This is a genomic window from Sphingomonas taxi, from assembly GCF_000764535.1.
GTDB lineage: Bacteria > Pseudomonadota > Alphaproteobacteria > Sphingomonadales > Sphingomonadaceae > Sphingomonas > Sphingomonas taxi.
The window spans coordinates 2139503-2592117 of record NZ_CP009571.1; the positions used below are offsets into that span (position 1 = coordinate 2139503).

439 protein-coding genes, 5 tRNA genes, 1 other RNA gene and 1 pseudogene (2 of these 446 running past the window's edge) are annotated in these 452615 nt (G+C 68.6%); 223 read left to right on the plus strand and 223 right to left on the minus strand.

Annotated elements, in window-relative coordinates; translation table 11 throughout:
* Both thiL and MC45_RS09655 read left to right on the plus strand, forming a co-directional pair.
* Positions 1 to 861, plus strand: the 3' portion of a protein-coding gene (thiL, locus tag MC45_RS09650) for a thiamine-phosphate kinase (protein ID WP_038662366.1). 39 nt of this gene lie to the left of the window's left edge; 861 of the gene's 900 nt are visible here — the last part of the coding sequence; its start codon lies off the left edge, out of view; its stop codon occupies positions 859 to 861.
* A gap of 112 nt (positions 862 to 973) precedes the next feature.
* Entirely contained in the window at positions 974 to 3145 is a 2172-nt protein-coding gene (locus tag MC45_RS09655; protein ID WP_038662368.1) for a sodium-translocating pyrophosphatase, read from the plus strand.
* Between the two features lie 46 nt (positions 3146 to 3191).
* Here the strand turns inward: MC45_RS09655 and MC45_RS09660 are convergent, their stop codons facing one another.
* Complete coding sequence (locus MC45_RS09660) at positions 3192 to 5318, minus strand: TonB-dependent siderophore receptor (protein WP_052075600.1); 2127 nt, start codon at positions 5316 to 5318, stop codon at positions 3192 to 3194.
* A 266-nt stretch (positions 5319 to 5584) separates the two neighbouring features.
* Between MC45_RS09660 and infA the strand changes: the two genes are divergently transcribed.
* From infA to MC45_RS09680, 5 genes are all read left to right on the plus strand, one after another.
* Entirely contained in the window at positions 5585 to 5830 is a 246-nt protein-coding gene (infA, locus tag MC45_RS09665) for a translation initiation factor IF-1 (protein WP_017977808.1), read from the plus strand.
* Between the two features lie 15 nt (positions 5831 to 5845).
* A complete protein-coding gene (locus MC45_RS09670; protein ID WP_038662372.1) occupies positions 5846 to 6415 on the plus strand; it encodes a Maf family protein in 570 nt (189 codons plus the stop codon).
* Complete coding sequence (locus MC45_RS09675) at positions 6408 to 7349, plus strand: Rne/Rng family ribonuclease (RefSeq protein WP_038662375.1); 942 nt, start codon at positions 6408 to 6410, stop codon at positions 7347 to 7349. The genes MC45_RS09670 and MC45_RS09675 overlap by 8 nt, the downstream gene beginning before the upstream one ends.
* Positions 7346 to 7519, plus strand: a complete 174-nt coding sequence (locus MC45_RS18905) for a DNA gyrase inhibitor YacG (RefSeq protein WP_081974399.1) — start codon at positions 7346 to 7348, stop codon at positions 7517 to 7519. The genes MC45_RS09675 and MC45_RS18905 overlap by 4 nt, the downstream gene beginning before the upstream one ends.
* A gap of 40 nt (positions 7520 to 7559) precedes the next feature.
* Positions 7560 to 7635 (plus strand) — tRNA-Phe (locus tag MC45_RS09680).
* Positions 7636 to 7653: 18 nt separating this feature from the next.
* On the opposite strand, the gene MC45_RS09685 is transcribed toward MC45_RS09680, so the two are convergent.
* The 3 genes from MC45_RS09685 to MC45_RS09695 all read right to left on the minus strand — a co-directional run bounded on the left by MC45_RS09685 (position 7654) and on the right by MC45_RS09695 (position 10656).
* Positions 7654 to 8010 carry a hypothetical protein gene (locus MC45_RS09685; protein ID WP_137897897.1) on the minus strand — a complete coding sequence of 119 codons (357 nt, stop codon included), beginning with the start codon at positions 8008 to 8010 and terminating at the stop codon, positions 7654 to 7656.
* Positions 8007 to 8669, minus strand: a complete 663-nt coding sequence (locus MC45_RS09690; RefSeq protein WP_218916663.1) for a protein-S-isoprenylcysteine O-methyltransferase — start codon at positions 8667 to 8669, stop codon at positions 8007 to 8009. Before MC45_RS09690 ends, MC45_RS09685 begins: the two co-directional genes overlap by 4 nt.
* A 130-nt stretch (positions 8670 to 8799) precedes the next feature.
* On the minus strand, positions 8800 to 10656 hold the full coding sequence (locus MC45_RS09695; protein ID WP_081974400.1) for a YhjD/YihY/BrkB family envelope integrity protein: 1857 nt from the start codon (positions 10654 to 10656) through the stop codon (positions 8800 to 8802).
* A gap of 208 nt (positions 10657 to 10864) precedes the next feature.
* Here MC45_RS09695 and MC45_RS09700 point away from each other — a divergent pair, with 208 nt between their 5' ends.
* Positions 10865 to 12196: a DUF418 domain-containing protein gene (locus MC45_RS09700; RefSeq protein ID WP_038662385.1), complete on the plus strand. Its 1332-nt coding sequence runs from the start codon at positions 10865 to 10867 to the stop codon at positions 12194 to 12196.
* 58 nt (positions 12197 to 12254) lie between these two features.
* Here the strand turns inward: MC45_RS09700 and ssrA are convergent.
* Positions 12255 to 12596, minus strand: a transfer-messenger RNA (tmRNA) gene (ssrA, locus tag MC45_RS18910).
* A gap of 42 nt (positions 12597 to 12638) precedes the next feature.
* Between ssrA and MC45_RS09705 the strand changes: the two genes are divergently transcribed.
* Entirely contained in the window at positions 12639 to 13070 is a 432-nt protein-coding gene (locus MC45_RS09705) for an RrF2 family transcriptional regulator (protein ID WP_038662387.1), read from the plus strand.
* Positions 13071 to 13192: 122 nt separating this feature from the next.
* On the opposite strand, the gene mscL is transcribed toward MC45_RS09705, so the two are convergent.
* Positions 13193 to 13633, minus strand: coding sequence for a large conductance mechanosensitive channel protein MscL (mscL, locus tag MC45_RS09710; protein WP_038662390.1), 441 nt, complete (start codon positions 13631 to 13633; stop codon positions 13193 to 13195).
* A gap of 106 nt (positions 13634 to 13739) precedes the next feature.
* Here mscL and MC45_RS09715 point away from each other — a divergent pair, with 106 nt between their 5' ends.
* From MC45_RS09715 to MC45_RS09730, 4 genes are read left to right on the plus strand one after another with little or no spacing between them, the layout of a single operon-like run.
* Positions 13740 to 14345 (plus strand): LemA family protein, encoded by a 606-nt coding sequence (locus MC45_RS09715; protein ID WP_052075601.1) that lies wholly within the window; start codon positions 13740 to 13742, stop codon positions 14343 to 14345.
* A gap of 11 nt (positions 14346 to 14356) precedes the next feature.
* Positions 14357 to 15247: a TPM domain-containing protein gene (locus tag MC45_RS09720; protein ID WP_038662393.1), complete on the plus strand. Its 891-nt coding sequence runs from the start codon at positions 14357 to 14359 to the stop codon at positions 15245 to 15247.
* Between the two features lies 1 nt (position 15248).
* Positions 15249 to 15920, plus strand: coding sequence for a TPM domain-containing protein (locus tag MC45_RS09725; protein ID WP_038662396.1), 672 nt, complete (start codon positions 15249 to 15251; stop codon positions 15918 to 15920).
* The gene (locus tag MC45_RS09730; RefSeq protein WP_038662399.1) at positions 15917 to 16444 is read left to right on the plus strand and encodes an NUDIX hydrolase; all 528 of its coding nucleotides are present in this window, start codon (positions 15917 to 15919) and stop codon (positions 16442 to 16444) included. The genes MC45_RS09725 and MC45_RS09730 overlap by 4 nt, the downstream gene beginning before the upstream one ends.
* Positions 16445 to 16632: 188 nt before the next feature.
* Here MC45_RS09730 and MC45_RS09735 read toward each other — a convergent pair whose 3' ends face one another.
* Complete coding sequence (locus MC45_RS09735) at positions 16633 to 16914, minus strand: ETC complex I subunit (RefSeq protein WP_038662402.1); 282 nt, start codon at positions 16912 to 16914, stop codon at positions 16633 to 16635.
* 9 nt (positions 16915 to 16923) lie between these two features.
* Complete coding sequence (gene hrpB / locus MC45_RS09740) at positions 16924 to 19359, minus strand: ATP-dependent helicase HrpB (RefSeq protein WP_038662405.1); 2436 nt, start codon at positions 19357 to 19359, stop codon at positions 16924 to 16926.
* Between the two features lie 87 nt (positions 19360 to 19446).
* On the opposite strand from hrpB, the gene MC45_RS09745 reads away from it, so the two are divergent.
* Together MC45_RS09745 and MC45_RS09750 are read left to right on the plus strand one after the other, a co-directional pair.
* Entirely contained in the window at positions 19447 to 19770 is a 324-nt protein-coding gene (locus tag MC45_RS09745) for a hypothetical protein (protein ID WP_038662407.1), read from the plus strand.
* A 191-nt stretch (positions 19771 to 19961) separates the two neighbouring features.
* The gene (locus tag MC45_RS09750) at positions 19962 to 20897 is read left to right on the plus strand and encodes a cation diffusion facilitator family transporter (protein WP_038662409.1); all 936 of its coding nucleotides are present in this window, start codon (positions 19962 to 19964) and stop codon (positions 20895 to 20897) included.
* 17 nt (positions 20898 to 20914) lie between these two features.
* On the opposite strand, the gene MC45_RS09755 is transcribed toward MC45_RS09750, so the two are convergent.
* Positions 20915 to 21925 carry a polyprenyl synthetase family protein gene (locus MC45_RS09755; RefSeq protein ID WP_038662412.1) on the minus strand — a complete coding sequence of 337 codons (1011 nt, stop codon included), beginning with the start codon at positions 21923 to 21925 and terminating at the stop codon, positions 20915 to 20917.
* A gap of 101 nt (positions 21926 to 22026) precedes the next feature.
* Here MC45_RS09755 and MC45_RS09760 point away from each other — a divergent pair, with 101 nt between their 5' ends.
* The 3 genes from MC45_RS09760 to tmk are packed head-to-tail and all read left to right on the plus strand — an operon-like array spanning position 22027 to position 23350.
* Positions 22027 to 22305, plus strand: a complete 279-nt coding sequence (locus tag MC45_RS09760; protein ID WP_038662415.1) for a chorismate mutase — start codon at positions 22027 to 22029, stop codon at positions 22303 to 22305.
* A 23-nt stretch (positions 22306 to 22328) separates the two neighbouring features.
* Positions 22329 to 22712: a DUF2147 domain-containing protein gene (locus MC45_RS09765; RefSeq protein WP_052075603.1), complete on the plus strand. Its 384-nt coding sequence runs from the start codon at positions 22329 to 22331 to the stop codon at positions 22710 to 22712.
* Positions 22712 to 23350, plus strand: a complete 639-nt coding sequence (gene tmk, locus MC45_RS09770) for a dTMP kinase (RefSeq protein WP_038662419.1) — start codon at positions 22712 to 22714, stop codon at positions 23348 to 23350. Before MC45_RS09765 ends, tmk begins: the two co-directional genes overlap by 1 nt.
* A 32-nt stretch (positions 23351 to 23382) precedes the next feature.
* Here tmk and MC45_RS09775 read toward each other — a convergent pair whose 3' ends face one another.
* The 5 genes from MC45_RS09775 to MC45_RS09795 form a co-directional block, all read right to left on the minus strand.
* On the minus strand, positions 23383 to 24159 hold the full coding sequence (locus MC45_RS09775) for an enoyl-CoA hydratase (protein ID WP_038662422.1): 777 nt from the start codon (positions 24157 to 24159) through the stop codon (positions 23383 to 23385).
* Positions 24160 to 24170: 11 nt separating this feature from the next.
* The gene (locus MC45_RS09780; protein ID WP_038662426.1) at positions 24171 to 25214 is read right to left on the minus strand and encodes an enoyl-CoA hydratase/isomerase family protein; all 1044 of its coding nucleotides are present in this window, start codon (positions 25212 to 25214) and stop codon (positions 24171 to 24173) included.
* Between the two features lie 149 nt (positions 25215 to 25363).
* Positions 25364 to 26860: an alginate export family protein gene (locus MC45_RS09785; RefSeq protein ID WP_081974401.1), complete on the minus strand. Its 1497-nt coding sequence runs from the start codon at positions 26858 to 26860 to the stop codon at positions 25364 to 25366.
* 113 nt (positions 26861 to 26973) lie between these two features.
* Positions 26974 to 28323 (minus strand): dicarboxylate/amino acid:cation symporter, encoded by a 1350-nt coding sequence (locus MC45_RS09790; protein WP_038662429.1) that lies wholly within the window; start codon positions 28321 to 28323, stop codon positions 26974 to 26976.
* Between the two features lie 211 nt (positions 28324 to 28534).
* Positions 28535 to 29029 carry a methylated-DNA--[protein]-cysteine S-methyltransferase gene (locus MC45_RS09795; RefSeq protein ID WP_038662432.1) on the minus strand — a complete coding sequence of 165 codons (495 nt, stop codon included), beginning with the start codon at positions 29027 to 29029 and terminating at the stop codon, positions 28535 to 28537.
* Positions 29030 to 29453: 424 nt separating this feature from the next.
* Here MC45_RS09795 and MC45_RS09800 point away from each other — a divergent pair, with 424 nt between their 5' ends.
* Both MC45_RS09800 and MC45_RS09805 read left to right on the plus strand, forming a co-directional pair.
* Positions 29454 to 31097: a DUF5597 domain-containing protein gene (locus MC45_RS09800; RefSeq protein ID WP_245640697.1), complete on the plus strand. Its 1644-nt coding sequence runs from the start codon at positions 29454 to 29456 to the stop codon at positions 31095 to 31097.
* 136 nt (positions 31098 to 31233) lie between these two features.
* Positions 31234 to 34092: a TIM-barrel domain-containing protein gene (locus MC45_RS09805; RefSeq protein ID WP_038662437.1), complete on the plus strand. Its 2859-nt coding sequence runs from the start codon at positions 31234 to 31236 to the stop codon at positions 34090 to 34092.
* 240 nt (positions 34093 to 34332) lie between these two features.
* Here MC45_RS09805 and MC45_RS09810 read toward each other — a convergent pair whose 3' ends face one another.
* Positions 34333 to 35304, minus strand: a complete 972-nt coding sequence (locus MC45_RS09810) for an alpha/beta hydrolase (protein WP_038662440.1) — start codon at positions 35302 to 35304, stop codon at positions 34333 to 34335.
* Positions 35301 to 37775, minus strand: coding sequence for a glycoside hydrolase family 3 protein (locus MC45_RS09815; RefSeq protein ID WP_052075604.1), 2475 nt, complete (start codon positions 37773 to 37775; stop codon positions 35301 to 35303). Before MC45_RS09815 ends, MC45_RS09810 begins: the two co-directional genes overlap by 4 nt.
* 107 nt (positions 37776 to 37882) lie before the next feature.
* Here MC45_RS09815 and MC45_RS09820 point away from each other — a divergent pair, with 107 nt between their 5' ends.
* The 4 genes from MC45_RS09820 (at position 37883) to MC45_RS09835 (ending at position 44996) form a co-directional block, all read left to right on the plus strand.
* Positions 37883 to 39397, plus strand: coding sequence for a tryptophan halogenase family protein (locus MC45_RS09820; protein ID WP_038662443.1), 1515 nt, complete (start codon positions 37883 to 37885; stop codon positions 39395 to 39397).
* Positions 39394 to 40839 carry a tryptophan 7-halogenase gene (locus MC45_RS09825; RefSeq protein WP_038662446.1) on the plus strand — a complete coding sequence of 482 codons (1446 nt, stop codon included), beginning with the start codon at positions 39394 to 39396 and terminating at the stop codon, positions 40837 to 40839. The genes MC45_RS09820 and MC45_RS09825 overlap by 4 nt, the downstream gene beginning before the upstream one ends.
* Positions 40836 to 42308: a tryptophan halogenase family protein gene (locus tag MC45_RS09830; protein ID WP_038667068.1), complete on the plus strand. Its 1473-nt coding sequence runs from the start codon at positions 40836 to 40838 to the stop codon at positions 42306 to 42308. The genes MC45_RS09825 and MC45_RS09830 overlap by 4 nt, the downstream gene beginning before the upstream one ends.
* 135 nt (positions 42309 to 42443) lie before the next feature.
* Positions 42444 to 44996: a sensor domain-containing protein gene (locus MC45_RS09835; protein ID WP_052075605.1), complete on the plus strand. Its 2553-nt coding sequence runs from the start codon at positions 42444 to 42446 to the stop codon at positions 44994 to 44996.
* A 45-nt stretch (positions 44997 to 45041) separates the two neighbouring features.
* On the opposite strand, the gene MC45_RS09840 is transcribed toward MC45_RS09835, so the two are convergent.
* Entirely contained in the window at positions 45042 to 45452 is a 411-nt protein-coding gene (locus MC45_RS09840) for a DUF3597 family protein (protein WP_038662448.1), read from the minus strand.
* Positions 45453 to 45573: 121 nt separating this feature from the next.
* Between MC45_RS09840 and MC45_RS09845 the strand changes: the two genes are divergently transcribed.
* Entirely contained in the window at positions 45574 to 46164 is a 591-nt protein-coding gene (locus MC45_RS09845) for a DUF4142 domain-containing protein (protein WP_038662451.1), read from the plus strand.
* Positions 46165 to 46266: 102 nt separating this feature from the next.
* On the opposite strand, the gene MC45_RS09850 is transcribed toward MC45_RS09845, so the two are convergent.
* From MC45_RS09850 to MC45_RS09860, 3 genes are all read right to left on the minus strand, one after another.
* Positions 46267 to 46560 carry a CsbD family protein gene (locus tag MC45_RS09850; protein ID WP_038662454.1) on the minus strand — a complete coding sequence of 98 codons (294 nt, stop codon included), beginning with the start codon at positions 46558 to 46560 and terminating at the stop codon, positions 46267 to 46269.
* Positions 46561 to 46640: 80 nt separating this feature from the next.
* Positions 46641 to 47021, minus strand: coding sequence for a reverse transcriptase-like protein (locus MC45_RS09855; RefSeq protein ID WP_245640698.1), 381 nt, complete (start codon positions 47019 to 47021; stop codon positions 46641 to 46643).
* 38 nt (positions 47022 to 47059) lie between these two features.
* Positions 47060 to 47656 (minus strand): GDSL-type esterase/lipase family protein, encoded by a 597-nt coding sequence (locus MC45_RS09860; RefSeq protein WP_038662456.1) that lies wholly within the window; start codon positions 47654 to 47656, stop codon positions 47060 to 47062.
* Positions 47657 to 47758: 102 nt separating this feature from the next.
* Here MC45_RS09860 and MC45_RS09865 point away from each other — a divergent pair, with 102 nt between their 5' ends.
* Positions 47759 to 48082 (plus strand): hypothetical protein, encoded by a 324-nt coding sequence (locus MC45_RS09865; RefSeq protein ID WP_038662460.1) that lies wholly within the window; start codon positions 47759 to 47761, stop codon positions 48080 to 48082.
* A complete protein-coding gene (locus MC45_RS09870; protein ID WP_038662463.1) occupies positions 48079 to 49149 on the plus strand; it encodes a spore photoproduct lyase family protein in 1071 nt (356 codons plus the stop codon). Before MC45_RS09865 ends, MC45_RS09870 begins: the two co-directional genes overlap by 4 nt.
* 260 nt (positions 49150 to 49409) lie before the next feature.
* On the opposite strand, the gene MC45_RS09875 is transcribed toward MC45_RS09870, so the two are convergent.
* Positions 49410 to 51908, minus strand: coding sequence for an ABC transporter permease (locus tag MC45_RS09875; RefSeq protein WP_038662465.1), 2499 nt, complete (start codon positions 51906 to 51908; stop codon positions 49410 to 49412).
* Complete coding sequence (locus tag MC45_RS09880) at positions 51905 to 52567, minus strand: ABC transporter ATP-binding protein (RefSeq protein WP_038662467.1); 663 nt, start codon at positions 52565 to 52567, stop codon at positions 51905 to 51907. Before MC45_RS09880 ends, MC45_RS09875 begins: the two co-directional genes overlap by 4 nt.
* Before the next feature lie 17 nt (positions 52568 to 52584).
* On the opposite strand from MC45_RS09880, the gene MC45_RS09885 reads away from it, so the two are divergent.
* The 10 genes from MC45_RS09885 (at position 52585) to MC45_RS09930 (ending at position 67378) form a co-directional block, all read left to right on the plus strand.
* Positions 52585 to 53292, plus strand: a complete 708-nt coding sequence (locus MC45_RS09885; protein WP_245640699.1) for an arylesterase — start codon at positions 52585 to 52587, stop codon at positions 53290 to 53292.
* A 208-nt stretch (positions 53293 to 53500) separates the two neighbouring features.
* Complete coding sequence (locus MC45_RS09890; protein ID WP_038662469.1) at positions 53501 to 53752, plus strand: glutaredoxin domain-containing protein; 252 nt, start codon at positions 53501 to 53503, stop codon at positions 53750 to 53752.
* Between the two features lie 246 nt (positions 53753 to 53998).
* A complete protein-coding gene (locus MC45_RS09895) occupies positions 53999 to 57178 on the plus strand; it encodes a helicase-related protein (RefSeq protein ID WP_081974405.1) in 3180 nt (1059 codons plus the stop codon).
* Positions 57179 to 57425: 247 nt separating this feature from the next.
* On the plus strand, positions 57426 to 57977 hold the full coding sequence (locus MC45_RS09900) for a DNA-3-methyladenine glycosylase (RefSeq protein ID WP_038662470.1): 552 nt from the start codon (positions 57426 to 57428) through the stop codon (positions 57975 to 57977).
* Between the two features lie 152 nt (positions 57978 to 58129).
* The gene (locus tag MC45_RS09905; RefSeq protein WP_038662473.1) at positions 58130 to 58381 is read left to right on the plus strand and encodes a hypothetical protein; all 252 of its coding nucleotides are present in this window, start codon (positions 58130 to 58132) and stop codon (positions 58379 to 58381) included.
* Positions 58382 to 58495: 114 nt separating this feature from the next.
* The gene (gene glgX / locus MC45_RS09910) at positions 58496 to 60607 is read left to right on the plus strand and encodes a glycogen debranching protein GlgX (RefSeq protein WP_038662475.1); all 2112 of its coding nucleotides are present in this window, start codon (positions 58496 to 58498) and stop codon (positions 60605 to 60607) included.
* Entirely contained in the window at positions 60604 to 62298 is a 1695-nt protein-coding gene (gene treZ, locus MC45_RS09915) for a malto-oligosyltrehalose trehalohydrolase (protein WP_038662478.1), read from the plus strand. Before glgX ends, treZ begins: the two co-directional genes overlap by 4 nt.
* A 364-nt stretch (positions 62299 to 62662) precedes the next feature.
* Positions 62663 to 64570: a 4-alpha-glucanotransferase gene (gene malQ, locus MC45_RS09920; protein WP_038662481.1), complete on the plus strand. Its 1908-nt coding sequence runs from the start codon at positions 62663 to 62665 to the stop codon at positions 64568 to 64570.
* Positions 64567 to 66867, plus strand: coding sequence for a malto-oligosyltrehalose synthase (treY, locus tag MC45_RS09925; protein WP_038662484.1), 2301 nt, complete (start codon positions 64567 to 64569; stop codon positions 66865 to 66867). The genes malQ and treY overlap by 4 nt, the downstream gene beginning before the upstream one ends.
* Positions 66868 to 66976: 109 nt before the next feature.
* Positions 66977 to 67378, plus strand: coding sequence for a hypothetical protein (locus tag MC45_RS09930; RefSeq protein ID WP_156143815.1), 402 nt, complete (start codon positions 66977 to 66979; stop codon positions 67376 to 67378).
* On the opposite strand, the gene MC45_RS09935 is transcribed toward MC45_RS09930, so the two are convergent.
* From MC45_RS09935 to MC45_RS19300, 3 genes are all read right to left on the minus strand, one after another.
* A complete protein-coding gene (locus MC45_RS09935; protein WP_038662491.1) occupies positions 67335 to 67529 on the minus strand; it encodes a hypothetical protein in 195 nt (64 codons plus the stop codon). The two genes, MC45_RS09930 and MC45_RS09935, sit on opposite strands and share 44 nt — an antisense overlap.
* A gap of 142 nt (positions 67530 to 67671) precedes the next feature.
* Positions 67672 to 68088, minus strand: a complete 417-nt coding sequence (locus tag MC45_RS09940) for a cupin domain-containing protein (protein WP_038667084.1) — start codon at positions 68086 to 68088, stop codon at positions 67672 to 67674.
* Positions 68089 to 68151: 63 nt separating this feature from the next.
* Positions 68152 to 68367: a hypothetical protein gene (locus MC45_RS19300; protein WP_137898288.1), complete on the minus strand. Its 216-nt coding sequence runs from the start codon at positions 68365 to 68367 to the stop codon at positions 68152 to 68154.
* A 188-nt stretch (positions 68368 to 68555) separates the two neighbouring features.
* On the opposite strand from MC45_RS19300, the gene MC45_RS09945 reads away from it, so the two are divergent.
* The 7 genes from MC45_RS09945 to MC45_RS19305 all read left to right on the plus strand — a co-directional run bounded on the left by MC45_RS09945 (position 68556) and on the right by MC45_RS19305 (position 82714).
* Entirely contained in the window at positions 68556 to 77033 is an 8478-nt protein-coding gene (locus MC45_RS09945) for a BapA/Bap/LapF family large adhesin (protein ID WP_038662494.1), read from the plus strand.
* Between the two features lie 153 nt (positions 77034 to 77186).
* Positions 77187 to 78446 (plus strand): TolC family protein, encoded by a 1260-nt coding sequence (locus MC45_RS09950; protein ID WP_052075813.1) that lies wholly within the window; start codon positions 77187 to 77189, stop codon positions 78444 to 78446.
* Positions 78443 to 80587: a type I secretion system permease/ATPase gene (locus tag MC45_RS09955; RefSeq protein WP_052075606.1), complete on the plus strand. Its 2145-nt coding sequence runs from the start codon at positions 78443 to 78445 to the stop codon at positions 80585 to 80587. The genes MC45_RS09950 and MC45_RS09955 overlap by 4 nt, the downstream gene beginning before the upstream one ends.
* Positions 80584 to 81771 carry an HlyD family type I secretion periplasmic adaptor subunit gene (locus MC45_RS09960; protein ID WP_038662497.1) on the plus strand — a complete coding sequence of 396 codons (1188 nt, stop codon included), beginning with the start codon at positions 80584 to 80586 and terminating at the stop codon, positions 81769 to 81771. Before MC45_RS09955 ends, MC45_RS09960 begins: the two co-directional genes overlap by 4 nt.
* Complete coding sequence (locus MC45_RS09965; RefSeq protein ID WP_052075607.1) at positions 81768 to 82238, plus strand: MarR family winged helix-turn-helix transcriptional regulator; 471 nt, start codon at positions 81768 to 81770, stop codon at positions 82236 to 82238. Before MC45_RS09960 ends, MC45_RS09965 begins: the two co-directional genes overlap by 4 nt.
* A 14-nt stretch (positions 82239 to 82252) precedes the next feature.
* Positions 82253 to 82462 carry a hypothetical protein gene (locus tag MC45_RS09970; RefSeq protein WP_038662501.1) on the plus strand — a complete coding sequence of 70 codons (210 nt, stop codon included), beginning with the start codon at positions 82253 to 82255 and terminating at the stop codon, positions 82460 to 82462.
* Between the two features lie 78 nt (positions 82463 to 82540).
* On the plus strand, positions 82541 to 82714 hold the full coding sequence (locus MC45_RS19305) for a hypothetical protein (protein WP_156143816.1): 174 nt from the start codon (positions 82541 to 82543) through the stop codon (positions 82712 to 82714).
* 226 nt (positions 82715 to 82940) lie between these two features.
* Here the strand turns inward: MC45_RS19305 and parE are convergent, their stop codons facing one another.
* Positions 82941 to 84923 (minus strand): DNA topoisomerase IV subunit B, encoded by a 1983-nt coding sequence (gene parE / locus MC45_RS09975; protein ID WP_038662504.1) that lies wholly within the window; start codon positions 84921 to 84923, stop codon positions 82941 to 82943.
* A 188-nt stretch (positions 84924 to 85111) separates the two neighbouring features.
* On the opposite strand from parE, the gene MC45_RS09980 reads away from it, so the two are divergent.
* Positions 85112 to 85942, plus strand: a complete 831-nt coding sequence (locus MC45_RS09980) for an outer membrane beta-barrel protein (protein ID WP_038662507.1) — start codon at positions 85112 to 85114, stop codon at positions 85940 to 85942.
* Between the two features lie 667 nt (positions 85943 to 86609).
* Here MC45_RS09980 and MC45_RS09985 read toward each other — a convergent pair.
* Positions 86610 to 87332: a GcrA family cell cycle regulator gene (locus MC45_RS09985; RefSeq protein WP_038662510.1), complete on the minus strand. Its 723-nt coding sequence runs from the start codon at positions 87330 to 87332 to the stop codon at positions 86610 to 86612.
* 64 nt (positions 87333 to 87396) lie between these two features.
* Here MC45_RS09985 and MC45_RS09990 point away from each other — a divergent pair, with 64 nt between their 5' ends.
* On the plus strand, positions 87397 to 88251 hold the full coding sequence (locus MC45_RS09990) for an ABC transporter permease (RefSeq protein ID WP_038662513.1): 855 nt from the start codon (positions 87397 to 87399) through the stop codon (positions 88249 to 88251).
* Between the two features lie 14 nt (positions 88252 to 88265).
* Positions 88266 to 89528, plus strand: coding sequence for a serine hydrolase (locus MC45_RS09995; RefSeq protein ID WP_245640700.1), 1263 nt, complete (start codon positions 88266 to 88268; stop codon positions 89526 to 89528).
* Here MC45_RS09995 and MC45_RS10000 read toward each other — a convergent pair.
* Genes MC45_RS10000 through MC45_RS10015 form a run of 4 tightly spaced genes read right to left on the minus strand, consistent with a single transcriptional unit; the run spans position 89514 to position 92444 of the window.
* Complete coding sequence (locus MC45_RS10000; protein WP_038662518.1) at positions 89514 to 90062, minus strand: GNAT family N-acetyltransferase; 549 nt, start codon at positions 90060 to 90062, stop codon at positions 89514 to 89516. The two genes, MC45_RS09995 and MC45_RS10000, sit on opposite strands and share 15 nt — an antisense overlap.
* Entirely contained in the window at positions 90059 to 90847 is a 789-nt protein-coding gene (locus MC45_RS10005; RefSeq protein WP_038662521.1) for a LysR family transcriptional regulator, read from the minus strand. The genes MC45_RS10000 and MC45_RS10005 overlap by 4 nt, the downstream gene beginning before the upstream one ends.
* Positions 90844 to 91242, minus strand: a complete 399-nt coding sequence (gene apaG, locus MC45_RS10010) for a Co2+/Mg2+ efflux protein ApaG (protein ID WP_038662524.1) — start codon at positions 91240 to 91242, stop codon at positions 90844 to 90846. The genes MC45_RS10005 and apaG overlap by 4 nt, the downstream gene beginning before the upstream one ends.
* Positions 91239 to 92444: a trans-sulfuration enzyme family protein gene (locus MC45_RS10015; RefSeq protein WP_038662526.1), complete on the minus strand. Its 1206-nt coding sequence runs from the start codon at positions 92442 to 92444 to the stop codon at positions 91239 to 91241. The genes apaG and MC45_RS10015 overlap by 4 nt, the downstream gene beginning before the upstream one ends.
* Before the next feature lie 114 nt (positions 92445 to 92558).
* Between MC45_RS10015 and MC45_RS10020 the strand changes: the two genes are divergently transcribed.
* The gene (locus MC45_RS10020; protein WP_038662529.1) at positions 92559 to 93791 is read left to right on the plus strand and encodes a phospholipid carrier-dependent glycosyltransferase; all 1233 of its coding nucleotides are present in this window, start codon (positions 92559 to 92561) and stop codon (positions 93789 to 93791) included.
* 82 nt (positions 93792 to 93873) lie between these two features.
* Here MC45_RS10020 and MC45_RS10025 read toward each other — a convergent pair whose 3' ends face one another.
* The 16 genes from MC45_RS10025 to MC45_RS10095 all read right to left on the minus strand — a co-directional run bounded on the left by MC45_RS10025 (position 93874) and on the right by MC45_RS10095 (position 108262).
* Positions 93874 to 94971 (minus strand): glycosyltransferase family 2 protein, encoded by a 1098-nt coding sequence (locus tag MC45_RS10025; RefSeq protein WP_038662532.1) that lies wholly within the window; start codon positions 94969 to 94971, stop codon positions 93874 to 93876.
* The gene (gene leuB, locus MC45_RS10030) at positions 94968 to 96011 is read right to left on the minus strand and encodes a 3-isopropylmalate dehydrogenase (protein ID WP_038662535.1); all 1044 of its coding nucleotides are present in this window, start codon (positions 96009 to 96011) and stop codon (positions 94968 to 94970) included. The genes MC45_RS10025 and leuB overlap by 4 nt, the downstream gene beginning before the upstream one ends.
* A 28-nt stretch (positions 96012 to 96039) precedes the next feature.
* Positions 96040 to 96771, minus strand: a complete 732-nt coding sequence (gene recO, locus MC45_RS10035) for a DNA repair protein RecO (protein ID WP_038662538.1) — start codon at positions 96769 to 96771, stop codon at positions 96040 to 96042.
* A 54-nt stretch (positions 96772 to 96825) separates the two neighbouring features.
* Positions 96826 to 97707 carry a GNAT family N-acetyltransferase gene (locus tag MC45_RS10040; protein ID WP_038662540.1) on the minus strand — a complete coding sequence of 294 codons (882 nt, stop codon included), beginning with the start codon at positions 97705 to 97707 and terminating at the stop codon, positions 96826 to 96828.
* Positions 97704 to 98654, minus strand: a complete 951-nt coding sequence (locus MC45_RS10045; protein WP_038662542.1) for a polysaccharide deacetylase family protein — start codon at positions 98652 to 98654, stop codon at positions 97704 to 97706. The genes MC45_RS10040 and MC45_RS10045 overlap by 4 nt, the downstream gene beginning before the upstream one ends.
* 42 nt (positions 98655 to 98696) lie before the next feature.
* The gene (uvrC, locus tag MC45_RS10050; RefSeq protein WP_038662545.1) at positions 98697 to 100619 is read right to left on the minus strand and encodes an excinuclease ABC subunit UvrC; all 1923 of its coding nucleotides are present in this window, start codon (positions 100617 to 100619) and stop codon (positions 98697 to 98699) included.
* Positions 100620 to 100707: 88 nt separating this feature from the next.
* On the minus strand, positions 100708 to 101148 hold the full coding sequence (locus MC45_RS10055) for a hypothetical protein (RefSeq protein ID WP_038662548.1): 441 nt from the start codon (positions 101146 to 101148) through the stop codon (positions 100708 to 100710).
* Between the two features lie 73 nt (positions 101149 to 101221).
* Positions 101222 to 101542, minus strand: a complete 321-nt coding sequence (locus MC45_RS10060; RefSeq protein WP_038662551.1) for a DMT family transporter — start codon at positions 101540 to 101542, stop codon at positions 101222 to 101224.
* Positions 101543 to 101759: 217 nt separating this feature from the next.
* Entirely contained in the window at positions 101760 to 102392 is a 633-nt protein-coding gene (locus MC45_RS10065; protein ID WP_038662554.1) for a F0F1 ATP synthase subunit B family protein, read from the minus strand.
* A complete protein-coding gene (locus tag MC45_RS10070) occupies positions 102385 to 102879 on the minus strand; it encodes a F0F1 ATP synthase subunit B family protein (protein ID WP_038662557.1) in 495 nt (164 codons plus the stop codon). The genes MC45_RS10065 and MC45_RS10070 overlap by 8 nt, the downstream gene beginning before the upstream one ends.
* A 63-nt stretch (positions 102880 to 102942) precedes the next feature.
* Positions 102943 to 103170 (minus strand): F0F1 ATP synthase subunit C, encoded by a 228-nt coding sequence (locus MC45_RS10075; protein ID WP_038662560.1) that lies wholly within the window; start codon positions 103168 to 103170, stop codon positions 102943 to 102945.
* Positions 103171 to 103212: 42 nt separating this feature from the next.
* Positions 103213 to 104004: a F0F1 ATP synthase subunit A gene (locus tag MC45_RS10080; protein WP_038662562.1), complete on the minus strand. Its 792-nt coding sequence runs from the start codon at positions 104002 to 104004 to the stop codon at positions 103213 to 103215.
* A 36-nt stretch (positions 104005 to 104040) separates the two neighbouring features.
* Entirely contained in the window at positions 104041 to 104367 is a 327-nt protein-coding gene (locus MC45_RS10085; RefSeq protein ID WP_038662565.1) for an AtpZ/AtpI family protein, read from the minus strand.
* A gap of 160 nt (positions 104368 to 104527) precedes the next feature.
* Positions 104528 to 104899: a YdbL family probable chaperone protein gene (locus MC45_RS10090; protein WP_038662568.1), complete on the minus strand. Its 372-nt coding sequence runs from the start codon at positions 104897 to 104899 to the stop codon at positions 104528 to 104530.
* Between the two features lies 1 nt (position 104900).
* Positions 104901 to 105077, minus strand: a complete 177-nt coding sequence (locus MC45_RS18605; RefSeq protein ID WP_171009435.1) for a YnbE family lipoprotein — start codon at positions 105075 to 105077, stop codon at positions 104901 to 104903.
* Between the two features lie 47 nt (positions 105078 to 105124).
* Complete coding sequence (locus tag MC45_RS10095; RefSeq protein ID WP_245640701.1) at positions 105125 to 108262, minus strand: intermembrane phospholipid transport YdbH family protein; 3138 nt, start codon at positions 108260 to 108262, stop codon at positions 105125 to 105127.
* Positions 108263 to 108349: 87 nt separating this feature from the next.
* Between MC45_RS10095 and radC the strand changes: the two genes are divergently transcribed.
* Positions 108350 to 109042, plus strand: coding sequence for a RadC family protein (radC, locus tag MC45_RS10100; protein ID WP_038667099.1), 693 nt, complete (start codon positions 108350 to 108352; stop codon positions 109040 to 109042).
* 83 nt (positions 109043 to 109125) lie between these two features.
* On the opposite strand, the gene MC45_RS10105 is transcribed toward radC, so the two are convergent.
* Positions 109126 to 109590: an EF-hand domain-containing protein gene (locus MC45_RS10105; protein ID WP_038662573.1), complete on the minus strand. Its 465-nt coding sequence runs from the start codon at positions 109588 to 109590 to the stop codon at positions 109126 to 109128.
* A 213-nt stretch (positions 109591 to 109803) separates the two neighbouring features.
* Here MC45_RS10105 and purB point away from each other — a divergent pair, with 213 nt between their 5' ends.
* Entirely contained in the window at positions 109804 to 111114 is a 1311-nt protein-coding gene (purB, locus tag MC45_RS10110; RefSeq protein WP_038662576.1) for an adenylosuccinate lyase, read from the plus strand.
* Positions 111115 to 111153: 39 nt separating this feature from the next.
* Here the strand turns inward: purB and MC45_RS10115 are convergent, their stop codons facing one another.
* From MC45_RS10115 to dnaK, 4 genes are all read right to left on the minus strand, one after another.
* Positions 111154 to 111672 carry a thioredoxin family protein gene (locus tag MC45_RS10115; RefSeq protein ID WP_038662578.1) on the minus strand — a complete coding sequence of 173 codons (519 nt, stop codon included), beginning with the start codon at positions 111670 to 111672 and terminating at the stop codon, positions 111154 to 111156.
* 336 nt (positions 111673 to 112008) lie between these two features.
* Positions 112009 to 112464 (minus strand): TM2 domain-containing protein, encoded by a 456-nt coding sequence (locus MC45_RS10120; protein ID WP_038662581.1) that lies wholly within the window; start codon positions 112462 to 112464, stop codon positions 112009 to 112011.
* A gap of 200 nt (positions 112465 to 112664) precedes the next feature.
* Positions 112665 to 113786, minus strand: coding sequence for a molecular chaperone DnaJ (dnaJ, locus tag MC45_RS10125; protein WP_038662583.1), 1122 nt, complete (start codon positions 113784 to 113786; stop codon positions 112665 to 112667).
* Positions 113787 to 113925: 139 nt separating this feature from the next.
* Entirely contained in the window at positions 113926 to 115827 is a 1902-nt protein-coding gene (gene dnaK / locus MC45_RS10130; RefSeq protein ID WP_038662586.1) for a molecular chaperone DnaK, read from the minus strand.
* A 193-nt stretch (positions 115828 to 116020) separates the two neighbouring features.
* On the opposite strand from dnaK, the gene MC45_RS10135 reads away from it, so the two are divergent.
* Positions 116021 to 116470 carry a copper chaperone PCu(A)C gene (locus MC45_RS10135; protein WP_052075610.1) on the plus strand — a complete coding sequence of 150 codons (450 nt, stop codon included), beginning with the start codon at positions 116021 to 116023 and terminating at the stop codon, positions 116468 to 116470.
* A complete protein-coding gene (locus MC45_RS10140) occupies positions 116470 to 116928 on the plus strand; it encodes a hypothetical protein (RefSeq protein ID WP_038662592.1) in 459 nt (152 codons plus the stop codon). Before MC45_RS10135 ends, MC45_RS10140 begins: the two co-directional genes overlap by 1 nt.
* A gap of 96 nt (positions 116929 to 117024) precedes the next feature.
* Here the strand turns inward: MC45_RS10140 and MC45_RS10145 are convergent, their stop codons facing one another.
* Positions 117025 to 118251: a threonine synthase gene (locus tag MC45_RS10145; protein WP_038662595.1), complete on the minus strand. Its 1227-nt coding sequence runs from the start codon at positions 118249 to 118251 to the stop codon at positions 117025 to 117027.
* A gap of 72 nt (positions 118252 to 118323) precedes the next feature.
* Here MC45_RS10145 and MC45_RS18915 point away from each other — a divergent pair, with 72 nt between their 5' ends.
* Both MC45_RS18915 and MC45_RS10150 read left to right on the plus strand, forming a co-directional pair.
* A complete protein-coding gene (locus MC45_RS18915) occupies positions 118324 to 118605 on the plus strand; it encodes a BrnT family toxin (RefSeq protein WP_081974408.1) in 282 nt (93 codons plus the stop codon).
* On the plus strand, positions 118562 to 118816 hold the full coding sequence (locus MC45_RS10150) for a BrnA antitoxin family protein (protein ID WP_038662598.1): 255 nt from the start codon (positions 118562 to 118564) through the stop codon (positions 118814 to 118816). Before MC45_RS18915 ends, MC45_RS10150 begins: the two co-directional genes overlap by 44 nt.
* Before the next feature lie 19 nt (positions 118817 to 118835).
* Here the strand turns inward: MC45_RS10150 and grpE are convergent, their stop codons facing one another.
* The 3 genes from grpE to MC45_RS10165 are packed head-to-tail and all read right to left on the minus strand — an operon-like array spanning position 118836 to position 120968.
* Positions 118836 to 119390: a nucleotide exchange factor GrpE gene (grpE, locus tag MC45_RS10155; RefSeq protein ID WP_038662601.1), complete on the minus strand. Its 555-nt coding sequence runs from the start codon at positions 119388 to 119390 to the stop codon at positions 118836 to 118838.
* Positions 119391 to 119406: 16 nt separating this feature from the next.
* Entirely contained in the window at positions 119407 to 120447 is a 1041-nt protein-coding gene (gene hrcA, locus MC45_RS10160) for a heat-inducible transcriptional repressor HrcA (protein ID WP_038662604.1), read from the minus strand.
* Between the two features lie 5 nt (positions 120448 to 120452).
* A complete protein-coding gene (locus tag MC45_RS10165) occupies positions 120453 to 120968 on the minus strand; it encodes a DUF6438 domain-containing protein (RefSeq protein ID WP_038667102.1) in 516 nt (171 codons plus the stop codon).
* Positions 120969 to 121049: 81 nt separating this feature from the next.
* Between MC45_RS10165 and rph the strand changes: the two genes are divergently transcribed.
* From rph to MC45_RS10180, 3 genes are read left to right on the plus strand one after another with little or no spacing between them, the layout of a single operon-like run.
* On the plus strand, positions 121050 to 121763 hold the full coding sequence (rph, locus tag MC45_RS10170) for a ribonuclease PH (RefSeq protein ID WP_038662607.1): 714 nt from the start codon (positions 121050 to 121052) through the stop codon (positions 121761 to 121763).
* On the plus strand, positions 121760 to 122386 hold the full coding sequence (gene rdgB, locus MC45_RS10175; RefSeq protein ID WP_038662610.1) for an RdgB/HAM1 family non-canonical purine NTP pyrophosphatase: 627 nt from the start codon (positions 121760 to 121762) through the stop codon (positions 122384 to 122386). The genes rph and rdgB overlap by 4 nt, the downstream gene beginning before the upstream one ends.
* Before the next feature lie 4 nt (positions 122387 to 122390).
* Positions 122391 to 123017 carry a GNAT family N-acetyltransferase gene (locus tag MC45_RS10180; protein WP_038662612.1) on the plus strand — a complete coding sequence of 209 codons (627 nt, stop codon included), beginning with the start codon at positions 122391 to 122393 and terminating at the stop codon, positions 123015 to 123017.
* Between the two features lie 235 nt (positions 123018 to 123252).
* On the opposite strand, the gene MC45_RS10185 is transcribed toward MC45_RS10180, so the two are convergent.
* Positions 123253 to 123813 (minus strand): CAP domain-containing protein, encoded by a 561-nt coding sequence (locus MC45_RS10185; protein WP_342666973.1) that lies wholly within the window; start codon positions 123811 to 123813, stop codon positions 123253 to 123255.
* A gap of 21 nt (positions 123814 to 123834) precedes the next feature.
* On the opposite strand from MC45_RS10185, the gene hemW reads away from it, so the two are divergent.
* Positions 123835 to 124983 carry a radical SAM family heme chaperone HemW gene (gene hemW / locus MC45_RS10190; protein ID WP_038662617.1) on the plus strand — a complete coding sequence of 383 codons (1149 nt, stop codon included), beginning with the start codon at positions 123835 to 123837 and terminating at the stop codon, positions 124981 to 124983.
* Between the two features lie 33 nt (positions 124984 to 125016).
* Here the strand turns inward: hemW and MC45_RS10195 are convergent, their stop codons facing one another.
* A complete protein-coding gene (locus MC45_RS10195; RefSeq protein WP_038662619.1) occupies positions 125017 to 126222 on the minus strand; it encodes a penicillin-binding protein activator in 1206 nt (401 codons plus the stop codon).
* On the opposite strand from MC45_RS10195, the gene rsmI reads away from it, so the two are divergent.
* Positions 126221 to 127075, plus strand: coding sequence for a 16S rRNA (cytidine(1402)-2'-O)-methyltransferase (rsmI, locus tag MC45_RS10200; protein ID WP_038662621.1), 855 nt, complete (start codon positions 126221 to 126223; stop codon positions 127073 to 127075). The two genes, MC45_RS10195 and rsmI, sit on opposite strands and share 2 nt — an antisense overlap.
* A gap of 84 nt (positions 127076 to 127159) precedes the next feature.
* Entirely contained in the window at positions 127160 to 128203 is a 1044-nt protein-coding gene (locus MC45_RS10205; protein WP_038662624.1) for a CAP domain-containing protein, read from the plus strand.
* A gap of 9 nt (positions 128204 to 128212) precedes the next feature.
* Here MC45_RS10205 and MC45_RS18610 read toward each other — a convergent pair whose 3' ends face one another.
* Positions 128213 to 129190, minus strand: coding sequence for a hypothetical protein (locus MC45_RS18610; RefSeq protein ID WP_156143817.1), 978 nt, complete (start codon positions 129188 to 129190; stop codon positions 128213 to 128215).
* Positions 129191 to 129290: 100 nt separating this feature from the next.
* Between MC45_RS18610 and MC45_RS10215 the strand changes: the two genes are divergently transcribed.
* The 3 genes from MC45_RS10215 (at position 129291) to MC45_RS10225 (ending at position 131339) form a co-directional block, all read left to right on the plus strand.
* The gene (locus MC45_RS10215) at positions 129291 to 129671 is read left to right on the plus strand and encodes a YraN family protein (RefSeq protein ID WP_038662627.1); all 381 of its coding nucleotides are present in this window, start codon (positions 129291 to 129293) and stop codon (positions 129669 to 129671) included.
* 85 nt (positions 129672 to 129756) lie between these two features.
* Positions 129757 to 130713: a glutathione synthase gene (gene gshB, locus MC45_RS10220; RefSeq protein WP_038662629.1), complete on the plus strand. Its 957-nt coding sequence runs from the start codon at positions 129757 to 129759 to the stop codon at positions 130711 to 130713.
* Between the two features lie 23 nt (positions 130714 to 130736).
* Positions 130737 to 131339: a DedA family protein gene (locus MC45_RS10225; protein ID WP_038662632.1), complete on the plus strand. Its 603-nt coding sequence runs from the start codon at positions 130737 to 130739 to the stop codon at positions 131337 to 131339.
* A gap of 55 nt (positions 131340 to 131394) precedes the next feature.
* On the opposite strand, the gene MC45_RS10230 is transcribed toward MC45_RS10225, so the two are convergent.
* A complete protein-coding gene (locus MC45_RS10230) occupies positions 131395 to 132291 on the minus strand; it encodes a tyrosine recombinase XerC (protein WP_038662635.1) in 897 nt (298 codons plus the stop codon).
* A gap of 76 nt (positions 132292 to 132367) precedes the next feature.
* On the opposite strand from MC45_RS10230, the gene MC45_RS10235 reads away from it, so the two are divergent.
* From MC45_RS10235 to MC45_RS10245, 3 genes are read left to right on the plus strand one after another with little or no spacing between them, the layout of a single operon-like run.
* Complete coding sequence (locus MC45_RS10235; protein ID WP_038662638.1) at positions 132368 to 133825, plus strand: sensor domain-containing diguanylate cyclase; 1458 nt, start codon at positions 132368 to 132370, stop codon at positions 133823 to 133825.
* 41 nt (positions 133826 to 133866) lie between these two features.
* On the plus strand, positions 133867 to 136038 hold the full coding sequence (locus MC45_RS10240; RefSeq protein ID WP_038667108.1) for a primosomal protein N': 2172 nt from the start codon (positions 133867 to 133869) through the stop codon (positions 136036 to 136038).
* Between the two features lie 34 nt (positions 136039 to 136072).
* Complete coding sequence (locus MC45_RS10245) at positions 136073 to 137059, plus strand: glycosylasparaginase (protein ID WP_038662640.1); 987 nt, start codon at positions 136073 to 136075, stop codon at positions 137057 to 137059.
* A gap of 185 nt (positions 137060 to 137244) precedes the next feature.
* Here MC45_RS10245 and MC45_RS10250 read toward each other — a convergent pair whose 3' ends face one another.
* The 6 genes from MC45_RS10250 to MC45_RS10275 all read right to left on the minus strand — a co-directional run bounded on the left by MC45_RS10250 (position 137245) and on the right by MC45_RS10275 (position 142481).
* Positions 137245 to 137496: an ATP synthase F1 subunit epsilon gene (locus MC45_RS10250; protein WP_037535488.1), complete on the minus strand. Its 252-nt coding sequence runs from the start codon at positions 137494 to 137496 to the stop codon at positions 137245 to 137247.
* 1 nt (position 137497) lies between these two features.
* A complete protein-coding gene (locus tag MC45_RS10255; RefSeq protein WP_038662643.1) occupies positions 137498 to 137851 on the minus strand; it encodes a hypothetical protein in 354 nt (117 codons plus the stop codon).
* A 35-nt stretch (positions 137852 to 137886) separates the two neighbouring features.
* Complete coding sequence (gene atpD, locus MC45_RS10260; protein WP_038662646.1) at positions 137887 to 139368, minus strand: F0F1 ATP synthase subunit beta; 1482 nt, start codon at positions 139366 to 139368, stop codon at positions 137887 to 137889.
* 25 nt (positions 139369 to 139393) lie between these two features.
* Positions 139394 to 140278, minus strand: coding sequence for a F0F1 ATP synthase subunit gamma (locus MC45_RS10265; RefSeq protein ID WP_038662648.1), 885 nt, complete (start codon positions 140276 to 140278; stop codon positions 139394 to 139396).
* Positions 140279 to 140375: 97 nt separating this feature from the next.
* On the minus strand, positions 140376 to 141905 hold the full coding sequence (gene atpA, locus MC45_RS10270) for a F0F1 ATP synthase subunit alpha (RefSeq protein ID WP_038662651.1): 1530 nt from the start codon (positions 141903 to 141905) through the stop codon (positions 140376 to 140378).
* Positions 141906 to 141911: 6 nt separating this feature from the next.
* Positions 141912 to 142481 (minus strand): F0F1 ATP synthase subunit delta, encoded by a 570-nt coding sequence (locus tag MC45_RS10275; RefSeq protein ID WP_179944531.1) that lies wholly within the window; start codon positions 142479 to 142481, stop codon positions 141912 to 141914.
* Positions 142482 to 142841: 360 nt separating this feature from the next.
* On the opposite strand from MC45_RS10275, the gene MC45_RS10280 reads away from it, so the two are divergent.
* Both MC45_RS10280 and ada read left to right on the plus strand, forming a co-directional pair.
* Positions 142842 to 143777: a hypothetical protein gene (locus tag MC45_RS10280; protein WP_038662654.1), complete on the plus strand. Its 936-nt coding sequence runs from the start codon at positions 142842 to 142844 to the stop codon at positions 143775 to 143777.
* 49 nt (positions 143778 to 143826) lie between these two features.
* Positions 143827 to 144852: a bifunctional DNA-binding transcriptional regulator/O6-methylguanine-DNA methyltransferase Ada gene (gene ada / locus MC45_RS10285; RefSeq protein WP_038662657.1), complete on the plus strand. Its 1026-nt coding sequence runs from the start codon at positions 143827 to 143829 to the stop codon at positions 144850 to 144852.
* Between the two features lie 279 nt (positions 144853 to 145131).
* Here ada and MC45_RS10290 read toward each other — a convergent pair whose 3' ends face one another.
* Positions 145132 to 146673 (minus strand): hypothetical protein, encoded by a 1542-nt coding sequence (locus MC45_RS10290; RefSeq protein ID WP_038662660.1) that lies wholly within the window; start codon positions 146671 to 146673, stop codon positions 145132 to 145134.
* A gap of 53 nt (positions 146674 to 146726) precedes the next feature.
* A complete protein-coding gene (locus MC45_RS10295; protein WP_038662663.1) occupies positions 146727 to 148253 on the minus strand; it encodes a S1C family serine protease in 1527 nt (508 codons plus the stop codon).
* Positions 148254 to 148387: 134 nt separating this feature from the next.
* Between MC45_RS10295 and MC45_RS10300 the strand changes: the two genes are divergently transcribed.
* Together MC45_RS10300 and MC45_RS10305 are read left to right on the plus strand one after the other, a co-directional pair.
* Complete coding sequence (locus MC45_RS10300) at positions 148388 to 149929, plus strand: TadA family conjugal transfer-associated ATPase (RefSeq protein WP_169742540.1); 1542 nt, start codon at positions 148388 to 148390, stop codon at positions 149927 to 149929.
* Positions 149930 to 150158: 229 nt separating this feature from the next.
* On the plus strand, positions 150159 to 151340 hold the full coding sequence (locus MC45_RS10305; RefSeq protein WP_038662669.1) for an aspartyl protease family protein: 1182 nt from the start codon (positions 150159 to 150161) through the stop codon (positions 151338 to 151340).
* Between the two features lie 286 nt (positions 151341 to 151626).
* Here the strand turns inward: MC45_RS10305 and MC45_RS10310 are convergent, their stop codons facing one another.
* Both MC45_RS10310 and phaR read right to left on the minus strand, forming a co-directional pair.
* Positions 151627 to 151812, minus strand: coding sequence for a hypothetical protein (locus tag MC45_RS10310; RefSeq protein ID WP_038662672.1), 186 nt, complete (start codon positions 151810 to 151812; stop codon positions 151627 to 151629).
* A 9-nt stretch (positions 151813 to 151821) separates the two neighbouring features.
* Positions 151822 to 152379, minus strand: a complete 558-nt coding sequence (gene phaR / locus MC45_RS10315; RefSeq protein WP_038662675.1) for a polyhydroxyalkanoate synthesis repressor PhaR — start codon at positions 152377 to 152379, stop codon at positions 151822 to 151824.
* 107 nt (positions 152380 to 152486) lie between these two features.
* Here phaR and MC45_RS10320 point away from each other — a divergent pair, with 107 nt between their 5' ends.
* The 4 genes from MC45_RS10320 to MC45_RS10335 all read left to right on the plus strand — a co-directional run bounded on the left by MC45_RS10320 (position 152487) and on the right by MC45_RS10335 (position 159174).
* Positions 152487 to 153488 (plus strand): alpha/beta hydrolase, encoded by a 1002-nt coding sequence (locus tag MC45_RS10320; RefSeq protein ID WP_038667113.1) that lies wholly within the window; start codon positions 152487 to 152489, stop codon positions 153486 to 153488.
* 13 nt (positions 153489 to 153501) lie between these two features.
* Complete coding sequence (locus MC45_RS10325) at positions 153502 to 154674, plus strand: acetyl-CoA C-acetyltransferase (protein ID WP_038662678.1); 1173 nt, start codon at positions 153502 to 153504, stop codon at positions 154672 to 154674.
* Positions 154675 to 154860: 186 nt separating this feature from the next.
* Entirely contained in the window at positions 154861 to 158121 is a 3261-nt protein-coding gene (locus MC45_RS10330) for a TonB-dependent receptor domain-containing protein (RefSeq protein WP_038662681.1), read from the plus strand.
* A gap of 84 nt (positions 158122 to 158205) precedes the next feature.
* A complete protein-coding gene (locus MC45_RS10335) occupies positions 158206 to 159174 on the plus strand; it encodes a 2OG-Fe(II) oxygenase (protein ID WP_169742542.1) in 969 nt (322 codons plus the stop codon).
* Here the strand turns inward: MC45_RS10335 and MC45_RS10340 are convergent, their stop codons facing one another.
* Together MC45_RS10340 and MC45_RS10345 are read right to left on the minus strand one after the other, a co-directional pair.
* Complete coding sequence (locus MC45_RS10340; RefSeq protein WP_038662687.1) at positions 159175 to 160197, minus strand: alanine racemase; 1023 nt, start codon at positions 160195 to 160197, stop codon at positions 159175 to 159177.
* 47 nt (positions 160198 to 160244) lie between these two features.
* Positions 160245 to 162284, minus strand: a complete 2040-nt coding sequence (locus MC45_RS10345) for a TonB-dependent receptor (protein WP_038662690.1) — start codon at positions 162282 to 162284, stop codon at positions 160245 to 160247.
* A 221-nt stretch (positions 162285 to 162505) separates the two neighbouring features.
* On the opposite strand from MC45_RS10345, the gene MC45_RS10350 reads away from it, so the two are divergent.
* Together MC45_RS10350 and MC45_RS10355 are read left to right on the plus strand one after the other, a co-directional pair.
* Entirely contained in the window at positions 162506 to 162784 is a 279-nt protein-coding gene (locus MC45_RS10350) for a hypothetical protein (protein WP_038662692.1), read from the plus strand.
* Positions 162785 to 162898: 114 nt separating this feature from the next.
* Positions 162899 to 164479: an aldehyde dehydrogenase (NADP(+)) gene (locus tag MC45_RS10355; protein ID WP_038662695.1), complete on the plus strand. Its 1581-nt coding sequence runs from the start codon at positions 162899 to 162901 to the stop codon at positions 164477 to 164479.
* A 332-nt stretch (positions 164480 to 164811) separates the two neighbouring features.
* Here the strand turns inward: MC45_RS10355 and MC45_RS10360 are convergent, their stop codons facing one another.
* The 4 genes from MC45_RS10360 to MC45_RS10375 all read right to left on the minus strand — a co-directional run bounded on the left by MC45_RS10360 (position 164812) and on the right by MC45_RS10375 (position 168941).
* The gene (locus MC45_RS10360) at positions 164812 to 165687 is read right to left on the minus strand and encodes an SMP-30/gluconolactonase/LRE family protein (RefSeq protein ID WP_038662697.1); all 876 of its coding nucleotides are present in this window, start codon (positions 165685 to 165687) and stop codon (positions 164812 to 164814) included.
* Between the two features lie 85 nt (positions 165688 to 165772).
* Positions 165773 to 166876, minus strand: coding sequence for an NADH:flavin oxidoreductase/NADH oxidase (locus MC45_RS10365; RefSeq protein WP_038662700.1), 1104 nt, complete (start codon positions 166874 to 166876; stop codon positions 165773 to 165775).
* A 27-nt stretch (positions 166877 to 166903) separates the two neighbouring features.
* The gene (locus MC45_RS10370) at positions 166904 to 168271 is read right to left on the minus strand and encodes a sensor histidine kinase (RefSeq protein ID WP_038662703.1); all 1368 of its coding nucleotides are present in this window, start codon (positions 168269 to 168271) and stop codon (positions 166904 to 166906) included.
* A gap of 4 nt (positions 168272 to 168275) precedes the next feature.
* A complete protein-coding gene (locus MC45_RS10375; RefSeq protein WP_038662706.1) occupies positions 168276 to 168941 on the minus strand; it encodes a response regulator in 666 nt (221 codons plus the stop codon).
* Positions 168942 to 169049: 108 nt separating this feature from the next.
* On the opposite strand from MC45_RS10375, the gene MC45_RS10380 reads away from it, so the two are divergent.
* The 8 genes from MC45_RS10380 (at position 169050) to MC45_RS18925 (ending at position 174786) form a co-directional block, all read left to right on the plus strand.
* The gene (locus MC45_RS10380; protein WP_038662709.1) at positions 169050 to 169694 is read left to right on the plus strand and encodes a hypothetical protein; all 645 of its coding nucleotides are present in this window, start codon (positions 169050 to 169052) and stop codon (positions 169692 to 169694) included.
* Between the two features lie 206 nt (positions 169695 to 169900).
* Positions 169901 to 170839 (plus strand): DnaJ C-terminal domain-containing protein, encoded by a 939-nt coding sequence (locus MC45_RS10385; RefSeq protein WP_038662712.1) that lies wholly within the window; start codon positions 169901 to 169903, stop codon positions 170837 to 170839.
* Between the two features lie 7 nt (positions 170840 to 170846).
* A complete protein-coding gene (locus MC45_RS10390) occupies positions 170847 to 171797 on the plus strand; it encodes a YihY/virulence factor BrkB family protein (RefSeq protein WP_038667115.1) in 951 nt (316 codons plus the stop codon).
* Positions 171794 to 172597, plus strand: coding sequence for an enoyl-ACP reductase FabI (gene fabI, locus MC45_RS10395; protein ID WP_081974412.1), 804 nt, complete (start codon positions 171794 to 171796; stop codon positions 172595 to 172597). Before MC45_RS10390 ends, fabI begins: the two co-directional genes overlap by 4 nt.
* A complete protein-coding gene (locus MC45_RS10400; RefSeq protein ID WP_038662718.1) occupies positions 172597 to 172827 on the plus strand; it encodes a DUF4160 domain-containing protein in 231 nt (76 codons plus the stop codon). The genes fabI and MC45_RS10400 overlap by 1 nt, the downstream gene beginning before the upstream one ends.
* Positions 172820 to 173191: a DUF2442 domain-containing protein gene (locus MC45_RS10405; RefSeq protein WP_081974413.1), complete on the plus strand. Its 372-nt coding sequence runs from the start codon at positions 172820 to 172822 to the stop codon at positions 173189 to 173191. Before MC45_RS10400 ends, MC45_RS10405 begins: the two co-directional genes overlap by 8 nt.
* Positions 173188 to 174258 carry a chorismate synthase gene (gene aroC, locus MC45_RS10410; RefSeq protein ID WP_038662721.1) on the plus strand — a complete coding sequence of 357 codons (1071 nt, stop codon included), beginning with the start codon at positions 173188 to 173190 and terminating at the stop codon, positions 174256 to 174258. Before MC45_RS10405 ends, aroC begins: the two co-directional genes overlap by 4 nt.
* 69 nt (positions 174259 to 174327) lie before the next feature.
* Positions 174328 to 174786: a hypothetical protein gene (locus MC45_RS18925; protein ID WP_081974414.1), complete on the plus strand. Its 459-nt coding sequence runs from the start codon at positions 174328 to 174330 to the stop codon at positions 174784 to 174786.
* A 63-nt stretch (positions 174787 to 174849) separates the two neighbouring features.
* Here the strand turns inward: MC45_RS18925 and MC45_RS10420 are convergent, their stop codons facing one another.
* The 5 genes from MC45_RS10420 to MC45_RS10435 form a co-directional block, all read right to left on the minus strand.
* The gene (locus MC45_RS10420; protein WP_038662727.1) at positions 174850 to 176139 is read right to left on the minus strand and encodes an adenylosuccinate synthase; all 1290 of its coding nucleotides are present in this window, start codon (positions 176137 to 176139) and stop codon (positions 174850 to 174852) included.
* A gap of 291 nt (positions 176140 to 176430) precedes the next feature.
* A complete protein-coding gene (locus MC45_RS19310) occupies positions 176431 to 176571 on the minus strand; it encodes a hypothetical protein (protein ID WP_156143818.1) in 141 nt (46 codons plus the stop codon).
* A gap of 16 nt (positions 176572 to 176587) precedes the next feature.
* Positions 176588 to 177688 (minus strand): ATP phosphoribosyltransferase regulatory subunit, encoded by a 1101-nt coding sequence (locus tag MC45_RS10425; protein ID WP_038662731.1) that lies wholly within the window; start codon positions 177686 to 177688, stop codon positions 176588 to 176590.
* A gap of 84 nt (positions 177689 to 177772) precedes the next feature.
* On the minus strand, positions 177773 to 179350 hold the full coding sequence (serA, locus tag MC45_RS10430) for a phosphoglycerate dehydrogenase (RefSeq protein WP_038662734.1): 1578 nt from the start codon (positions 179348 to 179350) through the stop codon (positions 177773 to 177775).
* A gap of 111 nt (positions 179351 to 179461) precedes the next feature.
* Positions 179462 to 180616, minus strand: coding sequence for a phosphoserine transaminase (locus MC45_RS10435; RefSeq protein ID WP_038662736.1), 1155 nt, complete (start codon positions 180614 to 180616; stop codon positions 179462 to 179464).
* Positions 180617 to 180749: 133 nt separating this feature from the next.
* Between MC45_RS10435 and MC45_RS10440 the strand changes: the two genes are divergently transcribed.
* Positions 180750 to 181415 (plus strand): extensin family protein, encoded by a 666-nt coding sequence (locus MC45_RS10440; protein WP_052075615.1) that lies wholly within the window; start codon positions 180750 to 180752, stop codon positions 181413 to 181415.
* Between the two features lie 43 nt (positions 181416 to 181458).
* Positions 181459 to 182334 carry an LOG family protein gene (locus MC45_RS10445; protein ID WP_038662739.1) on the plus strand — a complete coding sequence of 292 codons (876 nt, stop codon included), beginning with the start codon at positions 181459 to 181461 and terminating at the stop codon, positions 182332 to 182334.
* Positions 182335 to 182595: 261 nt separating this feature from the next.
* Here MC45_RS10445 and MC45_RS10450 read toward each other — a convergent pair whose 3' ends face one another.
* Positions 182596 to 183294 (minus strand): c-type cytochrome, encoded by a 699-nt coding sequence (locus tag MC45_RS10450; RefSeq protein ID WP_038662742.1) that lies wholly within the window; start codon positions 183292 to 183294, stop codon positions 182596 to 182598.
* Between the two features lie 115 nt (positions 183295 to 183409).
* Here MC45_RS10450 and MC45_RS10455 point away from each other — a divergent pair, with 115 nt between their 5' ends.
* The gene (locus MC45_RS10455) at positions 183410 to 184300 is read left to right on the plus strand and encodes a prephenate dehydratase (protein WP_038667123.1); all 891 of its coding nucleotides are present in this window, start codon (positions 183410 to 183412) and stop codon (positions 184298 to 184300) included.
* 145 nt (positions 184301 to 184445) lie between these two features.
* Here the strand turns inward: MC45_RS10455 and MC45_RS10460 are convergent, their stop codons facing one another.
* A complete protein-coding gene (locus tag MC45_RS10460) occupies positions 184446 to 185210 on the minus strand; it encodes a hypothetical protein (protein WP_038662744.1) in 765 nt (254 codons plus the stop codon).
* A gap of 89 nt (positions 185211 to 185299) precedes the next feature.
* Here MC45_RS10460 and MC45_RS10465 point away from each other — a divergent pair, with 89 nt between their 5' ends.
* The gene (locus MC45_RS10465) at positions 185300 to 186001 is read left to right on the plus strand and encodes an HAD family hydrolase (RefSeq protein WP_052075616.1); all 702 of its coding nucleotides are present in this window, start codon (positions 185300 to 185302) and stop codon (positions 185999 to 186001) included.
* A 3-nt stretch (positions 186002 to 186004) separates the two neighbouring features.
* On the opposite strand, the gene MC45_RS10470 is transcribed toward MC45_RS10465, so the two are convergent.
* From MC45_RS10470 to MC45_RS10500, 7 genes are all read right to left on the minus strand, one after another.
* Positions 186005 to 186754: a nucleotidyltransferase family protein gene (locus tag MC45_RS10470; protein ID WP_038667130.1), complete on the minus strand. Its 750-nt coding sequence runs from the start codon at positions 186752 to 186754 to the stop codon at positions 186005 to 186007.
* Positions 186751 to 187665 (minus strand): hypothetical protein, encoded by a 915-nt coding sequence (locus MC45_RS10475; protein WP_038662747.1) that lies wholly within the window; start codon positions 187663 to 187665, stop codon positions 186751 to 186753. The genes MC45_RS10470 and MC45_RS10475 overlap by 4 nt, the downstream gene beginning before the upstream one ends.
* Positions 187662 to 188720, minus strand: coding sequence for a diacylglycerol/lipid kinase family protein (locus MC45_RS10480; RefSeq protein WP_156143819.1), 1059 nt, complete (start codon positions 188718 to 188720; stop codon positions 187662 to 187664). The genes MC45_RS10475 and MC45_RS10480 overlap by 4 nt, the downstream gene beginning before the upstream one ends.
* A 120-nt stretch (positions 188721 to 188840) precedes the next feature.
* Entirely contained in the window at positions 188841 to 190193 is a 1353-nt protein-coding gene (locus MC45_RS10485) for a lipopolysaccharide biosynthesis protein (protein WP_245640702.1), read from the minus strand.
* Positions 190190 to 191311 (minus strand): CDP-alcohol phosphatidyltransferase family protein, encoded by a 1122-nt coding sequence (locus MC45_RS10490; protein ID WP_038662753.1) that lies wholly within the window; start codon positions 191309 to 191311, stop codon positions 190190 to 190192. Before MC45_RS10490 ends, MC45_RS10485 begins: the two co-directional genes overlap by 4 nt.
* 383 nt (positions 191312 to 191694) lie before the next feature.
* A tRNA-Ala gene (locus MC45_RS10495) sits at positions 191695 to 191770 on the minus strand.
* 83 nt (positions 191771 to 191853) lie between these two features.
* Positions 191854 to 192174, minus strand: a complete 321-nt coding sequence (locus MC45_RS10500) for a TIGR02300 family protein (protein WP_037534617.1) — start codon at positions 192172 to 192174, stop codon at positions 191854 to 191856.
* Between the two features lie 108 nt (positions 192175 to 192282).
* Here MC45_RS10500 and aroA point away from each other — a divergent pair, with 108 nt between their 5' ends.
* From aroA to MC45_RS10545, 9 genes are all read left to right on the plus strand, one after another.
* Positions 192283 to 193614, plus strand: a complete 1332-nt coding sequence (aroA, locus tag MC45_RS10505; RefSeq protein WP_038662758.1) for a 3-phosphoshikimate 1-carboxyvinyltransferase — start codon at positions 192283 to 192285, stop codon at positions 193612 to 193614.
* Positions 193611 to 194273: a (d)CMP kinase gene (gene cmk, locus MC45_RS10510; protein ID WP_052075618.1), complete on the plus strand. Its 663-nt coding sequence runs from the start codon at positions 193611 to 193613 to the stop codon at positions 194271 to 194273. Before aroA ends, cmk begins: the two co-directional genes overlap by 4 nt.
* 75 nt (positions 194274 to 194348) lie before the next feature.
* Entirely contained in the window at positions 194349 to 194666 is a 318-nt protein-coding gene (locus MC45_RS10515; RefSeq protein ID WP_038662760.1) for a type II toxin-antitoxin system RelE/ParE family toxin, read from the plus strand.
* Positions 194663 to 194950 carry a helix-turn-helix domain-containing protein gene (locus MC45_RS10520; protein ID WP_245640703.1) on the plus strand — a complete coding sequence of 96 codons (288 nt, stop codon included), beginning with the start codon at positions 194663 to 194665 and terminating at the stop codon, positions 194948 to 194950. The genes MC45_RS10515 and MC45_RS10520 overlap by 4 nt, the downstream gene beginning before the upstream one ends.
* A 279-nt stretch (positions 194951 to 195229) precedes the next feature.
* The gene (rpsA, locus tag MC45_RS10525) at positions 195230 to 196951 is read left to right on the plus strand and encodes a 30S ribosomal protein S1 (protein ID WP_038662762.1); all 1722 of its coding nucleotides are present in this window, start codon (positions 195230 to 195232) and stop codon (positions 196949 to 196951) included.
* A gap of 132 nt (positions 196952 to 197083) precedes the next feature.
* The gene (locus MC45_RS10530) at positions 197084 to 197362 is read left to right on the plus strand and encodes an integration host factor subunit beta (protein ID WP_052075619.1); all 279 of its coding nucleotides are present in this window, start codon (positions 197084 to 197086) and stop codon (positions 197360 to 197362) included.
* Between the two features lie 63 nt (positions 197363 to 197425).
* Positions 197426 to 197509: transfer RNA gene (locus MC45_RS10535), tRNA-Leu, on the plus strand.
* Positions 197510 to 197514: 5 nt separating this feature from the next.
* Positions 197515 to 198945, plus strand: coding sequence for an ABC transporter substrate-binding protein (locus MC45_RS10540; RefSeq protein WP_052075620.1), 1431 nt, complete (start codon positions 197515 to 197517; stop codon positions 198943 to 198945).
* 5 nt (positions 198946 to 198950) lie between these two features.
* Positions 198951 to 199379, plus strand: a complete 429-nt coding sequence (locus tag MC45_RS10545) for a DUF4112 domain-containing protein (protein ID WP_179944533.1) — start codon at positions 198951 to 198953, stop codon at positions 199377 to 199379.
* A 3-nt stretch (positions 199380 to 199382) separates the two neighbouring features.
* Here the strand turns inward: MC45_RS10545 and MC45_RS10550 are convergent, their stop codons facing one another.
* From MC45_RS10550 to nadC, 3 genes are all read right to left on the minus strand, one after another.
* A complete protein-coding gene (locus MC45_RS10550) occupies positions 199383 to 200099 on the minus strand; it encodes a ribonuclease T2 family protein (RefSeq protein ID WP_425423968.1) in 717 nt (238 codons plus the stop codon).
* Positions 200093 to 200560, minus strand: a complete 468-nt coding sequence (locus MC45_RS10555) for a hypothetical protein (protein WP_052075621.1) — start codon at positions 200558 to 200560, stop codon at positions 200093 to 200095. Before MC45_RS10555 ends, MC45_RS10550 begins: the two co-directional genes overlap by 7 nt.
* 62 nt (positions 200561 to 200622) lie before the next feature.
* Entirely contained in the window at positions 200623 to 201471 is an 849-nt protein-coding gene (gene nadC / locus MC45_RS10560) for a carboxylating nicotinate-nucleotide diphosphorylase (protein WP_038662767.1), read from the minus strand.
* Between the two features lie 77 nt (positions 201472 to 201548).
* Between nadC and MC45_RS19555 the strand changes: the two genes are divergently transcribed.
* Complete coding sequence (locus MC45_RS19555; RefSeq protein WP_169742543.1) at positions 201549 to 201695, plus strand: hypothetical protein; 147 nt, start codon at positions 201549 to 201551, stop codon at positions 201693 to 201695.
* 4 nt (positions 201696 to 201699) lie between these two features.
* On the opposite strand, the gene nadA is transcribed toward MC45_RS19555, so the two are convergent.
* The 8 genes from nadA to MC45_RS10600 all read right to left on the minus strand — a co-directional run bounded on the left by nadA (position 201700) and on the right by MC45_RS10600 (position 207647).
* The gene (gene nadA, locus MC45_RS10565; RefSeq protein ID WP_038662770.1) at positions 201700 to 202713 is read right to left on the minus strand and encodes a quinolinate synthase NadA; all 1014 of its coding nucleotides are present in this window, start codon (positions 202711 to 202713) and stop codon (positions 201700 to 201702) included.
* Between the two features lie 45 nt (positions 202714 to 202758).
* Positions 202759 to 203493, minus strand: coding sequence for a DUF4230 domain-containing protein (locus tag MC45_RS10570; protein WP_038662773.1), 735 nt, complete (start codon positions 203491 to 203493; stop codon positions 202759 to 202761).
* Positions 203490 to 204347 (minus strand): MBL fold metallo-hydrolase, encoded by an 858-nt coding sequence (locus MC45_RS10575; RefSeq protein WP_038662776.1) that lies wholly within the window; start codon positions 204345 to 204347, stop codon positions 203490 to 203492. The genes MC45_RS10570 and MC45_RS10575 overlap by 4 nt, the downstream gene beginning before the upstream one ends.
* A gap of 254 nt (positions 204348 to 204601) precedes the next feature.
* A complete protein-coding gene (locus tag MC45_RS10580; protein WP_038662779.1) occupies positions 204602 to 206128 on the minus strand; it encodes a M56 family metallopeptidase in 1527 nt (508 codons plus the stop codon).
* Entirely contained in the window at positions 206125 to 206493 is a 369-nt protein-coding gene (locus MC45_RS10585) for a BlaI/MecI/CopY family transcriptional regulator (protein WP_038662781.1), read from the minus strand. The genes MC45_RS10580 and MC45_RS10585 overlap by 4 nt, the downstream gene beginning before the upstream one ends.
* Positions 206494 to 206749: 256 nt before the next feature.
* Entirely contained in the window at positions 206750 to 207076 is a 327-nt protein-coding gene (gene grxD, locus MC45_RS10590) for a Grx4 family monothiol glutaredoxin (RefSeq protein ID WP_038662784.1), read from the minus strand.
* Between the two features lie 11 nt (positions 207077 to 207087).
* The gene (locus MC45_RS10595; RefSeq protein ID WP_038662786.1) at positions 207088 to 207318 is read right to left on the minus strand and encodes a BolA family protein; all 231 of its coding nucleotides are present in this window, start codon (positions 207316 to 207318) and stop codon (positions 207088 to 207090) included.
* Complete coding sequence (locus MC45_RS10600; RefSeq protein ID WP_038662790.1) at positions 207318 to 207647, minus strand: DUF1476 domain-containing protein; 330 nt, start codon at positions 207645 to 207647, stop codon at positions 207318 to 207320. The genes MC45_RS10595 and MC45_RS10600 overlap by 1 nt, the downstream gene beginning before the upstream one ends.
* A 172-nt stretch (positions 207648 to 207819) precedes the next feature.
* Here MC45_RS10600 and MC45_RS19560 point away from each other — a divergent pair, with 172 nt between their 5' ends.
* Positions 207820 to 207957 (plus strand): hypothetical protein, encoded by a 138-nt coding sequence (locus MC45_RS19560; RefSeq protein WP_169742544.1) that lies wholly within the window; start codon positions 207820 to 207822, stop codon positions 207955 to 207957.
* 3 nt (positions 207958 to 207960) lie between these two features.
* Here the strand turns inward: MC45_RS19560 and MC45_RS10605 are convergent, their stop codons facing one another.
* The 13 genes from MC45_RS10605 to MC45_RS10665 all read right to left on the minus strand — a co-directional run bounded on the left by MC45_RS10605 (position 207961) and on the right by MC45_RS10665 (position 221452).
* Positions 207961 to 208959 carry an NADPH:quinone oxidoreductase family protein gene (locus MC45_RS10605; protein ID WP_179944534.1) on the minus strand — a complete coding sequence of 333 codons (999 nt, stop codon included), beginning with the start codon at positions 208957 to 208959 and terminating at the stop codon, positions 207961 to 207963.
* Positions 208922 to 209551: a 3-isopropylmalate dehydratase small subunit gene (gene leuD, locus MC45_RS10610; RefSeq protein WP_038662792.1), complete on the minus strand. Its 630-nt coding sequence runs from the start codon at positions 209549 to 209551 to the stop codon at positions 208922 to 208924. Before leuD ends, MC45_RS10605 begins: the two co-directional genes overlap by 38 nt.
* Before the next feature lie 115 nt (positions 209552 to 209666).
* Entirely contained in the window at positions 209667 to 211106 is a 1440-nt protein-coding gene (leuC, locus tag MC45_RS10615) for a 3-isopropylmalate dehydratase large subunit (RefSeq protein ID WP_038662796.1), read from the minus strand.
* 67 nt (positions 211107 to 211173) lie between these two features.
* Complete coding sequence (locus MC45_RS10620; protein WP_038662799.1) at positions 211174 to 211860, minus strand: glutathione S-transferase family protein; 687 nt, start codon at positions 211858 to 211860, stop codon at positions 211174 to 211176.
* A 60-nt stretch (positions 211861 to 211920) separates the two neighbouring features.
* Positions 211921 to 212277: a nucleotidyltransferase domain-containing protein gene (locus MC45_RS10625; protein WP_052075622.1), complete on the minus strand. Its 357-nt coding sequence runs from the start codon at positions 212275 to 212277 to the stop codon at positions 211921 to 211923.
* Entirely contained in the window at positions 212270 to 212701 is a 432-nt protein-coding gene (locus MC45_RS10630) for a nucleotidyltransferase substrate binding protein (RefSeq protein ID WP_038662802.1), read from the minus strand. The genes MC45_RS10625 and MC45_RS10630 overlap by 8 nt, the downstream gene beginning before the upstream one ends.
* Positions 212701 to 213351, minus strand: a complete 651-nt coding sequence (locus tag MC45_RS10635) for a CoA transferase subunit B (RefSeq protein ID WP_038662805.1) — start codon at positions 213349 to 213351, stop codon at positions 212701 to 212703. The genes MC45_RS10630 and MC45_RS10635 overlap by 1 nt, the downstream gene beginning before the upstream one ends.
* Entirely contained in the window at positions 213351 to 213674 is a 324-nt protein-coding gene (locus tag MC45_RS10640) for a DUF5076 domain-containing protein (RefSeq protein ID WP_038662809.1), read from the minus strand. Before MC45_RS10640 ends, MC45_RS10635 begins: the two co-directional genes overlap by 1 nt.
* The gene (locus MC45_RS10645) at positions 213671 to 214615 is read right to left on the minus strand and encodes an HAD family acid phosphatase (RefSeq protein ID WP_245640704.1); all 945 of its coding nucleotides are present in this window, start codon (positions 214613 to 214615) and stop codon (positions 213671 to 213673) included. Before MC45_RS10645 ends, MC45_RS10640 begins: the two co-directional genes overlap by 4 nt.
* Positions 214615 to 215322 (minus strand): CoA transferase subunit A, encoded by a 708-nt coding sequence (locus MC45_RS10650; protein WP_038662816.1) that lies wholly within the window; start codon positions 215320 to 215322, stop codon positions 214615 to 214617. The genes MC45_RS10645 and MC45_RS10650 overlap by 1 nt, the downstream gene beginning before the upstream one ends.
* Before the next feature lie 152 nt (positions 215323 to 215474).
* A complete protein-coding gene (gene ppdK / locus MC45_RS10655) occupies positions 215475 to 218132 on the minus strand; it encodes a pyruvate, phosphate dikinase (RefSeq protein ID WP_038662819.1) in 2658 nt (885 codons plus the stop codon).
* Positions 218133 to 218208: 76 nt separating this feature from the next.
* Positions 218209 to 220374: a glycine--tRNA ligase subunit beta gene (glyS, locus tag MC45_RS10660; RefSeq protein ID WP_038662822.1), complete on the minus strand. Its 2166-nt coding sequence runs from the start codon at positions 220372 to 220374 to the stop codon at positions 218209 to 218211.
* 208 nt (positions 220375 to 220582) lie between these two features.
* Positions 220583 to 221452, minus strand: coding sequence for a glycine--tRNA ligase subunit alpha (locus tag MC45_RS10665; protein WP_179944535.1), 870 nt, complete (start codon positions 221450 to 221452; stop codon positions 220583 to 220585).
* Between the two features lie 95 nt (positions 221453 to 221547).
* On the opposite strand from MC45_RS10665, the gene MC45_RS10670 reads away from it, so the two are divergent.
* From MC45_RS10670 to MC45_RS10700, 8 genes are all read left to right on the plus strand, one after another.
* Positions 221548 to 222468 (plus strand): TraB/GumN family protein, encoded by a 921-nt coding sequence (locus MC45_RS10670; protein ID WP_038662825.1) that lies wholly within the window; start codon positions 221548 to 221550, stop codon positions 222466 to 222468.
* 269 nt (positions 222469 to 222737) lie between these two features.
* Positions 222738 to 223421, plus strand: coding sequence for a 50S ribosomal protein L25/general stress protein Ctc (locus tag MC45_RS10675; RefSeq protein ID WP_038662828.1), 684 nt, complete (start codon positions 222738 to 222740; stop codon positions 223419 to 223421).
* A 221-nt stretch (positions 223422 to 223642) separates the two neighbouring features.
* Entirely contained in the window at positions 223643 to 224212 is a 570-nt protein-coding gene (gene pth / locus MC45_RS10680) for an aminoacyl-tRNA hydrolase (RefSeq protein ID WP_038662831.1), read from the plus strand.
* Complete coding sequence (locus tag MC45_RS10685; protein WP_038662834.1) at positions 224209 to 224811, plus strand: TIGR02466 family protein; 603 nt, start codon at positions 224209 to 224211, stop codon at positions 224809 to 224811. The genes pth and MC45_RS10685 overlap by 4 nt, the downstream gene beginning before the upstream one ends.
* A 6-nt stretch (positions 224812 to 224817) precedes the next feature.
* Positions 224818 to 225195, plus strand: coding sequence for a 5'-nucleotidase (locus MC45_RS10690; protein WP_245640705.1), 378 nt, complete (start codon positions 224818 to 224820; stop codon positions 225193 to 225195).
* A 57-nt stretch (positions 225196 to 225252) separates the two neighbouring features.
* Entirely contained in the window at positions 225253 to 225405 is a 153-nt protein-coding gene (locus MC45_RS19565; RefSeq protein WP_169742545.1) for a hypothetical protein, read from the plus strand.
* A gap of 85 nt (positions 225406 to 225490) precedes the next feature.
* A complete protein-coding gene (locus MC45_RS10695; protein WP_038662836.1) occupies positions 225491 to 225796 on the plus strand; it encodes a glycine zipper 2TM domain-containing protein in 306 nt (101 codons plus the stop codon).
* A 98-nt stretch (positions 225797 to 225894) separates the two neighbouring features.
* Complete coding sequence (locus tag MC45_RS10700) at positions 225895 to 226320, plus strand: OsmC family protein (protein ID WP_038667158.1); 426 nt, start codon at positions 225895 to 225897, stop codon at positions 226318 to 226320.
* A gap of 43 nt (positions 226321 to 226363) precedes the next feature.
* On the opposite strand, the gene MC45_RS10705 is transcribed toward MC45_RS10700, so the two are convergent.
* On the minus strand, positions 226364 to 226585 hold the full coding sequence (locus MC45_RS10705) for a hypothetical protein (protein WP_038662840.1): 222 nt from the start codon (positions 226583 to 226585) through the stop codon (positions 226364 to 226366).
* Between the two features lie 109 nt (positions 226586 to 226694).
* Here MC45_RS10705 and MC45_RS10710 point away from each other — a divergent pair, with 109 nt between their 5' ends.
* From MC45_RS10710 to MC45_RS10740, 7 genes are all read left to right on the plus strand, one after another.
* A complete protein-coding gene (locus tag MC45_RS10710) occupies positions 226695 to 227414 on the plus strand; it encodes a hypothetical protein (RefSeq protein ID WP_245640706.1) in 720 nt (239 codons plus the stop codon).
* A 118-nt stretch (positions 227415 to 227532) separates the two neighbouring features.
* A complete protein-coding gene (locus tag MC45_RS10715) occupies positions 227533 to 228609 on the plus strand; it encodes an extracellular catalytic domain type 1 short-chain-length polyhydroxyalkanoate depolymerase (RefSeq protein ID WP_038662842.1) in 1077 nt (358 codons plus the stop codon).
* Positions 228610 to 229028: 419 nt separating this feature from the next.
* Positions 229029 to 229418 carry a fluoride efflux transporter CrcB gene (crcB, locus tag MC45_RS10720; RefSeq protein WP_038662845.1) on the plus strand — a complete coding sequence of 130 codons (390 nt, stop codon included), beginning with the start codon at positions 229029 to 229031 and terminating at the stop codon, positions 229416 to 229418.
* Positions 229415 to 230542 carry an RluA family pseudouridine synthase gene (locus MC45_RS10725; protein ID WP_038662848.1) on the plus strand — a complete coding sequence of 376 codons (1128 nt, stop codon included), beginning with the start codon at positions 229415 to 229417 and terminating at the stop codon, positions 230540 to 230542. Before crcB ends, MC45_RS10725 begins: the two co-directional genes overlap by 4 nt.
* 453 nt (positions 230543 to 230995) lie before the next feature.
* The gene (locus MC45_RS10730; RefSeq protein ID WP_038662851.1) at positions 230996 to 231649 is read left to right on the plus strand and encodes an HAD-IA family hydrolase; all 654 of its coding nucleotides are present in this window, start codon (positions 230996 to 230998) and stop codon (positions 231647 to 231649) included.
* Complete coding sequence (locus MC45_RS10735; RefSeq protein WP_038662854.1) at positions 231646 to 231864, plus strand: hypothetical protein; 219 nt, start codon at positions 231646 to 231648, stop codon at positions 231862 to 231864. Before MC45_RS10730 ends, MC45_RS10735 begins: the two co-directional genes overlap by 4 nt.
* A complete protein-coding gene (locus MC45_RS10740; RefSeq protein WP_038662857.1) occupies positions 231861 to 232553 on the plus strand; it encodes an ATP12 family chaperone protein in 693 nt (230 codons plus the stop codon). Before MC45_RS10735 ends, MC45_RS10740 begins: the two co-directional genes overlap by 4 nt.
* Here MC45_RS10740 and gmk read toward each other — a convergent pair.
* The 4 genes from gmk to fumC all read right to left on the minus strand — a co-directional run bounded on the left by gmk (position 232537) and on the right by fumC (position 235188).
* Entirely contained in the window at positions 232537 to 233193 is a 657-nt protein-coding gene (gene gmk / locus MC45_RS10745; RefSeq protein WP_038662860.1) for a guanylate kinase, read from the minus strand. The genes MC45_RS10740 and gmk overlap by 17 nt on opposite strands.
* A gap of 101 nt (positions 233194 to 233294) precedes the next feature.
* The gene (locus MC45_RS10750; protein ID WP_038662863.1) at positions 233295 to 233492 is read right to left on the minus strand and encodes a hypothetical protein; all 198 of its coding nucleotides are present in this window, start codon (positions 233490 to 233492) and stop codon (positions 233295 to 233297) included.
* Positions 233489 to 233704 carry a hypothetical protein gene (locus tag MC45_RS10755; protein ID WP_038662865.1) on the minus strand — a complete coding sequence of 72 codons (216 nt, stop codon included), beginning with the start codon at positions 233702 to 233704 and terminating at the stop codon, positions 233489 to 233491. Before MC45_RS10755 ends, MC45_RS10750 begins: the two co-directional genes overlap by 4 nt.
* 95 nt (positions 233705 to 233799) lie before the next feature.
* On the minus strand, positions 233800 to 235188 hold the full coding sequence (gene fumC, locus MC45_RS10760; RefSeq protein WP_038662868.1) for a class II fumarate hydratase: 1389 nt from the start codon (positions 235186 to 235188) through the stop codon (positions 233800 to 233802).
* Positions 235189 to 235252: 64 nt separating this feature from the next.
* Between fumC and MC45_RS10765 the strand changes: the two genes are divergently transcribed.
* Entirely contained in the window at positions 235253 to 235828 is a 576-nt protein-coding gene (locus MC45_RS10765; RefSeq protein WP_038662871.1) for a hypothetical protein, read from the plus strand.
* Between the two features lie 53 nt (positions 235829 to 235881).
* On the opposite strand, the gene MC45_RS10770 is transcribed toward MC45_RS10765, so the two are convergent.
* The gene (locus MC45_RS10770; protein ID WP_052075623.1) at positions 235882 to 236295 is read right to left on the minus strand and encodes a GNAT family N-acetyltransferase; all 414 of its coding nucleotides are present in this window, start codon (positions 236293 to 236295) and stop codon (positions 235882 to 235884) included.
* 2 nt (positions 236296 to 236297) lie between these two features.
* Positions 236298 to 236783, minus strand: a complete 486-nt coding sequence (locus MC45_RS10775) for an SspB family protein (RefSeq protein ID WP_038662873.1) — start codon at positions 236781 to 236783, stop codon at positions 236298 to 236300.
* A gap of 75 nt (positions 236784 to 236858) precedes the next feature.
* Here MC45_RS10775 and hisB point away from each other — a divergent pair, with 75 nt between their 5' ends.
* The 10 genes from hisB (at position 236859) to MC45_RS10820 (ending at position 243066) form a co-directional block, all read left to right on the plus strand.
* Positions 236859 to 237446, plus strand: a complete 588-nt coding sequence (gene hisB / locus MC45_RS10780) for an imidazoleglycerol-phosphate dehydratase HisB (protein ID WP_038662876.1) — start codon at positions 236859 to 236861, stop codon at positions 237444 to 237446.
* Entirely contained in the window at positions 237443 to 237760 is a 318-nt protein-coding gene (locus MC45_RS10785; protein WP_038662879.1) for a YciI family protein, read from the plus strand. The genes hisB and MC45_RS10785 overlap by 4 nt, the downstream gene beginning before the upstream one ends.
* The gene (gene hisH, locus MC45_RS10790; protein WP_038662882.1) at positions 237757 to 238362 is read left to right on the plus strand and encodes an imidazole glycerol phosphate synthase subunit HisH; all 606 of its coding nucleotides are present in this window, start codon (positions 237757 to 237759) and stop codon (positions 238360 to 238362) included. The genes MC45_RS10785 and hisH overlap by 4 nt, the downstream gene beginning before the upstream one ends.
* A complete protein-coding gene (hisA, locus tag MC45_RS10795) occupies positions 238359 to 239096 on the plus strand; it encodes a 1-(5-phosphoribosyl)-5-[(5-phosphoribosylamino)methylideneamino]imidazole-4-carboxamide isomerase (protein WP_038662886.1) in 738 nt (245 codons plus the stop codon). The genes hisH and hisA overlap by 4 nt, the downstream gene beginning before the upstream one ends.
* 166 nt (positions 239097 to 239262) lie before the next feature.
* Entirely contained in the window at positions 239263 to 240033 is a 771-nt protein-coding gene (gene hisF, locus MC45_RS10800; RefSeq protein WP_038662889.1) for an imidazole glycerol phosphate synthase subunit HisF, read from the plus strand.
* A gap of 34 nt (positions 240034 to 240067) precedes the next feature.
* Positions 240068 to 240442: an STAS/SEC14 domain-containing protein gene (locus tag MC45_RS10805; RefSeq protein ID WP_038662893.1), complete on the plus strand. Its 375-nt coding sequence runs from the start codon at positions 240068 to 240070 to the stop codon at positions 240440 to 240442.
* Complete coding sequence (locus tag MC45_RS19570) at positions 240439 to 240600, plus strand: hypothetical protein (RefSeq protein WP_169742546.1); 162 nt, start codon at positions 240439 to 240441, stop codon at positions 240598 to 240600. The genes MC45_RS10805 and MC45_RS19570 overlap by 4 nt, the downstream gene beginning before the upstream one ends.
* A gap of 31 nt (positions 240601 to 240631) precedes the next feature.
* The gene (locus MC45_RS10810; protein ID WP_038662896.1) at positions 240632 to 240940 is read left to right on the plus strand and encodes a phosphoribosyl-ATP diphosphatase; all 309 of its coding nucleotides are present in this window, start codon (positions 240632 to 240634) and stop codon (positions 240938 to 240940) included.
* An 8-nt stretch (positions 240941 to 240948) separates the two neighbouring features.
* Complete coding sequence (locus MC45_RS10815) at positions 240949 to 241326, plus strand: histidine triad nucleotide-binding protein (protein WP_038662899.1); 378 nt, start codon at positions 240949 to 240951, stop codon at positions 241324 to 241326.
* 147 nt (positions 241327 to 241473) lie between these two features.
* A complete protein-coding gene (locus tag MC45_RS10820; protein ID WP_038662902.1) occupies positions 241474 to 243066 on the plus strand; it encodes an amino acid permease in 1593 nt (530 codons plus the stop codon).
* A 266-nt stretch (positions 243067 to 243332) separates the two neighbouring features.
* On the opposite strand, the gene MC45_RS10825 is transcribed toward MC45_RS10820, so the two are convergent.
* Positions 243333 to 244331, minus strand: coding sequence for an adenosine kinase (locus MC45_RS10825; protein ID WP_038662904.1), 999 nt, complete (start codon positions 244329 to 244331; stop codon positions 243333 to 243335).
* Between the two features lie 106 nt (positions 244332 to 244437).
* Between MC45_RS10825 and MC45_RS10830 the strand changes: the two genes are divergently transcribed.
* Complete coding sequence (locus MC45_RS10830; protein WP_038662907.1) at positions 244438 to 245124, plus strand: EI24 domain-containing protein; 687 nt, start codon at positions 244438 to 244440, stop codon at positions 245122 to 245124.
* Positions 245121 to 245486 carry a hypothetical protein gene (locus MC45_RS10835; RefSeq protein WP_038662910.1) on the plus strand — a complete coding sequence of 122 codons (366 nt, stop codon included), beginning with the start codon at positions 245121 to 245123 and terminating at the stop codon, positions 245484 to 245486. Before MC45_RS10830 ends, MC45_RS10835 begins: the two co-directional genes overlap by 4 nt.
* A 201-nt stretch (positions 245487 to 245687) precedes the next feature.
* Here MC45_RS10835 and MC45_RS18615 read toward each other — a convergent pair whose 3' ends face one another.
* Both MC45_RS18615 and queG read right to left on the minus strand, forming a co-directional pair.
* Positions 245688 to 246536, minus strand: a complete 849-nt coding sequence (locus tag MC45_RS18615) for an energy transducer TonB (RefSeq protein WP_156143821.1) — start codon at positions 246534 to 246536, stop codon at positions 245688 to 245690.
* 480 nt (positions 246537 to 247016) lie between these two features.
* A complete protein-coding gene (queG, locus tag MC45_RS10845; protein WP_038662913.1) occupies positions 247017 to 248066 on the minus strand; it encodes a tRNA epoxyqueuosine(34) reductase QueG in 1050 nt (349 codons plus the stop codon).
* Between the two features lie 87 nt (positions 248067 to 248153).
* Between queG and MC45_RS10850 the strand changes: the two genes are divergently transcribed.
* From MC45_RS10850 to msrB, 4 genes are all read left to right on the plus strand, one after another.
* A complete protein-coding gene (locus MC45_RS10850; protein WP_038662916.1) occupies positions 248154 to 249074 on the plus strand; it encodes an ABC transporter ATP-binding protein in 921 nt (306 codons plus the stop codon).
* Positions 249071 to 250297 (plus strand): ABC transporter permease, encoded by a 1227-nt coding sequence (locus tag MC45_RS10855; protein WP_038662919.1) that lies wholly within the window; start codon positions 249071 to 249073, stop codon positions 250295 to 250297. The genes MC45_RS10850 and MC45_RS10855 overlap by 4 nt, the downstream gene beginning before the upstream one ends.
* Before the next feature lie 159 nt (positions 250298 to 250456).
* On the plus strand, positions 250457 to 251434 hold the full coding sequence (locus MC45_RS10860) for an endonuclease/exonuclease/phosphatase family protein (protein WP_052075625.1): 978 nt from the start codon (positions 250457 to 250459) through the stop codon (positions 251432 to 251434).
* A 261-nt stretch (positions 251435 to 251695) separates the two neighbouring features.
* A complete protein-coding gene (gene msrB / locus MC45_RS10865; protein WP_038662923.1) occupies positions 251696 to 252190 on the plus strand; it encodes a peptide-methionine (R)-S-oxide reductase MsrB in 495 nt (164 codons plus the stop codon).
* A 191-nt stretch (positions 252191 to 252381) separates the two neighbouring features.
* Here the strand turns inward: msrB and MC45_RS10870 are convergent, their stop codons facing one another.
* Positions 252382 to 252942, minus strand: a complete 561-nt coding sequence (locus tag MC45_RS10870) for a CHAP domain-containing protein (RefSeq protein ID WP_038662926.1) — start codon at positions 252940 to 252942, stop codon at positions 252382 to 252384.
* 512 nt (positions 252943 to 253454) lie between these two features.
* On the opposite strand from MC45_RS10870, the gene MC45_RS10880 reads away from it, so the two are divergent.
* Positions 253455 to 254600: an acyl-CoA dehydrogenase family protein gene (locus MC45_RS10880; RefSeq protein WP_038662932.1), complete on the plus strand. Its 1146-nt coding sequence runs from the start codon at positions 253455 to 253457 to the stop codon at positions 254598 to 254600.
* Between the two features lie 197 nt (positions 254601 to 254797).
* Complete coding sequence (locus tag MC45_RS10885; protein ID WP_038662935.1) at positions 254798 to 255586, plus strand: SDR family oxidoreductase; 789 nt, start codon at positions 254798 to 254800, stop codon at positions 255584 to 255586.
* Positions 255587 to 255710: 124 nt separating this feature from the next.
* Here the strand turns inward: MC45_RS10885 and MC45_RS10890 are convergent, their stop codons facing one another.
* Positions 255711 to 257969 carry an NADP-dependent malic enzyme gene (locus tag MC45_RS10890; RefSeq protein ID WP_038662938.1) on the minus strand — a complete coding sequence of 753 codons (2259 nt, stop codon included), beginning with the start codon at positions 257967 to 257969 and terminating at the stop codon, positions 255711 to 255713.
* Between the two features lie 87 nt (positions 257970 to 258056).
* Here MC45_RS10890 and MC45_RS10895 point away from each other — a divergent pair, with 87 nt between their 5' ends.
* The 4 genes from MC45_RS10895 (at position 258057) to MC45_RS10910 (ending at position 264097) form a co-directional block, all read left to right on the plus strand.
* Entirely contained in the window at positions 258057 to 258245 is a 189-nt protein-coding gene (locus MC45_RS10895; RefSeq protein WP_038662940.1) for a hypothetical protein, read from the plus strand.
* Positions 258238 to 258510 carry a type II toxin-antitoxin system RelE/ParE family toxin gene (locus MC45_RS10900; RefSeq protein ID WP_038662943.1) on the plus strand — a complete coding sequence of 91 codons (273 nt, stop codon included), beginning with the start codon at positions 258238 to 258240 and terminating at the stop codon, positions 258508 to 258510. The genes MC45_RS10895 and MC45_RS10900 overlap by 8 nt, the downstream gene beginning before the upstream one ends.
* A gap of 28 nt (positions 258511 to 258538) precedes the next feature.
* A complete protein-coding gene (mutS, locus tag MC45_RS10905; RefSeq protein ID WP_038662947.1) occupies positions 258539 to 261118 on the plus strand; it encodes a DNA mismatch repair protein MutS in 2580 nt (859 codons plus the stop codon).
* A gap of 234 nt (positions 261119 to 261352) precedes the next feature.
* Positions 261353 to 264097 carry a [protein-PII] uridylyltransferase gene (locus MC45_RS10910; RefSeq protein WP_038662950.1) on the plus strand — a complete coding sequence of 915 codons (2745 nt, stop codon included), beginning with the start codon at positions 261353 to 261355 and terminating at the stop codon, positions 264095 to 264097.
* An 83-nt stretch (positions 264098 to 264180) separates the two neighbouring features.
* Here the strand turns inward: MC45_RS10910 and MC45_RS10915 are convergent, their stop codons facing one another.
* The 4 genes from MC45_RS10915 to MC45_RS10930 form a co-directional block, all read right to left on the minus strand.
* On the minus strand, positions 264181 to 267015 hold the full coding sequence (locus MC45_RS10915; RefSeq protein ID WP_038662953.1) for a TonB-dependent receptor: 2835 nt from the start codon (positions 267013 to 267015) through the stop codon (positions 264181 to 264183).
* A gap of 206 nt (positions 267016 to 267221) precedes the next feature.
* Positions 267222 to 267755 carry a translation initiation factor IF-3 gene (gene infC, locus MC45_RS10920; RefSeq protein WP_037534495.1) on the minus strand — a complete coding sequence of 178 codons (534 nt, stop codon included), beginning with the start codon at positions 267753 to 267755 and terminating at the stop codon, positions 267222 to 267224.
* Between the two features lie 273 nt (positions 267756 to 268028).
* A complete protein-coding gene (gene thrS, locus MC45_RS10925) occupies positions 268029 to 270020 on the minus strand; it encodes a threonine--tRNA ligase (protein WP_038662957.1) in 1992 nt (663 codons plus the stop codon).
* Positions 270021 to 270225: 205 nt separating this feature from the next.
* Positions 270226 to 271041: an LD-carboxypeptidase gene (locus MC45_RS10930; RefSeq protein ID WP_038662960.1), complete on the minus strand. Its 816-nt coding sequence runs from the start codon at positions 271039 to 271041 to the stop codon at positions 270226 to 270228.
* A gap of 65 nt (positions 271042 to 271106) precedes the next feature.
* On the opposite strand from MC45_RS10930, the gene MC45_RS10935 reads away from it, so the two are divergent.
* The 12 genes from MC45_RS10935 to MC45_RS10990 all read left to right on the plus strand — a co-directional run bounded on the left by MC45_RS10935 (position 271107) and on the right by MC45_RS10990 (position 279776).
* Positions 271107 to 272534, plus strand: a complete 1428-nt coding sequence (locus MC45_RS10935) for a Mur ligase family protein (RefSeq protein WP_038662962.1) — start codon at positions 271107 to 271109, stop codon at positions 272532 to 272534.
* A 24-nt stretch (positions 272535 to 272558) separates the two neighbouring features.
* Positions 272559 to 272795, plus strand: coding sequence for a DUF6356 family protein (locus MC45_RS10940; protein ID WP_038667167.1), 237 nt, complete (start codon positions 272559 to 272561; stop codon positions 272793 to 272795).
* Positions 272796 to 272869: 74 nt separating this feature from the next.
* On the plus strand, positions 272870 to 273283 hold the full coding sequence (locus MC45_RS10945) for a hypothetical protein (RefSeq protein WP_038662965.1): 414 nt from the start codon (positions 272870 to 272872) through the stop codon (positions 273281 to 273283).
* Positions 273280 to 273483 (plus strand): helix-turn-helix transcriptional regulator, encoded by a 204-nt coding sequence (locus tag MC45_RS10950; RefSeq protein ID WP_038662968.1) that lies wholly within the window; start codon positions 273280 to 273282, stop codon positions 273481 to 273483. The genes MC45_RS10945 and MC45_RS10950 overlap by 4 nt, the downstream gene beginning before the upstream one ends.
* A 179-nt stretch (positions 273484 to 273662) precedes the next feature.
* Positions 273663 to 274763, plus strand: a complete 1101-nt coding sequence (locus MC45_RS10955) for a YjgN family protein (RefSeq protein ID WP_038662971.1) — start codon at positions 273663 to 273665, stop codon at positions 274761 to 274763.
* Positions 274747 to 275832, plus strand: a complete 1086-nt coding sequence (locus tag MC45_RS10960) for a M48 family metallopeptidase (RefSeq protein ID WP_052075626.1) — start codon at positions 274747 to 274749, stop codon at positions 275830 to 275832. Before MC45_RS10955 ends, MC45_RS10960 begins: the two co-directional genes overlap by 17 nt.
* 362 nt (positions 275833 to 276194) lie before the next feature.
* Positions 276195 to 276908: an alpha/beta hydrolase gene (locus MC45_RS10965; protein WP_038662978.1), complete on the plus strand. Its 714-nt coding sequence runs from the start codon at positions 276195 to 276197 to the stop codon at positions 276906 to 276908.
* Complete coding sequence (locus MC45_RS10970) at positions 276905 to 277693, plus strand: tetratricopeptide repeat protein (RefSeq protein WP_038662981.1); 789 nt, start codon at positions 276905 to 276907, stop codon at positions 277691 to 277693. The genes MC45_RS10965 and MC45_RS10970 overlap by 4 nt, the downstream gene beginning before the upstream one ends.
* 98 nt (positions 277694 to 277791) lie before the next feature.
* Entirely contained in the window at positions 277792 to 278241 is a 450-nt protein-coding gene (locus MC45_RS10975; RefSeq protein WP_038662984.1) for a VOC family protein, read from the plus strand.
* A gap of 1 nt (position 278242) precedes the next feature.
* Positions 278243 to 278971: a hydroxyacylglutathione hydrolase gene (gene gloB, locus MC45_RS10980; RefSeq protein ID WP_038662987.1), complete on the plus strand. Its 729-nt coding sequence runs from the start codon at positions 278243 to 278245 to the stop codon at positions 278969 to 278971.
* Positions 278972 to 279003: 32 nt separating this feature from the next.
* Positions 279004 to 279423 (plus strand): hypothetical protein, encoded by a 420-nt coding sequence (locus MC45_RS10985; protein ID WP_245640708.1) that lies wholly within the window; start codon positions 279004 to 279006, stop codon positions 279421 to 279423.
* The gene (locus MC45_RS10990; RefSeq protein WP_245640709.1) at positions 279420 to 279776 is read left to right on the plus strand and encodes a hypothetical protein; all 357 of its coding nucleotides are present in this window, start codon (positions 279420 to 279422) and stop codon (positions 279774 to 279776) included. The genes MC45_RS10985 and MC45_RS10990 overlap by 4 nt, the downstream gene beginning before the upstream one ends.
* A 200-nt stretch (positions 279777 to 279976) precedes the next feature.
* On the opposite strand, the gene hslU is transcribed toward MC45_RS10990, so the two are convergent.
* The 7 genes from hslU to sdhC form a co-directional block, all read right to left on the minus strand.
* Positions 279977 to 281269: an ATP-dependent protease ATPase subunit HslU gene (gene hslU, locus MC45_RS10995; protein WP_038662989.1), complete on the minus strand. Its 1293-nt coding sequence runs from the start codon at positions 281267 to 281269 to the stop codon at positions 279977 to 279979.
* An 84-nt stretch (positions 281270 to 281353) separates the two neighbouring features.
* Entirely contained in the window at positions 281354 to 281899 is a 546-nt protein-coding gene (gene hslV, locus MC45_RS11000; RefSeq protein ID WP_038662992.1) for an ATP-dependent protease subunit HslV, read from the minus strand.
* Between the two features lie 370 nt (positions 281900 to 282269).
* Positions 282270 to 282530 (minus strand): 3TM-type holin, encoded by a 261-nt coding sequence (locus tag MC45_RS11005; RefSeq protein WP_038662994.1) that lies wholly within the window; start codon positions 282528 to 282530, stop codon positions 282270 to 282272.
* Positions 282527 to 283066 (minus strand): glycoside hydrolase family 108 protein, encoded by a 540-nt coding sequence (locus MC45_RS11010; protein WP_038662997.1) that lies wholly within the window; start codon positions 283064 to 283066, stop codon positions 282527 to 282529. The genes MC45_RS11005 and MC45_RS11010 overlap by 4 nt, the downstream gene beginning before the upstream one ends.
* 205 nt (positions 283067 to 283271) lie before the next feature.
* Positions 283272 to 285074 (minus strand): succinate dehydrogenase flavoprotein subunit, encoded by a 1803-nt coding sequence (gene sdhA, locus MC45_RS11015; protein WP_038663000.1) that lies wholly within the window; start codon positions 285072 to 285074, stop codon positions 283272 to 283274.
* Entirely contained in the window at positions 285074 to 285457 is a 384-nt protein-coding gene (gene sdhD, locus MC45_RS11020) for a succinate dehydrogenase, hydrophobic membrane anchor protein (protein WP_038663003.1), read from the minus strand. The genes sdhA and sdhD overlap by 1 nt, the downstream gene beginning before the upstream one ends.
* Positions 285457 to 285885 carry a succinate dehydrogenase, cytochrome b556 subunit gene (gene sdhC / locus MC45_RS11025; protein ID WP_038663006.1) on the minus strand — a complete coding sequence of 143 codons (429 nt, stop codon included), beginning with the start codon at positions 285883 to 285885 and terminating at the stop codon, positions 285457 to 285459. The genes sdhD and sdhC overlap by 1 nt, the downstream gene beginning before the upstream one ends.
* A 205-nt stretch (positions 285886 to 286090) precedes the next feature.
* On the opposite strand from sdhC, the gene MC45_RS11030 reads away from it, so the two are divergent.
* The 4 genes from MC45_RS11030 to MC45_RS11045 all read left to right on the plus strand — a co-directional run bounded on the left by MC45_RS11030 (position 286091) and on the right by MC45_RS11045 (position 290838).
* The gene (locus MC45_RS11030; protein WP_038663011.1) at positions 286091 to 287452 is read left to right on the plus strand and encodes a methyl-accepting chemotaxis protein; all 1362 of its coding nucleotides are present in this window, start codon (positions 286091 to 286093) and stop codon (positions 287450 to 287452) included.
* A 1-nt stretch (position 287453) separates the two neighbouring features.
* Positions 287454 to 288833: a methyl-accepting chemotaxis protein gene (locus tag MC45_RS11035; protein ID WP_052075628.1), complete on the plus strand. Its 1380-nt coding sequence runs from the start codon at positions 287454 to 287456 to the stop codon at positions 288831 to 288833.
* A 375-nt stretch (positions 288834 to 289208) separates the two neighbouring features.
* Positions 289209 to 289904, plus strand: coding sequence for an SDR family NAD(P)-dependent oxidoreductase (locus MC45_RS11040; RefSeq protein ID WP_038663013.1), 696 nt, complete (start codon positions 289209 to 289211; stop codon positions 289902 to 289904).
* Entirely contained in the window at positions 289894 to 290838 is a 945-nt protein-coding gene (locus MC45_RS11045) for a 50S ribosomal protein L11 methyltransferase (protein WP_038663016.1), read from the plus strand. The genes MC45_RS11040 and MC45_RS11045 overlap by 11 nt, the downstream gene beginning before the upstream one ends.
* Positions 290839 to 291045: 207 nt before the next feature.
* On the opposite strand, the gene phhA is transcribed toward MC45_RS11045, so the two are convergent.
* On the minus strand, positions 291046 to 291918 hold the full coding sequence (phhA, locus tag MC45_RS11050; protein WP_038663018.1) for a phenylalanine 4-monooxygenase: 873 nt from the start codon (positions 291916 to 291918) through the stop codon (positions 291046 to 291048).
* A 53-nt stretch (positions 291919 to 291971) separates the two neighbouring features.
* Here phhA and MC45_RS11055 point away from each other — a divergent pair, with 53 nt between their 5' ends.
* Both MC45_RS11055 and MC45_RS11060 read left to right on the plus strand, forming a co-directional pair.
* Positions 291972 to 292619 (plus strand): TIGR02117 family protein, encoded by a 648-nt coding sequence (locus tag MC45_RS11055; protein WP_038663020.1) that lies wholly within the window; start codon positions 291972 to 291974, stop codon positions 292617 to 292619.
* The gene (locus MC45_RS11060; protein WP_038663023.1) at positions 292610 to 293398 is read left to right on the plus strand and encodes a lipase family protein; all 789 of its coding nucleotides are present in this window, start codon (positions 292610 to 292612) and stop codon (positions 293396 to 293398) included. Before MC45_RS11055 ends, MC45_RS11060 begins: the two co-directional genes overlap by 10 nt.
* 329 nt (positions 293399 to 293727) lie before the next feature.
* Here the strand turns inward: MC45_RS11060 and MC45_RS11065 are convergent, their stop codons facing one another.
* Together MC45_RS11065 and MC45_RS11070 are read right to left on the minus strand one after the other, a co-directional pair.
* Positions 293728 to 294006 (minus strand): hypothetical protein, encoded by a 279-nt coding sequence (locus MC45_RS11065; RefSeq protein ID WP_038663026.1) that lies wholly within the window; start codon positions 294004 to 294006, stop codon positions 293728 to 293730.
* A gap of 1 nt (position 294007) precedes the next feature.
* Positions 294008 to 295000 carry a glycerophosphodiester phosphodiesterase gene (locus MC45_RS11070; RefSeq protein ID WP_052075814.1) on the minus strand — a complete coding sequence of 331 codons (993 nt, stop codon included), beginning with the start codon at positions 294998 to 295000 and terminating at the stop codon, positions 294008 to 294010.
* Between the two features lie 141 nt (positions 295001 to 295141).
* Here MC45_RS11070 and MC45_RS11075 point away from each other — a divergent pair, with 141 nt between their 5' ends.
* The 6 genes from MC45_RS11075 to MC45_RS11100 all read left to right on the plus strand — a co-directional run bounded on the left by MC45_RS11075 (position 295142) and on the right by MC45_RS11100 (position 302846).
* Positions 295142 to 295681, plus strand: a complete 540-nt coding sequence (locus MC45_RS11075; protein ID WP_052075629.1) for a 2Fe-2S iron-sulfur cluster-binding protein — start codon at positions 295142 to 295144, stop codon at positions 295679 to 295681.
* Complete coding sequence (locus tag MC45_RS11080; RefSeq protein WP_038663029.1) at positions 295678 to 296658, plus strand: FAD binding domain-containing protein; 981 nt, start codon at positions 295678 to 295680, stop codon at positions 296656 to 296658. The genes MC45_RS11075 and MC45_RS11080 overlap by 4 nt, the downstream gene beginning before the upstream one ends.
* A gap of 2 nt (positions 296659 to 296660) precedes the next feature.
* A complete protein-coding gene (locus MC45_RS11085; RefSeq protein ID WP_038663032.1) occupies positions 296661 to 298895 on the plus strand; it encodes a xanthine dehydrogenase family protein molybdopterin-binding subunit in 2235 nt (744 codons plus the stop codon).
* A 111-nt stretch (positions 298896 to 299006) separates the two neighbouring features.
* On the plus strand, positions 299007 to 301199 hold the full coding sequence (locus tag MC45_RS11090) for a xanthine dehydrogenase family protein molybdopterin-binding subunit (RefSeq protein WP_038663035.1): 2193 nt from the start codon (positions 299007 to 299009) through the stop codon (positions 301197 to 301199).
* 113 nt (positions 301200 to 301312) lie between these two features.
* Positions 301313 to 302236 carry an XdhC family protein gene (locus MC45_RS11095; RefSeq protein ID WP_038663038.1) on the plus strand — a complete coding sequence of 308 codons (924 nt, stop codon included), beginning with the start codon at positions 301313 to 301315 and terminating at the stop codon, positions 302234 to 302236.
* On the plus strand, positions 302223 to 302846 hold the full coding sequence (locus MC45_RS11100) for a nucleotidyltransferase family protein (RefSeq protein ID WP_038663041.1): 624 nt from the start codon (positions 302223 to 302225) through the stop codon (positions 302844 to 302846). Before MC45_RS11095 ends, MC45_RS11100 begins: the two co-directional genes overlap by 14 nt.
* A 333-nt stretch (positions 302847 to 303179) precedes the next feature.
* On the opposite strand, the gene MC45_RS11105 is transcribed toward MC45_RS11100, so the two are convergent.
* From MC45_RS11105 to dapB, 13 genes and pseudogenes are all read right to left on the minus strand, one after another.
* Positions 303180 to 304385, minus strand: coding sequence for an ABC transporter permease (locus MC45_RS11105; RefSeq protein ID WP_038663043.1), 1206 nt, complete (start codon positions 304383 to 304385; stop codon positions 303180 to 303182).
* Positions 304386 to 305105 carry an ABC transporter ATP-binding protein gene (locus MC45_RS11110; protein WP_156143824.1) on the minus strand — a complete coding sequence of 240 codons (720 nt, stop codon included), beginning with the start codon at positions 305103 to 305105 and terminating at the stop codon, positions 304386 to 304388.
* 32 nt (positions 305106 to 305137) lie between these two features.
* Positions 305138 to 306517, minus strand: coding sequence for an efflux RND transporter periplasmic adaptor subunit (locus tag MC45_RS11115; RefSeq protein WP_038663048.1), 1380 nt, complete (start codon positions 306515 to 306517; stop codon positions 305138 to 305140).
* Positions 306517 to 307992, minus strand: a complete 1476-nt coding sequence (locus MC45_RS11120) for an efflux transporter outer membrane subunit (protein WP_038663052.1) — start codon at positions 307990 to 307992, stop codon at positions 306517 to 306519. The genes MC45_RS11115 and MC45_RS11120 overlap by 1 nt, the downstream gene beginning before the upstream one ends.
* A gap of 93 nt (positions 307993 to 308085) precedes the next feature.
* Complete coding sequence (locus tag MC45_RS11125) at positions 308086 to 308868, minus strand: enoyl-CoA hydratase-related protein (RefSeq protein WP_038663055.1); 783 nt, start codon at positions 308866 to 308868, stop codon at positions 308086 to 308088.
* 167 nt (positions 308869 to 309035) lie between these two features.
* Positions 309036 to 310208, minus strand: coding sequence for a VWA domain-containing protein (locus MC45_RS11130; protein WP_038663057.1), 1173 nt, complete (start codon positions 310206 to 310208; stop codon positions 309036 to 309038).
* Positions 310205 to 312432 (minus strand): annotated as a pseudogene (locus MC45_RS11135) (DUF5682 family protein). The gene MC45_RS11130 and the pseudogene MC45_RS11135 overlap by 4 nt, the downstream one beginning before the upstream one ends.
* Positions 312433 to 312436: 4 nt before the next feature.
* Positions 312437 to 313516, minus strand: coding sequence for an ATP-binding protein (locus MC45_RS11140; RefSeq protein WP_038663062.1), 1080 nt, complete (start codon positions 313514 to 313516; stop codon positions 312437 to 312439).
* A complete protein-coding gene (locus tag MC45_RS11145) occupies positions 313513 to 314919 on the minus strand; it encodes a DUF5691 domain-containing protein (protein ID WP_038663065.1) in 1407 nt (468 codons plus the stop codon). Before MC45_RS11145 ends, MC45_RS11140 begins: the two co-directional genes overlap by 4 nt.
* Positions 314912 to 316285 (minus strand): SWIM zinc finger family protein, encoded by a 1374-nt coding sequence (locus MC45_RS11150; protein WP_245640711.1) that lies wholly within the window; start codon positions 316283 to 316285, stop codon positions 314912 to 314914. The genes MC45_RS11145 and MC45_RS11150 overlap by 8 nt, the downstream gene beginning before the upstream one ends.
* Before the next feature lie 205 nt (positions 316286 to 316490).
* Positions 316491 to 316567: transfer RNA gene (locus MC45_RS11155), tRNA-Arg, on the minus strand.
* 45 nt (positions 316568 to 316612) lie between these two features.
* Positions 316613 to 317266, minus strand: coding sequence for an endonuclease III (gene nth / locus MC45_RS11160; RefSeq protein WP_038663069.1), 654 nt, complete (start codon positions 317264 to 317266; stop codon positions 316613 to 316615).
* Positions 317263 to 317991, minus strand: coding sequence for a 4-hydroxy-tetrahydrodipicolinate reductase (dapB, locus tag MC45_RS11165; protein ID WP_038663070.1), 729 nt, complete (start codon positions 317989 to 317991; stop codon positions 317263 to 317265). The genes nth and dapB overlap by 4 nt, the downstream gene beginning before the upstream one ends.
* Positions 317992 to 318192: 201 nt before the next feature.
* Here dapB and MC45_RS11170 point away from each other — a divergent pair, with 201 nt between their 5' ends.
* Complete coding sequence (locus MC45_RS11170) at positions 318193 to 318894, plus strand: NAD-dependent deacylase (protein WP_038663072.1); 702 nt, start codon at positions 318193 to 318195, stop codon at positions 318892 to 318894.
* Between the two features lie 388 nt (positions 318895 to 319282).
* Here the strand turns inward: MC45_RS11170 and era are convergent, their stop codons facing one another.
* From era to lepB, 4 genes are all read right to left on the minus strand, one after another.
* A complete protein-coding gene (era, locus tag MC45_RS11175; protein ID WP_038663074.1) occupies positions 319283 to 320182 on the minus strand; it encodes a GTPase Era in 900 nt (299 codons plus the stop codon).
* Positions 320179 to 320685, minus strand: a complete 507-nt coding sequence (locus tag MC45_RS18930; RefSeq protein ID WP_081974545.1) for a GIY-YIG nuclease family protein — start codon at positions 320683 to 320685, stop codon at positions 320179 to 320181. The genes era and MC45_RS18930 overlap by 4 nt, the downstream gene beginning before the upstream one ends.
* 295 nt (positions 320686 to 320980) lie before the next feature.
* Positions 320981 to 321649: a ribonuclease III gene (gene rnc / locus MC45_RS11180; RefSeq protein ID WP_038667180.1), complete on the minus strand. Its 669-nt coding sequence runs from the start codon at positions 321647 to 321649 to the stop codon at positions 320981 to 320983.
* A complete protein-coding gene (gene lepB / locus MC45_RS11185) occupies positions 321646 to 322485 on the minus strand; it encodes a signal peptidase I (protein WP_038663077.1) in 840 nt (279 codons plus the stop codon). The genes rnc and lepB overlap by 4 nt, the downstream gene beginning before the upstream one ends.
* A 123-nt stretch (positions 322486 to 322608) precedes the next feature.
* Here lepB and pgi point away from each other — a divergent pair, with 123 nt between their 5' ends.
* The 5 genes from pgi to gorA are packed head-to-tail and all read left to right on the plus strand — an operon-like array spanning position 322609 to position 326544.
* Entirely contained in the window at positions 322609 to 324099 is a 1491-nt protein-coding gene (gene pgi / locus MC45_RS11190; RefSeq protein ID WP_038663079.1) for a glucose-6-phosphate isomerase, read from the plus strand.
* Positions 324100 to 324134: 35 nt separating this feature from the next.
* On the plus strand, positions 324135 to 324521 hold the full coding sequence (locus MC45_RS11195; RefSeq protein ID WP_038663081.1) for a DUF4174 domain-containing protein: 387 nt from the start codon (positions 324135 to 324137) through the stop codon (positions 324519 to 324521).
* A 54-nt stretch (positions 324522 to 324575) separates the two neighbouring features.
* Positions 324576 to 324788 carry a type II toxin-antitoxin system VapB family antitoxin gene (locus MC45_RS11200; RefSeq protein ID WP_038663084.1) on the plus strand — a complete coding sequence of 71 codons (213 nt, stop codon included), beginning with the start codon at positions 324576 to 324578 and terminating at the stop codon, positions 324786 to 324788.
* Positions 324785 to 325198 (plus strand): type II toxin-antitoxin system VapC family toxin, encoded by a 414-nt coding sequence (gene vapC, locus MC45_RS11205; protein ID WP_038663087.1) that lies wholly within the window; start codon positions 324785 to 324787, stop codon positions 325196 to 325198. Before MC45_RS11200 ends, vapC begins: the two co-directional genes overlap by 4 nt.
* Entirely contained in the window at positions 325198 to 326544 is a 1347-nt protein-coding gene (gene gorA / locus MC45_RS11210) for a glutathione-disulfide reductase (protein WP_038663089.1), read from the plus strand. Before vapC ends, gorA begins: the two co-directional genes overlap by 1 nt.
* A gap of 227 nt (positions 326545 to 326771) precedes the next feature.
* Here the strand turns inward: gorA and MC45_RS11215 are convergent, their stop codons facing one another.
* Positions 326772 to 327167 (minus strand): c-type cytochrome, encoded by a 396-nt coding sequence (locus MC45_RS11215; protein WP_052075630.1) that lies wholly within the window; start codon positions 327165 to 327167, stop codon positions 326772 to 326774.
* Positions 327168 to 327245: 78 nt separating this feature from the next.
* On the opposite strand from MC45_RS11215, the gene MC45_RS11220 reads away from it, so the two are divergent.
* Entirely contained in the window at positions 327246 to 327659 is a 414-nt protein-coding gene (locus MC45_RS11220) for a hypothetical protein (protein ID WP_038663093.1), read from the plus strand.
* On the opposite strand, the gene MC45_RS11225 is transcribed toward MC45_RS11220, so the two are convergent.
* The 5 genes from MC45_RS11225 to MC45_RS11245 all read right to left on the minus strand — a co-directional run bounded on the left by MC45_RS11225 (position 327642) and on the right by MC45_RS11245 (position 336486).
* Positions 327642 to 329015: a dihydrolipoamide acetyltransferase family protein gene (locus MC45_RS11225; protein WP_038663095.1), complete on the minus strand. Its 1374-nt coding sequence runs from the start codon at positions 329013 to 329015 to the stop codon at positions 327642 to 327644. The two genes, MC45_RS11220 and MC45_RS11225, sit on opposite strands and share 18 nt — an antisense overlap.
* 1 nt (position 329016) lies before the next feature.
* Positions 329017 to 330024, minus strand: coding sequence for an alpha-ketoacid dehydrogenase subunit beta (locus MC45_RS11230; protein WP_038667184.1), 1008 nt, complete (start codon positions 330022 to 330024; stop codon positions 329017 to 329019).
* Positions 330025 to 330187: 163 nt separating this feature from the next.
* Positions 330188 to 331495, minus strand: coding sequence for a thiamine pyrophosphate-dependent enzyme (locus MC45_RS11235; RefSeq protein WP_052075631.1), 1308 nt, complete (start codon positions 331493 to 331495; stop codon positions 330188 to 330190).
* Positions 331496 to 331773: 278 nt separating this feature from the next.
* Positions 331774 to 332775, minus strand: a complete 1002-nt coding sequence (locus MC45_RS11240; protein WP_038663098.1) for a fumarylacetoacetate hydrolase family protein — start codon at positions 332773 to 332775, stop codon at positions 331774 to 331776.
* Positions 332776 to 333066: 291 nt separating this feature from the next.
* Positions 333067 to 336486: an autotransporter domain-containing protein gene (locus MC45_RS11245; RefSeq protein ID WP_081974420.1), complete on the minus strand. Its 3420-nt coding sequence runs from the start codon at positions 336484 to 336486 to the stop codon at positions 333067 to 333069.
* A 386-nt stretch (positions 336487 to 336872) separates the two neighbouring features.
* On the opposite strand from MC45_RS11245, the gene MC45_RS11250 reads away from it, so the two are divergent.
* Both MC45_RS11250 and MC45_RS11255 read left to right on the plus strand, forming a co-directional pair.
* Positions 336873 to 338258, plus strand: a complete 1386-nt coding sequence (locus tag MC45_RS11250; RefSeq protein WP_038663101.1) for a DEAD/DEAH box helicase — start codon at positions 336873 to 336875, stop codon at positions 338256 to 338258.
* A gap of 207 nt (positions 338259 to 338465) precedes the next feature.
* The gene (locus MC45_RS11255; protein WP_038663103.1) at positions 338466 to 338732 is read left to right on the plus strand and encodes a hypothetical protein; all 267 of its coding nucleotides are present in this window, start codon (positions 338466 to 338468) and stop codon (positions 338730 to 338732) included.
* Between the two features lie 131 nt (positions 338733 to 338863).
* On the opposite strand, the gene MC45_RS11260 is transcribed toward MC45_RS11255, so the two are convergent.
* On the minus strand, positions 338864 to 339643 hold the full coding sequence (locus tag MC45_RS11260) for a crotonase/enoyl-CoA hydratase family protein (RefSeq protein ID WP_038663105.1): 780 nt from the start codon (positions 339641 to 339643) through the stop codon (positions 338864 to 338866).
* 181 nt (positions 339644 to 339824) lie between these two features.
* Here MC45_RS11260 and MC45_RS11265 point away from each other — a divergent pair, with 181 nt between their 5' ends.
* Together MC45_RS11265 and MC45_RS11270 are read left to right on the plus strand one after the other, a co-directional pair.
* Positions 339825 to 340250: a PaaI family thioesterase gene (locus MC45_RS11265; RefSeq protein WP_052075633.1), complete on the plus strand. Its 426-nt coding sequence runs from the start codon at positions 339825 to 339827 to the stop codon at positions 340248 to 340250.
* Positions 340247 to 340642: a PaaI family thioesterase gene (locus tag MC45_RS11270; RefSeq protein WP_038663107.1), complete on the plus strand. Its 396-nt coding sequence runs from the start codon at positions 340247 to 340249 to the stop codon at positions 340640 to 340642. The genes MC45_RS11265 and MC45_RS11270 overlap by 4 nt, the downstream gene beginning before the upstream one ends.
* A 6-nt stretch (positions 340643 to 340648) precedes the next feature.
* Here MC45_RS11270 and MC45_RS11275 read toward each other — a convergent pair whose 3' ends face one another.
* A complete protein-coding gene (locus tag MC45_RS11275; protein WP_038663109.1) occupies positions 340649 to 341467 on the minus strand; it encodes a shikimate 5-dehydrogenase in 819 nt (272 codons plus the stop codon).
* Between the two features lie 276 nt (positions 341468 to 341743).
* On the minus strand, positions 341744 to 342886 hold the full coding sequence (locus tag MC45_RS11280) for a PQQ-dependent sugar dehydrogenase (protein ID WP_038663112.1): 1143 nt from the start codon (positions 342884 to 342886) through the stop codon (positions 341744 to 341746).
* Between the two features lie 163 nt (positions 342887 to 343049).
* On the opposite strand from MC45_RS11280, the gene rimP reads away from it, so the two are divergent.
* From rimP to pnp, 11 genes are all read left to right on the plus strand, one after another.
* Positions 343050 to 343637, plus strand: a complete 588-nt coding sequence (gene rimP / locus MC45_RS11285; RefSeq protein ID WP_038663114.1) for a ribosome maturation protein RimP — start codon at positions 343050 to 343052, stop codon at positions 343635 to 343637.
* Position 343638: 1 nt separating this feature from the next.
* Entirely contained in the window at positions 343639 to 345279 is a 1641-nt protein-coding gene (gene nusA / locus MC45_RS11290) for a transcription termination factor NusA (RefSeq protein WP_038663117.1), read from the plus strand.
* The gene (locus MC45_RS11295; protein WP_038663118.1) at positions 345279 to 345518 is read left to right on the plus strand and encodes a tautomerase family protein; all 240 of its coding nucleotides are present in this window, start codon (positions 345279 to 345281) and stop codon (positions 345516 to 345518) included. Before nusA ends, MC45_RS11295 begins: the two co-directional genes overlap by 1 nt.
* A gap of 111 nt (positions 345519 to 345629) precedes the next feature.
* Entirely contained in the window at positions 345630 to 346364 is a 735-nt protein-coding gene (locus tag MC45_RS11300; RefSeq protein ID WP_038663120.1) for a DUF448 domain-containing protein, read from the plus strand.
* A complete protein-coding gene (infB, locus tag MC45_RS11305; protein ID WP_038663122.1) occupies positions 346361 to 349210 on the plus strand; it encodes a translation initiation factor IF-2 in 2850 nt (949 codons plus the stop codon). The genes MC45_RS11300 and infB overlap by 4 nt, the downstream gene beginning before the upstream one ends.
* Positions 349211 to 349329: 119 nt before the next feature.
* Positions 349330 to 349716 (plus strand): 30S ribosome-binding factor RbfA, encoded by a 387-nt coding sequence (gene rbfA / locus MC45_RS11310; protein WP_171009497.1) that lies wholly within the window; start codon positions 349330 to 349332, stop codon positions 349714 to 349716.
* Positions 349717 to 349730: 14 nt separating this feature from the next.
* Positions 349731 to 350309 (plus strand): thymidine kinase, encoded by a 579-nt coding sequence (locus tag MC45_RS11315; RefSeq protein WP_038663129.1) that lies wholly within the window; start codon positions 349731 to 349733, stop codon positions 350307 to 350309.
* Positions 350310 to 350455: 146 nt separating this feature from the next.
* Positions 350456 to 351145: a site-2 protease family protein gene (locus MC45_RS11320; RefSeq protein ID WP_038663132.1), complete on the plus strand. Its 690-nt coding sequence runs from the start codon at positions 350456 to 350458 to the stop codon at positions 351143 to 351145.
* Positions 351146 to 351155: 10 nt separating this feature from the next.
* Entirely contained in the window at positions 351156 to 352244 is a 1089-nt protein-coding gene (truB, locus tag MC45_RS11325) for a tRNA pseudouridine(55) synthase TruB (protein WP_038663135.1), read from the plus strand.
* A gap of 20 nt (positions 352245 to 352264) precedes the next feature.
* On the plus strand, positions 352265 to 352534 hold the full coding sequence (gene rpsO / locus MC45_RS11330) for a 30S ribosomal protein S15 (RefSeq protein WP_038663138.1): 270 nt from the start codon (positions 352265 to 352267) through the stop codon (positions 352532 to 352534).
* Between the two features lie 211 nt (positions 352535 to 352745).
* Positions 352746 to 355133 carry a polyribonucleotide nucleotidyltransferase gene (gene pnp / locus MC45_RS11335; protein ID WP_038663140.1) on the plus strand — a complete coding sequence of 796 codons (2388 nt, stop codon included), beginning with the start codon at positions 352746 to 352748 and terminating at the stop codon, positions 355131 to 355133.
* A 276-nt stretch (positions 355134 to 355409) separates the two neighbouring features.
* On the opposite strand, the gene MC45_RS11340 is transcribed toward pnp, so the two are convergent.
* The gene (locus MC45_RS11340; RefSeq protein WP_052075634.1) at positions 355410 to 355814 is read right to left on the minus strand and encodes a response regulator; all 405 of its coding nucleotides are present in this window, start codon (positions 355812 to 355814) and stop codon (positions 355410 to 355412) included.
* 97 nt (positions 355815 to 355911) lie between these two features.
* Between MC45_RS11340 and MC45_RS11345 the strand changes: the two genes are divergently transcribed.
* The 3 genes from MC45_RS11345 to MC45_RS19575 all read left to right on the plus strand — a co-directional run bounded on the left by MC45_RS11345 (position 355912) and on the right by MC45_RS19575 (position 357923).
* The gene (locus MC45_RS11345; protein ID WP_038663143.1) at positions 355912 to 356667 is read left to right on the plus strand and encodes a Crp/Fnr family transcriptional regulator; all 756 of its coding nucleotides are present in this window, start codon (positions 355912 to 355914) and stop codon (positions 356665 to 356667) included.
* The gene (locus MC45_RS11350; RefSeq protein WP_038663146.1) at positions 356654 to 357637 is read left to right on the plus strand and encodes a sensor histidine kinase; all 984 of its coding nucleotides are present in this window, start codon (positions 356654 to 356656) and stop codon (positions 357635 to 357637) included. The genes MC45_RS11345 and MC45_RS11350 overlap by 14 nt, the downstream gene beginning before the upstream one ends.
* A gap of 112 nt (positions 357638 to 357749) precedes the next feature.
* Positions 357750 to 357923 carry a hypothetical protein gene (locus MC45_RS19575; protein WP_169742549.1) on the plus strand — a complete coding sequence of 58 codons (174 nt, stop codon included), beginning with the start codon at positions 357750 to 357752 and terminating at the stop codon, positions 357921 to 357923.
* Between the two features lie 220 nt (positions 357924 to 358143).
* Here the strand turns inward: MC45_RS19575 and MC45_RS11355 are convergent, their stop codons facing one another.
* Entirely contained in the window at positions 358144 to 359001 is an 858-nt protein-coding gene (locus tag MC45_RS11355) for a 2,4-didehydro-3-deoxy-L-rhamnonate hydrolase (RefSeq protein WP_038663149.1), read from the minus strand.
* Positions 359002 to 359245: 244 nt separating this feature from the next.
* On the opposite strand from MC45_RS11355, the gene MC45_RS11360 reads away from it, so the two are divergent.
* From MC45_RS11360 to MC45_RS19315, 3 genes are all read left to right on the plus strand, one after another.
* A complete protein-coding gene (locus tag MC45_RS11360; RefSeq protein WP_038663152.1) occupies positions 359246 to 360346 on the plus strand; it encodes an AI-2E family transporter in 1101 nt (366 codons plus the stop codon).
* A 129-nt stretch (positions 360347 to 360475) separates the two neighbouring features.
* Positions 360476 to 361171, plus strand: a complete 696-nt coding sequence (ctrA, locus tag MC45_RS11365; protein WP_038663154.1) for a response regulator transcription factor CtrA — start codon at positions 360476 to 360478, stop codon at positions 361169 to 361171.
* A gap of 212 nt (positions 361172 to 361383) precedes the next feature.
* Positions 361384 to 361554 (plus strand): hypothetical protein, encoded by a 171-nt coding sequence (locus tag MC45_RS19315; RefSeq protein ID WP_156143826.1) that lies wholly within the window; start codon positions 361384 to 361386, stop codon positions 361552 to 361554.
* Between the two features lie 15 nt (positions 361555 to 361569).
* On the opposite strand, the gene MC45_RS11370 is transcribed toward MC45_RS19315, so the two are convergent.
* Entirely contained in the window at positions 361570 to 363204 is a 1635-nt protein-coding gene (locus tag MC45_RS11370; protein ID WP_038667197.1) for an amidohydrolase, read from the minus strand.
* A 104-nt stretch (positions 363205 to 363308) separates the two neighbouring features.
* Here MC45_RS11370 and MC45_RS11375 point away from each other — a divergent pair, with 104 nt between their 5' ends.
* Positions 363309 to 364547 (plus strand): threonine ammonia-lyase, encoded by a 1239-nt coding sequence (locus MC45_RS11375; RefSeq protein WP_038663156.1) that lies wholly within the window; start codon positions 363309 to 363311, stop codon positions 364545 to 364547.
* 313 nt (positions 364548 to 364860) lie between these two features.
* On the opposite strand, the gene MC45_RS11380 is transcribed toward MC45_RS11375, so the two are convergent.
* Entirely contained in the window at positions 364861 to 365106 is a 246-nt protein-coding gene (locus MC45_RS11380; RefSeq protein WP_038663159.1) for a hypothetical protein, read from the minus strand.
* A 221-nt stretch (positions 365107 to 365327) separates the two neighbouring features.
* Between MC45_RS11380 and MC45_RS11385 the strand changes: the two genes are divergently transcribed.
* Entirely contained in the window at positions 365328 to 366119 is a 792-nt protein-coding gene (locus MC45_RS11385) for an arginyltransferase (RefSeq protein WP_038667200.1), read from the plus strand.
* 9 nt (positions 366120 to 366128) lie between these two features.
* Here the strand turns inward: MC45_RS11385 and MC45_RS11390 are convergent, their stop codons facing one another.
* The 6 genes from MC45_RS11390 to MC45_RS11415 all read right to left on the minus strand — a co-directional run bounded on the left by MC45_RS11390 (position 366129) and on the right by MC45_RS11415 (position 375106).
* Positions 366129 to 367133: a cell wall hydrolase gene (locus MC45_RS11390; RefSeq protein ID WP_245640713.1), complete on the minus strand. Its 1005-nt coding sequence runs from the start codon at positions 367131 to 367133 to the stop codon at positions 366129 to 366131.
* A gap of 176 nt (positions 367134 to 367309) precedes the next feature.
* Positions 367310 to 369394 carry a catalase gene (locus MC45_RS11395; protein WP_038663165.1) on the minus strand — a complete coding sequence of 695 codons (2085 nt, stop codon included), beginning with the start codon at positions 369392 to 369394 and terminating at the stop codon, positions 367310 to 367312.
* Between the two features lie 365 nt (positions 369395 to 369759).
* Positions 369760 to 370563 (minus strand): transglutaminase family protein, encoded by an 804-nt coding sequence (locus tag MC45_RS11400; protein ID WP_038663167.1) that lies wholly within the window; start codon positions 370561 to 370563, stop codon positions 369760 to 369762.
* Complete coding sequence (locus MC45_RS11405; RefSeq protein ID WP_038667203.1) at positions 370563 to 371498, minus strand: alpha-E domain-containing protein; 936 nt, start codon at positions 371496 to 371498, stop codon at positions 370563 to 370565. Before MC45_RS11405 ends, MC45_RS11400 begins: the two co-directional genes overlap by 1 nt.
* Positions 371498 to 372994 carry a circularly permuted type 2 ATP-grasp protein gene (locus MC45_RS11410; RefSeq protein ID WP_038663170.1) on the minus strand — a complete coding sequence of 499 codons (1497 nt, stop codon included), beginning with the start codon at positions 372992 to 372994 and terminating at the stop codon, positions 371498 to 371500. Before MC45_RS11410 ends, MC45_RS11405 begins: the two co-directional genes overlap by 1 nt.
* Positions 372995 to 373111: 117 nt before the next feature.
* The gene (locus tag MC45_RS11415) at positions 373112 to 375106 is read right to left on the minus strand and encodes a protein-disulfide reductase DsbD family protein (RefSeq protein WP_179944537.1); all 1995 of its coding nucleotides are present in this window, start codon (positions 375104 to 375106) and stop codon (positions 373112 to 373114) included.
* Between the two features lie 91 nt (positions 375107 to 375197).
* Between MC45_RS11415 and MC45_RS11420 the strand changes: the two genes are divergently transcribed.
* The 3 genes from MC45_RS11420 to MC45_RS11430 all read left to right on the plus strand — a co-directional run bounded on the left by MC45_RS11420 (position 375198) and on the right by MC45_RS11430 (position 378513).
* Positions 375198 to 376856, plus strand: a complete 1659-nt coding sequence (locus MC45_RS11420) for an alkaline phosphatase family protein (protein ID WP_038663175.1) — start codon at positions 375198 to 375200, stop codon at positions 376854 to 376856.
* Between the two features lie 382 nt (positions 376857 to 377238).
* Entirely contained in the window at positions 377239 to 378291 is a 1053-nt protein-coding gene (locus tag MC45_RS11425; RefSeq protein ID WP_038663179.1) for a sialidase family protein, read from the plus strand.
* A 30-nt stretch (positions 378292 to 378321) separates the two neighbouring features.
* Complete coding sequence (locus MC45_RS11430) at positions 378322 to 378513, plus strand: hypothetical protein (RefSeq protein WP_038663182.1); 192 nt, start codon at positions 378322 to 378324, stop codon at positions 378511 to 378513.
* 180 nt (positions 378514 to 378693) lie between these two features.
* Here the strand turns inward: MC45_RS11430 and MC45_RS11435 are convergent, their stop codons facing one another.
* Positions 378694 to 379620 (minus strand): right-handed parallel beta-helix repeat-containing protein, encoded by a 927-nt coding sequence (locus MC45_RS11435; RefSeq protein WP_038663184.1) that lies wholly within the window; start codon positions 379618 to 379620, stop codon positions 378694 to 378696.
* A 161-nt stretch (positions 379621 to 379781) separates the two neighbouring features.
* Here MC45_RS11435 and MC45_RS11440 point away from each other — a divergent pair, with 161 nt between their 5' ends.
* Complete coding sequence (locus MC45_RS11440; protein WP_038663188.1) at positions 379782 to 380990, plus strand: cation:proton antiporter; 1209 nt, start codon at positions 379782 to 379784, stop codon at positions 380988 to 380990.
* 162 nt (positions 380991 to 381152) lie between these two features.
* Positions 381153 to 381398, plus strand: coding sequence for a hypothetical protein (locus MC45_RS11445; RefSeq protein ID WP_038663191.1), 246 nt, complete (start codon positions 381153 to 381155; stop codon positions 381396 to 381398).
* Between the two features lie 39 nt (positions 381399 to 381437).
* On the opposite strand, the gene metH is transcribed toward MC45_RS11445, so the two are convergent.
* The 5 genes from metH to MC45_RS11470 all read right to left on the minus strand — a co-directional run bounded on the left by metH (position 381438) and on the right by MC45_RS11470 (position 387459).
* Positions 381438 to 384110: a methionine synthase gene (gene metH / locus MC45_RS11450; RefSeq protein ID WP_038663194.1), complete on the minus strand. Its 2673-nt coding sequence runs from the start codon at positions 384108 to 384110 to the stop codon at positions 381438 to 381440.
* Positions 384107 to 384337, minus strand: coding sequence for a hypothetical protein (locus tag MC45_RS11455; protein WP_038663196.1), 231 nt, complete (start codon positions 384335 to 384337; stop codon positions 384107 to 384109). Before MC45_RS11455 ends, metH begins: the two co-directional genes overlap by 4 nt.
* Complete coding sequence (locus tag MC45_RS11460; protein WP_038663207.1) at positions 384334 to 385380, minus strand: homocysteine S-methyltransferase family protein; 1047 nt, start codon at positions 385378 to 385380, stop codon at positions 384334 to 384336. Before MC45_RS11460 ends, MC45_RS11455 begins: the two co-directional genes overlap by 4 nt.
* A gap of 172 nt (positions 385381 to 385552) precedes the next feature.
* On the minus strand, positions 385553 to 386494 hold the full coding sequence (gene metF / locus MC45_RS11465) for a methylenetetrahydrofolate reductase [NAD(P)H] (RefSeq protein ID WP_038663211.1): 942 nt from the start codon (positions 386492 to 386494) through the stop codon (positions 385553 to 385555).
* Entirely contained in the window at positions 386491 to 387459 is a 969-nt protein-coding gene (locus tag MC45_RS11470) for an ArsR/SmtB family transcription factor (RefSeq protein ID WP_038663214.1), read from the minus strand. Before MC45_RS11470 ends, metF begins: the two co-directional genes overlap by 4 nt.
* 102 nt (positions 387460 to 387561) lie before the next feature.
* On the opposite strand from MC45_RS11470, the gene MC45_RS11475 reads away from it, so the two are divergent.
* Genes MC45_RS11475 through MC45_RS11485 form a run of 3 tightly spaced genes read left to right on the plus strand, consistent with a single transcriptional unit; the run spans position 387562 to position 389053 of the window.
* Positions 387562 to 387900, plus strand: a complete 339-nt coding sequence (locus MC45_RS11475) for a hypothetical protein (RefSeq protein ID WP_038663217.1) — start codon at positions 387562 to 387564, stop codon at positions 387898 to 387900.
* Positions 387900 to 388109, plus strand: coding sequence for a hypothetical protein (locus MC45_RS11480; protein WP_038663219.1), 210 nt, complete (start codon positions 387900 to 387902; stop codon positions 388107 to 388109). Before MC45_RS11475 ends, MC45_RS11480 begins: the two co-directional genes overlap by 1 nt.
* Positions 388106 to 389053 (plus strand): aldo/keto reductase, encoded by a 948-nt coding sequence (locus MC45_RS11485; RefSeq protein ID WP_038663220.1) that lies wholly within the window; start codon positions 388106 to 388108, stop codon positions 389051 to 389053. Before MC45_RS11480 ends, MC45_RS11485 begins: the two co-directional genes overlap by 4 nt.
* A 6-nt stretch (positions 389054 to 389059) precedes the next feature.
* Here MC45_RS11485 and MC45_RS11490 read toward each other — a convergent pair whose 3' ends face one another.
* The gene (locus tag MC45_RS11490) at positions 389060 to 389446 is read right to left on the minus strand and encodes a DUF805 domain-containing protein (RefSeq protein WP_052075635.1); all 387 of its coding nucleotides are present in this window, start codon (positions 389444 to 389446) and stop codon (positions 389060 to 389062) included.
* Between the two features lie 62 nt (positions 389447 to 389508).
* Here MC45_RS11490 and MC45_RS19320 point away from each other — a divergent pair, with 62 nt between their 5' ends.
* Positions 389509 to 389670, plus strand: coding sequence for a hypothetical protein (locus MC45_RS19320; RefSeq protein ID WP_156143827.1), 162 nt, complete (start codon positions 389509 to 389511; stop codon positions 389668 to 389670).
* Between the two features lie 264 nt (positions 389671 to 389934).
* Here the strand turns inward: MC45_RS19320 and MC45_RS11495 are convergent, their stop codons facing one another.
* From MC45_RS11495 to MC45_RS11510, 4 genes are all read right to left on the minus strand, one after another.
* Complete coding sequence (locus MC45_RS11495; protein WP_038663222.1) at positions 389935 to 391527, minus strand: isocitrate lyase; 1593 nt, start codon at positions 391525 to 391527, stop codon at positions 389935 to 389937.
* Between the two features lie 138 nt (positions 391528 to 391665).
* The gene (locus MC45_RS11500; RefSeq protein ID WP_038663225.1) at positions 391666 to 393054 is read right to left on the minus strand and encodes a helix-turn-helix domain-containing protein; all 1389 of its coding nucleotides are present in this window, start codon (positions 393052 to 393054) and stop codon (positions 391666 to 391668) included.
* 258 nt (positions 393055 to 393312) lie between these two features.
* Positions 393313 to 393693 carry a type II toxin-antitoxin system death-on-curing family toxin gene (locus MC45_RS11505; protein ID WP_038663227.1) on the minus strand — a complete coding sequence of 127 codons (381 nt, stop codon included), beginning with the start codon at positions 393691 to 393693 and terminating at the stop codon, positions 393313 to 393315.
* Positions 393690 to 393941, minus strand: a complete 252-nt coding sequence (locus tag MC45_RS11510) for an AbrB/MazE/SpoVT family DNA-binding domain-containing protein (protein WP_052075636.1) — start codon at positions 393939 to 393941, stop codon at positions 393690 to 393692. The genes MC45_RS11505 and MC45_RS11510 overlap by 4 nt, the downstream gene beginning before the upstream one ends.
* An 86-nt stretch (positions 393942 to 394027) precedes the next feature.
* Between MC45_RS11510 and MC45_RS11515 the strand changes: the two genes are divergently transcribed.
* The 4 genes from MC45_RS11515 (at position 394028) to MC45_RS11530 (ending at position 398889) form a co-directional block, all read left to right on the plus strand.
* A complete protein-coding gene (locus MC45_RS11515) occupies positions 394028 to 395002 on the plus strand; it encodes a cation diffusion facilitator family transporter (protein ID WP_038663230.1) in 975 nt (324 codons plus the stop codon).
* 193 nt (positions 395003 to 395195) lie between these two features.
* Positions 395196 to 396842 (plus strand): inorganic phosphate transporter, encoded by a 1647-nt coding sequence (locus tag MC45_RS11520; protein ID WP_038663233.1) that lies wholly within the window; start codon positions 395196 to 395198, stop codon positions 396840 to 396842.
* A gap of 146 nt (positions 396843 to 396988) precedes the next feature.
* Positions 396989 to 397864, plus strand: coding sequence for a UDP-2,3-diacylglucosamine diphosphatase (locus MC45_RS11525; RefSeq protein ID WP_052075637.1), 876 nt, complete (start codon positions 396989 to 396991; stop codon positions 397862 to 397864).
* Positions 397864 to 398889 (plus strand): glycosyltransferase family 4 protein, encoded by a 1026-nt coding sequence (locus MC45_RS11530; protein ID WP_038663236.1) that lies wholly within the window; start codon positions 397864 to 397866, stop codon positions 398887 to 398889. The genes MC45_RS11525 and MC45_RS11530 overlap by 1 nt, the downstream gene beginning before the upstream one ends.
* Positions 398890 to 399176: 287 nt before the next feature.
* Here MC45_RS11530 and MC45_RS11535 read toward each other — a convergent pair whose 3' ends face one another.
* Genes MC45_RS11535 through MC45_RS11545 form a run of 3 tightly spaced genes read right to left on the minus strand, consistent with a single transcriptional unit; the run spans position 399177 to position 405158 of the window.
* Complete coding sequence (locus tag MC45_RS11535) at positions 399177 to 400745, minus strand: efflux transporter outer membrane subunit (protein ID WP_179944538.1); 1569 nt, start codon at positions 400743 to 400745, stop codon at positions 399177 to 399179.
* A 6-nt stretch (positions 400746 to 400751) separates the two neighbouring features.
* On the minus strand, positions 400752 to 403970 hold the full coding sequence (locus MC45_RS11540; protein ID WP_038663239.1) for an efflux RND transporter permease subunit: 3219 nt from the start codon (positions 403968 to 403970) through the stop codon (positions 400752 to 400754).
* Between the two features lie 6 nt (positions 403971 to 403976).
* Positions 403977 to 405158 carry an efflux RND transporter periplasmic adaptor subunit gene (locus MC45_RS11545; RefSeq protein ID WP_038667217.1) on the minus strand — a complete coding sequence of 394 codons (1182 nt, stop codon included), beginning with the start codon at positions 405156 to 405158 and terminating at the stop codon, positions 403977 to 403979.
* Between the two features lie 105 nt (positions 405159 to 405263).
* Between MC45_RS11545 and MC45_RS11550 the strand changes: the two genes are divergently transcribed.
* Positions 405264 to 405902: a TetR/AcrR family transcriptional regulator gene (locus MC45_RS11550; protein ID WP_245640715.1), complete on the plus strand. Its 639-nt coding sequence runs from the start codon at positions 405264 to 405266 to the stop codon at positions 405900 to 405902.
* Positions 405903 to 406201: 299 nt separating this feature from the next.
* Here the strand turns inward: MC45_RS11550 and MC45_RS11555 are convergent, their stop codons facing one another.
* From MC45_RS11555 to MC45_RS11580, 6 genes are all read right to left on the minus strand, one after another.
* Positions 406202 to 407530, minus strand: coding sequence for a sigma-54-dependent transcriptional regulator (locus MC45_RS11555; RefSeq protein ID WP_038663244.1), 1329 nt, complete (start codon positions 407528 to 407530; stop codon positions 406202 to 406204).
* Positions 407527 to 409287 (minus strand): sensor histidine kinase, encoded by a 1761-nt coding sequence (locus MC45_RS11560; RefSeq protein WP_038663247.1) that lies wholly within the window; start codon positions 409285 to 409287, stop codon positions 407527 to 407529. Before MC45_RS11560 ends, MC45_RS11555 begins: the two co-directional genes overlap by 4 nt.
* 5 nt (positions 409288 to 409292) lie before the next feature.
* Entirely contained in the window at positions 409293 to 409919 is a 627-nt protein-coding gene (locus MC45_RS11565) for a TetR/AcrR family transcriptional regulator (RefSeq protein WP_137899133.1), read from the minus strand.
* Between the two features lie 294 nt (positions 409920 to 410213).
* A complete protein-coding gene (locus tag MC45_RS11570) occupies positions 410214 to 411863 on the minus strand; it encodes an NAD(P)/FAD-dependent oxidoreductase (protein ID WP_038663252.1) in 1650 nt (549 codons plus the stop codon).
* A 51-nt stretch (positions 411864 to 411914) separates the two neighbouring features.
* Positions 411915 to 412214, minus strand: coding sequence for a putative quinol monooxygenase (locus MC45_RS11575; protein WP_038663255.1), 300 nt, complete (start codon positions 412212 to 412214; stop codon positions 411915 to 411917).
* A gap of 59 nt (positions 412215 to 412273) precedes the next feature.
* On the minus strand, positions 412274 to 412735 hold the full coding sequence (locus MC45_RS11580; RefSeq protein WP_038663257.1) for an NUDIX domain-containing protein: 462 nt from the start codon (positions 412733 to 412735) through the stop codon (positions 412274 to 412276).
* 78 nt (positions 412736 to 412813) lie between these two features.
* On the opposite strand from MC45_RS11580, the gene dcd reads away from it, so the two are divergent.
* Entirely contained in the window at positions 412814 to 413368 is a 555-nt protein-coding gene (dcd, locus tag MC45_RS11585; protein ID WP_038663260.1) for a dCTP deaminase, read from the plus strand.
* A 253-nt stretch (positions 413369 to 413621) separates the two neighbouring features.
* On the opposite strand, the gene MC45_RS11590 is transcribed toward dcd, so the two are convergent.
* The 6 genes from MC45_RS11590 to MC45_RS11615 all read right to left on the minus strand — a co-directional run bounded on the left by MC45_RS11590 (position 413622) and on the right by MC45_RS11615 (position 419712).
* A complete protein-coding gene (locus MC45_RS11590) occupies positions 413622 to 413966 on the minus strand; it encodes a tetratricopeptide repeat protein (RefSeq protein ID WP_038663263.1) in 345 nt (114 codons plus the stop codon).
* Between the two features lie 88 nt (positions 413967 to 414054).
* On the minus strand, positions 414055 to 415914 hold the full coding sequence (locus MC45_RS11595; protein WP_038663266.1) for an ABC transporter ATP-binding protein: 1860 nt from the start codon (positions 415912 to 415914) through the stop codon (positions 414055 to 414057).
* 1222 nt (positions 415915 to 417136) lie between these two features.
* Positions 417137 to 417565 (minus strand): ExbD/TolR family protein, encoded by a 429-nt coding sequence (locus tag MC45_RS11600; RefSeq protein ID WP_038663270.1) that lies wholly within the window; start codon positions 417563 to 417565, stop codon positions 417137 to 417139.
* A gap of 30 nt (positions 417566 to 417595) precedes the next feature.
* A complete protein-coding gene (locus MC45_RS11605; protein ID WP_038663274.1) occupies positions 417596 to 418075 on the minus strand; it encodes an ExbD/TolR family protein in 480 nt (159 codons plus the stop codon).
* Between the two features lie 92 nt (positions 418076 to 418167).
* Positions 418168 to 418962, minus strand: a complete 795-nt coding sequence (locus MC45_RS11610; RefSeq protein ID WP_038663276.1) for a MotA/TolQ/ExbB proton channel family protein — start codon at positions 418960 to 418962, stop codon at positions 418168 to 418170.
* A gap of 75 nt (positions 418963 to 419037) precedes the next feature.
* Complete coding sequence (locus MC45_RS11615; RefSeq protein ID WP_038663279.1) at positions 419038 to 419712, minus strand: energy transducer TonB; 675 nt, start codon at positions 419710 to 419712, stop codon at positions 419038 to 419040.
* 217 nt (positions 419713 to 419929) lie between these two features.
* Between MC45_RS11615 and MC45_RS11620 the strand changes: the two genes are divergently transcribed.
* Positions 419930 to 420802: a hypothetical protein gene (locus MC45_RS11620; protein WP_038663282.1), complete on the plus strand. Its 873-nt coding sequence runs from the start codon at positions 419930 to 419932 to the stop codon at positions 420800 to 420802.
* A gap of 36 nt (positions 420803 to 420838) precedes the next feature.
* On the opposite strand, the gene MC45_RS11625 is transcribed toward MC45_RS11620, so the two are convergent.
* Positions 420839 to 421210, minus strand: a complete 372-nt coding sequence (locus MC45_RS11625) for a dihydroneopterin aldolase (RefSeq protein WP_038663284.1) — start codon at positions 421208 to 421210, stop codon at positions 420839 to 420841.
* 117 nt (positions 421211 to 421327) lie between these two features.
* Here MC45_RS11625 and MC45_RS11630 point away from each other — a divergent pair, with 117 nt between their 5' ends.
* Genes MC45_RS11630 through MC45_RS11645 form a run of 4 tightly spaced genes read left to right on the plus strand, consistent with a single transcriptional unit; the run spans position 421328 to position 424254 of the window.
* On the plus strand, positions 421328 to 421849 hold the full coding sequence (locus tag MC45_RS11630) for a GNAT family N-acetyltransferase (RefSeq protein WP_038663287.1): 522 nt from the start codon (positions 421328 to 421330) through the stop codon (positions 421847 to 421849).
* 46 nt (positions 421850 to 421895) lie between these two features.
* On the plus strand, positions 421896 to 422456 hold the full coding sequence (locus tag MC45_RS11635) for a DUF1285 domain-containing protein (RefSeq protein ID WP_081974548.1): 561 nt from the start codon (positions 421896 to 421898) through the stop codon (positions 422454 to 422456).
* Positions 422453 to 423046 (plus strand): CoA pyrophosphatase, encoded by a 594-nt coding sequence (locus MC45_RS11640; protein WP_038663298.1) that lies wholly within the window; start codon positions 422453 to 422455, stop codon positions 423044 to 423046. The genes MC45_RS11635 and MC45_RS11640 overlap by 4 nt, the downstream gene beginning before the upstream one ends.
* A complete protein-coding gene (locus MC45_RS11645) occupies positions 423040 to 424254 on the plus strand; it encodes a CCA tRNA nucleotidyltransferase (RefSeq protein ID WP_038663300.1) in 1215 nt (404 codons plus the stop codon). Before MC45_RS11640 ends, MC45_RS11645 begins: the two co-directional genes overlap by 7 nt.
* On the opposite strand, the gene MC45_RS11650 is transcribed toward MC45_RS11645, so the two are convergent.
* The 3 genes from MC45_RS11650 to MC45_RS11660 form a co-directional block, all read right to left on the minus strand.
* Positions 424179 to 425864: a putative bifunctional diguanylate cyclase/phosphodiesterase gene (locus tag MC45_RS11650; RefSeq protein ID WP_038663302.1), complete on the minus strand. Its 1686-nt coding sequence runs from the start codon at positions 425862 to 425864 to the stop codon at positions 424179 to 424181. The genes MC45_RS11645 and MC45_RS11650 overlap by 76 nt on opposite strands.
* Before the next feature lie 97 nt (positions 425865 to 425961).
* Positions 425962 to 428214, minus strand: coding sequence for a DNA topoisomerase IV subunit A (gene parC / locus MC45_RS11655; RefSeq protein WP_038663304.1), 2253 nt, complete (start codon positions 428212 to 428214; stop codon positions 425962 to 425964).
* Positions 428215 to 428427: 213 nt separating this feature from the next.
* The gene (locus tag MC45_RS11660; RefSeq protein WP_038663307.1) at positions 428428 to 429600 is read right to left on the minus strand and encodes a glycosyltransferase; all 1173 of its coding nucleotides are present in this window, start codon (positions 429598 to 429600) and stop codon (positions 428428 to 428430) included.
* A gap of 415 nt (positions 429601 to 430015) precedes the next feature.
* Here MC45_RS11660 and MC45_RS11665 point away from each other — a divergent pair, with 415 nt between their 5' ends.
* Positions 430016 to 430843: an alpha/beta hydrolase gene (locus tag MC45_RS11665; RefSeq protein ID WP_038663310.1), complete on the plus strand. Its 828-nt coding sequence runs from the start codon at positions 430016 to 430018 to the stop codon at positions 430841 to 430843.
* Complete coding sequence (gene kynU / locus MC45_RS11670) at positions 430840 to 432054, plus strand: kynureninase (protein WP_038663312.1); 1215 nt, start codon at positions 430840 to 430842, stop codon at positions 432052 to 432054. The genes MC45_RS11665 and kynU overlap by 4 nt, the downstream gene beginning before the upstream one ends.
* Before the next feature lie 8 nt (positions 432055 to 432062).
* On the opposite strand, the gene MC45_RS11675 is transcribed toward kynU, so the two are convergent.
* Positions 432063 to 432740 carry a DUF2490 domain-containing protein gene (locus MC45_RS11675; protein WP_038663325.1) on the minus strand — a complete coding sequence of 226 codons (678 nt, stop codon included), beginning with the start codon at positions 432738 to 432740 and terminating at the stop codon, positions 432063 to 432065.
* A gap of 221 nt (positions 432741 to 432961) precedes the next feature.
* Between MC45_RS11675 and purC the strand changes: the two genes are divergently transcribed.
* The 9 genes from purC (at position 432962) to guaA (ending at position 439841) form a co-directional block, all read left to right on the plus strand.
* Positions 432962 to 433741 carry a phosphoribosylaminoimidazolesuccinocarboxamide synthase gene (gene purC, locus MC45_RS11680; RefSeq protein ID WP_038663332.1) on the plus strand — a complete coding sequence of 260 codons (780 nt, stop codon included), beginning with the start codon at positions 432962 to 432964 and terminating at the stop codon, positions 433739 to 433741.
* Position 433742: 1 nt separating this feature from the next.
* Complete coding sequence (purS, locus tag MC45_RS11685; protein ID WP_038663334.1) at positions 433743 to 433973, plus strand: phosphoribosylformylglycinamidine synthase subunit PurS; 231 nt, start codon at positions 433743 to 433745, stop codon at positions 433971 to 433973.
* Between the two features lies 1 nt (position 433974).
* Entirely contained in the window at positions 433975 to 434643 is a 669-nt protein-coding gene (gene purQ, locus MC45_RS11690; protein ID WP_038663335.1) for a phosphoribosylformylglycinamidine synthase subunit PurQ, read from the plus strand.
* Positions 434644 to 435072: 429 nt separating this feature from the next.
* Positions 435073 to 435273 (plus strand): hypothetical protein, encoded by a 201-nt coding sequence (locus MC45_RS11695; RefSeq protein WP_038663336.1) that lies wholly within the window; start codon positions 435073 to 435075, stop codon positions 435271 to 435273.
* Between the two features lie 221 nt (positions 435274 to 435494).
* A complete protein-coding gene (rpsM, locus tag MC45_RS11700; RefSeq protein ID WP_038663341.1) occupies positions 435495 to 435863 on the plus strand; it encodes a 30S ribosomal protein S13 in 369 nt (122 codons plus the stop codon).
* 88 nt (positions 435864 to 435951) lie between these two features.
* The gene (gene rpsK / locus MC45_RS11705; protein ID WP_037534130.1) at positions 435952 to 436341 is read left to right on the plus strand and encodes a 30S ribosomal protein S11; all 390 of its coding nucleotides are present in this window, start codon (positions 435952 to 435954) and stop codon (positions 436339 to 436341) included.
* A gap of 83 nt (positions 436342 to 436424) precedes the next feature.
* Complete coding sequence (locus MC45_RS11710) at positions 436425 to 437492, plus strand: DNA-directed RNA polymerase subunit alpha (RefSeq protein ID WP_038663345.1); 1068 nt, start codon at positions 436425 to 436427, stop codon at positions 437490 to 437492.
* A gap of 257 nt (positions 437493 to 437749) precedes the next feature.
* Positions 437750 to 438172: a 50S ribosomal protein L17 gene (gene rplQ / locus MC45_RS11715; RefSeq protein ID WP_038663347.1), complete on the plus strand. Its 423-nt coding sequence runs from the start codon at positions 437750 to 437752 to the stop codon at positions 438170 to 438172.
* Positions 438173 to 438284: 112 nt separating this feature from the next.
* Positions 438285 to 439841: a glutamine-hydrolyzing GMP synthase gene (guaA, locus tag MC45_RS11720; protein WP_038663350.1), complete on the plus strand. Its 1557-nt coding sequence runs from the start codon at positions 438285 to 438287 to the stop codon at positions 439839 to 439841.
* Between the two features lie 47 nt (positions 439842 to 439888).
* Here guaA and MC45_RS11725 read toward each other — a convergent pair whose 3' ends face one another.
* Both MC45_RS11725 and MC45_RS11730 read right to left on the minus strand, forming a co-directional pair.
* Entirely contained in the window at positions 439889 to 442363 is a 2475-nt protein-coding gene (locus MC45_RS11725) for a TonB-dependent receptor (RefSeq protein WP_156143913.1), read from the minus strand.
* Between the two features lie 267 nt (positions 442364 to 442630).
* Positions 442631 to 442707, minus strand: a tRNA-Arg gene (locus MC45_RS11730).
* A gap of 60 nt (positions 442708 to 442767) precedes the next feature.
* On the opposite strand from MC45_RS11730, the gene MC45_RS11735 reads away from it, so the two are divergent.
* Entirely contained in the window at positions 442768 to 443508 is a 741-nt protein-coding gene (locus MC45_RS11735; protein ID WP_038663354.1) for a queuosine precursor transporter, read from the plus strand.
* A 205-nt stretch (positions 443509 to 443713) separates the two neighbouring features.
* Here MC45_RS11735 and MC45_RS11740 read toward each other — a convergent pair whose 3' ends face one another.
* The 14 genes from MC45_RS11740 to rplN form a co-directional block, all read right to left on the minus strand.
* On the minus strand, positions 443714 to 445054 hold the full coding sequence (locus MC45_RS11740; protein WP_038663356.1) for a sensor histidine kinase: 1341 nt from the start codon (positions 445052 to 445054) through the stop codon (positions 443714 to 443716).
* Positions 445055 to 445094: 40 nt separating this feature from the next.
* Complete coding sequence (locus MC45_RS11745; protein WP_038663357.1) at positions 445095 to 445790, minus strand: winged helix-turn-helix domain-containing protein; 696 nt, start codon at positions 445788 to 445790, stop codon at positions 445095 to 445097.
* 375 nt (positions 445791 to 446165) lie between these two features.
* Positions 446166 to 446810, minus strand: coding sequence for an adenylate kinase (locus tag MC45_RS11750; RefSeq protein WP_038663359.1), 645 nt, complete (start codon positions 446808 to 446810; stop codon positions 446166 to 446168).
* Positions 446811 to 446847: 37 nt separating this feature from the next.
* On the minus strand, positions 446848 to 448212 hold the full coding sequence (gene secY / locus MC45_RS11755) for a preprotein translocase subunit SecY (protein WP_038663362.1): 1365 nt from the start codon (positions 448210 to 448212) through the stop codon (positions 446848 to 446850).
* Positions 448213 to 448340: 128 nt separating this feature from the next.
* Positions 448341 to 448883: a 50S ribosomal protein L15 gene (gene rplO, locus MC45_RS11760; protein ID WP_038663364.1), complete on the minus strand. Its 543-nt coding sequence runs from the start codon at positions 448881 to 448883 to the stop codon at positions 448341 to 448343.
* A 191-nt stretch (positions 448884 to 449074) separates the two neighbouring features.
* Entirely contained in the window at positions 449075 to 449251 is a 177-nt protein-coding gene (gene rpmD / locus MC45_RS11765; RefSeq protein WP_038663366.1) for a 50S ribosomal protein L30, read from the minus strand.
* Positions 449252 to 449256: 5 nt separating this feature from the next.
* Entirely contained in the window at positions 449257 to 450036 is a 780-nt protein-coding gene (gene rpsE / locus MC45_RS11770) for a 30S ribosomal protein S5 (protein ID WP_038663369.1), read from the minus strand.
* 1 nt (position 450037) lies between these two features.
* On the minus strand, positions 450038 to 450394 hold the full coding sequence (gene rplR, locus MC45_RS11775) for a 50S ribosomal protein L18 (protein ID WP_038663371.1): 357 nt from the start codon (positions 450392 to 450394) through the stop codon (positions 450038 to 450040).
* Positions 450394 to 450927, minus strand: a complete 534-nt coding sequence (gene rplF, locus MC45_RS11780; protein ID WP_038663374.1) for a 50S ribosomal protein L6 — start codon at positions 450925 to 450927, stop codon at positions 450394 to 450396. The genes rplR and rplF overlap by 1 nt, the downstream gene beginning before the upstream one ends.
* A complete protein-coding gene (gene rpsH / locus MC45_RS11785) occupies positions 450927 to 451322 on the minus strand; it encodes a 30S ribosomal protein S8 (protein ID WP_037534152.1) in 396 nt (131 codons plus the stop codon). The genes rplF and rpsH overlap by 1 nt, the downstream gene beginning before the upstream one ends.
* A gap of 9 nt (positions 451323 to 451331) precedes the next feature.
* Complete coding sequence (gene rpsN, locus MC45_RS11790) at positions 451332 to 451637, minus strand: 30S ribosomal protein S14 (RefSeq protein WP_038663377.1); 306 nt, start codon at positions 451635 to 451637, stop codon at positions 451332 to 451334.
* 41 nt (positions 451638 to 451678) lie between these two features.
* Positions 451679 to 452266, minus strand: a complete 588-nt coding sequence (gene rplE, locus MC45_RS11795; RefSeq protein WP_038663381.1) for a 50S ribosomal protein L5 — start codon at positions 452264 to 452266, stop codon at positions 451679 to 451681.
* Positions 452259 to 452576, minus strand: coding sequence for a 50S ribosomal protein L24 (gene rplX / locus MC45_RS11800; RefSeq protein WP_038663384.1), 318 nt, complete (start codon positions 452574 to 452576; stop codon positions 452259 to 452261). Before rplX ends, rplE begins: the two co-directional genes overlap by 8 nt.
* Positions 452576 to 452615, minus strand: partial view of a 50S ribosomal protein L14 gene (rplN, locus tag MC45_RS11805; protein ID WP_037534160.1) — the final stretch only. It continues 329 nt past the right edge of the window; 40 of the gene's 369 nt are visible here — the last part of the coding sequence; its start codon lies beyond the right edge, outside the window — the gene reads right to left on this strand; its stop codon occupies positions 452576 to 452578. Before rplN ends, rplX begins: the two co-directional genes overlap by 1 nt.

The window sequence follows — 452615 nt, forward strand, 5'->3', positions numbered from 1 at the left end:
CCGCTCCATCCGGCGGCGCGGGGGCTGCGCGACGACACCGCGCGGCTGCTCCACGTTCCCCTCGTTGTCACCACCGATACGCTGGTCGAGGGCGTCCACTTCCTCAGCGACGACACGCCGCAGGACGTCGCGTGGAAGCTCGTCGCCACCAACCTCTCCGACATCGCCGGCAAGGGCGCCAAGCCCGATGGCATCCTGCTCAATTACCCGCTCTCCGACGATGGCTGGGATCGCGCCTTCCTCGCCGGCCTCGCCGAGGTGCTGACCGCGTGCGGGACGAGCCTGCTCGGCGGCGACACGGTGACGCTCCCCAAGGGCGCGCCGCGCGTCCTCACCGTGACCGCCTTCGGCTGCGACACCCCCGCACCGCCGCGCGGCGGCGCCGGTGAGAATGACGCGCTCTGGGTCACCGGCACGATCGGCGACGCCGGCGCCGGCCTCGCCATCGCGCAGGGCGCCGACGGCCCCCCGGAACTCGCCGCGCGCTACCGCCGCCCGACTCCGCGCCTCGCCGAGGGCCGCGTGCTCAGTCGCATCGCGCATGCGATGATGGACGTCAGCGACGGCCTGCTGATCGACGCCGCGCGGATGGGCGAGGCGAGCAGCCTCGCCGTCCATCTCGATCTCGCCGCGGTGCCGCTGTCCGCGCCCTATCGCGCCTTCGCCGGCGACGACCGCGCCGCGCGCCTCGCCGCCGCGACCGCGGGCGACGATTACGAACTGCTTTTCGCGATGCCCGCCAACGTCGTCCCGCCCGTCGTCGCCACCCGCCTCGGCCGCTTCGCACGCGGCAGCGGGCTGTATCTGCACGACGCCGGCGAGCCCTTGCCCCTACCCGCCCGCCTGGGCTTCGATCACTAGCCGTATCGCAACGGCGCGCTTGCGCTCCCCGCGCCCGCGCCATAGCCTCCATCCAAGCGCCACGAGACCGGGACACATCGGCCGTGCGTCAACAGGAGAAGGAGATGCGAGAATGACCACGGTCTTCATCGCCATCCTCTGCGGCGTCATCGCCGTGGTCTATGGCTTCGTCACCAGCCAGCAGGTGCTGCGCGCCTCGCCCGGCGATGCGAAAATGCAGGACATCGCCGCCGCCATCCAGGAAGGCGCCAAGGCCTATCTCGGCCGCCAATATACCACCATCGCGATCGTCGGCGTCATCGTCGCGGTCATCCTGTTCGCCGCACTGGGCGCGATCTCGACGATCGGCTTCGTCATCGGCGCCCTGCTGTCGGGCGTCGCCGGCTATGTCGGCATGAATATCTCGGTCCGCGCCAACGTCCGCACCGCCGAAGCCGCGCGCCACTCGCTGCAGGGCGGCCTCACCATGGCGTTCCGCTCGGGCGCGGTCACCGGCATGCTCGTCGCCGGGCTCGGCCTGCTCGCGATCAGCGGCTTCTTCTGGTATCTCACCGGCCCCGCCGGCCACGCCCCCAACGACCGGATCATCGTCGAGGCGCTGACGGCGCTCGCCTTCGGCGCATCGCTCATCTCGATCTTCGCGCGCCTCGGCGGCGGCATCTTCACCAAGGCGGCCGACGTCGGCGCCGACCTCGTCGGCAAGGTCGAGGCGGGCATTCCCGAGGACGATCCGCGCAACCCCGCGGTGATCGCCGACAATGTCGGCGACAATGTCGGCGATTGCGCGGGCATGGCCGCCGATCTGTTCGAGACTTATGTCGTCACCTTGGGCGTCACGATGATCTCGATCGCGCTCCTCATCCGCGCCGACGCCGCCGAGCTGATGCGGCTGATGAGCCTGCCGCTGCTCGTCGGCGGCGTGTGCATCGTCACCTCGATCATCGGCACCTATGCGGTCCGTCTCGGCAAGGGCAGCATCATGGGCGCGCTCTACAAGGGCTTCTGGACCTCGGCCTTGCTGTCGATCCCCGCCATCTATCTCGCCACGCACTATGTGCTCGGCGACCTCCATCGCACGATCGGCAGCGCCGGCTTCCTCGACGCGGTGTCGGACGACCTCACCACCGGCTTCGACCAGCCCGCCGCGGCGGCGGGAGCGATCCCCAGCTTTACGGGCATGGACCTGTTCTGGTGCATGGTGATCGGCCTCGCCGTCACCGGGCTGATCGTCTGGATTACCGAATATTACACCGGCACCAATTATCGCCCGGTCAAGTCGATCGCCGCCGCCAGCCAGACAGGCCACGGCACCAACGTCATCCAGGGCCTCGCGATCAGCCTCGAATCGACCGCCCTGCCCACCTTGGTGATCGTCGTCGCGGTGATCGCCACCTATCAGCTCGCCGGGATCATCGGCATCGCCTTCGCCGCGACTGCGATGCTCGCGCTCGCCGGCATGGTGGTGGCGCTCGACGCCTACGGCCCGGTCACCGACAATGCCGGCGGCATCGCCGAAATGGCCGGCCTGCCCGACGACGTCCGTAGCCGCACCGACGCGCTCGACGCGGTCGGCAACACCACCAAGGCGGTGACCAAGGGCTATGCGATCGGCTCGGCGGGCCTCGCCGCGCTCGTGCTGTTCGGCGCCTATACGACGGACCTCCAGACCTATTTCCCCGACGTCACCGTCGATTTCAGCCTGTCCAATCCCTATGTCATCGTCGGACTGCTGCTCGGCGCCTTGCTCCCCTATCTCTTCGGCGCGTTCGGCATGACCGCGGTCGGCCGCGCGGCGGGCGCGGTGGTCGAGGAGGTGCGCGGCCAGTTCCGCGACAATCCCGGCATCATGCTCGGCACCAGCCGCCCGAATTACGGCCGCACCGTCGACCTCGTCACCCGCGCCGCGATCCGCGAAATGATCGTGCCCTCGCTGCTGCCGGTGGCGAGCCCGATCGCGCTCTACTTCATCATCACCGCGGTGGCGGGCCAGGCGCAGGGTTTCGCCGCGCTCGGCGCGATGCTGCTCGGCGTGATCGTCTCGGGCCTGTTCGTCGCGATCTCGATGACCAGCGGCGGCGGCGCATGGGACAATGCCAAGAAATATATCGAGGACGGCAATTACGGCGGCAAGGGATCGGAAGCGCACAAGGCCGCGGTCACCGGCGATACCGTCGGCGATCCGTACAAGGACACCGCCGGCCCGGCGGTCAACCCGATGATCAAGATCACCAACATCGTCGCATTGCTGCTGCTGGCGGCGCTGGCGGCGGGCGGCGGCGGCTGACGATAGCCCCCCGTCCCCCCGCCGACTTCGGAGGTGCCCGCCGTCGTCAGAGTCGGCGGGCGAGCGTCAGGCGCCAGTTGCGCGGCTGGCCCGGCGTAATGCGATCGAGGCAACAGGAATCGGGGAAATAGCGTTCTCCCAGGATGTTGTTGACGCTGAGCAGCAGGCTCCATCGGCCGATCACATAGGACAATCCTGTATCGACCAGCACATAGGAAGGCAGCCGATAGGTATAGGCCTCCGTCATCGAACCAGCCCGACTGCTGTTGTAGATGAGGCCGAGATTGCCGCCGACATTGGCCAACGCTCCATCCTGAATGACATAGCGGCCGTACAGGCTGACATTCTGTCGCGGGATGTTCTGCAGTTCCGAACCGGCGGGAAGGGTGTCGTCGTTCAGTACCGTGGCATGGATATAGGCGTAGGCGGCGTTCAATGATGCCCCCGGCGCCGGAGACCATTGGCCTTCCACCTCGACGCCGCGGCTCCGCTGCCTGCCGACGACACGCGAAAATTGCGGAAAGGCGAGGTCGGCAGTCAGCACGTTCTGCCGCTCCAGATCGAAGAGTGCGACCGTGGCGTTGATCGCATTGCCGCTCGGCGCGATCTTGAGTCCGGCTTCGATGTTGCGGCCATGTTCTGGAGGTGCTTGGCCGATGACGCTGGGATTGCCGTTGGCATCATAAGCGACGATGATCTGCGATCCGAATTGCGGGGTGAACGATCTCGCCCAGGCGGCATAGGCGACCATGCCCGGCACCAACGCATAGGTCGCACCGACCCTCGGGCTGAACGCGGTCTGTGTTTCGTCGTTCGAGGTCACGCGATCCCATCGCGCGCCGAGTGTCGCGGTCAGGCGTTCGGTGAGGCTCACGTGATCCTGCAAGTAATAACCGATCTGCCGGTTCGCCCCCGCATTCGAGTAGGGAGAGGACTGCGGGCGCAGCGGCGTGTCATAGTCCGGCGTAACGATATCGAGAGGGAGATGCGTCGAATTGAAATCACCGTCGCCCTGCGATCGCACTCGTCCCTGCCGGTAGTCGATTCCGGCGAGCAAATTGTGGCGAATCGATCCAGTTGCGACTTTGGCGGTGGCGCGGTTGTCGATGGCGAAGTCGTTGTTGATGCCGTGGAACGGGCCGTAATAATAACGTCCCAGTCGGCGCCCGCGCTGGATGCCGTCGACGACCTCGTCATCCAGGAATCCCGCGACGAACAGCCACCGGTCAAAATCACTCGTGCGATGAGTATAGCGCATCGTCTGGCTGACACCGATCGCGTCGTTGAACCGGTGCGACAGGATCGTGCTTATCGACGCGCGCTCCTGATTGTAGATCGGTCGCTGCCCGCCGCCGTTGTTGATGGAAAAGTCGATCGGGGTCGGACCATAGGCGCTTGGCAACACCGTACCCCAGGCGCTCAGTGGCGAGAATGGGTGGTCGCGATCGCGCTGGTAGACGCCGAGTACGGTCAGGCTGGTCGCCGGTCCGCTCCGCCATGTCAGCGCCGGTGCGACATAGACGCGGTTCTGACCGGAATTGCGCACGAAGCTGCCGACATCGCGATAGACGGCATTGAGCCGCGCCGACCAACTGCCGTCACGGGTCAGCGGCGCGTTGGCATCCACCGCGCCCTCAACCAATCCATAGGAGCCGGTGGACAGCGACAGATCGGCGAATGCCTCGCCCTGCGGCCGCTTGCTGACGAGATTGACGATGCCGCCGAGTGGCGCCGAACCGAACAGCGCGGATGCCGGACCTTTTACGACCTCCACCTGCTGCAGACCGGCCAGTTCGTTGTTGGTCCCTGTACCCGCCTCACTCAGCAGTCCGTCGAGATATACGCTGCCATAAGCGGCGTCGTAGCCGCGGATCGTATAGGCGTCGAAGAAGCCGTAGGTGCTGCTGCGCGACACGCCCGCCACCGTACGCAGCGCATCGGCAAGCCGCGTCGTACCGCGGTCGCGCAGCATGTCCGCGCTCACCACCGATATCGCCTGCGGCGTCTCGATCAGCGGGACATCGGTCTTGCCGGCATCGACGGGGCGATGCGCCTCGGCGGTTACCACGATATCCTCCGCCGCCGCGTCGCGGGCTCCCATATCTTGCGCAAACGCAGCAGGTACGGCTGCAAGGCTGGCAAACGCCGTACCCACAAGCAAAGTCAGTCGCATGATCGTTCCCCCAATATTTCCCACCCTCAGACTAATAGGAACGATTCGCATTATCAATATACAGCTTGCGAAAGGTGCGCGGCCGGGGTGTGAGGATGGCCGCTGGGCTTGCCGATCCGATCCCCGCTCCCCACATGGTGATCGCTACCGAAAACGAGCTGCGCGAAGGCCGCGAATGCTGCGCGCGCTCACCCGCCCCCATTGCTTCCCTTTTTCGGCAGCCTGCGCTAAGGGCGCGCCCGAAGCACGCGAATAGAGGTTGATTTTTGGCCAAGGAAGAATTGCTCGAGATGCGCGGCCGCGTGGTGGAACTGCTCCCCAACGCGATGTTCCGTGTCCAGCTCGAAAACGATCACGAAATTCTCGGACATACCGCCGGCAAGATGCGCAAGAATCGCATCCGCGTGCTGGTCGGCGACGAGGTGCTGGTCGAACTCACCCCTTATGACCTGACCAAGGGGCGGATCACCTACCGCTTCATGCCCGGCCGCGGCGGTCCCGGCCCGCAATAAGCGGCCGCGACTCCCGTGTCGCTCGTTCTCGCCTCCTCGTCCCCGCGCCGCCGCGAATTGCTCGGCCGCCTCGGCCTCGTCGCCGACCGGATCACCGCGCCCGATATCGACGAGGCGCCGCTGCCTGCCGAACGTCCGCGCGACTATGTGCTGCGCATCGCCTGCGCCAAGGCGCGCGCGGTCGACCATGCACCGGACGAGGTCATCCTCGCCGGCGACACCACGATCGCGGTCGGCCGCCGCATCCTCGGCAAGCCGGCGGACGAGGCCGACCTGCGCCGCATGCTGGCGCTGCTGTCCGGCCGCCGCCACCATTGCCTGTCCGCGGTCGCGGTGATCGACACCGCCGGGACGCTGCGCCATCGCCTGTCCGACACGATCGTCGCCTTCCGCCCGCTCGATGCCGCCGAGATCGATGCCTATGTCGCCAGTGGCGAGGGCGAGGGCAAGGCCGGCGGCTATGCCATCCAGGGCCGCGCCGAGGCCTTCGTCCGCTTCCTCCACGGCAGCCATTCGGGTGTCGTCGGCCTGCCGCTGATGGAGACGCGCGCGCTGCTGCGCACCGCCGGCCTGCCGCTTGCCTGAATGGCTCTATGAGGCCGGCATCGGCGAGGCGCGCGCCGCGCTGCTCGAGGACGGCCATATCGTCGAGGCCGCGATCGAACGGCCCAACCCGCTCCGCCTCGGCACCGTCGGTTGCGCGCGACTGGTCGAGCTGACCGCCGGCGGCATGGGCCGCCTCGACATCGCCGGCCACGACGCGGTGATCGCGCGCATCCCCCCCGGCATCACCAAGGGCGCCGCTTTCGCCGTCCAGATCGTGCGCGAGGCGATCCCCGAAGCCGGCCGCGCCAAGCCCGCCCGCGCGGTCGCCAGTGATGCGGCGATCGGCGAAGGCCCCGACCTGCTCGCCCGCCTCCACGCCACCGGCCTGCCGGTCCGCACGCTGCGGCCACACGAACCCGACGCGCTCGAAGCGGCCGGCTGGTCCGAACTGCTCGAAGAGGCGACCGGTGGCGAGATCGTCTTTCCCCTCGGCGGCCTGCGGATGTCGCCGACCCCGGCGATGACGCTGTTCGACGTCGACGGGCCGCCGCCGCTCGATCCGCTCGCCATCGCCGCCGCGCGCGCCGTCACGCTGGCGATCCGGCGCCACGCAATCGGTGGCTCGATCGGCATCGACTTCCCGACGCTCGCCAACAAGGCGGCACGGCAGGCGGTGGCGGAGGCGATCGACGCCACCCTGCCGCCGCCGTTCGAGCGCACCGCGGTCAACGGCTTCGGCTTCCTACAGATCGTCCGCCCCCGCCCGCGCGCCTCGCTGCCCGAGCTGCTGCGTGCCGATCCCGCCGCCACGGTCGCGCGCGCGACGCTGCGCCGGCTCGAACGCGAGCCGCCGGGCAGCCCGCTCCACCACCGCCTGCCGGCCGCGGTCCACGCCTGCCTGACCAGCCACCCCGACTGGCTGGCGGAGCTCGCCCGCCGCACCGGCGTCACCCACCAACTGGACTGCGCATGACCGACAAGACCTGCCCGATCTGCAGCAAACCGGCGACGCCGGAGCACACGCCCTTCTGCTCGCGCGGCTGCCGCGACCGCGATCTGCTGCAATGGCTTGGCGAGGGATATCGCCTGCCGGTGAAGGACGAAGAGAAAGACGGGGTAGACAGCATCGATTCCGCTGACTAAAGGCCGCGCTCCGATCGCGAGCATCCTCGCTTTCCACCCTGCCCGGGTAGCTCAGTTGGTAGAGCATGCGACTGAAAATCGCAGTGTCGGCGGTTCGAATCCGTCCCCGGGCACCACTTCCCCGCCGTCGCGGGTCAAGCCATCTCCATCATCACCACGGTCGAGGCGAGCGCCCCGGCGAAGATCGCGCGTGCCGTCGGGTCGCGCCGCGCCGTCATGCACGGCGCCAGCCGATGCAGACGCCCGGGATCGGCGATCAGCCGGCACAGCAAGGCCTCGTCGCCATCCGGCCCGAACGGACATCCGCGGCAAAGCGGCCGGCCGAGACACGCCTCCCCCAAGGTCATGACGCTGTCGATCACCGGCGCCAGCATGTCATAGCCGAGCGGCGCGAGCAGCGCGTGAAGCCGCTGCTGCACCGGCTCGCGCCGGTCGCGCGCCGCCCGCCAGCAGCGCGCGGCCCGGGCGATCACGGTCGAGGGCACGGTCATGACCGCACCCGCGGCCACAGCCGTCCCACCCGCGCGCAATAAGCGTCGTACGCCTCGCCGAATCGCTCGCGCAGCATCGCTTCCTCCTGCGGCACGCGCAGCCACCACATCGCGGCGAACGCAGGTATGGCGAGCATCCCGCCGACGCCATTGTGGATCAGCAAGGGCTGCACCAGCACGGCCAGCCAGATCGCCACATACATCGGGTGCCGCCACCGCGCGTAGACGCCGCCGGTGACGAGATCATGTCCGTCACGCACTTCCAGACCCGGGCTCCAGTTGCGACCGAGATCGGCGTGGCTGCGCCAGAAGAGCCAGAGCATCGGCAGCAGCGCGAGCGCGCCGACCGCCGTCGCCCAGTCGGGCAGGCGATAATCGGCGAAGGCGAACAGTCCGGTGGCGAGGTGCAGCAGCGGCAGCAGCATCATCGTCGCGAACATACCGATCAGCAGCAGCACCTCGTCCCGCCCCTTGCGCACCGTGACGACGCGGTTGCTGCGGTTGCGGGTCGCGTGCGGCAGGCGGATCGCGGTCATCGCGACGACCATCGCCAGCCAGGCGACCGCCCCCCAGCCGTTCTCGCGCCATCGGAACAGGGCAGCGATGATGAGGAGCATGGCCGCGACCAGCATCAACTGGGTGCCCGCACCGCTCATCATCGGTCGGATATCGTCGTCAGACCGCCGTTGCGCTTCGATCCCACCGGTCACCATCTGCCATCTCCCTATCTGCTATTGCGAGTCTGTAGCAGATAGGGAGATGAGGTGCTACCGTTTGCAGACGGCGCGGTCAGCGGTTCAGTGGCGACGCCGCAAACCGTCGCAGCAAGGCGGCGACATCGTCGTAGCGTGCCACAGCGCCACGCAGCGCCGCCTCGTCGAAACCGCCGGAGCGGACCGCCACCGCGGCCACGCCGCAGCGTTGCGCCGCAGTGATGTCGTAGGGCGTATCGCCGATCACGATCGCACGGTCCGGTGCGACGCCAGCCTTGGCCAGTGCCGCGGCGAAGATGTCGCCTGCCGGCTTGCTGGTGGCGACGTCGTCCTTCGACACCGTCGCATCCACCACGTCGGCAATGGCGAGCAGGCGCTGGTAATGCGCCAGATCCTCGCCGCTTGCCGACGAGGCGAGCACCACCCTGCGTCCGCTCGCCGCGACACGCCGGACGAGATCGGCGGCACCCGGGAACGGACGAACGCGGTCGCGATAGCGCGCCTTGAACAGCTCGCCTTGTCGCGTCGCCAGCCGTTCGCGATCCTTTGGCGCCAGCGCCGGCAGCAAAGCGGGCACGAGCAGGTCGCCGCCCTTGCCGATCTGGCCGCGGATCGCCTCGCGATCGACCGCATGCCCGGCTTCGGCGAAGGCGGCGTGCCACGCCTCGACGTGGAAATCGTTGCTGTCGACCAGCGTCCCGTCGAGATCGAACAGCACCGCCCGAACCTGCGCGCGTTCCCGCGTCAGCCACGCGGCCAGCGCGCTGGCGCCGAGCACGGCGACGCCGGTTCGCGCCTGCCCCCGCTTGCGCAACAGACGCAGGCCGAGCGTCGCCGAGGCGCTGGTGATCAGCCCGGCCTTGCCGAGCCCCGCGACCTGCCCCGCCCGCGCCGCCGCGCGGCTTGCCGCAAAGTCCGCGGCGGCGGCGTGGCCATCGCGATCGGCGGGCAACGCCGCCTCGCCGTCGTCGCGCACGCCGCGCGCCGCGCCGTCGCCGGCGACGTGATCCGCCACCCACGAGCCGCGACTGCCCAGCGGCCGGGCGGCACCGGTGGTGGTATCGGCCGCGGTCTGATGTTCCAGCTCGGCGTTCAGCTCGGCGCCGAAGATCAGGATATAGGCAGACAGGTAGAACCAGGTCAGCATCACTACCACCGCGCTCAACGAGCCGTAGGTCGCGTTGTAATTGCCGAAATTGGCGACGTAGAGGCCGAAGCCCAGGCTGAGGAGCAGCCACCCACCCGCGGCGAACAGCGAGCCTGGCGTCAGCCAAGTCCAGCGCGCCCGTGCCCGCGATGGCCCGAAGCGATAGAGCGCCGCCGCCGCGGCCGAGCCGGCGACAAGCAGCAGCAGGTACGAGGCGAGCTTGCCGCCTACCACGACCACGCCCGGCGCCCCCGGCAGCAGCGCCTCGAGCTTGGCGAGTGCCGCGATCGCCAGCGCGGCGACCAGAGCGACGATCACCGCCGCCGCGGTGATGCCGAGCGCGAGCAGATTGACCCGGATGAAGCCGCGCTTCTCCTCTTCCTCATAGGCGATATTGAGCGCGGTGATCACCGCGCCGGCGCCGTTGCGCGCACCGAACAGCGCCAGCGCCAGCGCGAGCAGCAGCCCGAAGCCCTTCTTGCCGTCCGACGATTTGACGACGTTCATCAATTGCTCGCCGACCAGCGTCGCGGCATCGGCGGGCATCACCGCCGCCAGCCGGTTGACGTCGGCGATCACGGTCTGCTGATCGGCGATCAGGCCGTAGCTCAGCACGGTGACGCCGAGCAGCGGCACCAGCGCCAGAAACCCGTAGAAGGCGACACCGGCAGCGATCAGGCCGACATTGTCGCGGCCGGTCTCCGCCCAGGTCCGTTTGAGGACGGCCTTCCAGCCGCCCGCCGGCAATGCCCAAGGGCTGTGCACCCCATGTTCGCGATCGTCCATGCCCGTCACCCCCATCAACGCTGATCGTCGTGCAAGGGCGAACCGGCGTCGCGGCGCACGGTTCCGCGGCGATCGGTCTGCGTGGCGCATCCCGCTATGACACGACGTTAACCGCTTGTAACGGATGGTGTCCGGGATGGACTTGGCGCATTGGCGGGCGGGGTCCGGACATGCTTGCGTCCGTGCGACCCATGCAGGTTATCCGAACATGAACGCGCCTTTCCAGCCGACCGCCCCGTATCGCACGACCGACAGTCAGCCGGCGCAGCGTATCCACACGCTGGACGTGCTGCGTGGCATCGCGATCTGCGGCATCCTGTTGATGAACATCCATGGCATGGGCGATGTCGCCGATTATCCGCTGGCCCGCTTCCCGGCCGGCTGGACCGGCGAATGGATCGCCTGGGGGCTACAGACGCTGTTCGTACAGGGTGCGATGCGCGGTCTGTTCACGATGCTGTTCGGCGCGAGCATGGTGATCATGCTGCGGCGTGCCGAGGGGGCGGATCCGTCGCCGCAGCCGCTCGACGTCTGGGTGCGGCGATCGCTGGCGTTGATGGGCTTCGGCGTCGCGCAATGGCTGCTGTTCCTGTGGCCGGGCGAGATCCTGTGGAATTACGGGATCAGCGGCCTGTTCCTGCTCGCCTTCCGCGCCGCACGCCCGCGCACGCTGCTGCTCGCCGCCGCGCTGCTCACCGCCGGCCTCGCCGCCAACGCCGCGGTGTGGACGCATCAGCAGGTCGCACAGCTCGAACAGGGACAGGCCGCCGGCCTGCGCCTCGCCCGCGGCCTGCCGGTGAGCAGCGACGATCGCCTCGCGATCCAGGCCGAGCGCGATCATCGCACCAGCATCCGCCCCACCGCCGAAGAACACGCCGAGCGGATCGCCAAGCGGACGCACGCGCTCACGCTGCTCCACTGGAGCGGCGGCTATTGGATGCGCGAGAATCTGACGATCACCGGCTGGGTCGACATCGCCGAGAGCATCAGCTTCATGCTGATCGGCATGGCGCTTTTCCGGCTCGGCATCCTCACCGGCGCGGCGCCCGCGGCGACCTATTGGCGGATGGCGATCGGCGGCTATGCCGGCGGATTGCTGCTCCGCGGGCTGCACGTCGCGCTGCTGGCGAAGACCGGGCTCGACATGGGCTCGCCCGCGGCGCCGGGATGGGCCTGGGTGGTCATGGAGGCGGCGTTCGAGCCAGCCCGGCTGTTGGTGACGATCGGCCACGTCGGGCTGGCGGTGCTCGCCTTCCGCGGCGGATGGTTCGGCCAGGCGGTGACGCTGCGCACGCTCGGGCGGATGACCTTGTCGGTCTATTGCCTGCAATCGATCCTCGGTGCGCTGATCTTCTATGCGGCGGGCTATGTCGGCATCTTCACGCTGCCGCAGCTGTGGTTGACTGCCGCGGCGATCTGGGCGGTCTCGGCGCTGCTGTGCCGCTGGTGGCTGGCCTATCACGAAATGGGTCCGGCGGAACGACTGTTGCGGCGCATATCCTACGGACAAGCCGACAAGGCGCGCGCCGCACCGCTCTGAGGCGCTCTACAATGATGTGAGGTGGGGAGCTTCTGTTGCCCGGTGCTCCCCGTACCGCTGGAATCCCTTCTGTTGCCCGGTGGGTCCAACCGCGTAATCTTGGAATAACCTCAGGCCGTTAGGCCCTCAGTTACGCCGCAATCGCGAGTGCTTCGTTATCGTTGGCACTTGTGTAATGGGCCGTTGCGGTGGTCCCATTCCGAGCGAAAGACAGCGCCCTTCAACACACGTCGATCCTAGTTCGGCCCCGTCATCGAAGCTGATCGCTCAGCTGCGGTGGTGGAGCCGCCGGGTACTGCCCCCGGGTCCGCTGCGTCTATTCAACGCCACCGTTTATCGCCATAGCCGGCTGGAAGCCGGCGAGTGTCATATAGGCGCAACGTGCAGCCGCTGCAATCCACGCCTTTCGTTCGACACATTATGGCGTCATACGGCCGGCATCATGTTGACCCAGCGTTCCCGCTACGCGCTGCGCGCGATGCTGTTCCTCGCCCAGGCGCCCGTCGCCAGTCCACCGATCCCGATGGGCCGGATCGCGGTCGCGGCGAACGTGCCGCGCAAGTTCCTCGAGCTGATCCTCGCCGATCTGCGCGATGCCGGCCTGCTGACCAGCACGCGCGGCAAGATGGGCGGCTACGTCCTGTCGCGGCCGGCGCGGCTGATCTCGCTCGGCGAGGTCATCCGGGTGATCGAAGGGCCGCTGGCGCTGGTCCCCTGCGTCAGCCGCACCGCCTATCGCTCGTGCACCGACTGCTACAGCGAAACCGACTGCGCGATCCGCCATGCGATGATGCGCGTCCGCGACGAGACCGCACGAATCCTCGACGGCACCAGCCTCGCGGAGGCGACCGCCGAGCATCTCGTCGCGGCGTAACGCCCATTCGTCATCCCGACGAACGTCGGGACCCATGGATACGGCGCCGGCAGAGCCGGCCCGCATCATCGGCCCCACCGACACCATGGGTCCCGGCTTTCGCCGGGATGACGATGGTAAGCTCAAACCCGCGGCCGCGCCTTCAGTTCGTCGCGGATCTCGCGCAGCAGCGTCACGTCCGCCGGTTCGATCGGTACCGCGACCTCGGCCTTCGGCTTGGGGATCAGCCGGTTCACCGCGCGCACGATCATGAAGATGATGAAGGCGACGATGACGAAATTCGCCGCCTGGGTGATGAACGCACCATAGCCTAGCAGCGGCACCCCCGCCTTCTTGAGCGCGGCATAATCGCTCAGCGATCCCGCATAATTCGCCGGCACCGGCCCCATGCGCAGGAAATAGCCCGAGAAATCGAGGCCGCCGAAGATCTTGCCGATCACCGGCATGATCACGTCCTCGGTCAGCGAGGTGACGATCTTGCCGAAGGCGGCACCGATGATCACCGCCACGGCGAGATCGAGCACGTTGCCCCGTGCGATGAACGTCTTGAATTCCTTGAACATGATCGCGCTTCCCTCGTTACCTGCCCGATGGCTGAGGTTAGGCGGCGATTACCCCTTCGCCAAGCCCGTCCACTGTCCTATATGCATAGGACAGATATTGCAGGAGATGTTCATGTCGTCGCTTCGACCCGTTGCCGCTTTTGCCCTGGTCGCCACCGCTTCGGTGTCGCTGGCCGGCTGCGGCATCAATTCCGTGCCGACCGCCGAGGAAAACGCCAAGGCGCGCTGGGCCGACGTCCAGAACCAGTATCAGCGCCGCGCCGACCTGATCCCCAATCTCGTCGCGACGGTGAAGGCCGCGGGCGCGCAGGAGAAGGACGTTCTCGTTCAGGTCACGCAGGCGCGCGCCGGCGCCAACCAGATCAAACTGTCGGGTGATCAGCTCACCGATCCCGCCAAGGTGCAGCAGTTCGAGCGCGCCCAAAATGCCGTGACGCTGTCGCTGCAACGTTTGCAGGAGGCCTATCCCGAGCTCAAGTCGCAGGGCAATTACACCACGCTGATGAGCCAGCTCGAAGGCACCGAGAACCGCATCACCATCGCGCGGACCGATTACAACAATGCGGTGCAGGCTTATAACACCCGCATCCGCACCTTCCCCGACGCGGTCGGCGCGAAGATCTTCTACGGCGCCAAGCCGCTGACGCCCTTCGCCGCGACGGCGGCGAACGCGGAGAATGCACCGACGGTCAACTTCGGGAATTCGAGCTGAGGGTGACCCCGATGCTCGCCCGGATGCTGGCCGCGTGGCGGGCGGCGCTGTTGCTGATGCTGGCGTGGCTGATCGTCACGCCGGCGTCGGCGCAGACCTTTCCCAAATTCTCCGGTCTCGTCGTCGACGCCGCGAACGTGCTGCCGCCCGATCAGGAGGCGGCGCTGACCGCGAAGCTGACGGCGCTGCAGAAGGAGACGAAGCGCCAGCTCGTGGTCGCGACGATCCCCGACCTGCAAGGCTACCCGCTCGAGGAATACGGCTACAAGCTCGGCCGCGCGTGGGGCGTCGGTTTGCGCGACGTCAACAATGGCGCGGTGCTGTTCATCGCGCCGAACGAGCCCGCCGGGCATCGCGGTCCACGGATCGAGGTCGGCCGCGGGCTGGAGCCGATCGTGACCGACGCCTTGTCCAGCGTCATCATCAATCAGGACATGATTCCGCGGCTCAAGGCGGGGGACATTCCCGGTGCGATGAATGCCGGCGTCGATGCTCTGTCGCAGCAATTGCGCGCCTCGCCCGAGGAGGCGCAATCGCGGCTCGATGCCGCCGCAAAGCAGTTCGATCAGGCCCATAAGCGATCCACCTCGCGGCAGGGCGGCGGCGTACCGTTCGGCCTCATCATCTGGGGCGTGATCCTGTTGTTCGTGCTCATCCCGCTGTTCCGTGGCCGCAAGCGCGCTGGCCCTTGGGGACGACGCTATGATGACGGCGGCGGCAGCGCGTTGCCGATCGTCTTATGGGGCATCGCCAATGAGATCGGCCGCTCGCAGGGCGGCGGCGGCGGTGGCGGTTGGGGCGGCGGTTCCGATGGCGGCAGCGACGGCAGCTGGGGCGGCGGCGGCTTCACCGGCGGTGGCGGCGGCGACTTCGGCGGCGGCGGCGCTTCGGGGAATTGGTGACATGCAACTGACCGATACCGATCGCGCCCGCGTTGCCGCGGCGGTGGCCGAGGCGGAACGGAGCACTGCCGGCGAGATCGTCACGATCGTCGCGCGTCGCTCGGACAAATATCACGACGTCGCGCTGCATTGGGCGGTGCTGGCGATGCTGTTCGTGCTCGCGCTGCTGGCGCTGTGGCCCGATGCGGCGGTGCGCCTCCACGGACTGGTCGCCGATCCGTGGGACGGCGCACCGGCGCCGGGCGGGCTGTTCACCGTCGCGCTGGTGCTGCTCGTGGTGACCTTCCTCGTCGTGCGGCTGGCGCTCGCCTATATGCCGCTGCGGCTGGCGCTGACGCCGGGCAGCACCGCCGCGCGGCGCGTACACACGCGCGCGCTGATGCTGTTCCGCACCGCGGCCGAGGCGCGAACGCTCGAGGCGACGGGGGTGCTCCTGTACCTGTCGCTCGACGAACATCGCGCCGAGATCATCGCGGACAGCTCGATCCACAATCGCGTCGACCCCAAGGTCTGGGGCGCGGCGATGGCGGCGCTGATCGCGGCGACGCGCGACGGCCGCCCGGGCGACGGCATGGCCGAGGCGGTGCGCCAGATCGGCCTCGTCCTTGCCGAGCAATTCCCGCCGCGGGCGGACGATACCAACGAACTGCCGGACCGATTGATCGAGCTATGACCACCGAAACCGTCTGGAAGGGCAAATACCTTTCCGTCCGCAAGAGCGGCACCTGGGAATATGCCGAGCGGATCGGCGCGATCGCCGCGGCGGTGATCGTCGCGATCGACGGCGAGGGGCAGCTGTTGCTGGTCGAGCAGCATCGCGTGCCGTTGGGCCGCACCTGTCTCGAACTGCCCGCCGGGCTGGTCGGCGACGAGAGTGCCGGTGAGAGCGTCGCGGAGGCGGCTCGGCGCGAACTGGAGGAAGAGACCGGCTATCACGCCGCCTTCGTCGAGGAGCGCGGCGAATATTTCTCGTCGCCGGGCATGACGTCGGAAAGCTTCACCTTGATGCTCGCCACTGGGCTGACGCGGACCGGCGAGGGCGGCGGCGATGCGCAGGAGAATATCACCGTCCACCGCGTCGCGCCTGAGGCGGTCGCGGGCTTCGTCGCCACCAAACGGCGCGAGGGGGTGGCGATCGACGCCAAGATGCTGTTGCTGCTGGGCAGCGGGTTGCTCGAGGAAGTGGCGGGCCGGTAGCCTGCGCGGCGAATAGGTTCGCGACACGCCCCCACGCCCGTCACCCCGGACTCGTTCCGGGGTCCACTTCGCGGCTAGGTGCATGGCTGGAGGCTCCATCCGCGCGCTTGCGGCCCGGTGGACCCCAGAACAAGTCCGGGGTGACGGGCGGGTTTGAGTGAGACTTACCCCTAAAAACGACGTCCGGCTTACCGGAAATTGTCGGCGTAGGCCTGCAGCTTCAGCTTTCGCTCGGGTGCCGGGATCAGCTCGTAATCGAAGCCCTGCGCCTCGCAATAGGCGATCGCCGCCTCCTGCGTCGGGAAGCTCAGCTTCACCTGCTCGCGCGTGTCGCCGCTGCCGGCCCAGCCGGTGAGCGGATCGGGCTGTTTCGGCTCGGCGGGCTCGAATTCGAGGCTCCACGTCTGGGTCCGGGCTTTGCCGGACTGCATCGCGTTCTTGGGGCGCTGGAAGATACGGGCGGTAGGCATGGCGGCTCCTTAGCGCGTCCCGGCGGCGCGCGCATCCGCCTTTTTGGTGCGCAGCGTCGCGGTCGCGGCGGCGGGATCGTCGGGCCAGGGATGTTTGGGATAGCGGCCGCGCATCTCCTTCGCCACCGCGCTCCAGCTCCCCGCCCAGAAGCCCGGCAGGTCGCGCGTCGTCTGGATCGGCCGGCCCGCGGGCGAGGTCAGGCTGAGCACCAGCGGCACCCGCTCCGATCCGATCCGCGGATGCTCGGCGAGCCCGAACAGCGCCTGCACGCGCAGCTCAACTTTGGGGCCGCCCTCCGCCGCATAATCGATGGCGTGCGTGCTGCCGGCGGGGCTCGTGAAATCGGCGGGCGCGAGCCGGTCGACGTGCCGCATGCCGTCCCAGCCGATCAGGTTGCGGATCGCATCGGTCAGCGCACCGCCGGGGATCGCGTCGAGCCGCCGCTTGCCCGCGAGCAGCGGCGGCAGCCATTCGTCGAGCCGCTCGACCAGCATCGCGTCGAGCCCGATCCCGGCATAGCGCGCGCGCGCTTTCAGCACCTCGCCGCCCTCGCGCCACGGCAGCAGCGCGAGGCCATGCGTCTGCACGCCTTCGAGCAGCGCCGCCGCCACCGCCGCGGGATCGGCCTGCGAATCGGGTCCGGACGACAGCCGCAGCGCGCCGAGCCGCCGCTCGCGCAATGTCGTCACGCCACCGGTCGCCGGATCGAAATCCACCGTCCGGTGCGTCTCGATCCGGTCGGCGAACAACCGTTCGATCGTCGCCAGCGTAATCGGCGCGGCGGCGAGGATGCGCGCGCCCGACGCCGCCCCCTGCGTCTCCGCCACCGCCAGCCAGTCGCTGCGCGCCAATGCGGTCGTCGGATCGAGCCGGAAGCCGCGTCCGCCGACCGACGCCCAATATTCGCCGCTGGCATCGCGCGCGCGCGCGATCCGGTCGGGGAAGGCAAGCGCGATCGCCACCTCGACGCCCTCGGCGCTGCCGCCGTCGCCGACCAGCTTCGCCCATCGTTCGGCGAGCTTGCATGCCGCCACCGCCTTGGTGCCGCGCTCGCCACGCCAGCGCCGCAACCGCGCGTCGAGATCGGGATCGTTGCCGCCGAGCCCGCGCTCCGACAGCAGCACCGCGACCTCGGCGGCGATCCGCCCCTGCCCCATCTCGCCGGCGCGCAGCAGCATATGCGCGAGCCGCGGCGGCATCGGCATCGCCGCGATCCGCCGCCCGTGCACGGTCGGCCGGCCATCGCCGTCGATCGCCGCCAGCGCCGTCAGCCGTTCGCGTGCCTCCGCCACCGCCGCGGCGGGCGGCGGATCGAGAAAGGCGAGGTCGCGCGGATCGTGGACGCCCCATAGCGCCGCGGCGAGGACGAGGCCGGACAGATCGGCCTCGAGGATCTCCGGCGGATCGAACCGCGGCAGGCCGCCGGTGGCCGCCTCCTCCCACAGGCGATAGGCTACGCCCGGCCCGAGTCGCGCCGCACGGCCGGCGCGCTGGATCACCGCCGCCTGGCTCGCCCGCTCGGTCACCAGCCGCGTCATCCCCGCGGCACGATCGTAGCGCGGCCGTCGCGCCAGTCCCGAATCGACGACGATGCGGATGCCGTCGAGCGTCAAACTGGTCTCGGCGATCGAGGTGGCGAGCACCAGCTTGCGCCGGCCATCGGGCTCGGGCTTGATCGCGGCACGCTGCGCGGCGGGATCGAGGCTGCCGTGCAGTTCGTGGATGACGATATCGTCGGGCAGCCCCGCGAGCCGTTCGGCGGTCCGCTCGATCTCGGCGACGCCGGGCAGGAAGGCGAGCACGCCGCCCTCCGCCTCGCCGAGCGCGCGGCGGATCGCGCTCGCCATCGCATCCTCGATCCGGCCGTCGCCCGCCCGGCCGAGGTGGCGCAGCGCGAGCGGATAGCTGCGCCCCTCGCTCTCGATCACCGGCGCATCGCCGAGCAGGCTGGCGAACCGTGCACCGTCGAGCGTCGCCGACATCGCGACGATGCGCAGGTCGGGCCGCAGCGCCGCTTGCGCGTCGAGCGCCAGCGCGAGGCCGAAATCGCCGTCGAGGCTGCGCTCGTGGACCTCGTCGAACAGCACCGCCGAGATGCCGGCGAGTTCGGGATCGCTCTGGATGCGCGCAACGAAGATGCCTTCGGTCACCACCGTCACCCGCGTCGCGGCGGAGCGTCGGCTGTCCATCCGCGTCGCATAGCCGAAGGTGCCGCCGACCGCTTCGCCGGCCAGCGCCGCCATCCGCTCCGCCGCCGCCCGCGCCGCGAGCCGCCGCGGCGAGAGCAGCAGGACCTCGCCGCTGCACCAGTCCTCGCGGAGCAGCGCGGGTGCGACCGCGGTGGTCTTGCCCGCCCCCGGCGGCGCGACGAGCACCGCATTGGGCCGCGCGCGCAAGGCGGCGAGCAGATCGGGCAGGACGGCGAGGATCGGCAGGTCGGTCACGGTCGCGGCGCCATGCCATGGATCGCCGCGCGACGCGATACGCCCGCGCTGCTATACCCCCGTCGTTCATAACGAAGGAAACACATCATGGGTCTGTTGGACGGCATCCTCGGCCAGGTGGCCGGCAATCCCGCGATCACCAATCTCGCCGAACGCATCGGCCTGTCGCCCGAACAGCTGACCGCGGCGATCAGCGCGCTCGGCGAGGCGCACACCCAGCCCGGCGACACCGTCGCGGGCGCCGCCGATTCGACCGGCCTCTCGCCCGACGTGCTCCAGCAGATCCTCGGCCATCTCGGCGGCGAAGGCGCGCTCGGCAATCTCGGCGCGCTGCTCGGCGGCGCGAACGGCGAACAGGGCGGCCTCGGCGGCCTGCTCGGCGGCCTTGGCGGGATGTTCGGCAAATCCTGACGCCGAACCACCGTCATGCCGGACTTGGTCCGGCATCCGCTTCCTATCGAGCCGGAAGAAGCAGGACCCCGGCGAGAGGCCGGGGTGACGAACCTCGCCGCCAGATGACGAAAAGGTCATCGCCCGCGTCCTAGTATCTCCCGCCCCGCGGATGATAGGCATGGCACCACGACGGCAGCCGGACGGGACCATTGGGCGGACATCATCACCACGGACACGATCACGGCGGCCACGACCACGGTCATAGCCACGGCCACGGCCATTCCCACGCCCCCGCGTCGTTCGACCGCGCCTTCGCGATCGGGATCGCGCTCAACATCGCCTATGTCCTCGCCGAAGGGGGTGCCGGGCTGTGGACCGGCTCGGTCGCGCTGCTCGCCGACGCCGGCCATAATCTGTCCGACGTGCTCGGCCTCGCCGTCGCCTGGGGCGGGGCGGCGCTGGCGCGGACCGCGCCGACCAAGCGCTTCACCTACGGGCTGAAAGGATCGACGATCCTCGCCGCGCTCGCCAATGCGCTGTTCCTGCTCGTCGCGCTCGGCGCAATCGTGACCGAGGCGGTGCAGCGGCTCGGCAACCCGCCCGTCGTCGCCGGCCTCACCGTCTCCGTCGTCGCCGGCATCGGCATCGCGATCAACGCCTTCACCGCCTGGCTGTTCGCGCGCGGGCGCAAGGGCGACATCAATATCCGCGGTGCCTATCTCCACATGCTGAGCGACGCGATGGTGTCGGCGGGCGTGGTGCTGGCCGGCGTTGCGATCTGGGCGACCGGCCTGGGGTGGATCGATCCGCTGGTCAGCCTCGTGATCGCCGCACTGATCTTCTGGCAGACCTGGGGCCTGCTGCGCGAGACGGTCGAGATGAGCCTCGCCGCGGTGCCGCGGGCGATCGATTACGATGCGGTCACCGGCGCGCTCGAGGCGCTGCCTGGCGTGACCAAGGTCCACGACCTGCACATCTGGGCGATGTCGACCACCGAGCCGGTGCTGACTGCGCATCTGGTGATCCCGACCGGTCATCCCGGAGACGGTTTCCTCGTCGCGGCGCGCGGCATGTTGCACGAGCGGTTCGCGATCGGCCACGCGACCTTGCAGGTCGAAATGGGTGGGGAGTGCGTCGCGTGTTGAAGCGCGCCCCCTAGCCCTCAATAGGCCCGCGCGACCGCGAACTCGACCGCCTCGATCATCGCGTCCTTGGCCTTGCCGTTGGCGAAGCCGCCGATCGCGTCGATCGCGCGCTGGCCGTAATGGCGGGCGCGGGCAAGCGTGTCGTCGACCGAACGCGTCTTGCGCACCAGATCGATGGCGTGGGCGAAATCCGCGTCGGACTGGCGCCGCCCCTCGATCGCGTCCTTCCAGAACTTGCGATCCTCCGCGTCGCCGCGGGCGTAGGCGAGGATCACGGGCAGCGTCATCTTGCCCTCGCGGAAATCGTCGCCGGCATCCTTGCCCATCGTCCCCGCGTCCGACACGTAATCGATCGCGTCGTCGACGAGCTGGAAGGCGATGCCGAGGTTGCGGCCATAAGCGTCGAGCGCCAGTTCCTCGCCCTCGGGCCGTTCGGCGACCACCGCCGAAATGCGGCAGGCGGCGGCGAACAGCGCCGCGGTCTTGGCGTTGATGATGTCGAGATAGCGGTCCTCGCCTAAGTCGACGCGGCGCGCGGCGGTGAGCTGGTTGACCTCGCCCTCCGCGATCACCGCCGAGGCGTTCGACAGGATCTTCAGCACCTTGAGGCTGCCGTCCTCGACCATCAGCTCGAAGCTGCGGCTGAACAGGAAGTCGCCGACCAGCACGCTCGCCGGATTGCCCCAGATGATGTTGGCGGTGCGCTTGCCGCGGCGCAGGTCCGACCCGTCGACGACGTCGTCGTGGAGCAGCGTTGCGGTATGGATGAATTCGACCGAGGCGGCGAGGCGGTGGTGCCGCGTGCCGGTATAGCCGATCAGCCGCGCGCTGCTGAGCGTCAGCATCGGCCGCATCCGCTTGCCGCCGCCGGCGATGAGATGCCCGGCAAGTTCCGGGATCAGCGGGATTTGCGACTGCATACGGTCGAGGATCACCGTGTTGACGGCGTTCATGTCCCCCGCGACGAGCTGGAGCAGCGGCTCCAGCGACGGTTCGCGGTTGTCGAGGCGATGGATGGTTGCGGTCATCTCGCCCTGCGCTGTGGCCTCTCGCCTTCGCGAACGCAAGTCTTGCTCGCGGGTGCAACACACCCCATGGGAGGCGGACAGCGACCAAGGAAAGGCGAGGCATGAGCGACGACGTGCTGCAGGGATATCGCAAGAGCATCGACAACATCGATGCGGCGCTGGTCCATCTGCTCGCCGAACGGTTCAAGGTGACGCAGGCGGTCGGCCGTCACAAGGCGACCTCGGGCCTGCCCGCCGCCGATCCCGGCCGCGAGGAACGCCAGATCGCGCGGCTGCGCCGGCTCGCCGAGGAGGCGGAGCTCGATCCCGAATTCAGCGAGAAATTCCTGCGCTTCATCATCGACGAGGTGATCCGTCACCATCAGCAGTTGCGCGGCTGAGCGCGGCCGACCATCTCCCGTCCGTGATCCTGTCCCTGCTCCTCGCCGCCGCCGCGCCGGCGGTCCCGCCGTCGGCGGCGATCCTCGGCACCTGGCACAATCCCAAGAACAGCGTCGCGGTGCGAACCGGGCGCTGCGGCGACAAAGTATGCGGCTGGGTGATCCGCGCCAGCGACAAGGCGAAAAGCGACGTCGCCGACAAGGGGTATCCGCCGCTGATCGGCACCGCCTTGCTGCGCGACTATAAGGCGGACGGCAAGCGGCGCTGGTCGGGACAGATCTATGTCCCCGATATGGGCCGGGCATTCGGATCGAGCGTCACGATGGTGGACGGCGACACGCTCAACGTACGCGGCTGTCTGATTGGCGGGTTCATCTGCAAGTCGCAGATCTGGCGGCGCGACTGATGGCGGGGGCGTTCATCGCCGTCGAAGGCGTCGACGGCTCGGGCAAGAGCGGCGTCGTCCGCCGGCTCGTCGCCGGTCTGCAGGCGCGCGACCACGACGTGGTCGGCACCCGCGAGCCGGGCGGCACGGCGCAGGGCGAGGCGTTGCGCGGGCTGCTGCTGGCGGGCGAGGACGCCGCCTGGGAGCCGCGCGCGGAACTGCTGCTGATGACCGCGGCACGCGTGCAGCATGTCGCGCGCGTCGTGCTGCCGGCGGTGGCGGCGGGGCGGGTCGTCGTGTCCGATCGCTACGCCGGGTCGACGCTCGCCTATCAGGGCGCCGGGCGCGGCATGTCGGAAGCGCTGATCCGCGAACTGCACGCCGCGATGGTCGACGATCTGTGGCCGGACCTGACTTTGGTGCTCGATGTCGATCCGGCGGTGGGGCTGGCGCGCAGCCGCAAACGTCTGTCCGACGGGGGGATCGACGAAGGGCGGTTCGAGAGCCTCGACCTCGCCTTCCACCAGCGCATCCGCGAGGCGTTCCTGACGCAGGCGGCGGCAGCGCCGGACCGCCACGCGGTGATCGACGCAAGCGACGCACCGGGAGCGGTGCAGGCGCAGGCGCTCGCCGCGGTGGAACGGTTCCTGACGCGGTAAACCCCTCCCCTGAAGGGGAGGGGTTTAGAGCCTTACCGCCCCGTCCACGCCCCCGGCCGCTTTTCGACGAACGCCGCCATGCCTTCCTTCTGGTCCGCGGTACCGAACAGGCCGTGGAACAACCGCCGCTCGAACTGCACCCCCTGCGCCAGCGTCGTCTCGAACGCGGCGTTGACCATCTCCTTGTTCGCCAGCACCGCGAGCGGCGCCATACCGGCGATCGTCGCGGCGGTCTTCATCGCTTCCTCGACCAGGTCCGCCGCGGGGATCACCCGGCTCACCAAACCGGCGCGCTCCGCCTCGGCGGCATCCATCATGCGGCCGGTGAGGCACATCTCCATCGCCTTGGCCTTGCCGACCGCGCGGGCGAGCCGCTGCGAGCCGCCCATACCGGGGCTGACCGCGAGCTTGACCTCGGGCTGGCCGAACTTGGCGGTGTCGGCGGCGAGGATGAAGTCGCACATCATCGCCAGCTCGCAGCCGCCGCCGAGCGCATAGCCCGCCACCGCGGCGATGATCGGCTTGCGCGTCGCGGTCAGCGTCTCGTATCCGGCGAAATGGTTGCGGCCGTACATCGCGGCGAAGTCCATCGCCTGCATTTCCTTGATGTCCGCCCCCGCCGCGAACGCCTTGGCGCTGCCGGTCAGCACCGCGCAGCCCTGATCGAGATCGGCGTCGAACGCCGCCAGCGCGGCGAGCAGGTCGGCGAGCACCTGCGCGTTGAGCGCGTTGAGCGCCTCGGGCCGGTTGAGCGTGATGAGCGTGACGCGATCGCGCCGCTCGACGAGGATGGTCTGATAATCGGACACGGCGGCTCTCCTTATGCGGGCGTCCACGCCTCGCCCTCGGGCATCGGCGCGAAAATCTGGTCGATGACGTGGTCGGTGACGTCTTCGGCGGTCGGCGGCTGCCAGCGCGGCGTCTGGTCCTTGTCGACGATCACCGCGCGCACCCCTTCGAGGAAGTCGTGGCGCTGCACGACGCGGCAGGCGACGGCATATTCCTGCACCATCTCGTCGGCGAAGCTCTGCATCAGCCCGCCGTCGTAGAGCAGCCGCAGCGACACCTTCATCGCCTGCGGCGACTTGGTCCGCAGGATGGCGAGCTGTTCGGCGGCAAAGGCGCCGTCGTCGGCTTCAAGCGTCGCCAGCACGTCCTCCAGCGTGTCGGAGGCGAACAGCCGGTCGATCTCGTCGCGGTGCGACAGCAGCTTGGCGGCCGGCGGCGTCACGGCGAGCCGATCGAGCGCACCGTCGATATCGCGCGGATCGGCGACGATCGCCGCCTTGGCGGCTTCCACCGCGGCGGCAGGCAGATAATGCGTCGCGAGCCCCAGCGCATGCGCCTCGGCGCCGTCGAGGCGATGGCCGGTAAGCGCGAGGAACTGACCGATCCGTCCCGGCAGCCGCGCCAGATACCAGCCGCCACCGACATCGGGGAACAGGCCGATCCCCGTCTCCGGCATCGCGAATCGCGTATTCTCGGTGGCGATGCGGTAGCGGCAGGGCAAGGCGATGCCGACACCGCCGCCCATCGTCACCCCATCCATCACCGACACCGTCGGCTTGGCATAGGTGAAGAGCCGGTGGTTGAGCCGGTATTCGCTGAGGAAGAAACCGCGCGCCGCCGCGCCGTCGGTCGCGCCGCTCTCGCTCAGCATGCGGATGTCGCCCCCGGCACAGAAGCCGCGCCCCTCGGCATGGTCGAGCAGCACCGCGGCGACGTCGGCGTCGCTCCGCCACGCCTCCAGCGCGGCGAGCATGCCGTCGCACATGGCGCGGTTGAGCGCATGCAGCGCCTTGGGACGGTTGAGGCGCAGCCGGCCGACGGCACCCTCTGTCTGGATCAGCAGGTCATCGCTCATCCCCCGCCTTTGACCCGCGCGGGTCGCGGCGTCCATACCGGATCGACGAAACCGCGTGCCTGTACGGCGTGGAATAGTCCGTCGCGGACGGGACGGCACAGCAATGGACCGCATCGGTCAACGAGCAGCGCGGAAGCTTCCGGGCCTCCTCAGAAGCGGAAGCTGAGCCAGCCGGCCATGAAGTCGGAACTCTTGAACCCCGCCTTGGACAGCGACGGGCCGGCGGCGAGATGCTCGTAGCGGCCGGTGAACGACAGGCGCGGGCTGATCGACCAGACCGCCTGCAGCCGCATCACGTCGCCGATCTTGGCATCGCCGACGCGCTGCGTGCCGGCGAATGGCTGGCCGTTGGCGCGATAGACCGCGTCGGTGACGCTATCGCGCCACGCGAGCTGATATTCGGCGGTGACGCGCACCGTCTTCACTGGCGAGAAGGTGAAATTTGGGGCCACTGCGATCAGGTTCGACGGGGTCAGGAACAGGCCGTAGCTGTAGTAGATGTTGTTGCCGAACGGCGCATAGGCATCGCGCAGCTTGCCGTCGCCGTACCCGCCGCCGCCGCTCGCATAGTCCATATGAATACCGACGCGCGGCGCGGTCTTGGATCTGCCGAGTCGGTAGGTCTGCGCAAAGAACAGCTGCCAGGCGTCGATGTCCTGGTTGATATAATGGCCGTATTGATGGTTGATCGTCCAGTCGACCGTCACCGGGCCGGCATCGCCATAGATATGCGTGCCGACATAATAGCGCGTCGCCGGGCCGATGCGGCCGCCCCAGGCGCCCACCGTATTGCGTCGCCGCCAGAAGAACGGATCGACGAAGATCTTCGAGCCGCCGAACCAGCCGTTCGGCACGGCATAGCCCAGCGTCACGCCTGAGAAACGCCGTGCCGGATCGCTGATGTCGTCGTCGGTGCCGAGATCGCCATATTGCGTCGGCTTGAAGTCGAAGAGATCGGCGCGCACCCGGCTGCCGCGTGCCCAGGCGCGGATGCCGTTGAGCGTGTAGCGGATGGTATTGTTGTCGCGCTGCGAGGTCAGCAGATTGGGACCGTCGGTGAATTCCTGCCGGCCGTAGCGCGCACCGATCGCGATGCCGTCGACTTCGGCATTGCCCTCGACGAACGCCTGTTGCAGCACGAGGTCGTTGCGCAGCGTCGCCGCCGGCGCGCCGAGCTCGACGCCGGAGATGCCGCCATGCGCGATCTCGGCGAAGGCGCGGAAATGCGGACCGACGTGCAGGTCGGCGCCGCCGACGATGCGGTTGATGTCCTGCCGCTGCGCGCGCGAATCGCGCAGATTGGGGTTGGTGGTGTGGTTGACGCGCAGCCGCACCTCCCCCGACAGCGTCAGATAGACATCGCCATCGCCATCGAGCGGCAGGAACTTGAGCCGATCGAGGAAGTCGTCGCGCTTGGCGGGATCGCGATAGCTGCGCCAATCCTCCGCCCAGCGCGACAGATTGAAGCCGTTGGTGGTCGCGCCGTCACCCGCGGCGGCGGCGGGATAGCTGGTCACCGTCGGCGTCGCGGGATCGCGGGTCTGGCCGGATTCGCTCGGCGCGACGCTGGTCTGCGCAGTGGCGGCGGTGGTGACGAGGGTGAGCAGAGCAGTGGCGCCGGCGAGGGCGCGAGCACGGAGCAACATGGGGATATCCTTATGGGCGATCGTCGCCCTCACCCGTCGCCGCCTTCCTCTCTGTCCCTCCCCGGTCGGGAGAAGGATGAGGGCGCGGCGACCGACGGGGAGGACGCGACGCGTTATTCGGCGGGCACCGCCTCGGCGGGCAGCTGGTCGACGCGCAGGGCCTCGCCATGCAGTGCGGCGTGGAGCTGCGCGGTGTCGAGCCGTCCTTCCCAGCGCGATACGACCACGGTCGCTACCGCATTGCCGATGAAGTTGGTCAGGCTGCGGCATTCGCTCATGAAGCGGTCGACGCCGAGGATCAGCGCCATGCCGGCGACCGGCACGCTCGGTACGATCGACAGCGTCGCGGCGAGCGTGATGAAGCCCGCACCGGTGACTCCGGCCGCGCCCTTCGACGACAGCATCGCCACGCCGAGCAACAGCAATTGCTGGCCGAGCGTCAGGTCGACGTTGCACGCCTGCGCGATGAACAACGCTGCCAGCGTCATGTAGATGTTGGTGCCGTCGAGGTTGAACGAATAGCCGGTCGGCACGACGAGCCCGACGATCGACTTGGGGCAGCCGGCGCGCTCCATCTTCTCGATCAGCGCGGGCAGCGCGCTTTCCGACGACGAAGTGCCGAGCACCAGCAGCAGCTCCGCCTTGAGATAGGAGATCAGCCGCAGGATCGAGAAACCGCACAGCCAGCTCACCGTGCCGAGCACGACGAGGACGAACAGCAGCGAGGTGAAATAGAAGGTGCCGACCAGCATCGCGAGATTGGCGAGCGTGCCGACGCCATATTTGCCGATGGTGAAGGCCATCGCGCCGAACGCGCCGATCGGCGCCGCCTTCATGACGATGCTGACCACCTTGAAGAAGGCGAGCGAGACGTCCTCGAGCACGCTCAGCACCTTGGTGCCGCGATCGCCGATCAGCGCCAGCGCGATGCCGAACAGGATCGAGACGAACAGCACCTGCAGGATGTTGCCCTGCGTCAGCGACGACAGGAACGTGTCGGGGATGATGCCGGTCAGGAAGCCGGTGATCGTCGATTCATGTGCCTTCTCGGCGAATTCGGCGACCTTGCTGGTGTCGAGGCTGGCGGGATCGATGTTGAGCCCCGCGCCCGGCCGCACCACGTTGGCGACGATCAGGCCGACGATCAGCGCGAGCGTCGAGAAGAACAGGAAATAGACGAACGCCTTGCCGGCGACGCGGCCGACCGCGCCGAGATCGCGCATACCCGCGATACCAGTGACGATGGTGAGGAAGATCACCGGCGCGATCACCATCTTGACCAATTTGATGAAGGCATCGCCGATCGGCTTCATCGCCTCGCCGGCCTGGGGTGCGAAATGGCCGAGCAGGACGCCGGCGACGATCGCGACGAGCACCTGCAAATACAGTTGCGCATACCAGGGCTTGGCGGCCGGGGGTAAGACGGGTCCTCCGGACGGCGTCGCGGCGACGGTGATGCTCATGGGTGCCTCTCATCCTCTATGACGGCGCAGATCGGCTCTTCTGGCCGTGGTGCGTCGCCGGACAATGCCGCGATCCGCACCGGGCAGGCAATGCCACGAACGGAAGTTAAGAATCGTTTGTTTTCAACTGCTTATCCGCGCGCCTCATCGCCCGCTCACGCGGCGGGGCACGGCGGGAGCAGCGATGTGTGCAGAAAGTTGCACAGGCCGATCACAGCGGCAATTCGCCGGCGCGCCGCTCCAGCGCGAGCAACAGTGCCTTGGCCGGCAGGCCGCCGGCGAAGCCGGTGAGATGGCCGGCGCTGCCGACCACGCGATGGCAGGGCGCGACGATCGACAACGGATTGCGACCGTTCGCCGCGCCGACTGCACGCGACGCCGCCGGCCGCCCGATCGCACGCGCTAGGGCACCATAACTGCGCGTCTCGCCATAAGGGATGGTCAGCAGCGCCGCCCATACCTGTTTCTGGAAAGCGGTACCCCGCCAGTCCAGCGGCAGATCGAAGGCCGTGCGCTCACCAGCGAAATAGCCGCGCAGCTGGCGGGCGGCCTCGACGAGGATCGGATGATCGCCGCCGGCGGCGAGCGGACCGAGGCGAACGCGCAACGGATCGTCGTCCGGCCACAACACCGCAACGAGACCGACGTCGCTCGCCACCAGCGTCAACGTACCGACTGGCGAATCACAGGGGATCGAGAAGAGCATAGCGGGAGTATATCAGCGCAGGGGCCGCCGGAGCAGCGGCGCGAGAGCCACGCAGCCGGAAGGCAAAGCGCCGTGGCGCTACACACGTCCCACCCACCCCGTCACCCCGGACTCGTTCCGGGGTCCACCTCGCGGCGAGGAGAGTGGTTTTAAAATGGATCGCTGGCTTGCGGCCGGGTGGACCCCGGAACAAGTCCGGGGTGACGGATCTCATGTGGAAGCGGTTCGAACCTCGCAGGCCGGCGTATGGGACGAGCCAAGGCTCGCGCGGATAAATGTCCCTTATCAATCCCTTCCCTGCGCCCCGCCGCATCGCGCTAACCATCTATTATGTCTTACTTATCGACATTCGCCTCACCGCTTGGTAGCGCCACCATCAGCAAAGCGGCACCCGTGTGGGCCGATGTGATCTGGGAGGATGACGATGACGGGCAGGAACAGGCGGTGGTTCACCGCGCCTTTGGCAGCGGCCGCTTTGGGGTTCGGAACGTTCGCGGCGCAGGCGCAGACCGCCGCTCCGCTTCCGAAAATGGTCGAACGCGACGGGCGTCATGCGCTGATGGTCGACGGCGCGCCGTTCCTGATGCTCGGCATCCAGGCGAACAACAGCAGCAATTACGCCGGCATGCTGCCCAAGGTCTGGCCGATGGTGGAGCGTATCCACGCCAACACGCTCGAGATCCCGGTCGCCTGGGAACAGGTCGAGCCGGTCGAGGGGCAGTTCGACTTCAGCTATGTCGACGCCCTGCTCGCCGGCGCGCGGACGCATGACACGCGGCTGGTGCTATTGTGGTTCGGCACCTGGAAGAACACCGGGCCGAGCTACACCCCCGCCTGGGTGAAGAGCGATCCCAAGCGCTTCCCGCGGATGCGCAAGGCGGACGGCTCGACGCACCCCACCTTCACCCCGCACGCACGCACCACGCTGGAGGCGGACAAGCGCGCCTTCGTCGCGCTGATGCAGCATCTGAAGGCCAACGATCCCGACCATCGCGTCATCATGGTGCAGGTCGAGAACGAGACCGGCGTCTACGGCCAGAACCGCGATCTCTCGCCCACCGCGCAGGCGCTGTTCCGCCAGCCGATCCCGGCGGCGCTCGCCAGGAAGACCGGCAAGCGTGGCGACTGGACGACCGTCTACGGCAAGGTGGCCGAAGCGGCGTTCAACGGCTGGTACGTCGCGCGCTACGTCGACGAGATCGCCGCGGCGGGCCGCGCGGTGCTCGACCTGCCGATGTACGCCAATGCCGCGGTCGGCAGCCCCTTCGCCACGCCGGGCGAGGACGGCGGCGCGAGCGGCGGCCCGAACTGGACGATCATCGACGTGTGGAAGGCCGCCGCGCCGCATCTCGATGTCGTCGCGCCCGACCTCTACAATGCCGACCCCAAGACCTATGCCGCCTTCCTCAAGCTCTACGGGCGGCCCGACAATGCGCTGATGATCCCGGAGACGGGCAATGCGATCGCCTATGCGCGCTATCTGTGGCCGGTGCTCGGCCATGGCGGCATCGGTTTCTCGCCGTTCGGCTTCGACGACACCGGCTACGTCAACTACCCGCTCGGCAGCAAGGTGATCGACGCCGAGACGATCGCGGCTTTTGGCGACAAATTCGCGCTGATGGCCCCCAACGCGCGCGGCTGGGCGAAGGTCGCGCTGGAGCATCCGACCTGGGGCAGCGCCAAGCCCGCCGACGCCTCGGACGAGAGCGGCGTACTGGGGCGGTGGAAGATCACCGCGCAATACGGCCAGTGGCAGTTCGGTGATCGCGACTCGCAATGGTTGAAGTCCGACCCCAATCCGACCCGCGACCAGCCGGTGGGCGGCGTCGCGGTGGCGCAGCTCGGGCCGGACCGCTTCCTGCTCGCCGGCTCCGACGTCCGGATCAAGATTGACCGCGCCACCGAGGCGAAGGGCGAGAACACGCAATATCTCAGCGTCGAGGAAGGCAGTTTCGACGCCGCCGGCACCTGGACGACGCTGCGCGTCTGGAACGGTGACCAGACCGATTATGGCCTCAATCTCACCAAGCCCACGCTGCTCCGCGTGACGCTCGGCACCTATCGTTGACCTTATCCCCGTTCGTGCTGAGCCTGTCGAAGCACCGGCGTCCCATAAGCGGCGTCGTCGCATGTGGCACTGCCCTTCGACAGGCTCAGGGCGAACGGCTTTTCCCATTCAGCCCGATCAGATCAGGATCAGACCGATGACCTTCCGTTTCCTCGCCCGCGCCGTCGCGGGCCTCGCCGTCTCCGTCTCGGGCATGGCGCTCGCCTCCGAAGTGCAGAGGATCGACCAGGGCGTCGTCGTCACGCCCGACAGCGGCCCCGCCAAGCGCGTCCGCGTCGTCGCTTATGGCGACGACAGCTTCCGCGTCACCGCCGTGCCCGGCACCGACCTCACCCTGCCCGACAGCCTGATGGTGATCGCCAAGCCGCACGGCGCGCCGACGATCAGCGAAGGCGCGGGCGTCGTCACGCTCAAGCTCGCCAAGGCGAGCGCCGAGATCCGCCTGTCCGACGGCCACCTCACCGTCCGCGACGCGGCGGGCAAGGTGCTGCTCGACGAGGCCGCCCGCGCCGTCTTCACCCCCAGCGTCGAGGGCAAAGGCTATGTCGCCACGCAGCAGCAGTTCAACCGCGCGACCGACGAAGGCTTCTACGGCCTCGGCCAGCATCAGAACCGGCAGATGAACTATAATGGCGAGGACGTCGAACTCGCCCAGCACAATATGGACATCGCCATCCCGTTCGTCGTCTCGACGCGCAATTACGGGCTGTTGTGGGACAATAATTCGATCACCCGCTTCGGCAATCCCAAGCCCTATGCCTTGGTCGGCGACGATATGAAGGTGTCGAACGGCGGCAAGCCAGGCTGGACCGCGCAATATTACCTCGGCGACAGACTGGCGGCGACGCGCCAGGAAGCGACGATCAACTATCAATATATCAAGGATCAGGCGCGCTGGCCGGCGCAAGCCAAGGCGCAGACCGTCGCCTCGGCGGACAGCGGCCAGAACACCGCCGGCAAGGTGGTCGGCAAGCAACGCGTGATCTGGACCGGCACCGTCGATCCCACCGTCACCGGCTTGCACAAGTTCCGCGTCTACGGCTCGAGCTATTTCAAGGTCTATGCCGACGGCAAATTGGTGCTCGATCGCTGGCGGCAGAATTGGAACCCCTGGTACCATAACGTCGAGCTGCCGATGACCGCCGGCAAGCCGGTCGCGATCCGCATCGAATGGGAGCCCAACGCCGGCTATATGGCGTTCTTCCACAACGATCCCCTGCCCCAGCCCGATCGCCATTCGCTGTGGCTGTCGTCGGAGGCGGGCAAGGCGGTCGATTATTACGTCGTCGCCGGCGCCGATATGGACGCGGTCGTCGCGGGCTATCGCGGGCTGACCGGCAAGGCGCCGATGATGCCGCAATGGGCCTATGGCTTCTGGCAGAGCCGCCAACGCTACGAGACGCAGGAGCAATTGGTCGGCGTCGTGCGCGAATATCGCAAGCGCCAGATCCCGCTCGACAATATCGTCGAGGATTGGTTCTACTGGCCGCAGGATCAATGGGGCAGCCATCAGTTCGACAAGACGCGCTTCCCCGATCCGCAGGGGATGGTGGACGAGGTCCACAAGCTCAACGCGCAATTGATGATCTCGGTCTGGCCGAAATTCTATCCCAATACCGACAATGCCAAGGAACTGGCCGCAAAGGGCTTTCTGTATCAGGGCAATCTCAAACTGAAGAACAAGGACTGGGTCGGGCCGGGCTATCTCAATACGGATTACGATCCTTATTATCCCGAAGCGCGCAAGATCTATTACCGGCAGGTGCGCGACAATCTGGTCAAGCTCGGCATCGACGCCTGGTGGATGGACGCGACCGAGCCCGACATCCATTCCAACCTGTCGATCGAAGAGCGCAAATATGTGATGGGGCCGAACGCCTTCGGGCCGGGCGGCGCCTATTTCAACAGCTTCCCGCTGGTCCATGCGGCGGGCTTCGCCGAGGGACTGCGCGAGACCAACGCCGACAAGCGGCCGTTCATCCTGACGCGCTCGGGCTTCGCCGGTCTGCAACGCGCGAGCGCGGCCTTGTGGTCGGGCGACGTCGCCGCACGCTGGGACGATCTGCGCGACCAGATTTCGGCGGGCGTCAATCTGTCGATGTCGGGCGTGCCCAATTGGACGCACGATATCGGCGGCTTCGCGGTCGAGGATCGCTATACCAATGCCGAGCCGGCGGCGCTGCCCGAATGGCGCGAGCTCAACCTGCGCTGGTTCCAGTTCGGGGCGCTCAGCCCGCTGTTCCGCAGCCATGGCGAGACGCCCAAGCGCGAGATCTATGAATTGAGTGCGAGCGATCCGGCGATGGCATCGTCGATGCTCTGGTACGACCAACTGCGCTATCGCCTGATGCCGTATATCTACACGACCGCGGCCGACACCTATCACAAGGACGGCAGCATCATGCGCGGGCTGGTGATGGACTATGCCGCCGATCGCAAGACGTGGAACGTCGACGACGAATATCTCTTCGGCCGCGATCTGCTCGTCGCGCCGGTGACGGCATTCAAGGCGCGCTCGCGCTCGGTGTATCTGCCGGCGGGGGCGGACTGGTACGATTTCGCCAGCGGCAAGCACTACACGGGCGGCCAGTCGATCACCGCCGCCGCGCCGTACGAGCGGATGCCGCTGTTCGTCCGTGCGGGTGCGATCCTGCCGACCGGGCCGGCGGTGCAATATGCACGCGAGCAGCCGGGCGGGGCGATCGTGCTGCACGTCTTTACCGGCAAGGACGGCGCCTTCTCGCTGTACGAGGATGACGGCGTGACGCCGGGCTATGAGTCGGGCAAGTTCGCGCGCGTGCCGCTGACGTGGAACGAGCAGGCGAAGACGCTGACCATCGGCGCGCGCGAGGGCAGCTATCCGGCCATGGTCGCGACGCGCGCGGTGTCGGTGCGCTTCCATACGCCGGGCAAGGCCGAAGCGCTGGACTTCGCCGAAAATGGCGCGACGCGGGTGAGCTACACCGGCAAGGCGATGACGATCCGGATGAAGTGACCAAACGGCGACCGGTGGAACGAGCGCTCCGCCGGTCGCCGACCCGTTGGCTCAGGGGATGGCCTTGAGCCATCCGTCACCCCGGACTTGTTCCGGGGTCCACCCCGCGGCTGGGAGAGGGGCCTGAGGATCAGGCGGAGCCCGTGAGGCCCGGTGGACCCCGGAACGAGTCCGGGGTGACGGGGTGGATGCGGTGAGGATTCGAACCACTCTCGCCGTTCGCCCTAAGCGATCAGTGTCTCAGCCGGGAAACACACCCTTGCGCGCGGCATAGGCCGCGAACAGCGTCGGCCAGGCCGCCGTCGGCACCGTCTTCGCCAGCCGCACGCCGAAGCCGTGCCCGCCTTCGTCGAACACATGCATCTCCGCCGGGCGTTTCGCCGCGAGCAGCGCCGCATACATAGTGAGGCTGTTGGCGATCGGCACCGCGCCATCGTCGCCCGCGTGAACGAGGAAGACCGGCGGCGTCTCTGCCGTGACGCGCTTTTCGACCGACGCCGCCGCGACCTCTTCCGACGGAGGCGTCGCCCCCAGCAGATTGTCGCGCGAGCCCTTGTGCGTGATCGCCGCGTCCATGCTGATCACCGGATAGATCAGCCCGGCGAGATCCGGCCGCGCCGACAGCGTGTCGGCGGCATCGACCGGCGCATAGACGCGCTCGCCATGCCGCGTCGCCAGCGAACCGGCGAGATGCCCGCCCGCCGAGAAGCCGATCACCGCGATCCGCGTGGCATCGACGCCGAAGCTGCCTGCACGACTGCGGATCACGCGCATCGCGCGCTGCGCATCCTGCAACGGCACCAGCCGCCGCTCGCTCCACCCCTCGCCCGGCAGGCGATAGAGCAGGATGAAGCAGGTGACGCCCAGCGCATTGAGCCAGCGCGCCTGTTCGATCCCCTCATTGTCATAGGCGAGGAAGCCATAGCCGCCGCCGGGCACCAGCACCACCGCCGCACCGTTGGGACGCGCCGGCCGCTTGACGACCAGCGCGGGCACGTCGACGCCGGTCACCCAGCGATCGGTGAAGCCCGCGGTCTTCGACCGCTCCTCGATCTTGCGCGGGATCGTCTTGCCCGGCGCGCCGGGGATGCGTCCCGGCCACAGCGGCACGACCTCCTCCCCGGCGACGGTCTGCGCCCCCGCCGCGCCGGCGAGCGTCAGCAGCGCCGCGCCGCCGATCAGGCCGCGCCGCGACAGCTCATCCCCGCTCATTTGGCACCGCAGGCGATCGGCGCGGTGGCGCTGCCGATACGGATGGTCGACACGTCGATGCCGAGCGCACCGCTGCTCGCCAGTTCGAACGGCTTGGTCACCTTGTTCATCACGACCCCCTGACTGGCGAAGCACCGCAGCGGCACCGCCACGGTCGCCCAATCGCCCACCGCGAGCTGGTTCGTCAATGCGACCGTTGCGGACTTACCCGTATCGGCGACGCCGACGGTGACCGCGCCGGTCGGCTTGGCGGTGACGCGATATTCGACGATCAGGCTGAGATCGCCGTTCGATTCGCGCGTCAGGTCGATCGGCATCGCCTGTTCGATCGCGACGCTGCCCGCGCCCTTGTAGGTCAGGCGCAGGCTGTCCTCCTGCCCGCGCCGGTCGGTGCGCGTCTGCACTGCCGCGCCGGTCGTGCCGATCCGCGCGCCACCGGCGACGCGGCCGCGCACGAACAACGCATTCTGGTCGCCCGCCGCGACCTTGGGCTTGGTCTCGTCGAGCCGGGCGAGCGTCGCCTTGTCGGCATAGGTCAGGCCGAAGCCGATCGGGAACAGCGGGTCGTAGCCCGGATCGGTGCGATTGAGCACGTTCTGGTCGATCCGCTTCGGCCAGCTGAAGCTCAATTTGCCGTGGAAGTCGGCGACCGGACGCCCGCTTTTGCCGGCGACCAGCACGTCGGCGACGCCGCCGCCCTCGGTCCCCGGCAGGAAGGCGGCGACGAAGGCGTCGGCGGCGTTCATCTCCGGATTGACCCACATCGGCCGGCCCGAGAGGAAGACCGCGACGGTCGGCACGCCCGCCGCCTTCAGCTTTTTCAGCAGCGCGAGATCGCTCTTGTCGTCGGGGCTATATTCGAGGCTCGGCCGGTCGCCGGTGAATTCGGCATAGGGCGTCTCGCCGAACACGACGATCGCGACGTCGGGCTTCGCGGTGAAGGCACCGTCGACCGCGAGCGTCGCCTTGCCGCCGGCGGCGCGCGCCGCCGCATCGATCCCCGACCAGATCGACTGGCCGTTGGGGAAATCCTTGTTGGCGACGTCGGTGCCCTGCCAGGTGATCGACCAGCCGCCGGCCTGCTGACCGATATTGTCGGCGCCGCGCCCGGCGACGAGGATATTGGCGCCCGGCTTCACCGGCAGCACGCTGCCGTTGTTCTTGAGCAGCACGAGCGATTCGCGCACCGCCTGCCGCGCGATCGCGCGATGTTCGGGCGCGCCGAGCAGCGCGAATTTGCCCGACATCGGCCGCGCCGAGGGCCGGCCGTTGTCGAACGTGCCGGCGATCATCTTGACGCGCAGGATGCGGCGCACCGCATCGTCGAGCCGCGCGGCGGGGATCGTGCCGGCCTTCGCCTCGCGCAGCGTATTGGCGTAGAGCTCCTTCCACTTGGGGCCGGAATACATGAACATGTCGAGGCCGGCGTTGATCGCGGGGGCGCAATCCTCGTTGGTGCAGCCCGTCACCTGGCCGTGCGCGTTCCAGTCGCCGATGGTAAACCCCTGAAAACCCCAGCGGTCCTTGAGCACGCCGGTGAGCAGGCTCTTGTTGCCCGTCATCTTCTCGCCGTTCCAGCTTGAGAAGCTCGGCATCACGGTCAGCGCGCCGGCGGGCAGCGCGGTCATATAGCCGGCGCCATGCACTTCGCGCAGCACCGTCTCCGACACGCGCGTATCGCCCTGATCGTGGCCGCCGGTGCCGCCGTCGCCGAGGAAATGCTTGACCGAGGCGATGACATGGCCGGGCTTCATGAAGTCCTGCCCGATCGTGCCCTGGATGCCCTCGACCATCTGGCCGGCATAGGAAGCGACGATCGCCGGGTCTTCGGAATAGCTTTCGTAGGTGCGGCCCCAGCGATCGTCCTGCACCACCGCGACGGTCGGTGCGAAGCTCCAGTCGATGCCGGTCGCGGCGGTCTCGGCGGCGGTGACCGCGCCGATCTTCTTGATCAGCGCCGGATCGCGCATCGCGCCAAGACCGATGTTATGCGGGAACAGCGTCGCGCCGACGATATTGTTGGCGCCGTGCACCGCGTCGGTACCCCAGATCACCGGCACCACCGGGCGGCCGTCCGAGCGCTTGACCGAGGCGTCATAGAAGGCGTCGAACAGCTTGAGCCATTCCGGCGCCGGCGCGAATTCGTCGCCGTTGGGCGCCGAATTGCCGCCGTTGAGGATCGAGCCGAGCTTGTACGTCTCGAGATCCTTGGGCGTGATGCTGGCGATGTCGACCTGGATGAGCTGGCCGACCTTGTCCTCAATGCTCATCTTGGCGAGGATCGCGGCGACGCGTGCCTCGACCTTGGCGTCGCGCTTCAACTGCATCGGCAGCAGCGGCCATTGCCCGGGATGCGCGGTGGCGGCGGCGGGAACGGCGGCGCTGGCCGCCTGCTGCTGCGCAATTGCGGGCGACGCGCCCACCATCAGCGCGAGCGCTGCGCAAGCCGTACCGAACCTCAAAACCATCATCCTCTCCCCGGGAGCCATCTACATCGTGGTAGCGGCACCAAAGCCGTGCCACGAAGCCGCTGTCAACGATGGACATTCCCTGTAGAGGTCGTGGCTTGCGCGGGAATATGAGGGGAGAGCGGCCAGTGCGGGCGGAGCAGCGGATCAGGGTGGTGATCGTCGGGGGCGGCACTGCCGGCTGGATGACCGCCGCCGCGCTGGCGACGCTGGCCCCCGGCGCCGCGACGGTCCACCTGGTCGAATCGCAGGAGATCGGCATCGTCGGCGTCGGCGAGGCGACGCTGCCGCATCTGCGCGCCTTCGTCGCCCGGCTCGGCATCGACGAGGCGGCGTTCATGGCCGCCACCCATGCGACCTTCAAGCTCGGCATCGAGTTCCGCGACTTCGGCGCGATCGGCGATTCCTACATCCATCCGTTCGGCAGCTACGGCCGGCCGCTCGACGGCGTCGGCTTCCACCATTATTGGCTGCGGCGCCATCACGCCGGCGCGACCGCGCCGATCGGCGACTATTCGACCGCGGTGGTCGCCGCCGCGGCGCAGCGTTTCACCCGCCCGGGCAGCGATCCGCACGATCTGGCGAGCGCCTTCGGCTATGCCTATCAATTCGACGCGACCCGCTTCGCGCCTTTCCTGCGCGCCCATGCCGAGGCGCGCGGCGCGCTGCGCACCGAGGGTCTGGTGACCGGCGTCGACCGCGATGCGGACAGCGGCGACGTCGTCGCGATCACGCTCGCCGATGGCCAGCGGATCGAGGGCGATCTGTTCATCGACTGCTCGGGGTTTCGCGCGCTGCTGATCGGCGGCGCGATGGACGAGGCGTGGGAGGATTGGTCGCACTGGCTGCCCTGCGATCGCGCCGTCGCCGCGCCCTGCGCCTCGCCCGCCGGCGGCATCGAGCCGTACACCCGCGCCACCGCGATGGCCGCCGGCTGGCGCTGGCGCATCCCCCTCACCCACCGCATCGGCAACGGCTATGTCTATTCGAGCGCGCATCTGTCCGAAGGCGCGGCGACCGACGCGCTGGTCGACGCGCTGGAGAGTCCGCCGCTCGCCGAGCCGCGCCATCTGCGCTTCCGCGCCGGGCGGCGGCGGCGCAGCTGGGTCGGCAACGTGCTGTCGATCGGCCTCGCCTCGGGGTTCCTCGAACCGCTGGAATCGACCAGCATCTATCTGGTGCAGATGGCGATCACGCAATTGGTCGAGCATTTCCCCGCAGCCCGCGTCACCGATGCCGACCGCGACGGCTTCAATGCCTTGGTCGACGCCGAATACGACCGGCTGCGCGACTTCCTGATCCTCCATTATCACGCGACGACACGCGACGATTCGCCCTTCTGGGACCACGTCCGCACGATGACGATCCCCGACAGCCTCGCCGAGAAAATGGCGCTGTGGCGGCAGACCGCGCAGGTGTCGCGCTACAGCCACGGCCTGTTCCTCGAACCGAGCTGGGTCGCGGTCTATCTCGGCCAGAACGTCGTGCCCGACGGCTGGGACCCGCGCGCCGATCTGCCCGACGGCGCCGCGCTCGATCGCGCATTGGCCGCCCTGCGCGGCGGTATCGCCGCCGCGGTCGCGACGATGCCCGATCACGCAGCCTATCTGCAGGCAGCGGCGTGAACCGTCGCGAAAGCCTGCAGAGCGTCGTCGTGGTCGGCGGCGGCCTCGTCGCCTTGACCGCGGCGCTCGGCTTCGCGCGCGCGCTGCCGCACGCGACGGTGACCCTCGTCGCCACCGCGCCCGACCCGGCGGCGCTCGCCGACCGCCTGCCCGCGGTGACGCCGCAGGTCGCCGAGGCATTCGACGCGCTGGGCCTGGACGAGACGGCGATGGTCGCCGCGGGGGCGGCGACGCACCGCGTCGGCGAACGCTTCGCCTGGGGCGATGCGGCCTTCACGATCGGCGAGGGCGACGGCGTGCCGAACCTCGCCGGCGCGGCGGTGCACCAGATGTGGCTGGCGCACGGCGACGGCCCCTATGACGCGCTGGTTCCCGCCGCGACGCTGGCGGCGGCGGAACGGTTCGCACCACCGGCAAGCGATCCGCGATCCTTGCTGTCGCGCGTCAATTACACGCTGCGGCTCGACGCCGAGGCCGCGACGCCCTTCTTCGCCGCGGCGCTGCGCGCGGCGCGGGTGCGCGCCGTCGCACCGCAGCAGCTTCGCGTCGTCCGCGACGGCGAGACCGTGCGTGCGCTCGCCATGGACGACGGTAGCGCGCTGACCGGCGACCTGTTCGTCGACGCGACCGGATCCGGCGCCTTGCTCGCCGCCGCGGATACCGCGTGGCTCGACTGGGCCACCACCCTGCCCGTCGACCGGCTGCTGCTCGCCGCCGCGCCGCCGCGCCCGTCGCCGCTCGACCGGTACGACGCGACCACCGACGGCTGGACCGCGCGCTGGCCGCTGGCGGGTCGCACGCTCGCCGGCGTCGCTTATGCCAGCGCCACGACCAGCGACGCGCGCGCCGCCAAGCAGATGCCGGGCCGAAGCGAGCGCATCACGATCCGTCCGCGGCGGCAGGTCGTGCCCTTTGCCGGCAACGTACTGGCGCTCGGCGATACGGCTGCGACGCTGGGGCCATTGGGCTGGCATGGCTATACGCTGGCGCTGGCGCAGCTCGAACTGGCGCTGGCCTTGATGCCGGCACGGACGCCCGAGCCGCTGCTCGTCGCCGAATACAACCGCCGCGCGACGCTGCGCGCCGACCGGCTCCACGCCTATGCCGCGGCCTTCTATCTGGTCGGCCGGCGGCGCGGCGATTTCTGGCACGCGCGGCGCTCGCAGCAACCGCCTGCCGAACTGGCGACGGCGCTCGCCCAATTCGGTCAGCGCGGCACTTTGCCGCCGCTGGAAGAGGAGATGCTGCCACAGGCGGCGTGGCAGCAGGCGCTGATCGGGCTCGGCGTCCGGCCGGTACGCGCCGATCCGCTGGCGCTGTCGGTGCCGCGGGCGAGCGCGGTCGCCGCGCTGACGCAATTGCGCAACGCCATCGCTGCGCTACCCGCGGGCCTCTCTGCCTATCCGGAGTATCTCGTGGCGGCGCAGCGGGGCAGGCGATGAGCGGAACACCGATCGGCCGGGTGGTGATCGCCGGCGGTGGCACTGCCGGCTGGATGGCGGCGGCAGCCGCCTCGCGCTTCCTCAACGACGGGCAGCGGACGATCACCTTGGTCGAATCCGACGCGATCGGCACCGTCGGCGTCGGCGAGGCGACGATCCCGCCGATCCGCGGCTTCAACGCCCGGCTGGGGATCGAAGAGGCGGACTTCCTGCGCGCGACCGGCGGCACGCCCAAGCTCGGCATCGAATTCGTCGACTGGGGCGCGCGGGGCGAGCGCTACATGCACCCGTTCGGCACGCCCGGTCGCGACATCGAAGGGCTCAACTTCCACCAGCTCTGGCTCAAGCTGCGCGAGCGGCCGGGCATCGGCGACTTCGAGGGCTATGCGATGGCCGCCGTCGCCGCGCGCGCCGGCCGCTTCGCACCGCCCTCCCCCGACCCGCGCTCGCCATTGTCAGGAGTCGATTATGCCTATCATTTCGACGCCGGCCTCTACGCCGCCTTTCTGCGCCGCCGCGCCGAGGAGCAGGGCACGGTGCGCGTCGAGGGGCGGATCACCGGTGTCGAGCAGGACGAACGCGGCCATGTGACGGCGGTGCGGCTGGAGGGGGATCGGCGGATCGCGGGCGACCTGTTCCTCGATTGCTCGGGCTTTCGCAGCCTGTTGCTCGGCGAGGCGATGGGCGTCGGCTTCGAGGATTGGTCGCACTGGCTGCCCTGCGATCGCGCGATCGCGGTGCCGACCGAACGGACGCAGCCGCTGCTGCCCTATACCCGCGCCACCGCGCATGATGCCGGCTGGCAATGGCGCATCCCGCTGCAACACCGCACCGGCAACGGCCACGTCTATGCCAGCGCCTTCACCGACGACGACACCGCCGAGCGCATCCTGATGGCCAATCTCGACGCCGCGCCGACCGCCACGCCGCGCCGCCTGTCGTTCACCGCCGGCCGGCGGCGGCAGAGCTGGGCGGGCAACGTCGTCGCGCTCGGCCTCGCCGGCGGCTTCCTCGAACCGCTCGAGTCGACCAGCATCCACCTCATCCAGGAAGGGATAGCGAAGCTGTTCGCGCTGTTCCCGGACGATCGCTTCAGCCCGGTCGTACGCGACGAATACAACCGGCTGATGGCCGATCACTACACCGCGATCCGCGATTTCATCATCCTCCATTACGCCGCGACGCGCCGCCGCGACACGCCGTTCTGGCGGCACGTGGGGTCGATGGCGCTGCCCGAGACGCTGGCACGCAAGCTCGCGCTGTTCGCCGAGAAGGGGCGCATCTTCCGCTACGACGACGAGCTGTTCACAGTGCCGAGCTGGGTGGCGGTGCTGCTCGGCCAGGGGATCGTGCCGACCGGCTACGATCCGATCGTCGATGCGCTCGACGCGGATCGCGTCGCCGAAGCGCTGCGGCACATGCGCCGGCAGAACGCCACACTGGCGCAGCAACTGCCCCCAGCCGGCTGAGTGCGCCGGCGAACCAGTCAAAACGGTTCCGTTACCCTTCGTTAAGCGACCGCCACCCAAGCCGGACGGGCGACCGATCGCGCGAAGGATAGAAAAGTGGACCGTTGGGAGGAAAGCGGATTTGATCGCAAAGACTTGGTCGAAGTCGACTCGGCATGTCGCGAAGAACCGCCGATCGATCCGGCTGCCATCCGCGCCGCGGTCGCCCGCGCCGTCGCCGGGCTCGACACCGGACTGCCGCTCAGCACGGTCCTGAGCCGCGCGCGCATCGGCCTGCTGCACCGCGACCGCCGCCACCGCGTGCTCACGGTCAACGACCGGTTCTGCGAACTCGTCGGGCGCCGCGCGGCCGAACTGACCGGCCTGTCGATCGACGCGTTCCTCCACCCCGAGGATCTGCCCGGCGTCCTCGCCACCTACGACGATCATCGCGCGCGCTCGACGCCGTTCGAGGTCGAGGCCCGCTTCATCCGGCCGGACGGCAGCGCCTTGTGGTGCGACATCAATGTTTCGTTCGTCTGCGACGCCGCCGGCACCGCGATGTCGACGATCACGATCGCGCAGGACATCTCCGCCCGCCGCGCCGCCGAGGAGCGGCTGCGCGAGAGCGAGGAACATTACCGCCACACCGTCGAACTCAACCCGCAGATCACCTGGACGGCCGGCCCCGACGGCCTCGTCGAGACGGTCAGCTCGCGCTGGAAGGCGGTGACCGGCGGCGCGGCGGGCGACGCGATGGGAACGCGCTGGCTGAGCGCGCTCCATCCCGAGGATCGCGCGCCGACGATGTCGGCATGGCGGGCCTCGGTGGCGACCGGAAGGGCGATCGACCTCGAATACCGGCTGCGATCCCCCGACGGCGACTATCGCTGGTTCCGCTCGCGCGCGACCGCCCGGCGCGACGAATCCGGCGCGACGATCCGCTGGTACGGGACGCTGGAGGACATCCACGATCGCAAGCTGACCGAACGCGCGCTGCGCGACAGCGAGCGGCGCTTCCGCCTCGCCGCGCATGCCGCCGGGCTCGGCATCTGGGACTATGATGCGACCTCGGGCCAGCGCCAATGGTCGGACGAGCTCAAGGCGATGCTCGGCCTGCCGCTCGACGCCGCCGCGTCGGTGCCGGTCGCGCTTGATCTGGTCGTTCCCGAGGATCGCCACCGCCTGCAGGCGCTGATCGCCGCGGTCGACGCCGGCGACGGCAGCCATCGCTTCGACACCATCCTGCGCATCCACCGCGCCGACACCGGCGAGGAACGCTGGATCAGGACCGGCGGCTGGCGGATCGAGGCGCCGTCGGGCAAGCTCAGCCGCGTCCTCGTCACCACCCGCGACGTCACCGAGGAGCGCACCGCCGAAGAGCGTATCCGCTTCGCCGCGCACCACGACGCGCTCACCGGCCTGCCCAATCGCGCCAAATTCGGCGAGCGGCTCGAGGCGGCGATCGCGCAGGCACGCGCGGCGGGCGGCGAGGTCACGCTGGTGCTGCTCGACGTCGACGACCTCAAGGAGACCAACGACACGATCGGCCATGACGCCGGCGATGTCGTGCTGCGCACGCTCGGCGAACGGCTGCATCGCGCGCTCGGCGCGGGTTGCACGCTGGCACGGCTCGGTGGCGACGAATTCGCCGCGGTGATCGCGAGCCACGGCGACGCGCCGACGGTGATCGACCGCGTCCGCACCGCGCTGCACGCCGTGCGCGAGCCGCTGTCGCACGAGGGCCGCATCCTCGATTGCCAGGCGACCGCCGGCGGCTCGCTGTTCCCCACGCATGGCGAGACCGCTGCCGAACTGCTCAAGGCGGCGGACATCGCGCTCTATGCCGCCAAGGCGCAATATCGTGGCGGGTTGCTGATGTTCGAACCGCCGATGCGCGCCGACCTGCAACGCCGCTCGTCGATGCTCAGCATCGCGCGCGACGTGATCCGCGACGACCGGATCCTGCCATATTACCAGCCCAAGGTGGCACTGGACACCGGGCGGGTGTGCGGGTTCGAGGCGCTGCTGCGCTGGCAGCATCCGACCTTCGGCCCGCAGGCGCCCGCGACGATCTGCGCGGCGTTCGAGGATTTCGAGCTGGCGCTGGGGCTGAGCGAGCGGATGCTCGGTGCGATCGTCGGCGACATGCGCCGCTGGCTCGATGCCGGGCTCGATTTCGGGCGGATCGCCTTCAACCTGTCGCCGGCGGAATTCCGCCGCGACGACCTCACCGACCGCATCCTCGGCCGCCTGGAGCGGGCCGGCGTGCCGTTCGACCGGCTCGAGCTAGAAGTGACCGAGACGGTGTTCGTCGGTCGCGGCGCCGAATGCGTCGCGACGATGCTGGAGACGTTCAGCCGTGCCGGCGTGCATATCGCCCTCGACGATTTCGGCACCGGCTATGCCTCGCTGACCCACCTCAAGGCGTTTCCGGTCCATACTATCAAGATCGACCGCAGCTTCATCAGCCATATCGACCGGGACGCGGGCGATGCGGCAATCGTCGATGCGGTGGTGGCGCTGGGCCATCGCCTCGGCATGACCGTGGTTGCCGAGGGGATCGAGACCGAGGATCAGGCGCGCTACCTGCTCGGTCAGGGCTGCGACGTCGGTCAGGGCTTCTGGTTCGGCCACAGCGTCCCGCGCGACGAGGTGGCGGCGATGCTGCACCGCCGCCACCCGATCCCGCGCGCGGCGCTGGCGTAAGCGAAAACGGGAGCGGGCGCGAACCGCCCGCTCCCGCCCGTCCGGTCAGCCGCGCAGGCTGTCGGGAACGATGCCGCCATTCTCGGCGAGCTTCGCCATCACCGCGCGATGCAGCGCGATGTTCTGCTCGGCGCTGCCGTCGTCACCCGCGTGCACGCCCAGCTCCTGTCCCAGTTCCTTGCGCGCGGCGAGGCTGGAATCGAGGTCGAGCAGCTTGAGCAGGTCGACGATCGACGACTGATAGTTGCCGCCGCCGTTCTTCATCGTCGCCATTTCCGACAGCACCGCGCCGACGTCGACCGGCTGGGCGGGCGCTTCCGGTGCAGCGGCGGGCGCGGCGGTCGGTGCAGGCTTCGGCGTCGGTGCCGCCTGCGTGGTCTGCGGCGCGGCGGGGGCCGGCGCGGCATCCTGCTTGTGGTGGAAGATCTTGCCCATGATGTTGCCGAAAATGCTCAACGCGTGTCTCCTGTGGGTGGGGATGAGACATGCAACGTCGGGCCGCCCGGAACGCTCCCCGCGGAAAGCGGAACGCCTCGCAACACCCGGACGTTCAGGCCGCGCAACGAGGGAGATACAGATGCTCAGAAAAACCATGGTGATCCTGTCGGCATCGGCGCTGGCGCTCGCCGCCTGCGGCCAGAAGACCGGAACGACCGCCGCGAACGACACCGCGCTCGCGACCAACGACACGACGGCGTTCGACGCGAACACGGCCGGCACCGCCAACGCCGTCGCTCCCGCGACCGGCGGTCAGGCCTTCGTCAACTCGGCGGCGGCAAGCGACGCGTTCGAGATCGCGACGTCCAAGCTTGCGCTCGACAACAGCAGCTCGGCGGCGGTCAAGAAATACGCCAACCAGATGATCACCGCGCACACTGCCTCGACGGACAAGCTCAAGGCGACCACCGCCGGCCTGACCCCGGCGCTGACTCCCGATCCGAAGCTCAGCGCCGAGCAGCAGACGATCGTCGATTCGCTGAAGACCAAGAAGGGCGCCGATTTCGACGCGGCCTACATCACCGCCCAGCAGTCGGGTCATCAGCAGACGCTCGACCTGCTCCGCGGTTACGCCGCGACCGGCGACGTGCCGGCACTCAAGACCTTCGCGACCGGCCTCGTCCCGACCGTGACCGCGCATCTCAACATGGCCAAGGGCCTCAAGTCCTGATGCGACGCGCGGCCGGGCGATTCGGCCGCGCTACCGCACCGAACGAGAAGGGGCGCCGGCTGTTGCCGACGCCCCTTTTTCCTATGCGATGCCGACCGGCGATTACGCCGAGGTCTTGCCGCGCAGCGTGTTCAGGATCGCGAGACCGACCACACCGGCAAGCGCGGCTGCCGCGAACGGACGCTCATTGGCGAACTTGCGCGCCTTGTCGGCGAGCGGCGCGGCATTCTTGGCGACGGTTTCCTTCGTATCGCCGAAGGTCTTCTGCACCTTGCCGCTGATCTGATCGACCACGCCGGCGTTCTGCGTCTCGGTGTCGCCGGTCGCCTTGCCCAGGCCTTCCTTCAGCTTGCCGGTGAGATCGCCCGCGGTACCTTCGATCTGATCCTGGTTCATGTGCTTCGCTCCTGTTGAATGATGACGCCGACCAACGCGCAGACACCCGAGTGTTTCCGCATGTGCGAAATGAACCTGGTTCAGCGCGGGTGCCGGCGGGCGAGCGCGATGCCGGCGAGGTTCTTCGATCGGCCGACATGGCGGACGTGGACGCGCGCGAAGCCCGCGGTCGCGGCGCGATAGGCGGCGAGGTGCGGCTGCAATTGCGGGCTGCGGCAGCGCCAGCGGCCCAGCGCCTGTTCGACGATCGTGCGCGCATCGCCGACGAACACCGCATCCGCGGCCCCCGCCGCCACCGCGATCTCGACCGCATAGAGCAACGCCAGCCATTCCGCGGTGCAATTGTCGCCGGGACCGAGATCGTCACGGATATGGGTGCGCCCGCCGCTCACCACCGCAATCTCCATCCGGTCGGGATTGGGCCGCGATCCTCCGTCGAAGTACAGCGTCATGCGGTCCATCGGCCTCTCCTCGCCCGACGCCTTTGCGAAGGCAAGCGTCAGGCCGCCGCCCGTGCCGCCGATCGCAGCGCCGCCGTGACCGCGGGTGCGACCGCGTCGACGACGAGACCGATCGCGCGGGCATTGGGATGGATGCGATCCGCCAGCGTCATCGCGGGATGGCCGAGCACCCCGGCGGGAAAGAAGGCGCAGGTCGCCGCACCATGCTGCCGCGCCGCCGCGGCATGGATGCCGGCATAGCCCCGCGTCCGTTCGGCGAACAGCGCGGGCGGCTCGATCGTCGTCATCAATACGGCAATGCCGCAACGGGCGAACTCGATCAGCATCGCGTCGAGGTTGGCGCGCAGCCGCGCAGGCGCGATGCCCCGCAGCACGTCGTTGGCGCCGATCTGCACGACGGCGAGATCGGGCCGGCGCGACAGCCCGGCGAGCGTTCGCGGCAGCCGTGCGAGCGCATCCTGCGACGTGTCACCCGACCGCCCCGCCGCGATCACCGCCGCATCGGGCCAGTCGCTACGCAGCGCCCGTTCGAGCCGGGCGGGAAAGGCGTCGGCGGCCGCAAGGCCATAACCGGCGATCAGGCTGTCGCCATAGGCCAGCAGCAGGGGATCGGCAGTGGCCGGCGAACGCGTCATCGATTGTCCTCGGAAGTCGCCGGCAATGTAGGGCGAGCCGACGATCTTTCCACCACGCACCAAGGACTTGCGACGCCCGGCGGGCTGGTGCGTTGGACCCCGATGCGCGATGCCGACCCTCCCACGACCCCCGATGGCCGTTATATCGTGGTGCGCGGACGCCTGTGGCGCCGCACCAATCCCGCGCTCGGCGAGGATCGTCGCGCGGCACTGGTCCACGATCTGATGCAGGCCCGCCGCGACGTCGGCACCGCGTTGCGCGCCGGGGATGCCGCCGGCGAGCGCGACGCCCGCCGCCGTGTCGACGCCGCCAAACAGGCGCTCGGCGAGCGCGGCCCGGTGTGGTGGGACGATGGCGCGCCCGATCTCAACCGCCACATGGCGGAGAACACGCCCTATGCCGCCTGGTTCGAGGCCCTGCCGTGAGCGAGACCCGGCCGACGCGTCCGTGGCTGCCGCGGCGCGTCCTCATCACCCGCTCGGCGCTGGCATGGGAGCACGGCCAGGCCATCGCGGCGCGTGCGGAGGCGCTGGGTATTCCGGTCGAGCGGCTCGCCTCCGACCGGCTGGCGCTCGGCCTGCCCGACGATGCCGCCGCCGCTTATGCCGCCGCCAAGAAGACGCTGGCGGTGGTCGTCGCGCCGCCGGGCAAGCTGCGTCTGCAACCGATCGCGCCCTCCGCCGACTGGCGCGTCGATCTCGCCGAGGGTTGCCCGGCGCATTGCAGCTATTGCTATCTCGCGGGCTCGCTGAAGGGGCCGCCAATCACCCGCGCCTACGCCAATCTGCCCGCGATCGTCGCCGCGCTGCCGCACTATCTCGGCGAGGGCACGGTCACCTCGCGCTCCACAGCGCGCGCCGACGAAGGGACGACCTATGAGGCGAGCTGCTACACCGATCCGCTCGCGCTCGAACATCTCACCGGATCGCTGTCGGCGCTGATTTCGGCGTTCGGGGCGTGGCAGGCGCCGGTGCAATTGCGCTTCACCACCAAGTTCGACGCGGTCGAGCCGTTGCTCGACCTCGATCATCAGGGCCGGACGCGGATGCGCGCCTCGATCAACCCGGCGCGCTTCGCGCGGTTCGAGGGCGGGACGAGCCCGGTGGCGGCGCGGCTCGCCGCGCTCGCGCGAATGGGCCGCGCCGGCTATCCGATCGGCCTGACGATCGCACCGATCATCGCCGCCGAGGGGTGGGAGGCGGCCTATGGCGAACTGATCGCCCAAGCCGGCGACGCACTCGCCGACGTCACGACGGACTGCACGATCGAGCTGATCACGCATCGCTACACGCCGGGGTCGAAGGCGGTGCTCGACAGCTGGTATCCGTCCTCGAAGCTCGACATGGGCGCGGAGAACCGCGTTGAGAAACAGACGAAGTTCGGCTCGCTCAAATACGTCTACGACGCCGGGACGATGGGAACGCTGAAACGCTTCTTCGCGGCGGAGGTCGCCCGGCACCTGCCGCAAGCCCGCATCCTCTACTGGACCTAAGTCCTCCCCCGTCAGGGCAGGGCTATCACATATGGCTGCGCTGATGAGGCTCGATCGGTTTCCTCGTCAGCTTCGTCACCCCGGACTCGTTCCGGGGTCCACCGGGCCGCAGGAGAACGGTGTCGAATCAAGCCTTTCTCCTCGCCGCCGCAGGGTGGACCCCGGAACAAGTCCGGGGTGACGGGATGGGCGTGGAAGACGACAGGCTCGCACGCGCGTCCATATGCGATTGCCCTGCCCGCCAGGGGGAGGGATATACGTCAAACCTCCCGCAGCGCCCGTGCCGGCCGCACGCTCAATATCGGCCACGCGCCCGCCAATCCGATGCCGAGCGTCACCCCCAGCCCCACCAGCAGCGTCGCGCCGACCGCAAGCGGATCGGGCGCCCAGGCGAAGTCGAACATCCGCACCACGACATACCACGCCCCGCCTAGCCCGAGCGCCAGCGCCACCAGCGTCACCACCGCGCCGAGCAGCAGATATTCGAGCGCCTGGGCCGCCAGCAACTGGCCGCGCGTCGCTCCCAGCGTGCGCAGGATCACCGCGTCATAGGTGCGCGCCTCGCGCGCCGCGGCGATCGCGCCGATCAGCACCGCGATCCCCGCCGCCACCGCCACCCCCGCCGCCGCGGCGATCGCCGCCGCGACCTGGCCGACGAGATCGCGCACCTGCGCCAGCACGCCGCGCACCTCGATCACCGACACCGACGGGAAGGGCGCGAGCAGCGCGCGCGTCACCCGCCCCTCGCGTCCCCGCGGCAGGTCGACCGTCGCCGCCAGATTGTGCGGCGCGTCCGCCAGCGTGTCGGGCGAGAAGACCAGCACGAAGTTGAAGCCCAGCGTATCCCATTGGATGCGCCGGAACGACGCGACCCGCGCGGTCCGCTCGACGCCGAGCAGGCTGACCGTCAGCGGATCGCCGAGCTTGAGGTCGAGCGCCTCGGCGAGCCGCTCGTCGACCGAAACCAGCGGCGGTCCGGCATAATCCTTCGGCCACCAACGGCCGGCGGCGAGCGTGCTCCCCTCGGGCAAGGTCGCCGCATAGGTCAGGCCGCGCTCGCCGCGCAGCGCCCAGGCGCCCTCGGGCAAGGTCTTGAGATCGGCGACGCGGATGTCGCGATAGCCGGTGATCGTGCCGCGCAGGATCGGCACGGTCTTGACCACCGCCACCGGCACCGCGGCGGTGACGATGCGGCGGAACTCGGCCTCGCGCGGCCGCGGCACGTCGAGCGCGAACAGCGCCGGTGCGCGCGCCGGCACGGTGGTGGCGATATTGGCGTCGATGCTGGTGCGGATCGCGGCGAGCAGCACGAACAGCGTCAGTCCGAGCCCCAGCGCCACCACCAACGCCTCCGTCCGCGCCCCCGGCCGGTGCAGCGCGGCGATGGCGAGCCGCAGCAGCGGCCGGCGCGACCGCGGCAGCCGCACCGCGGCGGCGCGCACCAGCCGCCCGAGCCCGGCGAGCAGCAGCAGCGCCCCCGCCACCGCGGCGAGGAAGCCCGCCGCCATCGCCGGTTGCGCCGAGGTGGCGATCGCCAGCGCGACCGCCGCGCCGCCGGCGAGCAGAGCGGTCCCCCGCCCCCGCCACGACGCCGCGCGCATCGGCGCGAGCGCGCCGCGCAGCAGCCCCGCCGCCGGCGTCGCCCCCGCCGCGGCGAGCGGCGGCGCGGCGAAGGCGATCGCGATCAGCACGCCATAGGCCGCCGCGCGCACCAACGGCCACGGCTCGATCGTCAGGTGCGGCACCACCGGCAACGCGCCCGCCAGCGCCTTGCCGAGCAGCGGCACCGCGGCGATGCCGATCGCCAGCCCGCCGGCGATCCCCACCAGCGCCGCCGCACCGATCTCGATCGCATAGAGGCGCCCGACATCGGCGGTGGTCGCGCCGAGCACCTTGAGCGTCGCGATGCCGCCGCGCCGTCCGGCGAGGAACGAGGCGACGCCGTTGCCGACGCCGATCCCGGCGATCGCCAGCGCGGCGAGCCCGACCAGCGTCAGGAACTCGCCCATCCGGTCGACGAAGCGCGACGCCCCCGGCGAGGCGCGCTCGCGCGTCTTGCTTTCCCAGCCCGCGGTGGCGAAACGCGCCTCGAACGCTTTGGCGATCCGCCCCGGATCGCTGCCGGCGGGCAGGCGCAGGCGATAGCGCGTCTCGTAGAGGCTGCCCGGCTGGACCAATTGCGTCGCCGGCAGCGTCGCCAGCGCGATGATCGCCACCGGCCCGAGCGTGAACCCCTCGCCGAGCCGGTCGGGCTCGTCGGCGATGATCCCGCCGACGGTCAGCCCCGCCGCCCCCACCATGAAGCGCGCACCGGGCCGCAGCCGCAGCCGCTCGGCGAGCGCCGGCGCGATCCACGCCTGCCCCGGCGGCGGCGCCCCGACGCGCCGCCCGCCCGTCAGCGTCACCCGGCCGTAGAGCGGATAGGCGGCATCGACCGCCTTCAGCTGGATCGGCGCCGCGCTGCCGCCGGCGACCGCATTGGCCTGCATCCGCACCGTCTGCGAAACGGCGCCGGCGCGCGTCATCGCCGCACGCTCGGCATCGCCCGCCGATCGCTGCGACACCGCGAATTCGACGTCGCCGCCGAGGATCACCGCGCCCCGCGCCGCCAGTTCGCGCCCCACCGCATCGGCGAGCCCGCCGATCGCCGCCAACGCCGCGACGCCGAGCAACAGGCAGACGACGAGCAGCCGCAGCCCGCGGAACCGCCAGTCCAGCTCGCGCCGCGCCAGCCGCCACGCCGAGGCCCAGCCGCTCAAACGATCCGTCCGTCGGCGAGCGTCACCACCCGGTCGCACCGTTCGGCGAGGCTGCGGTCGTGGGTGATGACGACCAGCGTCGCGCCGATCGCCGCGCGGCGCGCGAACAGCAGGTCCATGATCGCCGCGCCGGTCGCGGTGTCGAGATTGCCGGTCGGCTCGTCGGCGAAGACCAGCGGCGGCCGCGGCCCCAGCGCCCGCGCGATCGCGACGCGCTGCTGCTCGCCGCCCGACAATTGCGAGGGGTAATGATCGAGCCGGTGACCGAGCCCGACCGCCGCCAGCTCCGCCGCGGCCCGCTCCCACGCGTCCGCCGCCCCGGCCAATTCCATCGGCACCGCGACATTCTCGCGCGCAGTCATCGTCGGCAGCAGGTGGAAGGCCTGCAGCACGATCCCGATCCGCCCGCGACGGGCACGCGCCAGCGCATCCTCGTCGAGGCGGCCGAAGTCGAGCCCGTCGACCGTCACGCGTCCGCCGCTCGCCCGCTCCAGCCCGGCGAGCACCGCCATCAGCGACGATTTGCCCGACCCCGAGGTGCCGAGCAGCGCGACGCTTTCGCCGCGCCCGACGGAGAGGTCGATGCCGCGCAGGATCGCGGTTTCGCCGAGCGTCAGCGTGACATCGCGCGCGTCGATCACCATAGCGGGTTCGGTCATATCGGGAGGACAAGGCCTTGAAGGGGCTGATGATACGCTATGCGGCAGCGGCCGCGCTCGGCCAAGCCCTGATGCTCGCCGGCTGCGACCGGCCGGCGTCCGCCCCGACCGCGACGCCCGTTGCGACGGCGCGTGCGACGGCGCCGCGCCCTGCCGGCCCCGAACGGCTGGTGCTGGCCTTCGGCGACAGCCTCTATGCCGGTTACGGCCTCGACCGCGGCCAGAGCCTGCCCGACGCGGTGCAGGCACGGTTGCGCCGCGACGGGATCAACGCGACGATCGTCAACGCCGGCGTCTCGGGCGACACCACCGCGGCGGGCCGGCAGCGGCTCGGCTTCGTGCTCGACAATCTGCCCCGCAAGCCCGATCTCGTGCTGCTCGGCCTCGGCGGCAACGACGTGCTGCGCCAGCTTCCCGCCGCCGAGACACGCGCCAACATGACCGCGATGCTCGACGAATTGCACAAGCGCGACCTGCCGGTGGTGCTCACCGGCATGAAGGCCCCACCCAATCTCGGCACGGCGTACGTCACCGCCTTCGACCGCATCTGGCCCGATCTGGCGAAGCGCGACCAGGCCGGCCTCTATCCCTTCGTCCTCGACGGCGTGATCGGCGATCCGAAGCTGATGCAGGCCGACCGCGTCCACCCCAATGCGACCGGCGTCGCGCGCATCGCCGACCGCCTCACCCCGCTGGTCGCCGCCGGACTCAAACCCGCCGGCTGACGGAACGCACGCGACGCTGCCGCGCTATAGCGTGAGGAGACCGGTACGGCCTGAGCCGTTCGCCCTGAGCCTGTCGAAGCCTGTCCTCAGCGACGCCGTAGGCGGCGTCGAAGGGGGCAGGTGAGTCCCACGGTGCTTCGACAAGCTCAGCATCAACGGATTTCAGGTTACCTTGCCGTATTTCATTTACGACCCAAAAGGACCCGACATGGCCGACAGCCGCACCGCAACCTTGTACCGCATGGTCCTGCCCGACCACATCTGCCCGTTCGGCGTCCGCGCCAAGCAGATCCTGCAATCCGAAGGCTTCGAGGTCGACGACCAGATCTTGCGTTCGCGCGAGGAGGTCGAGGCGTTCAAGGCCGAGCATGACGTTGCCACCACGCCGCTGGTGTTCATCGACGGCGAACAGATCGGCGGCAGCGACGATCTCGAACGCTATCTGGCGCAGGTGGACTGAGCCGCACCCGTGCTCCTGCGCAAGCAGGAGCTCAGGGTTCTGGACGCTACCGTCGTTCTGTTTGGCCCTGGGTTCCTGCCGTCGCAGGAACACTGAAGATCGATGCAACCTCCGCCTGCAATAGCCAAACGTATCGATCGCCGCGGCCCCGAATACCATCCACAGCTTTCGCATTGCCCGGTGAGGAACGTCGTCGCCGACCGGCCGTTCGGCAGCACTCCCCAAAGCGAAAGACACCATAGGTCTATGCCGGCCAAAGCCAGCCCTCCCGCCGACGCGCCCCTGCTGGCCCCCGAACCGCCCGTCGCCGATCCGCTCGGCATCGCCGAAACCGCCGCCGCGCTCGCCGAACGCCTTGCCACCGACGATCTCCTCTATGCCGTCGCCGACGAACCACGTGGCGTCGCGCTCAGTCATGCGCTCGCACTCGCGATGCCCGACGCCGAAGTGCTGTTCTGCCCGGGCAGCGATGCTTTGCCCGGCGACGCCGCTCCCGCCTCGCCCGGCAACGTCGGCCAGCGCGTGTCGGCGCTGCGCCGCATCCGGTTGCTGCTCGACGCGGCCGAGCGACCGCGCATCGCCTGCATCACCACCGGCGAAGCGCTCGCCCGCGCCTATCCGGCGCCGCAATCCTTCGCCGCCGCGCCGCCCCGCGTCGATGCCGGCGCGCCGATCGATCTCGAGGCGCTGTTCGCCAGCCTGACCGAGATCGGCTACACCCCGGACGAGACCGTCGACGAGCCCGGCGAGATCGCGTTGCGCGGCCAGGTACTCGACGTCTTCCCCGCCGATGCCGGTCTGCCGCTGCGCGTCGAGGCCGGCGACGGCCGCGTCGTCAGCCTGCGCTGCTTCGACCCCGGCGACCAGCGCACCACCGGCGATATCGACACGCGCGAACTCGGCCGCGTCGCCGAACCGCCGCTCGCCGACGAGGGCGTGCCGCTCTGCGATCATGTGCCCGACGCGCGCATCGGCATCGAGCCCGCCGCCGACGCACGCCGCGCACGCTTTCTCGCGCTCGCCGCCGACGCCGCCAAGCGCCGCCCCACCCGCGCGATCGCCGACACGCTCGGCGACGCCCGCTGGCGCAAGGCGGTCGCCGACCGCGCGATGCCGCCGCTGGAGCGGGCCGGCGACCCGCCGCCGCGCTTCGTCGAGAACAAGGCGCCGACGCGTGCCTTCGCCAAGGCGGCACGCGCCGCGATCGACGCCGGCGACCGACTCGCGATCCTCGGCGGCCCGCGCGATCTGCGCTTCCTGCAACGCCGCATCGCCAAGACGCTCAAGCTCCCGGTCGAAGAGGATGCGTCATGGCCCGCGATCGTCGCCGCCGCGCCGGGCAGCATCCACCTGCTGGCGCTCGCCGCCGATCGCGGCTTCCATCGTGACGGCGTGCTCGCCATTGCCGCCGCCGATCTGCTCGGCAGCCGTGCCGAACGCGACGATCCCTCCACGCCCGTCGCCGACACCGGCCTGTTCGATTATGGCGAGATCCGCCTCGGCGATGTCGTCGTGCACGAGGATCACGGTCTCGCCGTGGTCAGCGGCCTGCAATCCTTGCCCGACGAGGCCGGCGACGCGATCGCGCTGACCTATGCCGACGACGGCGTCCGTCTCGTCCCCGTCGCCGAGGCCGACCGCATCTGGCGCTACGGCGCCGATGCCGAGGCGGTGACGCTCGACAGGCTGGACGGCGCGAGCTGGCTCAAGCGGCGCGGCGCGATCGACGCCGCCATCGCCGAGAGCGCGCGCGGCCTCACCGCGCTCGCCACCGAGCGCGACCGCCGCGCCGCGCCCAAACTCGTCCCCGACATCGCCGCCTACGAACGCTTCGCGGCGGGCTTCGCTTTCACCGAGACGCCCGATCAGGCGCGCGCCATCGCCACGGTCCGCGACGACCTCGCCTCGGCCAAGCCGATGGACCGGCTGGTCATCGGCGACGTCGGCTATGGCAAGACCGAGGTCGCGCTGCGCGCCGCCGCGATCGCCGCGCTCGCCGGCTATCAGGTCGCGATCGCCGCGCCGACCACCGTGCTCGCGCGCCAGCATCTCGAAAGCTTCGCCGCGCGGTTCGAGGGCACCGGCATCGTCGTCGCCGGCCTGTCCCGCCTCACCGCCGCCGCCGACCGCAAGCGGATCAAGGCGGGGCTCGCCGACGGATCGGTGCACGTCGTCGTCGGCACCGGCGCGGTCGCCGCCAAGGGCATCGCCTACAAGGACCTCGCGCTCGTCATCATCGACGAGGAACAAAGATTCGGCGCCGCCGACAAGACGCGGCTGCGCGATCTCGGCGCCGGCCACGTGCTGACGCTCAGCGCCACGCCGATCCCGCGCACGCTCCAGACCGCGCTGATCGGGCTCCAGCAACTCTCGGTCATCGCCACCCCGCCGGCGCGGCGCCAGCCGATCCGTACCGTCGTCGGCGCGTTCGACGCGACCGTGGTGCGCACCGCATTGCTGCGCGAGCGTACCCGCGGCGGCCAGAGCTTCGTCGTCGTGCCGCGGATCGAGGACATGGCACCGCTCGCCGAGAAGCTCGCCAAATCGGTGCCCGAGCTCGACATCGTCCAGGCGCACGGCAAGATGCCCGCCGCCGAGATCGACGAGGCGATGGTGCGTTTCGCCGGCGGTGACGGCGACGTGCTGCTCGCCACCAACATCATCGAGGCGGGACTGGACGTGCCGCGCGCCAATACGATGGTGATCTGGCGCGCCGACCGCTTCGGCCTGTCGCAGCTCCACCAGTTGCGCGGCCGCGTCGGTCGCGGCATCCGCCGCGGTCAGGTGCTGCTGCTCACCGATCCCGAGGCGACGATCGCGCCGCGCACGCTCAAGCGGCTCAAGACGCTGGAGGCGTTCGACCGGCTCGGCGCCGGCTTCGCGATCAGCGCGCGGGATCTCGACATGCGCGGCGCCGGCGATCTGCTCGGCGAGACGCAGGCGGGGCATATGAAGCTGATCGGCATCGATCTGTACCAGCATCTGCTCGAAAGCGCGCTGCGCACCGCCCGCGGCGAGACGGTGGAGCGCTGGAGTCCCGAACTGCACCTCGGCATCGACGGCTGTCTGCCCGACGACTGGATGCCGGAGGCGGAGCTGCGCGTCACCACCTACGCCCGGCTCGCGCGGATCGAGGACGCCGACGGCCTCGACGCGCTGACCGACGAGCTGGAGGATCGTTTCGGCGACCTCCCCGAGACGGTGCGGCTTTTGTTCGCCGTCGCCCGTATCCGCGTCGCCGCGCGCGCGGCGGACATCCAGCGGATCGACGCCGGACCCGGCGCGATCGCGCTGACCCCGCGCAAGCCGATCGCCCCGCCGACGGGCTTCACGGAGAAGAACGGCCGCCTGATCCTTTCCGAGCGGATCGAAGACGCCCACGCCCGGCTCGAGCGGATCGAGACGCTGCTGGAGGAATGGGGCTGACCCGCGGGCCTTCAGCGAGAGGCAGCACGCCGGTGGATCAGCACCGTGCTCCTGCGAACGCAGGAGCCCAGGGCCAAGCAAAACAACGTCGCTTGGCATTCGGGACTCCCGGGCTCCTGCTTTCGCAGGAGCACTGGGGACCTTTCGCAGCGATCTCAGGCGGCTCGGGCTTCATCCAATAGGGCCTCCCTCGCACGTAGTGAGATAGGCTTGTCCCACCACGCCTTGCACGCCTAACCCCACCGCAATGCCCCTTCCCCTCGCCTTCTTCGACCGCGACGTGGCGACCGTCGCCCGCGATCTCATCGGCGCGACCTTGCTGGTCGACGGCGTCGGCGGCACGATCGTCGAGACCGAGGCCTACGATGCCGACGACCCCGCCTCGCACAGCGCGAACGGGCCGACGGCGCGCAATGCGGCGATGTTCGGCCCCGCCGGCCACGCCTATGTCTACCGCAGCTACGGCATCCACTGGTGCCTCAATGTCGTCTGCCTCCCGGGCAGCGCGGTGCTGATCCGCGCGCTCGAACCGACCGACGGCATCGCGACGATGATCGCCCGCCGCGGCCTCGCCGATCCGCGCCTGCTTTGCGCCGGACCGGGGCGGCTCTGCCAGGCGCTCGGCGTCGACAAGGCGCTCGACGGCACGGCGCTCGACCTGCCGCCGTTCGCGCTGGCCGCCGCCGGCGCCATCGTCCCGACCCACGCCGGCACCCGCATCGGCATCACCCGCGCCGTCGAGACGCCATGGCGCTTCTGCGCGATCGGCTCGCGCTTCCTCAGCAAGCCGGCGCGCTGATCCCGAGCTTCGGCGCCGGAAGCCAGATGTTGGCGCGCCACGCGGCGCAAACAGCCCCGAAAACGCCCGCCGCCCTCCTATGAGGTGTTTGGCATGCATAATGCACTGCTACGGGTACAGCCACATCGGGCTGTGTCCTTGGGAGGAACATCATGCTCATCACCACCATCGCCGCCGCGCTCCTGTCGACCACCGCCGCGCCGCAGCCCGCCTCGACACCCACCGCATCGGCCACCCCCGTCGCGACCGCGGCAGCGGCTGCCGCCGCGACGATGGCGCGCCCGGACTACAATCCGCGCGTCTGCCTGGTCGACGACGTCACCGGCTCGCACATCCGCCGCCGCGAGTGCAAATCGCTCAGCCAGTGGCGCAGCGCCGGCATCGACCCGCTCGCCAAGCGCTGACCCGTGCAGGCGCGCCGGCCCGACCGCCGGCGCGCCGCCCGCGTTTTCGCGCGGGAGCTTCCATGCCGCACCTGCGTTTGGCGCAGCGACGATCATCATGGGGGTTTCCAACACGTGCATGCCTTGCCCGACCGGCTCGATCCGGGCTCGCCCTATCCGCTGGGCGCTACGTTCGATGGCCTCGGCGTCAATTTCGCGGTCTTCAGCGCCAATGCCGACCGTATCGAACTCTGCGTCTTCGATCCCTCCGGCAAGCGCGAGCTGCAGCGGATCACGCTGCCCGAATGTACCGACGAGGTGTTCCACGGCTATCTGCCCGATGCCGCGCCCGGCCTGATCTACGGCTATCGCGCGCACGGCCGCTACGAGCCCGAGAACGGCCATCGCTTCAATCCCAACAAATTGCTGCTCGATCCCTATGCGCGGCGGCTGCACGGCCAGATCAAATGGACCGATGCGCTGCACGGCTACAAGGTCGGCCATGCGCGCGAGGACCTGAGCTTCGACAAGCGCGACAGCGCGCCGGCGATGCCCAAGGCAGTGGTGGTCGACGACCATTGGGATTGGTCGCGCGACACCAAGCCCAACACGCCCTGGTCCGAAACCGTGATCTACGAGGCGCACGTCAAGGGCCTGACCAGGCTGATGGAGCTGGTGCCGCCGCGCGAACGCGGGACCTATGCCGCGCTCGGCCATCCCGCGGTGATCGCGCATCTCAAGCGGATCGGCGTCACCGCGCTCGAGCTGCTGCCGATCCACAGCTTCACGCAGGACCGCTTCCTGCAGGAAAAGGGCCTGAAGAACTATTGGGGCTATAACACGCTCGGCTTCTTCGCCCCCGAACAGGCCTATATGTCGACCGACAGCCAGGACGAGCTGCGCCGCGCCGTCCACCGCCTGCACAAGGCGGGGATCGAGGTGATCCTCGACGTCGTCTACAACCACACCTGCGAAGGCTCGGAGAAAGGCCCGACGCTGTCGTGGCGCGGGCTCGACAATGCGAGCTATTACCGGCTGGTCAAGGATCAGCCGCGCTATTCGATCAACGACACCGGCACCGGCAACACGCTCAACCTCAGCAAGGCGCGCGTCATCCAGATGGTGACCGATTCGCTGCGCTATTGGGCGACGAGCTTCGGCATCGACGGTTTCCGCTTCGATCTCGGCCTGACGCTCGGCCGCGAGGACGACGGCTTCGACCCCGGCGCCGCCTTCTTCGACGTGGTGCGACAGGACCCGGTGCTCGGTCGCCTCAAGCTGATGGCGGAGCCGTGGGACGTCGGCCCCGGCGGCTATCAGCTCGGCAATTTCCCGCCCGGCTTCGCCGAGTGGAACGACAAATACCGCGACACCGTCCGCCAGTTCTGGCGCGGCGACGCCGGCCAGCGCGCCGATCTCGCCGCGCGGCTCGCGGGCTCGGGCGACCTGTTCGACCGCCGCTCGCGCCGGCCGTGGGCGAGCATCAACCTGCTGTCCGCGCACGACGGCTTCACCCTCGCCGACACGGTGATGTACGAGGAGCGCCACAACGAGGCAAATGGCGAGGACAATCGCGACGGCCACGACAACAACCATTCACGCAACTGGGGCCAGGAAGGCCCGACCGACGATCCCGCGATCAACGACGCGCGCGGCCGTGTCCAGCGGTCGATGCTGACGACGCTGCTCGCCTCGCTCGGCACGCCGATGCTCGTCGCCGGCGACGAATTCGGGCGGACGCAGCAGGGCAACAACAACGCCTATTGCCAGGACAACGAGATCAGTTGGCTCGACTGGCAGGCGGCGGCGAGCGAGACCGGGCAGACGCAGATCGACTATGTCGCGCGGCTGGCCGACCTGCGTCGTCGCTATCCGGTGCTGCGCGCCGCGACCTTCCTCTACGGGCAGGATTCGCCAGGCCACGGCATCAACGACGTCGAATGGTGGGACGAGCGCGGCGAGCGGCTGAGCCCCGAGGATTGGCAGAACCCCGAGGGTCGCGCACTGATGATGCGCCGCGCCAGCCGCAACGAGGCGGGCGAGGTCGAGGCGGTGTCGCTGCTCATCAACGGTTCGGCCGATCCGGTGACCTTCCATCTGCCGCCGCCGCATGCCGGCCGCATCGTGCTGATCGACAGCGCCAGGCCCGAGCAGGGCGAGCTGGCGATCGAGGACAGCTACGAGGTGGCGCCGCAGGGCGCGGTGCTGGTCACCTGGACGCTGACCTTCGAGGAGGATGCGGCATGAGCCGCCGCTGGGGCGCCGAGCTGCTCGACGACGGGCGGACGCGCTTCGCGCTCTGGGCGCCGGCGTGCGACGCGGTGACGCTGGAGATCGACGGCAGCGCATCGATCGTGATGACGGCGGAGGACGACGGCTGGTTCGTCGCCACCGCGGACGCCCCGGCCGGCACCCGCTACCGCTTTCGCCTCGACGATCTCGCGGTGCCCGATCCGGCGAGTCGCGCACAATCGGGCGGCGTCCACGGCTGGAGCCTCGTCATCGATCCCGCCTACGCCTGGACGGTCCCGGACTGGCGCGGTCGGCCGTGGGAGGACACGGTGCTGATCGAGCTGCACGCCGGCGTGCTCGGCGGCTTCCGCGGCATCATGGACCAGATCCCGACGCTCGCCGCGCTCGGCATCACCGCGATCGAGCTGATGCCGGTCAACGCCTTCGGCGGTACGCGCAACTGGGGCTATGACGGCGTCCTGCCCTACGCCCCCGCCGAAGCCTATGGCGCGCCCGCCGAGCTCAAGGCGCTGGTCGACGAAGCGCATGCCTTCGGCCTCTCGGTCTTCCTCGACGTCGTCTACAATCACTTCGGCCCCGACGGGAATTACCTGTCGGCCTACGCCCCCGATTTCTTCGATGCCGATGTCCATACGCCCTGGGGCGGCGCGGTCGCGGTCGAGCGCGACGCGGTGCATCGCTTCTTCGTCGACAATGCGCTGATGTGGCTCGGCGACTATCGCATCGACGGGCTGCGCTTCGACGCGGTCCATGCGATCGACAACACCGACTTCCTCGACGCAATGGCGGCGGAGATCCGCGCGGCCTTCCCCGATCGCCACATCCACCTCGTCCTCGAAAACGAGCGCAACGACGCCGAGCGCCTCCACGACGGCGGCTATGACGCACAGTGGAACGACGATTTCCACAGCGTCCTCCATGTGCTGCTCACCGGCGAGACCAGCGCCTATTACAGCGACTTCGCCGACAGGCCCGCCGAGCGGCTGGCGCGTTGCCTCGCCGAAGGCTTTATCTATCAGGGCGAACCTTCGGCCAATCACGACGGCACACCGCGCGGTACGCCGAGTGCGCATCTTGCGCCGACGCGCTTTGTCGCCTTTCTCCAGAACCACGATCAGGTCGGCAACCGTGCGCTCGGCGAACGGCTGACCGTGCTGACCGACACCGCGCGGCTACGCGCGGCGACCGCGCTGCTGCTGCTCGGTCCGCAGGTGCCGATGTTGTTCATGGGCGACACCGAAGGCAGCGAGACGCCGTTCCTGTTCTTCACCGATTTCCACGACGAACTGGCGGATGCGGTGCGCGAGGGCCGGCGCAAGGAATTCGCCAAGTTCGACGCCTTCGCCGACCCGGCGGCGCGCGAGCGCATCCCCGATCCCAATGCGCCCGAGACGTTCGAGCGCTCGGGCCCCGAGGCGGGACCCGATGCGCACGGCTGGCGGACGCTGATCCGCGACCTGATCGCGCTGCGCCGGAGCGCGATCGTGCCGCATCTGGCGGGGGCGAAAGCGCTGGGGGCGGAGGCGACTGGCGAGGCGGCGGTCACCGCACGCTGGCGGCTCGGCGACGGCAGCGTGCTGACGATCGCGCTCGATCTCGCCTATCAGCCGGCGCCGCTGCCGGAGGGCGAAGGCGAGCTGTTTCACGCAGAAGGCGAGCGCTTCCGCGCGTGGATCGCGAAATGATGGGCGCGCAGAGGCGCGGAGGACGCAGAGGGGTCGCGGCCGGGGCGGGCGGTAGCTGTATGGTTCACGCGAAGGCGCGAAGGCGCGAAGATGTCCCGCACGGGCGGGCTCCCGCCTTTCTGCTTCGCGCCTTCGCACCTTCGCGTGAATCCCTTTTCATCGGATCGGATGACAGGGCCGCGACATCGGCCAAGCCGCGTGACCTACTCCGCGTTCTCTGCGCCTCTGCGCGAACCCGTCTTTTCTGCACCTTGGCGAAGGCTGGAGCCCAGTCGGGGGACGCCGTGGGCAAAGCGCGTCACGTCATCGCCACGGCCTTGCCAACCGGGTCCCGGCGTTCACCGGGGTACAAAGGGGGGATGCGATGACCGATCTCGCCACCGATGCGCAGGCCGCCGGGCTGCAGGCCGAATGGGAGGATGCCGACGGCCGCCGGCAGCGCGTCGACGATGCGGTGCTGCGCGCGATCCTCGATACGCTCGACACGCGCGTCGACGGCGTGCCGTTCGTCACCGGTGACACGGGTCGCCCGGTCGCGACTGGCGCCAAGCCCGGCCCGGCGCGCCTGATGCTCGAGGACGGCACCACCCGCGCGGTCACCATCGCCGCGGACGGCACCATCCCCGGTATCGCCGAGCCCGGCTATCACCGTCTCGACACCGCGGGCGGTGTCGTCACGCTCGCCATCGCGCCGCCGCGCTGCATCGCGCCGCCGCCCGGTCATAGTTGGGGGCCGGCGGTCCAGATCCCCGCATTGCGCGGGTCGCGACCGGCACCGTACGGCGACCTCGGCACGCTCGCCGAGGCCGCGCGCGCCTTCGCCGACGCCGGTGCAGATACGCTCGCGATCAGCCCGACGCATGCGCTCTTCCCCGCCGATGCGACCCGGTTCAGCCCCTATGCGCCGTCGAGCCGGCTGTTCCACCACGCGCTCCTCGCCGATCCCGCCCTTGCCGGCGTGACGGACGCCGGCCCGGCCGGTGGCGAGCTGATCGACTGGCGGACCGGCTGGCCCGAACGCCTTGCGCAGCTCCGCACCGCCTTCGATCGCGCGCCGGCCGGGTTGCGCGCCCGCTTCGACGCCGCTCGCGCGACCCGCCCGGACTGGGACGACCATGCCCGGTTCGACGCGCTGCACGCGCATTTCTTCGCCGCCACGCAGGCGCGCGGCTGGCAGGCCTGGCCCGCCGATTATCACGACCCCGCCGGCCCCGCGGTCGCCCGTTTCGTCGCCGATCATGCGCCGGACGTCGCCTTTTACGCCTTCCTGCAATGGCTCACCGACGCCAGCCTCGCGCAGGCGCAGGCGGCGGCGCGTGATGCCGGCATGCGGATCGGCCTGATCGCCGACCTCGCGGTCGGCATGGATGCCGGCGGCAGCCACGGCTGGAACCGCCGCGACGATCTGCTGACCGGCCTGTCGATCGGCGCGCCGCCCGATCCGCTCGGGCCGCAGGGGCAGAATTGGGGGATCACCGCGCTCTCCCCCTTCGCGTTGCGCCGGACCGGCTTCGACGGTTTCATCCGCACCGTCCGCGCCGCGCTCTGCCATGCCGGGGGCCTGCGCATCGATCATGCGCTCGGGCTCAAGCGGCTGTGGGTCATCCCCGACGGCGGCAAGGCGAGCGACGGCGCCTATCTGGCGATGCCCTTCGCCGACCTGCTGCGTATCCTCGCGCTCGAATCGCATCGCGCCGGGGCGATCGTCATCGGCGAGGATCTCGGCACCGTGCCGCCGGGCTTCCGCGACACGATGGCGAAGCGCGGCATGCTCGGCATGCGCGTCCTCCCCTTCGAGCGCGACGACACAGGCTTCACGCCCTCCAGCGAGTGGGACGCGCAGGCGGTTGCGATGACCGGCACGCACGACACCGCGACGCTCGCGGGCTGGTGGACCGGCCGCGACATCACCTGGAACCACAAGTTGAAGCGCAGCGCGAGCGACGAACCCGCCGACCGGCTGCGCCGCATCGGCGAGAAGAAGGCGCTGTGGACCGCCTGTACCACGGCGGGTGTCGCCGCCGGCCCGGTCCCCAACGACGCCGCACCGGCGATCGACGCCGCGATCGCCTTCACGCGTCAGGCACCCTGCCCGCTCACCATCGTCCCACTCGAAGACCTCGTCGGCATCGCCGAACAGCCCAATTTGCCCGGCACCACCGACGAACATCCCAACTGGCGCCGCCGCATGCCCGACACGACCAAGGCGCTGCTCGCCCGGCCCGAGGTCGCGCGCCGCGCCGCCCTCCTTACAGCAAAGAGTTTCGCATGACGCCCCGCGCCACCTATCGCATGCAGTTCCACGCCGGCTTCACCTTCGCCGATGCCGAGGCGCTGGTGCCGTATCTCGACGAACTCGGGATCAGCCACCTCTACGCCTCGCCGATCACCGTCGCCGCCAAGGGCTCGACGCACGGCTATGACGTCGTCGATCCGACCCGCATCAACCCCGAGCTCGGCGGCGAGGACGGCTTCCGCAGCCTCGTCGCCGCGCTCAAGGCGCGGAACATGGGCGTCGTTATCGATATCGTTCCCAACCATATGGGAGTCGCCGGCGGCGGCAACGCCTGGTGGAACGACGTGCTCGCCAACGGACAGGCGAGCGCCTACGCCCGGTTCTTCGATATCGACTGGTCGCGGCGGCTGCTGCTGCCGGTGCTCGGCGACACGCTTGCGGCGACGATCGCCAACGGCGACCTCGCGGTCGAAGGCGACGCGATCGTCGCTTACGGCGAGCATCGCTTCCCGCTGCGCCCCGACGTGCAGGAAAGCGACCTCGCCACGCTGCTCGACCGCCAGCATTACCGGCTGGCGAGCTGGCGCGTCGCCAACGACGCACTCAACTGGCGCCGCTTCTTCACCGTCAACGACCTCGCCGGCGTCCGCATCGAGGATCCCGCGGTGTTCGAGGCGACGCACGCACTGTATTTCCGCCTCTACGACGAGGGGCTGATCGACGGCGTCCGCATCGATCACGTCGACGGCCTCACCGACCCGATCGGCTATTGCCGCACGTTGCGCGAGCGGCTCGGCCCCGACGCCTGGATCGTCATCGAGAAGATCCTCGGTGCGGGCGAAGGCCAGCCGCTCGGCTGGGGCGTCGACGGCACCAGCGGCTACGACTTCATGGAACAGGTCGCGACGCTGATCCACGACCCGCTCGGCGCGCTGCCGCTCGAGGAATTGTGGCAGGAGGTGAGCGGCCGCTATCAGGGGTTCGAGGCGGAGGAGTTCGAGGCGCGGCAGGATCTGCTCGCGTGGCAATTCTCCGGCCAGCTCGACGCCTGCGTCGCTGCCTTCGTCGCGCTGAACGACGACGAGGCGGTCACCCCGGCGATGCTGCGCCGCGCGATCGAGCGGCTGCTCTGGGTGTTCCCGGTCTATCGCACCTATGGCACCGGCAGCGCCGCCGCGCCGCAGGACGCGGCGATCCGCGGCCTCGTCCGCGAGCGCGTGTCGTGGCTGATCCCGCCCGGCGAAGCGCATGTCGTCGACCGCATCCTCGCCTGGCTCGCCGGGGAGGGGCCGCAGGGATCTTCGGGCGATGCCGCCGACGCGGTGCGTCGCTTCCAGCAGCTATCCGCCCCGATCGCCGCCAAATCGGTCGAGGATACCGCCTTCTACCGTTCGGGCCGATTGCTGTCGCGCAACGACGTCGGCTTCGACGCGACGATTCTCGGCGTGCCCGTCGACGCCTTCCACCGGATCATGGCCGATCGGGCGCGCGACGTGCCGCATGCGATGCTGACCACCGCGACGCACGACCACAAGCGCGGCGAGGATGTCCGCGCCCGGCTCGCGGTCCTGAGCACGATCCCCGACGCATGGCGCGCGCGGGTCGAGGCGTGGGAGGCGCTGTCATGGGGCTGGGATCACGACGTCGACGGCGGCGATCGCTACATGCTGCTCCAGACGATCGTCGGCGCCTGGCCGGAGGACGGCGCGGCCGGCGACTTCGCCGACCGGCTCAAGGCGTGGCAGCAGAAGGCGCTGCGCGAGGCCAAGCTCCGCTCGTCTTGGGAAGCCCCCGACGAGGACTATGAGGCCGCCGCGGCGGCGCTGATCGACGCCTATCTTGCCGATCCGCGCTTCGTCGCCGAGGTCACCGCCTTCGTCGCGGAGATCGCGCCCGCGGCCCGCGCCAACACGCTCGTCCAGACTTTGCTGCGCTATACGGCGCCGGGCGTGCCCGACCTCTATCAGGGCACCGAACTCGCCGACCTCAGCCTCGTCGATCCCGACAACCGCCGCCCGGTCGATTATGCCGCGCGCGCCGCGTTGCTCGGCGGCGATGCGGTCCCGGCCAAGCTGCGGCTGATCGCCGACCTGCTCGCCCGCCGCCGCGCCGATCCGGCGCTGTTCGCCGACGGCGACTATCGGCCCGCCACGGTCGAGGGCAGCGACCGCATCCTCGCCTTCAACCGCAGCACCGGCGGCCGCAGCCTGCACGTCGCCGCGCTCATCCGCGGCACCGCGGTGCCCGACGCGACGATCCGATTCGCCGACGGCGACACCCGCACCGCGGCGGAAATCTTCGCGCAAGACGCGGTCTGGTATCGAATTGCCTGATTATGATGACATTAACTAAGTATTTGATCCAAATCAGTTGTTATAGGTTGTTTCACCGCGCTGCCTCCGGCACGGAGGCATCAAGATAATCAAGAGAGGACTGGGAGCCATGCCGCAAGCGCGCCTTGTAGACTTCTGGGCCAGAGCGATCGCCGCGCGCTCGCCGGTGATGCTGGAACAATTGCGCGGGGTGGCGCGCGATCTGATTGCCGCCCGCAGCGCGCTACGATCGGTGATGCCGGCCGAATTCGTCAACAACCCGCCGATCGACCTGCTGTACGCGCTGTTTGCCGCCGACGATCAGGCAATGATGGTGCCGCCGCTGATCACCGCCACGGGCGTTTCCGGCCCGGTCGCCCGCCGTTGGCTCGACGTCCTCGTCGATCGCGATCTCGTCATGGAGCGCGACGGCAGGGTCACGCTGACCGAGGCGGGCTTCGTCATGGCCGCCGAAGCGTGTCAGGCGATCATTGAGTCGCGGACGGGCGCCGCGGGGGCGACTCTGAATTGAAGCGCAGCGCGTCGGCACGGCGCGTCACCGTGTCGAGCGCCTGCTCCAGCTCGGCGGCGGCCAGCGTCTCGTCGGCCGCCACGGCCAATTCCAAGGCCTGCGAAATCAGGTGCCGCGCCTCGTCGAGACGGACGGCGTTGTCGATATCCATGCGCGAACCTCCGCTCCGATCGACACTCGTGCCGCGCGGTGGTGGATGCAACCAAGCCCGCTAAAAATCAAATGACAATCGTCTCCATCGGCGGACCGCGAGTCCCCCGATGGAGCGACGTCTCCGGAAATGCCGCCCGGGCTTAATGCCCGACGGCATCCTTCACCGCATCGACCGCCTTGGCGAGCAGGCCCTTCTCGGCCTCTTCCGCTTCGGCCTTGGTCTTGAAGGCGGCACCCTCCGGCTCCGCCGGGGGCGCGTAGACCGAGAACAGCTTGAGCGCGCCCGCGCCTTTGTTGACGATATTGTGCTGTGCGCCCTTCGGCACCACGACGAGGTGGTTGGGCGTCGCCTTGGTCGAATGACCGTCGATCACTACCTGCGCCTCGCCCTCGACGATGAAGGTCGTCTGGTCGGCGGGATGCGTCTCCATGCCGATCTCCTCGCCGGCAGGGATCGCCATCAGCACGATCTGCACCTTGGCGTCGCGATAGACCTCTTTCTGCCAAAGGTCGTTGCGGCCGGCGAGTTCGACCATGTCCTTGTTGAAGATCGCCATTGCCGATTCGCTCCCATCCATGCGTTCGCAGCATTGGACGAACGAGCGCCCGGCACGTTCCGCTCAATCCCACACCAGCCGCCAAAAGGCGCGCCACGCACGCCATGGTGCAGGCACGCGAAGCACCTCTGCGGACGCCGGGCCGAGGTCGGCGCGCCGCGTCGCATAGATAGCGGCCAGATGATGATGCACCCGCCGTGCCCGCTTGCACTGCGCCCGCCGCGCCATGTGCAATTCGTGCAACTCCCGGCGGCGCAAGTATTCGGCTTCAGGATTCATGGTCCGCGCCTCTCTCCTCTCTGTTGATCAGGCTAGAGTGTGGCGCGGAACCGACAACAGGATTTCAAACCGATATCGGTATCGAAGCAGCTTCGGCTTGGGAGCCGACTTTACTAGCATAGATTAAATCGCACCTCGGTCCGACACGGACGATGTCGTGCAGCGAAGTGCCAGTAGAGGAATAGGCCATGAACGTCGAAGTGATCTCGAAGGCGACCGGCGCCGTGAACGAAGTCGCGGGCAACAGCGTCGATCTCGACGCGCCGAGCATCGTCCGCCTCGATCTCACGCGTGCCCAGATCGCCGGGATGGATCGCCAGAGTCAGGATCTCGTCGTCCGCCTCGTCGACGGCCAGACCGTACGGATCGCCGATTTCTACCCCGCCAATGCGACGGTGGCGAACGACCTCGTCCTGCGCGAGCCCGGCGGCCACCTCTGGGTGGCGCGTGGCAGCGGCGGCGTCCCACGCTTCGCATCGCTACGCGACCTCGCCGACCTCACCGCCGTCGCGGGCGAGGGCGGGTCGTCGCTGGCGCTGCCCGCGATGCTGCTCGGCGGCGCTGCCGCGGCCGGCGGCATCGTCGCGATCGCCGGCGGCGGCGGCGATGACGCCAGCGCCGCCGGCAGCGGCACACCGACGCCCGATCCGGGCACCGGGACCGGTGTCGGCACCGGCACGCCCGACACCACGCCCCCCGCCATACCCGTCGCCGCCGTCCGCGGCGACGGCGCCGCGATCACCGGTCGTGGCGAAGCCGGCGCCACCATCACCGTCCGCGACGCCGCCGGCACCGTGATCGCGACCACCGTGGTCGCCGCCGACGGCAGCTATACCGTCGTCATCGCCCCGGCGCGGATCGACAACGAGCGGCTCACCGTCACCCAGACCGACACCGCCGGCAACGTCTCCCCCACCCTCGTCATCCAGGCGCCCGACCTCACCGCCCCGGTCGCGCCCACCGCCGCGGTCGATGCCACCGGCGCGACCGTCAGCGGCCGCGGCGAGGCTGGCGCCACCGTCACCGTCCGCGACGCCGCCGGCACCGTGCTCGGCATCGCGCTCGTCGCCGCCGACGGCAGCTACACCGTTACGCTGTCGACGCCGCAGGCCAATGGCGGCGCATTGAGCGTCAGCCAGAGCGACGCCGCCGGCAACGTCTCGCCGACCGTCGCGGTCGCCGCGCCCGACATCACCGCCCCCGCCGCACCGACCGTCGCGGTCGACGGCACCGGCACCGTCGTCACCGGCACCGGCGAACCGGGCGCCCGCGTCACGATCACCGATCCCGCCGGCACCATACTCGCCACCGTCACCGTCGCCGCCGACGGCAGCTACAGCGCGACGCTCGCGACCGCACAGGTCAACGGCGAGCGGCTCGACGCGCGCCAGACCGACGCCGCCGGCAACGCCTCGGGCACCGCCAGCACCGTCGCTCCCGATCTCACCGCCCCGGCCCAGCCGACCGCGACGATCACCGGCGACGGCACCTCGGTCAGCGGCGCCGGCGAGGCGGGCGCACGCATCACCATCGTCAACGCCGCCGGCACCGTGCTCGGCACCGCGCTGGTCGGTGCCGACGGCACCTACGTCGTCGCGCTGACCCCGGCGCAGGCCAATGGCGAGGCGCTGACGGTGCGCGAGAGCGACGCCGCCGGCAATCAGGCGACCCCGCTTGCGCTCACCGCGCCCGACATCACGCCGCCCGCCGCGCCGGTCGCCACGCTCGACGCGACCGGCACCACCGTGACCGGCACCGGCGAGCCCGGCGCCACGATCGTGGTCCGCGATGCCGCCGGCACCGCACTCGGCTCGGCGACGGTCGGCGCACAGGGCGCCTATGCGGTCGTCCTCGCCACCCCGCAGATCGACAGCCAGAGCCTCGCGGTCACCCAGACCGACGCTGCCGGCAACGCCTCACCAGCGACGCCGCTCACCGCGCCCGACCTCACCGCGCCCGCCGCGCCGACCATCACGATCGCCGCCGACGGCGCGAGCGTCAGCGGCGTCGGCGAGCCGGGCGCCGCGGTCACCATCCGCGATCCGCTCGGCGCGGTGATCGCCACCGCCACCGTCGCCGCCGACGGTACCTATGCCGCCACCTTGTCCACGCCCCAGATCGACGGCGAGGTGCTGAGCGTCCGTCAGGCCGATGCCGCCGGCAACCTGTCGCCCGTCGCCACCGCGACCGCGCCCGATCTGGTCGTCGACGTCCCGCCCGCCGCGCCGACCGCGGCGGTGACCGGCGACGGCACCGCGGTCACCGGCCTCGCCGCCGGCGGCGCGACGATCACGCTCTATGACGCCAACGGCGTCGCGATCGGCACCGGCACCGCCGCTGCCGACGGCAGCTACAGCGTCGCGCTGACCCCGGCGCGGCTCGACGGCGAGACGATCCGCGTCACCCAGGCGGACGCCACCGGTGCGGTGTCGCCGCCCGCGACCGCGATCGCCCCCGATCTCACCGCCCCCGCCGCGCCGAGCGCGACGATCGACGCCACCGGCCAGATCGTCACCGGCACCGCCGAGGCGGGCGCGACCGTCACCGTCCGCGACGCCGGCGGCGCCGCGATCGGCACCGCCACCGCCAATGCGTCCGGCGAATATGCCGTACAGCTCGCCACGCCGCAGGCGAACGGCGGCACGCTCGCCGTCACCCAGGCGGACGGCGCGGGCAATGTATCGGCCGCGACCGGCATCGCCGCCCCCGACACCACCGCGCCCGTCGCGCCCTCCGCCACCGTCGCGCCCGACGGCAACAGCGTCACCGGCATCGGCGAGGCCGGTGCGACCGTCACCGTCCGCGACGAAACCGGCAATCCGCTCGGCACCGCGCTCGTCGCGCCGGACGGCAGCTACACCGTCACGCTGACCGCGCAGCAGGGCGACGGCCAGACCGTCACCGTCACTCAGGCGGATCCGACCGGCAACGCCTCGCCCGCGACGACGATCACCGCACCCGACTTCACCGCGCCCGGCGCACCGACCGCATCCGTCGCCGCCGGCGGCAGCACCGTGATCGGCGTCGGCGAACCCGGCGCGACCGTCACCGTCACCGCCGCCGACGGCACCGTGCTCGGCAGCGACACCGTCGCCGCCAACGGTGGCTATGCCGTCACGCTCGCCACCCCGCAGGCGAACGGCGAGGCGCTCACCGTCGTCCAGACCGATCCGGCCGGCAACGCCTCGCCCCCGCTCGCCTTCACCGCACCCGACCTCACCCCGCCGGCGGCCCCCGCCGCGACGCTCGACGCCAGCGGCAGCATCGTCACCGGCACCGGCGAGATCGGCGCGACGGTCAGCGTCCGCGACGGCGCGGGTGCGCTGCTCGGCACCGCGATCGTCACCGCGCAGGGCAATTATTCGGTCACGCTCGCCACCCCGCAGGTCGACCGCCAGACGCTCGTCGTCGGCCAGAGCGACGCCGCCGGCAACGCCTCGCCCACCGTCGCGCTGACCGCGCCCGACATCACCGCACCGCTCGCCCCCACCGCGACGGTCGGCGGCGACGGCCTGTCGGTCACCGGCACCGGCGAGGCCGGCGCGACCATCTCGATCCGCAATCCTGTCGGGCTCGAGATCGGCACCGCCATCGTCGCTGCCGACGGCAGCTACACCGCGACGCTGTCGTCGGCGCAGGTCGATGGCGAGGTGCTCACCGTCCGCCAGACCGACCCGGCGAACAACGTGTCGCCGGTGGTCAGCGCCATCGCGCCGGACCTCGCCCCCGGCGTCGTCCCGATGCCGCCGTCGGCGACGGTGACCGGCGACGGCACCGCGGTGACCGGACGCGCGATGGGTGCCGCGACGATCACCGTCTACAGCGCCACCGGCACCGTCATCGCCACCGGCGTCGCCGCGGCCGACGGCAGCTACAACGTCGCCCTCGCCACCCCGCGCGTCAACGGCGAGACCGTCTTCGTCACCCAGAGCGACGCGATCGGCGCCTCGCCGCCGACCACGGCGATCGCGCCCGACCTCACCGCCCCGGCGGCACCCACCGCGACGCTCGATCCGAGCGGCGCCGTCGTCACCGGCACCGGCGAGGCCGGCGCGACGATCGTCGTGCGCGACCTCAACGGCACGTCGCTCGGCACTGCCATCGTCACCACCGCCGGCAGCTATGCGGTCACGCTTTCCGCGCCACAGGTCGACGGCCAGGTGCTCGCCGTCACCCAGGCGGACCGCGCCGGCAACGTCTCGCCCGCGATTCCGCTGGTCGCGCCGGACTTCACCGCACCGCTCGCCCCGGTCGCCAGCGTCGCCGTCGACGGCACCTTCGTCAGCGGCACCGGCGAGCCCGGAACGATCGCCATGGTCCGCGATGCCGCCGGCACGCTGCTCGGCACCGGCACCGTCGACACCACCGGCGGCTTCAACGTGCCGCTCGCCACCGCGCTGATCGACGGCGAGAGCATCCGCGTGACGCTCACCGACGCGACCGGCAACGTCTCGCCGACCGTCACCGTCACCGCGCCCGATTTCACCGCCCCCGCCGCGCCGACGCTCGCCATCAACGGCGACGGCACCGTCGTGACCGGAACCGGCGAGGCCGGCGCGGTGGTGACGATCACTAATGCCGCCGGCGTCGCGCTCGGCACCGCGACGGTCGCGGCGGACGGCAGCTTCACCGTCACGCTTACCCCACAGCAGAACAACGGCGGAACGCTGACCGCGACGCAGGCGGATGCCGCAAGCAACGTCTCGCTTCCCGGCACCGTCACCGCGCCCGACCTGATCGCGCCGGCCGCGCCGTCCGCGACCGTCTCGCCCGACGGCACCACCGTCACCGGCACCGGCGAGGCCGGCGCGCGGATCGTCGTCACCGATCCCGCCGGTGCGCCGATCGGCGTCACCGTCGTCGCCGCCGACGGCAGCTACGCCGTCACCCTCTCCACCTCGCAGGCCAATGGCGAGCGGCTGCTCGCCACCCAGACCGACGGCGGCGGCAACGTCTCGCCGCCGATCGCGGCGCTCGCCCCCGACATCACGCCGCCCGCCGCGCCGACGCTCGCCATCGCCGGCGACGGCACGCTCGCCAGTGGCATCGGCGAGGCCAATGCGACCGTCACCGTCACCGGCCCCGGCGGCTTCGTCGCCACCGTGACGGCGGACGCCGCGGGCAATTTCAGCGTCCCGCTCTCGCCGGCACGGCTGAACGGCGAAGGCTTCACCGCGATCCAGGTCGACGGCGGCGGCAACGCCTCCCCCGTCGCGACCGCGACCGCCCCCGACACCACCGCACCGCTTGCCCCCACCGGCACGGTCGCCGGCGACGGCGCGAGCATCACCGGCTTCGGCGAGGCCGGCGCGACCGTCACCGCCACCGGCGCCGCCGGCACGGTGCTCGGCACCGCGGTGGTCGCGGCGGACGGCAGCTTCACGATCCCGCTCGCCACCGCGCAGATCGACGGCGAACCGCTCACCATCCGGCAGGCCGACCCCACCGGCAACACGTCGCCGGGCTTCGCGCTCACCGCGCCGGACCTCGTCGCCCCCGCCGCCCCCACCGCGACCGTCGCGGCCGGCGGCGCCAGCGTCAGCGGCTTCGGCGAAGCCGGCGCGACCATCGTCGTCACCGCTCCGGGTGGCACCGAACTGGGCCGTACCGTCGCCGCCGCCGACGGCAGCTACACCGTGGCGCTCGCCACTGCGCAGACCAACGGCGAGCTGCTCGGCGTCCGCCAGAGCGACGGCGGCGGCGTTTCGCCGGTCACCGCTACGATCGCCCCCGATACCACGCCCCCCGCCGCGCCGGTCGCGACGGTGACGGCGGACGGCGTCCTGGTCACCGGCACCGGCGAGCCCGGCGCCACCGTGACCGTCCTCGGCGCCGGCAACGTGCCGCTCGGCACCGCGGTGGTCGACCCGGATCGCAGCTATACGGTCCAGCTCACCCAGCCGCAGACCGGCGGCCAGACGCTGACCGTCACGCAGAGCGACACCAGCGGCAACGTCTCGATCCCCACCACCGCCGGCGCACCGCTGCTGGCCGGACCGGCCCCGCTCACCGCCACCGTATCGCCCGACGGCACCACCGTGACCGGCACAGGTGCCGCCGGCGCCGCGATCACCGTCACGCTCAACGGCACCGCGCTCGGCACGGTCACCGCGGCCGGCGACGGCACCTACACGATCGGCCTGTCCACCCCGCAGCGCAACGGCGAGACGCTCACCGTCGTGCAGGCAGTCGCCAACGGCCCCGCCACGTCGGTCCTGGCGCTCGCTCCCGACATCACCGCGCCCGCCGCGCCGACCGCCACGGTGATCGCCGCCGGCAGTCAGGTGACCGGCACCGGCGAGCCCGGCGCGACCGTGACGATCCGTGCCGGCGGCGTCGACCTCGGCACCGCGCTGGTCACCACCTCGGGCAGCTATCTGGTCACCCTCGCCACGCCGCAGCGCAACGGCGAGACGCTGACCGCGGTGCAGACCGACGCGGCGCGCAACGTCTCGGCCGGGATCACCGTCGTCGCGCCCGACATCACCGCGCCCGCGGCGCCCGCCGCGCTGGCGGTCAACCCGACCGGCACGACGCTCACCGGCACCGGCGAGGCCGGCGCCCGCGTCGAGGTGCGCAGCGGCACGAGCGTCCTCGGCAACGGCGTCGTCGGCGCCGACGGCAGCTTCACCGTCACGCTGACCACGCCGCAGGTCGCCGGCGCGACGCTGGCGGTGACCCTGGCCGATGCGGCCGGCAACGTCTCGGGCGCCGCGACGGTCGTCGCGCCGTTCGATATCCAGGCGTTCGGCAACGCCGCGACGGCGACGATCGACCTCCTCCCCGTCGTCGCCGCCGCGCCCACCGCGATCGGCAGCGCCAACTACCTCGCCTTGGTCTCCGCCGGCGTGCTCAACCTGCAGGCGCAGGTGCTCGGCACGCCCAGCGTCCGCTTCACCGTGCAGGACGGCCACAACCTCGCCGCCAGCTTCACCTATGACGCGACGCTCAACATCGGCGTCACCAGCGGCTATAGCGTCGTCGTCCAGCGCTTCGACGGCACGCAATGGGTTGCAGTCAACGGCGCTCCGGGCGGCTCTCTGCTCGAACTCGGCCTGCTGAACGGCAACCTCACCGCCAGCCAGACGCTCACGCCCGGCGAATATCGCGCCTTCCTCACCTATCAAAGCGGGCTCGGCGTCGGCGTCGGTCTGCTCGGCAGCCTCGCGGTCAGCGGCACCGATATCGACTATACCGATGTCGGCGGGGTGCGCCCGGTCGCGGCGACCGGCAACGTCATCACCGACCCCGGCGTCGGCGGCGCGGTCGACGTGGTCTCGCCCGGCACGCACGTGACCAGCGTCACCAACACCGTCACCGGCGCGACCGTCGCCGTCACCGCGGACGGCACCGTCGTCGACGGCGAATGGGGCACGCTGGTGATCAACCTCGACGGCAGCTACAGCTACACGCCCGATGCGAATGCGGCGGCGATCGGCCGTACCGACGTCTTCAGCTATGCGATCATCGACCCTAGCGACAATGAGGTGGAGCGCGCCAATCTGTCGATCACCGTCGGCAGCGGCGCGATCACCGGCGCGCCGGTCGGCGTCGCCGATGTCGCGGTGGCGCCGGTCACTTATGCCAACGTCGTCGAGGCGGCGGCGCCGATCACCTACAGCTTCACCGCGACCCCCGCGGTGCAGGTGCCGCTGTTGCCGGTCGCGGTCGGCTCGCACGGCGAGCGGACCGATACGTTCTCGATCGCGCCCAACACCGATGCGGACATCACCATCCGCGCCTCCACGGTAGGCCTGCTCAGCGTCGCCCCTACCTATACGCTGACGCTGACCAATCTCACCGCCGGCACCACCCAGACGATCACCAACCTGGCGCTGGCCGGCGTCGGCAGCGCCAGCACCAGCTTCACGCTCAACGACCTGCCGGCGGGCAATTACCGTTATACGCTCGCCGCCGACGCGCTGGTCGGCACGCGGTTCGACACCAGCGTCACGCTGGACCGCACGACGACGCTGCTCGACCGCCATGTCGTCGTCAGCCCGGCAGCGGTGGAGGGCAGCCTGCTCGCCAACGACGACGCCCATTCGAGCTTCGTCGCGGTCCGCGTCGCCACCGGCAGCACCTTTACGGAGGTCGGCAATACCCCGCTCGTCATCAACGGCACGCACGGCACGCTGACCGTCGATGAGGTCGGCCATTACGTCTACCAGCCGAGTACGACGCTGGCCTATTCGACCACCGACCTGACCGACTCGTTCACCTACCAGTTGGTGCAGCCCAATGGAGTCGCCGCGACCACGACTCTGACCGTCACGATCGACGTGCCGGGCGACAATGCCTCGGCGATGGTCCATTATGCGGTCGCACCCGTCTACAGTATCGAACCCGATGTGGTTTCACTGGATACGCACGCGGTGACCGCCGATGCCCATCTCGCCACCGCACCCGCGGTCGCCGCGACGGGCGATGGCGCGGCGATCGGGCTCGCCACCTACGAACTGTTCGAAGGGCGCGGCGAACTGGAAGATGTGCTCTCGCACTATCTCGCCACGCAGCAGAATGGCATCCACGCCGATGCGTCGGGCGCCGATCACAGCGCGGCAGTGGTACCGGTCGCCGCCGCGGTCGTCGCCGACCCGCTCGACTATCTCGCGACGCTGGATGATCAGACGCATCATGCAACTACTGTCAATCATGTTGTTTAAGCACCTCAAACTGCATCTAAAGTATTGATGACAAAGGGCTGAATTCTACTCTTTGTTAAGCAACCGGGCCTCTTTTGCACGGCAAGAGAGGACCCGGTTGCGATGCGTTTCCCGAGACGGTTACCCAGACTATTGGCTGCGACGGGCGCGGTGATGACCGTCGCCCTCGCAGGCAGCGGCATGGCCGCGGATGCGCCCGTCCCGGTCACGCTGGAAAGCGCCGCGCGCGACGCCGTCGCCTGGCATCCCTCGGTGATCGAGGCCGCCGGCACGCTTGCCGCCAGCGGCGAGGAGGTCGCCGCGGCACGCGCCGGCTATCTGCCGACGGTCAGCGCCGGGCTCGGCAGCGGCTATGACAGCCGCGTGTCGGGCACCTGGTCGCCACGCCCGCAATTCAGCGCGTCGCAGATGCTCTACGACTTCGGCAAGGTGTCGAGCGACGTCGCCGCCGCCCGCGCCGGCACCCGCGCCAGCCGCGCCGAGATGCTGCTCGCGGTCGACACATTGGTCCGCGACACCGCTTATGCGATCATCGAACTGCAGCGGGCCACCGCGCAGCGGGCCATCGCCCGCGATCAGGCCGATCGCATCCGCCAGATCAGCGCACTCGTCGGCCAGCGCTCGACGATGGGCGCCGCTACCCGGTCGGACGCCTTGCAGGCGCAGGCCCGCGTCGAGGCGGCCGAGGCCAGCCTCACCCAGGTCGAGGCGGAGGAGCGGCGCTGGACCAGCAACCTCGCCTTCCTGCTCGGCCATCCCGCGCCCGCCGGCGTCGCCGCCGACGTACCCGGCTGGCTGATGCAGGGCTGCGCCGGCCCCGCGCCGTCGTGGCAGAGCGTGCCCGCGGTCGCCGCCGCCGATGCCGAGACCGAGCGCGCCGCCGCCAACCTGCGCCGCAGCCGCGCCGACCGCTATCCGACGCTGTCGTTCGGCGGCGATGCCTCGACCGACGTCAATTCGCCGTTCGGCGACCGCAGCATCTACAATTTCGGCCTGCGCGTCACGAGCAACATCTTCGCCGGCGGCCTCACCAAGGCGCGGGTGCGCAGCGCCGCCTATCGCCTCGACGCCGCCGAGGCGAGCGCGCGGCGCGTCCGCAACGAGAGCAGCCAGCAGCTCGCCGAGGCGCAGCAGCAGATCGACAGCCTCTCCCGCCTCGCCACCACGCTGGCCTCGCGCGAGGACAATATGCGCGAGACCGGCCGCCTCTACCGCATTCAGTATCTCGAAATGGGAACCCGCACCTTGGTCGATCTGCTCAACGCCGAACAGGAGCTGCAACAGGTGCGCTTCGACGCGGTCAACACCACCCAGAACCTGCGCCGCCTGCAGATCGACTGCCTCTACGTCTCGGGCCGGATGCGCGACGCCTTCGGCCTCTCGGGCACCTCGGTGCGTGGGGTGACGCTGTGACCGCCGCGATCGCTCCGGCGGCGCCCGTCGCCGTCGACGGCTGGCTCGAACTGCTCGCCCGCGTCGCCCGCCACTATCGCCTGCCTGTCTCCGAACAGCGTGCGCGCCTTGCCGCGCAATGGGATCTCGGCGGCGACGAGGACGCGCGCATCCTCGCGCTCGCCCGCGCCACCGGTCTCACCGTCCGCTTCTCGACGCCGCAGGAGGTCAAGCTCAGCGGCTGGCGCCTGCCGATGATCGTCCGCCTCGCCGATGGCGAGATCGCCCTGATCGACGGCATCGACGGCGACGATCAGGCGCGGCTGGTGCTGCCCGGCGACCGCGGCGGCCAGACCCGCCTGTCGCTGGCCGAGCTGCGCGCCGCCGCCACCGGCTTCGTCGTGCCACGACCGTCGCGCTCCTCGCCCGACGCGCGCGTCGACACCTATATCCGCCCGTTCGAGGATCACTGGCTGCGCCAGATCCTGATGCGCGACGCCCCCGCCTACGGCCATGTCATGGTCGCTTCGGTCGTCACCAACCTGCTCGGCCTCGCCGGCGTGCTGTTCTCGATGCAGGTCTACGACCGCGTCGTGCCCGCGGCGTCGATCCCGACGCTGACCATCCTGTTCGTCGGCGTGCTCGTCTCGATCGCCTTCGACTTCGCCTTGCGGCGGCTGCGCACCAACATCGTCGACGTGCTCGGCAAGCGTGCCGATCTGCGCATCTCCGACCGGGTCTTTGGCCACGCGCTGCGCGTCCGCAACCAGTCGCGCCCGGCCTCGACCGGCACCTTCATCGCCCAGCTCCGCGACCTCGACCAGGTCCGCGACATGCTCACCTCGACGACGATCGCCACCGTCGCCGACCTTCCTTTCTTCCTGATGTTCCTCGGCTTGCTCTGGTACATCGGCGGCCTGCTCGCGCTGGTGCCGGTCGTCGCGCTCGTCCTGCTCCTGCTTCCCGGCCTGCTCGCCCAGCGCCGGCTGCGCATGCTGGCGACCGAGTCGATGCGCGAATCCTCGCTGCGCAATGCGATGCTGGTCGAGGCGGTACAGGGCATCGAGGACATCAAGGCGCTCCAGGCGGAGGACCGCTTCCACCAGCAGTGGAACCACTACAATGCCGTCGCCGGCGAAGCGCAATTGCGCCTGCGTGGCCTCACCAACGGCCTGTCGGTGTGGACGCAAAGCGTGCAGAACGGCGTCTATGCCGCGATCATCTTCGTCGGCGCGCCGCTGGTGATCTCGGGCAGCATTACCACCGGCGTGCTCGTCGCCACCTCGATCCTCGGCTCGCGGATGATGGCGCCGATGGCACAGGTGACGCAATTGCTCGGCCGCTGGCAGCACGCCAAGGTTGCGATGGGCAGCCTCAACCAGATCATGGCCCTGCCGGTCGATAGCGCCGACGCCGACCACCGCATCCCGCTGCCCGCGGTCACCGGCGCCTTCACCCTGCGTTCGGCGGTGTTCACCTATGCCGATCCCAACGCGCCGCCCGCACTCACCGTCGCCGGGCTGGAGATCGCCGCGGGCGAACGGATCGCGCTGCTCGGCCGCAACGGTGCCGGCAAGTCGACCCTGCTCCAGGGCCTGTCGGGCATGCTGCAACCCGTCTCGGGCGAGGTGCTGCTCGACGGACTCGCGCTGCACCAGATCGATCCCGCCGACGTCCGCCGCGACGTCGGACTGCTCACCCAGTCGAGCCGGCTGTTCCACGGCACGCTGCGGGAGAACCTGACCCTCGGCGCCCCGTCGGTATCCGATACCGAGATCATGGCGGTGCTCGCCATGGTCGGGGCCGACGCGATGCTCCGCCGGATGCGCGACGGCCTCGGCCATGTCGTGCAGGAGGGCGGGCGTGGCCTGTCGGGCGGGCAGGTGCAGGCGCTGCTGCTCGCCCGGCTGCTGCTCCGCCAGCCGATGGTCGCGCTGCTCGACGAGCCGACCGCGGCGATGGACGAGGCCACCGAACGCCACTTCATCCAGCGACTCGGCGAATGGGGCCGCGACCGGACGCTCGTCGTCGCCACCCACCGGATGCGGATGCTCGATATCGTCGACCGCATCATCATCATCGACCAGGGCGGCGTCATCCTCGACGGCCCGCGCGACCAGATCCTCGCCACGATGCGTGGCACAAGGAGTGCAGCGGCATGACCAGCATCACCGCCGACGACGACCATCTGTTCGGCGGCGACGGCGAGGCCGCGCGCCTCACCGCGACCCGCCTGATCTGGCTGCTCGCCGCCCTGTTCGTCGCCGCGCTCGGCTGGGCCTGGTTCGCCAGCCTCGACGAGGTCGCGACCGGCGAGGCGCGCGTCGTGCCGACCAGCCGCGAACAGGTGCTGCAATCGCTCGAGGGCGGCATCCTCGCCAAATTGCTCGTCCATCAGGACGATATCGTCAAACCCGGCCAGTTGCTCGCGCAGCTCGACCCGACGCAGGCGGGCTCCACCGTCGAGGAAAGCGCCGCGAAATACCGCGCCGCGCTCGCCAGCGCCGGCCGGCTGCAAGCCGAGGCCAACGATACGCCGCTGCGCTTCTCCCCCGAACTCGACCGCTTTCCCGAGCTCAAGGCGGCGGAAACCAGCCTCTACGAGACCCGCCGCCGCAGCCTGCAATCCTCGATCCAGTTGATCGACCAGAGCCTCGCGCTGATCGGCCGCGAAGTGTCGATCGGCCAGTCGCTGATCACCGTCGGCGCGGCGAGCAACGTCGAGGTGCTGCGCCTGCAACGCCAGCGCGCCGAGCTCGAACTCAAGAAGGCCGACCTGCGCTCGCAATATATGGTCGAGGCGCGGCAGGACCTCGCCAAGGTCATGGAACAGGTCGACTCGCTCGGCCCCGTCGTCCGCGGCCGCTCCGACACGCTGAGCCGCCTCACGCTGCGCTCGCCCGTGCGCGGCGTGGTCAAGAACATCGAGGTGTCGACGATCGGCGGCGTCATTCCGCCCAACGGCAAGGTCATGGAGATCGTGCCGCTCGACGAACGCCTGCTGATCGAGGCGCGCATCCAGCCGCGCGACATCGCCTTCATCCGTCCCGGCCAGGCCGCCAAGGTCAAGGTCACGGCCTATGACTATTCGATCTACGGCGGCCTCGACGGCGTCGTCACCACCATCTCGCCCGACACGATCCGCGACGAGGTGAAGCCCGACGTGCTCTATTACCGCGTCTTCGTCCGCACCAAATCGGATTCGCTGACCAACAAGGCCGGCCGCCGCTTTCCGATTACCCCCGGCATGGTCGCCACCGTCGACATCCACACCGGCAGCAAGACCGTGCTGCAATATCTGCTCAAACCCCTCAACCGTGCGCAGGAGGCGCTGCGCGAACGATGAGCCCGCCCCTCGACCACGCCGCCCTCGCCGGCGCCACCCCGCTCGATGGCGGTGACGCCACCGCGACCTTCTCGCCCGTGCTGCTCGCCCGCGCACGTCAGGCCCGTCAGCTGCGGGCGCGGATGAGCCACTTCCTGCCGCGCGACCTGCTTGTCGATCCCGCCTGGGACATGATGATCGACCTGTTCGTCGCCGCCGGCACCGGCGAGCGGCTGTACGTCAAGGACCTGACGCTGATGTCCGGCGAGAGCACGACCAGCGCGATGCGCCGCATCGACCGGTTGCAGGAGGCCGAACTGCTGTCGCGCCACCCCGACCCGACCGATCATCGCCGCGTCCGCGTCCGGCTGACCGGCAAGGGCTATACCGCGATGGCGGCGATGCTCGAACATCTGTTCGACACGCCCGACGGGACCGAGGCCCCCGCCGATCCGCGCACCTTCCGCCCCGGCCCGGTGCGGCGCTAGGCGGATCGGGAAGCATGACCCAGCCCCCCGCCCCCGGCCATCTCGCCGACCTGCAGACCGCCTTCGAGGACGGCCGCCTCTCCGGCGTCGACGGCAGCGCGCGCGATTGCCCGTTCGATCACAGCTCGGTGCTGATCCTCGCCGCCTGGCACGCCGGCTTCTCGCACGGCCGGCTCCAGGCGCGCGATATGCCCTCGCCGCCGCCGCAATGGCCGCCACATTGAGGTTATCCGTTCGTCTTATTTAACCTATTTAAGTGGTTAATGGGTGGAACGGCGACAAATGGGTGGAGTTGGACGCGGATGATCGATCCTGCCGACTCTGTCTTCGCCTTCGAGGAGGGGGATCACCTCACGCGCATCCACCTCAAGCTTGCGCTCGAGGACATCGGCTTCGTCGTGTGCGAGGAGGACGAGACGATCCATTTGCTCCACAAAGCGGAATGCGAAACCCGGGATGGCGCCGCCCAGCGCTGACGGCGCGTCATCCCACGCGACCGATGGGACTACCGAGGTTCGAGCAATCACCACTTTGAAGCCGTCACCCCGGACTTGTTCCGGGGGCCACCGGTCCGCAAGAGCAGGGTATCACCTCAAGCCTTTCTCCTCGCCGCAGAGTAGACCCCGGAACCAGTCCGGGGTGACGGGATGAGCTAGGCAAGGTCAGGTCAAACACAAACGACCATAAGCAACCACAACCCGATCACGCGTCGATCGCCTCCTCGTCCAGCCGCGCCGCATTCTCCTGGATGAAGGCGAAGCGGTGCGCCGGATTGTTGCCCATCAGCCGGTCGACGAGGTCCTTCACCCCGGCGCGCTCCTCATATTCCTGCGGCAGGGTGATGCGGATCATGCCGCGCGTCTTGGGGTCCATCGTCGTCTCGCGAAGCTGCCCCGGATTCATCTCGCCGAGCCCCTTGAACCGCGCCACCTCGACCTTCTTGCCCTTGAACGCGGTCTTCTCCAGCTCGGCGCGATGCGCATCGTCGCGCGCGTACAGCGACTTGGCGCCGACCGTCAGCCGGTAGAGCGGCGGCTGCGCCAGATACAGATGCCCGCGCCGCACCAGATCGGGCATCTCCTGGAAGAAGAAGGTCATCAGCAACGTCGCGATATGCGCACCGTCGACGTCGGCGTCGGTCATGATGACGACGCGCTCGTAGCGCAGTTGACTCGCGTCGCACTCCTTGCGCGTCCCGCAGCCCAGCGCCTGGATCAGGTCGGCGATCTCCTGATTGGCGACGATCTTGGCGCTCGTCGCACTGGCGACGTTGAGGATCTTTCCGCGGATCGGCAGGATCGCCTGCGTCTTGCGGTCGCGCGCCTGTTTCGCCGAGCCGCCCGCCGAATCGCCCTCGACGATGAACAGCTCGGTGCCCTCGTTGCCGTCGTTGGCGCAGTCGGTCAGCTTGCCGGGCAGGCGCAGCTTGCGCGCGCTGGTCGCGGTCTTGCGCTTGACCTCGCGCTCCTGCTTGCGGCGCAGCCGCTCGTCCATCCGTTCGAGGACATAGCCGAGCAGCGCCTTGCCGCGGTCCATATTGTGGCCGAGCCAATGGTCGAAATGGTCGCGCACCGCCTTTTCGACCAGCCCCGCCGCCTCCGGGCTGGTGAGGCGGTCCTTGGTCTGGCTCTGGAATTGCGGATCGCGGATGAAGACGCTGAGCATCAGCTCGCTGCCGACCATCACGTCGTCGGCGGTGATCTCCTTGGCCTTCTTCTGGTGGATCAGCTCGCCGAAGGCGCGCAGGCCGCGCACCAGCGCCTGGCGCAGCCCCTGTTCGTGCGTGCCGCCGTCGGGGGTCGGGATCGTGTTGCAATACCAGCTGTAGCTGCCGTCGCTCCACAACGGCCAGGCGACCGCCCATTCGACACGGCCTTGTGCGCCGGGGAAATCCTGATTGCCCGCGAAAAAGTCCGACGTCGCGCACTCGCGCCCGCCGACCTGTTCCTTGAGGTGGTCGGCGAGGCCGCCGGGGAATTGGAACACCGCCTCGGCCGGGGTGTCGGTCCCCTCGACCAGCTCGGGCGCGCAATGCCAGCGGATCTCGACGCCGGCGAACAGATAGGCCTTCGACCGCGCGAGCTGGTAGAGGCGCTTGGGCTTGAACGCGAGCTCCGGCCCGAAGATCTCGGTATCGGGGGTGAAGGCGACCGAGGTGCCGCGCCGGTTGGGCGCCGCGCCGACATGCTCCAGCGGCCCCTGCGTCACGCCGCGGCTGAACCGCTGGCGGTAGAGCTGCCGCTCGCGCGCCACCTCGACCAGCGTGTCCGACGACAGCGCGTTGACCACGGATACGCCGACGCCGTGCAGGCCGCCGCTGGTCGCATAGGCCTTGCCGGCGAACTTGCCGCCCGAGTGCAGCGTCGACAGGATCACCTCGAGCGCGCTCTTGTCGGGAAACTTGGGGTGCGGATCGACCGGAATGCCGCGGCCATTGTCGGTGATCGTCAGGCGGTTGCCCGGCTCCAGCGTCACCTCGATCCGCGTCGCATGGCCGGCGACCGCCTCGTCCATCGCATTGTCGAGCACTTCGGCGGCGAGATGGTGCAGCGCGCGCTCGTCGGTGCCGCCGACGTACATGCCGGGGCGACGGCGGACGGGTTCAAGTCCCTCCAGCACCTCGATCGAAGATGCGTCGTAATTGCTCTCGGGCGCCGCGGCGGACGCAAAAAGGTCTTTGGCCATTACCGGGAACCATAAGGGAACATCGCCGCCGATACCAGCGCCGGGCAATAGCGATGCAGCCGCCTCATGTTGCTCGAATATGTCTATGCTGATGCATGAAAGCCACACTTTAAGTGAATCAAAATGCTGATGCATATCAACGGCATCCCGCACGTTCCTGAGCTGCTGCAAACACTCCGGGAGAGACTATGCGTACCACCCTTCTGCTCGGCGCCCTCGCCGCCGTCACCTTCGCCACCGCCGCCCAGGCGCAGGACGCCGGCGATCCGGCGCCGTTCTCGGGCATCTATGTCGGCGCCGCCGGCGGCTATGACGTCCAGCCCAACGACACCGGTTCGACGATCCTGTTTGACCGCGGCTCGAACGGCAGCTTCGGCGACACGGTGATCGCGAACGGCGGCAACGCCTTCACTCCGGGTTTCTGCAACGGCCGCGCCCGCGCCGCGACGCCGCTGCCCGCCGGCTGCGCCAACGACAAGGACGGCTGGTCCTATTATGGCCGTATCGGCATGGACTCGCAGACCGGCAACATCGTGATCGGTGCGCTCGGCGAGTTCGGCAAGACCGAGATCACCGACAGCGTCAGCGGCTTCTCGACCACGCCGGCCAATTACGTGATGACCCGCGACGTGAAGTGGGAAGCGAGCATCCGCGGCCGCGTCGGCTATGCGCCCGGCACGACGCTGTTCTACGGCACCTTCGGTCCGGGCTATGCCAATATCGACCGCAGCTTCACCTCGACCAACACTGCGAACGCCTTCACCCAGTCGGGCAAGCGCAAGCAGTTCGGCATCGTCGGCGGCGGCGGCATCGAGCAGAAGCTCGGCGAGCATTTCTCGGTCGGTATGGAATACACCTACCACCAGTATAACGACGACGACGCCCGCGTCCGCGTGGCGCAGGGCAGCGCGCCCGCGACCAACCCGTTCGTCGTCGGCGGCACCACGACCGACTTCCGTCGCTCGGACGAGAAGTTCCGCTGGCATTCGCTGCGCGCGACGGCGGCCTTCCGCTTCTAAGCGCGATCGTCACGCCCGTTCGAAAGGGATCGGCTTCGCGGGAAGCCGGTCCCTTTTCGCTGCGTGCATCACGTCGGCGGACCGCGGTCTGTCCTACACGCCGGGCACGTGATATCTCCCGCGACGACGCTCTTTCTCATCGCCGCACCACGATCATGACAGATTTGGAAACGATGGAAGCCGATCGTTTCCGTTAAGGTGTCCATGTTGTCCATGTCGTCCAACATGGACGTGGTCCCTCGGCCTCCCGCAAGCCCTATGCGAAGGTCGGTCCCCGACACCCCGAGCGAGTACCCCGGCGTAGGCCGGGGCCCAGTCGGGCGAAGCTTTGGAATAACTTACGACGCTTTATCCTAACCGGACCCCAAGCTTCGCGGCACCGCCGCAAACCTCCCCCAGTGCTCCCGCGCAGGCGGGAGCCCAGGAGTTACGCACGCTATAAGATGTTGTTTCGCTTGGCCCTGGGTTCCCGCCTTCGCGGGAACACGAGAAAGGGACGACAGCATTTTTTAGGCGGATCGACATCCAGCGGCCGGAGTGAAGTCCTCCCCCGTCAGCAAGTGCCAAGTGGATTTCCCCCGGCGATTCAAGCCCACGCCACCACCAGCAAAGAAAAAGGCCGCCCCCTCGCGGGAAGCGGCCTCCTTCACACCCAAATCGCGATGGCTCAACGCACGCGCGGGCCACCGAACGGCAGCGGCGGCGGCGGACGCCGGTCGCGGCGCGGCAGCTGCGCCTGATAGGCGTGGCCGCAATGCGCGACGCAATACGGGAAACCGGGGTTCACCTTGTCGCCGCAGAAGTGGAAGTCCGGTTCGCCGGGATGGCCGAGCGGCCATTTGCAGATCCGGTCGTTGAGATCGAGCAGCGTCGTCTTGCCGGCGATCTCGGGCGACGGCTTGGCGGGCACCAGCCGGCGCGGCGGCGCCGGAGTGGAGGGCGGCTGCTGCTCGCCGGGCGACTGGCGGACGAACCCGCCGGGACCGACCGAGCGCAGGATCGGCTGCGGCTCGCGCTTGGGGGCGGCGACGACCTCTTCGTCCTCCTCCTCGTCCGCATCGTCCTCGACGACGTCATCCTCGTCCTCGTCGGCATCGGCCGCGACGACCGGCTCCGGCGCCGGACGCGGGGGGGCCGGGGGCGCCGCGACCACCGGTGGCGGCGCGGGTTCGGGCTCGGCCTCGGGCAGCGGCACGTCGGGCACCGGCGCCGCGGCGACCGGCTCGTTCGGCTTCACCGGCGACGGGCGCGACTGGAGGCCCAGGCGGTGGGCCTTGCCGATCACCGCGTTGCGACTGACGCCGCCCAGCGCCTCGGCGATCTGGCTGGCGGTCTGCCCCGCCTCCCACATCGTCTTGAGCGTGTCGATCCGCTCGTCGGTCCAGGACATTATCACGTTCCTTACACTTGCGCCGGGTTGCGGGCGGCTGCGGCTGCGGTTACCCGCTTCGGCCATGAGCAGCCAGCCCCCAATCGGCGAGATCCAATCGGCAATCCGGTCCGCACCCGGCGTTCCGGTCATCCGGAACGTGAACTGGGGCGGCCTGAAGACCCTCTATGTGAAGGAGGTGCGCCGGTTCTTCAAGGTCCACCTCCAGACGGTGTGGGCGCCATCGATCACCACGTTGCTGTTCCTGATCGTCTTCACCATCGCCACCGGCGCGAAAAGCCCGGTCGTGGTCGGCGGCATCACCGTCCCCTTCGCCGATTTCATCGCCCCCGGCCTCATCATCAGCCAGGGGATGATGGGCCCCGCCTTCGCCAACGCCAGCTTCTCGCTGCTCGTCGGCAAGATCCAGGGGACGATCGTCGATTACCTGCAACCGCCTCTGTCGACGTGGGAATTGCTCGCCGCGCTGGTCGGGGGCGCGATGACGCGGGCGTTCATCGTCGGCTTCATCTGCTGGTGCGCAATGGCGCTCTACCCCGGCGTCCACGTCACGCCGACGCATCCGCTGGCGATCCTGTGGTTCGGCCTGCTCGGCGCCGCCTTCCTGTCGTTCCTCGGCGTGCTGACCTCGATCTGGGCGGAAAAGTTCGACCATGCCGCCGCGGTAACCAATTTCGTCATCGCGCCGCTGTCGCTGCTGTCGGGCACCTTCTACTCGGTCGACCGGCTCGCCCCCGCCTTCCGCGCGTTCAGCCACGCCAATCCCTTCTTCTACATCATCTCCGGCTTCCGATACGGCTTCCTCGGCACCGCCGATTCGCCCATCATGGTCGGCAGCATCGCGATCCTCGCGGTGGACATCGCACTGGGGGTCTTATGCTATCAGCTGCTCAAGCGAGGCTGGAAGCTCAAGAACTGATCGCGCTGACGGCGATGGCACTGCTCGCCCTGACGCCGCTGGCGGCATCGGCACAGACGCCCCCCGCCGCCGCGGCTGCCCCCGTGGCAGACCCAGCGGTCCGCACCCGCGCCACCGCGCTGATCCCGGTGCTCGCCGGCCGCCCCGGCTATGACACCCTCTTCACCGCCGCCTTCCGCCAGGCGGTACCGTCCGCGCAATGGACCGCCCTCGCCGCGCAATTGCGCGCCACGCTCGGCGAGCCGCGCCGCGTCGCCCGCCTCGATCCCGCCGGCCGCTGGGCGGCGACGGCGGTGATCGACTATGACCGCGGCACCGCGACGCTGCGCCTGTCGCTCGATCCCGCCGCGCCGCATGCGATCGCCGGCCTGCTGATCACCGGCACCGACTTGCGCGGCGACACGCCCGCCAAGGTGCAGGCCGACCTCGCCGCCTTGCCCGGCATCGCGCAGGTCGGCATCTACGCGCTCGACGGCCCGCAACCTGCGCCGCTCGCCGAAACCCGCGCCGACACCCCCGCCCCGCTCGGCTCGGCGTTCAAGCTCTGGGTCCTCGCCGAGGCGGCGCGGCAGGTCGCGGCGGGGACGCGCCACTGGGACGACGTCGTGACGGTCGGGCCGCCGTCGCTCCCCTCCGGCATCCTCCAAAACTGGCCGCGAACCACGCCGGTGACGCTCCAGACACTGGCGACGCTGATGATCTCGATCAGCGACAACACCGCCACCGACACGCTGGTCCGCCTGCTCGGCCGCGGCGAGGTGGATGCGATGGCGAAGCGATACGGCGCCACCGGCCCGGTCCTGACCACCCGCGAAGCCTTCGCGATCAAGGCCAACCCCGCACTCACCGCCGCCTGGACCGCGGCGGACGCCGCGGGTCGGCGCGCGCTGCTGGCGACCGAAGCGACGCGGCTCGACGCCGCCCGTCTCGACCCGCTGATGTTCTCCTCGGGTCCGCTGGCCAGCGAGACCGTCGAATGGTTCGCCGCCCCGCGCGACATGGCACGCCTGCTCGCCGATCTCCGCGATGCCGGCCCGGTGGTGCGCGACATCCTGTCGATCAACCACGGCGTGGATCCCGCGACCGCGACGCGCTTCGCCTATGTCGGCTTCAAGGGCGGCTCAGAACCCGGCGTCATCGCGCTCAACCTGCTGGCGCAGACGAGGACCGGCCGCTGGTATGCGATCTGCGCGAGCTGGCACAGCGCCGACGGCGCGGTCGACGAGCCCCGGCTGATGGCGCTGGTCACGCGCGCGCTGGGGCTATTGGCGTCCTGACATGGCGGCGTCGCGCGCCAGCCACTCGCTGCGCAACATCGCGTAGATCAACGTATCGCGCACCCCGATATGCGTCTGCCATTCGGCGCGCAGCCGTCCCTCGCACGTGAAGCCGATCCGCTCCAGCAGCCGTGCGGAGGCGACCGCGTCGGGATCGATATCGGCGAACAGGCGCCGCGTGCCCTCGCCGAACAGCTGCGCGATCACCGCGCTCACCGATTCGCGCGCCACGCCGCTGCCCCACGTCGCCCGTGCGAACAGATAGCCGATCTCGCTGACCCCGGGCCGCCTCTCCCCGACATAGACGAAGCCGATCGCCGCCGTCTCGCCCGCCCGCACCGCCGCCCAGGCGCGCTGCCCTAGTCGCATGTCCGCGAAATAGGCGCGCAACTCCTCGACCGACGCGAACGGTCCGCGCGACCACCAATGCATCACCTCGGGGTCCGCCATGGCGGGAAACAGCGCCTCGGCGTCGTCCGGCGCCAACGGCCGCAGCGTCAGCCGCGCCGTCGTCAGCGTCGGCGTATCGCTCACCCGGTCAGCGCGTCGACCAGCGCCCGGACCTTCGCCTGCCGCCATTGCGGCAGCGGCGCGACCAGCCAATAGCCGCAGCGCGACGGCTGCGGATCGCCGACGACCGCGACCTTGCCGTTGGCGATGTCGCGCGCCGCGAGCAGTTCGGACACCGTCGCACGGCCGAGCCCCGCCACCGCCGCATCGATCGCAAGACCCGCATCGGCGACGCGGACCAGCGCATGGCCGTCGCCACCGGGGCAGCCCGGCCAGGCGATCAGCGTCTCCGCCGCGCCGGGCGCGGCGATCGTCACCATGCCCTCCGACTCGAGCGCCTCGCCCTCATGCTCGCCCGGCCCTTCGCCCCAGCGGATCGCCAGGTCGAGGTTCGCTTCGGTGAAATCGACGGCATCGTCCGCCGCGATCAGCACGAAGCGCAACTCGCCGTCGCGCTGCGCGACCTCGGCGAGCCGCGGCATCAGCCATTTCTCGGTCAGGTCGCGCGGTGCGGCGATGGTCAGCGATTTGGACGATTGACCGGCCTGCATCGCGCGGACCGCCTCCTCGAACTGGAGGAAGCCGTCGCGCAGCGCACCCAGCCCGGCGTCTGCCTCGGGCGTCAGCTCCAACCCCCGCGTAGTGCGGCGGAACAGGACCACACCCAGCGTATCCTCCAGCGCGCGGATCTGCTGGCCGACCGCGGCGGGAGTCACCGCCAGCTCGTCGGCGGCGCGGGTGAAGCTCAGGTGGCGCGCCGCGGCGTCGAGCACACGCAGCCCGTTGAGCGGCAGATGCGTCCGCTTCACGATTCGACCGCCGACGCGAGCAGCGCGAATTTGGGGATCGCCGCATCGAAGCAGGCACCGTCCTCGTCGATCATCCGATAGCTGCCCTGCATCACCCCGCTCGGCGTCTGCAACGGGCAGCCCGAGACATAGTCGAAGCTTGCGCCGGGCGCGATCAGCGGCTGCTCGCCGACGACACCCTCGCCCTCCACCGAATGGCGGGCACCGCGTCCGTCGATGATCACCCAATGACGGGTCAGCAACTGCACCGCCCGCGCCGACTCATTCTCGATGCGGATGTGATAGGCCCAGAACCAGCGGCCACGACGCGGCTCGGACTGTTCGGGCAGATAGCTTACCGCCACGCGTACCGTCACCCCGTCGGTGGTCGCGGCATGCGGGAAGAATTCCTTCACAGACCGACCTGCCGCAGCGCCTGGTCGAGATCGTCGATCAGGTCCTGCGGGTCTTCCAGCCCGACGTTGAGGCGCAGCATGCCCTCGTTGATCCCCATCTCGATCCGCTTGTCCTCGGCGACGCCGGCATGCGTGGTCGAGGCGGGGTGTGTCATCAGCGAGCGCGAATCGCCGATGTTGTTAGAGATGTCGATCAGCGCCAGCGCGTCGAGCAGCCCGTGCGCCTGCGCGCGATCGGCGACCTCGAACGCGAAGATCGGGCCGGTCGCCGACATCTGGCTCATCGCCAGGTCGTGCTGCGGATGGCTGGGCAGGCCGGGATGGAGGATGCGCGGCACGCGGCCTTCGAGGAAGCGGCCGACGGTGATCGCGCTCTGCGACTGGCGCTGGATGCGCAGGTCGAGCGTCTCGAGCCCCTTGAGCACCACCCAGGCGTTGAACGGTGACAGCGTCGGACCGGTGTTGCGGGTGAAGGGCAGCAGGGTGTTGTCGATGAAATCCTTGCTGCCGCACACCGCGCCGGCGAGCACGCGGCCCTGCCCATCCATCATCTTGGTCGCCGAATAAGCGGTGACGTCGGCGCCGAAGTCCATCGGCCGCTGGAGCGCCGGGGTGGCGAAGGCATTGTCGACGACGCTGACGATGCCGCGCTCGCGCGCGATGCCGCAGACGGCGCGCAGATCGACGACGTCCATCGTCGGATTGGCGGGCGTTTCGAAGAAGAAGACCTTCGTCTCGGGCCGCACCGCGTCGAGGAACGCCTGCGGGTCGCGCGCATCGACCACCGTCGTCGCGATGCCGAACTTGGGCAGCAACGTGTCGGTCAGCCAGCGGCACGAGCCGAAGGCGGCGCGGCCACCGACAAGATGGTCGCCGGCCTGCAACTGGCAGAGCAGCGCCGCGGTCATCGCCGCCATGCCGGTCGCCATCGTCCGGCACGCCTCGGCACCTTCGAGCAGCGCGATCCGCTGTTCGAGCATCTCGACAGTCGGGTTCTGGAGGCGGGAATAGGTCATCCCCTCCTGCTCGCCGGCGAAACGCGCCGCGGCATCGGCCGCCTTGTCGTAGGTATAGCCCGAGGTGAGGAACAGCGCCTCGCTGGTCTCGCCATATTCGCTGCGCGCCGTGCCGCCACGGATGGCGAGCGTCGCCGGACGCCAGTTGGCGGTGATCGAGCGGTCCTGTCCTGCCTTGCGCTTCATGCGATGCGCTTAGCCGGACGGGTGCGGGCGGCGCAAGCGTTGCGGGTTTCCTGCTCCTCCCGCATCCGGAGAGTTGATCTTGCCAAGCCGCCCCTCCACGAGGACAAGACCGACGTGCGCCTCTTCTCCCGCCCCCTGCCCGCCGCGCTCGCCATCGGCCTTGTCGCGCAAATATTGTTCTGCTGGCGGCTGACCACGCCGCACGTGCTCGTCTTCGACGAGGTCCATTACGTCCCCGCGGCGCGGATGCTGCGCGGACTGGTCGGGCCGGTGAACATCGAGCATCCCTTGCTCGGCAAGACGCTGATCGCGCTGGGGATGACGATCTTCGGCGACGGCCCGCTCGGCTGGCGCGCGCTATCGACCGTCGCGGCGAGCGCGGTGGTGACGGGTGTGTTCGCGATCCTCTGGCTGATCTTCGGGCGGGTGCGCACCGCGAGCATCGGTGCGGTGCTGACGCTGCTCAACTTCACCGTCTTCGTGCAGGCGCGGATCGCGATGCTCGACGGGTTCATGGCGGCCTTCGTCGTCACCGGACTGGCCGCGCTGCTATGGGCGATGCGCGCGCGGGGTGCGGCGGTGTGGTGGCGGTGGCTGCTCGGCGCGCTGCTGCTCGGGCTGGCGGTGGGGACGAAATGGACCGCGCTGCCGTATCTGGGCCTTGCCGGCGCGACCTATCTGATCGCGCGCTGGCGGCGGCCGGACCTCTGGCCGGGCCTGCATCCGCTGGTCGCGTTGCCGCTGCTCGGCGGCGTGGCGATGCTCGCCTATTTCGCCACCTTCTGGCCCGCCTTCCTCTATGCCGACCAGCCGTTGACGTTCGCGCGACTGCTCCCCTTCCAGCTCGACATGTACCGCCAGCAGACGCAGGTGCTGCCGCCGCACACCTATCAGTCGAGCTGGTGGACGTGGCCGTTCGACTGGCGGCCGGTCTGGTATTTCTACGAGCCGGCGGACGGCGCGCAGCGCGGCATTCTGATGCTCGGCAATCCGGTGGTGATGTGGGGCGGGCTGGTCGCGGTGGTCGCCGGGATCGCGGCGTGGGTGCGCGACGGCGACGCGCGGACCGGCGGTGTCGCCTTGCTGTGGATCGCCAGCGTCGCGATGTGGGCGCTCATCCCCAAGTCGTTGGGCTTCTATTATTATTACTATCTGTCGAGCATCTGGCTGGCGATGGCGATCGCCGCGGCCTTCGATCACTGGCGGGTGCGCCTGCGCTATTGGGACGAGGCGTTCCTCGCCGCGAGCGCGGTGCTGTTCGTCCACTTCCACCCGATCCTGTCCGCCGCGGCGCTGCGCGGGCCGGGATCGTTCCATGGCTGGATGTGGCTGAAGAGCTGGGTCTGACGAAACCGTTCGTGCTGAGCCTGTCGAAGCACGGTGAGACTCACCTGCCCTTCGACAGACTCAGGGCGAACGGACGAACGCGTCAGTACCGACCCCATACGAATTTCGACGACAGCGCGTAATTCCACACCGCGCCCACCAGAATTCCGAGGAGCGCGGACGCCGCCGCGCCCTCGTTGTGGACGTCGTGGACGAAGGCGGCGATGCCGACGTTCGCGACCAGCCCGACCGAGCAGACGACGCAGAATGACACCCAGCCGTCCAGCCACTGCCGCACGCCCTTCAGCCGCCGGTCGCGATAGGTCAGCGCGTTGTTGAGCGCGAAATTGAACGTCATCGCCGCCAGCGCGCCGAGGATCTGCGCGCCGAGGAAGGCCGCGCCGAACAGCATCGCGACGCCGAGCACGCCCATATGCACGCCGACGCCGAGCACGCCGATGCACGAGAACATCGCGAAGCGTACCGGCACGAACCGCCCGAACATCCGGTCGTAGAGCGCGATCAGATATTCCATCGCGACGACGTGATCGAGTTTCGACTCGCCCTCGGTCCGCACCCGGAAGGTATAGGGCAGTTCGGCGAAGCGCAGCGGTTCGGCGCTGGCGGTCATCAGGTCGAGCAGGATCTTGAAGCCGATCGCCGACAATTCGGGGGCGAGCCGTCGCGCATGCGCGGTGCGGATCGCGAAGAAGCCGCTCATCGGATCGCTGAGGTCGCCCTTGAGCACCTTGCGCGACAGCCGGGTCGCGAACGCCGATTTGGCGACACGGTCACGGTCCCAGTCGCCGGTCCCGCCGCCGTCGACGAAGCGCGAACCGACGACGACGTCGAGATCGGCATCGGCCTGCAGCAGGTCGAGCATCTTCGGCAGCAACGTCTCGTCATGCTGCAGATCGCCGTCGATCACCGCGACCACCGGCGCGGCGGTCGCGCACATCCCCTCGATACAGGCGGACGATAGCCCGCGCCGGCCGATGCGATGGATCACCCGCACCCGCGTATCGACCCGCCCCAGCTCGCGCGCCGCCTCGGCAGTGCCATCGGGGCTGTCGTCGTCGACGAAGATCGCTTCCCAGCGCCGCCCGGCCAGCGCCTCGTCGAGCCTGGCGATCAGCGTCGGCACGTTGGCGCGTTCGTTGAACGTCGGGATGACGACCGCGATCTCGAGCAGCGCGCTCACAGGACGGCGAGGACGGCGTCCCCCATTGCCGACGTGCTCATCGTCCCGCCGAGATCGGCGGTGCGCGCGCCGTTACGGATCGCCTGTGCCACCGCCGCCTCTATCCGGTCCGCCGCCGCGCCGTTCCCGAGCGAATGGCGCAGCATCATCGCCGCCGACAGGATCGCGGCGCAGGGGTTGGCCTTGCCCTGTCCGGCGATATCGGGGGCCGAGCCGTGGATCGGCTCGTACAGCCCCTTGCCCGCATCATCCAGGCTCGCCGAGGGCAGCATGCCGATCGAGCCGGCGCACATCGACGCCTGATCCGACAGGATGTCGCCGAACAGATTGCCGGTGACGATCACGTCGAACTGGCCGGGATTGCGCACGAGCTGCATCGCGGCATTGTCGACGTACATATGGGTCAGCGTGACGTCGGGATAGTCGGCGGCGACCTCGATCACCACGTCGCGCCACAATTGCGAGGTTTCGAGCACGTTGGCCTTGTCGACCGAGCAGAGCTGGCCGCGCCGCTTGCGCGCCGTCTCGAACCCGACGCGGGCGATGCGCCGCACCTCGGTTTCGTCGTAGCTCATGATGTCATAGCCTTCGCGATGACCCGCGGCCGTCGTACGGCGGCCCTTCTCGCCGAAATAGACGTCGCCGTTGAGTTCGCGGACGATGACGAGGTCGATCTGGCGCGCGACGTCGGGCTTCAGCGCCGAGGCGTCCTCCAGCCCCTCGAACAGCGTCGCCGGGCGCAGGTTCGAGAAGAGCGACAGATGCTTGCGCAGCCCGAGGATCGCCTGTTCGGGGCGCAGCGCGCGTTCGAGCGAATCGCAGGTCGGATCGCCGACCGCCCCGAACAGCAGTGCATCCGCACGCCGCGCGACGTCGAGCGTCGCCTCGGGCAGCGGATGGCCGACGCTGTGATAGGCGACGCCGCCGACCGGCGCCTCCTCATAGGTCAGGTCGAGATCGAGCGCGTCGAGCACGCGGCGCGCCTGGGTGATGACTTCGGGGCCGATGCCGTCGCCCGGCAGGAGTGCGATCAATGCCATGGCCGCTGCCTAGCCGCGGCGCCGGGCTTCACGCAACGGCCCTTTTCAGCATCGCGACCAGCCGTTCGCGCGCGACGAGCGGATCGGCGCGGCGATCGGTGAGCAGATCGCGCGCGAGGAAATGGCCGGTGATGGCAAGGCCGGCAAGGATATCGGGCCAGTCCGCCGCGCCGCTTTCGGTGAGGAAGGCGGGCAGCGCGAACAGCCGCGCCTCATAGCCATAGGCCGCGCCGCGGCTGACCGCGCCGCCGCTGCGTGGCGAGACGAAGCCGAGATCCTCCTCGCCGCCAGTGACGACGCAGGCGGTGAGATCGAGGCCGAAGCCCAGTTCGGCGAGCAGCAGCAATTCGTAACGGACGAGCGCGGTCGCCCAGCCGCGCGCCGCCGGCGCCGCCTCGACCGCGTCGAGCACCGCGCCGAGCGCGTCGTAGAGCCGCGGATAGGGCTGCGCCTCGGGCAGCGCCGCGGCGGTCAAGGCGGTGACCCAGGCGAGCGCGGCGGCGGGCAAGGGCTCGCCGTGCAGCGCGGCGCGGCTGTGCAGCGGCTCGACGGTGAGCGCGGCGAGCTGTTCGCCGGTGCGCGCACGCCATTCGCCGGCGATCGCATTGGCCGGCTGCAACACGGGGCGCAGATGCCGCGACCGGCCGCCGCGGACATAGCCCGGCTGGACGCCGTCGCAGCGGGTCAGCGCGCGCACCACCGCGCCGTGCTCGCCGTGCGCGCGGATCGCGAGAACGATGGCTTCGGCACGCAGATGCATCAAGGGGATATAGCCCCGCGGCCCTTTCCCGCCAGAGGCAGGACGGGCGGCACGCTACCGCCGCACTCGCTTCGCTAGCGCCGCCACCCGCGGATGCCGCGCCGCCCGTTTCGCCCACGCCATTGCTCCATCGAACCCCGCCAGCGCCGCCAGCGTCGTCCGGTTCGCCAGCGTCGGACGCAGCAGCAACAGGTCGACGCAAGGCACACCGTCCGTGGCGAATTGCCGCTTGTGCTGGCCCTCACCCTCGGTGAAGTCGAAGCGCGCGAACCGGTCGTCGAACAGATCGCGCATCGCCGCCGCATGCAGCACCGTACCGGGCGACAGCTCGCCCCACGCCGGATCATGGCCGACATGATCGTAACGCAACGCAGACCCCTGCGCGGTACAACACAGATAGGCCGCCGGCACCCCGCCGATCAGCAGCAGCCACGCACGCAGCCCGTCCGCCGCCGCCAGCGCCGACAGATGCGCCACCGCCGCCGGATCCTCGGGCAGGCCGGCGTCGAGCAGGCGTTCCTGATAGGTCGTCGCCGACACGGCCCGCGCCAGCGGGTAGAAAGCGGCGAACTCTGCCGCGGTTCGATAGGCGTGAATCTCCAGCCCCGCCGCCTCGATCTTCCGCGTCTTGCGCTTCAGCGTCGACCGCGCCGAGCCCGACAGGCCCGCGAGCCACGCCGCATGGCCGATGCCCAGATCGGTATAGAAACGCGTATAGCGCTGGCGCACCGTCGCGACACGGCCGCCACGCTCCACCGCCGCGGCGAGCGATGCAGGCAACGAGGTGATCAGATAGCCGTCGCCATCGGTCTCCGGCAGCATCGGCACCTGCCCCGCCAGCACCTCGTCGAGCGACAGCGCCACCCGCACCAGCCGTCGCCGCACCGCTGCCACGGTCCGCGCCCCGATCTGGAACTTGAGCGCCACCACCGTCATACGCCGCGTTCCGCGACCCAATTCGACCACAGTTGCTCGGCCTGCCGCAACCGCCGGCGGAGCGCATTGGCGCCGAGCGGGCGATCGTCCTGCCCCAGCGCCAGCGCGGGACGGTCGGTGAAATGCGCCGTCGGCAGCGCGTCGGTGCGCAATGCCAGCAGCCGGCACAAGGTATCGAAACGCCGGACGTGCACGCCATTGGCGCGCGTGCCGAGCCGGTTGGCGAGCTCGAAGCCATGGCTGACGATCGTCACTGCGGCATGGCCCTCCGCCGCGGCGTGATCCAGCGCCGCCGCGGTCTCCGCCCCCGACAGCGCGCATAATTGGAAGGTGCGCCACATGCCCGGCGCATCCTCGATCACCGTCACCGGCACCTCGATCAGATGATGGTCGATCGGCGCGATCTGCGCGGGCGGCAGCGCGATCCGGCTTTCCGCCGCCTCGGCGCCATTGTGGCTGCTGTCATAAGCGAAACCGAGCTCGGCGAGCGCGATCAGTGTATCCTCGTTCGCCGCATAGCCGCCGGCGCGAAACGCGATCGGCGCCGGCGCGCCGGCGGCGACCAGCAGTTCGACCGCGCCGCGCAGCAGGTCGCGCTGCTCGGCCAACGTATATTCGTGAAGCTGGAAGCGGGCGTAATGCGCGCCACGATCGCCGACCCGCGCCGCGGTCCAATTTGGATGGAGATGAAGCTGCACCTCCTGCCCCGCCGCGAGAATGGTATCGACCATCCGCTTGACCGGCGCGAGGCCGAAGATCAGCGCCGGCATCGGATCGACGAAGAAACATGCCTTCAGCCCGTGCTCGGCGAGCAGATCGAGCTGATAGCTCAGCCCCACCCCGGCGGGTTCGATCGACCGCGCATAGATCGTCTCGACGTCGAGCCCGGCGGCGTGATGCCGCCAGGCGAATTCGGTGTCGATCGTGAGGAAGACGCGGGTCACCATGGCCCGGCCATACGGCAGGGACATGAACAATTGGTAGGGCCATCACCGTGCGTGGTAGAAGTCGTACACCTGCTGCGCGACGCCCGCCGACACGCCCGGCGCCTTCTTGAGATCCTCGAGGCTGGCGTTGCGCACCGCGCGGCCGGTGCCGAAATGCATCAGCAGCGCCTTCTTGCGCGCGGGGCCGATGCCCGGCACCTCGTCGAGCGGGCTCGCACCGATCGCCTTCGAGCGCTTGTCGCGATGCGCGCCGATCGCGAACCGGTGAACCTCGTCGCGCAGGCGCTGGAGGTAGAAGAGCACCGGCGCGTTGACCGGCAACTGGAACTCGCGCCCGTCGAGCATGTGGAACACCTCGCGCCCGTCGCGGCCGTGATGCGGCCCCTTGGCGACGCCGACCATGCACACGTCTTCGATGCCGAGATCCTCGAGCACCGCCTTGGCGGCATGGAGCTGTGGTTTGCCGCCGTCGATCAGCACCAGATCGGGCCACGTGCCGTCGTCGCGATCGGGGGCCTCGTCGAGCTGGCGCGCGAAGCGGCGGCGGAACACCTCGCGCATCATGCCGACGTCGCTGTCGGTCGCCGCCTCGTTACCCTTGATGTTGAACTTGCGATACTGGCCCTTACGGAAGCCCTCCGGCCCGGCGACGACCATCGCACCCAGCGCGTTCGTCCCCTGGATATGGCTGTTGTCGTAGACCTCGATCCGGTCGGGCGGCTCGGGCAGGTCGAACAGGTCCGCCACCTCGCGCAGCAGCCGCGCCTGCGTCGTGCTCTCCGCCAGCCGCCGTTCGAGCGCCTCGATCGCGTTGCGCTTGGCCTGATCCATCAGCCGCCGCCGGTCGCCGCGCTGCGGCACCGACAGCGCGACCTTGTAGCCCGCACGCTCGCCGAGCGCCTCGCCGAGCAACGCACCCTCGGTCAGATCGCGGTCGAGCAGGATCGTCTTGGGCGGCGGCACCTCCTCGTAGAATTGGGTGAGGAAGCTCGCCAGCACCTCGTCCTCGGGCACCTCGTTGGTATGCTGCGGGAAGAAGCTGCGATGCCCCCAATTCTGGCCGCCGCGGATGAAGAACGCCTGGATGCCCATCGTCCCGTCGCGGCAGGCGAGCGCGAAGACGTCGGCGTCCCCGACCCCCTCGGCGTTGATCGCCTGCGATCCCTGGACGAAGGTGAGCGCCTTCAGCCGGTCGCGGATCAGCGCGGCCAGCTCGAAATCCATGTTCTCCGCGGCGGCCTGCATTTGCGCACCGAGCTTGGCCTGCACCTTGGTCGACTTGCCGGCGAGGAAGTCGCGGCAATCGTCGACCAGCTCCTGATATTCGTCCTTGCCGACGCGGCCGACGCACGGCGCCGAGCAGCGCTTGATCTGGTAGAGCAGGCACGGCCGGTCGCGCGTCTTGAAGAAGCCGTCGGTGCAGGAGCGCAACAAGAACAGTTTCTGCAAGGCGTTGAGCGTGTTGTTGACGCTGCCCGCGCTGGCGAAGGGGCCGTAGTAATTGCCCGGCGCGCGGCGCGCGCCGCGATGCTTCTGGACGCGCGGAAAATCGTGATCGCCGCGCAGCAGGATGAACGGGAACGACTTATCGTCGCGCAGCAGCACGTTGTAGGCGGGACGATAGCGTTTGATGAGCTGCGCCTCGAGCAGCAGCGCCTCCGCCTCGTTGTTGGTGGTGACGATCGTCATCGACCGCGTCTGCGCGATCATCCGCTGCAGCCGCTTGGTCAGCCCCTTGACCTGCGTGTAATTGGCGACGCGCTGCTTGAGCGAGCGCGCCTTGCCGACATAGAGGACGTCGCCCTTGGCATCGTGCATGCGATACACGCCGGAGCGGCTCGGCAGCGTGGCGAGGACGTTGCGGATCGCGGCGATCCCCGCGTCGAGATCCGGCGTATCGGATCCGCGGACGGTGAAGGTGGCGCGTTCTTCGTTGAATCGATCGGGAGGACCGTAACCGGACATGAGCGGCATGTAGGAGTCGCGGCGGTGCGGGGCTAGAGGCTTGCGACGACGCGGGTAATTCCTCCCCCGCGAATGCAAGGAACGGCGGTTACCGCCCCGATGGCAGCGCGCGGCGGCTCTGGACTTTTTTGGCCGGCGCCGACGGCTCCTCGATCGCCGCCAGATCCGCCGCCACCTTCGCGAGCAGCGCCGGCGTCATCTGCCCGCCGCTGAGCGGTGCGAGCTTGCGCAGCGACAGCGACTGGAACTTCGGAAGATTGGGGTCGTCGCTCATCCCCGGCACGTCGCGATCGAGGATCGCCTTCGCGCGCGGCTCGGCGATCAGGTCCGCGATCGGCGTATCGAGCGAATAGCCGCCCGCCGCCGGGGCGGCCGGGGTCGCCGCAGCAACGGGTGCGACCGGCGCGGCAGGCGCCGCCGGCGCGGTCACCGTCTCGTCGACCGGCAGGTCGAGCGCGAATTTGTCCGCCGCCTGCGCAGCCTGCGAGGATTGCGCCAGCATCAGCGCGGCGAACAGAAGCATCGACATCGGGCCACCTCGATCCGGCCGCGCAAGGGCGCGCCGTACCCCGTTGTAGCAGCCCCGCGCTGGTGCGAAAGGGTCAGGCCTGCGCGAACATCTTGGTGCCGACGATGCCGATCACGGTCAATGCCATGAAACACGCCTGCACCATGCCGACCTTGTCGTCGAACAGCAGCACGCCGCCGATGATGACGCCGACCGCGCCGCAGCCGGTCCACACCGCATAGGCCGTACCGGCGGGCAGGCCGCGCATCGCGAGCGCAAGCAGCCCCATGTTGACGAAGGACAAAATGATCGGAACGCTCGACGCTTGCCACGTCGCGAGCGTCGCCGCCCATTTCAGGCTGAGCGCCCAGCAGATTTCGGTGAACACGGCGACGCCCAGGATGAGCCACGACATGGATGTTACTCCTGTACGGGCTCGTGGATGCAGGACGGCGCCGGAAACCCGGGAAGAGACGCGCGTCGAAAGTGTAGATCCTCCCCGGCACGGGGAGGTGGCAGCGCGTCAGCGCTGACGGAGGGGGATTTCCACAAACGCTCCGTGCGTGGGGAGCCCCCTCCACCATCCGCTGGCGCGGGAGGTCCCCCTCCCCGCGAACGGGGAGGGCTTTTGTTTAGTTCACCCGGCTGAGCCCGGCGATCGAGCGATCGATCATCGCGCGGTCGGCCTGCGCGTCGAGCTGCTCGGCGATCAGCACCGCCGCCGCCTTCGATGCCGTCTCCGCAGCCAGAGCGCGGACCTCGGCAATCGCGGTCCGCTCGGCGGCGGCGATCTTGTCTTCGGCGCGCTTGGTGCGGCGGGCCATCAGCTCCTCCGCATCATGCTTCGCCTTGGCGATGATCTGATTGGCTTCCTGCTGCGCGTGATGACGCATGGTCACCGCATCCGCCTCGGCCGCCTTGGCCTTGGCCGCATATTCGTTGCGCAGCACCTCGGCCTCGGCACGCAGCGTCTTGGCCTCGTCGAGCTGCTGGCGGACCGCGGCGATCTGCTTGTCGAGACTGGCGGCGATCTTCGCCGGGACCTTCACGACCAGCATGCCGATCAGCACGACGAGCGCGGCGATGCCGACCCAGCCGGTGGTGTTGAAGCCCAGCGCAGTCGCCTCGACGGCATGCTCCGCGCCCGGTTCGGAAACGTTGGCGGTCAACTGGCTGCCGTCGCGGACGTTCTGCGGCTGCATCGCTTCGGCGGATGCCGCGTCGGACAGATTGGCGGCGACGAGATTGCTGGCGGAATTAGCCATGCGCATTGCTCCGGCGCACCGCATCCGCGGCGGCATCGATGCTGACGGTCAGACCCGAAACCTTGGCGACCAGCTCCTGCGCGACATCCGCCGCGACCGACTGGAGGTTGAGCATCGCCTGCGCCTTGGCATTGCCGACAGCGAGGTCGTGATGCGCGAGTCGCTCGGCGAGTTCCGCATCGGCGGACCGGATCTGGCTTTCGGCCGCCTTGGCGGCCTGCGCCTTGGCGGCGCTGGTCTCGGCGAGCGCCGCGGCGCGCGCCTCGTCCATCTTCAGGCGCCATGCCGCCTCGACCTGGTCGGCGGCGAGACGGGCCTGTTCGGCCGCGGCAAGGTCGGCCGCGATCTGGCCTTCACGCGCGTCCACGGTCGCGATGACCCGTGGCACCATCATCTTGCCGATCCCGAAGTACAGGATGCCGAAGGTGACGAGCAGCCAGAAGATCTGCGAGGCGTAGGTGGCGGCGATCTGCGAAATCTGAGGCATTGAAGACCTTTTGCGCGACCTCGAAAACCGCCGGGCGCGGACGCCCGGCGGACAGGTTCGATGTTAGGCGACGAAGAGCAGGATGATCATCGTCACGAAGGCGAGCAGGCCGAGCAGCTCGGCGCCCGCGAAACCGATGAACAGACGGCCCTGCTGGCTGTCCGCGGCACCCGGGTTGCGCAGCGCACCCTCGAGGAACTTGGCGAACACGTTGCCCACGCCGAGCGAGGCGAGACCCATGCCGATCGCGGCCAGACCGGCACCGATCATCTTGGCGGCTTCTGCGTCCATGTCAAAACTCCCGTATCAAATCTAAAGGTTGGAACGAAAAACTCAGTGCAGGTTGACGGCGTCGTTGAGATAGACGCTAGTCAGCAGCGCAAAGACATACGCCTGGATGGCGGCGACCAGCAGCTCGAGCAGCGTGATGCCGATCATCAGCAGGAAGCTGGGCAGCGAGATCAGCAGGCCATAGCCGGCGCCGAGGTTGAGACCGCTGATGACGAACGCGGCGAGCACCTTGAGCAGGATATGCCCCGCGGTCATCGCGACGAACAGTCGCAGACCCAGCGAGAAGGGGCGCACCAGGAAGCTCATCAGCTCGACGACGAAGATCAGCGGGATCATCAGCTTCGGCGTGCCGTGCGGCACGAACAGGCTGAAAAAGTGGAAGCCGTGCTTGCCGAAGCCGACGATCAACACGATCGCGAAGCTGATCACCGCAAGCACACCGGTGACGGTGAGGTGGCTGGTGATGGTGAACGGATGCCAGCCCGGCACGATGCCGACCGGGGTCAGGCCCCAGATGTTGGCGAAGAGGATGAACATGAACAACGAGAAGACGTAGGGGACGAAACGCTTGCCCTGCGGCCCGATATTCGACGTCAGCATGTTCGAGACGAAGCCGGTGAAGCCCTCGACCGCGGCCTGCCAGCGGCCGGGGACGAGCTCGCGCTTCATTCCGCCCAGCATGAACAGCCACAGGCTGGCGAGCGTGATCACCATCCACAACGCCGAGTTGGTGAACGAGATGTCGTATCCCGCGACGACCCAATGCCGACCGAACAAAGGTTCGATCAGGAACTGGTGCATCGGATCGATCTTGCTGCCCGATTCTGCCGCCACTTGGCCCGTTCGCTCCCTAATACGACAAACGCCCGGTTATTCCGGGCGTTCGCCTGCAATCCGAATGATCTGCCTGAACGCGACGGCGATTCCGAGGAACAGCATCACGATCAGCGCCCATGGGGTCGTGCCAAACCAGCGGTCGATACACCAGCCGATCAGCGCACTGCCGACGAGGCTTCCGATCAGGGCCGCGAGCACGCGATTGCCGAGCGAATATCCCGCATCGGCCGTCGGCGCCCCCTGCCCCGTCCGCAACGCTTCGGCATGCCGGGCTTCCTTCAGCCGCTCGTCGAGCGCGGAAAGCCGCGGATCGTCCGCGCTGGTGAAGTCTCGCCCGGTCTCGTCTTCCGCCACGCGCATACCCTCGCCTGTTAATGCCAGCCGGGGGAGAAAACGCGCGGGGCGAGCGATCCCGCCAAGGCGTGGCCCGTTTAGGTGGGGGGTGCCGGGGTGTCAACCGTCTGGTTCCCCGATGGGTTTGGCGAGGCATAAGTCCTCCCCGCCAGGGGGAGGACTTACCTTACTTGCAGCGTGGGTCGAGTTCGGGGGTGCCGGTGTTTTCCTTCCACTGGCCGGACGGCGTCTTGTACATCTCGCCCTGGCCGACCTTCGCCACCAGATTGCAGCCGCTGGTGAAGGCGAATTGCTCCACCGTCGCGCCGCTCGCCTGCGCGCTGGCGGTATAGGCGGCCTTGCGCTTGATGTTGATGTCGCGGACCAGCGCCTGCACCGACGCGCCGCCGCTCACCACGCCGAGATAGCCGTCGGGCTGTTCGCCGACCTGCTTCGCCTCGCGCGCGGCGGCATAGGCCGGGTCGCGCTGCGCCATCGCCATCGTCGACAGCCCCAGCAGGGCCACCGCACCGGCAACGATCAAAAGCTTCGTCTTCATATCAGAATATCCCCGGATTCTGCTGGATCAGCGACTTCGCCTCGCCATCGAGACGATAGACGACCTCCTGCGTGACGCTGATGTTGAGGTTGATCTCGATCGGCTTGTCGGGCGCCGAGACGTTGATGCAGCCACCAAGCGTCGTCGCCGCCAGACCGATCCCGGCCAGCCCCGTCATGCGTCTCAAGGTCGTGATTCGCTGCTCCATCTTCAATCCTGTTTCGGTCATGGCACGAGTCCGCTTGCGGGGGGCTGAATGGGGGCGCTCTGGCGCTTCTGCTGCTGCCGTTCGAGCAGCGCGGGCAGGTTGCGCTGGATCAGCCGGCTGGGGTCGTAGAAGGACTGCGCCGAATCGAGCAGCCCGCGGAAGGGCGCCTTGATCCGGATGTTGAACACGAACGGCAGCCGCTGCAGCCGGCGGACGAGGAAGTTGCTCTTCGCCCCCTGCCCCTGCGTCACGCCGGCGAAGCGCACCTCGGTCACCATCTCGCCGGCGAGCGGCCCGTTCATGCCGATCGTCAGATTGCGATAGCGCAGCGATTTGAGCGCCTGGAAGGCGATATTGCCCCACAGCCCCAGATCCTTCTGCGACAGGTCGCCAACATAGGCGAGGCTGCCGCCGCCCTGCCGCACCGCAAGCCGCCCGCCCTCGATCCGGCCGCCCTGCACGTCGAAGATCATCGGCAGTTCGCCATCGAAGACGCCGGTCGCGGACAGGTTCTTGAAGTCGAACTGTTCGAGGAACTGGTCCGCCGCCGCGCCGTCGATGCGGAAGGTCATCCGCCGCGCCGCGGCCTCGGTGAAGTCGAGCGTCGTCGGCAGCAGCGTCATCGTGCCGCCCGCGAATGGCCAGCGGCCGCTGTCGATCCGCACGCGCAGATCGGGGAGCAATTGATAGACGATCGTGCCGTCGGTCACCGCGATGCCGGGATTGACCGTCTTGATCGTCGCCACCTGCGCCGGTGCGCTCGCCAGCCCGAGCAGATCGGTGAAGCGCAGCGTCGTGCTGATCCCGGTGACCGGGCCAAAGGCGGCAGCGAGATCGGTGTCCTTCGTCGCGAACGTGCCGGTCGAGCCGACGCCGTCGGGGCTCCACGCGATATGGCCATCGCCGGTGACGCTGCCGCGGACGTCGGCGACGACGCCGAAGGTCAGCCGGGTGAGCAATTCGGGCTGGAAGTCCTTGGTGAAGGCGATCCCCGGCACGGTCAGATCGGCGGTGCCGCGGCCGCTCGCCAGCGTATGGCCGATCGCGACATCGGCGACCTTCACGTTCTTCGTCGGCTCGTAGAGCGTCCCGCGCGCGGCGATCGCGCCATTGACGAGGTCGAGCGTCACGTCGCGCGCCGCCAGCGTCCGGAAGCGCGGATCGGGCGCGGCATCGTCGACCGTCATCGTCGCCGTCAGCCGCAGCGCGCCGCCGCGCAGCGACCAGTCGCCTGCCGCCGCGCCGAGCAGCAGCGGCACGTTGGCGATCTGGCCCGCGCCGCCGCCGAACGTGCCGGCGACGCCGCCGCCGGCGATCCGGCCGGTCAGTTGCGCGAGATCGATGCGGGTGATGCGTTCAGGACTGCCCAGCCGCGCAGCGACGCTGTCGAGCACGAAGCCGCCATCGCCAAGCCGCAATTGGGCGCCGCTTGCCGCAACGGTCAGCGGCGTCTGTCCGAGCCGCCCCGCCAGTCGCACCGCCGGCAGCCGTGCGCCGCCGGCCAGTCGTCCATCCGCCAGCGTCACCATCGCGCCGGCGATCGGGCAGAGCGTCGTGCGCAGCGGATCGAGCACCAGCCCCGCCACCGCCAGCCGCTGGATCGCGACCGGGGTACATGCGGGATTGGCGACCAGCGTCCCGCGCCCGTTCCAGCGCAGATCGACCGGCAGCGCCAGGCCATCGACCCGCCCGTCGCCGAGCGGCCCCGACAGCGCGACCCGCGTGGCGATCCGCGTCGCTCCCCCCGGTGTCGCGGTGAAGACGACCGGCGCCAGCGCCAGCCGTGCGCCGCCGGCGGCATAGGGTGCGATCGTCGCGCGACCGGTGATCGGGGCGCCGGCGCGGGCCTGCGCCAGCGCGACCTGCGCGTCGGGCAACCCCCCGCCGGCCATGGCGAGCCGCGTATCGATGCGCAGCCGCGTACCGGGCCAGCCGAAGGTCAGCCCCGTACCGCCAGCGATCCGCAGCCGGGCGCCGCTCGTCGATTGCAGCGACGCGGCGGTGATGCGCGCCTGCCCCGCGCCGCCGCTCTGCCGGACCGCCAGCGCCGCCGACCCGCCGAACCCGTTCGCCGCGCCCCGCACCGCCTGCGACACGGCGGCGATCAGCGGCGCGGCCGGTGTTCCCGCGCCCGTCGCGGCACCGATGCTCGGCAGCCGATCGGCCGCGATGCGCGCGTCGGCGACGCGGACGGTGCCGGCGAAGGCCTGTGCCGCACCGATCCGATAGCGTCCCGCGATCCCCAACGTCCCCGCGGACGCGCCGGCGATCGCCACATTGCTGGCGGTGAGGTCCGCGGTCCCGCCGGTCGCCTGCGCCGCCCCGTCGAAGGTCACGTCGCCACGCAGCCCGGCGACCCGGGCGCCGGCACCGCGCACCGGCCCGCTCGCCAGCCGCGCGCTGCCGCGCCAGCCGTCCAGCGCCGGCGTCAGCACCACGTCGATATCCGCCCCGCCGCGCCGCACGTCGACGCCAGCGCAACGCCCAGCGGCGACCTGAACCGGCCCCCGCAATCGCGGCGCACCGGCGGTCACCGCCACCCTGAGCACCGCGCGCAGCCCGTCCGCGCCGCAGCCGCCCTGCGCCAGCCGATCGCTCACCACCGCCGCGGTGCCGACAAAGCCGCCGTCCAGCCGTCCGCGCCCGGCGATCCGCAGCCCCGCGACGCCGAACGGCGTCTCCAGCCGCATCCGTGCATCCGCGATGTCGACATCCAGCGCCGGCAGCGCGAAGGCCTTGCCCGACGACGGCGGGATCAATTTGTCGATCTCGCCCAGCGACAGCCGTCCGTCGATCATCCGCCCGCGCAACCGCACGTGTCCGGCGCGCACCGCGGCGAGGCTGGCGCCGCCAAAGCCGATCCGCGTCCGCGTCTCCAGCCAGTCGGCGACGAGATCGGGATCGCGGGGATCGCCGATCACCACGTTGGTCAGCCGCTGCCGCCCGAACCCCAGATCGCGCACGTCGTAGCGCGCGACGACGCCGCGCCTGGCGAGTTCGCCGTCGATGACCCGGCTGGCGATCGGCTTGCGCTCGACCCACAGACCGATCAGCGCGACGAGGACGACGAGCGCGGCACCGAGCGCGATCCGCCGCCGTCGGCTCCACGACGCGAAGCGGCGTTGCCGCGCGGGCGCATCGTTCAACTCGTCCACGCCCTCGCCCATCGTCGCCCCTCATAGGCGGGGGCGATGCATCCGCGCAATTGCGCCCATGCCGGACCGACGATAGCCTCCGCCACGATGGCCGCTCCCCCTTCCCCGCCGGGTGACACCGCCGGCCACCGCGAACGGCTGCGCGGGCGGCTGCTCGCCGGTGGCGGCGACGCGTTGCTCGACCATGAGCTGATCGAATATCTGCTGATGCTCGCCATCCCGCGGATCGACACCAAGCCGATCGCCAAGGCGCTGCTGCGCGAATTCGGCGGTATCGGCGGGCTGCTCGCCGCCGACGTCGAGGCGCTCGGCCGCGTCAGGGGCGTCGGCCCCTCCGCCGCCGCCGCGATCAAGATCGCGCACGCGATCGCGATCCGGTTGCTCCGGGCGGAAGCGACCGATCGCCCGATCCTGAGCAATTGGCAGGCGCTGCTCGATTATCTGCGCGCCGACATGGCGCATCGAGGCATCGAGCGGTTCCGCGTCCTCCACCTCAACACGCGCAACATACTGATCCGCGACGAAGTGATGAGCGAGGGCTCGATCGATCAGGCGGCGGTCCATGTCCGCGAGGTGATCCGCCGCGCGATCGACCTGGGCTCGGCGGCGATCATCCTCGTCCACAACCATCCCTCGGGCGACCCCGCCCCCAGCCGCGCCGACATCGCCATCACCCGCACCATCGCCAACGCCGGCGCGGCGATGGGCATCGTGTTGCACGACCACATCATCATCGGCGTCAACGGCCATGTCAGCCTGAAGGCGCAGGGTCTGATCTGAGGCGCTCGCCGGCATGACGAAAAAGGCCGCCGGTTCGCACCGGCGGCCTCGTTCTCGTCATCGCGCCGGTACTGGCGGCACGGTTATGATTGCGCCTTGCTCAAGAAGCCGATCAGTTCGGGTTGCGAGATCGACTGGCTCTTGTCGGTGTCGGCCTGGGCAAAGGCGGCGCTTACCCATTTCTTGGTCGCGGCGCTTTCGGCGCTCGCCTTGGGATCGCTCGCCTGCTTCAGCTTGACCATCCAGCTGGCGAATTCCGCCTTTTCGAGCTTGCCGTCCTGATTGGCGTCATAGGTCGGGAATTCGGTCTGCACCACGGTCGCGACCTGATCGGCACCCGCTGCGGGCTGCGTCGCCGCCGCCTGCGCGCCGTCGGCGGCAGTCGTCGTATCCGCTGGCGCCGTCGATTGCGGCTGCGCCTCAACAGATCCCGATCCCGGCACAGTTTGTCCCGGTGCCGCCTGCGTCGGTGCAGTATTCGTCTGCGTTTGCGCCAGAGCCGGCGCGGAGAGCGTGATCACTCCGGCGAGAAGAGCATATTTCAGCATTATCTGTCTCCCATCGTTCTACATGAAGCATGCGACGATCGACTGTGCCGACCGCATCGCATACTTGATGTGGGAAATGATTCCGCCGATACAATGGTTCCGGATCGGGAGGTTTGTCCCGGACCGCGCACGCTGCTACTGCGCCGCAGAAATCCGCGAGTCGGGCCGAAATGGCCGCGACGAGCCGTGCTCCCGTCAGGACGAAGGAACACCATGGTCCCCCGTTATTCCCGCCCCGAGATGACCGCGATCTGGACCCCGGAGGCGCGCTTCCGCATCTGGTTCGAGATCGAGGCGCATGCCACCGACGCGCTCGCCGATCTCGGCGTCGTGCCGAAGGAAGCCGCCGAGGCGCTGTGGGCGTGGTGGCGCACCGACCCCGCCATCGACGTGCCCGCGATCGACGCGATCGAGGCGGTCACCAAGCATGACGTCATCGCCTTCCTCACCTGGGTGGCGGACAATGTCGGCGATCAGGCGCGCTTCATGCACCAGGGCATGACGTCGTCGGACGTTCTCGACACCTGCCTCGCGGTGCAGCTGGCGCGGGCCGCCGACATCCTGCTCGCCGACCTCGACGCCTTGCTTGCGGTGCTCAAGCGTCGCGCGGTCGAGCACAAGATGACGCCGACGATCGGCCGCAGCCACGGCATCCACGCCGAGCCGGTCACCTTCGGCCTCAAGCTGGCGCAGGCCTATGCCGAGTTCGACCGCTGTAAGACCCGGCTGATCGCGGCGCGCGCCGATATCGCCACCTGCGCGATCTCGGGCGCGGTCGGCACCTTCGCCAATATCGATCCGTCGGTGGAGGAGCATGTCGCCGCGAAGCTCGGCCTGTCGGTCGAGCCGGTCTCGACACAGGTCATCCCGCGCGACCGCCATGCGATGTTCTTCGCCACGCTGGGCGTCATCGCCTCGTCGATCGAGCGGCTCGCCACCGAGGTCCGCCACCTCCAGCGCACCGAAGTGCTCGAGGCGGAGGAATATTTCTCGCCCGGCCAGAAGGGCTCGTCGGCGATGCCGCACAAGCGCAATCCGGTGCTGACCGAGAACCTCACCGGCCTCGCGCGGATGGTGCGCGGCTATGTCACGCCGGCGCTGGAGAATGTCGCGCTGTGGCACGAGCGCGACATCTCGCACTCGTCGGTCGAGCGTTATATCGGCCCCGACGCGACGATCACGCTCGACTTCGCATTGGCGCGCCTGACCGGCGTGATCGACAAGCTGCTCGTCTACCCCGAGCGGATGGACAAGAATCTCAACAAGATGGGCGGGCTCGTCCATTCGCAGCGCGTGCTGCTTGCGCTCACCCAGGCGGGCGTCAGCCGCGAGGATTCGTATCGCCTCGTCCAGCGCAACGCGATGAAGGTGTGGGAATCGGACGGCCGGCTCTCGCTGCTCGAATTGCTCAAGGCCGACCCCGAGGTCACTGCGACGCTGTCGCCGGCGCAGCTCGAGGAGAAGTTCGACCTCGGCTATCACCTCAAGCACGTCGACACGATCTTCGCGCGCGTGTTCGGGTAAGGCAAAGTCCTCCCCCTTGCGGGGGAGGATTGCATCACCTCACACCCATTGCGCCAGCCAGTCGGCGAGCCCCTGTGGCGACAGCGAGCGCGCATCCGCCAGCGCGGTCTCGCGCCCGGCGTTGACCAATTTGTCGGTCTTGGGATCGACGATCAGCAGCGCCGGCACGCCGGCCAGCCGCCCCTTGATCCCGTAGCGGGCCGGAATGTCGAGGTTCTTGTCGAACCGGCCGATATCCACCGTCACCACCTCGTAATGGCGCGCGACGAAGCCACGCATCGTCGGCAGCTCCATCACTCCGGCGAGCAACCGGCAGTCGAGACACCAATTGCCGCCGAGATCGATCAGCAGCTTCTTGTGCCCTTTGAGCGCACGCGCCTTGGCCGCGGCGACCGCTGCCTTGGCATCGGCATTGCCGTCATAGGGTAAGGGCAAAGGCTGCGACAATTGCTCGAAGCTCGTCGCTCCCACCCGCGGTGCGGCAACGCGCGCATCGACGGCGGCAGGTAGCGTAAGTGCGGCAATGGCGAGTGCGGCAGCGAAGGATAGACGAGGCATCCGGATCTCCTGACGGAAAGACGGCAGTGTGACCTATCGCGCCGCCGCCTGACAAGCCGGACGGCCCCAAGCAAATGTTGCAGTTGCGTGAAACGCACTTGGGCATGCAAGCAACAATATTGCGATATCAAGCAATTATCGCCATCTCGCGCTTACCGGATATTCCTCCGGTATCGGAGACCTTCCATGCGCATGTTCGAAACCGCAGCCAGCAGCGTGCTGGCGATCGCGGCTCAGGCGCTGGTGGTCGGGATGATCATTTCCACCCTTTGACCCATCGGCCCGCCCGCCCCCTTTTCCTTATCGGCCGAGAGGGCGCGGCTTGGGGCCGCAGATTCAACGACGCGCATAACGCGCCGCGAACTCCCGATCGGGCATGACGAGATAGCGGATCATGTCGATGAATGCCCATGGCGCGGTGACGAGCATTCCGACGACGGTGATCGTCATCACCAGCATCACGATCCCCGATCCGGTCCGCCCCAGATAGAAACGGTGGATACCGAGCGTCCCGAGAAAGAAAGCGAGCACCGCCGCGACGATCTTGTTGCGGTCGGTCACCGGCTCGCGCGATGCGGGCGGCGGCGGCGCCGTGGCGACACCGCGGGCAGATGGCATCGGAAAGACGCTGAGCGCACGATCGCCTTCGGCCTCGAAATCGACCTGGAGGCCGATCGCCGGTTCGCCGCGCTGCGCCCAATCTTCAGGGGTGAAGCGATAGCGCCGACCGTCGTCGCCGGCGACCAGCCCCTCGCCGGTCCGCTGATCCACCCCCAACACCTGTCCGCGCATGCATGTCCCCCGATCTATGACGCGCACATCATCCGCATCCGCGGCGTGGGCGCAAGATGGCGTGGGACCAGAGCCGACATCAGTCCATCACCCGTCACCCCGGCCTTGCGCCGGGGTGACGCTTTTGAGGGCTGAAGGAAGCGGGATGCCGGATCACGTCCGGCATGACGGACGGGCTTGGAGACCGTCTCGGCCCCAAATCACTCCGCCGCGAATACGCCCTTCAATTTGGCGAAGAAGCCCTGACTGTCGGGGCATTCGTCGCCCGTCTCGGTCTCGCGAAACAGTTCGAGCAACTCGCGCTGTCGCACCGACAATTTGGTCGGCGTCTCGACCTCGATCTGCACGACGAGATCGCCCTGCCCGCGCCCCTGCAACACCGGCATGCCGGCACCGCGCTGGCGCAGTTGCTTGCCCGACTGGATCCCGGCCGGGATCTTGATCTCGTGCGTCCGCCCGTCGAGCCCGGGGATCGACAATGCGCCACCGAGCGCTGCGGTCGTGAAGCTGATCGGCGCGCGCGCGAACAAAGTCGTGCCCTCGCGCTCGAAGATCGGATGCCGCTTGACGTGCAGGAAGATGTACAGGTCGCCCGCCGGCGCGCCGCGCGGCCCCGCCTCGCCCTCGCCGGACAAACGGATGCGCGTGCCTTCGTCCACGCCGGGCGGCACGTTGACGCTCAGCGTCTTGGTCTTCTCGACCCGACCCTCGCCGCGGCAGTCCGGGCAGGGATCGGCGATGATCTCGCCCGCGCCCTGACACACCGGACAGGCACGCTCGACGACGAAGAAGCCCTGCTGCGCGCGCACCTTGCCGTGGCCGTTGCACTGGCGGCAGGTCGAGGCATGCGTCCCCGGCTTGGCGCCCGAGCCGTGGCACGTGTCGCATTGCGCCGAGACGTCGACGGTGATCTCGGTCGCCTTGCCATGGAACGCCTCTTCGAGGCTGACTTCCATGTCGTAGCGCAGGTCGGCGCCACGGCGCTGCTGCGCCCGGCCACCGCCGCGCGCACCGCCCATGAACTCGCCGAACACCGATTCGAAGATGTCGGAGAAGCCGCCGAAGTCCTGCGCGCCGCCACCGCCGCCGCCGTTCTGGAACGCGGCATGACCGTAGCGATCATAGGCCGCGCGCTTCTGGGGGTCCTTCAGGACCTCATAGGCTTCGCTGACCGCCTTGAACTTGGCTTCGCTGTCCTTGCACCCGGCATTCTTGTCCGGGTGATATTTCATCGCGAGCTTGCGATAGGACGACTTGATCGTCGCGCCGTCCGCGCCGCGCTCGCATTCGAGCAATTCGTAATAATCGACTGTGCTGCTCATGATCGCCTCGCCGCCCCCCGGCCGTCACCCCGGCGCATGCCGGGGCCTCCCCGATGACGGGAGCTGCCGGCGCGCAGGCCACCGGCGAAGCATCGCTTCGCCGGGACCGCCGCAGGCATGACGGTGGAGATCATGGATGTTACGCCTTGTGGTCGTCGACTTCCGAGAATTCGGCATCGACCACATCGTCCTTCGATGCCTCACCGGCACCGCCTTCGGGCGAGGCATCGGCCTGGGCCTGCTTCTCGTAGATCGCCTGGCCGAGCTTCATCGCGACCTGCGCGAGCGCCTGGCTCTTCTCGGTCATCTGATCGGCATCCCCGGTCTCGACCGCCGCCTTGGCGGCGTCGATCGCCGACTGGATTTCGCCCTTCAGCGCCTCGTCGACCTTGTCGCCATTGTCGGCGAGCTGGCGCTCGGTGGTGTGGATCAGCGATTCGGCGTTGTTCTTCGCCTCGGCGCCGGCCCGACGCTTCTTGTCCTCCTCGGCGAACTTCTCCGCGTCGCGGACCATCTGCTCGATGTCGTTGTCCGACAGACCACCAGATGCCTGAATGCGGATCTGCTGCTCCTTGCCGGTGCCCTTGTCCTTGGCCGAGACGTTGACGATGCCGTTGGCGTCGATGTCGAACGTGACCTCGATCTGCGGCACGCCGCGCGGCGCCGGCGGGATGCCGACCAGATCGAACTGGCCGAGCAGCTTGTTGTCCGCCGCCATCTCGCGCTCACCCTGGAACACGCGGATCGTCACCGCGCCCTGGTTGTCGTCCGCAGTCGAATAGGTCTGCGACTTTTTGGTCGGGATCGTCGTGTTGCGGTCGATCATCCGGGTGAACACGCCACCCAGCGTCTCGATGCCGAGCGACAGCGGCGTCACGTCGAGCAGCAGCACGTCCTTGACGTCACCCTGCAGCACGCCCGCCTGGATCGCGGCGCCCATCGCGACGACCTCGTCCGGGTTGACGCCGGTGTGCGGCTCCTTGCCGAAGAAATTCTTCACCGCCTCGCGGACCTTCGGCATGCGCGTCATGCCGCCGACGAGGACGACCTCGCTGATGTCGTCGGTCTTCACGCCGGCATCGGCGAGCGCCTTCTTCATCGGCTCGATCGTCCGCTTGATCAGGTCGTCGACGAGACGCTCCAGATCGGCGCGGCTGATCGTCTTGACGAGATGCTTCGGGCCGTTCTGGTCGGCGGTGATGAACGGCAGGTTCACCTCGGTCGACGCCGCCGACGACAGCTCGATCTTCGCCTTCTCGGCGGCTTCCTTCAGACGCTGGAGCGCCAGCTTGTCCTTGGCGAGGTCGATGCCCTCGTCCTTCTTGAAGCCTTCGGCGAGATATTCGACCAGCTTGTTGTCGAAATCCTCACCGCCGAGGAAGGTGTCGCCGTTGGTCGCCTTCACTTCGAACACGCCGTCGCCGATCTCGAGGATCGAGACGTCGAACGTGCCGCCGCCGAGATCATAGACCGCGATCGTCTTGCCGTCCTGCTTCTCGAGGCCATAAGCGAGCGCCGCCGCGGTCGGCTCGTTGATGATGCGCAGCACCTCGAGGCCGGCAATCTGGCCGGCGTCCTTGGTCGCCTGACGCTGCGCGTCGTTGAAATAGGCCGGAACCGTGATGACCGCCTGCGTCACCGTCTCGCCGAGATAGCTCTCGGCGGTTTCCTTCATCTTCTGCAGCGTGAAGGCGCTGATCTGCGACGGCGAATAATCCTTGCCGCCGGCCTGCACCCAGGCGTCGCCGTTCTGGCCGCGCACGATGTGGTACGGAACCAGCTCGGTGTCCTTCTTGGTGATCGGATCGTCGAACCGGCGGCCGATCAGGCGCTTCACCGCGAAGATCGTGTTGTCGCCGTTGGTGACGGCCTGACGCTTCGCCGGCTGGCCGACCAGCCGCTCGCCGTCCTTGGCGAAGGCGACGATCGACGGCGTGGTGCGCGCGCCTTCCGCATTCTCGATCACCTTGGGCTTGCCGCCCTCCATCACTGCGACGCAGCTGTTGGTCGTGCCGAGGTCGATACCGATTACTTTAGCCATGTGTGCTTACTGAGCCCCTCACATACGAAACGATGGCAAAATTCATTGCCGGACGCAGGGAACTTTTGCCCCGTTACGGCAGCGAAAGCTCCTGTGTATGGCGGCGATATAGGTGGGGTTCCGCTTGCCGCAAGACGGTGGCGACCATAGGGCTGTGACAGAAATGATCGCATGTGCGGGAAGAGGAGCGACGATGCGCCGGACGCGAGTGGGAACGATGCTGGTGCTCGCCGCTGCACTGGCCGGCTGCGGCGGACCCGACCGGGTCGAGGTGGACGACGCCTGGATCCGCCTGCCGGCGGTGCCGGGCCGGCCGGGTGCGGCCTATTTCACGCTGCACGGCGGGCGGTCCGACGCGACGCTGATCGACGTCACCGCCAACATCGCGGTGCGCGCCGAGATGCACGAGAGCATGACCGGCCGGAACGGCATGGCCGCGATGAAGCCGCTCGCCCAAGTGGCCGTGCCGGCGAAAACCAAGGTCGCCTTCACTCCGGGCGGCCGCCACGTCATGCTGTTCAACATCAATTCCAAGGCGAAGGCGGGCAAGATCTACAAGCTGACGCTCAATTTCGGCAATGGCGGCCGGCTGTACGTCGACGCGATGACGGTGGGCGCGGCCGCGCCGGCACCGGATTTCTGATGGCGGATGCACGCCGCCCCCTAACCGCAGGCGAACGCGCGCTCGCGGCGTCGGTCTTCCGCGACACGATCGACTATGACGCGGTGCACCTGTCGCGGACCAAATGGGCGTTCTTCCAGCCGCGCGACACGGTGATGGCGCCGCGCGGCTGCATTCACTTCCACCCCAAGGGGCAGGGCTGGCGCGACGATTTCGCCGCCGCTGCGCTCACCGACCAGGGGCTGTTCATCCACGAGATGGTCCACATCTGGCAGCATCAGCGCGGCATCTTCCTGCCGCTCGCGCGCCACCCTTGGTGTCGCTACGATTATGCGATCAAGCCCGGCCAGCCGCTCCACCGCTACGGCATCGAGCAACAGGGCGAGATCGTCCGTCACGCCTTCCTGCTCCGCCACGGCGCGCGCGTACCCGGCGCGCCGAGCCTCGCGCAATATGAGACCCTGCTGCCGTTCGGCTGAGCGCCCGCCGCAAGACCTTCCGTTCGCCCTGAGCCTGTCGAAAGGTGGGTGAGTCTCAATGCCCCTTCGACAGGCTCAGGGCCAACGGGGGATGATTTACAGCATGTCGAAGTCGATCGCGCCATGCCGGTCGAGCGTGCGCGGCGCCTCGGGCATCGGATATTTGAGCCCGGTCGCGCAGTTGAACAGCACCACCCGCTCGTCCTCGTCGACCTCGCCGGTGCGCAGCGCCTCGCGATAGGCGGCGAGCGTCGCGCCGCCTTCCGGACACAGCAGCAGCCCGTCCTTGCGCGCGGCCTCGTCGACCGCCTTGAGGATCGCCGGATCGCCGACCCCCAGCGCCTTGCCGCCGCTCGCGCGCACCGCGCGCAGGATCAGGAAATCGCCCACCGCCTTGGGCACGCGGATGCCCGCGGCGACGGTATGCGCGTCCTCCCAGCGTTCCGCATGTTCGACGCCGTCCTCGAAGGCGCGGACGATCGGCGCGCACCCCGACGCCTGCACCGCATACATGCGCGGCCGCTTGGCGCCGATCCAGCCGAGCGCCTCCAGTTCGTCGAACGCCTTCCACATGCCGATCAGGCCGGTGCCGCCGCCGGTCGGGTAGAAGATCGCATCGGGCAGCTCCCAGCCGAATTGCGCGGCGAGCTCCAGCCCCATCGTCTTCTTGCCCTCGATCCGATAGGGCTCCTTGAGCGTCGAGAAATCGAACCAGCGTCCCTCGGCGGCGCCCTTGCCGACGATCGCGCCGCAATCGTCGATCAGGCCGTTGACCCGCCACACCCGCGCGCCCTGCATCGCGATCTCGCGCACGTTCACCTCGGGCGTATCCTCGGGACAGAAGACGATCGTCTCGATCCCCACCCGGGTCGCATAAGCGGCAAGCGCCGCCCCGGCATTGCCGTTGGTCGGCATCGCGATGCGGGTGACGCCAAGCTCCTTGGCCATCGCCACCGCCATCACCAGCCCGCGCGCCTTGAAGCTGCCGGTCGGCAACCGCCCCTCGTCCTTGACCCACACGTTGGCACTGCCCGCGCTTCTCGGGATCGGGATCAGCGGCGTCTCGATCTCGCCGAGGCTGACCACGTCCTCGGTCCGCCGCACCGGTAGCAGCTCGCGCCACCGCCACATGTCGGTCTGCCGTGCCGCCAGCGCGTCGCGCGACAGGGTCGTCTTCACCGCGTCGAGGTCGTAGCGCACTAGCAACGGCCGCCCGGCACGCGACAGGCCATGCAGCCGGTCCGCCTCGTAGCGCTCGCCGGTCAGCGAGCATTCGAGATGCGTGACGAAGGTCGGGCGATCGGTGGTTAGATTGGGGTTCATGGCGACGATACTAGCCTTGCCAACGGCATAGCGTCCACTTGATTGAAGTGCAGATCGTAGTTACGATTAGCTATGGACATCACGTTCGATCCGGCGAAGGACGTGATCAATCGTGCCAAACATGGCGTGCCGCTGGCTTTTGGCGAATGGATATTCGCTGACGGCAATGTGCTTCTGATCCCGTCGGCGCGACCGGAGGATGGCGAGGAGCGTTGGAAAGCGGTCGGCAGGGTCGGCGACCGTCTATGGACGGCAGTGTATGTCGAACGCGACCAGACGACCCGGTTCATATCGGTAAGGAAAAGCAACGATGCAGAAGCTCGCGGATATCATCGCCATTCCGGCGGATCCTGACGATCCTGAGGATTTCGACGTCACCGAAGAAGCGCTGCAACAGGCGCTGGCGGAACGGCGTAAGCGCCTGCGCCGACGTGGCGCCCAGGCAACGCCGACCAAGAAGCTGGTGACGCTACGCCTCGATCCCGACGTGATCGACAAGTTCCGCGCCACCGGTCCGGGCTGGCAGGCGCGGATCAACGATGTGTTGAAGGCGGCGCAGGTCTGATCCCGCGCCGCCGCGCACCTCAATCCGGCTTCTTCGCCACGCCGACCAGCGCCGGGCGCAGCAGGCGATCCTTGAGCATATAGCCCGCCTGCATCTCCTGCACGATCGTGCCGGGCTCGGCATCGCTCGGCACTTCCATCATCGCCTGATGCTTGTTGGGATCGAGCATCGCGCCCATCGCCTCGACCTTGGTGATGCCGTTGCGCGTGAACACGCTGTCCAGCTCGCGCCCCGTCGCTTCCAGACCGGTGACCAGGCCCTTCAGCCGCTCGTCGCCGCGCAGGTCGGCGGGGATCGCCGACAGGCCGCGCGCCAGATTATCGGCGACCGACAGGATGTCGCGCGCGAACGAGGTGGTCGCATAGTTGCGCGCGTCGGCGACTTCCTTCTCGGTACGGCGGCGGACGTTCTGGATTTCGGCCTGCGCATAGAGCGTCTGCTGCTTGGCGTCGGCGAGCTGGTTCTCGAGGTCGGCGATCCGCGCCGCCGCATCGTCATGCTCCGCCACTTCGGGAGCGGCCTCCGCCGTCTCCTGGCGCAGTGCTTCCACGTCGATCTTGGTCTCTTCGGTCATGTAGGTCCCTGTAGTGTCAGCCCATCAAACGGGCGAGCGTTGCCGCCGTGAAATCCACCATGGGCACGACGCGCGCATAGTTCAACCGCGTCGGCCCGATCACCCCGACCACGCCGACCACCCTGCCGCCGGGTCCGCGGAACGGCCGCGCGATCACCGAAGACCCTGACAAGGCGAACAATTTGTTCTCTGCACCGATGAAGATGCGGGTCGCGTCGCCGGCGCTCGCGCTGTCGAGCAATTGCGCGATTTCCTGTTTGCCCTCGAGATCGTCGAGCAGGTCGCGCACCCGGTCGAGGTCGGCAGCGGCGGCGGCGTCGATCAGCCGCCCCTGGCCGCGCACGATCAGCACCGGCCGCCGTGCGCCATCCTCGCTCCACACCGCAAGGCCGGCTTCGACCAGCGCCCGCGCCGCGCCGTCGAGTGCCGCCTCGCCCTCCGCCATCTGCCGCCCGACGCGGGCCCGCGCCTCAGCGAGCGTCAGGCCGGACAGCGTCGCGGTCATGTAATTGCCCGCCTCGACCAATGCCGAGGGCGTCATCCCGGCGGGCAATTGGATCACCCGGTTCTCGACCGACCCGTCCTCGCTGACCAGCACCGCCATCGCCTGATCGGGCGACAGCGCGACGAAGCCGATCGAGCGCAACGCCAGCTCACGCTTGGGCACCATCACCAGCCCCGCACAGGCCGACAGGCCGGACAGCGCGGCGGTCGTTGCCGCCAGCGCCTCCTCAACCGGACCGCGATGCCCGGCGCGCGCCTCGATCGCCGCGCGTTCCTCGGCGGAGGGTTCGAGCGCCTGCATCATCCCGTCGACGAACAGGCGCAGCCCGCGTTCGGTCGGGATGCGACCGGCGCTGGTATGCGGGCTGGCGAGCAGCCCCAGTTCCTCCAGCTCCTGCATCACCCCGCGGATCGACGCCGGCGACAGATTGAGGCCGGAGGCGATCGCGATCGTCTTCGACCCCACCGGCATGCCGTTTTCGACATAGCCGTCGACCACCGCACGAAAGATGTCGCGGGCGCGATCGGTAAGCTCGGTGACCGGTGGTGCCATATGCTCTATCTAGGACGCGCGCCGTCGCCGATAAAGGCGCCGATCGGCAACACCTGCGGCGCCTCCCGCAACGCGCGGAACATCGCGGCATTCTGCGCCATGTCGCAGCCGAAATAGGCGTCGAGATGCGATGCCGCGGCGCCACCGCCCGTCCACCGCACGTCGACGGACGACTGGTCGGTCGCCGCCGGGGTGCAGCCGGGCTCGCCCGCCCGCAAGGATCGCTCGCCGCGGGGACGATATGGCGCCAGCCGTGCCGCGAACAGATGATAGGCCGCCGGCGACGCCTGAAAGCTGCGCGTCCCGGTCACCGTGGTGAAGCGCTGCCCCTCGAACGTGCCCTTGCCGTCCGGCGCGATCGTCACCGCGTAAACCGGACAGGTGCCAAAGCACGCGCCGGTTTCGTAACGGATCGTCTCGCTTGCCACCGCCGACGTCGCCCCGTCGCGCGATGCGTCGACCACCACACAGGCTGACAGGCTCATCGCCGCCAATGCCAGACCCGCGAACCGCTTACGCATGCCCTTCTCCCCTTTGCTCACCACTGGCGTGTGCCAGCCGTGCCGTCTAGGGCTGCGCCATCGAACCTTGAGGAGAGTTGAATGCGCCCCAGTGGCCGCGCCCCCGACCAGATGCGGGCGATCACCATCGAACCGAACTTCACCCGCCACGCCGAGGGATCGGTGCTGGTCGGCTTCGGCGACACCAAGGTGCTCGTCACGGCCAGCCTCGAGGAGCGCGTGCCGCCGTTCCTGCGCGGCAAGGGCGAAGGCTGGGTGACCGCCGAATATGGCATGCTGCCCCGCGCCACCCACACCCGCGGCAGCCGCGAGGCCGCCAAGGGCAAACAGTCGGGTCGCACGCAGGAGATCCAGCGGCTGATCGGCCGCTCGCTGCGCTCGGTGGTCGACATGAAGCTGCTCGGCGAGCGCCAGATCACGCTCGACTGCGACGTCCTCCAGGCCGACGGCGGCACCCGCACCGCCGCGATCTCGGGCGCCTGGGTCGCGCTGCGCCTCGCGGTCAACACTTTGCTCACCAGCGGCAAGCTGACCGTCGACCCGATCCGGCAGAAGGTCGCCGCGGTGAGCTGCGGCATCTATCAGGGTACGCCGGTGCTCGACCTCGACTATCTCGAGGATTCGGCGGCGGATGCCGACGGCAATTTCGTCCTGCTCGAAAACGGCAATATCGCCGAGGCGCAGGCGACCGCCGAACATGCCACCTATGACGAGGAGGCGCTGCTCCGCCTGCTCCGCCTCGCGCGGATCGGCTGCACCGAGATCTTCGCCGCGCAGGATCGCGCCGTCCGATGAGCGGCGAGGGCGACACGCCGCAGGCGATCCGCAAGCTCGCCCCCGGCCGGCTGGTCATCGCCAGCCACAATGCGGGCAAGGTGCGTGAGATCGCCGAGCTGCTCGGCCCCTATGGCATCGAGCCCGTCTCGGCGGGCGAGCTCGACCTGCCCGAGCCCGAGGAAACCGGCACCACCTTCGTCGCCAACGCCGAGCTGAAGGCGTTGCAGGCGGCGGACCTGTCCGGCCTGCCCGCGCTCGCCGACGACAGCGGCCTGTGCGTCGATGCGCTGGGCGGCGACCCCGGCATCTTCTCCGCGCGCTGGGCGGGGGAGTCGAAGGACTTCGATCTCGCGATGCGGCTGGTCGAGGATCGCCTCAACGAAGAGCCCGACCTGCCGCGCAGCGCGCATTTCGTCTGCGCGCTCGCGCTCGCCTGGCCCGACGGCCATGTCGAATGGTTCGAGGGTCGCGTCGACGGCACTCTCGTTTGGCCACCGCGCGGCGGCAACGGCTTCGGCTATGACGCGATGTTCCTGCCCGAGGGCGGACCTCAGACGTTCGGCGAAATGGACGCCGCCGCCAAGCACGCGATCAGCCACCGCGCCGACGCGTTCCGGCAATTGGTCGCCGCGGTCCTCTGAGGCGATGACGGGCGTCGATCCGGTCCTCGTGCGGGGCTGGCTTGCCGCCCGTTCGCTCTCGCGCGGCCTGCCCGCGCCGGTCGCCGACCATGGCGGCTGGCGCGTCGACACCGGCGGACCGGTCGAACGCCGCCGCCATCTCTTCGCCGAGGTCGGTCCGGGCCTGACCGCCCTACTCGCGACGATCGACACGCCGGGCGTTTTCGTGAAGCTCTGCGCCGACGCCGGCACGTTCCGCGCGCTGCTGCCGCCGCATTGGATGATCACCGACGCGAATTGCATGATGGTGCCGGAGCGGGCTGCCCTGACGCCGCCGGTCGTGCCGCCGGGCTATCGGCTGGCGACGGTTCGCGACGGCGGCGTCACGCATGCGACGATCGCCGCGCCCGATGGCGTCCTTGCGGCGAGCGGCCATGCGGCGGAACTGGACGGCATCTTCGTGTACGACCGCATCGTGGTCGAGGACGCGCACCGCCGCCGCGGATTGGGACGGGCATTGATGATGGCGCTGGGCGCGCATTGCACGTCGACGTCACGTCAAGTGCTGACGGCCACCGCGATGGGCGCCGCGCTCTATGCGACGCTCGGCTGGCGGGTTTATGCGCCGTATACGACGGCGACGATCCCCTGATTCCGCCCCCGCAAGGGCAAGGCAATCGTATATGACCGTTTGGAGTGGTGCGCGGCCTTTATATCCCCGTCATGCCGGACTCGATCCGGCATCCCGCTTCTTCGTCCCACTGGAGGAAGCGGGACCCCGGCGCAGGGCCGGGGTGACGAATCCGATGAGGAAGCCGAATGCACCTCATCACCAAAGCCATATGCCATAGCCCTGCCCTCAAGGAGGAGGAGTGGGCGTTCCGCCCTCAATACGCCACCGTCCCCCAGACATTGCCCGGTGGCGAATAGCGGCACACCACGAAATCGTCCTTCGCGTTGCTCGCCAGCGCGCAGCCGACCTGCGTCGTCCCGCGCCAGACGATCTGCGTGTAATGGCCGACGTCCTCCCAGCGTCCGGTCTTGCTCGATTGCGGCACCGGCAGGTTTACGAAGTCCTTCTTCTCCGCCACCCAATGGCCGACCATCTCGTCGAAACGATAGGCGCCGCGCGTGCCGGTCCACAGATTCTCGCCCTCGCGGTCCATCCCCAGCGACTGCGGCGCATGTTCGAACCGCCCGGTGCGCGCCATCACCTGCGCATAGGCGAGGGCCGAGGCGGCGAGCGGCTCGCTCCACGTCAGCGGCGCGACGCCGACATCGGCGCGGGCGCGATTCTGCCCGGTCAGCATCGCCTCGCGCAGCAGCACCGACCCGCGCGGGGCCGGCGCGGCGCTCGCGCGCGGCTCGACGACGCGCTCGGGGCCCTGCGTGCATCCGGTGGCGAAGAGCAGGCCCGCTGCGAGCCATGAGTGGCGTTTCCATGTCATTGCCGCCATATCGGCAGCATCATGGATTCCGACAAGACGCCGCTCGCGCTCTACGTCCACTGGCCGTTCTGCGTCTCGAAATGCCCCTATTGCGACTTCAACAGCCACGTCCGCGACACGGTCGATCAGGATGCGTGGCGCGATGCGCTGCTCGCCGACCTCGCGCACGAGGCGCGCACGCTGCCCGGCCGAACGCTCGGCTCGATCTTCTTCGGCGGCGGCACGCCGTCGCTGATGCCGCCCGCCACCGTCGCCGCGATCCTCGCCGCCGCGCAGACGCACTGGCGGCCGACCGCCGATATCGAGATCACGCTCGAGGCCAACCCCTCCTCGGTCGAGGCGGCGCGCTTCGCCGATATCGCCGCGGCTGGGGTCAACCGCGTCTCGCTCGGGCTGCAATCGCTGGATGATCGCGCCTTGCGTTTCCTCGACCGCGCGCATGGCGTCGACGAGGGGCTGGCCGCGCTCGCCACCGCGCAGCGGCATTTCGCTCGGGTCAGCTTCGACCTGATCTACGCGCTCCCCGATCAGCGCCTGCCCGCATGGGAGGCCGAGCTGACACGCGCGCTGTCGTTCGGCACCGAGCATCTCTCGCTCTATCAATTGACGATCGAGCCCGGCACGCGCTTCGCGACCGAGGCCGCCAAGGGCCGCCTCACCATCCCCGACGGCGACACCGCCGCCGACCTGTTCGAGGCCACGCGCGCGCTGACCGACGCGGCGGGCCTGCCGGCCTACGAGACCTCGAACCATGCGCGGCACGGGGCGGAGAGCCGCCATAACCTCACCTATTGGCGCTACCGCGATTATGCCGGGATCGGCCCGGGCGCGCACGGCCGCCGCGACGGGCTGGCGACGCAGCGCCACAAGAAGCCGGAGAACTGGCTATCCGCCGTCGCGCGCAACGGCCACGGCCTCCAGATCGAGGAGTCGCTGGTCGCACACGATCGCGCCAGCGAGGCGCTGGTGATGGGCCTGCGCCTGCGCGAGGGCATCGACCTGACGCACGTCGCGACGCTCGCCGGCGGTACCGCACCGATCGACTGGGCTGCGGTGGAGCGGCTCGAGGCGCAGGGCCTCGTCGCCCGCGAACCGGGACGATTGCGCGTGACCGAAGCGGGCACGCTGCTGCTCGACGCGATCCTGCCGCTGGTGGTGAAGGACGCCTGAATCCTCCCCCGCCCGGGGGAGGAATATGTGGTCCTACCGCCCGAAGCCGGTCGGGGCCGGCGACACGGTCACGGTCGTGCCGTTCTGGATCTCCTGCACTTCCAGCGCCCGCTCGGCGACGCCGTCGCGGCCGAAGCGGAACGCCCCGTCGATCCCCGCGAAGCCGTCCGCGTCGCGCAGCCGCGCCTCGGGGAACGGCCGCCCCACCGGCCAGTCGCGCGAGATGCGCACCGTCAGCAGCACCGCGTCATAGCCGAGGCTCGACAGCCGGTACGGCGCCGCATTGTAGCGCGCGCGATATTTGGTCGCATATTGCCGGTAGAGCGTGTTCCCCACGCTTGCGAACCACGCGCCGTTGAGCGCCGGCTTGGTGGCGAGGCTCGTTTCCGAATTCCACAATTCGGTGCCGAGCAGCCGCGTCGAGGCGCCGCTGCCGCGCTTGACCAATGGCGCCGCGACGCCCGCGCTCGCCGCGCCGTCGGCGATCAGCACCGCGCCATAGGGCGCCTTGGCGTTGAGTCGCGTCACCGCGCCGGCGATGCCGCCCGCCACCCGGCCATAGGTCTGCAGCGACACGACCGAGCCGCCCGCCCCCTCGACCGAGCGCAGGAAGGCGGTCGAGGCGCGCTCGCCGTACAGGCCGTTGGGGATCAGCCCGGCGAAGCTCGTCACGCCGCGGCTGGTGGCATATTGCACGACGCGGTCGATCGACTGCGCCGGCGCATAGCCCATCAGATAGGTGCCGTTGCCCGCCACCGACGCATCGTTGGAGAAGCTCAGCACCGGCACGCCCGCCGCCTTGGCGATCGGCGCGACGGCGCGCACGTCGTCGGACAGCAGCGGCCCGAGGATCAGTTGCGCGCCCTCGGCGATCGCGCGTTGCGCCGCCGCCGCCGCACCCGTCGCGGTGTCGTAATTGGTGATCCGCACCTTGTCGGTGCCGGTGTCGAGCACAGCGAGCATCGTCGCATTGGCGATCGAGCGGCCGACGCCCGCATTGCTGCCCGACAGCGGCACCAGCAGCGCGACGCGATTGCGCGCGGTGTCGCGCGGCAGCCCCGCCTCGACCGGCTCGGGCCGGTTCGCGGCAGGGCGCGGCGCCCGCTCGGGTGCGGTCACCGGCGCACGCGGCACCACGGTCGAACAGGCGGCGAGCATCGCCGCGGCGACCAGCGCGATGCCGCGCCGCAGCCACGGCTGTCGCGCTCCCGGCTGTCCAAGTGTAGCTGCCTCTGCCATGACGTCCCCTGTGGCCATATCCGAACCTTTAGAACCCGGGCTCTACATCGTCGCGACGCCGATCGGCAATCTTGCTGACCTGTCGCCGCGCGCCGCCGACATATTGACCCGCGCCGACGTGATAGCGGTCGAGGACAGCCGCGTCACCGCCGGCCTGCTTCGCCATATCGGCGTCAAGCGCCCGATGCTCCCCTATCACGACCACAATGCCGAGGGGATGCGCCCCGGCCTGATCGCGCGCATGGCGACCGAGGCGGTCGCGCTCGTCTCCGACGCCGGCACGCCGCTGATCTCCGACCCCGGCTACAAGCTGGTCCGCGACGCGCGCGCCGCCGGCCGGCACGTCGTCACCATCCCCGGCCCCTGCGCCGCGGTCGCCGCGCTGACGCTCGCCGGCCTGCCGACCGACCGCTTCCTGTTCGCCGGCTTCCTGCCGAGCAAGGCGCAGGCGCGGAGCTCGGCGATCGCCGAAATCGCCACGATCCGCGCCACGCTCGTCCTCTACGAATCCGGTCCGCGCCTGTCGGCCTGCCTCGCCGCGCTGGCCGAGGGACTCGGCGACCGCGACGCGGCGGTGACGCGTGAGATCACCAAACGCTATGAGGAAGCGGTCACCGGCACCCTCACCCACCTTGCCGCGCGCTATGCCGATGCGCCGCCGAAGGGCGAGATCGTCATCGTCGTCGCGCCGCCCGGCGAGGCGCCGCCGCCCGATCCGCAGGATGCCGACGCCGCGCTGGTCGAGGCGCTGACCCGCCTGCCCGTCGCCAAGGCCGCCGGCGAGGTGGCCAAGGCATTCGGGCTCGACCGCAAGACGCTCTACGCCCGGGCGCTGGCGATGAAGGGCGAATAGCGGCACGCCGACCTGTGCCGTGAAGGCGGTAAATAGCGTCGTACTTCAACGACTTGTCAATGAGTCCACGGCTATGGTCGACGCATGCAGATGTGGAAGACCGGCGTCACCTCGACGCTCCTGATGGCCCTGGCGGGATGCGGCGGCGGCGACGGTAGCGGCGGTTCGGCGGCGGTGCCCGTCGTCTCTGCGCCCGCGCCGACGCCGGCGCCGACCGGCACACCCAGCCCCACACCCACGCCGGCACCGACGCCGACCCCCACGCCTGCCCCGACGACCTGGGCCGGCGCCGCCGCCGCGCTCTACGACGTCCAGCCCGATGCCGCGACCTGCCGCGCCGGCACGCTGAAGGCGAGCGTCAAGGCCGACTTCCTTGCCAAGCTCAACGCGATCCGCGCCTTGCACCAGCTTCCCGCAGTGACCTATGCGGAGGCGGAGGATGCGGCGGAGGCGGATTCGTCGCTGATGATGGCGGTCAACAAGCAGCTCAGCCACACGCCGCCGACGAGCTGGACCTGCTACACCGCCAGCGGCGCCGCCGCGGCCGGTGCGAGCAACCTAATCGGCGGCTGGGGGACCGGGCTCGGTTTCGACAGCGAGGACAGCTATCTCGGCCTGTGGCTGACCGAGGGCGGCAGCGCGTCGATCGGCCACCGCCGCTGGATCCTCAATCCGTTCCTCGGCAAGACCTCCTATGGCCGCGTCGCGCTCGTCCTGCCCGACGGCAGCCGCGCCAGCGCCGCCTCGATGCGCGTCTTCAACTTCGCCGGCGGCGTCACCGCGCCGACCGGCCTACCCGCTTATGTCGCTTACCCGCAGGGCGACTATCCGGCGCGCTATTTCACGCTGTCGAGCTACCTGTCCTTCAGCGTGGTCGCGGGGACGACGGGCACGTTCGGCGCCAACGCCAACGTCCGCTACGATCGCGCGACGATCACCGTCACCGGCCCCGGTGGCGCGCTCGCCGTGTCGGACGTGACCAGCGACAACGAAGGCTATGGCCTCGCCAACAACGTGCAATGGCGCGTCGCCGGATTGCAGGCGGGCGTCACTTATACGGTGACGATCGCCGGCATCACTGGTGCGCCGCGTACGGACTACAGCTATTCCTTCCGCGTCGTGAATTAGCCACCGCGGTCACTCCGCCGCCAGGACCGTACGTTCCGGCGCGTCGGTGCGGACGCCGAGCAGATCCTCGAGGGGACGATCCGCCACGTGGACACCAAGCGCATTCAGCACGTCGCCGACCGCTTTGTCCTCGTAGAGCTCACCGGCGAGGCAGCCGGGAAAGCGCAGATACTGCGCCGCAAGCTTCTCGATCGTCGTTTTTGACAGGAAGTACAGCGCCCCTCGCGCCCAGGGTGCGATGAACGGCTTGCCGTAGACGGGCGCGACCGCCGACGCGCATTTCCCCTGATGCCAGGCGCGATCGTGATGCAGCGACGACAGCGCCAGCCCCATATAGTCGACGCCTGCGAAAGCGGATCGCACCGCGTCGATATCCAGCGCCGCATGCGGGACAACGTCCAGATCGTCGTCGATCTTTATGACCCCGTAAGACGCGCCCAATGCGTCCAGAAACACCAAGGTCTCGAAGATCTTGAACGGCAGCGCTTCATAGACGTCGCTGACCGGCAGGCGCAGGATCCGCCCGTCCTGCGCGAAGTCCAACGTATCGCCGCCGGTGACGATGATCGGGGGGATGCCGAAATAGCGGTCGGTCAGCGCACGCGACACGTGCCGCGCCTTGCCGAGATATTTATCGCACGAAATGACCACCGGCAGCGGCAGGGCATGGCGGTCGCAGGTCGACAGCCAGTCGATCAACGCCGGCATGTCGCGCGCCGCGCGCAGCCGGGTGATTTCGCGATAGGCATTTCGGACCTCCGCGACGTTGGCCGCATAGGGCGACGCCTTGAGGGCGATGCGCAACAGGATCTGCGCCACCGGGCCGGGGTCGTCATGCAAGCGCTGCTCAAAGAAGACCATCAAGCTGAGCCGGCAAAGCTCGTCGGAGTTCAACCGCCTGCCGACCTGACGGCCAAGTTCGGCAATGATCTCTCGTTCCAGCTGGTCGGTTGCGAGCATCGCTTCACTCTCGATTGGACGGGCCATGCCCGCACCCGCGCTCCGGTACGGTTGCAGTCGTTCATTATAGACCGATCGGACACGACCGCGGCTTGCACGACGCCGACGGGTACGGCAGCTTGTGCCGATGCGTCCCCCTCGCCGCGCCTCCACCACCGAGCGTCGCACTGCGGAGGCGGCGGGTCGTCGCGGCGAGCGGCTCGCCGGCTGGTGGCTGCGGCTCAAGGGCTGGACGGTGCTCGATCGCCGCGTCCGCACGCCGGCAGGCGAGGTCGACCTCGTCGCGCGCAAGGATGGCCTGATCGCCTTCGTCGAGGTCAAGATGCGCCGCACCGTCGCGGAACTCGACTTCGCCATCGACGAACGGCGCCTCGCCCGCGTCGCGGCGGCCGCCGAGCTGCTGATGCCGCGCTACGCCGGTCCCGGCGACGACATCCGCATCGACGTGATCCTGCTCGCGCCCGGCACCCGGCCGCGGCATATCGAGAATGCGTGGATCGGCGGATGAAGCCGCGCGGGACTTGCGCAGACGGTGACATTCCGGCCCCGCCACCCTAAGTCCCGCCCGAGATCAACAGCCCGCGAGTGTCCCGATGCCCCTCACCGTCGCCGTCCAGATGGACCCGCTCGACAGCATCGCCATCGCGGGGGATTCGACCTTCGCGCTGATGCTCGCCGGCCAGGCGCGTGGCCACCGCCTGTTCCACTACGACGCCGAAGACCTCAACTATCGCGACGGCCGCGTCTGGGCGAAGGCGCATCCCGTCACCGTGCAGCGGGTCGACGGCGATCATTTCCGGTTCGATCCCCCGGTCAGCCTCGACCTCGGCGAGCAGGCCGATGTCGTGCTGATGCGGCAGGACCCGCCGTTCGACCTCGGCTATATCACCGCGACGCATCTGCTCGAGCGGATCGCCGACCGGACGCTGGTGGTCAACGACCCGGTCAGCGTCCGCAACGCGCCCGAGAAGGTGTTCGTGCTCGATTATGCGCGCTTCATGCCGCCGACGCTGATCACCCGCAGCCTCGACGAAGCGCGCGCCTTCCTCGCCGAACATGGCGAAATCGTCGTCAAGCCGCTCCACGGCAACGGCGGCAAGGCGATCTTCAAGGTCGGCAGCGACGGCGCCAACCTCTCCGCGCTGATCGAGGTGTTCAACCAGACGTGGCGCGAGCCACATATGATCCAGGCGTTCCTGCCGGCGGTGGCGAAGGGCGACAAGCGTATCGTGCTGGTCGACGGCGTCGTCGCCGGTGCGATCAACCGGCTGCCCGGCGAGGGCGAGATCCGCTCCAACCTCGCGGTCGGCGGTTCGGCGGTGAAGACCGAGCTGACCGACCGCGAGCGCGAGATCTGCGACGCGCTCGGCCCCGAGCTGAAGCGCCGCGGCCTGATCTTCGTCGGCATCGACGTGATCGGCGGCGAATGGCTGACCGAGATCAACGTCACCTCGCCGACCGGCATCGTCGCGATCGAGCGGTTCGACGGCACCGACGTCGCCGGCCTGATCTGGGATGCGATCGAGCGCAGGGTGTCGGAACGCGGCTGACGGCTCCGCCGTTACCCTCCGGCATGACCGAGTTCATCCTCAACGGCATCGCCTGGGGCGGCTATATCGGCATCTTCCTGCTGATGGCGCTGGAGAATATCATCCCGCCGATCCCGTCGGAGGTGATCATGGGCCTCGGCGGCATGGCGGTCGCGCGCGGCGACATGGCGATGGTGCCGCTCGTCCTGTGGGGCACCGCGGGGACGACGGCGGGCAATTACGTCTGGTATCATATCGGCCGTCACGTCGGCTACGTCCGCTTCCGCCCCTTCGTCGAGCGGCACGGCCGCTGGCTGACGATGGAATGGGAGGATGTCGAGGCGCTGCACCGCTTCTTTGTCCGGCGCGGCGGCTGGGTGGTGTTCGTGTTCCGCTTCATGCCGACCTTCCGGACGATCATCTCGCTGCCGGCCGGCATCACCTGCATGCCGGTGTGGCGGTTTCTCGTCTGGACCTTTGCGGGCAGCCTGATCTGGAACAGCATTCTCGCCGGCGCCGGCCTGTACCTCGGTGCGCGCTTCGCCGAGCTGGACCATTATGTCGGACCGCTGGCGGTGGCGATCATGGTGCTGATCGTGATCGCGTACATCTGGCGCGTCGCGACATGGAAGCCGCGGGGGCAATAGCTTCGGCCCCGGCTTTTCCCCCGCCAGCGGGAGGAATTATAGTCCGACCGATCCCTCAGCCATGCGGGTGGGCGTTGCGGTAGACGTCGAGCAGATGCGCCGCGTCCACGGCGGTATAGACCTGGGTCGAACTCAGGCTGGCATGACCCAGCAGCTCCTGCAACGCGCGCAGGTCCGCGCCCCGGCCGAGCAGATGCGTCGCGAAACTGTGTCGCAGCGCATGGGGGGTCGTCCGCTCGCCGAGCCCGAGCTGGCCCCGTGCCCGCTGCACCGCCTTGCGGACCATGCCGGGCGACAGCGGCCCGCCCTTGGCGCCGCGGAACAAGGGCGCCTGCGAATCGAGCACCCATGGCTGCTGCGCCACATAGGTCCCGATCGCTTCGCTGACCTGCGGCAGCAACGGGACGATCCGCGTCTTGTCGCGCTTGCCGGTCACCGCCAGCGTCTCGCCGAGCGGCAGCACCGCCGCCGGCAGCGCGATCGCCTCGCCGATACGCAGCCCGGCACCGTAGAGCAGCAGCAGCACCGCCCAGTCGCGCGCGCCGATCCATGGCTCGACCGCCGCATCCGCCACCGCACCGGCGAGCGCCAGCGCCTCGTCGGGCGACACCGGCCGCGGCACCCCGACCTTCACCCGCGGTCCACGTAACCGTGGCACCACGCCGTCCGGCACCGCAAAGGCGAGGAAGCCGCGCACCGCCGACAGCTCGCGCGCGGCGGAGGCATTGCCCAGCCCTTCCGCGCGGCGCGCGGCGAGGAAGGCGCGCAGGTCCGCGGCCGTCACCTGCGCCAGCGCCGCCGCATCGGCACGTGCGCCCCAATGCGCCTGGAGAAAGGCGGTGAGCCGCTCGGCGGTCGCTTGATAGGCGCGGACGGTATGCGCCGACCGCCGCCGGTCGCGGGCGAGATGCGCCGCCCAGCGGACCGACAAGGGAGGCCCGGATGCGCTCATCGCGACCCCGCCACGGCACCCGTAGCGGGGCTCAAGAAGAACATTTTAACCCTTTTGGGACAACATCATAGTGGCCATGAATGATCATCAGTCGTCGTCCCATCCATCCTATGACGAAGCCGGCCGGCTCGCCGCGCTGCATGCGCTGGCGCTGCTCGACAGCGAACCCGAGAAGGAGTTCGACGCGCTCGTCGCGCTGGCGGCGGAGCTGCTCGGCTGCCCGATCGCGCTGCTGACGCTGATCGACCAAAAACGGCTGTGGATCAAGGCGAGCACGGTGCCCGGCGAACGGGAGCTCGATCGCGACGTCGCCTTCTGCGATCGCACGATCCGCCAGGATCGGCCGCTGATCGTCGACGATCTCACGCAGGACGCGCGGTTCAACAGCTTTCCGCTGGTCACCGATGCCGGCATTCGCTTCTATGCCGGGACCGCGATCCATGTCGCCGACGGCGCCGGCGTCCGTCAGCCGATCGGCACGCTCTGCGTCCTCGACACCAGTCCGCGCTCGCTCAACGCCGCCGGCCATGCCGCCTTGGAGCACCTCGCCAGCCTCGCCGAGGCGCTCATCGCGGCGCGGCGGACCGCGATCGAGGCGATCCGCATCGCCACCACCGGCGAGGAGCTGGTCCGCCGGCTCGAGCGCAAGGAGCGCATCTTCCGCCAGGCCGAGCGGATCGCGATGATCGGATCGTGGCGCATGTCGGTCGCCGATGCGGCGCTCGAATGGTCGGAGAACGTGTTCCGCATCCACGGCCTGCCGGTCGGCGCGGTGCCGCCGCTCGACGGCGCGCTCGATTTCTATCCGCCGCACGCCCGCATGATGGTCGCCGATACGATCCGCCAGGCGCTGGAGACCGGCGAGCCGTTCGAATTCGACACCGATCTGATCACCGCCGACGGCCGCCGCCGCCGGGTGCGTGCCGCCGCCGAGGTCGAGGCGTCCGACGGCATCGTCCAGGCGCTGGTCGGCGTGTTTCAGGACATCACCGGACAGCATGAGCTGGAAACGCGGCTGCGCCATTCCGCGGATACCGACGCGCTGACCGGTATTCCCAATCGCGCGGCGTTCGACCGCGAGCTGGATCACGCGATGCGGCGGGCGCGGATCGACGGATCGCCGCTGATGCTGGCGCTGATCGACCTCGACGGGTTCAAGGACATCAACGATGCGCTGGGCCACGGCGTCGGCGACGACGTGCTGCGGTTGACCGGTGCGGCGCTGACCGAGCCGTGGCTGCGCAATTGCTTCACCGCGCGGATCGGCGGCGACGAATTCGCGGTGGTGATCACCGATCCGGTGATGATTGCCGACCCCGACCGGCTACGTGATCGGCTCGAGGCGGCATTGCACATCCCGGTCGAGAGCGGTGGCATCACGATGACGAGCGCCGGTTCGGTCGGGCTCGCGACGTTCGACGCCGATTGCCATTCGCTGCGCGATTTCGCCCGCCGCGCGGACGTCGTCCTCTATGCCGCAAAACGCGCCCGCGTCGGCCAGACGCAGCGCGCGAACGTCCGCAAGGCCGCTTAACGCTTTCCGACGAGTCGCCGAGCCCCCATATGGGGCGCGTCATGTCCTCGCGTGCCCGCGTCCTCGTCCTCAACTCCGCGCTCGGTCCGCTCGATTATCGCGTGCCGGCGGGCATGGCGGTCGAGCCGGGCTCGGTCGTCATCGCGCCCTTGGGGCCGCGTCAGCTGCTCGGCGTCGTCTGGGAACCCGAGCGGCTGCCCTCGGATGCAGAGGTCGGCGACAACCGGCTGCGGCCGCTGCTCGGTACGGTCGACGTCCCGCCGCTCGCCGCGCCGCTGCGCCGGCTGGTAGAGTGGACCGCAGATTATTATCTCGCGCCGCCCGCCGCGGTGGTGCGGATGACGCTCGCCTCCACCTCCGCGCTGGAGGGATCGCGCACCGCCACCGAATATCGCGCCACCGGCATCGTCCCGCCGCGCCTCACGCCGCAGCGCGAACAGGCGCTGGAGCGGATCGGCGACCGGCAGGGCCTGATCCGCGAACTCGCCACCGCCGCCGACGTTTCCGACGCGGTGATCCGCGGCCTCGTCAAGGCGGGCGCGATCGAGGCGGTCGAAGTGGCGATCGACAGCCCCTATCCGCATCCCGACCCCGCCTTCGGTCCGCCGCAGCTCGCCGGCGAACAGCAGGCGGCGGCGGCGACTTTGGTCGAGGGGGTCGCCGCGCACGCATTCCGCCCCACGTTGCTCGACGGCGTCACCGGCTCGGGCAAGACCGAGGTCTATTTCGAGGCGGTCGCCGAGGCGATCCGGCAGGGGCGGCAATGTCTCGTCCTGCTCCCCGAGATCGCGCTGACCGAGCCGTTCCTCAAGCGCTTCCACGACCGTTTCGGCTGCGAGCCGGTGGCGTGGCATTCCGGGCTGCGCTCGACCCAGCGCCGCCGCGCGTGGCGGGCGATCGCGAACGGCGAGGCGCTGGTGACGGTCGGCGCGCGCTCGGCGCTGTTCCTGCCCTATCGCAACCTCGGCCTGATCGTCGTCGACGAGGCGCATGAGACGAGCTTCAAGCAGGAAGAGGGCGTCCATTACCACGCCCGCGACGTCGCGGTGATGCGCGGCAAGTTCGAAGGCTGCCCGGTGATCCTCGCCAGCGCCACGCCGGCGATCGAGACGCGGCAGCAGGTCGCGCTCGGCCGCTATGCGGAGCTCAAGCTGCCCGGCCGCTACGGCGCCGCGGAGATGCCGACGATTGAGGCGATCGACCTGATCCAGCAGCCGCCCGAACGCGGCCGCTGGCTTGCGCCCAAGCTCGTCACCGCGCTGGAGGAGACGCTGGCCAAGGGCGAACAGTCGCTGCTGTTCCTCAACCGCCGCGGCTATGCGCCGCTGACGCTGTGCCGGACCTGCGGGCATCGCTTCCAATGCCCCAATTGCACCGCCTGGATGGTCGAGCACCGGCTGACGCGGCGGCTCGCCTGCCATCATTGCGGGCATGTGCTGCCGACGCCGCGCGCCTGCCCCGAATGCAAGGAGGAGGACAGCCTCGTCGCCTGCGGTCCCGGCGTCGAGCGGATCGCCGACGAGGTCACCGCGCTGTTCCCCGAAGCCAAGACCGCAGTCGTCACCTCCGACACGATCTGGTCGCCGGCCAAGGCGGCGGAATTCGTCGGGCGGATGGAGGCGGGCGACATCGACATCGTCGTCGGCACGCAATTGGTGACCAAGGGCTATCACTTCCCCAACCTGACGCTCGTCGGGGTGGTCGACGCCGACCTCGGGCTGGAGGGCGGCGATTTGCGCGCCGCCGAGCGCACCTTCCAGCAGATCCGCCAGGTGTCGGGACGCGCCGGGCGTGGCGCCAAGCCGGGGCACGTGTTCATCCAGACGCACAGCCCCAAGGCGCAGGTGATGCAGGCGCTGGTCACCGGCGATGCCGACGCCTTCTACGAGGCGGAGACCGAGGCGCGGCGCGATGCCGGTGCGCCGCCATTCGGTCGCTATGCGGCGATCGTCGTTTCGTCGGAGGAACAGGCCTGCGCCAATGAGATCGCGCGGCTGGTGGCGCGCTCGGCGCCGCAGGTCGACGGCATGGCGGTCTACGGCCCTGCCCCCGCGCCGCTGGCGATGCTGCGCGGCCGCCACCGCTATCGGCTGCTCGTCCATGCCCGCCGTGCGCTCGACGTGCAGGACGTGATCCGCGACTGGCTGGGCGCACTCGACTGGCCGGCAAAAGCACGCGTGACGGTGGACGTCGATCCGTATAACTTCCTTTAGCGGACCAATTCAGGTCCAACAGGGGGTGTGGCGAATGACGACACGGCGCGGATTTCTCGGCGGGGCGGCGGCGACTGCGGGCGTGGCATCACTGGCCAGCGCGGCGCAGCCGGGCGGCGGCGCGATGATCGTCTCGACCTGGGATTTCGGCGCGGCGGCCAATGACGCCGCCTTCGCGCGGCTCAAGGCGGGCGGCACGCTGATCGACGCGGTCGAGGCGGGCGGCATGGTGCCCGAGGCGGACCCGAACAACCATTCGGTCGGCTACAGCGGCTATCCCGATCGCGACGGCCATGTCACGCTCGACGCGGTCATCATGGACGACCGCGGCGGTGTCGGCGCGGTGGCGGCGCTGGAGGATACGGTCCACGCCATCTCGGTCGCGCGGCGGGTGATGGAGAAGACGCCGCACACCTTCATCGTCGGCGAGGGCGCGACGCGCTTCGCCCGCGACCAGGGCTTTCCCAAGGTCAATCTGCTCACCCCCGAAGCGGAGAAGGCGTGGCGCGACTGGCTCAAGACCTCGCAATACAGACCGGAAGCGAACATCGAGAACCGCCGGCCGCGCGGCGGCGCGCTCGACCATGACACGATCGGTCTGCTTGCGCGGACCGCAGACGGGCGGATGGCGGGGGCGTGCACGACCTCAGGCATGGCGTTCAAGATGCGTGGGCGGGTCGGCGATTCGCCGCAGGTCGGCGCGGGCCTTTACGTCGAGGCGGGCGTCGGCGCGGCGACCTCGACCGGGCTCGGCGAGGAAGTGACGCGGGTGTCGGGCAGTGCGCGCGTGGTGGCGTCGATGCGCGCCGGCCTGTCGCCGCAGGCGGCGTGCGAGGAGGTGGTCCGACATATCGCCAAGCTGCGCGGCGATGCGATCAAGGGGACGCAGGTCGGCTTTCTCGCGCTGTCGCCAAAGGGCGAGGTCGGCGCCTTCTGCCTGCTGCCGGGGTTCACCTATGCGGTGACCGACTCGGAGGGCGTGACGGTGGTGAAGAAGGGGCCGTCGCTGTTCGCGGCATGAGGCCCGGCTCGCGCGAATATGCCGTCGATCCAGGCGTTTACTGCGCGAACATGGACAACATGGACACCTTAATGGAAACGATCGCCTCCCGATCGTTTCCGTTTCTGCACAGATGGGAAAGAGCCGGGTGTACGGCCCTCCCCTAGCAGCGCCGCGCCGTGTAGGACAGCGCGGCCAGTCGGGCCTCAGGCGGCGCGTTCGGCCAGCACGGTCAGGCCCTTGGCGTTGACCTCGGCGAAGCCGCCCTGGATCGCGATCGTCTCGGGCTGGCCACCCTCGGTGCGATAGACCGACAGCGCACCGTCGCGCACCGTCGACATCAGCGGCGCATGGCCTTCGAGCACGCCGAAGTCACCCTCGGTGCCGGGGACGACGACCATATAGACGTCCTCGGAACGGACGAGCTTCTCAGGCGTGACGAGTTCGAAATGGAGCATGTTATCGCAAGGTCCTGAGCGCGATGCCCGTGATGCAGGCAATGATGTACATGGCGGCGACGAATTGGGCGATCGCCCAATTTCCGCGCGCGCGGAATGGATCGATCACAGCTTCAACACCGCGATCAGAATGCCAGCCGTGGCGACGATAACGACCCATCAGCCAGGTCAGCAACTGCGTCTTCGCGCTTCCCAGTCGCGCGCTGAGCCGTTCTTCCATGAGCTGGATATCGGACTTGGTCGCAACCCCGTCCGTTACCGCCCGACCGATGGCAGCAGCGATCGCCTCCGCCTGCGCGGCGGGAAGTTCGGTGGCCTTCAGGTCCCGGGCGATCGAGAGCGTATCGACGTTCACGAACCCAGCCTAACCGAACCTCCTGCCGAAGTCGATTACGCTTCCTGCGCGAGCTTCTCGGCCTTGGCGACGACCTCGTCGATGCCGCCGACCATGTAGAAGGCCGCCTCGGGCAGATGGTCGTATTCGCCGTCGACGACTGCCTTGAACGAGCGGACCGTGTCCTCGATCTGCACGAACTTGCCGCTGATGCCGGTGAAGACCTCGGCGACGTGGAACGGCTGGCTGAGGAACTTCTGGATCTTGCGCGCGCGCGTCACCGTCAGCTTATCCTCTTCGGACAATTCGTCCATGCCGAGGATGGCGATGATGTCCTGCAACGACTTGTAGCGCTGGAGCAGCGACTGGACCGCGCGGGCGGTGTCGTAATGCTCCTGGCCGACGACGCGCGGTTCGAGCACGCGGCTGGTCGAATCGAGCGGATCGACCGCCGGATAGATGCCGAGTTCCGAAATCGCGCGGTTGAGCACGGTCGTCGCGTCCAGATGGGCGAACGAGGTCGCCGGCGCCGGGTCGGTGAGATCGTCCGCGGGGACGTACACGGCCTGCACCGAGGTGATCGAACCCTTGTTGGTCGAGGTGATGCGCTCCTGCAGCGCGCCCATGTCGGTCGACAGCGTCGGCTGATAGCCCACCGCCGACGGGATGCGGCCGAGCAGTGCCGACACTTCCGCGCCCGCCTGGGTGAAGCGGAAGATGTTGTCGACGAAGAAGAGCACGTCCTGCCCTTCCTGGTCGCGGAAATATTCCGCGATGGTCAGGCCCGACAGCGCGACGCGGGCGCGGGCGCCCGGCGGCTCGTTCATCTGGCCGAACACCAGTGCGACCTTCGAACCCTCGCTGGTCGGATTGCCCTCGGCATCCTTGGCGATGACGCCCGCGTCGAGGAATTCGTGATAGAGGTCGTTGCCCTCGCGGGTACGCTCGCCGACGCCGGCGAACACCGAGGTGCCGCCGTGGCCCTTGGCGATGTTGTTGATCAATTCCTGGATCAGCACGGTCTTGCCGACGCCGGCGCCGCCGAACAGGCCGATCTTGCCGCCCTTGGCGTAGGGCGCGAGCAGGTCGATGACCTTGATGCCGGTGACGAGGATCGCGTTCTCGGTCGACTGGTCGACGAACAGCGGCGCCTCGGCATGGATCGGCGCGCGCAGGTCGGTCTGCACCGGGCCGCGCTCGTCGATCGGCTCGCCGATGACGTTCATGATGCGGCCGAGCGTCGCCGGGCCGACGGGAACGCTGATCTGCGCGCCGGTGTCGCGGACGGTCTGGCCGCGGGTCAGGCCCTCGGTCGCGTCCATCGCGATCGTGCGGACGGTGTTCTCGCCGAGATGCTGCGCGACTTCGAGCACCAGCTTGTTGCCGTTGTTGTCGGTCTCGAGCGCCGAAAGGATCGCCGGCAGATTGTCCGGGAAGTGGACGTCGACGACGGCGCCGATGACCTGGGCGATCGTGCCGGTGGTGTTGCTGCTGCCCGTCGACTGGGTCGGGCGGATGTCGTCTGCGGCGGTTGCCATGGCGGTTCTTCCTGCTTCGGATTCGTTAGAGCGCTTCGGCGCCGGAGATGATCTCGACCAGTTCGGTCGTGATCGCGGCCTGACGCGTGCGGTTATACTGGATCGACAGGCGATTGATCATGTCGCCCGCATTGCGGGTGGCATTGTCCATCGCGTTCATGCGGCTGCCCTGCTCGGATGCGGCGTTTTCGAGCATCGCGCGGAACACCTGGATCGCGACGTTGCGCGGCAACAGGTCGGCGAGGATCTGCTCCTCGTCGGGCTCGTATTCCACCACGGCGCCCGCCGAAGCGACCGGCACGTCCGCCTTGGTCTCGTCGACCGCGACCGGGATGATCTGGCGACCGACGGGGAGCTGCACCAGCGCCGAGACGAACTTGGCGTAGAACAGATGCGCGACATCGAACTCGCCGGCGGCATAGCGCGCGAGCAGGTCGTCGGCGACTTCGCGGGCCTGCTGGAAGCCGAGCGTCTTGTGGCCGCCCAGCTCGTGATCGGCGAGGATCGCGTTCGGGTAGAAGCGCCTGAGCACCCGCCCCTTCTTGCCGGCGAGATAGAAGCGCACGGTCTTGCCCTGCGCCTCCAGCTCCTCCGCCTTGCGGCGGGCGGCGCGGACGATGTTGGTGTTGAACGCGCCCGCGAGGCCACGCTCGGAGGTGGCGACGACGAGCAGATGCACCTGGTCCTTGCCGGTGCCCGACAGCAGCGGCGACACGGTCGCCCCGCCGGCGAGCTGACGCGACAGGCTAGAGACGACCGCCTCCAGCCGCTCCGCATAGGGACGGCCGGCCTGCGCCGCCTCCTGCGCGCGGCGCAGCTTGGCGGCGGCGACCATCTTCATCGCCTTGGTGATCTTCTGGGTCGATTTGACCGAGTTGATCCGGATCTTGAGGGCCTTCAACGACGCCATTGTTGTCCTTCATGTGCTCCTGCGCAGGCAGGAGCCCAGGGTTACCAAGCGAGCCGCTCTGGGCTCTGGGCTCCGGCTTGCGCAGGAGCACCGGATGTTACGCGAAGGTCTTCGCAAACTGGTCGAGCGCGGCCTTCAGCCCCGACTTGGCCTCGTCGCCGAGATCGCGCGTCTCGCGGATCTTGGTGAGGACGCCGGCGTGGTTGGCGCGCAGATCCTGCAACATCGCCTGCTCGTAGCGGACGACGTCGGTCACCGCGACCTTGTCGAGATAGCCGTTGGTGCCGGCGAAGATCGACGCGGTCTGCTCCTCGAAGGGCATCGGCGAGAATTGCGCCTGCTTGAGCAGCTCGGTGAGGCGCGCGCCGCGGTTGAGCAGGCGCTGCGTCGAGGCGTCGAGGTCAGACCCGAACTGCGCGAACGCCGCCATCTCGCGATACTGGGCGAGCTCGAGCTTGATCGAGCCCGACACCTTCTTCATCGCCTTGGTCTGTGCGGCCGAGCCGACGCGGCTGACCGACAGGCCGACGTTGATCGCGGGGCGGATGCCGGCGAAGAACAGGTCGGTTTCGAGGAAGATCTGGCCGTCGGTGATCGAGATCACGTTGGTCGGGATATAGGCCGACACGTCGCCCGCCTGGGTCTCGATGATCGGCAGCGCGGTGAGCGAGCCGCCGCCGTTGGCGTCCGACATCTTGGCGGCGCGCTCGAGCAGGCGGCTGTGCAGATAGAAGACGTCGCCCGGATAGGCTTCGCGGCCCGGCGGACGGCGCAGCAGCAACGACATCTGGCGATAGGCGACCGCCTGCTTCGACAGATCGTCGAACACGATCAGCGCGTGCATGCCGTTGTCACGGAAATATTCGCCCATCGCGGTGCCGGTATAGGGCGCGAGGAACTGGAGCGGTGCCGGCTCCGACGCGGTCGCGGCGACGACGATGGAATAGTCCATCGCGCCATTCTCTTCGAGCGTCTTGACGAGCTGCGCGACGGTCGAGCGCTTCTGGCCGACCGCGACATAGACGCAATAGAGCTTCTTCGACTCGTCCGACGACTGGTTGATCGTCTTCTGGTTGATGAAGGTGTCGATCGCGACTGCCGACTTGCCGGTCTGGCGATCGCCGATGATCAGCTCGCGCTGGCCGCGGCCGACGGGAACGAGCGCGTCGATCGCCTTGAGGCCCGACTGCATCGGCTCGCTGACCGACTGGCGCGGGATGATGCCCGGTGCCTTGACCTCGACGCGGCTGCGCTTCTCGGCGACGATCGGGCCCTTGCCGTCGATCGGGTTGCCGAGGCCATCGACGACGCGGCCGAGCAGGCCCTTGCCGACGGGGACGTCAACGATCGTGCCGGTGCGCTTGACGATATCGCCCTCGCGGATCTCCGAGTCCGAACCGAAGATCACGACGCCGACGTTGTCGGCCTCGAGGTTGAGCGCCATGCCCTGCACGCCGTTGGCGAACTCGACCATCTCGCCCGCCTGGACGTTGTCGAGACCGTAGATGCGCGCGATGCCGTCGCCGACCGACAGCACCTGACCGGTTTCGGTGACCTGCGCTTCGGTGCCGAAGTTGCTGATCTGGTCCTTGATGACCTTGGAGATTTCTGCGGCGCGGATATCCATCGTGAGTTAGCCCTTCATCGCGTGCGCGAGAGTATTGAGACGGGTGCGGATCGACGAATCGATCATCTGTGAACCGATGCGGACGACCAGGCCGCCGAGCAAATCGGGGTCGACCGACAGGTCGACGGAGACGTCGCGGCCGACGCGCTGGCGGAGCTGCTGCTTGAGCTCGACGACCTGCTCGTCGTTCAGCGGATGCGCGCTGGTCACCTCGGCGGCGATCTCGCCGCGGTGGCGCGCGGCGAGCTGGCGGAAGGCGCGGATGATCGCGGGCAGCTGGCCGAGGCGGCGGTTCTCGGCGAGGACGCCGAGGAAATTCTTGGTGGTGGCGTCGACGCCGAGCGCATCGGCGGTGGCGAGCACCGCCTTCACCGCGGCGCCGCGGGCGACCAGCGGGCTGACGGTGAGTGCGCGGAAATCGGCGCTTTCGTTCAGCGCGTCGCGCACATTGGCGAGGCTGGATTCGACGGTGTCGATCGTCCTGGCGTCGCGCGCGAGATCGAACAGGGCGATCGCGTAACGCCCACCCAGGCTCGCCTGAATACCGCCGCCAGAAGTACCGATGGATGTCTCCACGGAGCTGAAGTCCTCGTGCCGAATGTTGGCCCATGGGGAAGAGGGCGCGCGATGCACGCCTGCTATGGGTGGCGGGCGGCTAGCATGAGGGGGCGGTTAGCGCAAGTATCGAGCGCGCAAAGTGGTGTGCCGGCGGGGGTTTGGAGGTGGTGAATTCCTCCCCCGCAAGGGGGAGGGGGACCGTTCGGCGCAGCCGAATGGTGGAGGGGGAGGACAGGGTGGGAGCTTTGTAGCGAAGCTTCCACCCTGTCCTCCCCCTCCGTCAGCGCTACGCGCTGCCACCTCCCCCTTGCGGGGGAGGAATTAGGGCTTTCGTTCAGGATCGTGCGGGTAAGACCACTCCCGGCAGATGGAGACAGGATGATGCGGTGGTGGGCGGCGGTGGCGATCGGAGCGATGCTCGCCCTGCCCGCGGCCGCCGAAACGCTGCGCGTCGAGGGCGTCTTCGCGGCGCAGGCACGCGAGGCGAGCCTGTTGCCGACGATCGGCGTCGGGCCGTTCACCGGGCCGGACGGCGCGGAGCTCGCCGATGCGATCGAGCGGCGGCTGGCGAAGCTCGGCGCGGACGGGCTGCCGCACGTGCGGCTGATCCCGCCGGCCTTGCGCCCCGACGGGCTGTTCACCGGCCGCACCGGGGTGCAGGTCGCGAGCAGCGACTATCGCGAGGGGCGCGAGCGCTGCGCCGAGAAGAAGGACGGCAAATGCACGCGCAGGGAACGCTTTAGCGTCGCCTGCGTCCGCCGTACGGTGGCGTTGCGCGCCGATCTGGAGGTGCGGCGGCGTAGCGGCGCGCTGCCCTATGCGGTCGCCAAGACGCGCGACGACCGCAGCGACTGGTGCGAAGACCGCGGTGTCGCGACCAATGTCGAGGGCGTGGTGAGCGGCATGATCGAATCGGTCGCCGCCGAGGTGCAGCACGATCTCGCCCCGCATGCGGAGGATTATACCGTCCGCGTGATCGAGACGCGCGACGGCCTGCCCGCCGATGCCGCGGCGCGGTTCAAACAGGCGGTGAAGCTGACCAAGCACGATCCCGCCGCCGCCTGCGCTGCCTTCGCCGAGGTCGACCGGATGGCGCCGGACCATGGCGCGACGGCGTTCAATCTGGCGCTATGCGCGGAATCGGCCGGGCGGTATCGCGAGGCGGCGGATCGCTATGCCCGCGCGCGGCTGTTCGCGCCTTATGCCGGCGGCGAGGTGAGCAAGGGGCTGGCGCGCGTGACCGCGCTGGCGGCGGGCGCGCAGGACGTCGCGCTGATGCGTAGCCGGCCGCCGGTGACCGGCAGCGGCTTTTGAAAGCAAGCCGCGGGATGGGGCGCGGCGCGCGATCGGCTATCGGAGCGACATGAGCACCATCGATCAGGACGCGGCCTGGGCCGCCTTCGAGCGCCGCGACCGGACGCAGGACGGCGCGTTCGTCGTCGCGGTGCGCACCACGGGCATCTATTGCAAGCCGAGCTGCCCCGCGCGGCATCCGCGGCGCGACAACGTCAGCTTCCTCGCCGACGGCGCGGCGGCGCGCGCGGCGGGCTATCGCGCCTGCCTGCGCTGCAAACCCGACGACGTCGCCCGCGACAGCCGGGCGGTGGCCGAGGCGATCGCGCTGATCGCGGCGGCGGAGGAACCGGTCGGGCTGGCGGCGCTCGCCGCGCGGGTCGGCTATGCGCCGCATCATTTCCAGCGCTTGTTCACCCGCGCGACCGGGGTCAGCCCCGCCGCTTATGCGCGCGCGCTGCGCGCCGGACGCGCGGCGGACGCGTTGCAGCAGGCGGACCGCGTCACCGATGCGATCTACGACGCGGGCTATGGCGCGGCGAGCCGCTTCTATGCCGATGGCGCCAGGCGGCTCGGCATGGCGCCGTCGGTCTGGGCGCGCGGCGGTGCGGGCGCGACGATCCGCTGGACGCAGGTCGCGACGTCGCTGGGGCCGCTGCTCGTCGCGGCGACCGACAAGGGGCTGTGCCGGGTGGCGTTCGACGAGGATGCGGCGGCGCTGGCGGCGCGCTTCCCGCGGGCGGAGATCGCGCCGGGCGACACGGCGCTAGCCGGCCTTGCCGCGGCGGTGGTGGCGCTGGTCGAGACGCCCGGCCGCGACGCCGCGCTGCCGCTCGACGTGCGCGGCACCGCCTTTCAGGAAGCGGTGTGGCAGGCGCTGAAGACGATCCCGGCGGGCGAGACGCGCAGCTATGCCGAGCTGGCCGCGCTCGCCGGCCAGCCGGGCGCGGTGCGCGCGGCGGGGACGGCATGCGGCAGCAACCCGCTGGCGGTGGTCGTCCCCTGCCACCGCGTCACGCGCAGCGACGGCGGGCTCGGCGGCTATGCCTATGGCGTCGAGCGCAAGCGCGCGCTGCTGGCGCGCGAGGGCGGGTGAGTCGGGCCGCTGCGGATCGCCGAAGACGTATCAGGTTCGCGCAGAGGCGCAGAGGCGCAGAGCGTGTTGCGCTAGTCGCATCTGCGGCTCCGTTGCGATGACAGGGCCGCGTTACCTCTGCGCCTAGGCGCGACACCTTCACCCTTTCGTCACCTTGGGCTTGACCCGAAGTTCCGCTTCTCCCCGATGGCAAGCGTGAAGGCCGTAGCGGGACCCCGGATCAAGTCCGGGGTGACGGATCGAAGGTGACGTCGCGGGCGCCGATGAATGTCGGCCGGCCTAATTCTCGATCGTCACCTTGGCGGCGTTCCCGCCGAGCGAGGCGAGCGCCTGCGGGCCGGTCTTGCCGGTCGCGAGCGCGGCGATGAGCCTGGCGGCGGCATTGTCGGGATTGCTGTGCGCCGAATAGGCGAGCGGACGTAGCGCCGCGCGGGCCTCGTCGCGCTTGTCGTCGACCAGCAGCTGCGTCGCATAGGCATAAGCGAGGCCCTCGTCCTGCGGCACCAGCTCGTGGGCGCGACGCAGCGCGGCCTTGGCATTGTCGGTGGCCGGCGTCCCCGCCATGCCGAAGCTCGAATAGAAGAGCGTCAGCGCATAGGCGTCGTTGGTGTCGAGCTTGTTCGCGCGGAGCAGCCAGCTGCGCGCCTCGCGCCACACCTGCGGATCGGTCACCTTCGCCTCGCGCGCGCGGCGCAGATGCACCTGCGCCTTGTAGACCAGGGCCTGCGACGATTTGGCATCGATCGCCAGCGCACGGTCGGCGGCGGCATCGGCGAGGTCGTTGCGGCCGGCGTCGAGTGCCATCTCGGCGAACCAGCCCTGCACCATCGCATCCTTGGGATAGCGGTCGGCGATCGGCAGCGCGGCGGCGAGGATCGGCTGCGCGGTCTCGCGATCGACGCCGCGGTCCGAGCGCATGCGCAAAGTGATCATCTCGCGCTCGCCCGCCGACAGCGGCCGGACGGTGACGACCGGCGTGGTCAGCCGGGTGAGCGGGATCTTGTAGGCCGACATCGTCGATTTGTGCAGGTAGGACGACAGCGCGCGGTTGAGCACATCGAGATCGCCGAAGGCCGCGCGTGCCGCCTCGACCCCCGGCTTGCCGTCGTTGATCGCCGCCAGATAGGCGTTGAGCTGCGCGAACCGCTTCGGGTCGATCATCAGATAATGGGTGAGCAACCAGCCGCGCGCGTAGAGCGACGCCACCTGCCCGTCGCGCATCTTCTTCGACGGATCGAGCGCGAAGAGCTGCTCCGCGGTGAGTTCGTTGCCGAGCAGCAGGTCGTAGGCGCGATGCTGCGCCGGGGCGCCGAGCCAGACGACGTCCTTTTCGAACCGCGCGGTGGAGAGGAATTCGGGATAACCTTCCGCATACCAGGCGGGTAGCGCGACCGCGAAATTGCCGAGCATGAGATGATGGGCATATTCGTGGAACAGCACGATCTGCGGCTGGAGCGCGTTGACGTCATTGGGATCGCCACCTTGCGCCGGGGTGAAAGCGACCGAGCCGCTGGCGCGCCCCTGATAGAAGCCGGCGACGTTCTTGCCGCCCTGGCCAAACAGCCTGCGGACCGCCGCATCGTTGGCGACGACGTAGACGGTCAGCTTGTTCGAACCGTCGCTCTCGTTGGCGGGTATCGAATTATAGTAACGGACCAGGCTGTCGAACTGTTCGAGCCGCTCGGCGCGTTTCTGCACCGAATCGGCGGTCCCATTGGCGTAGACGATGAAATGCTTCGAAGTCGCCTCGAACCATTCCGCCGCCGCGGGCTGCGCGCAGCACATCGCGACCAGCCACGCCGCCAACTTCAACCGATTCATGTCCTGCCCCCCAACATGCCCGGACCCAATCTAGACCGGGCTCGATACGTTTGTCAGCCCGTACGACAACTATAGACCAGCTTCTCGTTGGGCAGCGGCGGCAGCGTCGTGCGGATCGCCGATTGCTGCTGGGCGAGGCGCTCGATCGCAGCGGGGTCGACGGTGCAGCGGGATGCCGCGCCCTGCCCCTGCTGCAACTTGCGCGCCTGCGCCATCGCCTGCGCGCCGAGCATGTAGCGGGTGTCGGTATAACGGCGGGTCAGCGGGTCGAAGGCGACGACCGACACCGTCTGCTCGCCGTCGGGCACCACCACGCGCTCCCAGCGGTCGCCGGTCGGCAGATATTGCACGCCGCCGCCGCACCCGCTGCGCCCCCAGTGCAGCGCGACGTCGCTGGTCGGCGAGACGGTGACGCGGCTGCGTTCGGGCTGGAAGACGCAGGTGAGCTTGCCGAGCGGCGCATTGGGCACGACCTGGCTGATCGCCGCGGGCGGCGGCGGAACGGCGGGCTCGCCCTTTGGCCGCAGCACGAAGACGAGCATCGCGACGACCATGACGAGGCCGCCGAGGCTCGCCGCCCAGATAGTCCGCCGCCGCTGCCGCTGCCCCTGCCCCTGCCCCTGCACTGCGAACAGCCCGGCCGCGCCGATCCCCATCGCGCCCAGCACCAGCAGCAGGCCGGCGAACCCCATAACGTTCTCGCGCCGGGTCTGCGCGGTCTCGCGGGCGCGGGCGAGCGCCTCTTCGCGGCCCATCGCCGCGCGGGTGGCGGCGTCGCGCTGGCTGGTCAGGGCATCGCTGCGCGCGCGCACGTCCGCTGCGCTGTCGTCGCGCAGCCGTTCCTCGATCGAGGTGCAGGCGGTGCCGACGCTGGCATAAGGCTGTTTCGCCTCGCGCAGGAAGGCGGACAGCTCGGTATCGGCGATCGCGAAGCCGAACGAGCCATCGCCCTCCTCGCCGCGGGTGATCGCCGAATTGATGCCGATCACCCGGCCACAGCGGTCGAGCAACGGCCCGCCCGAATTGCCGCGCGCGATGCTGGCGGTGTGGAGCAGCACCTCGATCCCGGTCAGGCTGCGCCTACCGGAGAAGACGCCTTCCGAACGGACCGGCGAGGTCGGGCGGATGTAATCCGCGGCCGACTGCGCGGTCGCGAGATCGACGTTGCCGGGATAGCCGAGCGCGACCACCGGATCGCCCTCGCTCACCGGCCCGGTATAGAGCGCGGCCGCGGGTAGCCGCGCGCCGGCGAATTCGATCAGCGCGAGGTCGCGCTTCGCGTCATAGGCGACGACGCGGCCCTGGTAGCTCTTGTCGCCTTCCGACGGCACCACGCCGATCACGACATTGTCGGGATAGCGTTCCGCCAGTTCCATGACGTGCGCGTTGGTGACGATGCGATTGGGTGCGATCGCGACGCCGCTGCCGTGGCCGAAGCCGACCACCTGCCCGTCGACGACGGCGATGGTGACGACGCGGACGACGCCGCGCGCGGTCGCGCCGATGTCGTCGGCGGCGGCGGACGTCGCCCAGAACGGGGCGCCAAGCAGGGCGAGAAGCAGGAGCAGGAGGCGGCGCATGTCGCGCCTTCCGAACGGCCTCGGCGCGCCGCTGTCAAGCATGGCGATCGGCCCCGGCCGCACCGTTTTGGTTTGGTTAGGAAAATCTCAAACTCTGATGCCTACCGCCGTCACTGAAGGTCGAGGATTGGTGTATGAGCGCGTTCGGGCGTCGCAACGGAATGGGTAACGGACAGCCGGCACGGCCGGCGTTCGGCGTGGCGCGCCCGATGCAGGGCAGCCCGGCGCCGCGCGCCGACGAAGCCGCACCCGGCAGCCAGTTCCCGCCGATCGAGACGATGCCGCTGCCCGGCGGCCTGCCCGGCGACGACCCGCTCGCCGGCAGCCTGCCCGCCGGCACGCTCGACGCGATGCAGCGGCTCACCGACCGGCAGAATGCCAGCGGCGACGCCGGCAGCAGCCGCGGCGAGGGCTTCGAGGCGTCGATCCACAAGATCAAGGAACAGGTGCTGCCGCGCCTGCTCGAACGCGTCGATCCCGAGGCCGCCGCGACGCTCGGCAAGGACGAGCTCGCCGAGGAATTCCGCCCGATCATCGGCGAGGTGCTCGCCGAGCTCAAGCTGACGCTCAACCGCCGCGAACAGTTCGCGCTGGAAAAGGTGCTGGTCGACGAGCTGCTCGGCCTGGGGCCGCTCGAGGAATTGCTCGCCGATCCGGCGATCACCGACATCATGGTCAACGGTCCCGACCAGACCTATGTCGAGCGCAAGGGCAAGCTCGAACTGGCGCAGATCCAGTTCCGCGACGAGGAGCATCTGTTCCAGATCGCGCAGCGGATCGTCAATTCGGTCGGCCGCCGCGTCGACCAAACGACGCCGCTCGCCGACGCGCGCCTCAAGGACGGCAGCCGCGTCAACGTCATCGTGCCGCCGCTGTCGCTGCGCGGCACCGCGATCTCGATCCGCAAATTCTCCGCCAAGCCGATCACGCTCGACATGATGGCGGGCTTCGGCAGCATGAGTCCCAAGATGGCGACCGCGCTCAAGATCGCGGGCGCGAGCCGGTTCAACGTCGTCATCTCGGGCGGCACCGGTTCGGGCAAGACGACGATGCTCAACGCTTTGTCGAAGATGATCGACCCCGGCGAGCGCGTGCTGACGATCGAGGACGCCGCCGAGCTTCGCCTGCAACAGCCGCACTGGCTGCCGCTGGAAACGCGCCCGGCCAATCTGGAAGGGCAAGGCGAGATCAGCATCCGCGACCTCGTCAAGAACGCGCTGCGTATGCGCCCGGACCGCATCATCCTCGGCGAAATCCGCGGCAGCGAGTGTTTCGACATGCTCGCCGCGATGAACACCGGTCACGACGGCTCGATGTGCACGCTGCACGCCAATTCCCCGCGCGAGGCGCTCGCCCGTATGGAGAATATGGTGATGATGTCGGACATCAAGGTGCCCAAGGAGGCGATCAGCCGCCAGATCGCCGATTCGGTCGAGCTCATCATCCAGGTGAAGCGCCTGCGCGACGGCTCGCGCCGCGTCACCAACGTCACCGAGGTGATCGGCATGGAAGGGCCGGTGATCGTGACGCAGGAATTGTTCAAGTTCGAATATCTCGACGAGAGCGCCGACGGCAAGATCATCGGCGAATACCGCTCGATGGGGCTGCGGCCCTATACGCTCGACAAGGCGAAGCAATTCGGGTTCGATCAGGCGTTTCTGGAGGCGTGCCTGTAGGATCGCCTGCGTTGGGGCAAAACCTGTCCAAGCACCTCCCGTCACCCCGGACTTGTTCCGGGGTCCACCGGACCGCAGGCGCGCGCTCTCCCTCGGGCGTTTTCCCTCGCCGCGGGGTGGACCCCGGAACAAGTCCGGGGTGACGGGTAGGCCGGAACGACGCCCCGAACCTCAGCGACCATCCCACGCCCCTGTGGCAGCGCCGGCGTTCCACCGTTAGGGTCGGCGGATGCATCTGCTCCTGCCCCTCGTCCTGCTCGCCGCCTCGCCCCAGCCCGCGGGACGTGAGGGGGTCGTCACGCTCGCCGCCGACAGCGAGGCGCAATGGGTGTCGTTCGACCTGACGCCGGGCAACCAGATCCGCTTCACGCTGACGCTCGACGAACGGCCGGTGACCGCGATCCTCGATACCGGGGTGAGCTATTCGGTGCTCGCCGCCAAGTCTGCCGCCGCCGATCCGACGCGGGTCACCGCCAACGGCCAGGCGACCGCGATCGGTGGCGGCGGCAATGGCGCGGTGGCGGTCGGCTGGCTCGCGACGCGGCGGCTGGCGATCGGCGGGCTCACCCGCACCGGCGGCGGCGTCACCGTCGCCGACCTGCCCGCGCTCGCCACCGGCAGCGCGCAGGCGGTCGATATGCTGATCGGGCGCGATGTCACCGGCGGTCAGGCGCTCGACATCGATTACGCCAACCACCGCTTCCGCCTGCTGCCGTCGGGCCGGCTGCCGTTCGTCGGGGCGATCGCGCCGCTGGCCATCTCGCCCGGCCGCCGCGTCTACGAAAGCAGCGCGACGATCGCAACCAGACGGCTGGCGCCGATGATTGTCGACACCGGCGACGGCTCGGCGCTGACCTTGTCCGCCGCATCCGCCAGAACGGCGGGGATCGCGCGGCTGCCGACCACGACGACGATCTCCTTCGGCCTCGCCGGCGAGACGGTGAGCACGCTCGCCATCCTGCCCGCGGTGTCGCTGGGGCAGCAGGTGGTGCGCAACGTCGAGGCGCGGGTCGAGCCGGCGGGCGGCTTTTCCGAGACGATCGGCGTGGCGGGGCGGATCGGGTCGGGTCTGCTCCAGAATTACCGCGTGCTGCTCGACCCCGGCGCCGGACGGATGGTGCTCAAGCCGGGGCCGGAGGCGAACGCCCCGCCGCTGCGCTCGACCAGCGGATTGCTGGTCGGGCTGGAGCGCGACCGGCTCAAGGTGCTGCACGTCATGCGCGGCGGGCCAGCGGCGGCGGCGGGGTGGCAGCCCGGCGAGACGATCTGCCGGATCAACGACCAGCCGGTCACCACGGACTATCCGACGAGCGCGCTGGCGAAATGGGCGATCGGCGCGCCGGGTACGGCGGTGCGGCTGGGCCTTTGCGACGGGACGGTGCGGACGCTGACCTTGCGGCAATTCTACTGAGGCGGGGACGTCGGCGGAAGAAGATTGGTTCGCGCGAAGGCGCGAAGACGCGAAGAGAAGAAGAAGGGTATTTGCGCGCAGAGGCGCAGAGACGCAGAGATGGTCCGGCCGCGCCAGCGGCCTTCAGTCCTCCTCATCGTGGATGCATAGCGCTTCGCGCGGGGCGCACCATCTCTGCGCCTCTGCGCCTCTGCGCGAACCAATATCTTCTTCTCTTCGCGTCTTCGCGCGAACAATCCTGCCTTCCCGCCCGCAAAGCGGCGCCAACTCGCGGAGGGCATACGCCCTATTGCGTGTGCAGGCCGATGCTCACCAGCAGGATCGTCGCGAGCAGGGCCGCCATCTGGACGGTGCGCCAGTCGACGAAGCCGACACGGTCGGGATCGACGCGCAGCCGGCGGCGGCGATCGGCGAATGCCGCTGCAAGCGCGAGCAGCACCGACGCACCCGCCGCCCAGAACATCGCCGGCATCGCCCGCGCTCAGCCGAGCTTCTCGACCTTGTCCTGCAACCGCGTCAGCTCCGCCTTCAGCGCCGCGATCTGGTCGTCCTTGCTCGCCGTGGGCGTCGGTGGCGGGGTCACCGGGGCGACGCCCGGCGTCTGGAACGCCTGCGCGGCGACCTCGAGCATCTGCAGGTTGCGCTTGGCGATCTCGGCGAAGGGGGAGTGCGCGAAGGCGCCCTCGACCGCCGACTTGAACTGTTCCTGGTTGCGGCGGAAACTGTCCATCGACGCTTCCAGATAGCCCGGTACCATCGCCTGCATCGAATCGCCGTACATGGAGATGAGCTGGCGCAGGAAACTGACCGGCAGCATCGTCTGGCCGCGGCTTTCCTCTTCCATGATGATCTGGGTCAGCACGTTATGGGTGATATCGTCGTCGGTCTTGGCGTCGACGACCTTGAAGTCGCGCCCCTCGCGGGTCATCGTCGCCAGATGCTCAAGCGTGATGTAGGACGAGGTCTCGGTATTATAGAGGCGCCGATTGGCGTATTTCTTGATGATGACGATTCCGTCGGCCCTGGCCTGTTTCTTCATATCGCTCCCCTGTCGCGCGACGGTCCTTTGCCGTGACTGATGCCGATGGTACGCCGCAATTTTTCGCACCGCAACACAGCCCGCGACCGTTGCCGCTGTTCCTCGACATGCTGCGCAGCGAAACCGCAGCAGATCCGGCGCGCACCGCGGCGGCGCTCGCCGGGCTCGCCGCCTATCAGCAGGCGCCACGCCCCGCCCCGCCGCCGCCGATGCCAGCACTCGCCACCGCCGGGCGCGCGTGCCTGCGTTATTATGGCGGACGCGGCCGGATGGTGGTGTTCGTGCCGTCGCTGATCAATCCGCCGGCGATCCTCGATCTCGGCGAGGCGTCGCTGGCGCGCTGGATGGCGACGCAGGGCTGCCGCGTCGCGTTGGTCGACTGGGGCGAGCCGGGTGCCGCCGATCGCGACATGGACATGACCGGCCATATCGAATCGCTGCTGCTGCCGCTGATCGAGCAGCTCGACGAGCCGCCGGTGCTGGTCGGCTATTGCCTCGGCGGGACGATGGCGCTGGCGGCGGCGGGCGCCACCCCGGTCGCGGGCCTCGCAACGATCGCCGCGCCGTGGCGTTTCGCCGGCTATGGCGAATCCGCGCCCGGCATGCTCGACCTGTGGCAGGCGGCGAAGCCGACCGCCGAGGCGCTCGGCGTGTTGCCGATGGAGGTGTTGCAGGCGGGCTTCTGGCGGCTCGATCCGGCGCGGACGATCGCCAAATATGAATCGTTCGGGCGGCTCGACCCCGAGGGTGCGGCGGCGCGCGCCTTCGTCCGGCTGGAGGATTGGGCCAATGCCGGGGCGCCGCTGCCGCTCGCCGCGGCGCGCGACCTGTTCGAGGGGTTCGTCGCCGCCGACCGGCCGGGCACCGGCGGATGGATCGTCCGCGACGCCCCCGCCTCCCCGGCCCGGCTCGACTGCCCCGCGGTCGAGTTCGTCTCGCTCACCGACCGGATCGTCCCGGCGGCCACCGCCGCGGGGCTCGCCGACCGGCGCGACCTCGGCCTCGGCCATGTCGGGATGATCGTCGGCGGGCGTGGGCGGACGATGCTGTGGGAGCCGCTCGCGCACTGGATCGCGGCGCTGCCGCCGGGTAGACACGCACCAAAGTAGGAGCAGGACCATCATGACCGAGATCGTCATCACCGCCGCCAAGCGTACCCCCGTCGGCAGCTTCCTCGGCGCCTTCGCCACCACCCCCGCGCACGAACTGGGCCGCGTCGCGATCGAGGCGGCGCTCGCCCAGGCCGGCGTCGACGGCGCCGACGTGTCGGAGGTGATCCTCGGCCAGGTGCTCACCGCGGCGCAGGGGCAGAATCCGGCGCGGCAGGCGTCGATGGCGGCGGGCATCCCCAAGGAGGTGCCGGCCTGGGGCGTCAATCAGGTGTGCGGCTCGGGCCTGCGCGCGGTCGCGCTCGCCTGTCAGGCGATCCAGACCGGCGACGCGACGATCGTCGTCGCCGGCGGACAGGAGAGCATGTCGATGAGCGCGCATGCGCAGACGATGCGCGGCGGCACCAAGATGGGCGCGGTCAGCCTCGTCGACACGATGGTGGTCGACGGCCTCACCGACGTGTTCAACGGCTATCACATGGGGATCACCGCGGAGAATCTCGCCGAGCAATATCAGGTGACGCGCGCCGACCAGGACGCCTTCTCGGTCGCCAGCCAGAACAAGGCGGAGGCCGCGCGCGGCAGCGGCCGCTTCAAGGACGAGATCGCCCCGGTGACGATCAAGGGCCGCAAGGGCGACACCGTCGTGGCGGACGACGAATATATCCGCGCCGGCGCGACGATCGAGAGCGTCGGCGGCGTACGGCCGGCGTTCAAGAAGGACGGCACCGTCACCGCCGCCAATGCGAGCGGCCTCAACGACGGCGCCGCGGCGCTGGTGCTGATGAGCCGCGCCGAGGCCGAGGCGCGCGGCACGCCGGTGCTCGCGACGATCCGGAGCTGGGCGAGCGCGGGCGTCGATCCGTCGGTGATGGGCATCGGCCCGGTGCCGGCATCGAGGAAGGCGCTGGAGAAGGCCGGCTGGACGCTCGCCGACCTCGACCTGATCGAGGCGAACGAGGCGTTCGCGGCGCAGGCGCTGTCGGTCGGCAAAGAACTCGGCTGGGATGCGGACAAGGTCAACGTCAACGGCGGCGCGATCGCGATCGGCCACCCGATCGGCGCCAGCGGCGCGCGCGTGCTGACCACGCTGCTCTACGAGATGGAAAAGCGCGATGCGAAGAAGGGGCTGGCGACCTTGTGCATCGGCGGCGGGATGGGGATCGCGATGTGCGTCGAGCGGTGACGCACATGCTGACGAATGCGCAACATGCGGACATAAAAGCTGTAATTTTTGTGTCATTTTAGCGACACTTTTGACCAAACCGCTCGATTACGACTGTTTCTGTCGCAAACCGGCTTGTCCGCTTCGGTCCGGTTGCGCCAACAAGGTCTTCTGACAAGGCGCAAAGCCTGAAAACAGGGGACTGACATGAAGACTTGGTTGCTCTCCGCGAGTGCGCTCGCGGGCGGGATGTTGCTCGCCACCACCGCCTTTGCGCAGACGGCGCCCGAAGCCGGTGCGCCGCAGGCCGGCAGCAACACCGCTGGCACGTCGATGGCAGCGCCGGATCAGGACGAGCCGGAAGCGCGTCCGGGCGAGGAAATCGTCATCACCGGTTCGCGCATCCGTTCGCCCAATGCGGTTTCGGTCGTACCGATCACCACGGTGTCGGCCGCCGAACTGACACAGACCGCGCGCACCTCAATCGGCGACGTGCTGAACGATCTGCCGCAGTTGCAGAGCACCTATAGCCAGTCGAACTCGACCCGCTTTCTCGGCACCGGTGGCCTCAATCTCCTCGATTTGCGCGGCCTCGGCACCCAGCGCACGCTGGTTGTGGTCAACGGCCGCCGTCATGTCGCGTCCGACATTCTGAACAACGCGGTATCGGTCGACGTCAATACCATCCCCACCGACCTGATCGACGGTGTCGACATCGTCACCGGCGGCAACTCGGCGGTGTATGGTTCCGATGCCATCGCCGGCGTCGTCAATTTCCGCCTGAAGCAGAATTTCGAAGGCCTGCAGATCCGCGCGCAGGGCGGCGTCAGCGACGAGAAGGACGCTGGCAGCTATTTCGTCAGCCTGACCGGCGGCAAGAATTTCGCTGACGATCGCGGCAACATCGCGATGAACGTGGAATATGCCCGCACCGAGGCGCTGTTCGCGTCAGGCCGCAAGGCTTACCGTCAAAACGATGCCTTCGTGACGACCAACGTCGATGCGGCCGGTGCCGGCGTCAGCGGCAATCTGAACTTCGACGGCATCCCCGACTCGACGTTCTTCCGCGATATCCGCGGCGCCAACATCTTCGACGGCGGCTTGGTCGCTTTCGCAGGTTCGCCCGCCGGCTCGGGCACGAACGCACGGTGCGGCCGTGACTCGCTGGGTCGCGCCTTCACCTGCAACTATCTGTTCCAGCAGGACGGCTCGCTTGTCTCGCAGACGGGCACCCGCGTCGGCGTCGCCGGTGGTTCGGTAACGGCGCCGACCGCGACCCCGACCGGCGGCTTTGTCGGCGGCAACGGCAACACCCGCCGCGAGGGCACGCTGGTCCAGCTGCTGCCGCAACTCGACCGCTATTCGGCCAATCTGCTCGGCCATTTCGCGGTCTCCGACGCGTTCGTGCCATTCTTCGAGGCGAAATACGTCCGCGTCGATTCGGTCAGCCTCGGCGGTTCGGGTCCGGCCTTCTACACGGGCTCGACGATCGACGCGCTCTACGAGCGTCCTCGTCTCGACAATCCGTTCCTCAGCGCGTCCTCGCAGGCGACGCTGGCGGCGCAGGCGTTGCAGGCGGTCAATTCGGGCATCAGCCCGACCAGTGGCGCGGCAATCACCGCCGCCCAGGCGGCCACCCTCCGCGCGCAAATCGCGGACGGCTCGTATCGCTTCATCCTGCGCAAGAACCTGACCGATCTGGGTTCGCGTCGTGAGGATGCCCGCCGCGAGACCTATCGCTTCGTCGGCGGCGTGCGCGGCGATTTCGCCGAGACGTTCAACTACGAAGTGTCGGCCAATTACGGCGAGTTCAAGGAGCGCACGCGCGTCCTCGGCAACGTCGACGTGCAGCGTCTCAGCCTCGCGCTCGACGCCGTGCGCAATCCCGCCGGGCAGATCGTCTGCGGCGCACAGTTGGACGCCAGCCGCTTCGCATTCGGCACCGACATCGGCGGCAATGCCGCCAATCTGGCCAGCGACATCGCCAATTGCCAGCCGCTCAATCCGTTCGGCCAGGGCAATATCTCGGAGGCGACGCGCAACTACGTGCTGCGGAACACCGTCTCGGAAGGCAAGATCACGCAGCTCGACCTGCTTGCCAACGTGTCGGGTGACTCCTCGAAGTTCTTCAACCTTCCGGGCGGCGCCGTCGGCTTCTCGCTCGGTGCGGAATATCGCCGCGAGACCAATTACTTCCAGGCCGATCCCTACGTCGAGGCGGGCTACACCTTCTACAATGCCCTCGCCAGGTTCGACCCGCCCTCGTTCGAGGTGAAGGAAGCGTTCGGCGAGCTGCGCGTCCCGCTGCTCAAGGACATTACGCTCATCAAGGAGCTGACCTTCGGCGCCGCCGGGCGCGTGTCCGACTACAAGGGCTCGGCGGGCACGGTCTATACCTACAACCTGAACGGCACCTACGCGCCGGTTGAAGGGCTGCGCTTCCGTGCCAATTACGGTCGCTCGGTCCGCGCACCGAACCTGACCGAACTGTATGCATCGGCCGGCCAGAATTTCGCGCCCGGTTTCGCCGATCCGTGCTCGGCCGACAATCTGGGCCGTGGTACGCAGTTCCGCGCGGCCAATTGCGCGGCGGCGGGCATTCCGACGACGTACAACTTCCAATATGCCCAGTCTTTGGAAATCCTGAGCGGCGGCAACCCCGACCTGCGGGCGGAGAAGTCCGACTCCTACACCTACGGCGCGGTGATTTCGCCGACGTTCACGCCGGGGCTGATCCTGTCGGTCGATTACTACAACATCAAGGTGAACAACGTCATCAATTATGCGGGCGCGCAAGCAACCGTGAACAATTGCTACGATTCGCCGTCGCTGACCAACAATCAGTTCTGCGCGCAGTTCAACCGCGTCGCAGCCGGCGCGACCGGACCGAACGGCGAACAGCCGTTCCGTATCATCGAGGGTAATCTTGCCGACAATCCGCTCAACTATGCGAGCCTGAAGCGGCGCGGTATCGATGCCAACCTGAGCTATGCGCGCAGCTTCGGCGACACGCGTCTCTCGGGTCAGGTGATCTATACCCACATCCTGGAGAGCAGCAGCTTCCTCAACCCGTTGCAGCCGTCGTTCGCGGATACGACGGTCGGTGAGCTGGGCTATCCCAAGGATCAGGTGCAGGTGAACCTGGGGGCGGACTTCGGCATCGTCACGTTGGATACGCAGTTCCGCTACCTGTCGAAGCAGTCGGTCGGCGCGATCGAGAACCGCATCGCCTTCCAGGGCCGTCCGCCGCAGAACCTCGACGATTTCAGCACGCCTTATTATCCGGACGTGCTGTACATCGGCATGAAGCTCGGCTTCGACGTCGGTGAACGGTCCAGCTTCTACATCGGCGTCGACAATCTCACCGATCGTCTACCGCCGCTGGGGGCGACGGGCATCGGTGCGGGCAGCGCCATCTTCGACAACATCGGACGCCGCATGTATGCGGGCGTGACCGCGCGCTTCTAAGCGACGCCGTAGCGTGAAAATCGAGGGCCGGTGGTTTCCACCGGCCCTTTTTTCGTCCAGTCTCCACCGATGCAGAACGACCCGATGGGCGCCGTAGACGCGATGCTGCGAAGCGGCCGCGTCGCCGACGCCACCGCGACCGTTGCAAGGCTCGCGGCGGCGGGGCATGGCGGCGCGCTTTTCCAACAGGCGCTGTGGCAGCTTCAGGGCCACCCCCTGCCCCGCGACCTGGCCGCTGCCCGACTTGCGTTGCGGCAGGCCGCGGATTGCGGTCATGGCGAGGCGCGGCTCGTCGAGATCACGCTTGCGGCGAACGGCACCGGTGCGGCCGCCGATTGGCCCGCTGCGATGCGACTGCTTGCGGCCGCCAACGCGGCGGGCGACCCGCACGCGCGCTACCTGCACGGGCTGCTGTCGGCGATGGCGATCGACGGCGACGGCCATCCGACCACGCCGCTCCTCGTCGAACCACTGACCGACGACCGCAGCGTGCGACGAGTGCGCGGTGCGCTGAGCGTCGCCGAGTGCACGCATATTGCCAATGCCGCCAGCGACCTGCTGGCTCCCGCCGTCGTCGTCGACCCGCGGACCGGCCGCCACGTGCCCCATCCAATCCGCACCTCGGATGCGGGCGTGCTGAGCCCGCTGCGCGAGGACCCGGTCATCCGTGCGATCAACGTCCGGATCGCCGCGCTCAGCGACACCCAGGTGGCGCAGGGCGAGGCGTTGACCGTCCTGCGCTATCGCCCCGGCCAGCAGTTCCGCCTCCACGCCGACGTCCTGCCCCAGGTGCGCAACCAGCGCGTCGCGACGGTCCTCGTCTATCTCAACGACGGCTTCGGCGGCGGCGAGACGACGTTCCCCGACCACGGCCTGACCATCCGCCCGAAGGCGGGCGATGCGATCATCTTCGACAATGTCGACGCGCAGGGCCGGCCGTTGGCCACCGCCCGCCACGCCGGCGAGCCCGTCCGCAGCGGCGTCAAATGGCTGGCGACGCGATGGATCCGGGCGCGGCCGTTCGACGTATGGACCGGCCCCGAAACGGCCTGATCACCCCCATTGCCGCGCATACCGCTGCCCCAGCAGCGTCAGCAGCTCATATTGCGACATCCCGCTCGCTGCCGCCGCCGCCGGCAGCGCGAAGTCGAGCGTGATCCAGTCGCCCTCCGCCAGATTCGGCGCGGCGGTGACGTCGATCGCCATCAGGTCCATCGAGACCCGCCCGATCACCGGCAGCGCCCCCCCGCCCGCCCGGCCGCGGTCGGAGAAGCCGCGGACATAGCCGTCGGCATAGCCGAGGTTAAGGATCGCCACTTCGGTCACACGCGGCGCGGTCCAGGTGGCGTTGTAGCCGACCGTCTCGCCGGCGGGGACGGTGCGGCGTTGCAGCACCTGCGCCTCGGGCGTCGCCACCTGGCGGATCGTGCCCGCGAATTCCGGCCGGACGATGCCGCCGTACAGCGCGATTCCCGGGCGGGTGAGATCGAAGGCGTACCCCGCCCCGAGCGCGATACCGGCGGAATTGGCGAGGCTCATCCGGCGCGCGCCCGTCACCCCCGCCAGCGCCGCGAAGGCGGCGCGCTGGCGATCGTTCATCGCGCTGTCCTCGTCGGCGCAGGCGAGATGGCTGATCAGCGTCTCGATCGTCAGCCCGTCGAGCAGGCCGTCGCGCACCGCCGCCGGCGAGACGCCGAGCCGGTTGATCCCGGTGTCGACCATCACGTCGCAGGCACCGCCGCCCGCCGCGCGCCAGCGCGCGACCTGCGTCTCGCTGTTGAGCACCGGGCGCGCGATGCCCTGCCGCGCCAGCGGCATGTCCTCGGCGCGGACGCCGTGCAGCACCGACAAAGGCAGGCCGAGCGGCGCCAGCCGCGCCGCCTCGGCCCAGCTCGCGACGAAGAAGTCGCGGCAGCCGGCGGCGGCGAGCTGCCCTGCGACCTCGCTCGCGCCGAGGCCGTAGCCGTCCGCCTTGATTGCCGCGCCGCACGCCGCCGTGCCGCTCATCCGGTCGAGCGCGCGCCAATTGTCGGCGAGGGCATGGCGGTCGAGGCGGAGGCGGAGGGGAGCGGTCACGCCGGGGCGTGTAATCGCCCCGGCTGCCGGCGTCGAGCCACGCCGGTTCAATCGAGCCGCGCGCGCACCCCGATCCACAGCGTCCGGGGGGTCGCGCGCTCGACGATATTGGCGCCGCTGATCCCCGCCTCGACGCGCGCGTCGAAGACGTTCTCGGCCCGCGCCTCGATCGTCAGCACGCGCGTCACCGGCAGCGCGGCATAGCCGTCGAGCGTCGTCGCGGGGGCGAGGCTGCGACTGTTCTGGTCGTCGTCGAACTGGCGCGCGACGTGACGCAGCGTCGCCGAGACGGCCGCACGCCGCTGCCGCCAGCCGAGCGTCCCGGATATCGCGTCACGGGGCGTCTGCGCCGGACGCAGACCGTCGAGCGCCACCGCCGCGCCCGAGGCGCGGACGCGTGCGTCGACATGGCTCCACGAGGCGAGCGCGGTGAACGGCCCGGTCGCATAGCGCGCATCGACCTCGACGCCGGTCGAGCGGATCGCGTCGAGGTTGCGGCGGACACGCATGGCGCTGGTCGGCGTCGCGGCGAGCGTCACGTTGGCGATCGCATCGTCGAGCTGGTTGTGGAACAGCGTCGCGGCGAGGCTGGCGTCGGCGAAGGGCGTCAGCGTCACGCCGCCCTCGATCCCCGTCAGCCGCTCGGGCGAGAGGCCGGCATTGGCGGCGGTGACGTCATTGCCGACGCGGAAGGGGCGATAGAGTTCGTTGAGCGTCGGCAGCCGCCAGCCACGATAGGCCGCCGCGCGCACCGTCACCGCCGCGGCGGCGCGCCACGCGGCGCCGAGCCGGCCAGTGAATTCACTGCCGTCGCGATCGGCGAAGCGATTGTCGGTCAGCGCCGCACCGCCGGCGAGCGGGCGCTCGCGAAGAAAGCCGCCGTCGATCCGCCACCAATCGATACGCCCCGCCCCGGTCAGCGTCAGGTCGCCGAGCGCGACGCTGCCGTCGGCGAACAGACCCTGGGTGCGGGTCGATCCGCCCGCCTCGCGGCGGCGGGTCGGGCTGGCGTTGACGAAGGTGAACAGTTCCTGCGTCTTGCCGGAGACGTCGCGGATGTCGGCGCCGAGCCGCAGGTCGATCGCCTCGCCGACCGGCGGCTGCACCTCCAGCCGCGCGCCGAGCCCGGTGGCGGGCGTGTTATATTGGTTCAGCGACTGGCTGACGGTCGTCCGCGCCGCGTTGATGCTGGCGAAGCTGGAGGCGAAGGCACGGGTCTGCAGATAGGCGAGCGCCGACCAGCCCCAGGCGCCGCGGCCGACGAGGCGCAGGCTGGCGTCGGCGCCGTCCGACCGGTTCGCGGTGAACGCCGTGCCGCGGTCGCGCCGGTCGGTGAAGGCGCTGACGTTGGCCTGCACCTCGGTCGACGGCGCGACGGTCACGACGGTACGCAGCGCCCCCGATGCCTGTTCGTAGGGCGCGGCGCGGTCGACCGGGCCGCGGCTCGATGCGACCGTCGGCACGAAGCCGTCGCCGCGCGCATAAGCCCCCGACAGCGTCGCGAAGCCGCCGTCGCGGACCAGCGCCGCGGCGCCCTGCGCCTCGATCGAATCGCGGCTGCCGTAGAACAGGCTGGCGTCGAGCGGCGCGAGCTGGTCGGGGGTGGCGCTGTCGAGCTGGACGGTGCCGGCGAGCGCACCGGGGCCGAAATAGCCGCTGCCGCCGCCGCGCGTCACCCGCACCTGCCCCAGCCGCCCCGTGGCATAGGCCGGAAATGCGACCCAGCCGCCGAACGGATCGGCCTGCGGCACGCCGTCGAGGATCAGCAGCGCACGGCTGGAGGCATTGCCGCCGATCCCGCGCAGGGTGATGCCCTGGCTGGTGGGATTAGCGGTGCGACTGTCGGACCGGCGGAACTGCTGCAAGCCGGCGACATCGGCGAGCACGCTTTCCAGCCGCGCGCTGGCATTGGCCTGAAGCCGGTCGCGATCGATTGTGACGATGTCGAAGGCGCGCTCGCCGGGCGAATCGGGCAGGCCGCGGCCGGTGACGACGATATCGGGCGCGACGTCGGGATCGGCCTGCGCCAGCGCAGGGACGGCGATCGCCGAGGCGAACAGGACGGCGGTGGAAAGCAGAAGACGCATCGCGCCCCCTTGGCGGTTTCCGGCGCCGAGGAGAATGACAAACCTCGCTTATTCAGAGCGGTGTACCGGCCACCTTGCGCGGTATGTGACATCGACGTTGCAAGGACGACGCGGATCGGGAACGATCCCGGTCGCGCTGCGCTTGCTGCGGACTCGAAGGAGATGGTCATGGCGGTTCCTTATTCTCTCCCGCCCGCGTCAGTGTCGCAGGGGGCGTCGCGATGAGCCGGCCGGTGCTCGGCGCGTCGGCGCTGCGCGACGAACTCAACCAGGCGGCGCTCCGCCTGTCGCTCGACAGCGAAGGCGCGAGGATCGAGTTCATGCTGCCGACGCTCGCCGATCCCTGGGACGGCGCGTCCGGCCACAATTGGGACGTCCAGGCCTTCTGCCCCGAGGAGCTCGATGCAATCGCGCGCCGCGCGGTCGAGGAGGTCGCCGCGGACTGGGACCTCGACCCGCACAACACCGAGGATGACGTGACGTTCGTCGCCGATCGCTGACCGCGCCTTATCGTCTCTTGCGTCGCAGGTGCGCGACCGGCGCGACGTGCACCATTGTCGCGGAGCGATCGGGTCCCTAGAATAACTCTGACAATTTCCGAGAGAGGTATTTCCATGATCGACGGCGCCCTGCTGATCGGTGGCGAAGCACGCCAGGCCGCGAACCGGTTCACCGCGGTGAATCCGGCAAGCGGCGAGACGCTGACCCCGGACTTCTCGTCGGCGAATGCCGATGCGGTGGCCGAGGCCTGCACGCTCGCCGAAGACGCGTTCGCGACCTATGCCGCGACCGACCTCGAATCGCGTGCCGCGTTCCTCGAGGGCATCGCGCAGAACATCCTCGACATCGGCGACGAACTGATCGAGCGCGCGATGGCGGAGAGCGGCCTGCCGCGCGCCCGCCTCGAGGGCGAGCGCGGCCGCACCGTCGGCCAGCTCAAGCTGTTCGCCGGCGTCGTGCGCCAGGGCGACTTCCTCGACGCGACGATCGACCCTGCGCTGCCCGACCGCGCGCCGCTGCCGCGCCCCGACCTGCGCCGCGTCAATCTGGCGATCGGCCCGGTCGCGGTATTCGGCGCGTCCAACTTCCCGCTCGCGTTCTCGGTGGCGGGCGGCGACACCGCCTCGGCGCTCGCCGCCGGCTGTCCGGTGGTGGTGAAGGGTCATCCCTCGCATCCCGGCACCGGCGAGCTGGTCGCGCGCGCGATCCAGAAGGCCGTCGCGGACGCCGGCCTGCCCGCAGGCGTCTTCTCCTATCTGCCCGGCGAGACCAACGAGCTGGGCGGCGCGCTGGTCGCCGATCCGCGCATCCAGGCGGTGGGCTTCACCGGTTCGCGCGGCGGCGGCCTCGCCCTCGTCCGCATCGCCGCCAAGCGCGATGAGCCGATCCCGGTCTATGCCGAAATGTCGAGCATCAACCCGGTCGTCCTCTTCCCCGCCGCGCTCGCCGCACGCGGGGCGGCGCTGGCCAAGGAGTTCGTCGGGTCGCTGACGATGGGCGCCGGCCAGTTCTGCACCAACCCCGGCCTCGTGCTGGCGGTCGACGGCCCCGATCTCGACGCGTTCGTCGAGGCAGCGGGTTCGGCCCTGACCGACAGCGCGCCGGCGACGATGCTGTCGCCCGGTATCCACGCCAGCTTCGAGCAGGGCGTCGCGGCGCTCGCCGGCCATGAGGCGGTGCGCACCGTCGCGCGCGGCAAGTCCGGCGAGGGCGTCAACCAGGCGGTCGGCGCCTTCTTCGAGACGACCGCCGACCAGTTCCTCGCCGACGTCAAGCTCTCGCACGAGGTGTTCGGCTCGTCGTCGATGCTGGTACGCTGCCGCGACCTTCCCGAGATCGCCTTGGTGATCGCCAAGCTGGAAGGCCAGCTCACCGCGACGCTGCAGGTCGATCCCGCCGACGAGGCGGAGGCGGCGAAGCTGGTGCCGGTGATCGCGCGCCGCGTCGGCCGCATCCTGGCGAACGGCTGGCCGACGGGTGTCGAGGTGGCGCCGGCGATGGTCCACGGCGGTCCCTTCCCGGCGACGAGCGACGGGCGGACGACGTCGGTCGGCACGCTCGCGATCGCGCGCTTCCTGCGTCCGGTCTGCTTCCAGAACCTCGCGCCGGCGCTGCTGCCCGAGGCGCTGCACGACGACAATGGCTGGGGTATCGCCCGTCGCCTCGACGGCAAGCGCGAGGCGAGCCCGCGGTAAAGGCGGACCGACTCCTCCCTCGCTTAGGCGGGGGAGGATCGGCGGTAGCGTAGGGCTGCACCCGTTCCCCACCCACCCGTCACCCCGGACTTGTTCCGGGGTCCACCGGGCTGCTGGGGTACGGCTGGAGGCCCATGCCGTTCCCCTCGCCCCGACGTACCGCCAGAAAGAGCCGCGGCATCTGCAACCCTCACCCGTGCTCCTGCGAAAGCAGGAGCCCAGGATTCCGCACACCGTCAGCCGTTGCTCTGCTTGGCCCTGGGTTCCTGCGTTCGCAGGAACACTCCGATAGGAACCCGGCGGACGCTTGGACGCGCCCGGAACGGGTAGCCCTACAGCGCGACCGGCGTCACCGGCACGCCCGCGACGCCGGGATCGAAGGCGAACAGATTGCCCGCCTCGGGCTGATCCGCCAGCGCCGCTTCGTCGAGCCCCTTGCGCGCACTCGTCGCATAAGCGGTGCGCAGATCGGGGCCGCCGAAGGCGATCTTGGTGATGTTCGATGCCGGCAATCTGACCGTGCCGATCAGTTTGCCCGACGGGTCGTAGCGCCGCACGCCCCAGCCGCCCCATAGCGCGACCCAGAGACACCCCTCGGCATCGACCACCGAACCGTCGGGATGGCCGGCGCCTTCCTCGATCGTCACGAACGGCGTGGCCGCGCCGAGCGTGCCGTCGGCACCGATCGTCGCGCGCCAGATCGTCTTGCCGATCGTGTCGGTGTGGTAGAGCGTCGTGCCGTCGCCGGCGATCGCCGGGCCGTTGGTGATGCACACCGGTGCGAGGCCGCTGTCGGTGACGATGCCGGCAGCATGGCGGTAGACGCGGCCGCTCATGTCGGTCTCGGCATCGTCCATCGTGCCGAACCAGATGCGCCCCGCGCCGTCGGTCGCGGCGTCGTTGAGCCGGTTGCCGGCGGGATCGCCCTCCGGCCGGGCGAGGAAGGTGAAGCTGCCGTCCGCCGGATCGAAGCGGTGCAGCCCGGTGCGCAGGCCGGCGATCATCCCGCCGTCGGCGCTCGGCAGCATCCAGCCGACCTGATCGGGCGCATCCCAGCGCCGCGCCTCGCCCGTCGCCGGGTCGAACCGGTGGATGTGGCGGCTCTTGATGTCGACGAACCACAAAGCCTGCTCGCGCGCCACCCAGACCGGGCCCTCGCCGAGGATCGCCTGCACCGGCAGGACGGTACGGACATTGTGATCGGTCATCGCGCAATTCCTCTCCACTTGGGGTCGCGCGCTCCATCCACCGAAGCGCGGCTTTCGTCTAGTCTGACAAAAGCCGCGCGCGGGCTCAATCCATGTCGAACAGATCGCGATACTGGCGCGGCTGCGAGCGCAGATACTGGTCGGGCGCCTTGACGTGCGCGCCGAGATGCGCGGCGGCATGCCACGGCCAGCGCGGATCGTAGAGGATGGTGCGGGCGAGCGCGATCATATCGGCGTCGCCGGTGCCGACGATCGCCTCCGCCTGTTCGTAATCGGTGATGAGCCCGACCGCGACCACCGGCAGGCCGCAGCCCTGTTTGACCGCGCGGGCGAGCGGCACCTGATAGCTCGGGCCGGTCGGAATCTGCTGGCGCGGGTCGAGCCCGCCGCTCGACACGTGGATCGCCGCGCAGCCGCGCGCCTCGAGCGCACGGGCGAAAGCGACGGTCTGCTCGGCATCCCAGCCGCCCGCGACCCAGTCGCTGCCCGAGACGCGCATCGTCACCGGCTTGTCGGCGGGGAAAGCGGCGCGGACGGCGTCATGGACTTCGAGCGGGAAGCGCATGCGGTTATCGAGGCTGCCGCCATAATCGTCGGTGCGCCGGTTGGAGAGCGGCGAGAGAAACTGATGCAGCAGATAGCCGTGCGCGCCATGGAGCTGCACCGCGTCGATGCCGAGCCGCGCGGCGCGGCGGGCCGATTCGGCGAAGGCGTCGACGAGCCGCTTAAGATCGTCCTCGGTCAGTTCGGTCGGCGGATTCTCGCCCTCGGCGAAGGGCAGCGGCGACGGTGCGACCGTCTGCCAGCCGTCGGCGTGGTCGCGCGCGATCTGCTTGCCGCCCTTCCATGGCAGGTCGGTCGATGCCTTGCGGCCGGCATGGGCGAGCTGGATCGCGATCGGCATATCCGAATGGCGGCGGATCGATTCGAGCACGCGGGCCATCGCCGCCTCGGTCGCATCGTCCCACAGGCCGACGTCGCCATAGGTGATCCGCCCCTCGGGGACGACCGCGGTCGCCTCGATCGTCAGCAGGCCGGCGCCGGACAAAGCGAGATGGCCGAGGTGGATCAGATGCCAGTCGGTCATCCGACCGTTCTCGGCGGAATATTGGCACATCGGCGCGATGACGATGCGGTTGGACAGGGTTGTGCTGCCGATGGTGATCGGCTGGAACAGGGCAGAAGACATGGAGACCTCGCGTGGGGGACGGAGGCGTTACGCTTCGGCGCCCGTTTGGTGCCTTGCGGGCAGGCTGACGCGTGCCTCCAGCCCGCCGCCGTCGCGCTCGGCGAGCGTCAGCCGGCCGCCGTGCAGTTCGGCGAGCTCGCGGACGATGGCGAGGCCGAAGCCATGGCCCTCGCCACGCTCGTCGAGCCGCACACCCGGCTCGGTGACGCGGGTGCGCTCGGCGGCGGGGATGCCGGGGCCGTCGTCGGCGACGATCAGGTCGAGACGACGCGCATCGCTGGACTGCGCGCGCACTTCGACCCTCACCTCCGCGCGGGCATGGCGCGCGGCATTATCGAGGAGGTTGCCAAGCAGTTCGTCGAAATCCTGCGCATCCATCGCCGCGGCCGGATCGCCCGCGACCGCATGCGTCACCGCGATGCCGCGCGCGGCGTGGAGCCGGCCGATCGCCACCGCGAGATCGGCGACCGCCGGCGCGACGCGGGTGCTGGCGCGCGTATCGCCGGTGCCAGCGCGCGCACGCGACAGATGGTGGCGGATCGTGGCGTCGATCCGCGCGACCTGCGCCGCGGCGGCCGGATCGTCGCGCAGCGCGAGCGCGAGCGTCGCCACCGGCGTCTTGAGCGCATGGGCGAGATTGGCGGCGGACTGGCGCGCGGTGGCGAGCGCCGCGGCGCGATCGGCGGCGAGCGCGTTGAGTTCCGTCGCGAGGCCGCGCAACTCGACCGGCTGGTCCTCGTCGACCTCGGTCCGCGTGCCGTCGCGGATCGCGGCGACCTGCGCGCGCATCCGGGCGAGCGGACGCAAGCCGAGCCGCAACTGCACGATCGTCGCGACCGCGAGGAGACCGGCGAGGATTGCCAGCGCGGCGAGCAGCGGCACCAGTGCGTCGCGCAACGGCCGTGCGATCACGGCGCGCGGCGCGACCGCGAGCAGCGATACGTCGCCGCGCCCGGTCTGCATCACCAGCCTACGGGCATGGACGCTGCGCCCGGCCCGATCCTCGCCTTCGAGCACCTGCGGCGCATCGGCTTCGTCGCGCAGCATCGGCGGCCCCGGTGGTCCCGGCAGCGGACCGTCGCCCGGCCCCGGCCCGCCATGCAGCCGCGGCGTATCGGTCGAGCCGATCGCGCCGTCCGGCCCCTCGATCCGCCAATGCCAGCCGCGCCCCGCCTCCAGCGCCCCCGCCCGCGCGGTCAGCTGCGCGCGATCGACGCGGCCGTCGCGATCGACCGTGCTGGCGAGCAAAGCGATCTCGGCATCGAGCCGGCGGTCGATCCCCTCGGTGACGACGCGTTCGAGCACGCCGCCGATCGCCCAGCCGGCGATGCCGAGCGCGGCGAGGATCGCCACCGCCGACAGCAGCAACATGCGGCCCTGAATCGATCTGGGCATCGTCTCAGCCCTCGCCGCAGGTCAGGCGATAGCCGCGGCCGCGGATCGTCTCGATCATCTCGGCGCCGATCTTGCGGCGCAGCCGGCCGACGATCACCTCGAGGCTGTTCGAATCGACATCGGCATCGCCTTCGTAGACACGTTCGAGCAGGTCGAGCCGCTCGATCACCGCCTCGCGCCGCAGCATCAGCGCCGACAGCACGCGCCATTCGAACGCGGTGAGCTTGAGCGGCAGGCCGTCGAGCTCGAAATGGCCGATCTGCGTATCGAACGACAGCCGCCCGCAGGCGAGCACCGGCTGCGCATGGCCGGCGGCGCGGCGGACCAGCGCGCGCAGCCGCATCACCAGTTCCTCGACGCGGAACGGCTTGACCAGATAATCGTCGGCGCCCGCCTTGAAGCCCGCCACCTTGTCCGACCAGCCGTCGCGCGCGGTGAGGATCAGCACCGGCAGCGCGCGCCCCGCCGCGCGCCAGTCGCGCAGCACGGCGATGCCGTCCTTGCCGGTCAGCCCGAGGTCGAGCACCGCGGCGTCGTAGCTTTCGGTCTCGCCGAGATGGCCGGCGTCGATGCCGTGGGCGACGAGGTCGACCGCGAAATGCTCGGCGCGCAGCGCGCGCGCGATCGCCGGGCCCAGGTCGGAATCGTCTTCGACAAGCAAGATGCGCATGATGTGGCCCTATCCTCCCCCACTAAACCGAAACTGAACCGCCCGGTTCAGCGGGGGTCGGACGAATCACCCTAGAAGCCGGTCATCGACAAACGAAGGAGACGATCGATGGCAAGACTACATATCGGCACCCGCCAGCGCCTGGCACTCGGTGCAGCCGCGCTGGTCGCGGTCGGCGCCGCCGGCGGCGCGGGCGCAGTCGCCCTCACCCGCCCGAGCATCGAGATGGCCCCGACGGTCGCAACGCCGATCGCCAAGCTGGCGAGCAGCGGCGGCATCGTCACGGTGAAGGGCCGTGTCGCGGAGGTGTTCGGCGACCGGTTCGTGGTGCAGGACGGCAGCGGCCGGGCGATGATTGACGCGGGCCGCGACGGTACCGCCAACGTCACCCGCGGCAATGCGGTGCTGGTGCAGGGCCGCTATGACGAGGGGCAGTTGCGCGCGCACTTCCTCGTCGGCCCCTCGGGTCAGGTGAGCGAAGTCGGTCCGCGGCCCGGTCCGCATGGTCCGGGTGGCCCCGGCGGCCCGGGTGGGCCGGGCGCAGGTCGCCCCGACGGCCCGCCGCCGCCCCCGCCGGGTGCCGGTCCCGCCGGAACGCCGCCGCCCCCGCCGCCCCCGCCGCCCCCGGGCGCCGGTCGCGACGCACCGCCGCCCCCGCCGCCGCCCGCCAACGGTAGCGCCGTGCCGCCGCCGCCGCCCGCGGCCAATGCTCCGGCCGCGGCACCGGCCCCGGCACCCACGCCGGCGCGCTGAAGCAGGAAGGACCGGTCGCCCCGTGCGGCCGGTCCTTTTGCTTTGCGGATGGGTCGGGGTTCACGCGAAGACGCGAAGACGCGAAGCCGTCGCGTCCGCAAAGCCACCGTCGATCATCACGCGCGATTCCACCAACGATGCAGCGAGTGATTGCGTTGCGCGCCGCCCTCCCCCACATAGGTCCGTAATACACCAATGGGGAACCAATGGCCGATCCATATCAAACCTTGGGCGTCGCCCGCGGCGCGTCCGAGGCGGACATCAAGAAAGCGTATCGCAAGCTTGCCAAGGAACTGCATCCCGACCGCAACAAGGACAATCCCAAGGCGTCGGAGCGGTTCAGCCAGGTCACCAATGCCTACGACCTGCTGAGCGACAAGGACAAGCGCGCCCGCTTCGACCGCGGGGAGATCGACGGCGACGGCAATCCCGCCGCGCCCTTCGGCTATGGCGGCGCCCGGCCCGGCACCGCACGCGGCGGCCCCGGCGGGTTCAGCAGCGCCGGCTATGAATTCGGCACCGGCGGCGACGCCGATATGAGCGACATCTTCGAAGGCCTGTTCGGCGGCGGCCAGACGCGCGGCGGCGGCGGCTTCGCCAGCGGCTTCGGCCGGCGCCCGCAGCCCAAGGGCGCCAACATCACCTATCGGCTGCAGGTGCCCTTCGTCGACGCAGCGACGCTGGCGCCGCAGCGCGTGACGCTCGGTGACGGCAAGACGATCGACCTCAAGCTGCCCGCTGGCGTCGAAAGCGGCACGCAGATGAAGCTCGCCGGCAAGGGCGAGCCGGGTCCCGGCGGCGCGGGCGATGCGATCGTCTCGATCGAGGTGCAGCCGCACCGCTTCTTCACCCGCGATGGCGACGACGTCCGGCTCGACCTGCCGCTCACGCTCAAGGAAGCGGTGGCGGGCGGCTCGGTGCGCGCGCCGACGGTCGACAAGCCGGTGATGCTGACGATCCCGAAGGGGACCAGTTCGGGTAAGACGCTGCGCCTGAAGGGCAAGGGCTTCCACAAGAAGGATGGTACGCGTGGCGACCAGCTCGTCACGCTGATGATCGACGTGCCCGCGGATGATGCAGCCTTGCAACAGTTCGTCGCCGGTTGGAACGATGCACGGAACCCGCGCGGGGCCATGGGCGTCTGACGCCGACGTGACCGAAACCGCAGCCCTTACGCCCGAAGACCGGGCGCATCAGCGCCACGGCGCCCGCCACCAGCTCGCCAAGCTGAAGCCCGGCCCGGCCGCCTGGGAGATCACCAAGCGCGCCGTGCTCGGGGTGTTCAACGACGGCTTCATCCACGCCGGCAACCTCGCCTATCTCGCGCTGATGACGGTGTTCCCGTTCTTCATCACCGCCGCGGCGGTGCTGTCGCTGCTCGGCCAGAGCGCCGAGACGCAGCGTGCGGTCGCCTCGTTCCTGCACGTGCTGCCGCCCAACGTCGCCGACATCCTGCGCAAGCCGATCGCCGACGTGCTCGTCGCGCGGACGGGATCCTTGCTGTGGCTGGGCGGGCTGGTCGGGCTGTGGACGGTCGGCAGCTTCGTCGAGACGATCCGCGACATCTTCCACCGTGCCTATGGCGTGAAGGCGAGCGTGCCGTTCTGGCGCTCGCGTCTGTCCTCGTCCGGGGTCATCATCCTGTCGGTCATCATCGCGCTGATGAGCTTCCTCGTTCAGGGTATCCTGACCGCGGCGGAACAGTTCATCTATCGCCTGCTGCCCTTCGCCGAGGGCGTCGCGGGCTGGGTCGGCCTGTCGCGGGTGATTCCCGGGCTGGTGATGTTCGGCGCGCTCTATCTGCTCTTCTATTCGGTGACGCCGTCGAAATACCGTTACTCCAATTGCCGCAAATGGCCCGGCGCGGCCTTCACCACCGTCTGGTGGGTCGGCATGACGACGCTGCTGCCCTGGGTGCTCGGGCAATTGGGCGGCTACGACCTGACCTATGGCAGCCTTGCCGGCGTCGTCGTCATGCTGCTGTTCTTCTATTTGATCGGACTGGGGTTGGTGTTCGGCGCGCATCTCAACGCGGCACTGGCGGAACCCCCCGAACCGGCGCTACAGGGGGCGTCAACGACAGCGGAGGCGAAGACGGCGTGACGGGTTTGATGGCGGGCAAGCGCGGGCTTATCATGGGCCTGGCGAACGACAAGTCGCTGGCCTGGGGTATCGCGAAGCACTTGTCCGAACATGGCGCCGAGCTCGCCTTTTCGTATCAGGGCGCGGCGATGGAGAAGCGGGTGCGCCCGCTTGCCGAGCAACTGGGCGTCGCGCGGCTGTTCGACTGCGACGTGTCCGACATGGCGGCGCTCGACGCGACCTTCGCGGCGCTGGAAGCGGAATGGCCGACGATCGACTTCGTCGTCCATGCGATCGGCTTCTCCGACAAGTCGCAGCTGCGCGGACGCTATTACGACACGACGCTCGACAATTTCCTGATGACGATGAACATCTCGGCCTATTCGCTGGTCGCGGTGGCGCAGCGCGCGCGCAAGCTGATGCCCGAGGGCGGCTCGATCCTGACGCTGACCTATTATGGCGCCGAGAAGGTCATCCCGCATTACAACGTGATGGGCGTCGCCAAGGCGGCGCTGGAGACCAGCGTCAAATATCTCGCGGTCGACCTCGGCCCCGACAATATCCGCATCAATGCGATCTCCGCCGGCCCGATCCAGACGCTGGCGGCGCGCGGCATCGGCGACTTCAACTATATCCTCAAGTGGAACGAGCTGAACGCGCCGCTGCGCCGCACCGTGACGATCGAGGATGTCGGCGGCGCCGGCCTGTATATGCTGAGCGATCTGGCGAGCGGCGTCACCGGCGAGATCCACCATGTCGACGCCGGCTATAACGTGATCGGCATGAAGGCCGAGGACGCGCCGGATATCGCGCTGGCGTAATGCCGACGATCCACCGCGAATACGGCCTGAATTTCGTGGTGTATGTCGACGATCATCCGCCACCGCACGTCCATGTCACCGGCCGCGGGGTGGCGAAGATCGAGCTCGAGCCCGATGTCGTAATCGTGGAGACGCGTAATTTGTCCAAGGCCGATGTCGCGAAAGCGCTGGCCGTGGTATCGTTGCGGCGCGACGCAATGCTGGAAGCGTGGAAGCGAATACATGGTTGAGTTGACCGACGAAGAGTTCGAGGCAGCCAGGGAGCGCGGTCGCGCGCTCTTCGAAACCGAGCCGCATGCCAAAGCGGTCCGTCACGATCTCAAGTCCGGCATGACCGTTGTCGAACTCTACAACGGCTGCACCTTCGCTTTCCCGCCGCGGCGATTGCAGGGGCTGGAAAACGCCAGCGACCAAGATCTGCTGGCGGTAGAGGTCAACGGCCTGGGTTATGGCCTGCATTGGGAAGCCCTCGATGCGGATTACACCGTCGGCGGATTAATGGCGGGACGGTTCGGCACGCCCGCCTTCATGGAGCGCGAGCGCGCGCGGCTGCGGGCGATACTCGACAATGATCCCAGGTATCACGCTGCATGAGCATCAACAGTTTCGGCCATCTGTTCCGCTTCACCACTTGGGGCGAGAGCCACGGGCCTGCGATCGGCGCGGTCGTCGACGGCTGCCCGCCGGGCATCGCACTTGCCGAGGCGGATATCCAGCCTTGGCTCGACAAGCGCCGCCCCGGTACGTCGCGCTTCACCACGCAGCGGCGCGAGCCGGATCAGGTGCGCATCCTGTCGGGCGTGTTCGAGGGCCGCACCACGGGCACGCCGATCAGCCTGATGATCGAGAACGTCGACCAGCGTTCGAAGGATTATTCGGAGGTCGCGCTCGCCTATCGCCCCGGCCATGCCGATTACGCCTATGACGCCAAATACGGTTTCCGCGACTATCGCGGCGGCGGACGCTCGTCGGCGCGCGAGACCGCGTCGCGCGTCGCGGCGGGCGCGGTGGCGCGCGCGGTGATCCCGCAGGTGCGCATCCGCGGCTGGGTCGAGGCGATCGGCGGCGACGCCATCGATTATGCCGCGTTCGACGATGCGGCGATCGACGCCAATCCCTTTTTCTGCCCCGATCCCGCCGCCGCCGCGCGCTGGGAGGCGCTGGTCGACGGCGCACGCAAGGCGGGATCGTCGCTCGGCGCGGTCGTCGCCTGCGAGGCGACGGGGGTTCCCGCCGGATGGGGCGCGCCGCTCTACGCCAAACTCGACGCCGAACTGGCGCACGCCTGTATGGGGATCAACGCGGTCAAGGGCGTCGAGATCGGCGACGGCTTCGCCGCTGCGGCGCTGACCGGCGAGGCCAATGCCGATGCGATGCGTCCGGGCGCGGACGGCCCCGATTTCCTCGCCAACCATGCCGGTGGCATCACCGGCGGCATCACCACCGGCCAGCCGATCCGGTTGCGCGTCGCGTTCAAGCCGACGAGTTCGATCCTGATCCCGGTCGAGACGATCGATCGCACCGGCCAGGCCGCGGATATCGCTACCAAGGGGCGCCACGACCCCTGCGTCGGCATCCGCGGCGTGCCCGTGGTCGAGGCGATGATGGCATTGGTCCTGGCCGACCAGGCGTTGCTGCATCGGGGCCAGACGGGACGCTAATCGTTAACCAAATGGAACACTCTCTAACCCAACCCGTTGGGGCCGTGCAAGAATTTGCAGGAGAGAACGATGCGTAAGATCATTCCAATCATGGCAGCAGCCATGCTGATCCCCGCCGCAGCCTATGCACAGACGACGACGGGTGGCACCGCAGGCGGAACGATGGGCGGCACGACGTCCGGCAGCCCCACGGGAACGATGGGCGGCGCGATGGGCGGTCAGACGACGACCTCGCCGACCGATTCGTCGGCTACGTCGGGCAGCATGACGCAGAGCCGTTCGGCCAAGAAGTCGCGCAGCAGCCGTAGCGGCCGCTCGACCGGCACCGGTTCGACGTCGACCACCGACAGCGGCTCCACGATGGGCGGTTCGACCGACACGATGGGCGGCACCACGGGCACCGGCACGGGTTCGACCACCGGCACGATGGGCGGCGGCACGACCGGCACCATGGGTGGCACCTCGACCACCGGCACGATGGGCGGCACGACCGGGTCGACCACCGGCGGCACCCCGACGCCGCAATAAGCATCCTGACCGATGAAGAAAAAGCCGGGCGGGTCACACCGCCCGGCTTTTTCGTGTCTGTCGTCAGTCGGCGAAGGGATCGCGGACGAGGATCGTGTCCTCGCGCTCGGGACTGGTCGAGACCAGCGCCACCGGGCAGCGGATCAGCTCCTCGACGCGGCGGATATACTTGATCGCCTGCGCCGGCAGGTCGGCCCAGCTGCGCGCGCCAGCGGTCGATTCCTGCCAGCCTTCCATGACTTCGTAGATCGGCTCGACCGCCGCCTGATCCGCGGCATGCGCCGGGAAATAGTCGAGCTCCTGACCGCGGAGGCGATAGCCGGTGCAGATCTTCACCTGCTCGAAGCCGTCGAGCACGTCGATCTTGGTCAGCGCGATCCCGGTGATGCCGCCGACCGCCGCCGACTGGCGCAGCAGCACCGTGTCGATCCAGCCGCAGCGCCGCTTGCGCCCGGTCACCGTGCCGAATTCGTGGCCGCGCACGCCGAGCCGCTCGCCCGTCTCATCCTCCAGCTCGGTCGGGAACGGTCCCGAGCCGACGCGGGTGGTATAGGCTTTGGCGATGCCGAGCACGAAGCCCACCGCCGCCGGCCCCAGGCCCGACCCGCCCGCCGCGGTGCCGGCGATCGTGTTGGACGAGGTGACGAACGGATAGGTGCCGTGATCGACGTCGAGCAACACGCCCTGCGCACCCTCGAACAGGATGCGCTTGCCCGCGGCCCGCGCTTCGTTGAGGTCGCGCCACACCGGCTTGGCGAAGGGCAACACGAAGCCGGCGATGTCGCGCAGCTCGGCGATCAGGCCCTCGCGGTCGATCGCGGGCGAGCCGAAGCCGGCGCGCAACGCGTCGTGATGCGCGAGCAGCCGGTCGAGCTGCGGCCCGAGATCGTCGAGATGCGCGAGATCGCAGACGCGGATCGCCCGGCGGCCGACCTTGTCCTCATAGGCGGGGCCGATGCCGCGCCGCGTGGTGCCGATCTTGCCGGCGCCCGACGCATCCTCACGCAACCCGTCGAGATCGCGGTGCAGCGGCAGGATCAGTGCGCAATTGTCGGCGATGCGCAAAGTCTCCGGCGTCGCCGAGACACCCTGCGCCGCCAGCCGCTCGATTTCCGCCTTGAGCGCCCAGGGGTCGAGCACGACGCCGTTGCCGATCACGCTCGGCGTGCCGCGGACGATGCCCGAGGGCAAAAGCGACAATTTATAGACGTTGTCGCCGACGACGAGCGTGTGGCCGGCATTATGCCCACCCTGGAAACGCACCACCATATCAGCGCGCTCGGCGAGCCAATCGACGATCTTGCCCTTGCCTTCGTCGCCCCATTGCGCGCCGATGACTGCTACATTGGCCATGGATACAGGTCTCCGCCTGCCGGCTTTGATCCGTGCGCCCTTCGACAGGACTCGGCACACGAACGGTCCTGAGATGCGAAGGCGCGCCTACCGGGGTGCGCCCGCGGGGTCAACCGTTCGCCGGGCGATTGTCATCGCCGCGCGAATTCGATATAGGGGTGATGCCAAACGACATGGCTTTGCCATTGGATGAACCTCCGCCACGGCAATGGCGGAGGTTCTTTCTTTTGGGGACGCGCGGCAACGCGCCCCCGCCCGTGGCCTACCGGTGACGTGCCACCTCGACAACCTTCAACAGAAGGGTGCCGAAGCCGACAACGCCCCCAGGAAAAGGCACAAGTCGCCGAACGACATGATGCTCTCCATCGGATCGACGGCAGGATCGCCGCCGCCGACAGCGTAATCGCCCGGCCGCACCGCTGTCATCGTCATTACGGCAGCGAAACGATCAGAGCGTGCGTGCTTCGCCTTCGGCGTAGAGATGCGTGCACAATTGCGCTTCGGGCGTGTCGGCGGGCGTCAAGGCCGCGACCGCGACCCAGCCGGCGGCACGCATCGCGGTGCCCGCCTCGGGCGGCGTGCCGAACGGCAGGAACAGCCGGCGGCGATCAACGGCGCCAGCGGTCGCGAGGATCGCATCGGCATAGAGCGAGAAACCGGTCGCCGCCTCTTCCGCGCCATCCTCGTGCATCACCGCATAGGTGCCGCCGCGGCCGACCTCGCGCGCCGCGCCGGCGATGAACAGCGAGAAGCCGAGCCACGATTGATATTCGAAGCCATGCCGCTCGGTCGGGTCGAGCGTCAGCGCGACGCCCTCCGCCAGGCCCGCGGCGATCGCAGCGAGCCCGTCGAGCCGGCTGGCGAGCACCTGCCCGGTATCAAAGGCACGCAATCGCGCGATCGCGCTGTCGAACGGTCCCGCCGCCTCGATCAGCGGCAGATAGCCGGGCGCGATCGCCGCGACCGCGCCGGCGTCCTTGGCGTCGAGCCGGTCCTGCAGCAACGCGATCCGCTCAACGGCGACGGGCAGTGGCCCCGCCGCCAGCGTATCCACCAGATCGGGCAAGGTGAAATCGATCGAGAGGCCGGTCGCCCCCGCCGCAGCCAGCGCCGAGACCGCCACCGCGACCACCTCCTGTGCGGCGGGGATCGAATCGAGGCCGATCAGCTCGCAGCCGATCTGCCGCCATTCGCGCGCGGGGGCGAGTTCGGGGCTGCGCAGCTTGAGCACCGGGCCGGCATAGGACAATCGCACCGGACGCGGGTGATGCCCCATGCGCGTCGCCGCGATCCGCGCGATCTGCGCGGTGACGTCGGGACGGATCGCGAGCGTGCGCTGCGACACCGGATCGACGTAGCGGACCGCATCGGTCAGCGCGCCGTCCTTGAGCCGCGAGCCCAAGGCGTCGGCATATTCGACCAGCGGCGGATCGGCGCGCTCATAGCCGTAGAGGCGCGCCGCTTCGAGCACGCGCGTCTCGACGGCGGCGGCGGCATCGGCGTGCGGCGGCAATCGGTCGCGAAAGCCTTCAGGAAGCAGGGGTGTCATCGTGCGCCCCCCCTATCCATGGGCGGGAACGGGGGCAACGCCGTATCGCGACGGCGTCGCCCCTGCCCCGTCAGCATGAAGCGATCAGAACGTCAGGCCCATCGCGGTCTTCACGCCCGGCAGCGCCTTGACCTTGGCGAGGAGTTCGCCGTCCACCGGCTCGTCGACCGAGAGCAGCAGCACCGCCTCGCCGCCCGCCGAGCGGCGGCCGAGGTGGAAGGTGCCGATATTGACCCCCGCCTCGCCCAGCGCGGTGCCGAGCCGGCCGATGAAGCCCGGCGCGTCCTCGTTGACGACATAGAGCATCGGCCCGACCAGATCGGCCTCGACCTTGATGCCGAACAGCTCGACGAGGCGCGGCGCCTGATCGCCGAACAGCGTGCCGGCGACCGAGCGCTCGCCGTCGGCGGTCTTCACCGAGACGCGCAGCAGCGTGTGGTAATCGCCCTCGCGCTCGGTGCGCACCTCGCGCACCTCGACACCGCGGTCACGCGCCAGCAGCGGCGCGTTGACCATGTTGACCGTGTCGGTCTGGTTGCGCAGGAAACCGGCCAGCACCGCGCTGGTGATCGGCTTGGCATTGAGCTCCGCCGCCGCGCCCTCGGTATGGACCGAGATGCGCGTGATCGCGCCGGTGGTAAGCTGACCGACGAGCGACCCGAGCTTTTCGGCGAGCGCCATATAGGGCTTGAGCTTGGGCGCTTCCTCCGCCGACAGGCTCGGCATGTTGAGCGCGTTGGTGACGCCGCCCGAGACGAGGAAGTCGGCCATCTGCTCGGCGACCTGGATCGCGACGTTGACCTGCGCCTCGGTGGTCGACGCGCCGAGATGCGGCGTGCTGACGAAATTGGGCGTGCCGAACAGCGGCGAGGCCTTGGCCGGCTCCTCGACGAACACGTCGAGCGCGGCGCCGCCGATATGGCCGCTGTCGAGCCCTGCCTTGAGCGCCGCCTCGTCGATCAGGCCGCCGCGAGCGCAATTGATGATCCGCACGCCCTTCTTCGTCTTGGCCAGCGCCTCGGCGGAGAGGATGTTGCGCGTCTGATCGGTCAGCGGCGTGTGCAGCGTGATGAAGTCCGCCCGCGCCAGCAATTCGTCGAGCGTTACCTTCTCGACGCCCATCTCCACCGCGCGCTCGGGGGTGAGGAACGGATCGAACGCCACCACCTTCATCTTGAGCCCGCGCGCGCGGTCGGCGACGATCGAGCCGATATTGCCCGCGCCGATCAGGCCGAGCGTCTTGGCGGTCAGCTCGACGCCCATGAAGCGGTTCTTCTCCCACTTGCCCGCCTGGGTCGAGGCATCGGCCTCGGGCAGCTGGCGGGCGAGCGCGAACATCAGCGCGATGGCATGTTCGGCGGTGGTGATCGAATTGCCGAACGGCGTGTTCATCACCACCACGCCCTTGGCGGATGCCGCGGGGATATCGACGTTGTCGACGCCGATGCCGGCGCGGCCGACGACCTTCAGATTGGTCGCATGTTCGAGGATCGCCTTGGTCACCTTGGTCGAGCTGCGGATCGCGAGGCCGTCATACTGACCGATGATCGCGATCAGCTCGTCGGGGGTCTTGCCGGTGATCTCGTCGACTTCGACGCCACGCTCGCGGAAGATCTGCGCGGCCTTGGGGTCCATCTTGTCGCTGATAAGGACTTTGGGCATGGGTAATTCCTACAAAACAGCCGTGCTCCTGCGCACGCAGGAGCCCAGGGTAACAGGGGATATCGATTGGGGCTCTGGGCTCCTGCGTTCGCAGGAGCACCGGCAGAAGGGTCAGGCCGCCTTGGCGGTCGCGTAGGCCCAGTCGAGCCACGGGCCGAGCGCCTCGATATCGGCGGTGTCGACCGTCGCGCCGCACCAGATGCGCAGGCCCGGCGGCGCGTCGCGATAGCCGGCGACGTCATAGGCCGCGCCTTCCTTCTCGAGCGCCGACGCCATCGCCTTGATGAACGCCTCGTCGGCGCCTTCGACGGTGAGGCAGACGCTGGTCTTCGACCGCGTCGCCGGATCGGCGGCGAGATGGCCGAGCCAGTCGCGCTCCGCCACGATCTTATCCAGGGCCGCGGCATTGGCGTCCGAGCGGCCGATCAGGCCGCTTTCGCCGAGCGACTTCGCCCATTCGAGGCTGACGATGACGTCCTCGACCGCGAGCATCGACGGCGTGTTGATCGTCTCGCCCTTGAACACGCCCTCGGTCAGCTTGCCCTTGGAGACGAGGCGGAACACCTTCGGCAGCGGCCAGGCCGGCGTATAGCTTTCCAGCCGCTCGACCGCGCGCGGGCCGAGGATCAGCACGCCATGGCCGCCCTCGCCGCCCAGCACCTTCTGCCAGCTGAAGGTCGCGACGTCGATCTTCGCCCAGTCGATGTCATAGGCGAACACGCCCGAGGTCGCGTCGGCGAAGCTCAGGCCCTCGCGGGTCTCGGGAATCCAGTCGGCATTGGGTACGCGCACGCCGCTGGTGGTGCCGTTCCAGGTGAACAGCACGTCGTTCGACCAGTCGACCGCGTTCAAATCGGGGAGCTGGCCGTAATCGGCGCGGATGACGGTGGGATCGATCTTGAGCTGCTTGACCGCATCGGTCACCCAGCCCTCGCCGAAGCTCTCCCAGGCGAGCGTCGTGACCGGCCGTGCGCCCAGCATCGTCCACATCGCCATTTCAAACGCGCCGGTGTCCGAGCCGGGGACGATGCCGATCCGGTGCGTGTCGGGCAGACCGAGCGTCTCGCGCATCAGGTCAATGGCATATTGGAGGCGCTGCTTGCCGATCTTCGAGCGATGCGAGCGGCCGAGCGAGTCGGTGGCGAGCTGCGACGCGTCCCAGCCGGGTGGCTTGGCGCAGGGACCGGAGCTGAAAAAGGGACGAGCCGGCTTCGTGGCTGGCTTGGACGCACCCCGGACGTCGGGGGCGGTAACAGAATCCGTCAATGTATCTCTCCTCACAGAGAGCACGCGCCGCGTTGGGGCGGCGTGGCCCGTCGACCGCCCTAGAGACGGTCGGTGCATCGTGCAAGCCGGGATCGTGCCGGGCCGGGCTTGTTTGTAGCGGACCGTCTGGCGCATGATCGCGGCTGTGTTCCAGTATTTGCGTCTCATCGGCACCGTGATGGTCCTGACCCTGCTCGCCGCCTGCGGCCGGACCGAACGTCCCGCCCCGACGCGCGAATCGATCGCCACCGTCTCCGCGCGGCAGACCGCGCAATGCCTCGCCGACCTGCGCACGATGGGGGTCGGCTATCGTTCGCTGCCCGACAAGGATTTCGGCAACGGCTGCGGCCTGTCGGGCGCGGTGCAGTTGCTCGACATCGGCGTGCCGGTGACCGGCATCACCGCGATCCGCTGCGGCGAGGCGCGTGCCTTTTCCGGCTGGGTGCGCAACGCGCTGGCGCCGGCGGCGTATCAGATCCTCGGGAGCGAGCTCGCCAGCGTGCAGGGTATGGGCAGCTATGCATGCCGCAACGTCATCGGCACGCGCCGTGGTGGCGACCGGCGGTCGGGCCATGCGATCGCCAATGCGGTCGACGTCGGCGGCGTCACGCTCAAGGACGGGCGGCGGGTGACGATCCTCAATGACTGGACCTCGCCCGACCCGCAGGTGCAGCGCTTCCTGTCGACGATCCACGCCTCGGCCTGCAAGCGCTTCGGCACGGTGCTGTCGCCGGCCTATAATGCGGCGCATCGCAACCACTTGCACCTCGAGGACGATCGTGCCGGAATGTGCCGCTGAATCGGGCGTTGAGCCCCTTCGGGCTTTGCTCTAACGCCCGCGGATGACCGATACACGCCTTCCCGAACGGGTCTTCCCCCGCGCCAGCCAGGACGCCGCCAGCGCGCAGCAGGCGATCTCGACGCCGCAGACAGAACATCCCGCCTACAAGCTCGCCTTCCAGGACATGGACTTCCTGTTGCGCGAGGATTTGCGTCCCGTCCGCTTCCAGCTCGAGCTGCTCAAGCCCGAATTGCTGCTCGAGGAGGCGAAGATCGCCTCGACCTTCGTGATGTACGGCTCGGCGCGCATCCCCGAGCCGGCCAAGGCGCAGGCGATGCTCGACATCGCCAGCGACGACACCGCGCGCGCGATCGCCGAGCGCCTCGTCGCCAAGAGCCGCTATTACGACGTTGCGCGCGAACTGGCGCAGATCGCCAGCCGCGTGCCGCGCGACCAGCACGGCATGCGTCAGTTCGTCGTCTGCTCGGGCGGCGGCCCGTCGATCATGGAGGCCGCCAACCGCGGCGCGACCGACGTCGGCGCCGAATCGATCGGCCTCAACATCGTATTGCCGCACGAACAGGCCCCCAATCCGTACGTCACGCCGTCGCTGAGCTTCCAGTTCCACTATTTCGCGCTGCGCAAGATGCACTTCCTGCTGCGCGCCCGCGCGCTCGCGGCGTTCCCGGGCGGCTTCGGCACGTTCGACGAGCTGTTCGAACTGCTGACGCTGATCCAGACCGGCAAGATCAAGCCGATTCCCGTGCTGCTGTTCGGCCGCGAGTTCTGGGAAAAGGTCGTCAATTTCCAGGCGCTGGTCGACGAGGGCGTCGTCAGCCAGCGCGACCTCGGCATCTTCACCTATGTCGAGACCGCCGAAGAGGCATGGGACGTGGTCCGCGCCTTCTACGAGGAACAGGCGAAGAAGGACGGGTAAGCGGGGCGCCTACCCCCACTACGTCATCACCGCGAAGGCGGGGATCCAGACGCGCGGGTCGGGCTTGAGCCGCATCGTCAGCGTGTATAGATCCCCGCCTTCGCGGGGATGACGATCTTGTTAGATATAGGTGTCTTGACGTCCACCCTTACCCCTCACCGCTGCGCGCGCCTTCTCCCAGCGGTAGAGGGGACTAGACGGTGAAGCCGGCGCGGGGTGAGGACGGGGTCGGAACGCGTGGTGGATCAGCGATGACCCCGCTTACTTCCCTGCCTTGGCGCCTTCCTTGGCGGCGTTGGGATCGACCGACGGCGCGCCCGATGCCGGCGTGCCGGTGTTGCCGAGGTTGTTGACCGCATCGGTGTTGGTCACCGAATCCTTGCCTTCCGGCGCCTTGGCATCGGGCTTGGCCGCGGCAGCCCCGGCCGCCGGCGCGGCGGGCAGCGGCAGGTTCGAACCCTGCGAATTGAGATAGGCGATCACGTTGGCGCGATCCTGCGGATTGCCGAGGCCGGCGAAGGTCATCTTGGTGCCAGGCGCGAACTTGCGCGGGCTGGTCAGCCACGCGTTCATCTTGTCGAAGTCCCAATTGCCGCCGACGCCCTTCAGCGCGTCGGAGAAGGCGAAGCCACCCTTGCCCTGACCGATGCCCTCGCCGAGCGTACCGTACAGGTTCGGACCGATGCCATTGGCGCCGCCCTGCGTCACGGTGTGACAGGCCGCGCACTTCTTGAACACTTCCGCACCCTTGGCGACGTCGGCGGTCGGCAGCAGCGTGGCGATCGGCACTTCGGCGGCAGCGCCGCCCGCCCCGCCCTCGGCTTCGACGCCTTCGATGGCATAGCCGGGCTTTTCGGGGCGTTCGCTGTGGAAGGCCATGCCGCCGACGATCGACAGACCGAGCGCAATCCCGCAGGCTGCCAGCGTCCACCCGGCGATCGTGTTGGTGCGGTTATCCATCTGCCTAACGCTGCCCCTATTTTTTGCTATGCGCCGTGATCCCATAGGAAACGGCGGGTTGCTCCGCAAGCGCGCGCTTGCTGGCCGGCGGCCGGGGCTTTACCGGCTCGGCGCGATGGAGACCTACGCCGCCCCCGCCCGCCCGATCGTCGCCGCGATGACCGCCGCCGCCGCCGCCGCCCCCGAGCGCGCGGTCGCCTTCCAGGGCGCGCCCGGCGCCAACAGCCATGTCGCGGTCACCGAGGCCTTCCCCGACGGCCTGCCGTTGCCCTGCTTCACCTTCGAGGATGCGATCGACGCGGTGCGCGACGGCCGCGCCGATTGCGCGATGATCCCGATCGAGAATTCGCTGCACGGCCGCGTCGCCGACATCCATTTCCTACTGCCGGAATCGGGGCTGGTCATCACCGGCGAGCATTTCCTGCCGATCCGCCACGCGCTGATGGGCTCCGGCAGCCGCGACGAGGTCGAGGAGGCGATGAGCCATCCGCAGGCGCTCGGCCAGTGCCGTCACTGGCTGAAGGCGCACGGCATCCATCAGGTCTCCTATCCCGACACCGCCGGCGCCGCGGCCTATGTCGCCGAGCGCGGCGACCCGCGCATCGCCGCGCTGGCGCCGCCGGGCGCGGCGGCGCTGTACGGGCTCAACCTGCTCGGCGTCGACATCGCCGACGCGGACCACAATACGACCCGCTTCGTCGTGCTGGCGCGCGGCGGCAAGCCGCCGGTCGGCGACGGCCCGTGGATGACGACGCTGATCTTCGAGGTGAAGAACGTCCCCGCCGCGCTGTACAAGGCGATGGGCGGCTTCGCGACCAACGGCGTCAACATGACCAAGCTGGAAAGCTACCAGCGATCGGGGACGTTCGCCGCGACCGAATTCTACGCGGACATCGAGGGCAAGCCCGGCGATCCGGCGGTCGACAATGCGCTGGAGGAACTGGGCTTCCACTCCAAATGGCTGCGGCTGCTGGGGACGTACCGCCGCGCGCGGGAGCGGGGTTGACCCATTCCTCCCCCGCCAGGGGGAGGTGGCAGTGCGAAGCACTGACGGAGGGGGAGGATACGGTAAGCTTCGCGTTTGCGGCAAAGCCCCCTCCACCACCCGGCTGCGCCGGGCGGTCCCCCTCCCCCGCTGCGCGAGGGAGGATCTATTTCGTAAAGCTGATCCGGATGCGCACCCAGGCGCCGATCTGCGGCTTGCCGTTGATCCGCGGCGGGCGGACCTTGAACTGCCACGCCGCCTCGCGGATGCTGCGCGCCAGCCCCGATCCCGGCTGCGAATCGCCGAGCTGGACGCAATCCTCCACCGCATATCGCGCGGCGGTGCGGCAGGCGATCTCCGCCCAAGCGCCCTTGGGGACGTTGGGCGGCAGATAGGGCGAGAGCTGCGACTGCGCCGGCTCGACATACCATTCGGCGTTGTAGAGCCGCTGGCCGCCCGGCCCGACCCCCGCCGCCGCGCTCGAATCGCCCGCATCGCCGTCACCCGCGCCGTCCGCCGCAGCGAGCTGCTTGCCCGCGCTGCCCCCCGATTTGCGCGACGGCAGCTTGCCGACATCCGACGCGGCGAAATCGTTCTTGTTGAGCACCAGATAGCCGGGGAACGGCGTATCGACCGGCGGCGGCACGGACGTGTCGGGCGCGGGCGTCTTGGGGGCGGCGGGCGGCTCGGGCGCGGTGCGGCGGCTCGCCTTGGCGGCGGCGCGCGCGGGCGCTTTGGTCGATTTGGTCGCGGTCGATTCATTGTCGCCGACCGGCAGCATGTTGACGGTCAGCGACCGCCCCGGCTCCTTGGTCTGGTCGAACACCGGCGCGAGCTGCCACAGCAGGAACGCGATCAGCAGATGCGCGGCGATCGTCAGCGCGAGGGAAATTGCCCGGCGACGGTCCGACGAAGGCTGATAGGACCGCATGGGACGCTGCGCGTAGCGCGCGGATCGGCGCGCCGCAACCGCTTCCGCGCCGCCATGCCAATGCCACCTTCGCTTGTCATCGCAACGTCATGCAGCCGACAGCTTACCCTCCTGAAACGCTTCGACGAATCGCGATCTACGACCTTGACCGGACGATCACCCGCGCGCCGACCTGGACGCCGTTCCTGCTCCATGCGGTGCTGCGTCACGCGCTGTGGCGGCTGGCGCTGCTGCCGGTCGTGCTCGGCGCCGCCGCGCTAAAGGGCGCAGGGCTGATCCACCGCGACCGGTTGAAGCAGGTAATGCACCGCGCCGCGCTCGGCACGCTGTCACCGGCGCGGGCGGAGCGGCTCGCGGCGGGCTGGCTCGTCCGCTTCGGTCCGGCGCAGATCCGCCGCAAGGCGCGCGCGCAGATCGCCGCCGACCGCGCCGCCGGCTATCGCATCGTCGTCGCCACCGCCGCCTATCGCTTCTATGCCGAGGCGATCGCGCGCGACATCGCCGCCGACGCGCTGATCGCCACCGCCACCGCGATCGACGCGCGCGGCCACCTGCTGCCGCGGATCGCGGGCGGCAATTGCTACGGCCCCGCCAAGCGCGCGATGATCGAGGCCTGGCTGGCGGCGGAGGGCATCGACCGCGCCGCCGCATACGTCCGCGTCTATTCGGACCATGTCTCCGACGTGCCCAGCTTCGACTGGGCGGACGAGGCGATCGCGGTCAACCCGCACGCAGCGCTGCGCCGCGTCGCCGCGAAGCGCGGCTGGCGGATCGTCGACTGGAACGACTGAGCGTCAGCTCCGCTCGACCAGCCCGCGCACCAGATCGAGGTCCGCCGGCTTGTCGACGTCGACCGCGGCCAGCCCGTGCCGCGCCGCCACCGCCGCCGCCCGCACCCCGACCAGCGCGCCCAGCCGCGCCAGCGCCGCATCGAGCGTTAGCCGCCCGGTGACATAGAGCAGCAGCGTCCCCGGCCCCAGACGCCAGACGATCCGCCAAGGTCGCTTGCGGTCCCGCTCGACCGACATCCATAGGCCGACCGCCGCCTCCGCCGCGGGAGTGCGCAACAGGAACAGGTTGCACCCCGACCAGCCGCCATCGGCGAAGCGCAGATAGGTACGGCGCGTAGGCGGCGCGTCCCGCTCGACCGTGTCGCGGCGCGCGAGCAGCGCGGCGACATCCGCGTCGGCCGGCGCATCGGCGAGGAAGTCGGTGATCCATTCGGGCCGCAGCAGTGCGTGATCGGCGGTGGTGACCAGCAACGGCGCGCCGAGCGCGCGCAGCCCCTGCAACGTGCTGAGGCTCGGCCCCGCCGCCGCATCGATCGGCTCGGCGCCCAGCCGCAGCGCCTCCGCCCGCACCGCCGGGGCATTGGCGGACACCGCGATCTGCGCCGCGCCCGCCGCGCGCAACGCGACGATCACGCGTTCCAGCATCGTCGCGCCGCCGATCCGGATCAGCGCCTTGTCCGTCACGCCGGCATAGTCCGCCAGCGGATCGACGCCGCCACGCGATCCCGCCAGTACCAGGGCGTTGAAGCTCATGACGCGCGCGTCTGCCACACCCGCCACATCACGCCGGGCGCAGCGAGAATGGGATGCCGCTCGCGCCAGCGCGTCAGCGGCAGGTCGACGCCGGTATGACGCTGCAGCTTCCACAGCCCGTACCGGCCCGCGCCCTCGAAGGTGAACGCGGCCTTCATCAGCCGCGCCACGTTGAGCCATTTGCCGAGCCGCTGGCGCAGCCACCAGGCGGCGAGCGTCGCGCGCACGTCGCGCTCGGCGACGAGCGGCGCATATTCCCCGCCGCGCCGCTCATGGCCGATCCCCGCCCCCTGCCACGCCAGCGGCAGCAGCGCCTCGAACCGGTCGGGCACGAAGGCGAGGATCTGCCGCTCGCGCCCCGGCGCCTCGACGCGCAGCTCGGCCGAATAGGTCTGGCGGAACAGCGCCAGCCAGAAATCGGCCGGCCGACCGTGTCGCGGCCCGAGCACCGCGGCGAATCGCGCCGCGGTCGCCGTCGCATAGGCCACCGCGCGCACCACGCGCGCCTGCACCAGCGGATCGGCCGCCCAGACCAACGCGGCAGGCTGCGCGAAGCGCGTCCAGATCGTCGTGTCGATCGTCCGCCCCTCGACCGCGCGGCAGAAGGTGTCGAGCGGCATCGCCGCCACCTTGGCGCGGATCACCCGCGTGCCCAGCGTGATCTCGTGGAAGCTGACGTCGGGCCACAGCGTCCGCGTCGCCCAGGCCCGCAGGCCCCAGCCGCGCGCCGGCGGGGTCAGGACGTAGAAGTCGAGCACGCCGTCCAGATCGCCGGTGCGCAGCACCGATCCGTAGAACAGCACCGCGACGCCGCCGAGCCGCCGCGTCACCTCGCGCGCGGCGGCGGCGATCGGCGCGCTCACCGCTGTCTCCAGCTCGTCGGCGACGAACGACAGCAGCGTCTGCGTCACGGGGCGGCGAACCGGATCGGCGCTCCCGCCCGGATGGTCAGGTCGCCGCCGGCGAACAGCTCGCCGTCGAGGATGAAGCCCTCGTCCGCGGTGACGCGGAGCTGGTGCGGATCGGTGCGCGCGAAGCCCTTGGCGACCGCCGGACTGCCCGTCGTGCCGGTCAGGATCGGCGACAGCATCCTAAACAGGTGGCGCGGCGGCGCGTCGACCGTCAGCAGCTTGAGCCCCGGCCGCGGCCGCCCGAACGGCTTCAGCCCGACCGGCATCCGCTCCAGCGTCGAGGCGAGCAGCAGATAGAGCTGCCGCGTCACCGGCGCACGACCGTCCTCGCCGATGCGGATCGTCGTGCCGCGTCGCCATTCGTTGTCGGCACCGCCGAACATCGTCTGCGCCATGCTCCAGCCGAGCGACAGCGCCACCGCGACGCCGTTGAACGCGCCGACGCGATGCGTGCTCTGCGCCAGCTCGGTGGCGCGGACGAAGCCGCCCATGCCGAGCAGGAAACCGCGCGCCGCGGGCCGTTTGTCCTGCCCCCGCAGGATCTCGACCGGCGCCCGCTGCACGAAGCGCCCGGCGCGTGCCGCCGCGATCGCGTCGCGCACCGTCCAGTCGTCGGGAATGCCGAGGTCGAGCGCCAGCGCATTGGTTTTGCCCGACGGGATGATCGCCATCGCCGGCAGCGTCTCGAACACCTGCGCCGCCGCGGTCATCACGTCGCGCAACGTGCCGTCGCCGCCATTGACCACCAGCAGCCCGATGTCGCGCGCCGCATAATCGCGCAGCGTCTCTTCCAGCGCCTCGAACGTGTCGGGCGCGGCATAGGAGACGTCGGGCCAGTGATCGAGCCGCATGCCCTGCTTGAGGTTGCGATGGCTCCGCCCGTTGGCGATCACGCCGACGCGCAGCGGCGCGGGCGCGGGGACCGGCGCGCGGGGCGTCGGCAGGCGACCGGTGCGCGGCGCATCCGCCAGCGCATTGCGGCGGCACAGCACGTCGCCGACGCGGCCCGCCAGCGTCTGCCCGACCGGCAATCGTCCATCAATCCGAGTCGCCAACCTGCGCCCTTCCGTCACGAGTTCTTCATCAAACTGTCACAGAGGAAATGGGCAGGATTGCGGCCCCAACAAGAAATTGAGCCGATATTTACGGTATTTCGCTCGGGCAGCCTGTCGCGATCAAACTCGCGCCCGATCGGTTGGTTTCACTCGCAGCAGGGATTGCGTCGCCAGCCCGAGCAGGATCGCGACGACCAGCGCGTTGACCAGCACCGCGATCGACACGCCGATCACCTCCAGTGATGGGCTCAGCCAGAAGCTCACCGCGAACAGCGCGACGATGCCGACGACGCGCGCGATGAAGGTCGCGCCGATCCGGTTGGCGGCGAGCAGCAGCGGCTCGAAGCCGACGGTGACGAGATCGATACACCCCGCCGCGGCGAGCCACAGCAGGATCGGATAGGCGCGGCCGAACTCCTTGCCGCCCATCAGCGTCAGCACCGGATGGCCGAGCAGCACGACGAGCAGGAAGGCGACCGCGCCGACGATGGTCGCCATCAGGAACGAGCGCAGGATCATCCGCCGCACCCGCGCGAGTCCGCCCGCGGCGACCGCGCGCACGATTTCCGGAAAGGCGGCGCGGGCGAGCAATTGCGACACCTTGGTCAGCGCCTGCGCCAGTTGCAGCGCGAGCCGGAACGCGCCCGCCGAGGCGGTGCCGACGGTGCCGCCGACGAGCAGCAGCGGGATCTGCTTGCTCGACAGGCCGAGCGACGAACTGGCGTTGGTGGCGAGCGAGAAGCGGATGATGCCGGGATGGTCGACGACGACGTCGCGCACCCCGACGCCACGCGCGAACAGCAGTTTGAGGTCGCCGGTCCGCGCCAGCGCCGCCCAATAGGCCGCGGCGGTCAGCACCTCGGCCAGCCCCCAGGCGACGAGGAAACCACTGACCGAAGGAACGAAGATCGCCGCGGTGACCGCGCCGAGCAGCCGCATCACCGGCGTCACGCTGTCCGCCGCGGCGGCGAAGGAGAAGCGGTCGCGCAGCCGCAGGATGCCGAGCGGGGTCGAGCGGATCGACAGCAATTGGGCGATCGTGAACAGCATCGTCGCGCGCATATGGACCGGGCGCACGCCGAGCGGCTCGCCCCAGATGCGGATGATGACCGCGGCGAGGATCACGCCGAGGATCGCGCTGGCGAGATCGAGCAGCCCGCACGCCTTGAACAGCCGCGCCAGCCGCGTCTCGCCGCCGGGGGCGAGATGCTCGGTGCCGTAGCGGACGATGATCTGCCACGTCTGGAAGCCGACGACGGTGGCGAGCGCCTGGCTCGCGCCGGTGATCAGCGCGAAGCGGCCGAAGCCCGACACGCCGAGCGTGCGCGTGACGATCGCCAGATAGACGAGGCTGAGCACCGCGAGCACGCCGCGGCTCGCCAGCATCCAGCCGAGGTTGCGCGCGATCGCGCGCATCGGCCCGCCGGGGAACATGCCCGCCTCGATCCCGGCATCCGGTATTTCAGGACTCACGCCAGCCAGCTCACGATCCTCCGCCCGCGCGCCTTCGCCGCCATCGCCTGCCCCAGCCGGACGAGGTGGACGACGAGCGACAGCATCGTCCACACCGCCACCGCGACGATCCCCCAGTCGGGCCGCCCGATCAGCAGCCCGGCGAACAGGATCACCATATTCGGGTTGCGCCGCGCGGTGACGAGCCGGAAGCGGCTGTCGAACCGTTCCCAGACGTGAATGTGCATCCCGAATTTGGCGATGAACGCGCCCTCGATCAGCCGTTGCGCGACATAGCCGAACAGCATCGCCGCGATCACCGCGACGAACGTGTCATGATCGAGCGGCCGGCCATAAGCGACGCACCCCGTCGCCCAGGCCCACCACCAGAAGGGCGGATGGACGAGGTCGACGCCATGGTCCCAGGCGTTGCCCAGCGCGGACGAGGTGATCGTGCAGCGCGCCAGTTTGCCGTCGACGGTGTCGAGCACCATGAAGACGAGGCCGATCGCCAGCCCGCTCCAGAACCAGCCGTACCAGAAGGCGACCGTCGCGATGATGCACAGCACCGAACCGATCGCGGTCACCTGATTGGGCGAGATGCCGGCGCGCGCGCACAGCCGGGTCAGCCATAACGCCCATTCGGGCCAGAGATATTTGGTGAGGAGGTCGGTCACGCCCTTGTAGGCGCCGGTATAGCTCGCGCGTTCGATCGCGGGGACGCTGGCCGGGGTCAGCCGCTCGGCGAACGGCCGTTCGCGCTTGCGCAAGGCCTCGTTGAAGATACCGTTCTCGTCCTCCGCCTCGATCACCGCCAGCCCCTCCGCCGCGAGCGGCCGGTCGGCCAGCATCGCCGCCCGCACCCGCTCGGCCTGATCGGCGGCGACATGGGCGAGCACCGGCACGCCGGCGCGGGTCATCACCGTCCCCGGCAGGCCGAGCAGATGCGGCAGCCACGACGGATCGAAGGCGAAGGCGAGATTGGCGAGCAGCACGTCGCCGCCGGCAGCCTCTCCGAACGGCAGCTTGCGCGCGACGGCCATCCGCCGCAGCCGTTCGGCATTGGTCATGCCCCAGATCGGCACGGGATTGTCGCCGACCGGGACGACGGTCGGTGGGGTCGAGAGATTGGCAACCATCCCCGCCGGATAGCGCCACCCGCGCGATCCGGATAGCCGTTGGTGGTCGCAGCGTTCCGGTTCATGCAGCGCCGGGAAGCCGCTATTGGTTCGGGCGAACGCGCGGCGGCACAAGAAGGCCGTCACGTCACCTGCTCCGTCATCCCGAACATGGCTCGGGGCCCTCTCCAGCGATGTTCAAGCGGGAAAGGAGACGCACCCTCGCGGCCCGCTGCCCCACGACGACAGGTCGAAACCACGACGAAGGCTCGATATAGGCCGGCAACGACCGGTACGGCACAAGAAGAGCCCAAACAGAAAAGCGCCCGTCACCGAAGTGACAGCCGCTGAGTCGCCCCGATGCTTTGGGAACTCTACCGCCCGCAGCGGCAGAACGAAACGAATGGTGGAGCCGAGGGGGATCGAACCCCTGACCTCTGCAATGCCATTGCAGCGCTCTCCCAGCTGAGCTACGGCCCCATTCGTTTCGGGAGGCGCCCCACTAGCGGGGGCACCGGGGCATGGCAAGCGCTGAATCGATGCCTGCCATGCCTTTTTTCAGATCAATGTTCGTCTTCGTCGTTCGGCGCTTCCACGCCCAGATCGTCGTCGCCGCCGAGATCGACCTCGTCATCGGCCGAGGGCTCTTCCTCTTCGCCCAGCGCTTCCAGATCCTCGTCCTCGCCTTCCAGGTCGCGATCGGCTTCCTTGGTGTCGGGCTTGGCCTGCTCGAACGGCAGCGGCTGCTTGGACTTCAGGATCGGCTCCGGATTCCACGTCGTACCGCAATTGATGCAGGTGACGGGGTCGTCCTTCTCGAGGTCGTAGAAGCGCGTGGCGCATTTCGGGCACGTACGCTTCGTGCCCCATTCCGGCTTGATCATGCCGTGTTGTGCCTTTCGGAATTGGGTGTAGCAGGCAAAGGTTGCCCCAGCCCGTGACTTGGTGGGCGCCTTGCCATAGCGCAAGGTGGCTGTCAAAGCCCTCGACCCATGGCGCACTCCCTTCCCCAGGAACTGAGCGTGGCCCCGCGCGGGCCCCTCACCGGCACCCTCCAGGTCCCCGGCGACAAGTCGATCAGCCACCGCTCGCTGATGTTCTCGGCGCTGGCGGTCGGCACCAGCCACATCACCGGCCTGCTCGAGGGCGAGGACGTGCTCGCCACCGCCGCGGCGCTGCGCGCGATGGGCGCGACGATCGAGCGGACCGGCGACGGCGCGTGGCGCGTCGACGGCGTCGGCGTCGGCGGCCTGCTGCAACCCGCGACCGCGCTGGAGATGGGCAACAGCGGCACCTCGACGCGGCTGCTGATGGGCCTCGTCGCGAGCCATCCGATCACCGCCACCTTCACCGGCGACGCCTCGCTGTCGGGGCGGCCGATGGGCCGCGTCATCGAACCTTTGTCGCAGATGGGCGCCGACGTCACCGCCAGCCCCGGCGGCAAGCTGCCGCTGATGCTGCGCGGCCTGTGCCCGGCGGTGCCGATCACCTATACGCTCCCGGTCGCCTCGGCGCAGGTCAAGTCGGCGGTGCTGCTCGCCGGGCTCAACACGCCCGGGATCACCCGCGTCGTCGAGCCGGTCGCGACCCGCGACCACAGCGAGCGGATGCTGCGCGGCTTCGGCGCCGACATCACCATCGAAGAGAGCGACGCCGGCCGCATCATTGCGATCCGCGGCGAGGCCGAACTCAGGCCGCAGACGATCACCGTCCCCGGCGACCCCTCCTCCGCCGCCTTCTGGCTGGTCGCGGCGTCGATCGTCCCCGGGTCCGACCTCGTCGTCCGCAACGTCGGGCTCAACGTCACCCGCACCGGACTGGTCGCGGCGCTGCGGCTGATGGGCGCGGACATCACCGAACTCGACCGGCGTGAGGTCGGCGGCGAGCCGGTCGCCGACCTGCGCGTCCGCCACGCCCCCCTCACCGCGATCGACGTGCCGCCCGATCTCGCGCCGAGCATGATCGACGAATATCCGGTGCTGTTCGTCGCCGCCGCCTTCGCCAAGGGCCGCACCGTCGCGCGCGGCGCACACGAGCTGCGCGTCAAGGAATCCGACCGGATCGCCGCGATGAAGGCGGCGCTGGAGGCCTGCGGCGTCCCGTGCGAGGAATATGAGGACGGTCTCGCGATCACCGGCACCGGCGGCGACGCCATCCCGGGCGGCGGCCGCATCGCCTCGCAGCTCGATCACCGCATCGCGATGAGTATGACGGTCGCCGGCCTGCATGCGGCACGTCCCGTCACGATCGACGACGTCGCGCCGGTGGCGACCAGCTATCCCGTCTTCTATAAGACATTGGACGAAGTGTCGGAGGAAGCATGATCATCGCAGTGGACGGCCCAGCAGCGTCGGGCAAAGGCACCATCGCCAGGGCGCTCGCGCAGCATTACGGCCTCCCGCATCTCGACACCGGACTGCTCTATCGTGCCGTGGCGTTCAACGTGCAGCGGATGGAGCTCAACCCCGCCAGGGAAGCCGATGCGGTCGCCGCCTGCGATTTCGACGAGGCGCTGCTCGACGATCCCGTGCTGCGCACCGACGACATCGGCCAGCTCGCCTCGATCGTCTCGGTCCACCCGCTGGTGCGCGCCTCGCTGCTGCAGCGCCAGAAGCGCTTCGCCCGCCAGCCCGGCGGCGCGGTGCTCGACGGTCGCGACATCGGCACGGTGATCGCGCCCGACGCCGACGCCAAATTGTTCGTCAAGGCGACCCCGCAGATCCGCGCGCAACGCCGCCACAAGGAATTGCTCGGCAAGGGCATCGACGTCACCTTCGTCAAGGTGCTGATGGACATCCGCGCCCGCGACACGCGCGACAGCGCCCGCTCCACCGCGCCGCTCAGCATGGCCGCCGACGCCGCTTTGCTCGACACCAGCCAGATGACGATCGAGGCGAGCATCGCCCGCGCGATCGCCATGGTCGACGCCCGCACCGCCACCCGCGCCCACCAGCAGCCGAGCGCCGGCGCCAGCCCGGCCTGACGACGCCGGCACTCCTCGCGGCAACCCGGTCCCGACGTCATTGCCGGCATGTATCGTTTCTGATACACCATCGCCGTGAAACCGATCACCTTCGTCGGCGACAGTCTCGATCGTCTTCGGGAATTCCCGGAGGACGCACGGGCATCGGCGGGGCACCAGCCTCACCAAGTACAGCAGGGCCGCCTGCCAGACGACTGGAAGCCGATGACGACTATCGGCCAAGGCGTCTGTGAAATCCGGGTACGTGAGGAATCGGGTGCGTTCCGCGTGATCTACCTTGCAACCTTGCCGGATGCGGTGCTCGTCCTCCACGCCTTTCGGAAAAAGACCCAGAAAACGCCGCAGCGCGATATCGACCTTGCCAGACACCGCTTGAGCCTATGGAGGTCATGATGATCGAAGCGCAGACATTCGACAGTGTGTTCGACGCACTGGCCGATACCCCGGCAGAAGCGGCGAATCTCCAGGCGCGATCCGAGCTGCTGTCGACGTTGAAGAGCCATATCCGGTCCTGGAACGTGGCGCAGGACATCGCCGCCGCCCGGCTCGGCATCACCCGTCCGCGCCTCAACGACCTGTTGCAGGGCAAGATGGCCAAATTCTCGCTCGACGCGCTGGTCAACATCGCCACGGCGGCGGGCCTTACCGTCCACATCCATGTCGCGCGGGCCGCCTGACCCGCCAGGACCCACCGCCGGACGCGTCCGTGCCCTTACCTTGCCAAAACGCGAGCTTTCGGTTATGGCCCGCCGGTCCTGCGAGCCGATGTTCGTGGAGGTAGGCGCGTCCGGCCGGTCCGTTCGCGCCCTTTTCGCAAGCAGCGCATCGCATTCCTCCGCCTGCCGACGCTTAATGGATGCCGCGACCGGCATGGGGTCGCCGCGGCGTTTTCAGCCAAGACCAGCGGATCCAACCGCTTGGCCGGAAACAGATAAACCCGAGGACACTCTAACCCTATGGCTACCCAGCCCACTCCTACCCGCGACGATTTCGCCGCAATGCTCGATGACATGTTCGGCGGCGCCGACAGCTTTGAGGGCCGTGTCGTTCACGGCACCGTCACCGCCATCGAGAACGATCTCGCCGTCATCGACGTCGGCCTGAAGTCCGAAGGCCGCGTGCCGCTGCGCGAATTCGCCGCACCGGGCCAGAAGGCCGACCTGAAGGTCGGCGATGAGGTCGAGGTCTATGTCGACCGCGTCGAGAACATGCATGGCGAAGCGATGCTCAGCCGCGACCGCGCCCGCCGCGAAGCCGCCTGGGACAAGCTCGAGCTCGAGTTCAGCAAGACCGCGCGCGTCGAGGGCGTGATCTTCGGCCGCGTCAAGGGCGGCTTCACCGTCGACCTGTCGGGCGCCGTCGCGTTCCTGCCGGGCAGCCAGGTCGATATCCGCCCCGTCCGCGACGTCACGCCGCTGATGGACATCCCCCAGCCGTTCCAGATCCTCAAGATGGACCGCAAGCGCGGCAACATCGTGGTGTCGCGTCGCGCGGTGCTGGAAGAGACCCGCGCCGAGCAGCGTTCGGGCCTAATCCAGAGCCTCGCCGAGGGTCAGATCATCGACGGCGTCGTCAAGAACATCACCGATTACGGTGCGTTCGTCGACCTCGGCGGCATCGACGGCCTGCTCCACGTCACCGACCTCAGCTACAAGCGCGTCAATCATCCGTCCGAGATGATCGCGATCGGCGACACGGTGAAGGTGCAGATCATCCGCATCAACAAGGACACGCAGCGCATCAGCCTCGGCATGAAGCAGCTCGAGTCGGATCCGTGGGACGGCGCATCGGCCAAGTATCCGATCGGCGCCAAGCTGTCGGGCCGCGTCACGAACATCACCGAATATGGTGCGTTCGTCGAGCTGGAAGCGGGCATCGAAGGCCTCGTCCACGTTTCGGAAATGTCCTGGACCAAGAAGAACGTCCATCCGGGCAAGATCGTCTCGACCTCGCAGGAAGTCGATGTCGTCGTGCTCGAGGTCGACGAGGACAAGCGTCGCATCAGCCTCGGCCTCAAGCAGGCGCAGAACAATCCGTGGGAAGCGTTCGCCGCCGCCCATCCGATCGGTTCGACCGTCGAGGGCGAAGTCAAGAACGCGACCGAATTCGGTCTGTTCATCGGTCTGGACAACGACGTCGACGGCATGGTCCACATGTCGGACATCGCCTGGGGCGTGTCGGGTGAGGATGCCCTCAACCTGCACCGCAAGGGCGAGACCGTGCAGGCGGTGGTGCTCGACATCGACGCCGAGAAGGAGCGCATCAGCCTCGGCATGAAGCAGCTCGAGCGCGGCGGCCCGTCGGCCGGCGGCATCGCGGCATCGGGCGATCGCCTGAACAAGAACGCGATCGTCACCGTGACCGTCCTCGAAGTCCGCGACGCGGGCCTCGAAGTGCAGCAGGGCGACGATGGCGCGACCGGCTTCATCAAGCGCACGGATCTGGGTCGCGACCGCGACGAGCAGCGTCCGGAGCGTTTCCAGGTCGGCCAGAAGTTCGACGCGATGGTGACCGGCTTCGACCGGTCGAAGAAGCCCACCTTCTCGATCAAGGCGATGCAGATCTCCGAAGAGAAGCAGGCGGTTGCGCAGTACGGTTCGTCCGACTCGGGCGCGACGCTCGGCAACATCCTCGGCGAGGCCCTCAAGGCCCGCGTCGCGGACGCCGACAAGAAGTAAGACGGCTCGGGCTGGAGTGGTTTCGTACCGGTCCAGCCCAAGTTTCTATGTTTAAGTTCATTTTGGCCCTATACGCGGACCCCATTGATCTCTATCAAGCCACGGTTGCATCAACCGGGGGGGAGTTTTGCGATGATCCGTTCTGAACTTGTTCAAAAATTGTGTGAGCTGAACCCGAACCTGTCGGGAGCCGAGGTCGACGCCATCGTCTCGACCTTCTTCGACGAGATCGCACGGCGCCTCGCCTCCAACGGCCGCGTCGAGCTGCGCGGCTTCGGCGCCTTTTCCACCCGCGCCCGCGATGCCCGCATCGGCCGCAATCCGCGCACCGGCGAGACCGTCGAGGTCGAGGCCAAGCGCGTCCCCTATTTCAAGCCCGGCAAGGAAATGCGCGCGCGCCTCAACGTCTGACCGCGCTTCCCGCCCATAGCGGGTTGACGGTCGGCGCTGGTTGCGCTTGTCGTGCAACCGTGTGCGGACGTGGCGAAATCGGTAGACGCTTCCGACTTAAAATCGGCTTCCTTTGGAGTGCGGGTTCGAGTCCCGCCGTCCGCACCATCCTGTTGCTGCTCGGGATCGGAGCGTCCGCGCTGGCCGGCTGCGATCAGCGCCCCGATTCGGGGCCGGTGATCGTCAGCGCGATCGGGGCACCGCCACGCCCCGCCGATCCCGCCCGGACCCGGCTCGACACGCCGTCGCGGCTGCTGCTCGATGCCACGGCCGAGGGGCTGGTGCGGTTCGACGGCAGCGGCCAGATCGAACCCGGGCTCGCCGAACGCTGGATCGTGATCGATCAGGGGATGAGCTACATCTTCCGGCTGCGCGAGGCGCAGTGGAGCGACGGCAGCAGGGTCGATGCCGATCAGGTCGTCGCGCAATTGCGCCACCAGCTCGCCCGGGGATCGCGCAACCCGCTCCTGCCCTTCCTGACGGCGGTCGACGAGATCGTAACGATGACGCCGCAGGTCATCGAGGTGCGGCTGTTGCGCCCGCGACCCGACCTGCTCAAGCTGTTCGCCCAGCCTGAACTGGCGCTGTGGCGCAGCGGCACCGTCGGCGGCGCCGGACCGATGCGCATCGTCCGCGGCACGCGCAGCCCCTTGCTTCGCCCCGCCTTCGATCCCGGCCGCGCCGATCCCGACGATCAGCGCCGGACGCGCCCCGAACAGGACGTCCGCCTGATCGGCGAGCGCGCCGCCCGCGCCATCGTCCGCTTCGCGGCGCGCGACTCCGATTATGTCGCCGGCGGCACCTTCCTCGACTGGCCGCTGATCGGCCTGGCGTCGATCGCCCCCGCCAACGTCCGTCTCGATCCCGCCGCCGGGCTGTTCGGCTTCGCGATCCTCAAGCGCGACGGCTTCCTCGCGGACGCCGGCAACCGCGCCGCACTCAGCGGCGCGATCGACCGCGCCGCGGTCACCGCCGCGGTGATGCCCAATTGGGAACCCGCCGAACGCCTCCTGCCCGACATGCTCGATTCGACCGCGCCGCCGGCGCTGCCCGGCTGGTCGCTGCTCACCCCCGAACAGCGCGTCGCCGCCGCGCAGACGCGCGTCGCCGACTATGGCGCGCCGGTCGTGCTGCGCATCGCGCTGCCGCGCGGGCCGGGTGCGACGCTGGTCTATGCGCAGGTCGCCGCGTCGCTGCTCACCGTCGGCATCACGCCGCAGCGCGTCGGCCCCGACGACGATGCCGAACTGCGGCTGGTCGATCAGGTCGCGCCCTATGACAGCGCCCGCTGGTATCTCGCCAATGCCTGCGTCGTCTGTGGCGAGGCCGCACAGGGCGCGCTGGTCGCCGCCCGCGAGGCACCGACGCTCGCCGAACGCTCGCGGCTGATCGCGGTCGCCGATGCCGCGCTGGCGACGGATACGCCGTTCATTCCGATCGCGCGGCCGCTGCGCTGGTCGCTGGTCGCGATGCGGCTGCGCCAATGGCGCCCCAACGCCCGCGCCTGGCACCCGTTGAACCGGCTGCGCGACGACACCAATTAGGGGGGATGACCACCACCCGCCCTCGCCCGCTGGACGCGCGTCCGCTGCTCGACTCCTTGCCGGTCGGCCGTGACGCAGCCTCGGTCCGCATCCGGCTCGAAGCGATGGAGCGGGTGATGGAAGGGCTGTTCACCATCCCCGGCACCAACCGCAAGCTCGGGCTCGACGTGATCCTCGATCTCGTCCCGGTCGTCGGCACCACGATCGCCGCGCTGATCGGATCGTGGCTGGTATGGGAAGCCCGCAATCTCGGCATGTCGAAGCTGCAGATGGCGCGGATGTTCGGCAACGTCGGGATCGACTGGGCGCTGGGCATCATCCCCTTCGTCGGCGCGGTCCCAGATTTCTTCTTCCGGTCGAACACCCGCAACCTGCGGATCATCCGCCGCCACCTCGACAAGCATCATCCGGCGACGGCGACGATCATCGGCTGACGATCAGCGGCCGCCGCGCCAGATCTTCACCGTCGCATCGGCGGACAGGCCGCCCTGGTGCGCTGGACAGCGTTGATACCGGAACGCCTTGTCGAGGCAGATCCAGATTTCGTCGAGCCAGCCCTGTTTGGTCGCCGTCACCCGCATCATGTCCGGCCCGAGCCCCGGATTGCTGCGCGACACCGCCGCCGCCAGCCCGCCGGCGGTCAGCGGCCCGCGCGACAAGGCATCCATGTCGGGATAGCGCAGCCTGCCGTACAGGCGGGTCGAGGTGGCGAAATAGCGGTCGGGCTTGTAGCCGGCCATGCAGGTGCCGTGCTTCGACCATTCGTGCTGCATCAGCTGCGCCGACGGCGTGCTGCAGATATGCTTCTGGATCACCGCACGCGGCAGCAAGGGGGTCGCCTGGCAATATTGCGGCCAGTCCTTGCCGATGCCGTCGGGCCACAGCCCGTGCAGCGTGAAGCCGAAGCGGTTGCCCGCCGCGCACTGGAAGCGCGCGCCGCCGTCGCGGTCGTGATCGCGGCAATATTGCGGCGCCCAGGTGATCGCCAGCGTATAGCCGCCGATCGGCAGCAATCGCCGCGGCTGGCTGTCGCTCGGCAGGTCCGGGTGCGGCCGTTCGATGCTCGTCGGGGCGGCGCATTGATAGGCCTGCGCCTGCACCGCGGCAGGGGTCGCCGCGAGCAGCGCGACGAGCGCGAACCGCGCCATCACCATCGCGGCGCGTCCGGCGTTTCGACCACGTCGAGATCGTCGTCCTCGTCCAGCCCCTCGCCGAACCACGCCTTGGCGTCCGGCTTGAACAGCATCACCGCCGCGGCGACGTAGAGGATGTTGGCGACCAGTCCGAGCGCGAGCTGCGCGTTGATCGCCGACCGGCCCAGCGCGATCAGCACGATCGCCGAGAGGACCGCGAACACGCCGAACGCCGCGAACACCACCTGCACCCATTTCGCCACCACGCTCGGGCGGCGGACGATGAAGAACCAGATCAGCACCGTGATCGCGAGCCCGAGCACCTGCATCGCCGGCAGCAGCCACGACATGCTCGCAAGCATCGGATTGGAGGCCAAAGCGGCCTGCGACGTGCGCCAGTTCAGCCCGGTATTGATCAGGCCGAGGATCACCGACGCCCAATAGAATTGCTCGAACCGGACGATGGATGGCGGTTTGGTCACGACAACTCCCCTTGCTGCTCGATATCAGCCTAGCCGCCCCGGCGGGGCGTGCAAGCCGCCGCTCATATCACCGTGAAATCGAGGCCGATATCCGCCGCGGGCGCCGATTGGGTCAGCCGCCCGACCGAGACGTAGGTGACGCCGTTCTCCGCGATCGCCCGCACCGTGTCGAGCCGCACCCCGCCCGAGGCCTCGGTCGGCACGCGCCCGCCGACCGAGGCCACCGCCTCGCGCAGCAGCGCCGGCGGCATGTTGTCGAGCAGCAGATGCGTCGCCCCCGCGTCCAGCGCGGGCGCGATCTGGTCGAGCCGGTCGACCTCGACGATGATCCGCGCGATCCCCGCCGCGACCGCCCGCTGCACCGCCGGCGCGATGCCGCCGGCGACCGCGATGTGATTGTCCTTGATCATCGCCGCATCCCACAGGCCGAGCCGGTGGTTCTGCGCACCGCCGGTACGTGTCGCATATTTCTCCAGCCGGCGCAGACCAGGGATCGTCTTGCGCGTGTCGAGCAGCACCGCGCCGGTATCCGCGATCGCATCGACATAGGCGCGGGTCAGCGTCGCAATCCCCGAGAGATGCTGCACCGTGTTGAGCGCCGAACGCTCGGCGGTGAGCAGCGCCCGCGCCGATCCCTCCAGCCGCATCAGCTCGCTGTGCGCCGCCACCCGGGCGCCATCCTCGACCAGCCGGGTGATCCGCACCGCCGGGTCGAGTGCACGGAAAAACGCTTCCGCGATGCCGAGTCCGGCGACGACGATCGCGTCGCGCGTGTCCATCACTCCGGTGAAGCGCGCCTCCGCCGGAATCACCGCCGCCGAGGTGATGTCGCCGCCGTCGCCCAGATCTTCCGCCAAAGTCGCGGCGACGAAGCCGTCGAGGTCGAATCCGTCTAGAGTAAAGCGCGTCATACGTATACGATCCTGTCATATGGCGTCGCGGACCCTATTGTCATGGGTCCGCCGCCGAATCACGGGGAAGCAAGGCGATGACCGAACGCGAGGCCTTGGAGGAGCTCCACCAGCTGCTCGCCGCCGCGTTGCAGAAGGCGGACGAGCTGGAGCTGATCCTGGTCGGCATCCACATCAACGAAGCCCGTCACCTGCTCGCCCCGACCACCGCGACCTCGCACTGACGGATCAGTCGCCGGTGACCGGCACCACGCGGAACGGCGTCGGGCCGAGATCGCCCTGCCCGACCGTCGCCGAGGCCATCGACAGCATCGCGTCGAGGCTCTTCTTCGCCTTGACGCGCAGGCCCTCCTCGATCTCGATGCGCGGCGTCAGGTCGCGCAGCGCGACGTAGAGCTTCTCCATCGTGTTGAGCGCCATATACGGGCAGATGTTGCAGTTGCAGTTGCCGTCCGCCCCCGGCGCGCCGATGAAATTCTTCAGCGGCATCGCCTTCTCCATCTGGTGGATGATGTGCGGCTCGGTCGCGACGATCAGCGTCTCGCCGGGCATGGCATTGGCGAATTCGAGGATGCCGCGCGTCGATCCGACGTAATCGGCATGGTCGAGGATCACCGCCGGACATTCGGGATGCGCGGCGACCGGCGCACCGGGGTTCTGCGCCTTCAACTTCATCAGCTCGGTTTCGCTGAACGCCTCGTGGACGATGCACACGCCCGGCCACAGCAGCAGCTCGCGCCCGGTCTTGCGCTGGAGATAGCCGCCGAGATTGCGGTCGGGGCCGAAGATGATCTTCTGGTCGCGCGGCAATTGCGCCAGGATCGTCTCCGCCGACGACGAGGTGACGATGACGTCGCTCAGCGCCTTCACCTCGGTCGAGCAATTGATGTAGGTCAGCGCGATATGATCGGGATGCGCGGCGCGGAACGCAGCGAACTGGTCGGGCGGGCAACTGTCCTCCAGGCTGCAACCGGCATCCATGTCGGGCAGCACGACGATCTTGTCGGGGCTGAGGATCTTCGCGGTCTCCGCCATGAAGCGCACCCCGCAAAAGGCGATCACGTCGGCATCGGTCGCCTGCGCCTTGCGGCTGAGGTCGAGGCTGTCGCCGACGAAATCGGCGAGGTCCTGCAACTCCGGCTTCTGATAATAATGCGCGAGGATCACCGCGTTGCGCTCCTTGCGGAGGCGCTCGATCTCGGCGCGCAGGTCGAGTCCGGCGAAGCTGTTGGTCAGTTCCATAACGCCCTCGTTAGGCGATTGCGCGCCGCCCCTCAACGCCCGCCGTCATCGAGAATTGCCAAGCACTTCCGCCAGCGACCGGCTCGCGTCCCACCGCTCGGTCGCCGCCGTGGGATCGTCGGCGAAACTCACCTTGACGCTGGCGTCGATCCCGGCGGCGCGCAGCGGCATGACGAAGCTGTTCTCCACCGCGCGCCGGGTCGCGTCGCGCGCCAGCTTCATCGGCGTCGCATCGCGCGCCTGCCGCACCAGCTCCGCCTGTCCGGCGCGGCGATTCGCGGTGTCCAGCGCGGTGTCGGCGTCGGTCAGCCGCGATAGGATGCCGCCGCTGCCATATTCGCGGATCGCGGTAAGATCGACCTGCGGCCCGTCGAGTTCGATCGGCGGCAACCGCACCGACAGCGTCCGGCTGTCGGGATCCCAGGCGACGTCGCGCTGGGTCAGCTTGCCGAGATCGACCTCGTAGCGGACCAGGCCGGGCATGATCAGCGTCTTCTCGGTCGACAGGCCGAGCTGCGACTGGCGCGACGTGCTCACCGCGACGAAGCGCGCGGCGAAGGCGGACAGGCGGTTCTGTTCGCGCAGCCCTTGCAGGCTCGCGCTGGCGACGGTGGTCGGATCGGGCGACAGCCGGCGCTCGACGTAGCGCTGCACGCCCCACAGGCCGATCAGCACGGCAAGCGCGAGCAGCACGATGATCCCCGCCGCCTTGCCGAGGAACGAACCGGTCGACGACCGGACCGCCGGCGTCGCGGGGGCGTCGGGCATCGGATCGCTCATTCGCTGCTCCGCCATACGTCACCCTCCTCGCTCACCCGTTGCCGTCTTTGCAGATCATAGAGGTGCGCGAGCACCGATCGTTGCGCCGCCGGGATCAAACGCGGGTCGAGCCCGACGTACATCCGCCGCGTCATCTCCTCCAGCGCCAGCGGCGCCTCGCGCACCAGCCGCAGGATCTGCCCCTCGCGCTGCTTGCGATGCCCCAGCATGCCGCGCACCAGCCGCTGCGGCTGGTCCACCGCCTCGCCATGGCCGGGATAATAGATACGATCGTCGCGGCCGAGCAGCTTGTCGAGGCTCGCCATATACTGCCCCATGTCGCCGTCGGGCGGCGAGATCACGCTCGTCGCCCAGCCCATTACGTGATCGCCGGAGAACAGCGCCTTCGTCTCGGGCAGCGCGAAGGCGAGATGGTTCGACGTATGGCCCGGCGTCGCCAGCGCGGTCAGCGTCCAGCCGTCGCCGGCGACGCTCTCGCCCTCGTCCAGCACGCGATCGGGCGCATAGGCCGCGTCGAACGCCGCATCCAGTCCGGGCGTCTCGCTGGCGACATGCACCGGCGCGGCACCGACGATCGGCGCGCCGGTCGCGGCGGCGAGCGGCCGGCTGGCGGGACTGTGGTCGCGATGATGATGGGTGATGACGATCGCACGGACCGGCCGCCCGGCGATCACCCGCAGCAGCGTCTCGACGTGCGCGGCGTCGTCGGGACCCGGATCGATCACCGCAAGGTCGCGGCCGCCGACGACATGCGTCTGCGTACCGCCATAGGTATACGGCGACGGATTGGGCGCGAGCACACGGGTGACGAGCGGCTCGAGCTGGATCGGGATACCGGTCGGATGCTCGGCCATTGGGTCGGATGTGGCGCGATGCGCGGCGGAGCGCAAGAGGCGATGACCGGTGGGGGTGGCACCCGGCGGCGGCGGTCGTCCCGAACGCGCCGCCACGCGGCGGCCAAATCCGTCCGCCCGGATGATGGCGAGACCTGTGGAGAACTCCACCGGTGCTCCCGCGAAGGCGGGAGCCCAGGAGTCCCGTACGCGATCGGACGTTGCTCTGCTTGGCCCCGGGTTCCCGCTTTCGCGGGAACACCGGATGGGCCGCATCAATCCTTGTCCGGCGAAGCCATCTCCGCGCGCAATTCCGCCAGTGCCGAATCCATCTCGGCCAGCGCCTCCTTGCGCCCGCTGGCGGGGATGAGCTGGTTGGCGGCGATGCTGGCCCGCGAGGCCTCGACACTCGCCAGCGCGCTCGCCATCGCGTTGCGGCGGATTTCGGCGGCATTGACCGTGGCGGCAGCGCTGGCGGCAGTCGCGACGCGGATACGGTTGGTGCAGATCACCATCGTCCGCTTCCCGCCCTTCCGGCCCTGCACGACGAATTGCTGCGCCTCGCCATCCCGGCCGAGGCTGCAATTGCGCTCGCTGACCTCGGGCACGGTCCGCATCGACCGGTCGACCATCGCCTGGAGCTCGCGAGCGTCGGGGTGCCCGTTCTCCGTCGTGCTATGGGTGCTGCTGTCCGTGGCGGTCCGCTTGACGACGATGCGGCGGACGCTCGGAGCCGGCTTCGCGGCATCCGCCATCGCCGGCATGGCCGGCATTGCCGGCATCTCCGGCGTTTCCGGCGTTTCCGGCATCTCGGGCATGTCGAGGGCGGCCGACGTCGCCTGCAGGTCGATCCCCATCGTGTTGCCGACCCGATGGCTGATCGCCGCGGCGGCGCTGGTGCCCGAGGCGGTCACGCCGAGCCCGCCGAGCACGACAGTCGAGACCAGCGCACCACCCAGAGCGAGGCGGCGGCGCGAACGCGGCGAGGTGGACAGCATGCGGAGTCTCCCTTTCAGATCGTCGATGGTGTGCAGATGACAGGCCGCAGAGACCGCGCCGCCATGCGCCGCCTTGACGATGGCGCAGGCATAAGCGTGGCGGTCGATCGTCGATCGGCCGGCGAGGACGCGAGCATCGTTGGCGAGTTCCTGATCGGCGCGGAAGGCGCGAAACGCACGCCAGGCGACCGGATTGAACCAGTGCAGCGCCAGCACGCCGAGCGCGATCCAATTGGCGATCAGGTCGCCGCGCTGGTGGTGGCCGATCTCATGCTCCAGCGCCAGCTCCCGCTCGTCGGCGTCGTAGCGGTCGGCGAAATCGAGTGGAAAGGCGACGTAGCGGCGCATCACGCCGAAGGCGAGCGGCCCGGCCGCCGCCTCGCTGGCGATGATGTGCACGCCGCGCACCTCCTCGATGCTCGCCGCGGTGCCGAGCAGGCGGCGGCAGTGGCGCCGATGGCTGGTCAGGTGCCAGACGAGGAAGCCGAGCGCGCCAGCCGCCCACAACAGGCCGACGATCCAGCCGATCGCCGGCGCGGCGACCGCCACCGGCGCCACCGTATCGTTCGCCGCGCCATCGGCGACCAGGATGGTGAGCGTGTCGCTGGCGCGGCTGATCGGCGTCGCCGCCACCTCCTGCCACGCCGCGGGCAGCGGTGGCAGCAGCAGGCGCAGCAACGGCAGCGCCCACAGGGCATAAGCGACCTGCGGCCCGAAGGCGTTGCGCACCGGCGCGCGCACCAGCATGACCAGCGCCATCAGGAGCGTGGAGGCGATCAGCGCCTCGACCAGCCAGCCGATCACTGCTTGAGGTCCTTCAACAGCGCCTCGATCTCGGCGATGTCGGTCGCGGTGAGTTCGTCGCGCTCGGCGAGATGCGCGACCAGCGGCGTCAATTTACCGCCGAACAGGCGGTCGATCAGCCGCTTCGATTCGCCCGACACATAATCGCCACGCGCGACGAGCGGGCGATAGAGATAGCGGCGGCCGTCCTCCTCATGCGCGATCGCGGTCTTGGCGAGCAGCCGGCCAAGCAGCGTCTTGACGGTGTTGGCGCTCCACCCGCGGGCGGGATCGACGCGTTCGGCCACGTCCTGCGCGGTAAGCGGCGCCTCGTCCCACAGCACCTCCATGACCGCATGTTCGGCATCGCTGATTCGTTCGACCACGGCTACGCTCCTGTTGGACTACAGGTGTAATCGTACCGTTTACGGACGTAGTCAAGAGGGATGCGGCGATGTCGGGATCGCTTACAGGTCGGTGCGGCACGAGACGGCCGTTAACCGTATAAGCGGCGGAAATCCGCCGCTCCGCACGATTGGCACGGCGTCTGCATATCGAGAGCCAGCCGAGCGTCACGACGCTTCAGCAGGGTGGGGTCATCGCTTTTCCGCGTCTCGCGACCCCACCCGCACCCGGCACCGGTCAGGCTGCGGCCGTATCGCCCTTCAACAGCGTCGCCAGTTCGCCGCTCTCATACATCTCCATCATGATGTCCGATCCGCCGACGAATTCGCCGCCGACGTAAAGCTGCGGGATCGTCGGCCAGTCCGAATAGGCCTTGATGCCCTGGCGGATGCCCTGGTCCTGCAGCACGTCGACGCTCTCATAGTCGACGTTGAGATGGTCGAGGATCGCGACCGCGCGGCTGGAGAAGCCGCATTGCGGGAACAGCGGACTGCCTTTCATGAACAATACCACGGCATTGTTCTTCACGACGGCGTCGATGCGGGCGTTGGTGTCGTCAGTCATGGTCATCATCCTCAGGCGGCGGCGGTCTTGAGCTGCAGGGCGTGGAGTTCGCCGCCCATGCGCTGGCCGAGCGCCGCATATACGGCTTGGTGTTGCTTGCGGAGCGGCAGACCGGCGAAGCTCGCCGATACGACGCGGGCGGCATAATGATCGCCGTCGCCGGCGAGGTCGGTAATCTCGACCTCGGCGTCGGGGATGGCGGCGCGGATCAGCGCGGCGATGTCGTCGGCGGCCATCGGCATCAGCCCTGCTCCGCCTGGATCAGCTGCCGCCGCGCCTCGATCATCTTCTCGGCGAGCGCGCGGCGTACCGCGGCATCGTCGGTCTCGACACCGGCGGCGGTCAGGTCGCCCAACAGCTTGCGCACGACGTCCTCCTCGCCCGATTCCTCGAAGTCCGCCTGGACCACCGCCTTGGCATAGGAATCGGTCTCTTCGGGGGTCAGCCCCATCTGCGCCGCGGCCCATTGGCCGAGCAGGCGATTGCGGCGCGCGGTGATGCGAAACGCCATCTCCTCCTCACGCGCGAACGCCGCCTCATGGGCGCGCTCACGGTCGTCGAACATGGACATCGTCACTCACCCCGTTTTTTGCTCCTCCGCACATAGGGGCGCGTCTGCGCACGCGCAACGGATGCCCGGAACCGCAGTCCCCGTGCCGGACATAAGTCATTCGGAACAAAAGAGTTAACGATGCGATAACTATGTGAGGGCGAGCACCCCGCTCGACCGCAGGAGAAGGATCATGATCAAGAGGCCCGTCCCCGCCGGAGGCCATTCGCAGCCCACCCGCGCCGCGCCGCTCACCGGCATCGTCGTCGGATCGGCGATATCGCTGTTGCTCTGGGCGTTGATGCTCGCGATCTTCTTCGCGATCCGATGACCGTCAGCCGACCGCGACCACCAGCTTCCCGATCGCGCCGCGCGCCGCCATCTTCGCGATCGCGTCGCCGCCGCGCTCCAGCGGAAAGGTCTCGGTCACCTTCGGCGCGATCTTCCCGTCGCGCCACAATTCGAACAGCCGCGCGACATGCGCCGCATTGGCCTGTGGATCGCGTGCCGCGAAAGCGCCCCAGAACACGCCGCAGACATCGCAGCTCTTGAGCAGCGTCAGATTGAGCGGCAGCTTCGGGATGCCGGCCGGAAAGCCGACGACGAGATAGCGCCCTTCCCAGCCGATCGCGCGCAGCGCCGGCTCGGCATAATCGCCGCCGACCGGATCGTAGATCACATCGAACCCGCCGCGCCCGCCGGCCGCCTTGAACCGTTCGGCGAGCGCCTTCGACGCCTCCTTGTCGAACGGCGCGCGACCGTAGACGATCGTCTCGTCCGCGCCCGCGGCGGTCGCCGCCGCCGCTTTCTCATCCGACGACACCGCCGCGACGACGCGCGCGCCATAGGCCTTGCCGAGTTCGATCGCCGCCAGCCCGACGCCACCGGCCGCGCCGAGCACCAGCAGCGACTGGCCCGCCTGCAACCGCCCGCGGTCGAGCAAGGCATGGATCGTCGTCGCATAGGTGAGGATCAGCGCCGCGCCCTCGGCGAAGTCGCGCTCCACGGGCAGGCGATAGAGCCGCTGCGGCTCGGTGACGATGCTGGTGGCGAGGCCGCCATGGCCGATCACCCCCATCACGCGGTCGCCGACCTGCCAGTCGCTGACGCCCTCGCCGAGCGCGTCGATCACGCCGGCGATCTCGCCGCCCGGCGCGAACGGGCGCGGCGGCTTGAACTGATATTTGTCCTCAATGATCAGGACGTCGGGATAGTTGATCGCGCAGGCCTTGACCGCGATCCGCACCTGGCCCTTGGCCGGTGCCGGATCGGGCAGCTCGGTGAGTTCTAGAGTGTCAGGTCCGCCCGACGCCGTCGACAGCAATGCCCGCATAACCGCTCCTGCTCGCGATCCAGGGGCGATGTTGATCCACCGCGCCCTCGAATTTCGAAATCGCGGTATCCCTTGCCATCGTCAGGCCGATCTCGTCCAGCCCCTCCATCAGGCATTGCCGGCGGAACGGATCGAGGTCGAAGGCGAAGCGGTCCTGATAGGGCGTCGTCACTGTCATCGTCTCGAGATCGACGGTGACCGGCTGGTCCTTCGCCACCTCGACGAGACGATCCACCGCCTCCTGCGGCAGCACCACCGGCACGATGCCGTTCTTGAACGCATTGCCCGAGAAGATGTCGGAAAAGCTCGGTGCGATCACCGCGCGCACCCCCATGTCGGCGAGCGCCCAGGCGGCATGTTCGCGACTCGACCCGCAACCGAAATTGTCGCCGGCGATCAGGATCGGCGCACCGGCATAGCGCGGATCGTCGAAGACGTTGCCCGGCTGCGCGCGCACCGTCTCGAACGCGCCGCGCGCCAGCCCCGAGCGTGTGATGGTCTTGAGCCAATGCGCCGGGATGATGATGTCGGTGTCGATGTTCTTGGCACCCCAGGGATAAGCGGTGCCGGTAACGGTCGTGACGGGCTGCATGTCGGCGCCTTCTAGCGTTCGGTCTTGACCGGATGCGCAAGCACGCGCGCGCCCGCGACATAGGCGGCGACGCCGCTCATCATCGCGCCCGCCACCAGCAATACCAATACCTTCTTCATCGCGTCGCTCCCATCAGATCCCGTACGTCGGCGAGCCGCCCGGTCACCGCCGCCGCCGCCGCCATGGCTGGCGACAACAGGTGTGTGCGCGCGCCAGGTCCCTGTCGACCCACGAAATTCCGGTTCGACGTGGACGCGCACCGCTCCCCCGCAGGCACCTTGTCGGGGTTCATCGCGAGGCACATCGAACAGCCCGGCTCGCGCCATTCGAACCCGGCCTGCACGAACACCCGGTCGAGCCCCTCGGCCTCCGCCTGCCGCTTGACCAGCCCCGATCCCGGCACGACCATCGCGCGCACGCCGTCGGCGACGTGCCGCCCCTCGGCGACCGCGGCGGCGGCGCGCAGATCCTCGATCCGGCTGTTGGTGCAGCTGCCGATGAAGACGTGCTGGACGGGAACGTCCTGCATCGCCGTCCCCGGCGTCAGCCCCATATAATCGAGGCTGCGCTGCGCCGCCGCGCGCTTGGCGGGATCGGCGAAACTCTCGGGCTCCGGTACGACGCCGGTGATCGGCACGACGTCCTCGGGGCTCGTTCCCCAGGTCAGCGCCGGCGCGATATCGGTCGCGTCGAGCCGCACGCTCTTGTCGTAGGTCGCGGCGGGATCAGTGGCGAGGCTGCGCCACCAGGCGACGGCCTTGTCCCACGCCTCGCCCTGCGGCGCCATCGGTCGCCCCTTCAGATAGGCGAAGGTCACGTCGTCGGGCGCGACCAGCCCGGCGCGCGCACCGCCCTCGATCGACATGTTGGCGACGGTCATCCGCCCCTCGATCGACATGGCGCGGATCACCTCGCCGGTATATTCGATGACATGGCCGGTTCCGCCCGCCGCTCCGATCCGGCCCATGATCGCGAGGATCACGTCCTTGGGGCTGACGCCGAAGCCGAGCGTGCCGTCGACGCGCACCTCCATCGTCTTCGACTGGCTGAGCAGCAGCGTCTGCGTCGCGAGCACATGCTCCACCTCGCTGGTGCCGATGCCGAACGCCAATGCGCCCAAGGCGCCATGCGTCGAGGTATGGCTGTCGCCGCACACCAGGGTCGTGCCGGGCAGCGTGAAGCCCAGTTCCGGCCCGACGACATGGACGATGCCCTGCTCCGCCGCGGTCGCATCGATATAGTCGACACCGAATTCGGCGGTATTGCGGCGCAGTGCATCGAGCTGCTGCGCGCTTTCCGGATCGGCGATCGGCAGCATCCGCCCGGCGGCATCGACGCGCGGCGTCGTCGGCAGGTTGTGATCGGGCACCGCGAGCGTCAGCTCGGGCCGCCGCACGCGCCGGCCAGCGACACGAAGCCCCTCGAACGCCTGCGGGCTGGTCACCTCATGGACGAGGTGCCGGTCGATGTAGATGAGGCAGGTGCCGTCGTCGCGCCGTTCGACGACATGAGCAGCCCAGATCTTTTCGTACAGCGTTTGCGGTCGGGAAGCCATGATGCGCGCCCGTTAACGGAAATGATGCGCGAGCGAAAGCCTGTGCGACAGATTGTTGCCTGTGATATTAAAGCGCGCGATGATCTTCGAAGATCGTGCCGCACGCGCGCATCTCGTCTTCATGCGCCGGCTCGCGCCATGTTTCCGTCAGCGCCGCCGCTTCCCATGCCTTGATCGCGGGATGCGCGAAAAGGCTTTCGCACCAGCGACTTCCGGCATCGCCAACGTCGATCCCGAAGGTCCGCACGCGAAACGCGACCGGCGCGTAAAAGGCCTCGACCGCGGTGAAGCGATCCCCCGCCAGCCACGGACCGCCGAAGCGATCGAGCCCTTCCGCCCATAATTCCTTGACCCGCGCAACATCGCGATCGAGCGCCGGCGACGCCGGATGCGGAGCCGCGCGGACGCCGATGTTCATCATCCGCTCGTTGCGCAGCGCCGAAAAGCCGCCATGCATTTCGGTCACCGCACACATCGCCCAGGCGCGCGCCGCCGCGTCCCGCGGCCAGACGCCGTCGTGCCGTTCGGCGAGATACAATGTGATGCCGAGCGAGTCCCAGACCGTGCGATCGCCGTCGACCAGCACCGGCACCTGCCCACTCGGCGAAAAGGCGCGGAACGCCTCCCAGTTATTTGCCGCCGTAAAGGGTTCGATCCGATCCTCGAACGGAATGCCGAGCGCCGTCATCAACGCCCACGGCCGCAGCGACCAGCTCGAATAATTGCGATTGGCGGTGATCAGCACGTAACCCATGGCTGCAGGTCCCATCTCGACTATCTATTCATAGCGGGGAATCGTCCGACCGGCTGCTGCCTAGCCCCTGATTCCGGTCTGAACGACCTCGGTCCGAAGATCGGCACGTATGAAAAGCGTCTTGGCTACCCGGTCGATATGCCGTCGCAACGCTGCGGCCAGTTCGGGACCATAAAGGATCACATCCACCGATACGGCGAGGCTGCTTTCACCGAACAATGTCGCCAATCGTGCCAAAGTCCTGCCATCGATATCGCCCCATAATATGAGATCGATATCGGACGCCGGACGCGCAGTCCCGAGCGCCCGCGATCCGAACACGCCGACCCGATCGATCCGATCGGCGAAGGGCGCGAGCACGGACCGTACGATGGCCCGGTCCCGTTCCGACATCACGATGCCGTCCGCGTCAGCCAAGCTTTGCCCGTTCGAGCATCAGCATCAGGTGCAAATCTTCGAATCGCTCGAGGAAGCGCGCCCGGATATCAGCGACCACCCGCTCGAACGCCTGCCGGCGGTAGACGTGCGACATTTCGTTACGCGCATCCAGCGCGTCCATCCAGATCGGCCCTTCCTCGATATAGCCGAAGGCGAATGCCGTGCGGAGCACGTCGCCGGGTCCGCTGCGCTCCAGCGTGACCTTACGCCAGACCAGAAAGTCCTTCAGCGTCTTCCAGGCGAGTTCGAACGTATATTCGAACCGCTGGATAACCCCCTCCTGCACGATCGGGTGAACATCGCCGTCGAGCAGCTCCACGCCCTCCCGCAGCAACACCAAAGCCCCGTCGAAATTGGCGAACCGCTGCACCCAGCGGGGCGTATCGGGGGCGCCGAGATCCATTACCGGTCGAACCGCGCCGTCGTCTTCGCCGCCACCTCATCCGCGGTCACGCCCGGCGCCAGCTCGATCAGCCGGAACGGCGATTGGTGATCCGGCCGCCGGAACACCGCGAGGTCGGTGACGATCATGTCGACCACGTTCTTGCCGGTCAGCGGCAGCGTGCAGGCGGGGATGAACTTGGGGCTGCCGTCCTTGGCATTGTGATCCATCACGACGATGATCTGCTTGACCCCGGCGACGAGGTCCATCGCGCCACCCATCCCCTTGATCATCTTGCCGGGGATCATCCAGTTGGCGATGTCGCCGCCCTCGCTCACCTCCATCGCGCCGAGCACCGTCAGGTCGATATGCCCGCCGCGGATCATCGCGAAGCTCTGCTCGCTGCCGAAATAGGCGCTTTGCGGCAATTCGCTGATCGTCTGCTTGCCGGCGTTGATGAGGTCGGGGTCGACCTCGTCGTCATAGGGAAACGGGCCGATGCCGAGCATGCCGTTCTCCGACTGCAAGGTCACCGTGATCCCGGCGGGGATATTGTTGGCGACCAAAGTCGGGATGCCGATGCCGAGGTTGACGTAATAGCCGTCACGCAGCTCCTGCGCGGCGCGCGCCGCCATCTGGTTGCGGTCCCAGCCCTTCGCTTGCGTGGCCATCAGTTCAGTCCTCCGGGATGGTTGGCGATCGTCGCGACGGCGTCGGGATCGAGGTCGGGGCGCGCGCCGTCGAGGCCGCGCCAGATCAGCGCCGCGGCTTCCGCCTCGGCCATGCCGAGCGCCTGCGCATGCGCCTTGGCGGCGTGGCCGATCGTGTCGGCCATCAGCACGCCGAACATCTCGGCGTCGCCGAGCACGCCGGCATCGATCACCACGGTCGAGCCCGACCGGTCGGTGATCCAGATCCGCGCGACCTCGGCCGATCTGGCGCCGAGATTGGGGATGGCGGACAAGGGGATGGCGCGCGGCTTCGACGGTTTCACGGCGTATCGCTCCAGCGTTTGTCGAGGGGAAACACCTCGTCGAACCCGCCCTTGAGCCCGCTGCCGTAGACCGGGTTGGGCAGCACGAACCAGCCGTTGCCCCACAGATCGGCGATCGCGCCGCTGTCGGCGACACGGCGGCGCTCGGCGGCGGAGGGGATCGCGTTGAACAGGTCGCTGAAATCGCCGAGCTGGTCGCCCGCCATCGCGACGACGCAATAGCGCGCGGCGATCGCGCTGCGGCGCGCGTCCTTGCCGCTCGGCCCGTCGCGCAGGAACAGGTCGGTACCGGGCGTGAAGTCGCCCAGCCCCGCCGCCTTCAGCCCGGCGACCGTGCCGGCGGCGGTGGCGGCGCCGCGATTGCTGTTAATGATGACCATGATGTTGGCGGCGCGCAGCGCGGCGAACGCCTCGACCGCGCCCGGCACCGGCGCGACCGCCTTGGCGCCGGTCCGCTCCCAGCGCGCCCATTGCGCCGGATCGAACGGCGCGGCGGGATCGCGCGCCGCCAGCGCCTCGATACCGAGGTTGAGCACCACCGTTTCGTCCGCGTCGAACACCGCCGCGCGCGGCTTGCCCTCGCACGCATGCCATTGCGGCGCGGCGAGCGTCGCCCCCGGCCTGAGCACGACGCTGTCGCCCGCCGCGCGGCGATAGCTGGCATAGGAGACGAGCGCGCGGAACCCCTGCCGGCTCAGCGCCGCCGCCTCCGCCGAACCGTAGAGATACTGGAATTGCGGCGGTACCGCCCGCGTATCCGCAGCAGCGCCCGCGACCGCGCCGGTCGGCGGCGGGAGCGCGGTCAGCCCGGTGATCCGCACCAGCCTGCCGTCGGCGGTATAGGTCTGGCCCGGCGCCGGCAGCGTCGCGACAGGCGTGCGCTCGCCGCCGCAACCCGCCAGCAGCGCCGCCGCCGCCAGCGCGAACCCCGCCCGCCGCATCACGCCGCCTCGCGCGCCCGCACCGTGCGGAACTCGATCTTCTTGTCGTAGGGGCTGCCGACGATCAGCCGCTTCACATAGATGCCGGGCAGATGGATATGATCGGGATCGAGGCTGCCGACCGGCACCACCTCCTCGACCTCGGCGACGCACACCTTGCCCGCGGTCGCCATCGGCTGGTTGAAGTTGCGCGCGGTCTTGCGGAAGATGAGGTTGCCGCTCTCGTCCGCCTTCCAGCCCTTGATGATGCTCAGGTCGGCGCGGATGCCGCGTTCGAGGATATAGTCCTCGCCGTCGAAGCTCTTCACCTCCTTGCCCTCGGCCACCAACGTGCCGACGCCGGTCTTCGTATAGAAGCCGGGAATGCCCGCGCCGCCGGCGCGGCAGCGTTCGGCGAGCGTCCCCTGCGGGCAGAATTCCACCTCCAGCTCGCCGCTCAGATATTGCCGCTCGAACTCCTTGTTCTCGCCGACATAGCTGGAGATCATCTTCCTGACCTGCCGCGTGCGCAGCAGCTTGCCGAGCCCCTCGCCGTCGATCCCGGCATTGTTGCTGGCGATGGTGAGGCCCGTGACGCCCGATGCCTGGATCGCGTCGATCAGCCGTTCGGGGATGCCGCACAGGCCGAAGCCGCCCGCGCAGATCGTCATGCCGTCGTGCAGCAGGCCGTCGAGCGCCGCCGACGCATCGGGATAGAGCTTGTTCATCGCCCGTGACTCTCCTGTCTTTGCCGCGGCGATAGCGGGACGGGCGCCGCAGCGTCAATCGAGACCCCGTGTTCCTGCGCACGCAGGAACCCAGAGCCAAGAAGCGCAGCGCCCGCGACCCTGGGCTCCTGCGTTCGCAGGAGCACTGACGCTTACTTCAGCGCCGCCTGTGCCGCCGCCAGCCGCGCGATCGGCACGCGGTACGGCGAGGCCGAGACGTAATCCAGGCCCACCTTCTCGCAGAAGGCGATGCTCGCCGGATCGCCGCCATGTTCGCCGCAGATACCGAGCTTGATGTCGGGCCGGGTCGCACGGCCGCGATCCGCCGCCATCTGCACCAGTTCGCCGACGCCCTCGATATCGAGGCTGACGAACGGGTCCTTGGCGTAGATGCCCTGTTCGACATAGGCGCCGAGGAAACGCGCCGCATCGTCGCGGCTGACGCCCAAAGTCGTCTGGGTCAGGTCGTTGGTCCCGAACGAGAAGAACTCGCCCGTCTCGGCGATCTCGCCCGCCTTCAGCGCCGCGCGCGGCAGCTCGATCATCGTGCCGACCAGATAGTCGATCGTCTTGCCGCGCTCGGCGAACACCACCTGCGCGGCCTTGTCGACCACCGCCTTCATCAGGTCGAGCTCGCGCTTGGTCGCGACCAGCGGGATCATCACTTCCGGAATCGGCGCCTTCCCCGACTTCTCCGCGACGTCGAGCGCCGCCTCGAAGATCGCCCGCGCCTGCGTCTCGTAGATCTCCGGATAGGTCACGCCCAACCGGCAGCCGCGATGGCCGAGCATCGGGTTGAATTCGTGCAGCTCGGTGGCGCGACGCTTCAGTTCGTCGATAGCGACGCCGGCCGCCGCGGCGACCTCGGCGAATTCATTCTCCTCGTGCGGCAGGAACTCGTGCAGCGGCGGGTCGAGCAGCCGCACCGTCACCGGCAGGCCGGCCATCACCTCGAAGATCGCGGTGAAGTCACTGCGCTGCGCCGGCAGCAGTTTCTCGAGCGCGGCACGGCGGCCCGTCTCGTCCTGCGCGAGGATCATCTGGCGCACCGCGGTGATCCGGTCGGCGTCGAAGAACATATGTTCGGTACGGCACAGGCCGACGCCCTCGGCACCGAAATCGCGCGCGGTCTGGCAGTCGAGCGGCGTCTCCGCATTGGCGCGGACCTTGAGCCGGCGCACGCCGTCGGCCCATTCCATCAGCACGCCGAAATCGCCGGCGAGCTCGGGCTGCACCGTCGCGACCGAACCGAACATCACCTCGCCGCTGGTGCCGTCGATGGTGATCGTATCGCCCTCGCGCACCTCGCGCCCGGCGACCTTCATCACCTTGTCCTTGGCCGAGATCGACAGCGACCCCGCACCCGAAACACACGGCCGGCCCATGCCGCGCGCCACCACCGCGGCGTGACTGGTCATGCCGCCGCGCGCGGTGAGGATACCGGTCGCGGCATGCATGCCATGAATGTCTTCCGGCGACGTCTCGACGCGCACGAGGATGACCGACTCGCCCGCCGCCTTGCGCTTCTCCGCGGTGTCGGCGTCGAACACGACAGTGCCCGATGCGGCACCCGGAGAGGCGGGCAGGCCCTTGGCGATCACGTCGCGCGGCGCATCGGGATCGAGCGTCGGGTGGAGAAGCTGGTCGAGCGCCATCGGATCGACGCGCAGGATCGCCTCGTTGCGGGTGATGAGCCCCTCGTTCGCCATGTCGACCGCGATCTTCAGCGCCGCCTTGGCGGTCCGCTTGCCCGAGCGCGTCTGGAGCATCCAGAGCTTGCCCTGTTCGACGGTGAACTCGATGTCCTGCATGTCTCGATAATGCGTCTCGAGCCGGTCGAACACCGCCGCCAGCTCGCCATAGACCGCGGGCATCGCCTCTTCCATCGACGCGGGCTTGGCGCCCGCCTCCTCGCGCGCCGCCTTGGTCAGATATTGCGGCGTGCGGATCCCGGCGACGACGTCCTCGCCCTGCGCGTTGATGAGGAATTCGCCATAATAGGCGCGGTCGCCCTTCGACGGATCGCGGGTGAAGGCGACGCCGGTCGCCGACGTCTCACCCATATTGCCGAACACCATCGCCTGGACGTTGACCGCGGTCCCCCAGTCGGCGGGGATGTCGTTCAGGCGACGATAGACCTTCGCCCGCTCCGACTGCCACGAGCCGAACACTGCGCCGACCGCGCCCCACAATTGGTCGTGGACGTCCTGCGGAAAGGGCTTGCCCCATTCCTTTTCGACCAGCCCCTTATATTCGGCGACCAGCGCCTTGAGGTCGGTCGCGCTCAGCTCGGTATCCAGCGTGAAGCCGTTGTCTTCCTTGGCGATCTCCAGCGCTTCCTCAAACGCGCCGTGATCGAGTTCGAGCACCACGTCGGCATACATCTGGATGAAGCGCCGATAGCTGTCCCACGCGAACCGCTCGTCACCCGACTTGGCGGCAAGCCCCTCGACCGTCGCATCGTTGAGCCCGAGGTTGAGGACGGTGTCCATCATCCCCGGCATCGACACGCGCGCGCCCGAGCGCACCGAGACGAGCAGCGGATTGGCCGCATCGCCGAAGCTCTTGCCGGTGATCCCCTCGATATGCGCGATCCCCTGCGCCACCTCGTCGCGCAGGCTTTGCGGGAATTGCTCGCCCTCGTCGTAATAGGTCGTGCACATGGCGGTCGAGATGGTGAAGCCCGGCGGCACGGGCAGGCCGATCGACGCCATCTCGGCAAGGTTCGAGCCCTTGCCGCCGAGCAGATTCTTGTCGCCCTTCCCGCCGTCCGAAACGCCGCCACCGAAACGGTACACGTATTGGGTCATCGCTGGTCCTTAGCTACGGTCTGATGCCTGCCCCGGGGAGGATGGTAAGCATATCGTACGCCTGAGAAACGTGTCGCTATCCCTCGATCTTCGAGAAATCGGCGACGGCATGCACCGCCGCGCGCACCCGGTCCAGCAGCGCGAGCCGCGCGGCACGCTTGGCGGAATCGGGATCGTTGACGATCACGCCCTCGAAGAAGGCGTCGATCGGCGCACGCAACGACGCGAGCGCCGCCATCGCCCCCTCGAAATCCTCCGCCGCGACCGCCGCGGTGGCGGCGGGCTCGGCCGCGTCGAGCGCGGCGATCAGCGCCGCCTCGGCGGGTTCGGGGGTATAGCCGAGCGCCTGCACCGCGCCGTCACCGGCGGGCGCATGGCCCTCCTTCTTGAGGATATTGGCGGCGCGCTTGTAGCCCGCGAGCAGGTTGGCGCCGTCCTCGGTCGCGACGAACGCCTGCAAGGCGTGGACGCGGGCGAGCAGGCGGACGAGATCATCCTCGCCGCCGAGCGCGAACACCGCATCGATCAGGTCGTGGCGGACGCCGGCCTCCCGCTGCTGCACCTTGAGGCGGTCGGCAAAGAAGTCGAGCACCGCACGATCCGCGACCCGGCCGAGCGGGAAGCGCAGACCATTGTCGAGGATCAGCGCGACCACGCCGAGCGCCGACCGTCGCAGCGCGAACGGATCCTTCGACCCGCTCGGCCGCAGGTCGGCGGCGAAGAATTGCGTGATGCTGTCGAGCTTGTCCGCCAGCGACACAGCCACCGTCACCGGCGCGGTCGGCACGTCGTCGCCCTGCCCGACCGGCTTGTAATGGTCGCGCACTGCCTCGGCGACCTCCCGCGGCTCGCCCTGCGCGGCGGCGTAATAGCCGCCGATCAGCCCCTGCAATTCGGGGAATTCGCCGACCATGCCGGTGACGAGGTCCGCCTTGGCGAGCCGCGCCGCCCGCTCCGCCCGATCGGCCAGCGTCATTCCCTCTCCCCTTGTGGGAGAGGGAGGGAGCGCCGAAGGCGCGGAAGGGTGAGGGGGAGTGGTCAGGGATGCGCTATCCCCCTCACCCTTCCCACTCGCTGACGCGAGCGGGCCCCTTCCCTCTCCCACAAGGGGAGAGGGAGATTGGACGATCCCCTCTTCGACCAGCCACCGCGCCAGCTTCGCCACGCGATCGACCTTGTCAGCGACCGTGCCGAGCTTCTCGTGGAAGACGATGTTCGCCAGCTTCGCCGCCTGCGCGTCGAGCGGCGTCTTGAGATCGGTCTCGTAGAAGAAGCGCGCATCGGACAGCCGCGCCGCGAGCACCTTGCGATTGCCCTCGACGATCTGCGCGCCGCCGTCGGTTGCCTCGATATTGGCGGTGCAGACGAAGGCATTGGCCAATGCACCGTCCGCATCGCGGCAGACGAAATATTTCTGGTTCACCCGCGCGGTGAGCTGGATCACCTCGGGCGGCACGGTGAGGAAATCGGCGTCGAACCGCCCGAGCAGCGGCACCGGCCATTCGGTCAGCCCGGCATTCTCCGCAACCAGCCCCTCGTCCTGGACCAGCACCAGCCCCGCCCCGGCGGCGAGCGCGGTGGCGCGTTCGCGGATCAGCGCGCGGCGCTCGTCCTGATCGACGATGACGTGGCAGGCGCGCAATTTCTCGACGTAATCCGCCGCCGAACCGATCGTGATCTGCCCCGGATGGTGGAAGCGATGCCCGAAGGTCGCGAAGCCGGAGCGGATGCCGGCGATCTCGACCTCGACCAGTTCCTCGCCGAACAGCGCGACGATACCGTGCAGCGGCCGCACCCAGCGCAGCGACTCGGTCGAGGCGGAGGCCGCCCCCCAGCGCATCGACTTGGGCCACGGAAAGCCGCGGATGATCGCCGGGATCGCCTCGGCGAGCACCGCGGTCGTCGCCCGGCCGGGCTTGTCGGTCACCGCATAGAGCACCCCGTCGCGCTCGACGAGCTGCTCGCGGGTCAGCCCCGTCTTGCGCAGGAAGCCGTCCAGCGCCTGCGGCGGCGCGCTCGCCTTGGGGCCTTTCAGCTCCTCGGACACCGCCTGCGTCTCGGCGGGCAGGTCGCGCGCGATCAGCACCAGCCGCCGCGGCGTCGCATAGGTGACGAGCGATCCGGCGGCGAGCCCCGCCTTGCCCAGCTCGGCAGCGAACAGCCGCGCGAGATCGTCGCGCGCCTTGTCCTGCATCCGCGCAGGGATTTCTTCGGAGCGAAGTTCGAGCAGGAAATCGGTCATTGTACGGCGCCGAAAGAAGAAGGGGTTGGTTCGCGCAGAGGCGCGGAGGCGCAGAGAAGAAGGATGTTGGGCCGCGCCACCGGCAGGCGCACCGCCTTGCGCCGCAGGCATTCCACGATCGCATTCGCACGGAAGGCGTCGCCTGCGCGCAGCCTCTCTGCGCCTCTGCGCCTCTGCGCGAACAACCCTTCTTCCCGCCGGACGCCGCTCACGCCGCCCATCCGTTCTTGTCCATCCACGCCGCGCAGGCGCCCTTGGCGAGGTCGCGGACGCGGCCGATATAGGCCTGCCGCTCGGCGACCGAGATCACGCCGCGCGCCTGCAACAGGTTGAACGTGTGGCTCGCCTTGATCGCCTGTTCGTACGCCGGGATCGGCAGCCCGGCGGCGAGGCTGTTCTCGCATTCCGCCGCGGCCTTCCTGAACAGGTCGAACAGGCTGGCGGTATCGGCGACCTCGAAATTCCACGTCGACATCTGCCGCTCGTTTTCGAGGAAGACGTCGCCATAAGTGACGCCGCTGTCGTTGAACGCGAGGTCGTAGACGTTGTCGACGTCCTGGATATACATCGCCAGCCGTTCGAGCCCGTAGGTCAGCTCGCCTGCGACCGGCTTCATGTCGAACCCGCCCATCTGCTGGAAATAGGTGAATTGCGTCACCTCCATGCCGTCGCACCAGACCTCCCAGCCCAGCCCCCAGGCGCCCAGCGTAGGCGATTCCCAATCGTCCTCGACGAAGCGGATGTCGTGGCGCGTCATGTCGACGCCGATCGCCGCGAGGCTGCCGAGGTACAGCTCCTGCAGGTCGGGCGGCGACGGCTTCAGGATCACCTGATATTGGTAATAATGCTGCAGCCGGTTGGGATTCTCGCCATAGCGGCCGTCGGTCGGCCGGCGGCAAGGCTGGACGAAGGCGGCGTTCCACGTCTCGGGCCCCAACGCGCGCAGCGTCGTCGCCGGATGGAACGTGCCTGCGCCCATTTCCATGTCGTAGGGCTGGAGGATCACGCAACCCCGGTCGCTCCAATAGTCGTGGAGCGTCAGGATCATCTTCTGGAAGGAAAGCGGTGTGGCGGCCATCGTCCCGAGGCTTTGGCCGATGAGGCCGCGTCTAGCAAGTGGTGCGGCGCGGCATTAGCTATGGCGCAGGACTTACTGATGGATAGCGTCCCCGCATGATACGAACCCTTCGGCCCGCCCTGCGGCCTGCTTTGTCGGCGCTCGCGCTCTGCCTGTCGCTCCCCGCCTGCGCGCAGCAGCCCGCCCCACCGGCGCGCGCCGCCAACGACGCCGATCCCGCGCTCTGGGTGGTCAAGGACAAGGATACGACGGTGTATCTGTTCGGGACGATCCACGTGCTCAAACCGGGCCTCACCTGGTTCGACGAGGCGGTGAAGACCGCGTTCGACCGGTCGGACGAGGTCAAGCTGGAAATCGTCATGCCCGACGCCGCGGCGATGCAGGGGCTGGTGCAGGCGACCGGCGTCGCCGCGCCCGGCACGCCGCCGCTGACCCAGCGCCTGCCCGAGGCCAAGCGCGCCGCCTTCACCAAGGCGGTGACCGACCTCGGCCTGCCCGCCAACGCGCTCGACACGTTCAAGCCATGGCTGGCGGCGACGCAGCTCTCGGTCGCGCCCTTGTCGAAGCTCGGCTATGACAGCGACAACGGCCCCGAACAGGTCATCACCGCCGCGGCGAAACAGGCGAACAAGCCGCTGACCGGGCTGGAGACGCCCGAACAGCAACTCGGCTTCTTCGGCAGCCTGTCGGACAAGGCGCAGCTCGACTTCCTCGTCAGCACGGTCGACGAACTGCCGAAGCTGAACGATCAGATGGCGTCGATGGTCGACGATTGGGCGAAGGGCGATCCCGACGCGCTCGCCCGCGAGATGAACGACGAGCTGAAAAGCTCGCCCGAGGTCGCCAAGGTCCTCCTCACCGACCGCAACGCGCGCTGGGCGGCATGGATCAAGCAGCGCATGACGCGGCCGGGGACGGTGTTCGTCGCGGTCGGCGCCGGGCATCTCGCGGGACCGGAGTCGGTGCAGGCGCACTTGGCTAAGCTGGGCGTAAAGGCCGAACGGGTGAAATACTAAGTGTTTTAAGTCCTCCCCCGCCAGGGGGAGGTGGCGCCGCAACGCGGCGACGGAGGGGGAGGATACGGCGAACTTAGTCGTATGCGGCGACGCCCCCTCCACCACCCGGCTACGCCGGGCGGTCCCCCTCCCCCGCTTCGCGAGGGAGGACTGGACCCCACCTTGTCTTTCCACCCCCCATCGGCTAAGCGCCCCCGCTTCCGGCCATGGTCATCCCTGGAGGCGTGGCGCGGGAAAGACACTTTAGCACGTTTCGGAAGGTTATCTGCATGAGCGACACCATTACGCTCGCAGCCGAGACGCGCGACCGGGTTGGCAAGGGAGCCTCCCGGGCGCTGCGTCGTGACGGCCGCGTCCCCGCCGTGATCTACGGCCAGAACAAGGAACCGACCTCGGTTCACCTCGAAGAGAAGGCGCTGACCAAGGCGCTGATGACCGGTCACTTCATGACCTCGGTCATCATGATCGACGGACAGCGGACGCTGGCCAAGGACGTGACCTTCCACCCCGTCACCGATCGCCCAATCCACGTCGATTTCCTGCGCATCGGCGAGCACACCGAAGTCACCGTCGCGGTGCCGATCGTATTCACCGACGAAGACGATGCCCCCGGCATCAAGCGCGGTAACGGCGTGCTCAACATCACCCGCCACGAGATCGAGCTGGTCGTCGACGCCGCCGACATCCCGAGCGAGATCAGCATCTCGCTGAAGGGCCTCGAGATCGGCGATTCGATCCACATCAGCGACGTCAAGCTGCCCAAGGGCGCCAAGCCGGCGATCGACGACCGCGACTTCGCGATCGCCACGATCGTGCCGCCGACCGTCCCGACCGCGCAGGACGAGGCGCTCGACGCCGAGGTCGCCGAGACCCAGGCCGCCGAGGCTGCTGCCGACGCCGAGCCGAACGACGACGACAACGACGACGACAAGATCACCACCCAGAAGAACTAAGCTGGGTGCCGCCACGGCGGCGTCGGAACCGGGGCAGGGCAGCGGCAACGCTCCCCTGCCCTTTTTCGTGGCCGGGCCGCTATCCCACCCACCCCGTCACCCCGGACTTGTTCCGGGGTCCACCGGGCGGCTAGGAGCAGAACCAGAGCCTCCAGCCGTTCTCCCAGCCGCGGAGTGGACCCCGGAACGAGTCCGGGGTGACGAGGAAGAATAGGAACGTCATGCAGATCTGGGCCGGGCTCGGCAATCCGGGGCCGCAATATGCGATGCACCGGCACAATGTCGGCTTCATGGCGATCGACCTGATCGCCGACATGCACGGCTTCGCGCCGGTCCGGAAGCAGTTCCAGGGCTGGACGCAGGAGGGCCGCGTCGGCAGCGAGAAGGTGCTGCTGCTCAAGCCCGCCACCTTCATGAACGAGAGCGGCCGCGCGATCGGCGAGGCGCTGCGCTTCTACAAGCTCGGCCCCGACGCGCTCACCGTCTTCCACGACGAGCTCGACCTCGCGCCGTTCAAGGTGAAGGTGAAGCGCGGCGGCGGCACCGCCGGGCATAACGGGCTGCGCTCGACCGACCAGCATCTCGGCCCCGACTTTCGCCGCGTCCGGATCGGCATCGGCCATCCCGGCCACAAGGACCGCGTCACCGGCTACGTCCTCGGCAATTACGCCAAGACCGAACTCGATCCGCTCGCCGACATGCTCGGCGCGATCGGGGCGGAGGCGCCATGGCTCGCCGCGGGCGACGACGTCCGCTTCATGAACGACGTCGCTCTAAGGCTCGCCCAATGACCGTCCGCACCCTGTTCGCCACCCGCTTCTACGAGGACGATCTCGGCGACGCCGCGCTGCTCGCGGAACTGGAGGACGCCTCCCTCGACCTCGCGCGCGAGGATCGCGCCGGCGTCGCCTGGTCGAAGGCGCACGGCTATCGCGGCTATACCTCCTATGCCTCGCTCAACGACCTGCCATCGCGCGACCCGCGCTTCGCCGATCTGGTGAGACTGCTCAACAAACATGTCGCGCGCTTCGCCGACGCCTGCGCCTTCGATCTCGGCGGTCGCAAGCTCAAGCTCGACAGTTTGTGGGTCAACGTCCTGAAGCCCGGCGGCAATCATTCGGGCCATATCCACCCGCACAGCGCGGTCAGCGGCACCCTCTATGTCGCGACGCCGCCGGGCGCGGGCGCGCTCAGGCTCGAGGATCCGCGGTTGCCGATGATGATGGCCGCCCCCACCCGCCGCGCCGATGCCGACGAGAGCCACGCCACCTTCGTCTATGCCGAGCCGAAGCCGGGCAGCGTCTTCCTGTGGGAAAGCTGGCTGCGCCACGAGGTCGTCCCCAATGCCGCCAAGGGCGAGCGGATCAGCATCAGCTTCAACTATCGCTGAGCGGTCATGCGGCTGCCGCAATTGGCCGGCAGCTTCGCCGCATCGGGAGGCGATACGATGCGGCTGGCGATCATGATGGCGTTGCAGGCGGCACCGGTGGCGGGACCGCCGCTGCCAGCCGAACTTCGCCCGATCAGACCCGCGCCGGCGCCGTCGACGGTGCCCTGCGGCACCCCCGACCGGCGCGGCGACATCGTCGTCTGCGGCCGCGCGGCGGGCGCCGACCGCCTGCCGCGGCTCGACGAGACCCGCTACGCCGAACGCCCGATCCGCGCCGTCACGACGCTCGGCAAGACCCGCCTCTCGGCCGAGGCGGAACAAGGCAGCCTGCCGAACGGCCAGAGCGCCCCACGCGCAATGCTCCGCCTCAAGATGCCGTTCTGACGGCGCGCGACCGCGCCCCTCATCGATCGTTCATCCCGTCCCGCTACCACCGTCCCCATGCGTTTCACCAAACAGCAGATCGGTCTTGCCGCCGTCGTCCTGCTCGCGCCCGGCGGCTTCGTGCTGGGTGCGACCCTGCTCGCCAATCGGTACCGCAAGCGTCTCGCGGCGAAGGCAAATGAGCCCCCCGACCCCCCGGTCGTTTCCTGAACGGAACGTTGTTTCAGGTTCATGCAACCGCGCCTAACAGGATGACGTTGATGCAACACGATTTTCAAAAAACGGGAGTGTTACCATGCGAAATCTGATGCTTGCGATGGGCTGTGCGGCGATGGTGGTGCCGGCGACGATGATCGTCCCGGTGTCGAAGGCCGATGCGCAGCGCCATAAGTATCGCGAATGGCGCGACGATCGCGGCCGTATCCGCTGCCGCAAGCCCGACGGCACCACCGGCGCCGTGGTCGGCGCGGTCGGCGGCGCGCTGCTCGGCCGGACGATCGACACCCGCGGCGACCGCACGGTCGGCACGCTCGGTGGCGCGGTCGCCGGTGGCCTGCTCGGCCGCGAGATCGACCGCGGCGGCAAGCGTCGCTGCCGCTGAACCGAGACCTTTTTCGGTCGACGGGGGCGTCGCGAGGCAACTCGCGGCGCCCCTTTTGCGTATCGCTTCGGACCAATCCCACGATGGAGACCGACGATATGGTAACGCGCAGCGCTTCGGCGAGCTACGAAGGCCTCGGCAAGGACGGCAAGGGCAAGATCACGACCCAGTCGGGCGTGCTGTCCGACACGCAATATGGCTTCAACACCCGCTTCGAGGATGGCGCCGGCACCAATCCGGAAGAACTGATCGCCGCGGCGCACGCCGGCTGCTTCACGATGGCGCTCGCCTTCGCGCTGGCCGGAGCGGGCCACAGCCAGGGCAATCTCAAGACCGACGCCAAGGTCACGCTCGACAAGGACGGCGACGGCTTCACCATCACCAAATCGGCGCTGACCCTCACCGGCCATGTCGAGGGCATCGACCAGGCCGAATTCGAACGGATCGCCAACGAGGCCAAGGCCGGCTGCCCGGTCTCCAAGGTGCTGACCTGCGAGATCACGCTCGCCACCACCTTCGGCTGATCCCGGCGCGTCCCTGGCGAAAGGCCAGGGACGCATTCTCTGGTCAGAAGATCCCGCCGCCCAGGCTCAGCCGGATCGCGAAGATCACGATCAGCACCAGATTGAGGTTGCGCCCGCCGTTCGACGACGACAGCGCGCCGAATGCCGCGCCGACGATGCCGATCGGAATGACGAGCCAGTTCATCCAGCCGAGCAGCGGAATGAACGCGACCAGCCCGAGCACCAAAGTGACGAAGCCGATCGCGATGGAGACGATGTTGAGCATGGCCCGAATATGGCCTTCGTCCCCGCACGGGACAAGCCGGGCCGACGTGACGTAGTGTTAACCGGATTCACCGGTGGCGTCTTAACGGTGGCTGCGCCATCTCATTGCGGTGACTGCGATTCGCCCCCTCCTCTTGCTCGCGCTGGCACTGACCGCGTGCAGCAAGCAGCCTGCCTCGCAGCAGGATCTCGACAGCCTCGACCAGGAACTCACCGCCGCCGGCCCCGGCAACCAGCGCGATCCCGCGCTGACCGCGGCGTTGCGCGACCAGATCATGGTCGATCCGGCGCTGACGCAGAGCGCCAACACCAACGTCGTCCGCCCGCCGAGCCGCCCCGATCCGCTGTCCGCGCCACCCGAACCGGTGATCGCCACCCCCGACCGCGTCGCGGCGGCCGACCTCAAGCCGACCCCCGCCGCCAAAGGCGACTGCCCCGCCTGCCGCAAGGCCGACGGCGCGCTGACCTTGGGCGAACTCGCCAGCCGGCAATCGGCGGCCGGCGCCCCCTGCGCGGCGCGCGTCACCTATTCGGCCGGCTGGGCAAATCGCCTGCCCGCCGCGGTGCCGCTCTACCCGGACGCCCGCGTCCGCGAGGCGGCGGGCAACGACGCCTGCGGCCTGCGCGTCGTCAGCTTCGCGAGCAGCGCCCCGGTCGGCCGCATCCTCGATTGGTATAACGCCCGCGTCACCCGCGCCGGCTATTCGGCCGAGCATCAGGCATCGGGCGCGCAGCACGTCCTCGGCGGCACCCGTGGCAACGCGGCTTACGTCGTCTACGTCAGCGCCGATCCCGCCGGCGGCAGCCAGGTCGACCTGATCGTCCGCTAAATCTCCCTTGCCCGCAGGTGGGAAGACGCGCCGCCTTGCTATCCCACCACCCCGGACCATATTGTGCAATGCAGCATCACACGCTTGGTGGCGGTCCTGTCCCTTTCGGAGTGCGCGCATGCGACGTTTGTCAGACACGATCAGCCGGCTCGCCGCGGCGCAGGGCCAGCAGCAGCCCTGGACGGGCGGCAGCGATCGGCTCGGCCAGCTCAGCGGCTTCGGCCGCAATCCCGGCAATCTGCTCGCGCGCACCTATGTCCCCGATTCGGTGACGGCAAAGCCGGCGCTGGTCGTCGTGCTGCACGGCTGTACGCAAACCGCCGAGGGCTATGATGCCGGTGCCGGCTGGTCGCGGCTCGCCGACGAGCATGGCTTCGTCCTGCTCTTCCCCGAGCAGCAGCGCGCCAACAATCCCAACCTCTGCTTAAACTGGTTCGCGCCCGAAGACGTCAGCCACGACCATGGCGAGGCCTTTTCGATCCGCGAGATGATCGCGGCGATGATCGACGCGCACGACGTCGATCCCGCCCGCGTCTTCGTCAACGGCCTGTCCGCGGGCGGCGCGATGACCGCGGTGATGCTGGCGACCTATCCCGAAGTGTTCGCCGGCGGCGCGATCCTCGGCGGCCTGCCGTACGGCACCGCGAGCGGGGTGATTCAGGCGCTCGACCGGATGCGCGGCCACAACATGCCCGACGCCGCTGCGCTCGGCACGCTGGCGCGCGACGCCTCGGCGCATCGCGGCGTTTGGCCGACGCTGTCGATCTGGCACGGCGACGCCGACGCGACGGTCGACCAGACCAATGCCGAGGCGCTGCTGACCCAATGGCGCGCGCTGCATCAGGTCGCGGCGCGGCCCGACGTCGAGGCGGCGCAGGGCAACCACGCCTATCGCGGCTGGCAGGATGCCGCCGGCCGGGTGGTGATCGAGGATCATCGCATCCACGGCATGGGCCACGGCACGCCGATCGCGGCGCACGGCCCGGAGGCATGCGGCACGCCCGGCCCGTTCATGCTCGACGTCGGCCTGTCCTCGACGCGCCGCATCGCCGCCTTCTGGGGCATCGCCCCGGCGCTGGCCGCGCCGTCGCGCGGCACCGCCAGACTGACGCGGGTCGCCACGCCGACGCGCGAACCGACCGGCGTCGCCGGCGTCATCAACGACGCACTTCGCGCCGCCGGGTTGCTGCGCTAGGACGCTCCCCCGGTTGATGGCCGAGGGGGCCCCGCTTGACGCCACCTTATCGCCGACGCGAGCCGGAATACGCATAGCGTTACCCCACCAGTGCTCCTGCGAACGCAGGAGCCCAGGAGTCCCACTCGGTACAGACGTTGCTCTGCTTGACCCTGGGTCCCCGCCTGCGCGGGGACACGTGGAGGGCGAGGAAGCGTTCCGCGCTCCCTGGTTCCTGGCACCGACGCATCCTCACCCCCTCCGTCACCCCGGACCCGTTCCGGGGTCCACCGGGCCGCAAGGGGACGGCATCATCACAAGCCGTTCTCCTCGCCGCGGGGTGGACCCCGGAACAAGTCCGGGGTGACGGAGGGGGGGCAAACAACCGAGCTCAAACCCCCGCATTCCCTTGCACCCAATAGTCCTCTAGGGCTGGCACCATGCCTCTTCTGTTCGTCATGATCGGCGGTGCCCTCGGCTCCGCCGCGCGTTATCTCACCGGCCGCGCCGCGCTTGCCGCGTTCGGGCCGGACTTTCCCTACGGCACGCTCGCCGTCAATCTCGTCGGCGGGCTGCTGATGGGCGTGCTCACCGCCATCCTCGCCCGCAGCGGCAGCCTCGCCGAACCGTGGCGCCTGTTCCTCGGCGTCGGCGTGCTCGGCGGCTTCACCACTTTCTCCAGCTTCAGCCTCGACGCCGTCGCGATGATCGAGCGCGGCGCACTCGCCCCCGCCTTCGGCTACGTGCTGGTGTCGGTGATCGGCTCGATCGCCGCGCTGTTCGCCGGGCTCGCCGCCACCCGCGCCCTGCTTGCCGGAGCCAGCGCATGAGCGACGCCAAGAACGACACCCGCGACGGCGTTCGCCAGTTCAACGTCGGCTATGACGACGACGGCATCCGCCTCGACCGCTGGTTCAAGCGCCACCTGCCCGAGACGAGCTTCACCACCGTCGCCAAATGGGCGCGCACCGGCCAGCTCCGCGTCGACGGCTCGCGCGTCACGCCGGGCGACCGGATCAAGGCCGGCCAGACGCTGCGCGTACCGCCCCCCGAACCGGTGATCGAGGACACCCCCGACGCCCCCCGCCCCAAGCGCGAACGCCCGCCGCTGAGCGAGGACCAGATCGCCTATGCCCGCGAGATGGTGATCCACAAGGACCTCCAGGCGCTCGTGCTCAACAAGCCGCCCGGCCTCGCGACGCAGGGCGGCACCAAGACCTCCGAACATGTCGACGGCCTGCTCGACGCGCTGCAATATGATGCGGAGGGGCGGCCCAAGCTCGTCCACCGGCTCGACAAGGATACGTCGGGGGCGCTGCTCGTCGCGCGCACCAGCCGCGCCGCCGCCTTCTTCGCCAAGGCCTTCTCGGGCCGCACCGCGCGCAAGGTCTATTGGGCGCTGGTCGTCGGCGTCCCCTCGATCGACGACGGCATGGTCGACCTGCCGATCGGCAAGCAGCCCGGCACCGGCGGCGAGAAGATGCACGTCGACGAGGAGAATGGCCAGGCCGCGCGCAGCCGCTATCGCGTCGTCGAGCGCGCCGGCAATCGCTGCGCCTGGGTCGAGCTGCAACCCTTCACCGGCCGCACCCATCAGCTGCGCGTCCATATGGCGGCTATCGGTCATCCGATCGTCGGCGACGGCAAATATGGCGGCGCCGCGGCGTTCCTGACCGGCGGCGTCAGTCGCAAGATGCACCTGCACAGCCGCCGCATCCGCGTCGACCACCCCGACGGCGGCAGCATCGACGAGACCGCGGACCTGCCGACGCATTTCGCCGAAAGCCTCGCCACGCTGGGCTTCGACATCGCCAGGGGCGACGCGATGCCGTTCGAGGAACCGAAGAAAGGCCCGCCCCCCAAGGCGGTGCTCAAGCAGCGCGCCAAGGCGCACGCCAAATCGATGCGCAAGGAACATCGCGGCGAACGCCGCCGCCGCGGCAGCCCCGACTGAGTTGGGGGGAGCGCGGCTGGCGAGGCGCGCCCCCTTCACCCCAAACTACCCGTCACCCCGGACTTGTTCCGGGGTCCACCGCGCCGCAAGCGCGCGCTTCCGCCTCCAGCCGATCTCCTCGCCGCTGAGTGGACCCCGGAACCAGTCCGGGGTGACGGGGTGGGTCAGGCACCGTCCCGTATTCCCCGGGCGCGCCAACATGAGAACGCGCAGGTCTGTCCTACACCCCGCCGACCGGTGTATGACCGAACAATGCACACGCCGCCTGCCCCCATAGTCCCGCCCGCGCGGCAGTACGCAGGTCCCGTGACGCCCTTCCACATTCGCCGCCGCACAGCCATCATATCAAAAACGGAAACGATACCACCGGATCGTTTCCGTTAAGGTGTCCATGTTGTCCATGTCGTCCAACACCCTCTTCACCGCTCCGGCGCCGCCCGCTACGGCAACACGATGACCAAACTCGCCGTATTCGACTGCGACGGCACGCTCGTCGACAGCCAGGCCAATATCTGCCAGGCGATGGAGGCGACGTTCCGCATTGCCGACCTGCCCGCGCCGCCGCGCGCGGCGATCCGCCGCATCGTCGGACTGAGCCTCGTCGAGGCGGTCCGCGCCTTGCTCCCCGACGCGGACGATGCGCTCCACCGCAGGATGGCCGCCGATTACAAGGAGGCGTTCTTCGAGCTGCGCACCAGCGGTGCGATGACCGAAGAGCCTTTGTTCGAGGGCATCGCCGCGGTGATCGAGACGCTGGCCGCGCGCGGCTGGCAGCTCGGCGTGGCGACCGGCAAGTCGGATCGCGGCCTCGCCCGCGTGCTCGACCACCACGGCCTGACCGATCGCTTCGTCACCCTTCAGACCGCCGACCGCCACCCCTCCAAACCCGATCCGGCGATGCTGCTCGCCGCGATGGCGGAGGTCGACGCGACACCCGAGCAGACCGCGATGATCGGCGACACCAGCTTCGACATGGCGATGGCCAAGGCGGCGGGCGCGCGCGCGGTCGGCGTCGCCTGGGGTTATCACGACGTCCACGATCTGGTCCGCGGCGGCGCGCAGGTCGTCGCGACGCGCACCGCGGCGTTGCTGGAGATCCTGGCATGACCCCCGACGACACGCGCGCGCGCAAGCGCTGGCTGGCGATCGTCGGCAGCCGGCTGGCGGGCAGCGCCGGCGCGGTGTTCGGCCTGATCCTCGCCGCCCGCTCGCACGACTGGCCGGTCAAGGTGCTCGGCGTCGCGATCACGCTGTCGGCGCTCGCGGTGATCGCGATCGTGCCGGCGAGCCTCGCCCACCGCTGGCGGACGCCCGGATCATGAAGCGCTTCTGGACCGAGGTGACGATCGACGCCGACCGCGTCGTCACGCTCGACGGCCGACCGGTGCGCACCCCCGGCCGCGTGCCGCTCGCGCTGCCGACCGATGCACTCGCCGCGGCGGTCGCCGACGAATGGCGCGCGGTGGCGGAAACGATCGATCCGCGCGCGATGCCGCTGACCGGCCTCGCCAATGCCGCGATCGACCGGATCGCGCTCGACCCCGCCGCCTTCGCCGCCGGCCTTTCGGTGTACGGCGAGAGCGACCTGCTCTATTATCGCGCGCTGTCACCCGATCTGCTGATCGCGCGGCAGCAGGCGGCGTGGGATCCGTGGCTCGACTGGGCGCGCGCCCGCTACGACGTACATTTCGAGACCACCGCCGGGGTCATGCATCGCGCGCAGCCCCCCGCGACGCTGGCGCGACTCGCCGAGGCGGTGGCGGCGCTCGATCCCTTCGGACTCGCCGGCCTGTCGCCGGTGGTGACGATCACCGGCTCGCTGATCCTCGCGCTGGCGCTGATCGAACGGGCCGGCGACGCCGATACGGTATGGACCGCGGCGAACATCGACGAGGATTTCCAGGCCGAACTCTGGGGCGCCGATTCGCTGGCCGTGCAGGCGCTCGCCAACAAGCGCCGCGACTTTGACGCCGCGGTCGCCTTCCTCGCTGCGCTCAGGCCGTCCGCGTGAGCTTGCGGATGAAGCCGATCAGCCCGGTCTGACGCGAGCGCTTGAGCCGCTCGGCGGCGAGGATCGTCTTCACCCCCGCGAAACATTGCTCAACGTCGTCGTTGACGAGGACGTAATCGTAGCCATCCCAATGACTTACTTCATTGGCGGCACGCGCCATCCGCGCCTCGATCACCTGGGCCGAATCGGTGTTGCGGTTGGTCAGCCGCGCCCGCAGTTCCTCCATCGACGGCGGGAAGATGAACACCCGCACCACGTCGCCGCCGGCGATCTGGAACAGCTGCTGCGCGCCCTGCCAGTCGATGTCGAACAGCACGTCCTTGCCCGCGGCGAGCATCGTCTCGATCTGCGCCCGCGGCGTGCCGTAGCGATGGTCGAAGACGTGCGCCCATTCGAGGAACTCGTCCGCCGCGACCATGCGGCGGAATTCCTCGAGATCGACGAAATGATAGTCCTTGCCGTCGACCTCGCCCGGCCGCATCGGCCGCGTCGTCACCGACACCGACATGCCGAGTTCGGGCTCGTCGGCGAGCAGTTTGCGCGCGATGGTCGACTTGCCCGCACCGGATGGCGAGGACAGCACGAACAGCACGCCACGACGGCGGAAATGGTGCGGGTCGGCGGAATGGGTGGTCGGCATGCGCGCTAGTGGCGTCTGCCGGGGCCGGGCGTCAAGCGCAGCCGGCTGAAAAGTCGAGAAAGCGACGATCCTCCCGCGCCGCGCGCGGGAGGATCGTCCGATCAGATATCGCGCGACTGGCGCCGGCGGTCATACGCCTTCTTGGCGACATAGCCGCCGCCGAGGATCAGGCCGAGCGGCCCCATCCGCCGCATCGCGCCCATCGACAGCGCGCCGATCGCCGCACCCTTCAGGCCGCCACGACCATCGCGACGGTCCATTTCACGCCCGACGAGCGCACCAATAATCTTGCCGATCATGAGTCTACCTTTCCGAAAACCTGGTCCTTGAGTTCCGCCGCGCCGCGCAGCACCGCCCAGCCGACCGCATAGGTCACGGCGAGCGGCAGCACGATCTTGAGCACATTGGCAGTCACCGCACCGATGATCGCGCCATCGGCGACGCCATCGTCGTCGCCCGAAATCGAATCGATCGCGGCGCCGATCAGCGCGCCCGTGGTGGTGGTGCTCACGTCCGTCCCCTCCTAGCGTTGCGGCCATGGAAGCGCGCGAACGGCGGGGAAGTTCCTCGTAACGGGACCGTTCCGGAACGTTTCGCCCGGCGGGATCAGCGCCCGATCATCGTCTCCGGCCGCACCAGCCGATCGAACGTCGCCTCGTCGACCAGCCCCAGTTCCAGCCCCGCCTGTTTCAGCGTCTGCCCCTTCTGATGCGCGTGCTTCGCGATCTTCGCGGCATTGTCATAGCCGACCTCGGGCGCGAGCGCGGTGACGAGCATCAGCGACTGTTCGACCAATTGCCCGATCCGATCGCGATTCGCCTTGAGCCCGTCGACGGTCCGCTCGGCAAAACTCTGCATCCCGACGCTGAGCAAGGCGATCGAGCGCAGCACGTTGGCGCCGATCAGCGGCTTGAAGACGTTGAGCTCCATATGCCCCTGCAAGCCGCCGACGGTGACCGCGACATTGTTGCCCATCACCTGCGCGGCGACCATCGTCAGCATCTCGGCCTGCGTCGGATTGACCTTACCCGGCATGATCGAGCTGCCCGGCTCGTTGGCGGGCAGTTCGAGTTCGCCGAGCCCCGAGCGCGGCCCCGATCCGAGCAGGCGGATGTCGTTGGCGATTTTGGTCAGCGCCACCGCGAGCACGTTGAGCGCGCCGTGCAGGTCGACCAACCCGTCGTTCGACGCCAGCGCCTCGAACTTGTTGGGCGCGGTGACGAACGGCAGACCGGTGAGCGTCGCGATCTCCGCCGCGACCTCTTCGGCGAAGCCTTCGGGTGCGTTCAGCCCGGTGCCGACCGCGGTGCCGCCCTGCGCGAGCGGCATGATGTTGCGTTCCAGCGTGCCGGCGATCCGGTGGCGCGCATTGGCGAGCTGCTGGACGTAGCCCGAAAATTCCTGCCCCAACGTCAGCGGCGTCGCATCCTGAAGGTGCGTGCGGCCGATCTTGACCAGATCGTCCCATTCGCGCGCCTTGTCGGCGAGCGCGTCATGCAGCCGGTCGAGCGCCGGATAGAGCTGCCGCTTCACCGCCAGCGCCGCGGCGACGTGGAGCGCGGTCGGGAACGAATCGTTCGAAGACTGGCCGCGGTTGACGTCGTCATTGGGGTGGACCGGCGTCTTGCCACCACGGGTGCCGGCGAGCTGCTCGTTGGCGCGGCCGGCGATCACCTCGTTGACGTTCATGTTCGACTGCGTGCCGCTGCCGGTCTGCCAGATGACCAGCGGAAATTGATCGTCGAGCTGCCCCGCGGCGATCTCTGTAGCCGCGGCCTCGATCGCGTCGGCCTTGTCCGCGGCCAGCCCGTGCCGCCGGTTCACCCGCGCCGCCGCCTGTTTGACGATCGCCAGTGCGTGGACGATCTCGGCCGGCATCCGCTCGCGCGGTCCGAAAGGGAAATTCTCGAGACTACGCTCGGTCTGCGCGCCCCAATAGGCGTCGGCGGGAACGTCGATCGGGCCGATCGAATCGGTTTCGGTGCGCGTGCTCATGCGACGTAATATCAAATGTGGCGCCACTTGATTCAAGGCCTGCCCGAAGGCAGCATGCCGCATCATGTTATGGCTCGCCCTCCTCGCCTCACAGGCGGCCCCGTCCAGCCCGTGCCAGTACGATCGCGCACGTCTTTTGGCGCTGGATCAGAACGCATTCGATCAGGACATGACCGGCGGCTGGCGCAAGCTCGAGGAGGACGGCTGCGAGGCGGAGGCGGCAGACCTCGTGCGCGACTGGCGGGTCGCGCATAACGCCAGGGACAGCATTCTGTTTTGGCACGAAGGGCAGCTTCGCGCCGACCTCGGTCAGACCGAGAAGGCAATCGCGCTGTTTCGGCAATCCTACAAATCCGTGAAACAGGATCACGGAATGGGCTGGAACTTCTACGTCGACGGGACGATCGCCTTCCTGCGGCGCGACCATGCGGCATTCGACGCTGCCAAAACGAAGCTTGCGGCGCTGCCACGACCTGCGAACTTCACGTTCGAGGGACCGGACGGCAAACCGGTGCCGGTCAAATGGCCGCTTAACATGAACGTCTTGGAGGGATTAAGCCGCTGCTGGGACAAATCTTACAAGATCGCCTATGCGTGTGCGACGCCGCTGATGCGGATCAAGGCGCCGGACCCGAAATGACGCAATATCGAGAGTGCGGGACGGGCGTCGGATATTAAAGTCCCGCGCAGGAATCAGGAAATGCGCTTCGAAAGAAAGAACCGCGCTTCGCCCGGCGGGTAATCGTCGATCCGGCCGAAGCAGCCGTAACCCAGCTTTTCGTAGAAGCCGCGCGCCTGGAAACTGAACGTGTCGAGCCACAGGCCGACGCAATCCAGCCGCTTCGCCTCGCACTCGGCGGCGAGCATCAACGCGCTGCCGTGCCCGTGCCCCCGCATCGATGCGGGCACCACCAGATATTGTACGAACAGCCAGCGATAGCTCACCATGCCCCACAAACCGCCGACGATCGCGCCATCGTCGGCGCGGATCAAGATGGCGATCGGGTGTCGTTCGGTCGGACCGACCGCGGCGTCGTTGAATGCGACCAGTGGCGCAAGGATCGCGTCGCGCTCCAAGTCTCCGGGCGCGGCAACGACCTCGATCACGCTTACTTCTTCCGCTTGAAGTCCACGCTCACGACGTTCGAACCGTCCGCCGCGGGCGTGGCGGTCGGGCCGTCGTTCTCGGCCTCGTCATGCGGTTCGGGACCGTCATCGGGATCCTCGGTCGCCTGGAAGCGCAGCTCGAAATTGACCGCCGGATCGTGGAAGCCGGTGATCGCCGAATAGGGGATCACGAGCTTCGACGGCACCTGGTTGAAACTCAGCCCGACCGAGAACTTCCGCTCGTCGACCAGCAGGTCCCAATAGCGGTTCTGCAGCACGATCGTCATCTCGTCCGGAAAGCGCTCGATCAAGCGCTGCGGGATGTCGACGCCGGGCGCCTGCGTCTTGAAGGTGATGTAGAAATGATGCTCGCCGGGCAGCCCGCCCGATTCGGCGACTGAGCCGAGCACGCGGCCCACCACGGCACGCAGCGCCTCCTGGACGATCTCGTCATACGGGATAAGGCTATCGGGAAGGCCGTCGGTCATGCCCCTTGGGTAGCGTATCGCCCGGTCGGGTCAAGATTGTGCGTGACAACGCACGCTCCTATGGGACGAGCCGACATGCGCATCGCCACGATCAACCGCTCCACCGCCGAAACGCGGATCGACGTCACCGTCAACCTCGACGGCACCGGCGTCTATTCGATCAAGACCGGCATCGGCTTCCTCGACCATATGGTCGAACAGCTCAGCCGCCACGGTCTGATCGACATCGACCTCAAGGTCGACGGCGACCTCCACATCGACGGCCACCACACCGTCGAGGATTCGGCGCTGGCGCTCGGCCAGGCGGTGGCGCAGGCGCTCGGCGACAAGCGGGGTATCCGCCGCTACGGCGACGCGCTCTCGCCGATGGACGAGACGCTGACCCGCGTCGCGCTCGACATCTCGGGGCGGCCATGGCTGGTGTGGAAGACCGCCTTCACCGTCTCGCGGCTCGGCGAGCTCGACACCGAACTGATCGAACATTGGTTCCACAGCTTCGCGCAGACCGCCGGTATCACGCTCCACGTCGAGACGCTGTACGGCAGCAACAACCATCACATCGTCGAGGCGGCGTACAAGGGCCTCGCCCGCGCGCTGCGCACCGCGGTCGAGATCGACCCGCGCAAGTCGGATGCCATACCCTCGACCAAGGGCGTGCTATGAGCGAGCCCTTCGTCCGCCCCGGCACCAATATGTGCGTCGTGTCGCTGACCTATGGCGACGATCTCGACGCGATCGACGCGGCGATGAGCGATCACGTCGACTGGCTGTCGGATGCCTATGCCAACGGGCTGCTGCTCGCCTCCGGCCGCAAGCAGCCGCGCACCGGCGGCATCATCATCGCGATCGGCGGCAAGAAGGTGACCGAGGAGCTGATCGCCAAGGATCCGTTCGTGTCGCGTGGGCTGGCGACGGCGGAGATCATCCCCTTCACCGCGAGCATGGCGGCGACGCCGCTCGCTGATCTGCTGTCATGACCATCGCGCTGATCGATTATGGCGCGGGCAATCTCCATTCGGTCGAGAATGCGCTACGGGCGGCGGGGGCGACCGATCTGACCGTCACCGCCGATGCCGATGTGGTGGCGAAGGCCGACCGTATCGTGCTGCCGGGCGTCGGCGCGTTCGGCGCCTGCGCCAATGCGTTGCGCGGCGTGCCGGGGATGGTGGAGGCGATGGAGCGCCGCGTCCGGCAGGAGGGCGCGCCCTTCCTCGGCGTCTGCGTCGGCATGCAGTTGATGGCCGATGTCGGCGAAGAGATGGGCCAGCATCGCGGGCTCGGCTGGGTACGTGGTCGCGTACGCCGGCTCGAACCCGGGACGATGGAGGCCAAGGTGCCGCATATGGGCTGGAACGACGTCGTCCCGCTCGGCGCGCATCCGCTGGTGCCCGCGGGCGAGGCCTATTTCCTGCACAGCTATGCCTATGAGGGCGAGGACGTGATCGCGACCAGCGACCATGCCGGCCCGGTCACCGCGGCGATCGCGCGCGACACGATGCTCGGCGTGCAGTTCCACCCCGAAAAGAGCCAGCGTTACGGGCTGGCGATGCTTGCCAAATTCCTGGAGTGGCGGCCATGAGCCTCATCGTCTTTCCCGCCATCGACCTCAAGGGCGGTCAGGTCGTGCGCCTCGCCGAGGGCGATATGGATCGCGCCACCGTCTATGGCGACGATCCCGCCGCGCAGGCAATGCTGTTCGCCGAGGCCGGTGCGCAGCATCTCCACGTCGTCGACCTCGACGGCGCGTTCGCCGGTGAATCGGTCAACGGCGAGGCGGTGCGCGGCATCGTCGAGCGCTTTCCCGGCCACGTCCAGCTCGGTGGCGGCATCCGCAACCGCGCCAGCGTCGAGCGCTGGTTCGACCTCGGCGTCTCGCGCGTCGTGATCGGCACCGCGGCGCTGGAGGACCCCGAGTTCGTCCGCGGTGCCGCGCGCGACTTTCCCGGCGGCGTCGTCGTCGCGGTCGATGCGCGCGACGGCATGGTCGCGACCAAGGGCTGGGCGGACGTCTCGACCACCAGCGTCGTCGACCTCGCCCGCCGCTTCGAGGATGCGGGGGTGGCGTCGCTCCTGTTCACCGACGTCGGCCGCGACGGGCTGCTGAAGGGGTGCAACGTCGAGGCAACGGTCGATCTCGCCCGCGCGGTGTCGATCCCGGTGATCGCCAGCGGCGGCGTCAAGGGCATCGCCGAGATCCACGTCCTCGCGCTTCACGTCCGCGACGGCGTCGAGGGCGTCATCACCGGCCGCGCGCTGTATGACGGGCGGCTCGACCTCGCCGCCGCGCTGAGCGTCGCGCAGGGAGCGGAATGATGATCGCGCGAAGACGCGAAGACGCGACGATGTCTGGCCTGCGGACGACGTGGTCTGCCGTCGCCGAAGGCGGGATATGGTCTACCGACCGCCAGCGTCTGCCTGGGGCACGCCCTCTTCGCGTCTTCGCGGGCTCGTGTGAACTCACCTGCTCAAGGGTTCCGGCATGACCGTTCGCGCCCGCGTGATCCCCTGTCTCGACGTCGCCAACGGCCGCGTCGTCAAGGGCGTCAATTTCGTCGAGCTGCGCGATGCCGGCGATCCGGTCGAACAGGCGCGCGCCTATGACGCTGCCGGGGCGGATGAACTCTGTTTCCTTGACATCACCGCCTCCCACGAGGATCGCGGCACGATCCTCGACGTCGTGCGGCGCACCGCGGCGGTATGCTTCATGCCGCTGACCGTCGGCGGCGGCGTGCGCAGCGCCGAGGATGCGCGCGCGCTGCTCCTTGCCGGCGCGGACAAGGTCGCGGTCAACTCCGCCGCGGTCGCCCGGCCCGAGGTCGTCGCCGACATCGCCGAGCGGTTCGGCAGCCAATGCTGCGTCGCTTCGGTCGACGCGCGCCGCGTCGGCGAGCGGTGGGAGGTGTTCACGCATGGCGGCCGCCGCCCAACCGGGCTCGATGCGATCGACCACGCCCTCCACCTCGCGGAACTCGGCGCGGGCGAATTGCTGGTGACCTCGATGGATCGCGACGGCACCCGCAGCGGCTACGACCTCGAGCTGGTCCGCGCGATCGCCGACCGGGTCAGCGTGCCGGTGGTGGCGAGTGGCGGCGTCGGCGGGCTCGGCGATCTCGTCGCCGGCATCCGCGACGGTCACGCCAGCGCGGTGCTCGCCGCCTCGATCTTCCACTTCGGCGAGGCGAGTGTCGCCGATGCCCACGACGCGCTGGCGGCGGCGGGCATCCCGGTGCGGCGACCGGTCAAAGTTTAGGGCTTCCGCAAGGGTTTGCGGCGATGATCGGGGCATGTACGCGATCACCTTCCGCCACGATCTCAATCTGCTTGATATCCGCTGGACCGGCCTGTTCGATGAGGCCGGGGTCAACGCCTATGCGGACGAATTGCTGCGCCGCTTTCGCGAGGCAGGCTTCCGGATCGGCTATCGGCTGCGCATGGATATGAGCGGTTGCAGCGTCCAGCCGGTAGAGGCGGCGGCGGCGATCAACCGGCGGCTGGGCAATTTCCCGCGTGCCAGCCGCATCGCGATCGTCACCGGCAGCGCGATCACCCGCTTGCAGGTCAAGCGCTTCATGACCCAGCCCTATCTGCGCATCTTCGCCGCCGCCGGCGAGGCACTCGACTGGCTGGTGGCGGGCGACGGCGAGGTCGCCGCAGCATGATCGTGCCGACCGCCTCGTCGGTCGCCGGCGGCCATTCGGGGGTTGTCCATCGCAAGACCGGCCCCGAATGGTCCGACCTCGCATTGTTCGTCGTCGCGGCGATCGGCGTCTGGCTCGTGCGGCGCGCGTTGCGGCGGCGGTTCATCAAGAAGGATTGACCGGCCCCCACGTCCCGCGCCAAGCGGAGACATGGACCCGCTCGACCGCCTGGAAGCCACCATCCGCGCCCGCCGCGACGCCGCCGAGCCCGGCAGCTCCTATGTCGCCAGCCTGTTCGCCAAGGGGCGGCCGAAGATCGCGCAGAAGGTCGGCGAGGAGGCCACCGAAACGGTCATCGCCGCGCTTGCCGAACCGGACAAGCTCGCCTCGGAGGCGGCCGACCTCGTCTTCCACCTGCTCGTGCTGCTCGCCGATGCCGGGCTGGGACTGGACGACGTCCGCGCCGAACTCGCCCGCCGCGAAGGCGTGTCGGGCCATGACGAGAAAGCCTCGCGCTAGGAGGATCCATGCCGATCGACGCTACCCTGCCTTATGACGACCAGAACGTTTTCGCCAAGATCCTGCGCGGCGAGATCCCGTCGAAGCGGGTGTACGAGGACGATCATGCGGTGGCCTTCCACGACATCGCGCCGGTCGCGCCGGTCCACATCCTGGTGATCCCGCGCGGGCCGTATGTGTCGTGGGACGATTTCAGCGCGCGCGCGTCGGACGCGGAGATCGCCGGCTTCGTCCGCGCGATCGGCCATGTCGCACGCGAGCATGGCCTCGTCGCACCAGGCTATCGGTTGCTCGCCAATATCGGCGGCGACGCGGGACAGGAGGTGCCGCACCTCCACGTCCATCTGTTCGGCGGCAGGCCGTTGGGGCCGATGCTGGCGGGTTGATTCCGCGGCGCGCGCGTCCCCGCCACGGACGTCATGCGGGTGCCGTTCCGAGATAAGGGATTGCACCTGTCCCATTTGGGGTTAGCATCGGTCGCTTCACCATGCGGCGGCGATCAACGACCGTGCGCATATGGGGGGAAGAGCTGCATGATTTTCGGGCGCGTCAAACCACTCGACGCCATTCTCGCCACCGCCGAAAAACGCGGGCTGCACCGCTCGCTCGGCGCGTTCCAGCTGACCATGTTGGGAATCGGCGCCGTCATCGGCACCGGCATCTTCGTTCTCACCTCCGAGGCCGCGCAGAAGGCCGGCCCGGGCATGTTGCTGTCGTTCGTCGTCGCCGGCTTCGTCTGCGCGGTCGCGGCGCTCTGCTATTCCGAGCTGGCCTCGATGGTGCCGGTGTCGGGCTCGGCCTATACCTATTCCTATGCCGTCGTCGGTGAGATCCTCGCCTGGATGGTCGGCTGGGCATTGATCCTCGAATATGCGGTCGGCGCGAGCGCGGTCGCGGTCGGCTGGTCGAACCATGCGGTCGGGCTGCTGCGCGGTCTCGGCGTCGCCTTCCCCGCATCGATCAGCAACGCCGATGCGCTGATGGCGCATATGCAGATCGCCTTCGGCGCAACCCCGAACGTCGATCTGCAGACCGCGATGGCGGTCGGCGGCTGGGTCAACGTCCCCGCGGTGATCGTCGTCGGCTTCGTCACCTGGCTGCTCATCATCGGCACGACCGAGAGCGCGCGCGTCAATTCGGTGCTGGTGCTCATCAAGATCGCCGCGCTCACCGCCTTCGTCGCGCTGACCATCCCCGTCGCCAAGGCGACCAATTTCGACCCATTCCTGCCGACCGGCGGCGTCGGCGTGTTCGGCGCGGCGGCCTCGATCTTCTTCGCCTATGTCGGCTTCGACGCGGTCTCGACCGCCGCCGAGGAGACCAAGAACCCGCAGCGCAACGTGCCGATCGGGCTGATCGGCAGCCTCGTGATCTGCACCATCTTCTACCTGCTCGTCGCCAGCGGCGCGATCGGCGCAATCGGCGCACAGCCGGTGACCACCGCCGGACAGGTGCTCGCACCGGGCTCGGCGGAGATGGCCGGCCGCTGCGCCAGCATCGTCGCCACCGGCGTCACCGAACCCCTGGTCTGTTCGAAGGAGGCGCTCGTCCACGTCCTCGACACGATCGGCTGGCCGGCGATCGGCCGTCTCGTCGGTCTCGCCGCGGTGCTGGCGCTGCCCTCGGTGGTTTTGATGATGATGTTCGGCCAAACGCGCATCTTCTTCACCATGGCACGCGATGGCCTGCTTCCCGAGAAGCTGGCGTCGGTGCATCCGAAGTTCCGGACCCCGCACGTCGTCACGGTCGTCACCGGCATCGCCGCGGCGATCGCGGCGGCGGTGTTGCCGGTCGGCAAGCTCGCCGATTATTCCAACGCGGGGACGCTGTTCGCCTTTTTCATGGTGGCGGTATCGGTGATGGTGCTCCGCAAGACCGATCCGGGCCGCAAGCGGCCGTTCCGCACGCCGGCGGTCTATATCGTCGCGCCGCTCGCGATCATCGGCTGCGTCGGCCTCTATCTCTCGCTGCCGCTGACCGCAAAGCTGGTGCTGCCCATCTGGGGCCTCATCGGGCTGGTGATCTATTTCGGCTACAGCCGCAGCCGGTCGTACGTCGGCCGCGGGATCTTCGACACCGTCGACGATCCGGCGATGCAGCCGGAGCGGGCGAAGCCGCTCGACTGATCCGGGTACAGGCTTTTCATGGGGCCGGGGGAGCGATCCCCCGGCCTTTTTCGTGCGCGCGAAGACGCGAAGACGCGAAGAGGTCGCGTCCGGGGCGCATGGCCCGTTTTCCTAAACGGCAGAATGGGAGCGGGCCGCCGCCGCGGCCACCACATCTTCGGGGAGAGGTCGCGCGTCGGGCGGGTTCGTCTCGTACCGTTGATGCTGGTGAGGATCGCCCCCGCGGCGGGAATACCCCCTCTCCCGGCGGGAGAGGGGGACGTGGCTCAGCCGAGCTTGGCGGCGGCGAGCGCCTTCATGTCGACGTTGGGGCGGGCGCCGAAGTGGCTGATGATTTCCGCCGCGCAGATCGCGCCGAGCTTGAGCGATGCTTCCAGCCCCTTGCCCTGCGCCTGGCCGTGGAGGAAGCCCGCCGCGAACAGGTCGCCCGCACCGGTCGTGTCGACGACCTTGTCGATCGGCTCGGCGGTGACTTCGGCGCGGCTGCCGTGCTGGATCGCGCAGGCGCCATGCGCGCCGCGCGTCACCACCAGCGTCGGCACCTGCGCCGACAGCTTGGCGACCGCCGCGTCGAAATCCTCGGTCTCGGCGAGTGCGGTCAGTTCGCCCTCATTGGCGAACAGGATGTCGATCAGGCCGTCGGCGATGAGTTGGCGGAAGTCGCCGCCGTGGCGGCCGATGCAGAACACGTCGGACAGCGTGAAGGCGACCTTGCGGGCCGCCTTGCGCGCCGCCTCGATCGCCGCGCGCATCGCCGCACGGGGCTCCTCGGGGTCCCACAGATAGCCTTCGAGATACAGGATCGCCGCATCCTCGATCACCGACAGGTCGAGCGCCGCCTCGGGCAGGAATTGCGATGCGCCGAGATAGGTGTTCATCGTCCTCTGGCCGTCGGGCGTCACGAAGATCAGGCAGCGTGCGGTGGTCGGCTGGCCGGGGCGGACCGCGGTGGCGAAATCGACGCCGGCGGCGCGGATGTCGTGCGCGAAGACCTCGCCGAGCTGGTCGTCGGCGACCTGGCCGATGAACGCCGTGCGGCCACCGAGCGCCGCGATCCCCGCGACAGTGTTCGCCGCCGATCCGCCCGACACTTCGCGGCCCGGACCCATCTTGGCGTAGAGCGCATCGGCATCCTCGGGCGAGAACATCAATTGCATCGAGCCCTTGGCGACGCCGATCGACTCGATGAAGGCGTCGTCGGCCTGGGAAAGCACGTCGACGATCGCATTGCCGATCGCGACCACGTCATATTTGGGCTGGGACAAGGATATAGCTCCGGGGAAAACGTAAAGGCCGTCCCTAGGGCCGGCACGCCCCCCACGCAACGTGGCGGTGGTTGACGCGCCCGCCCCCGCAAGCCAACCCGGCACGATGCTGCGCGCCCTCACCCTCTCGATCGGCCAGCTCGGCGAGCCCGCCATCCTGCGCGTGCTCGGCAAGTCGCTGCTGGTGACGCTGGCGATCTTCGCCGCGCTGGGCGTCGCGCTCTACCTCGGCCTGCGCGCGCTGCTTGCGGCATGGGTCGGCGCATGGGGCGACGGCCTTGCCGGCGCGGCGGCAGTGGTGCTGATCGTGCTCGGCGCGTGGCTGCTGTTCCGGGTCATTGCGGTCGCGGTGCTCGGCGTGTTCGGCGACGAGGTGGTCGCCGCGGTCGAGGCGCGCCATTATCCCGCCGCGCACGCCGCCGCGCGCCCGGTGCGCCTCGCCCGGTCGCTGCGCATGGGGCTCGGCTCGGCGGGGCGGGCGGTCGCGGTCAACCTGCTGATGGTGCCCGTCTATCTCGCGCTGCTGTTCACCGCGGTCGGGCCGGCGATCGCCTTCTTCCTCGTCAACGCGCTGCTGCTCGGCCGTGACCTCGGCGAGATGGTGGCGAGCCGCCATATGGACGATGCGACGATGCGGGGCTGGCGCGAGGCGACGCGGGCGCAACGGTTCGTGCTGGGGCTTGTCGGCACCGGGCTGTTCGTGGTTCCGCTCGTCAATCTGGTCGCGCCGATCCTCGGCGCGGCGATGGCGACGCATCTGTTCCATGCGTCGCGACGGGGGACGCGCGCATGAAGGCACTGGCGGCATTGGCACTGGCGCTGTTGGCGGGCGCCTGCGCCGCGCCGGGCGCGGTCGCGCCGGCGGTGACGAGCCGCCCGGTCGTCCCCTATACCAGCGCCGGCCTGGAACGCGTGATCGGCCAGGACGAAGCGGGGCTGGTGACGCTGTTCGGCAAGCCCGACGCCGACATCCGCGAGGGCGCCGCGCGCAAGCTCCAGTTCGCCGGGCCGATCTGCGTGCTCGACGCCTATCTCTATCCCAAGGGATCGGAGGCGCCGCGCGTCACCTATCTCGACGCGCGCGAGCCCGACGGCAGCACGATCGACCGCGCGAGCTGCGTCGCCGCGCTGGTCCGACGCGACGGCGGAAAATAGGTCAGCATGCGTTCAACGTGGACAAGTTGAACACCTTAATGGAAACGATCACCCCCTATCGTTTCCGTTTCTGCACTAATGAGACAGAGCGGGTCGATTGCCCGCCTGTTACCGTATCGACCATATGTAGGACAGCGCGATCATTTTTCCTTTAGTAAACAAGTAGTTATGCCGGGATCATTGCAATTGCCCGGGCCGTCGTTACTGCACGGTGAAGGATAGATCGCCCGGCCGCCAATTGACCCGGCGTGCCCATAGCGAGGCGATCGGACGGCCGTCCGCACCGATCGCCGGCCGAAATCGGGCCCGTTCCATCACCAGCCGGCAGGTGGTCTCCTCGAAAGTCTTGTCTCCCCCGGACATATAGACCTCGCACTTCGTCACCGCGCCATCGACTCCGATGACCAGCCGGATTCCGACGAGGCCGCCGGCGCCTTGATGTCCCTGCTTCTCGGGATAATCCGACGACCTGAACCAGCGCGAGACGTCGTTCGCCGGTTCTGGCGCCGATCGCTGCCGCCGCATCTGTGCAAGATCCACGCCCCATCCCTTCACCAGATCATCGGCGCAGGCGTCGAGCGCCGCGAGCGGAGCCTTCATCATGCCAAGGTCGAGCGCCAACCGGTAGCCGCGGACGAAGGCTACGCTCAGAACCGTCGGCTTGCCTTGGCTCACGTCGCTGCGCAGCGCCTTGGGAAGATCGACGTCCGTGTGGAACCGGATGCTGCCAAGCAGGTGATCGTCCGTGGCAAAACCCCGCGCATGCATGCCCGGCACCTGCGCGACAGTGGAGGTACCGACCGCCACGGGAACCTCTTCCCGCGTGGTCGGCATTTCCCGGCCGCCGAGCGCCATCACGAGTTCGTCGATATCGTTGGCGCGGGCGAATTGCAGGGTGACCAGATGCCGGCCTTCACCGAAACTGCGGATCAGCCGGCAGTCGCCGGACGCATAGTCGATCTGCCACTTGGAGCTCGGCGCCAGCGGCTTCGGCAGCTCTTGCGCGGCGGCGTCGCCGCTCACGAGCGCCAAAGTTACCAGCACCGGCACTATCCGCCCGATACGCACTTGCCCGCCCCGCTCTACGCAACAACAGTGAAATATCCATTGGTGCCACGAGAGTCAACTCACTGACACAACACCATGATTTTCAAAGGTATCTTGATATCGGATCAAATTCGAGACTGAGCAAGATTGGTAACGACCTTTTCAATGCTCGCGTCTCGCCTCATTCAGAGAGGCGGGTGGACCATGTTGATTGCATTGCCGGGCGCGCTGCTTTCGCCCGGACAGACTGCGGGCACGGCTGCATTTCCCAAAGCACATTGATCTGTGTAGGCCTACCCGACCTCTTGCTCGCTCGCGCGGCAGGCTGTTCGACCGGATGCCAGTCTGACGATAGATACTATTCCCGACAGCGGCAGTTACAATGTCGCTGTCGTCGACGCCGAGATGACCGGTTCGCCCTGTACGGGGCGTCGCCATGTTTCGCGTCATTCTGGCAAGACGGCCATCGTAATCGACCGACGATTATCGCAGTCGATCCACCGCCCAGCCCGCCGCCTCCGCCACCACCGGGTCGGCATCGTCGCGCAGTCGCTCCAGCACCGGCAGCAATGCCGGCGCACCGCTGTTGCCCGCCGCGATGGCGGCGTTGCGGACCATGCGGTTGCGGCCGATGCGTTTGATCGGCGAACCGGCGAAGACCTGGCGGAAGTCGGCGTCGTCGAGCGCGAGCAGGTCGGCGAGCGCGGGTACGGTCAGTTCCGCGCGAGGCTGGAAGGCCATGTTGGCCGCCGCCGTCGCCGCGAACTTGTTCCACGGGCAGACCGCGAGGCAATCGTCGCAGCCGTAGATGCGGTTGCCGATCGCGGCGCGGAATTCATGCGGGATCGGGCCGGCATGCTCGATCGTCAGATAGGAGATGCACCGCCGCGCATCGAGCCGGTAGGGCGTGGGAAAGGCATCGGTCGGGCAGGCGCGCTGGCAGGCGTCGCACGAACCGCAACTGTCGCGGCCGGGCACGTCGGGCGTCAGGTCCAGCGTCGTGTAGATCGCGCCGAGGAACAGCCAGCTGCCATGCGCGCGGCTGACCAGATTGGTGTGTTTGCCCTGCCAGCCGAGCCCCGCCGCCTCGCTGAGCGGCTTCTCCATCACCGGCGCGGTGTCGACGAACACCTTGAGGTCGCAGCCCGCCTCCTGCGCCAGCCAGCGGCCGAGCGCCTTCAGCGCCTTCTTGACGACGTCGTGGTAATCGCCGCCCTGCGCATAGACCGAGATGCGGCCGCGCTCCCCCTCCCCCGCCAGCCGCAGCGGATCGGCGGCCGGGGCGTAGCTCATGCCGAGCGCGACGATGCTGCGCACCTCGGGCCACAATCCGGTGGGCGAGCCGCGATGATGCGCGCGCTCCTCCATCCAGATCATGTCGCCGTGACGGCCTTCGTCCAGCCACTCGCGCAGCCGCCCGGCGGTGCGCGGCGCCGCGTCGGCGCGCGCGAAGCCGCAGGCGACGAAGCCGAGTTCGGCCGCCTTCGCCTTGATCCGGTGTTCGATTTCGGCTTGCTGCTTGTGTTGGGACACGTCCGCCCGCTACCACAAGCGCCACGGCAACACACGCATCCCGTTCGGGATGGGTGGCGCAGCCTGGGGCGGACGGGGGACGGGTGTTTGGCTGACGATCTGGCGGTGTTCGCCGAGCATCTGGTGAAGCGCTTCGGCGAACGGCGCGTCGTCGACGGCATCGATCTCGCAGTGCCGCGCGGTGCGATCTACGGCGTGCTCGGCCCCAATGGCGCGGGCAAGACGACGACGCTGCGCACCTTGCTCGGGATTATCGAGCCCGACGAGGGGCGCCGTTCGGTGCTCGGCCATTTCGCGCCGCGCGAGGCGAGCGACCGCGTCGGCTATCTGCCAGAGGAACGCGGCCTGTATCCGTCGATGAAGGCGCGCGACGCGATCGCCTTCATGGGCGCGTTGCGCGGGCTCGACCGGCGCACCGGGCGCACGCGCGCCGCCGAGCTGATGGAGGCGGCAGGACTCGGCCATGCGGTCGACGAGAAGATCAAGAAACTGTCCAAGGGCATGGCGCAATTGGTGCAATTGCTCGGCTCGGTGGTGCATCGCCCCGATCTGCTGGTGCTCGACGAACCCTTTTCGGGGCTCGACCCGGTCAATCAGGAGAAGCTGGAGGCGCTGATCCTCACCGAGCGCGACCGCGGCGCGACGGTGCTGTTCTCGACGCATATCATGGCGCATGCCGAACGCGTCTGCGACCGGCTGGCGATCATCGCCGGGGGCAAGCGGCGGTTTGAGGGGACGGTGGACGATGCGCGTGGCACGCTGCCGAGCCGGGTGCGCTATCTGCCAACGCGGCCCGATGCCGCCATCGCCGACGTGCTGCCGCATGACGCGGTGCCGGACGGGGCCGGCTGGCGCTTCCAGCTGCCGGCAGAGGGGATCGAGGGGTTGCTGGTGACGCTGATCGACCGCGGTTATGGCATCGGCGGGCTGTCGATCGAACGGCCCGGGCTGCACGACGCCTTCGTCCGCATCGTCGGCAAGGCCGCCGACGCAGGAGACGCGGCATGAGCAACGCGGTTCGCACCTTCCGCCAGGCGCTGACCATCGCCCGGCGCGATTTCGTCGCGACCGTGTTCACGCCGGTCTTCCTGCTGTTCCTGCTCGCGCCGGTGCTGCTCGGCTCCTTCTCGGCGATCGGCGGCATCGGTGCGGCTAGCGTCGCGGACAGCCGCGCCGACAAGTCGCGGATCGTCGCGATCCTGCCCGATACGACGGCGCGGACGATGGCGGCGGCGGACACGCGGCTGCGCACCGCCTTCCGCCGCGATGACGAGGCGCCGCCGGTGCTCGTCACCCAGCGGCCCGATCGCGACCCCGCCGCACAGGCGCGCGCCGCCTTCGCCAGCGACGCGTTCGAGGCGAGCGCGGTGCTCTACGGTCCGCTCGACCGGCCGCAGGTGCTGTACGGGCCGCGCGGCGGGCGGGCGGCGGATTATCTCGCGCTGCTCGCCGCCGAGACGATCGCGGCGGACCGGCTGGGCGGCGCGGCGCCGCGGATCGCCGCGACCAAGACGCCGACCGAGCGGCCGCGCGGCTCCGCCGGCAATCGCCGCCAGTCCGCCTCGTTCGCGGTGTTCGGCGTGTTCCTGCTCAACCTGTTCCTCGCCAGCCAGGTGGTCGGCACGATGGCCGAGGAGCGCAACAACAAGGTGATCGAGGTGCTCGCCGCCGCGGTGCCGCTGGAGAGCGTGTTCCTCGGCAAGCTGCTCGGCATGTTCGGGGTCGCGGTGCTGTTCGTGGTGTTCTGGGGGACGATCATCTCGCGGCTCGGCATGCTGCTGCCGCCCGAGGTGGCGTCGTCGCTGGCGATCCAGGCGGCGGTCGGCATGCCGGCGTTCGTCGCGCTGTTCCTCGTCTATTTCACGATGGCCTATCTGCTGCTCGGCTCGGCCTTCCTCGTGGTCGGCGCGCAGGCGTCGACGCCGCGCGAGATCCAGATGCTCGCGCTGCCGATCTCGATCGTGCAGATGGGGATGCTGGCGCTGGCGCTCGCCGGTACCAGCCGCCCGGACAGCTGGGTCGCCACCGCGGCGCAGCTCTTCCCGCTGTCGTCGCCGTTCGCGATGGCGGGCCGCGCCGCGACCTCGCCGGAATGGTGGCCGCATGTCGCGGCGATCGCGTGGCAATTGCTGTGGGTGACGATCTTCATCACGCTCGGCGCGCGGTTGTTCCGGCGCGGCGTGCTGCAATCGGGCAGCGCCAAGCCGTTCTGGAAGCGCCGGACGGGCTGATCGCGTCGCCCGGGGCGGGCTGCCACCGGCCCGGGACGAGGATATTCGCGCAGATGACGCGCTTGTCATCGCGCCTACGTCACCGCGTCACACGCGCGAGCCTAGAGAAGGTTCCAGCGTGAGGGGAGTGGGACGATGCGGCGGATACCTGGGGTCGTGATGTTGGCGGCGGTGCTGCTGGTCACCGGTCTCGCCGAGCCCAAGTCGGTGATGGCGGTGGAGCGCAACGTGCTCCACGCCGCCCCCGCCGCCGGGCCCGTCACCTTGCTGTCCTACAATGTCGAAGGCCTGCCCTGGCCGCTGACCCATGGCCGCGGCGCCGCCGCCGCGTCGATCGCCGCCGCGCTGCGCGCGATGCACGATCGCGGCGACGGGCCGCAGGTGGTCGCGGTGCAGGAGGCGTTCGGCGACGCGCAGAAAGCGATCGGCACCAATGCGGGGTACCGCTACGTCGCCTATGGCCCGAGCGCCGACGAAGCGGGCGCGCCCGCGACGACGCCGGCCGAACGCGCCTTCCTCGCCAAGGCCAGCCTGTGGCATGGCGAGACCGAGGGCGCGCGCGAGGACAGCGGGCTCGCCATCTTCTCCGACTATCCGATCGTCTGGGCCAAGCGCGTCGCCTATCCGCGCTTCGCCTGCGCGGGCTACGACTGTCTCGCCAACAAGGGGATGCTGGCGGTGGCGCTGCGCGTGCCCGGCCGTACCGCGCCGCTGGTGGTGGTCGACACGCATCTCAACGCGCGTGCCGCCTCGGGCGTCGGCAGCGACCGCAGCCTGTTCGCCTATCAGCGCCAGGCCGATGCGCTGCGGTCGTTCATCGATTCGGTCGGCGGCGACGGCGCCTCGGTGGTGCTCGCCGGCGACTTCAACGTCGGCAACGATCCCGCACGCCAGGCCTATCTGGCGCAGGCGCTGGTCGGCGGCGACGGCCTGACGATCGCCGCGTCGGAGACCGCCTGCGGCGCCTCGTGCCGGGCGATCGCGCCGACGCCGACGCTCGCGCATGCCAAGACCGTCGTCGCCTATCGCGGCACGATCGCCGCCGAGGGGCTGACGCGCAGCTTCGGAACGCTCGCCGACGGCGACCGGCTGTCGGATCATATCGGCGTGATGCGCAGCTTCGGCCTCGGCGCCTGATCCGGCCCCGGCGGATGACGCGTCCGGCAGCGTTGCGAGGCTCGGGCGATCACCCCGATAGACCCGTCACCCCGGACTTGTTCCGGGGTCCACCGGGCCGCAGGGCCGTCGCTGGAGCCTCAAGCCGTTCTCCCCGCCGCGGAATGGACCCCGGAACAAGTCCGGGGTGACGGAGTGGGTGGGTAGCGGGACCTGCGCCCCCGCGACGTTCCTGCTCCGGCGGGGGATGCGGGGTGCCGTGGGGGTATCTATATCCCGGTAATGGTTCACGATCCTTCCCGCCGCTCGCTTCTGTCGCTCGCCGCCGCCGGTATCGCCGGGGCGGCGCTATGGGGCTGCCGCAGCGCGCCCGCCGCCGCCGCCGAGCGCTTCCCCGTCGCGATGAGCGATGCCGCGTGGCGCAAGAAGCTCGGCGATCAGGCCTGGGCGGTGCTGCGTCACGAAAGCACCGAACGGCCGTTCAGCAGCCCGCTCAACGACGAGCATCGCGCCGGCATCTTCGCGTGCAAGGGCTGTGCGCAGCCCGCCTTTTCGTCGAAGACCAAGTTCGAGAGCGGCACCGGCTGGCCGAGCTTCTACGCGCCGCTGCCGCGCGCGGTGGGAACGCGGGTCGACGGCTCGCTGATGATGCAGCGCACCGAAGTGCATTGCAGCCGCTGCGGCGGCCATCTGGGCCATGTCTTCGACGACGGACCGAAGCCGACCGGGAAGCGCTATTGCATGAACGGCGTGGCGATGACGTTCCGGGCGGCCTGAGAGGCGACCGACCCGCCGTCATCCCGGCGAACGAGACGCACCGGCCCCTCTCATACCGTCATCCCCGCGGAGGCGGGGATCCAGACGCGCGGGTCCCCGCTTGAGCGGATACGTCAGCGTATATGGATCCCCGCCTTCGCGGGGATGACGGCTTTCTTGGGGAGAGCGAACCTCTGCCCCGTACTTCCTGCTTACCGGCCCGCGACCGGAACCACCGGCACGGCGGCGGCGGTCGCGATGATGCTGGTGTCGACGGCGGCGTCGCTCGCAGGAGCGGCATCGGTATCGATGGCGGGGGCATGGCCCGAATAGATGAAGCCGTTGGTCGGATAGCTCGACGTGCCGAGACCGCCGTTGGGACCGTACCAGACCTTGACCTCGCTCCAATCGCCTGCCGCCGAGACGTCGATCGCGCGGACGTTGCGCTCGATGCCGCCGGGGCGCGACCAATTGGCGTGGGTCAGCAGCACTTCGCGGTCGCTGACGACCTGCGACACCATCGCGACGTGACCGACGCGCATGCGGCGGGTCGACTGGAAGGCGAGCACCGCGCCGACCTTGGGCGCATGGCCACGTTCGTAGCGGCCAGCGGCCTGGCCCCACCAGGTATTGGCGTTGCCGTGCAGGTCGATGCCGGAGATCTCGCGGGCATAAGGCGCACACTGCCAGAACTGCGCGAACGCAGGGGTCGCCGTCATCAGGGCGCAGGAGAACACCAGCGCAAAACGCGCTGCCAACGTCTTCACAATCATTTGCTGACCCCCCGGTCAAAACCCGTTCGTCGAGGATGTCGCTAGCCGGGGGTTTGAAAATCTCCAATGGCCGCAGGAACCATAAGAGACGAACGGTGTTGCGGCGCCGATGAGACGACGGAATGCGTCCGAAGGCCTGTCGCTTTATGGCGGATGAACGGCCCCAACGTGCGGAATCGGGCTGATTTCCTGCCCTTTATCGGCGCGGTCGCGGCGGTGACGATCGATAGACCGGGATCGTGAGGCTCGGTCCGTCACCGCATGGACACCGTCACCCTGGACTTGTTCCGGGTCCACCGGGCCGCAAGCGTCACGGCTGCCCTTCCTGCCATTCTCCTCGCCGCAAGGTGGACCCCGGAACAAGTCCGGGGTGACGGGGTGGGCTTGGCTCCCTTGCGACCAATCCAGTATGGCCTCGCCCAAGAGCGCAACCGTACTTTTTAGAATTTCGGGTTTGCAGCGCCCGCCACTCCGCATTACCTCTCGGGCAACGAAATGGCAGTGGAAGCGACATGGCTCTCGATCCCGAAACCTTCGATGCGCTGATCGACACCGTGCGGCGGTTCGTCGCCGAACGGCTCCGCCCGCTCGAGGCGGAGGTCGAGGCGGCGGACGCGATCCCCGAGGGGATCGTCGCCGAGATGAAGGACATGGGCCTGTTCGGCCTGTCGATCGCCGAGGATTATGGCGGGCTCGGCCTCAACATGGTCGAGGAATGCCGCGTCGCGATCGAGATGGGGCGGACGACGCCCGCCTTCCGCTCGGCGTTCGGCACCAACGTCGGCATCGGCAGCCAGGGGCTGGTGATGGCGGGCAGCGCCGAACAGAAGGCCGAATGGCTGCCGAAGATCGCCAGCGGCGAGATCGTCACCAGCTTCGCGCTCACCGAACCCGATGTCGGCAGCGATTCGGGATCGGTGAAGACGCGCGCGGTCCGCGACGGCGACGTCTACCGGCTATCCGGGACGAAGCGCTACATCACCAATGCCGATCGTGCGCAGCTCTTCACCGTGATGGCACGCACCGGTGAGGAGAAGGGCGGCCGCGGCGTCTCCGCCTTTCTCGTGCCGAAGGACCTGCCGGGGATCACGATCGGCGAGCCCGAGAAGAAGATGGGGCAGAAGGGCGCGAAGGTCGCCGACGTGCATTTCGACGACGTCCCCGTCCCCGTCGCCAACCGGCTCGGTGCGGAGGGCGAGGGGTTCAAGATCGCGATGCGCGTGCTCGACCGCGGCCGGCTGCATATCAGCGCGGTCTGCGTCGGCGTCGCCGAGCGACTGATCGCGGACAGCGTCGCTTATGCCGGCAGCCGCACGCAATTCGGCCAGCCGATCGCCAGCCACCAGCTCATCCAGGGCATGATCGCCGACATGAAGACCGAGGCTTTGGTCGCGCGGGCGATGGTGATGGAGACCGCAGCGGCGAAGGATCGCGGCGACGACGTCGTGCTCGAATCGGCGGCGGCGAAATATTTCGCCAGCGAGATGGTCGGCCGCGTCGCCGACAAGGCGGTGCAGATCTACGGCGGCGCCGGTTATATCGCCGATTACGGTATCGAGCGGCTGTATCGCGACGTGCGCCTGTTCCGCATCTACGAAGGCACCAGCCAGATCCAGCAGGTCATCATCGCCCGCGAGACGATCAAGCGCGGCGGGTGAGGTTTGTGAGGCGGCACGGCGCCCTCCCCTCCATCGTCATCCCCGCGCAGGCGGGGATCCAGACGCGCGGTCCCCGCTTGAGCCGGGCCGTCAGCGTTTATGGATCCCCGCCTGCGCGGGGATGACAGAGGCCCGGGCTGGGCAGACACAATCATCGTCACCTCAAAGCGGGGACGATCCATTTGGGAGAGAGACATATGGACACCAACACCCTCTTCCGGCTCGACGGCCGGATCGCGCTGGTCACCGGCGGCAGCCGCGGCATCGGCAAGATGATCGCGGCGGGCTTCGTCGCGCAGGGCGCCAAAGTCTATATCTCCTCGCGCAAGGCCGACATATGCGAGGCGGCGGCCGACGAGCTCGGGCCGAATTGCATCGCGCTGCCGCAGGACGTCAGCACCGTCGCCGGCTGCAAGGCACTCGCCTCGCAGCTCGCCGAGCGCGAGGAGCGGCTCGACATCCTCGTCAACAATGCCGGCGCGGCTTGGGGCGTGCCGTTCGAGGAGTTTTCGGAGGCCGGCTGGGACAAGGTGATGGACCTCAACGTCAAATCCCCCTTCTTCCTGACCCAGGCGCTGCACGGGCTGCTCAAGGCGGCGGGGTCGCGCGCGCGGCCCGCTAAGGTCATCAACATCACCTCGATCGACGGCCAGCGGCTCAATGCGTGGGAGACGTACAGCTATCATGCGTCGAAGTCGGCGCTGATCTTCCTCACCAAGCGGATGGCGGCGCGGCTGGTGCGCGACGGCATCAACGTCACTTCAATCGCACCCGGCGCTTTCCCGAGCGACATGAACAAAGCCGCCCGCGACCATGGCGACGCGATCGCGCGCGGTATCCCGGCGGGCCGGATCGGGGTGGACGAGGATATGGCGGGCGCGGCGATCTATCTCGCCAGCCGCGCGGGCGATTATGTGGTGGGCGAGACGATTACCGTCGACGGCGGGCTGGTCCATGCCGCGCTGGGGACGAGCATCGACGCTTAGGCGCGACCAACGCGCATCACCCTCACCCTCCCGGCGCTCCGCGCCCCCTTCCCTCTCCCGGCGGGAGAGGGAAAAGACGCCGAAGGCGGCAAAGGGTGAGGCCGAGCCGCACCCCGCCCCGCAATTACCGCGCGATGCCGCCAGCGGCGAGCACCGCCAGCGTCACCAGCTCGCTCGCGGTCGAGGTCATCGGTGCGATCTGTACCGGCTTCTCCATGCCGATCAGCATCGGCCCGATGACGCTGTCGCCACCCAGTTCGCGCAGCAATTTGGCGGAGATATGCGCCGATTGCAGGCCGGGCATGATGAGGATGTTCGCCGGACCCGAGAGGCGCGCGAACGGATAATTGGCGAGCTGGCGCGGGTTGAGCGCGACGTCGGGCGGCATCTCGCCTTCATATTCGAAGCCGACGTTGCGCCCGTCGAGCACCGACACCGCCTCGCGGATATTGTCGACCCACGCGCCCTTCGGGTTGCCGAAGGTCGAATAACTCAGCATCGCGACGCGCGGTTCGTGGCCCATGCGGCGCGCGACCTGCGCGGTCTGTTCGGCGAAATCGGCGAGCTGTTCGCCGGTCGGCCGTTCGTTCACCGTCGTGTCAGCGATGAAGACGGTGTGGCTCTGGCCGACGAGGACGTGGATGCCGAACGGGGTGCGGCCCGCCTCGGGATCGATCACGCGCTTCACCTGCCGCATCGATTCGGCCCAAGTGCGGGTGATGCCGGTGATCATCACGTCTGCCTCGCCCAGTTGCAGCAAGGCCGCACCGAAGACGTTGCGATCCTGGTTGATCATCCGCTCGACGTCGCGGCGCAGATAGCCGCGGCGCTGCAGCCGGCTGTAAACGAAATCGACCATCTTCGGGACGAGCGGCGAATGCCGGCTGTTGTGGACCTCATACTCCTGCGGATTGGCGACGCCGAGCGCCTTCAACCGGTCGTAGACGTCGTCGCGGCCGACCAGCACCGGCGTGCCATAGCCGCCTTCCTTGAACGAGATGGCGGCGCGCAGCACTACCTCTTCCTCGCCCTCGGCGAACAGCACGCGCTTCGGCCGCGCCCGCGCGCCCTCATAAGCGAGGCTGAGCACCGAAGTGGTCGGGTTGAGCCGCGCGCGCAGCGTCTGGCGATAGGCGTCCATGTCGAGGATCGGCTTGATCGCCACCCCCGAATCCATCGCCGCCTTGGCCACCGCCGACGGCACCAGCTCCATCAGCCGCGGATCGAACGGCGACGGGATGATATATTCGGGGCCGAAGCTGTGCTGCACGCCATAGGCGACCGCCACTTCCTCGGGCACGCGCTGGCGGGCGAGCTCGGCGATCGCATTGGCGGCGGCGATCTTCATCGCATCGTTGATGCCGGTGGCCCGCACGTCGAGCGCGCCGCGGAAGATGAAGGGGAAGCAGATCACATTGTTGACCTGGTTCGGATAGTCCGACCGGCCGGTGGCGACGATCGCATCGGGGCGCGCCGCCTTGGCGAGCTCGGGGCGGATCTCGGGCTCGGGATTGGCCATCGCGAAGATGATCGGCGACGGCGCCATATGCTCGACCATCTCGGGCTTGAGCGCGCCCGCGGCGGACAGGCCGAGGAACACGTCCGCGCCCTCCAGCGCCTCGGTCAGCGTGCGCTTGGTGGTGTTGGCGGCATGCGCCGACTGCCACTGGTTCACGTCGTCGCGACCCTGATAGATGACGCCGGTCTTGTCGCACATGATGACGTTGTCGTGGCGCACGCCCATCGCCTTCATCAGCTCGGTGCAGGCGATCGCCGCCGCGCCCGCGCCGTTGACGACGAGCTTGACGTCCGACAGGCGGCGGCCGGTGAGCAGGCAGGCGTTGATGAGCCCCGCCGAGGCGATGATCGCGGTGCCGTGCTGGTCGTCATGGAAGACCGGGATGTTCATCCGCTCGCGCAGCGTCTGCTCGATGATGAAACATTCGGGCGCCTTGATATCCTCGAGGTTGATGCCGCCGAAGGTCGGCTCCATCAGCTCGACCGCGTCGATGAAGCGGTTGACGTCCTCGGTCTTCAATTCGATGTCGATCGAATCGACGTCGGCGAAGCGCTTGAAGAGCACCGCCTTGCCCTCCATCACCGGCTTGGACGCGAGCGCGCCGAGATTGCCCATGCCGAGGATCGCGGTGCCGTTCGAGATGACGGCGACCAGATTGCCCTTGGCGGTATAGTCATAGGCCATCGCCGGATCGTCGGCGATCGCCTGCACCGGCACCGCGACGCCGGGCGAATAGGCGAGCGCGAGGTCGCGCTGCGTCGCCATCGGCTTGGACGCGATGATCTCGATCTTGCCGGGCCGTCCCTCGGAATGGAACAGGAGCGCCTCGCGCTCGGAGAATTGGACGGACGCTTCGTCGGACATGGGACCTCGCTGACGGGCTGACGCTACGGCTCTTGACCGGTTCGGGCCGGGCTTTCAACCCGCGGCGGTAGGGGTTATGTTGCTGGCATGACGCCCGAGGCACAGATACCGCCCCGTAATGCGCGCCGACCGACGCGCGACGACTTCGTTCGGGCGAAGGCTGGCTATGCGTCCGGATACGGCGTCGATCATGTCGTGGTCGGCGAATGGTTGCGAACCTGGGGGGAACCGGGCCAGGTGCCTTTCGCGGAATGGCTTGCGCAGCAGGATGGCTAGCGTCATCTGGCGCCAAGAGGCGCTCGATGAGCTTGATGCGATCATTGTCTACATCAAAGGTTTCGATCCGAGCGCTGCCGTGAAAACCGGTGGCCGTCTGATCGCTCTCGGGCAAAGCCTGGTTGATTTTCCTCGACGGGGACGACCGATGGGCGACGGCCTACGGGAGCTGACCTCGGTACCGCCGTATATCATTCGCTATCACGTCGTGGACGAGGCCGTTCACATCCTTTCCGTCCGCCACGGCGCCCGTCTTCTGGATTGACCCTTCCCCGATGACCACCCCCACCCCGATGATGGCGCAATATCTCGCGCTCAAGGCCGAGGCGGAGGATTGCCTCCTCTTCTATCGCATGGGCGATTTCTTCGAACTGTTCTTCGACGACGCGCGGATCGCCAGCGGCGTGCTCGATATCGCGCTGACCTCGCGCGGCGAGCATGACGGCGAGAAGATCCCGATGTGCGGCGTGCCGGTCCATGCCGCCACCGCCTATCTGCAACGGCTCATCAAGGCCGGGCATCGCGTCGCGATCGCCGAACAGACCGAGACGCCCGCCGAGGCCAAGGCGCGCGGCGGCTACAAGGCGCTGGTATCGCGCGGCATCGTCCGCGTCGTCACCGCCGGCACGCTGACCGAGGAGGCGCTGCTCGATGCGCGCAGCGACAATTGGTGCGTCGCGATCGGCGAGGCGGCGGGCGCGGTGGCACTCGCCGCCGCCGACGTCTCCACCGGGCGGTTCGAGGTGATCGACTGTTCCATCGACGCGCTCGGTGCCGAGCTGGCGCGGCTCGGCGCGGCGGAGGTGGTGGCGTCCGAAGCCTCGGACCAGGCCGCCGCCGCGACGACGCTGCGGCCGAAGCAGACGTTCGACAGCGGCAGCGGCGAGACGCGGCTGAAGACGCTGTTCGGCGTCGCGACGCTCGACGGCTTCGGCCAGTTCAGCCGCGCCGGGCTCGCCGCGGCGGGCGGGCTGATCGCCTATCTCGAACATACCGCCAAGGGCGCCCTGCCCTTCCTGCGCCCGCCGCGGCTCAGCCAGGCCGCCGAGACGATGGCGATCGACGCGGCGACGCGCGACAGCCTCGAACTGACCTGCACCACCGGCGGCCAGCGCAAGGGCAGCCTGCTCGACTGTATCGACCGCACGGTGACGGGCGCCGGCGCGCGGCTGCTGGCGAGCGACCTCGGCGCCCCGCTGATGGACAGAGCGGCGATCGACGCGCGGCTCGATCTCGTCCAGCATTTCCATGACGCCACCGGCCAGCGCGAACAGGTCCGCGCGGCGCTGCGGGCGCTGCCCGATATTGGCCGGGCGCTCGGGCGGCTGGCGGCGGGACGCGGGTCGCCGCGCGATCTGGGGCAGCTTCGCGACGGGCTCGACGGGGCATGGCATCTCGGCGAGCGGCTGGCGCAGATCGATGCGCCGCTCGCGCTGCTCGATCGCGTCGCGCCGCGACTGCGCGGCCATGGCGCGCTGATCGACCTGCTCAAGCGCGCGCTCGTCCCCTCGCCGCCGATCGAGGCGAGCGACGGCGGTTATATCGCCGCGGGCTATGACGTCGCGCTCGACGAATTGCGCGACACCGGCGCCGGCGGCCGTCGCGCCATCGCCGCGCTGGAGGCCGAGATGAAGGCGGCGACCGGCATCGCCACGCTGAAGATCCGCCACAACAACGTGCTCGGCTATCACGTCGAGGTGCCGGCGCGATCCGCCGATCCGCTGATGAAGCCCGACAGCGGCTTCACCCATCGCCAGACGCTGGCGGGCGTCGTTCGCTTCAACACGCCGGCGCTGCACGAGGTCGCCGCACGCGTGTCGCAGGCCGGCGCGCATGCGCTCGCCGCCGAGGCCGCGCATCTCGAGGAGCTGACCGCCGCCGCACTCGCGCATCGCGAGGCGATCGCCGCCACCGCCGACGCGCTTGCCCGGATCGACGTCGCCGCGGCGCTCGCCGAGCGGGCGGCGGAGGGACAATGGGCGCGGCCGGCGCTCGCCGACCATCCCTGTTTCGACGTCGTCGGCGGGCGGCATCCGGTGGTCGAGGCGGCGGTGGCGAAATCGGGCGACCGGTTCGTCGCCAACGATTGTACGCTCACCCCCGATTCGCGGCTGTGGCTGGTGACGGGGCCGAACATGGGCGGCAAGTCGACCTTCCTGCGCCAGAATGCGCTGATCGCGGTGCTCGCGCAGACCGGCAGCTACGTTCCCGCCACCAAGGCGACGCTCGGCATGGTCGACCGGTTGTTCAGCCGCGTCGGTGCGTCGGACAATCTCGCGCGGGGTCGTTCGACCTTCATGGTCGAGATGGTCGAGACCGCGGCGATCCTCGCGCAGGCGACGCCGAACAGCTTCGTCATCCTCGACGAGGTCGGCCGCGGCACCTCGACCTATGACGGGCTCGCCATCGCCTGGGCGGTGGTCGAGGCGATCCACGAGGACAATCGCTGCCGCTGCCTGTTCGCGACGCATTACCACGAGCTGACCCGGCTGGCGGAGCGCTGTGAAGCGCTGACGCTGCACCACGTTCGCGCGCGCGAGTGGAAGGGCGAGCTGGTGCTGCTCCACGAGCTGAGCACCGGGCCGGCGGACCGGAGCTACGGGTTGGCGGTGGCGCGGCTCGCGGGAATGCCGCCGGCGACGGTGGCGCGCGCCAAGGCGGTGCTGGCGAAGCTGGAGGCGGGCCGGGCGAAGACCGGCGGGCTGGCGGCGGGGCTCGACGACCTGCCGCTGTTCGCCGCCGCGCAGGTGGCGGAGGAGGAGACGTGCGACGCGATCCGCGCCGAGGTCGAGTCGCTCGACGTCGATGCGCTGACCCCGCGCGAGGCGCTCGATACGCTGTACCGGCTGAAGGCGTTGGCGCGGGAGGGGTAACGCAAAGTCCTCCCCCGCAAGGGGGAGGGGGACCGCTCGGCGCCAGCCGAGTGGTGGAGGGGGAGGATGGGGCGGGAGCTTAATTGCTACTCTCCCGCCCTGTCCTCCCCCTCCGTCACGCCTTCGGCGTGCCACCTCCCCTTTGCGGGGGAGGAATTGCGGCTGCGAGCCTCATCATGCCCCCCACCCAAAGCCCATGTCCCCTTAACCCTCGCGCCGCTATACCCCGCCGCCATGCAGCGCCGTTTCGACCACCTTCCCAACCGCCGCGCGATCGTCGATCGGCGCGCGCTCGCCGAACAGATCGCAGCGATCGACGCCACCGGCATCGCGCTCCGCACGCAGGCCACCGCGATCCTCAAGGAGGCGCTCGCCGAGGGTCGCGCCGAGATCCAGCGGCGGCTCGCCACGCATCCGTCGCGCGGGCTGGAGGCGTCGAACGCGCAGGCGTATCTCACCGACCAGTTGTTGCGCGTGCTGTTCGACCTCGCGACGCAGCGGCTCCACCCGCTCCACAACCCGACCGCGGGCGAGCGGCTGACGCTGATCGCGGTCGGCGGTTACGGCCGCGCCGAGATGGCGCCCTTCTCCGACGTCGACATCGGCTTCCTCACCCCCGGCAAGCAGACGCCCTGGGCCGAGCAGGTCATCGAATCGATGCTCTATGCGCTCTGGGACCTCGCGCTGAAGATCGGTCATTCCAGCCGCTCGCTCGACGAGATGGTGCGGCAGGCGAAGGGCGACGTGACGATCCGCACCGCCTTGCTCGAAGCGCGCTACGTCACCGGCGACGTGGCACTCTACGACGAGGCGGCGAAACGCTTCAAGGCGGAGGTGCAGCACGGCACCGAGCGCCAGTTCATCGCCGACAAGCTTGCCGAGCGCGACGCGCGCCACCGCAAGATGGGCGACACGCGCTATGTCGTCGAACCCAACGTCAAGGAGGGCAAGGGCGGCCTGCGCGACCTCCACACCTTGTTCTGGATCGGCAAATATATTCACGACGTGCAGCGCGGCGCCGATCTCGTTGAGGTCGGCCTGCTGACCAAGGCCGAATATCGCCTGTTCCACCGCGCCGACAATTTCCTCCAGGCGGTGCGCTGCCACCTGCACAGCGTCACCCGCCGCGCCGAGGATCGGCTGACCTTCGACGTCCAGCGCGAGATCGCGACGCGGATGCGCTTCTCCGACCGGCCCGGCAAACCGGCGGTCGAGCGCTTCATGCAATATTACTTCCTACAGGCGAAGACGGTCGGCAACCTCACCGGCGTGTTCCTCGCGCATCTCGACGAGCGGTTCGCGGCGCGCGGGCGGCGGTTCGGGCTGCCGACGATCCGGCGGCGGCCGGATAAATTACACGGCTTCGTGCTCGACCGCGGCCGGCTCGCACTGCCGCGCGACGATTATTTCAGCGAAGACCCGGTGCGGCTGATCGAGATTTTCCAGCTGGCCGATCTGCACGGCGTCGAGATCCATCCGCTGGCGATGCGCGCCGCGGCGCGCGACGCCAAGCTCATCGCGCGCCATCGCCGCGATCCGCGTGCCAATGCCTTGTTCCTCGACGTGCTGACGTCCCCACGCGATCCCGAGCTGGTGCTGCGCTGGATGAACGAGGCGGGGGTGTTCGGCCGCTTCGTGCCCGACTTCGGTCGCGTCGTCGCGCAGATGCAGTTCGACATGTACCACCATTATACGGTGGACGAGCATACGATCCGCGCGATCGGGCTGTTGGCGCGGATCGACAAGGGCGAGCTCAAGGACGATCACCCGCTCGCCTCGGCGATCATCAAGCATATCGTGTCGCGGCGCGTGCTCTATGTCGCGGTGCTGCTGCACGATATCGCCAAGGGGCGCGACGGCGACCATTCGATCCTCGGCGCGGAGGTGGCGGAACGGCTCTGCCCGCGCTTCGGCCTGTCGCCCGCGGAGACCGAGACGGTGGCGTGGCTGGTGCGCTGGCACCTGCTGATGTCGGCGACCGCGTTCAAGCGCGACCTGTCGGACTTCAAGACGATCCTCGATTTCTGCGAGGTCGTGCAGAGCCCCGAACGGCTGCGGCTGCTGCTGGTGCTGACCATCGTCGACATCCGTGCGGTCGGGCCGGGTACGTGGAACGGCTGGAAGCGCCAGTTGCTCGCCGACCTCTACGAAGGGGCGGAGGAGGTGCTGCGGCTCGGCCACAAACAGCGCGGGCGCGCCGAGCGGATCGCGACGCGGCAGGAGACGCTGCAGGCCACGCTGGGCTGGGAACCGGCGCGGTTCGACGCCTTCGTGCGTCGCTTCCCCGAGGCCTATTGGATCGCCGAGCCCGATGACGTGCTCGCGCACAACGCACGCTTCATCGCGGCGGCCGGCGACGCGCAATTATCGATCGACGCGCAGGTCTATGCGACGCGCGGCGCGACATTGGTGACGATCTACGCCGCCGACCATCCCGGCCTGTTCTACCGGATCGCCGGCGCGATCCACGTCGCGGGCGGCAACATCATCGATGCGCGCATCCACACGACGCGCGACGGCATGGCGATCGACAATTTCCTCGTCCAGGACCCGTTCGGGCGGCCGTTCGACGATCTCGACCAGTTGAAACGGCTCAAGATGGCGATCGAGGATGCGCTGGCGAATCGCGGCAAGCTCACCGACCGGCTCGTCGCCAAGCCGGCGGCGCGCACCCGTGCGGATGCGTTCGAGATCGAACCCAATGTGCTGATCGACAATCACGCCTCGAACCGCTTCACGGTGATCGAGGTCAATGCGCGCGACCGGCCGGCGCTGCTCAACCAGCTCGCGCAGGCGCTGTTCCAGTCGAAGGTGACGCTGCATTCGGCGCATGTCGCCACTTATGGCGAGCGCGCGGTCGACACCTTCTACGTCACCGACCTCACCGGCGACCGGATCACCGCACCGGCGCGGCTGAAAACGCTGGAACGCCGGCTTCGCACCGCGGCGAGCGGTGAGACGGTCGAGATGGCGGCGTAAAAAGGGCCGGCGCGCATCGCTGCGGCCGGCCCCTCCCCCGGTAATGCCGGCGGCAACGGGCCAGTCCCCGTTGCCGCTGCGGATCAGAAGCGCGCGCGGATCGTCGCGCCATAGGTGCGCGGCTCGGCGAGATATTGCGAGAAGAGCTGGCGGCCGCCGGGATATTGCGCGTCCTGGAATGCCGCATTGGCCGCGCCTTCCTGGAACGGTGAGTTGAACGCGACCTGCGCGTAATCGACGTTGGTCAGGTTCTGCCCCCAGAATTCGAGGCTGATCCGCTCGTCCGGCATGCGCAGCCCGATGCGGGCGTTGACGATCGCATAGCCGTCCTGCGCCTTTTGCGGGAACAGGTCGGAGCCGGTGTTATAGTCGCTGGTCATGCGCGTATCGACGTAGAACAGCGCCGAATAGCCGCCGCCGAGCTGCGGCGTCCACGAGGCCGACGAGGTCGCGACGATGTCCGCCGAATTGGACAGCGTCCGCCCCGGCAGCAGGCGCAGCGCCTGGTCGAGCGGCGCGCCCGAGGAACTGCCGACGAGCTGGCTGCGATATTTGGTGTCGGTGACGGTCAGGCCGAGGCTGACGCGGAAGTCGCGTGCCGGGACCAGCGAGGCCTCCAGCTCGACGCCCTTGGCACGGACGCCGTAACCGACGTCGCCCGACGGGCAGACGCCGCTGCTGGTCGCCGCGGCATTGTAGTTGCTCGCCGCCGGGAATTTGCTCTGGTCGCGGTCGCCGCCGTTGAGGCTCGACGAACAACCGTTGATATTCTGCACGAGGAAGACCGTGCCGTTGAAGGTGTTCAGCTGGAAATTGCTGAAATCCTGGATGAACGCCGCCGCGGACAAGGTGAACGGGCCGGTGCCGTATTTCGCGCCGACTTCATAGGAATTGACCGTCTCGGGCGCGAATTGCAGCGAATTGGCGAGCGCCTGCGCGCCGCCGAGCTGGGCGAAGGTCTGCACCGGCTGCTTGAGCGCCGAACGATCGAGGTTGAAGCCGCCTGCCTTATAGCCGCGCGAATAGCTGCCGTAGAGCAACAGATCGTCGATCGGCTTCCACGACAGGATCGCGGTGCCGGTGAACCGGTCTTCCTTGCGGCGGCTGTTGATCGACACGCCGTTGAGCTCGGCGGTGTTGTTGCCCTGACAGGCGAGGCCGATGATGCCTGCGGCGGTCGGCGCCAGGGCGGGGTTCGCGAGCACCGACCGCAGCGATGTCTGGATGGCGGTGCAGCCGGTGTTGTCGTTGGTGAAGCTGGCGTCGAACTTCTTGCGTTCGTTGGTGTAGCGCGCGCCGAGCGTCAGATCGACGGTGTCGGTGACGTGGAAGATATTGTGGGTGAACAGCGCCCAGTTGCGGCTGTTCTGATTGTAGACGTCGCGGGTCGACCCCTTGTCGTTGATACCGTCGAGCGTGGCGATCGCGTTGACGATGAGCGGCCCCGCGGCACCGAAGGGCGAGGCGACGCCGGGGACGCCGCCGCTGAGCACCGCGCGGCCCGTGGCGCTGAGACAGCCGGTGCTTCCGGGCGCGTAGAATTGCGCGAGCGCGCTGCCCGAAACGAGGCGGCAGGTGGCGAAGCGGCCGTACTGGCTGCCGAAGCGCAGGTTGTCGAGGACGCGCAGATCCTCGTTGGCGAAGAAGCCGCCGACCAACCAATCGAGCTTGTCGGCGAACAGCGAACCGTTGAGCCGCAATTCCTGCGTGAAGGTGCGGAAGCGGCGCGCGGAATTGCCGTTGGCGGCGCGATAGAGGATATCGACGCGGCTATAGTCGGTGTCCGAGCCCTGATCCGAATCGTAATCGCGGTACGCGGTGATCGAGGTCAGCTTGGTGGTGCCGATCGTCCAGTCGAGCTGGCCGGAGACGCCCCAGTCCTTGGTGATGCCAGCGAAGCTGCGGCCGGCGCTCACCGAGACGTCGCGGCTATAGCCGGGGCTGGTGACGAGGCCGAGCGGCTGGCCGAGGTCGCGGATGACGTTGACGATGTTGTTGCCGTTGGCGCCCGCCGCGAGGCCGGCGTTGACCGACGCGACGGGGTTGTTGAGGTTGCCCACCGCCTCGTTGACGCTGCGGTCGACATAGGTGGCGGCGCAGCATTTCTCGTCGCGATGCGTATAGTCGCCGATCAGGCGGAAGCGGATGTCGCTGCTCGGCTCGAACAGCAACTGGCCGCGGACGAAATAGCGGTTGCGATTGTTGACGTCGGTGTTGTTCGTATAGTCGCGGTAGAAACCGTCGCGCTTGACGTAGACGCCGTCGACCCGCGCCGCGATCGTCTTGCTGAGCGGCAGGTTGAGATTGCCGGCGAAACGGTAGAAATCGTAATTGCCGTAGGTCGCTTCGGCACCGCCGCTGAAGCCCTGGAACGACGGCGCCTTGCTGATGATGCTGATGAGGCCGGCCGAGGAGTTACGGCCGCCGAGCGTGCCCTGCGGGCCGCGCAGCACCTCGACGCGATCGATCTCGCCGAGTTCGGTGAGGCCGATACCGGACCGCGAGCGGTAGACGCCATCGATGAACACCGCGACCGAGCTTTCGAGACCGGGATTGTCGCCCACCGTGCCGATGCCGCGGATGCGCGCCGAGCCGTTCGCCTCCGAGCCGGTCGACGACACCAGCAGCGACGGCGCGAGCTGGTTGAGCTGGCGGATGTCGCTGGCGCCGGAATTCTGCAGCGTTTCCGCGGTGATCGCCGAAACCGCGACCGGCACGTCGGCGAGCGCCTGGGCGCGGCCCTGCGCGGTGATGACGATATCGCCCTGATCGCCCTCGTCCTGCGCGACCGACCCCGCCGCGGTCGGCGAGGTCGTCTGGGTCGCCGGGCTCGACGGCTCGGGCGAATTGTTCTGCGCCATGACGGGCGAGGCAATCGCGATCGTCGCAGCCGACAGCAGATACGCAGTAAGGCGCATGGTCATCCTCTCCTGTTCCGATTTCGGTTTTCGAATATCGGGTTTTCTTTTGAGGCTAGGATCGCGCAGGCGTGAGCGTCTAGTAATTTGTCGTTGCCGTATGCATTTTCGAATGGACTGTCGCCCATACGCAACACCGGGCCCGTTGCCGGACCCGGTGTTCAAAAACCTGCCTGACGCTACGGAAAGCGCCGGATCGGCCGGAATTACTTGGGCGCGAGCACCATCAGCATCTGACGGCCTTCCATACGCGGATAGGCCTCGACCTTGGCGACCTCGGCGACCTGTTCGGCGACGCGCTGCAGCACCGCCATGCCGAGCTGGCCGTGGCTCAGCTCGCGACCACGGAAGCGCATCGTGACCTTGACCTTGTCGCCCTCCTCGATGAACTCGACGACCTTCTTCATCTTGGTGTCGTAATCGTGGTCATCGATGTTCGGACGCATCTTGATCTCCTTGATCTCCTGCGTCTTCTGCGACTTGCGGGCGAGGTTCGCCTTCTTCTGCGCCTCGTACTTGAACTTGCCGACATCGAGGAACTTGGCGACGGGCGGATCCGCGTTCGGCGACACCTCGACCAGATCCAGGCCGAGTTCCTGCGCCTGCGCCATCGCCTCGCGCGTGTACATCACGCCGAGATTCTCGCCCTCATGGTCGATCACGCGAACCTTGGGGCTGACGATCCACTCGTTGAAACGAGGGCCATTCATTGGCGGCGCCTGATTCGGTCGGCGCATCATGGGAGGACGTATGGGTATAGCTCCTGTGGTGGTTTGAATTAGATATAAGCTTTCCGGAGCGTTTGCGGAAGATGCCTGTGCAAGATGATGCATCATTGACGGCCGAAAGCCTCGGCCTCACGGCTTGGGACGACGCCATCGCCTTCCCCTGACCGATGCGCAATGTGCCGTGTTATGCCGAGGTCATCCTGTTCGCTGGCCCGGTAGCGCAGAGGACGCGATGCGACTCCCGGGCCGATACGAATTAGTCGACGGCTGGCTGATACCTAAGCGTTAGCGCAGATCGGGCGGAGTCGCCTCCTCGCGCAGCATAGCGACCACCTCGTCGACCGTCACGATCTGCTGCGCCTGGCTGCCGAGACGGCGGACGGCGAGCTTGCCCTCCTCCGCCTCGCGCTTGCCGACGACGAGCAGCACCGGGACCTTCGCCACCGAATGTTCGCGCACCTTGTAGTTGATCTTCTCGTTCCTGAGGTCGGTCTCGACCCGGATGCCCGCCTTGCGCAACGTCGCCGCCACCTGCTCGGCATAGCCGTCGGCGTCCGAGACGATCGTCGCGACCACCGCCTGCACCGGCGACAGCCAGAGCGGGAAACGGCCGGCGTGATGCTCGATCAGGATGCCGATGAACCGCTCGAACGTGCCGAGGATCGCGCGGTGGAGCATGATCGGGCGGTGACGGTTGCCGTCCTCGCCGACGTAGCTCGCATCGAGTCGCTCGGGCAGCACGGTGTCGGTCTGGATCGTGCCGACCTGCCACGTCCGGCCGATCGCATCGGTCAGGTGGAATTCTAGCTTGGGTGCATAGAAGGCGCCCTCACCCGGCAGTTCCTCCCAGCCATATTCAGGCGTGTCACGGCCCGTCGCGGCGACCGCGTCGCGCAGCGACTGTTCCGCCCAATCCCACATTTCCTCGGAGCCGAAGCGCTTCTCGGGGCGCAGCGCCAGCTTGATCGCATAAGAGTCGAAGCCGAGATGCTTGTAGACCGAGTCGAGCAGTTCGCAGAATTTGCGCACCTCATCGACGAGCTGGTCCTCGCGCACGAAGATATGCGCGTCGTCCTGCGTGAATTGGCGGACGCGCATGATGCCGTGCAGCGCGCCGTGCGGCTCGTTGCGGTGGCAGCAGCCGAATTCGGCCATGCGGATCGGCAGGTCGCGATAGCTCTTGATCCCCTGTTTGAAGATCAGCACGTGCGCCGGGCAGTTCATCGGCTTGAGCGCCATCAGATCGCCCTCGCCCGACAGCACCGCGCCCTCATCCTCGGTATTGGGTACCTCGTCGGGGACGACGAACATGTTCTCGCGATACTTGCCCCAGTGGCCGGATTGCTCCCACTGTTTGGCGTCCATCAACTGCGGCGTCTTCACCTCGGCATAATCGGCGGCGTCGAGCCGGCGGCGCATATAGGCTTCGAGCTGGCGCCACAGGATGAAGCCCTTGGGGTGCCAGAAGACCGACCCCTGCGCCTCCGACTGGAGATGGAACAGGTCCATCTCTTGGCCGATCTTGCGATGGTCGCGCTTCGCCGCCTCCTCCAGCATGAAGAGATGCTGGTCGAGCTGCTTCTTGTTGAGCCAGCCGGTGCCGTAGATGCGGCTAAGCATCGCGTTCTTCTGGTCGCCGCGCCAATAGGCGCCCGACACGCGCGTCAGCTTGAAGGCTTGTGGGTCAAGCTTGCCGGTCGAGGCCATATGCGGCCCGCGGCACATGTCGAGCCATGCACCCTGACGATAGATCGTCAGTTCCTCGTTGTCGGGCAGTTCGGCGGCCCATTCGGCCTTGAACGTCTCGCCCTGCTGCGTCCAGGTCTCGATCAGCTGTTCGCGCGTCCACACTTCGCGCGTGAACGGCTCGTTCTTGGCGATGATGCGGCACATCTCCGCCTCGATCGCGGGCAGGTCCTCCTCGGTGAAGGGACGATCCTTGGGCGCGAAGTCGTAATAGAAACCGTCGTCGGTCGCCGGGCCGAAGGTGATCTGCGTGCCGGGGAACAGATGCTGCACCGCCTCGGCCATGACGTGCGCGAGATCGTGGCGGACGAGTTCGAGCGCGTCGGCCTCGTCCTTCGCGGTGACCAGCGCGAGATTGGTGTCGCCCTCGAACGGCCGGTTGAGATCGCGCACCTGACCATCGATCCGCGCGGCCAGCGCCGCCTTGGCGAGGCCGGGCCCGATCGCGGCGGCGACGTCCGCCGGGGTAGTCCCGGGCGCAACCTCGCGGACGGAACCGTCGGGCAGCGTGATACGGAACATGGCGGACATGATGGACTTTCAGGTTGGTTGAGGGAGCCGCGAATAAAGCGGCGCGGGGTATATAGGCAAGCGTTGCTGTGATTCCTCCCCGGCACGGGGAGGTGGCACCGCGAAGCGGTGACGGAGGGGGGCCTCCCCGAGCGCAGCGTCTGCGGCGAACCCCCTCCACCACTCGGCTGCGCCGAGCGGTCCCCCTCCCCGTGCCGGGGAGGATTTAGGCGATACCGAACGGCACCACGCAATTGGTCTGCGTATGACCGATCTCCGCCCGGCCGAGATACGGCACGCCAAGATCCCCGCACCAGCGCCGGATCATATATTCCAGCGTATCGCCCCATTCGGGCTCGTTGGGCTGCACCGCGGTCACCGCGCCGAGGCGGACGCCGGCGATCCCCTTGAGCTGCGTCGCATGGCCCATGTGGAACAGCAGCCGGTCGATATTGTACATCGGCTCCGACACTTCCTCGATCATCAGGACATGGTCGGTGAGGTCGGGCAGCCAGGGCGTGCCGATCAGCGCGCCGAGGATCGACAGGTTGAACGCCGCCGCCGGCCGGCCGTCCAGCCCCGGCTCCAGCCCCTGCCGGTCGCCGCGCGCCAACCAGCCGAGCGACCGCGCGACCGTCTGGTCCCCGCCCTTGCGGCGGATGTCGCTCGCCATCGGGCCGTGGCAGGGCCGGCCGATCCGCCGCGCATAGAGCGCGCCGAGCAGGAACCCCATGTCGGAATAGCCGAGATAGCTCTTGTGCCGCGCCGCCGGGCCGAGCTGCGGCATCACCAGCGGCAGGATGCGGTTCGAGCCATAGCCTCCGCGCAAAAACCAGATCGCGTCGAAGCCGGGATCGTTGGAGAATTCGAGGAAGGCCGAGGCGCGCCGCGCGTCGTCGCCGGCGAAATGGCCCGCGGTCTCCCAGCATTGTGGATGGACGACCAGATCGACCTCGGGATAGGCCAGAGCGGCGAAGGCGATGAACGGCGCCTCGGCATCCTTGTTGCCGATGCTCGCCGGCGCCACCACCCCTATCCGCATCGTCCCGTCGCTCCGCCTCACCACAGAGCCTTGCCCCTGCGCGGCCGCGTCGATAGCGCAGCGTCATGGCGAACGGCAATCTTTCCGGCCCGGTAGCGGGCAAGCGCTTCTTCCTCGTCGGCATCGGCGGATCGGGGATGATGCCATTGGCGACGATCCTGTCGGGGCGCGGCGCGATCGTCGCCGGTTCCGACCGCGGACTCGACCAGGGGCGCGTGCCGGCCAAGTTCGACGCGTTGCGCGCCCGCGGCATCGCGCTGTTCCCGCAGGACGGCAGCGGCGTGGTGTCTGCCGAGCAGATCGTCGTCGCCTCCGCCGCGGTCGAGGACAGCGTCGCCGACATCGTCGCGGCGACGCGGCTCGGCTGCACGCGGGCGAGCCGCGCCGAACTGCTCAGCACCCTGTTCAACCAAAGCGCGCTGCCGATCGGCGTCGCCGGGACCAGCGGCAAGTCGACCGTCACCGGCATGATCGGCTGGATCCTCCACGCTGCCGGCCGCGACCCGACGGTGATGAACGGCGCGGTGATGAAGAATTTCGCGCATCCGCAAGCGCCCTTCGCCAGCGCGCTGGTCGGCAACGGCGAGCCCTTCGTCAGCGAGGTCGACGAGAGCGACGGCTCGATCGCGCAATATCGCCCGCGCATCGCGGTGCTCAACAACGTCAGCCTCGACCACAAGGGGCTGGAGGAATTGCGCAGCCTGTTCGCCGGCTTCATCGCCAAGGCGGAGACGGCGATCGTCAACCTCGACAATGACGAGGCGGCGGCGCTCGCCGCGGCGCTGCCGCCGACGCATGTCGCGACCTTCGGCCTCGACCGCGACGCCGATTTCGCCGCGCGCAATATCGTCGAGGCGCCATTTGCAGCGCGCTTCGACCTGATCGCCGCGGGCAATGCGGCGATCCCGGTGCGCCTGCAGGTGCCGGGGCGGCACAACGTCTCCAACGCGCTTGCGGCGATCGCCGCAGCGGTCGCCGCGGGCGTGCCGCTCGCCGTCGCGGTCGATGCGATCGGCGGATTTACCGGGCTGCGCCGCCGCTTCGACCTCGTCGGCGAGGCGGCCGGCGTCGCGGTGATCGACGATTTCGGTCACAACCCCGACAAGATCGCCGCGACGATCGACACGCTGCACGCCTTTCCCGGCCGGCTGCTGCTGCTGTTCCAGCCGCACGGCTATGGCCCGCTCAAGGTGATGCGCCGCGAATTGGTCGAGACGCTTGGCCAGAAGCTGGCGCCCGACGACGTGCTGGTACTGCCCGACCCGGTCTATCACGGCGGCACCGTCGCGCGCGAGGTGACCAGCGCGGACATCGTCGCCGACCTCGCCGCCGCCGGCCGCGATGCGCGCCATGTCGCCGATCGCGCGGCGGCGGCTGCGATGCTGGTCGCCGAGGCGCGCGAAGGCGACCGGATCGTCGTGATGGGCGCACGCGACGACACGCTGAGCCTGCTCGCCGCCGAGATGCTGGAGTCGCTGCGCGCGCGGGGCTAGACTGGCGTGCAGGAGGTACGCGTCATGAAGCTCTTCACCCAGCATCCCGCCTCGGTCGGCGAAAGCTATACCGAGCATCTCGGCGTCGCGTCGCACTTCGGGCTGCGCATGATCGGCGGCGGCGTCGCCGCGCTGATCCACGGCGTGCTGCCCTTCCTCTTCACTACCACCGGCAGCCGTACGATCACCGCGCTCCACGCCGAGATCGTCGCCAAGCGCGCGCACGAGACGGAGCAACGATCGGTCGAATTCGTCATCTGATTGTCAAGCGCGCTTGACGTAAAGCCTGCTTTCCATGTAAAGCCTCCTTCACAACGATTCGAGGGAGGACGTACATGGCCGGAACACCTGCACAGCGCCGCTACAATCGGCGCATCATCATTCTGTCGCTCATCTATGCCGCGGTGCTGCTGCCGGTCTGCTGGCTGTTCGCCCGGCATCTCGTCAGCGGTCCCGTCGCCTATCTGCTGGGCATATTGCCGGCCTTGCCGGTATCGGGCTTCTTCGCCGTCATCGGCATCTATTTCACCGAGGAACGGGACGAATATCAGCGCCTGCTGATGGCGCGACAGACGATCATCGCGACCGGGATCGCGATGACCGTCGCGACCTTCTGGGGCTTCCTCGAGAATTTCGATCTGGTGCCGCACCTCGTCGGCTATGCCTGGCCGATCGTCTGGTTCGGGGGTCTCGGCATCGGCGGCTTCATCAACGCCGCGATCGAACGGTCCGCGGGAGACGCCGCGTGACCAACCACCTGCGTGATCTGCGCGGGACTCGCGGCTGGTCGCAACAGCATCTCGCCGACCAGCTCGAGGTCAGCCGGCAGAGCGTCAATGCGATCGAGACCGGCCGGTACGATCCGTCGCTGCCGCTCGCGTTCAAGATCGCCGAACTCTTCGGCCTCGCGATCGAAGACATTTTCGTCAGCCCGTCGAAGGAGCAATGACTTTCTCCTCGACCCCATGACCGTGACGACCACGAGACGGAGCGACGATCGGTCGCATGCGTCATCTGATTGAACGCGCACGACTTGCGGCCGGATGCCGAGCGCCAGCGACGCGTTAACCCTCTTCGGGCGTTGACTGCCCCCTCTCGCTCGGCTCCATTTGCGGCGGGGGAACAGAGATGACCGATCAGACTTCAGCGGACACGCGTGCGTTCCGGTTCACCGGGACATGGCAGGCGTATGCGCCGATCGCCTTCACCAACCTGTTGCTGATGATCGTGACGCTCGGCCTCTACACCTTCTGGGCACGGGCACGAACCCGCCGGTATCTGTGGAGCCGGACGCGGTTCATCGACGATCGGCTGGAATGGACGGGCAGCGGCCTCGAATTGTTCATCGGCTATGTCATCGCCTTCTTCCTGTTCGTGCTGCCGTTCGGCCTGGTCAACCTCGGGTTGCAGAGCGCGATGATGCACGGCCATCCGGGCGCGGCGGGATTGCTCGCGATCCTGATGTATCTGACCGCCCTCTACCTGATCGGCGTCGCGCGCTTCCGCGCGCTGCGCTACCGGCTCAGCCGCACCCTGTGGCACGGCATCCGCGGCGGCAGCGACGCGCAGGGGTTCGCCTACGGGTGGAGCTACTTCTGGAAGACGTTCGTGTCGTTCCTCACCATCTACCTGATGACGCCCTGGTCGATGGCGCGGCTGTGGAACGAACGCTGGAACGCGATGAGCTTCGGCTCGCTGTCGTTCCGCAGCGCGGCGCGCTGGCAGCCGGTGTTCGGTCGCTTTCTGCTCTTCTATTTGCTGCCCGTCGCGCTGGTCGTCGCCTTCGGGGCCATGGCGGCGGTCATGGCGACCAATGGCGTGCTCGATCACACACCGGGCAGCGTGCCGACCGCGAAGACCGTCGTCACCATCGTGGCCGCGGGGCTCGCCTTCTACGTCTTCTTCTTCGGCGTGCTCGGGCTGGTCGCGATGACCTATTTCGCCGCCTTCTTCCGCGAGGCGGTGGGCGCGACGTCGCTCGGCACGCTGCAATTCGGCTTCGAGGCGTCGACCAGGGACTGGGTCCTCTTCTATCTCGGCAGCCTCGCGTTGGTGATCGTCACTTTCGGCGTCGGCGCGATCTTCCTCCCCTATCGCAACTGGACGTTCTTCATCCGCCATCTCGCCGCTTATGGCGAGGTCGAGCTCGACACGTTGCTCCAGTCGCACACCCGGGCGCCGGGCCAGGGCGAAGGGATGCTCGACGCCTTCGATGTCGGCGCCTTCTGACGTGGACGCCGGGGCGCCCGCCGCGGCGGCATGGCATTACGACGGCCGCAGCGCGTTGCGCCGGCAGGTACGGCTGATCGTCGAGGGTGACGGCTTCCGGCTCGACGAGGACGGTCGCGCCGGCGCATGGCAGGCCTTCGCGCAGCTCACCCCGGCGGATGGCGACGGCAATGCGCGGACCTTCGGGTTGCAGGGGCAGCCGGGGTGGCGGATCGGCTTCATCGGGCCGGTGCCGGCGGAGATCGCCGTGCGGCTGCCGCGGGCGCGGCGCTATGGCGGCTGGGTCGATCGCTTCGGCCTGTGGCGCGCGGCGGCGGCATTCGCGGTGCTGGCGGCGGTCGCGGTGGCGCTGGTGCTGCAGACGCCGGCGCTGGTTGCACGGATGGTGCCCGCCTCGCTCGAACGGCGGCTCGGCGAGGTGATGGTCGGCGACTTCGGGCGCAAGGGCTGCGTCGAACCGGTCGGCACCGCAGCGCTGGCGAAGCTCGCCAACCGCATCGATCCCGACGATCCCACCCTCGAAGTCCATGTCGTCAAATTGCCGATGGTCAATGCGGTGACCTTGCCCGGCGGTCGGATCGTGATCTTCGACGGGCTGTTGCAGGCGGCCCGCTCGCCCGACGAGGTCGCGGGGGTGATCGGTCACGAGATCGGCCACGTCCGCGGCCGCGACGTGATGGAATCGCTGCTGCGGCAACTGGGCCTGTCGGTGCTGCTCGGCGGGATGGAGGGCCATGTCGGCGGCTATACCAACGCATTGCTCGCCACCGCTTATTCGCGCGGGGCGGAGGCACGGGCGGACGGCTATGCGATCCGGCTGCTCGCCGACGCGCGCGTGTCGCCCTTGCCGACCGCGGCCTTCTTCGATCGCCTGGCGAAGGGCAATGCGAGCGGCGAGCGGATGTTCGCCTATATTGCCAACCATCCGCTGTCCGCCGACCGCGCCGCGCGCTTCCGGCGCAGCGCGGCGGGTGATGCGCATTACGTACCGGCGATCGACACCGCCGAATGGCTGGCGTTGCGCGGCATCTGCGCGGGCGAAACCGACAAGATGGAATGGCGCTTCTAGGCTCCCCGAAGTCCTCCCCCGCCAAGGCAGGGCTATAGGATGCGGCTGCGGTGATGAGGCTCGATCGCTTTCCCTATCAGAGTCGTCACCCCGGACTTGTTCCGGGGTCAACCGGGCCGCGGGAGAACGGTGTGGAATGAAGCGCTTCTCCTCGCCGCAGGGTGGCCCCCGGAACAAGTCCGGGGTGACGGGAAGGGCTTGGAAGACGACGGGCTCGCACGAGCGTCCAGCTGCCGTAGCCCTGCCCGTCAGGGGGAGGAAATCCGCAACCCTGAACCTCGCTCCCGCCTTAGTGACCTCCCGTCTCCGCCTCCCACCCAAGCGAGGATGACGCGCCACCGCGCGCACGATACACAGCGGCCATGACAGACCCCCGCCCCCGCCTCGCCTACCACCACACGCCCGGCGCCGGGCCGACGATCGTCTTCCTGCCGGGCTATGCCTCGGACATGCAGGGCGCCAAGGTGCTGGCGCTGGAGGCATGGGCGCGCGCCGAGGGTCGCGCGTTCCTGCGCTTCGATTACGGCGGCTGCGGGCAGAGCGAGGGCACGTTCGAGGAGCAGACGCTCGCCGGCTGGCGCGACGACGTGCTGGCGATGCTCGATCAGGTCGCGACCGGGCCGGTGGTGCTGGTCGGCTCGTCGCTGGGCGGCTGGCTGATGCTGCTCGTCGCCAAGCTGCGCGCCGAACAGGTGGTCGGGCTGGTCGGCATCGCGCCGGCACCCGACTTCACCGACTGGGGCTTCACCACCGAGGAAAAGATGGCGATCCTCACAGAGGGACGGCTCGAGCGCGCCAATCCCTATGGCCCGGCGCCGACCGTCTATACCCGCGCCTTCTTCCAGTCGGGCGAGGCCAACCGCCTGATGTTCGGGACGATCCCCGTCGATGGCCGGGTGCGGCTGGTGCAGGGCCAGGCGGACAAGGACGTGCCGTGGCATCGCACCGTGCGGCTCGGCGAGATGATCCGTTCAGCCGACGTGCAGACGCTGCTCATCAAGGACGGCGACCACCGGCTGTCGCGCGCGTCCGATATCGCGCTGATCGTCCGGGCGACCGAGGATGTGTTGCGATGATCCTGATCCTTGCCGCGGTGCAGGCCGCCACCGCGCCCGCACCGAAGGCGACCGTCCCCGACGTCGATCCGCGCGCCGCGCGCTACGATCGCTGCCGCCAGCTCGCGGTCAGCGACCCCGCCGCGGCGCGCGTCGAGGCGACGCGCTGGGCGGCGAGCGGGGGCGCGTGGTTCGCCCGGCAATGCGCCGGGCTGGCGCTGGCGCAACAGGGCGAGTTCGCCGCTGCCGCGACCGAATTCACCGCCGCCGCCAAGGCCGCCGACGCAGCGCGCGACAAGCGCGCCGCCAATTATTGGGCGCAGGCGGGCAACGCCCGGCTGGCGGCGGGTGACGTGCCCGGCGCGCGTGCGGCGCTCGACACCGCGCTGGTCGCGGGAACGCTGGACGGGCTGGCGCTCGGCGAGGCGCAGCTCGACCATGCGCGTGTCCTCGTTGCCGCGGGCGAGCTGCCGGCGGCGCGACGCGACATCGATCTGGCGCTCGCCGGGGCGGGCGACGATCCGCTCGCCTGGCTGCTCTCGGCGACGCTGGCGCGGCGGATGGGCAATATGACGCGGGCCAAGACGGACATCGCCGAGGCGCTGCGCCGTTCGCCCGACGACGCCTCGGTGCAGCTCGAAGCGGGCAATATCGCCGCCTCGACGCAGGACGAAGCAGGCGCGCGTACCGCCTGGGCGGAAGCGGCGCGGCTCGCCCCCAATTTGACGGCGGGCCAGCACGCGCGCGCCGCGCTGGCGCAATTCGGCGACGCGCCGGTGTCGGCGAAGGTGCCGGCGGGACGGTAACCGCTGATGGCGGCGGGTTCGGCGACTTCGCCCGGACACCCTCTGGTGCGCCGTGCGTTGGCGCCTTAAATCCGGACCATCAACCGCAGGACCCACGCATGCACTATCTCCACACGATGATCCGCGTCAGCGATCCCGACGCGACGATCGCCTTCTTCCGCGTGCTCGGGCTCGAGGAAGTGCGGCGGATCGAGAATGAGGCGGGGCGGTTCACGCTGATCTTCCTCGCCACCGCCGAAGATCGCAAGATCGGCGATCGCCGCGCCGAGGTCGAGCTGACCTACAATTGGCCCGCCGAGGACGGTACGCCGCCGGAAACCTATAGCGGTGGCCGCAATTTCGGCCATCTCGCCTATCGCGTCGATAATATCTACGACAGCTGCCAGCGGCTGATGGACTCCGGCGTGACGATCAACCGGCCGCCGCGCGACGGCAACATGGCGTTCGTGAAGACCCCCGACGGTATCTCGATCGAGCTGCTGCAGGCGGGCGAAGCGCTCGCCCCCGCCGAGCCCTGGGCGTCGATGCCGAACACCGGGAGCTGGTGACATGACGCTGGCGATCGTCCGCGTCCCCGTGCTGACCGACAATTATGCCTGGCTGATCCACGATCCCGTCAGCGGCGAGACGGTGGCGGTCGATCCCGGCGAGGCGGCACCGGTACAGGCCGCCGCCGCCGAGCGGGGCTGGACGATCGACCAGGTGTGGACGACGCACTGGCACCCCGACCATATTGGCGGCAACGCCGCTTTGCAGGCGGCGGGCGCGCGGATCACCGGTCCGGCCGCCGAGGCCGCCAAGATCCCGACGCTCGATTCGACCGTCGGCGAGGGCGACACGGTGCGGATCGGCACCGAGGTCGCGCACGTGTGGCACGTGCCGGGCCATACCGCCGGCCATATCGCCTTCCATCTCGCCGGGGCGGACGCGATCTTCACCGGCGATACGCTGTTCGCGCTCGGCTGCGGGCGATTGTTCGAAGGCACGCCGGCGGAGATGTTCGCCAACATGCAGCGCTACGCGACGCTGCCCGACACGACGCAGGTCTATTGCGGCCACGAATATACCCAGTCGAACGGCCGCTTCGCGCTGACCGTCGAGCCGGACAATGCGGCGCTGGCGATGCGGATGACCGCGGTCGATGCGGCGCGGGCGGCGGGTGAGGCGACGGTGCCGACGACGATCGCGCTGGAGCGGGCGACCAACCCTTTCCTGCGTGCGACCGACGCCGGAGAGTTCGCCAAGCTACGCGAATCAAAGGATAACTTCCGCGGCTGAAACGTTCCGGTCGCGGTGCAGGAGACGTGCTGATGATGACCGTGAGACCTTTCGTCGCGTTGCTCGCCGTCTGTGCGGCGGGCTGCACCCAGACTCCGAAGCAGGTCGCGGCGGCGGAGCAGGCGAGCGCCGCCGCCGCCACCGATCTGGCCAAGGAACTGGCCGGGTTGACGCCGGGCAGGTCCGGCACCTGCATGCCGCAGTTTCCGAGCACGCAGGTCAAGGCCTATGGTCCGACGATCGTCTATGTCGTCAGCAACGGCGTCAAATACCGCAGCGATACCGCCGGCGGTTGCGAGCGCATCGCGCGCGGCGATATTCTCATTACGCGCACGCCCACCGGCCAATTGTGCCAGGGCGACATCGCCACGACGGTCGATTCGGCGTCGCGCACGTTCAGCGGCAGTTGCTCGTTCGGGCCGTTCGTCCGCTACAGCCGGGACGGGAAATGATCCGCCCGCTGCTGATCGCCGCGCTGGCGCTGCCGCTGCTCGCCGCCAAGTCCGATCCCCTCGCCGGGCGGGTGGCGGAAGCCCCCGCCAATTGCATCAGCCTGACGTCGATGCAGGGGCCGTCGATCGTCGACGCGCATACGATCCTCTACACGCAGGGCGCGCGCGTGTGGAAGACCGGCCCGGTCGGCGCCTGTCCGTCGCTGGCACCGTTCACCACCCTGGTGATCGACGTCTATGGCGGACAATTGTGCAAGAACGACCGCTTCCGCGTGATCACGCCGGGAATGACGATCCCGTCGGGCTATTGCCGCTTCACCGAATTCACCCCGTATGTGCGGGTGAAAAAATAGCGTCCGAACCGTTCGCCCCGAGCTTGGTGAAGGGCCTCGCGGCTTTCTGTGTTTCGACAGGCTCAGCACGAACGGGATGAGGCTGGTCTTTCATCCCACCGTTTGCCCTGAGCCTGTCGAAGGGCGATCCCGCACACGGGACCGCCGCTGCGTGACGGATGCTTCGACAGGCTCGGTGAGCGGGTCCGCGACCGCGCCGATTAAAGCACGAACCGGCTGAGATCGGTATTGCGGGCGATGCCGGCGAGTTGCTTGTCGACATAGGCCGAATCCACCGTCACCGGCTCGCTGCGATCCTCGGCGTCGAAGCTCACCTCCTCCAGCAGCTTCTCCATCACCGTCTGCAACCGCCGCGCGCCGATATTCTCGACCTGGCCGTTCACCTCGGCGGCGATGCGCGCGATCGCGGCGATGCCGTCGTCGGTGAAGCTCACCTCGGCGCCCTCGGTCGCCAGCAAGGCCTTATATTGCGCGGGCAGCGACGCCTTGGTGTCCGACAGGATCGCGATGAAATCCTCCTCGGTCAGCCCTTTCAGCTCGACGCGGATCGGCAGGCGGCCCTGCAATTCCGGCAGCAGGTCGCTCGGCTTAGCGACGTGGAAGGCGCCGCTGGCGATGAAGAGGATATGGTCGGTCTTCATCGGCCCGTATTTGGTCGCCACCGTTGTGCCCTCGATCAGCGGCAGCAGGTCGCGTTGCACGCCCTCGCGGCTGACCGAACCGCCGCGCACGTCGCTGACCGCGATCTTGTCGATCTCGTCGAGGAAGACGATGCCGTTCGCCTCCGCGTCGGCGAGCGCGGTGCGGCTGACCTCGTCCTGGTCGAGGCGCTTGTCCGCCTCTTCCTCGACGAGCTTGTCCCATGCCGCGCGGACCGACAGCTTGCGGCGCTTGAGCGGCTGGCCGCCGCCGAACGACTTCATCATCTCCGACAGGTTGATCATCTGCGGTCCGGCACCGGGTACCTCGAACGGCGTCGTCGCAGCCTGTTCCAGCTCGATCTCGATCTCGGTCGCGTCGAGATGGCCGTCGGCGAAGCGCTGCTTGAAGCTCTCGCGCGTCGCCGCGCTCGAATCCTTGCCGACCAGCGCATCGAGCAGGCGCTTCATCGCCGCCTCCTCGGCCTTGTCCTTCACCGCGACGCGGCGGCGCTCTTTCTCCAGCCGGATCGCCTCCTCGACGAGGTCGCGGGCGATCTGTTCGACGTCGCGACCGACATAGCCGACCTCGGTGAACTTGGTCGCCTCGACCTTGACGAAGGGCGCGTCGGCGAGCTTCGCCAGCCGGCGGCTGATCTCGGTCTTGCCGCAGCCGGTCGGCCCGATCATCAGGATGTTCTTGGGCGTCACCTCGTCGCGCAGATCGGCGGAGAGCTGCTGGCGCCGCCAGCGGTTGCGCATCGCCACCGCGACCGCACGCTTGGCGTCGCGCTGGCCGATGATATGGGCGTCGAGGGCGGCGACGATCGCCTTGGGGGTGAGGTTCTGGTTCATGGTCTGCCGGGTTGCCCGAGGCCAAAATAACGGCCTGGGATCAAGGAAAGGTCACGGAAAGTCAGGGGTCCGAACGGCGACGGATCAGCTCGTGCTGTCCATCACCTCGATCGTCGTGCGATCGTTGGTGTAGACGCAGACCTCGGCGGCGATCGCCATCGCCTTGCGGCAGACGGTCTCGGCATCGGCCTCATAATCGACCAGCGCGCGCGCCGCGGCGAGCGCGTAATTGCCGCCCGAGCCGATCGCGGCGACGCCGTTTTCCGGTTCGAGCACGTCGCCGTTGCCGGTGAGGATCAGCGTCACGTCCTTGTCGGCGACGATCATCATCGCCTCGAGGTTGCGCAGATACTTGTCGGTGCGCCAGTCCTTGGCCAGCTCGACCGCGGCGCGCATCAGCTTGCCCTGATGGCGTTCCAGCTTCGCCTCGAGCCGCTCGAACAATGTGAAGGCGTCGGCGGTGGCGCCGGCGAAACCGCCGATCACCTGTCCGTCGGCGCCGAGGCGGCGGACCTTCTTGGCGTTGGGCTTCATCACGGTCTGGCCCATCGAGACCTGGCCGTCGCCGATGACGACGACCTTGCCGTTGCGCCGGACCGACAGGATGGTGGTGCCATGCCAGACGGGCATGGAATGGGAATCGCTCATGGTTGGCGATGTAGGATGAAGTTGCGGCGGGGCAACCACACGGTCGAACGGCGTCGGGTTGAGATTGCGAAGATGGTTCGCGCAGAGACGGGGAGGCGCAGAGGCGATGCTCGCACCGACACGGCGCCCTCGCCCCCCATCGTCATCCCGGCGAACGCCGGGACCCATGGTTGCGGTGAGGCCGATGTTGCGCGCGCCATTGCCGGCAGCGCATCCATGGGTCCCGACTTTCGTCGGGATGACGGCGGGGGAGCGAGGTACGATGAGGAGGGCGTGCTCCCCGCGCCACCCATGCAACCTCTCCGCGCCTCTGCGCCTCTGCGCGCATCCCCTTCTTCGCGCCTCCGGGCGCCTATCGGTCCACCCCTCTCACCTTCCCCCACGTCCGCGCCGCGGTGTAGCCGAGATAGCCCGTCCCGAAGAGCGCGTAGAGCGGTTCGGGGATCGCCGACAGATAGGCGCCCATCCCCCGCGCCATCGCCGCCGCGACATCGGGACGGACCGCCGCGACGATCCCCATCGGGATCGACCACAGCAGCAGCGCATACATCACGTACAGGAACGCCGGCCGCGCCCGCGTCACCCAGCGATCGGGCGGCGTGGCGGCGGTCATGCGACGCGTCCCGCCAGCCAGCCGTACAGGAACGCCTCGTCGGCGGGCCGGCGTTCGGCAAGCGAGAGGTAGCGTTCCCCCTGCAAGGCGTCGACCGCCTTGATCAGCACCGCCTCACCGGCCCGGCCGCGATGCGCGAGGAACGCGTCGAGCGCGGCGAGCGTCCGCGCGCCGATCATTCGGTCGAGCGCGAGATCGGGATAGTCGCGCGCATCGCGGTTGAGCGCGTTGAGCGCGCGCTGGAGGAAGCCGATCGCGGTGGTCGTCCCCATGTTAACGCCGGTATCGAACAATTCCGCCGCCAGCGCCGGCGCGCGCGTCGCGACCTGATCGAAGCCGGGCGCCTGCCAGTAGACGCGCTCGTAGATGTCCGCCGCCACCGCCTGCGGCAGGTCGCGGATCGCGCCGTGATAACCGTTGGCGCGGGCGACCGCGGCGGTGATCCCCCAGCGCGTCGGGCCGCCGCGGTCGGCGGGATGATCGACATAGCCGCCTTCGCGGTCGATCAGCTGGTCGATGAGGGTCCGGATCGTCATGGCGCACTCCCTTGCCGTTGCGAGGCAAACGGGGACCATGGCTTTTCCAAATAGGACAGCGCATCTTTGACGGTGGTCTGGAGGCGAGGCCGATCAGAGACTTGGCCGGTCACGCCGCGACGGCGCCTCCAACACCCGATTCGGCCCCGGCAGCCCCGCCAACGGGACCACCGGGGCCAAGGGCCGCCAGATCAGGCCGGGTGCCTCAATACACCCGCTTCTTCGGCTTGATGTAGTCGACGTCGTCGGTGAGCGTATAATCGTGCACCGGACGGTAATCGATCGCGGTGGCGCCGCCGACGCCGCCCCAGCCGGTGAAGCTGGTGATCGTGTGCTTCATCCACTCGCCGTCGTCGCGATCCGGATAATCCTCGTTGACGTGGGCGCCGCGCGATTCCTTGCGGTTCGCCGCCGAATCGATCGTCACCACCGCCTGTGCGGCGAGATTGTCGAGCTCGAGCGTCTCGATGAGGTCGGTGTTCCAGATCAGGCTGCGGTCGTTGACCGAGACGTCGGCAATCTGGCCGTAGATGTCCTTCATCAGCGCCTGGCCCTCGGTGAGCAGGGCGTTGTCGCGGAACACCGCGCAATGCTTCTGCATCGTCCGCTGCATCTGGCCGCGGATCTCCGCGGTCGGGATGCTACCGGTGGCGTTGCGGAACTTGTCGAGGCGGGTCAGCGACAGCTCTTCCGAGCCCTTGGGCAGCGGATTGTGCGTGCCGTTGGGCTTGCAGATGTCGGCGATCCGCTTGCCGGTGGCGCGGCCGAACACGACGAGATCGATCAGCGAGTTCGAACCGAGCCGGTTGGCGCCATGGACCGAGACGCACGCCGCCTCGCCGACCGCGAACAGGCCGGGGACGACGGTATCGGGATTGCCGTCCTTGAGGTGGACGACCTCACCGTGGAAGTTGGTCGGGATGCCGCCCATGTTGTAATGGACCGTCGGCGTAACGGGCAGCGGCTGGCGGGTCAGGTCGACGCCGGCGAAGATCTTGCCGGTCTCGGTGATGCCGGGCAGCCGCTCGTGCAGCACCGCGGGATCGATGTGGTCGAGGTGCAGGAAGATATGGTCGCCGTTCTTGCCGACGCCGCGGCCTTCCCGCATCTCCATCGCCATCGACCGCGACACGACGTCGCGGCTGGCGAGGTCCTTCGCCGACGGCGCGTAGCGCTCCATGAAGCGCTCGCCCTCGGAATTGGTGAGATAGCCGCCCTCACCGCGCGCGCCCTCGGTGATGAGCACGCCCGCGCCGTAGATGCCGGTCGGGTGGAACTGGACGAACTCCATGTCCTGCAGCGGCAGGCCGGCGCGCAGCACCATGCCGCCGCCGTCACCGGTGCAGGTATGCGCCGAGGTCGCCGAGAAATAGCAGCGGCCGTAGCCACCGGTCGCGAGCACGGTGTTGTGCGCGCGGAAACGGTGGATGCTGCCGTCTTCCATGCACAGCGCGACGACGCCGCGGCACTGGCCGTTCTCCATGATGAGATCGAGCGCGAAATATTCGACGTAGAAATCCGCGTCGTAGCGCAGGCTCTGCTGATAGAGCGTGTGCAGCATCGCATGGCCGGTGCGGTCCGCGGCGGCGCAGGTGCGCTGCGCGGGCGGGCCTTCGCCCATGTTCTGCATCATGCCACCGAACGGGCGCTGATAGATGCGGCCCTCGTCAGTGCGGCTGAACGGCATGCCGGCATGTTCGAGCTCGTAGACTGCGGCGGGCGCCTCGCGGACCATATATTCGATCGCGTCCTGGTCGCCGAGCCAGTCGGAACCCTTGACGGTGTCGAACATATGCCAGGTCCAGTGATCCGGACCCATGTTGCCGAGGCTGGCGGCGATGCCGCCCTGCGCCGCGACGGTGTGGCTGCGGGTCGGGAACACCTTGGTGATGCAGGCAGTCTTGAGGCCGTTCTGCGCGCATTCCATCACGGCGCGCAGGCCCGAACCGCCGGCGCCGACGACGACCGCGTCATAGGTGTGATCGATGATCTTGTACGCGTCCGACATTATGCGGCGGCTCCGAAGGCGACCTTGAGGATCGCGAAGATGGCGATCGCGGCGGTGGCGACCGTGAAGAAGTTGAGCGCGAGGATCGCGGCGACGCGCTTCTGCTCGTGCTGGTAATCCTCGATCACGACCTGGAGGCCCAGGCGGAAATGATAGAAGACCGAGACGATCAGCAGCAGCATCGGCACCGCCGCCCAGCTGTTCTGCAGCCAGCTATGCACGCTGGCATAGTCGTAGCCCGGCATGCGCAGGATCGCGAAGACGAACCAGAGCGTCAGGAACAGGTTCGAGCCGGCGGTGACGCGCTGGCGCCACCAATGGTGCGCGCCTTCCTTGGCGCTGCCGAGACCGCGGACGCGGCCGATATGCGTACCCGAACCCATTACTTGACCCCCAGGTAGAGCCAGAAGGCCGCGGTCAGCACGAAGCCGCCGGCCATCACGATCAGGCTGAACATCTTGTTGCGCTTCAATTCGAACGCGGCGCCCGCGTCCATGACGAGGTGGCGGATGCCGTTCAGCATGTGCGTGAAGAAGGCATAAGTGATGCCGACGAAGACCACCCAGCCGACGATGTTGAGATTGCCGGCATCGTTGGTGAACACGTTGCGGAAGCTCGCATAGGCCTCCGCCCCGCTCGCGATCGCGGCGAGCCACCAGACGAGCAGCACGGTGCCGACCGTCGCCATGCCCGAGCCGGTCGCGCGGTGCAGGATGGAGACCAGCATGTGCGGCCCCCAGCTATAGTGGAGCTTCAGAAAGCCCGAAAAGAGATGCGGGCTGCGCGGACGCGCCGGAGTGCGGGATGCCATGAACGGTCCTCGGGCAAGATCAATGCAGTGCCTATTAGGCCCGCCATGCCGCGATGCAACCCATAGCGGCCGCTTCGCTCACCTCGCCGACGCCGCCGCGGCCTGCTTTCCCGGCGACCCCCATGCGCGCCTCTAACCGCACATTAACCAGTGATGTCTAATTCGGACAATATCGTTCACGCCCCGCTGATCGCCGGAGACGCTCTTGCCCGACATTGCCCTTCCCAAGCCGGCCAGCATCGCCGCCGCGATCGACCTGCGCAGCCGCATCGTCGCCTTCGACGGCGGCGAGAATACGCTGATGGCGCGCGCGGCGGAATTGTGGACGGTCATCGAGCCCGATGCGCCGACGATCGTCGAGGCCTATTGGTCGCATTGGCGGCGTGCGCACCCCGGTGCCGCCGAATGGACGCCGCTGGAAACCGAACGCCGCATCGTCGCCGGCATCACCTATCTGCGCAACCGCTGCTGCCACCTCGACGGGCTCGCCTGGGTCGAATCGCTCGAGCGGTCGGTCGCCGCGGCTTATGCCGCCGGCGTCTCGACGATGGAGGTGCTGGCGATGTCCTGCGCCAGCGACCGCGCCGCGCTCCAGGCGCTGATGGCGCGCGTTCCCGCCGACGATTTGCGCCAGGGCGCGCTGGTCGATGCGCTGATGCGCCTGTTCGGCATGGAGACCGAACTGACCGTCGAACTGTTCGCCGGCTATGCCGAACATGGCGCCCGCCTCGCCCGCGAGGGGCTGGCCTCCGAATTCCGCGAAGGCATCGCCTCCGCGGTCGAGACCGCGACCGACGAGGGCCGCGCGCTGCGCGACCAGGCGCAGCGCAGCTCGGGCTCGGCGCGCGGCATGCTCGGCAAAACGAGCGAGGTCGCCGCCGCCGCCGAACAATCCGCGGTCGCGATGCGCGAGGCGGCGCAGACCGCCGCCGGCCTGATCCGCGCGATCGAGGACGCCCGAACCGAGGTCGAGGCCGCCGCCGAGATCGCCAGCCGCGCCAGCGTACAGGCGACCAATGCGGTCGGCATGTCGGAGACGCTGAGCGATCACGCCAAGTCGATCGAGTCGATCCTCAGCCTGATCCGCGACATCGCCGGGCAGACCAATCTGCTCGCGCTCAACGCGACGATCGAGGCAGCGCGCGCCGGCGACGCCGGCCGCGGCTTCGCGGTGGTGGCGCAGGAGGTGAAGAGCCTCGCCAACCAGACCGCGCGCGCCACCGACGATATCGCCGCCAAGATCGCCTCGATCCAGTCGGCGACGCGCTCGACGGTCGACACCAACGCCAGCATCAAGACGACCGTCGCCGAGGTGCAGGAGAGCGCCGACCGCATCCGCTATGCGATGGAGGCGCAGGCGCAGACCGTCACCGCGATCACCGCTGCGGTCGACGAGACCGCGCTCGCCGCCGATTCGATGTCGAGCACGATCGCCGCGATCCGTACCGATACCGAGACGGTGGCGGCGGAGATCGACGACGTCGGCCGCGGCTTCGACCGGCTCGACGGCCAGCTCAATTCGCTCAAGACCAGCGCCGGCGAGTTCGTCGCCAAGGTCGCCGCCTGAGATGGTCTCCGCTCCGATCCGCCGGCATCAGATCACGGGCGAGACGCTGCAGGCGCGGCGCAGCATCGTCGAGCATCTCGGCGAATATGACTGGGACGGGACGCTCGCCGCATCCTGCCGCCAAATCTCGGCGCTGCTGCGGCCCGAGGATTATCGCGAGATTTCCAGCCGCTTCTGGGACCATTATCTGTCGCTGCCCGCCGCGCAGCCATTGCGGCCGCTGTTCACCCCCGAACGGCTCGACCGGCGGGTGCGCGAAAGCGCGCATTATGCCTTCCTCAAATACAACGCGCCGTTCGACGAGACATGGGGCGAGATCGCCATCACCCATGCCGAACGGTCGGAACAATCGGGCATCCCGCTTCCCAGCCTGCAGGCGGCGCTGGCCCAATCGCACAGTTTCACCGTGCAGACGATCGAGCGGCATTGCGAGGGCGACACCAAGCGGCTGCTGCGCCTGTGCGACGCAGTGCAGCGCATCGCACTCGTCGAATCGGATCTGATGACCGGCCGACTCGCGACGCTACGCGCCGAGGCGGCGCGGCAGGAGCGCCAGACGCGCTCGGCCGCGTTCCGCGAGAGCATCGCCACCTCGATCGAGGGCGCCGCGACGCTGGGCGCACGCATCCGCGTGCAGGCCAGCGCCGCCTCCGCCTCGACGCGCGAGGTGCTCGGCAAGGCGAGCGAGGTCGCCGCCGCCGCCGAGGAATCGGCGGTGGCGATGCGCGAGGCGGCACAGACCGCCGCCGGGCTGATCCGCGCGATCGAGGACGCCCGCATCGAGGTCGATTCGGCCGCCGGAATCGCGCTGCGCGCCAGCGAACATGCCGGCGAGGCGGTGCGGGCGAGCGGCCTGCTCAGCGACCATGCGCAATCGATCGAATCGATCCTCGGCCTGATCCGCGCCATCGCCGGGCAGACCAATCTGCTCGCGCTCAACGCGACGATCGAGGCGGCGCGCGCCGGCGACGCCGGCCGCGGCTTCGCAGTGGTGGCGCAGGAGGTGAAGAGCCTCGCCAACCAGACCGCGCGTGCCACCGACGACATCGCTGCCAAGATCGCCGCGATCCAGCATGCGACGCGCACGACGGTGGCGACCAACGCCTCGATCAAGGCGACCGTCTCCGAGGTGCAGGAATCCGCCGACCGCATCCGCGACGCGATGGCGGCACAGGCGCACACCGTCACCGCGATCACCGCCGCGGTCGACGAGACCGCGCTCGCCGCCGATTCGATGTCGAGCACGATCGCCGCGATCCGCACCGACACGCAATCCGTCGCCGGCGAGATCGACTCGCTCGGCGAAGGCTTCGGCGAAGTCGGCGACCGGCTCGGGCAATTGCAGCAATCGGCGGACAGCTTCTCGGCCAGCGTGGGGTGACGGCGGGGGGCTACGTAACGCCGCTCCCGCCCTGTCCTCCCCCGCCAGGGCAGGGGAATCGCATATGGCTACGGCAATGAGTTTCGATCGGCTTCCTCATCAAATTCGTCACCCCGGACTTGTTCCGGGGTCCACCGGGCCGCGAGAGAATGGTGTCGGATCAAGCCTCTCTCCTCGCCGCAGGGTGGACCCCGGAACGAGTCCGGGGTGACGGGGTGGGTTTGGAAAACGGCGGACCCACACACATCTTCATGTGCGATAGCCCTGCCCGCCAAGGAGCGCCGGAGGCGTGACCGGAGGGGAGGACAGGCCGGCAGCCCCATAGCAGCACACCCCCCGGTTGCCGCCCCCTGCCCCGCCGCCTAAAGCCGCGGCATGGCTATCCTTCTGACCGGATCGAGCCGCGGCATCGGCGCGGCGATCCTCGACACCCTCACCGCGACCGGCGTGCAGGTGATCGGACACGGCACGCGCAGCGGCATCGCCGCCGACTTCGCCGATCCCGCCGCGCCGCGCGCGCTGTGGGACGCGGCGCTGGCGCAAAGCGGCGGGACGATCGACGTGCTGGTCAACAATGCCGGCGTGTTCGAGGCGAACCCGCTCGACCGCGACGATGACGCATGGGTCGCCGACTGGGAGCGGACGCTGCGCATCAACCTGACCGCCGCCGCCGAATTGTGCCGGCTCGCCGTGCGCCACTGGCAGCAGGCCGGTACCGGCGGCCGGATCGTCAACATCGCCAGCCGCGCTGCCTATCGCGGCGACAGCCCGGCGCACTGGCATTATGCCGCCGCCAAGGCGGGCATGGTCGCGATGACCAAGACGATCGCGCGCGGCTATGCGAAGGAGGGCATCCTCGCCTTCGCGATCTGCCCCGGCTTCACGATGACCGGGATGGCGGACGACTATCTCGCCAGCCGCGGCGGCGACAAATTGCTCGCCGACATTCCGCTCGGCAGGGTCGCCGATCCGCAGGAGGTCGCGGCGGTGGCGCGCTTCTGCGCGCTGGAGGCGCCCGCGTCGATGACCGGCGCGGTGCTCGACGTGAACGGGGCGAGCTATGTCCGCTGAATCGTGGAAGGTCAGCCTGCCCTGCACCCGCGCCGAGGCGGAGGCGATCGACAGCGCCTCCGATCTGGCGATCGAAGCGGTGCTGATGACCACCGAGGAGGTCGAGGACGATGTCGAACGCTGGCGGCTCGACGCCTATCTGGAGCAGGAGCCCGATGCGGCGATGCTCGCGACGCTGCACGCGTTGGTGCCGAGCGCGAGCGGACATGATCCGGTGGTCGAGAGACTGTCCGATCAGGATTGGGTGGCGATGAGCCAGGCCGGGCTGGAGCCGATCCGCGAGGGGCGGTTCGTCGTCCACACCAGCGCGCATCCGGTGACGCCGCCCGCCGGCGGCCGCGCCTTCCTGATCGAGGCGGGACAGGCGTTCGGGACCGGCCATCACGGCACGACGAGCGGCTGCCTCGCGATGCTCGACACGCTGGCGGAGGCCGGGCGCGACTTCGCCAAGGTGATCGACGTCGGGACCGGGACCGGGCTGCTCGCCTTCGCGGCGGTCGATCTGTGGCCCGACGCGACGGTGGTGGCGACCGATATCGATCCGGTGGCGATCGACGTGACGCGCGAGAATGCCGAGCGCAACGATGTCGAGGGCGTCGCCTTGTTCGTCGCCGACGGCGCGCGGCACCCGGATATCGACGCGGTCGCGCCCTATGATCTGGTGATCGCCAACATCCTCGCCGGCCCCCTGGTGTCGATGGCGCCCGAACTCGCGGCGATCGCCGCGCCCGATGCGGTCATCGTGCTCGCCGGGTTGCTCGAGACGCAGCGCGAGACCGTGGTCGCGGCCTATGCGGCGTGCGGCTGCACGCTGGAGGCGATCGACCGGCGCGGCGACTGGACGGTGCTGCGTCTGCGCGCCGGCGCCGACCGCTACGTCCCGACCGCGCCGTTCGATCCCAACGGCCGCGACGGCTGGGCGCTGGATCTTTAGCCCCTCCGTTCGTGCTGAGCCAACGGGGGGAGGTGTGGCCCAGCGGCGGGTGATGAGGCTCGCGACCTCTCACCTCCACCCCGTCACCCCGGCCTTGCGCCGGGGTCCCGCTTCTTCGGACGGCGAGGCAAGCGGGATGCCGGATCAAGGCCGGCATGACGGTGAATTTGGCGGACGTCGCGCCCCCCCTTCGAAGCAACGGCGTGATTACCCCCGCGCCTTGCTCCGCGCATAATGCTGCGTGCCTTGAGTCAGCACGCGGTCGCCGGCGACGATCGCCGCGACCGGGATATCCTCCTGCGCTTTCAGCTCCTCGTACAAGGGCGCGAAATCGGTCTCGACCGTGACGCGCAGCAATTCCTCGAAGCTCGGGATGACGAAATAATTCTGCTGGAAATCATCGATCCGATATTCGGTGCGCATCACCCGCGCGATGTCGAAGGCGATGCGGTTGGGGCTCGGATCGTCGAGCGCGAAGCGGCTTTCGGCGAAGCTCGACACGATGCCCGAGCCGTAGATGCGCAGGTCGTCGCCCTCCTGGATCAAGCCGAACTCGACCGTGTACCAATAGAGCCGCCCGAGATATTTCAGCGCATCGAGCCCCAGCGCGCGCTGCCCGCCGCGGCCATAGGCTTCGAGATAATCGGCGAACACCGGATCGGCGAGCATCGGCACGTGGCCGAACACGTCGTGAAAGACGTCGGGCTCCTGCAGATAGTCGAGCTGGTCGGGGCGACGGATGAAATTGCCCGCGACGAAGCGGCGGTTGGCCATATGGTCGAAGAAGACGTCGTCGGGGACCAGCCCCGGCACCGCGACGACCTGCCAGCCGGTCAGCTTCATCAGCCGTTCGGACAATTCGGCGAAATCGGGTATGCCCGGCTTCGACAGTTTGAGCACGTCGAGCCCGCGCAGATAGGCGTCGGACGCGCGCCCGGGGAGCAATTGCGACTGGCGCGCGAACAAGGTGTCCCAGGTCGCATGCTCCTCGGCGGTATAATGCTGCCAGTTCTGGGCGATCGTCCAGTCGGCGGCGGCCTCGGCCGGGGGCGTTTCGGTCACGTGTGATTCATCTGCCATATGGTCAGACTAGCATAAGGTTTCGGATGATACGACATCGTGTCTCGGCAAGAATGTTGCGCTGGCCGGGACGGGTGGCCTTGCTGTTGTTCGGGCCCGTGTTCGGCTATGGCGTCGCGGGGCTGATCGGCGGGGCCTTGCCCGCCAATGCCGGGTGGCGGCCGCCGGCGGATGGCGTGCGCATCTATGTCGAATCGAACGGCGTGCACGTCGGGCTGGTGGTCCCGAAGGTGGCGGCGGGGGTGGATTGGCGCGGGATCGCGCCCGGAGCGGACCTGCGCGATCCGCGTTATGGAGGCTATGATCATCTTGCAATCGGCTGGGGCGAACGCACTTTCTTCCTCGAAACGGCAACCTGGGCGGACGTCCGGCTCGGCACCGTGCTCGCCGCGGCGCGCGGCAGCGACGCGACGTTGATGCACGTCGAGCACGTCCCGGCGCCGCGCGTCGGCGGTCGGTCGCGCAGCGTGTTGCTGCGCCCGGCCGAATACCGGCGACTCGCCGCCTACATCCGCGCCAGCCTCGCGCCCGAACGGACGCGCTATCGCGGCTATGACGCCAATGACGTCTTCTACGCCGCGCGCGGCCATTACAGCGCGGTGCAGACGTGCAATGCCTGGACGGGCGACGCCTTGCGGCAGGCAGGCGTACGGATCGGGCGGTGGACGCCGTTTCCGCTGACGGTGACGGCATGGTTCTAGACCGGTTGCAGGCGGGGTTCGCGCGCTGGCGTGCCGAGCCGCCCGCGCATGCGCGCTTCGGTGCCGACTTTCTCGCGCCACCGCCGCCGCCCAAGGCGCTGGCGGCGAGCGAGGTACCGCGCGTCGCCTGGATGCTGGCGACGCGCTGGCGCTACACCGCGGCGCTGGCGGCGGTGCCGGCGGGGCGCGGCGGCGCGGTCATGGTGCTGCCCGGCCTGTTCGACGCCGACGGGTCGAGCGTCGTGCTGCGCGATTTCCTGACCCGACTCGGCTATCGCGCCGAGGGCTGGGGCCTCGGCCGCAACCTCGGCGTCAAGAGCGTCGGGCTCGAGGCGGAGCGGCTGATCGCGCGGGTCGAGGCGCTGTGCGCGGAGGCGGGGCCGGTGACGTTGGTCGGGGTGAGCCTCGGCGGGATCATGGCGCGGCTGGTGGCGCATCGCCGCCCCGAACTGGTCGCCAAGGTGATCACGGTGAGTTCGCCTTATGCCGGCGGCGGCCGCGCGACCAACGTCTGGCGCGCGTTCGAATGGGCGACCGGCGAGCGCGTCGACGATCCCGCGGTGATCGCGCGCAGCCAGGCGATCGCCGCGCCGCTGCCCGTCCCCTGCACCGCGATCTGGAGCCGCAGCGACGGCTTCGTCAACGGCTTCATCTGCCACGACCCCAGCGCCGAAGCGGTCGAGGTGAGCAGCGGCCATCTGGGGGTGCATATCCACCCCGAGGTGCTGCTCGCGATCGCCGGCGCGCTGGCGAAGGACGCGGTGGTGCAGGACCGGTGACGGGGTCGCCGTCGCGAGCGCACGGTGCGATTCCCCCCTTCGTCATCCCGACGAAAGTCGGGACCCATGGATACGGGCGCCGGATGGCGACGCGCCGACGCTGACGGTCTGCAACCATGGGTCCCGGCGTTCGCCGGGATGACGAAGTTGGGGCAGGACGGCGCTTCTAATCCGTCCGCGATGGCGGGACGGACACACCCCCTACTGTCATCCCCGCGCAGGCGGGGATCCAGACGCGCGGACCTTCGTGAGACTCACCGGCGCCAGCGTTTATGGATCCCCGCCTCCGCGGGGATGACAGTAAGGAAGGGGACGACGCCGCCCCCCCCTCAATATCCCGCGCGATACCCCGAATAGCGGCAGGCATCCTGATCGTCGGGATGCTTGCGGCATTGCTCGGCCGCCTTCTTACGCTCGCGGCCCTCCTTGGCCTCCTGCTTGCGCATCTTGCGGCCATAGTTGCGGTCGGCCTCGTCCTGGCTGGTGGTGGTCCAGTCGACCGCCTTGCCGGCGACCTGGAACGGCGCCTTGACGATCGACGCCGCGGTGCTGACGCAGCCCCCGGTCGCCAGCGTCAAGGGGAGAAGAACGACGAACGCGATACGCATGTTACGGATGATCCTTGGCCGCACTGCGGGTTTCGACGCCGATTAGCGGATAATCCGTGAAGAATCCGTCGATACCAAGGCCGAGCGCGCGGCGGATTTCCCCCGCGACATCGCCGTGCGTCGCGGGATCGTCGCCGTGGCGGAAGCGAGCCGGCAGGAAGACGTTCTCCGCCCGATAGGTCCAGGGATGCACCTTGAGCCCAACCGCATGCGCGTCGGCCACCAGCGACGTCGGCGCGTCGCCCTGCCACAATTGCCCCTTGTCCGGTCCCAGACCATAAGCATAGGTCGCGACCTGCCGCAGCCCCGCCGGGGTCAGCATCGCCGCATAGCTCGGCACCGCACCATCGGCCGGACCGCCCTCGCCCGCCATGAGCTGGATCAGCCGCACCTTGGTGATGCCGTGGAGATGCTGAAGGTTCTTCACCTCGAACGACTGGATGAACACCGGCGCGTCGGCGCTGTCCCAGCCCGCCCTGCGCAGTTCCGCCACCAGCCGGTCGTCGGTCGGGTGGCCGATGCGCGCGAAATAGGTCGGATGCTTGGTCTCGGGATAGATGCCGATCGTCCGCCCCGTCTCCCGCGTCCGCCGCTTGGCGAGGTCGATGATCTCGGCGAGCGTCGGAATCTCGAACCGGCCGTCATAGGCGGCATTGCCGGCGCGCAATTGGGGCAGCCGTTCGCGCGCGCGCAGCGTCTTGAGTTCGGCGAGCGTGAAATCCTCGACGAACCAGCCGGTGATCGTCTGGCCGTCGATCGTCTTGGTCGTACGGCGGTCGGCGAATTCGGGATGCGAAGCGACATCGGTCGTCTCGGCGATCGCATTTTCGTGGCGCGCGACAAGCACGTCGTCCTTCGTCGGCACCAGATCGGGCTCGATGAAATCGGCGCCCTGATCGATCGCCAGCTCATAGGCGGCGAGCGTATGTTCGGGACGCGATCCGCTCGCACCGCGGTGCGCGATGACGATCGGAGTCGGGAAGGGCTTGGGCATCGGCCGATCCTGCCCGTTCGCGGGAGCCGACGCCAGCAGCACGGCAGTGAGAGCGATTCGCAAACCGGAAACCATCATGGGTAAGCGCGTTAGAGCCTCAATCCTTCACGGATATGACTCCCCGACCCTGCGAGGCAGCGCATGCATTTCACCATCAACGGCCAGTCGTTCGAGGCCGAACCGGATATCCGCACCTCGCTGCTCGATCTGTGCCGCGAACATCTCGGCCTGACCGGTAGCAAGAAGGGCTGCGACCACGGCCAGTGCGGCGCCTGCACGATGCTGGTCAACGGCCGTCGCATCAATTCCTGCCTCAGCCTCGCGGTGATGCATCAGGACGACGAGATCACCACGATCGAGGGGCTCGGCACGCCCGAGGACCTGCATCCGCTGCAATCCGCGTTCGTCCGCCACGACGGCTATCAGTGCGGCTATTGCACGCCGGGGCAGATCTGCTCGGCGGTCGGCATGCTCGACGAGGTCCGCAAGGGCTGGCCGAGCCACGTCACCGGCGATCTCGATGCGCCGCGCTTCAACGACGATGAGATTTCCGAGCGGATGAGCGGCAACATCTGCCGCTGCGCTGCCTATCCCAATATCGTCGATGCGATCCGCGAGGTCGCCGAAGCCGACGGCGCGGTCGATATCGCCCTTCGCCAGAAAGTGGAGGCAGGCGCATGAAGACCTTCACCTATACCAAGGCCGACGACGCCGAGACCGCGGTGCGCGACGCGCACGTCTCCGGCGCCAAGTTCATCGCCGGCGGCACCAACCTGCTCGACCTGATGAAATTGCAGGTCGAGACGCCCGAGAAGCTCGTCGATATCAGCCGGCTGCCGCTCGGCGAGATCGAAGAGCGCGAGGATGGCGGGCTGACCATCGGCGCGCTGGTGCCGAACGCCGACCTCGCCGCCGATCCGCGCGTCATCGAAAAGTATGAGGTGCTCAGCCGCGCTTTGCTCGCCGGTGCCTCGGGCCAGTTGCGCAACAAGGCGACGACCGGCGGCAATCTGCTCCAGCGGACGCGCTGCTATTATTTCTACGACACCGCAACCGCGTGCAACAAGCGCGAGCCCGGCACCGGCTGTTCGGCGGTCGGCGGGTTCAACCGCGTGCTGGCGGTGCTCGGCACGTCGGACCATTGTATCGCGACGCACCCCGGCGACATGCCGGTGGCGATGCGCGCGCTCGACGCGACGATCATCACGCTCAAGGCGGACGGCGACAAGCGGCGGATCTCGATCCACGATTTCTACCGCCTGCCCGGCGATACGCCGAATATCGAGACGGTGCTGGAGCCCGGCGAGCTCATCACCCATGTCGAACTGCCCGCCCCGCCGAAGGGCAAGCAGACCTATCGCAAAGTGCGCGACCGCGCTTCCTATGCCTTCGCGCTCGTCTCGGTGGCGGGTGTGGTGAGCGTCGAGGACGGCAGGATCGCCACGGCCGCGCTCGCCTTCGGCGGCCTCGGCCCGATGCCGTGGCGCAACCCGGCGGTGGAGGCCGCACTGGTCGGCCAGGCGCCGTCCGACGCGCTGTTCAACGAAGCCGCCGACATCCTGCTCGCCGATGCCAAGGGCTATGGCTCGAACGACTTCAAGATCCCGCTGACGCGCCGGGTCCTGATCGCCACGCTGCGCGACCTGACGGGAGAATGAGTATGTTCGGTTTCGGCAAGGGCGACACCAATTCGCTCACGATGAACAAGGCGCATCCGGACAGCCTGCTCGACCGCGGCGTGCAGGACGTGATCGGCAAGCCGCTCGATCGCGTCGACGGCCCGAAGAAGGTGTCGGGCAAGGCGACCTATGCGGCGGAATATGCGCTCGACAACGTCGCCTACGGTTATCTGGTGCGCGCCACGGTCGGCGCGGGCAAGATCAGGCACCTCGACGCCGATGGCGCCAAGGCGATGCCCGGCGTGATCGACGTCATCACCGATTATGCGAGCTTCATCCGCAACCCGCAGCAGGGCGGCGAGACCAGCGCGCCGACGCAGGGCGTCGAGGACGTCGCCTATCACGGCGAGATCATCGCGATCGTCGTCGCCGAAAGCTACGAGATCGCGCGCGACGCGGCGCTGCGCATCACGGTCGACTATGCCCCCGCCGAAGGGCGCTACAGCTTCCTGGCGCATCGCGAGGAAGCGGAAAAGCCGAGCGCGCAACAGATCCCGCCGCATCACAAACAGGGCGACGTCGACAAGGCGATGGCCGACGCCGCGTTCGCGGTCGACGTCACCTATACGACGCCGAGCCAGAATTCGGCGGCGATGGAGCCCCACGCCAGCCTCGCGGTGTGGGAAGACGGCGCGCTGACGCTGTACGGCTCGTACCAGATGCCCTCGTCGGACAAGCAGCAGCTCGCCAAGGCGCTCGGCGTCTCGGCGGACAAGGTGCGGATCGTCGCCGCTTATGTCGGCGGCGGCTTCGGCTCGAAGCTCGGCATCGCGCCCGAGAGCGTCGCCGCGGCGATCGCCGCCAAACGCCTTAACCGCCCCGTCAAGGCGGTGATGGCGCGCCAGCAGGTGTTCGACGCGACCGTGCGCCGCTCGAACACCGAACAGCGGATGCGCCTCGGCGCGACCGCCGAGGGCAAGCTGACCGCGATCGGCCACGAAACGCTCGTGTCGAACCTGCCCGGCGAGGATTATTTCGAGCCCGCCGGCGTCTCGACGCACTTCCTCTACGACGGCGAGAACCGGCTGATCACGCACGACATCGTCCGGCTCGACTGGATGCTGGCGGGATCGATGCGCGCGCCCGGCGAGGCGGTCGGCCTGATCGCGCTGGAAGGCGCGATGGACGAACTGGCGGAGAAGATGGGGATCGACCCGATCGAATTGCGCCGCCGCAACGAGCCCGAGCAGGATCCGGAAAAGAAGATCCCCTATTCGTCGCGCGCGTTGATCCCCTGTCTGGAGCGCGGCGCCGAATCGTTCGGCTGGTCGCGGCGCAAGCCCGCCGGCACCGACCGGCGCGGCGACTGGCTGTACGGCATCGGCGTCGCCTCGGCGGCACGGTCGAACCAGTTGCTCAAGTCGGCGGCAAAGGTCTCGATCGACGGCCAGGGCAAGGCGCATGTCGAAACCGACATGACCGATATCGGCACCGGCACCTATACGATCCTCGGCCAGATCGCCGCCGAGATCCTCGGCCTGCCGCTGGAGGATGTCATCGTCCATCTCGGCGACACCGATGCGCCGCCGGGCGCCGGCTCGGGCGGATCGTGGGGCGCGAGCTCGTCGGGCTCGTCGGTCTATCTCGCCTGCGAGGCGCTGCGCGGCCAGATCGCCAAGGCGATGGGCGTCGACGAAGGCGCGATGACTCTGAAGGACGGCCGCGTGATCGCCGACAACCGCAGCGTGCCGCTCGCCGAACTGGTCGGCGAAGGCATGGAGGCGACCGGCGAAATCTCGCCCGGCAAGCAGGAGAAGACGTTCAACCAGGCGAGCTATGGCGCGCATTTCGCCGAGGTCGCGGTCAACGTCGTCACCGGCGAGGTGCGGGTGAAGCGCATGCTCGGCGTGTTCGCGGCGGGGCGTATCCTCAACGAGAAGACGGCGCGCTCGCAATGCCTCGGCGGCATGACCTTCGGCATCGGCTGCGCGCTGACCGAGGAGCTGGTCCACGATCCCCGCAACGGCAAGATCGTCAACCGCGATCTCGGCGAATATCACCTGCCGGTGAATGCCGACGTGCCGCAGCTCGAGGTCGAATTCCTGTACGAACGCGACATCGAGGCCAATCCGCTGCACGCCAAGGGCCTCGGCGAGGTCGGCATCTGCGGCGCGGCGGGCGCAATCGGCAATGCGATCTACAACGCCACCGGCGTGCGCGTCCGCGACTTTCCGCTGACGCTCGACAAGCTGCTGGAGGGCCTGCCGGCGATGTGAGGCATCCCGTCACCCCGGCTCGAGGCCGGGGTGACGCGTAATCCGCCCTTCACCCTGCCTGCCCCGCATCCTACATCACCCCCACCCCGTCCGGGGGAGAGGATTGACGCGATGAACGAGATGACGATGGATCGCGCCTACCGGCCCGCCGGGCTGGCGCAGGCGCGGCAGGGCCTGCTCGGCGCGTCCGTCCCGCGGATCGAGGGGCCGGCGAAGGTGAGCGGCACCGCCACCTACGCCTATGAGGGCGCGGAGGCCGGCACCGCCTATGCCGCGATCGTCGGCGCGCCGGTCGGCAGCGGCCGCATCACCGGCGTCGACTCCGCCGCCGCCGAGGCCTTGCCCGGCGTGCTCGCGGTCATCCACGGCGATTCGCGGATGGTCACCGGCGGCAGCAATTCGCAGGCACAAGCGCACAGCGGCACCGACCAAATCTTCCATTACGGCCAGCCCGTCGCGATCGTCGTCGCCGAGGACCAGACGATCGCGCGCGACGCCGCCGCGCTGGTCGTCGTCCACGCCGAAGCCGGCGACGGCCGCTTCGACCGCGAGGCGCAGCCGGTGCAGCGCGACCACGATATCGGTTTCCTGAAACCGGTCGACATCGGCGATCTCGACGCCGCGCTCGCTGCCGCGCCGGTGGTGATCGACCGCAGCTATACGACGCCGGTGCATTTCCCCGCCGCGCTCGAACCCCATGCCAGCACCGTCGCGTGGGAGAACGGCAAGCTGCTGGTGCGCACCAGCAATCAGGTGATCGGCGGCGCCCGCGGCACGATCGCCAAGGCGCTCGGCCTCGCCAGGGAGGACGTGCGCGTGCTCGCGCCGTACGTGGGCGGCGGCTTCGGTGGCAAGACCGGCGTCGGGCCGGAGGTGATCCTCGCCGCGATCGCCGCCGAAACGGTCGGCCGGCCGGTCAAGATCGCGCTGCCGCGCGCGCAGACCGCCTATCTCGTCCACCACCGTTCGGCGACGACGCAGCGCGTCCGCATCGGCGCCACCGAGGACGGCCGCATCACCGCCTTCGCGCACGAAGGCGTCGCATCGCAGAACGACGATGCCAGCTTCCTCGAACCGATCCCGTTCGGCTCGCTGCCGCTCTATGCCGGCGAGGCGCGGCGCTTCCGCACCGATGTGGTCCGCGTCGACCTGCCCGCCACCGGCGCGGTACGCGCACCGGGCGAGGCGATCGGCACCTTCGCGGTCGAATGCGCGATGGACGAACTCGCCGAACGGCTCGGCCTCGATCCGGTCGAGCTGCGCCGCCGCAACGAGCCCGAGGCCGATCCGGTCAGCGGCAAGCGCTTCTCGACGCGGCGAATGCTCGATTGTTACGACGAAGGCGCGCGCCGCTTCGGCTGGGCGGAGCGGCGCAAGCGGCGCGAGGGCGACTGGCTGATCGGCCACGGCATGGCGGCGGCGCTGCGCGGCAATTTCACCGTCAAGGCGGAGGCGCGGGTGACGCTCGGCGCCGACGGCCGCGCGACGGTCGCCTGCGACATGACCGATATCGGCACCGGCACCTATACGATCCTCGCGCAGACCGCGGGCGAGATGCTCGGTCTGCCGGTCCCCGCGGTCGAGGTGCGGATCGGCGACACCGATTTCCCCGCCAGCGCCGGCTCGGGCGGCTCGTTCGGCGCGGGCAGCGCCTGTTCGGCGGTGGTGCTCGCCTGCGAGGACATCATCGCCGCGCTCGCGCTACGCATGAACGCATCCCCTGAGGAACTGACGCTGCACGACGGCTATGTCGTCGCGGGCGGGCGCAGCGTCGCGCTCGCCGATCTGCTCCACGGCGAACCGATCGTCGCCACCGGCAAGACCGGCCCCGGCGCGGAGACGCAGGCGACCAGCCAGGCGAGCCACGGCGCGCATTTCGTCGAGGTCGCGGTCAATGCGATCACCGGCGAGGTGCGGGTGCGGCGGATGCTTGGCGTGTTCGACGTCGGCCGCGTGCTCAACGCGAAGACCGCGGCGAACCAGCTCGTCGGCGGCATGGTCTGGGGCCTGTCCTACGCGCTCGGCGAGGAAGCGGTGGTCGACACGCGCAACGGCCATTTCGTCAATCCCGACTTCGGCGAATATCATGTCGCGGTGAACGCCGACGTGCCGCAGATCGAAGTGCATTTCGTCGAGGAGATCGACGACAGCGCCAACCCGGTCGGCGCCAAGGGGGTCGGCGAACTCGGCATCTCGGGCGCGGGCGCGGCGGTGGCCAATGCGATCCACGACGCCTGCGGCGTGCGCGTACGCGACTTCCCGGTGACGCTCGACAAATTGCTGGCAGGATTGCCGGATCTCTAACACCGCCCTCCGCCGTTCGCCCTGAGCTTGTCGAAGGGCATTGAGACTCACCGTACTTCGACAAGCTCAGCACGAACGGGTGTGATGCCCGGCGGGTGCCAAGGAAGACTGACATGGCCGAAAACGATTCCGTCCTCACCGCCGCCCGCCACTGGCAGGGCGAACCGCTCGCCCTCGCGACGGTGGTCTCCACCTGGGGCAGCGCGCCGCGCCCGCGCGGCAGCCATATGCTCGTCCACGCCGACGGCCGCTTCGAGGGCTCCGTCTCCGGCGGCTGCGTCGAAAGCGACATCCTCCAGACCGCCGCCGAGGTGATCGCCGGCGCCCCCTTCCAGCTCAAGCGCTACGGCGTCGCCGACGATGCGGCATGGGAGGTCGGGCTGCCCTGCGGCGGCGAGATCGCGGTGATGGTGCAACCGGTATCGGCGACGGGGTTCGACCCCGAATTGTTCGACCGCATCGCCGAGGCGCGCGAGCGCGGCGAGGCGCTCACCGTCACCACCGACCTCGCCACCGGCCACAGCGACCTCAAGCCACTGGAAACCGGTGAGGTCTTCGCCAACCGCTACGATCCGGCACGGCGGCTGCTGATCGTCGGCGCGGTGCAGATCGCGCAGGCGCTCGCCGAACTGGCGCGCACGCTCGGCATCGCCACGACGGTGATCGACCCGCGCGGGCGCTTCCTCACCGAGGAGCGCTTCCCCGGCGTGACGCTCGACGACCGCTGGCCCGACGAGGCGATCGAGGCGCTGAAACCCGGCCCCGCCACCGCGGTCGTGACGCTCAGCCACGACATCAAGATCGACGATCCCGCGCTGATCGCCGCGCTCGCGACCAACGCGCCGTATGTGGGCGCGCTCGGCAGCCGGCGCAGCCATGCGGCGCGGCGCGAACGGCTCGCCGCCGCCGGCCTGAACGCCGAGCAGATCGACCGGATCGACGCACCGGTCGGCATCGATATCGGCGCGATCGGCCCGTCCGAGATCGCGCTGTCGATCGCCGCGGCGATGGTGGGGGCATTCCATGATCGCGGCTGAGGATTGCGTCCTGGTGCTGCTCGCCGCGGGGCGGTCGCGCCGGATGGGCGATATCGGCAGCAAGCTCGACGCGCCGTTCCTCGGCCGCCCGCTCGGGCTGCACGTCGCGGTGGCGCTCGAGGACATGCCGTTCCGCGAGCGCGTCGCCGTGGTCGGCCGCGCCGAATGCGATTATGCCGCGCACGGCTTCACGATCGTGCGCAACGACGACCCCGATCAGGGGCTCAGCCGGTCGCTGGCGCTCGGCGTCGACTGCGCGCGCGCGCGCGGCGTCAAGGCGGTGGTGGTGGCGCTCGCCGACATGCCGCGGGTGACCGCGACGCACATCTATCAGTTGCTCGACGCCGCCGACGACGAGAATGCCATCGTCGCGTCGAGCGACGGCCGCGCCCCCAAGCCGCCCGCGGTGTTCGGCGCGGGCCGGTTCGACGCCCTCGTGGGGCTGGAGGGCGATGCCGGCGCGCGCGAGATGGTGCGCGCGGGCAAACACGTCGTGACGACCCCCGCCGAGCTGATCGACGTCGACACGCCCGAGGAACTGGAGCGCCTGCGCGAACTGGTCGGCGCACCGGAAGCCTATACCCGGCGTGGCCGTCAGTCGGTCGGCTGACGCCGCCCCGTCGTCATCCCCCCTATGTCATCCCCGCGCAGGCGGGGATCCATACGCGCAGGCCGGGCGGCTCCTGCGCCGCGTCAGCGTCTATGGATCCCCGCCTTCGCGGGGATGACGAAAAGGGGTCGGAGGTCACCGCCCACCGCATCGGGCGGCAACCAGACACGTTCGCCATCCGACGGAACATCGCCCCGGTCGGAGTCTGTCCTACACCCCCGCGGCCCTGCTAGACGCCGAATCCGCGCTCTTTCTCATCGGTGCAAAAACGGAAACGATAGGAGACGATCGTTTCCATTCAGGTGTCCATCTTGTCCACGTTCGGCGCCTAAGTCATTCATGCCGCAGCGCATCGATCGGATTGAGCGCCGCCGCGCGTCGCGCCGGAAAATAGCCGAACACCACCCCGATCACCGCCGAGATCGCGAAGGCGATGATGTTGATCTGCGGATCGAACGTCCACGGCACCTGCATCAGCGGCACCAGCGCGAGGATCACCCCCTGCGCGATCACCAGCCCGATGATCCCGCCGAGGCACGACAGCGCCACCGCCTCGACGAGGAACTGGAGCAGCACCTCGCGCGCGACCGCGCCGATCGCGAGGCGGATGCCGATCTCGCGCGTCCGCTCCGTCACCGACACCAGCATGATGTTCATGATGCCGATGCCGCCGACGACGAGGCTGATCGCCGCCACCGCCGCGACGATGCGCGTCAGCAAGGTCGTCGTGCCGGTCAGCGTGTCGGAAATCTGCTTGGTGTCGAAGATATTGAAATCGTCGTCGCGCGCCCCGGTGATATGCCGCCGCTCGCGCAGCAGATCGGTGATCGCGCTCTGGACATTGCTCGTCTGGTAATCGGTGTCGACGCCGACCAGCATCAGCCGCACGTCGCGGTTGCCGGTGAAGCGGCGCTGCACCGTCTTGATCGGCATGACGACGACATCGTCCTGATCGCCGAACCCGCCCTGCCCACGCGTGCTGAGCGCACCGATCACGTCGCAGCTCACGTTGCCGAGGCGGATGCGCGCGCCGATCGGGTCGCCACCGCGGAACAGGTTCTGGCGCACGGTATTGCCGATCAGACACACCGCCTTGCCCGCCTCCTGTTCGGCCGGCGTCCAGTAGCGGCCCGACACCAAAGGCCAGGGCTGGACGGTGAGGAAGGCGCTGGTGGTGCCGTTGATCGTCGTCGACCAGTTGGCGCCCTCGTAGATCGCGGTGGCCGAGGCGCTCGCCTGCGGCGCGACCGCGGTGACGCCGGCGATCTGGTTGGCGATCGCCTCGACGTCCTCGGGCTTGAAATTGGGCGGCTGCGGGCCGCCGCCGCCGCGGCCGAAGCCCTGGCCGGGACGGATCTGGAGGATGTTGCTGCCGAGCGCGGAAATCTGCTGCTGCACCGCGGCGGTGGTCGCCTTGCCCAGCGTCACCATCGTCACGACCGCGCCGACGCCGATGACGATGCCGAGGATGGTCAGGAACGAGCGCAGCAGATGCCGCCGGATCGACCGCAGCGCGAGGATGAGCGTGGTGCCGAGCATCTAGGCCTCCACCGCCGCGCCCTGCCGGTGCTGCGCCTCGATCTTCTCGACCAGCCCGTCCTTGAAGTGGATCACCGTCCGCGCGAACGCGGCCATATCGGGTTCGTGCGTCACCATCAGCACGGTGATGTTGCTCGTCCGGTTGAGATCGGTGAGCAATTCCATGATCTCCACCGAGCGTTCGCTGTCGAGATTGCCGGTCGGCTCGTCGGCGAGCAGTACGTCGGGCTGGGTGACGATCGCGCGCGCGATCGCGACGCGCTGCTGCTGGCCGCCGGACAGTTCGGCGGGCGTATGGTCCCACCAGCGGTCGAGCCCGACCTTTTCGAGCGCCGCCATGCCTAGGTCGCGCCGCGTCTTCTTGTCCTCGCCGCGATAGAGCAACGGCAGCTCGACATTCTCGAGCGCGCTGGTCCGGCTGAGCAGATTGAACCCCTGGAACACGAAGCCGAGGTAGCGGCGGCGGAGCAAGGCCCGCTGGTCGCGGTCGAGCGTCTGGACGGGATGGCCGCGGAACAGGAAGGTGCCCGCCGACGGCACGTCGAGACAGCCGAGGATGTTCATCGTCGTCGACTTGCCCGACCCCGACGGCCCCATGACAGCGACGAAATCGCCCGCCTGGATATCGAGGTCGACGCCCTTCAACGCCTGGAACTGCGTCGCCCCGGTGCCATAGACCTTGGTGACGTCGCGCATCGTGATGATCGGATCAGGCACGATGCCCTCCCCGCTCCGCGCCCGCCGGGCGGGCGTTACTGGCCACCCGCGCCACCCTGCCGGCGCTGGCCGCCGCCGCTGCGCTTGCCCGCACCCGCGCCCTCGTTACCGCTCGACAACTGACCGGTGATAACCTGCTGACCCGGCTTGAGATTGCCACTCAGCACCTCGGTCATCGTGCCGTTGGTGTCGCCAGTGGTCACCTGCACGGGCTGCGGCTTGCCCTCGGCGTCCTTGACGTAGATCGTCTGCGACGCCCCGCGGCCGAGCGTCGCGGTGCGCTCGGGCCGGTCGCGGCGCGGGCGGAAGGTCAGCGAGCCGGCGATACCGCCGCTCGATCCGCCCGCACCCGCCGCGGCAGGCTTGAAGCGCAGCGCCGCATTGGGGACGAGCAGCACGTTCTGCCTGTCCGACGTGACGATATCGGCGGTCGCGGTCATCCCCGGACGCAGCTGGAGCGAAGGATTGGCGACGGTCAGGTCGGCGGCATAGCTCACCACCTGCCCGGTCGTCGACGTCGTGCTCGTCGTCGTCGAGGTCGAACTCGCCGAGCTGACGGTCAGGTTCGAGCCGAGATCGACGCGCGTGATCGTCGCCGGAAAGGTGCGGCCGGGAAAGGCGTCGACGGTGAAATTGGCCTTCTGCCCGACCTTGACCTCGCCGACGTCGGCCTCGTCGATCGCGACCTCGAGCTTCATCTTGCTGAGGTCCTCGGCGATGACGAACAGCGTCGGCGTGTTGAACGAGGCGGCGACGGTCGCGCCCGGATCGATCTGGCGCGCGAGCACGACGCCGTTGACCGGCGAGCGGATGATTGCGCGCGCCCGCTGCGTCTGGTTCTGCGCCAGCGCCGCCTGCGCCGCGGCGACGTTCGCCTGCGCGACCTTCAATGCGGCGACGCTGCGCTGGTAATCGGCGCGGCCGGTCTGGAGCTCGGTCCCCGACGGCACCCGGCCGTTGGACAGCTTGTAGACCTCCTCCAGCCGGGCGAGCTGCGCGCGGCTTTCGGCGACGGTCGCCTGCGCCTGATTGACCTGCGCCTGGTTGGCGGCGATCTGCGCCTGCTGCTGGCGGATCTGGTCGTCGATCTGTTGCGGATCGATCAGCGCGAGCGGCTGGCCGGCGCTGACGCGATCGTTGACGTCGACCACCACCTTGGTGACCAGCCCGGAAAGCTGCGACCCGACCGTCACCTGATTGGTTGGCGCGAGTTTGCCCGTCGCCGAGACGGTGACGGTGAGGTTGCCGCGTTCGGCCGCCTGCGTCGCATAGCCCGCTTCCGCCTTCGGCCCGAAGCAGCTCTTGAGCAGCAGCGCGAGCAGCACCACGCCGATCGCGACGAACACCCATTTGATGTAACGCCGCCATGCCGGCACCGGCTTTACGCCGAGAAAGTCGTCGATCGGTTCGGCCATCAGCGGGTCTCTGACACGGGAGTTCGGGATGCGCGCTCGGGCGCCTGCGGGACGACGCTCGCGTCCCAGCCGCCGCCGAGCGCATTGTAGAGCGAGACCAGCGCGGTCGCCTGATCGGATCGCGCCGACGTCAGGCCGTTCTGCGCGGAGAGCAGCGCCGCCTCCTGCTGGTTGAGCGTCGTGAAATCGGTGAGGCGGCTGCGATACTGGCTGCGCGCGAGGATCGCCGAGGCATTGGCGGCGTCATAGGCGATGCGGAACTGCGTCTCGCGCTGGCGCGCGGCATCGAGCGCGACGATCGCATTCTCGATATCCTCGAGCGCGGTCAGCACGGTGCCGCGATAGGCAGCGAGCGCGGCGTCGGCCGCCGCCTCGTTCGAGCGGACCTGGCTGCGCAGCCGGCCGCCGTTGAAGATCGCCTGCGTCAGCCCGGCGAACAGGCTGCCGGTGATTGCATCGCCGAGGCTGCCGATGCCGGTCGCATTGGTGTTGATATTGCCGCTGATCGCCAGCGCCGGATAGAGCTGCGCCTTGGCGACGCCGATCTGCGCGGTCGCCGACGCCAGCGAACGCTCCGCCGCGCGCACGTCGGGCCGGCGGCGCAGTGCATCGGCGGGGATGCCGACGCCGACCGTCGCGGGGCCGCGCGGGATCGGCCTCGCCGCCGCCAGGGCGCTGCGCAGCGCACCCGGCGCCTGCCCGGTCAGCACGCCGAGCCGCGCGACCGCGGCGGCATATTGCTGCTCGATCTGCGGCACGGTGGCGGCAGTCTGCGCGCGCTGGCTGCGCGCCTGCTCGACGTCGACCGACGAGACCAGCCCGGCCTGGACGCGAAACCCAGCGATCTCCAGATTGTCGTCTTGAATGGCGAGGCTGGCGCGGGCATTGGCGAGCTGCGCCTGATAGGCGCGGGCGAGCACGTAATTGGTCGCCACCTCGCTTTCGACGGTGAGCAGCGTCGTCGCATAGTCGAAGCCGCTCGCCTCATATTGCGCGCGCGTCGCCTCGACGGTGCGGCGCACCTCGCCGAACAGGCCGAGCTGATAGCTCGCCGACAGGCCGGCGGAGAAGCTGTTGGTGCCGCCGCCGCCGGTGTCGACCACGGTGCCGTCGGGCAAAGTGAACGAACGGCCGCCGCCGCGCAGATTCTCGTTACGCTGATAGCCCGCCGAACCGGACAGCGTCGGCAGCAGCGAGGCACGGCTCTGCACCAGCGATTCGCGTGCCTGCCGCAGCCGTGCGATCGCCTGCGCGACATCGGTATTGGCGAGCCGTGCCTGGTCGACGAGCTGGCCGAGCACCGGATCGTCGAAGTTCGACCACCAGCGGGTAAGGTCCTCGGCGGTCTGCTGCGCCGGCACCGAATAGGCATCGGGCACGCCGAGATCCGCGGCGCTCTTCGGGTGATAATCGGGGCCGACGGTACAGCCGGCCAGCGCGGCGGTCACGAGCAACAGGACGGGAACACGGGCCATCGCCGTATCGTGTGGCCAACACACTGCGGCGTCCAGCCTTTTTGTGTCGCAATGTGTGTCGCCGGAATGTCCGCGCGGACACATGCGCGCGCCCTACCGGCCGGTGAAGACCGGCTTGCGCTTCTCGAGGAAGGCGATGCCGCCCTCGTGCGAATCCGCCGAGCCGCGCGCCTGCCGCTGCGCATCCGCCTCGGCAGCGAGCGCGCTCGCATAATCGCTTTCCAGCGCCCGCCCGAGCGCACGTCGCATCAGTCCGATCGCACGCGTCGGCCCCGCCGCGAGCCGCGTCGCCAGCGCCAGCGCCTCGGCGTCGAGCGCGTCGTCGGCGACGACCTTGTGGATCATTCCCCAGTCGAGCGCCTTCGCGGCGGGGACGCGCTCGCCGAGCAGCATCATCTCGGTGGCGCGGGCGCGGCCGATCAGCCGCGGCAGCATCCAGGTCGCGCCGCCATCGGGAATGAGGCCGATGTTGACGAAGGCCTGGAGGAAATAGGCGGTATCGCTCGCGACGCAGAAATCGGCAGCGAGCGCGAGGCTGCACCCGATCCCCGCGGCGGGGCCGCGCACCGCGCTGACCACCGGCACCGCGAGGTCGAAAAGCGCCGCGATCGTCGGATTGTAATGGTCGGTGAGCGCCGCATGGGTCGCCTCACCGGGATTGTCGCCGCCGAGCGCACCGCCGGCGACGTCGGCGCCGGAGCAGAACGCCCGCCCCGCCCCGGCGATCAGCACCGCGCGCGCGCCGCCGAGATCGCCGAGCGCCTCGCGCAATTCGTCGAACAGCGCCGGCGGTGCGGCGTTGAGGCGGTCGGGACGATTGAGGGTGAGGACGCGGACGTCACCGTGCGACTCGGCCAGGATATGCTGGTAGGTCATGTTGCGCCCCTCTCCTGCCGTCGTACCGATCTTCCCGGCACCGGCCTCGTTAACCGCGACCGCTACCCGGCATCGGCGAGCGTGGCAATGCGTCGGCCGGTACGGTCGAAACACTCCGGCCCCGGCGCCCTGATGCGCGACGCAACGTCATTTGGACGCGGTGGCCATCACGCATCCGAACGCACCAGCTTGATATCGCGGTCGGCTGCCCAGCCATGGACGTCCTCACGACGAAGGGCAGTGCTCATCAGTTCGGGAAACTGGTCGGGCGTACAGGCGAACACGGGAATGCCCAGCGCCGCCACCTGCGCCGCAAGGGCGGGGTCATAGGACGGGCGGCCACTGTCGGTCAGTGCGAGGAGCACGATGACGTTGACGCCCGATATCGCAAGCCGCGCGAGCCGATCGACCAGCGCATCGGCATCGCCGCCCTCGTACAGGTCGGTGATCAATACGAGATGCGCCTTTGCCGGCCGCTCGATGCGATCCTCGCAATATGCGACGGCACGGTTGATGTCGGTGCCCCCGCCGAGTTGGACGCCGAACAGCACCTCGACCGGATCCGCCAGTTCCTCGGTCAGGTCGACGATCGCCGTGTCGAAGCAGACGAGCCGCGTGGCGACGACCGGCAGCGACGCCATGACCGCGGCGAAGATCGAGGCGTAGACGACCGAGGTCGCCATCGAGCCCGACTGGTCGACGCACAGGATGACCTCGTCCAGATCGACGATGCGCCGCTGCCGGCGCACGAAACCGATCAGTCGCTCCGGCACCACCGTCCGATGCATGGGCTGATAGGTTGCGAGATTGGCGTGGATCGTGCGCGGCCAGTCAATATCGGCGAAACGCGGCCGGTTGGTCCTGCGCGAGCGGTCGAGTGCGCCACGGATCGCGTTCGCCGTGCGCGTCTCCAGCAGCGTCATGAGTTCCGCGACGACCTTCGCGATCACCGCCCGTGCGGTGTCCCTGGTCCTGTCCGGCATCACGCCGCGCAGCGCGACCAGATCGGCGACAAGCCCGACATCGGCCTCGACGGTCGCCAGAAACTCGGGTTCGAGCAACATCTGGCGCAGCCCCTTGCGTTCGAACGCATCCTTCTGGATCACCTGAACAACCGGCGTGGGGAAGAATTGGCGGATGTCGCCGAGCCATTTGGCGACGCGCGGCGCCGACCCACCGAGCCCGCCCCGGCCCTTCCTGCCGTCCTCGCCATCACCATAAAGCGCGGACAATGCGTCGGATAGGCGGCGATCGCTTTCGGACAGCGGCGATGCCCCGTCCCCACCGTCCTCGATACCCAAAGCCAGCATCCAGCGGCGGTGACGTTCGTCCTCGCTCATCGCAATGCTCCCGTCATCAAGGCGATGACACGCGTCTCATGCGCCGGCCATATCGCCGCGGCGCCCGGCAGCAGCCGATAGCCGCGCGCGCCCGTGCCGGACCGGCCGAGCACCACGTCTATCAGCCGGCGGCGCTCGTTACGGTCGAGCGCGGCGAACACCCGCCGGAACAGCGGCAGGTTGGCCACGAACGTATTCTCGTCCAACCCGACGAGCCAGCCATCGACCGCCTCGCGCAACGCCATATCGTGCAGAAGCCGCTGCCCCGCGCCTTCGAGAAAGCCTCGAAAAAGCCAGCGGCGTCGGCGACCGGCAATGCCGGCGACAGCATCCGGGCGAGCAGCGCGGCGGCTTCGTCGGCGCCGAGCACCTCCGCTTCGTAGAGCAGGCGGGCAGCGACGCCCGCAATCAGCCGCGTTGTCTGCGCGTCGTCGCACAACCGGCGCAACGACGCGTGCCAGGTGGCGACGATATCGGATGCGAGCTGTGCCAGCTGGATCGCGCCATCCGCCGCAACGATTGCATCGCGCAGGGTCGCCGCCGCTTCGGCATCCAGATTGCGGGCCGCATAGGGAAAGGCGAACGCCGCCTGCACCGCGATCCGCGGCATCAGCCCGGCAAGATGCTCGGCCGTTCCGGATCTTGCCTCGCCATAGCGGAGGACGTCGGCCATCGGCGGCAGCGCCGCGAGCAGCGCCTGCCCGTCGCTGGTCAGGGCGGCCCGCCGTTCGAGGAGCGTGATGCCCAAGTCGGTGGCGCCGGCCAGATCGGCGACCATCGCATCGCGCACGAGGGTGGCCAGTTTGGTGAGATCGGGCTGCGCTTGCATCGCCTCGCCGAGCCGCGCTTCGGCGGCGGCGGCAATCGTCGATCCGTGGACGAGATTCTCGATCAGTCGCACGGCGAATTCGGGCTGCCAGGCCAGGATCCAGTTTTCGCGGAACGTCCCGCGGCTGCGGCCGGCATCGGCGAGGCGCCCCCAGGGCACGTCGAGCACGTTGAGCCGGTGGAGCAACGTGGAACGCGCCAGCCCGCTGTCGCTGCGCAGGTCGACGGTCAGGGCGCGTTCGAGCGCCTCGGGCTTTAGTCGCGTGGCCTTTTGCTGACGCTGCAGATCCTCGATCAGCGGGGCAAGCGGCGTGTCTGCGGGGATCGACCCGACCGCGGAACCGATCAGCAATTCGGCGGAGATATCGTCCCAGAGCGCATGTTCGCCATTGCACAGACAGGCGATCGCGGCTTCGCGCAGTTCCTCGAAACCGGGATGCGGGCGAGCGCGCAGGGCGGCGAGCGCATGCCCCAGCCGCTGCGCTTCGATCACCGCGGCCGTCGAGACCGAATGGCCGCGCGCGCGCAACTCACGTGCGATCCGCGCAAGCCATATCGCGTCGCGGTGACCGGCATGACGCGTGGCCCACAAATGCGCGCACCAGCCGGGCGCGACCACGCCAGCACCATAGCCGCTCGCCCGGGCAAGACGAGGCGCGGTCCAGGGCGCCCATGTCGCCCTCGCCTTCGTCCTGGATCGCGCCTTCAGCAATGCGCGATCGGCGGTGAAGTTGATCTTGGTCGCCAATGCGGGGACGTGCCAGGCGCCGCACACCACCGCGATCGGGAGGTCGCTTTCCTTGGCGGCCCGGGCGATCTCGAGACGCATATGGGCTTCACGCGCGGCCTCATAGACGGAGATGGTCCGGGCCTCGCCGCGGAGCGCGGTCATCGCATCGGCTACCGCGGCGAATACCGGCGTCGAGCCGGGATTTTCCTCGATGACATCGGCCCACCAGGATTCGCCGTCGGCATAGCCGGCGGCCGCTGCGAGCTGGCCGATCGGATCGCGGCCGACCGGATCGACGTTGGCCTCGGCCTCGGCTGCATCCGACTCTGCGCCGCCTGCCGAACCGCCTTGCCGGTCGCTGGCCGGCAGGTCGATGAAGCGGAGCGCGGCGTCATGCGCGACCGCCCAGCGCGCCGCCTGATATTCGGGCGAATAGTCGGCGAAGGGAAAGAAGCGGGCGTCGGCGGGATCATCCTCGGCATAGGTCAGCAAAGCGACGGGTGTCACCATCGCCGGGTCGGCGAGCAGCGGCAGCAGATGCGACGCATCGGCGGGGCCCTCGATCAACACCGTGCCGGGCTGAAGCGCGTCGAGCGCCTCCACCAGCCGCCGCGCCGAACCGGGACCGTGATGGCGGATGCCGAACAGCGAGACTGCCGCCACCATCGCGTCAGATCAGCTCGGACAGCGAGGCATAATAGTCTTCGAACCCCCGGCGTTTCTTGAGCACGGTCTCGAGATATTCGCCCAGCACCGCTTTGTCCTGCACGGGATCCTTCACCACCGCGCCGATCATGGTGGCCGCCAACGTCCCGGGCGTGAGCCGACCGTCGTTGAAGAAGGTCGCCTGGCTGATCCCGCCGACCATCACGCCGATCGCCTCGGCGGTGGACAACCCGCCCGAGGGCGACTTGAGCGCGACCTTGCCGTCCTCGGTCGACCCGGCTCGCAGTTCGCGGAAGATCGCGACCACCCGCGCCACTTCCTCGGCGACATTCCTGGGCTCCGGCAGGTCGAGGCTCTGCGCCATCTCGCCGACCCGCTTGACGATGATCGCCACTTCCTCCTCGGCACTGTCGGGCAACGGCAACACCACCACGTTGAACCGCCGCTTGAGCGCCGAGCTGAGTTCGTTGACGCCCTTGTCGCGGTTGTTGGCCGTGGCGATGATGTTGAACCCGCGACGGGCATATACCGCGCTGTTCAGCTCCGGGATCGGCATCATCTTTTCGGAGAGCACGGTGATCAACGTGTCCTGCACGTCGGATCCCATGCGGGTCAATTCCTCCAGTCGGCAGAGCTTGCCCGACTCCATGGCACGCATCATCGGAGTGGCCACCAACGCCTCGCGACTCGGCCCGTGCGCGAGCAGCTGCGCATAATTCCAGCCGTAGCGGACCTGGTTTTCGTCAGTCCCGGCCGTGCACTGGATCACCATCGTCGAATCGCCCGCGACCGCGGCGGCGAGATGCTCGGACACCCAGGATTTGGCCGTGCCTGGCACCCCAAGCAGCAGCAGCGCACGATCGGTGGCGAGCGTCGCCACGGCCGTCTCGATCAGCCGCCGGTCACCGACGTATTTGGGTGTGACCGGTGTGCCGTCGGCGGCGGTACCGCCCATCAGATAGGTGACCACCACTTTGGGCGAGAGCGCCCAGCCGGACGGGCGCCGATCGGCATCACCGGCGGCCAGCGCGGCGAGTTCACCGGCATAGATCGCCTCGGCGGGCAGGCGCAGCATCTCGCTCATTCGGTTCGTCTCCTGTCTTCGAGCGCAGCATTGAGCCGCAGCATGTCGAGCCGCGGATCGGAGGCGATCAGCCCTGTCGCCGCCAGTCGTTCGAGCGCCTGCGCCGCCGCTGCGCGCGAGGCGAGCAGGCCCAATGCCTGGAGTTCGATCGCCTGATCGGCGTGCGCGGCGTCGTCCGATCCGAGGGCGGCGAGCAGCGCCTCGCCCGCGGGAGTGGCGATCGCCTCGTCGATCCCGCCAGCGCCGCCCGCGACGATCAGTGCCATCGCAAAGCCGGCCCCCTTCGCGCGAAGCAGATAGATCGCGATCTGCCGACATTGCGCCGCGGTCAAGCGCGGCAGAAGCTGCATCAAAATGGTCAGATCGATCGCGGCTGCCGCCGTCAGCGCCGCCATGATCGCGGCGATGATCGCATCGGTCGCCGAGCGTGCCGCCATGGCCGCGCACAGCAAATCCACGTGCACGTCGCTCCCCCACGGCCAAGCCCCGGCGAGATCGGTCGGGGACAGGCCGAGCGCCCGCGCGAAGGCATCGAAGGACACCGTCTGAAAAAGCGCCGCGCGGCGATCCCGTTGCGCCGCGATTTTCAAGGCCCGCGGTACGATCGCGCGGGTACGGCGCAACAGGCCCCACGTTTGAAGGGAGAAAAACTCTGCTAGTTCGGTCGCATCCGCATCGGCGGCATCGCCATGACCCAGCCGCGCCAGCAGCGCGGCCGCCACTGCCTTCACGCGCGGCGCACGGTCGCCGGTAAGACGTTCGAGCAATGGTCGGTCGGCGTCGGACAGACCCGTCGCCATCGCCTCGACGAACCGCAGGCGATGACCGGGCGCCTCGCCGCCGATCTTCTCCGCGAGCAGCCCGGCCGCCCAGGCGGGATCCTGCCGGCGCAACGCCGCGAAAGCGGCATGACGCATGGCCGGACCGAAGCTGTCCCAGCTCCCGGCATCAAGAACCTCCGGCCTGTCCGATCGCGGTTGCGAGGCGTCGGCCCAATCCTGCCATGGTGCATAGACCTCGGGCACGTCCTCGCCCGGTCCGGGCATCCAATCGCCCGGATGAAGCGTCCAGCCCCGACCGTCGAGAAAGACGAGCAGGTGGCGGCGCAACGACGGCTCGCGCAGCGCCTGGAGCAGGCGCCGCACACGTGGCCGCAACGGCTCCGGAAGCGGCGGCCGGGCAAGGGACGGGATGTCGCCGCGTGGCCGCACCTCGCCCGCGGGCTCGGCGACCGTCAGCGCTCCGAGCAATTGCCCGGACAACGCCAGCAGCCGCAATTCGGCTTCTCCGATCTCACCTCCCAGCGCATCGCGCCAGACGGCGGGGGCGGCCGGTACCGCGCTGCCGCCGATCGTCCAGCGCGTCAGCACCGGGCCAAGCGCGTCGAGCAGGGTTTCAGCCATGGCCGATACGCCCCCAGGGCGTCCGCGCCGCGAGCATCTCCAGCCGGCTGCCCGACCAGAGGGCCGCGCTGCGCGTCAGCTCGGTGCCGGCGATCAACCCTTCCGCACCGCCCGCCAGCGGCAGCCGCGCGGTGCCTTCGCGCGGTAGCCACCATGACGTGCCGGCACGATCGTAGCCGATCCGTCCCGGCGGAAGCAGGATCGGTCGCTCCGCGGCCCATGGCTCGGCGAGCAGCGGCGCGGCCAATGCTGCCTGCAGCGGCATATCCGCCGGCGGCCAGTCGAGCGGCGGACCATCGACCAGCGCCGCCTCGCGCTGGATCAGCATGGCGCGCAGCGGGACGCGCGCGGGAAAGAACAGCAGTTCGCCGACGAACTGTTCGCCCGGGGTGAACACCGTCGCGCGCCGTCCGGCGCTGGCCGGAAAGAAATCGAGCAGCATCGCAAAACGGGGACCTTCGGTCAGGTTGAGCAGCCACGTCGCCTGCGAGATCAGCCCGTCGCGGCGGGTACGGACCCGCTCCGCAAGCACGTCCCAGGCGGCGGTGACCCGCAGCACGGCCGGATCGGCGAGCAGGGTCTCGCGGCTCTCGGCCGATGCGACGGCGCGCCGCAGCTCCGGGTCGCGGGGATCGGCGCGGAAGGCCCGTGCGAGCAGCACCAGCCGCGCCAGTTCCACCACCGCGCCGCGCACCCGGTCGCCGGCCGGCAGCGCGAGCAATCGAGCGGGCAAATCGTCCACATGGCCTGCCAATGCGGCTGCCTTGCCGTCGACCAGTCGCGCGCCGATGCGGCGACAGCGCACCGTCACGTCGTCGACGAAACCGGCAAGGCCGAGGCGAAGCTGGTCGCCTACCCATTGCTCGAGCGCGTCCAACGCGTCGCGGATCGCCCGCCCGGTCTCTTCCGCACGCCTGGCCCCGGCCGCCGCGCGTCGCGCCGCGGTCCTGGCGTCGGGAACCGCTTCAGGCTCGGCGATCCGGGCAGCGTGCAGGTTCTTGTCCGCCACCGGCATCAGGGGCTTGGGCGCTGCGGTCGAGCGTCGACGCCCCAGCCATTCGGTCACCCACGCGGGCGTCTCCGCAGCGGGAAAGGCAAGAAGCGCTTCTGCATACAGCCAGAACAATGCAAGAGCGTGTTTGCACGGGAATTTGCGCGAGGGGCAGGTGCATTTGCTCGCCAGGTCGCGCAGGTCGGCCATCACCCGATAGGGATTGGCGCCGGACCCGGCACATTCGCCCCAGATCAGCGCCGCGTCGTGACTCGTGCCGATGCCGGACCATCGTGCGGGCTTCGCGAGACCCGCCGCAGCCTTGAGCGAGGCCTGGTCGGCGGCAAGCTGTTCCACCGTCCTCAAGTCGATCACCACGCCGCCCTCGCCCCATTTGGCTCCGGATCCATGATAGAGAGCGATCGTGAGGTCTCAAACCGCATTCAGGGCGGCCTGCGGCCGAGGGGCGGCTGCGTCATGGATCGCAACAGGGGCAGGATGCATCGGACCGACGATGGCCAACTGCATTCAGGAGATCCCGACTCGCGAACCAAGCGGGGAAAACAACGCTGATCGGTGATGGTGCACCCGACTGGATTCGAACCAGTGGCCTCTGCCTTCGGAGGGCAGCGCTCTATCCAGCTGAGCTACGGGTGCCTGAAGACTGCGCCTAGCAAAGCCGCGGCGGCGGCGCCAGAGGCTTTATGCGGCGAGCGCCTTGGGCGGCGGCGTCTTCGGCTTGAACGCGCACAGGTCGGCGACGATGCAGCGCCAGCATTCGGGCCGCCGCGCCTTGCAGACGTAGCGGCCGTGCAGGATCAGCCAGTGATGCGCGTGCAACCGGAATGGCTGCGGCGTCGCCTTGTCCAGCTTCAGCTCGACCGCGAGCGGCGTCTTGCCGCGGGCGAGGCCGGTGCGGTTGCCGACGCGGAAGATATGCGTGTCGACCGCGAAGGTCTCGGCACCGAAGGCGACGTTCATCACCACATTGGCGGTCTTGCGGCCGACGCCGGGCAGGCGTTCGAGCGCGTCGCGATCGTTCGGCACCGCGCTGTCATGGTCGGCAACCAGCGCCTCGGACAGCGCGATGACGTTCTTCGCCTTGGTGTTGAACAGGCCGATCGTGCGGATATGTTGTTTCAGCGCGTCGAGGCCGAGCGCGACCATCTGTTCGGGGGTCTTCACCTCGGCGAACAATGCGCGCGTCGCCTTGTTGACGCCGGCATCGGTCGCCTGCGCCGACAGCACCACCGCGACGAGCAATTGATAAGCATTGCCCGATTCGAGCTCGGTCTTGGGATGCGGGTTCGCCTCCGCCAGCCGGCGGTAGAATTCGAAGACGTCCGCCTTCTTCACAGGCCGAGCACGTCGCCCATACGGTAGCGGCCGGCGGGCCGGCCGGCGAGCCACAGCGCCGCGCGCACCGCACCCTTGGCGAAGATCGAACGGTCCTGCGCGAGGTGCGACAGCTCGATCCGCTCGCCCTCGCTGGCGAACAACACGGTATGATCGCCGATGATCGAGCCGCCCCGCAGGCTCGACAGGCCGATCGTCCCCTCGGTGCGCGCGCCGGTGAGGCCGGCGCGGCCATCGACGCGCAATTCGGACAGCGTCGTCCCCCGCCCCGCCGCCGCCGCCTCGCCGAGCAGGATCGCCGTGCCCGAGGGGGCGTCGACCTTGTGACGGTGGTGGCTCTCGACGATCTCGATATCCCAGTCGGTGCCGAGCCGTGCCGCCGCCTCGCGGACCATTTGTGCGAGCAGGGTGACGCCGAGCGAGGTGTTGCCGGTCTGGAGCACCGCGATCTCGGTCGCGGCGGCGTCGATCGCGGCATGCTGCGCCTGGCTGAGCCCGGTGGTGCCGATGACCAGCGGCGTGCGTGCCGCGCGCGCCGCGGCGAGATGCGCTTCGATCGCCGAGGCGGTCGAGAAGTCGACCAGCACGTCCGACATGCGCGCGAGCACCGCCGGATCGCCGCCGGCATCGACGCCGCCGGCAAGCGTCGCGCCCGCCGCATCGATCTGCTCGGTGATCGCGCGGCCCATGCGGCCGCTGCTGCCATAGATGCCGATCGCGGTCATGCGAGGCTCCTAACTTCACGAAGGTCACGCATAGCGGAGGGGGCGAGGGTCATGCCGGCCTTTTGGCACAAGGCCGGGCTGTAGGACAGCTTATCGCGCAAGCTGTTGTTAACGCTACCTTTTACCGCGGACCTGTCGGACATGACCGCCTCTGCTGCCGGACGCGTTGCAGGATCGGGCGACGCGCCTATCTGGAACGGAATGACCGACATCCGCAACATCGTCGTGCTGACCGGGGCGGGCGTCTCCGCCGAATCGGGGATCGCCACCTTCCGCGGGCCGGGCGGGCTGTGGGAGGGGCATCGCGTCGAGGATGTGTGCACGCCCGAAGCGCTCGCCGCCGATCCGGTGCTGGTGCATCGCTTCTACGATCTGCGGCGGGCGGCGCTCGCCGGGGTCGGGCCCAATGCCGCGCATCGTGCGCTGGCCGAGCTGGATGCGGCATGGCCGGGCGATCTGCTGATCGTGACGCAGAATGTCGACGACCTGCACGAGCGCGCCGGGGCGCGGCGGTTGCTGCACATGCATGGCGAGCTGACCTCGGCCTTGTGCGCGCGTTGCGGCGTACGGCGGGGGTGGCATGATGCGCTGCCGCCGGGAACACGGTGCGATGCGTGCGGGGCGGCGGCGCTGCGCCCCGACATCGTCTTCTTCGGCGAGATGCCCTATCAGATGGAGCGGATCGAGGCGGCGCTGGCGCGGGCCGATCTGTTCGTGTCGATCGGCACGTCGGGCGCGGTGTATCCGGCGGCGGGGTTCGTGCAGCTCGCCGACGCTTATGGTGCGGAGACGCTGGAGCTCAATCTGGAGCGGTCGGCGGGGAGCGGGTTCTTCGCCGAGACGCGGCTGGGGCCGGCGGGGGTGCTGGTGCCGGACTGGGTGCGGGAGGTTCTGGGGCAGTAGCCAATCCTCCCCCCGCAAGGGCAAGGTAATCGCATATAGATGCTCGTGCGAGCCTGTCGCCTTCCAAGCCCACCCCGTCACCCCGGACTTGTTCCGGGGTCCACCATGCGGCAAGGAGAAAGGCTTGATCCGGAACCATTTTCTCGCGGCCCGGTGGACCCCGGAACGAGTCCGGGGTGACGATTTAGATGAGGAAACCGATCGAACCTCATCGCCACAACCATATGCGATAGTCCTCCCCCGCAAGGGGGAGGTGGCAGCGCGCAGCGCTGACGGAGGGGGAGGATAGGGCGGGAGTATTGTCACCAAGCTCCCGCCCTGTCCTCCCCCTCCACCACCCGGCTTACGCCGGACGGTCCCCCTCCCCCTGGCGGGGGAGGATTTGCGGTTACTCGACCCAGTCGAGGCCGATGTCGCGGTAGACGTCGCGGTCCTCGTCCCAGCCGGGCTTGACCTTGACGTGGAGGTAGAGGTGGACCGGCGATCCGAGGATGCTCGCCAGTTCGGTGCGGGCGCGGGCGCCGATTTCCTTGATGCGGCTGCCGCCCTTGCCGAGGATGATCGCGCGCTGGGTCGGGCGCTCGACGAGGATCTGCTGGTGGACCTCGACCGAGCCGTCCTCGCGCTCGCTGTATTTCTCCGTCTCGACCGTGCTGGCATAAGGCAGTTCGGCGTGGAGCTGGAGGTAGAGCTGTTCGCGCGTCACTTCGCTGGCGAGCGCGCGTTCGGTGGCGTCGGAGACCTGATCCTCGGGATAATGCCACGGACCTTCCGGCATCGCCTTGGCGAGCGCCGACTTCAGCTCGGGCAGGCCGTCGCCGGTCTGCGCCGAGACGAACCACGTATCGGCGAAGGGCATCAGCGCGTTGAGCTTTTCCGCGTGGAGCAGCAGCCGGGGCTTGTCGGCGATGTCGACCTTGTTGAGGATCAGGATCTTGGGCTCGGGCCGGTCTTTCAGCGCCTCGGCGATCCGTTCGACCTTGCCGCCGATGCCGCCCTTGCCGTCGACGACGAGTGCGATCAGGTCGGCGCCCTCGGTGCCGGTCCAGGCGGCGGCGACCATCGCGCGGTCGAGCCGGCGCTGCGGTTCGAAGATGCCGGGGGTATCGACGAGCAGGATCTGCGCCTCGTCCTGGATCGCGACGCCGAGCAGCTTGGTGCGCGTCGTCTGCGCCTTGGGGCTGACGATCGCCACCTTCTGGCCGACGAGCGCATTGACGAGCGTCGACTTGCCCGCATTGGGCGCGCCGACCACGGCGACGAGGCCGCAATGTTGGGTCTGGGTCATGGGTTCTGGTCCGGTACGGGGGTTTGGGGAGCGGGCGGTTGCGCCGCTGATTTTGCGGTGGTGGAGGGGCGGGCTTCGACGGGCTGGGGCGTAATGGGGGATGGATTCGCAAGCGATGCGTTTGGGGATGGGTGCGCTTCGACAGGCTCAGCGCGAACGGAATTCATGGCTGGGCCATCCCCCTCGCCCGTTTGCCCTGAGCCTGTCGAAGGGCTGGGTTCCGCCTGGCGGTTGCGCGCGAGTTGGCTGAGCGTCTCCCAATCGGCGCGGATCAGTGCTTCCTTCTTGGCGCGGCTCCAGCCCTTGATCCGGCGTTCGGCTTCGAGTGCTTCGAGACGCGAGGGGAAATCCTGCGACCAGACGAGGGTCACCGGGCGGCGTTCCGACGTATAGCCCTCGTACGCACCGGTCTGGTGCTGGCCGATGCGCAGGTCGAGGTTGTCGGTGTGGCCGGTGTAATAGCTGCCGTCGTTGCAGAGGAGGATATAGGGCCAGAACGCCATTACCCACTCCCCAGGGCAATCGCAGATGGACGCTCGTGCGAGCCGGTCGTCTTCCACGCCCACCCCGTCACCCCGGACTTGTTCCGGGGTCCACCCTGCGGCGAGGAGAAAGGCTTGATCCACCACCATTCTCTCGCGGCCCGGTGGACCCCGGAACGAGTCCGGGGTGACGAAATTGGTAAGGAAAGCGATCGAGCCTCATTACCGCAGCCATATGCGATAGCCCTGCCCACCCCCCGGGGAGAGGTGCCCTTCGACAGGCTCAGGGCGAACGGGGGGCGGAGCGTGACGTGCCTCACCCCTGGAGCTTCTCCAGCAGCGCTTTTGCCGCGGCCGTCTCCGCGATCTGCTTGTTCGCGCCGGTCGCGGTCGCGTCCGCGAAGCTGCCGATCTTCACCTGTACGGTGAAGCGCGGCGCATGGTGCGGGCCGGAGCGGTCGACAACGACATATTCCGGGGTGCGCCGGCCGGCCGCCGCCGCCCATTCCTGCAATGCCGATTTGGGATGCTGCGGCGCCTTGTCGCCGTGCTGGACACGATGGCCCCAGGCCTTGCGGACGAAGGCGCGTGCGGCGTCGAGCCCGGCCTCGCGATACCAGGCGCCGATCAGCGCCTCCATCACGTCGCCGAGGATATTGTCGCTCTCATAGGCACCGTCGTCGCGCGCCTGTTTGCCGAGGCGCAGATGCGCGCGCACGCCCAGCTCGCGCGCGACGTCGGCGCACACCGTGCCGGTGACCAGCGCGTTGAGCCGCTTCGACAATTGTCCCTCGGGCTCCTTGGGGAAGAGCTCCCACAGCCATTCCGCCATGACGAGGCCGAGGACGCGGTCGCCGAGGAATTCGAGCCGCTCGTAATTCTCCGCCGCCTGGCTGCCGTGGGTCAGCGCGCGTTGATAGGGCGCGATGTCGGCGGGGCGGCGGCCGAAGGTCTCGGTCAGCCATTCGGGCAGCGCGATGCTCAGAAGCCCTCTCCGATCCGCTGCCAGCGTGCCGCGGTGAACCAGCTGACCGGGTTGATCCACGAGGCATTGCCGTCGGTCGAGAAGAAGGTGACCACCGCCTTGCCCTCGATCCGCTCCATCGGGATGTAGCCCATGCCGATCGGCGCCGGGAAACGGCTGTCGGCGCTGTCGTCGCGATTGTCGCCCATCAGGAAAACGTCGCCGGCGGGCACGGTGTAGAGGCCGGTATCGTCTGCCTGCGGAATGTCGGCCTGATCGAGCACCATGTAGCTCTTGCCGTTGGGCAGCGTCTCGCGGAAGCGCGGGTAGCGGCAGATCGGCACGCCGGCGGCATCGACGTCCTGAAACTGCGAACCGCATTTCTGCGCGTCGAAGTTCGGCGTGAGCGGGAGCACGAAGTCGGCGACGCGCTGCTTGGGGATCGGCTTGCCGTTGAGGATCACCTGACCGCGCCGGACCTGGATCGTGTCGCCCGGCAGGCCGATGACGCGCTTGATGACGTCATGATCGTCGGGCTCGGGCGAGCGGAAGACGACGACGTCGCCGCGCGTTGGATCGCGGCCGAGGATCCGCCCCGGGATCAACGGCACGCCGCCCGGCAGCGACCAGCGCGAATAGCCGTAATTCCATTTGGTGACGAACAGATAGTCGCCGATCAGCAGCCGCGGCAGCATCGATTCCGAGGGAATCGAGAAGGGCGCGAACAGGAAGCTCCTGAGGATCAGAACCGCGATCGCCAGCTTGACGAGGAAGCGCAGCGTCTCGTTCAGCTCCGAGCGCGGCGGCTTGACGGTGGCGGTGGTGGCCGCGGGGGCCGGCGTCGGTGTCTGATCCATAGCGAGGGAGCCTTAGCGTCCCCCGAGCGTCCTGAGTAGTCGTTCCGACCGACAGGGCTTGCCCGCCCGCGCAGGATCGATACGGGACTGACACGAACTCCCTTCCCCGAAGGACGACAAGACATGAGCGACTGGTCTGCGATCGAAGCCCTCCCCTCCCCCAAGCTGGTCGAGCTGTTCGATCAGGACGGCGAGCGGCTGTCCAAATTCAGCCTCGACGTGGCCGGAATCCATTTCGACTGGTCGAAGACGCATCTGACGACGCAGGCGGTCGAGGCGTTCGCCGCGCTCGCGCAGGCGCAGGACCTCGCCGGCAAGCGCGACGCGATGTTCGGCGGCGAGCACGTCAACGTCACCGAGGACCGGCCGGTGCTCCATGCCGCCGAGCGCGGCGAGGGCGATGCGGAGAGCGTCGCGCTGGCGCGCAAGCTGCACGAGCGGATGCGCTCGCTGATCGACGCGATCGAGGGCGGCGCGCTCGGCGACATCCGCCACGTGCTGCATATCGGCATCGGCGGGTCGGCGCTCGGGCCGCATCTGCTGGTCGATGCGCTGGGACGCGAGGATGCGCGCTACGATGTCGCGATCGTCTCCAACGTCGACGGCGTCGCGCTGGAGGATGCGATCAAGGATTTCGATCCGGCGGCGACCCTGCTGGTCGTGGCATCGAAGACCTTCACCACCAAGGAGACGATGCTCAACGCCGAATCGGCGCTGCAATGGATGACCGAACATGGCGTCGAGGACCCCTATGGCAAGGTGATCGCGCTGACCGCGGCGCCCGACAAGGCGATGGAATGGGGCGTCGACGAGACGCGCATCCTGCCGTTCGGCGAAGGCGTCGGCGGGCGCTATTCGCTCTGGTCGTCGATCGGCTTTCCGGCGGCGATCGCGCTTGGCTGGGGCGCGTTCGAGGAACTGCTCGAAGGCGCCGCCGAAATGGATCGCCACTTCAGGCTGACCGCGCTGCACGAGAATGCGCCGGTGCTCGCCGCCTTCGCCGACCTCTATTACACGCAGGTGCGCCACGCCGAGACGCGCGCGCCCTTCGCCTATGACGAGCGGCTGCGGTTGCTGCCGAGCTATCTCCAGCAGCTCGAGATGGAATCGAACGGCAAGGGCGTGAAGACCGACGGGACGCCGGTCGGTCGGCCGACCGCGGCGATCACCTGGGGCGGGGTCGGCACCGATGCGCAGCATGCGGTGTTCCAGTTGTTGCACCAGGGCACGCATCTGGTGCCGGTCGAGTTCATCGCGGTGATCGAGCCGGGCGACACGCTCGCCGAGGACCATCATCGCCAGTTGCTGGTCAACGCCTTCGCGCAAGGGGCGGCGCTGATGAAGGGCAAGCAGGTCGAGGATCCGGCGCGCTCGTACAGCGGCGACCGGCCGTCGTCGACCTTGCTGCTCGACGTGCTCGATCCGCGCACGCTGGGGGCGCTGATCGCCTTCTACGAGCATCGCGTGTTCGTGAACGGGGTGCTGCTCGGCATCAATTCGTTCGACCAGTTCGGCGTCGAGCTGGGCAAGGAGATGGCGAAGGCCGCCGACCAAGGCGGCCAGTCGTTCGATCCCTCGACCGAGGATCTGATCCGGCGCGCCGGGCTGGAGTGATCGAAGCATTCGGGATCGTCGTGCGTTGAGGCGCGATGATCCCGCTCCTGCTCGCCGCGGCGCTCGCGCCCGTTCCCGCCACCGTCGCCAAGATGCGCTGGGAGCGACGGGTGTTGCTGCTGTCGGCGCCGCGCGCGGATGACGCGGGACTGGCGGGACAGCGGCGGGCGCTCGCCGGCTGGGATGCTGCGGCACGCGAGCGCGATCTGGCGGTGGTGACGATCGTCGGCGATCGGGTGAGCGGCGCGGACGACGGCGCGGCGGGGTTGCGCAAACGCTATCGGCTGCCGGCGGGCCGGTTCGTGGCGATCCTGATCGGCAAGGACGGCGGCGAGAAACTGCGCTCGGCCAAGCCGATCGCGGCCGAGGTGCTGGCGGAGACGATCGACGCGATGCCGATGCGGCGTGCCGGGGAGCGGTAGCGTTGCACCGCCGCTTCCCGAAGATTATGTGTAGAGCACAGGCGGAGCATACACATGCGGACGAATATCGACATCGATGAGGACCTGCTCAACGAGGCGATGCAGGCCCTTGGCACCAAGACCAAACGTGACACGGTCATCGAGTCGCTGCGGCGGACGATCCGTGCGCGACGCCAGCTTGCGGCGCTGCGCGGCTTGGAAGGGCTCGGCTGGGAGGGCGATCTCGACGACATGCGAACGAGCAAATATCTGCCGACCGACGAATGATCCTCGTCGACAGCAGCGTCTGGATCGACAAACTGGCGCACCGCCGAACGGTACAGACCGAGGTGCTGGAAGCGCTGATCCTGGCGGAACAGGATATCGGCGTCGGCGATCTGATGCTGGTCGAGGTCCTGCAAGGGACGCGCGACGTGCGCGCCTATCGTCATGCAGAAGCGCTGCTCGCCGAGTTCGACATGGTGCAGATCAGCGACCATCATGTCGCCGTTGCAGCCGCCCGCCACTATCGCCATCTTCGCGGTCTCGGCATCACGATCCGCAAGACGATCGACACGCTGATCGCCACCCGCTGCATCCTTGACCGCCTTCCGCTGTTGTACAGCGATCGCGATTTCGACCCTTTCGTCCAGCATCTCGGCCTTCGGTCGGCGCTCGACGCTCCCGGAGTGAATTGATGTCCGACTATGATTATGACCTGTTCGTCATCGGCGCGGGGTCCGGCGGCACGCGCGCGAGCCGCGTCGCCGCGGCGCATGGCGCGAAAGTGGCGGTCGCCGAGGAATATCGCGTCGGCGGCACCTGCGTCATCCGCGGCTGCGTGCCCAAGAAGCTGCTGATCTACGGCGCGCATTTCGCCGAGGATCTGAAGGACGCCAAGCGCTTCGGCTGGCAGGTGCCGGACCAGTGCGCGTTCGACTGGCAGACGCTGCGCGACAACGTGCTCGAAGAGGTCGACCGGATCAACGGCGCCTATACGCAGACGCTGGAGACGCACGGCGTCGAGATCATCCACCAGCGCGCGGTCGTCACCGGGCCGCATAGCGTCCGCCTCGCCGACGGGACCGAGAAGACCGCCGGGCGCATCCTCGTCGCGGTCGGCGCGCATCCGGCGGTGCCCGACTGCCCCGGTGCAGAACACGGCATCACCAGCAACGAGGCGTTCCATCTCGATGCGATCCCCAAGCGCATCCTGATCGCCGGCGCGGGCTATATCGCCAACGAATTTGCCGGCATCTTCCACCAGCTCGGCGCGCACGTCACGATCATGAACCGGACGCAGGACATCCTGCGCGGCTACGACCTGTCGATCCGCGACCGGCTGCTCCAGATCAGCATGATGAAGGGGCTGGAGTTCAAGTTCGACGCCAATTTCGAAGGCATCGAGAAGGGCGAGGACGGGTGCCTGACCGTCCGTATGTCGAACCATGACCCGGTGACGGTCGACATGGTGATGTTCGCCACCGGCCGCGTGCCCAACACCGAGGGGCTCGGCCTCGAAGAGATCGGGGTGAAGCTCGAAAAAGGCGCGATCGTCGTCGACGAGCAGAACCGGTCGAGCATCGAGAGCATCTTCGCGGTGGGTGACGTCACCAACCGCGTCCAGCTGACCCCGGTGGCGATCCGCGAGGGACAGGCGTTCGCTGACACCTTCTACGGCGACAAGCCGACCACGGTCGATTATTCCAACATCCCCGCGGCGGTGTTCAGCCACCCGCCGATGGCCGGCGTCGGCATGACCGAGAGCGAGGCGAAGCAGAAGCTCGGCTCGATCCGCGTCTATTCGTCGGACTTCCGGCCGATGAAGAACGTGCTCGCCGGCCGCAACGAGCGCGCCTTGTACAAGATGGTATGCGACGGTGAGACCGGGCGGATCGTCGGACTGCATATGATCGGGCCCGACGTGCCGGAAATCCTGCAGGCGGCGGCGATCGCCGTGAAGGCGGGGCTGACCAAGGCGCAGTTCGACGAGACGGTCGCGCTCCATCCGACGATGGCCGAAGAGCTGGTGCTGATGAAGTGAGGGCCGGCTGGGCGCCAGGATGAATCACTCGAGATTCCGGCGTTTCCGGACGACGACGGGCGCCGGTGCATCCCTCGTCTCGTCACCCCGGGCTCGACCCGGGGTCCCGCTTCTTCCTGATCCGCATCGGTCAAAGGACGTAGCGGGACCCCGGATCAAGTCCGGGGTGACGGGCAGACGGCGATGAACGTCGATTGGCCCTGAGCCGCCCGATCGGCGCAGCGATGCTATCGCTGCGCCTGAAGGTAGGCGATCACGTCGGCACGGTCGAGCGGGTCGGCGAGTCCGGGAAAGCCCATCGAGGTGCCGGGGGCGAAGGCGCGGGGGTCGGCCAGCCAGGCGTCCAGCCGTTCGGGCGTCCAGCGGCCGCCGACGCGTTGCAGCGCGGCGGTATAGCCGAAACGCGGGCTGACCCCGGCGACCGGCGCGCCGACGACGCCGAACAGCGTCGGGCCGTTGCGGTCGGGCGCGTCGCGGCGGATGGCGTGGCAGGCGGCGCAGCGCGCGAATTGACGCTCGCCGGCGGCGACGCTGGCGACGCGCAGCAGCGCGGCCCGATCGGGTGACGGACCGGCGGCGGCGCGGCGCGCCGCGCGGTCGTCGTTCGAACAGGCGGCGAGCATCGCGACCGTGGCCAGCCAGAGAATAAGCGGCGCCGGGCGTTTGGGGGCTTCTTTACCTTTGTCCGTTACGGACGCAATATGACCCATAAGATGTTCGTCCTCGCGCTGTCGGGCGCCATCGCCGTGGCCGGACTGCCGGTCCCGCCCGCGACGTCGAGCTCCGCTTATGCCGCGGAGCGCCGCCTGATGGCGAGCCGCGCGGTGCAGCAGCAAGCTTATTTCGCGCGTCGGCTGACGCTGCTCGGCGAGCGGCTCGACCGGCAGCGGCGCGCCGGGCTGGTCGCACCGGGGCCGGCGGCGTTCATGCGCGACGACCTGACGCGAATATGGAACGGGGTGGACCAGTACGTCCAGCGTGGCGCGGCGCTCAGCCCGGACGAGCGGCGGAGCTATTGCGCGATGCTTCGCCGCATCGAACAGCGGCTGGCGCAGGCGGAGGCACGGCGGCATGCCGCCCCCCGCCTCGCCGATCGGTCAGTCCGCGAACAATAGGACCGGCGTTTCGAGCTGCGTCTTGAGCGCCTGGACGTAGCTCGCCGCATCCCAGCCATCGACGACGCGATGATCGCAGCTGATCGACAGGTTCATCAGCTTGGCGCGGCGGATCTCGTCGCCGCGACCGGTGAAGACCGGGCGTTCGACGATCTTGTTCGGACCGATGATCGCCACTTCGGGGCGGTTGATGACCGGCGTCGTCGCGATGCCGCCGAGCGGCCCCAGCGAGGTGACGGTGATCGTGCCGTTGCCGAGTTCTTCCGGCTTCAGCTTGTTGGCGCGCGCCGCCTCGGCGAGGCGGGCGATCTCGGTGGCGAGTTGCCAGACGTTCCTGTCCTGCGCGTCGCGGATCACCGGCACGGTGAGGCCTGCATCGGTCTGCGCCGCCATGCCGAGATGGACGCGGCCCGAGCGCGTGACCACGCCCGCCTCGTCGTCGTAGCGCGCGTTGAGCATCGGGAATTGCGGCAGCGTGCGGCAGATCGCGACGATCAGCAGCGGCAGCAGCGTGAGCTTGGGGCGCGCGCCGCGATGATCGTTGAGGTCGGCGCGCATTGCCTCCAGCGCGGTGACGTCGATCTCGTCGACGTAAGTGAAGTGCGGGATGTTGCGCTTCGACGCGGCCATGTTCTCGGCGATACGGCGGCGCATGCCGATGACGCGGATCTGCTCGTCGGCACGGGCGCGGGATGCGCCGGGGGCTTGATAGCCCTGGCCGGCGTTGTAGCGCAGGAAGGCGTCGAGATCGGCGTGGCGGACGCGATCGGCGTCGGTCTTCACCTGTGCGAGGTCGATGCCGAGATCGCGCGCGCGGGCGCGGACGGCGGGGGAAGCGAGGGCCTTAGGCTCCTCCCCGGCACGGGGAGGGGGACCATCCGAAGGATGGTGGAGGGGGGCTGCCACGGACGACGCGCTCGCGTCTTGCCTTACGGGCGGGGTCGCTTGTGGAGCGCCCCCTCCACCACCGGCTTCGCCGGCGGTCCCCCTCCCCGTGCCGGGGAGGATTTCCTCGACGCCCGGGTTTTCCGCCTCATATTGTTCGGCGACCTCGGCCTGCTCGGCACTCGGCGGTGCGGCGATCGCCTCGCCCCCTCCCGCGCTCTCGCCCGCATCCTCGGTCTCGATCACCACCAGCGCCGCGCCGATCGCGACCTGATCGCCGACCTCGCCGGCCAGCTCGACGACGACGCCCGACACCGGCGATTCCATCTCGACGGTCGCCTTGTCGGTCATCATGTCGGCGATATTCTGGTCTTCCTCGACCCGATCGCCGACGGCGACGTGCCAGGCGACGATCTCGGCCTCGGCGATGCCCTCGCCGATGTCCGGCAGCTTGAAGGTGAAGCGGGCCATCCTATGCGTCCTTCATGATCTTCTTGAGGGCCTGGCCGATGCGCACCGGCCCCGGGAAATACGCCCATTCGAGGCTGTGCGGATACGGCGTGTCATAGCCGGTGACGCGCTCGATCGGCGCTTCGAGATGGTAGAAGCAGCGCTCCTGCACCAACGCCGACAATTCGGCGCCGAAGCCGCTGGTGCGCGTCGCCTCGTGGACGATCATGCAGCGGCCGGTCTTCTTCACCGACGCCTCGATCGTCTCGATGTCGAGCGGCACGAGCGTGCGCAGGTCGACGATCTCGGCATCGATATTGTGCTCGGCGATCACCGCGGTGCAGACGTGGACCATCGTACCGTAGCACAGGATGGTCAGCGCCTCGCCCTCGCGCACCACCGCGGCCTTGCCGAGCGGGACCTTGTAATAACCGGTCGGCACCTCGCCGGCGGGGTGCTTCGACCAGTTTTCCGACGGCTTGTCCCAATAGCCGTTGAAGGGGCCGTTGTAGATGCGCTTGGGCTCGAAGAAGAGGACGGGGTCGTTGTCCTCGATCGCCGAGATCAGCAGGCCCTTGGCGTCATAGGGCGTCGCGGGAATCACCGTCTTGATGCCGGAGACGTGGGTGAAGATGCCCTCGGGCGACTGCGAATGCGTCTGGCCGCCGAAGATGCCGCCGCCGAACGGCGAGCGCACCGTCATCGGGCTGATGAACTCGCCCGCCGAGCGATAGCGCAGCCGCGCCGCCTCGGAGACGAGCTGGTCGAGCGCGGGATAGATGTAATCGGCGAACTGGATCTCGGGGACCGGGCGCAGGCCATAGGCGCCCATGCCGATCGCGACACCGATGATCCCCGTCTCGGTGATCGGCGTGTCGAAGACGCGGGTCTTGCCGTATTTCGCCTGCAGGCCCGCGGTGGCGCGGAAGACGCCGCCGAAATAGCCGACGTCCTCGCCCATCACCAGCACGTCGGGATCGCGCGCCATGCAGATGTCGAGCGCGCTATTGATCGCCTGGATCATGTTCATGCGGGCGGTGCCGGTGTCGGCGGCGGGTTCTGGCTGGGTGGTGATGTCGGTCATTCCACAATCCTCGTCACCCCGGGCTCGACCCGGGGTCGCGCTATCGTGCGCGGAAGGAAAGAAACAGCGGGACCCCGGGTCACGCCCGGGGTGACGGCGTGCGTGGTCATCACTTGCGCGCCCATGGCCGGCCGCTCGCCTCTTCCTCGGCCATCATCTGCGCCTGCTGTTCGCGCAAATGCCACGGCATCTCCTCGAACACGCCGTCGAACAGCGTATCGAGCGGCTGGTGCAGGCCGTGGCCGAGGATGCCGTTCTTCTCGGCTTCCTTCTGCTCGGCCTTGACGTATTCGGCGAGCTCGCGGTCCTGCGCGGCGTGGCGCTCCTCGTCCCATTCGCCGATGACGATGAGGTGCTGCTTCAGCCGCGCGATCGGGTCGCCGAGCGGCCAGGCGGTCGGTTCGCCGGCGCTGCGATATTGCGTCGGGTCGTCGGAGGTCGAATGGCCTTCCGCGCGATAGGTGAAATGTTCGATCAGCGTCGGCCCGGCGTTGGTACGCGCGCGCTCCGCCGCCCACAGGGTCGCCGCATAGACCGCCAGCGCGTCATTGCCGTCGACGCGCAGCCCGGCGATGCCATAGCCGATCGCGCGCGCCGCGAAGGTCGTCGCCTCGGCCCCGGCGAAGCCCGAGAAGCTGCTGATCGCCCATTGGTTGTTGACGACGTTGAAGATCACCGGCGCGCGATAGACCGCGGCGAAGGTGCAGGCGGAGTGGAAGTCGCCTTCCGCGGTCGAGCCCTCGCCGCACCACGCCGCGGCGATGCGCGTATCGCCCTTGGCGGCCGAGGCCATCGCCCAGCCGACCGCCTGCGGATATTGCGTGGTGAGATTGCCCGAGATCGAGAAGAAGCCGTGGTCGCGCGCCGAATACATGATCGGCAGCTGCTTGCCCTGGAGCTTGTCGCCACGATTCGAGTAGATCTGGTTCATCATCTCGACCAGCGGATAGCCGCGCGCGATGAGCAGCCCCTGCTGGCGATAGGACGGGAAGCACATGTCCTCGAAGTCGAGCGCCTGAGCGGCGGCGATCGCCACCGCCTCCTCGCCCGTCGCCTTCATGTAGAAGCTGGTCTTGCCCTGCCGCTGCGCGCGGAACATCCGCTCGTCGAAGGCGCGGAGCAGCGCCATGTTGCGCAGCATCCGCCGCAGCATGTCGGGCGAGAGCTTGGGGTCCCACGGCCCGACGGCGCGGCCGTCCTCGTCGAGGACGCGGACCAACGTATAAGCGAGATCGGTGAAATCGTGCGCCGAGGCGGCGGTATCGGGGCGCCGCGCGGCACCGGCGGGCGGCACGTCGACGCCGACGAAGTCGACCGCATCGCCGGGCCGGAACTTGGGCTCCGGCACGTGCAGCGTCAGCCCGGGCAGGTTCCGGGGCGGCTGCGCATTGGCGCGAGGATGCTCGCTGGCCACCATCTCTCTCCTTCACGTCCGACGAGGGTCGCCAGCGCTGTTGTTGGATCGTGTTGCGCGGCTGTAATTAAATTTCAAGCGGCTTTTCGGTGGGCGGAGCGATTCCGCTGTACCGGTCGAAACGGATCGTGTGCCGGGCGACCCCGTTCCTCCCCGGCACGGGGAGGTGGCGGCGCGAAGCGCTGACGGAGGGGGGCGTCCACAGGCGCCACGCCTGCGGCCCGCCCCCTCCACCACCCGCTGCGCGGGCGGTCCCCCTCCCCGTGCCGGGGAGGATTGGCTCACCCCACCGTCTGCTCGATCACGCCGAAGATCGGATGGTGCTTGTCGTCCTCCGCCCAGATGCGCACGGTGTCGCCCTTGCGCAGGAACGGCGTCGTCGCCGTGCCGGTGGCGATCGTCTCGACGGTGCGCAGCTCGGCGAGGCAGGAATAGCCGACGCCGCCCGCCGCGATCGTCTGGCCCGGACCGCCATCGGGGCCGCGGTTCGAGACGGTGCCCGAGCCGACGATCGTCCCCGCCCCCAGCCGGCGCGTCTTCGCCGCATGCGCGACCAGCGTTCCGAAGTCGAAGGTCATGTCCTCGCCCGCATCGGCGCGGCCGAACGGCTGGCCGTTGAGATCGACGTGCAGCTTGCGGTGCAGCTTGCCGTCCCGCCACCAGTCGCCAAGCGCCTCCGGGGTGACGAATACCGGCGAGAAGGCGCTCGCCGGCTTGGACTGGAAGAAGCCGAAGCCCTTGGCGAGCTCGCCGGGGATCAGATTGCGCAGGCTGACGTCGTTGGTCAGCCCGACCAGCCGGATGCCGGCGAGCGCCTCGTCGCGGCTCGCGCCGAGCGGCACGTCGCCGGTGACGACCACCACCTCGGCCTCGAGATCGCAGCCCCAGGCCTCGTCGGCGAGCGGGATCGCATCGCGCGGGCCGAGGAAGCCGTCCGAGCCGCCCTGATACATCAGGGGATCGTGCCAGAAGGTCTCGGGCATCTCGGCGCCGCGCGCCTGCCGGACGAGCGCGACATGGTTCACATAGGCCGAGCCGTCCGCCCATTGATACGCCCGCGGCAGCGGCGAGGCGGCGTCATGTTCGTGGAAGCGCTCGCGCGGGATCACCTCGTGGTCGAGGTCGGTGGCGAGGTTCTGGAGGTCGGGCAGCAACCGGTCCCACTGGTCGAGCGCCGCCTGCAAGGTCGGCGCGATATGCGTCGCATCGGCGCACCAGGCGAGATCGGTGGAGACGACGACGAGCCTGCCGTCACGGCCCTGCTTCAGACTGGCGAGTTTCATCCGGCGCATCCTCTCATGTCGTTGGCCCGACGGTGTATCGGCTGGCGTGCCGGGTTGCGACGGAAAAGTATCGGGGGATACGGGAGGCCCCTCCATCCCAATCGTCATCCCGACGAAAGTCGGGACCCATGGATGCGCCGCCGCCGATGATGCGCGCCTACGCGAGTTCGCCGCCACCATGGGTCCCGGCTTTCGCCGGGATGACGAACGGTGGAGATGACGAATGGGACAAACGACAAGGGCCGCCCTCCCCTGCGGGAGAGCGGCCCCGGTTTTACGTGCGACGATCGATCAGAATTTGAACTTGATCGCGCCGCGATAGGCCTGGTTGCGCACGTCCTTGCGCGCGACGGTGGTGTCGGTGCTGACCGACAGCTCGATCCGGTCGGTGGCATAGGACAGGCCCGCCGCCAGCTCGGCCCAATTCTGGTCCTGGCTCGACAGGCGGAAGCCCGCCGGTGCGGTGCCGCCGATGAAATTGGCGGTGAACACGCCCGGCTGGTCCTTGAAGTCGTGGACGTAATAGGCCGAGGCGAACGGCTTGATCACGTCGCCGCCGGCCAGTTGCAGCCCGGCGCGACCCTGCGCGCTGTCGAGATTGTAGCGGTCGAAGCGCAGCGCGCCGTCGCCGCCGGTCTCCACCGTCGGCGTGAAGCCGATGTGGTTGACCCGCGCCGCGATCCGCGGCCCGATCTGCAAGCCGCCGAAGTCGAACATCTGCCCGAGACCGACCTCCGCCGACACCGCCAGCGCATCGTCGCGGCTGCGCAGCGTCGAGGCGACCGTGGCGATCGCCACGGTACGCCGCGTATACGCCTGGAACACGCCGCCGCTGACCTGCGCGTCGAGCACCTGCCCGCCCGGCGCTTGCAGCTTGCCGAACAGCGTACCCTGGAACAGCTCGCCGCGCGCCGACTGGCCGACGCCGCCGGTGGTGCCGTCGAGCTTGGTATAGCCGAAACCGAAGCCGAGCACGCCGGTGTCGCTGACCTTCGCCTCGATGCCGCTGACAACGTAGAAGCCGTCGAAATTGTCACGGCCACCGAATGGATTGGCATCGCGCAGGCTGCGGCTGTCGCCGTCGACGTACCCGCCGGCGATGAACACGTTGACGTTCTCCGGCAGCACGCCCTCACGCACCGTGGTCGAGGTGGTGTCGCTCGCGGTCGCCTGCGTCACCGGCAGGTCGCTCGCCATCAGCGCGGCGAATTGCAGCGGCTGACCGGTCATCGTCAGCGTCCCCGACAGCGGCTGGCTGGCGTCGATCCCGGCGAGATGCTGGCGGTAGAAGCGCGACATATTCTCGGTCGCGACCGTGCCCATGCCGTATTTGAGCGGCGTGGTGCGCGGCGCGAGCCCTTCCAGCGTCGCACGGATCGTCCCCGCATCCTGAAGATCGAGGATGCCGTACAGACCCGACAGCGCATTGTAGTTGCTCGCGCGGTTGCGATCGAGCAGCCCGGCGAAGGCGGTCTGGATCGGCGTCGCGGCGACGACGCTGGCATAGCTGCCGGCGACGATCCGCGCCTGCACCGCATTCGCCGAATAGACGAATTGCGGGGTCAGGATCGCCGACAGGGCGGAGGGCGACTGGAAGGTGCCGACGACCCCGCCCGCCGCGGTGACGATCGTGTAGAGATCGTTGTAGCGGATCATGTGCCCGGCGACCGGCGCGAAGCCGACGCGGCCGCCGATGCTGGCAACACCGTCGGTCGTGCCGTTGCGCACCACCGCGACGCGGTCCGACGTGCCGTTCGGGCCGACGTCGACCAGCAACGTGCTGCCCGAAGCGAGGATCAGGTTGCCGCCGACGGTCAGCGTGCCGATCGTCCCCATCGTGCCCGGCGCGATGATGCCGGTGGCGCTGGTGAGGAACGGCGTGTTGATCCGGCCGCTTCCGGTGAGCAGGCCGCTCATCAGGAAGTAATCGCCGCGCGTCGACAGCGTGCCGTCGACCTGCACCGCGCCGGTATATTGGTTGACCGCCATCAGGCTGGTCAGCGATCCCGCCGAGGTGATCGCCAGCTTCGCATTGGTGCCGGCGACGCTGAACCGGTCGATCGTCACCGCGGTGTCGAGCGTCGTCGTGCCCGCCGCACTCAGCGTGACGTCATAATACCGCGCGCTGCGCCGCGTCGCCGCATCGGGATCGATGTTGTTCGGCACGAAGTTGGTCGCACCGGGCAGGCCGTTGGCGAGCGTCGCCGCCGGCAGCGCCGCAGCGACCGCGTCGCCGCCGACGGCAGCGGTGGCGTCGGCATCGATCTTGCGCACCGTCGCCTGATCGTTGCCACTGCTCGCGGTGCCGCCCTGTACGCCCGGCTGCGCGGCGGCGACCGGCTGACCGTCGACATAGGTGATCTTGGTCTTCACGTCATAGCATTGGTCGTAGTTGAACGCCGGCTCCTGATCGCAGACCTGACCGAATTTGTTCTCCGTATCGGGGGTGATGCCGAGGCCGGGCGTGGTCGGCACGCCATTGGCGAGCTGGCCGTTGACGATCACCTGATAGGAGGGGTCGAGCGCCGTCACCCAGTGGCTGGCATCGCTCCACTTGCCGTCCCCGGCGACCGTATTGGCGTAGCGATACGGATTGTTGGCGAGGATATAGTCCCAATAGAGATACAGCGGCTGGTAGAAAGCGGTGGTGCCGTAGCCGCCGCGGATCTGGCCGCCGAACGTGTAGCTGCCCGACAGCACGCCGATGATCGTCGCCTTGTTGAACGTCCGGTCGAGGATCAGCGGACCGCCCGAATCGCCGGGGCCGGTCGTCCCCTCGCGGGGCAGCGCCTCGTCCTTGAACAGGTTGTAATCGCCGGGATAGCGGCGGGTCGGATCGTCGAAGTCGGTCTGGTACAGATTGGCGGGCAGGCCGGCGCTGCCGCCGAACAGGCCGAAATAGAAATCGTCGATCGAGCCGAGCAGGCCGACGTAATTCTCCGCGACGCGGCGGCGGTAATCGATCGCGCCGCTGGCGCCGGTCAGGCCGGTGCCGTTGGTGCCGTAGCCGGTCACCGTGACGTGATAGCCGGTGCCGGTCGTGTCGCTGATCGACGCGGGCGCGGGCAGCGGCGAGAAGAGCATCGTCCAGGTCGGCACGTCGGCCGCCGGCGTGTCGAAGGTCGCCAATGCGACATCGGCCTGCAGGAAGTTGTTGGCGAGGCCGAGGTTCAGCGACTGCGCGTTGTAGACGACCTGATTGACGTTGTAGAAATGGTTGGCGGTGCTGGTGCTGTAGTTGCTGCGGAACCAGGCGCGCTGGCCGGCAATCGTGTCCGCCTCGAAGCCGAAGCCGATCGGCAGCTGCCCGGCGCCCTTGCCGTAGTTCCACGGGTTCATCGCGGTCCCGGTCGGGCTTTCGTTGACGCAATGCGCCGCGAACACGACGGTGCGCGGATTGATCAGCGTGCCGGTGCACAGGCCGACGAAGCCGTTCTTCTGGTCGATGATCATCTGGCCGACGCCATTGACGCCCTGGTCGAGGATCGTGCTCGGCGTGCCGGGATTGGAGATGACGACGCTGGGATCGGCCTGCGGCGGCGTCGTCGTCGCCGACCCGCCCTGCATCTCGGCGATCGGCAGGATGCCCTTGAGGCTCATCGAAAGATCCGAAGTCGCGGCCTGGGCCTGGGCGGCGCCCGGCAGCGCGATCAGCGCCGACGAGGCGAGAAGGACGCGACGGGCTGCGCCACGCAATGCTGTATTAGCCATTATCTATTCTAATCCCCTGTTATTCGGCCGATCTTCTCACGGTCACGAATGTCGGGGAGCCTATTGGGGGCCGGGGGCAAGTCAAGGCGGCAGGAAGGTCAACCTTCCATTATAGAATCGGAAATGGTGAAAGTGTTGATCGCGAGCCACACCGATGCCCGTTTCGCCTCCGACTTGACTTTTGCCGCGATGCAGCGCACATGGCGGTCAATCGAGGCGTCATGCAGCGTGAACGGGTTGGCTCTGCCACCCCCGGCTCCGCCTCGGTCGATACGCTCAGGGCTTCCCTATTCACGCGGGGTGTCAGTTTCCCCCGCCCCCTGCGAGCCGTTTCCATGATGGAATCCGGCGCGCGGGTCAGGCCCCGTTTTGAAGGCTCGTTTTACATGTCATTCGCAACCCTCGGCCTCGCCGAGCCGCTCGTCCGCGCGCTCGAAGCCAAAGGCTATACCACCCCGACCCCGATCCAGGCGCAGTCGATCCCGATCCTGCTCGAAGGCGGCGACCTGCTCGGCATCGCGCAGACCGGCACCGGCAAGACCGCCGCGTTCGTGCTGCCGTCGATCCAGCGTCTCACCGAGAACCAGAAGCGCGTGCTGCCGACGCATTGCCGGATGCTCGTCCTCGCCCCCACCCGCGAACTCGCCAGCCAGATCGCCGACAATGCGCGCGGTTACGGCCAGTTCAGCAAGCTGTCGGTCGCGACCGTGTTCGGCGGCACCAGCATCAACAAGAACCGCCAGGACCTCAGCCGCGGAGTCGATATCCTCGTCGCGACGCCGGGCCGGCTGATCGACCTCGTCGAACAGGGCATGTGCAACCTGTCGATGATCGAGATCCTCGTCCTCGACGAAGCCGACCAGATGATGGACCTCGGCTTCATCCACGCGCTCAAGAAGATCGTGCGGATGATCCCGCGCAAGCGCCAGACGCTGTTCTTCTCGGCGACGATGCCGGTGGCGATCCGCGAGCTCGCCAACCAGTTCCTGCACGAGCCGAAGACGGTGTCGGTCGTCCCCGCCTCGACCACCGCGGAGCGCGTCGACCAGTATGTCACCTTCGTCAATCAGGCGGAGAAGCAGGCGCTGCTGACGATCGTGCTGCAGGATCCGACGATCAACCGCGCGCTCGTCTTCACCCGCACCAAGCATGGCGCCGACCGCGTCGTGAAGCTGCTCGCCGGCAACGGCATCGCGGCGAACGCGATCCACGGCAACAAGAGCCAGGGCCAGCGCGAGCGCGCGCTCGGCGAGTTCAAGGACGGCAAGACCAAGGTGCTGGTCGCGACCGATATCGCGGCGCGCGGCATCGACGTCTCGGGCGTCAGCCACGTCATCAACTTCGAGCTGCCCAACGTGGCGGAACAGTACGTCCACCGCATCGGCCGTACCGCGCGCGCCGGGGCGAGCGGCATCGCCGTCGCTTTCTGTGCCGATGACGAGCGTCCGTACCTCAAGGACATCGAGAAGCTGACCCGCCAGAAGGTCGCGGTGCGGCCGCTGCCGGACAATTTCACCGGCCTGTCGAACGAGATCAAGGCGACCCGCGTCAAGGCGATCGGTGCCGATCCCGCGCCGCGCGCCGACCTGCCGCGTGGCCAGCGCCAGCCGGCGCGTCCGCGCGCCACGCATGCGCCGACCGCGACGCGCAACTATGCCAACGCCAGCCGTGGCGGCCAGCGTAGCGGCGGCGGCGGCGGCGGCGGCGGTCGCGGCGGCCGTTCGGGTGGCGGCGGCGGTGGTCGCGGTCAGGGCTCGGGCGCGGCGCGTTAAGGCTCGCGATCGATCTCCCTTCCCCCGTTCGTGCTGAGCTTGTCGAAGCACGGGTGAGACCCATCTGCCCTTCGACAGGCTCAGGGCGAATGGTATCGGGGTTCGCTGATATCGACCGGCCCCGCGGGAGCGATCCTGCGGGGCCGTTGCGTATCCATGGCAACCCGCTGCGATATGAGGCATTCTTCCAGCAGAGGAGATGATGCCATGGACGTATCGACCACCCCGCTGCCCGAACGGATCGCCCGCGTGCTCGCCGGGCAACGGATCAGCGCCAACGCCGGCGGCGACGCCGAGAGCGCCGGCGAACAGGTCGATCTGGCGTGGCGCGACTATCTGGCGGATGCGCGCGCGGTGCTGCGAACGCTGCGCGAGCCGGACCGCAAGATGGCGGCGGCGGGCGATCCCGCGGTGTGGGAGCGGATGGTGCTGGCGGCGATCGAGGAGTCGAAGCCGGAGACCGTGGTCCTCTAAGCGGGACGATCGCGAACGTTCCGCCCCCGCCCTCACCCTATCGCCGGCTGCGCCGGCTCTTCCCTCTCCCGGCGGGAGAGGGAAAAGGCGCGCAGCGCCGCAGGGTGAGGGCGAGGGCGGGACGCCCGCGATCAATCCTCGAACACGGCTGCGCGCTTCGCCATATTGGCGGCGACCGCCTCCATCATGTTGCGCTTGCCGATCACCTTCATCTGCTCTTCGGTCTCGGCCGCCAGCATGTCGCGCGGGTCGGCGTCATGCGCCATGTTGAGCAGCCGCTTCGCACCGCGGATCGCGTGCGGACTGCGCGCCGCGATCGTCCGCGCCAGCGCCAGCGCCTCGGCGAGCGGGTCCGCCGCCAGCCGCGTCACGAAGCCATGCGCCAGCGCCTCCGCCGCATCGAACTCGCGCGCGGTATAGACCAGCTCGCGCAGCACGTCGTCGCGCACCAGCCCGCGCCAGATCGGAAAGCCCGCCATATCGGGCACCAGCCCCCAATGCGTCTCGCGGATCGCGAAGCGCGTGTCGGGTGCGGCGATGCGGATATCGGCCCCCGACATGATCTGGAAACCGCCGCCGAAGGCGACGCCGTGCACCGCGGCGATCACCGGCATCGGCAATTGCCGCCAGCCCCAGGTGACGTGCTGCGGCGGGATCGCGCCCTGCGCATTGCGTGTCGTCGACATGCCCGAGCCGCCCTGCGCCATGCTCGCCATGTCGAGGCCGGCGCAAAAGCCCCTGCCCTCGCCCGACAGGACGACGCAGCGCACGTCGCGCCGTCCGGCGACCGCGTCGATCGTCGCGCCGATCGCGGTGAACATCGCCGGGTCGATCGCATTCATCTTGTCCGCCCGCGCGAGCCGGACGTCGGCGATCCCGTCGGTGACGCTGAGGGTGACGCGGTCGTTCATGGCTCTCTCTCCCGTGGCCCGGCCCCAATCCGTTTGCCCCGAGCCTGTCGAAGGGCGGCGTTCGATCGCGAGCGCGGGCTTCGACAGGCTCAGCCCTAACGGATTGGGGCGGTGGTATATGTCCCACGCTACCGCCACCCCGTGCGTTGCGCTACCGCCGATGGCGTGTAGAGACAAAGCCATGAGCGGCTTCAACATCGACGCCTTCATGGCGCACCGGTTCGGCGGCCATGCCGGGGCGCTGGGCATCGTCTACCATGGCCGTGGCGACGGCTGGGTCGAGCTGGCCCTGCCCTATACCGACGCGCTCGTCGGCGATCCCGACAGCGGCGTGCTCGCCTCGGGGCCGATCATCGCGCTGATGGATATGGCGACGAGCATCGCGGTGTGGGTGGAACGCGACAAATTCGCTCCCCAGGCGACGCTCGACCTGCGCGTCGACTATCTGCGGCCGGCGGTGCCGGGGCGGACGGTGATCGGCCGCGGCGAATGCCTGCGCCTCACCCGCTCGATCGCCTTCGTGCGCGGCATCGCCTATGACGACACCCCCGACGATCCGCTCGCGCATGTCGCGGGCACGTTCATGCTGATGGATGCCAACGCATGACGCCGCCGTCCGTCCTGCCGCCTTATGCCGAGCTGCTCGGCATCTCGCTGACCCCGCGCGACGGCGCCGCACCGACGCTGCTGCTGCCGTTCCGCGATGCGGTGCTCGGACGCCCCGGCTTCCTGCACGGCGGCGCGATCGCGGGGCTGCTCGAAGTGGCGGCGATCGTCTCGCTGCGGCATGCGCTCGCCGAGGAAGGCGGCGGCCGGATCAAGCCGGTCAACGTCACCGTCGACTTCATGCGCGGCGGCCGCGACAAGCCGACGCACGCCGAGGGGATCGTGACCCGGCTCGGCACGCGCATCGCCAACGTCGAGGCGGTGGCGTGGCAGGACGACCGCGCCAAACCGATCGCCAGCGCCCGGATGAACTATCTGATCGTGCGGGATTGATAAGCTTCAGGATCGCGCCACCCGCTCCGCCTCGGCGACCTGCTCTGCGGTCGGCGTGACACCGGTATAGAGCACGAATTGCTCGAGCGCCTGTAGCGTGCCGATCGCGGCGCCGGTGATCACCCGCTTGCCGGCGTCGCGTGCGGCGCGGAGCAGCGGCGTATCGGGTGGCAGCGCCACCGCGTCGAGCACCAGCTCCGCCGCGGCGATCGTCTCGCGGTCGAACGCCAGCGCGTCCGCGTCCGGCCCTTCCATGCCGAGCGGCGTGACGTTGGCGATCAGGCCGGCGGTGCGACCGTCCACCTCCGCCGCCCACTCCCAGCCGACCGACTCGGCCAGCGCGCGACCGGACCGCTCGTTACGGGCGACGATCGTGCCGCGGGTCAGGCCGGCGTCGCGCAGCGCGGTCGCCACCGCCTTGCCCATGCCACCCGAACCGCGCAGCATCGCCGTCGTACCCGCCGCCACGCCGGCCTGTTCGACCAGCGTGCGCACCGCCGAATAATCGGTGTTGTGGCCGGTCAGCCGGCCATCGTCGTTGACGATCGTGTTGACGCTGTCGATCGCCGCCGCCGAGCCTTCGAGCCCGTCGAGCAGCGGGATCACCGCCTCCTTGAACGGCATCGAGATCGCACAGCCGCGAATGCCGAGCGCGCGGATGCCGCCGATCGCCGCGGGCAGATCGGTGGTGGTGAACGCCTTGTAGACATAGTCGAGCCCGAGCAGCTCGTAGAGCCGGTTGTGGAAGCGCGTCCCGAAATTGCTCGGCCGCGCCGACAGCGACATGCACAGCCGCGTATCACGGCCGATCAGGGGTTTGGTCATGGTCGTTCCTTCTCAATTCCTCCCTCGCTTTAGCGGGAGTGCAGGGTCGATCATGCCCCCGGCATGATCTTGGATTGCTGGGGGCAATCCAACCCTGCACTGGGACCGCCCGCGTCAGCGGGTGGTGGAGGGGGCGTTTCCGCATACGGCATGTCTACCGTATCCTCCCCCTCCGTCACGGCTTCGCCGTGCCACAGTGCCGGGTCGGCCATGCCCCCGGCATGACTTTGAACGGCCGGGGGCCGTTCAACCCGGCACTCCCTGGCGGGGGAGGACTTATTTCGCCGTCAGCCGGATCAGCCGCCCCTGCGACTTGCCGCCGTCCTCGATCAGCCAGATCGCGCCGTCCGGCCCCTGATCGACGTCGCGGATGCGCGCGCCCATCGGCCATTGATCGCCCTTCCTCGCATTCTGCCCGTCGAGGTCGACGCGGACCAACGACTGCGACGACAGGCCGCCGATGAAGGCATCGCCCTGCCATTGCGGGAACATCTTGCCCGAATAGATCATCAGCCCGCCCGGTGAGATCACCGGATTCCACCACACCTTGGGCGGTTCGTAGCCGTCGCCCGGCGCGTGATCGGGGATGTCGCGACCGTCGTAATGGCTGCCGTTCGAGGCATTGGGCCAGCCGTAATTGCGACCGGGCATGATGAGATTGACCTCGTCGCCGCCCTTCGGCCCCATCTCCTGCTCCCACAGCCGCCCCTCGCCGTCGAAGGCGAGCCCGAGCAAATTGCGGTGGCCATAACTCCACACCTCGGGCGCGAAGCCCTTGGCGGCGAGCGGGTTGCCCGGCGCCGGCTTGCCGTCGAGCGTCAGCCGCAGCACCTTGCCGAGCGTCGCCTGCGGGTCCTGCGCCGGCGTGAACTTCTGCCGCTCGCCATTGGTGAAGAACAGCGACTGGCCGTCGGGCGAAAAGGCGATGCGCCCCGAATAATGGCCGTCGCCTTCGACGAACGGCCGCGCCTGGAACAGCGCCTCGATCTCGCCGAGCCGGTCGCCGCCGCGGCCGTCGTCGCGCAGCCGGCCGCGCGCCAGCACGACGCCCTTGCCGCCCGCGCCCTTGGTCGAATAGCTGAAATAGATCCGCTTGCTGGTCGCGAAATCGGGTGCGGGAACGACGTCCATCAGCCCGCCCTGCCCCGCCGTGTCGACGGGAAGCGTCGCGATCGTCTGGCGGCGTTTGCCGTCGGGCGACAGCAGGATCATCTGCCCCGCCTTCTCGGTCACCACGATCCGGTCGTCGGGCAGGAAGGCGAGCGCCCAGGGCGAGACGAAATCGGCGACGATCGTCTCGCGGAACGGCTTGGCCGAAGGCGGCGTCTCGCCCGCCTGCGGGCTCCCGTCGGTCGCGGGGGCGTTCCCCGAACAGGCGATGAGGGCGATCGGTAAGGCAGCAAATAGAGCAAGACGCATGATATTCTCCCGGTTGCCGTCTTATACGCACGATGGTCGACGAGGATGCTTGTTTCCATGCGGCGGTAAGCGTATATGACGCCTGCCTTCTCTTACATCGTCAGGTGAAAGAGGCTGCGGGGGACCCCCTCCGCGGCGGCGGACACGCATATCTGGAGCCTGCATGGCGGACATCGCCCACCTCACGCAATTGATCGAACCGGAAGCCCGCGCGCTGGGTTTCGACCTCGTGCGCGTGAAGATGTTCGGCGGCAAGTCCGACCCCACGTTGCAGGTGATGGCCGAGCGCCCCGAGACCGGCCAGCTGACGATCGACGATTGCGCCGATCTGTCGCGCCGCATCTCGGACGTGCTCGATGCGCTGGAAGCCGAGGGCAAGGACCCGATCGAAGACGCCTATCGCCTCGAAGTGTCGTCGCCCGGCATCGACCGGCCGCTCACCCGGCCGCAGGATTATACCAATTGGGCGGGTCACGAGGCGAAGATCACGCTGATCGACAAGATCGACAACCGCAAGATCCTGACCGGCGACCTCGTCGGCATCGATGGTGACAAGGTGACGATCGACGTGCGCGGCTATCAGCCGATGACGGTCGCGCTCGACCAGATCCACGACGCCAAGCTGACGATCACCGACCGCCTGCTCGCGGCCACCGCGCCGCTGTCGAGCGACGGCGCCGACGAATTCGAAGAGGTGTCCGACGACACCGACTCCAACGACAATCATGCCCTTAGCGAAGGACAGAAGTAAGATGGCCACCGTCGCCACCGCCAACCGCGCGGAACTGATCGCGATCGCCAACTCGGTCGCCACCGAAAAGATGATCGACAAGAGCATCGTCATCGAGGCGCTCGAGGAAGCGATCCAGCGCGCCGCCAAGACCCGCTACGGCATCGAGAACGACATCCGCGCCAAGCTCGACCCGAACACCGGCGACCTGCGCCTGTGGCGCGTCGTCGAGGTGGTCGAGGCGGTCGACGATTATTTCAAGCAGGTCGACGTCACCCAGGCGCAGAAGCTTCAGAAGGGCGCGGTCGTCGGCGACTATATCGTCGATCCGCTGCCGCCGATCGAATTCGGCCGCATCCAGGCGCAGGCCTCGAAGCAGATCATCTTCCAGAAGGTCCGCGACGCCGAGCGCGAGCGCCAGTATGAAGAGTTCAAGGATCGCCAGGGCGAGATCATCACCGGCGTCGTCAAGCGCGTCGAGTTCGGCCATGTCGTCGTCGACCTCGGCCGTGCCGAGGGCGTCATCCGCCGCGACCAGCAGATCCCGCGCGAAGTGGTGCGCGTCAACGATCGCATCCGCTCGCTGATCCTCAACGTCCGCCGCGAGAACCGCGGGCCGCAGATCTTCCTCAGCCGCGCGCACCCCGACTTCATGAAGAAGCTGTTCGCGCAGGAAGTGCCCGAGATCTACGACGGCATCATCACCATCCAGGCCGCCGCACGCGACCCGGGCAGCCGCGCCAAGATCGGCGTCATCAGCCGCGATTCGAGCATCGATCCGGTCGGCGCCTGCGTCGGCATGAAGGGCAGCCGCGTCCAGGCCGTGGTGCAGGAGATGCAGGGCGAGAAGATCGACATCATCCCCTGGTCGCCCGATATCGCCACCTTCGTCGTCAACGCGCTACAGCCCGCTTCGGTGAGCCGCGTCGTGATCGACGAGGAAGAGGAGCGGATCGAGGTCGTCGTCCCCGACGACCAGCTCAGCCTCGCGATCGGCCGCCGCGGCCAGAACGTCCGCCTCGCCAGCCAGCTGACCGGCAAGGCGATCGACATCCTCACCGAGCAGGATGCCAGCGAGAAGCGCCAGAAGGAGTTCACCGAGCGGACCGAGATGTTCCAGAACGAACTGGACGTCGACGAGACGCTGGCGCAGCTGCTGGTGGCCGAGGGCTTCGGCGCGCTGGAAGAGGTCGCCTATGTCGAGCTCGACGAGATCGCCGGCATCGAGGGCTTCGACGAGGACCTCGGCCAGGAGCTACAGAGCCGCGCACAGGAAGCGCTCGACCGTCGCGAGGCCGCCAACCGCGAGGAGCGCACCGCGCTCGGCGTCGAGGACGCGCTGATCGACATGCCGTATCTGACCGAAGCGATGCTGGTCACGCTCGGCAAGGCGGGGATCAAGACGCTCGACGATCTCGCCGATCTCGCCACCGACGAACTGGTCGAGAAGAAGCGCGTCGAGCCGCGCCGTCGCAACGAGGACGCCCCCAAGCGCCCCGAGCCGAAGGGCGGCATCCTCGCCGAATATGGCCTGAGCGACGAACAGGGCAATGAGATCATTATGGCCGCGCGCCAGCATTGGTTCGCCGAGGACGAGGCCCCGGCCGCGACCGAGACGGCCGAAGCGGGCGAGGACGCGAAGAGCGAGGCGGAGGAAGGCTGATGCCGTTCGTCTCGATCCGACTGGCGGGCAGCGCGACCCGCGAGCAGAAAGCGGGGATCGTCGCCGACGTGACGACCTCGCTGGTCACGCGGCTGGGCAAGAACCCGGCCGCGGTGCAGGTCGTGATCGAGGAGGTCTCGACGGAGAATTACGGCGCCGGCGGCCAGCTGATCGCCGACCGCGACGCCGCCCCTGCCGCGCCATCGAGGGAGGACGCGCATGCGGTTCCCTCACAATGAGGCGCTAGGGCTCCAGCAGGTTCGCGACGGGCGACGCGACTCGCGGGTGACCGCGGGGACGCGTGCGCCTGCTATGGCTCTCGGTGTGAACTCCACCGCGGGGGGCGGCGCATGACCGATCCCGTCCGCAAGTGCATCCTGACGCAGGATCGTGACGAACGCGACAATCTCGTCCGGCTGGCGATCGCGCCCGATGGGCAGGTGCTGCCCGACGTACGCGCCAAGGCGCCCGGCCGCGGGGCGTGGATCGGCGTCACCCGCGCCGACCTCGAAGAGGCGATCGCCAAGAAGAAGCTGCGCGGCGCACTCGCGCGTGCCTTCAAGGGCGCCGAGCTGGTCATCCCCGATGATCTGCCCGCGCGGATCGCCACCGCACTCGAACGCAACGCGCTCGACCGGCTCGGGCTCGAATCACGCTCGGGCACGCTGCTGACCGGCTCGGAGAAGATCGAGGCGGCGGCGCGCGCGGGGCAGCTCCATGCGCTCTATCATGCGGCGGATGCCGGCACCGACGGCAACCGCAAGCTCGACCAAGCGTGGCGGATCGGCTCGGACCGCGAGGGATCGACGCTGAGGGGCTTGGTTTTGCCGATGCCCCGCCCCATATTGTCGTTGGCGCTGGGCCGCGAGAATGTGGTACACATCGGCCTGACCGACCGCGCTGCCGCCGCGCGGGTGAGCGATGCGCTCGACCGCTGGCTGCATTTTATCGGACCTGAAACCCCTCCCGTGCCTTGCGAAACGGCCTCGCAAGGCGCATCGGCGCCCGGACTTCCCCCTGTATTTCCGGGGGATGTATCCGACGGGCTGCGACCGGCCGTAGACGTGAACGAGGAATTTGAGTGAGCGACACCGACAACGATAAGCCGAAACTTGGCATGCGCGCGCCTTTGGGGCTGAAGCGCACGGTCGAGACCGGCCAGGTGAAGCAAAGCTTCAGCCACGGCCGGTCCAATACGGTGATCGTGGAGACGAAGAAGCGGCGCGTTCTCGGCCGTCCGGGCGAGGCGCAGGCCGCGCCCGAACCGCAGGTCGAGGCGCCCGTCGCCGCGCCTGCTCCGGCGCCCGCCCCCGCCCCTGCTCCACGTCCGGCGCCGTCGAACGAGACGCCGCAGGAGCGTCAGGCGCGCATGCTGCGCGAGGCCGAGGACCAGCGCATGCACGCGCTGGAGGATGCGCGCCGTCGCGAGGAAGCCGCGCGTGCGCAGGCTGCCGAGGACGAACGCGCCCGCGCCGCCGAGAAGGCCGCCGCCGCTGCTGCTCCGGCACCGACGCCCGCTCCCGAGCCGACGCCGGAACCGGTCGCCGCACCGGCACCCGCCCCGGCTGCACCGCAGGTCGCCGCACCCGTCGTACCGACCCCCGCCGGCCGTGGCTTCCGCCCGGTCGAGCGCGTCGTGCCGCCGGCACCGGTCGAGGCGCCCGCGCCTGTCGCCGCACCGACGCCGGCGCCCGTTCCGGCACCTGCACCTGCACCTGCGCCGGTCGAGGCCGCTGCGCCCGCTCCGGCACCGGCCCCCGCGCCGGCCCCGGCGCCCGCACCGATCGTCGGTTTCGGCCGCGATCCGTCGCTGCCCGCACCGCGTCGGTTCTCGCCGGTCGCCCGCCCGGAAATTCCCAAGCCGCAGCCCAAGCCTGCACCGGCCCCTGCGGCCGCGCCGGCTGCTGCCGCGACGACCGCGACGGGCACTGCCGGTGGCGCCGGCGGCGCTGCGTCGCGCAACCTGCCTTCGGGTCAGGCGACGCCGCGCAACGCACCGCCAAGCCGGCCGACGCAGCGTGACCGCAAGGGCGACGAGCGTCGCGGCGGCAAGCTGACCGTCAACCGCGCGCTCGGCGACGATGGTGCGCGTTCGCGCAGCCTCGCCGCGCTCAAGCGTGCGCGTGAAAAGGAAAAGCGTCACTTCGGCGGCCCGCGCGAACAGCAGGCCAAACAGATCCGCGACGTCCAGGTGCCCGAGGCGATCACCGTCCAGGAACTCGCCAACCGTATGGCGGAGAAGGGCGCAGATCTGGTCAAGACGTTGTTCAAGATGGGCATGCCCGTCACGATGACGCAGACGATCGATCAGGATACCGCCGAGCTGCTGGTGACTGAATTCGGCCACAACATCGTCCGCGTCAGCGACAGCGACATCGATCTGGCGCTCGACACCGGCGAGGATTCGACCGAGTCGCTCAAGCCGCGTCCGCCGGTGGTGACGATCATGGGTCACGTCGACCACGGCAAGACGAGCCTGCTCGACGCGCTGCGCGGCACCGACGTGGTGCGCGGCGAGGCCGGCGGCATCACGCAGCATATCGGCGCCTATCAGGTCACGCTGAAGGACAAGTCGAAGGTCACGTTCCTCGATACGCCGGGCCACGAGGCGTTCACGCAGATGCGTGCCCGCGGTGCCGACGTCACCGACATCGTGGTGCTGGTGGTCGCGGCCGACGACGGGCTGATGCCGCAGACGATCGAGGCGATCAACCACACCAAGGCGGCCGGCGTGCCGATGATCGTGGCGATCAACAAGATCGACAAATATGAGGCGAATGCCCAGCGCGTGCGCGAGCGTCTGCTTGAACACGAGGTGGTGGTCGAGGAAATGGGCGGCGACGTCCAAGACGTCGAGGTCTCCGCGCTCAAGAAGACCGGGCTCGACACGCTGATCGAGAAGATCCAGCTCCAGGCCGAACTGCTCGAACTGCGCGCCAATCCGGATCGCGCCGCCGAGGGTACGGTGATCGAAGCGAAGCTCGACAAGGGCCGTGGCCCCGTGGCGACGATCCTCGTCAACCGCGGCACGCTGAAGGTCGGCGACGTCTTCGTCATCGGCGCGGAGAGCGGCAAGGTCCGTGCGCTGATCGACGACAAGGGCCGTCAGGTGAAGGAAGCCGGCCCGGCGATGCCGGTCGAGGTGCTCGGCATGACCGGCGTTCCCTCGGCAGGCGATCCGTTGCAGGTCGTTGAGAGCGAGGCACGTGCCCGCGAGGTCGCCGAATATCGCCAGAGCGTGCTGACGCAGAAGCGCACCACGACGGCGCCGGCGAGCCTCGAGAGCATGTTCTCGGCGCTCAAGGCCAATGCCGCGATCGAATATCCGCTGGTGGTCAAGGCCGACACCCAGGGGACGGTCGAGGCGATCGTCGCGTCGATCAACAAGATCTCGACCGATCTCATCAAGGCGCGGGTGCTGCACTCGGGCGTCGGTGGCATTACCGAGAGCGACGTGACGCTGGCCGGGGCCTCGGGCGCGCCGATCATCGGCTTCAACGTCCGCGCCAATGCCAAGGCCCGCGAGATCGCCGATCGGCAGAAGGTGGCGTTGAAATATTACGACGTCATCTACGACCTGATCGACGAGATCCGCGCCGGCATGGCGGGCGAGCTCGGGCCGGAAGCGTTCGAGACTGTGGTGGGCCGGGCGGAGATCCGCGACGTCTTCTCGGCGGGCAAGCACGGCAAGGCGGCCGGTCTGCTCGTGGTCGACGGCGTCATCCGCAAGGCGCTCAAGGCGCGCATCACGCGCAACGACGTCATCATCTATCAGGGTGAGATCGCGTCGCTGCGCCGCTTCAAGGACGATGTCGCCGAAGTGCGCGCCGGTCTGGAATGCGGTGTGACGTTCACGCAGAATTTCGTCGACATCAAGCCCGGCGACTTCCTCGAGACGTTCGAAGTCGAGATGCGCGAACGCACCCTCTAAACCATGTCCCTCTCCCATCCGGGAGAGGGAGGGCGCTGCCGCAGGCGGCGGACGGGTGAAGGCGGCACGCCTCCTGCCCTCACCCTCCCTCTCCCGCCGGGAGGGGGGTAAAAGGCATCATGAACAAAGATCCCCAGGATAAATCGGTCCGCGCGCTGCGCATCGGCGAACAGGTCCGCCACGTGCTGTCGGAGATCCTCCAGCGCGGCGACGTCCACGACGAGACGCTGGCCAAGCACATGGTCTCGATCACCGAGGTCCGCATGTCCTCCGACCTGCGCCACGCGACGGTGTTCGTGAAGCCGCTGCTCGGCAAGGACGAGGAACAGGTGCTCAAAGCGCTGCGGACCAACACCGCCTATCTGCAGCGCGAGGTCGCGCATCGCATCCAGACCAAATATGCCGCCAAGCTCAAGTTCCTGAGCGACGAGAGCTTCGACGAGGGCAGCCATATCGACGCGCTGCTCCGCAAGCCCGAGGTGGCGCGCGATCTGGGCGAGGATTGACGGGGCTTTAGTCGGTGGCCAAGCTCTATTTCTACTACGCCTCGATGAATGCGGGCAAGTCGACGACGCTGTTGCAGGCGGACTTCAACTATCGCGAGCGGGGCATGAACACGATGCTGTTCACCGCTGCGGTGGACGATCGTTTCGCGGCGGGGACGATCACCAGCCGGATCGGGCTCGAGGCGCCCGCGACGCCCTTCGATGTGGCCACCGACCTCGCCGCCTGCGTCGCCGAGCGGCAGGCGCGCGAGCCGCTCGCCTGCGTGCTGGTCGACGAGGCGCAATTCCTCTCCGCCGGGCAGGTCGCGCAATTGGCGCGAATCTGCGACGTGCTCAACGTGCCGGTGCTTGCCTATGGACTGCGCACCGATTTCCAGGGGCGGTTGTTCGAGGGATCGGCGCGGCTGCTCGCGATCGCGGATGCGCTGATCGAGATCAAATCGGTGTGCGTGTGCGGGCGCAAGGCGATCATGAACCTGCGCGTCGATGCGCAAGGTCGTGCGATCGCCGAGGGCGCGCAGACCGAGATCGGCGGCAACGACCTTTATGTCGCGCTATGCCGCCGGCATTTCAGCGAGGCATTGGGGTCCTAGCCGCCGTCCTCACCCTTCCCACCGCCTGCGGCGGCGGGCCCCTTCCCTCTCCCGCCGGGAGAGGGAGAGACGGCGGAGCCGGCGATGGGTGAGGGTGAGCGCGACGCACTCTGGCGCGGCGCCCTGCCCCACGCCATATCGCGCGCATGAACCCCGAGAACATCGTCTATCGCACCGCCGTCTGGATCATCCCGCTGGTGATCGCGATCGTCTTCCACGAGGTCGCGCATGGCTGGATGGCGAAATGGCTCGGCGATCCGACCGCGCAGGAACAGCGTCGGCTGAGCTTCAACCCGATCCGCCACGTCGATCCGGTCGGTACATTGATCCTGCCGCTCGGCCTCGCCATCGCCGGCGCGCCGGTGTTCGGCTGGGCCAAGCCGGTGCCGGTGATCGCGCAGCGGCTGCGCAACCCGCGCTGGGGCATGGTCGCGGTGGCGCTCGCCGGGCCGGGGATGAACCTCGCGCTCGCGACGCTGACCGCGATCGCGATCGGTGTCATCGGCGCGACCGCGGGCGGCACTGCGCCGGTCGGTATCGCCGCTTTCGTGCTCGCCAATCTCGTCAACTTCCTGCTGGTCAACGTCTTCCTCGCGATCTTCAACCTGCTGCCGATGCCGCCCTTCGATGGCGGCCATGTCGTCGAGGGGCTGCTGCCGCGGCCGCTCGCCGCGCAATATGCCAAGATCGGGCGGTTCGGCTTTCTGCTGCTGATCCTCGTGCTGGTCGTGCTGCCGATGGTCTTCCCCGGCGCCGATCTGGTCGGGCGCGTCGTCGGGCCGCCGGCGCAAGCGGTGATCGGCTGGTTCCTGGCCTTGGCGACTGCAATCGCCTAACGGCCGCGCGATGCACGGTTGGATCATCATCGACAAGCCTTTGGGGCTGGGCAGCACGCAGGTCGTCTCCGCGGTCAAGCGCGCGCTGCGGCAGGGCGGCTATGGCAAGTTCAAGGTCGGCCACGGCGGCACGCTCGATCCGCTGGCGACCGGGGTTCTGCCGGTCGCGGTGGGCGAGGCGACCAAGCTCGCCGGGCGAATGCTCGACAGCGACAAGGTCTACGATTTCACGATCCGCTTCGGCGAGCAGACCGATACGCTCGATGCGGAGGGGACGGTGATCGCGACCTCCGACGTGCGGCCGACCGCGGCGCAGGTCGCGGCGGTGCTGCCGCGCTTCACCGGGCCGATCACGCAGGTGCCGCCGGCCTATTCGGCGCTCAAGGTCGACGGCGCGCGGGCGTACGACTTGGCGCGGGCCGGGGAAGAGGTGGTGCTGGCGGGGCGGCAGGTGACGATCCACGCGCTATATTCCTCCCCGCAAACCATCTATTCCTCCCCCGCAAGGGGGAGGTGGCAGGCCGAAGGCCTGACGGAGGGGGAGGATACGGCGACCTCCGCGTCTGTGGAAACGCCCCCTCCACCACTCGCCTGCGGCGAGCGGTCCCCAGCGCAGGGTTGGATTGCCCCCGGCAATCCAAGATCATGCCGGGGGCATGATCGACCCTGCGCTCCCGCTGACGCGAGGGAGGAATTGGGGGAGATCACCCTTACCGCGCACGTCTCCAAGGGCACCTATATCCGCTCCCTCGCGCGCGACATCGCGCTGGCGCTCGGCACGGTCGGTCACGTCACCATGCTCCGCCGCACCAAGGCGGGGCCGTTCGACCTCGCCCCCGCGATATCGCTGGACAAATTGGCCGAAGCCGGTATGGCGCGCAGCCTTGAACAGATAATCCTGCCATTGAGGGCGGGGCTGGACGACATCCCGGCTCTATCCCTCACGCCCGAACAGGCAGGGGCGCTCCGCCAGGGGCGCGTTCTGAGCGGGATCGCCGGGGACGATGGCCAATATTTCGCGTGTGACGGGGATATCCCGGTCGCGCTGATAGAGGTCGAGGCCGCAGAGGCCCGCGTCGTCCGTGGCTTCAACCTTTGAACGATGTCGAGGACTGACACATGACCATTACCGCAGAGCGCAAGGCCGAAGTCGTCAAGGAACATGCGCGCCAGGAAGGCGACACCGGTTCGCCGGAAGTCCAGGTCGCGATCCTGTCGGAGCGCATCAAGAACCTGACCGAGCATTTCAAGGGTCACAAGAAGGACAACCATTCGCGCCGCGGGCTGCTGATGATGGTCAACAAGCGGCGCTCGCTGCTCGACTATCTCCGCAAGACCGACGGGCAGCGGTACCTCGACCTGATCGCGAAGCTCGGCCTTCGCAAGTAACGATGAGGGCGGCCTTCGGGTCGCCCTTTTCATATGTCCGTGCTACAGGCGGACATCACGCATTCACGAATACCGGCATGAGCCGGGTAGCGGAGACGGGCAATTCGGCCCCGATCCACGGGAGCGACAAGACGCTCCATACCGACGCGGGCCGGCTAGCCCGCGAGACAGGCCCCCCGCAGCATCTGGCTCGGGGAGTGAAGGAAAATACATGTTCAATGCCAAGAAGGTATCGATCGAGTGGGGCGGCCAGACGCTGACCCTCGAAACGGGCAAGGTTGCCCGCCAGGCCGACGGCGCGGTGATCGCGACGCTCGGCGAGACGGTCGTGCTCTGCGCCGTCACCGCGGCGAAGTCGGTGAAGGAAGGCCAGGATTTCTTCCCGCTGACCGTCCATTATCAGGAGAAATTCTCCGCCAGCGGCCGCATCCCCGGCGGCTTCTTCAAGCGCGAGCGCGGCGCCACCGAGCGTGAGACGCTGGTCAGCCGCCTGATCGACCGTCCGATTCGCCCGCTGTTCCCCGAGGGCTTCTACAACGAGATCAACTGCATCGCGCAGGTGCTCAGCTATGACGGCGAGAATGAGCCCGATCTGCTGGCGATGATCGCCGCCTCGGCGGCGATGACGCTGTCGGGCGTGCCTTTCATGGGCCCGATCGGCGCGGCGCGCGTCGGCTACAAGGACGGCGAATATCAGCTCAATCCGTCGGACGCCGAAGTCGCCACCGGCGACCTCGACCTGATGGTCGCGGCGACGCACGACGCGGTGATGATGGTCGAGTCCGAAGCCAACGAGCTGTCGGAAGACGTCATGCTCGGCGCCGTGATGTTCGCGCATCGCGCGTCGCAGCAGGTCATCGACGCGATCATCAAGCTCGCCGAACAGGCCGCCAAGGAGCCCTGGGAACTGAAGGTCCAGGACGACAGCGCCGGCGTGAAGGCCAAGCTCAAGAAGCTGATCGGCAAGGACCTCGAGGCGGCGTACAAGCTGACCGACAAGCAGGCCCGCCAGACCGCGATCAACGAAGCCCGTGCGAAAGCACGTGAAGGCATGGCCGACCTCAAGGACAGCGATCCCCAGGCCTATCTCGCCAGCCTCAAGCTGGTGAAGAAGCTGGAGGCGGACATCGTCCGCACCGCGATCCTCAAGACCGGCCGCCGCATCGACGGTCGCGACACCAAGACGGTCCGTCCGATCGAGGCAGAAGTACACTTCCTGCCGCGCGCGCACGGTTCGGCGCTGTTCACGCGTGGCGAGACGCAGACGATCGCGACCACCACGCTCGGCACCCGCGACGCGGAGCAGATGATCGACGGCCTCGGTGGCCTGTCGTACCAGAATTTCATGCTCCACTATAACTTCCCGCCCTACTCGGTCGGTGAAGTCGGCCGCTTCGGTGCGCCGGGTCGTCGCGAGGTCGGTCACGGCAAGCTCGCATGGCGCGCGCTGCGTCCGGTGCTGCCGACCAAGGAGGAATTCCCCTACACGATCCGCGTCACCAGCGACATCACGGAGAGCAACGGCTCGTCGTCGATGGCGACGGTGTGTGGCGGTTCGCTGTCGATGATGGATGCCGGCGTGCCGCTGAAGCGCCCGGTGTCGGGCATCGCGATGGGTCTGATCCTCGAAGGCAAGGACTTCGCCGTCCTGTCGGACATCCTCGGCGACGAGGATCACCTCGGCGACATGGACTTCAAGGTGGCCGGCACGAGCGAGGGCATCACCTCGCTGCAGATGGACATCAAGATCGCCGGCATCACCGAAGAGATCATGAAGGTCGCGCTGGCACAGGCGCATGAGGGCCGCGCGCACATCCTCGGCGAGATGGCCAAGGCGCTGGGCGAGACCCGCTCGGAGCTGTCGGCGCACGCACCGCGCATCGAGACCTTCTCGATCGACAAGTCGAAGATCCGCGAAGTCATCGGCACCGGCGGCAAGGTGATCCGCGAGATCGTCGCGCAGACCGGCGCCAAGGTCGACATCGACGACGAGGGCGTCATCAAGGTCTCGTCGTCCGATCCGGCGCAGATCGAAGCCGCGATCAAGTGGATCAAGGGCCTCGTCGAGGAAGCGGAAGTCGGCAAGGTCTATGACGGCAAGGTCGTCAACCTCGTCGATTTCGGCGCCTTCGTGAACTTCATGGGCGGCAAGGACGGTCTCGTCCACGTCTCGGAGATCAAGAACGAGCGCGTCGAAAAGGTCTCGGACGTCCTCTCGGAAGGCCAGGCCGTCAAGGTCAAGGTCCTTGAGATCGATCCGCGCGGCAAGGTCCGCCTGTCGATGCGCGTCGTCGATCAGGAAACCGGCGCCGAGCTGGAGGACACGCGTCCGGCACGTGAGCCCCGCGAAGGCGGCGACCGTGGCCCGCGCGGTCCGCGCAGCGGCGGCGGCGATCGTGACGGCGGTGGCCGTGGCGACCGTGGCCCGCGTCGCGACGGCGGCGGACGTGACGGCGGTGGCCGTGGTCCGCGTCGCGACGGCGGCGACCGTGGTCCCCGCGGCGAGGGCGGCGATCGCGGTCCGCGCAACGGCGGCGGCAACGACGACGGCCCCGCGCCCGAGTTCGCGCCGGCGTTCCTGACCGAAACGCGCGACTGATCCTGCGGATCGACGTGAGCAAGAGGGGTTCGGCAGCGATGCCGGACCCCTTTTTCGTGGCATTCCGCCGTGTTCCCCAGCCCACCCCGTCACTCAGGAACAAGTCGAGACCGCTGCGAACTCCCCCAGTGCTCCTGCGAAAGCAGGAGCCCAGGAGTCTCCGAACGCCATAAGACGTTGTTTTGCTTGGCTCTGGGCTTCTGCGTTCGCAGGAGCACTGCGCTGGCTTTGAACGAGTCCGGGGTGACGGATTTGATGGCCGTCCGGGATGCGCCGTCAGGGCGTCGGCAGCGATACCGTGGCGCCGGTCCACACTTGCTCTGCCGCGGCGCGGAGATGGCCGGTCGACACCGGCTTGTCGCAGCGTGGCAGCGCGCGATAGCGGTCCGGGATGATCGCCGCGTCATAGCCGCTGGTGATCAGCACACGCACCTCGGCCGCGAGCAAACGGTCGATCAGCGGATAGACCAACGTCTCGCGCAGATTGATGTCGAGGATCGCGACGTCGGGCGGTTCGGCCTCGGCGAGCAGCCGCATCGCCTGCGGCAGCGAGGCGACCGGCCCGACCACCTGCGCGCCGACCGCGCGCAAATCGCGCGCCAGATCGTCCGCGATCAGATATTCGTCCTCGACGATGAGGATGGATCGCCCGGCCAGCGGTGATGCTGCTGCTGATGTCATTGAGCTACTCCCTGTAAAACAAGGGATAATGAATCAGTCGCCGGCGGCTTTAACATGGGTAAGCGAGCAGAAGCGACAAATGCTGTCAAGTTTCCCCATGTCACCTGCGCCACTCGCCAATCGCCTGCTCACCCGGCTGCAGCACTATGTCGTGTTCGCCGACGACGAACGCGCGGCGATCGAGACGGCGTGCGCGGGACCGCCGCTCGCGGTACGCCAGCGCCGCGACCTGATCCGCGAGGGCGATCGTCCGCGCGGCGTCAATCTGATCGTCGACGGCTGGGCGTTCCGCTACAAGACGCTGGAGGACGGGCGGCGACAGATCATCGCCTTCCACCTGCCCGGCGACCTCTGCGACGTGCACGGCTATATCCTGCGCGAAATGGATCATTCGGTCGGCGCGCTGACCCCCGTGCGCTACGTCGAGATCCCGCGCGACCAGATCGAGGCGCTGGCGGCGCTCGGCCCGCGCGTCAATCAGGCCTTGTGGTGGGACGCTCTGACCGGCGCGGCGATCCAGCGCGAATGGACGGTGAATCTGGGCCAGCGCGATGCGCTGGAACGGCTGTCGCACCTCTTCTGCGAGCTGATCTTCCGCCTGCGCGTCGTCGGCATGGTCGACGGCGCGCGTTGCGAGATCCCGCTGACCCAGACCGACCTGGCCGAAGCGACGGGGATGACGCCGGTCCACGTCAACCGGATGGTGCAGGAGCTGCGCTCCCGCAACCTGATCCGCTGGAAGGGGCGCGAGTTCGAGGCGCTCGATCTTGACGGGCTGTGCGATGTCGCGATGTTCAATCCGGCCTATCTCCACCTCGATCACGAAGGACGGCATCTGGATGCCAACGGGTAATCCTCCCGCCATCGTCGCCACCGCTGCCGACCCACCCGCCGCGTGCGGCCCGATCGACTGGCACGCCGCCGCCGAGGGGGGCAGCCTCGCCTTCGCCGCCGCCTGGTCGTCGCTGACCGGGCAAAGTGCGGCGGAGCGCGCCGGAAGCGGCTGGCTCGCCTGCCTTCATCCGGACGATCATGCCGCGCTCACCGCCGGCTGGTATCGCGCGCGCACGACCCGGCTGTTCAGCGCCGACCTGCGCGTGCGCGCGGTGGCGACGGGCGAGTATCGCTGGCTGCGCGTGCAGGGCATGCCCGCCGGCGACGGCACCGACGACTGGCGCGGCAGCGCGATCGACATTTCCGACCTGCACCAGCGACTCGCCGGCGAAGGCCGGCTGCGCGCCGCGCTCCACCACCGCATCCGCAACGCGATGGCGATCATCCGCTCGATCGCGCGGCGCACCGCGGAGAACAGCGATACGGTGGAGGACTATCGCAACCATTTCGATGGCCGTCTCGCCGCCTTCGCGCGGACGCAGAGCCATATCATGCGCGCCGGCGACCAGGGCGTCGACCTGGAGGGGCTGCTTGCCGACGCGCTGCTCGCGCATCAGGTCGGCGGCCGCGTCGGCTATGGCGGCCCCGAGGTGCGGCTGCCGCCGCGGCTCGCCGATCAGCTCGGCATCGCCTTCCACGAACTGACCGACAATGCCGTCCAGCACGGCGCGCTGCGCCGCGACGACGGCCGCCTCGACATCCGCTGGTCGACCGCAGGCAGCGACGACGACGAAGGCGGGCGCCAGCTCCACATCCAGTGGCACGAGGATCTGCCCGCCGGCGGCGTCATGGCGCCGGTCGGCGAGGGCTTCGGGCTCGAACTGCTCACCCGCAGCCTGCGTTACGAGGTCGACGCGACGGTGACGCTCGATTTCGCCGATCGCGGCATGCGATGCGCGATCGCGCTGCCGCTCGACGACGTGGGATAGCGTCGCCGGGTTGATCCAATTGAATTCGGAATCGCGAAAAAACCGTTATAGATGAATTGCCTGCTGCACAGACCCAGAGCGGCAGGGAATGATTTCGAACGGGAGGCGCGCCATGCAGATGTCAGCCGATATCGAATTCTATGTCCGCCGCGAACGCCAGGAACGACAGCTCGCCGAGCGCGCGCGCGATACCGACGGGCGCCGCGTCCATCTCGAACTCGCGCGCTGCTACGCGCAACTGATCGCCGACGCCGGCGAGGGCAACACCCGTTCCGATCCCGCGTGACCGCAGAATAGTCGCACGAGACCGTCCGAGCGGGCTCGCCGTGGGCCCCTTCCCGTCACGCCAGATCGGTCGGAGACCTGTGCAAAGCTGCCCCCAGTGCTCCTGCGAAAGCAGGAGCCCAGGAGTCCCGATCACCATAAGACGGTGTTCTGCTCGGCACTAGGCTCCTGCTTTCGCAGGAGCACTGTGTTGCGCCACCAGCGATGTGGCGTTTGCCGGTTCAGGCGCGTGCCGCGTCGCCGGGATGGCGCCACGCGACGACCTGCTGGCGCTGCGTGCCGAGCCGGTCGATCGCCAGCTCCATCACGTCGCCCGCCTTGAGGTAGATCGATTGCGGCTTCTTGCCCTCGCCGACGCCCGGCGGGGTGCCGGTGATCAGCAGGTCGCCCGGCAGCAAGGTGACATATTCGCTGACGTAGCTGATCAGCTGCTTGAGATCGAAGATCATCGTGCTGGTATTGCCGGTCTGCATCCGCTCGCCGTTGACGTCGAGGTGCATGGCGAGCGCCTGCACGTCGCCGATCTCGTCGGGCGTGACCAGCCACGGGCCGACCGGGCAGAAGGTGTCGTGGCCCTTGCCCTTCGACCATTGCGTGCCGCGCTGCTTCTGGTTGAACCGCTCCGACACGTCGTTGGCGAGCACATAGCCGGCGACATGGTCGAGCGCCGCATCCTCGGACACGTAGCGGCAGGTCTTGCCGATGATCACGCCCAGTTCGACCTCCCAGTCGCTGTGCGTCGAATCCTTGGGCAGCATGACGTCGTCGTTCGGGCCGGACAGGCTCGACAGCGCCTTCATGAACATCATCGGCTCGGTCGGGATCGGCAGGTTCGATTCGATCGCATGATCGCGATAGTTCAGGCCGACCGCGACGATCTTGCCGATGCCCTTGACCGGCACGCCGTAGCGCGGCGTCCCGTCGACCACCGGCAGCGCCGCGACGTCCGCAGCGCGCACCGCGGGGAGCGCATCGACGGTGATGTCGGCGACCACGCCCGACAGGTCGCGGATGCGACCGGCATCGTCGACGAGGCCGGGCTGTTCCTGGCCGGGCTGGCCGAAGCGGCAGAGTTTCATGAGGAGCTCTTTCGGTAAGAGGAAGGACGCCGGAAAACGCAAGGACGCCACGATGTTGCGCCGCTCCGTACAACCGCCGCCGCGCCGGCGAAACCCCACCGACGCAGGCAGGCCGGCGACGACGAAGGTCCTGCACCCGTTTCGCCGATTATACGTTACACCTGCGGCGCGCCGAATCGCAGCGCCGGGGAGAGACGTCCGTGACCACCGCCGCCTGCGTACGATCTCCCGGCCGGGCGCGCGCGTGAACCGTCTCGCCCCCGATGCGGACGACGCCCGCTTCATCCGCCGCATCCTCTACATCCTCGTCATCGCCGCGGTCGCCGCGGCTTTGTTCAAGGCGGGCAATCTGCTCATCCTCGCCTTCGGCTCGATGCTCGGCGCGATCGCGATCCACGCGATCGCCGATCTCTATCGCGATCACCTGCGCGTGCCCGAGAAGGCATCGCTCGGCCTCGGCATCGCCACCGCCTTCGGCATCGTCGCCTTTCTCGTCTGGCTGTTCGGCGTGCAGTTCCGCGAACAGGTCAACGTGCTCGTCACGCAATTGCCCGGCCTGCTCGACCAGCTCGCCGCCTGGGCGTCGCGCAGTCCGGTCGGCGCCAAGATCGTCGACGCGGTGCAACAGGCCTATGCCGGCTCGCAGGCCGCGCAGGACGTCAGCGGGCTCGTCCAGGGCGGCGGCGAGCTGTTGCTCAACAGCCTGCTGCTGCTCGTCGGTGCCGCCTTCTTCGCCGCCGATCCCGGCATCTACCAGCGCGGCTTCCTGTTCCTGATCCCGCGCGGCAAGCGGCCGGCGATCGAGGATGCGCTGTTCGACGTCGGCTCGACGTTGCGGCTGTGGCTGCGCTCGTCGCTGATCCTGATGACCAGCATGGGCGTGCTGGTCGGCGTCGGGCTGTGGATCTCGGGCGTGCCCTCCGCCGCGGCGCTCGGCCTGCTCGCCGGCCTGTCGGAGTTCATCCCCTATATCGGCCCGACCGCGGCGATGATCCCGGCGCTGGGCCTCGCCGCGACGCAGGGGACCGGGCCGCTGATCGGCACGCTCGTCACTTATGCGCTCGTGCGGCTGATCCAGACCAACTTCATCACCCCTTATGTACAGGCGCGCGTCATCTCGATCCCGCCGGCGATCACCGTCTTCGCGATCATCGGCATCGGCGTGATCTTCGGCATCTTCGGCCTGTTCTTCTCCGCCGCGCTGCTCGTGGTCATCTTTACGCTCGTGCGCAGCCTCTACCTGCGCGAGGTTCTGGGCGAGGATATTCCGCGCAGTCGCCACCAAACCTTGCTGGGTCCAGACCTTACGCCGACGGACCCCGACGAGGAGGTGAAAAAAGATTAACCCATGTGGCCCGGCAGCCGCTGGATTAAACCCTAATTAACCTTTTGCCTTCAGATGTTCTTTGGTTAATGAATCGGGTCGAGCCGTGCAGCAGGGGTGCTCAGGGTATGGCCAGCAGGGGACGACGCGATGCGAGTGCTGTTGATCGAGGACGAGCCGACCACCGCCAAGGCGATCGAGCTGATGCTCGGGACCGAAGGCTTCAACGTCTACACCACCGATCTGGGCGAAGAGGGCCTCGATCTCGGCAAGCTGTACGATTACGACATCATCCTGCTCGATCTCAATCTGCCGGACATGCACGGCTATGACGTGCTCAAGAAGCTGCGAGTCGCCCGCGTCGCGACCCCGGTGCTGATCCTGTCGGGGATCAACGAGATGGACTCGAAGGTGCGCAGCTTCGGCTTCGGCGCCGACGATTACGTCACCAAGCCGTTCCATCGCGAGGAACTGATCGCGCGTATCCACGCCGTCGTCCGCCGCTCGAAGGGGCACAGCCAGTCGGTCATCCGCACCGGCAAGCTCGCGGTCAATCTCGATGCCAAGACGGTCGAGGTCGACGGCAGCCGCGTCCACCTGACCGGCAAGGAATATGCGATGCTCGAGCTGCTCTCGCTGCGCAAGGGCACGACGCTGACCAAGGAGATGTTCCTTAACCATCTCTACGGCGGCATGGACGAGCCCGAGCTGAAGATTATCGACGTCTTCATCTGCAAGCTGCGCAAGAAACTCAGCCTCGCCTGCGAAGGCGAAAATTATATCGAGACGGTCTGGGGTCGCGGCTATGTGCTTCGCGAACCAGAAGAAATTGGCGCAGTCGCCTGATCTGACATTTGCGCCACGTCCGGCGAACAAGAGCTGCGGCATGTCCAATGCCGCAGCTTTTTTGTTGCGTTGTGAGGATCGCAGGCGCCACCCGGCACGGCCATTTCCAACCCGAATCTTGATCGAGATCAGGAAGCCTGGCTTCCCAAACGTTAATGTCCCTTTAGAGAATCGTATAATAAAAAGGACTTACCAACAGGGGGATCAGGCCCATGCCGACCGCAATCGATACCGCGACCAATCAAGCGGCGCTGAGCGCCAAATATATGATCCTCGACGCGCTCGAGCTGCTCGACGGATTGCAGTCCTTCTCGGCGCAGATCGCCGCGGTCCACCTCGCGCATGCGCTCGAGATGATCGACGCCGGCGGTGCCGAGCTCTGACCGTCCCGGGAGCAGTTACTTCCGCTCCCACACCTTGTAGCCGCCCACCCACGTCTCCTGCACCTTCGTGGCGCGCAGGTCGGTGGGCGAGGCGAGCAACGGATCGCGGTCGACGATGATGAAGTCCGCCTGCATCCCCGGCGCGAGCCGGCCGATGCGATCCTCGGCGAAGCCGGCATAGGCCGCGCCGCCGGTGAAGCCCCACCAGCCCTGTTCGCGCGTCACCGCTTCCTCCGGGCGCCAGCCGCCGAACGGCTGGCCGTCGGCGCCCTGCCGGGTGAAGGACGCCGCCCAGCCCGCCCAGGGATCGGGCCGCTCGACCGGATAGTCCGATCCGAACGCCAGCTTCGATCCGTTCTTGAGCATCGACGCCCAGGCATAGGCGCCGGTCAGCCGCTGCGGCCCCAGCCGCGCCTCCGCCATCACCCGGTCGCCGGTCTCGTGCGTCGGCTGCATCGAGGCGATCGTGCCATATTTCCCGAAACGCGGCAGGTCGACGGGATCGACGATCTGCGCATGCTCGACACGCCAGCGCCGGTCGCCCTTGTAGGTCTGCGCCATCTCGTCGATCGCATCGAGCACCTCGGCATTGGCGCGGTCGCCGATCGCGTGAACCGCGACCTGATAGCCGTCCATCGCCGCGCGGCTCATCAGGTTGCGCAGCACCGTGTCGGTCATGAAGCCCGCGCCCGACTGGCCCGGCGCATCGGCATAGGGCGCCTTCAACCACGCGCCGCGCGATCCCAGCGCGCCGTCGGCGTAGAGCTTCACCCCGACCAGCTTGAGCTTGTCGGCATACAGCCACGGCGTCGGCCCGGTGCCGCCGATCTGCACCGTCGTGTCGACGCCCATGCCGTAACTCATGATGCGCACGCGCAGCCCGCCGAGATCGCCGATGCGGCGATAGGTCAGCCAATCCTCGATGCTCGTCCCCATGTCGGCGGTGGCGGTGACGCCATAACTGAGCAGGATGGTCTGCGCCTTGACGAAGGCGGCGTTGCGATCCTTGCCGAGCGGCTGCGGCACCACCTTGGCGACGAGGCTCTGCGCGGCGTCGACGAACACGCCGGCGGGCTGGCCCCCTGCCCCCTTCTCGATCCGCCCGCCGGCGGGCGAGACGCTCTTGGCGGTGACGCCCGCCGCCTTCAATGCGGCGCTATTGCCCCAGCTCGCATGACCGTCGGCACGTGCGAGCCACACCGGCCGGTCGCCGACCGCCGCGTCGAGCTCCGCGGCGGTGGGGAAGCGGCCGAGACCCCAGGCCTCCTGATTCCAGCCGCCGCCGATGATCCACGCCTTGTCGGGATTGGCGCGGGCGTATTCGGCGATCTTCGCCTGCGCCTCGGCGAGGCTCTTGGTCTCGGACAGATCGAGTTCGAGCGCGCGAAAGCCCAGTTCCATGACATGACCGTGCGCGTCGATCATCCCGGGCAGCAACGTCTTGCCCTTGAAGTCGACCCGCCAGTCGAGCTTGTCGGGACGCTTGTCCTTCGCACCGAGCAATTTGGCGACATGCCCGTCGGGCGTCACCAGCAACGCCTGGAAGCGGACGACCTTGCCGTCCTTGTCCAGCGTCAGCCCGTTGACGTTGTCGACGATCCCGTCCGCCCCCGCCACCGCGGGCAGCATCCATGCCGTCGCCAGCAACATCGCCTTGAGCACGCCGCCGGTGCGCCCGCTGATAACCCATTGTGCCATGCCGTCCCGCATAAGCGGTGTTCCCCCGCCGCACCAGATGGTCTAGCGGGACCGATATGGCCTCGAACCCCGCCGCAACCGCTTTGCCCGTCAGCATCGATGACGTCCGCGCCGCCCATGTCCGTATCCGCGACGCGATCGTCCGCACGCCGACGCTGATCAGCAAGACGCTGAGCGAGATGACCGGAGCGAAGGTCTATCTCAAGTTCGAGAACCTCCAGTTCACCGCGGCCTATAAGGAGCGCGGCGCGCTCAACACCTTGCTGCAATTGTCGCCGGAAGCACGCGCCAAGGGCGTCATCGCCGCCTCGGCGGGCAATCATGCGCAGGGCCTCGCCTATCACGCCAACCGGCTCGGCATCCCCGCGACGATCGTCATGCCGCGCACCACGCCGACGGTGAAGGTGATGCAGACCGAGGGCCACAAGGCCAATGTCGTGCTGGAGGGCGAGACGTTCGACGCCGCCTACGCCCATGCCCGCGTGCTCGAGGCGCAGCGCGACTTCACCTTCGTCCACCCGTTCGACGATCCGCGCGTCATCGCCGGCCAGGGCACCGCGGCGGTCGAGATGCTGGAGGACGTGCCGGGCCTCGACACGCTGCTGATCCCGATCGGCGGCGGCGGTCTGATTTCGGGCACGTCGATCGTCGCACGCGCCGCGGATCATGCGATCGAGGTGGTCGGCGTGCAGGCCGAGCTGTTCCCGTCGATGTACAACCGGATCAACGGCACCGATCTGCCCTGCGCCGGCGACACGCTCGCCGAGGGCATCGCGGTCAAGGAGCCGGGCGGCATCACCGCGCGGATGGTCGCCGAACTGGTCGACGACATCGTGCTGGTCGGCGAGCGCAATCTCGAGGAGGCGGTCAGCCTGCTGCTCCAGATCGAGAAGACCGTCGTAGAGGGCGCCGGCGCCGCCGGCCTCGCCGCGCTGATGGCCTATCCCGAGCGGTTCAAGGGCCGCACCGTCGGCATCATCCTGTGCGGCGGCAATATCGACACGCGGCTGCTCGCCAACGTGCTGCTGCGCGACCTCGCGCGGTCGGGGCGGCTGGCGCGGTTGCGCGTGCGGATGCAGGACCAGCCGGGCGCGCTCTACAATGTCGCGCGCATCTTCGACGCGCAGCGCGTCAACATCATCGAAGTCTATCACCAGCGCATCTTCACCTCGCTGCCGGCCAAGGGCCTGTTCACCGAGATCGAATGCGAGGCGCGCGACCGCGACCACCTCAACCGCCTGATCGCCGCGCTGCGCGACGGCGGCTATGAGACGAGCATGGTGGAACAGGCGTAGCGCCGTTCGGAAGGGCTGTCGCATCAGAAGATTTGAGTAAGCCCGCCGTCTGCCAAACCCACCCCGTCACCCCGGACGTGTTCCGGGGTCCACTCTGCGGCGAGGGGAAAGGCTTGAGCCGACATCGTTCCCCCGCGGCCGGGTGGACCCCGGAACACGTCCGGGGTGACGACCCTGATGGGGAAGCCGATCGAACCTCATCGCCGTCGCCAAATGCGCCAGCCCTCCTTGGCGGTCCGCGAATCGACCACCCACACGAAAACGGGGGCCGCGCCGTGGCGCAGCCCCCGTTTCGTCAGGTCGAACCGTCAGCTTAGTTGCTGTCGGAATCGCCGTCCTGCACGACGGCGACGACGCCGATCGCGACAACGCCGGCAACGATGAGCGCGGCGAGGAGACCGCCACCGGCCAGCTCGCTCTTCTTCGACGACGGCGCGCTGGCGCGGACCGACTTGGCGACCGACAGCGACGCGGCGGGGTTGGCAGGCGCGGCGCTAGCAGCGACCGGAGCGGCAATCATCGCCAAGGCGGCGAGCGAACCAGCGAAAGACTTCGACATAAACAAAACTCCAAGCGGAATGGATACCGGGAACGACCGGTTACCAACTTTGTTCCTGCAGCGCAACATCGTCCCGTTTTGGAGCCGACTATGGTTGCGGCAACACACTTAGCCGAAAATTAACCTTTTTTGATCCGAATGCCACTTTGCAGCGCGCCGCGGTGCATTCATAGATCGACGGCACCGCATCGCGCGTGGCACGTTCCAGGGGATTGCCGGCGGTGACTGCGCCTTTTCGTTTTCCGCGCTTTTTCGTCACGACCCCCGCCCCCTGCCCTTATCTGCCGGGGCGTCAGGAGCGCAAGGTCTTTACCGAATTGAGCGGCCCGCATGCCGGCGAGCTCAACGACGCGCTCAGCCGGATCGGTTTCCGCCGGTCGCAGGGCGTCGCTTATCGTCCGTCGTGCGCGGGCTGCACCGCCTGCGTCTCGGTGCGGATCGTCACGCAGGAATTCGCGCCCAACGCCAGCCAGCGCAAGCTGCTGCGCCGGAACGGCGATCTCGAGATCGCCGTCTGCCGTCCGTGGGCGACCGACGAGCAGTTCCAGTTGCTCCGCCGCTATCTCGCCGCGCGCCATCCCGGCGGCGGCATGGCCGGGATGGACGAGGACGATTACGCCGACATGATCGAGCATTCGCCGGTCAATTCGATGATCGTCGAATATCGCACCCGCACCACCGACGGATCGCGCGGCGAACTGGTCGGCGCCTGCCTCACCGATCGGCAGGCGGACGGATTGTCGATGATCTACAGCTTCTTCGCCGCCGACGAGGAGGGGGCGGAGGCGCGTCCGGGACTCGGCAACGTCATCATCATGGATCACATCGCCCGCGCCCGCGATGCCGGGCTGCCGTTCGTCTATCTCGGCTATTGGGTGAAGGGCTCGGCGCGCATGGCGTATAAGACGCGCTATCGCCCGCTCGAAGTGCTCGGGCCGAACGGCTGGCGGCTGCTCACCGAGGAGGATGTCGTCGCCGCGCCGGCGCGCGAGCCGGCGCTCGCCCCCGCCTGACCGGGCGGATCAGCCCGGGTCGGTCTCTTCGCCGACCGTCGCGCCGGCGGTGACGAAGCGCTGCGGCGCGACGCTGCCGAGATGGACGCGCACCCCCGCGGCGACGGTGATCCGCGGCGCGGCGACCGCGTTCGCAATCGCTGCGGGGGCGGTGGCGGTGGCGGCGGGCGCATCGGGGCGGACGATCGCCGCCACCTGACCGCGGTGCACGGTGACGCCGCCATCCGCGCCGCTGTCACGATACAGCGCCGCGGTCTGCGCCGCCGCGTCGGTGACATCGGGTTGCAACGGCAGCGGCTCGACGCCGGCATAAGCGGCGCGAAAGCTCAACGCGCCCTCCATCGCCCCGCGCCAGCGGTAGAAGATATGCGCGCCGACCGCGCCGATCCGCGCGAGGCTCGACGCCCACCACGGCAGGATCGCATTGGTGTGATAGAAGGTCGCGGCGCCGATCGGCGCATAGACGCTGCCCGCCAGCGCCGCCTCGGCCACCGCGCGTGCGCGCTGCCAGGCGGCGGGATCGCGGCGATAGGCCATCGATCCGTCGCAGGTGAAGGAGAATTGGCAGCCGGTGCGTCGCTGCGATCCCTGGAACACCACGCCGCAGACGCTGTGCGGGAAGGCGCGGTCGCGCACCCGGTTGAGCACCACCTGCGCCACCGCGCGCTGGCCGTCGAGCGGCTCCGAGCGCGCTTCATAATAGACCGCGGCGGTCAGGCAGTCGGCGGCGCGTGCCGCATCGTCCTGGCTCTGCGCCTGCGCGAGGAAGGCGGGCGCGGCCTGTACGAACGCCGGCGCCGCCTCGTCGGCGACGGAGGCGCGCAGCGTCGCGGGCAAACCCGCGAGCCCCGGCGTATCGAGCGCCAAAGCGTGGAGCAACTGCCGCGGGCTCGCCACCGGCTGCGCCTGTGCGCCGGCGGTCGCCGCCTCGCGGTGCGGCGCGCACGACGAGGTGACCAGCAATGCCAGCCCCAGGAAGCCCCGTTCGATCATCGAAGTCCGCCAGCGTCTCACGCGACCGGCGATAAACGCCCCGACTTATGATCGGGTTAACCGGGACATACCCGAATCCACCCCGTCACCCCGTCACCCCGGCCCTGAGCCGGGGTCCCGCTTCCTTGGACGGTGAGGAAGCGGGATGCCGGATCAAGTCCGGCATGACGGGGAAAGAGAGGCCCGAAGGATCGACATCACGCCAGCGTGCGCACCTTCGATTCGCGATCCCAATAGCGCTGCTTCGCCGCCTCGACGAAGCCGCCGAGATCGGTGACGCCCTCGTCCGCCTCGACGCCGGCCTTGTCGAGCAGCGGCTTGGCCTCGGCGTTGAACCCGATCGCCTTGAGATGGCCGAATGCGTCCATCACCCATTGCACCGCCGCGGCTTCCTTGACGAGCTTGGCGGTCGCCGCCTCCGACAGGATGACCGCACAGGCGTCGAGCGTCGCCGAAGGCTGGCCGAACAGCTGCGAGTCCGCCGCCACCGACGAGCCGTCCGACAGCGGCACCTTGCCGACCTTGGGCGCGACCAGCACCGCGCGGCCGCCGGCTTCCTTCACCGCATCCTTGAGCGAGGAAAGCGCCCCGGCATCGCTGCCGTCGGCGATGAGGATACCGACCGAACGGCCCTCCAGCGTATGCCGTTCGAGCGGCCCACGGATGATCCGCAGCGCCGGCGACGGGTCCATGTCGAGCACCGGTGCCGCGGTCGGCGAGGCCGGCGGCAGGTCCATCGCCAGCCCGTCGGCGACGCGCGCGGCGAGGTCCTCGTCGACGTTGCGCAAATTGGCCATCATCGCCGTGCGGATATGCTCCAGCCCGACCTTCGACAGTTCGAACACCAATGCCGAGGCGATATGCGCCTGTTCCGCCGGATCCATCGAGCGGAAGAACAGCCGCGCCTGGCTGTAGTGATCGGCGAAGCTCTCCGGCCGGATGCGCAGCTTCTGCCCCTCTTCCTCCGACGGGAAGGTCTTGTAGCCCTTGTCCGGATCCTCGCGCGCGCCGGCTTCCTCGCCGACCTTGGCGAGGCTGTTGGGCTCGTAATTGGCGCGACCCTTGGGCACCGCCATCTGCATGTGACCGTCGCGCTGCTGGTTCAGGAACGGGCAGCCCGCCGCCGCCGCACGGCCCTTGGCCGAATTGATCGGCAGCTGGTGGAAGTTGACCGAGCCCAGCCGCGACAGCTGCGTGTCGGTATAGGAGAACAGCCGTCCCTGGAGCAGCGGATCGTTGGAGAAGCCGATGCCGGGAACGACATGGCTCGGCACGAACGCCGCCTGTTCGGTCTCGGCGAAGAAATTGTCGGGATAGCGATCGAGCACCATCCGGCCGACGATCTTCACCGGCAGCACTTCCTCGGGGATGATCTTGGTCGCGTCGAGCACGTCATAGGGCTGGCTGTTGGCGAACTCTTCGTCGAACAGCTGCACGCCGAGGTCCCACGTCGGGAAGTCGCCGCGATCGATGCTCTCGAACAGGTTGCGACGCTGGAAGTCCGGATCGGCGCCCGCCACCTTGACCGTCTCGTCCCAGATCGTCGAGGCGAGGCCCGCCTTCGGCTTCCAGTGGAACTTGACGAAGGTGCTCTTCCCCTCCTTGTTGATGAAGCGGAAGGTGTGGACGCCGAACCCCTCCATATTGGCGAAGGTGCGCGGCAGCGTGCGGTCCGACATCGCCCACATGATCATATGGGTCGATTCGGGCATCAGGCTGATGAAGTCCCAGAAGGTGTCGTGCGCGGTCGCCGCCTGCGGATAGCCGCGATCGGCCTCCATCTTGGCGGCGTGGATCAGGTCGGGGAATTTGATCGCATCCTGGATGAAGAACACCGGGATGTTGTTGCCGACGAGATCCCAATTGCCTTCGCGCGTGTAGAATTTCACCGCGAAGCCGCGCACGTCGCGCGGCGTGTCGACCGACCCGGCGCCGCCCGCGACGGTCGAGAAGCGGGTGAACACCTCGGTGCGCTGGCCCTTCTTCTGGAACATGTCGGCGACGGTGATGTCGGCGAGGCTCTCGGTACATTCGAAATAGCCGTGCGCCGCCGAGCCGCGGGCGTGGACGATCCGCTCGGGGATACGCTCGTGATCGAAATGGTTGATCTTCTCGCGATAGACCTCGTCCTCGAGCAGGACGGGGCCGCGCGCGCCGGCCTTGAGCTGGTTCTGGTTGTCGCTGACCGGGGTGCCGTGGTTGGTGGTCAGCACCGGATGATCGGCATCGGTGGTCTGATGCGTCTCGCCGCCGTTGCCGGGGTTCAGGAGCGTATCGGTCATGGGGGTGTCTCGCATCGAAGGGATGGTTCCCGCTCTCAACGAAGCTGGCCTGCGTCAGTGCCTTCGCGCCGGAAACTTTCGCAGAAGCCGGCCGCAATTCCTCCCCGTCAGGGCAGGGCCATCGCATAGGGACGTAGGTGTAAGTCGCTCGTGCTCCAAACCCACCCCGTCACCCCGGACTCGTTCCGGGGTCCACCCCGCGGCGAGGAGGAAGGCTTGGTTCGACACCCTGCTCTTGCGGCCCGGTGGACCCCGGAACAAGTCCGGGGTGGCGGGGGAAGCTTGGAAGACGACAGGCTCGCACGAGCGGCCAGATGCGACAGCCCCGCTATCGCGAGCGAGGAATTGCGCGATGGGACAGGCCGCTATTGCGCCGCCGACACCGTCACCGCGACGTCGAGTTCCTCCTCGCCCTCGCCGAGCCGCGATCCCGCCACCGGCGCCGCGCCGGAGGCGTCGAGCGCCGCCGCGACGCGCACGCTCTCTTCCTGCGGCGACCGGCCGGTGAACGGATCGAAGCCGACCCAGCCGAGCCCGTCGACATGCGCTTCCGCCCAGCCGTGCGGCGTCGGCCGCAGCGAACCCTCGACCACGCTATACCCCGACACGTAGCGTGCCGGCAGGCCGAGCGATCGCGCCGCCACGGTGAAGATCTGCGCCAGGTCGCGCGAGGTCGCCGCCGGGCGCGCGAACGCCGCCGCGGCGCTCAATCCCGGCTCGGGCCGCGTGCGATCGACCGCGAAGCGGGCGTTCACCGCGCGGTTGAGCGCGTGCAGCTTGCCCACCGCGCCGTCCGCCGCGCCGGTCGCCTCGGCGGCGAACGCCGCGATATCCGGATCGCGCGGCGTCGCCTCGGTCGCGCGCAGGAACACCGCCGGCGGCAGCACCTCGTTGACGCCGCGCACGACGCCGTCGGAATGGCTGGTCAGCACCTCGCCACGCACCGCGATCTCGATATCGGCGATCGGCCCTTCGGCATACAGCATCGTGACCGCATTGCCGAAGCCGTCGCGCCCGCGCCGCATCCTGGCGTCGCAATCGACGTCGATCCGCCAGCGCGCCACCGTCTGGTCGTGGCTGTTCTCCGGCGTCATGCGCAGCATCTGGACCAGCCGGCTCTGCGGCTCGCTGAAGCGATAGACGGTGCGGTGATCGATCGACAGGCGCATCAGACGAACCGGAACTGGCGGCCGATCGCCTCGTGCAACTGGCCGTTCTCGCGGATGAAGGCCTGCAGATATTGGTGCAGGCCGCTGGCGATCACCTCGCCCGAGCGGGTGCGGCCGAGCCGCGCCGCGCGCATCCGCGCCATCCGATCCGCCTCGCCATGGCTGCCGGTGCGTTCGGCGAGCAGGCCGAGGATGTCGACGGTGATCTCCGACGAGGCGACGAGGCTGCGCGGCAGCTCGCGGCTGGCGATCAGCAGGTCGATGACGTTGGCCGGCGTCAGCCCGTCCGAATAAAGCCAGCGATAGGCGGTGACCGCCGACACGGTCTGGAGGATCGTCGTCCACTGGTCGCGATCGACGACGCCGCCGACCGTCTCGCCCTCGGGCAGCAGGATATGGTATTTGACGTCGAGCAGCCGCGCGCTGTTGTCGGCGCGCTCGACCGCCTGTCCCAGCCGGATGAACCAGTGCGACTGGTTGCGCAGCATCTGGTGCACCGCGCCCTCGAAGCCGCGCGTCTCGTTCTTCACCGCCTCGACGAGGCTCAGCGTGGCCTGCGTCTCGCCGATCCGGTGACGGTTCTCGAACACCAGCCACGCGCGGTTGATCGCGGTCCACGCCTCGCGGCTCAGCGCGGTGCGCACCGCCTTGGCATTGTTGCGCGCGCGATCGAGGCAGCGGATCACCGAGCCGCCATGGCTGGTGTCGAGCGTCAGGAAGCGGACCACGTCGCTTTGCGTCAGCTCGCCGCCATGCGCCGCGAAATCGGCCTCGGTATCGGTGACGGCGAGCGCCGACGACCAGGCCACCTCGCCCGCCGGGCGCGACGACATGACGTCGAGCCGCACGGTCGCCTCGATCAGCCGCGCGAAGAAATCGGCGCGCTCGATATAGCGGCCGAGCCAGTAGAGCGACGACGCCGTCCGCGAGAGCATCATACCCCGAACCCCTGCGCCTGCGTCATCCCGCCCATCGTCTGCGTCTGCCGCTGATACGGACTGTCGGCCATCAGCACGAAACTGTCCTTGGTGCCGCCGCCCTGGCTCGAATTGACCACCAGCGAGCCTTCCTTGAGCGCGACGCGGGTCAGCCCGCCGGGCACCACCTGCACGCCCTTCGATCCGCTCAGCACGAACGGGCGGAAGTCGACGTGGCGCGGGCTGAGGCCGCTGTCGGCCAGCGTCGGCACCGTCGACAGCGCCAGCGTCGGCTGCGCGATATAGCGGTGCGGCTCGGCGATCAGCGCGGCGCGGAACGCCTCGATCTCGGCGCGCGACGCGGTCGGCCCGACCAGCATGCCATAGCCACCCGAACCGTCGACCAGCTTGACGACGACCTCATCGAGATGATCGAGCACGTAGCGCAGCGCCTGCGGCTCGCGGCAGCGCCACGTCTCGACATTCGGCAGCTTGGCCTCGCCGCCCGAATAGAAGCGCACGATCTCCGGCATATAGCTATAGATCGCCTTGTCGTCGGCGATGCCGTTGCCGGGCGCGTTGATGATCGCGACGTTGCCCGCGGCATAAGCGGCGATCAGCCCCGGCACGCCAAGCATCGAATCGGCGCGGAACACCAAGGGATCGAGATAATCGTCGTCGACCCGGCGATAGATGACGTCGACGCGCACCCGCCCGGCGATCGTCCGCATCCACACGATATCGTCGTCGACGACCAGATCCGCCGCCTCGACCAGCTCGATCCCCATCGAATCGGCGAGGAAGCTGTGTTCGTAATAGGCCGAATTGTAATGGCCCGGCGTCAGCACCACGCACACCGGCCCCGACGCGCCGCCGCGCGGCGCCACCGACTTCATCGTCTCGAGCAGCCGGTCGGGATAGCTGTCGACCGGTTCGACGCGATATTCGCGGAACAGCTCGGGGCACAGGCGCACCATCGCCTCGCGGTTCTCGAGCATATAGCTCACCCCCGAGGGCGTGCGGGCATTGTCCTCCAGCACGTAGAATTCGTCCGGGCCGGTGCGCACCAGATCGATGCCGCAGATATGCGCCCAGATGCCGTGCGGCGGCCGCATGCCGGCGATCTCGGGGCGGAATTGCGGATTGCCGAGGATCAGGTCCTCGGGCAGCACGCCGTCCTTCAGGATGCGGCGCTCGCCATAGATGTCGTCGAGGAAGGCGTTGATCGCCTCGACCCGCTGCACCAGCCCTTCGGACAGCCGCGACCATTCGTCGGCGAGGAAGACGCGCGGCACGATGTCGAACGGGATGATCCGCTCGCGCGTATCGGTATCGCCATAGACCGCGAAGGTGATGCCGAGCTGGCGGAAGGTCGTCTCCGCCGCCTCCTGCCGCCGGCGCAGTTCGTCGTCGGGCGTCTCCTCCAGCCAGCGCCCGAGGGCGGCCAATGCCGGGCGCGGCGGCGTATCGCCGTCCATCCCCATGATCTCGTCGAACGCCGGTCGTTTCCCCATCGGAACGTCAAAGCCCTCCACGTGATGCAAGTTCCATGCTGCGAGGAAACGCTGCGCCGCACAAGAGGGTTGGCAAGACGTTAACCGTCTAAATTCCGCCCCCGTTTGGGGGAGAACTTATTTCAGCCCCGCCAGCATTCCCGGGGTCAGCACCTGCGGCAGGACGCGCGGCTCGGCGGCGCCCGGCGCGTAATAGAGGTACAGCGGCACGCCGGCGCGGTTGTGCGACTGGATGAACCGTCCCAAGGCGGGATCGCCATCGGTCCAGTCGCCGACCAGCACCGCGACCTTGTTCTTCGCGAAGGCCGCGCGCGTCGCTGCGGTGTCGATCGACGACGCCTCGTTGACCTTGCACGACAGGCACCAGTCGGCGGTGAAATAGGCGAACACCGGCCGCCCCTCCTTGCGCAGCGCCGCCAGCCGCGACTCGCTGAACGCGTCGCCGCCGACCGCCGCGGGCTTGGCCGCGCCACCGGTCAGCGCCGCCGCCAGCCCCGCCGGCACCACCAGCGCCGCCAGCGCCAGCGCCCAGCCGAAGCCCTCGCCCCGCTTCTGCCGCCGCCCGCCAAGGCTCAGCACCACGCCAGTGACGACCATCGTCGCGATCCCGATCGCCAAGCCGGTCGCCCCCGCCTGCCGCCACGCCAGCCACAGCAATGCCAGCACGGTCAGCGCCATCGGCACCGCGAGCACGCGCCGGAACCGCTCCATCCACAGCCCCGGCCGCGGCAGCCGTCGCCGCAGCGCCGGCACGAAACCGATCGCAAGGAACGGCAGCGCCAGCCCCAGCCCGAGCCCCGCGAACACCGCCAGCGCCGCCGGCCACGGCAGCACCAGCGCCGCACCGAGCGCCGCGCCCATGAACGGCCCCGAACACGGCGTCGCGACGAACGCCGCCAGCGCCCCCGTCGCCACCGACCCCGCCGCGCCGCCATGCGACGCGAATTGCGGCACCGGCACCTCGAACCGCCCGGCGAGGTTGAGCGTGATCGCGAAGGTCAGCGCGATCAGCAGCACGACGATCCGCGGGTCCTGCAACTGGAACGCCCAGCCGACCACCGACCCGCCGGCACGCAAGGCGAGGATCAGCCCGCCGAGCGCGACGCACATCAGCACCGCGCCGAGCATATAACCGAGCGCATCGATCCGCGCCGCGCGCTCGTCCTCGCCGCCGCGGGCGAGGTGCAGCGCCTTGAGGCTGAGGATCGGGAAGACGCAGGGCATGACGTTGAGGATCAGCCCGCCGAGCACCGCGCCGGCGAAGGCGAGCAGCGCCGCCGCCCAGCCGCTGCGATCGCTCGCCTGCGCCACCGTCCCGGCATCGGCGTGGATGCTTAGCCCGAGGTCCGGCCCGATGCGCAGCACGCCGGCGATCCGCCCCTTGGGCGCGCCTTCGGTGGCGATCAGCAGCCGGTCGCCGTCGCGCGTCACCGTCTGCGGTGCGGCATATTTGACCATATCCGGGCCGAACGGGAAGAAGGCGGGGTTCTCCACCTTCGCCGCCGCCGGCAGCGGCACCGCGATGACGAGCTTGCCGTCCTTGACCTGATACGTCCCCGCCGCGTCGAGCGGCTTGGGGATCGCGCTGCGCCAGCGGTCGAAGTCCGCGCCATGCGACGGCGCGCCGTCACCGATCGTCAGGTCGAGATTGAGATCCTGCTGCTCGGGCACGCAGATCGCATTGGTGCAGACGAGATAGTTGATCGCCAGCCGCACCGGCAGCGGCGTGCCCTTCGCCAGCCCCGCCGGTACCCGCAAGGTCACCAGCGGCGCATAAGGCGCCTCGTAGACATAGTTCATCAGCCCGGCGATCAGCAGCGTCGTCGGCACCGGCCATTGCGGCGCGCCGTCGACCGCCGCGCCCTTGGGCAGGGTCCAGGCGAAGGACGGCGCGAAGCCGGCATCGCCCGGATTGCGCCAATAGCCGTGCCAGCCCGGCGCCGGCCGCGTGTCGATCGCCAATGTCACCGGCGCACCGGCACGCGGCGTATCGCTCTCCGCGACCAGCCGCATGGCGAGATGCTTCGGCCCGTCCGCCGGCGCGAGATCGGCATGCGCCGCGCCCGCCCACATCAAGGCCAACGTCATCAGCGCGCAACACAGTGCGCGCATCGCTCCATCGGCGGCGTGCCGCCCGACCCTAGTTGCCCGATCCATCGCCCATCGCCATAGCGATGCCGGCCCCGTAAAACGAGTGTTCCCGATGAAAGCGCTGATCGCCGCCGCCCTGCTCGCCTCCGCCGCAGCCGCGGCCCCCGCCGCCGCCCAACAGGCGCCCGCGCCGGCAGCGCCGGCGGCCACCCCGGCACCGGCACCGACCACGCCGCCGCGGCTGATCGTCGCGATCTCGGTCGACCAGTTTTCCGCCGATCTGTTCCAGCAATATCGCAGCCATTTCACCGGCGGCTTCGCGCGGCTGCTGACCGGCGCGGTCTTCCCCTCGGGCTATCAGAGCCATGCCGCGACCGAGACCTGCCCGGGCCATTCGACGATCCTCACCGGCATGCGTCCCGCGCACACCGGCATCGTCGCCAACAATTGGATCGACCAGTCGATCGCCCGCGCCGACAAGACCGTCTATTGCACCGAGGACGAAACCGTCCCCGGCACCGACCACAATACTTACGTCGTCAGCGACAGGCATCTCAAGGTGCCGACGCTGGGCGAGATGATGAAGGCGGCGCGCCCCGCCACCCGCGTCGTCTCGGTCGCGGGCAAGGATCGCGCCGCGGTGATGATGGGCGGCCACAAGGTCGACGAACTGTGGTGGTGGGACGGCAAGACCTACAGCAGCTATGCCGGCCGCGCCGTGCCGCGCGCGGTGCAGCGCGGCCGCGACGCGGTCGCCGCGCTGATCGCCCGGCCGCAGGAGGCGCTGCCGCTGCCCGCTTTCTGTCAGCCGCTGAACCGGCCGATCACCGTCGCCGGCACCGTCTACGGCCAGGGCCGGTTCGAGCGCGCCGCGGGCGACCTCAAGGCGTTCCGCGCCTCGCCTGCCAGCGACGCCGCGGTCTTCGCGATCGCCGCCGGGCTGATCCAGGACATGAAGCTGGGCCAGGGCCAGACCACCGACATCATCGACATCGGCGCCTCGGCGACCGACTATATCGGCCATTCGCTCGGCACCCAGGGCACCGAGATGTGCATCCAGATGGACCAGCTCGACCAGACGCTCGCCGGCTTCTTCGCCGCGCTCGACAGCTGGAACCTCGATTACGAGGTGGTGCTGACCGCCGACCACGGCGCGCACGACATGACCGAGCGGCAGCAGCAGCATGCGATGCCGATGGAGCAGCACGTCTCCGCCGACGCGTCGATCAAGACGGTCGACGCCGCGGTATCGGCGGCGCTCGGCCTCAAGGGGCCGGTGCTGGTCGGTGCCGAGGGCGACGTCTATCTCGCCAAGGGCCTGTCGCCCGCCAACCGTGCGCGTGTGCTCGCCGAGGCGCAGAAGCGCTTCGCCGCGCAGCCGCAGGTCGCCGCCGCCTTCACCAGGGCACAGATCGCCGCCCAGCCGTTCGCGACGACCCCGCCCGAGACCTGGACGCTGCTCGAACGCGCCCGCGCCTCGTTCGACCCGGACGTCTCGGGCGACCTACTCGTCCTGCTCAAGCCGCGCATCACGACGATCGAATCGCCCGGACCCGGCTATGTCGAGACGCACGGTTCGCCGTGGGACTATGACCGCCGCGTGCCGATCCTCTTCTGGCGCAAGACCATGCCCGGCTTCGAACAGCCGCTGTCGGTGGAGACGGTCGACATCGCCCCGACGCTGGCGGCGACGATCGGCCTGCCGGTCAAGGGCCTCGACGGCCGCTGCCTCGACCTCGACCCCGGCGCCGCGGATACATGCGCGCGGTAAGGCGCGCGCCGGGCGGCCGCGGGAGCAGAATCTCCCGAAGCACCCATGTACCCCGGCGGAGGCCGGGGCCCAGTCGGGAAGGCCGCTGTAAGTTATAACCAACCTCCACCAACTGGACGCCGGCCTCCGCCGGGGTACATCCATGTTGGGAGTCGACCGACTGTGGCGAAAGTCTCGCTTTCGCGGCGTAAAGGGAATGCCGTCACCTCGCAGACATGCCCGTCAGCCCGCATCCCGAGAGAAACCGTTCGCCCTGAGCCTGTCGAAGGGCAGGTGGGTCCCACCCAACCCCGACCAGTTCCAGCCCGACCGACGACCGACACACGCCTACCGTCGACCAACAAACCATGGCCCCAACGCCCGAACGGGGTAAAAACCCGCCATGCTCCTCGCCCTCGCCGCGCCGCTCCTCGCCGCCACCGCCCTCGCCACGCCGATCCTGCGCAGCGAGTTCATCGACCCCGCCCCGCCCTATCCACAGGCGCATGCCTCGACCTTGGTCGAACTGCCCGACGGCGCGATCGCCGCCGCCTGGTTCGGCGGCAGCGGCGAGAGCCGGCCCGACGTCACCATCTGGTTCGCCCGCCACGACCGGTCCGGCTGGCACAGACCCGTGAGCGTCGCCGACGGCCGCACAGCCGACGGCCGGCGCTTCCCGACCTGGAACCCGGTGCTGTTCCAGCCCGCAGGGCTACCGCTCCACCTGTTCTACAAGGTCGGCCCCAACCCGCGCGAATGGTGGGGGATGGTGATCACCTCCGGCGACGGCGGGCGCCATTGGAGCGCGCCGCGCCGCCTTCCCGACGGCGTGCTCGGGCCGATCAAGAACAAGCCGGTGGTGACGCCCGGCGGCGCGTGGCTCGCCCCGTCCAGCCGCGAGGAGGGCACGCCCGAACACAATCGCTGGTTCGTCCGCATGGAGCGCTCCACCGATGCCGGACGGACGTGGCAGGTCGAGCCCGCCATCCCCTCGCCGATGGGGATCGAGGCGATCCAGCCGAGCGTGCTGGCTTTCCCCGATCGTCGCCTCGAACTCGTCGCGCGGACGCGACAGGGGGCGCTGGCGATGAGCTGGTCGCGCGACGACGGCCGCAGCTGGTCGCCGCTCGCCGCGATCGACCTGCCCAATCCCAACGCCGGCACCGATGCGGTGACGCTCGCCGACGGCCGGCAGTTGATCGTCTACAATCACAGCGCGCATTGGCCCGACCGGCCCGGCGACGGCCCGCGCTATCCGCTCGACGTCGCGCTGTCCGGCGACGGCATCCGCTGGCATCACGTGCTGACGCTGGAGAGCAAGCCGCGCCCCGACGGCTATGCCTATCCCGCGGTCATCCAGACCCGCGACGGGCTGGTCCATGTCAGCTACACCTGGAACCGCACCCGCATCCGCCATGTCGTGATCGATCCGCGGCGGCTGCCCCGTAGCGATTGAACGCCGCCGCCGGTCGATCGTTGGAGCGGCATGGAAACCCCCGCCCTGCCCGCACGCCCCGCCGTCCAGCGCGCCGCGATCGCGCTCCGCATCGGCAAGCGCGGCCGGTTGCGCGCGGAGTTGACGATGACGCCGGGCGGCTTGCTGTCGGTCGGCGCGCTGGTGTCGTCGATCCTGCTGTCGACCGCCGTGATCGTCCGCGCCGCGCGCCGCGACCGCTAGGGTCGGGCGACGTTCAGTCCAATTCCTCCCCCGCCAGGGGGAGGTGGCGCGGCGAAGCCGTGACGGAGGGGGAGGTAAGCGACCACTTCGGTTCCGTGTCCTCCCCCTCCGTCATGCCTTCGGCATGCCACCTCCCCCTGGCGGGGGAGGAACTTCAGCGCCCGCCAATCCCCCCGACGCTCACCGCGTCTCGAACATTCGTATGCCCGGCCCCAGCCGGTTCGCGCCCACCGCCAGCCGCTCGTGGCTGAGGTCGGCGACGAACGCCGGATTGCCCGGCGCGCCCGGCGCGAGCCGCGCGTCATTGTCCTCGATGCGCAGCCCCGCCGACGGATAGGTCTTCGCCTCCGCCGCCACCACGATCAGCCCGCTGCTGTTCTCCTTGCCGCGACCCTGGACGAAGCCGTTGCGCGCGATCAGGCCGCGCGCGCCTTCCGGCAAATCGATCATGTAATTGGTCTTGGCGCCGGCGGTATCGTCGAAGCTGTTGTCGGTGATGACGACGTTGGGCACGCGCAGCTTGACGTAATGGCCGCCGGTGCCGCGCTCGAAGCGCGAGCGGGTGATCGTCACCTGCCCGCGATTGGCGAGATAGATGGCATGCGAGCAATTGACCGCCTCGTCGCACTGGCCGAGCCCCGCGAAGGTCGAGCGGTCGATCGTGATCCTTTGGCCGCTCGGCTCGCCGCCCAGAATGCCCTCCTGGCTGTCGAGGAACATCGCATTGGTGACGGTCAGGTCGCCCATCTCGGTGCGGATGCCCGCGCCATTGCCGTCGGACACGCGATAGCCGCGGAACACCAGCCCATCGACCACCGATCCCTGCCCGCGCAGCACCAGCGCCGCTTTGTCCTCGCACGCCTCCTTCTCGAAGATCGCGGTGCCCGGCGTCACCGCCTGGAAGGTGATGCGGCCGCCCTGCTGCACCGCGCATTGGCGGTAGACGCCGGGGGCGATGCGGATCGTCGCGGTCCCCATCCGCACCGACGACACCGCCGCCTGCAGATCGTCGAAGCCCTGCCCGGTCTCGGCGATGGTGAACGGCTTGCCCGATTGGGCGGAGGCCGGGGCGGCGAGCAGCGCGAGCGCGAGGATCATGCGGGTCATCGCCGCATCCTATCGCCTGAAGCGCGCCGCCGCCGCTGCGATCCGCACGCCCGCCTGTCCCGGAATGACCCGCGACGTCAGAATGATTGCGGTCCCAACCATGGATCGGCTATCGCCGCCGTAACGATAAGGCGACCGGGGGGTCGCCACGGGAGGGCAGAATGCACGCCATGTCACCGACGGAGGTCTTCCTCCTCGCGATCCTCATCATCTTCACCTTGCCGTGGCTGGTCTGGCGGGTCGGGCGCACCGATTATTGGGCGCCGCTGGTCGTCGTGCAGATCATCGGCGGCATCCTGCTCGGGCCGGGCGTGCTCGGCGCGATCTTCCCCGATTATTACGCCTTCGTCTTCACCGCGCCGACGATGAGCGCGCTCAACGGCATCGCCTGGTGGTCGGTGATGCTGTTCGTCTGGGTGGCGGGGCTCGAACTCGACCTCGGCGAGGCGTGGCGCCGCCGCCGCGAGACCGGGGTCACCGCCGGCCTCGCGCTCGGCGTGCCGCTGGTCGCGGGCAGCGTCGCGGCGCTGATCATGCTCCGCTATCCCGGCTGGCGCGGCGCGGCGGGGGCGGAATGGCAGGTGGTGCTCGGCATCGGCATGGCCTGCGCGGTCACCGCCTTGCCGATCCTCGTGCTGCTGATGGAGAAGCTCGACATCCTGCGCGAACCGCTCGGCCAGCGCGTGCTGCGCTACGCCAGCCTCGACGATATCGCGATCTGGGGCGTGCTCGCGCTGATCCTGCTCGACTGGGAGCGGGTCGGGCGGCAGGGCGGCTTCCTCGTCGGCTTCGCCATCGCCACCTGGGCGATCCGCAAGCTGCTGCGCGCGCTCGGCGAGAACGACCGCTGGTACGTTGGGCTGATCTGGCTCGCTTTGTGCGGCTTCGCGGCGGACTGGGCCGGGCTGCACTTCATGGTCGGCGCGTTCCTGGCGGGTGCGGTGCTCGATGCGCGCTGGTTCGGCGAGGCGCGGATGGACCGCTTCCGCCAGACCATCCTGCTCGCGGTGATGCCGGTCTATTTCCTGTCGACGGGTCTCAAGACGCAATGGGGCGTGGGGGGCGCGGCGGTGTTCGCCGTCGCCGCGCTGCTGCTCGCCGCCTCGGTCGGCGGCAAGCTCGCCGGCATCCACCTCGCCGGCCGCATCCTCAAATGGCCGAAGGGCGACGCCAAGGCGATCGGCTGGCTGCTCCAGACCAAGGCGCTGATCATGATCATCTTCGTCAACATCCTGTTGGACAAGAAGATCATCACCAACGAGACGTTCACCGCGCTGCTGCTGATGGCGGTGGCGAGCACGATGCTGACGATCCCGGTCGTCGCACCGCTGCTCCGGCGCGACCCGGCGTTGAGGAAGCGCGGATTCTGACCGGCAAGCCGCCACGGAACGGCGCCTCACGCCGATCCGTGGCGCCGGCCACCAATCGCCCCTCCGAAAAATCCAACGAATCCAGTTCCACGGTGTATGGCACGACTAATGCACTCTGTGAGACGTCGCCGCTTGGTGCGACGTCATCCGCAAGGGGCCATCATGTCCGCCATCCTCCGTACCGCCGTTCTGTGTGCCATCGTGACCGGCGCTGCCAGCCCGGCGCTCGCCGCGAAGAAGCCGCCCGTCGTCATCGTTCCTGCGCGGGTCATCGCCGACCCGGCCGCCAGGATCTGCATGCCGCGTAGCACCAGCCCGTTGATCGCCAAGGACAAGTCGCTGCCGGAGACTATCTGCGAAACGGTTGCGGCCTGGGCGGCGCACGGCGTCACGATCCGCGCCAAGTGAGTCCGCGCCGCCCGGCGCCCCAAAGGCGCCGGGCGAGACTCAATCGAGGTTCGGCCGCAGCCAGCGTTCCGCCAGCGCGACGTCGACGCCGCGCCGTGCGGCATAATCGGCCACCTGATCCTGCCCGATCCGCGCCACGCCGAAATATTCCGCTTGCGGATGGCCGAAGTAGAAGCCGCTGACCGCCGCGGTCGGCAGCATCGCGAAACTCTCGGTCAGCTCCAGCCCGGCATTGCCCTCGACGTCGAGCATGTCGAACAGCATCCGCTTGAGGCTATGCTCGGGACAGGCGGGATAGCCCGGTGCCGGGCGGATACCGCGATATTGCTCGCGCACCAGCGCCTCGTTGGTGAGCTGCTCGTCGGGCGCATAGCCCCACAGGTCGCGGCGGACATGCGCGTGCAGCGCCTCGGCGAACGCCTCCGCAAGCCGATCCGCCAGCGCCTTCAGCAGGATGTCGTTGTAATCGTCGTTGTCCGCCTTGAACCGCGCGATATGCGCGTCGATGCCGTGGATGCCGACCGCGAAGCCGCCCATCCAGTCGCCCGCCGGATCGATGAAATCGGCGAGGCACATGTTCGCCCGCCCCTCGCGCTTGGCGATCTGCTGGCGCAGGAACGGCAACCGCACGCTCGCCTCCTGCGTGCGATCGAGATTGGGGATGTGGAAGCCTTCGGGAATGCTCGCGCCATCGGGGCTGCGATGCGACTCGCGATGCTCGGTATAGACCCAGACGTCGTCGTCGTGCCGATGACACGCCCAGAGCCCGGCGACGCCGCGCGCGGTCAGCCATTTCTCGGCGATGATCGTATCGAGCATCGCCTGCGCATCCTCGTACAGGCCGGTCGCGCTGGTGCCGACCACCTCGTCGGTGAGGATCGCGGGGAAATTGCCGGCGAGCTCCCAGGCGCGGAAGAACGGCGTCCAGTCGATATACTGGCGCAGGTCGGCGAGGTCCCAGTCGTCGAAGACGTGGATGCCGGGCTTGGCGACCGGCGGTGCCTTGAGCGCCATATCGGCGACGAAGCCGCGCTTGCGCGCCTCGGCGAGCGGCAGCAGGTCGTTCTGCCCCTTGTTGGCGCGCGCCAGCCGCACCTTCTCGTAATCCTCGGCGACGCCGGCGACATAGGCGTCGCGCTGCGTATCGGAGACGAGCGTCGTCGCGACGCCGACCGCGCGGCTCGCGTCGAGCACATGGACGATCGGCCCGTCATAGGCGGGCGAGATGCGCAGCGCGGTATGGACCTTCGACGTCGTCGCACCGCCGATCAGCAGCGGCATCGTCATGCCGGCGCGCTTCATCTCCTCGGCGACGGTCACCATCTCGTCGAGGCTCGGGGTGATCAGCCCCGACAGGCCGATCATGTCGGCGTCATTCTCGTTCGCCGCCTCGATGATCTTGGTCCACGGCACCATCACGCCGAGATCGACCACGTCGAAGCCGTTGCACTGGAGCACGACGCCGACGATGTTCTTGCCGATATCGTGGACGTCGCCCTTCACCGTCGCCATCACGATCTTGCCCTTGCCCTTGGCGCCGGGTTCCTTGGCGGCCTCGATGAACGGCAGCAGATGCGCCACCGCCTTCTTCATCACGCGCGCGCTCTTCACCACCTGCGGCAGGAACATCTTGCCCGATCCGAACAGGTCGCCGACGACGTTCATCCCGTCCATCAGCGGCCCCTCGATCACCTCGATCGGCCGTGCGAATTGCTGGCGGCATTCCTCGGTATCGTCGACGACATGCGCGTCGATGCCCTTCACCAAGGCATATTCCAGCCGCTTGGTGACGGGGAGCGAGCGCCATTCCGCCGCCGCTTTCTCCGCCACCGCATCGGTGCCGCGATATTTCTCCGCCAGCGCGACGAGCCGGTCGCCCGCCTCGGGATCGCGATTGAGGATGACGTCCTCGCACGCCGTCCGCAGCTCGGGATCGATCGTGTCGTAGACGTCGAGCTGGCCGGCGTTGACGATCGCCATGTCCATGCCTGCGGGAATGGCATGATAGAGGAAGATCGAGTGCATCGCGCGGCGCACCGGCTCGTTGCCGCGGAAGCTGAACGACAGGTTCGACAGGCCGCCCGAGATATGTACGTGCGGGAGCCTCGCCTTGATCTCGCGGCACGCCTCGATGAAGTCGACGCCGTAATTGTTATGCTCCTCGATCCCCGTCGCGACCGCGAAGACGTTGGGATCGAAGATGATGTCCTCGGGCGGAAAGCCGATGCCGATCAGCAGCTCATAGGCGCGCGAGCAGATCTCGACCTTGCGCTCCTTGGTGTCCGCCTGCCCGACCTCGTCGAACGCCATGACCACCACCGCCGCGCCATAGGCCATGCACTTGCGCGCATAGTGAAGGAACGCCTCCTCGCCTTCCTTCATGCTGATCGAATTGACGATCGGCTTGCCGGACACGCATTTCAGCCCCGCCTCGATCACGTCCCACTTGGACGAATCGACCATCACCGGGATGCGCGCGATATCGGGCTCGGCCTGGATCAGCTTGAGGAAGGTCGTCATCGCCTCGTGCGCGTCGAGCAGGCCCTCGTCCATGTTGACGTCGAGCACCTGCGCGCCCGCCTCGACCTGTTGCAGCGCCACCGCGACCGCAGCGGGGTAATCGCCGGCCATCACCAGCTTCTTGAAGCGCGCCGAGCCGGTGACGTTGGTGCGCTCGCCGATATTGACGAACTGGGCGGAGGAAATGGTCATGAATTATCCGAGAAACGAGCAAGCAAATCGGTAAGGGCGGCTTCGTCCGCGATCTCGCCATCGGATCGGTAGCGTTCGACTTCGACGTGGCCGTCTTCGAACACCTCGATCTCCCACCGTTCGCCCGGCACCGCCGCATCGATCAGAAGCGCATCGTCCCTGATGCTGGTGATCGTGTGGTGGATACGGGCGGCGTTGAGCCGCGCGATGATGTCGAAGGGAGTCATGCCGCCATCGTGAACGGTTCGAGTCCCGCCAGCCGCGTCCGCACCGGCGCGACCGGCACCGGCCGCGGCGTCACCCCGCGCGCCATCTCGGCGATCGCCTTGATATGCGCCGGGGTCGAACCGCAGCAGCCGCCGAGCACGTTGACCTGCCCCGCCTGCGCCCATTCGCCGACCAGCCCCGCGGTCGTCGCCGGTGCCTCGTCATAGGCGCCGAGTTCGTTGGGCAGGCCGGCATTGGGGTAGATCATGATCAGCGTGTCGCAGATCTCGCTCAGCGTCTTCACATGCGGCCGCAACTGCTCCGCACCGAACGAACAGTTGAGCCCGATCGTCAGCGGCTTGGCATGGCGCACCGCATGCCAGAACGCCTCGACGGTATGGCCCGACAGGTTGCGGCCAGACAGATCGGTCAGCGTCATCGACATCATGATCGGCAGGTCGCGCCCCAAGGCATCGCCCGCCTCCAGCGCCGCCATGATCCCCGCCTTGGCGTTGAGCGTGTCGAACACCGTCTCGATCAGGACGAAGTCGGCACCGCCCTCGACCAAGGCGTCGATCTGCTCGCGATACACATCCTTGAGATAGTCGAAGTCGATCTCGCGATAGCCGGGATCGTTGACGTCGGGCGACAGCGACAGCGTCTTGTTGGTCGGCCCGATCGCCCCGGCGACGAAGCGCGGACGCCCGTCCTTCGCCTGGAACTCGTCGGCGACGCGCCGCGCCATCCTCGCGCTCTCGACGTTGATCTCGCGGACCAGATGCTCGGCGCCGTAATCGGCCTGACTGATCTTGTTGGCGGAGAAGGTGTTGGTCTCGGCGATATCCGCCCCCGCCTCGAAATAGGCGCGGTGGATCGACTCGGGCACCTCCGGCTTGGTCAGCGCGAGGATGTCGTTGTTGCCCTTCTGGTCATGGCTCAGGCCGAGCGTGCCGGCATAATCCGCCTCGGACAGCTTCCAGTTCTGGATCTCGGTGCCGAACGCGCCGTCGGTGATCAGGATGCGCTTGGCGGCCTCGGCAAGGAATGTGTCGCGTGTGGTCATGCTACGTCCGATCTCAACTTAAGTCCTCCCCCGCAAGGGGGAGGGGGACCGCTCGGCGTCAGCCGAGTGGTGGTGGGGGAGGACACGATATGCTTCCAATGAAGCGCCACCCTGTCCTCCCCCTCCGTCACCGCTTCGCGGCGCCACCTCCCCCTTGCGGGGGAGGAATTGTTCACGCCGCCGCGACGCTCGCCACCGGCTTCGAACGCACCCCCAGCAGGTGGCAGATCGCGAACGCCAGCTCCGCCCGGTTGAGCGTATAGAAATGCAGCGACTTCACCCCGCCCGCATAGAGCTTGCGGCTGAGCTCCGCCGCCAGCGTCGCCGCGATCAGCTGCCGCGACGCCGGATGATCCTCCAGCCCGTCGAACAGCCGCGCCATCCACGCCGGCACCTCGGTGCCGCACATCTTGCTCATCCGCACGACGCTGGCGAAATTGGTCACCGGCATGATCCCCGGCACGATCTCGGCGTCGATCCCCGCCGCGGCGACCTGATCGCGATAGCGGAAGAAGGTCTCGGGCTCGTGGAAGAATTGCGTGATCGCACGCGTCGCACCCGCGTCGAACTTGCGCTTCAGATTGTCGATGTCCGCCGTCATGTCGGGCGAATCGGGATGGCATTCGGGATAGGCAGCCACCGAAATCTCGAACGGATGCAGCCGCTTGAGCCCGGCGACCAGCGCCGCCGCATTCTCGTACCCGCCCGGATGGCTGGCGAACTTCGCCCCGGCCGCGGGCGGATCGCCGCGCAGCGCGACGATATGCCGCACGCCCGCCGCCCAATATTCCTCGGCGACCTGATCGATCTCCTCGCGCGTCGCCTCGACGCAGGTCAGATGCGCCGCCGCCGCCAGTGACGTCTCGCGCTGGATGCGCGCCACCGTCGCATGCGTCCGCTCGCGCGTCGAGCCGCCCGCGCCATAGGTCACCGACACGAAGCTCGGCGCGAGCGGCTCGAGCGTCCGCACCGCGTCCCAGAGCTGCTCTTCCATCTTCTCGTTCTTGGGCGGGAAGAATTCGAACGAAACGTCGATATCCCCCGCGACGTCCGCATAGAGCGGCGCCTTGAGCGCGATCTGCGCCTCTTCGAGCTGGTTCACCGAAATCGTCATGCCACCCCAACCTTTTTCAAAGGCACTTCACGCAGGCTCGCGCCCGATTTGCGTCCGAGCCACAATGTCACCGTCAATTCGCCGCCCTTGAGCGTCTCGGTCCGCGCGAGCGCCAGCCCGGCATTGCCGAACCAGCCCGCGATCTGGTCGTCCGCGAAGCCCAGCCGGGTATGCGCGTCGCGCGTGCGCAGATCCTCGCGATCGTGCGGCGCGAAGTCGACGATCAGCAACCGCCCGCCCTGCCCCAGCACGCGCGCCGCCTCGGCGATCGCCGCACCGGGCTGCTGCGCGAAATGCAGCACGTGGTGCAGGATCGCGACATCCGCCGCGCCGTCCGCCATCGGCAGCGCATAGAGGTCCGCCTGGCGCAGTTCGGTATTGGCGCGGTCGTGCAGCTTGGCGCGGGCGAGCCGCAGCATCTCCGACGACCGGTCGATACCGAGCGCGCTGTCCGCCTGGTCGCCGAACAGTTCGAGCATCCGCCCGGTGCCGGTGCCGATGTCGATCAGGCTGCCGAGTGGTCCGTCGCCCAGCACCTGCGCCATCGCCGCCTCGACCTCGCTCTCGGCGATATGGAGCGAGCGGATCGCATCCCATTCGTCGGCATGGCCCTCGAACCATTGCGCCGCGCTCGCCGCGCGATCGGCGCGCACCGCGGCGAGCCGCGCGGCGTCGGCGACCGCCCAATGATCGGGCTCGGTCTTGTGCCACTGGTCGATCGCGACCGCGACCGGACCCGTCGCCGCCGCCCGGCCGAGCGCGACGAACACCCAGCTCCCCTCCTTGCGCCGCTCGGCGAGGCCGGCGTCGCACAGGATCTTCACATGGCGGCTAACGCGCGGCTGGCTCTGGCCGAGCACCTGCGCCAGCTCGCCCACCGACAGCTCCATCGTGCGCAGCAGCGAGAAGATGCGCAGCCGCGTGGCATCGGCTAAGGCACGGAAGATATCGAGCGCGAGGGTCATATCGCATCAACATATAAAGATATCTTTATATGCGGTCAACGCGGACCCGAACCGGCCGACCCGCGTTTGCGCGAGGTTAGTGAACTTACCGGGAGATTATCGATGAAGCGCCTGCTGATCCTCGCCGCCCCGTTGGCCGTGGGCCTCGCCGCGTGCAGCCAGAACGCCCAGAACGAGACCGCCGACGCCGCCAACGCGATCGCCGCGGACACCGAAGCGACGACGCGCAACGCCGTCAGCGACGTCGATGCCGCCACCGACCGCGCCTTCGGCTCGGCCGAGCGCCACATCGACAATGCCGGCGACCATCTCGACAACGCCGCCGCCCATGCCGACGACCGCCTCGACCGGGCCGGCGATGCGATCAGCAACGGCGCCGACCGCGCCGCCGACGCCACCGGCAACGCGCTCGAGCGCGCCGGCCGCTCGCTCAAGAACTGATGCCGCGGGGGGACGATCGCCGGTCGCGCCTGCTGGCGGCGGCCGTCCTCCCCCTGGCGCTGCTCGCCTGTTCGCGCGGCGGCGGCGACGATCCCGGCACGGTCAGCGCCGACGAAGCCGCCCAGCTCAACGACGCCGCCGCTATGCTCGACGCCAACAGCATCGACCTCGACGCCGTCACCTCCAACGACACGGACGCCCAGCCATGACCCTGCGCCGCTTAGGCTCGACCGACCTCCGCATCGCCCCGCTCGTCCTCGGCGGCAACGTCTTCGGCTGGACCGCCGACCGTGCGGCGAGCTTCGCCGTGCTCGACGCCTTCGTCGCCGGCGGCGGCACGATGATCGACACCGCCGACGTCTATTCGGCGTGGGTCGACGGTCATCAGGGCGGCGAGTCCGAGACGATGATCGGCGAATGGCTGAAGGCCAGCGGGAAGCGCGATTCGGTGCTGCTCGCCACCAAGGTCGGCATGCTCCCCGGCGAAGGCGGCGAGAAGCTCGCTCCTGCCCGCATCGCCGCCGCCGCCGAGGCGTCGCTCAAGCGGCTCGGCACCGACCGGATCGACCTCTATTACGCGCATCAGGACGATGACGGCGTGCCGCAGGAGGCGGTGCTCGAGGCGTTCGGCCGGCTGATCGACGCCGGCAAGGTCCGCGTCATCGGCGCCTCCAATTTCCACGCGGCGCGGCTGAAATCGGCGATCGACGCCGCCAAGGCGCACGACCTGCCGCGCTATCACGTGCTCCAGCCCGAATATAACCTCGTCAGCCGCCACAAGTTCGAAGGCGAGCTGCAGGACTATTGCGTCACCGAGAACATCGGCGTGCTGCCCTATTACGGCCTCGCCTCGGGCTTCCTCACCGGCAAGTACCGCAGCAAGGACGACCTCAGCCAAAGCGTCCGCGGCGGCCGCATGACCGAGCTGCTCGACGGCAAGGGCGCCGACGTGCTCACCGCGATGGACGGCGTCGCGGAGGAGACCGGCGCGAGCCACGCACAGATCGCGCTGGCGTGGCTGATCGCGCAGCCGGGCGTCACCGCACCGATCGCGAGCGCGACCAAGGTGGCGCAGTTGGAAGACCTGCTCCCGGCGATGGAACTGGAACTCAGCAAGGATCAGCTCGAACGCCTGACCAACGCCGGCGCCTAGGCGAGGTCAGGCCGTAGCGCCGGCGGCGAGTCGTGGGTTCGCCCCGAAGCGATTGTCGGTGGCATCCCCCGCCTTGAACACGAAGAACAAGTCGACGAGAAAGCCGAGGTACGGCACGCCCGAAGCGACCACCCACCATCCCGACAGGTCCATGTCATGCAGCCGTCGCACCTTCACGGCTAAGCCGGGAACGATCAGCGCGAGCACGACGATGCCGCAGAGGGCCACCGCCCAGTCATGGCTCGCCGGCTTGTCCAACGCGTCACCGAGACAAAAGGCGGCAAACAGCGCCATCCACAGGATCACGCTGAAACACAGAAACTCGCGCCGCGTCGATCGACCGTCGAATTTGGCATAGAGCCGGAAGGGCCGCGTCACATAATCGGGCAGCATCGGGCGATCCCCTTCATTGGACCGGTCGGGCGCACCAGCCCGCGGGCTGGATCGGCCGGCCGATGACCGTGCCCACCCGCGGCGCGCTCCGAGACATCAGGGCAAAAGGCGCGGTGAACCATGATGTCATCATAGACAGCCAACGCGATGAAACGTGCCGCCGGGCCAAATATGGCAGGGGGACGCCGAGCGTGCCTGATCCGACGCTGATGGACGTATTTTAGGAAAGGTCTTGATCGCGCGAAGACGCGAAGACGCAAAGGTGTCGCGCTCCGGGCGAGCGTGGCCCTGTCATCATAATCGCTTGGTATGACGGACCACGACCGCGGCGAACGCAACACCTTCGCGTCTTCGCGTCTTCGCGCGAATCATCATTTCGCTACTTATGCCGATCGCCGGCAAAGCACGAACGACACTCCCGCCCGTCACCCCGGAACTAGTCCGGGGTGACGGGGGCGGATAGATCGATTCCCCACCCCGCCCTATCCTCACGCCGCGAACTGGTTCATCGTATTGTGCGCGCCGCCCGCCTTGAGCGCCGCCTCGCCGGCGAAATACTCCTTGTGATCGTCGCCGATGTCGGAGCCCGACATATTCTGGTGCTTCACGCAGGCGATGCCTTCGCGGATCTCCTTGCGCTGCACGCCCTTGACGTAGCCGAGCATCCCCGCCTCCCCGAAATACTCGCGTGCGAGATTATCGGTCGACAGCGCCGCGGTGTGATAGGTCGGCAGCGTGATGAGGTGATGGAAGATGCCCGCCCGCGCCGCCGCATCCTTCTGGAAGGTGCGGATGCGTTCGTCCGCCTCGGCGCCCAGCGCGGTCGCGTCATAGTCGACCGACATCAGCCGCGCGCGGTCATAGGCGGACACGTCGCGCCCCGTCTCGACCCAGGCGTCATAGACCTGTTGGCGGAAGTTGAGCGTCCAGTTGAAGCTGGGGCTGTTGTTGTAGACGAGCTTGGCGTCGGGAACGACCTCCCGGATGCGGTCGACCATCGACGCGATTTGCTCGATGTGCGGCTTCTCGGTCTCGATCCACAACAGGTCGGCCCCGTTCTGCAGGCTGGTGATACAGTCTAGCACGCAGCGGTCCGCCCCCGTCCCCTCGCGGAACTGGAACAGGTTGGACGGCAGCCGCTTCGGCCGCAGCAGCTTGCCGTCGCGGCTGATGACGACGTCGCCGTTGCCGACCTCGGCCCCGTCGATTTCGTCGCAGTCAAGGAAGCCGTTATATCGGTCGCCGAGATCGCCGCGCGCCTTCGAATAGGCGATCTGCTTGGTCAGGCCGGCGCCCAGCGAGTCGGTACGGGTGACGATTATGCCGTCGTCGACGCCGAGCTCGAGGAAGGCGTAGCGGCAGGCGCGCACCTTCGCGAGGAAGTCCTCGTGCGGCACGGTGACCTTGCCGTCCTGATGACCGCATTGCTTCTCGTCGCTGACCTGATTCTCGATCTGGAGCGCGCAGGCGCCCGCCTCGATCATCTTCTTGGCCAGCAAATAGGTCGCCTCGGCATTGCCGAAGCCCGCGTCGATATCGGCGATGATCGGAACGACATGCGTCTGGTGGTTGTCGATCGCCTGCGTCAGCCGCTGCGCCTCGATGTCGTTGCCGGCGGCGCGGGTGTGATCGAGATCGCGGAACAACAGGCTGAGTTCGCGCGCATCGGCCTGCCGCAGGAAGGTGTACAATTCCTCGATCAGCGCGGGCACGCTGGTCTTCTCGTGCATCGACTGGTCGGGCAGCGGGCCGAAGTCGCTGCGCAGCGCCGCGACCATCCAGCCCGACAGGTAGAGATAGCGCCGGTCGGTGGTGCCGAAATGCTTCTTGATGCTGATCACCTTCTGCTGGCCGATGAAGCCGTGCCAGCAGCCGAGCGACTGGGTGTAGGCGGACGGATCGGCATCATAAGCGGCCATGTCGCGACGCATGATCGCGGCGGTATAGCGCGCGATGTCGAGCCCGGTGCGGAAGCGGTTCTGGAGGCGCATGCGCGCGACCGCTTCCGCGTCGATCCCGCCCCAAGTCGCCTGTCCGCCGATGAGGTCGCGCGCGCCGCCGATCTGCTGCTGGTAGGTCATATCCACATCCTCGCTTGGGTCCGAATACGAGGATGTGTATATATGTTGACAGCTTTTTCGACGATATTTCGCAGTAAAAGCGCGTAACCCTGTCACAAGATACGCATCATAGCTGTCGATTAGTACTTCTATTTACAATCAATCGCCAGCGAAGGTGAAGCCGGAAACGCCGCGGTCGCGCTCGTTGATCAGCAACGCGCGGCCCGCCGGCGGTGCCGAGCGCTGCGGGCAATCGGTACGATGACAGGCGCGACAGCCGAGACCGATCGGCGTCGCATCGCCCTTGAGATCGACCCCGCGCGCCACCGCCAGCGCACCGCCCAGTTCCGCCGCGACGCCGATGCCGACCGCGAATTCGGCGAGCACGCCGCCATAGCGGCGGCGCTGCGGCGTGACCGTCCGCGCGATCGTCAGCCAGCGCGCGCCATCCTCCAGCTCGACGAGCTGCACCGCGAGACTGCCCGGCCGGTCGAAGGCATGGTGGAGCCGCCACAACGGGCAGCGCCCCTCCGCCTCGGCGAGCGGCGACGCGCTCGCCCCCGAGAAGCGCTTGGAACATTGGCCGGCGCGGTCGATGCGGATCAGGAAGAAGGGCAGGCCGCGCGCGCCGACGCGATGCAGCGTGGTGAGCCGGTGCGCGACCTGCTCGAACCCCGCGCCGAACCGGCGCTGCAACAGTTCGAGATCGTAGCCGGTCGATTCGCACGCCCGCAGAAAGCGCGCATAGGGCATCATCACCGCCGCGGCGAAATAGCTGGCGAGATGGCGACGGAACAGCCGCTCGCCCGATCGATCGGCGAAATCGGCGCCCTTGGCGAGTGCGTCGATCTCCGCGCGCGCCTCGATCTGCGCGAGCTGATAGGCGGCGGCGAAGGTCCGCGACGCCGGATCGAGCACCTCGCTCAACTGCAACTGGCGCGCGTGCAGGTCCAGCCGGCGCAACAAGTCGGGCATCACGTCCATCGGCAGGATGCGGATGGTGAGCTGGTGCTTGACGCGCAGCCGCTCGGCGATCGCGCCGTACAGGTCGCCCGCGCCGAGCCGCAATTCGTCGGCGAGCGCCTCCGCCGTGCCGTCGAGATCGGCGAAATGGCCGCGCCAGCGTTCGATCTCGCGGCGCACCTCGGCGACCGGATCGACGCCGTCCGACACGCCGCTGCCGCCGCCCGCGCCGAGCCGGTCATAGGCGCGGGCGAACGCCTCGGCGCCGCCCGGCGCGCCGGCGAGCCATTCGCCGACCTCGTTACGATCGATTTCGAGGTCTGCGAACATCGGATCCGCCAGCCGCCGCCGCATCGCCGCATCGCCGCCACCCGGCTCGCCCGCGGTCAGCGCGCGCGGATCGAAATCGTAGGATTCGGCGAGCTTGACCAGCAGGGTCGCCGACAAGGGCCGCTGGTTGCGCTCGACGAGGTTGAGATAGCTCGACGAAATCGCCAGCACCTCGGCCATCGCCGCCTGCGTCAACCCCGCCTGCCGGCGCAGCCGGCGCACCGCGTGGCCGGCAAACAATTTACGTTCCGCCATCCCTACTCCTTGCCCGCTCGAAGATCGGGTATGGGCAAGACCTTGTCAATTCCTTACATCCTGACCGGAACGTATGTCCGCGCGGTGGACAAGACGACCCTGCCCGGACGCATCGCCCCACTGCCCCCGCCCCGCGACTGTAGCTAACGGATTTTCCAAGAGTTTCCTGGGGAGGAAAGGTGGCCGTCGGCGTCTCGTACGCCGGCGGCCATTCCCGTTGTGGGGAAGCGGACGCCGTCCGAACCCGACCGGCCTATCCTAGGCGATATGGCTGCGGAACCAGTCGGCAAGCGTCGGCACGTCGAGTTCGCCCGCAGCCAGCGCGACGAAGGCGACGACGACCTCAGCGTTCGATGCGGTCAGTTCATAGCCGTTGATCAGCAGGAAGGTTTCGCTGACCACCAGAGCCGTCCGTTTGTTGCCATCGACGAAAGGATGGTTGCGCGCGATGCCATAGGCGTAGGCCGCTGCCAGATCCGCGATATCCGGGTCACCATAAGCGATGAGGTTGAGTGGTCGCGCCAGCGCGCTTCCGAGCATCGCCCGGTCGCGCATGCCCGGCGCGCCGCCATGTTCGGCGAGCTGTTCGTCATGCGCGGCGAGGGCGACGTCGATGTCGACCCACAGCCAGCCGCTCATTTGGCAAGTTCGCGCAGTGCGTCCCGCCGTCGCAGCATCACGTCACGCGCCGCCGCCATTTGTTCGGCAAAGCCGGCGTCATGCTTGCGGACGAACAGGCCATCGGGCTTGATGACGACGTCGATCGCGTCGCCCGGTGCGACGTCGAGCTTCGCCAGCATCGCCTTGGTCAGGATGACGCCGTGCGAATTGCCGATCTTGATGACACGGAGCTGTTGCGCGGATTCGATATCGACGGGCTTGTTCATACACCGGTTATAACATCCGCACGGGAGCCACACCACTGGTTCACGCGTAACCCCTGCGACAACCAGACCGATGACAGGGAACAGGCATGACTCAGGGGCTGACCGCGCGGATCCGCGAGAATATCGTCCTGTACGGCGCGCTGGCGGCGAATCTCGGCATCGGGGTGGCCAAGTTCGTCGCGGCGGGGATCACCGGCTCGTCGTCGATGCTGACCGAGGGCGTGCATAGCTGCGTCGACAGCGGCAACCAGATCCTGCTGCTCTACGGCCAGCATCGCGCCAAGCGGCAGCCCGACGCCATCCACCCCTTCGGCTATGGCCGCGAACTGTATTTCTGGGCGTTCGTCGTCGCGATCCTGATCTTCGCGGTCGGCGCGGGCGTGTCGGTCTACGAGGGCTATCTGCACATCCTTGAACCCGAGCCGCTGCGCGATCCCTTGGTCAATTACATCGTACTGGCGATCGCCTTCGCGATGGAAGGCGCGTCGTGGTTCATCGCGATGCGCGAGTTCGCCAAGGCGAAGGGCGACACCGGCTGGTGGCGTGCGATCCGGCAGAGCAAGGATCCGGCCGGATTCATCGTCCTGTTCGAGGATTCGGCGGCGCTCGCCGGGCTGGTCATCGCCGGCATCGGCGTCTGGGCGAGCCATGCCTTCGCCGATCCGCGCATCGACGGCGTCGCTTCGATCCTGATCGGCCTGATCCTCGGACTGGTCGCGATGCTGCTGGCACGCGAGGCGAAGGGGTTGCTGATCGGCGAGCGTGCCAACCCGCAGGTGGTCGAGACGGTGCGCGGCATCGTCGCCGCGCATCCCGCGGTGAGCGCGGTCAACCACGTCCGCACGATCCACACCGCGCCGGATGCGATCTTCGTCGCGGTCAGCGCCGATTTCGTCGATACTGTCACGATGGGCGATGGCGAGACGATCATCGAGGAGATGGAGGACCGATTGCGCGAGGCGGTCCCGACCCTGTCCTCGATCTACATCCGCCCCGAAAAACGGGAGAATGCGGCGACGTTGACGACGATACAGGCCAATACGACGACAGCCGCGACCTGACGGAAAATCGGCCGCGCCGGCGTCGGGCCGAAGCCATCTATAACTTTTCCCCACGAATCCATCGGCTAAGTCGCCGGCGACCGGACCGGAACGGAATCGGCGGCCCGGTCCCATCGCCCGACGGCGGCACCGTCGGGCATTCCCAGCGTCATTTTGTCACGAACTCGTCACATCCGCGGTGCACCGCGCCATTATGGCTACAACGGTTTCCGCCGCGTCGACACCCACCTCCTCGCACGGTCCGCGCCTCGACGCGCATCTGCATCCGGCGGGGCGGTGGATCTTCCTCGCCGTCCTGATCGGCGCGCTGGGCTATGCGGGGGGCAGCGTCATCGCCGATACCGCCGAGGTCGGCGAGACGCTGGCGACCGGTGTCTTCCTGTTCCTCGCGCTGGCGCTGCTGATCGCGCTCGGGTTCGAATTCGTCAACGGCTTCCACGATACCGCCAATGCGGTGGCGACGGTGATCTACACGCACGCCATGCCGGCGCCGCTCGCAGTGATCTGGTCGGGGTTCTTCAACTTCCTCGGCGTGCTGCTGTCGTCGGGTGCGGTCGCTTATTCGATCGTCACGTTGCTGCCGATCGAACTGATCCTCCACATCGGCTCGGCCGGCGGGTTCGCGATGATCTTCGCGCTGCTGCTCGCCGCGGTGCTGTGGAACCTCGCCACCTGGTATGTCGGCCTGCCCAATTCGTCGAGCCACGCGCTGATCGGTTCGATCCTCGGCGTCGGCCTCGCCAACCAATTGCTGTCGCGCGGGCTCGGCGGCACCTCCGGGGTCGACTGGAGCCAGGCGCAGAAGGTGCTGACCGGCCTGCTGTTCAGCCCGCTCGTCGGTTTCATCGGCGCGCTGGTGCTGCTGCTGGTGATGAAGCGGTTCATGCGCGATCCCAAGCTCTACAGCGCGCCACGGACCGACGCGCCGCCGCCGCGCGGCATCCGCGCGACGCTCATCCTCACCTGCACCGCGGTCAGCTTCGCGCACGGCAGCAACGACGGGCAGAAGGGCATGGGGCTCATCATGCTGATCCTGATCGGCTGCGCCCCCACCGCCTATGCGCTCAACCGCACCGTGCCGCAGAGCGAGATGCCCGCCTTCGTCGCGCAGGCGCGCTCGGCCGAGGCGATCTTCGCCCGCCAGCCGGGACCGGAGCCGCGCTCGATCGACGTCGCGCGCGCGACGGTGACGCAGGGGCTCGCCACCCGCAACATCGATACGCCCGCGGTCTATGGCGCGCTGTCGTCGCTATCGCGCGACGTCGGCGACCGGCTGGCCAGCTACGGCTCGCTCGACAAGGTGCCCGCGGCGGCGACGCCCAATCTGCGCGGCGACATGTATCTGGTGCTCGACGCCAGCAAGATGGTGGTCGCCGACGAGGGCGCGCAGGCCCGCTTCACCGCGCAGGATATCGAAGGGATCAAGAGCTACGGCGGCGCGCTCGAAAAGGGCACGCGCTTCATCCCCTTCTGGGTCAAGGTGACCGTCGCGATCGCGCTGGGGCTCGGCACGATGGTCGGCTGGCGGCGGATCGTCGTCACCGTCGGCGAACGGATCGGCAAGACCCACCTCACTTACGGCATGGGCATGTCGGCGGAGCTGGTCACCGCGGCGACCATCCTGCTCGCCGACCGCTTTGGTCATCTGCCGGTCTCGACGACGCATATCCTGTCCTCGGGCGTCGCCGGCGCCTCGGTGGCGAACGGCGCCGGGCTGCAATGGCGGACGATCCGCAACATGGCGCTCGCCTGGGTGATGACGCTGCCCGCGGCGATGCTGCTCGCCGGCGGACTCTATTGGGCACTGCTCACCGTGCTGCGGACGACGATGGCGGCCTGAGCTGCGGGCGCGCGGCCCGATGCAGCGCGCCCGGCGTATTTGGCCCGTTTCGGATATCGCAACACGATCGTCACGCTGCCGTGATCGCAGCGTCACATCCCTCTGGCATGTCGGCATCGGGGGCAGCGGGCCCCGGGGGGCCGATCATGACCACCAAAGATGTGAGCAGCGCCGACGTTCTTGCCTTTCTGCCGCAGCGGCCGATCGTCGCCGAGCGGTCGGACATCGCCCGGCGCCGGTTTCGCACCATCTGGATCTCCGACGTCCATCTCGGCACGCGCGGCTGCAACGCCGACATGCTGATCGACTTCCTCGACCATGTCGACAGCGAGCAGCTGTATCTGGTCGGCGACATGATCGACGGCTGGCGGCTCAAGAAGAAATTCTACTGGCCCGCGGCGCATAACGACGTCGTCTGGCGGCTGATGAAGCGCGCCAAGCGCGGCACCCGCGTCACCTACATTCCCGGCAACCACGACGAGGTGTTCCGCCAGTTCGCCGGCATGGACTTCGGCGGCGTCAAGATCCGCCGCAAGGCGATCCACATCACCGCCGACGGCCGCCGCCTGCTGGTGCTGCACGGCGACGAATTCGATGCGATCACGCTCGCCCACCGCTGGCTCTCGCTGATCGGCGACAGCGCCTATACCGCGCTCATGGTCCTCAACCGCTGGGTCAATGCGGCGCGGCGGCGGCTCGGCATGCCCTATTGGTCGCTGTCGAAGCACGCCAAGGCCAAGGTCAAGAATGCGGTCGCCTTCATCTCGCGCTTCGAGGAGGTGGTGGCGCATGCGGCGGGGTCGCGCGGCGTCGACGGGGTCGTCTGCGGCCATATCCATACCGCCGAGATCCGCCAGATCGGCGATATCGCTTATTACAACGACGGCGATTGGGTCGAAGGCTGCACCGCGCTGGTCGAACATTTCGATGGCCGGATGGAATTGCTGCTGTGGGGCGACGAGATCGCCGCACGCGTCGCGACGGAGCGGGCCGCGAGCCGCGTCGGGACGATCGCCGCCTGATGCGGGTCGCGCTGGTCACCGACGCGTGGCAACCGCAGGTCAATGGCGTCGTCCGCACGCTCAGCGCGATCAAACGCGAAGTCGAGGCGCAGGGGCATGAACTGCTCGTCGTCTCGCCCGAGCGGTTCGCCAGCCTGCCCTGCCCGAGCTATCCCGAGATCCGCCTGGCACTCGCCGGCGGGCGCAGCATCGGCCGGCTGATCCGCGCTTTCGACGCCGATGCGATCCATATCGCCACCGAAGGACCGCTGGGCGTCGCGGCGCGGCGCTGGTGCCTCGCCAAGGGGCTGCGCTTCACCACCGCCTATCACACGCAATTCCCCGATTACGTCGCGGCGCGGACCGGTGTCAGCGCGGAATGGATCTGGCGCTACATCCGCTGGTTCCACGCCCCCGCCGACGCGATCCTGACCTCGACGCCGTCGGTCGATGCCGCGTTGCGCGCGCACGGCCTCAGCCGGTTGCGGCGGTGGGGACGCGGCGTCGATCTCGCCGTCTTCTCGACCGAAGGCGCGACCGATCCGGCGATCATGGCCCTGCCGGGACCGATCCAGCTCTACGTCGGCCGGGTCGCGGTGGAGAAGAATATCGAGGCGTTCCTCGACACGCGGGTGGCGGGCACAAAAGTGGTGGTCGGCGACGGACCGGCGCGGGCGACGCTCGCCGCGCGCTATCCCGCCGCGTACTTCCTCGGTCCGCGGTTCGGCGAGGCGCTCGCCGCCGCCTATCGCAGCGCCGACGTTCTGGTCTTCCCGAGCCGGACCGACACGTTCGGGCTGGTGATGATCGAGGCGCTCGCCTGCGGCACCCCCGTCGCGGCGCTGCCGGCGCCGGGACCGGTGGATGTGCTGTGCGCCGACGTCGGCGCGATCGACGATGATCTGGAAACGGCGATCGCCGCGGCGCTGACGCGAAACCCGAGCGCCTGCGTGGATTATGCGGCGCACTTCACCTGGGAAGCGAGCGCACGCCAGTTCCTCGACAGCCTCGCGCCGATCCGGGTGGCGGAGGCGTGCGCCGCATAACCACGGATCGCCCGAAAGTCGGGTTCACGCGAAGGCGCAAAGGCGCGAAGAGAAGAAGGATCGTTGTTCGCGCAGAGGCGCAGAGACGCAAAGATGTCTCGGCCGGCGCGAAGCGCCCCTCATATCCATGGGAAGGAAACAGCCGCTGCCGCGGCGACACCCTCTCCGCGCCTCTGCGCCTCTGCGCGCAAAACCCTTCTTCTTCCTTCGCGTCTTCGCGTCTTCGCGCGAATCACACCGTCAACAGGAAGACGTCCGGACGATGACCCATCGCCCGGACGCCCCGTTCACCTGGCCGTTGTCGAAGCAGGACGCACCTGCGGATCGTCCACGTCCAGCCCGCCGCCGAGCGACCGATACACTTCCACCAGATTGCTGCCGCGGTTCAGCCGCGTCGTCACCAGCTGCTGCTGCGCGGCATAAGCGGTGCGTTGCGAGTCGAGCGTGATCAGGAACGATTCCACCCCCGCCCGGTAGCGCGCATCCGAGATCCGCAGCGCAACGTTCGCCGCCTCGACGCGGGCGGTCTGCGCGGCGACCTGCTCGTCGATCGTGCCACGCTGCGCCAGCGCATCGGCGACTTCGCGGAACGCGGTCTGCACCGTCTTCTCGTAGGTCGACACCGCCGACTGCTGCTGCGCGCGGGCGAGGTCGACGTTGCCGCGCAGGCGGCCGCCGTCGAACAGCGGCAGCGAAACCGAGGGCGCACCGGTGTAGGTGAAGCTGCCGCCCGCAAACAGACCGCTGAGCGCGGTGCTGATCGTCCCCAGCGTCGCGGTCAGCGAGATGCGCGGGAACAGCGCGGCGCGCGCCGCACCGATATTGGCGTTCTGCGCGATCAGCTGATGCTCCGCCTGCAACACGTCCGGCCGGCGCAGCAGCACGTCGGAGGCGAGACCCGCCGGCAGCACCTGCAACGCGGCATCGCCATTGCCGAGGCCCTGCGGCAGCAACGGCGCGGCCACCGGCGCGCCGACGAGCAGGTCGAGCGCGTTCTTGTCCTGCGCCACCCGCGTCTTGAGCACGGCGATGTCGTTGCGCGCGCCCTGATAGGTCGTCTCGGCCTGTCGTGCCTCGAGCTCCGACGCCACGCCGATGCGGAACTGCGCGCGGGTCAGTTCGAGCGATTGCGCGAACGAGGCCAGCGAGCGCTGCGAGATGGCGAGCTGGTCCTGATCGGACGCCAACGTCAGCCAGGCGGTGGCGATCTCGGCGATCAGGCTGATCCGCGTCGAGCGCTGTGCCTCCTCGGTGGCGAAATATTGCTCGAGCGCAGCGCGGTTGAGATTGCGCACCCGGCCAAACAGGTCGAGCTCGAACGCCGAGAAGCCGGCGTTGACCGAGTAGAATTCGAAGTTCGACGAACTCGAGCCCACGGTCCCCGCGGTGCCCCCACCGGCATTCGATCCGGTGCCGCCGGTGCCGGTGCCCCCGGTACCACCCGTGCCCGTGCCGCCGGTACCGGTACCCCCGCTTGCCGCGCCACCCAGCGTGCTCGCCGCACCCTGGATATTGTTGGTGTAGGTGCCCGACGCCGACAGCGTCGTCTGCGGCACCAGATCGGCGCGCTGGATGCGATATTGCGCCCGCGCCTGGAGCACGTTGGCCGCCGCGACGCGCAGGTCGCGGTTGTTCTCCAGCCCCAGCGCGATCGTGTTGCGCAGCCGTTCGTCGGTGAAGAAATCGCGCCAGCCGATCTTGGTGACGTCGGGCGCGTCGGTCGCCGCCGCCGCATAGACGCCGCCCTGCGGCAGCGCCGCCGGCACTTCGCCCACCGGCCGGACGTATTTCGGCGCGAGGTTGCAGCCGGCGAGCGCGGTTGCGCCCAGCAGGCCGAGGAGGATCTTGCTCGTCATCACCACTCAGGCTCCCTGCGGCGCGGGCGTCGGCCCGTGCGCGCCGTCATCATGCGGACGCTCGTCGTCGGGACGATCGTCATGCCCCGCGTCCTTCGCACCGCGCTTGCCGTGCTCGTCGTGGCCGAACAGGCGGAGCACGACGACGAAGAACATCGGCACGAAGAAGATCGCGAGGATCGTCGCCGACAGCATGCCGCCGACCACCGCGCGGCCGATCGCATTCTGCCCGCCGGCGCCGGCGCCGGTCGAGATCGCCAGCGGCAGCACGCCGAAGATGAACGCCAGCGACGTCATCAGGATCGGGCGGAGGCGCAATTTGGCCGCCTCCACCGCGGCGTCGAAGGGTTTCATCCCCTCGTTGATCCGCTCCTCGGCGAATTCGACGATCAGGATCGCATTCTTCGCCGAGACGCCGATCGTCGTGATCAGGCCGACCTGCAGATAGATGTCGCTGTTGAGCCCGGTCAGCGTCGCGGCGAGCAACGCACCGATGATCCCCAAGGGCACCACCAGCATGACCGAGATCGGCACCGACCAGCTTTCGTACAGCGCGGCGAGGCAGAGGAAGACGATCAGCAGCGACAGGCCGTACAGAGCCGGTGCCTGGCCGCCGGACAGGCGCTCCTCATAGCTGAGGCCGGTCCATTCGAGCCCGGTGCCCGGCGGCAGCTTGGCGTGCATCGCCTCGATCGCCTTCATCGCCGCGCCCGACGACACGCCCGGTGCCGGCTGGCCGAGGATTTCCATCGACGGCAGGCCGTTATAGCGGGTGAGCTGCGCCGGGGCCTGCGCCCAGGCGATCGTCGAGAAGGCGGTGAACGGCGCCATCGTGCCGGTCTCGCTGCGCACGTAGAAGTTGCCGAGATCCTCGGGCTTCAGACGATAGGCCGTGTCCGCCTGGATATAGACGCGCTTGACGCGGCCGCGATCGATGAAGTCGTTGACATAAGCGCCACCCCAGGCAGTCGAGATCGTATTGTTGACCGTGGTGAGGTCGAGCCCGAGCGCGCGCGCCTTGTCCTGATCGACCTCGATCTTGAGCTGCGGCGCGTCGTCGAGCGCATTGGGGCGCACGCCGGTCAGCGACTTGTCCTGTGACGCCATGCCGAGCAGCATGTTGCGCGCCGCGAGCAGCTTTTCGTGACCGATGCCCGCCTCGTCGACCAATTGCAGGTCGAAGCCGCTGGCATTGCCCAGTTCCTGCACCGCAGGCGGGATCACCGCGAAGATCAGTGCGTCCTTGAACTGCGAGAAGGCCCCCATCGCCCGTCCCGCGATCGCCTGCGCCTTGTTGGCGGCACCTTCACGATGCGACCATTCCTGCAACGGGATGAAGGCGATGCCGCTGTTCTGGCCCTGGCCGGCGAAGCTGAAGCCGTTGACGGTGAACACGCCCTGGACGTTGCCGCCCTCGTTCTTGAGGAAATGGTCCTTGATCGTGTCGAGGCCCTTCTGCGTCCGCGCGGTGGTGGCGCCCGGAGGCCCCTGCACCAGCGCGATCATGATCCCCTGATCCTCTTCGGGCAGGAAGCCGGTGGGCAGGCGGACGAACAGGATCGCCATGCCGACGACGATCAGCAGATAGACCAGCATCGACCGCTTCCAGCTGCGCGCAGTGCTGCGCACACCCTTCTCATACCGGTTCTGGCCGCGATCGAACTTGTCGTTGAACCAGCGGAAGAAGCGCGCGAGCGGCCCGTTGCCTTCGGTCCGGCTCGGATCGTGCGGCTTGAGGATCGTCGCGCACAGCGCCGGGGTGAGGATCAGCGCGACCGTCACCGACAGCACCATCGCCGAGACGATCGTGATCGAGAACTGGCGATAGATGACGCCGGTCGAGCCGCCGAAGAACGCCATCGGCAGGAACACCGCCGACAGCACCAGCGCGATGCCGACCAGCGCGCCGGTGATCTCGTCCATCGACTTGCGCGCCGCCTCCTTGGGGCTCAGCCCCTCGGTCTGGATCAGGCGTTCGACGTTCTCGACGACGACGATCGCGTCGTCGACCAATAGGCCGATGGCGAGCACCATGCCGAACAGCGTCAGCGTGTTGATCGAGAAGCCCGCCGCGCTGAGGATCGCGAAGGTGCCGAGCAGCACCACCGGCACCGCGATCGTCGGGATCAGCGTCGCACGGAAGTTCTGCAGGAACAGGAACATCACGAGGAAGACGAGGATCACCGCCTCGATCAGCGTGTGAACGACCTGCTCCACCGACAGCCGCACGAACGGCGACGTGTCATAGGGGTAGATGACCTTGACGTCGGGCGGGAACTGCTTGGCGATGGCGTTGACGCGCGTCTTCACCGCCTCGACCGTGTCGAGCGCGTTGGCGCCCGGCGCCAGCTTGATGCCGATGCCCGAAGCTGGCTTGCCGTTCCATTGCGACGAGAAGCCGTAATTCTCCGCACCGATCGCGACGCGCGCGACGTCGCCGAGCCGCACCACCGAACCGTCGGTGTTGCTCTTCAGCCGGATCGCAGCGAATTGCTCGGGCGAGGTCAGGCGCGATTCCACCGAGACGGTGGCGTTGAGCATCTGCTCCTTGGGGGCCGGCTGCGCGCCGATCTGGCCTGCAGACACCTGCGCGTTCTGCGCGGTGATCGCCGACGTCACGTCGGTCATCGTCAGCGCGTAATTGTTGAGCTTGATCGGATCGACCCAGATCCGCATCGCATATTGCGAGCCGAACACCTGCGTATCGCCGACGCCGTTCACACGGGCGAGCGGGTCCTGCAGCTTGGACGCGATATAGTCCGACAGGTCCGAATCGTTGTGCGTGCCGTTCTCGGAATAGAGGCCGACGAACATCAGGAAGTTCTGCGTCGCCTTGGCGACGATCAGCCCCTGACGCTGCACCTCCTGCGGCAACAGAGGCGTCGCCGCCTGCAATTTGTTCTGGACCTGGACCTGCGCGATGTCGGGATCGGTGCCCTGTTCGAAGGTCAGCGTGACGGTGACGGTACCGGCCGAGGACGACGAGGAGGAGAAATAGCGAAGGTTGTCGATCCCCTTCATCTGCTGCTCGATGATCTGCGTCGTCGTATTTTCGAGCGTGGTCGCGTCGGCACCCGGATAGGTGGCGGTGATCGACACCGCGGGCGGCGCGATCGCCGGGAACTGCGCGATCGGCAACGAGCGGATCGCGATGACGCCGGCGAGCATCAGGATGATCGCGATCACCCAGGCGAAGATCGGCCGGTCGATGAAATAGCGGGCCATGAGCGGTTACTTCGCCTGAGCTGCGGGCGCGCCGGCACCCTGGGGTGCGGCGGCCGGTTTGCCATTGGGATCCCAGGGCTTGCCCTGGACGGCCATGCCGGGACGCAGCATCATGCCGCCCTCGACGATGACCTTGTCGCCCGGCTTGATGCCGCCGGTGACGAGCCAATTGTCGCCGATCGTGCGGCTGGTCTGGAGCGTGCGCGGCTGCACCTTGCCGTCGTTGCCGATGACAATCGTCGTCGCCTGCCCCTTTTCGTCGCGGCTGACCGCACGCTGCGGCACCAGCAGCGCCTTGGCCTGCGTCCCCTCGACCAGCGAGGCGCGGACGAACATGCCGGGCAGCAACAGGCCCTGCGGATTGGGGAAGAGCGCGCGGATCGTCTGCGACCCCGTCGTCGGATCGACGGTGACGTCGGCGAAGCGCAGCGTCCCCTGCGCACCATATTCGGTGCCGTCCTCGAGCGTCAGCTTGACGCGGGCGTTGCCGTCGCGCGTCACCTGCCCGTTCATCACCTGCTGGCGCAGCTTGAGCAGGCCGGCACTCGACTGCTGGATGTCGACGTAGATCGGGTCGAGCCGCTGGATCGTCGCCAGCGCCTGCGTCTGCGACGCGGAAACGAGCGCACCGGTGGTGGACAGCGAGCGGCCGATCCGGCCGGAGATCGGCGCGCGGATCGTCGTGCGGCCCAGATCGATCTGCGCGGTACGCAGCGCGGCTTGTTGCGCGGCGACGTCGGCCTGCGCCTGCTGCGCGCTGGTCTGCGAATTCTCATATTCCTGGCGGGCGATCGCGTTGATCTTGACCAGTTCGCCATAGCGGCGGGCCAGCGCCGCGGTCGACGCGATGTTCGCCCGGGCACGGGCCAGCGCGGCGCGCGCGCTGGCGACCTGCGCCTCATAGGGCGCCGGATCGATGCTGTAGAGCGGCTGCCCGGCGCGCACCATGTCGCCTTCGGTGAACAGGCGCTTGAGGATCAGGCCGTTGACCTGCGGACGCACGTCCGACGTCTCATAGGCCGTGGTCCGCCCCGGCAGTTCCGTGGTCAGCGTCACCGGCTGTTCACGTACCACGAGGTAACCGACCTGCGGCGGGCCTTGCGGCGCCTGCTGCTGCTGCTGCTGGTTGCCGCCGCCGCACGCCGCCAATGCCAGTGCCAACGCAAGCACCGCCACCCCGTGTCGCATATTCGCCATGCAAATTGTCCGCTAGTAAGAATGTGAGTGATCGATCACTCACGCCCTGCTACAACCAGTGATGAACAGGCGTCAAGGCATGCCGACGAGGATGGAATGATCGACTCGAATATTTGTTGCGGTGCACAACGAAACAATGCGGAAATGCGTCGGTATCGGGTCATTGAGGCGGCTCGCAAGCTGTTCATCGAAAACGGCTTCCATGGCACTGGCATCGCCCAGATCGCGCGCGAATCGGGTGTCGCGGTGGGCCAGTTGTACCGCGATTTCTCCGCCAAGGAGGATATCGTCGCCGCGATCGTCAATTCGGACTGCCGGTCGTTCCTCGCGGCCGATTCGCTCCGCCGCGCCATCCAGGACGGGGATGCGCACGCCGTGCGCGACTGGATCCATCAACTGGTGACGCCGGGCGAGGACGACGGCGATCCGCGGCTGTTCGCCGAGATCCTCGCCGAGGCGGCGCGCAACACCCGCATCGCGGCGGTGTTCAACGCCACGCATCGCGACGTGCGTGAACTGATGCTCAATGCGCTCGAGATGCTGGCGCCGGGCGCGGCGCTTGCCGAGCGACGGTCAGCGGTGACCGACGTCATTCTCATCATGTCGCTTGGCATGTTGCACCACGGCATGATGCGCTCCGGCGAGGACGATTCGACGCTGGTCGCGGCGCTGACCGCAACGATCGACCGCGACATCGACTCGCTGCGCCACGCGGCCTCGGCGATGGCGGCCTAGGCCGGATCGACGATCAGGCAAGTCCTCCCCCGGCGGGGGGCTATCGCATATGGACACTCGTGCGAGCCGGTCGTCTTCCAAGCTTACCCCGTCACCCCGGACTTGTTCCGGGGCCCACCCTGCGGCGAGGAGAAAAGCTTGATTCGACACCGTTCCCCTGTGGCCTGGTGGACCCCGGAACGTGTCCGGGGTGACGAATTTGATGAGGAAACCGATCGAGCCTCATCACCGCAACCATATCCGATAGCCCTGCCCGCCAGGGGGAGGAATTTTTCCAACACCCTGAATGTCGCTCGTGCCTAAGTGCCCTGCCGGCGGAACGCATCGGGGTCGATGCCGTAGCGGCCGAGCTTGTAATACAACGTCTTGCGCGGGATGCCGAGCAGCTCGACCGCCTTGACGACGTTACCGGCGCTGGCGCGCAACGCGTCGACGATCACCCGCGTTTCGAATTCGGCGACCCGGCTCGGCAGGTCCTGCCGGTCTTCCCCGGGGGCGTCGTCCGCGGCCAGGACGCAGGCGAAGGCGTAATTGCGCAGTTCGCGCACATTGCCCGGCCAGCCATGCGCCAGCACGTGATGCCGCTCGGCCTCCCCGATCGCATGATCCGGCCGCGCCAGCGCCTCGCGCGCCTGATCGACGAAGGCGGCGAACAGCAGCATCCGGTCGTGCTCGCGCTCGCGCAATGGCGGCAGGTGCAGCCGCGTGATCGCCAGCCGATGGTACAGGTCGCCGCGGAACCGCCCCGCCGCCGCCGCCGCCGCGAGATCGCCGCGGCTCGTCGCGACGACGCGCAGATTGACCGCCTCGGCGCGCTCGGCGCCGATCGGCTGCACCTCGCGCTCCTCGATGACGCGCAGCAGCGCCGCCTGGATCGCCGGCGACAGATCGTCGACCGCATCGAGCAACAATGTGCCGCCGCTCGATGCGACGACGGCGCCGACGCGCGACAGCCGCGTATGCGCGACGCTGTCGGCGGCATGACCGAACAGATCGGCCGCGCCGCCGTCTTCGCTCAGCGTCGTGCAATCGACCGCGACGAACGGCCGCGCCCGGCGCGGCCCGAGCCGGTGCAGCAGCAACGCCGCCAGCTCCTTGCCCGTCCCCGTCTCGCCCTCGACCAGCACGTCGAGATCCGCCGTCGCCAGCCGCTCGATCGCGCCGCGCAGCCGCACCATCGCCGCACTCTCGCCGATCAGCGGACTGTCCGTCTCCCCCGCCGCGAGCGCGGCGCGCAGCCGGCGGTTCTCGATCACCAGCGCGCGTCGCTCCAGCGCCCGCGCGATCGCGGCGACGAGATGATCGGTCGCGAACGGCTTGGTCAGAAAGTCGAACGCGCCGTCGCGCAACGCCGCCACCGCCATCGGCACGTCACCGTGGCCGGTGACGAGAATCACCGGCAGGTCCTTGTCGAGCGCGCGGACGCGGGCGAGCAATTGCAGCCCGTCGATCCGCGGCATGCGGATATCGGAGACGATGACCCCGTCGAAATCGGTGGGCAGCGCGGCGAGCGCCGCCTCCGCCCCGGCAAAGGCGCGCACCGACAGGCCGGCCAGCTCCAGCGCCTGCACCGTCGCGAAGCGCAGCGCCTCGTCATCCTCGACGAACAGGACGCTCTGCTCGCTCATGCCAGCCGCAGCGTCAGCAGGAAGGTCGCGCCGGGGCCGTCCGGCGCCAGCGCCAGCTCGCCCCCGAATTCGCGCGCGATATCGCGGGCGATGGCGAGGCCGAGCCCCAGCCCCTCGGGCTTGGCGGAGGCGAAGGGGGTGAACAGCGTCTCGTCGAGGCTCGGGTCGATGCCGGGTCCGGTGTCGGCGATGCGGACGATCACCTGATCCTCCTCCAGCACGGCGTCGATCGTCACGCGGCGCGGGTCGCGCCCCGCCACGGCGTCGAGCGCATTGCCGATCACATTGACCAGAATCTGCTCCAGCCGGATGCGGTCGGCGATGACGCGGCGTGCGCGCAGATCGTCGGCGACCGCATCGACCACGACGCCACGCGCGCGCTCGCCGATCAGCAGCATCGTCCCCTCGATCGCCGCGCCCAGCGTCGGTGCGCCGCGCGACGGCGTGCGGCGGCGGGCGAAGGCGCGCAATTCGCCGGTGATCGTCGCGATCCGGTCGGTCAGGTCGACGATCCGGCCGAGGTTCTCGCGCGCGCGATCGGCGCCGCCCCGATCGAGCAGGATCGCGCCATTTTCCGCAAAGGTGCGGATCGCGGCCAGCGGCTGGTTGATCTCATGCGCGACGCCGGCGGTGATCTGGCCGAGCGAGCCGAGCCGGTTGGCTTGCGCCAGTTCCTCGCGCGCGGCGCGGAAGCGGCGGTCCGCCTCGCCGCGTTCCTGCGATTCGACGATCAACCGCGCATTGGCCTCGCGCAGTTCGGCCGTGCGCCGCACCACTTCGCGTTCGAGCGATTCGCGCGCCCGCGCCTGCGACCGGCGCCTGTTGGCGGCGCGCAGGCCGATGCCGCCGGCGATCCCGACCAGCAGGAGGAGCGCCAGTCCCCACAGCGCCGCCTGCGCGCGTGCCGCGGCGAGCGACGGCCGCAGCGGCGTCAAATGCAGCACCCGGCTGCCGGCGAGCGGCGCCGCCACCGCGGCGATGCGATAGCGCACCATCCGCCCATCCTGCCGGACCCGGATATCGCGACCGTCGGCGACGAAGGCGAGCGTTGCCGGCGGCGATTCGCCGAACTGGCGCGACCGCCGCAGCGCCGCCCGCGTCGCGGCATCGACCGGCCGGGTCGGGTGGAATCGCCAGCCGGGCACGCTGGTGACGAGGATCAGCCCACGCGCGTCGGTGAGGATCGTCGCCCCGGCCGATTGCGCCCATTCGCGTTCCAACCGGTCGAACTCGACCTTGACGACGATCACGCCGAGCGCTCTGCCCTCGCGATCGATCCGCCGCGCCAGATACAGGCCCGGCCGGCCGCTCACCGTGCCGAGCGCGAACAATTCGGAGGCGCCGCGCGCCATCGCCTCGGCGAAATAGCGGCGGAAGGTGTAATCCTGTCCAACGAAGCTGGTCGGCAAGCGCCAGTTGCTCGCCGCCACCGCGCGACCGCGCGCGTCGATGGCGTAGAGCGCCGCGGCATCGGTGCGCGCGGCGAGCAGCTCCAGCGTCTCGTCGAGGCCGTGCACCGCCGCCGCGTCACCGCCGGCGAGCGCCCGCGGCACGTCGGGATATTCGGCGAGGACCAGCGGCAACAGCCGGAATTTCTGCAATTCGCTGGCGAGTAGCCCGGCGTGGGTCCGTGCCAGCGTCGTCGCCTCGCGGTCGGCGGCGGTGCGCGCCGCGCCCTCCGCCCAGTGCGCACCGGCCGCGACGACCAGCGCGACCAGCCCGGCCACCAGCAGCAGCCACGTCAGCCGCCGCGGCACGCGGCCTAGCGGGTCGGCCAGATCGCCAGACTGGTCTCGACCAGCCGTTCCAGATCGGCGCGGCTCGCGCCCGATCCGGCCTGCACCGCCAGCCCCTGCAGCAGCGCGTAGAGATAGCAGGTCAGCCCGGTGACATCGACGTGCGCGGGCAGATCGCCCTCCGCCTTGGCCCGCTCGAACCGCTCGACGAGTGCCGCCTGCGACGAGGCGCGTCGCGCGATCACGTCCGCCTTGATCGAATCGGCCTCCGCCCCGCAGGGCATCGCGCTGATCACGCCGAGACAGCCCTTGGGATCGCCGCACTGGCTGGTCTGCATCGCGAGGGCGCCGCGCATGAAGCATTCGGCGACGCCGCGCGCGGTCGGCTGTTCGAGCGCCTGGCGGGTATAAGCGAGCTTCTCCGCCTCGTAGAGGTCGAGCGCCTTGTGGAACAGCGCCTCCTTGTTGCCGAACGCTGCATAGAGGCTCGGCCGGGTGATCCCCATCGCGTCGGTCAGATCGGCGAGCGAGGCGCCTTCATAGCCCTTGCTCCAGAACACGCGCAGCGCCGCGGCGAGCGCGGCATCGGTGCAGAACTCGCGCGGCCGCCCCTTGAGGGGCAGCGGTGCCGGATCGGCGTGCGAGAGGGTCATGCTTTCCATATCGCTTAGTATAGAACTCGCCGATGGCACAAACAAGGCAGTTGCGGACTGAAACCTTTTACCCGGTTTTGAACGACTTCGCGCGAAAACGTCACCCCAGGGATTCGTCACCCCGGACTTGTTCCGGGGTCCACCTTGCGGCGGGGAGAACGGCCAGAGCCTCTTGCCATGCCTTTGCGGCCCGGTGGACCCCGGAACAAGTCCGGGGTGACGGGCAAGGTGGGGCAGCCGCGAACCGGATGTAAGCGCGCCACCGCACACCTACGTGCGCGCCTCGTGCGAAACCTAAGCCGCGTCGGCCAGCGCCGGCCGCATCCCCATCAGATCGCGCGCCACCGCCTCGGCGATCTTGATGCCGTCGACCGCCGCCGACAGGATGCCGCCGGCATAGCCCGCCCCCTCGCCCGCCGGATACAGGCCGGCGGTGTTGACGCTCTGGAAATCGTCGCCGCGCGTGATCCGCACCGGCGACGAGGTACGCGTCTCGACCCCGGTCATCACCGCATCGGGATGGTCGTAGCCCGGAATCTGCTGGCCGAACGCCACCAGCGCCTCGCGCATCGCGGTCACCGCAAAATCGGGCAGGCAGTCGGCGAGATCGGTGAGGTGCACCCCCGGCCGGTACGACGGGATGACATTGCCCAGCCGCGTCGACGGCCGCCCGGCAAGGAAATCGCCCAGCCGCTGCGCCGGCGCCATATAGCCGCCGCCGCCGACCTCGAACGCGCGCGTCTCCCAATGCCGCTGCAAGGCGATGCCCGCGAGCGGCTCGCCAGGATAGTCGCGCGCGGGATCGATGCCGACGACGATCCCCGAATTGGCGTTGCGCTCGTTGCGCGAATATTGGCTCATGCCGTTGGTCGCGACGCGCCCCGGCTCGGAGGTGGCGGCGACCACCGTCCCGCCCGGACACATGCAGAAACTGTAGACCGTCCGCCCGTTCCTGCAATGGTGCGACAGGCTGTAGGCCGCCGCGCCGAGATCGGGATGGCCCGCGCACGGGCCGAACCGCGCCTCGTCGATCCAGCTTTGCGGATGCTCGATCCGTACGCCGATCGAAAAGGGCTTGGCTTCGAGGAACACCCCGCGCTCGTGCAGCATGTGGAAGGTGTCGCGTGCGCTATGGCCGAGCGCCAGCACCACCGGCCCGTCGGTGTCCAGCCGCTCGCCGGTCTGCAAGTGCAGGCCGCAGACGCGGCGGTTGCCCGCGGCATCGGTAGCGATCTCGACATCGTCGACGCGATGCTGGAAGCGATATTCACCGCCGAGCGCCTCGACGGTCGCGCGCATGCTTTCGACCATCGTGACGAGGCGGAAGGTGCCGATATGCGGATGCGCCTCGGTGAGGATCTCGGGCGGCGCGCCGGCTTTGACGAACTCGGTCAGCACCTTGCGGCCGAGATGGCGCGGATCCTTGATCTGGCTCCACAATTTGCCGTCGGAGAAGGTGCCGGCGCCGCCCTCGCCGAACTGGACGTTCGATTCGGGGTTGAGCTCGCTGCGCCGCCACAGGCCCCAGGTGTCCTTGGTCCGCTCGCGCACCACCTTGCCCCGATCGAGGATGATCGGCCGGAACCCCATCTGCGCGAGGATCAGCCCGGCGAACAGCCCGCACGGCCCCGCGCCGACCACCACCGGCCGCGGCCCGGCATAGCCGGCGGGCGCCTTCGTCACGAAGCGATAGCCGGTGTCCGGCGTCGGGTTGACGTGGCGGTCGCGCTTGAACCGGGCAAGCAGCGGCGCCTCGTTCTTGACGGTGACGTCGACCGAATAGACGAAATGGATGTCCATCTTGTCGCGCGCGTCGTGCGCGCGCCGCGCCACGGTATAGCGGACGAGATCGCGCGGCGTGATACGCAGCCGGTTGCGGATCGCGGCCGCCAGCGCCTCCTCGGGATGGTTGAGGGGCAGCTTCAATTCGGTGATGCGGAGCATGACGCGTGATAGCGGATTGCGGGCGATGCGGCCAGCGGGGTCGGGCCGGCCCTACCCCGCCACGTCCACCGCCTCGGTGACGATGATCTCCGGGCGCGCCGCGGCCAGATCGCGCGCCGCCAGCCCGAACGCCTTGAAATGCGCCGATTGCATATGCGCCGCCACCGCGGCCTGATCGGCGTACAGCTCGTTGAAGACGAAGCGCCGCGCGCCCTCGGTCTCGCGCCACAGCTCGTACTGGAGCGTCCCCGGCTCGTCGCGCGACGCGGCGACGCAGGCCTTCGCCGCGGCGACGAATGCCTCTTCCTGTCCGGGCTTCACCGAGACGAATGCGACCACCTTGAGTGTCATAACGGATATCCCTGTGTTGCGGACGGCGACCGTGGGCGCGTTCCCCTGACGCGGCAAGCCTACCAGCGGCCATCCGGTGCCGCGACGCCACGATGTTCGGCGATCCGCCGCGCCGTCGCCGGCGACACGCCCGCGGGCAGCGCATCGAGCGCGAAGAAGCGCGCCTCGGCCAGTTCGACCGCATCAGGCACCGGCGCATCGCCGGTCGTGCCGCGGAACAGGAAGACGGTGTCGCGCCGCCCCTCCGTGCGCGCCTCGTAGCGCCCCGCTTCGGTCACGGCGGTGAGCCGACACGCGGTTTCCTCCGCCAGCTCGCGCACCGCCGCGGCGGCGGGCGTCTCGCGCCGCGCGATGCCGCCGCCGGGCAGCATCCACAGATCCGACCGGCCGTACCGATGCCGGACCAGCAACAACCGACCGTCGGGGTCGAACGCCATCACCTTGACGCCCCGCGTCCGCCAGCCGACCAGCGCCATCGTCCGGCGGCGCAGGCGGTGGGCGAGATCGATCAGCGGGCGCATCGCAACAATCTAGGCGACTGCGCCGACGCTTGCCACCTCGCCCCGAACCGGCAAAAGGGCGCGACGAAGGGGACCATCATGACCGTCATGTCAGACCGCTGGATTCGCGACCGCGCGCTTGCCGATGCGATGATCGAGCCGTTTGTTGAATCGCAGCGGCGCGACGGCTGCATCAGTTATGGCCTGTCGAGCTACGGCTATGACGCCCGCGTCGCCGACGAATTCAAGGTGTTCACCAATATCGACAGCGTCATCGTCGATCCGAAGGACTTCGCCTCGAACAGCTTCGTCGATCGCAAGACCGACGTCTGCATCATCCCGCCGAACAGCTTCGCGCTGGCGCGAACGGTGGAATATTTCCGCGTGCCGCGCGACGTGCTGGTCATCTGCCTCGGCAAGTCGACCTATGCGCGCTGCGGGATCATCGTCAACGTAACGCCGCTCGAGCCCGGCTGGGAGGGGCATGTCACGCTGGAATTCTCCAACACCACGCCGCTGCCCGCGAAGATCTACGCCAATGAGGGCGCGTGCCAGTTCCTGTTCCTGCGCGGCAACGAGCCGTGCGAGGTGAGCTACGCCGACCGCGCGGGCAAATATATGGGGCAGCGCGGGGTCACCCTGCCGCGGCTCTGAGGGGGCGGGACGACGTCTCATCCACTCCGACACCCCGGACTCGGATCAAACCTATGCGGAAGCCCACCCGTGCTCCTGCGAACGCAGGAGCCCAGGAGTCCGGAACGCCGTTAGCTGTTATTCTGCTTGGCCCTGGGTTCCTGCTTTCGCAGGAACACTGCACCTAACCGAGTGGCCGAGTAGATCTTCGCAAAAGTCCCAACTCGTTCAGCGATAACGGTGCATTCGGAATAACCGAACGCACCCCCTGCGCTCAGCGCGTCGCTATCCGCGTCTGCAGCCGTGACAAACCGCGCGTCGCGATATCGTGCGACGACACCACCGCGCCATCGGGCATGTCCATCGCCACCGCCGGGCGCTGCAGCACGTCGTCATACAGCGTGCGCGCATCCGCGGCGCGGCCGATCCGCGCATAGGCGACCGCCAGATTGAGCATCAACTCGGGGCGATCCGGAAAAATCCGCCGCTCCGCCTCGATCCGTTTCGCCGCCGCGGTGAAATCGCCCGCGGCGATCGCCTGATAGCCCGTCCGGTCCGTGGCCAGTGCTGGCGTCGTCAGGCATGCACCCGCCAGCAGCGTCGCGACAATCATACGCATTGCATCGTCTCCTTCTCCCACCTGAACGGCAGGTTTCACTTTTGTGACACTGTTGTGTCACTTCAGAGACATGGATGCAAGCGGCCGATCAGGTCCTTTCGGTCACCCCCTGCCAGGCGTTGCGCACCATCCGCCCGAGATGCTCGCGGCTCTTGTCGGAGAGGTGGCGCAGCCGCTCGCCGGCGGCGGAGATGCCGGTGCTGCGATCGAGTCCCTCGACCTGCATCACCCACAATTGCCGGAACGCGCCGCCCTTCTGGCGGAGCAATTGCTGCGGCGGCCCGTCCTCGACGACGCGGCCGTCGACCAGCACGACGACGCGATCGAAGCCGGCGATCGTCGACAGCCGGTGCGCGACCGCGATCACCGTGCGATTTTCGATCAGCGCCTCCAGCCCGTTCTGCACCTCGAGTTCCGACTCGGAATCGAGCGCCGAGGTCGCCTCGTCGAGCAGCACGACGCGCGCATTTTTGAGGAAGGCGCGGGCGATGCCGATCCGCTGGCGCTGCCCGCCCGACAAATTGGTGCCGCGCTCGCCGACGATACTGTCATAGCCGTGCGGCAGGCGACGGATGAAATCGTCGCAACCGGCGGTCTGCGCCGCGCGATAGACCTCCTCGTCGCTCGCATCCGGCTTGGCGAAGCGGATATTCTCCATCACCGAGCGGTGGAACAGCATTACCTCCTGCGGCACCACCGCGAGCGCGTCGCGCAGGCTCTCCTGCGTCACCTCGCGGATATCCTGGCCGTCAATCGCGACATGGCCGCCCTGCGGATCGTGGAAGCGCTGGATGAGCTGGAGCAGCGACGATTTGCCCGCACCCGACGGTCCGACGATGCCGACCTTCTGCCCCGCCGGGATGACCAGCGACAGATCGTGCAGCACCGGATGCGACGGATCATAGCCGAAGGTGACGTGCGACAGCTCTACCCGCCCTTCGCCGACGCGCAGCCGGCTGGCCTGATCGGCGTCGCTCAGCGTCTGCGGCACGCCGATGATGTCGAGCGTCTCGCGCAGATAGCTGAATTGCTGGCTGGTATCGATCAGCGCCATCGCGAGATCGCGCGAACCGTGCAGGATGCGGAAGGTCATCGTGCTGATCACGACGACGTCGCCGGTCGAGATCGCATGCGCCGACCAGCGCCCGATCGCCCAGATCAGCGTGCCCCCGACGAGAATCGCGAGCGCGAGGTCGTGCAGCCCGCGCATCTGCTCGACGAAGAACCAGCCGCGGCGTTGCGCGCTCGCCTCGTCGTCGAGGAAGCCCTGCAATCGCGACAATTCGCGCCGGTGCGCTGCGAAGGCCTTCACCACCCAGATGTTGCCGATCAGATCGACCAGCTCGCCGCCGACGGTGCCGGCATGTTCGGCGAACGCCTTGTGGTGGACGTGCCCCTGCAGCCCGAGCACCACCAGAACGACGGTGACGATCACGAACACCACGCCGAGCACCAGCGCCATGCCCGGATCGATGCTGACGAAAATGATCATCGCCCCGACGAAGGCGATCAGCGGCGGCGTCACCTCCTGGAGCAGGCGGTGGACGATCGCGCCGAAGATCCCCGCCAGCCCCGACACGCGATGGCCGAGCGAGCCGGCGCGCTGGTTCTGGAAGAAGGGCATCTGATGCCCGGTGAGATAATCGACCATGTCGAGCCGGATATCGACCCCCGACACCACCGTGGCATGACCGAGCGTCAGCGCCGCGGCGCGCTGCAACGCGCTTTCCAGCACTACCAGCGCGAGGAAGGCGCCGAGAAAGGTGTAGACCGCGGCACGGATGCGATCCGAGCCGGTCATCGCGTCGATCAGCAGCTTCAACGCATATTGCACCCCGATCGAACTGACCGACGAACCCGCGACGAGCAGGCCGAGCAGCAGGAAGGTCCAGGGGCGGACGCGGATATAGTGGAGCAGGAACCGGAACGGGCTGCGGAGATAAGGCACGGCAGAGGTCTCCCGGATATGTCCCGATGTTGCGCCGCAGCAACGATCTTGGCAATCCGGTTGAGGCAAGGGGATGGAATGGCCCGACAGGTGCCGGATGGGCAAGCGGCTCTGTGTCTTGGTCGCCGTCCGGCACAGGTGGCCTGCTTCTCACGGCGGCCGTCGATGGTCAGGTCTGCGCCGTTGTCCTTTCAACGCCCAAATCAGCGCCGTCCGCCTGCTTGAAAATCGCTAGGCCGGAAGCGGCCTAACCGGATCAAGGCCGAGCGTGTCGACCTAGGGTCATCTAAATTCAGGCAAAATACCCCCTGTCAGGTCAAGGACGTACGCTACGACGATGAATGTCGATCGCGACTAGGCAGGGCTATACGCACGCCTGATCGGGGTATTGCGACGGTACTCATATCCCCGTCATGCCGGACTTGATCCGGCATCCCGCTTCTTCGGACCGCCTGAAGAAGCGGGACCCCGTCGCAAGGCGGGGCTGACGGAGTGAGGTTGAAAAGTCGTCCCAAACCCACCCCGTCACCCCGGACTCGTTCCGGGGTCCACCCCGCGGCGAGGAGAAAGGCTCGATCCGACACCGTTCCCTTGCAGCCCGGCGGATCCCGGCACGGGTCCGGGGTGACGAAACCGGTAAGGAAAGCGATCGAGCCTCGTCACCATAATCATATCCGATAGCCCTGCCCTCGCGCGCGAACGCCACGGCGGAATGTCGATCGGCCAGACATGAGCCGCAGGCGGACAGCCCCGCTCACAATCGAGATGCCGCTGGCAGTTGGTGATGGTCGCACCGCGACTATCCGGAATATAGTCCGCTAATCGGGCACAACGTCGTCGGACGTATCGTCGTACACGAGGCGAAGAAGGCTGTGTTCACGCAGAGGCGCGGAGGCGCGGAGGTGTCTCGCCCGGGCAAGCCTCACCTATCACTTCATCGTCGCAAGGTAACGGGCCGCGGCTAAAGCGAACGCAACAGCTCTGCGTCCTTCGCGCCTCCGCGCGACTCATTCTTTCTTCTTCTGCAAATCCCGTTCCGTCACCGGCTGCTGCCCTGCGCACGCATGCCTCGCGTTGTTCGTTCCGACGCGCAGCCTGTCGCCCTTCGCCACAGCGCCGCGCACATCCTGAACGCCCGCGGCTCCCCATCCGCCCCCACCCCCGAACGCAAAAAGGGCGGCTCCTTGCGGAACCGCCCTTGTCATCCGTCATCCGATCGCGATCAGAAGTCGTTGCGATACTGTTCGTTGCCGATGAAACCGAGCTTGGTCACCGCCGAGCGCTTGATCACCGCCAGCGTCTGGTCGACCTTGTCGTACTTCGCCGCCGGATCGGGCTGGAAGTGCAGCTCCGGTTCCGGGTTGATCGCCGCAGCGGCGTCCAGATAGGTGCGCAGCGTCACCTCATCGACGGGAACGCCGTTCCAAGACACCGTGCCCGCGGCATCGATGATGATCTTGTTCTTCTGCGGGTCGACCGGCGGCTTGACGTTCCGCGGGTCATTGACCGGCAGATCGACCTTGACCGCATGCGTCGGGATGGGAAGCGTGATGATGAACATGATGAGGAGCACGAGCATGACGTCGATCAACGGCGTCGTGTTCATTTCCATCATCGGCTCGCCATCTTCCGAGCCACCACTCATTGCCATGTCAGATACTCCTGGGTCGGGCGGGGCGGATTAGCCACCCGCGGGCGGCGGCTGCGAGATGAAGCCGACCTTGGCGAAGCCGGCCTGCTGCATCGTGTAGACCGTGCCGCCGATGCACTTGTACGGGGTGTTGACGTCACCGCGGATATGGACTTCCGGCAGTTCGAGATCGGGGTTGCCTGCGCCACCCTGACGATCGATCTCCAGCTTCAGCTTGTCGACCGCGCGGGTCAGCAGGTCCTTGCTGGTGATCGGCGACGTGCCCCAATAGACCAGGCAGCTGCCGTCCGGCTTGGTCGTCACCGACAGCAAGACGTTCTCGGGCTTGGTCGTCGTCGGATCGAAACGGACCTTGGGCAGGACGATGCCCTTGACCGTCTGGATCGCCACCGGAACGGCGATCAGGAAGATGATCAGAAGCACCAGCATCACGTCCACGAGGGGCGTGGTGTTGATGTCCGACAAGGGTTTTTCGGAGGAACCTCCTCCTCCGCCAGCGCTCATCGCCATGTGCGAGCTATCCTATCCATTCAATCTAGCCGGCGACCGAACGTCGCCGGCCGGTCGCGGGGCCGCCCGGAGACGGCCCCGCAGCCTTATCGTTACGGGCGGGTCTGCACGCCACCGGTCTGGCCGGCGGTCGTGGTCGCCGCGGCCGGCTTCACCGGCGCCTTCGAAACCGGCGCACCGGCGATCGTCGGCTTGACCGCACCGTTCGAGGCGAGGAAGCCCAGCACGTCGTTCGAAAAGGCCGACAGGTCTTCCGCGATCGACTTGTTGCGGCGCTGCAGCCAGTTGTAGGCGAGCACGGCGGGAACCGCGACGACGAGGCCGAGCGCGGTCATGATGAGCGCCTCACCGACCGGGCCGGCGACCTTGTCGATCGAGGGATCGCCCGACGCACCGATCTTGATCAGCGCGCGGTAGATGCCGACCACGGTACCGAACAGACCGATGAACGGTGCGGTCGCGCCGACCGTCGCGAGGAAGGCGAGACCGCCGCCCAGCTTCGAGTTGATCGCCGCTTCCGAACGGGCGAGCGAACCGTGCAGCCAGTCGTGCGCCTCGACCGGATCGGTCAGCTTGGCGTGCTGGTCCTGCGCCTGCAGGCCGTCGTCGACGAGCTGCTTGTACGCCGAGTTCTTCTCGAGCTTGGCGGCACCTTCGCGCAGGTTCGGCGAGCTCCAGAAGCCCTGGCGGACGCGCTTCGCCTGGTTGATGATCTTCTGCTGCTCGAACAGCTTCGAGAACAGGATGTAGAACGACACGATCGACATGATCACGAGGATCGTGAACACCGACTGCGAGATGAGGCCGCCTTCCTTCAGAGCGGCCTGGAGGCCGAACTGGTTTTCGGCTGCCGCGGTGCCGCCGGCCGCGAGAATGGTGGTGAGCATTGGGATTTCGTCCTTATCAAACGGTGTAGAAGTTCGGGGAGGATCCGCCCGCCGTCGCGGCGGGCGGAGACCGCATCATTCCTTCGGGATCTTCCAGACCACGCGCCGCGACTGGGTGGTCGAGAGCGGGTTGCCGGCCACGTCGGTCGCCGGGGAGTAGCGTCCCCGCCGGGTGATCGCGGCGCATGCCGCCCGGTCCAGCGCGGTCGAACCGCTCGACTGGGTGGTGTGGCAGTTTTCGACGCGCCCCTGCGTATTGATCGTCCAGGCGATCACGCTGGTGCCTTCCTCGTTGTTGCGCAGCGAGCTCGGCGGGTAGTCGTCGTTCGTGATCCAGTCCGCGGGGTTGCCCTTGGCACCCGCTGCCTTGCTGACCGTCGAGACGGCCGGCGGCGCAGGCGGAGCCGGCGGTGCAGGCGGCGCAGCGATCGGCGTCAGATTGACGGCGGGCGGCGGCGTCGAGACCGTCTGGATCACCACGGGCGGCGGATTCGGATTCTGCACGATCGGCGGCGGCGACACCACGGGGGGCGGCGTCATCGGCGTATCGGGCGGCGGGGGCGGCGGCTCGTCCGGCGGCGGGGGAGGCGGCTCCTCCACGTCGAACGTGTTAAGTTTTTCTTGGGCCTTTTTCACGTATTGGTACGCGAGCCCGGTGACGAAGGCGTAGCCCAGCGCCGCATGGATGAGCACGACGATGACGATCGCGACCACCCTGCCACCGGACATCTTCTGGTCAGCATAGGCCATTCAGCAACGACACTCCCTAATCTCTCGGTCCTCGCAGCGCCCGGGGGAAGAGCGCGCGTAGGCCCCTGCCCCGGCTGGTGCCGTGTGTGGCAGTCCGCAAACCCTATCGCCCCGTTCCCCGCCGCGCAAACGCTTTGTCGGACGCAACAAACGTACAATCGTTTAGCGACACTTTTATTTCTGTATCGTTCAGGTGCATTCGGCTAGCGATTTCGGCATGATACCCGTATTTCGCCCGACCCTGCTCGCCGCCGTCGCGTTCGTCGCATCGCCTGCCGCCGCCGCTTTTCCAGGCCAAAGCGCCCCGATTCCCGCGGTTTCGCGCGATGCTGGGAGCGGTATCAGTTATGCCGACCTGACCGATCTGGTGATCGCCTCCCCGGTGATTGCCGACGCGACGATCCGCTCGGCGGTGCGCCTGAAGGGCGCCGATGCCGTCGGCGTAGCGCCGGGATTCACACGATTTTATGTCGAGGCGGATCTCGGCGCGCTGGTTCGCGGCGCCGGCGGACTGCCGCCGCGAATCGGCTATCTCTTGGATATTGCTCCCGATTCGTCCGGGCGCTTGCCGAAATTGAAGAAAATGAGGGTGCTGCTGTTCGGCCGTCCGGTCGCCGGGCGTCCCGATCAGATACAATTGGCTGCGCCGGACGCGCAGATTGTCTGGAGCTCGGCCGACGACGCACGCGTCAGGGCGATCGCGACCGCGCTGGTCGCCGCCGATGCGCCGCCGGTCATCACTGGTATCGGTAACGTCTTCCATGTCCCCGGCGCCTTGCCGGGCGAGGGCGAGACGCAGGTCTTCCTGACCACCGCCAATGGCGCGCCGGTGTCGCTGACCGTGCTGCGCCGCCCCGGCGAGCAGCCGCGCTGGGCGGTGGCGCTGTCCGAGATCGTCGACGAGGCCGCGGCACCGCCGGCGCGCGACACGTTGCTCTGGTACCGCCTCGCCTGCGCGCTGCCGGCCGACCTGCCCGAGCAGAGCATCGCGTCGCTGGCCGCCTCCGACGCGACGCTGGCCCGCGAGGATTATGGCTATGTCCGGGAACAGCTCGGCGCCTGCCGACGGACGCGGACGATCCGTCCGTAACCGCGGGAGGCACCACGTCGCCCGGCGCTCCGCCGGTCAGCGGCGGTTGCGGACCAGCGTGATCCCGATCGACTCGCCCGCCTCGGCGATGGCGAGCTTGACGATCTTGACCTTGACCCGCAGCACGCGCGGATCGGTGAGGAACAGCGTCTCGCAGATATGGTCCGCCACCGCCTCGATCAGCGTGAAGTGCAGCCCCTCGGGCAGCGCGCCGGTCGCGGCATGCTTGAGGTCGAGATAGTTCTTCGACGCCGACAGCGGCGTGTCCGGCGCGAAATGGTCCGGGCAGGCGAGGTCGACGGTCAGGTCGATGCGCAGCGGCTGCGGCAGGTGCGTCTCCTCCGAATAGATACCGGTGAGCACCTGGACCTCGAGGTCGTGGACCTCCAGCTGAAGACTGTCTTGCATGGCGCCCGCCTCTAGCAAGCCGCACCGCGATGCGCCAATCGCATTGCCGCTTGCGTTCCGGCCCGCGCCGCCGCATGCGCCGCGCCCGTCCGTTCCGGACGAAAAGGACCCCCGCCCGTGATCGCTTTCGTGCCGCTCGCCACTGTCGCAGGTGCCGCCGTCGAGGCGTTGCTCGACCGCGCGTTCGGCCCCGACCGCCACGGCCGCACCGCCTATAAGGTGCGCGGCACGGTCGCCCCCATCGCCGCGCTGAGCCTCGCCGCGGTCGAGGACGGCGCGCTGATCGGCTCGATCCAATGCTGGCCGGTGCTGCTCGACGGCGACGATGGCGCGGCGCATCCGCTGGTGATGATCGGCCCCGTCGCGGTCGAGCCCGGCCGCCAGCGCGACGGCATCGGCCGCCAGTTGATGCGCCGCGCGCTCGACGCCGCGCGGGCCGAGGGGCTGGACGACCGGCTGATGCTGATCGGCGATCCCGAATATTACGGCCGCTTCTTCGGCTTCGACGCCAGCCGTACCGCCGACTGGCGCCTGCCCGGTCCGGTCGAGCGCCACCGCCTGCTGTCGCGCGGCGACCGGGTGCCGGCGATCGCCGGCCTGCTCAGCCCGGCGATCCCGGCGATATCGGCCGGGGCCTGACCGCCTTTACGCCGGCACCCGGAGCGCCTACCTCGCGGCGATGCCGATGGAGGAGCTTCCCGATCTCGCCAGTCTCAGCCTCGCCGAGATCGCCACGTTGGTCGAACAGCGGCGGCTGCCGCCGGTTGAGCAATGGAACCCGTCGCATTGCGGCGACAGCGAGATGCGCATCGCCCGCGACGGCAGCTGGTATCATCAGGGGTCGCCGATCGGCCGGCAGGCGATGGTGCGGCTGTTCTCGACGATCCTGCGCCGCGAGCCCGATGGCCGCTACGTCCTCGTCACCCCGGTCGAGAAGCTCGATATCGCGGTCGAGGATGCGCCCTTCGTCGCGGTCGAGATGAAGGCGGAGGGCGACGGCGCCGACGCCCGCCTCGCCTTCCGGCTCAACACCGGCGACCTCGTCACCGCCGGGCCCGATCATCCGCTGCGCTTCACCGAGGGCGCGGACGGCCCCCGCCCCTATCTCCACGTCCGCGGCGGGCTCGAGGCGCTGGTCGCGCGGCCGGTCTATTACGAGCTTGCCGACCGCGCGCTCGCCGACGATGCCGCGCGCCCCGGCGTGTGGAGCGACGGCGCCTTCTTCCCGCTGGAACCCGCCGCATGAGCCTGGCCGAACGGCTGGTGCGCGCATGGCAGGACGGCAACCGCACCGATCCCGTCCTGCTGACCGGCGACGACCGCGAACTGGAAGGCCGCGACGAGGCCGATCTGACGCCCGCCGCGGTGCTCGTCGCGGTGACCGATCGCGCCCGCCCCGGCGTGCTGCTCACCCAGCGCACCGACACGTTGCGCCACCACGCCGGCCAGATCGCCTTTCCCGGCGGCCGGCTCGATCCCGGCGAGGATGCCGTCGCCGCCGCATTGCGCGAGGCGGAGGAGGAGATCGCCTTGCCCCCCTCGCAGGTGCAGGTGATCGGCGCGGTCGATCGCTACCGGACCGTCACCGGCTATACCGTCACGCCGGTGCTCGCCGCCGTCCCCGCCGACCTGCCGTTCGTCGCCAGCGAGGCGGAGGTCGCCAGCGTGTTCGAGGTGCCGCTCGACTTCCTGCTCGATCCCGCCAATCAGATCGCCGCGAGCGCCGAATGGCGCGGCCGCACGCGCCATTATTACGAGATCCGCTGGCAGGACCGCCGCATCTGGGGCGCGACCGCGGCGATGATCGTCAACCTGTCGCGGCGGCTGGCATGGTGACGCTGCCGCTCGACCGGATCGCCGCGCGCGACGGCTTCAGCCCGCTGGTCGACGTGCTCGGTGGACCGGAGCAGACGCGGCTGGTCGGCGGCGTCGTCCGCGACACGTTGCTCGGGCTCGATCCCGCCGATATCGACCTCGCCACCCGCCTGCTGCCCGAGGACGTGCTCGCGCGGCTTAAGGCGGCGGCCATCCGCGCGGTGCCGACCGGCCTCGCCCACGGCACGATCACCGCGATCCTGCCCGACGGCCCGATCGAGGTGACGACGCTGCGGCATGACGTCTCGACCGACGGCCGCCATGCCGTCGTCGCCTTCACCGACGTCTGGCAGGACGATGCCGCGCGCCGCGACTTCACGATGAACGCGCTCTATGCCGATCCGGCGAGCGGCGACGTCATCGACTATTTCGGCGGTCTCGCAGATCTCGACGCCGGCCGCGTCCGCTTCATCGGCGACGCCTATCGTCGCATCGCCGAGGATCATCTGCGCATCCTCCGCTTCTTCCGCTTCCACGCGCGCTTCGGCGCCGCCGACCAGAACGCCATCGACGCCGAGGGGCTCGACGCCTGCACCGCCCGCGCCAACGACCTGATGGCGCTGTCGCGCGAGCGGATCGCCGCCGAATTGCTCAAGCTGCTCGTCGCGCGCCATGCGGTGCCGGTGATCGCGCTGATGATCGACCGCGGCATCTTCCGCGCGGTGCTGCCCGAGATCACCGATGCGACGCTGTTCGCCACGCTCGCCGAACGCGAGGCCGCCGCCGGCGTCGCCCCCGACGCGATCCGCAGGCTCGCCGCCTTGCTCCCGCGCGAGGCAGCGGAAAGCGTCGGCGCGCGCCTCAAATTGTCGAACATCGATCGCAAGCGGCTGGTCGCCGCGCGCCAGGGCCCGGGCGACGAAGGCCCGCGCGCGCTCGCCTATCGCGTCGGCGCGACGGGCGCGATCGACCGGCTGCTGCTCGCGGGCGAGGATGTCGCGCCGATCCGCGACTGGACACCGCCGGCGCTGCCGATAGGTGGCGGCGCGCTGGTCGAACGCGGTCTGCGCAAGGGACCGGAGGTGGCGGCGGTGCTGCGCCGGATCGAGACGCAATGGCTCGCCGAGGATTTCCCCGACGCAGCCCGCGTGGTTCAGCTCGCCGACGAAGCGGTCCGCGCCGCGACGACCATCGCCAGCGCGTCCGAGGCTTCGAGCGGCCGAGCGTAGAGATAGCCCTGGCCATAGGTGCAGCCCAGCGCCGCCAGCGTCTGCGCCAGTTCGTTGCTCTCGATCCCCTCCGCCGTCGTCCGCATGCCGAGCGCCTGCGCGAGGCTGAGCACCGCGCGCACGATCGCGATCTTGTCGCGGTCGGCAAGCATGCCGGAGACGAAGCTGCGGTCGATCTTGAGGATGTCGATCGGCAGCTTCTGCAGATAGGCGAGGTTGGAATAGCCGGTGCCGAAATCGTCCATCGCCAGCGTCGTGCCGAGCGCCTTCAGCCCGTGCATGATCCCGGCGATCCGATCAGGATCGGTGACGATCGCGCTTTCGGTCAGCTCCAGCACGAACCGCTCGCCGGCGAGATCGTGGCGGATCAGCGCGGCCTCGACCACCGGGGTGATGTCGTCGCGCTGCATCTGGATCGCCGACAGATTGACCGCGATGCGCATCCCGCAATTGCCGCCGCATTCCTCGTCCCACCAGCGCAGCGTCCGCGCCGCCTCGTCCATCGCCCAGCGACCGAGCGGCACGATCAGCCCCGATTCCTCGGCGACCGGAATGAAGTCGCTCGGCATATGCTCGACGCCCTGCGGATCGCGCCAGCGCGCCAGCGCCTCGAACGACACCACCGCACCCGTCGCCAGATCGCAGATCGGCTGGAAGGCGAGGCGCAGCTGCCGGTCGTCGATCGCGCGGCGCAGCGCCGTCTCCATCGCGAATTGCTCGCGCGCCAGCGTGAACGCCTGCGTCTGATAGCTTTCGACCTGGCGCCCGGTCTTGGCGCGCTTGACCGCGAATTGCGCGTTGCGGATCAGTTCCTCGACATCGTCGATCGCGTCATTGCCGTAAGCGATGCCGATCGAACATTCGACGCCGATCTCGTAATCGCTCAGCCGGAACGGTGCCGACAGCGCGCAGCGGATGCGCTCGGCGAGCCGGTTGGCCTCGGCGGGATCGTCGTCGACCGCCATCAGGATGCCGAATTCGTCGCCGCCGATCCGCGCGAGCGAATCGCGCGCGCGCAGCACGCCCTTGATCCGGCGCGCGACGGTGATCAGCAATTCGTCGCCGGCGAGGCCGCCGAGACAGGCGTTGAGCCGCCCGAAGCGATCGATGTCGATGACCAGCACCGCATGGCAGCTGCGCTCCGCCTGCACCGCCTCGATCATGTCGCTGAAGCCTTCCCGATTGGGCAGGCCGGTCAGGCTGTCGGTGGTCATCTCGCGACGCAGCGAGCGTTCGGTGTGGATCTGCGCGGTCAGGTCGATGAACGCGATCTGGCAGCGGTCGCGCAGCATCGGCGTCGGCCGCGCGATGGTGACGCGATAATAACGCGAATCGATCACCTGGCCGATCGACCAGTCGAAGTCGATCCGCACGTCGGAGGTCCGCAGGAAGGCGTCGATCCGGCTGCCGAGCATCGCCAGCATCGGCGACCGGTCGGCGATCACGCCCAGCCCGGCGAGCCGATAGGCCCGATTGACCGCGAGGAATTCGAACCCGTCGCCCTCGCGCACGACCTGCACCGTCGGGATCGGGATCAGCTCGAGATCGCGCTCGAACAGCTCCCGCGCAGCGAGCGTGATGGACGACAGGTCAGGCGAAGCGGTGGCCATATCCCCTGTTTTAGACGCCGTTCGTTAAAGCGCCCTGAAAGTATACGTTCATATTGATGTATATCAGCACGTATCGTTCGCAGGTGAAATCGGGTTCCTACCCCCCGAACCGATTGTCGCGCGGGAAGCCGGTCGGCGGGGTGCGGCCGGCGGCGCCGCGTGCGGTGCGCCACAGCGACAGGTCGGTCTCGGTGCGGGTGCGGCCCGAGCCGCCGCCCATCGGCCAGCTCAGCCCCTCGGCGAAGACGAAGGTGGTCGCATCGGACAAATGGCCCTCACGGAAGCGTTGCAGCTGCACGCCGGTGCCGCGCGTCATCACCGGCAGCTCGGCGATCGGGAAGACGAGCAATTTGCGATTGTCGCCGATCGCCGCGACGTAATCGGCCTCGGCCGCGACCGGCCGGACGACGAGCAGCTTCGCCCCCGGCCGCGGCGTCATCACCGTCTTGCCCTTGCGCGTCTCGGCGATCACCTCGGCGACGGGCACGCGGAAACCGCGGCCGTCGGTGGCGGCGATCAGCAATTGCACCTGCGCGCGCGCGTTGAGGAAGGCGACGACGCCGATCGATCCGTCGAGGTCGATCATCGCGCGCACCGGCTCGCCGAAGCCGCGCCCGCCGGGCAGCTTGTCCGCCGCCAGCGTGAAGAACCGCCCGTTCTCCGCCGCGAGCAGCAACTTGTCCGTCGTCTGCGCATGGAAGGCGAAGGCGGGCCCGTCGCCCTCCTTGAACTTGAGCGTCTCCGCCGAGGCGAGATCGGAATGCCCCTTCATCGCGCGGATCCAGCCGCGCTGCGACAGGATCACCGTGATCGGCTCGCGCTCGATCATCGCCTCCAGCGGGATGTCGCGGGTCGGCGCGGCTTCCTCGATGGTCGTGCGCCGCGCGCCGAGCGCGGTCTCCGGCCCGTAGCGGTCGCGCACCTTCTTCATGTCGCGCTTCATCCGCCGCTTCTGCTTGGCGGGGTCGGCAAGCAGCCCCTCCAGCTCGGCCTGTTCCTTGTCGAGCTTGTCGCGCTCGCCGCGGATCTCGAACTCCTCGAGCCGGCGCAGACTGCGCAGCCGCATGTTGAGGATCGCCTCCGCCTGCCGGTCGGTCAGGCGGAATTCCTCCATCATCACCGCCTTGGGCTCGTCCTCGGTACGAATGATCTCGATCACCCGGTCGAGGTTGAGATAGGCGATCAGATAGCCGTCGAGCAGCTCGATCCGGTCGGCGATCTTGCCGAGCCGGTGGCGCGTGCGCCGTTCGAGCACGACGAACTGATGCTCGACCCATGCCTTGAGGGCGCCGCCGAGCGACATCACCCGCGGCGTGCGATCCTTGTCGAGCACGTTGAGGTTGAGGCTGATCCGCGTCTCGAGGTCGGAGAAGCGGAACAGGCCGTCCATCAGCACCTGCGGATCGACGGTGCGGCTGCGCGGTTCGAGCACGATCCGCACCTCGGCGTCCGATTCGTCGCGCACGTCGGCGAGGATCGGGAATTTGCGGTCGTTGATCAGGCCGGCGATCTGCTCGATCAATTTGCCTTTCTGCACGCCGTACGGGATCTCGCTGACCACCACCTGCCAGCCGCCGCCCTTCTCGCGCTCGATGTCCCAGCGTGCGCGGACGCGGAAGCTGCCGCGCCCCGTCGCATAGCTTTCCGCGATCACCGCCGCCGGATCGACCACCAGCCCGCCGGTCGGAAAGTCCGGCCCCTTGACGAAGTCGAGCACCGCCGTGTCGGGCGCGTCGGGCTTGTCGACCAGCATGATCGCCGCATCGAGCAATTCGGCGGCATTGTGCGGCGGGATGCTCGTCGCCATGCCCACCGCGATGCCGCTCGCGCCATTGGCGAGCAGATTGGGGAACAGGCCGGGGAACAGCTCCGGCTCCTGATCCTCGCCATTGTAGGTCGGGCGATAGGCGACGGCATCCTCGTCGAGCCCGTCCATCAGGTCGATCGCGACCTGCGTCAGCCGCGCCTCGGTATAGCGATAGGCGGCGGCGTTATCGCCGTCGATATTGCCGAAATTGCCCTGCCCGTCGACCAAAGGATAGCGCAGCGAGAAGGTCTGCGCGAGGCGGACCATCGCGTCATAGACCGACTGGTCGCCATGCGGGTGATATTTGCCGATGACGTCGCCGACGACGCGCGCGCATTTCTTATAGCCCTGGCTCGGATCGAGCTTGAGCAGCCGCATCGCCCACAACAGCCGCCGGTGGACGGGCTTCAGCCCGTCGCGCACATCGGGCAGCGACCGCGCGGTAATCGTCGACAGCGCATAGACCAGATAGCGGTCGGACAGCGCGGTATCGAACGGCGCATCGAGGATGCCGATCGGAGGTTCCTGAAAGTCGGTGGCCATATCGGGAACACTAGTCCGTGGGGGTCTAAACGGCAACGGGCGGGGGTGAAGAGCTGACGCGGGCGCTACGGGCAGGTGTCGCACCCGCTTGCACCGAGCGCCTACCTTCCGTCACCCCGGCCTCGAGCCGGGGTCCCGCTTCCGCCGCCGTCGAGGAAGCGGGATGCCGGATCAGGTCCGGCATGACGGACACGGCCTCCGTGCGCCAAGCCCCTATTCTCGCGCGGATACCGCATCCGCGAGCAGCGCCCGATGCAGCCGCCCCGTCTCGCGCCAATCGTAGCGTTCCGCATAGCGCCGCGTCGCCGCGCGCTCCGGCAGCGCCGCGAGCAGCCGCGCGATCGCCGCGCCGATCGCGCCGGCCGACCGGTCCGCGCTCAGCAGCCCCGCCTCGGGCACCCGCACCACCTCGGGCGATCCCCATATCGGCGTCGCGACCAGCGGCGTCCCGCAGGCCAGCGCCTCGAGCAGCACGTTGGCGATCCCCTCGCGATCCGCGCCGTTCACCGCCACGTCCGCCGCGCCGTAGAGATCGGGCAGCCGCGCCTGATCGACATGGCCGAGGAAGCGCACCCGTTCCGCCACGCCCAGCGCTGCCGCCAGCGCGCGCAGCGCCGCGTCGCGCGGCCCGTCGCCCGCGATCATCAGCGTCACCCCCGGCAGCGCCGCGACCGCGCGGATCACCAGATCATGCCCCTTGCGATCGATCAGATGCCCGACCGACAACACCGCCGGCCCGTCCAGCCCGAGCGTCCGGCGCAGCGCCTCGCGGTTGGCCGGTGGCCGGAACAGCGCAAGGTCGACGCCATGCTCGACCACCCGCACCTTGTCCGCCGCCGCGCCGAGCGCGAGCAATTCGTCGCGCAATGCGCCGCACACCGTCGTCACCGCCGCGGCGCGGGCGATTGCGGCGAGGATCATCCGCCGTTCGGCACGATGCTGCGGGATCAGGCTGACGTCGGTGCCGAGCGCGCTCATCAGGAACGGTCGCCCGAACATCCGCGCGAGCAGTCCCGCCGCCACGCCGTCCGGATAGAGATAATAACTGTCGATCGCGTCGAAATCGAACGTCTGCCGCAGCTTGGCGACATGCGGATACAGCGCCGCCGCCATCAGCCACGGCGCCGCCGCCATGCCGATCTTGGGCAGCACGGGATAGCGCGGATGGCTGATCGCCAGCCCGCGCCGTGTCGCGGCCTGTGGCGCGCGGCCGAAATCCGCGTAGCGGCCGAACAGCGGATGCGCGCTGGGGAACCACGGCACCGGCGCGACGACGCGGATCTCGTCGCCGGGTCGGGCGAGATGCGCGACGCGATGCTCGATGAAGATGCCGTGCCGCGGCTGCGCGGCATTGGGATACAGGCTGGACAGCACCAGGATCTTCATGCGCGCCCCGACCGTTACGAACCATTGCCGTAACCGGCTGCGGCCGATCTGGCCATGCCGCGCGCGGCCGCCTCTGCCCCAGTTCCGCACACATCCGGCGCGGCGGATGCGGTGGCAGCGGGACACGTGGTGACGGCTCCCCCATCCCCCGTCACGCCGCAGGGCAATCGCATATGGACGCTCGTGCGAGCCTGTCGTCTTCCAAGCCCACCCCGTCACCCCGGACTTGTTCCGGGGTCCACCCTGCGGCGAGGAGGAAGGCTTGATTCGACACCGTTCTCCTGCGGCCCCGTGGACCCCGGAACGAGTCCGGGGTGACGAAATGGGAGGACGCTTTGCAAACGCCACGACAACCCTTCTCTTGCGAACACCGGGGATCGCGCGCCCATCCGCCGTCCGCTAGCGTTGTCCCCGCATGCTGACCTGGCCCGACCTCACCAGCCGCCCGCGCGGCACGCCCGATGCGACGATCGCCTACGGACCCGACCCGCTGCAGGTGATCGACCTCTGGCGCCCCGCCGGTGCCGGGCCGCATCCGGTGGTGCTGATGGTCCACGGCGGCTGCTGGCAGACAAGCATCGCCGACCGCCGGCTGATGGACTGGGTCGCAGCCGATCTGCGCGACCACGGCATCGCGTCATGGAACATCGACTATCGCGGCGTCGACCGCGCCGGCGGCGGCTATCCCGGCACCTTCCACGACGTCGCCGCGGCCGCCGACCGGCTGCGCAGCGACGCCGCCGCGCACGGCCTCGACCTCGCCCGCCGCGTCGCGCTCGGCCATTCGGCGGGCGGGCATCTCGCCTTGTGGCTCGCCGCGCGCCACCGCATCGCCCCCGACAGCCCGCTCCACGATCCCGATCCGCTGCGCCTCGATCACGTCGTCGCCCTCGGTGCCCTGCCCGATCTCGCCGCGGTCGCCGCCAGCCCCGACAACGGTTGCGGCACCGAGGTGATCGCGCAGCTCACCGACCAAAGCCGCGCCGCGCCCTATGCCGACACCTCGGTCCCGCCGCTCCTCCCGCTCGGCGCGGTGCAGGACCTCGTCAACGGCCGCGAGGATCGCATCGTCCCCTATCGCCTCGCCGAGGACTATATCGCCTGCGCCCGCGCCGCCGGCGACACGGTCCACCTCCACACCATCGCCGATACCGGTCACGTCGAACTGATCGCCCCCGGCACCCCCGCCTGGACGCACGCCCGCGCCCTCCTCCGCTCAGCTCTTGCCCGAGACCATGCATGACCCGCGAAGACGCCCGCGCCCTCGACCGCGCCGACCCGCTCGCGCCGTTCCGCGACCGTTTCGCGCTGCCCGAGGGCCTCATCTATCTCGACGGCAATTCGCTCGGCGTGCTGCCGCGCGCCGTCATCCCCGCGCTTGCCGACACCGTCCAGCGGCAATGGGGCGAGCGGCTGATCCGCAGCTGGAACGAAGGCTGGATCGACGCCCCCCAGCGCCTCGGCGCGAAGATCGCGCCGCTGATCGGCGCCGCCGCGGACGAGGTGATCGTCGGCGACACCACCTCGACGCATCTGTTCAAGGCGCTGGTCGCCGCGCTCCGCCACGATCCCGCCCGCCGCACGATCGTCAGCGAGGCGGGCAATTTCCCCACCGACCTCCACATCGCCGAGGGCGCGGTCGCCTGCGTGGCGGGCACGGCGCTGAAGGTCGTCGATCGCGCCGACCTCGCCGCCGCGCTCGACGACGATACCGCCGTGCTGCTGCTCACCCACGTCCATTACAAGACCGCCGAACGCTTCGACCTCGCCGACTGGACCGCCCGCGCGCACGCCGCCGGTGCGCTGATCCTCTGGGACTTCAGCCACAGCGTCGGCGCGGTGCCGATCGACGTCACCGCCGCCGGTGCCGACATGGCGGTCGGCTGCACCTACAAATATCTCAACGGCGGTCCCGGCGCCCCCGCCTTCCTCTACGTCGCGCGCCGGCTGCACGACGCGCTCGCCAATCCGGTCAGCGGCTGGATGGGCCATGCCGAGCCCTTCGCCTTCACCGATGCCTATCGCCCCGCCGCGGGCATGAAGCGCTGGCTGGTCGGCACCCCGTCGATCCTCGCGATGGCGAGCCTCGAGGCCGCGCTCGACCTCTGGCGCGACATCGACCTGACGCAGATCGCCGCCAAGAGCGCCGCGCTCTTCGCCATCCTCGCCGAGGCGGGCGCCGCCGCCGGCCTCCCCTGCGTCAGCCCGACCGACCCGGCGCGGCGCGGCAGCCACATCAGCTTCCGCCACGACCACGCCTATGAGGTGACGCAGGCCCTGATCGCCCGCGGCGTCATCGGCGACTTCCGCGCCCCCGATGTGCTGCGCCTCGGCCTGACCCCGCTCTACCTCAGCCACGAGGACGTGTGGCGCGCCGGCGAACACCTCCGCGACGTCATCGCCACCGAGGCATGGCGCAACGCCGCTTATGCCGAACGCAACGCCGTGACCTGACCGGCCGCTCAATCGTTGAGATGCGGAAACACCTCCCCCTGCAAATTGATCGTCAACTGCAGGTTGAGCGCATGGTCCATCTGCGCGCGCGCATCGCCGCGGCCGGGGCGGAACTGGTTGAGATAGCCGACGTCCGCCGTCATCAGCTTCCCGATCGGCACGACGACGCCGACGATGTTGCGCATCCGCTCATAGCCGCTGCGCTGCCCCCAGCGCGTGCTGTTGGGCAGCAGGAAGCTCTCGTGGCTGACGAACAGCGCCCATTTGCCCGTCCCCAGCCGCTGGTTGTAGCGCAGCAGCGGCCGCACCCGGAAGCCGATCTCAGACCCGCGCGGATTGAACCGCTCGTCGACGCGAAAGCGCGTGGTGAAGCCACCGAACGTCCCCACCACCTGCTGGCGGATACGGTCCTCGTCGGCACCGGTATTGCCGTTATGCGCCCCGACCTTGCGATAGCCGACGCCGAGCTCGATCCCCTTCGCCGCCTTGATCCCGAGCAGCGCGCCGAATTCGGTCTGGTACAATCCGTCCTGCCGGTCGCTGAACCGCGCGATCTGCTCCAGCGTGACGCGCACCCCGTCGGTCAGCGGCACGTTGGTGTTGATCTGCGTCCACAGCTGCGCATCCTGCTGCTGCGCCGCCGCGGGAAGGGCCGATAAGACGGTCAGTGCCACACCGACCGCCACGGCGTATAGATAGCGGCCTGTGCCGCGAGACCGGTGGATGTAAATCACGTTCGCGCGTTACCGTGCATCCCAGCCGATGTCATGCGCCCGTTTCGGTATCGTTTTCGCCGGTATCGCTCGTGATTGCACCCCCGCCCCCCTTCCCCTATAGGCGCGACCATTCCGGCCCCGGCTCGCGAACCTCGCGCCGCCGGGGCTGCTCTATTTCAGGGGACACGCGCATGGCTCGGCGCCGCCAGATCTACGAAGGCAAGGCCAAGATCCTGTACGAGGGCCCCGAGCCCGGCACGCTGATCCAGTATTTCAAGGACGACGCCACCGCGTTCAACGCCCAGAAGAAGGGCACGATCAACGGCAAGGGCGTGCTCAACAACCGGATCTCCGAGCATATCTTCACGATGCTCGACGCGATCGGCGTGCCGACGCATTTCATCCGCCGGCTCAACATGCGCGAACAGCTCATCCGCCAGGTCGAGATCGTGCCGATCGAGGTCGTCGTGCGCAACGTCGCCGCCGGCTCGCTGTCGAAGCGGCTGGGGATCGAGGAGGGCGTCAAGCTCCCGCGCACGATCATCGAATATTATTACAAGGACGACGCGCTCGGCGATCCGATGATCACCGACGAGCATATCGCCGCCTTCGGCTGGGCCAGCCAGGAGGAGATGCACGACATCGCCGACCTCGCGATCCGCGTGAACGACTTCCTCAGCGGCCTGTTCGCCGGCGTCGGCATCCGGCTGGTCGACTTCAAGCTCGAATTCGGCCGCATCTGGGACAATGACTTCGGCCGGATCATCCTCGCCGATGAGATCAGCCCCGACGGCTGCCGCCTGTGGGACATGGACACCAACGAGAAGATGGACAAGGACCGCTTCCGCCGCGATCTCGGCGGCGAGGCGGAGGCCTATCAGGAGGTGGCGCGTCGCCTCGGCCTGATGCCCGAGGGCGAGGACGGCGCCGTGCTCGACCTCGACAGCCATCGCAAACGCCGGGGTAAGTAAGATGAAGCTGCGTATCTTCGTGACGCTCAAGCCCGGCGTGCTCGATCCCCAGGGCCGCGCCATCCACCACGCGCTCGGCAGCCTCGGCTTCGAAGGCGTCGAGGACGTCCGCGCCGGCAAGATGTTCGAACTCGAGGTCGCCGATTCGACGACCGACGAGTCGATCGACGGCATGTGCCGCCAGTTGCTCGCCAATACGGTGATCGAGAATTTCCGCGTGGAGCGCGTCTGACATGAAAACCGCGGTCGTCGTCTTTCCGGGTTCGAACTGCGACCGCGACCTCGCGGTGGCGCTGGAACGGGTGACCGGCAGCAAGCCGGCGATGGTCTGGCACGGCGACAGCGAGCTGCCCGACGGCGTCGGCCTCGTCGCGGTGCCGGGCGGCTTCTCCTACGGCGATTACCTGCGCTCGGGCGCGATCGCGGCACGCTCGCCGATCATGCGCGCGATCGTCGAGCAGGCGGGCCGCGGCCTGCCCGTGCTCGGCGTGTGCAACGGCTTCCAGGTGCTGACCGAGGCGGGGCTGCTGCCCGGCGCGCTGATGCGCAACGCCGGTCTCGACTTCGTCTGCCGCGACGTCGCGCTGACCGTCGCCAATGCGCAATCGGCCTTCACCAGCCGCTATGACGCGAACGAGACGATCCGCGTCCCCGTCGCCCACCACGACGGCAATTATTTCGCCGACTCGGACACGCTCGACCGGCTCGAGGGCGAAGGACGCGTCGCCTTCCGTTATGGCGAATCGGTCAATGGCTCGGCGCGCGACATCGCCGGCGTGCTCAACGCCGCCGGCAACGTGCTCGGCATGATGCCCCACCCCGAGCGCAAGATCGAAACCGCGCACGGTGGCACCGACGGCCGCCGCCTCTTCGAAGGCGTGCTGGAGACGATCGGGGCGTAAGCCGCGCAATATCCGGGCACTCCCGTGAACGCCGCGGCTATCGCATATCAGCGTTCGAGTAGGCCCATCGCCTTCCAAGCGCACCCCCGTCACCCCGGACTGGTTCCGGGGTCCACTCCGCGGCGGGGAGCATTGGTTGTGCCTCCAGCCGTGCCCCTGCGGCCCGATTGACCCCGGAACCAGTCCGGGGTGACGAAGACGATGTGGAAGCGGCTCGATAAACGCGGGGCGGGCGTTGCGACCGCCCCCGCCCCTGCCACGCGCCGAAGCCCGCAAGCGGCACTCGTCGCATTTCCAGCCCGGCCGACGGTTAACCACTTGTCAGCCCCGGGCCGATAGGGTGACGGCGCAAGACGCAGCCGGGGGGCTGCGTTCGACGGGCGGCGGTGCCGCGGGGGCTTTGCGCCGGATACGGCAAGAAGGAGCATTATGCTTGGGGCGATCGTCTTTACCTACGGCATGCTGATGAGCTTCGTGTTGCAGGGCGCGACCCGCAACGCCAGGCTCGCGCGGCCCAATCCGCCGATGCTGCAATATGTCGGCTATCTGCTGTGCGGCCTGTCCGCGGGTCTGTCGATCATGCTGCTGATCATGGCCTTGACGGCCAAGGCCCCCTTCCCGCTGATGTAAGCGAGGATCGGGCGAAGCGGCCGGGAACCAGTCGCTTGACACGGCGTTTGCGCCCGCCTACCTGCACTCCTCTCCGAAATACCGGCTTCCGGCGACGCTCGTTTGCGTTCGTCGCGCTTTGCGTAGATGCAAGGTCTTGGAAGGCGGTGTTGGGTCGGAGGATGCGACGAGATGGGGGCGTGCGGCCATGCCGTTCCCCGTGGAGCTAGGAGAAACATTTCATGGCACGTATCGCGGGTGTCAATATCCCGACCAACAAGCGCGTGGTGATCGCGCTGACCTACATCCACGGCATTGGCCTGACCAAGTCCAAGGAAATCATCGCCAAGCTGAACATCGCGCCGGAGCGCCGCGTGCAGGACCTGACCGATCAGGAAGTGCTGCAGATCCGCGAGACGATCGACGCCGACCACACGGTCGAGGGCGATCTGCGTCGTGAGACGGCGATGAACATCAAGCGCCTGATGGATCTCGCCTGCTATCGTGGCCTGCGCCACCGCAAGGGCCTGCCGGTCCGCGGCCAGCGCACGCACACCAATGCGCGCACCCGCAAGGGCAAGGCGAAGCCGATCGCAGGCAAGAAGAAGTAATTCGTCCGGGGGACGAATTACTCCGCCGGAGGCAGGCTCGATGCCGATTGCCCGGCGATTTCCGAATTAGGGTCAGGAATCTCAACCAATGGCACGTGAACCGCAGCGTATTCGCCGTCGCGAACGCAAGAACATCACCGCCGGCGTCGCCCATGTGAACGCCAGCTTCAACAACACCATGATCACCATCACCGACGCGCAGGGCAATGCCATCTCGTGGTCGTCGGCCGGTGCGATGGGCTTCAAGGGCAGCCGCAAGTCGACCCCGTATGCCGCTCAGGTGGCCGCGGAAGACGCCGGCAAGAAGGCCGCCGAGCACGGCGTCCGCACCCTCGAAGTCGAAGTCAAGGGTCCGGGTTCGGGCCGCGAGTCGGCGCTTCGCGCGCTGCAGGCGGTCGGGTTCCAGATCACCTCGATCCGCGACGTCACCTCGATCCCGCACAACGGTGTGCGTCCGTCGAAGCGTCGCCGCGTCTGATCTTCCACGCGCCGGCTGACGAGTCGGCGCGTTTTTCTCCCGGCTGGAGCTGCCCCCGTTCCGGCCCAAATTAGGGGACACCTGTGTCTGTCAATGCAAAGAACTGGCAGGAACTGAAGAAGCCCAACGGCCTTGAGAAAAAGGGCGGCGACGGCAAGCGGAAGGCGACCTTCGTGGCCGAGCCGCTGGAGCGTGGCTTCGGCCTGACGCTCGGCAACGCGCTGCGTCGCGTGCTGCTCTCCTCGCTGCAGGGCGCGGCCGTGACCTCGATCAAGATCGAGAACGTGCTGCACGAATTCTCCAGCCTGGCGGGCGTCCGCGAGGACGTCACCGACATCGTTCTGAACGTCAAGCAGATCGCGATCCGCATGCAGGGCGAGGGGCCGAAGCGCCTCCAGCTCTCGGCGACCGGCCCCGGCGAAGTCAAGGCCGGCGACATCGCCGTGTCGGGCGACATCGAGGTGATGAACCCCGAGCTGGTGCTGTGCCACCTCGACGAAGGCGCGACGCTCAACATGGAGCTGACCGCCGACATCGGTAAGGGCTACGTCCCCGCGACCGCCAACCGTCCGGCCGATGCGCCGATCGGCCTGATCCCGGTCGACGCGCTCTATTCGCCGGTGCGCCAGGTGTCGTACAAGGTCGACCCGACCCGCGTCGGTCAGGACCTCGATTACGACAAGCTGACGCTGACGATCGAAACCGACGGCACCGTGACGCCCGAGGATGCGGTGGCCTATGCCGGTCGTATCCTGCAGGACCAGCTGGCGCTGTTCGTTCACTTCGACGATTCGGCGATCACCCGTTCGTCCGCGCCGATCGGCCAGGCGGCCGCTCCGGCGGCTGGCGGCGACGCGGCCGGCGACACGCAGCAGATCAATCGTTACCTGCTCAAGAAGGTCGACGAGCTCGAACTGTCGGTGCGTTCGGCCAACTGCCTCAAGAACGACAACATCATCTACATCGGTGACCTGGTCGGCAAGACCGAGGCCGAGATGCTCCGGACCCCGAACTTCGGCCGTAAGTCGTTGAACGAGATCAAGGAAGTTCTCTCGTCCATGGGCCTGCGCCTCGGCATGGAAATCCCGGGCTGGCCGCCCGAGAACATCGAAGAGATGGCGAAGAAGCTCGAGCAGGAAATTATGGGGTGATCGCAGGCGGATAGCCCAGGCTATCCGCCGTCTCGGCGATGACCTCGGCCGACGGGCAGGGGAGCGGCAAAGCCGCAACCCTGCCCGTTCGACGTGACCGGTGCGGCTTCGCCGCACCGCCACCCGGCCGCCAAAGGACACGTCTCTTTGCGTGACCTTTATGAACTTACCGGGGCCTCAATGGCGGTGGCCCGTTACGAACCGCCTGGTCTGGGGATCTCCGTAAAACGGCCCCATAACGAACGAAGGAAGTTACCATGCGTCATCGCGTCGGCGGCCGTAAGCTGCAGCGTACCTCGGCCCATCGTATTGCGCTGTTCCGCAACATGTCGGCCGCGCTCATCAAGCATGAGCAGATCACCACCACCGTCGCCAAGGCGAAGGAACTGCGTCCCTACGTCGAGAAGCTGATCACGCTGGCCAAGAAGGGCGGCTTGTCGAACCGTCGTCTCGCCCATGCGCGCCTGCTCGACGACGCGCAGCTCGTGAAGCTGTTCGACGTCCTGGCCTCGCGCTACGCCGACCGCAACGGCGGCTACACCCGCATCATCAAGGCCGGCATCCGCGCCTCGGACGCCTCGCCGATGGCGATCATCGAGTTCGTCGACCGTGACGTCTCAGCCAAGGGCCAGGATTCGGGTCCGGTCCAGTCGGACGAGGATTTCGACGAAGCGGCATAAGCCCCGCCCCTTCATCCCGGGCATGTCCCGGAATGACGGAAAAGCTCTGGAGGCCGCGTCAGCAATGGCGCGGCCTCTTTCGTTATCGGCGTCGCATCGCTACACGCCCGCCATGCAGCACACCGACACCATCCTGATCGTCGACTTCGGCAGCCAGGTGACCCAGCTCATCGCCCGTCGCGTCCGCGAAGCGGGCGTCTATAGCGAGGTCGCCCCCTTCCAGTCCGCCGAGGCGGCGTTCGAGCGGCTCAAGCCCGCCGGCATCATCCTGTCGGGCGGCCCCGCCTCGGTCACTGCCGAGAACAGCCCGCGGGCGCCGCAGCGTTTCTTCGAGGCGGGCATCCCGATCCTCGGCATCTGCTACGGACAGCAGCTGATGAGCGCGCAGCTCGGCGGCAACGTCATCGTCTCGGGCGACGGCGGCGAGTTCGGCAAGGCTTATGTCGAGGTGAAGGCCGATTGCGCGCTGTTTGACGGCCTCTGGGCCGAAGGCGAGCGCCACCAGGTCTGGATGAGCCACGGCGACAAGGTCGATGCGATCCCGCCCGGCTTCAGCCCCGTCGCGACCTCGGAAGGCGCACCCTATGCGATCGTCGCCGACGAGTCGCGCCGCTTCTATGGTGTCCAGTTCCACCCCGAGGTCGTCCACACGCCGGATGGCGGCAGGCTGATCGCCAATTTCGCCCGCCACGTCTGCGGCCTTGCCGGCGACTGGACGATGGCCGAGTTCCGCGAGGCGAAGATCGCCGAGATCCGTGCGCAGGTCGGCAGCGGCAAGGTTATCTGCGGCCTGTCGGGCGGGGTCGATTCGTCGGTCGCCGCGCTGCTGATCCACGAGGCGATCGGCGACCAGCTCACCTGCGTGTTCGTCGACGGCGGCATCCTGCGCGCCGGCGAGGCCGAACAGGTCGTCAGCCTGTTCCGCGGCCATTACAACATCCCGCTCGTCCATGTGCAGGCGCAGGACCTGTTCATGGACGGCCTCGCCGGCGTCACCGACCCTGAGGCGAAGCGCAAGTTCATCGGCAAGACCTTCATCGACGTGTTCGAGGCGGAGGCGAAGACGATCGGCGGGGCCGAATTCCTCGCGCAGGGCACGCTCTACCCCGACGTGATCGAAAGCGTCAGCTTCACCGGCGGCCCCTCGGTGACGATCAAGAGCCACCACAATGTCGGCGGCCTGCCCGAGCGGATGAACATGAAGCTCGTCGAGCCTTTACGCGAGTTGTTTAAGGACGAGGTGCGCGCGCTGGGCCGCGAACTCGGCCTGCCCGACGTCTTCGTCGGCCGCCATCCCTTCCCCGGGCCCGGCCTCGCGATCCGCATCCCCGGCGAGGTGACGCGCGAACGGTGCGACATCCTGCGCAAGGCGGATGCGGTCTATCTCGAGGAGATCCGCAACGCCGGCCTGTACGATGCGATCTGGCAGGCGTTTGCGGTGTTGCTGCCGGTGCGGACGGTCGGGGTGATGGGTGACGGCCGCACCTATGACCATGTGCTCGCCCTGCGGGCGGTGACCTCGACCGACGGCATGACCGCCGAGGTGTTCGACTTCCCCAGCGACTTCCTGCCGCGCGTCGCGACGCGCATCGTCAACGAGGTCAAGGGCGTGAACCGCGTGGTCTACGACTATACGTCGAAGCCGCCCGGCACGATCGAATGGGAATGACCGGGCGCCAGTAACGGCGCGGGCAGCGATGCCCGCGCCGTTCGCGTTCAGAGGGTCACGCGCAGCGACAGCGAGGTGGTGCGGCCGTTGATCGAGCGCGCGCGGACGATGCCGTTGGCGGGGATCGATCCGTCCTCCGCCTCGGTGAAGCCGCGCACGTCGAACACATTGTTGGCGTTCAGCGAGAGCAGCAGCCGGTCGGTCCAGCGCCATTGCGCGAAGCCGTTGACCTGGGTGAAGCCGGGCAGCCGCAGGTTGCCGACGTCCTGCGCATAGCTGCTGGTCGTGCCGACGACATTGGCGCCGACGCTGAACCGGTCGATGGTGACCTGCGGCGTCGCCTGGAAGATCAGCGCCGCCTGCCGCCGTGGCGTGCGGCCGACGCTCTGCGGGCTGAGCGCATCCTCGGTGACCTTGGCATCGGTATAGGTCGCGCCGACCGTGAGGTCGAACGGCCCGTAGCCATAGCCGCCGTCGAATTCGAGACCGTAGGCGCGGTATTTGCGGTCGATGAAGGTCTGGCGCGTCGCCTCGAAATTCTGCTCCTCGGTGCCCGCCCAGAAGCCGGTCAGATTGGCGGTGAGGCCGTCATGACGATATTTCAGCCCGGCCTCGGCCTGACGGACATAGTCGATGGCGGCGTCGCGGTTGGTCAGCGATCCGTCGACGGGGCTCACCTGCGGCCCGAACAGCAGACGGTCGGCATTGGCGCGCGCGCCGCGGCTGTAGCGGGCGAAGACCGCGAAGGGCTCGGACACGCGGAGGTTGATGCCGGCCGAATAGGAGAGGTAATGCCAGGTGTAGTCCACCGGCGCCGGGCTGGTCAGCGGGATCACCGCCACCCGTCGCTCGGGGGCGGAGAGGCGATCGTCGCCGTCGATATCGAGGATCGTCGTGCCGATCCGGTTGCCGCCGAGTTCGGCGCCGTAGATCGACCCGCGCGCGCTGCCGTAATCGTAGCGGACGCTGGCACCGAGCGCGACGCGGCCGATCTTGTAGTTGAGCGAGCCGAATGGCGCGTTGACCGCATAATCGACGCGATAGCTGCGCCGGCAGCAGCCGCCGAACCATGACGCGCCGAAGCCGTAATAGCCGTTCTGCGTGACGGCACGGCCGCGGCCGTCGAAGACGTCGACCAGGGCCGCGCGGCCGTCGCCGCGTACGTCCGTCAGCGTCGAGGTCCACAGCCAGTCGGTGTCGACCGTCTGGCGCGACGCGTAGAAGCCGGCGGTAGTGGTCAGGTCGCCTTTGCCGACGCGGTCGACGCGGCTGACGCGCAGATCGTTGGTGACGTTGTTGAGGCTGTTCAGCTTGACGTCGAACACGACGATGCGCGCGAGCAGGCCATTGCCGTTGATCGCGGACGGATCGGCGATCGTCTGACCGGCGGCCGGTCCGGTGGCGTAGCGCAGCGTCGCGCCTTTGCCGCCGAGGTCGGTCGCGGCCGCGGTCGCCGCCGCTCCGTCCACCGCGGCCGGGAAGTTCGAGATGAACCGTCCGGAGATGTCCGCGTATCGGAAGCGCTCGGTCAGCATCCAGCCGGACAGATCGACCTGCGTCTCGAAGCCGAACGCCTTAACCACCGGATGCTGACCGTCGCGCAGGTCGTCGACCACCGGATTGTTGTGCCCGTCGAGCGTGACGTTGCTGGTGACATAGCGCGAGAGCAGCGCATCGTGCGCAATCGAGAAGCCCGGGATGTCCTCGTAATGCGGGTGGCCGTCGCTGCCGGTGACGCGCACCGGGTTGGGGAGATAGGCCGCCGAGCGGTCGTCGAGCAGCTTGCCGTAGAGGCGGACGTAGCCGCCGGTGAACGCCCTTGTGACGTTGACCTTGATCTGGCCGCCCTTGGTGCCGTCATAGCCGACGTGGCGTGGTCCCTCGCCCTGATGGTAGAAGCCGCCGACCTGGAAGCGTGTACCTTCGGCGACCTTGCCGCCGTAGGTGAAGTCGACGCGATGCTCGTCATAGTCGAGCCCGGTGCTCGCCTGGATCGCACCGCCGGCGACTTCGCCGGTCTTGGAGATCAGGTTGACGACGCCGCCCGGCGAGTTGGACGAGAAGGTCGAGGCGGAGCCGCCGCGGATCGCCTCGACCGAGGCGAGATTGAGGTCGGCGCGCAGGAAGATGTCGGCATTGCCGAAGGTGATGTCGCCGAATTCGAGGATGGGCAGGCCGTCTTCCTGCAATTGCAGGAACTTGGCGCCGCCAGTCGCGATCGGCAGGCCGCGGATCGAGATATTGGCATTGCCGTCGCCGCCCGAGCTTTCCGAGCGGATGCCGGGGATGTTGCGGAAGATCTCGGCGGTCGAGCGCGGCGCGATCTTGAGGATTTCGGTCTCGCGCAGCGAGCTGGTCGAGATCGCGCTGTCGAGCCGGTCGCGGCCGCGTGCGACCGCGGTGACGATGATGTCGGTGTTCTTCGCCGGCGCCCGCACCGGATCGCCCGCCTTCTGCTCCGCCTCGGCCGGCATGTCCTGTGCGCTGGCTGCCTGCGGCAGGACATTGCCGAGGGTAATCATCGTCAAGCTTAGTCGGGCAAGAAGCACGGGGGGTCTCCATATGGGAAGCATACGGAGCCATTCTAGGGGATGTTTTCAAATGGCAGCGCTATCAGCGCAAAAATCACAATCGTTTGTAAGGGGATCGTCATATTGAGGCGGCGGTAACGACCTAGCCTTATCATCTGCCGGTAGCGGTAAACCCAAAAATGTTATTTGGATCAATGCGATAAAAGCGCGACCGCGATGACGGCAGGACCGTGGTGACGTCAGCCTGCGACCAGGATCTGGCGCGCCCGGCTGGATTCGAACCAGCGGCCACAAGCTTAGAAGGCTCGTGCTCTATCCATCTGAGCTACGGGCGCGCGCGGCAGACCGATTAGCGCGGTTTGCGCGGGACGGGAACCGCCATATAATGCGCCGCCATGGGCGAGCGGGGCGAACGGGCGATCGATGCCGCGGCGATGCGCGGGCAGGCGTTCCGCTATTACGACTTTGTCATGGCGGCGTTCGTCGCGATCCTGTTGCTGTCCAATGTGATCGGCGCAGGCAAAGTGGCGCAGATCGTGCTGCCCGGCATCGGGCCATGGCCGTTCGGCGCGGGCATCCTGTTCTTTCCGGTGAGTTACGTGATCGGCGACGTGCTGACCGAAGTCTATGGCTATGCGCGGGCACGGCGGGTGATCTGGGCGGGCACCGCCGCGGTGGTGTTCATGGCGTTCATGAGCTGGGTGGTGGTCGCGCTGCCGCCGGCGCCGAGCTGGGGCAATCAGGCCGCCTATGCGACGATCTTCGGCCAGGTGCCGCGAATCGTGCTGGCGAGCGTCTGCGCCTTCTGGGCGGGTGAGTTCGTCAATTCCTACGTCATGGCGCGGATGAAGGTGCGTACCGCGGGCAGGCATCTGTGGATGCGGACGATCGGTTCGACGGTGCTCGGCGAAGGCGTGGACAGCCTGATCTTCTATCCGCTCGCCTTCCTCGGCGCGGCGGGGTTCACGCCGGCGCTGGTGGTCAAGGTGATGCTGACGCAATGGACGCTCAAGGTGGCGTGGGAGGTGATCCTGACGCCCGTCACCTATGTCGTCGTGGCGGCGCTGAAGCGCGCCGAGGGCGTCGACGTCTTTGACCGGGCGACCGACTTCACGCCGTTCCGGACGGGGGTCTGATCGCACCGGTGTTGGACGACATGGACAAGATGGACACCTTAATGGAAACGATCCGCTCCCATCGTTTCCGTTTTGGAGGTGATGGATCGACGATGCGAAAGAGCCGGCGGCGGGAATAGCAGGCGGGGCACGTGTAGGACAGCGCGACAGAGGCTCGCTCAGCCCGGCCGTCAGTCCGGGCCGTGCGAGACCCGCGGATGCCGCATCAATGGACCGGCAGCACGATGCGCGCGATGAGACCCGGCACGTTGTCCGCCAGTTCGAACCGGCCGTTGTGGAGCCGCGCGACCGCCTCGATCAGCGCCATGCCGAGGCCCGCGCCCGGCGTCGTCCGCGCCGCGTCGAGCCGGCCGAAACGCTTGAGCGCCTGCGCGCGGTCGGCTTCGGCGATGCCGGTGCCGCGATCCTCGACCTGGATCGCGATCTCCTGCGCGTGGCAGACGAGGCGCAGCGTCAGCACGCCCCCGCTCGCGGCATGTTTGAGCGCATTGTCGATGAGATTGGTGATCGCCTGGCTGAGCAATTCGCGGTGCAGCGGCATCGCCGGCGCGGAGGCGTCGATCGCGACGGTGAAGTCGAGCCCCGCCTCCTCCGCCACCGGCTCGTAGAGTTCGGCGATCTCCTCGACCAGTTCGGCGGGTTCGACGAGGATGAACCGGTCGCGCGACACCGATTCGGAGCGACTGATCTCGATCACCATCGTCAGCATGCGCATGACGAGGTCGGTCTCGACCAGCAGCCCGCCGAGCGCCGCCTCGCGCGCCGCGGGGTCGGCGATCAGCACCGCCTGCTCGGTCTTGGTGCGCAGCCGGGTGAGCGGCGAGCGCAGGTCGTGCGCCATACTGTCGGTGACGACCCGCAATTCGACCATCAGCCGTTCGAGCTTGCCGAGCATCAGGTTGAGCTGATGGCCGAGCCGGTCGAACGCGTCGCGCCGCGCCGGTGCGACGGGGACCCGGCGGGACAGGTCGCCCTCCCCCGCCGCCCCGATCACCGCGGCGATCCGGTTGAGGCGCAGACCGACGTAGCGCGCGAGCACCAGCCCGGCCCCGATGCCGAGGATCAGCGACAGCAGCACCGCGACCGCGAGCGCGCCCTCGATCGCGTTGCGCTCCGCCTCGACCAGATCGAGGCGGCGGCCGGTCAGCAGCCAGTGGTCGCCGATCGGGCGCAGCGTATAGCCGATGTCGTTGGTCGCCTCGCTGGTGTCGAAATCGGCGATGCGGAACTGGCTGGGGACGAGCGGAATGCCGACATGCGCGGGGGCGTAGCCGGCGACGCGATTGCCGTTGCGGTCGAGCACCGCGAGCAGCAGGGCGGTGTCGCCGGCGACGCGGGCGTGTTCGATCGCCTCGATCACCGCGGCCAGCCCGTCGGCGCGGTAGATCGCACGCATCGCATCCGACTGTTCGATCGTTTCGCGCCGGACGGTGCCGACCACCGCGGCGTCGGTCTGCTTCCAGACGAAGCCGACGAGCACGAGGTTGGAGATCAGCGCGAGCGCGATCGACAACAGGGCGATGCGGGCGGTGACGGACAGGCGCATGGCCCGTCCTAACCGACCGCCCATCGAATGCGAATCCGGATCAGACGGGATCGGCGGCAAGCCGGTAGCCGGCGCCCCGCACCGTGTGGAGGATCGGCGAGGCGAAGCCGTCCTCGAGCTTGCGACGCAGACGGCCGATATGGACGTCGACGACGTTCGAGCCCGGATCGAAGTGATAATTCCAGATCTTCTCGAGCATCATCGTCCGCGTCACCACCTGTCCGGCATGGCGGGCGAGGAATTCGAGCAGGTTGAATTCGCGCGCGCCGAGCGGGATGTTGCGGCCGGCGCGGGTGACGTGGCGGGCGAGCAGGTCGATCTCGAGATCGCCGACCGCAAGCTTGGTCTTGGTCGGCTCGGTGGCGACGCGGTCGCTGCGGCGGACCAACGCCTCGATCCGCGCGGACAGTTCGGCGAAGGAGAAGGGCTTGCAGAGATAATCGTCGGCGCCGGCCTTGAGCCCGTCGACGCGATCGTCGACCGCGGCGAGTGCGGAGAGGACGAGCACCGGCGTCGCGATCCCCGCCGCGCGGATCGCGCTGACCATCGAGAGGCCGTCGAGGCCGGGCAGCATGCGGTCGGCGATGATGAGATCGAAGATGCCCTCGCTGGCGAGGAACAGGCCGTCGCGGCCATCGCGCGCCGATTCGACGGAATAACCGCCCTCGGACAGGCCCTTGGCGAGATAGGCGGCGGTCGAGCTGTCATCCTCGACGATCAGGATCTTGCGGCTCACGGTGTCTTGCTCACGCTTCCTCACTACAGGAAAGGCCGGCGGAAAGCATCCCTTCCGCCGGCCCCTACGGCACCCCCGGGAGTGACGGGTACCGATCTCGACAAACCTGCCGATCGACGCTGCGACCGTGGGTTACGGTGTAGCGGCGCGGTGGTAGCGATGCGGTGACCGTCAGATGACAAAAACGTCATGGTTGTAACGGGTTATGTCGAAATCAGGAAATGTCGACGCCGCGCCTCATCCGTCATCCCCGCGTAGGCGGGGATCCATACGCGCGGACCTCACGATGAATCGCGGACGTCGGAGGTTATGGATCCCCGCCTTCGCGGGGATGACAGAGAGGGGCAGAAGGGAAAGGCGAGGCCATCGCCCCCCTTACCCGTCGAGGATCGCCGCGATCGCCTGCGAGACATGATCGATGTCGGCCATGCCGTTGACGCGCTCGACCAGTCCGCGCGCCTGATAGATCGGCAGGATCGGCGCGGTCTTGGCGCGATATTCGGCCATGCGCGTCTGCACCGTCTCGGCATTGTCGTCGGGGCGGCGCTTGAACGCGGTCGAGCCGCAGACGTCGCAGACGCCCTCGACCTTCGGGCGCTTGAAGCGGTCGTGATAGCCCTCGCCGCAATTGGCACAGGTATAGCGGCCCTCGACGCGCTCGATCAGCGCGGCCTCGTCGACCTCCAGCTCGATGACATGGTCGAGCGTCAGGCCGCGCGCCTCGAGCAATTCGTCGAGCGCGACGGCCTGCGCGGCGGTGCGCGGATAGCCGTCGAAGATCGCCCCGCCCCCGACGCCCTGGTCGAGCCGCTCGCCGATCAGCGCCGAGACGATCGCGTCCGAGACGAGCTCGCCCGCCTCCATCACCGCCTTCGCCTGCTGGCCGACCGGCGTGCCCGCCTTGACCGCGGCGCGCAGCATGTCGCCGGTCGACAATTGCTGCATCCCGCGCGTGGCCATCAGCCGCTGCGCCTGGGTGCCCTTGCCCGCTCCTGGCGGTCCGAGAAGGATGATGTTCACGCGAGCTCTCCCTGTTTGGCTCGTGGACTTGCCGACGTTAGCGGAGACGCCCGCCCTTTAGCTTCGCCTTCTTGATGAGATCGCCATATTGATGCGCGAGCAGATGGCTCTGGATCTGCGTCACCGTGTCCATTGTCACGTTGACGACGATCAGCAGGCTGGTGCCGCCGAGATAGAAGGGGATCGACAGCGCCGACACCAGATATTCGGGCAACAGGCAGATGATCGTCAGATAGGCCGCGCCGATCACGGTGATGCGGGTCAGCACGTAATCGAAGTAATTCTCGGTGTTCTTGCCCGGGCGGATGCCGGGGATGAATCCGCCATAGCGCTTGAGGTTGTCCGCGGTCTCTTCGGGATTGAAGACGACGGCGGTGTAGAAGAACGAGAAGAAGATGATGCCGGCGGCGTAGAGCGCCATGTACACCGGCTGGCCGTGCGCCAGATACTGGTTGAGGGTGATGATGAAGTCACCCCATTTCGACTGGCCGGCGACGCGCTGGCCCGCGAACTGGCTGATCGTCAGCGGCATCAGCAGCAGCGACGAGGCGAAGATCGGCGGGATCACGCCCGCGGTGTTGATCTTGAGCGGCAGATGGCTGCGATCGGCCTGCATGCCGCGCTGCGTCTGGCGCTTGGGATATTGGATCAGGATGCGGCGCTGCGCGCGCTCCATGAAGCAGATGAACAGGATCAGCGCGACGACCGCGATGATGATGCCGATCAGCCGCACCGCGTCGATCGATCCCGACCGGCCGCCTTCGAGCAGGTTGACGAGCGTGGTCGGCAGATGCGCGACGATGCCGGCCATGATGATGAGGCTGACGCCGTTGCCGATGCCGCGGCTGGTGATCTGCTCGCCGAGCCACATCAGGAACATCGTGCCGCCGATCAGCGAGACCACCGCGGCGACGCGAAAGGTCATGCCCGGCTCGATCACCGCGGCGAGGCCGTTGCTCGCGCTCAGCGCCTCGAGCCCGACGGCGATGAAATAGCCCTGGATCGCGGTCAGCGCGACGGTGCCGTAGCGGGTGTATTGGTTGAGCTTCTTGCGGCCCGATTCGCCTTCCTTCTTGATCGCGGCGAGCTGCGGCGACAGCGAGGTCGACAGCTGCACGACGATCGACGCGGTGATATAGGGCATCACGCCGAGCGCGATCAGCGACATGCGGCTGAGCGACCCGCCCGAGAAGGTGTTGAAGAAGTCGAGCACACCGCCCGTGGTGCGCTGGCTGAGCAGGCCCAAAGCGGTCGGGTCGATGCCCGGCAGCGGCACGTAGCTCAGCAGCCGGAAGACGATCAGCGCGCCGATCGTGAACCACAACCGCTTCTTGAGGTCGGTCGCCTGCGCGAACTTCGCGAGGCTGATGCTTTGCGCCATCTGATCGGCTGCGGATGCCATGCGTGTATCCTGGAAACAAAAACGGCGGGATGCGTTTGAACCGCCCCGCCGCTCATATAGGCGCTGGGTGCGCCTTGTCTAATCGGTCCGGCGCTTTGTGTCCCCGCGCGCGGCGGGGACACAAAAGATTACGCCTTGAACGACGCCTTCTTTTCCTGACGCGCCTTGTACTGCACGCCCTTCTTGGCGGCGGCCTTCTCGGCGGCGGGGACGATCGTCGGGATGTCGAGCGAACCGCCGGTCTTCTCGACCTGCGCGCGCGCACCCGCCGACGCACCGGCGACGTGGAAGGCGAGCTTGGTGGTCAGCTCACCCTTGGCAAGCAGACGGACGCCGTCCTTGCCGCCACGGACGAGGCCGGCCGCCTTCAGCGCCGCCTGGTCGATCGTGCCGTCGGTCGACAGCTTGCCCGCGTCGATCGCCTTCTGGATCGCGCCGGTGTTCACCTCGGCATAATCCTTGGCGAAGATGTTGTTGAAGCCGCGCTTGGGCAGACGCATGTGGAGCGGCATCTGGCCGCCCTCGAAGCCGGCGATGCTGACGCCCTCGCGGCTCTTCTGACCCTTCTGGCCGCGGCCGCCGGTCTTGCCCTTGCCCGAACCGATGCCGCGTCCGACGCGGATCTTGGACTTGCGGGCACCCTGGTTGTCGCGGAGTTCGTTGAGCTTCATGATATGCACTCGCTTTCGCTTTTGTCGCGCTGATGGAAAAAGGAAGGGGGCCACTTAGCCCCCTTCCCCGTATTTGTCACTAGGTCGGAACCGCCACCGTTCCGTCACGCCGGCCGAAGAGCCGGAGTCCCGCTTCTTCCAAAACGAAAGGAGCGGGACCCCGGATCAAGTCCGGGGTGACGGACGACGTATCAGCCCTGTACCTCGATCATATGTGCAACCTTGCGGATCATCCCGCGGACCTCGGGGCTGTCTTCCAGCTCCGAGACCTTGTGCATCTTGTTGAGGCCGAGGCCGATCAGCGTCGCGCGCTGATCCTTGGTGCGGCGGATCGGCGAACCGGTCTGCTTGATCTTGATCGTCGCCATGTCAGTTACTCCACGACGGCCGCTGCGTCCGCCTCGGCGGTCTGCGAACCACCGCGGCCGAGCAGGTCGGCGATCTTCTTGCCACGACGCTGCGCGACCGACTTCGGCGAAGTCTGCTCACCCAGTGCCTCGAACGTGGCGCGGATCATGTTGTAGGGGTTGGACGTGCCGACCGACTTGGTCACCACGTCGGCAACGCCGAGGCTCTCGAAGATGGCGCGCATCGGGCCACCCGCGATGATGCCGGTGCCCTGCGGGGCCGAACGGAGCGTCACGCGACCGGCACCGAAGTGACCGTTGCCGTCGTGATGCAGCGTGCGACCGTCCTTCAGGGGAACGCGGACCATCGCCTTCTTCGCGGCCGCAGTGGCCTTGGAGATGGCTTCCGGCACTTCGCGCGCCTTGCCGTGACCGAAGCCGACGCGGCCCTTGCCGTCACCAACGACGACCAGTGCGGCGAAGCCGAAGCGCTTGCCGCCCTTCACCGTCTTCGAGACGCGGTTGATGTGGACCAGCTTCTCGATCAGCTCTTCGCCGCCGTCATCCTGGCCGGGACGACCGCCACGATTGTCGCGACCGCGACCGCCGTCACGACCACCGCGATTGCCACCGGGACCGCCGGGACCACGGCCACCGCCGCCACCACCACGACCGCCGCGCGGCGGACCGCCGCGACCACCACCGGGACCGCCGAAGCCGCCCTGCTGGCCGCCCTGCGGCGCCGAATTGGCCTCCTGGGGAGCGCCTTCAGCCGCTGCGGGCTGCACGTTGTTCTCGTCAGCCATATTAGAACTCCAATCCGGCGGCACGCGCCGCCTCAGCCAGCGCCTTGACGCGGCCGTGGAACAGGAAGCCGCCACGATCGAACACGACCTGCGTCACGCCGGCGGCCTTCGCCGCCTCCGCCACGCGGGTGCCGACGGCGGTCGCTGCCGCGATGTTGGCGCCGGACGTGTCGCGCACGTCCTTCTCCAGCGTCGAGGCCGAAGCGACGGTCTTGCCGGCGACGTCGTCGATCACCTGGGCATACATGTGCTTGCCCGAGCGATGGATCGACAGCCGCGGGCGGGTGCCCGAACGTGCCTTCAGCGCGGTACGGTTGCGCCGACGGCGCTTCGCGAAAAGAGAGAGACCCTTGGTCATTACTTCTTCTTCCCTTCCTTGCGGAAGATGAACTCGCCGTCGTACTTGATGCCCTTGCCCTTGTACGGCTCGGGCTTGCGCCACTGACGGATCTCGGCGGCCAGCTGGCCGACCTTCTGCTTGTCGGAACCGCTGATCTCGACGGTCGTCGCGTCCGGCGTCTTGACCTCGATGCCTTCCGGCACGTCGATGTTGACGTCGTGGCTGTAGCCGAGCTGCAGCTTGAGGTTACGACCCTGTGCGGCGGCACGGTAGCCGACGCCGGTGATCAGCAGCTTCTTGGTGAAGCCGTCGGTCACACCGGTGACCAGGTTCTGCACCATCGTCCGCTGCATGCCCCAGAACGCGCGCGCGCGCTTGGTGTCGTTGGCCGGCTGCACCTGGATGCCGCCGTCCTCGAGCGTGTAGCTGATCTCGTCGCGGAGCGGCATGGTGAGGGTGCCCTTGGGGCCCTTCACGCTGATGATGCCGTCGTTGATCGTCGGGGTCACGCCGGCCGGCAAGGCGATCGGCTTCTTACCAATGCGGCTCATCAGAAGACCTCCGCGAGCACTTCGCCGCCGACATTCTGCTCGCGCGCTTCCGCGTCGGACAGAACGCCACGAGGCGTCGAGACGATGGTGATGCCGAGGCCGTTGCGGACGCGGGGAAGTTCCTGTGAGCCGGAATAGACGCGACGGCCGGGCTTCGAGACGCGGGCGACATGCTTGATCGCCGGCTGGCCCTCGAAATACTTCAGCTCGATGCGGACGCCCGCTGCGGGGCCCATCTGCTCGTCGCTATAGCCACGGATATAGCCTTCGCGCTGCAGCACGTCGAGCACGCGGATGCGCAGCTTCGACGCCGGCGAGAGGACGGAGTCCTTCTTCGCGCGCTGGCCGTTGCGGATGCGGGTGAGCAAATCACCCAGGGGATCGGTCACTGCCATGATGAATCCTTACCAGCTCGACTTGGTGAGACCGGGGATCATGCCCTTATTGGCCAGATCACGGAGCATCACGCGTGCGAGACGGAACTTGCGGTAATAAGCGCGCGGGCGGCCCGTGATCTCGCACCGGTTGCGGATGCGGGTCGGGTTCGCGTTGCGCGGCAGTTCCGCCATCTTGAGGCGAGCGATCAGACGCTCGCTCTCGTCGAGGCTCTGGTCATTCGCCATCGCCTTCAGCTTCGCCAGCTTGGGAGCATATTGCTTCACAAGCTTCTTGCGACGCTCATTCTTGTTGATCGAACTCAGTTTCGCCATGGACTTAAGCTCTCTTCCTTACTTCAGGAAAGCGAGGCTGCTCACGCAGCCTGCTTCTGCTGCTCAGCCTCGGGCTGAGGGAACGGGAAACCGAAGAGACGGAGCAGCTCGCGCGCCTCGTCGTCGGTCTTCGCCGTGGTGGTGACGATCACGTCCATGCCGCGCACCTTGTCGATGCGGTCATAGTTGATCTCGGGGAACACGATCTGCTCCTTGATGCCGCAGGCGTAATTGCCACGGCCGTCGAAGCTCTTCGGGTTGAGGCCGCGAAAATCGCGGACGCGGGGAAGAGCGATCGTGATGAAACGGTCGAGGAATTCGTACATGCGCTCGCGGCGAAGGGTGACCTTCACGCCGATCGGCATGCCCTCACGCAGCTTGAACTGCGCGATCGACTTCTTCGCCTTGGTGATCACGGGCTTCTGGCCGGCGATCAGCTCCATTTCGGAAGCGGCCTGGTCGACGCGCTTCTTGTCCTGGGTGGCCTCGCCGACGCCCATGTTGAGGACGATCTTCTCGATCCGGGGGATCTCGTTGACGTTCTTATAGCCGAACTTCTCGACCATCGCCTTGACGATCGTGTCCTCGTAGATGCCCTTCATGCGGGGCTTGTAGGCTGCATCAGCCATCGATCTTGTCCCCCGTCTTCACGGCCACGCGGACCTTCTTGCCGTCCTGCGTCTCGAAGCGGACGCGGGTGGGCTTGCCGTCGGCGGTCACGTGCGCGACCTTCGAGATGTGCAACGGCGCCTCGATCTTCTCGAGACCGCCCTGCGGGTTCGCCTGGGTCGGCTTGCGGTGACGCGTCGCGACGTTGACGCCGCCGACGACGACCTTGCCGTCCTTCGGCATCGCCAGGGTCACGGTGCCGGTCTTGCCCTTGTCCTTGCCGGACAGGACGATGACCTGGTCACCCTTCTTGATCTTCGCGGCGGCCATTACAGCACCTCGGGAGCGAGAGAGATGATCTTCATGTGC

Bases quoted from the DNA above. Each gene is read 5' to 3' on its own strand.
- MC45_RS09655 (WP_038662368.1), top strand. From the start codon at position 974: ATGACCACGGTCTTCATCGCCATCCTCTGCGGCGTCATCGCCGTGGTC.
- MC45_RS09660 (WP_052075600.1), bottom strand. From the start codon at position 5,318: ATGCGACTGACTTTGCTTGTGGGTACGGCGTTTGCCAGCCTTGCAGCC.
- MC45_RS18905 (WP_081974399.1), top strand. From the start codon at position 7,346: ATGACCGACAAGACCTGCCCGATCTGCAGCAAACCGGCGACGCCGGAG.
- MC45_RS09685 (WP_137897897.1), bottom strand. From the start codon at position 8,010: ATGACCGTGCCCTCGACCGTGATCGCCCGGGCCGCGCGCTGCTGGCGG.
- MC45_RS09690 (WP_218916663.1), bottom strand. From the start codon at position 8,669: ATGATGAGCGGTGCGGGCACCCAGTTGATGCTGGTCGCGGCCATGCTC.
- MC45_RS09695 (WP_081974400.1), bottom strand. From the start codon at position 10,656: ATGGACGATCGCGAACATGGGGTGCACAGCCCTTGGGCATTGCCGGCG.
- MC45_RS09700 (WP_038662385.1), top strand. From the start codon at position 10,865: ATGAACGCGCCTTTCCAGCCGACCGCCCCGTATCGCACGACCGACAGT.
- MC45_RS09705 (WP_038662387.1), top strand. From the start codon at position 12,639: ATGTTGACCCAGCGTTCCCGCTACGCGCTGCGCGCGATGCTGTTCCTC.
- mscL (WP_038662390.1), bottom strand. From the start codon at position 13,633: ATGTTCAAGGAATTCAAGACGTTCATCGCACGGGGCAACGTGCTCGAT.
- MC45_RS09715 (WP_052075601.1), top strand. From the start codon at position 13,740: ATGTTCATGTCGTCGCTTCGACCCGTTGCCGCTTTTGCCCTGGTCGCC.
- MC45_RS09720 (WP_038662393.1), top strand. From the start codon at position 14,357: ATGCTCGCCCGGATGCTGGCCGCGTGGCGGGCGGCGCTGTTGCTGATG.
- MC45_RS09725 (WP_038662396.1), top strand. From the start codon at position 15,249: ATGCAACTGACCGATACCGATCGCGCCCGCGTTGCCGCGGCGGTGGCC.
- MC45_RS09730 (WP_038662399.1), top strand. From the start codon at position 15,917: ATGACCACCGAAACCGTCTGGAAGGGCAAATACCTTTCCGTCCGCAAG.
- MC45_RS09735 (WP_038662402.1), bottom strand. From the start codon at position 16,914: ATGCCTACCGCCCGTATCTTCCAGCGCCCCAAGAACGCGATGCAGTCC.
- MC45_RS09745 (WP_038662407.1), top strand. From the start codon at position 19,447: ATGGGTCTGTTGGACGGCATCCTCGGCCAGGTGGCCGGCAATCCCGCG.
- MC45_RS09755 (WP_038662412.1), bottom strand. From the start codon at position 21,925: ATGACCGCAACCATCCATCGCCTCGACAACCGCGAACCGTCGCTGGAG.
- MC45_RS09760 (WP_038662415.1), top strand. From the start codon at position 22,027: ATGAGCGACGACGTGCTGCAGGGATATCGCAAGAGCATCGACAACATC.
- tmk (WP_038662419.1), top strand. From the start codon at position 22,712: ATGGCGGGGGCGTTCATCGCCGTCGAAGGCGTCGACGGCTCGGGCAAG.
- MC45_RS09780 (WP_038662426.1), bottom strand. From the start codon at position 25,214: ATGAGCGATGACCTGCTGATCCAGACAGAGGGTGCCGTCGGCCGGCTG.
- MC45_RS09785 (WP_081974401.1), bottom strand. From the start codon at position 26,860: ATGTTGCTCCGTGCTCGCGCCCTCGCCGGCGCCACTGCTCTGCTCACC.
- MC45_RS09790 (WP_038662429.1), bottom strand. From the start codon at position 28,323: ATGAGCATCACCGTCGCCGCGACGCCGTCCGGAGGACCCGTCTTACCC.
- MC45_RS09795 (WP_038662432.1), bottom strand. From the start codon at position 29,029: ATGCTCTTCTCGATCCCCTGTGATTCGCCAGTCGGTACGTTGACGCTG.
- MC45_RS09800 (WP_245640697.1), top strand. From the start codon at position 29,454: ATGACGGGCAGGAACAGGCGGTGGTTCACCGCGCCTTTGGCAGCGGCC.
- MC45_RS09805 (WP_038662437.1), top strand. From the start codon at position 31,234: ATGACCTTCCGTTTCCTCGCCCGCGCCGTCGCGGGCCTCGCCGTCTCC.
- MC45_RS09810 (WP_038662440.1), bottom strand. From the start codon at position 35,304: ATGAGCGGGGATGAGCTGTCGCGGCGCGGCCTGATCGGCGGCGCGGCG.
- MC45_RS09815 (WP_052075604.1), bottom strand. From the start codon at position 37,775: ATGATGGTTTTGAGGTTCGGTACGGCTTGCGCAGCGCTCGCGCTGATG.
- MC45_RS09820 (WP_038662443.1), top strand. From the start codon at position 37,883: ATGAGGGGAGAGCGGCCAGTGCGGGCGGAGCAGCGGATCAGGGTGGTG.
- MC45_RS09830 (WP_038667068.1), top strand. From the start codon at position 40,836: ATGAGCGGAACACCGATCGGCCGGGTGGTGATCGCCGGCGGTGGCACT.
- MC45_RS09845 (WP_038662451.1), top strand. From the start codon at position 45,574: ATGCTCAGAAAAACCATGGTGATCCTGTCGGCATCGGCGCTGGCGCTC.
- MC45_RS09850 (WP_038662454.1), bottom strand. From the start codon at position 46,560: ATGAACCAGGATCAGATCGAAGGTACCGCGGGCGATCTCACCGGCAAG.
- MC45_RS09855 (WP_245640698.1), bottom strand. From the start codon at position 47,021: ATGGACCGCATGACGCTGTACTTCGACGGAGGATCGCGGCCCAATCCC.
- MC45_RS09860 (WP_038662456.1), bottom strand. From the start codon at position 47,656: ATGACGCGTTCGCCGGCCACTGCCGATCCCCTGCTGCTGGCCTATGGC.
- MC45_RS09865 (WP_038662460.1), top strand. From the start codon at position 47,759: ATGCGCGATGCCGACCCTCCCACGACCCCCGATGGCCGTTATATCGTG.
- MC45_RS09880 (WP_038662467.1), bottom strand. From the start codon at position 52,567: ATGACCGAACCCGCTATGGTGATCGACGCGCGCGATGTCACGCTGACG.
- MC45_RS09890 (WP_038662469.1), top strand. From the start codon at position 53,501: ATGGCCGACAGCCGCACCGCAACCTTGTACCGCATGGTCCTGCCCGAC.
- MC45_RS09895 (WP_081974405.1), top strand. From the start codon at position 53,999: ATGCCGGCCAAAGCCAGCCCTCCCGCCGACGCGCCCCTGCTGGCCCCC.
- MC45_RS09900 (WP_038662470.1), top strand. From the start codon at position 57,426: ATGCCCCTTCCCCTCGCCTTCTTCGACCGCGACGTGGCGACCGTCGCC.
- MC45_RS09905 (WP_038662473.1), top strand. From the start codon at position 58,130: ATGCTCATCACCACCATCGCCGCCGCGCTCCTGTCGACCACCGCCGCG.
- treZ (WP_038662478.1), top strand. From the start codon at position 60,604: ATGAGCCGCCGCTGGGGCGCCGAGCTGCTCGACGACGGGCGGACGCGC.
- malQ (WP_038662481.1), top strand. From the start codon at position 62,663: ATGACCGATCTCGCCACCGATGCGCAGGCCGCCGGGCTGCAGGCCGAA.
- treY (WP_038662484.1), top strand. From the start codon at position 64,567: ATGACGCCCCGCGCCACCTATCGCATGCAGTTCCACGCCGGCTTCACC.
- MC45_RS09930 (WP_156143815.1), top strand. From the start codon at position 66,977: ATGCCGCAAGCGCGCCTTGTAGACTTCTGGGCCAGAGCGATCGCCGCG.
- MC45_RS09935 (WP_038662491.1), bottom strand. From the start codon at position 67,529: ATGGATATCGACAACGCCGTCCGTCTCGACGAGGCGCGGCACCTGATT.
- MC45_RS09940 (WP_038667084.1), bottom strand. From the start codon at position 68,088: ATGGCGATCTTCAACAAGGACATGGTCGAACTCGCCGGCCGCAACGAC.
- MC45_RS19300 (WP_137898288.1), bottom strand. From the start codon at position 68,367: ATGAATCCTGAAGCCGAATACTTGCGCCGCCGGGAGTTGCACGAATTG.
- MC45_RS09945 (WP_038662494.1), top strand. From the start codon at position 68,556: ATGAACGTCGAAGTGATCTCGAAGGCGACCGGCGCCGTGAACGAAGTC.
- MC45_RS09950 (WP_052075813.1), top strand. From the start codon at position 77,187: ATGACCGTCGCCCTCGCAGGCAGCGGCATGGCCGCGGATGCGCCCGTC.
- MC45_RS09960 (WP_038662497.1), top strand. From the start codon at position 80,584: ATGACCAGCATCACCGCCGACGACGACCATCTGTTCGGCGGCGACGGC.
- MC45_RS09965 (WP_052075607.1), top strand. From the start codon at position 81,768: ATGAGCCCGCCCCTCGACCACGCCGCCCTCGCCGGCGCCACCCCGCTC.
- MC45_RS09970 (WP_038662501.1), top strand. From the start codon at position 82,253: ATGACCCAGCCCCCCGCCCCCGGCCATCTCGCCGACCTGCAGACCGCC.
- MC45_RS19305 (WP_156143816.1), top strand. From the start codon at position 82,541: ATGATCGATCCTGCCGACTCTGTCTTCGCCTTCGAGGAGGGGGATCAC.
- parE (WP_038662504.1), bottom strand. From the start codon at position 84,923: ATGGCCAAAGACCTTTTTGCGTCCGCCGCGGCGCCCGAGAGCAATTAC.
- MC45_RS09980 (WP_038662507.1), top strand. From the start codon at position 85,112: ATGCGTACCACCCTTCTGCTCGGCGCCCTCGCCGCCGTCACCTTCGCC.
- MC45_RS09985 (WP_038662510.1), bottom strand. From the start codon at position 87,332: ATGTCCTGGACCGACGAGCGGATCGACACGCTCAAGACGATGTGGGAG.
- MC45_RS09990 (WP_038662513.1), top strand. From the start codon at position 87,397: ATGAGCAGCCAGCCCCCAATCGGCGAGATCCAATCGGCAATCCGGTCC.
- MC45_RS09995 (WP_245640700.1), top strand. From the start codon at position 88,266: ATGGCACTGCTCGCCCTGACGCCGCTGGCGGCATCGGCACAGACGCCC.
- MC45_RS10015 (WP_038662526.1), bottom strand. From the start codon at position 92,444: ATGAAGCGCAAGGCAGGACAGGACCGCTCGATCACCGCCAACTGGCGT.
- leuB (WP_038662535.1), bottom strand. From the start codon at position 96,011: ATGGCATTGATCGCACTCCTGCCGGGCGACGGCATCGGCCCCGAAGTC.
- recO (WP_038662538.1), bottom strand. From the start codon at position 96,771: ATGCATCTGCGTGCCGAAGCCATCGTTCTCGCGATCCGCGCGCACGGC.
- MC45_RS10040 (WP_038662540.1), bottom strand. From the start codon at position 97,707: ATGACGGTGGTGGCGCTCAAGTTCCAGATCGGGGCGCGGACCGTGGCA.
- MC45_RS10045 (WP_038662542.1), bottom strand. From the start codon at position 98,654: ATGGTGACCCGCGTCTTCCTCACGATCGACACCGAATTCGCCTGGCGG.
- uvrC (WP_038662545.1), bottom strand. From the start codon at position 100,619: ATGTCCGGTTACGGTCCTCCCGATCGATTCAACGAAGAACGCGCCACC.
- MC45_RS10055 (WP_038662548.1), bottom strand. From the start codon at position 101,148: ATGTCGATGCTTCTGTTCGCCGCGCTGATGCTGGCGCAATCCTCGCAG.
- MC45_RS10060 (WP_038662551.1), bottom strand. From the start codon at position 101,542: ATGTCGTGGCTCATCCTGGGCGTCGCCGTGTTCACCGAAATCTGCTGG.
- MC45_RS10065 (WP_038662554.1), bottom strand. From the start codon at position 102,392: ATGGCTAATTCCGCCAGCAATCTCGTCGCCGCCAATCTGTCCGACGCG.
- MC45_RS10070 (WP_038662557.1), bottom strand. From the start codon at position 102,879: ATGCCTCAGATTTCGCAGATCGCCGCCACCTACGCCTCGCAGATCTTC.
- MC45_RS10075 (WP_038662560.1), bottom strand. From the start codon at position 103,170: ATGGACGCAGAAGCCGCCAAGATGATCGGTGCCGGTCTGGCCGCGATC.
- MC45_RS10085 (WP_038662565.1), bottom strand. From the start codon at position 104,367: ATGCGCGTGGCGGAAGACGAGACCGGGCGAGACTTCACCAGCGCGGAC.
- MC45_RS10090 (WP_038662568.1), bottom strand. From the start codon at position 104,899: ATGAAGACGAAGCTTTTGATCGTTGCCGGTGCGGTGGCCCTGCTGGGG.
- MC45_RS18605 (WP_171009435.1), bottom strand. From the start codon at position 105,077: ATGACGGGGCTGGCCGGGATCGGTCTGGCGGCGACGACGCTTGGTGGC.
- radC (WP_038667099.1), top strand. From the start codon at position 108,350: ATGGCCGCTCCCCCTTCCCCGCCGGGTGACACCGCCGGCCACCGCGAA.
- MC45_RS10105 (WP_038662573.1), bottom strand. From the start codon at position 109,590: ATGCTGAAATATGCTCTTCTCGCCGGAGTGATCACGCTCTCCGCGCCG.
- purB (WP_038662576.1), top strand. From the start codon at position 109,804: ATGGTCCCCCGTTATTCCCGCCCCGAGATGACCGCGATCTGGACCCCG.
- MC45_RS10115 (WP_038662578.1), bottom strand. From the start codon at position 111,672: ATGCCTCGTCTATCCTTCGCTGCCGCACTCGCCATTGCCGCACTTACG.
- MC45_RS10120 (WP_038662581.1), bottom strand. From the start codon at position 112,464: ATGCGCGGACAGGTGTTGGGGGTGGATCAGCGGACCGGCGAGGGGCTG.
- dnaJ (WP_038662583.1), bottom strand. From the start codon at position 113,786: ATGAGCAGCACAGTCGATTATTACGAATTGCTCGAATGCGAGCGCGGC.
- dnaK (WP_038662586.1), bottom strand. From the start codon at position 115,827: ATGGCTAAAGTAATCGGTATCGACCTCGGCACGACCAACAGCTGCGTC.
- MC45_RS10135 (WP_052075610.1), top strand. From the start codon at position 116,021: ATGCGCCGGACGCGAGTGGGAACGATGCTGGTGCTCGCCGCTGCACTG.
- MC45_RS10140 (WP_038662592.1), top strand. From the start codon at position 116,470: ATGGCGGATGCACGCCGCCCCCTAACCGCAGGCGAACGCGCGCTCGCG.
- MC45_RS10145 (WP_038662595.1), bottom strand. From the start codon at position 118,251: ATGAACCCCAATCTAACCACCGATCGCCCGACCTTCGTCACGCATCTC.
- MC45_RS18915 (WP_081974408.1), top strand. From the start codon at position 118,324: ATGGACATCACGTTCGATCCGGCGAAGGACGTGATCAATCGTGCCAAA.
- MC45_RS10150 (WP_038662598.1), top strand. From the start codon at position 118,562: ATGCAGAAGCTCGCGGATATCATCGCCATTCCGGCGGATCCTGACGAT.
- grpE (WP_038662601.1), bottom strand. From the start codon at position 119,390: ATGACCGAAGAGACCAAGATCGACGTGGAAGCACTGCGCCAGGAGACG.
- hrcA (WP_038662604.1), bottom strand. From the start codon at position 120,447: ATGGCACCACCGGTCACCGAGCTTACCGATCGCGCCCGCGACATCTTT.
- MC45_RS10165 (WP_038667102.1), bottom strand. From the start codon at position 120,968: ATGCGTAAGCGGTTCGCGGGTCTGGCATTGGCGGCGATGAGCCTGTCA.
- rph (WP_038662607.1), top strand. From the start codon at position 121,050: ATGCGCCCCAGTGGCCGCGCCCCCGACCAGATGCGGGCGATCACCATC.
- rdgB (WP_038662610.1), top strand. From the start codon at position 121,760: ATGAGCGGCGAGGGCGACACGCCGCAGGCGATCCGCAAGCTCGCCCCC.
- MC45_RS10180 (WP_038662612.1), top strand. From the start codon at position 122,391: ATGACGGGCGTCGATCCGGTCCTCGTGCGGGGCTGGCTTGCCGCCCGT.
- MC45_RS10185 (WP_342666973.1), bottom strand. From the start codon at position 123,813: ATGACATGGAAACGCCACTCATGGCTCGCAGCGGGCCTGCTCTTCGCC.
- hemW (WP_038662617.1), top strand. From the start codon at position 123,835: ATGGATTCCGACAAGACGCCGCTCGCGCTCTACGTCCACTGGCCGTTC.
- rsmI (WP_038662621.1), top strand. From the start codon at position 126,221: ATGACGTCCCCTGTGGCCATATCCGAACCTTTAGAACCCGGGCTCTAC.
- MC45_RS10195 (WP_038662619.1), bottom strand. From the start codon at position 126,222: ATGGCAGAGGCAGCTACACTTGGACAGCCGGGAGCGCGACAGCCGTGG.
- MC45_RS10205 (WP_038662624.1), top strand. From the start codon at position 127,160: ATGCAGATGTGGAAGACCGGCGTCACCTCGACGCTCCTGATGGCCCTG.
- MC45_RS18610 (WP_156143817.1), bottom strand. From the start codon at position 129,190: ATGGCCCGTCCAATCGAGAGTGAAGCGATGCTCGCAACCGACCAGCTG.
- MC45_RS10215 (WP_038662627.1), top strand. From the start codon at position 129,291: ATGCGTCCCCCTCGCCGCGCCTCCACCACCGAGCGTCGCACTGCGGAG.
- gshB (WP_038662629.1), top strand. From the start codon at position 129,757: ATGCCCCTCACCGTCGCCGTCCAGATGGACCCGCTCGACAGCATCGCC.
- MC45_RS10225 (WP_038662632.1), top strand. From the start codon at position 130,737: ATGACCGAGTTCATCCTCAACGGCATCGCCTGGGGCGGCTATATCGGC.
- MC45_RS10230 (WP_038662635.1), bottom strand. From the start codon at position 132,291: ATGAGCGCATCCGGGCCTCCCTTGTCGGTCCGCTGGGCGGCGCATCTC.
- MC45_RS10235 (WP_038662638.1), top strand. From the start codon at position 132,368: ATGAATGATCATCAGTCGTCGTCCCATCCATCCTATGACGAAGCCGGC.
- MC45_RS10240 (WP_038667108.1), top strand. From the start codon at position 133,867: ATGTCCTCGCGTGCCCGCGTCCTCGTCCTCAACTCCGCGCTCGGTCCG.
- MC45_RS10245 (WP_038662640.1), top strand. From the start codon at position 136,073: ATGACGACACGGCGCGGATTTCTCGGCGGGGCGGCGGCGACTGCGGGC.
- MC45_RS10250 (WP_037535488.1), bottom strand. From the start codon at position 137,496: ATGCTCCATTTCGAACTCGTCACGCCTGAGAAGCTCGTCCGTTCCGAG.
- atpD (WP_038662646.1), bottom strand. From the start codon at position 139,368: ATGGCAACCGCCGCAGACGACATCCGCCCGACCCAGTCGACGGGCAGC.
- MC45_RS10265 (WP_038662648.1), bottom strand. From the start codon at position 140,278: ATGGCGTCGTTGAAGGCCCTCAAGATCCGGATCAACTCGGTCAAATCG.
- atpA (WP_038662651.1), bottom strand. From the start codon at position 141,905: ATGGATATCCGCGCCGCAGAAATCTCCAAGGTCATCAAGGACCAGATC.
- MC45_RS10280 (WP_038662654.1), top strand. From the start codon at position 142,842: ATGATGCGGTGGTGGGCGGCGGTGGCGATCGGAGCGATGCTCGCCCTG.
- ada (WP_038662657.1), top strand. From the start codon at position 143,827: ATGAGCACCATCGATCAGGACGCGGCCTGGGCCGCCTTCGAGCGCCGC.
- MC45_RS10290 (WP_038662660.1), bottom strand. From the start codon at position 146,673: ATGAATCGGTTGAAGTTGGCGGCGTGGCTGGTCGCGATGTGCTGCGCG.
- MC45_RS10295 (WP_038662663.1), bottom strand. From the start codon at position 148,253: ATGCGCCGCCTCCTGCTCCTGCTTCTCGCCCTGCTTGGCGCCCCGTTC.
- MC45_RS10300 (WP_169742540.1), top strand. From the start codon at position 148,388: ATGAGCGCGTTCGGGCGTCGCAACGGAATGGGTAACGGACAGCCGGCA.
- MC45_RS10305 (WP_038662669.1), top strand. From the start codon at position 150,159: ATGCATCTGCTCCTGCCCCTCGTCCTGCTCGCCGCCTCGCCCCAGCCC.
- MC45_RS10310 (WP_038662672.1), bottom strand. From the start codon at position 151,812: ATGCCGGCGATGTTCTGGGCGGCGGGTGCGTCGGTGCTGCTCGCGCTT.
- phaR (WP_038662675.1), bottom strand. From the start codon at position 152,379: ATGAAGAAACAGGCCAGGGCCGACGGAATCGTCATCATCAAGAAATAC.
- MC45_RS10320 (WP_038667113.1), top strand. From the start codon at position 152,487: ATGCTGCGCAGCGAAACCGCAGCAGATCCGGCGCGCACCGCGGCGGCG.
- MC45_RS10325 (WP_038662678.1), top strand. From the start codon at position 153,502: ATGACCGAGATCGTCATCACCGCCGCCAAGCGTACCCCCGTCGGCAGC.
- MC45_RS10330 (WP_038662681.1), top strand. From the start codon at position 154,861: ATGAAGACTTGGTTGCTCTCCGCGAGTGCGCTCGCGGGCGGGATGTTG.
- MC45_RS10335 (WP_169742542.1), top strand. From the start codon at position 158,206: ATGGGCGCCGTAGACGCGATGCTGCGAAGCGGCCGCGTCGCCGACGCC.
- MC45_RS10345 (WP_038662690.1), bottom strand. From the start codon at position 162,284: ATGCGTCTTCTGCTTTCCACCGCCGTCCTGTTCGCCTCGGCGATCGCC.
- MC45_RS10350 (WP_038662692.1), top strand. From the start codon at position 162,506: ATGAGCCGGCCGGTGCTCGGCGCGTCGGCGCTGCGCGACGAACTCAAC.
- MC45_RS10355 (WP_038662695.1), top strand. From the start codon at position 162,899: ATGATCGACGGCGCCCTGCTGATCGGTGGCGAAGCACGCCAGGCCGCG.
- MC45_RS10360 (WP_038662697.1), bottom strand. From the start codon at position 165,687: ATGACCGATCACAATGTCCGTACCGTCCTGCCGGTGCAGGCGATCCTC.
- MC45_RS10365 (WP_038662700.1), bottom strand. From the start codon at position 166,876: ATGTCTTCTGCCCTGTTCCAGCCGATCACCATCGGCAGCACAACCCTG.
- MC45_RS10370 (WP_038662703.1), bottom strand. From the start codon at position 168,271: ATGCCCAGATCGATTCAGGGCCGCATGTTGCTGCTGTCGGCGGTGGCG.
- MC45_RS10375 (WP_038662706.1), bottom strand. From the start codon at position 168,941: ATGCGCATCTTGCTTGTCGAAGACGATTCCGACCTGGGCCCGGCGATC.
- MC45_RS10380 (WP_038662709.1), top strand. From the start codon at position 169,050: ATGGCAAGACTACATATCGGCACCCGCCAGCGCCTGGCACTCGGTGCA.
- MC45_RS10385 (WP_038662712.1), top strand. From the start codon at position 169,901: ATGGCCGATCCATATCAAACCTTGGGCGTCGCCCGCGGCGCGTCCGAG.
- MC45_RS10400 (WP_038662718.1), top strand. From the start codon at position 172,597: ATGCCGACGATCCACCGCGAATACGGCCTGAATTTCGTGGTGTATGTC.
- MC45_RS10405 (WP_081974413.1), top strand. From the start codon at position 172,820: ATGGTTGAGTTGACCGACGAAGAGTTCGAGGCAGCCAGGGAGCGCGGT.
- aroC (WP_038662721.1), top strand. From the start codon at position 173,188: ATGAGCATCAACAGTTTCGGCCATCTGTTCCGCTTCACCACTTGGGGC.
- MC45_RS18925 (WP_081974414.1), top strand. From the start codon at position 174,328: ATGCGTAAGATCATTCCAATCATGGCAGCAGCCATGCTGATCCCCGCC.
- MC45_RS10420 (WP_038662727.1), bottom strand. From the start codon at position 176,139: ATGGCCAATGTAGCAGTCATCGGCGCGCAATGGGGCGACGAAGGCAAG.
- MC45_RS19310 (WP_156143818.1), bottom strand. From the start codon at position 176,571: ATGACGATGACAGCGGTGCGGCCGGGCGATTACGCTGTCGGCGGCGGC.
- MC45_RS10425 (WP_038662731.1), bottom strand. From the start codon at position 177,688: ATGACACCCCTGCTTCCTGAAGGCTTTCGCGACCGATTGCCGCCGCAC.
- serA (WP_038662734.1), bottom strand. From the start codon at position 179,350: ATGCCCAAAGTCCTTATCAGCGACAAGATGGACCCCAAGGCCGCGCAG.
- MC45_RS10440 (WP_052075615.1), top strand. From the start codon at position 180,750: ATGATCGCGGCTGTGTTCCAGTATTTGCGTCTCATCGGCACCGTGATG.
- MC45_RS10445 (WP_038662739.1), top strand. From the start codon at position 181,459: ATGACCGATACACGCCTTCCCGAACGGGTCTTCCCCCGCGCCAGCCAG.
- MC45_RS10450 (WP_038662742.1), bottom strand. From the start codon at position 183,294: ATGGATAACCGCACCAACACGATCGCCGGGTGGACGCTGGCAGCCTGC.
- MC45_RS10455 (WP_038667123.1), top strand. From the start codon at position 183,410: ATGGAGACCTACGCCGCCCCCGCCCGCCCGATCGTCGCCGCGATGACC.
- MC45_RS10460 (WP_038662744.1), bottom strand. From the start codon at position 185,210: ATGCGGTCCTATCAGCCTTCGTCGGACCGTCGCCGGGCAATTTCCCTC.
- MC45_RS10465 (WP_052075616.1), top strand. From the start codon at position 185,300: ATGCAGCCGACAGCTTACCCTCCTGAAACGCTTCGACGAATCGCGATC.
- MC45_RS10470 (WP_038667130.1), bottom strand. From the start codon at position 186,754: ATGAGCTTCAACGCCCTGGTACTGGCGGGATCGCGTGGCGGCGTCGAT.
- MC45_RS10490 (WP_038662753.1), bottom strand. From the start codon at position 191,311: ATGGTTGCCAATCTCTCGACCCCACCGACCGTCGTCCCGGTCGGCGAC.
- MC45_RS10500 (WP_037534617.1), bottom strand. From the start codon at position 192,174: ATGATCAAGCCGGAATGGGGCACGAAGCGTACGTGCCCGAAATGCGCC.
- aroA (WP_038662758.1), top strand. From the start codon at position 192,283: ATGGCGCACTCCCTTCCCCAGGAACTGAGCGTGGCCCCGCGCGGGCCC.
- cmk (WP_052075618.1), top strand. From the start codon at position 193,611: ATGATCATCGCAGTGGACGGCCCAGCAGCGTCGGGCAAAGGCACCATC.
- MC45_RS10520 (WP_245640703.1), top strand. From the start codon at position 194,663: ATGATGATCGAAGCGCAGACATTCGACAGTGTGTTCGACGCACTGGCC.
- rpsA (WP_038662762.1), top strand. From the start codon at position 195,230: ATGGCTACCCAGCCCACTCCTACCCGCGACGATTTCGCCGCAATGCTC.
- MC45_RS10530 (WP_052075619.1), top strand. From the start codon at position 197,084: ATGATCCGTTCTGAACTTGTTCAAAAATTGTGTGAGCTGAACCCGAAC.
- MC45_RS10545 (WP_179944533.1), top strand. From the start codon at position 198,951: ATGACCACCACCCGCCCTCGCCCGCTGGACGCGCGTCCGCTGCTCGAC.
- MC45_RS10550 (WP_425423968.1), bottom strand. From the start codon at position 200,099: ATGGTGATGGCGCGGTTCGCGCTCGTCGCGCTGCTCGCGGCGACCCCT.
- nadC (WP_038662767.1), bottom strand. From the start codon at position 201,471: ATGACGCGCTTTACTCTAGACGGATTCGACCTCGACGGCTTCGTCGCC.
- MC45_RS19555 (WP_169742543.1), top strand. From the start codon at position 201,549: ATGACCGAACGCGAGGCCTTGGAGGAGCTCCACCAGCTGCTCGCCGCC.
- nadA (WP_038662770.1), bottom strand. From the start codon at position 202,713: ATGGAACTGACCAACAGCTTCGCCGGACTCGACCTGCGCGCCGAGATC.
- MC45_RS10570 (WP_038662773.1), bottom strand. From the start codon at position 203,493: ATGAGCGATCCGATGCCCGACGCCCCCGCGACGCCGGCGGTCCGGTCG.
- MC45_RS10575 (WP_038662776.1), bottom strand. From the start codon at position 204,347: ATGGCCGAGCATCCGACCGGTATCCCGATCCAGCTCGAGCCGCTCGTC.
- grxD (WP_038662784.1), bottom strand. From the start codon at position 207,076: ATGACTGACGACACCAACGCCCGCATCGACGCCGTCGTGAAGAACAAT.
- MC45_RS10595 (WP_038662786.1), bottom strand. From the start codon at position 207,318: ATGCCGATGGCCGCCGACGACATCGCCGCGCTGATCCGCGCCGCCATC.
- MC45_RS10600 (WP_038662790.1), bottom strand. From the start codon at position 207,647: ATGTCCATGTTCGACGACCGTGAGCGCGCCCATGAGGCGGCGTTCGCG.
- MC45_RS19560 (WP_169742544.1), top strand. From the start codon at position 207,820: ATGATCAAGAGGCCCGTCCCCGCCGGAGGCCATTCGCAGCCCACCCGC.
- MC45_RS10605 (WP_179944534.1), bottom strand. From the start codon at position 208,959: ATGCGGGCATTGCTGTCGACGGCGTCGGGCGGACCTGACACTCTAGAA.
- leuD (WP_038662792.1), bottom strand. From the start codon at position 209,551: ATGCAGCCCGTCACGACCGTTACCGGCACCGCTTATCCCTGGGGTGCC.
- leuC (WP_038662796.1), bottom strand. From the start codon at position 211,106: ATGGCTTCCCGACCGCAAACGCTGTACGAAAAGATCTGGGCTGCTCAT.
- MC45_RS10620 (WP_038662799.1), bottom strand. From the start codon at position 211,860: ATGGGTTACGTGCTGATCACCGCCAATCGCAATTATTCGAGCTGGTCG.
- MC45_RS10630 (WP_038662802.1), bottom strand. From the start codon at position 212,701: ATGGATCTCGGCGCCCCCGATACGCCCCGCTGGGTGCAGCGGTTCGCC.
- MC45_RS10635 (WP_038662805.1), bottom strand. From the start codon at position 213,351: ATGGCCACGCAAGCGAAGGGCTGGGACCGCAACCAGATGGCGGCGCGC.
- MC45_RS10645 (WP_245640704.1), bottom strand. From the start codon at position 214,615: ATGCGGCGGGCGGGGTTCGCGCTGGCGGCGGCGGCGCTGCTGGCGGGT.
- MC45_RS10650 (WP_038662816.1), bottom strand. From the start codon at position 215,322: ATGAACAAGCTCTATCCCGATGCGTCGGCGGCGCTCGACGGCCTGCTG.
- ppdK (WP_038662819.1), bottom strand. From the start codon at position 218,132: ATGACCCAATACGTGTACCGTTTCGGTGGCGGCGTTTCGGACGGCGGG.
- glyS (WP_038662822.1), bottom strand. From the start codon at position 220,374: ATGACCGATTTCCTGCTCGAACTTCGCTCCGAAGAAATCCCTGCGCGG.
- MC45_RS10665 (WP_179944535.1), bottom strand. From the start codon at position 221,452: ATGGCCGCCACACCGCTTTCCTTCCAGAAGATGATCCTGACGCTCCAC.
- MC45_RS10670 (WP_038662825.1), top strand. From the start codon at position 221,548: ATGATACGAACCCTTCGGCCCGCCCTGCGGCCTGCTTTGTCGGCGCTC.
- MC45_RS10675 (WP_038662828.1), top strand. From the start codon at position 222,738: ATGAGCGACACCATTACGCTCGCAGCCGAGACGCGCGACCGGGTTGGC.
- pth (WP_038662831.1), top strand. From the start codon at position 223,643: ATGCAGATCTGGGCCGGGCTCGGCAATCCGGGGCCGCAATATGCGATG.
- MC45_RS10685 (WP_038662834.1), top strand. From the start codon at position 224,209: ATGACCGTCCGCACCCTGTTCGCCACCCGCTTCTACGAGGACGATCTC.
- MC45_RS10690 (WP_245640705.1), top strand. From the start codon at position 224,818: ATGCGGCTGCCGCAATTGGCCGGCAGCTTCGCCGCATCGGGAGGCGAT.
- MC45_RS19565 (WP_169742545.1), top strand. From the start codon at position 225,253: ATGCGTTTCACCAAACAGCAGATCGGTCTTGCCGCCGTCGTCCTGCTC.
- MC45_RS10695 (WP_038662836.1), top strand. From the start codon at position 225,491: ATGCGAAATCTGATGCTTGCGATGGGCTGTGCGGCGATGGTGGTGCCG.
- MC45_RS10700 (WP_038667158.1), top strand. From the start codon at position 225,895: ATGGTAACGCGCAGCGCTTCGGCGAGCTACGAAGGCCTCGGCAAGGAC.
- MC45_RS10705 (WP_038662840.1), bottom strand. From the start codon at position 226,585: ATGCTCAACATCGTCTCCATCGCGATCGGCTTCGTCACTTTGGTGCTC.
- MC45_RS10715 (WP_038662842.1), top strand. From the start codon at position 227,533: ATGCGACGTTTGTCAGACACGATCAGCCGGCTCGCCGCGGCGCAGGGC.
- crcB (WP_038662845.1), top strand. From the start codon at position 229,029: ATGCCTCTTCTGTTCGTCATGATCGGCGGTGCCCTCGGCTCCGCCGCG.
- MC45_RS10725 (WP_038662848.1), top strand. From the start codon at position 229,415: ATGAGCGACGCCAAGAACGACACCCGCGACGGCGTTCGCCAGTTCAAC.
- MC45_RS10730 (WP_038662851.1), top strand. From the start codon at position 230,996: ATGACCAAACTCGCCGTATTCGACTGCGACGGCACGCTCGTCGACAGC.
- MC45_RS10735 (WP_038662854.1), top strand. From the start codon at position 231,646: ATGACCCCCGACGACACGCGCGCGCGCAAGCGCTGGCTGGCGATCGTC.
- MC45_RS10740 (WP_038662857.1), top strand. From the start codon at position 231,861: ATGAAGCGCTTCTGGACCGAGGTGACGATCGACGCCGACCGCGTCGTC.
- gmk (WP_038662860.1), bottom strand. From the start codon at position 233,193: ATGCCGACCACCCATTCCGCCGACCCGCACCATTTCCGCCGTCGTGGC.
- MC45_RS10750 (WP_038662863.1), bottom strand. From the start codon at position 233,492: ATGATCGGCAAGATTATTGGTGCGCTCGTCGGGCGTGAAATGGACCGT.
- fumC (WP_038662868.1), bottom strand. From the start codon at position 235,188: ATGAGCACGCGCACCGAAACCGATTCGATCGGCCCGATCGACGTTCCC.
- MC45_RS10765 (WP_038662871.1), top strand. From the start codon at position 235,253: ATGTTATGGCTCGCCCTCCTCGCCTCACAGGCGGCCCCGTCCAGCCCG.
- MC45_RS10775 (WP_038662873.1), bottom strand. From the start codon at position 236,783: ATGACCGACGGCCTTCCCGATAGCCTTATCCCGTATGACGAGATCGTC.
- hisB (WP_038662876.1), top strand. From the start codon at position 236,859: ATGCGCATCGCCACGATCAACCGCTCCACCGCCGAAACGCGGATCGAC.
- MC45_RS10785 (WP_038662879.1), top strand. From the start codon at position 237,443: ATGAGCGAGCCCTTCGTCCGCCCCGGCACCAATATGTGCGTCGTGTCG.
- hisH (WP_038662882.1), top strand. From the start codon at position 237,757: ATGACCATCGCGCTGATCGATTATGGCGCGGGCAATCTCCATTCGGTC.
- hisA (WP_038662886.1), top strand. From the start codon at position 238,359: ATGAGCCTCATCGTCTTTCCCGCCATCGACCTCAAGGGCGGTCAGGTC.
- hisF (WP_038662889.1), top strand. From the start codon at position 239,263: ATGACCGTTCGCGCCCGCGTGATCCCCTGTCTCGACGTCGCCAACGGC.
- MC45_RS10805 (WP_038662893.1), top strand. From the start codon at position 240,068: ATGTACGCGATCACCTTCCGCCACGATCTCAATCTGCTTGATATCCGC.
- MC45_RS19570 (WP_169742546.1), top strand. From the start codon at position 240,439: ATGATCGTGCCGACCGCCTCGTCGGTCGCCGGCGGCCATTCGGGGGTT.
- MC45_RS10810 (WP_038662896.1), top strand. From the start codon at position 240,632: ATGGACCCGCTCGACCGCCTGGAAGCCACCATCCGCGCCCGCCGCGAC.
- MC45_RS10815 (WP_038662899.1), top strand. From the start codon at position 240,949: ATGCCGATCGACGCTACCCTGCCTTATGACGACCAGAACGTTTTCGCC.
- MC45_RS10820 (WP_038662902.1), top strand. From the start codon at position 241,474: ATGATTTTCGGGCGCGTCAAACCACTCGACGCCATTCTCGCCACCGCC.
- MC45_RS10830 (WP_038662907.1), top strand. From the start codon at position 244,438: ATGCTGCGCGCCCTCACCCTCTCGATCGGCCAGCTCGGCGAGCCCGCC.
- MC45_RS10835 (WP_038662910.1), top strand. From the start codon at position 245,121: ATGAAGGCACTGGCGGCATTGGCACTGGCGCTGTTGGCGGGCGCCTGC.
- MC45_RS10855 (WP_038662919.1), top strand. From the start codon at position 249,071: ATGAGCAACGCGGTTCGCACCTTCCGCCAGGCGCTGACCATCGCCCGG.
- MC45_RS10860 (WP_052075625.1), top strand. From the start codon at position 250,457: ATGTTGGCGGCGGTGCTGCTGGTCACCGGTCTCGCCGAGCCCAAGTCG.
- msrB (WP_038662923.1), top strand. From the start codon at position 251,696: ATGGTTCACGATCCTTCCCGCCGCTCGCTTCTGTCGCTCGCCGCCGCC.
- MC45_RS10870 (WP_038662926.1), bottom strand. From the start codon at position 252,942: ATGATTGTGAAGACGTTGGCAGCGCGTTTTGCGCTGGTGTTCTCCTGC.
- MC45_RS10880 (WP_038662932.1), top strand. From the start codon at position 253,455: ATGGCTCTCGATCCCGAAACCTTCGATGCGCTGATCGACACCGTGCGG.
- MC45_RS10885 (WP_038662935.1), top strand. From the start codon at position 254,798: ATGGACACCAACACCCTCTTCCGGCTCGACGGCCGGATCGCGCTGGTC.
- MC45_RS10890 (WP_038662938.1), bottom strand. From the start codon at position 257,969: ATGTCCGACGAAGCGTCCGTCCAATTCTCCGAGCGCGAGGCGCTCCTG.
- MC45_RS10895 (WP_038662940.1), top strand. From the start codon at position 258,057: ATGACGCCCGAGGCACAGATACCGCCCCGTAATGCGCGCCGACCGACG.
- MC45_RS10900 (WP_038662943.1), top strand. From the start codon at position 258,238: ATGGCTAGCGTCATCTGGCGCCAAGAGGCGCTCGATGAGCTTGATGCG.
- mutS (WP_038662947.1), top strand. From the start codon at position 258,539: ATGATGGCGCAATATCTCGCGCTCAAGGCCGAGGCGGAGGATTGCCTC.
- MC45_RS10910 (WP_038662950.1), top strand. From the start codon at position 261,353: ATGCAGCGCCGTTTCGACCACCTTCCCAACCGCCGCGCGATCGTCGAT.
- MC45_RS10915 (WP_038662953.1), bottom strand. From the start codon at position 267,015: ATGCGCCTTACTGCGTATCTGCTGTCGGCTGCGACGATCGCGATTGCC.
- infC (WP_037534495.1), bottom strand. From the start codon at position 267,755: ATGATGCGCCGACCGAATCAGGCGCCGCCAATGAATGGCCCTCGTTTC.
- thrS (WP_038662957.1), bottom strand. From the start codon at position 270,020: ATGTCCGCCATGTTCCGTATCACGCTGCCCGACGGTTCCGTCCGCGAG.
- MC45_RS10930 (WP_038662960.1), bottom strand. From the start codon at position 271,041: ATGCGGATAGGGGTGGTGGCGCCGGCGAGCATCGGCAACAAGGATGCC.
- MC45_RS10935 (WP_038662962.1), top strand. From the start codon at position 271,107: ATGGCGAACGGCAATCTTTCCGGCCCGGTAGCGGGCAAGCGCTTCTTC.
- MC45_RS10940 (WP_038667167.1), top strand. From the start codon at position 272,559: ATGAAGCTCTTCACCCAGCATCCCGCCTCGGTCGGCGAAAGCTATACC.
- MC45_RS10945 (WP_038662965.1), top strand. From the start codon at position 272,870: ATGGCCGGAACACCTGCACAGCGCCGCTACAATCGGCGCATCATCATT.
- MC45_RS10955 (WP_038662971.1), top strand. From the start codon at position 273,663: ATGACCGATCAGACTTCAGCGGACACGCGTGCGTTCCGGTTCACCGGG.
- MC45_RS10960 (WP_052075626.1), top strand. From the start codon at position 274,747: ATGTCGGCGCCTTCTGACGTGGACGCCGGGGCGCCCGCCGCGGCGGCA.
- MC45_RS10965 (WP_038662978.1), top strand. From the start codon at position 276,195: ATGACAGACCCCCGCCCCCGCCTCGCCTACCACCACACGCCCGGCGCC.
- MC45_RS10970 (WP_038662981.1), top strand. From the start codon at position 276,905: ATGATCCTGATCCTTGCCGCGGTGCAGGCCGCCACCGCGCCCGCACCG.
- MC45_RS10975 (WP_038662984.1), top strand. From the start codon at position 277,792: ATGCACTATCTCCACACGATGATCCGCGTCAGCGATCCCGACGCGACG.
- gloB (WP_038662987.1), top strand. From the start codon at position 278,243: ATGACGCTGGCGATCGTCCGCGTCCCCGTGCTGACCGACAATTATGCC.
- MC45_RS10985 (WP_245640708.1), top strand. From the start codon at position 279,004: ATGATGACCGTGAGACCTTTCGTCGCGTTGCTCGCCGTCTGTGCGGCG.
- MC45_RS10990 (WP_245640709.1), top strand. From the start codon at position 279,420: ATGATCCGCCCGCTGCTGATCGCCGCGCTGGCGCTGCCGCTGCTCGCC.
- hslU (WP_038662989.1), bottom strand. From the start codon at position 281,269: ATGAACCAGAACCTCACCCCCAAGGCGATCGTCGCCGCCCTCGACGCC.
- hslV (WP_038662992.1), bottom strand. From the start codon at position 281,899: ATGCCCGTCTGGCATGGCACCACCATCCTGTCGGTCCGGCGCAACGGC.
- MC45_RS11005 (WP_038662994.1), bottom strand. From the start codon at position 282,530: ATGACCGCCGCCACGCCGCCCGATCGCTGGGTGACGCGGGCGCGGCCG.
- MC45_RS11010 (WP_038662997.1), bottom strand. From the start codon at position 283,066: ATGACGATCCGGACCCTCATCGACCAGCTGATCGACCGCGAAGGCGGC.
- sdhA (WP_038663000.1), bottom strand. From the start codon at position 285,074: ATGTCGGACGCGTACAAGATCATCGATCACACCTATGACGCGGTCGTC.
- sdhD (WP_038663003.1), bottom strand. From the start codon at position 285,457: ATGGGTTCGGGTACGCATATCGGCCGCGTCCGCGGTCTCGGCAGCGCC.
- sdhC (WP_038663006.1), bottom strand. From the start codon at position 285,885: ATGGCATCCCGCACTCCGGCGCGTCCGCGCAGCCCGCATCTCTTTTCG.
- MC45_RS11035 (WP_052075628.1), top strand. From the start codon at position 287,454: ATGGTCTCCGCTCCGATCCGCCGGCATCAGATCACGGGCGAGACGCTG.
- MC45_RS11040 (WP_038663013.1), top strand. From the start codon at position 289,209: ATGGCTATCCTTCTGACCGGATCGAGCCGCGGCATCGGCGCGGCGATC.
- MC45_RS11045 (WP_038663016.1), top strand. From the start codon at position 289,894: ATGTCCGCTGAATCGTGGAAGGTCAGCCTGCCCTGCACCCGCGCCGAG.
- phhA (WP_038663018.1), bottom strand. From the start codon at position 291,918: ATGGCAGATGAATCACACGTGACCGAAACGCCCCCGGCCGAGGCCGCC.
- MC45_RS11055 (WP_038663020.1), top strand. From the start codon at position 291,972: ATGTTGCGCTGGCCGGGACGGGTGGCCTTGCTGTTGTTCGGGCCCGTG.
- MC45_RS11060 (WP_038663023.1), top strand. From the start codon at position 292,610: ATGGTTCTAGACCGGTTGCAGGCGGGGTTCGCGCGCTGGCGTGCCGAG.
- MC45_RS11065 (WP_038663026.1), bottom strand. From the start codon at position 294,006: ATGCGTATCGCGTTCGTCGTTCTTCTCCCCTTGACGCTGGCGACCGGG.
- MC45_RS11070 (WP_052075814.1), bottom strand. From the start codon at position 295,000: ATGCCCAAGCCCTTCCCGACTCCGATCGTCATCGCGCACCGCGGTGCG.
- MC45_RS11075 (WP_052075629.1), top strand. From the start codon at position 295,142: ATGCATTTCACCATCAACGGCCAGTCGTTCGAGGCCGAACCGGATATC.
- MC45_RS11080 (WP_038663029.1), top strand. From the start codon at position 295,678: ATGAAGACCTTCACCTATACCAAGGCCGACGACGCCGAGACCGCGGTG.
- MC45_RS11085 (WP_038663032.1), top strand. From the start codon at position 296,661: ATGTTCGGTTTCGGCAAGGGCGACACCAATTCGCTCACGATGAACAAG.
- MC45_RS11090 (WP_038663035.1), top strand. From the start codon at position 299,007: ATGAACGAGATGACGATGGATCGCGCCTACCGGCCCGCCGGGCTGGCG.
- MC45_RS11095 (WP_038663038.1), top strand. From the start codon at position 301,313: ATGGCCGAAAACGATTCCGTCCTCACCGCCGCCCGCCACTGGCAGGGC.
- MC45_RS11100 (WP_038663041.1), top strand. From the start codon at position 302,223: ATGATCGCGGCTGAGGATTGCGTCCTGGTGCTGCTCGCCGCGGGGCGG.
- MC45_RS11105 (WP_038663043.1), bottom strand. From the start codon at position 304,385: ATGCTCGGCACCACGCTCATCCTCGCGCTGCGGTCGATCCGGCGGCAT.
- MC45_RS11115 (WP_038663048.1), bottom strand. From the start codon at position 306,517: ATGGCCGAACCGATCGACGACTTTCTCGGCGTAAAGCCGGTGCCGGCA.
- MC45_RS11120 (WP_038663052.1), bottom strand. From the start codon at position 307,992: ATGGCCCGTGTTCCCGTCCTGTTGCTCGTGACCGCCGCGCTGGCCGGC.
- MC45_RS11125 (WP_038663055.1), bottom strand. From the start codon at position 308,868: ATGACCTACCAGCATATCCTGGCCGAGTCGCACGGTGACGTCCGCGTC.
- MC45_RS11130 (WP_038663057.1), bottom strand. From the start codon at position 310,208: ATGAGCGAGGACGAACGTCACCGCCGCTGGATGCTGGCTTTGGGTATC.
- MC45_RS11140 (WP_038663062.1), bottom strand. From the start codon at position 313,516: ATGAGCGAGATGCTGCGCCTGCCCGCCGAGGCGATCTATGCCGGTGAA.
- MC45_RS11145 (WP_038663065.1), bottom strand. From the start codon at position 314,919: ATGGCTGAAACCCTGCTCGACGCGCTTGGCCCGGTGCTGACGCGCTGG.
- dapB (WP_038663070.1), bottom strand. From the start codon at position 317,991: ATGACCGCGATCGGCATCTATGGCAGCAGCGGCCGCATGGGCCGCGCG.
- MC45_RS11170 (WP_038663072.1), top strand. From the start codon at position 318,193: ATGACCGACATCCGCAACATCGTCGTGCTGACCGGGGCGGGCGTCTCC.
- era (WP_038663074.1), bottom strand. From the start codon at position 320,182: ATGACCCAGACCCAACATTGCGGCCTCGTCGCCGTGGTCGGCGCGCCC.
- MC45_RS18930 (WP_081974545.1), bottom strand. From the start codon at position 320,685: ATGGCGTTCTGGCCCTATATCCTCCTCTGCAACGACGGCAGCTATTAC.
- lepB (WP_038663077.1), bottom strand. From the start codon at position 322,485: ATGGATCAGACACCGACGCCGGCCCCCGCGGCCACCACCGCCACCGTC.
- pgi (WP_038663079.1), top strand. From the start codon at position 322,609: ATGAGCGACTGGTCTGCGATCGAAGCCCTCCCCTCCCCCAAGCTGGTC.
- MC45_RS11195 (WP_038663081.1), top strand. From the start codon at position 324,135: ATGATCCCGCTCCTGCTCGCCGCGGCGCTCGCGCCCGTTCCCGCCACC.
- MC45_RS11200 (WP_038663084.1), top strand. From the start codon at position 324,576: ATGCGGACGAATATCGACATCGATGAGGACCTGCTCAACGAGGCGATG.
- vapC (WP_038663087.1), top strand. From the start codon at position 324,785: ATGATCCTCGTCGACAGCAGCGTCTGGATCGACAAACTGGCGCACCGC.
- gorA (WP_038663089.1), top strand. From the start codon at position 325,198: ATGTCCGACTATGATTATGACCTGTTCGTCATCGGCGCGGGGTCCGGC.
- MC45_RS11215 (WP_052075630.1), bottom strand. From the start codon at position 327,167: ATGCTCGCCGCCTGTTCGAACGACGACCGCGCGGCGCGCCGCGCCGCC.
- MC45_RS11220 (WP_038663093.1), top strand. From the start codon at position 327,246: ATGACCCATAAGATGTTCGTCCTCGCGCTGTCGGGCGCCATCGCCGTG.
- MC45_RS11225 (WP_038663095.1), bottom strand. From the start codon at position 329,015: ATGGCCCGCTTCACCTTCAAGCTGCCGGACATCGGCGAGGGCATCGCC.
- MC45_RS11230 (WP_038667184.1), bottom strand. From the start codon at position 330,024: ATGAACATGATCCAGGCGATCAATAGCGCGCTCGACATCTGCATGGCG.
- MC45_RS11235 (WP_052075631.1), bottom strand. From the start codon at position 331,495: ATGGTGGCCAGCGAGCATCCTCGCGCCAATGCGCAGCCGCCCCGGAAC.
- MC45_RS11240 (WP_038663098.1), bottom strand. From the start codon at position 332,775: ATGAAACTCGCCAGTCTGAAGCAGGGCCGTGACGGCAGGCTCGTCGTC.
- MC45_RS11245 (WP_081974420.1), bottom strand. From the start codon at position 336,486: ATGGCTAATACAGCATTGCGTGGCGCAGCCCGTCGCGTCCTTCTCGCC.
- MC45_RS11250 (WP_038663101.1), top strand. From the start codon at position 336,873: ATGTCATTCGCAACCCTCGGCCTCGCCGAGCCGCTCGTCCGCGCGCTC.
- MC45_RS11255 (WP_038663103.1), top strand. From the start codon at position 338,466: ATGGACGTATCGACCACCCCGCTGCCCGAACGGATCGCCCGCGTGCTC.
- MC45_RS11260 (WP_038663105.1), bottom strand. From the start codon at position 339,643: ATGAACGACCGCGTCACCCTCAGCGTCACCGACGGGATCGCCGACGTC.
- MC45_RS11265 (WP_052075633.1), top strand. From the start codon at position 339,825: ATGAGCGGCTTCAACATCGACGCCTTCATGGCGCACCGGTTCGGCGGC.
- MC45_RS11270 (WP_038663107.1), top strand. From the start codon at position 340,247: ATGACGCCGCCGTCCGTCCTGCCGCCTTATGCCGAGCTGCTCGGCATC.
- MC45_RS11275 (WP_038663109.1), bottom strand. From the start codon at position 341,467: ATGACCAAACCCCTGATCGGCCGTGATACGCGGCTGTGCATGTCGCTG.
- MC45_RS11280 (WP_038663112.1), bottom strand. From the start codon at position 342,886: ATGCGTCTTGCTCTATTTGCTGCCTTACCGATCGCCCTCATCGCCTGT.
- rimP (WP_038663114.1), top strand. From the start codon at position 343,050: ATGGCGGACATCGCCCACCTCACGCAATTGATCGAACCGGAAGCCCGC.
- nusA (WP_038663117.1), top strand. From the start codon at position 343,639: ATGGCCACCGTCGCCACCGCCAACCGCGCGGAACTGATCGCGATCGCC.
- MC45_RS11295 (WP_038663118.1), top strand. From the start codon at position 345,279: ATGCCGTTCGTCTCGATCCGACTGGCGGGCAGCGCGACCCGCGAGCAG.
- MC45_RS11300 (WP_038663120.1), top strand. From the start codon at position 345,630: ATGACCGATCCCGTCCGCAAGTGCATCCTGACGCAGGATCGTGACGAA.
- rbfA (WP_171009497.1), top strand. From the start codon at position 349,330: ATGAACAAAGATCCCCAGGATAAATCGGTCCGCGCGCTGCGCATCGGC.
- MC45_RS11320 (WP_038663132.1), top strand. From the start codon at position 350,456: ATGAACCCCGAGAACATCGTCTATCGCACCGCCGTCTGGATCATCCCG.
- truB (WP_038663135.1), top strand. From the start codon at position 351,156: ATGCACGGTTGGATCATCATCGACAAGCCTTTGGGGCTGGGCAGCACG.
- rpsO (WP_038663138.1), top strand. From the start codon at position 352,265: ATGACCATTACCGCAGAGCGCAAGGCCGAAGTCGTCAAGGAACATGCG.
- pnp (WP_038663140.1), top strand. From the start codon at position 352,746: ATGTTCAATGCCAAGAAGGTATCGATCGAGTGGGGCGGCCAGACGCTG.
- MC45_RS11340 (WP_052075634.1), bottom strand. From the start codon at position 355,814: ATGACATCAGCAGCAGCATCACCGCTGGCCGGGCGATCCATCCTCATC.
- MC45_RS11345 (WP_038663143.1), top strand. From the start codon at position 355,912: ATGTCACCTGCGCCACTCGCCAATCGCCTGCTCACCCGGCTGCAGCAC.
- MC45_RS11350 (WP_038663146.1), top strand. From the start codon at position 356,654: ATGCCAACGGGTAATCCTCCCGCCATCGTCGCCACCGCTGCCGACCCA.
- MC45_RS19575 (WP_169742549.1), top strand. From the start codon at position 357,750: ATGCAGATGTCAGCCGATATCGAATTCTATGTCCGCCGCGAACGCCAG.
- MC45_RS11355 (WP_038663149.1), bottom strand. From the start codon at position 359,001: ATGAAACTCTGCCGCTTCGGCCAGCCCGGCCAGGAACAGCCCGGCCTC.
- ctrA (WP_038663154.1), top strand. From the start codon at position 360,476: ATGCGAGTGCTGTTGATCGAGGACGAGCCGACCACCGCCAAGGCGATC.
- MC45_RS19315 (WP_156143826.1), top strand. From the start codon at position 361,384: ATGCCGACCGCAATCGATACCGCGACCAATCAAGCGGCGCTGAGCGCC.
- MC45_RS11370 (WP_038667197.1), bottom strand. From the start codon at position 363,204: ATGTTGCTGGCGACGGCATGGATGCTGCCCGCGGTGGCGGGGGCGGAC.
- MC45_RS11375 (WP_038663156.1), top strand. From the start codon at position 363,309: ATGGCCTCGAACCCCGCCGCAACCGCTTTGCCCGTCAGCATCGATGAC.
- MC45_RS11380 (WP_038663159.1), bottom strand. From the start codon at position 365,106: ATGTCGAAGTCTTTCGCTGGTTCGCTCGCCGCCTTGGCGATGATTGCC.
- MC45_RS11395 (WP_038663165.1), bottom strand. From the start codon at position 369,394: ATGACCGATACGCTCCTGAACCCCGGCAACGGCGGCGAGACGCATCAG.
- MC45_RS11400 (WP_038663167.1), bottom strand. From the start codon at position 370,563: ATGCGCCTGTCGATCGATCACCGCACCGTCTATCGCTTCAGCGAGCCG.
- MC45_RS11405 (WP_038667203.1), bottom strand. From the start codon at position 371,498: ATGCTCTCGCGGACGGCGTCGTCGCTCTACTGGCTCGGCCGCTATATC.
- MC45_RS11410 (WP_038663170.1), bottom strand. From the start codon at position 372,994: ATGGGGAAACGACCGGCGTTCGACGAGATCATGGGGATGGACGGCGAT.
- MC45_RS11415 (WP_179944537.1), bottom strand. From the start codon at position 375,106: ATGCGCGCACTGTGTTGCGCGCTGATGACGTTGGCCTTGATGTGGGCG.
- MC45_RS11420 (WP_038663175.1), top strand. From the start codon at position 375,198: ATGAAAGCGCTGATCGCCGCCGCCCTGCTCGCCTCCGCCGCAGCCGCG.
- MC45_RS11425 (WP_038663179.1), top strand. From the start codon at position 377,239: ATGCTCCTCGCCCTCGCCGCGCCGCTCCTCGCCGCCACCGCCCTCGCC.
- MC45_RS11430 (WP_038663182.1), top strand. From the start codon at position 378,322: ATGGAAACCCCCGCCCTGCCCGCACGCCCCGCCGTCCAGCGCGCCGCG.
- MC45_RS11435 (WP_038663184.1), bottom strand. From the start codon at position 379,620: ATGACCCGCATGATCCTCGCGCTCGCGCTGCTCGCCGCCCCGGCCTCC.
- MC45_RS11440 (WP_038663188.1), top strand. From the start codon at position 379,782: ATGCACGCCATGTCACCGACGGAGGTCTTCCTCCTCGCGATCCTCATC.
- MC45_RS11445 (WP_038663191.1), top strand. From the start codon at position 381,153: ATGTCCGCCATCCTCCGTACCGCCGTTCTGTGTGCCATCGTGACCGGC.
- metH (WP_038663194.1), bottom strand. From the start codon at position 384,110: ATGACCATTTCCTCCGCCCAGTTCGTCAATATCGGCGAGCGCACCAAC.
- MC45_RS11455 (WP_038663196.1), bottom strand. From the start codon at position 384,337: ATGACTCCCTTCGACATCATCGCGCGGCTCAACGCCGCCCGTATCCAC.
- MC45_RS11460 (WP_038663207.1), bottom strand. From the start codon at position 385,380: ATGACCACACGCGACACATTCCTTGCCGAGGCCGCCAAGCGCATCCTG.
- metF (WP_038663211.1), bottom strand. From the start codon at position 386,494: ATGACGATTTCGGTGAACCAGCTCGAAGAGGCGCAGATCGCGCTCAAG.
- MC45_RS11470 (WP_038663214.1), bottom strand. From the start codon at position 387,459: ATGACCCTCGCGCTCGATATCTTCCGTGCCTTAGCCGATGCCACGCGG.
- MC45_RS11475 (WP_038663217.1), top strand. From the start codon at position 387,562: ATGAAGCGCCTGCTGATCCTCGCCGCCCCGTTGGCCGTGGGCCTCGCC.
- MC45_RS11480 (WP_038663219.1), top strand. From the start codon at position 387,900: ATGCCGCGGGGGGACGATCGCCGGTCGCGCCTGCTGGCGGCGGCCGTC.
- MC45_RS11485 (WP_038663220.1), top strand. From the start codon at position 388,106: ATGACCCTGCGCCGCTTAGGCTCGACCGACCTCCGCATCGCCCCGCTC.
- MC45_RS11490 (WP_052075635.1), bottom strand. From the start codon at position 389,446: ATGCTGCCCGATTATGTGACGCGGCCCTTCCGGCTCTATGCCAAATTC.
- MC45_RS19320 (WP_156143827.1), top strand. From the start codon at position 389,509: ATGACCGTGCCCACCCGCGGCGCGCTCCGAGACATCAGGGCAAAAGGC.
- MC45_RS11495 (WP_038663222.1), bottom strand. From the start codon at position 391,527: ATGACCTACCAGCAGCAGATCGGCGGCGCGCGCGACCTCATCGGCGGA.
- MC45_RS11500 (WP_038663225.1), bottom strand. From the start codon at position 393,054: ATGGCGGAACGTAAATTGTTTGCCGGCCACGCGGTGCGCCGGCTGCGC.
- MC45_RS11505 (WP_038663227.1), bottom strand. From the start codon at position 393,693: ATGAGCGGCTGGCTGTGGGTCGACATCGACGTCGCCCTCGCCGCGCAT.
- MC45_RS11510 (WP_052075636.1), bottom strand. From the start codon at position 393,941: ATGAACAAGCCCGTCGATATCGAATCCGCGCAACAGCTCCGTGTCATC.
- MC45_RS11515 (WP_038663230.1), top strand. From the start codon at position 394,028: ATGACTCAGGGGCTGACCGCGCGGATCCGCGAGAATATCGTCCTGTAC.
- MC45_RS11520 (WP_038663233.1), top strand. From the start codon at position 395,196: ATGGCTACAACGGTTTCCGCCGCGTCGACACCCACCTCCTCGCACGGT.
- MC45_RS11525 (WP_052075637.1), top strand. From the start codon at position 396,989: ATGACCACCAAAGATGTGAGCAGCGCCGACGTTCTTGCCTTTCTGCCG.
- MC45_RS11530 (WP_038663236.1), top strand. From the start codon at position 397,864: ATGCGGGTCGCGCTGGTCACCGACGCGTGGCAACCGCAGGTCAATGGC.
- MC45_RS11535 (WP_179944538.1), bottom strand. From the start codon at position 400,745: ATGACGAGCAAGATCCTCCTCGGCCTGCTGGGCGCAACCGCGCTCGCC.
- MC45_RS11540 (WP_038663239.1), bottom strand. From the start codon at position 403,970: ATGGCCCGCTATTTCATCGACCGGCCGATCTTCGCCTGGGTGATCGCG.
- MC45_RS11545 (WP_038667217.1), bottom strand. From the start codon at position 405,158: ATGCGACACGGGGTGGCGGTGCTTGCGTTGGCACTGGCATTGGCGGCG.
- MC45_RS11550 (WP_245640715.1), top strand. From the start codon at position 405,264: ATGATCGACTCGAATATTTGTTGCGGTGCACAACGAAACAATGCGGAA.
- MC45_RS11555 (WP_038663244.1), bottom strand. From the start codon at position 407,530: ATGAGCGAGCAGAGCGTCCTGTTCGTCGAGGATGACGAGGCGCTGCGC.
- MC45_RS11565 (WP_137899133.1), bottom strand. From the start codon at position 409,919: ATGACCCTCTCGCACGCCGATCCGGCACCGCTGCCCCTCAAGGGGCGG.
- MC45_RS11570 (WP_038663252.1), bottom strand. From the start codon at position 411,863: ATGCTCCGCATCACCGAATTGAAGCTGCCCCTCAACCATCCCGAGGAG.
- MC45_RS11575 (WP_038663255.1), bottom strand. From the start codon at position 412,214: ATGACACTCAAGGTGGTCGCATTCGTCTCGGTGAAGCCCGGACAGGAA.
- MC45_RS11580 (WP_038663257.1), bottom strand. From the start codon at position 412,735: ATGCGCCCGCTGATCGATCTCGCCCACCGCCTGCGCCGCCGGACGATG.
- dcd (WP_038663260.1), top strand. From the start codon at position 412,814: ATGACCGTCATGTCAGACCGCTGGATTCGCGACCGCGCGCTTGCCGAT.
- MC45_RS11590 (WP_038663263.1), bottom strand. From the start codon at position 413,966: ATGCGTATGATTGTCGCGACGCTGCTGGCGGGTGCATGCCTGACGACG.
- MC45_RS11600 (WP_038663270.1), bottom strand. From the start codon at position 417,565: ATGGCAATGAGTGGTGGCTCGGAAGATGGCGAGCCGATGATGGAAATG.
- MC45_RS11605 (WP_038663274.1), bottom strand. From the start codon at position 418,075: ATGGCGATGAGCGCTGGCGGAGGAGGAGGTTCCTCCGAAAAACCCTTG.
- MC45_RS11610 (WP_038663276.1), bottom strand. From the start codon at position 418,962: ATGCTCACCACCATTCTCGCGGCCGGCGGCACCGCGGCAGCCGAAAAC.
- MC45_RS11615 (WP_038663279.1), bottom strand. From the start codon at position 419,712: ATGGCCTATGCTGACCAGAAGATGTCCGGTGGCAGGGTGGTCGCGATC.
- MC45_RS11620 (WP_038663282.1), top strand. From the start codon at position 419,930: ATGATACCCGTATTTCGCCCGACCCTGCTCGCCGCCGTCGCGTTCGTC.
- MC45_RS11625 (WP_038663284.1), bottom strand. From the start codon at position 421,210: ATGCAAGACAGTCTTCAGCTGGAGGTCCACGACCTCGAGGTCCAGGTG.
- MC45_RS11635 (WP_081974548.1), top strand. From the start codon at position 421,896: ATGGAGGAGCTTCCCGATCTCGCCAGTCTCAGCCTCGCCGAGATCGCC.
- MC45_RS11640 (WP_038663298.1), top strand. From the start codon at position 422,453: ATGAGCCTGGCCGAACGGCTGGTGCGCGCATGGCAGGACGGCAACCGC.
- MC45_RS11645 (WP_038663300.1), top strand. From the start codon at position 423,040: ATGGTGACGCTGCCGCTCGACCGGATCGCCGCGCGCGACGGCTTCAGC.
- MC45_RS11650 (WP_038663302.1), bottom strand. From the start codon at position 425,864: ATGGCCACCGCTTCGCCTGACCTGTCGTCCATCACGCTCGCTGCGCGG.
- parC (WP_038663304.1), bottom strand. From the start codon at position 428,214: ATGGCCACCGACTTTCAGGAACCTCCGATCGGCATCCTCGATGCGCCG.
- MC45_RS11660 (WP_038663307.1), bottom strand. From the start codon at position 429,600: ATGAAGATCCTGGTGCTGTCCAGCCTGTATCCCAATGCCGCGCAGCCG.
- MC45_RS11665 (WP_038663310.1), top strand. From the start codon at position 430,016: ATGCTGACCTGGCCCGACCTCACCAGCCGCCCGCGCGGCACGCCCGAT.
- kynU (WP_038663312.1), top strand. From the start codon at position 430,840: ATGACCCGCGAAGACGCCCGCGCCCTCGACCGCGCCGACCCGCTCGCG.
- purC (WP_038663332.1), top strand. From the start codon at position 432,962: ATGGCTCGGCGCCGCCAGATCTACGAAGGCAAGGCCAAGATCCTGTAC.
- purS (WP_038663334.1), top strand. From the start codon at position 433,743: ATGAAGCTGCGTATCTTCGTGACGCTCAAGCCCGGCGTGCTCGATCCC.
- purQ (WP_038663335.1), top strand. From the start codon at position 433,975: ATGAAAACCGCGGTCGTCGTCTTTCCGGGTTCGAACTGCGACCGCGAC.
- MC45_RS11695 (WP_038663336.1), top strand. From the start codon at position 435,073: ATGCTTGGGGCGATCGTCTTTACCTACGGCATGCTGATGAGCTTCGTG.
- rpsM (WP_038663341.1), top strand. From the start codon at position 435,495: ATGGCACGTATCGCGGGTGTCAATATCCCGACCAACAAGCGCGTGGTG.
- rpsK (WP_037534130.1), top strand. From the start codon at position 435,952: ATGGCACGTGAACCGCAGCGTATTCGCCGTCGCGAACGCAAGAACATC.
- rplQ (WP_038663347.1), top strand. From the start codon at position 437,750: ATGCGTCATCGCGTCGGCGGCCGTAAGCTGCAGCGTACCTCGGCCCAT.
- guaA (WP_038663350.1), top strand. From the start codon at position 438,285: ATGCAGCACACCGACACCATCCTGATCGTCGACTTCGGCAGCCAGGTG.
- MC45_RS11725 (WP_156143913.1), bottom strand. From the start codon at position 442,363: ATGATTACCCTCGGCAATGTCCTGCCGCAGGCAGCCAGCGCACAGGAC.
- MC45_RS11735 (WP_038663354.1), top strand. From the start codon at position 442,768: ATGGGCGAGCGGGGCGAACGGGCGATCGATGCCGCGGCGATGCGCGGG.
- MC45_RS11740 (WP_038663356.1), bottom strand. From the start codon at position 445,054: ATGCGCCTGTCCGTCACCGCCCGCATCGCCCTGTTGTCGATCGCGCTC.
- secY (WP_038663362.1), bottom strand. From the start codon at position 448,212: ATGGCATCCGCAGCCGATCAGATGGCGCAAAGCATCAGCCTCGCGAAG.
- rplO (WP_038663364.1), bottom strand. From the start codon at position 448,883: ATGAAGCTCAACGAACTCCGCGACAACCAGGGTGCCCGCAAGTCCAAG.
- rpmD (WP_038663366.1), bottom strand. From the start codon at position 449,251: ATGGCGACGATCAAGATCAAGCAGACCGGTTCGCCGATCCGCCGCACC.
- rpsE (WP_038663369.1), bottom strand. From the start codon at position 450,036: ATGGCTGACGAGAACAACGTGCAGCCCGCAGCGGCTGAAGGCGCTCCC.
- rplR (WP_038663371.1), bottom strand. From the start codon at position 450,394: ATGACCAAGGGTCTCTCTCTTTTCGCGAAGCGCCGTCGGCGCAACCGT.
- rplF (WP_038663374.1), bottom strand. From the start codon at position 450,927: ATGAGCCGCATTGGTAAGAAGCCGATCGCCTTGCCGGCCGGCGTGACC.
- rpsH (WP_037534152.1), bottom strand. From the start codon at position 451,322: ATGGCAGTGACCGATCCCCTGGGTGATTTGCTCACCCGCATCCGCAAC.
- rpsN (WP_038663377.1), bottom strand. From the start codon at position 451,637: ATGGCGAAACTGAGTTCGATCAACAAGAATGAGCGTCGCAAGAAGCTT.
- rplE (WP_038663381.1), bottom strand. From the start codon at position 452,266: ATGGCTGATGCAGCCTACAAGCCCCGCATGAAGGGCATCTACGAGGAC.
- rplX (WP_038663384.1), bottom strand. From the start codon at position 452,576: ATGGCCGCCGCGAAGATCAAGAAGGGTGACCAGGTCATCGTCCTGTCC.